The following is a 446,181-nucleotide window of genomic DNA, read 5'->3' on the forward strand; positions in this document are numbered from 1 at the left end:
TCACCGAGATACCCGAGAGTATCGCTCACCGACTCCAGACTCGTGGGGATGGAAGCCTCGGCACGGGCGCACTCCGCTATGCCGCCGGCATCTTCGCCGGACTCGCCGCGTTCGCTGTCGTCTTCGTCTTCTTCTACGCACCGCGTCCTGACCTCTGGAACGCCTTCGGCAACCCCGCAGCGCTTCCGGGCGTCATCGAAGCAGGCTCGGTCGGCGCAGTTGAGGAGATGGTGGATAGTTGGCTGGGCGGCGGTCATCAGTCCCACGAGTACCTTCCCTACCTGAAAGACTTCCTCGAAACGTTCGTCTACGGCGCACCGGTGCTCATCGTCTTCGCCCTCGTCGGTATCGTCACCGACCGCTACGGTGTCGTCACGGGGCGGATTCGATGGCTCGTCGCCTTCGCGACGTACTGGGGTGTCGTGAGCATCTTCGGCTACCCGCTGGCGACTGACATTCAAGCGCCGTGGGTCGTCGTCCACGCCGTCGTTCCACTTGCAATCCCGGCCGCAGTCGGTGCCGCGTTCGTCTTCCGCTCCGGATACGAGGCGTTCGACGCCGGCGATACGGTCGGCATCGGACTCGCCGCACTCGTCCTCGTCGCGTCCGTCGGCGGTGTGGCCGCCGCGAACGTCGATTACTGGAACGCCTCGACGGAAGAAGACAAAGAGATTCTCCAGTGGGCACAACCCGAGAACAGTCTGAAAGGGACGCTCGCTGACGTGGAACGAGTCGCTGCAACCAACGAGGGCGACGACGTTCTCCTCTACGGGACGCACCCACCGGGCGGTGACGAGGTCCACTTCTACGTCGAAAACGAGTCGAACCCGCTCGGTGGACCGTCGTGGCACAGTCGCCTGCCGCTCCCGTGGTACTTCGAAGCGGGCGACGTACAACACACGAGTAGTCCGCCCGACGCCGGGGTGGAGAACGCGACGGCGGATGCACCACCAGTCGTCGTCGCCTACGAGTGGGACCGCGACGAACTCGAATCGGAACTCGACGGCTACGTCGTCCGACAACACGCGTTCAAACTCTGGAACGAGGACATCGTCGTCTTCATCGACGAAGACGCGCTCGAAGCGGCGAACCAGACGCAAGGCTGACGACGCAGCCGCGGTTTTTCCGGTTCGAGACGCCGACAGACGACGAGCGACGGGTCTCACTCGCCACCGGAACGCACGCCGATTATAGTCACGAACGTGTGTATTTGGACACCTAATGTGGCAACATTTATGCACCGACGTACTGAACCGCCGACCGTGACCGTCACCGTACCCGGACCCACGCTCGGCGTCGTCGGCGGGGGCCAACTCGGCCGAATGCTCGGCGAGGCCGCTGCGCCGCTCGGCGTCGACATCGTCGTTCTCGACCCGACCCCTAACTGCCCCGCGTCGGCGGTTGCCGACCAGATCGTCGGGGAGTTCACCGACCCCGACGCGATGGCCGAACTCGCCGCGCGGTCCGACGCGATGACGTTCGAAATCGAACTCGCTGACCCCGACCTCCTCGACGAACTCGCCGCCGAGGAAGGAATCGCGGTCCACCCGTCACCCGACGCACTCCGGACCATCGAAGACAAACTCGTCCAGAAGCGAACCTTCGGCGAGGCGGATATTCCGATTCCGCCGTTCCACCGCGTTGACGACGCCGAGGACCTACGCGCCGCACTCGACGAGTTCGGGTCGGTCATGCTGAAGGCCCGAACCGGCGGCTACGACGGCCGTGGAAACGTCCCCGTCACCGACTCCGACGACGCGGAGGCCGCCATCGAAGAAGTCGGTGGCCCGGCGATGGCCGAAGCGTTCGTCGACTTCGAGCGCGAACTCTCCGTCATCGGCGTTCGCGGCGAGGGCGAGATTCGCACGTTCCCCGTCGGGGAGAACGTCCACGAAGACGAGATTCTGCGAGAGACCGTCGTCCCGGCACGGACGACAGACGAGGTGACCGAAGAGGCCGACCGAGTCGCCCGCGAAGTACTTTCGCACCTGCCCGGACGCGGCGTCTTCGGCATCGAACTGTTCGAGACGAGCGGCGGTGATGTCCTCGTCAACGAAGTCGCCCCCCGCCCACACAACTCGGGCCACTGGACTATCGAAGGCGCGCGTTGCTCGCAGTTCCAACAGCACGTCCGCGCCGTCCTCGGATGGCCACTCGGCGCGACCGACCGCCGTGCACCCACTGTGATGGCGAACATCCTCGGCACCGTCGAGGAGTCGCAACCGGCGCGACTCGCCGGCCTCGAAGCACCACTCTCCGAGTCAGGCGTCTCGCTTCACTGGTACGGCAAAGACGAGGTGCGACCACTCCGAAAGATGGGTCACCTCACGGCCATCGGCGGGGAAGACGACGATATCCAGATGTTGTTAGAACGCGCGCGAGAGCTTCGAGACGGCCTCTACTTCGACTGACCACAAGCACCACCACTGAATCGGTCTCCGGACTGACCACCCAGTCGAACAATACCGACTCACGAACCGCACCACCGCACCACAGTACCACCCGTTCCACACCATTTCCACAATGACCACCGAACAGGACCTCATCGACGAACTCCACGCACAGGCCGACGCAGACCGCGACCCCGAGACGACGCCAGACGTTGGCATCATCATGGGGTCTGACTCCGACCTCGACGTGATGTCTGGCGCGCACGACGCGCTCGACACGCTCGGGTTCGGCGAACAGACCGATTTCGACGACGCGCCCGACGAGCGCTTCACCTACGAGACGTACGTCGTCTCCGCGCACCGGACGCCGGACCTGATGTACGCGTACGGTGAGACGGCGAAAGCGCGCGGAATCGAAGTTATCATCGCGGGTGCGGGCGGGAAGTCGGCTGATTTGCCGAACATGACCGCGTCCATCGCGTATCCGCTCCCCGTCGTCGGCGTTCCAGTCCAGGAGAAGTCTGTCGACTCCGTCATCGGGATGCCGACGGGCGCGCCCATCGTCGCCGTCGACGCCGGGAAGTCGTTCAACGCCGCACTGTCGGCCGTCCAGATGCTCGCGCGCGGATACCCCGAACTCGAAGACAGACTCGTCGACTATCACGAGAAACTCGTCGCCGACGTGGCCGAAACCTCTGCTGCACTCCACTCGCTCGGTGTCGCTGGCTTTCGCGAATCGTCTCAGTAGTCCGATACCCCCAATTTGACGGGTTTTATCACGATATCGGTGAGCGCTGATGGGCGGAAATGCCCCCGGAGCGCCCCTCCGGGCGTCTATTAACGTATTTCACGAATAGAAGCCTTCTCGCGCCCGAAACACACAAATCAATGTTTATAGGGGAGCGCTTCTAACCGCCGCACGTCAGGGAGACACCGCATGAGTGATTGGATTGCAATCGGTGCGATGGGCGTCGTCGCTGTCGGCTTACCATTAGTCATGATGGCGATGTCGGCGATGCTTCGCCCAAGCGTACCGGAACAAGGAAAGAGTGCCACCTACGAGAGTGGTGAGGTGCCGACCGGCACGGCACGCGTCCAGTTTAACATACAATACTACATGGTCGCGTTGCTGTTCGTCGTGTTCGACATCGAGACTGTCCTGATTTTCCCGTGGACAGTCATCTACCGCTCCGCTCTCGAACAGGGCGCGTCTCTGGGGACGATTCTGACACCGATGCTCGTTTTCATCGGTGTGCTCGTCGTCGGACTCGTCTGGGCGTGGCGCAACGGCGCCGTCAAGTGGGTCAAAAGCCCGCAGGCGAACCGTCGTAAGACAGAGAGACAAGACGCATGAGTAGCGAACAAAAACCATTCGTCACGGACGATACACAGGTACAGACCGAGACCCGCGACGCCCGCATGGCCGGCGCGGACGACCGGTTCAACTCGAAACTTCGGGAGGCGTTCGGTTCGTCGCCGTTCATCCTCACGAAGTTCGACAAGTTCATGAATTGGGTTCGTGGGTCCTCGATGTTCATGCTGCAGTTCGGTATCGCCTGCTGCAGTATCGAGATGATGCACACGTACGCGATCAAGCACGACCTGGACCGCTTCGCGGCAGGTGTGCCGCGTGCGTCGCCGCGACAGGCCGACGTTATCATCGTGCCGGGGACCATCGTTTCGAAATTCGCCCCGCGCATGAAGCGCGTGTACGACCAGATGCCCGAACCGAAGTTCGTCGTCGGCATGGGGTCGTGTACCATCTCGGGCGGCCCGTTCCAGGAGGGCTACAACGTCATCAAGGGCGCAGAAGAGGTCATCCCGGTGGACATCCACATCCCCGGGTGCCCGCCGCGTCCGGAGGCGCTCATCTACGGTATCGCGAAGCTCCAGGAGCGTATCGCGAACGGTGAGTCCAGCCCCGTCACGGTCAAGCCCTACGAGTTAGAACAGTTCGGCGACCTCCCGCGCGACGAAATCGTCGACAAACTCGCCGAACAGATCGACGAAGACGACCTCGTCATGCGGTATAACTGGGCTGATTCACCATGAGCGTCGAGGAACAAGAACCGCAAGAAGACGCCATTCAGGAGCGTTCCCGTGGTGACGAACTCGCCGACCTGCTCGGTGACCTCGTCATAAGCCGCGAAGAACACATGAACGCACCGGGCTTCGTCATCCGCCCCGACCAGGTCCAAGAGACGCTGTTCAAACTCCGCGACGAGGCTGGCTTCGACCACCTCTCGTGTGTGACCGCACAGGAGTACGAGGACCGCTACGAGTCCATCTACCACCTGACGAAGTACGACGAGCGCACTGACGAAGTGAGCGTCGTCGTCCCGACGTCGAAAGACGAGCCGGTCAGCCAGTCCGCAGAACCCGTGTTCCGCACGGCCGACTGGCACGAACGTGAGGCGTACGACCTCGTCGGTATCCAGTACGAGGACCACCCGGACCTTCGCCGCATCCTCCTCCCGGATACGTGGCAGGGCCACCCGCTGGGCCTCGACTACGACCAGGACCGACCGCAGATTGCGACGCTCACCGAGCACGCGAACCCGCTGGAACAGGATAGCCGTGGTGACGAGGGCAACACGATGTACATCAACATCGGCCCACACCACCCGGCGACCCACGGTGTGCTGCACGTCGAGACGGTCGTCGACGGCGAACAGGTCGTCGACCTCGACCCCGACATCGGCTACCTCCACCGCTGTGAGGAGCAAATCTGTCAGCAGGGAACCTACCGACACCAGATTATGCCGTACCCGGACCGCTGGGACTACATCTCGGCCGGTCTCCTCAACGAGTGGGCCTACGCCCGCACCGCAGAGGACCTCGCGGACATCGAGGTGCCGGAGTACGCACAGATCATCCGGACGATGGGTGCCGAACTCTGCCGTATCGCGTCGCACATGATCGCGCTCGGCACGTTCGCACTCGACGTCTACGGCGACTTCACGGCCATCTTCATGTACGCCATGCGGGACCGTGAAATCGTCCAGAACATCCTCGAAGACCTCACCGGTCAGCGGATGATGTTCAACTACTTCCGCCTCGGCGGTGTCGTCTGGGACCTCCCAGAACCCCGCGAGGAGTTCTTCGAGAAGATTCGTGACTTCATCGACGACCTGCCGGAGGCGCTCGAGGAGTACCACGACATGATCACCTCGAACGAGATTCTCCAGGCCCGGACGGTCGGGACTGGTGTGCTCCCACCGGAAGTCGCCAAGTCGTACGGTGCGACCGGACCGGTCGCCCGTGGCTCTGGCATCGACTACGACCTTCGCCGCGACGACTCCTACGGCTACTACGACAAACTCGACTGGGACGTCGTCGTCGAAGACGGCTGTGACAACTTCTCGCGCCTGCTCGTGCGTATGCGCGAAGTCGAGGAGTCGGCCAAGATCATCCAGCAGTGTGTCGACCTGCTCGAAGACTGGCCGGAAGACGAGCGGAACATCCAGGCGAACGTTCCGCGTACCCTCAAGCCGGACGAGGACACGGAAATCTACCGCGCCGTCGAAGGCGCGAAGGGCGAACTCGGCATCTACATCCGCGCCGACGGCACCGACAAGCCGGCCCGCTTCAAGATTCGCAGTCCGTGTTTCTCGAACCTTCAGACGCTCCCCGAGATGTCTGAAGGCGAGTTCATCCCGGACATGATTGCATCGCTCGGTAGCCTCGACATCGTTCTCGGCGAGGTGGACCGGTAATGACGACGACGCTGCAAGCAACGACCCTTCCGGACACCATCAGCAACGCCCTCGGTCTCGGTGGCGTCCTCGGAGACATCGTCGGTGGGCTGATTGGCGCGTTCATCATCGCCAACATCATGCTCATCACGACGGCAATCGCCGGTCCGTGGGCAAAACGGAAGATTACGGCCGCGTTCGGTGACCGTATCGCGGTCAACCGTATCGGACCGTTCGGGTTGCTCGTCATCATTCCGGACGCCGTCCGTCTGATGTCGAAAGAACTCATCGTTCCCGAAGGCGTCGACCGTCCCGCGTGGGACCTCGCGCCGATGATTATCCCGTTCTCTGCGCTGCTCGGATTCGCCGTCATCCCGATGGGTAACGGCATCCAACTCGCAGACCCCGAAACGGGTCTGGCGTTCGCCTTCGCGGCGGCGTCGATTGCGTCACTCGGTCTCGTCATGTCGGGCTACGCCTCGAACAACAAATTCTCGCTCATCGGTGCGCTTCGCGCCGTCGCAGCGAACATCGCGTACGAGATTCCGCTCGTCATCACCGCGGCCTCGGTCGTCATCTTCGCCGGGTCGCTCCGGATGAGCGAAATCGTCGCTGTGCAGGCAGAACCACTCCTCACCGTCGCTGGCGTGTCGATTCCGGCGTGGTTCGCGTTCGTCAACCCGTTCGCGTTCGCCCTGTTCATCCTGGCGAACCTCGCGGAGATTGGACGCAACCCGTTCGACATCCCCGAAGCGCCGACCGAGATTGTCGCTGGATACCAGACGGAGTACTCGTCGATTTACTTCGTCCTCATCTACCTCGGTGAGTTCATCCACATCTTCCTCGGTGGCGCTCTCGCCGCGACGTTGTTCCTCGGTGGCCCTGCAGGACCGGTCCTGCCCGGGTTCATCTGGTTCACCATCAAAATCTGGGCGTTCTTCCTGTTCACCCAGTGGGCGCGCTCCGCAGTGCCGCGCCTTCGCGTCGACCAGTTCCTCGAAATCGGTTGGAAGGGCATGCTCGTGCTGTCCTTCGCCAACCTGGTTCTCACGGCCATTATCGTGGGGGTGATTGTATGATTGGAATTCTGAAGGGCATGGCAGTGACGCTGAAGCACGCACTCGACGGACAGACCTTCACGGTCGAATACCCCGAAGAAGCGCCCGAAGTCAGTCCGCGCTTCCGCGGTGTCCACAAGTTCAGCCAAGAGCGCTGTATCTGGTGCCGTCAGTGTGAGAACGTCTGTCCGAACGACACGATTCAGATCGTTCAGGACGACAAACGCAACGGCGAGCAGTACAACCTCCACATCGGCCAGTGTATCTACTGCCGACTGTGCGAGGAGGTCTGTCCCGTCGACGCGATTCTGCTCACGCAGAACTTCGAGTTCACGGCCGACACCAAGAACGACTTCGTCTACAACAAAGAACAGCTCAAGAACGTCCCGTGGTACAAGGATATCGACCCGCTCAACTCTCGCAACCCCGACCGCAACGCGTGGGTCGGCGAGGGCGAAGGAGAGGTCGACTATCAGTAACATGACCGCGAGAGAATCGTTCGAGTACCGTCAGCGTGCGCCCGTTACGGGGCGCTGAGGACGTTCTCGAAATGTTCAAAGGGATATCTCAAGGAGACACACACAATGGTTTATGAAACCATCGCGTTCGCGCTGTTCGCCCTCATCACCGTGGGCTGCAGCCTGGGCGTCGTCCTCGTGCGGGACATCTGGCATTCCGCACTCCTGCTCGGGGGCGCGCTCTTGAGCGTCGCGGTGCATTACGTGATGTTGCAGGCGGAGTTCCTCGCCGCCATGCAAATCCTCGTCTACGTCGGCGGGGTGCTGATTCTCATCACGTTCGCTGTGATGCTGACGCGTATCAACCCGGAGGTGAGTAGTACATGACCACGAAACCGCAGTTGAAGCTCGGTTCGCATCTCGTACCCGGACTCGCTGCCGTCGCGCTCTTCGTCGTGATGGCAGTCGTGTTCCTCGGTGCGTCGTTCCCGAACCCACAGGGGTTCGCGGAGGGAGCCAATCTGACCGCGAGCATCGCCTATTCGATGTTCAACCTCGACTTCGGCACCGTCGAAGGCGAGAGCATGCTGGTCGCATTCGAAATCATCGACCTCGTGCTCGTCGCCGCGCTCGTTGGCGCAGTCCTCCTCGCTCGCCGCGAAGGAGCAGGCGGTCAGATGCGTACCATTCTGACCGACGGCGGTCGGGAACTCAAGCGCACGCTGTTCGACGATGAGGAGGGTGACCACTGATGGTACCCGGACAGTATTACCTCATCTTGTCTGCCGCGGTGTTCTGCATCGGCCTCTTCGGCCTGCTCACCCGGCGCAACGCGCTGTTGTTCTTGATGTCGGTCGAACTGATGCTCAACGCTGCGAACATCAACCTCGTCGCGTTCTCCTACTACTGGGGCAACGTGACGGGCCAGACGTTCGGCCTCTTCACGATGGCGCTCGCCGCCGCCGAGGTCGCGGTGGGTATCGGTATCATCCTCGTGCTGTACCGCAACTTCGACGACGTCGACGTCACGAAGGCAACGACGATGAGGTGGTAATCTATGGCAGGTATACTCGAATTCGCTCCGGCCATTGTCCTCCTCCCGTTCCTCTCGTTCCTGATCGCACTCGGGGCGGGGCGGTACATGCCGAAGGGAGGTGCCCTGGCGGGCATCGCCGCGACAGCAGGGTCGTTCCTGCTCGCAGTCGCGACGTTCGTCGCCGTCAGTGGTGGACAGACGTACAACCAAACGATCTACACGTGGGCTGAAGGTCTAGACGCGGTCAACCTCACGTTCGGCCTCCTCATCGACCCGCTGTCGGCGATGATGCTGGTCATCGTGACGCTCATCGCGTTCCTCGTCCACGTCTTCAGTCTCGGCTACATGAACGACGAAGGCGAGACGGGCCTCCCGCGCTACTACGCTGGTCTCGGTCTGTTCTCCGCTTCCATGCTCGGGTTCGTCGTCGCAGACAACCTGCTCATGGCGTTCATGTTCTTCGAGCTCGTGGGACTGTGTTCCTACCTGCTCATCGGCTTCTGGTTCCGTCAGGCCGGCCCGCCGAGTGCAGCGAAGAAGGCGTTCTTGGTCACCCGCTTCGGTGACTACTTCTTCCTCGTCGGTGTCGTCGCCGTCTTCGCGACGTTCGGCACGGCGGCCTTCGCCGGTCCAGAGTCGTTCCCGGTGCTCGCTGAGGAAGCGCTCCACGGCGAACACTCGGTCAACACGTTCCTCGGCATGGGCGAACAGGCGTGGTTCACCGTCGTCGGCCTCCTCGTTCTCGGAGGCGTCGTCGGGAAGTCCGCGCAGTTCCCCCTGCACACGTGGCTTCCGGACGCGATGGAAGGTCCGACGCCCGTCTCCGCACTCATCCACGCAGCGACGATGGTTGCGGCCGGTGTCTACCTCGTCGCCCGGATGTACGGTTTCTACGCGCTGACCCCGACGACGCTTGCCATCATCGCCCTCATCGGCGGATTCACCGCCCTCTTCGCGGCGACGATGGGTGTCGTCAAGAAAGAAATCAAGCAGGTTCTCGCGTACTCGACTATCAGCCAGTACGGCTACATGATGCTCGGCCTCGGTGCCGGTGGCTACGTCGCCGCGACGTTCCACCTCATGACGCACGCCTTCTTCAAGGCGCTCTTGTTCCTCGGCGCAGGGTCGGTTATCATCGCGATGCACCACAACGAGAACATGTGGGACATGGGTGGTCTGAAAGACAAGATGCCCGTGACCTACTACGCGTTCCTCTCCGGGTCGCTCGCGCTCGCGGGTATCGTCCCGTTCGCCGGTTTCTGGTCGAAAGACGAGGTGCTGTACGAGACGCTCATCCACGGCCTCGGCGGCAGCCCGATTCTGCTTGCTGCCTACGCGATGGGACTGCTCGCCGTCTTCTTCACCGGCTTCTACACCTTCCGGATGGTGTTCCTCACCTTCCACGGTGAACCCCGGTCCGAGACGGCGCGGGACCCACACGGTGTCCGCTGGAACGTCAAGGCTCCGCTCGCCGTCCTCGGTGTGCTCGCCGCGACGGCCGGTGTCGTCAACATGGTGCCCGTGGAGAAACTCCTCGGCATCAAGGGAATCGACTTCCTGCACCAGTTCCTCGACGGAAGCTTCGACTCGCTGAACGCGCACCACTACGCCGAAATCCTCCCGTACAGTTCGGGGTACATCGGCGGTGAGGCGGCGACGGTGGCCATCGGTGCCGCAGTCTCGCTCGGCCTCGCGCTCGCTGGCGCAGGCCTCGCGTACGTGCTGTACAACGTCCCCGACCCCGTCGAACACACGGACAAGCTCGGGAGCATCAAGACCGTCCTGTACAACAACTACTACCAGGACGAGTACCAGGTCTGGCTCGCCACGGGCATCGTTCAGCCCATCTCGCGCGTCCTCGACAAGTTCGACCAGGGCATCGTCGACGGTGTCGTCAACGGTGTCTCTAGCGTGAGCCTGTTCGCTGGCGCTCGCATGAAACGCATCCAGACCGGTGTGGTGAGCAACTACGCCGCGCTCCTCACGCTCGGTCTGACGGCGCTGCTTCTCGGTCTCGGCCTGATTGGAGGTTGGTTCGCATGATAATCGAAGCGCTCATCGCAGTCACGTTCCTCGCCGCGCTGGTCACGTTCGTCCTGCCGGACCGCTACGCCGGCAAGGCAGCCTTCGCGCTGAGTCTGGTTCCCGTCCTCGGGAGCCTCCTGATGTGGCAACAGTACGACGCGAGCGGGAACGCCCTCCTCGGCGGGAACATCGCGTTCGAGACAGACTTCGTCTGGCTGCAACTCGGCCAATACGACCTTCACTGGATGGTCGGCGTCGACGGCATCAGCCTGCCGCTCATCGTTCTCACGACCATCCTGACCACGCTCGCTATCGTGAGCTCGTGGACTCCCATCTCGGAGCGCGAGTCCCAGTTCTACGGACTCATGCTCCTCATGGAAGCGAACCTGCTGGGCGTCTTCACGGCGCTCGACTTCTTCGTCTGGTTCGTCTTCTGGGAGGCCGTGCTCGTCCCGATGTACTTCCTCATCGGTGTCTGGGGCGGCCCCCGCCGCAAGTACGCGGCGATCAAGTTCTTCGTCTACACGAACATCGCGTCGCTCGTGATGTTCATCGGGTTCATCTCGCTCGTGTTCGGTCTCGGCGACTCGATTACGTCGCTGCGACTGCCCGAGATTGCCCAGGCGTTGCAAGCCGGTCAACTCAGCGGGTTCGCTGGCCTCTCGGCGAGTGCACTCGCCACCGTCGCGTTCATCGCGATGTTCCTCGGATTCGCGGTCAAGGTTCCGGTCGTCCCGTTCCACACGTGGCTGCCGGACGCACACGTCGAAGCACCCACGCCGGCGTCGGTCATGCTGGCAGGGGTGCTCCTGAAGATGGGTACGTACGCCCTGCTCCGGTTCAACTTCACGATGCTTCCGGAGACGGCACGGAGCCTCGCACTGCCAATCGCACTGCTCGCCGTCGCCTCTGTCATCTACGGCGCACTCCTCGCACTGGCACAGCAGGACCTCAAGCGCATCGTCGCGTACTCCTCTGTGTCGTCGATGGGATACGTCATCCTCGGTCTCATCGCCTACACCACCTACGGTGTCGGTGGTGCGACCTTCCAGATGATCGCACACGGTCTCATCTCGGGACTGATGTTCATGGCCGTCGGTGTCATCTACAACACCACGCACACGCGTATGGTCACGGACTTCTCGGGACTGGCAGACCGGATGCCCGTCACGGCTGGCATCTTCGTCGCCGGCGCGTTCGGCTACATGGGCCTCCCGCTCATGGCCGGGTTCGCCGCCGAGTTCTTCATCTTCAAAGGCTCGTTCGAATCGACGGTGATGTCGGCGATGCCGCTCTTTACCGGCGTGGCCATGTTCGGTATCGTCATCGTCGCGGGCTACCTGCTGTTCGCGATGCAGCGGACGCTGTTCGGCCCCTTCGAGTTCGATGGCGACTACGAAATCACCGAAGCACCGTTCCACGACGTTGCACCGCTCGCGGTGCTGCTTCTGTTGACCATCGTGCTCGGTGTCCAGCCTGACATCTTCTTCACTATGATTCAGGAAGCAGTTACTCCGATTCTCGAACTGGGAGGTGCGTTCTAATGACGCCACTCCAGACGCTCCCAGACTGGGCGGCGACGGCACCCGCAATCGTCCTCGCGGTGACGGGTCTCGTCTTGCTGCTCATCGACACCATCGACCCAGACACGTCTAACAACGGTCTGCTCGCTGGGACGGCGACGCTCGGCGCGCTCGCCGCAGGCGGTATCGCTGGCTGGTTCCTCATCGCAGGGACAGGCATGGAGAAGACTGGCGGTGCGATTTCGCTCTACGGCGACGCGCTCGTCGTCGACGGGATGAGCCTGTTCTTCACGCTCATCTTCACGAGCGTCGCTGCGATGGTCTCTGTCGCTTCGTACGACTACCTCGCAGACCAGCGCTATCAGGGTGAGTTCTACTCGCTCGTCATCTTCGCCACGACGGGGATGACGCTGATGGCGATGTCGAACTCGCTGGCGACAGTCTTCGTCAGCCTCGAACTCGCGTCGCTGCCGTCGTACGCGCTCGTCGCGTTCCTGAAGAAGGATCGCGGCAGCGTCGAAGCGGGGCTGAAGTACTTCCTCATCGGCGCGCTCTCGTCCGCGGTGTTCGCGTTCGGTATCAGCCTCGTGTTCGCCGTCACCGGGTCGCTCATCCTGCCCGACGTGGCAGCGAACCTGGCCGGTGCCGACGGACTCGTCGGTGTGCTCGGACTCGGCGTGCTGATGATTGCCGGTGGGTTCGCCTTCAAGACCGCCTCCGTCCCGTTCCACTTCTGGGCGCCGGAGGCGTACGAGGGCGCACCTGCACCCATCAGCGCGTTCCTCTCGTCGGCGTCGAAGGCGGCCGGTTTCGCCGTCGCCTTCCGCGTCTTCACCGTCGCGTTCCCCCTCGACACCGTCACCGCTGTCGGCGGCGGGAGCGTCGATTGGTCGATTCTGTTCGCGATTCTCGCCGTCGTCACGATGACGCTCGGTAACTTCGCGGCAGCGACCCAGGAGAACGTCAAGCGCATGCTCGCGTACTCCTCGATTGGACACGCCGGCTACGCGCTCATCGGCCTCGCGGCCATCACCGTCGATGGTGGTGCCGCAAACGGCAACGTTCTCGGCGCGAGTATGGCCCACCTGCTCGTCTACGGCTTCATGAACACGGGCGCGTTCCTGTTCATCGCCATGGTCGAAAAGTGGGGCATCGGCCGAACCTTCGAGGACTACAACGGTCTCGCGACCAAGGTGCCCATCGCCGCGACGGCGATGACCATCTTCATGTTCTCGCTGGCAGGGCTCCCACCGTTCGGTGGCTTCGTCTCGAAGTACGCCCTGTTCTACTCGGCTATCGAATCTGGCTTCTGGTGGCTCGCCGCCGTCGGCGCGGTCAACAGCGCACTGTCGCTGTTCTACTACAGCCGTGTCGTCAAGGCAATGTGGATCGAAGAGCCGTCGAAGCCGCTCGAAATCGGAAGCCAACCGGTTGGACTGTACGTCGCAGTGGTCTTCGCCGCTGTCGGCACGCTCTTGCTCCTCCCCGGCTTCCAGCCCGTCATCGAGACGGCACAGACGGTCGCCGCGGCGCTCTTCTGAGCGTCTCACGGCCTGAGAATTCGGTTCTTTTTATTCGCGCAGTAACTCGGAGAGTGCCGACGCGAGTTCTTCTGAGCGTCTGAGCGTCAGTCCATCCGTGGTGACGAAGACGCCTCTGTCGGCGACAGTGACGCGAGTGAGATAGCCGTGTTCGAAGGCCCGCACCGTATATCGGTAGTTCCCGAGTTCCGACCCACGGTAGGCGGTTCGAGCCTGAAAGCCATCGGTCTCGTGTTCGACGAATCCAGTCAGGTCGGCGTCCGATTCGAGGTCGGACCGAAGGTAGAGCTGTTCACAACGGTCGTGCGTGAAGTAGGTGATACTTCTGAGGTCGTCACCAACCGCGGTTCGGCAGGCGCTGACGAGGGACTCACTGCGAGACTCGGGGACGAGTTGTGATTCGAGTTCCATCGTATGGTATGCCTTGTCACGCCAAGACATAATATCATCGGCGAACTGGATGACGGTAGGGTTTTGCGGCCGGAAGACGACTCTGCTACTATGGTACGTCGCCTGGTTCTCGGGTGTACCTCTCTCGGAGGAACACTCGTCGAGACGCTCATCGACAGGCCCGGGTCGATTCTCGTCGTCACAGACCGGAAGGGCCGTGCCGACGATTTCCGCGCCGATGGCGTCGCAGCGACCGAAGGCGACCCGAACGACCCGGCGAACTATCCGAACCACGCCGACGTGATAATCGTCGCCGGTGAAGACCCGGCGAAGAACCGCGACGTCGCCGAGACGGCACACGAACACTTCCCCGACGCCTCGCTCGTCGTCCATCTGGGCCACGAGCCGACGGCGTCGATTCGGGCGGCCGTCGAACGCATCGCCGACGAAGTCATCGACCCACAGCGAATCGTCGCAGACCACATCTACGACGCCGTCGGGTCGCCACAGTCCGAGCGACTCCACCGACTGATGCGAGTGCTCCGAAAGATGGACGGACCGCTCGCAGTGGTGATGCACGACAACCCGGACCCGGACGCAATCGCCTCGGGTCTGGCGTTGCAGGCCATCGCGAAGCGAGCGAACGTCGACTCCGACGTCTGCTACTTCGGAGACATCTCGCATCAGGAAAACCGTGCACTGGTGAACCTCCTCGACCTCGACTTGCGCGTCCTCAACGACGACTCGGCGATCGAAGAGTACGCCGGATTCGCCCTCGTCGACCACTCTCGCCCGGGCGTCAACGACAGGTTGCCCAACGATACGACGATAGACATCGTCGTCGACCACCACCCACCGAGAGCGCCGATCGAAGCGACGTACGTCGACCTCAGAAGCAGTGTCGGTGCGACGAGTACGCTCTTTACGGGCTATCTTAAACGCCTCGGCATCGTTCCCGACACCACCGTGGCGACTGCGCTCTTGTTCGGGATTCAGGTCGATACGAACGACTTTACGCGCGAAGTCTCCACCGCGGATTTCGAAGCCGCGGCGTATCTCTTTCCCCACGTCGACGAAGACCTGCTCCACCGCGTCGAGACGCCGAGTTTGACGCCGGAGACGATGGAGACACTCGCTCGCAGTATCTCGAACCGTGAGGTTCGCGGCGACATCCTCACGTCGAACGCCGGCGACATCCGCGAGCGAGACGCGTTGGCGCAGGCTGCCGACCATCTCCTCGGGATGGACGGTATCGATGTCTCCATCGTCTACGGGTTGATGGACGGAACGGTGTACGTCTCTGGACGAGCACAGGGTGGCCGTATCGACTTAGGAGAGATGTTCAGAGACGCACTCGGACCGATTGGCAGCGCCGGCGGGCACGCAGATATGGCCGGCGCACAGATTCCACTCGGTATCTTAGACGACGTGGGCGACGACTCTCGGGAGTCGCTGGCGACGATCGTCACGGAAATCGTCGCCGGACGCCTCTTCGAGACGCTCGAATACCCACCGTCGACACCACGGTTGGACTCGGACGTTACGTTCGAGTACCCACTCGACGAGTAATCCCCTCCACCACGTTTTTGCTGCCACTCGCCCTACCTCGGAGGGATGAGTACAAAAGCGACCGTCAAAGAGTACATGACTCGTGAGGTTCAGACAGTCGCACCGAGCGATACGGTCGCTGACGTGGCCCGCCGTATCGCAGAGAGCGACGGCCACAACGGATTTCCTGTCTGTGACGGTCGCAAGGTCGAAGGCTTCGTCACCGCCCGCGATATCCTCCTCGCGGAGGGTGACGAATCAATCGAGACGGTAATGGCGACAGACCTGGTCGTCGCCCACCCCGAGATGGACGTCAACGACGCGGCACGCGTCATCCTTCGGTCGGGGATTCAGAAACTCCCGGTCGTCGACGACGCGGGTAACCTCGTCGGCATCATCTCGAACACAGATGTAATTCGAAGCCAAATCGAGCGTGCGACGCCCGAAAAAGTCGGGAAACTCATGCGGACGCTCGAACAGATTCACGGCATCACCGTCCACCAGGAGCGACGGACCGTCTCGATTCCGAACCTCATTCCGACGCAAGCGCGGGTGTACGCCGACGAGTTAGAGGGCCGGAAGTACGAACTCGAACGCGGCCTCGCCGAACCACTCGTCGTCATCGACAACAACGGGACACTGCTGTTGGCCGACGGCCACCACAGAGCCTGTGCGGCCGACCGTATCGACCTGACGGAGATGGACGCCTACGTCATCGTCATCGACGACCCGGTGGAACTCGGGATGCAGCGCACCGCAGAAAACGAAGGGCTTCGCTCGATCGACGACATCGACATCGTCGATTACGCGCGACACCCACTCGTCGAATCGACTCGGCGCTTGCAATGAACACTCCCACCGCGTCGAACGCGGCACGGGAGCGGGGTGACACGGGTCACTCCGTGGACGAACAGACCAACAGCACCGATGGATTTCGACACGCCGACGCACCCGTCATCGACGTCTCGAATCTGACGAAACGCTACGACGACGTGGTCGCAGTCGACGACGTCTCGTTTTCGGTCGAACAGGGGACGATTCTCGGCGTTCTCGGGCCAAACGGAGCGGGAAAGACGACGTTGCTGAAAGCCATGCTCGGCCTTTTGGTCCCCTCAGACGGGTCGGTTCGCGTCTGTGGCATCGACGTTCACGACGACCCAGAACGTGCCTACAGACGCGTCGGAGCGACGCTCGAAGGTGCGCGAAACGTCTACTGGCGACTGACGGTCCGTGAGAACCTCGCATTCTTCGCTGGCCTCGCGGGTGAGAGCGTCCGCGACCCCTCGGTGAGAGACCGACACGACACACTCCTCGACCAACTGGGCCTCCTCGACAGGGCTGACGACGTCGTGAACGAACTCTCGCGGGGCATGAAACAGAAAGTCGCACTCGCGTGTGCCCTCGCTCGCGACGTGGACGTGGCGTTTCTCGACGAACCGACACTCGGACTTGACGTGGAGAGTTCGGTCGACCTCAGACGAGAACTCCGACGACTCGCAGACGAACGCGGCCTCACGGTCGTTCTCACGAGTCACGACATGAGCGTCGTCGAAGACCTGTGTGACCGAATTCTCGTCGTCAATCACGGCCACGTCGTCGCCGACGACAGCGTGACAGCACTCGTGGAACTCTTTCGGACGAGCGCGGTTCGAATCGTGGTCGATGGACCACTGTCGGCGACGACCGAACGGGAGATTCGCGCCGACTACGCGGTCGAATCGTGGGAGCGCGACGGGGACCGAACCCGCGTCCTCGTCGCACTCGAGGACGCGAACGACCTGCCCGCGTTGACGGCGCAGTTCGTCGAAGACGGTGGGCGTCTCGTCTCGGTGAACACCGTCGAACCCGACCTCACGGAGGCGTTCTTGCAGTTGACGGGGGACGATCCCACGAGACGGGTGCTGCGATGAGTACCACACCCGCGCCCCGCGAGATGCTGGTTCTCCTCGGTGCTGTGGCCCGAAAGCAGTACATCTTGCTCCGGCGGTATCCCGTCAATACGGTCGGCGGACTGCTGGCGATTTACGTCTTTTTCGCCCTCATCTTCTTCGGCGGGCGCGCGGTTGCAGGGGCGGCGTTCGACAACTCACTGGACTCGCTCATCGTCGGCTACTTCCTCGTGACGATGGCCTTCTCGGCGTACCAGGATCTCGCCGGAAACGTGATGACCGAAGCACAGTGGGGAACGCTCGAACAGCTCTACATGGCACCGGTCGGATTCGGCCGCGTAATGGCCGCCAAAACGGTCGTAAACGTGGCGTTTAGCTTCCTCTGGGGTGGCGCGACGCTCCTGTTGATGCTCGTGACGACCGGCCGAACGCTCTCGATAGACCTGTTGACCGTCGTTCCGCTCGGCATCTTTGCACTCGCCTCGGTCGTGGGAGTTGGATTCGTGATGGCCGGGCTTGCACTGCTCTACAAGCGCGTCAACAGCATCTTCGGACTGCTTCAGTTCGGGTTCATCGGCCTTGCGGCGGCCCCAGTCGCGGCGGCCCCGGTACTCAAACTCTTGCCACTCGCGCAAGGCAGTTACATGTTACAGCGAGCGATGACCGGCGGGGTTCGACTCTGGGAGTTCCCCCTGACAGAACTCGGTATCCTCGTCGGAGTGGGCACGGCGTACGTCGTCGTCGGCTATCTCGTCTTCCGGTTCCTCACTCGTCGCGCACGACAGCGTGGCGTCCTCGGACACTACTGACGTGTGTGACGCCCTTCGTTACTCGTCGGTCACGTCGTACTCGGTTTTCCACGCGTCGAGTGTGTCGCGAGCGGCGTCTTCGTCGTCGAAGCGACGACTGTCGTAGCCACGGCCCTCCGGTGACTGGTGGAGGCGGTCGAATCTGACGTGCCACGCGTTCGGCCCGCGACGAAGTCGAAGTGTCGCGTGGCCATCGCTTCGCTCGTACTCGACGATACGGTCGTCACGACGGACTTCTGTCCAACTCATACCAGAAGGAGACACGGCGGACCGAAGTGCTTACCCATCCACAACTGTCGGGAACGTCGTCATTTCGACGTAGACAGGCATCGTTTCAACCCCGCAGGACGGGCACACTGCGTACCCGAGACGGTCGTACGGAACCTCAGGGGACGGTTTTTCCAACCCGCATTTGTCGCACGTGAAATACGATACCCACTCGAAGGCCATACTCACACCAACGACTGTCAGGGTATTAATTAATCACAGATTACTATAAGTCAGGTTTTTCAGACCGATGTGATTTTCCATCGACTCTCCCAGTAGAGATTATGGCAGTCGAAAATCCACGCCGGGCACTCGGGGTGGTCTTCTTCATCGTCTTCGTGGACCTCCTCGGATTCGGGATTCTCATCCCCGTCATTCCGCTCTATGCACTCTCGTTCGGTGCAACGGAGTTCGTCGGAAGTCTGCTCATCGCGTCGTACTCTGCGATGCAGTTCCTCGCGGCCCCGGTTCTCGGCCGTCTCTCGGACGATCGTGGTCGCCGGCCAGTCCTGTTGCTCTCGCTCATGGGAAGCGTCATCGCCTGGTCGCTGTTCGGCATCGCGGGGTCGCTCGCCGTCCTGTTTGCAGCACGCATGCTCGCCGGGGCGATGGGTGGCAACATCGCGACTGCACAGGCGTACATCGCGGACATCACGCCACCCGAAGACCGTGCGAAGGGGCTTGGACTGCTCGGCGCGGCGTTCGGCCTCGGATTCGTCTTCGGCCCCGCGCTCGGCGGATTCTTCGCGAGCGCTCCGGTCATCGCCGTCGCACGCGACATCCTCCCGGCGGTCGTTCCGGTCTCCGAATTTACACTCCCGAGTTTCGCCGCTGCGGTCATCACCGGCCTCAACCTCGTCGTCGCCTTCTTCGTCCTGCCCGAATCCCGACCACCAGAAGAACGCACTGCATCACCTGAGCGCGAGTCGCGTCTCGAACAACTGTTGACCGCGCTCCGCACTCACGGACTCGGTGCGATGATCGCTTCGTTCTTCCTCGCGTCGTTCGCTTTCTCGGCACTCGAGAGCCAGTTTATCTTCCTCACGAACGACCAGTACGGCTACGGGGCGACAGAGAACGCCATCATCCTCACGTACGTCGGTCTGGTACTCGCGTTCGTTCAGGGTGGCCTCGTCGGTCCGTTGACCGACCGGTTCGGTGAGTACCGGTTGGCACTCGGCGGCGTCGCGATTCAGGTCGTCATGCTCGCCGCAGTACCGTTCTCACCGGTGTTCGGAACCTACATTCCGCAGTTCGGAGCGCTCCTTCCCGTCGGTCCTGTCCTCCCGCCGGGCGTCCTCGCACTCCTGGTCGTGATGACGCCGTTGTCGTTCGGAAACGCCCTGACGAACGTCTCGTTGAACACACTCGTGTCGCGGTCGGCCGGCGACGACGAACAGGGTGGGGCGTTCGGCCTGACACAGAGCGCAGGGAGTCTGGCACGAACCTTCGGCCCCGCGCTCGCTGGCGGCCTCTATACGGCAATCGCGTTCTGGGTGCCGTTCGTCGTCGGTGGTCTGCTGATGATTCCGATTCTCTTCCTCCTCGGCAAGTTAGACCGAGAGGTCATCGCTGCGACGACGGCGTAAAAATCGGGGTGTCGCGTCCGAACGCCGACTCAGGCTGGCGTTGGCCCTTCGGGGGCCGGCGTGTCGTCTTCGGAACGGAATCCCGACACGAGGTCGAGTGACTCGTCCGTGCTTCCGAGCAAGAACAGCGAGTAGTACCGGAAGAACGTCACCACGGGCATCTGGACGAACGCGCTCACGACGATTGCAGTGAGGACGAACAGGACACCGAGTGCGCCGAGGAGAACCAGTCCGACCGGTGAGAACACGCTGAGTTGTGCGCCCGCGAGTGCGAGCACGATTGCGCCCCCAACGATTGCGAACGGGATGGCGACCACGAGCAAGACGAGTGCGGCAGCGACGCCGATGGCGATGCCTGCGAGGATACCGAGGACGAATCGGAGGACGATGTAGAGGCCGAACTCGGAGAACTCGGCGCGGAACACGGGGACGACACGCCGCCACGAATCGATGACCTGCCGGTCTTCGGCAATCATCGTCGGGACGACGAAGTCGGTGGTCAACTGGAGGGCGATGGCGAGGACCAAGAACACCAAGATTGCGAGGAACACGAGCGGTATCGCGAGGAGGAACACCGTCCCATCGAGGTTGATGCCGCCGAGGACGACTGCTGCGAGGGGAAGACCCAAGAGCAGGAGGACGGCGATGACTAACCCGATTTGGAAGACGAACAGACGAAGGCCGAGTCCGAGGCGTTCACGGAAGGGTTTGCGGATACGCACGTCTTTCGAGGTGACGGCGTCGACGAAGACGAACTGCATCACGGACGCGATAATCGACCAGATGAGGCCGATTACGAGCGCGATGAATGCGAGGGCGACGATGAGAGCGAAGACTCTCCCGGGGGTGACGAACCCCGGCAGTGAGTCGATTGGAACGTTTCCGGGGAATCCGCCGTCTGCGGGGACGGTAAACCCGGAGTTCCCCGCGTTGCCGGCGGAGCCACCACTGCCGAGCCCACCAACGAAGAGGGCGATGAGTGCGAGGCGTGCCCACCGACCCAGATCGAATGGGAGGAGGAGCGACCCCGTGGCGTCACGGGCGTCGTCGAGGGCGTCGATTGCTTTCCAACTCATAGGTGGAACTGCGTCGTCTCAGGGCATAAAGGTGTTCAGAAAACAAGGTGTTCGCGGAGAAACTGCTGTGACAGAGACTGTCGCCCGACCTGTGGCTCGGTTATCTGAAGTGCCCTGTCAGGCCGGTCACTCGGTGACAGCCGCGAGCACGTCGAGATAGCCGGACCCGTAGTACTCCTTATCGTATCCTTCGGGCACGCTGGCGGTGCGTTTCAACCGCGACTTGACGTCGTCGGCCGAGAGGTCAGGGTCGACAGACCGAACGAGTGCGACGGCGGCAGCGACCTGTGGGGCTGCCATCGACGTTCCTGCTTTCCACCCGTAGCCAGCTTCTGCCTTGACGTAGTCTCCCCGCTTGTTGAACTGCGGCACCGACACGGTGTTGTACACCAGGTCGTAGTACCACGAGTCTGGGTAGGCTTCGATAGCCGAGAGAACTGCATCACCACCCGGTGCGGCGATATCGATGGCGTTGGTCCCGTAGTTCGTATAGAACGCCGGGCTCTCCGCGCCCTGTGCAGCGTCGCCGGCATCGAAGGCGTACCCTTTCGGTCCCGTCGCGGCGACACTGAACGCCTGCGCACCTTCGTTCGGAAGGCTGATGAAGTTCTTGTCGTGCTGGAGGTCCGCCGAGTCGTTGCCAGCGGAGATTGCGAGGACCGTCCCCTGACTGTTCGCGTACGTCATGACGTTGTTCAGCACCTTTCCGTAGAACTCACGGAGCGTCTCTCGGGGAATCGGATACGCACCGATGCTCAGGTTCGCGGCATCGCTTTCGATGTCAGCGGCGTAGACGACTGCTGCGAGGATGTCCGCGAACGAGGCGTACGGCCCTGTCGAGAAGACGCGACAGTCGACGAGTTCGGTTCCCGGTGCAGACCCAACGACGCCCTCGTCGTTCGCGTCGTTCGCGGCGATGATGCCGGCGACGTGAGTTCCGTGGTCTCCGCCGGCGGGAATTCCTGCTCCGTAACCGTCGCCAGTGAAGTTTCGCGAGAGGTCGACGTTGACCGCGTGTTCGAGATCAGGATGGCCTGCGGCGACACCCGAGTCGATGACGGCCACGCGCGTCCCTTCTCCACGCGTGACGCTGTGAACGTCGGGGATGTCGAGACTCTGTTTGTCCCACTGAATCTCGTATCCCGGTTCGTCACGGGTCTCTTGCGGTGCAGCGTCGTTGACATCGGGTTCTTCGAGGTGGACCTGAATGTCCGGTGCGTACGAGGAGGTGACCGAAGACACGTCGGCCTCGCTCCCCTCGACGACGGCGGTATCGGCCGCCGTGAGGTCGTAGACGACGTCGAGTCCCGCACGTCGCAGACTCGCCACGTCGGCTGTCTCGACGACGAACCGACCGGATTGTTCGGCCGCGACGACGGTCGAACCCGCGAATATCCCACCCAGGAGGGCACCACTCGTCTTCAGGAAGGCACGTCTGTGTTGGTGACGCATAGCACGATGTGTGAATGGTTTGAACATAGTTGTTGTGGCACATTTGTACTGTGAATTTAATTACTGGCCCCCGCACTCCCGACGGGCAACCATCACGTTCAGGGGGTTTCAGTTCAAACGAGGGAACGTATGGTCGGTGTCGAGACTGCGGTTCGACTCGTCGGTGGCCTCGTGTTGTTGTTCGCAAACGGATTTTTCGTCGTCTCAGAGTTCGCCATGACGCGTGTCCCGCAGTTCGACCAATCGATGTTCGAGGGGTCACGCGGACTCGAACGCGCATGGGAGATGACGGAACGACTCGAAATCTATCTCTCCGGCTGTCAGGTAGGAATCACGATATCGAGCGTCGGTCTGGGTGTCGTTGCCGAACCCGCGGTTGCCGCCGTCTTCAACGCGCTCCTCGGCGGCGAAGCGGGAGCACACACCTCGCTGTCGGTTCTCCTCTCGCTCGCCGTCATCAACCTCGCACACGTCGTCATCGGCGAACAGGTGCCGACGTATCTCGGTGTCGAGCGCTCACGGTTCGTCGCGAAGTACACCGCACCCGTGCTGTACGCGTGGACGAAACTGATGTATCCCGTCATCGTCACCGCAGACTGGCTCGCAAAACGCTTGCTGTCGCTCTTCGGTGTCGAGATTACGCGTTCGTGGCAAGAAGCAGAACTCGACGACGGCGAAGCCGAGACGGAGTCCAGTGGCCGTCTCAGTCGTGGTGAGATTCGCAGTCAGATGGGTGATATCCTCGCACGTGGGTCGCTTCCCGAAGACCGACGTGAAGAGGTACTCAACGCGCTCCGAATCGGCGAGTTGCCCGTTCGAAACGTGATGGTGCCGAAATCCGATATCGTCGCGCTCAAGATGGTGGATACGACCGACGAGAACCTCGACCGAATTCAGACGAACCCGCAACACTCGCGGTTCCCACTCGTCGGCGAGTCGCTCCACGACGTTCGCGGAGTCGTCTACGCGCCGACGGTTCTCGCGAACATCGACCGTCTCCAATCGGGTGACCGGACGCTCGAAGATATCTCGGTTTCACCGCTCTCGGTCTCGGCGGACCTCCCCGTCAGCGACCTCATCGACCGCTTGCAGGCGGAGAATCAGGAACTGGCGATGGTCCGCGACCCCGAGACTGACGATGTCGTCGGGCTCGTGACGGCGTCCGACGCCTTCGAGTCGATTACCGGACAGTTGTACGACCCGCTCGACCTCGGCGCGTGAGGCGGCGGCGACCGAGTCGCGTCTCGGACCGCCCACGCTTTTCTTTCGGCCTGCGTACCGTCACGCATGACTCCCTTCGAACGTCGCACCCGTGCCTGTCAGGAACGGATGGCCGAAACCGGTGCAGACGCCGTGGTCCTGTTCCCGAGTCGAAACCTGCGCTATCTCTCTGGGTTCGACGAGGAACCGGGCGAGCGTCATCTCTTCTTGTTCGTCCCTCGTGAGGGTGTACCGGTGTTTCTGGTTCCCGACCTCTACGAGACGCAGGTTCGCGCCGAGTCGTGGGTCGCCGACGTCGAGACGTGGGCCGACGACGACAACCCAGTCGCGGCGGTTCGGACCATCGTCTCGGACCTCTCGCTCGAAAACGGGCGTATTCTCGTCGACGACACGATGTGGGCGCGGTTCACGCAGGACCTCCAGTCAGTCCTCCCGCACGCCGACTTTGGGCTCGCGAGCGACGTCATCTCTCCGCTGCGGGCACAGAAAGACGACGCCGAACTCGACGCGCTCAGACGGGCGGGGAAAATCGCAGACCGAGTCGTCGACCGCCTACGCGACATGGGCGAGCAGTGTCTCGACATGACCGAAGCCGAACTCGCCGCCGAAATCGAGCGGCTCCTGGCCGACGAAGGTGGTGAAGGGGTCGCCTTCGGCCCAATCGTCGGCTCCGGCCCGAACGGGGCGATGCCGCACCACACCTACGGCGACCGAATCATCGAATCGGGCGACCCTGTCGTCGTCGACTTCGGAACCTACGTCGACCACTATCCGAGTGACCAGACGCGGACACTCGTCTTCGGTGGCGACCCGCCGGCCGAGTTCGAGACGGTTCACGACGTGGTTCAGGCGGCCCGGACCGCTGCGTTCGAGATGGTCGAACCGGGCGTCACCGCCGGTGCAATCGACCGTGCCGCGCGCGAGGTCATCGAAGACGCCGGCTATGGAGACCAGTTCATCCACCGAACCGGCCACGGCGTCGGACTCGACGTTCACGAAGAACCGTACATCGTCGCCGGGAGCGACCGCGAACTCGATGTTGGAAACGTCTTCAGCATCGAACCCGGTGTCTACCTCCCCGGCGAGTTCGGTGTGCGAGTCGAGGACCTCGTCGTCGTCACCGAAGACGGGGCCGAACTCCTGAACGACACCGACCGTGGGTGGAAATGTTAACTAATTGACTCTCCAATGGTCAGTATGGTCTCCCGCGAGAATCTCGTCACGCTCGGATTCGTCGTCGCGGCCCTCCCTGTCGCCTACGCCGTTCAGGAGACGACTGGTCGATTCCTGTTCTCTTTCGTGGCTATCAACGTCGTCGGCATCGTCATCCCGACAGCAATCAACGAGTATCTGAACGGCCGACAAAGCGACTCCTGAGTATCGTGTCGAGAAAAACGGAGAAAACGTGGGTTCGTCCGTCCGCAAAGACGGGTTAGTCGTCGTCTTCGTCAGCGTCGCTCGCGGGCGTGATGTTGCCGATGATAGCGTCGACGTCGGCGTGTTCGTACAGCAAGTCGCGCATACGGTTGACGGTCCGCTCGTCGCGGGTGCGACCCGTACTGACGATATCCTCTGCGCGGTCGGTGACAGAGAGCGTGTCGCCGTTGACCAACAGGACGGGGACACCTTTCTGTTCGGCCTTGCCGATGACGGCACCGACTGGGCGGTGGCCACCGGTGAGGATGAGACACTTGATTCCGGGCGCTTCGAGTGCCGCACGCTGGATGTTCGCGCGGTCACCGCCAGTGATGACGGCAGCGTTCTTGGTGCGGCGGAAGTAGCGAAGTGCCGCGTCGCCGCCCATCGCACCGACGAGGAATCGTTCGACGAAGGCGTCGGTGGGGGCGTCGGTTGCGAGTTCTGCGCCGAGTTCGTCGGCCAATTCCTGCACCGAGACGCCGGCGAGGTCCTTTTCGTTCGGGACGACACCGAGGACGGGCACGCCGCGTCCTTCGAGGAACGGGGCGACTTCGACGACGAGTTCGTCGTAGGAGGCGTCGCTCACGCGGTTGAAGACGACGCCGGCGAGGCGGTCGCTCCCGATATCTTCGACGGCGGCGACGACGTCGTCGAGGTCACTCGGATGCTGGTAGTCTGCGACGAGGATGACCTGCGCGTCGAGGAGGTTCGCGATGTCGCCGTCCGTGAGGTCCACGATGCCACCGGTGCGGTACGACCCGCCGCCTTCGATGAACATCAGGTCCTTGTCGGCCGAGATGTCGTCGAAGTGGTGGGCGATGACTTCGGAGAGTTCTTCGGTGTTCTCCTTCCCGCGGATGGCCCCCTGGATGAAGGTGGGCGAGTAGACGACGGGTTCGAGTTGGTGCATCTCGGCGTCGATGCCGAGGAGTTCACGAGCGAGCATCGGGTCCTCATCGAGCGTCTTGCCGACACTGGACTGCAGGCGCGTCCCTTTCGGCTTCATGTAGCCCACGTCCAGCCCACGTTCTTTGGCGAGGAGGCCAAGCGCGAGCGTGATGGCGGTCTTCCCGGTGCTTTCTCCGGTCGAGGTGACGAGTACCGTATTCATTGTTGAATGTTTGGTTTGTGAAGTGTTTAAAGTTCGTCCGGGTCGACGGTCAGGCGAACGTCGACGGCCTTGACGCCGTCGGGCAGTGCAACGAGCGGATTGATGTCGAGTTCGAGGATGGCCGGGAAGTCCGTCACGAGTTGCGACAGTCGCTGGATGGTCTCCGCGATGCTCGTCGTGTCCACGGGGTCGTTCCCGCGAGCACCGCGGAGCATCGGTGCGGCGTCGATTTCCTTGGTCATCTCTTCGGCCTCAGACTGGGAGACTGGTGCGACGCGGAACGTCGTGTCTTCGAGAATCTCGACGAAGATGCCGCCGAGACCGAACATCATGAGCGGACCGAACTGCGGGTCGCGGTTCATCCCGACGATGGTCTCGACGCCGTCGTCGAGATTGACCATCTCCTGGACCTGGACGCCGAGGATGTTGGCGTCGGGCTGGTAGTTCTTCGCGCGGGTGATGAGGTCCTCGTAGGCGTCGTAGACGTCTTCGTTCTCGACGCCGACTTTGACGCCGCCGATGTCGGACTTGTGGAGGATGTCCGGACTGACGATCTTCATGACGACGTTGCCGTCGATTTCTTCCGCGACACTGAGCGCGTCGGAAGGGTCGTCGACGATGTCGCCTTTCGGCGTCTCGATGCCGTAGGCGTCGAGCAGTTCCATCGCTTCGACGCCGAGGCGGGTCTCGTCTCGCGCTTTGACGGATTCGAGAATCTCACGAGCACGCTCGCGGTCCACGTCGAACTCGGTCGGAGCGTCGTATTCGCGCTGGCGAATGTCGGCGTACTTCGCGAGGGCTTCGAGGCCGTCGACTGCGCGCGAGGGGTCGAAGTAGTTCGGGATGCCCGCGTCTTTCATCAGGTCGGATGCGGCGTCGACTCGCTCGCCACCCATGAAACAGGCGGCGATTGGTTTGTCGTGTTTCTGCTGGAGTTCGACGGTGTCTCGCGCGAGTTGGTTGTAGTCGAGGACGGCCGTCGGTGCCGTGAGGACGATTGCACTGCCGACGTTCGGGTCGGCGAGTGCCACGTCGAGGGCTGTCTTGAAGCGCTCGTTGTCGGCGTCGCCGACGATGTCTACCGGGTTGTAGATGTTGCCTTCCGGGGGAAGCGTCTCGGAGAACTTCGACAGCGTGTCGTCGGTGAAACTCGCCATCTCGAGGTCGGATTCACCGATGGCGTCGGTGGTCATCACACCGGGGCCACCGGCGTTCGTGATGACGGCAGTGTCTTTGTTCTCGGGCAGCGGTTGGTCGCCCAGCACGCGAGCGGTGTCGAAGAGGTGCTGGACGGACCCGGCGCGGATGACGCCGGCCTGTTCGAGCCCTGCTTCGTAGGCGGCGTCTGACCCGGCAATCGTCCCGGTGTGTGAAGATGCGGCCTGTGCACCGGCGTCGGTCTTGCCGGACTTCACGAGGACGATCGGCGTGTTCTTGGTCACCTCGCGGGCGGAGTCGATGAACTCGCGGCCCGCGCTGATTCCTTCGAGATAGCCGATGATGACCTCGGTGTCCGGGTCGTCGTCCCACGCCTCGATGAAGTCGGCTTCGTCGAGGACCGCCTTGTTACCGAGCGAGACGATGTCCTTGAAGCCGATGTCTTCGTCGTTGGCCCAGTCGATGACGGCCGTGATGAACGCACCCGACTGGCTCATGAAGGACATGTTGCCGTCGAGCGCCATGTCGGGGCCGAACGTCGCGTTCATGCCGACGTCGGTGTTCATGATGCCCAGACTGTTCGGGCCGACGACGTTCATGTCGTACTCGGCTGCGATTTCTCGGAGTTCTTGCTCGCGGGCGGCACCTTCGCTGCCCGTCTCGCCGAACCCCGCCGTGATGACGACCACGTTCTCGATGCCTGCCTCTCCGGCGGACTTCATCGCGGGAAGAACCACCTTCGGAGGGACGACGATGACTGCGAGGTCGGCGTCTGTCTCGCCGACGTCACCGTAGCACTGCAGGCCGAACAGTTCCTCGTACTTGGGGTTGACCGGGACGACCTCGCCGTCGAACTCCGCAATGAGGTTGTCCATGATGGCCCGGCCGATGGCCCCGTCGCGTTCGGTCGCGCCGACCACAGCGATTCGGTTCGGCGCGAACAGCTCAGATAACTCTCCCATCATCTGAGGATACCAAGAGACGACTGATAAATTCGGGGGTGTGGCCCGTCTCACGGCCTTTGGTGTCACGCTACAGTCGTGCAATTAATGAGGATAAATCGGTATATTCCTGGTTACAACGTGACGAAAGAATACACCATAGAACGGCCGATGAGTGACTGTTCTTCTCCCCAAAACACCTAATGATTTACCCTGTATTATCTGGGTAATGTCGCCCTCCCAAGAAAAGACGCCACTTCACCAGACGACAGGCGCACGAGTCGCTGTCGCGGTCGTTCTGGTCGCGAGTCTCGCGTACGCACTGCTCATCGCCCAACAGATACTCCTGTGGGTCATCCTTGTTGGTGCAGTCGTCGTCCTCTGGTACACCGCTCGACTCGTCGTCGCCATGGAACGGATTGCGTCCAATCTCGAACGACTCGCAGATAAGGAGACAGAGACGCCTCGCTCCGCAGACGGGTAGCCTTCGACGGCAGAACCCGCCATCGGTGAGGGAGAGATTAAACCAGCATCGTCGGTCCGGCATCAAGGACTGTCTTACTCGTCTGTGATTCCCACTCTGTTGGCGGTGAACGAAACGCGCAGAAGTCGAACTCCATCGAGTTCGGATTGTCGACAATAACGGAGGGTTCCGTTTACCAGATGGTTTTATTCTCTCTTCGGACCATCTTAACTAACTATCGTGAAACCTATGTTAAGTATGCTATGTATCAGTTACAGATTACACTCACAGATTCGCTCACACAGCTGGTGAACGAAGTCATCGCGTTCCTTCCGAACCTCGTCGGTGCGATTCTCATCCTGGTCATCGGGTGGCTCGCCGGCCGGTTCCTCGGCCGAATCGTCGCTCGACTCGCAGACCGGGTCGAACTCGACAAAGCAGTACTGACGACGCCGATTGGAAACCTGCTCGGTGGGACGGAAGCGGCAGTCTCCGGGGCGTTCGGGACGCTCACGAGATGGTTCGTCTACGCAGTCACCATCGTCGCCGCCGCCGACGTCCTCTCGGTCCCACTGTTCTCCGAATGGGTGTCGACGGCCGTCTCGTACGCTCCAGCGTTCGTTGCCGGTCTGCTCGTCATCGTCCTCGGGTTCATCGTCGCCGACTTCATCGGTGACGCCATCAAGGGCACTCGTGCTGCGACCGAGACGTCGTACACGAACCTCTTCGCCGTCGGGACTCGTGTCTTCCTGTACTTCACCGCAGTGGTCATCGGTCTGAGCACGATGGGTATCGACGTGGCTATCCTCTTTACCATCGCACAGGCGTTCGCGTGGGGGCTGGCAGCGGCCATCGCAATCGGTGTCGGTGGCGCAGTCGCCTTCGGTGCTCGCGACTACGTCTCTGCCAACGTCGAGCGGTGGATGGGCTCGGCCCGGTCCGTCGCAGCGTCTCCAGTCACCCCGATGGGTGGAGATACCGACATGTCTGAGGGAACCTCACCAGCAGACGACTGACCACCTCGGTCACGTTCTTCGTCTGTACAACCGTCCACTCTCGCGGACCCACGACAATCGAGACACAGGTGGGGATGAATCCACCAGTTCTCCCACCGAACCCGTCTTTATACCAGATTGAATAGATTATGCGTTCAGTGTGTTTTTAGGGCAGCTGAAACCGGAGCTAGCCGAATTATCGACTCTCGGGATTTAGGTCCACCAAATTTTATCTAATATATGATAATATTTATTGGCTTCCAACGATTACACATCGTATGGAGCAACTGGGCGCCCTCGTCTTCGTCTTTATCGCAGGGCTCATCACGGCAATCGCCACCGGAATCGGTGCGCTGCCGTTCTTCTTCGTCTCTGAGGTCAGCGACCGCTGGAACGTAGCACTCTGGGGTATCGCATCCGGGATTATGGTCTCTGCGTCGGTGTTCGGCCTCATCTTCGAAGGACTCGCGAACGGGACGCCACTGCAACTCGGTATCGGGATGCTCGCCGGTGTCGCCCTCGTCCTCGTCGCACACTACGTCATCGAAGGGACCGACGTCAACCCCAAGAAGTACGAGAAGGCCGATTTCAAGAAACTCCTGTTGATTCTCGGCATCCTCACCGTCCACAGTTTCCCTGAAGGCGTCGCCGTCGGCGTCTCGTTCGCCGACCTCGGGTTGGCAGGTGGCGTTTCTCTGTTCGGGTTCGTCGTTCCACTGCTCGCGGTGTTCATGACCATCGCAATCTCGATTCACAACATCCCAGAGGGGCTCGCAATCTCGATTCCACTTCGGGCGATGGACGTTCCCAACTGGAAACTCGTCTGGTGGGCCATCTTCTCCAGTCTCCCCCAACCAATCGGCGCAGTCATCGCGTTCTACTTCGTCCGCATCGCCCGCGAGTTCCTCCCGTTCGGGTTCGGATTCGCAGCGGGCGCGATGGTGTTTCTCGTCCTCACGGAGTTCATCCCCGAAGCGCTGGAACTCGGTGAACGGCTCCCGCGTGGTGGAAAATTAGAACTGCTCGCCGGCCTGTCGGTCGGATTCGCAATCATGGTCCCGCTGGCGTTCATCTAACGCGAGGGGCTGGTTTTTGGTCGCCCACCGTCGTCGATTCGTGTCGGGCTTCGGTCGAACTACTCAGGAACTGTCAGATGTGGCGTGACACAGAAGAGGGTGTATGTGTCACTTCACACAAATCGTGGAATTATCTCGAAACACGCTAGTACCGGCAGAAGTGTGCTTGATTCGCACCTGTTCGGGCAGGGAACTGTGGTTGATTGGGACGAGAACAAGCAATTCCTCTTGTTGTGTCTCCACCCACTCCTTCATAGAGTTCGAGTTCCAGCAACAGGGCGTCCACGCTCCCGATTCGAGGTGGTTCCACACGTCCACATCACCGTAATAATGGCCGTCACTGCATCGATAAACTGTCCCCCCGCCTTCCGATTTAGTCATATATTCTCTCCCTCTGCATCCATCTGTGGCTGGCCGAAGTGCTGGTGTGTATGTAGCAATTGTCTCTCATTTTAATCAACCAATCTGCACTGAATCAGCCGAGTTGTACGACTGTGTACTGTTCGTCGTCTTCGTTTTCCCGAAGGAACGATTTCGTGCTGAGCGAGAATGGAGAGCGATTGATCGACATTATCGTTCCATTGGTGCGTCAAGTGAGTCGGCACCGAGAATCGTAGACAGAGTTGGCTGCATCTGGTCGAGTAGCTCAGTTGGTTCTACGAACTGTCGCTCTGGGTCATAGGTTATGAGCCCTCCCGAGGCCAACTTTGGGAGGTGTACGTGATGGAGCGAGAGGCGAACCTTTGTCATCGCGTCCTCAGACGCCTCTGTACTGGTCGTCTGATGATTGTACGTGAGGACGGTCTTTGTGAGGTCGTTCAACGTAAACGACCGGTGCTCTTCTGTGAGCACCGCAAGCACGATTCGACGACGCTGGTTTTGACACAGGCTGAGTACCGAGCTGAAGCCAATCGGTTCCTCAGTCACCATGCGTAGTGGTGGACCCTGTCAGGTATCAGGCGCACTTTTTAGTATACAACCTGTTTAAGTATCAGTCTGGTCGGACTGTGATGGTCGAGAGCGTCCTCCCGAGGACGTGCTTGATTCCGCGTCGGAGGCGGGAGGCGACTGCCTGCTGTGAGATACCGAGTTCCTCGCCGAGTTCTGCCATCGTGATCTTCCGCGGAGACTCGAAGTAGCCACGCTCGTAGGTGAGTATCAACGCCTCTTGCTGGGTGTCAGTGAGAGTGTCTTCTGTTGCCGTCTCAACCCGTGTGAGCGCGTTCAACGCCGTCAACGTGACAGGGATGTCCAGTTCTCGACAGCGTCGTTGAAAGTCTGCGATGTCGCTTTGTTGGTCGCCGCGTATCTCGAACGTCCACTGCTGGTTTGTGCCGATGGCCTCGATGAGCGGCACCTCTGTCTCCGCCAATATAGTGAGCACGTCGGCGTACTCCAGCGACCACTCGACGCGTAACAGGTACTCGTCTTCAACAGAGTCAACGAGACGAATATCCTTCACGCCCGGGTGCTCGGTGAACGCGCCCTCGATGTCGTTGACTTCGGTTCCCCGTACCCAGAAGTAGGGAATCACCACGTCCCGCGCGGGGACAATTCGCTCCAGTTCGACCGTCACGTTCGGCAGTTGGTTGAACACAGTCCCCAAGGGAAATTGGTCTGACGGAACTGTGAACGTTGCCTCGGTAGCCATCGTATGTACCGTTGACGTCCACCTGTAAAGGTTTGCCACTGGTCAACTACCATTCTCGTCGTGCCACCGGCCCGGACGCAGTATCTCTCGGCCCGAGAATTCAAACAACGTCCGTTCTACCGGGGTCGCCTATCTATTCACGACGACTGTCCCACCGCTGAGTGACAGTCGCTCTTGGGTAAAATAGCTAAACGCGATTGAGCGCGACGTTCGCTTAGTGCGAGTGGCCGAGCGCGTCCGACAGTGCGATTCCGAAGCGGTCTTCGAACAGTTCTTCCATCTTCTCGTTGATTTCGGCGATGTCGGACGGCGCGTCACCTTCGCTGTGGTGTGCGACGACGTGTGCCTGCTGTGCGAACGCCTGAACGACGATGTCTGCGACGACGTCTGTCGGTTCTTCGCCCTGTTCTGCGAAGATGTCGACGAGACCTGCTGGGAGTTCGAGTTCTTCGGAGTCACCGTTCGGTCCTTCGATGGTGTACGTCTCAGTTTCGACCATGTCCACACGTGGGAACGGGCGCGGGTTAAGGCTTGAGTTTACGGGCACCGAGTACGCCTTTCCGGTCGAAGAACGGGCGGTCAGTCCGAATCAGTCTGTCTGTGGAATCGCGACCGTTCCGACGACGAAGAACGCGACTGCGAGCGCAGCGAGAATCACGAGGTTGCCCACCCACTCTCCACCGGAGTAGGTCAGTGCACGGACGCCTCGAGCGAAGTAGGTCAACGGCGAGAGATTCAGCGCCGGTTGGAACCACGCCGGGAGTAACGCGGGCGTCACGAACGTGTCCGAGAGGAACAACAGCGGGAGCGCGATGGCGTTGCTCGCGGCGATGACGCCGTCTTGCGACCCGGCGACGCTCCCGATGATGGCACCGAGACCACAGAAGAGCGTCACGCCGAGGGCGATGAACGGAACGAGTGCCAGCGTCGCCAGCGACAGCGGAACCGACGCCCCGGTGACGAGAACGGAGAGCCCGAGGAGCAACAGCGCTGCGAGGCCGATGATGACCACGTTGACGAGCGAGTGGGCCAACAACCACTCGCTTCGCGTCAGTGGCGTCGTCGCCAACTTCTCGAACCGGTTGCCGTCGCGGTGGCGGGCGATGGTGCTCCCGACGCGCGACAGGGGCGTAAAGAGCACGACGACGGCGAGATAGCCAGCGATGTAGTACTCCTTCGGTTCGGCGAAGAGCCCACCGCCAGTCGGTTGGGTCTGCACCAGTGCGCCGAAGATGACGACGATGATAGCCGGGAAGAAGAACGTGAAGAAGACGGCCGTTCGCCGTCGCAGGAACGAGTGCCACGAGGCGACGAACTCCGAGCGAACGCGTTCGAGACTGCTCATTGGTCACCTCCAATCGCGGCGGCAGCAGCGGGTCGTGCACCCTCGAACTGCTCGCCCGTCAGCGAGAGATACACCTCTTCGAGACCGGGTTGCTTCCAGACGAGCGACTCGTAGACGACGCCTGCGTCGTCGAAGGCGGCGACTGCCGCACCAATCTCACGCGGGCCGACACCGTAGACGGTGATACCGTCGTCCGTCACGTCGCCAGCGAGTGAGTCGGGAAGTGAGACCGAATCGAGGTCGATGTCGTTCGCGATCCGGACGACGAGTCTGCTCTCGCCACCGTGTTCTGCGACGAGTTGGTTCGGGCGGCCGACCGTGACGAGTCGCCCCTCGTTGAGAAATCCGACACGGTCTGCGAGGCGCTCGACTTCTGCCATCGAATGGCTCGTCAGAAAGACCGTCGTCCCGCTGTCGGCCAAGTCGTCGATGAGCGACCAGAGCGCCCGGCGACCAGCGGGGTCGATGCCGGTCGTCGGCTCGTCGAGGAAGAGCACGTCCGGGTCGTTCACGAGCGTCAGTGCGATACAGGCACGGCGCTGTTGGCCGCCCGAGAGGTTCTCGTACCACGTGTCGCCCGTGTCGGCGAGTCCAACGTCGTCGAGGACGGCGTCTGGGTCGCGAGCGTCGTCGTAGAGACCGGCGTAGTACGCGACGAGTTCGCGAGCAGTGAGCCGTCCTGCCGGGCGAAAGTCCTGCGGCAAGAGGCCAAGTCGCTGGCGGTCCACGTCTGTGGGTTCGGTGCCGAGGACGGACGCAGACCCGCTGTCGGGCGTCGTGGTTCCCGTGAGTGCGCGAATCAGCGTCGTCTTCCCCGCGCCGTTCGGGCCGATGAGGCCGAAGACCTCTCCTTCGGCGACGGACAGGGAGACGCCCGAGAGCGCCGCCACGTCGCCGTATGACTTCGTGAGGTCGTCAGCGACGAGTACCTCGTTCATGTGGTATTCGACGGACTGGACGGGTGGTAAGCAATTCGGAATCGACGCTGGGATAGAGACCCACGAGTGGCACCGACGGACTGGGAGGCGAGTGGCGCCGACGGACCGGTCGATGAATCTTACTGACGGACCGGCCGACGACTGTCATCGACAGACCGGTCAACGGCTCCCACATCGACCAGAGGAAGTCTTACTCCCGATGAGCACTACTACGTTGACATGAACGGTTCCCGACGCGCCTTCCTCACGACGGCAGGAGCAGCCATGTTCGGTGGTCTCGCCGGGTGCATGGGCGCTCCGGGCGGTGGTGGTACTGGTGAGACGACCACATCGACGGGCGACGAGACGACCACCGCAGACGGGTCGACGACGAACCAACAGACGACTCCCGGTGCGAGCGGTGACCTCTCCAGTCTCGAACTTCGCTACGAAACGCTCGCCAGTGGGTTCACTTCCCCCGTCGATGTCGCGATTCCGGAGGCGTTCGACGGCGACCGACGGTTCGTGGTCGACCAACCCGGTCGGATGTGGCTTCACGACGAGACGGGACTGCGGTCAGACCCGTATCTCGACATCACCGACCAGGTGGTCGAACTGCGTGGCTACGACGAACGCGGTTTTCTCGGCGTCGCCTTCCACCCGGAATTTGCAGACAACGGGCGACTGTACCTCCGATATAGCGCCCCAAAGCGCTCGGGGACACCGTCGAACTACAGTCACACGTTCGTCCTGAGCGAACTGACGGTGGACCCCGAGGCGACGACGGTCTCGGCCGAATCCGAGCGAACACTCCTCGAAATCCCACAACCCCAGTCGAATCACAACGCCGGCGCACTCGCGTTCGGCCCCGACGGCTACCTCTACGTCGCTGTCGGAGACGGTGGCGCAGCGAACGACGACGGGACCGGTCACGTCGACGACTGGTACGACGCCGTCGCGGGCGGAAACGGACAGGACGTGTCGGCGAACCTCCTCGGGAGCATCCTGCGACTCGACGTGGACAGCGAAGGCGGCGTCACTGGCGACGAAGACAAACCGTACGGCATCCCCGACGACAACCCACTCGTCGGACGTTCGGGATTCGACGAACAGTACGCGTGGGGGTTGCGGAACCCGTGGCGTCTCTCGTTCGATGGCGACGATTTCTACGTCGCAGACGTTGGACAGGGCAGGTGGGAAGAGGTGAACCTGGTCGAAGCGGGCGGCAACTACGGGTGGAACGTCCGCGAAGGCGCACACTGCTTCCGAGCGAGTCAGTGTCCGACTGAGACGCCAGACGGAGACCAACTCGTCGACCCTGTGCTCGAATATCCACACTCTGGAATCGGTCCATCTGGCGTCGCCGTCATCGGTGGCTACGTCTACCGTGGCGAGGAAATTCCAGCGCTCTCGGGCGCGTACGTCTTCGCCGACTGGCAATCACAGGGGCGACTGTTCGCCGCCCTGCCGCAGGAAACCCATCCGTGGGATATCGTGGAAATTCCCATCACCGACCGCGACGATGGCGGAACGAACGTGCTCGCGTTCGGCCGCGACCCGGCCGGCGAACTCTACGTTTGCACGAGTGGAAACAGGGGTGTGAGCGGGAGTTCAGGGACGTTGAACCGCCTTCGGGGTGTGTGACTCAGTCGCCGCCGACGTTGACGCGCCGGCCTGTCGTCGCCGACTCGTAGGCGGCCTCAGTGAGTGCCGTGACACGGAGCGCGTCTTCTGCGGGGATAGCCAATTCGGCCTCGTCGCGGGCGGCGTCGACGAAATTTCGGAGTTTCTTCTCGGTCAGTCGTTCGAAATCGGGGACTGGTGGTGTCGCACGGTACGTCACGTCACCTTCCCGCACCTCGATGGTCTTGCCGTCGAAGACGACCATTCCATCGGTGCCGATGATGCGGAGGGACTCGCCCGGGTCCGGAATACTCGAGCCGTCACCGGAGACAGCGACGCTCGCGGTCAGTCGGTCCCCATCTCGGTCGAGAACGACGGCGAGCGCGGAGTTCACGTCCACGTCGTAGCCTCGGTGGTCGACGGCGGCGGCGACGGTGACGGGTTTCGAGCGAGTGACCCAGAGCATCGCGTCGAGGAGGTGCGACCCGGAGTCGTACAGTTGCCCGCCGCCAGAGAGCGCTGGGTCGCCGCGCCACTCGTCTTTCGTCCACTGAATCCACTCCTGTTCGAGGTGACAGACGACCATGTGTGGGTCGCCGATTCGTCCGGTGTCGACGATGCGACGCAGTTCGTGGAACCGCGGGTCGAAATGTCGCTGATAACCGACAGCGAGCGTGAGGCCTGCGTCGTCTGCGCGGTCGATGAGGGTCTGTGCCCCGCCGAGGTCTGTCACCATCGGTTTTTCGAGGTGGACGTGCAGTCCTGCGTCCAGCGCCGCGAGCGCCTGGTCGAAGTGCTTTGTGTGTGGTGAGGCGATGGTCACGGCGTCGAGGAACTCGGCTTCGATGAGTTCGCCAACCGATTCGTAGGTCGGGACGCCGAACTCGTCGGCGAAGCGCTCACGAGCCTCCTCGTCCGGGTCGACACCGGCGACGATACTCACACCATCCATCTCGTCGAGGAGACGGCACTCCATTACACCGAGATTTCCGAGGCCGATACCCGCAACTCGAAACATGGCTTACATGTCGTGTTCGGGCGGCAAAAGCGTGCGGGAGAAACGCGTACTCGCTCTCTCACGAGCGAAATGGTGGGTCGCGCGTCCGGATGTTGGGTTTACTCGGACACTTTGCCGCAACTCACACCACTCGAACACTTCGCCGCAACTCGCACCCTTTAGTCGAAGCCAGTCGTGTCATCGAGTATGAGTCTCGACTATCGGCGACTCGGTTCGACCGGGACGCGCGTCTCGGAACTGTGTTTCGGCACGTGGCGATTCGGCCGACAGAGTAGTGGCGTCTTAGAGACCGACGAGGAGGACGCTCACGAACTCCTCGACGCGTACGAGGAACTCGGTGGCAACTTCATCGACACCGCGAACGTCTACGGCGACCCGAACGGCACCTCCGAGCAGTACATCGGAAACTGGCTGGAAGAACGCGACCGCGAAGACTACGTCCTCGCCTCGAAGGTGTACTTCCCCTTCGACGAAGACAACCCGAACGGACGTGGCCTCTCGCGAACGCACATCCGCAATCAAATCGAGGGGACGCTCGACCGACTTGGCACGGACTATCTCGACCTCTACTACATCCATCGCTGGGACGACGAGACGCCTATCGAGGAGACGCTGCAGACGCTCAACGGACTTGTCGAAGAAGGCAAAGTGAACTATCTCGGTGCCTCGACGATGGCGGCGTGGCAACTCACGAAGGCCCTCTGGAAGTCGGACGTGAACGACTACGCTCGCTTCGACGTGACCCAACCGCTGTTCCACGCGGGGTACTACGAAGACGTGAAAGACTACCTCGACGTCTGCGGCGACCAGGAGATTGCGGTCTGTCCGTACTCGCCGCTCGCGGGTGGATTCCTCACCGGCAAGTACGAACGCGCCGACCCGGACGACCCATCGGCGTACGTCGCTCCAGACGGTTCTCGCGGCTCGTTCGACGACCGATTCGAGCAGTTCTACCTCTCTGAGCGAGGATGGCACGTCCTCGACGAGGTGCGCGCCGTCGCGGACGAAGTCGACGCCAGTCCCGCACAGGTCGCCCTCCGGTGGCTCATGGACTATCCAGAGGCGACTGTCGTCCCCATCGTCGGCGCACGGACCATCGACCAACTACGCGAGAACGTCGGCGCGGCGGACGTGGATCTCTCTTCGGACCAGTGGGAGCGCATCATGAACGCCCGCTACGACGAGTCGGGCAAGCGCTGGGGTCACTGAGCGGCCGACGACCGAACCGATTTTTCAGGCGATTTCGAGGTCTCTGAGATAGTCACAGACCACGTGCGCGTAGAGGACGACGGCGACGAACCCAGCGAGCGACGTTGCGCCAGTCAGCACCAGTGCACCGACGGCGACACCCCAGATGAGATGGTGGGTGAACAAGCGCTTGAGGTTGAACCGTGGGCCGAACCCTTCGAACACTTTCTCCTGTTCGAACAGCCCCACTCGCGGATTCGTCACAGCGAGTCTGAGATTTCCCCAGTCGCCGCGTTCGACTCGAGCGAGGACGAAGTGGTCCAAATCGACGAAGACACTCAGAAACACCGCACCTGCGACGAGAACCGGAAGGCCGCCGGGCGGCTCCAACACTATCGCGGCGACGACGCCGACGACGCTTCCCACGACTGCGTGTTCGAGTGATTTCACGAGTGGGTTGTATTCACGCGCTGACGTGCGGTCGAACCCGCCGAAGAATCACGTCCGGGTCGTACTCGTCTTCGGATTTGTCCCAGACGCGTTCGCCGTCCACGCTGACGGTGAGGACGCCGTGGTCGCCCGTCACGAGTGCGACGCGCTCTAGTTTCTGCCCGAACTGCTGGAGCAACTGGTGTTGAATCTCTTCGGCGCGTTCGAGGAAGCCACACGGGACACAGTATTCGATTTCGACCACAGTCATACGTCGGTGTAGCGGACGAACGAGTAAAAACGAGTGGGGCGAATCGGGGGACTTCGCCGGACGATTACTCTCCGAATCCGGGTCGCCACCGAAGCAAGACGACGGTGACGAGGAAGACGAGCGTCGAGAGGTCGTACGAGAACGTCGTCACGGTCAGCGCCAGTGCCGTTCCGCTCCCGAAGACGCTCGTCGCGAGCGACGTGAGAATCGGCCACGAACACGAAACACACGAGAAGAGGCCGACGACGCCCGAGACTGCTGCGCCCGCCGCTTCGACGACCGTGTCGTAGACGAGGAACGCCAGCGCGGCGTAGCCGACGACTCGCGCGGGCATGAGGATGAGGTTGAACAGGTCGCCGCCGTAGACGAGCGCTGGCCCCCAACCCGGCGGGAGGAACGCGACACGAATACCCTCGGTCCCACCCGGAACGGGCGAGGTGACGAGGCCGCCAGCGACTGCCAGGAGTGCGAAGTAGCCGACTGCGATGGCGGCGGCCCGTCGCTTCGTCTGTGTCGATGCGGCCGCGACGCGTGTATCGAACATGACCCAGAGACCGACGACGACCCACGTCACGCCGTAGAGCGCGTATCGCGGCGCGCCGACACTCGCGTCTGTGAACAGGAGGTAGGCGAACGCCAGAATCAACGTGGTGTTTACAGCAAACGCTGCACGAAGGAGACTGTCCCGCGACGGGCGAGGGAGTGCGGTTGCGGTGGCCATGTTCAGAGGGCGAGGGTATCGACGACGATAGCGAGGAGCAACATCCCGAGGTAGGCGTTGGAGGCGTGGAACGCGCGGAATGCCGCCGTGTCGTCGCGTTCGTAGTGCAGGCGCACGACGAAGTAGAGGAACGCGCCGCCGAAGATGACGCTCGTCAGGACGTAGACGACGCCGAGTGCGTCCATCACGGCGAGGCCGGCGGCGGCGACGAGTGTCGCGGCCAACCACCAGACGATGTGTTTTCGCGTCTCGGTCTCACCGCGAACGACTGGCATCATCGGGAATCCGCCACGGGCGTAGTCGTCCTTGTACGCGAGTGCGAGGTTGTAGAAGTGCGCTGGCGTCCACAGGAAGATGACGACGGCGAGGACGATACCGCCGAGTCCGATGTCACCCGTGACTGCGACCCAACCGATGAGCGCCGGGAGCGCTCCGGCAGCGCCGCCGATGACCGTGTTCTGGACGGTGTTCGGCTTCAGGATGAGTGTGTAGACGACGCTGTAGAACGCGATGGCGACGAGGCCGAGAACGGCCGCAAGCCAGTTGACCGACGCAAAGAGCGCCACCGACGCGATTGCCAACAGGACACCGAACGCGATGGCGTTGCGCACGGGGACGAGGTCCACCGCGAGTGGCCGGTCGCTCGTGCGTTGCATCCGACGGTCGATGTCGCGTTCGAGGACGTGATTGAACGTCCCCGACGCGCCGATAGAGAGGACGCCCCCGCCGAGCGTCGCAGCGATGACCTGTGGCGTGAGGCCGGGTGAGACGGTTCCTGCGAGCGTCATCGCCGCCGACGCGACGAGACACAGGAGCCACATCAACCGTGGCTTCATCAGCCGGAAGTACGCATACGCCGTCGCCTTCGCTCGCGCGACGGGGTCAGTGGGTATCGGTGGACGTTCACCGTCGTCTGCCGGCGGCGCGACCGAGGGTCTTCCGACTGGCCTGTCGGACGGGTCGCCGGTCACTTCTTCGAGCGTCCACGCGAGGGCGACGAGAAGGCCACCAAAGATGGCCATCCCGATGACGAGGTGGACCGTCGAGAGCGCTGCAGTCGCGCCGAGCGTCGCGACGACTGCGCCCAGTCCGGCCTGTACCGGATAGAGCGCCGCCGATGCAGTCACCGTCGCTTTCACCCGACGAGACGCATCAGAACGCCACGCCGACACGAGCGTTACGAGAGCTAAGAGGCCGACGAGGACGGCAGCGATGCGATGGCCGAACGCGACCCACCCGTCCAGCGTAGACGGGAGCGAGAACCCTTCACCACAGGCGGGCCACGCGGCACACGCGGCGTTCGCATCAGTGAGTGCCGTCGTCGCGCCGACGAGAAGCAAGACGTAGACTCCCATCGCCGTCGCCGCGAGGAGGCCATGGAAGGTGTTCGAAGCGCGCGTCGTGGCCACTGTATTCACCTACGGAGTCATTAGGCAGTCCCGTATTTAGGAGCCCCGTTTTTTCGGTCCCACGAGCGTCGTATCGCCCCTTCATATGCTGGGGTGGGGTACAAAAGGGATGGCGTGAGAGTCGGTACGCATTTATGCGGTTGTTCCTAACCCCCGATTAGCATGAGAAAGACGCGTTTCGCGCTCGCGTCTCTGCTCGCGGCAGTCGTGATGGCGCTCGTCGCCACCCCTGCCGCAGCACAGGCGTCCACCACCGTGGAACTAATCAACCAGTTGAACGGGAAGCTTCTGTACATCGCCATCCCGATTACCGTGCTCGTCGAGGTCATCCTCCTCTACACGGTCATCAAGTTCCGCAACAGCGAGCGCGCACTGCCGACAAAGGAGAACCGCCGACTCGAAATCACGTGGACCATCGCCACTGCCATCATCCTGCTGTTCGTCGGCGTCGCCTCCTACGGCGTGCTGGCCAACGAGGACGTGACTTACCAGGGCAACGACATCGACATGTCCGACGACCCGGTCGTCATCACGGCAGAAGCCTACCAGTGGGGCTGGAACATGTACTACCCCGAAGAGGGCAACTTCACCTCGGGTAGCGAAATCGTCGTTCCTGAAGGGCAACCGGTCTACATCCAGGTGACCTCCCAGGACGTGATTCACGGCTTCCACGTCCCGGAACTCGGTCTCAAGACGGACGCGATGCCCGGTCAGGTAAACACCATCAAGACCGTCCCGACAGAACAGGGCACCTACCAGGGCTACTGTACTGAGTACTGTGGTGTCGCTCACTCGCAGATGTACTTCACCGTCGAAGTCGTCTCCGAAGAAGAGTACCAAGACTGGCTCGACGAGCAGCAGTCGTCGAACAGCGGTTCGTCGGGTTCGTCCTCCAACAACTCCTCGTCCAGTAACTCGACTGCGCTCGCCGTCCCACAGTAACGCAGTCTCCCTTTTCCTCTGACCACGACGCTCCAAGTGACGACGCTCGTCGCGTCAAACCGTCGCGACTGACGGGATGGTAGCGTCGCACGCTCAACGATAGAATTCGGCTGAGAGAACCGCTTCAGCAGCGCCGCTCGGTGATGCGGTCGATGATACGCCCGGTCGAGAGGAGTTCGTCGTCGTACGTCTTCTCTCGCGGCGTCGCACGAGCGACTTCGCAGTCGATACCGCGCTCGGCGAGCGCGGATTTGATCGCCGCTTCGTCGTGGTGCTGGTCGTATCCGAGGACGACGACGCTGGGGGCTATCTCCTCTATTGGGACGAAGATGTCGTCCGGATGGCCGAGGTGTGCCTCGTCGACGACGTCGAGAGCGGCGACCATGTCGCGTCGCTGTCGGTCGTCGAGTATCGGTTTCGGTTTGTGCGTCACGTTCTCCCCGCGTGCGATGATGACGTGGAGTTCGTCACCCATCGCTTTCGCGTCCGCCAGATAGTGGACGTGGCCGGGGTGGAGAATGTCGAACGTTCCCTGTGCAATAACTCGTCTCATCGGTCTAACTCCGCGTCGATATCTTCCTGTGTGAAGTCGAAGAACGATTCTGGGTCCGGGAGGTCCACGTCGTACACCGGGAGGTCTCGTGGCGCTCCGGACTGGTCGAACACCTCCCAGTCGTTCGGGCCGTACGGGTGGCCCATGATGATGTGTGCGGTGCCACTCCCGAAGGTGTCGAGGTCGGCATCGCTCGGTCGAAGCACGCCGTTGGGGTGTGAGTGAATCGACCCGACGGCACGGAAGTCGTTCGGAACGAGGTCGGTCCGGACGGTCGCGCTGACTGGGTCCGAGACAGTCCCCGGAATGACGAGTACGTCGGTTACGAGGAGGCCGTCGCGGTCGAGTCCGAACTGACCGGCGTCCTCAGCGCGGAGGAGCCCCATGTACTCGTTGGGATGTGTCTCCGTAGCCGCTTCGAGTGCGAAGTCGAGGGTCTCGGCTGCGATTCCGATGACCTCTCGCGACCGGAACAGTCGCATACCGAGTCGTCGGCGGGCGCTCCATCTAAGAGTTGCGGAAGGGTTGTCGAATTCGACGGCGACCCCAGTCGGTCCGGACGTTTCTCGCGGCGCGTTCGACGAGTGCGTCTATTCGGACACCGTCACGGAGTATTCGAAGTCGTGTTCGTTGCGCCCGTCGATGTCTTCTGCGACGTGAAACCCGTAGTCGTACACGCCGGCGTCGGCGTCGGACGCGACGTGAACGGGCACTCGGAGCGTGACGTCCGTGCAGTCGTCCCAGAGCCAAATCGGAGGACAGGAATCCGCCTGCGCGTCTATCGGGGGGCGCTTCTCGAGGTCGCCGAACCGAACTGGCGCGTCCGTGGCCCCACACGTGTACAGTCGCGTGTCGAATCTGAACGCGGTGATTCCGGTCACCGTTATCTCGAACACCGTCGATTCGCCCGGCGAAACCGACGGTTCTTCGACGGCGACCGGCGGCGGCCAGTTTCCGTCCGTACACGATGGGCGACTCCCGAGACAGCCACTTGCGACTCCGGATGCCGCGAGACAGATTCCAGCGAGGAGTTCACGTCGGTTCATACACGTCGTCTGGTCGGTGCGGTGTGCACCCTCCACGGGCGTATCGGTCTGGGACTGCTTTTATCTTACCCGACAGCGTGCAGTTCGAGCCGAATCCGAAATCACCAACTTCGGCGGGCGCTCCTTCGAGTAACGGCGGCGCTCACGAGACGCTTTTGTAAAGCTTAACACCAACCCCCGACCTAGCGAGACTATGAGTGACGAGCACGCCGGGGATTCCGGCGCAGACTCGGGTCCGAATTCGGACTCACGACCTATCGTCTACGATTTAGCACCGAACTGCACTGTCGACGACACCGAACTCGACGCGTACTACCACGCCGTCGTCAACGGCGTCGTCGAATACGGTATCTTCGTGGATGTCTCTGATTCCGTCTCTGGACTCATCCACGAGTCGAATCTCTCGACCGACTACGAGGTTGGAGACCGACTCGTCGTCCGCCTGGACGAAGTCCGCGAGAACGGAGACATCGCGTTCCTCGAAGAGACGCCGGACAACTACCGCACGCAAATCGTCGAACACGAGCCGACGATTACGCCAATCTCCGACCTCGCGGTCGGTGAGAGCGCGACCATCGAAGGCGTCGTCGCGCAAATCAAGCAGACCGGCGGCCCAACCGTCTTCCGCATCGCCGACGACTCGGGAATCATCGCCGCGGCCGCGTTCGAAGAGGCCGGCGTTCGGGCGTTCCCGCACGTCGAAATCGACGACGTCATCCGCATGAACGGCACCGTCGAAGACCACGAAGGGACGCGTCAACTCGAAGTCGACGGACTGTCGGTTCTCGAAGACGAGGCGGCCGACGAGGCACGCGAGCGAATCGACGCTGCGATGGACGAACTCGCCGAACCCGAAGACGTCGACCCACTCGTCGAGTGGCCCGCGTTCGAGAAACTCCGCGAGGACCTCGAAGATGTCGCCCGACTCCTGCGCCGGACGGTCCTCGAAGGCCGCCCGATTCGCGTCCGTCACCACGCCGACGGCGACGGCATGTGTGCGTCTGTTCCGGTCCAACTGGCCCTCGAGAAGTTCATCACCGACGTTCACGACGACCCTGACGCGCCGCGACACCTGTTCAAGCGCCTCCCGAGTAAGGCACCGTTCTACGAGATGGAAGACGTCACGCGCGACCTGAACTTCGCGCTGGAAGGCCGCGCCCGCCACGGCCAGCGGCTTCCCTTCCTCCTCATGCTCGACAACGGGTCGACCGAAGAGGACGTGCCTGCCTACGAGAACCTCGCACACTACGACGTGCCCATCGCCGTCGTCGACCACCACCACCCCGACCCAGAGGCGGTCAATCCGCTGCTCGACGCGCACGTCAACCCGTATCTCCACGGCGAAGACTACCGTATCACGACGGGGATGATGTGTGTCGAACTCGCGCGCATGATCTATCCCGACGTGACCGACGAACTCCGTCACGTTCCGGCAGTCGCCGGTCTCTCGGACCGCTCGAAGGCCGAAGTCATGGACGACTACATCGCACTGGCCGAAGCGGAAGGCTACGACCGCGACAAACTCCTCGACGTGGGTGAGGCGCTCGACTACGCCGCCCACTGGCTTCGCTACAACGACGGCGCGTCCATCGTCAACGACGTGCTCAACGTCGGCTGTGACGACGAAACCCGACACCGCGAACTCGTCGAGTTCCTCTCTTCTCGCGCCGAGCGCGACGTCGACCGCCAACTCGAAGCGGCCGAACCCCACCTCGAACACGAGCGACTCGACAGCGGGGCCAACCTCTACCGCATCGACCTCGACAAGTGGGCCCACCGCTTTACCTACCCCGCGCCGGGCAAGACGACGGGCAAACTCCACGACCGGAAGGTCCAGGAGACTGGCGAACCCGTCATCACCATCGGCTACGGTCCCGACTTCGCCGTCCTCCGGTCTGACGGCGTCCGCCTCGACATCCCGCGGATGGTCGCCGAACTGAACGAGGAAGTCGTCGGCGGCGGCGTCTCCGGTGGCGGCCACCTCGTCGTCGGGTCTATCAAGTTCGTCAGCGGCATGCGCGAGGAAGTCATCGACACGCTCGTCGAGAAGATGGCCGAAGCAGACATCGACGAAGAACTCTCGACGACGGCGTAAGCCGACGCTCGCGTTCGACACACGCACAGCCGACCCTCATTCTTCGAACTCCACTCGCCTGAGCGCTGCCAGTCCGACGAGGACGGCCACCGCTGCCGCGCCAACGAGTACCGGCCGCGGTCCGTCGTTGCTCGCGTTCCAGTCGGCTTCGAACACGTCTCGGTAGTACGTCGCGGCCGCCGAGTCAGTGAGAGCCACTGAAACCTCTCGGTTCTCGTGGGCAGAGTGGCGATTCCAGTTGAGGCTCCCGACGATGATGGTGTCGTCTGCGACGACGCCCTTCGCGTGAATCGCTCCGTACCGGCCGGCGGGGCGGGCGAGTCGAACCGACAGCGGGTTCCCGGTTCTGTCGGCCCATCGGTTCAACCGCTCGGCCAGTTCGCGGTTCTCGTCGTCGACGTACCACGCGCTCCCGAGGAGGAGTCTGACGCGAACACCTCGTGTTGCTGCCCGCTTGAGCGCCAGAACGAACGGGCCGCCGGCTTCGACACTGGGTTGAATCACGTCGATTCGTCGGTCAGCGGCGTCGAGGCGGGAGACGACGGCCGGTTCTGCGTTGTCCGGCGCGCGGATGACAGCGATGCGGTCGGCGTGCACAGTCCGTGGCGAGACTCGCGACGGGTACGTTCCGTTCGCACGCTCGGTGACGACGAACTCGCGACCGATTCGGTATCGCTCCCACGGGTGGGTCGCTGGGAGATTCTCGTCGTCCGCGAACGTCGCCGCGAGGTCAGTCGCGACGGCGGGTGAGGCGACGACGACGCCCCAGCCGCGACTCTTTTGGCCGCCGACTCCGGCGGGTTTCCAGTTCTCTGTCGTGACGAGGGTGTCGTCGTCGCTGACGGCGTACTTGGCGTGGTGGAACGAGTGGGGGTCGCCGACGACGTGGACGGTGATACCGGCGGCGACGAGTCTGTCGAGGACGCGTGCAGACGCTCGTGGAAATCCGCCGACTGGTGCGTCGTCGACGAGAACCTCGACGCGGACACCACGCTCGTGTGCAGCGACGAGTTCGTCGGCAACGCGGGACGACGAGACGACGTAGCCCGCGAGCAGGAGTCTCTCGTCGGCGCTGCGGAGCGTCTCGAGTGGGATGGTCGGTGAGTCCGGGAGGACGAACAGCGTCGCGTTCGCTGGGCCGTGAGTCGTGACGGGTCGTCGCGGAAGGGTTCGCGGCCACCACGTCCACGCGCCGTCGCGTCGTTCGAGACGTTCGCCCTCACGACTCCGGTCGTAGACGAGTCGGTCGGTGACGACTCCATCGACGCTGAGTGTGACCGTTTCACCGCCGTTGGCGAGGGCGAGGCCGGGAGAGACGACGGGGTGGGCGGTGAGATTCGCCGTCGCTGTTGGGCTCGATGTGACGGCGACTGCACCGCCGGGCGCGACGAAGGTGACCTGTTGCTCGCCGTCGTCGAGGGTGAGTCGCGTCCCCTCGGGCGCGCGGACGACAACGAATTCGCCGCTGTCGTCGGGCGTCGCCGGGTCGGGGACTGCAGCGACGATTCGCACGTCTGGGTGGTCGGGTGGGGTCTCTGTTGGATGGTCGCCAGCGGCTGCTATCGGTGCGGGTGCGACGGCGGCGAAGAGGATGATGGCGAGGACGACCCGATGGAACACACCTCGCGGTGGTCCCGTGATGATACAAAAAGGTTCGTCGGTGTGTGGTCAGCCCACTGTTCGGCGATTCACCGAGTGATTCTGAGCCCGTCGATACCGACGTCAAGCTTCATCAGGCTCGGTTTCGGCGGTTCGAACTGCGAATCCAGCGCGAGGTTGACGATGTACAGCGACGTGCGCTGGTCGTCCGTGGTTCCGAACGTCACGTCCGCGGGTTGGTCGAGAATCGGGACGCCGGTTTGACCTGCCATCTCAGTGGTGGTCTGTTCTTCGGCGGTAGTCGTTTCGTTCGCGGTGGTAGTCGTCTCGTTCGCAGTGGTAGTTTCGTTCGCGGTGGTAGTCGTCTCGTTCACGGTGGTCGTTTCGTTTGCAGTGGTAGTTTCGTTCGCGGTGGTAGTCGTTTCGTTTGCAGTGGTCGTTTCGTTCGCGGTAGTGGTCTCGTTCGCGATAGTTGTCGTCTCGTTCGCGATCGTGGTAGTTTCGTTCGCAGTGGTAGTCGTTTCGTTCGCGGTAGTGGTCTCGTTCGCGATAGTTGTCGTCTCGTTTGCAGTGGTAGTCTCTTCCACGTCCCCGTTCTCGGCGAGTACTTCAACGTCCCCGTCGGGCGACACACGAAGAATCTGGTTCGCGCCGTTGTCGGCGACGTAGAGGTTCTCCTCGACGTCCATCGCAAGGCCGTCCGGAGCGCCGAGGTCGTCGACAAACACTTCGGGCTCGTCTGGGTTTCCGAACGAATCGATTGTAATCTCGAGGATCGTCCCTTTCCCTGTGTTTGCAACATAGAGGGCGTCTTTGTCCTCCGTGAGCTGGAGTCCGTTCGGACCGAACTGTGGGCTGCCGGCGACCGGGGCCGGTGGCGCGAGCGGAGTCGTCGGGAAGTTGTACTGGTTACCGTCCCACAACTCGCCAGCCCACACCTCGGTCCGGCCTCGCTGGACCTCCCAGATAACGCCGCTGAAGCTATCGCTGACGAGTAACGAGTTCTCGAGCAGCGCGATGTCGTTGGGGAACGACGGGAACTCCTCGAGGTCGTTCGATATCTCTGCGTAGAGTTCGTACTCTCCGTCGGTGTCGATTTCGTACACGCCGTTCGTCTCGGCGTCTGTCGACGTCGAGAGATCGCTCACGAACGCCGAGTAGATCCTCCCATTCGGGTCGAATTCGACGCCAGTCGGTCCGACGAGGAACTCTTCGGTCGATTCGAACTGCACGAACGGCGTCTCGACCGGCTCGTCGTCGGGTCCGAACTTCCAGATCTGTGCCTGCGTCGGGATGCTCACGAATTTGTTTCCACTCTCGTCGGCCGCAACGTTCTCTGGGAGTTGCCCGAACGGCGGTTCTTGCGGTGAGCCTTCCGGTGGTTCGAACTCGTAGATGAGTTCCAGTTCTCCGACGTTGCTTGACGCTTCGTCCGACTGTGCCGAAATCACTGCGGCTCCACCAGCGAGTGCCACACCGCTCACGCCGAGTGCCTTCAGCGCCGCTCTCCGTGAAATTGTAGTTCTCATGACTGTGTTCACCATCGTGACAACACTCGGACCCGCCACGTGACGTTCCGAGCGATGTTCAAGGCTATCCTACAATTCCTTGTTGGTTTGTTATATCGGAAATAAAACAGACCGACTGGTTTGGTGGTACAGACAGAACGCTGATATATTTCTTATCGATATGTTAATCCACACTGTCAGTAGCAGAATCGTGGAGACAGGCAGTACGGGTGTTAAGCCGGACTTAATCGAACGCCCAGAGCGTGAGCCGTCGGTAGTCGATACAGTCGAACAGCAGTTCGCGAGGGATGACGGTCCTCGTCGTCAGACTGTTGCTTCGGGTTCGGACTTGCCTTCGCCGAGGGAGTCGGCGGCGAGTTCGGCCTCACGCTGGACGATGTACGAGCGGTCGTCAGCGTACTCGGCGGCCGCTTCGAGTGCCGCTTCGGTGCCAATCTGACGGAGCGCCCACGCGGCACTCGCACGGACGGAGTCGACGTCGTCGTCCGCGATGACGTCTGCGAGTGGGTCGACGGCGCGGGTGTCGCCGAGGAGACCGAGCGCGCGAGCGGCCGCAGAGCGAACGTTCTCGTTTTCGGTGACGAGCTTGTTCGCGAGCGGTTGGGTCGCTTCTTCGGAGCCGATTTCGCCCAGTGCTTTGAAGACGACCTTCTGAAGCGCCGGGTCGCTGTCGGTGTCGGAGTAGTCGATGAGCATCTCGACGCCCTCTTCGGCTCCCATCTTGCCGATTGCCTTGATAGCGCCTTTGTTACGACGCTTGGCCTGTGGTTGGACTGCGTCGTACGCAGCGGGGTCGTTCATGCGCGTGAACGCCTCGATACAGTACTCTTCCATGAAGCCGGACTGGAAGCTCTCGAACGCGAGCGCAATCATGTCGATGTTGCCGCGCTTTTCGTGTTCTTTGAGCGCCGAGAGTTCCGGTGGGTAGTCCTTGTAGTGCCCGAGCACGTCGTAGAAGCCCTGTGCCTGAAGCTTCTCGCGGACCTCGAGGTCGTCCCACTCCTGTGCGTCGTCGAGGCCGTCGGTGAGACCGTCGGTGACCTCGATGAGGTCTGCGATGGTTTCGGCGTCGTCGTCGGCGTCGAGGTCGGCCGCTTCGATGGCCGAGATTGCGTCGTCGAGGGCGGCGGTCAAGTCTGCTTCGTCGTCGCCGTCGACCGAGACGCTGGCGTCGAGAACGCCGTTGAAGTCGGCTGCGAACGTTTCGACCGCAGCGACGACTTCGCCTTCGCCCTGTTCGGTCCAGCGCGTGTCCGTGATGGTGGACTTCGCTTCGTCGAGGGTCTCGATGGCGTCTTCCCCGTACGGGCCGCGCTGGGATTCGAGGTCGTCACGAAGCTCCGACAGGCGCGAGGTGAGTTCCTCGGCAGGGTCGTCTTCGTCTTCGTCGTCGGCCTCGGGCAGTTCTGCGGCCTCGATGTCCGCGTCTATCTCGTCGAGCGTCGCTTCGACGTCGTCGAGGTCGGCTTCCGTTTCAGCCGCTTCGAGGGCCTCCTGTGCCTCGTTCAGGCGTTCGTCGAGGCTCTCGGGTGAGAGTTCCGTCGTATCGTCGTCCCCGTCACTCATATGCCGGAACTGCGTCCGACGGTAAAAAGAGCGTTTCCCTTCGCTTCGCCCGATGGTGTGAGGCCACCCCGAACAGTTGCACCATGCCGAGTGTTTTTTCATCAGGGTGTTGTCTCATGGGTCGTGACTGGCCCCACCGTCGCGGTTCCACAGCTATCCATCGCCGATCTGGAAGTTGAACAGAACGAAGCCACTATTCGAAAGAGAGTGGCAAAATTGCCAGCCGACGTCGATGTTGTCCTCTTCCCAGAGTACGCACTGACCGGGTTCGTCCCGGACAACCGCGCCTACAGCGGTGCGGTCACGCGTGACCACGCGACCGATTTCCTCGAGTCGGTCGCCGCCGACAACGACTGCGACGTACTCGCTGGCTATCTCGAACGCGACGGCGACACACTCTCCAACGCCGTTGCGTACGTCCGACCCGATGGAACCACTGACGTCTATCGGAAGCAGCATCTCTGGGGCGACGAGGCGTCAGTCGTCACGCCCGGCGACGAACTGGTCGTCGTCGACACGCCGGCGGGAACGACCGGACTGCTGACCTGTTACGACCTGAACTTCGTCGCCGAGAGCGCGAAACTGACCGACGAAGGCGTCGACGCACTCTTCGTCGTCGGCGCGTGGCCCGCCGCACATTCGGAGAACTGGCGATTGCTCTGTCGCGCCCGCGCACTGGATGGGGTCCGGTGGCTCGTCGGCGCGGGCCGGACGGGAAATGGGTCGATTCCCGGGACGGCACAAACCAAATTTGCAGGGCGCTCGCTTGTCGTTCGGCCCGACGGCGTCGTCGCGGCGGCGCTCAACCGAGACGAACGTGACCTCCTGTGGACACTCGACCAGGACGTACTCGACGAACAGCGACAGTTCGTCGGGTCGGTCGAGTAAGCGAACCCCGGGTTCGCTTTCGGTCCACGAGAACCGGTCTGCATCACCGGAACCGAGTGGGGTATTGTCGCCGCCGCCCAACCACGAGCAATGACTGACACGCTCTTTAGTCCGCTCTCGCTGCGAGAGACGGTGCTCTCGAACCGAATCATGGTCTCTCCGATGTGCCAGTACTCGTCGACCGATGGCTTCGCCACCGACTGGCATCTCGTCCACCTCGGCAGTCGAGCGGTCGGTGGGGCTGGTATCGTGATGACGGAAGCGACGGCCGTCTCTCCCGAAGGGCGCATCTCTCCGAACGACCTCGGCATCTGGAGCGACGAACACGTCGAAGCGCTCGAACGAGTCACGACGTTCGTGAAGTCGATGGACAGCGTCCCCGCGATTCAACTCGCACACGCAGGGCGGAAAGCGAGCAAGACGCGGCCGTGGGACGGAAGCCAACCGCTCTCCCCAGAAGACGGTGGGTGGACGACTGTCGCGCCGAGCGACGTTCCGTGGCCCTACGACGCAGAACCACCGGAACTCCACGAACTCTCGACAGCGGAAATCGGCGACGTCGTCGACGACTTCCGCGCCGCCGCCGCGCGCGCCCTCGACGCGGGATTCGAAATCGCAGAGATTCACGCGGCCCACGGCTATCTCCTCCACGAGTTCCTCTCACCCGTGACCAACCACCGCGACGACGAGTACGGCGGGTCGTTCGAGAACCGCACGCGCATCGTCCGCGAAGTGACCGAGGCGGTCCGCGAAGTGTGGCCCGACGACAAACCCGTGTTCGTCCGCATCTCGGCGACCGACTGGCTAGACGACCGAAAGTCGTGGAATATCGACCAGTCCGTTCGTCTCGCGTCGGCCCTCGGAGAACTCGGTGCGGACCTCATCGACGTGAGTTCCGGCGGTATCCACCCCGACCAGCAGATTCCAGACACCGGCCCCGGGTATCAGGTTCCGTACGCCGAACTCATCCGCGAAGAGACCGACGTGATGGTCGGTGCAGTCGGTGGCATTCGCACGGCCCGCCACGCAGACGAACTTATCAGAAACGGCCGCGCTGACCTCGCTATCGTCGGCCGCGAGCATCTCCGTGACCCGTACTTCGCCCTCCACGCGGCACAGGAACTCGGTGTTGACGCCGAATGGCCGCCGCAGTATCACCGCGCTATCCCCCGCCGGTAGCCACCACGCTCCCCCTCGAAGGCTTATCCCCACGGCGACCCAATCGTGACGTATGAGCGACCGACGACGGGACGACGATATCCTCGACGTCTTAGACGAACTCGGGGACACACTCGAAGAACTCGGCACCGAACTCCGCGAGGAACGTGACCGCGAGGTTCGCGACCGATTCAGAACCCCGCGTCCACCGACGTTCGGCGATGTGATGCGCTTTACCGAATCGTACACGCTCCCGACCATCATCGCCGTCCTCGAAGCGACCATCGCGTCGCTCGAACTGCTCCGACGTCTCATCCGCCTGTCGGACCCCGGACGAGCGATGGACGACGCCCGAAGAGAGACAGAGACTCAACTACGAGGCGTCCCACAGACGGCCGTCACGGGCGTCGAACGCGCTCTCGACGAACTCCGCCGGGCACTCTCGGAGGCGGACCTCCCCACGAATTCGGACGCGCGGGACATCATGGTCCACGCCCGGTCGCTCGCAGATGAACTCGACAGTCGAATCACCGAGGCAGAACGAGAACGAAGCTCCCGAGAGCGACGCTGGCGCGACGACGAAACTCGCTTCGAGTCGGGATGGCGACGTGGGTCGAACCGGTCTCGGCCCCGTGACTCTGGTCCCGTCCGTATCGACGTGACCGAAGAAGGGTCAGACGTCGCTGCGACGAGTGGCGACTCTGACGAGTCCGACGACAGACCACAGGTCGATGTCGACGCCGAGTTAGAGTCGATAAAGCGCGAAGTCAGAGGCGACGACGACGAAGTAAACGAAGACGAGTAGAACGACTACTGCGTCGGTCCGAACTCGATTCTGAAGAGACCAGCGAGCCAGCCAGCGAGGGCTAACAGGACGACGCCGGCCGCTCCGGTGACCAACACGGGCGTCGTCTGCGTCGTCGAGACGAGGATATTCACCGCGAACAGCAGCGAGATGGTTCCAACGATGGCCAGTGCCCCCGCCGCTCCGAGTCGCCACTGTGGGAGGTCGGTGACACGGGAAGCCGCCCGAACGACGTATGCAACTGCCGCGCCGAGGACGCCGAGTCCGACGAGGTACGCACCGAACAGTAAGTCGAAATTGGCCCCGGCGGACCCGAAGACGCCTTCCAAGAAGTCGAAACCGACGATGAGCAGGTAGGTCGGAATCTGGAGGGGTTGGAACTGGATGCCGTACCCGAGGAGGAACAGGCCACCAAGCACCGCGGTGGCGACGACGGCGTCGCGGGCGAAGGTGACGCGCGGGGTTCGGTTCATACGAGACGTTGAACGTGTAGAACTATCAACATTCCCCGTGGGCGGGGAGCGGTGAACGTAGAAGCGTACGAGGGACGCTCAGACTGGTCTAAACTGATATCCGTCCCAGTCCTGACTCGCCGGTTCGCGGATACCAGCGCCGGGTTCGCGAAGTTCCTCGCAGTAGACGGGTTCGACTTCGTCGCCGATTGCGACCTCGTCCTCGTCGGTGACCTGACCGATTGCGCGCACGGGTTCGCCCTCTACGTCGAACTCGACGATGGCCATCGTGTTGGGCGCGCGAACGCCCGGCGGCGTCGCCGTCGAAGTGGTCCACGTCAGAACCGTCGCGGTGTAGTCGCTCAGGTCTACGGTTCCGACCGGTTCTTCGCCGTCTGGGCCGACCGGGTGGCCGGGGTAGGTGATGCTCCCGTCGGGGTAGCGGTACGCTTCCATCGGGGGGTTGTCGTCGGACATTATCGGGACTCCATGATGGTCGTGGTCACGCAGTTGCCGAAGCCACCGACGTTGCACGCGAGGCCGATGTCTGCGTCGACCTGTCGCTTGCCTGCGTCACCGATGAGTTGTTTGTATATTTCGTACACCTGCGCGACGCCGGACGCGCCGAGGGGGTGTCCCTTCGACTTCAAGCCGCCGGAGGTGTTGATGGGTAACTCGCCGTCGCGGTCGGTCACGCCCTCTTCGACGGCCTTCCAGCCTTCTCCCTTCTCGAAGAAGCCGAGGTCTTCGGACTGGAGGAACTCGAGGATAGTGAACATGTCGTGGAGTTCGGCCACGTCGATGTCGTCGGGTTCGAGGTCGGCCATCTCGTAGGCGATTTCGGAGGAGTTGACCACGCCGCCCATCGTGGTCGGGTCGGCGCGTTCGTGGACGACGTGGGTGTCCGTCGCGCCGCCGATACCCGAGATGACGGCGTAGTCGTCGGTGTACTCGCGGGCGACCGACTCGGGACAGAAGACGAGTGCCGCAGACCCGTCCGTGATGGGACAGAAGTCGTAGAGTCGAAGCGGGTCGGCGACGATGGGTGAGTTGAGGACGGTGTCGAGGTCGACTTCCTTTCGGAACTGGGCGTGCGGGTTGTCCAGCCCGTTCTTGTGGTTCTTGACGGCGACTTTCCCCAGCGACTCGCGGGGTGCGTCGTAGGTGTCGAGGTAGAGTCGGGCGGTGAGTCCCGCGAACGAGGGGAGCGTCAAGCCGTGTTTGTACTCGACTGGATGGGTCAACGACGCGATGATGTCCGTCGCTTCTGCCGTCGTTCGGTGAGTCATCTTCTCGCCGCCGACGAGCATCGTCATGTCGGACGCGCCGGAGGCAACTGACTGCCACGCGGCGTAGACGCCCGCGCCGCCGGACGAGGAGGTCTGGTCGATTCGAGCGGTGTACGCCGGCATCGCCGCGAGGTCGTGGGCGAGGGCGTTCGGGACCCCCGTCTGGCCCTCGAACTCGCCGCTGGCCATGTTCGAAACGTAGAGGTGCTCGATTTCGTCGGGTGAGACGCCGGCATCCGTGAGCGCGCTCTGACCCGCCTCTGCGAGCAACGCACGAATCCACGCATCGCGTTTCCCGAACTGGGTCATCGATGCACCGATAATCGCTACGCGGTCCATACGCGCACGTCGTCACAGTGCGATTTAAAACCGGCCACTATCTCGTGGCCACGTCTCAAACCGTTTATCAGTCGGAGTTTCGAACGAGAGGGCATGGACGTCGAACGACTCTCCTCGACGATTGGACTCGTCGGGTCACTTCTCCTCGCAGTCGCCGTCGCGGTTCCTGCCGTCGCCGTCGAACCCGGTTCCGGCGAGATGGCCGCGTACTATGCCTCAGGGCCGGTCGGTCTCTCTCTCGTCGGGATGCTCGCACTCCTCGAAGTGATCGTCATCCTCTCGGGGCGACAGGAGCGAACCGACCCCGCGGTGGCCGCCGGACTCGCGTTCGTACTGTCGCTTTCGATGCTCGCGCTCTCGGTGGTGTGGTCGCTCTCTATCGACCCGAACGTCTTGTTCAGTTTCCCCGAGCAGTATTCGTGGTTGAGTTCCCACCGCTGGGCAGTCATCGGTGCCGCCGCCATCACGTTCGTCGGAGCGGGAGGCTACGCTCGAAGCGTCGTCTAAGTCCCGAACGAACGAATTTCACGCGCTGAGACGTATTCGAAACCACCCCGTCGGTGTCCCCCGATTTCTCGCTTCGCGAGTCGAAAGGCCCTTAACAGTCGGTGGATTAGGAAGGAGTGGACTAGGTCGGGCAGTTAGGCCCTGCTCTCTACCCGCGAAATAGGTCTTCAGCGGGGACCAAAAACGGGCGCGTCCGGTCAGACCGGCGCGGGCCTCGGAAGCCAACGTAGAAACCTCGTCCCACGGGGACAGCGGTTCCGCGTACCCCTTCCGCAGGGAAGGGTTCGCGCGGTTCATCGGTGGTACCCCGCCAGGCGCGGGAGCGAGCAGCGGACCATCGGACGTGCGTCGCTCGAGGGATCGCGGGGTGGAGGAGGCAACCGAGATTCCCCACGTCGGAACGCCGGGCAACCTCGCTGTCCACCCATTCATACCGTATTCTACTCGGCGAGCATCGGCTATCCTCTCTGACCAGCGCGACACCCAGTCAGCGGCTGTGTTGTGTTTTTCGCCACCGCTCGTTCGGTGACAGAGAACGCAGTTGCCACTCGTCGTGCGTGAATTCAGTGGTGGGGTCGCCCCCCACGAAAATCCTCAGTTCTCTTTTTCTGCTTCGGCTTCGACCGATTCGGCTTCCTCTTCTTCGTCGTCTGCCGACGTGTCCGCTGCCGACGTGTCTGCCGCCGACGTGTCCGCCGACTCGTCGCTGTCGGAGCCTTCGACACCTTTCTGCAGTTCCTCTTCGATCTCCTGTCGTCCACGTCGGAACTCACCCATCGCTTGCCCAGACGAGCGAGCGAGCTGGGGGAGTTTGTTCGCCCCGAACAGGAGGACGATGATGAGCAGGACGATAAGCAGTTCTGGACCACCCGGCAGGCCGGGGAACAGTGGGATGGAGTTTATCATTACGTTCGCTTACGTCCGGGGGGAAGATAAGAGAGACGGTCCGTGTCGAACTCGTTACAATAATAGGTGAGTAGCAGACAGTGGTCCTTTCGTCTGGTTTCGTCGGCGTGGAGAAAACGGAATTCGACGGGACCGCTGACGAGCGGTTGCACCCACCAGACTCGGGTGGACAGCTCTCAGCGCCAGGAGGTCCACCCGCCGTCGACGACGATGGATTCGCCGGTGACGTACTTCGAGAGGTCGCTGGCGAGGAAGAGTGCGACGCCCGCCACGTCGTCTGGTTCTCCCCGTCGACCGAGGGGAATCATCGCCTCTAGCTGTGCCATCTGTTCGTCGCTCGTCTCCATGTCTTCCGGTCCAATCTTCGTGTTGATGGCACCGGGATGAATTGCGTTGACTCGGATGTCCCGCCCGCCGAGGCCATGCGCCAGTGAGTACGTGAGCGTCCGCACGGCACCCTTCGTCGCCGTGTACGTCGGAAAGCCTCCGTTTCCGTAGATTCCATTGACACTGGAGATGTTGATGATGCTCCCGCCGCCGCCCTGCGACATTCGCCCCGCGGCCGCCTGTGCACCGAAGTAGACACCCTTCACGTTGATGTCCATCATCTGCTGGAACGATTCTTCGGTGACTTCGAGGAAGTCTTCTGGCCACCAGACGCCGGCGTTGTTGACCATGATGTCGACACCGCCGAACGCCTCTGCTGCATCCATGGCGTTCTCGAACGCCGCGGGGTCTGTCACGTCGAGTTCGACGAACGTCGCCGACTGGTCCGTGTCTTCTTCGATTTTGACGTGTGTCGGTCGGCCGCCCTCTTTCGGGTCTTCGCGAATGTCGCAAACCACCACGTCTGCACCTTCTTCTGCGTACGCGAGCGCAATCCCGCGTCCAATTCCGGAACTTCCACCAGTTACAACCGCGACGCGGCCGTCGAGTAATGTCATTCTAATAACACCCACAGAGAGTAAGGTGTAATCGAAGTTAACTATATGCCCTCGACTGGAAGGAGGGTCCTACCGGGGGTGCTGCGGCGAGTTTCTTCCATGCTCGCCTCCGTCAGCGCACACGAGTTACACCGACGATTGCGAGACGCACCGACACCCGAGTTACTCCCACAAATTCGAGACGCAGGTCACGCTCTCGTCGGGTAGTTCGGCAGAAAATGCACCGGCTGGGAATCGAACCCAGATAATTGGCTTGGAAGGCCAATGTCTTACCATTAGACCACCGGTGCTCACTCGTTGCACTCGTTCGCACCGAGCCTCGACTTCGCTTTGCTCAGTCGAGACACCGGTGCGTGAGTGAACGGTGTCTACCTCTTCGTATTCGACGCCACAATAAGGATGTTACCTTTTCGGTCAGTCGTTGCTGTTGTCCGATTTTCCGGGGCTATCAGGCTTCTTCGAGTCGTCTTCACCCGTTTCGACCGTTTCGACGGCGAGTTCGAACTCGAACTCGGCCTCGGCATCGTCGTGCGTGACTTTCACAGTCATCTCTTCACTGTCTGGAACGTCGACGACGAGTGTCCCGTTCGCGTCGGTGGTGCCGACGACTTCGTCGTTGACGGCCACTGTCGCGTTCTCGACTGCCGACCCGTTCTGGGTGACGGTGAGCGTCACGTTTTCGTCAGTCGTGACGTTGCCGTCGAAGGTGACGTTGAGTGCTGCGCTCTCGTCCGTTTCACTCGTTTCGTTCGTGTCTTCTGAGCGCTCTTCTTCCTCGGCTTCGGCTTCTTCAGCCTCTTCCGATTCTTCAACTTCTTCGTCAGCCTCTTCGTCGACGTTCTCTATCGGAACGTCAGTCCCGGATTCGCTGATGACGGGTTTGAGGATGTACTTCCCGCTTCCGCCTGCTTCGAACGCGGTGATGTCGAAGACGAAGTTCACAGACTCACCCTTTTCGACGGTGAAGTCGGAGTTGAGTTTGAGTTTGTTACTCGGGAGTTTGATGTTCACCTGTTCGCCCGTCTTGAGCGTCCCGCTTACGTTGGTGACTTCGACGTGGACGGCGTTGTACTCTCCTTTCGGAACGTCGTATGCACCGACGAGCGAGGATTTGTCGCCTTTCAGTTCGGTCAAGTCGACGGTGACGTTCTTGACCGTGTAGGTGACTTGTCCACTGGGTTCGGACTTCGATTCACTCTCGGCTTCGGCGTCGGCCGCTTCTTCGACTTCAGTCTCGTTCTCGGCCGTTTCGGTTTCGTTCGCTGACGCGTTCGCCGATGCGGTTGCGTTCGCAGTCGCGTTCTTCGCCTTCGGGTTCGACGACGCATTCGTCTTGGCATCGCCGGTCTCCTCGGCGGACTCGTTCTCTTCCGAGTCGTCAGCTTCCGAATCGTTCTCTTCGGACTCGGCGTCGACAGATTCGTCGTCACCGCCCTCCGCACTGATGAACGTCACGCGTTCGATGGTGACGTTGAGGCTCTCGAAGTCCTCGATGGCGTTCTCCTCGTCGCTCACGTAGAAGTTCACAGTGCCAGTTTCGCCAGCACTTCCACTGCTGGACGAGGACGAATCAGTTGCGCCGTTCGACTGCGGGCTCTCGGTTAGTGTTCCTGCACCACCTGCACACCCAGCCAAGACGACCAGGAGTGCAACCAGAACAGTCACGAATCCATTACGTTTCATCGTAGCAGACTATACTGTCTCCGAGAACTTGAGGTAGGTGTTTATTCACCCCCGATTACCGCCGATTTTCCCCGAATTTCGCCGTTAGTCGTCCGCGTGCGACTCGTTGAACTGCTTGGCTTTGTCGAGGAGGGCAGGCGAGATGCCGGGCACGTCCTCAGCAGAGACTGCGCCCTCGGCACGAACCTCTTCGAGACTCTTCGGGAACTCACGGAGTTCCATGTGGATGGCGATGCCTGCTTTTGCACCCTTCCCCATCGCCACGGGAATCTGGTTGTGACCGGGCGTGATGTCGCCAACTGCGAAGACGCCATCGACGCTCGTCCGTCCGTGGTCGTCCACAGGGACGGTCCCGTCGTCGTTGACCTCGACGCCGAGTTGCTCGAAGAGCGTCGTGTTGTACTCCGACCCGTACATGGCGAATCCGCCTTTGTACTCGCGGACAGTTCCGTCTTCGAACTCGAAACTCTCCAACCAGCCGTCGTCGCGCTTCGTCATCCCAGAGATGTCTTCGTCGATGATATCGACCGGGTGCGCGCGAACGAGTTCGTCCGTCTCGTCCGACCACGTCGGGTCTGCGCCGCGAAGGAGGATATCGACTTCGTCGGTGAAGTTGAGCATAATCATGGCGACGTAGGCCGCAGAGTCCGAGTGGCCCATGACGTACACCGATTCGTCGACGAACATGTAGGCGTCACAGTGGAGGCAGTAGTGGAGTCCTTTCCCGGTGCGCGGGAGTGGTGGTTCAGGCCGTTTGTCGTTGAATCCGACTCCGAGGACGACGCGCTCGGCGATGAACTCGCCGTCGTTGGCGACGAGGCGGAATCGCCCGTCGTCGAGCTGTTCGGCGTCTGTGACGAGGTCGCGATAGATGTCGGTGCCGTACTCGTCGAGCTGTGTGCGGGCAGTACCGAGGAACTCGTTGCCCGACTGGTCTTCGGTGATGCCGATGACGTTGTGTGTGTCGAGCATCATCGCTGCACGGCCACCGCCTCGGTCGACGAGGGCGGTGTCGTGGCCGAGTCTCGTCGTGTAGAGCGCCGTCTGCAGCCCTGCAGGGCCGCCACCTACGACGACCACCTCGTACTCCTGTCGTTCGTCGGTCTTGGTCATACACGTCGATTCGTCCGGTCACTCTTAAGCCCACATCACCTGTGCGACGACTGTATCCACCCGCGAAATGTCATCGGCTCACACACCTGTCACGGCGTGTCGGCTCCGCTCACACCCACCACGGCGTGTCGACGCCGCTTACACGCCGGTCACGACGGCGTAACAGTTCCCGCTCGAAATCGTGGATTCGACGACTTCGAGCGAACTCGCCGCGAGGTCGGCGTCGAACTCGTCGGGCGCGTAGATGTGGTAAAATCGCGGCACTGTCTCGCCACCGGGGAGCGTCCAATCGACCATCGTATCGAACCCGTCTTCTCTGTCGAACGTGTCGTGAGCGGTGCTCCACGCGCTGACGACGGCCCGACCGTCCGAGGTGAGGACGCGTGCGAGTTCGTTCAGGCTCTCGACCCGCGCTTCGCGAGGGGTGAGATGGTGGAGTGTCGCCACGTAGACGGCGAGGTCGAACGAATCGTCTGCGAACGGAAGCCGAGCAGCGTCGCCCTGGACGAGACCTGCGTCGAACCCTCTCTCCGCGGCTCTGTCCGCTGCTTCGTCCAGAAGGCCACGACTAACGTCGAGTCCGACCACGTCGGCGGCGTGGCTGGAGAGGAGTTCGACGTGCCGACCGTTTCCACAGCCGAGGTCGAGCGCGCGTCTCGCTGGACCGTCGGCCGTCGCGTCCGTGACGAACGTCTCGACTTCCGGCCACGGATATTCGCGCGTCGACGCGAAGTGAGATGCGATGCGGTCGTAGGTCTCCCGGACTGCAGTTCGGGAATCGTCCATGTCGGTGGGTGGTGGTGGCGCACCAAAGACCGCACGGGTCGTCGGCGTCCCGCCGCCAGTTTCACCGTCGTCAGCCGGACATCGAGCGTCCCACTGTCGAAGCGTCTCACTGTCGTCAGATGAACATGAACAGCACGTACGTGATGACCAACAGCAGCGTGGCGTGTTTGATGCCGTCTTCGACTTCGCCCTCTCCTAACTGCCCTGCGATGAGGCCAGAACAGACTCCCTGAATGGCCGAGAGGTGGTAGAACAGAACCGAGTAAGCCTGGGTGTCGACGTCGCGGAGGCCGGAGAACGTCCCCGAGGAGACGCCAGTGACGCTGCCGGATCCGACTGCCGCCCCGGCCGTTGCCTGTTCGACGGCCGGGATGAACGAGACAGTCAGCGCACCGACGATGCCGAGGAACACGAAAAAGGAGATGTAGATGACGACGAGGTACGTCAGCATCTCCTGATTGCGCTCGCGGGCGAGTCGTCGGCTATCTTGTGCTTCGTTGGCAGCGATTCGGAGGACTGGACCGATGTCGCCACTGGCACTCATCGCGTTCGTGATGAGGGTAATCGACCGCGAGACCATCGGGCTCATCGTTCGGCGGTCCATTCGGTGGAGGGCCGTCTGTACGTCTGCTCCCCAGTCGATATCGCGGACCGTCCGTTCGACCTCGTCGCCGAGTGGACCGAGGTCCGACGACGAGACCCGGCGAAGACTCTGGACGACGGTCAGCCCCGCTTCGTTGACGCTGGCGAGACGGTCGAGAAAGTCCGGCATGCTCCGTTCGATAGCCCGGATTCGACGCTTTCGAATCTCGTGGACCAGCGAGAGCACGACGAGTGCGACGATGGCTGCCTCGATGATGTGTTCGTCCATCACAGCGACGATATCGATGATCGTCCGGGTCGCAGGCGACGCCGAGGCGAAGAGGCTCGTCGGGATGCTCGGAAGCGATGTCGGGAGGCCAATCGACGAGACGGACGACCCTGACTGGAGTGCAACCCAGAGCAGTCCGAGCGGGACCGTGACGACGAGCGTTGCAAGCGGCCGCTGACTGAGCATCTCCAGTGGTCGGTCGGTCCACGTTCGAAGCCAGCGGAAGCGGTCGTACGCAGCGAGTCGCTCGCGGTTTGCCTGCCACCGGTCGGCGGTCACTCCACCATCAGTGGCGGGGTTGCTACTCACCCGAGTTCGTTGGCCGAGAGCGTTGGCGGAGTCGCTTGCCGTCTCGACAGTCTCGACGACAGTTCCACGGAGCGAACGCGTGATGCTATCGATGTAGACGATGAAGCCGAGACTGGCCAACGGAATCGCGACGTAGCCGAGCAGTCGGATGATGGTCAGGGTGTCGGCGAGGACCAATCCAATGACGACGAGGACGGTAATGAAAAACAGCGGCCCTGCGACGAGCGCGGTGACGTACACCTCTGCGAGCGTCGACAGTAAATCGAGGTACTGCTGTTGTTGGGCTTCCGCTTCCGCCTGGAATCGCTCGTACTGTTCTCGGAGGAACGACGAGAGATTGCGACCGCTTCCGAGGACGCTCGCGAGATTCGCCGAGAACTCTTCGAGGTTCGGACTCGGTGTTCGCGAGGCCATCGAATGGAGCGCCGTGATGACGTCAGTGCCGAATGCGTCCATGTCGCGGACGGCGATACTGACTTCACGCGCCGCCTCACCGTAGACAGCTTCGTTGCGAGCGAGTGTTTTGAGAACTTCCGGAAACGGCATTCCGGACCGAGAGAGCGCGAACGTAAACGCCACCGTCCGGGGGAGCGTCGCTTCGATCTCTGAGGCGCGCGTGTCTGCGTGTTCGACGAGTAAATACCAGCGAATCCAGTACACGCCGAGTGCGAGCATCGTTCCGATCGTCGCACTGGAAAAGAGGAGGATGACGAACAACTCCCCGAGTGAGAGTTCCGACAAACTCGAGAGGCCGGCGAGGAACTGGAGGAAAGCGGGAAGCGTCGAACGAACTGTTTCGCCCGAGACGGCGAGTATCTCCAACAGCTTGGCAGCGACGTAGACACCGAAGATGCTCCCGGCGACGCCGAACGCCCCTGCCATGAGCAGGGTTCGCGAGGCGTACACTCGGTGCGTGACGCCGATATGCGCCGCGTGGAGACGGTTGCGCTGTTCGAGCCGGCGTGGGTTCTCGTTCGCGACGTAGAATCCGAAGATTGGGAGCGCCACCCGTGAGACGAGTAAATTAGCGCGTCTGCTCACCGGAGAGAGGAACACTGGGAGGACGAGAAGGACGGCGAAAACGAGTGGGAGCAGAGACAGTCCGGCCGCCATACTAGCGTCCCGAACCCGTCTCGACGAGGCCCTCGTCTGTCTCGACTCTCGCCATCACACTGTCGGGATCGGCGTAGTACTCGTTGATGAGCGCTGTGAACCGTCGGTAGTCAGAGACGCCCGTGTCGGAGAGATGTTGGAGGAACCGTCGACGCCGCCGGAGTTCCCGCCGGAGTTCTGTCCTCGACCAGCCGTTTTCACGCTGAATCTCGTCGAGTAACGAGCTGTCGTTCTGGGTGAACGTGTCGTTCGTTGGGTCCCACGAGAACGACGCGGAGTAGTCGAGTTCGCCCGTCCGCTGGTCGATATCGCCAATCTCACCGATCGTCTGGGACCGACGGACGCGCTCGCCGTCGTGCCGGGTGAGCGTCTGTACACAGAGTAAGTCGAGCGATTGAACCATCGCACGGGGGACGTTTATCGGCTCGTTCTCCAGACGGTTGATGACCGTCTCGATGCTGTCTGCGTGCATCGTCGAGAACGTCGTGTGGCCCGTGTTCATCGCCTGAAACAGGGTGACCGCCTCCTGCCCGCGAACTTCCCCGACGATGATGTATTCGGGGCGGTGGCGGAGTGCCGACCGAAGGAGGTCGTACATCGTGATGTCGGTGTCGTCGTGGAGGCGTTCGCGGGTCACGGACGACAACCAGTTGTCGTGGTACAGGGCGAGTTCGCGTGTGTCCTCGATAGAGAGTACTTTCGACCGCGGCGGGACGAACATCGAGACGGCGTTCATCGATGTCGTCTTCCCGGACGCCGTCCCGCCTGCGAAGATGAGGCTCTTGTTGTGCTCGATACAGAGCCACAGATACGCCATCTGCTCGATAGAGAACGTTCCGTACTCGACGAGGTCGATGGGCGTGAATGGCTCTTCGGCGTACAGGCGGACGGTGAACGCCGACCCGCGCGGTGTCACCTCTTCGCCGAGGGCGAGTTCTGCACGGGCACCGTTGGGGAGCGTCGTCCCGAGAACCGGGTCGCCGACGCTGATGTGTTGGCCAGACCGCTGGGCGAGGCGGACGACGAAGTTGTCGAGTTCCTCGCTCTCGAAGGAGATGTTCGTGGCGATGTCTGTGTACTCGTCGTGGTAGACGAACAGGGGGAGATTGTAGCCGTCACAGGAGATGTCTTCGATGTGTGGGTCGGCCATCAACGGGTCGAGCGGGCCGTATCCGTGAAAATCCCGCCTGAGATAGTACAACAGGGAGTAAAACGACTCCATGTCCAGGTCGAGTCCGTACTGTTCGAGGAGAGAGACGAGTTCGGAGACGAGTGCGTCGTCACGTGCCGGGTCGACGTCGCGTCTGTACAACAGTGGGTCGCGGATATCCGTGCGAATACGGTCGAGGAGTGATGCTTCGAACTCGTCGAGGTCGGGTTCGACGACGTGGTAGCGGTGCGCGGTGGCGTCCGTATCGAACGTGATGACGATGTAGGAAAACGGTGCGTTCACCCAGTACCGGTCGATTTCTTCGTGACCGAGCGGAATCTCGAACGTTCCGAGCGGGGTGTCCTCGGACGTGAGTGGCCGAACGTCGAGACTCGACCCACGGAGCATTTCGGCAGTGCGCTGGAGGATCCGGCGAGTCTCCCTTGCAGCACTGCCCAACTCACCGTCGGCGAGACGCTGAAACACCCCACGGTCGTCCATGGTGTGCGTTGGGGCGTTCGTGTCGTCCGTGGCTTCTCGTTCCATCGTCACCTGAATCAGTTGGTCAGGTTGTATGTGAGGTCACCACTTAAAATGAACCGTGAGCAGAGAGTCACGAACGCTCGACTGTCAGCAAGATTCCCGCGAAGACGAGTGAGATGACGACGCCGATCGGAAGCGGAATCCCCGGGATGCCGCGCGTTGCCAACAGGTACGTCGACACGGCAAGGGAAATACCGATGACACCGAGTAGCCCACCGAGAAGGCGAACGGGGTCGACCGGCCCGGCCTCGATGCGCTCTTCGCGCAGATAGTATGCGAGCGAGAAGAGGACGGCGAGCGCCATCACGACCGCGCCGAGTACCCACGTCTGGTAGGCAATCACGACGCCCTGGCCCGATTGGAGGGCCAGTGCAGAGAACGGATCACGGACTGCAACGCGTTGTGAGAGCCCCCACGCGTACTGTATTTCCACGAACGGGAACCTGACGAACAGGAGACTGATACCCGAGATGTTCGGTGTATAGGTGACGTTCCACGGGAGGAGTACACAGAGCCACGTCGAGACGACAGCGAGTGCGCCCGCGTGCTCAGACCGGACCCAGACCATGCACAAGCGGCACAGTGTGACGGGTAAAAACTACCGACAATCTCGGCGTCGACACAGTACGCACCGCTCCAATTTCACTGCCCGCGACGGACCACCGTCGGAACGTGTCGTTCGAACGTCCAGTTGGCATAACACTGCGTTAGGCGTCACGTTAATACGTAATCCAGCACAATCACTGTATACGGAATGCGGCGTGATTACTTCGAACTTGACGTTCGTGACGTCGATTGGTACGAGGAGGACGGTACTCCTCGCCAGCCGACGGTTTCTATCGACTTTTATGGCCCACCAGACGACCTCAGGGAGCGGTTTTCCGCACCCGATGGCGAGGTTCTCGATGCGGCGGACCTCGACGTGTCGCTGCGTCTGCAGGGCCCGATCAACGACCCGGACACGCGAGGAGTCGTCAGTGTCACCGACCGATTGACCGGTGATTACGTCCTCGAACTCAACGCCGACGCAGTAGACGTCCTCCAGTTTATCGGCGCGGCCCGGGAGTACGGTCGGAGTTCCGACGACACCGACGGCCGGTATCGAGTGGATGTCGCAATCGAGAACCAGCACTTCGCGACGTTCGAGAAGTCGATGTTCCTCGTCTACGATACGGACGGTAGTCTGCTCCGCGGACGGAGTCTCATCCCCTCTGGGGTCGAGCTCTGACATCCCTCTGGAGTCGTACTCGACCGTCGCGGACGCAACGTTCACGCTCGTTCGTGGACGATATCGACAACGAACCATGTCTTCTTTATCTCACGATGCCAGAGAGAGTATCGTGAGGAACGTAACCGACCGCACGAGCAACCCGTTCGGAATGCAACCATCGTGTGACCGGTTCGTCCCCGGATATGGCGACGCCAACGCCGATTTCCACGTCATCGGCGACCACCCGCTGATTCACGGCGGGGAAGACACCGGTGTCCCGTTTACGGACGAAGCGGGCAAACGACTCCAGACTGCGCTCGTCGAATCGGGTCTCTTGGAGACAGTGGGTGACGAACCAGTAGTGAACAAGACGTTCATGTCGTATCTACACATGTGCGTCCCCACCAGTACGCCGACGAAAGCCGAGTACACCGACATGGAACGATTCTTCGACGCGGAACTCCGTGCAATCGCCGCCCACGTCCTGTTACCTGTCGGTGCGACCGCAACCAACCACGTCCTGAACAACTACACCTCGGTCGGATGGAAGACGGACATCGACATGGAGTCACTCCACGGTCTCGAACTTCGCGGCAGTGGCTTTCTCGTCCTCCCGATCAAGGACCCAGTCGAGTGGGACGACGGTGACCACGACGAACTCGTCGACGGGTTGGAGATGCTCCAATCGACGGACTTCCGCCGAGAATCCGACCTCGGACGGTTCATGCCTGGTGACGAACCGTATCTCGTCAGGTAGGCAATATTTTCCAGCAGTAGACCGTCGTCGTTCGATTCTCTGAATTCTTCACGATTCTGCCGGTCGTTCGTCCACCAAGAAACATGAAGGTTATCGTTTGTACACTTATATTGGCAATCACACTCACATAAGGCCAAATTTATCCAGTTGTTCTGGAGGCCGTGGTCCTAATTGGCGAGAACAAAGGACTTTTTACAACTACGACCATAGTTGCTGTTGACGCGCGTGGTTCGATTCATTTCCGCCGGGCGCGTCAGGCAACTGTGAGACTGGTGCTCCTCGCAGTGGCTTGGTCAGTCCGGGGACTCGCGCTCGGCCGCGGTCCCCGCTCTCTACTCATTCAAGAGCGATAGCTGGATGTCTCCGTTAGTCGTCGACACAGTGAGTCTCGGCCCTCCGTCTCCGAGCGTACCGGTGACCTGCGTCCGTGAGACGGTAGACTCAGAGAGCGAGAGACGACTCACATCGACCGACCCAGTCGAGGTCTGCGCGACGAGTTCGGCATCCAAATCCCCTGCGAGTGAGGCGGTAATCTCTCCGTTCGATGACTCGAGAACTGTGTCGCCGCGAATCGCCCGCACTTCGACGTCGATAGACCCGTTCGTCGTTCGAACACTGTCGACGCCGGCGACGTCGAATGCTGTGATTTGTCCATTGCTCGTCGCCAGAGAGACGAACCCATCGATGCGTCGAACCTCGATTTTTCCGTTCGTCGTTAGGGCTTCGAGGTCACCGACGGTGCCAGTAATGTCGATAAATCCGTTCGACGAAGAGGCGTGCGTAACCGGAAAGTCAGCAGGCACACGGACAGCGAGTTCGACGACGACGAGACCCGGTTCGTCGTCGCGGACGACTCGGGCGATGGTGAGCGTGTCGTCTCCGTCGACACTGATTTCCGCCGAATCGAGGTCGTCGGTAAGGAACGCGCGTTTGACGATATGTACCTCAATATCGTCACGATTCCACGATTCTATGGTGACGCTCCCGTTGATGTTCACCACCTCCAGTGCATCGAATCCAGCCGGAGAGACGGTTCTGGTCTCTTCTTCTCGCGTCTCGATACGGGGCGCAGCACACCCCGATAGGGCAGCCATACCAAAAGCGCCCCCGAATTTGAGAAACGACCGTCTGGAAGCGTCGTGCATACTGGAGATGTCGCGACGAGCAGAGAAAAATAGTAGCTGAATGAAACGTTTACGCACGGTCAGCGACGCGCTTCAGCGCCCCGTATCCGTATTCGAGAATCGGGTCGCCGTGACCCATCGCGACCACGTCGACTGGCGGACAGCGAGCGACGAACGCGCGAATGCTCTGTCTGTTCTGGTCGGTGTCGTCGGTGAGTATCCACGGCGCGGGGACGAGTCGGCCGTCTGACTCTCGGACCATGTCGCCAACGAAGGCAACTCCCAGTTCGTCGTGGACGTACGCAGTGTGACCGGGTGTGTGGCCGGGTGTCTTGTACGCGACGAACCCGCCGATTCGGTCGCCGTCGTGAACCACGTCGATTGGGTTCGTCGGCCTGTCGAGAAGTGGTGTCGAGAGTCGTTGTGCCGCCCCCTTGTGTGACAGAAGTGGTGGCTTCGAACGGCCGCTCAGATACGACGCGTCGGGCTCTGCGGCATGAATCGGGACATCTTCTCTGAGGCCAAGCGTGGCGAGCGTTCCGACGTGGTCCATGTCGTAGTGAGTGAGGAGAACTCGGTCAACGTCGCGCGCGTCGAGTCCGCTGGCTGCGAGGCCAGTCAAGAGTTTGTCGCGGTCCCATGGCATGCCAGCGTCGACGAGGACTACCTCGGCGTTGTCTCCAACTCGAGACGATTCTGACTGGTTCCTTGGCCCCTCACGGTGGCGAACATCGGGGTCGAAGACGAGGTACGCGTTGGCAACGAGGAGTCGGAATCTCCTGACGCGACCACCGGCAGTAGACATACGTTGAGATTACACGTCAGCGACAAAAACTGTCGCAGTCGAAGCGTCACAGCTCAGGGAACGAGGGTCAGTGACTCGAAAACGCTGGTCCGTGTCTCGGCGGTCATCGCGTGGCGAAGAGATACCGACCAGCGTCGATGACGAATCCACCAGCGCCGAGCATCGGACACACGACGAGACCGGCGATATCGACGACGAGTGGGCGTGGAATACCGAGTGCACCGACAGCGAGGACGACCACCGGGGCGAGCGCCGCCAGCGCGTAGAGCCACGTCGTCCACGCGTGGCCGAACCGACCCACGATGACGACGAGTGCGACGGCGAGGACGACTGCGGTCCCGGGGAGGATGAGCGTCGTCGGTGCCGTCGAAGCAGCGGTCTGGAGCGTCGCAACACTCGGAAGCGAGAGCGGTGATGTCGCGAGTAGGTCCGGAACTGGCGCGGCGGTATCTATCGAAACGAGCGCCGTGACGAAGGCAGACCCATCGCCAGTCAGATATCTGCCGAGTCCAGCGAAGTACGCCACCAACACGACGAGTGTGGCGCTCCACCCGTACCAGAGTGCCTTCGGGCCCCCCGGTTCACCCGTGGTCGTCTCCGACTGTTTGCGCTCTTTCTCGAAGCGACTGTTCGTCCCTGCGCCGCCGGTGCGAGACGTCGTGCTTCGGCTGCTCGACGATGTCGTCCGACTGGACGCGCGTGACCGAGACGACGTGGACGAGCGACTCGAACTGCGGTTCGAGGTGCGAGACGTCTGATTCGACGTGGACGAACGGGAAGACGCAGAACTCGTTCGCCCCGACGAACCCGATGACGACGAACGTGACGATGTCCCCGACGACCGCGACGACCCTGTCGAGGTACGCGACGACGACCCTGTCGAGGTACGCGACCCAGACGACGTGGCCGAGCGAGAGGATGACCGGCCGGTCGTCGTCGACCGCGACGAGGAGGACTCACTCGACGACCCTTTCCCTGCCTGTCCGGGGAATCTGAACTTGTTGAGGCCGTCGAGCCGTTTGTCGACGTACGTTCGGTGTCCCAGTCGGTCGTAATCTGCTCGTTCGGCGTCGTCGGTGAGGACTTCGTACGCCTTCCTGACGACGGTGAACTGCGCCGTCGCTCGTTCGTCGTCGTTGACGTCGGGATGGTACTCCCGCGCCTTCTGACGGAAGGCCTGTTTGATTTCGCCTGTCTCGGCGTCGCGTTCGACCCCGAGGAGTTCGTAGAAGTCCACCGGCATTCGATGTGAAAATCGATGTGAGGATGGGTTTTGAATGTACCGGGCGAGTCGAGTCCCCGACAGCGCCGCGTCCGTTCGGAATAATCATGAACCTCCGCGGCCAGATGCCCGCATGGAACGAATCCGGTTACGCAACACCGTCTTCGAAGGGCTGAACAACGCCTATCTTCTCCCGGGCGACCGACTGACGCTCGTCGACGTCGGCGTCGCCACCGACGATGTCCGCCGAGATATCCGCGACGGTCTCGACGATGCAGGATACGAAATTTCAGATCTCGAAGCCATCGTCCTCACCCACTGGCACGCCGACCACACCGGGCTTGCAGGTGAACTTCAGGCCGAGAGCGGTGCTGACGTGTACGTCCACGAGGCCGACGCCGGTATCGTCGCCGGCGACGCGGGTGCGCTCGACGAAGAGCGAGCCATTCGTGAGCGACGATTCGAAGAGTGGGGTATCCCGGATGGCCCACTCGCCGAGGTTACGTCGTATCTCGACGGCAACACCGACTTACAGGGCGACCCTGTGGACGTGACGACGGTCGAAGACGGCGACCGAATCGCCGCCGGCGACGGCGAACTCGAAGTCGTCCACCTCCCCGGTCACGCCGCCGGGCTGAGCGCCTTTGCCTTCGACGGCGACGACGGGCGTGAGGCGTTCGTCGGCGACGTGATTCTCCCGAAGTACACGCCGAACGTCGGCGGTGCGGACCTCCGAGTCGACCGCCCGCTCGAGACCTATCTCGACAGTCTCGCACGCGTCGCAGACCTCGACTTCGCACGCGCGTGGCCGGGCCACCGTGACCCTATCGACGACCCTGCTGGTCGGGCGCGAGTCATCGCCGAACACCACCGCGAGCGAACCGAACGCGTGCTCTCGGTTCTCGACGAACACGGCCCCGCAGACGCGTGGACGGTGAGCGCCCACCTCTTCGGTGACCTCTCTGCCATCCACATCCTCCACGGCCCCGGCGAGGCGTTTGCACATCTGGACCACCTCGTCGCCGAGGGCGTCGTCGAACGGGATGGAACCGAGTACAGCACGGTCGTCGCCGACGTGGACGTAGCCGAACTCGTCCCTGTCCCCGAGACGAAACGTTAAAACGCCGCTGGACGGAACGAAGAGCCATGGAACTGCGGGTCATCGACAAGACCGACGAGGAACTCCGCATCGAAATCGGCGGCGAGGACCACACCTTCATGAACGTGCTGAAAGGTGAACTCCTCCAGACCGAGAGCGTGACTGCGGCGACGTACGACGTGAACCCCGAGCAGTCCGGTGGTCAGACCGACCCCGTGCTCTCTATCAAGACCAAAGCAGGCGTCGACCCACTCGACGCACTCGCAGAGGCCGCTCGCGGTGTGCAGGAGACTGCCGACAACTTCACGGCAGCGTACGAAGCCGGAATCGACGCGTAATCTGGCGTTCTTCTCTCGTTTCGTCACTCGCTGAGCGGCGCGACTCGTCACACTGTAGGGTCAGTCAGTCGTACGGTTCTTCGTCCGGTCGGCAGGTGTCCTGTTTTCCGATGCGTGTGACGACGCCGTTCGTGATGGTGATTACCGGACGCGCCGCGCGGCACCCGGCGAAATCGAAGATTCTATCGAACGGAAACTCCGGATTCCCCTCGACGTATGCCGAGACGTTGATTGGTCCCGTATCGACGATGTGTTCGCGTTCGAGGCGTCCGTCTGCAGGAACCGTGTGCGTGTCGTGATACAACTTCTCGTCGTCGGTGTCGGTCACGCGAACGACGACTGTGCTCGGTTTCTCGCTCCAGTTGACGAGGAGAAGCCCAGTCTGTGGATAGGATTCGAACGTTCCGAGACAACCACTGCTTCTCACGCTCGCAGTCACAAATCCTGCCTGGAGGAACCGTCGGCGAGTCCACGAGGACATGACTGTTTAAAGACAACACTCTCGTATCAACATTCCCACTGTGGGCAGGTGTCGTTGCGAATCTCTTGTTGTGAATCGCGACTCAGTCGGCGTGGCCGTGACCGTGCACACCGTGGTCGCCTTCCGCTTCTGTGGGGCCGTCGTAGTCTTTCTCGCCCGCTTCGATGCGGACCTGTAGCCAGTTCTCCATCGGGACGAGCGGGCATTCGAACCGTGGTGAGTACGCACAGAACGGGTTGTACGCGTAGTTGAAGTCGAGCACCCAGCGCCCATCGTCGGTTCGTTCGTCCCCTTCGAGGTCCAGATAGCGCCCTGCGCCGTAGGTTTCGTTCGTGTTCGTCTCGTCACGGAAGGGGACCCACAGTCGGTCTTCGTCTGGTGACGTGCGATAGGCGTCCATCGTGTACGTTTCGTCGTCGATATCGAACGCGAAGTGCCCCCAGACGAGATACTCGCGTTCGCCCTCGGTCGACGTGCCAATCGTAATCGTCTCTGGGTCGTCGTACTCCTGTAGTTCGAGCTCGAATCGGAGGTTCGGGTCGGGGTCGAAGTAGTCGAGGCCGTCGAACAGTTCGCGCTGGTCCGGTGGAATTGGGGAGTGCCGGTCGCGAGCGAGATACCGGTCTTTCTGCTCGCGGTACTCGTGGAGTTCTGTGAGCCAGGAGTCGTCAGTCATCAGGGGAGAACTACGACCGCAAGGATGGTGAAGATTGGTTCCGACTGCGCTGGAGGTGCACGACCGACGAGTCGGAGGTGCGTTCGACTTACAGACGGACCGGCACGCCGTGGTCGTCGAGATACTCCTTCACGTCGCGGATGGAGTACTCGTCGAAGTGGAAGATAGATGCTGCGAGACCGGCGTCTGCGCCTGCTTCGGTGAACACTTCGTACATGTCTTCTGGGCCGCCACAGCCAGAGGACGCGATGACGGGCGTCGAAACGTTGTCACAGACGGCCTTCGTCAGTGGAATGTCGTAGCCATCTTTCGTGCCGTCGGTGTCGATGGAGTTGATGAACAGTTCGCCAGCGCCGCGCGATTCGGCTTCGCGAGACCACTCGACGACGTCCACTCCGGTTCCTTCGCGGCCGCCTTTGACCGTGCACTCGAACCAACAGGACTCACCGTCGACTTCGGCGTAGTACTCGCCGTCTTCGTCGTACCGACGCCGGGCGTCGACCGAGATGACGATACACTGACTCCCGAACGAGCGTGCCCCATCTTCGATGAGCGTCGGGTTCTGGAGGGCGGCGGTGTTGATAGAGACCTTGTCAGCGCCGGCGCGGAGCGTCTCTTTGATGTCGTCGCGGGTTCGGATACCGCCACCGACAGTCAGTGGGATGAACACCTCGTCGGCGACCTTCGAGACGGTGTCGAGCATCGTCTCGCGGCCGTCGGCAGAGGCGGTGATATCGAGGAAGACGAACTCGTCTGCACCGGCCTCGTTGTACCGTTTGGCCATCTCGACCGGGTCACCGGTGTACTTGAGGTCCTCGAAGTTGACGCCAGTGTAGACGGCGGGGTTCCCGTCTTCGTCGAGGTCGACGTCGATACAGGGGATGATGCGCTTCGTAAGCATTCGCTACTAGGTCGTTCGCGAATGAACCGTTTCACCGTTTCGACTACGGCAGGGGTCACAGACCGGCCGCACCGGTCGGCCTCATAGACCGGTGGCCTCACAGATGTCGTTTACGCGCACACGAACATCGCGTTGCTCCCTGCGCTACGTTGATACTGCCGTGCGAAGGTACCGAATACATGGACCTCCCCTCCGTCTTCCACCTCCACTATCACGTCCCAGATGTCGAATACGCAGCCTCGGTGCTCTCGTCTCACGGCATCGAACCGAACCGACGATTTGGGAGTGTCGATGGCGAATCGGTCTCACTTTCTGCGGACGAAACGCCGCCAGAGTCGTTTACACTCCGTCTCCAGACGAATCGCGGCGGCGTCGCCGACGTGACGCTCACGCCGGGGCCACGACTCGAATTCGACCACGTCGGCGTCGTCGTCGAGGATGTCTCGGCCGCCGTCGACCGGGCGACAGAACGCGCGTGGTCGGTGACTGAAAACGAGCGTCGGACGTTTCTCATTACACCGTGGGGGTTCCGTCTCGAACTCCAGCGCGCAACGAGCGACGTCGTCTCTGCACTCGGTTCGCCCGAAGACTGCCGGTTTACGGAGGCGATACTCGGGGTTCCAACCGAATTACGAGACGATATTTCTCGGACCATTCGTGCTGTCGTTGGCGACGTGCAGAACCTCCGTGTGGCTCCGGTTCGGGGTTCCACCTCCGCAGTCCGAGAAGCAATCCTCGACGGGGACAATGTCGAAACGCCACGATTCGAGATGGCGTCGTTGACGGCAGAAGAAACAGTGTGAAAATCGAGTGTCCGCCCGTCGTTCAGGCGAGGTCGTAGACGCGCGCTTCCCACGGTTGGAGCGTCGTCGATTCCACAGCGTTCACGTCGGCGTCGTAGTTCGAGATGAGTAGCTCGGCAGATTCACCGACGAGGTCTGCTGGCGGTTCGAAGACCGTGTCGTCGCTGTCGAAGTTGAGGACGACGAGGAGTGAATCCGTTCCATCCGCAGTTTCGAGCGTGCGCGTGTAGGCCCACAGCGACTCGTGGTCGGGGAGGCGAAGGTCGTAGTCACCGTAGACCACCACATCGCGCTCCTTCCGGAGGTCGATGAGGTCGCGGTAGTAGTGCCAGATGGAGTCTGGGTCGGTCCGGGCGTCATCGGCGTTGATGTGGTCGCTGTTCGGGTTGACCGGCATCCACGGGTCGCCAGTGGTGAATCCAGCGTGTTCGGAGTCGTCCCACTGCATCGGCGTCCGCGCGTTGTCGCGGGTTCGGTATCGGACGAGGTCCATCACGTCGTCTTCGTCGAGACGGCCCGACTGTTGGGCGGCACGGACGTTCTTGATGGTGTCGACGTCACGAATCTCGTCGAGGGAGTCGAACGGATAGTTCGTCATCCCCAGTTCTTCGCCCTGGTAGATGTAGGGCGTTCCACGAAGGGTGTGGAGCAGTGTCGCGAGCAGTTTGGCGGACTCACGGCGGTACTTCGTTTCGTCACCGAACCGCGAGACCTGCCGCGGTTCGTCGTGATTGTTGAGGAACAGTGAGTTCCACCCCTCGTCGGCGAGTCCCTCCTGCCAGTGTGTCATCGTCTCCTTGAGTTCCCGTGGCGACGATTCTCGGTAGGACCACCGACCGGCGTCGCCCATGTCGAGACGCATGTGGTCGAAGGTGAACACCATGCTCATGCCGTCGCCATCCTCGCCGACGTAGCGCTTCGCTTCTTCGATAGAGAGGTCGGCCATCTCGCCGACGGTCATCGAGTCGGTACCGTCGAGCACTCGGCCGTGGAGGTCTGCGAGATAGTCGTGGACCTGCGGGCCGTTGACGAACTTGTCCATCCCTCCGACAATTGCGGCTGGGTCTTCGCCGTCCGGCAGTCCGTCGGGTTTCGAGATGAGGTTGATGACGTCCATACGGAAGCCGTCGATACCGTTGTCCAGCCACCACTCCATCATCTCGAACAGATCTTCTCGGAGTGCTTCGGTCTCCCAGTTCACGTCGGGCATTCGTTCGTCGAAGAGATGGAGATACCACTCGCCGGTCTGGTCGTCGTACGTCCACGCAGGGCCACCGAAGAACGACTCCCAGTTGTTCGGGGGGACTTCGTCGACGTGGTCTGGGGTGTCGTAGTCGTCAGGGTCGAGGTCGGTTTCGTCTGGGTCGCGCCCCTCGCGCCACCAGTAGTAGTCTCGTTTTTCGGAATCTGTCGCCGACCGGGAGTTGACGAACCAGGCGTGTTCGTCTGAAGTGTGGTTGACGACGAGGTCCATGATGAGCCGAATCCCGCGTTCGTGGAGGGCGTCGCGGAGTGCTTTCCAGTCACTCATCGACCCGAACTCGTCCATGATGGCGCGGTAGTCGGAGATGTCGTAGCCGTTGTCGACGCCGGGTGACTCGTAGACAGGGTTGAGCCAGACGCAGTCGATACCGAGGTCAGCGAGGTAGTCTACCTTCTCGATGATGCCGGGGATGTCGCCCAGACCATCACCGTCGGAGTCGTTGAAACTTCGTGGGTAGATCTGGTAGACGACCGCTTCCTTCCACCACGCGCGGTCGATGTCGGTCATTATCGAAATTTCACGCAGCGCTGTGTTTTATTCCGTCGGTTCGCGTTGCCAATGGCAACACGACGACGTGTCTGTGTCCCACCGTCCCGGTGGTCAGTCGAGGTCGTACACGCGCGCTTCCCACGGGCGAAGGGTCGTGGCTTCGACGCTGGTGACGCTGGTGTCGTAGTTCGAGACGAGGACGTTCGCTGTTCGCCCCGCGAACGCAGCTGGTGGCTCGAACGCCGTCTGGGTACTGTCGAAGTTGAGAACGACCAGCAGTGTGTCTTTCTCGTCCTCCGTTTCGAGCGTGCGCGTGTAGACCCACAGCGACTCGTGGTCGGGGGTGAAGGGTTCGTACTCGCCGTAGACCACCACATCGCGCTCCTTCCGGAGGTCGATGAGGTCGCGGTAGTAGTGCCACACCGACTCGTCGTTGGCACGCTCAGATTCGACGTTGATGTGGTCGCTGTTCGGGTTGACCGGAATCCACGGGTCGCTGTCGGTGAAGCCTGCGTGCTCGGCGTCGTCCCACTGCATCGGGGTTCGCGCGTTGTCCCGACTTTTGTATCGCACGACGTCTTTCACGTCGTCGAATCCGTCGATTCGTCCCACTCGCATCGCGTTTCGGATGGGATTGCGCGTGGCGACGTCGCGCACCTCGTCGAGGGAGTCGAACGGATAGTTCGTCATCCCGAGTTCTTCGCCCTGATAGATGTAGGGTGTGCCACGGAGCGTATGGAGCAACGTCGCGAGCAGTTTCGCAGACTCGCGGCGGTACTCCGTATCGTCACCGAACCGCGAGACCATCCGTGGCTGGTCGTGGTTGTTGAGATACAGCGAGTTCCACCCTTCGTCGGCGAGGCCGGCCAGCCAGCGGTCCATGACTGCTTTCAACTCGGGGAGTTCCCACTCGGCTATCTCCCACATCTCCTCGCCCTCGTCGAGAAGCATGTGTTCGAAGTGGAAAATCATCGAGAGACCATCTCCGTCGGGGCCGGGTGTCACGTAGCGTCGTGCCGTCTCCATCGGCATTTTGTCACCGACCATCTCACCGACAGTGAGCAACTCCTCGTCGAGGACGCGGTCACGCATCTCACCGAGATAGTCGTGGACTCGTGGGCCGTTCACTGCACGGTCGATGGTGTCGATATCGTGTTCTTCGTCGGCGTCCGGCAGTCCATCGGGTTTCGAGATGAGGTTGATAACGTCCATGCGGAAGCCGTCGATACCGTTGTCCAGCCACCACTCCATCATCTCGAAGACGTCGTCGCGGACGGCCTCGTTCTCCCAGTTCAAATCAGGTTGTTTCCGGTCGAAGAGATGGAGATACCACTCGCCGGTCTGGTCGTCGTAGGCCCACGCGGGGCCGCCGAAGAACGACTCCCAGTTGTTCGGGGGGACTTCGTCGACGTGGTCTGGGGTGTCGTAGTCGTCAGGGTCGAGGTCGGTTTCGTCTGGGTCGCGCCCCTCGCGCCACCAGTAGTACTCGCGGTACTCGGCGTCTTTTGCGGACCGCGAGTTGACGAACCAGGCGTGTTCGTCGGAGGTGTGGTTGACGACGAGGTCCATGATGAGTCGGATACCATGTTCGTGGAGGGCGTCGCGGAGTACTTTCCAGTCACTCATCGATCCGAACTCGTCCATGATGGCGCGGTAGTCGGAGATGTCGTAGCCGTTGTCCGCGTTTGGCGATTTGTAGACGGGGTTGAGCCAGACGCAGTCGATACCGAGGTCAGCGAGGTAGTCTACCTTCTCGATGATGCCGGGGATGTCACCGATTCCATCGCCGTTGGAGTCGTTGAAACTCCGGGGATAAATCTGATAGACGACTGCTTCTTTCCACCAGCAGCGTTCCTCGTCAGGAAGTGTCGAACCCATACGTCGATGTGTCTCGTTGGTGAGACTTAGCTGTGTGTGACGGCGGGACACACAGCGAGGGGGAGTTGGTTGTACACCCAACCTCTGACGACGGTTAGGTGCGTTTTTGTACCACGAACCCGTCGCGTCGCGTATGAGCGACGACCACGAATCTGGCGACCACGAGCACCACGAAGGCGAGCAAGAAGGGCGGGTCACCTCGCCGATGCAGGATTTCACGATGGGACAGGTCACGACCGGCGTCCTCGTCTTCGTCGTCGGCCTCGCCGTCACGTTCGGTCTGCCACTGCTCCTCGCGTAGAGTCGGAAATTCGAACGAAGTTCCGCTTTCTCTCCCCTTTTACCGCTCCCGGTACCATCGGTAGGCGTGAGATCAATCGCTGTCACCAAGTACGGAAGTAGCGACACGCTCGAAGTACGTGACACGGAAAAACCCGAACCGGGCCCGGGAGAGGTTCGCATCGCTGTCGAAGCGGCGGGAATCAACTTCGCGGACATCATGCAACGTCGCGGTCACTACCGCAACGGCCCGGAACCAACTTACACGCCGGGGTTGGAAGCAGCAGGAACCATCGACGCCGTAGGCGAAGGCGTCGACCGAGACGTCGGTGAACGCGTCGTCGCCATGACTGGCGGCGGTGCCTATGCCGAATACGTCACCACCCACGCTGCCGGCCTGTTCGACGTCCCCGAGTCGATGTCGTTCGCCGAGGCCGCGGGATTCCCTGTCCAGTTCCTCACTGCCTACAACTGTCTCCACGAATGGGGTGGATTCGAAGAAGGCGAGCGTGTGTTGATTCACGCCGCCGCAGGTGGGGTCGGAACCGCGGCAGTCCAACTCGCCGCTCTCGCCGGTGCTGAGACGTTCGGAACAGCAAGTACACAAGAAAAACTCGACCTCGCGACGGACCTCGGTCTCGACCACCCCATCCAGTACACAGAAGAAGACTTCCGCGACGTCGTCGACGCCGAAACCGACGGCGACGGCGTGGACCTCGTCCTGGACGGTGTCGGCGGCGAGACGTTCCAGCACAGTCTCGATGCGCTCTCGAACTTCGGCCGAGTCGTCGCCTACGGTGCTGCATCCGGTGAGATAGCCAAAGCTGACACCACGCGACTCCTCTTCGAGAACAAGTCTGTCATCGGATTCCACCTCGGCAACGCGATGCAGAAACGCCCGCAGTCGGTTCTCGGTGCAGTTCCCGAACTCTCAGAGCTCCTCGCTACTGGCGAACTCGAAGTCGTCGTCGGAGAACGGTTCGACCTCGAAGACGCCGCTGCGGCACACCAGTACATCGAAGACAGAAAATCCAGCGGGAAAGTCGTCCTCGAACCCTGACGTAGGGGTTCGTCCAGTCGACTTCGTGACGCTATTTTAGTCGAGTTCGCTTTAGTCGAGTTCGCGGGTGAGCACGTCGCGCAGTTCTGCGATATCGGTCGCTCCGTACGCGAGTTCGTCATCTCCGACAGACAACGAGAGCGTCGCGTCGTCGGTGGTCGTGCCGAGTTCGACGACGGGCACGTCACCGGCGAGTTCGCGCAGTGCGTCTTCGTCCGTCGTTTCGACGACGACACGACCCGGCGTCTCGTCGAAGAGGGCGACGAAGTCCTCGACAGCAACGTCGGCACCGATTTCGTCGGTCACCATCTCCGCCAGTGCGACGGCGAGGCCACCGTGACTCACGTCGTGAACGGCCAGCGTCGAGTCGGCGGCGGCGACGGCCTGAATCGTCTCGATTGCCGTCGCGGCGTCCTCGTCGTCGGGGAGTGCCGGGAAGGCATCCGACCCGCCGGCGTGTGCGAGGAGCGCCGACCCACCGAGCGACCCTGCGGCGGTTCCGACGACGAACAGGGCACCGTCACCGGACAGCGAGAGGCCAGGTGAGTTGCCGGCTGCCGTTCCGACCATCGCGAGCGTCGGTGTGGGTGGAATCGGTCCGCTGACGGAGTCGTTGTACAGCGAGACGTTCCCACCGACGACAGGAACAGAGAGGGCACTGCACATGTCTGCGAGGCCGTCGACGATTCCTTTGAACCCGCCGTACACGTCGGGCTTTTCGGGGTTTCCGCCGTTCATACAGTCCACGGTTGCGAGTGGGTTCGCGCCCTTCGCGGCGAGGTTGGTCGCGTTCTCGAAGGCGACTGCGCGAGCGCCATCGTAGGGTGCGGCGTCCGTCCAGTTGGGGTCTGCACCGGCGGTGAAGGCGAGTTTCGTCCCTGCTTCAGGGATGTCGAGGAGCGCCGCGTCGTCGCCGGGGCGGCGAGCGGTTCGGAGGCCAACTTCGTGGTCGTACTGGCGGTAGACCCAGCGCTTCGACGCCGTGTTGGGGTCGGAGATGATTGCCTCGAGTGCGTCTGCGAGGTCGATATCGGGCAGGTCGCGTTCGGCGGATTCGGGTTCGATGGCGTCGAGGTCGTTCATCGGTGCGCCCTCTGCGAGGAACATCGGCGGCACGTCGACGACAGTCTCGCCGTCGAACGTACAGACGTAGTTACCTTCGGCGACTTCGCCGATAACCTCGCTGCCGAGGTCGAAACGGTCGGCGAGTTCCTGGACGCGCTCGACGTTCTCTGGCGTCACCTCGTAACACATGCGCTCTTGAGACTCCGAGAGGAGAATCTCGAAGGCGTTCATGTTGGGTTCGCGCTGGTGGACGGCGTTGAGGTCGATGTCGGCCCCGAAGCCACCCTTTGCGACGAGTTCGGACGACGCGCCGCCGAGGCCGGCGGCACCGAGGTCACGGGCGGATTCGACGAGGTCCTCGTCGAGGAGCGCCTCGTTGCACTCGATGAGGAGTTTTTCCGTATACGGGTCGCCGACTTGCACAGCGGGTCGGTCTTCGGTCTCGGCGTCTTCGGCGAGGTCCTCGCTGGCGAAGGATGCGCCGCCGAGGCCGTCGCGTCCGGTCGAGCTGCCGACGAGGACGAGTTTGTTTCCGGCCTTCTGTGCGACGGCCGTGACGAGGCGGTCGGCCGAAAGCAGGCCGACACAGGCGACGTTGACGAGGGGGTTGCCTTCGTACTTCGCGTGGAACGATGTCGCGCCCGTGACGGTCGGGACGCCGATCGCGTTGCCGTAATCTGCGATTCCTTCGACGACACCGTCGAGGAGGTACCGAGAGTGCTCTTCGTCGAAATCACCAAAGTAGAGGCAGTCTGCGAGCGCGATGGGGTACGCACCCATCGAGAGCGTGTCGCGGACGATGCCGCCGACACCCGTCGCCGCGCCGTCGTAGGGGTCGACGTACGAGGGGTGGTTGTGGCTCTCGATGCCGAGGGTGATGTACGTATCTTCGTCGAGCGAGACGACAGCAGCATCGTCACCGGGGCCGATGACGACCTGGTCACCTTCCGAGTCGAATGCCGACAGAAGTGGGCGGGACGACCGGTAGGCACAGTGTTCACTCCACAGGTTCTCGAAGAGTATCTCCTCGGCCGGCGTCGGGTCGCGGCCGAGTTCGGCGACGACGAGGTCGCGGTCCGCGTCGGAAAGCGTCATTCATTGGTATGGTCAGAACGCACATTGTAAACCCTTTCTATGTGCACAAACGTGCTCAAAAACAGCGTCGGTCGCCGACGATGGCTTCGTTGCCAGGTCAGGCCGGCGTGTACGGCGGCGATTCTGCTCGGATGATTTCGCTCAGTTCGTGCATCTCGTCTTCGAGGAGGACGAGTAAGTCGTCGATAGTGACGATGCCGCTGAGCTTTCCACCGTCGATGATTGGTGCCCGACGGACGCCGTGTTCGCGCATCTGGTGGAACAAGTCGTAGACGCCAGTGTCTGCGTCGACGGTGAACGGTTTCCCCGTCATGACGTCTTTCGCGGTCATTCCCTTCATATCACCAGTCGAAGCGACGCATTTGAGCGCGATATCTCGGTCTGTGACGATTCCCTCGATGGAGTCGCCATTGGCGATGACGACAGACCCGACCATTCTGTCTTCCATCAGTTTCGCCACGTCTCGAATCGGTGTGTCCAACTTCGCTGTTACTAGTTCGTCTTTCGGTCGTGCAATGTCACGTACAGTCATGTTCCTACTCCGGGGTGGCCCCACCACTCACGGCGGTGCCCACCGTACTGAATAGTTGTCTGGACAGATATTATTTCTATAGTCTTACATATTGTCCAATCTCGGTTGTATGTCCCGGTTCGAGGAAGTTCAGCCCGAATCGTCGCTCGTCAGAATCGCCTCAGTGTGCGTCTTCGACACGACTCGATAGAGCGTGATTCTGGATATCACGCTGCGGAACGGGACCGGGCAGCTTTTTTAGCCTCATTCGTTAGGATAGATTGTGTTATCGGTCGAGTTGCACTCGCATTCGTCGCTCTCGTACGACGGGCGAGACCCGGTCGAGCTCCTCCTCGAACAGGCGGCGGCGGTCGGTTTAGACGCACTAGCCGTCACCGACCACGACGAAATCAACGCGAGTCTCGAAGCAGTGGACAAGGCAGCAGACTACGGACTCGTCGGTATTCCGGGCATGGAAGTCACCTGCGCGGCAGGACACGTGCTCGCACTCGGTGTTCGCGAACTCATTCCGGCGGGGCTGTCGTACGACGAGACGCTCGACCGCATCCACGAGGCCGGTGGAATCGCAGTCATTCCCCATCCGTTCCAGAAGTCTCGCCACGGCGTCGCCCCGCACATCTCACGTGAGCAACTCGCCAACGCAGACGCAATCGAAGTCTACAACTCTCGACTCCTCACCGGAATCGCTAATCAGCGCGCAGAGCGGTTCGCGAAAGATCGGAACCTTCCGATGACCGCCGGCAGCGACGCGCACATAAGCGAGATGGTCGGGCAGGCAGTCACCGAAGTCGGCACCAACACGCGGAGCGCGGACGCCATCCTCGAAGCGATTACCGAGGGGCGAACGAGCGTGGTTGGGAGCAAGACACCGTGGCGTATCTCTTTCCAGCAAGCCGCCGGTGGCGCGAAACGCCGTGTGAAACACGCGCTGTCTGACCTCCTGTGATGCGCGGTGCGGACGAGAGACTCGTTCGACGGGCCCGCGAAACGCGTGACCCGCTCCCCGGGACTGCTGGATTTGCCGGTGAGCTAGACGGCCGACTCGTCCGCGACGTTCTCGGACGACAACCCATCTTCTCCGAGCGAGACGACCCTGCGACGTGGTCGTTCGACCACCGTGACCTCACCGACGCTGTCGCCGTTCCGCCGGGGCACGCCCGCCAGACGACCGGTGACGGGCAAACTGCCGACGAACAGCTCTGGTCGCTCCCATCGCCAGCAGCCACGACTAACATCGAAACGGCGCTTGCCGCGGTTCGAGACGCCGTCTTGGAATCAGTGCGGGCCATCTCCGACGACGGCCTCGCCGTCGCATTCTCGGGCGGTGTCGACTCCGCTGTCGTCGCCGCAGGCGTGCCGGACGCACCGTGTTACGTCGTCGGGTTCGAGGGGTCACACGACATCGCCGCCGCCCGCAACGCCGCCGACGCGATGGACCGCGACCTGCGCGTCGTCGAACTCACACACGCCGCAATCGAGCGTGCAGTCCCCGAAATCGTCGACGCCCTCGGCCGGACCAACCCGATGGACATTCAAATCGTCCTTCCGCTCTATCTGCTCGCCGAACAGGTCGCTGCGGATGGCTACGACCGACTCGCAGTCGGGCAGGGTGCGGACGAACTGTTCGGCGGCTACGCCAAAGTCGCGAAAGCACCAGACGACCCACGGGTCGAAGCCGAAACGGTTCGCGGCGCGGCACGCGAGATGGTTCTCACCCTCCCCGGCCAACTCGAACGAGACGTGCTCACCCTTCGGGCGGCGGGCGTCGAACCGGTCGCACCACTCGTACACGACAGCGTCGTTGAGGCAGCGCTCCCATTGCCGGGTGAGCTACTCGTCGCCGACGGCCGGCGAAAAGTCGCGCTCAGAACCGCCGCAGCAGAACTGCTCCCCGAGTCTGTCGCCGAGGCGGACAAAAAAGCAGTCCAGTACGGCACCTACGCGTCTCGCGAACTCGACCGCCTCGCCCGACAGGCCGGATTCAAACGCCGGATGGAGAACCACGTCCAGCAGTACGTGGAATCGCTGTTGGAGTAGTCTGTCTCGGGCGTCTCTCCGTTACGAATTTCCGTCAACGACTTCGATAGCGTCCAGTGAGAACTGCACCGTATCCGGGTCGATATCGCTCTCGCGGAGGTCTTCAGGGTCGTACCACGCCCACACCTCTGGGTCGGCCTCACCCGGTGCAGGGTCGATGTCGCGAGAGTCCACGTGGGCGTAGTAGATATGGTCGATGTGCTGGTGGCCGACTGTTCCGTCGTCGTGGACGTTGATGTCGTAGAGCATCTGCTGGCGTGGCTGCGGGAGCGTCTCACCGGCCGGTGCGGGAACGTCGTCGGTGTCGTCGACGAGTGTAGGGTCGAGACCCGTCTCTTCGCGGACTTCGCGGAGACCTGCTTCGTGCGGGAGTTCGTCTCTGTCCACGTGGCCACCCGGCGGGATTCGGATGCCGAGACGGTCGTGTCGATGGAGGGCCACAGCACCGTCGTTGACGATATAGACTGTCGCCGTGAAATGTCGCGTCGTCTCCATGGACGAAGCTCTAGGGGATGGCGTATCGGTGTTGCGGAAGCATCCGTTCGATACGGACGGTGAAAATCGAGGGCGAACTACGGCATCTGAATCTGCTCTTCCGCTTCGAGCAGCTCGTGGTAGCGATTCCGGATGGTGACTTCGGAGATGTTCGCAACGTCCGAAACCTCGTTCTGGGTCACCTTGTCGTTGGTGAGCAGCGAGGCAGCGTAGACGGCGGCGGCAGCGAGGCCGACCGGTGACTTTCCTGAGTGGACTGCCTGCTCTTTGGCGGTCTTCAAGAGTTGACGTGCGCGTCGCTCAGACTCGTCGGAGAGGCCGAGGTCACTGGCGAATCTGGGGACGTACTGCTCGGGGTCCGCGGGCTTGATTTCGAGTTTGAGTTCGCGGACGACGTACCGATACGTCCGGGCGATTTCGTCTTTCTCGACCCGAGAGACGGTCGTAATCTCGTCCAGCGAGCGTGGCGTACTCGCCATGCGGGCGGCGGCGTACAGCGACGACGTGGCGACGCCCTCGATGGACCGTCCGGGGAGCAAGTCGTCGTTGAGCGCCCGGCGATAGATGACCGAAGCCGTCTCGCGGACGCTATCTGGAAGGCCGAGCGCGGAGGCCATCCGGTCGATTTCGCCGAGTGCTTGCTTCAGGTTCCGCTCTTTCGAGTCGCGAGTGCGGAAGCGTTCGTTCCACGTGCGGAGACGTTGCATCTTCTCGCGCTGGCGCGACGAGAGCGAGCGTCCGTAGGCGTCTTTGTTCTGCCAGCCGATGTTGGTCGAAAGCCCCTTGTCGTGCATCATGTTCGTCGTCGGTGCACCGACGCGGGACTTACTGTTTTTCTCCGAGGAGTTGAACGCTCGCCACTCAGGGCCGTGGTCGATCTCGTCTTCTTCGACCACGAGGCCACAGTCGTCACAAACCGTCTCTCCGTGCTCCGTGTCAGAGATGAGCGTCGTCGACCCACATTCGGGACATACGACTGTCTCGTCGTGGCCGCGGCCGGCCACCTGCTTGCCGTCAGTTTTCTCGTTATCCTGCTTGCGCACGCGCGCGTCGTCGGTCGTAAATTGTCGGACACTATCTGTCATTTTGTGTGCGAGAGAAGCAACTGGGAACGGTCGTTCTCCGTCTATTCGTATCGACCCCGGTTACTTATATCTGACGGCAGCCAGACGACTGAATTCGGTCGAATCACGTGAACAGTTCAGTGGGTCGGTCTGGGCGAAGGCCATTCAGGAGGGAACCGAAAGGGCGCACACCGAAACCCTTACTCCCGGCCTCCGTTACCTCCGATATATGAGCGATACGCCCGTCGACGCCGACGAGGTACGACACGTCGCCGAGTTGGCACGAGTCGACCTCGACGAGGAGGAAGTCGAGGAGTTTGCGACGCAGTTCGCGGACATCCTCGAGTATTTCGATGCCCTCGACGAGGTTCCCGAAGTCGACCGTGAAGACGAACTGGTGAACGTGATGCGTCCCGACGAAGTCCGCGAGGGACTGACACAAGAAGAGGCGCTCTCGAACGCCGCAGAGACTGAAGACGGCTACTTCAAAGGTCCACGGGTGTCCTGATGTCGTTGAACGCATTCATCACGAAAGAGACGGTCGAGAGTGACGAGAACGGCCCCCTGAGCGGGAAGACGGTCGCCGTCAAGGACAACATCTCCACGAAGGGCGTCCGCACGACCTGTGGCTCTGCGATGCTCGACGAGTACGTCCCACCCTACGACGCGACGGTCGTCGAACTGCTGAAAGGCGCGGGCGCGACCATCGTCGGCAAGGCCAACATGGACGAGTTCGGGATGGGAACGACCACCGAAACCTCGGCGTTCGGCCCGACGAAGAACCCCGTGGACGAATCGCGCGTCCCCGGCGGGTCCTCGGGCGGTTCTGCCGCGGCCGTCGCCGCCGGTGAAGCCGATCTCGCACTCGGGTCCGACACGGGTGGCTCGATTCGCTGTCCCGCCGCGTTCTGTGGTGTCGTCGGCATCAAGCCAACCTACGGCCTCGTCTCGCGCTACGGCCTCGTCGCATACGCGAACTCCCTCGAACAAATCGGCCCGATTGCACCGACTGTCGAAGAGGCAGCAGGCCTGCTCGACGTCATCGCCGGCCCAGACGAGCGAGACGGCACCACCCACGACGAAGGTGCCGACTCCGACTACGCCTCGGCCGCGACCGGCGACGTAGAGGGACTCACCATCGGCGTCCCGACGGAACTCGTCGAGGGTGCCGACGAGGGCGTCAAAGAGGCCTTCTGGGCCGCACTCGACGAACTCGAAGCACAGGGTGCTGAGTACCACGAAGTTAGCATGCCGTCCGTCGAGAAGGCTGTCGCTGCCTACTACGTCATCGCCATGTCCGAGGCGTCTTCGAACCTCGCACGCTTCGACGGCGTCCGCTACGGCAAATCCGGTGGCTACGAGGGCAACTGGAACGACGCCTTCGCCCGCGCTCGCGAGGAAGGGTTCGGCCCAGAAGTCAAGCGCCGCATCCTCCTCGGCACGTACGCGCTCTCCGCAGGCTACCACGACAAGTACTACGCGAAGGCGCAGGACGCCCGCGCGTGGGTCAAACAGGACTTCGACGCGGCGTTCGAAGACGTGGACGTCGTCGCATCGCCGACGATGCCCGTCCCGCCGTTCAAACTCGGTGAGAGCCTCGACGACCCACTGCAGATGTACCTCGCCGACGCCAACACCGTCCCGGTGAACCTCGCCAACCTCCCCGCCATCTCCGTCCCGGCGGGCGAGACGCAGGGCCTTCCGGTTGGCCTCCAACTCATCGGTCCGAAGTTCGACGAAGAGACGATTATCCGCGCGGCGTCGGCCGTCGAGAACTAATTTTTCGAGGGGAGGTCCCCTCTCAATTACTCAGGACGGCCATTCGACCGTCGTCTCGGTCGAAACTCGTCCGTCGCGCCAGTTCAGTTTGAATCGCATCGGCAGTGGGGCATTGCCGCCGGTCAGTTTCGGTCGGTACGAGTACGTCCACGTCGTCGACTCGCCGGCTGAGAGGTCGAGCGAGACACGCTTGACTGGTGTGTAGGCTACGTGTGGTCCGACTCGATTGAGTGCACCGACGAACGTTCCGTCTGCCGACCCGACGTTTTCGATAGTCGCCGAAATCGACATCTCTGTTAGACTCTCTACAGTCTCCGGTGCAGTGACGTCGCTCACTGCGAACTCGGTCGGTGGACGAGCAAGCGTCTCCCGAGCGTTCGAACCGAGCGTGAACTGTCCACCGGGGCCGCGAAACACTACGTCGGAGGATTCGAGTGGCTTGGGGACTCGGGAGACGAGATAGCCAGACTGTTTGGAGTCGTCCTTGAATGCACGACTCCCGTACGCCGGCCCGCGACCCCACAGGTGACCGTACGCCGGTAAGTCGTCCGGCGGAATCGGCGAGAACTCGCCCTCGTCGGTCGAAAGTGAGAACTCCTCAACGGGTGGTCTAGATTCGCCACCGAGGAGGAGGGTGACGAGGACGAACTGTTCGTCTCTCTTTCCGACTGTCCCAATCGAATCCGGCGAGTTGAGACCGACGAGTTCCGGGGCGACTTCGACGTTCGAGACGGTGATGTCGGCGGGACTGGTCGTGGGTGGCGCAGTCGTCGTCTGATTCGCCTGCCTCGTGCTCTCGGGAGTTCCGGACTCACCTTCTGACGACGGTGCTTCGCTGAGACAACCAGCGAAGAGGGCGAGCGTGCTCCCACCGAGGCTGAGAACGCCTCGTCGGGAGTAACGAGTGGAGGGCATCGTTCACAGTCCGACCGCGGTCCGGAATAAGTTTTCAGGGAACTGACGACTCTGAATCCGACAGAGAGACTACCCCCTGAACAGATTCATCACTTCGTCCGCCACGTCCGATTCGACGGCGAGAACGTACCGATGGCCTGCTTCGAGCACCGTGTCGGGGCCACCGAGTCTATCACCCCGGTAGTCGACGATGATGAGACTGCCGCGCGGGAGTCGAACTTCGTCGAGTCGCTTGCCGGCGACTGGTGCGTCGTCGGCGACTTCGACTTCGACGACTTCGACGCTCCCGGCGATGTCTTCGATGGTTCTGACGCCACCGTCTGCGATTTCGTTCGTCGCGGCACGGGCACCCAGACGTTCCGGGAAGACGATGCCATCGACGAACTCTTCGTACAGCTCGTCTGCCGTCTCGGAGATTCGCATCACAGTTCTGACCTCAGACATCCGCTGGGCGGCCATGCAGACGGCGAAGTTGGTCGTCTCGTCGTCGGTCAACGCGGCGACGACGTCGCTGCGCTCCGGTTGTGCCTGTCTGAGTATCTCGGGGCGGGACGCGTCGCCCTCGATGATGGTGGCGACGTATCTGTCGCCGAGTTCGGAAACGCGGTGCGAGTCGGACTCGATGATGACGACGTCGTGTCCCCGGTCGTCGAGGAGTTCGGCTGTTCTGAGGCCCATCTCACCGCCGCCGGCGATGATGACGCGTAAGTCGTGTGTTGCTGATTCAGACATGGGGTATCGTTCGTGTCGTGTTGAGGTAGTCGTCGCGGTGCTGTGGTCGGTTGTGCGTGGGTTCGTCGTGGTCGTGCGTGCGTTCGTTGTAGTTGTGCGTGCGTTCGTCGTTCGAGTCTGTCGCGAACATCAGTCGTCACCTCCGTCGGACGATTGGATTGGCTCCGGTTCCTGAATCTCGGGTGTCCCAGTGGGGCCGATGTCGTCCCGCCGTGACAACACGAGGTAGACGGCCCCGCCGAAGAGCAACCACCCGAGCGCCAGCAGCCACGTGAACGGGTCGATGAACAGTCCGAGTATCACGTTACAGACGATGCCGAGAACCGGCGTCACCGGATACCACGGCACTTCGAAGGGGCGCTGGAGGTCGGGTTGTCGGCGGCGGAGTCGAATCAACGCGTAGTTGACGATGATGAACCCCAGAAGCGAGAAGAGACTCGCCAGATTGCCGACGATACGAATCGGGACGACGAGGACGGCAACGAGCATCATCACCGCAGAAGCGAGAATCGCGACGAGTGGCGTTCCGTACCGGTGGTGGAACCGCCCGAGTTGCGCGGGTAACTGGCGTTCGCGACCCATCGCGAACGCGACTCGCGACGACCCGATGACGACGGCGTTGAGCGCGGATATCGTCGAGAACACTGCGCCGAAGGCGATAAGTGACGCACCCGTCCCGATTATCGGGAACGACGGCATGAACCCCTCTGCGGCCTGTGCGATGGCCGTCTCTCCTGCTCCGGCGAGGTCATCTGCGCCGAGTGTCCCGATTGCGACGAAGACCACGAGCAGGTAGACGACGACGGTGACGAGTACCGACAGTAAAATCGCTCTGGGGATGTTCTTCTTCGGGTTCTCCACTTCCTCGGTGACGGTGGCGATGAGGTCGTATCCCTGGAACGCGATGAACGTCAGCCCCATCGCGGGCAACACCGCAAGCGGCCCCTTGGTGAACAGCGGGTCGAACTCTGAAACTTTCGTCGCCGTCAGCCCGAACGCGACGAAGATGGCGAGGATGGCGATTTTGATGAGCGTAATCGCCGTCTCTCCCCGGCCAGACGCTTCTGTCGAGAGTGCGTTGAGCGCCACGAGGGCCACGACGGCACCAAGTGCGTACAGCACCGGTGGGCCCGGGAGCGTGTAGCCGTAGATGTGGCCGAATTCGAGGAAGTTCGACGCGAACCCGAGTGCGTAGAGCGACCCGGCAATCATGTACGTGAACCACCGGGTCCACCCCATGACGAAGGCGACGGGGGCCGAAAACACCTCGCGGACGTACGCGTAGCCGCCACCATTCCGCGGAATTGCCGACGCTAACTCTGCGTACGAGAGCGCTGTAAAAGTCGTCACGCCGCCGTTGAGTGCGAACGCTACGATGGCTGCAGGCCCCGAAATATCGACCGCCAGTCCGGTCAACACGAAGATCCCGGCACCGATCATCGCACCGATGCCGACCATCGTCGCGTCTAAGAGACTGAGGCTCACCGAGGGTTCACGCCCGCCGGAGTGACTCACGCCGCACCCCGCTCGACCCCGGTCAGTCGTCGAGTCGCCATACGTATGTAAGTGAACAAACAATACCCCCGATGATAAATGTCAGGGCGAAGTCAACCATACCGACGCCCGCTGCTGGGAGTGTGGTGACGTTGCGGCCCATCACCTACCTAAGGAATCATATGCGTGCTACTTTTTATGAGACGTGAACACGAGGATGAACGCGAACTTCAAAACGGTCGTCGATTACCGGACGAGTCTGGGCTTTCTCGGCTCTGTACTCAAGTATATGGCCCTCCCGCCGCTGTTGCCTATCGTTGTCGCACTCTACTACGGGGAGAGTCCAGTCCCATTTCTCGTCGCGATGGCCGTGATGCTCGTCGTCGGAGTTGGACTCGAACGACTTCGAACAGACCCGGACCTCGGCCACCGCGAGGCGTTCTTGATGGTGAGTCTGACGTGGCTTGCCGTCCCGCTCGTCGGGATGATTCCGTATCTCGTCGCCGGACAGGGAACCGTTGCGTACCCGGTCAACGCCCTGTTCGAGAGCATGAGTGGCTTTACGACCACTGGGGCGACGGTGCTCGGTGAGATTTCGTTTGAGCAACACTCCCGGTCGATTCTGATGTGGCGGCAGGTGACGCAGTGGCTCGGCGGGATGGGTATCGTCGTCCTGATGGTGGCGATTCTCCCCGAACTCTCGGTCGGTGGGGCACAGGTTATCGACCAAGAAGCGCCGGGACTGTCGATCGAGAAATTGACGCCACGGATTCGAGACACGGCACGCGCACTCTGGCAGATCTACATCGGCTTCACCGTCGCTGCCGTCTTCGTCTACTACGGCCTCCATCTCGCCGGCGTGGCACCGAACATGGATTTCTACAACGCGCTCGCACACGCGCTGACCACGCTCCCGACGGGGGGATTCTCTCCGGAGGCGCGAAGTGTCGAAGCGTTCTCGCCGGCGATTCAGTGGGCGATTACCTTCTTCATGATTATCGCGGGGACGAACTTCGCGCTCTTCTGGTACGTTCTCGCAGGCGAACCCGACCAGTTGACGAAAAACGCAGAGTTTAGAACGTATCTTCTGGTGATGGGCGCGGTGAGTCTGATTCTCGCGGTGCTCATGTTTACTGGCCTCGGCCTCGCCTCACTTCCAGCGAACATCGACCCGATACCCGGGAACGTCGAGCACTCGGTTCGGCAGGCCGTCTTCCAGACTGTCGCAATCGTCACCACGACTGGCTACGCCAGTATGGACTTCAATACGTGGGACCAGTCGGCGCAGACCATCCTCCTCCTGGCGATGTTCCTCGGCGGGTCCGCCGGGTCTGCGGCAGGGTCGGTCAAGATAATCCGGTGGTATCTCATCCAGAAGGCAACCGTCCGTGAACTCTTCACGTCGGTACACCCGGATGCGGTGCGACCGGTCCGACTCGCCGAGGAGGTCATCGACGACTCGACGATTCGCGGCCTGTTCGTCTTCACCATGACGTTCCTCGGTATCTTCGCCGTCTCGACGGTGCTCATCTATCTCGATAGCCTCCGAATCGGCCTCGAACTCTCCGGTATCGAAGCAGTCGGCGTCGCGATAGCCACCCTCGGCAACGTCGGGCCGGGCGTCGGTATCGCCGGCCCGATGAACAACTTCCTGCCGTTTTCGGACGCTGCAAAGCTCTATATGGTCTTCTTGATGTGGATTGGCCGACTGGAGATTCTCTCGGTACTCATCATCCTGACGCCGTCGTACTGGCGGGCGTGAAAACGCTGGGTGTCATCCGTCAGCCTCACCACCTTGGGTACCGCCCGCCTGCCTCACTGCGTCGGATACACCCGCCCGCCTCACAGCTCCGGAACCACCCGCCTTACAGACTGTGTTTGCCCGTCAGATGGCGGCGATGACTTCTTCGGAGACATCAGCATCGACGAGGAGAACCACGTGGTCTCCTGCCTCGATGACCGTATCTCCCCGCGGCGACACGAGTTCGCTCCGTCGCGCGATGGCACCGACGACGACACCCTTCGGAAGTCGTGGAATCGACTCACGAATCGGCGCACCCGTGAGTGCGTTGTCTTCACCGACTTCGACTTCGACGACTTCTGCCCGGTCGTCTTCGATGAAGGTAAGTTTCTCAGTCGGCTCTTCACGCGTGATTCGCGTTATCTCTTCGGCGGTCACGACACGGGGGTTCACCGCGACATCGACCCCAACTGCCTCGAACACCTCGCGGTACTCACCCGTCTCGACGACTGCAATCGTCTGTTTGACGCCGAGGCGTTTGGCGAGGAGCGAGACGAGCAGGTTCTCCTGGTCGCTTTCGAGTGCTGCGACGACGGTGTCTGCACTCCCGAAGTTCTCTCGTTCGAGCGCGTCGGTGTCGGTGGCATCGAACTGCAAGACGAGCGTTTTCGACAACTTCTCCGCGAGTTCGCGTGCGCGGTCGGGGTCTTCTTCGATGAGACGGGGTTTGATTCCCCGCTCTTGGAGCAACCGGGCGGTTTGGTAGCCGATTTCGCCCCCACCGACGACGAAGACAGTCTCGGTGTCGCCCGACGCTGCAGACGGAGACGCGGTCAATGCGAACTCGTGGACCCGCTCTGGCGGCCCGATGACGACGATTCGGTCACCGCTGTTCAGTGTGCTGTCGCCGCGAGGTAACTCGACGTCGCCGTCACGGAGAATCGCGGCGAAGGTGAGCAGGTCGAACTGGTCGGCCTCGCGGACCGTCTTTCCGACGAGTGGGCTCTCCTGACCGATTTCGAACTCGGCCATCTGGACGAGGCCGTTTGCGAACCACTCGGCATCGACTGCCGCGGGAAGGCCGATAATCTGGACGATGTCTTCTGCGGTGAGCAGGTTCGAACAGACCATGAAGTCGACGCCGAACGCGCTGGACTTCCGTTCCCATGTCCGCAGAAATCCGACCTGTTTGACCCGTGCGATAGTGAAGGCGTCTCCCAAAACTTTCGACGTTCCACAGGTCGCGAGATTCGTCTCGTCGTGGTCGGTACTGGCGATGAGCAGGTCTGCGTCTCCCACGCCTGCGTCCTCCAGCGTCTCGATAGACGCCCCGTCTCCCTGTATCGCGAGCACGTCGAGTGAATATTTTAGTTCCTCGACGCGGTCTGAATCAGAATCGACGACGACCACGTCGTGTGCATCTGCGAGGCTCGCTGCGATGTTCGAGCCAACTTCTCCCGCGCCGACGATGACTACGCGCACGACTGACTCCCTCGCGTCCGTTCCATACTCTGACGTGAGGTAGCACTCCCATCAACATTTGTGCTCCGGCGACTCGAATCGACATCGAACGGGGCTCCCGACCGAGGCGAAAACTGCGTCGCGATTACCGACGCCAGTACTCGGGCGTAAAGAGGACGAAGACGGGGAGAATCTCCAGTCGGCCCATCCACATCAGCAGCACCATCCACAGTTTCGAACTGTTCGAGAAGTCGAGGTAACTCCCCATCGGGCCGACGGTACCGAATCCCGGCCCGACGTTTCCGAGCGTCGCCGCGACGGCACTCATCGTCTCCAGCACACTCAGTTCGAGGCCGGTTCGGACGGCATCGAGGTGGAGCAGGCCGGTCGAGACGAAGAACAGCACGAGATACAGGAGCGTAAAGGCGTAGATACCACGAATCGCGCGTTCGTCGACGGCACGGCCTGCGAGTCTGACGGGACGAATCGCTTCGGGATGGGCGGTGGTGAACAACTCCCGCCGGAGTGATTTCACGATGACGTACCAGCGAACGATTTTGATGGCTCCACCGGTCGAACCGGCCGACCCGCCGATGAACATCGCAAAGAGCAGCCCGTACTGTGTCGTCGAACTCCACGCGTTGAAGTCCATGCTGGCGTAGCCAGTCGTGGTGACGATAGAGACCACCTGAAACGTCGACTGGCGAAGCGACGGTTCGATATGCCCGACGATGGCGAGTTGTATGCTGTCAAGATAGCTCTGGTCGAACGTCTCACCTATCGGTGCCGCGGAAACGAGACCGCCTCCCAGGAAGAGCACGCCGGCGAGAATGGCCGAGATGACGCCGATGACGCCGAGATACGATTTGAACTCCGTGTCTCGAACGAGGCGCTTCGGGTCGCCCGTCAGCACGTGCCAGAAGAGCGCGAAGTTCGTCCCGGCAGCGACCATGAAGGGAATGATGACCCACTGTGCGGCCGCAGAGAACGCTTCGATACTTCGCGCTTCGGGCGAGAACCCGCCAGTCGGCATCGTCGTCAACCCGTGAGCGATGGCGTTGTACACGTCCATATTGGGTGCGTTGCCGGTGACGTGAAGACCGTAGAGGAGGACGATTTCGAGGACGGTGAGTCCGAGGTACGCACCCCAGAGCGCACGCGCCGTCTCGGCGATACGCGGGGTGAGCTTTTCGATACCGGGGCCGGGTGCCTCCGCGTCCATCAGTTGGGCACCACCGACCGAGAGTTCGGGAAGAATGGCGACGGCGAGGACGACGATACCCATCCCGCCGAGCCACTGGGTGAGTTGTCGCCACATCATGATGCTGCGGGTGTGCGACTCGAACGAGATATCGCCGAGCACCGTCGCCCCAGTGGTCGTAAAGCCACTCATCGTTTCGAACAGTGCGTTCACCGGGTTCCCGAGAGTCGAGTCGGGGTGGAGCGCCGGCATCACGAAGGGGACGCCGTGGGCCTCGATGAGAAACGGGATCGCACCGACGAGCGTCACCGCGAACCAGGTCGATGCGACCATCAGAAAGCCCTCGCGTGCGCCGATATCGGGCTCTTCGGCGAGTCGTTCGAGTCCCATCCCAACCAGAACGGTGATGGCCATGGTGACGACGAACGGTATCACCGACTCCCCGTAGTAGAGCGCGACGACGAGTGGAAAACAGAGAGGGGCTGCGAGATATTTCAGAACCGTCCCCACGAGACGAAGGCTTGCTTTGTAATCGACGCGCAGTTTCATCCGTGAGCGAACGTTCCGGACGCAGGGTTCTTCCCTGTTCGGGTTCGGACCCGCCTACGAGAGCATGTGACGTGGTAACTGGTCGAACTGTCGGGAATACGCTCGGAGGCCAGTGAGTCGGCCTTAGAGTTTCGGAGCGACGTCGCCGATGACGGAACTGTCGGCGAAGACGACGACGTGGTCGCCCGGTTCGATGACGGTGTCACCGCGGGGCGTGATGAACTTGCCCGCGCGGGTGATTGCACCGATGACGACGCCTTGCGGGAGCGACGCCACCGACTTCCGAATCGGCTTGCCAGCGAGGACGCTGTTGGTATCGACTTCGATTTCGAGCACTTCTGCCTTGTCGGATTCGATGAGTGCAACGTTCTCTGCGCCGCCTTCTCGCGTGAAGCGTGTAATCTCCTCGGCGACGACTTCGCGCGGACTGACACCCACGTCGACGCCGACTGCTTCGAACAGTTCGACGTACGGCGTGGTGTCGATGACGGCCACGGTCCGTTCGACACCGAGACGTGCCGCGAGCAACGAGACGAGTAAGTTCTTCTCGTCGGATTCGAGCGCCGAGACGAGCAAGTCGGCGTCACCGATGTACTCCCGTTCGAGGAAGTCGATGTCGGTGGCATCGCTCTCCATGACGATGGTGTTGGGCAGGTCTTCGGCGAGTTCGCGGGCGCGCTCGGGGTCCCGTTCGAGCAGTCGCGGTTTGAACCCGCGTTCTTCGAGGAGGCGAGCGACGTGGTAGCCGATTTCACTGCCGCCGACGATGACGACTTCTTCGGCCGCACCCGTCGCCTCTGCGGGCGAGATGGTCTCGGCGAACCCCTGAACACTCTTCGGGCTCCCGATGACGACCACGCGGTCACCGGGTCGGATGATGGTGTCACCACGGGGAATCGTCACTGCACCGTCGCGGAGAATCGCGGCGAAGGTCAACGAGTCGAATCGGTCCGCCTCGCTGACGGTCTGGTCTGCGACCGGACTCTCGTCGTCGATCTCGAACTCGGCCATCTGCACTTTCCCATCCGCGAACGGGTCGACGTCGCGCGCTGCAGGGAGGCCGACGACCCGGACGATGGACTCTGCGGCCAACAGATTCGTACAGACCATGAAGTCGACGCCGAAGGCCTTCTCGGAGTGTTGCCACGTCCGGAGGTACTCGGTGTTCTTGACGCGGGCGATAGTGAACGCCGACGAGACGGCCTTTGCGGTGGCACAGACGACGATGTTCGTCTCGTCGTCGTCGGTGGAGGCGATGACCATGTCGGCGCGTTCGATACCTGCTTCTTCGAGCGTTCCGACCGAGGTGCCATCGCCGTGAATCGCCAGCACGTCGAGTGAATAGTTCAGCTCGTCGACCCGTTCGGGGTCGCAGTCGACGATGACGACTTCGTGCGTGGTGTCCAGGTCCGCGGCAATCGACGACCCGACCTGACCGGCACCGACGATAATTACGCGCACGTTGGACCAACCCTTGTCATACCTCTCCGTTGGACTGCGGGCGCGTATGTGCATTTCCCTTCGTCTTCCGGTACGGTGGACGATACCGCACCCCCCGGCAAACAGCACACCGGCCGTTCGCCGCACTCGGGTTCCAGCGGATGCGACCTCGGTCGAGATTCATCTTCGATTACTGGTGTTAATCGTGATGTCGACGTGGCGAGGGCGGCCCTCGATGTCGGCGACGATTCGTTCGACGATGTGCTCTGCTTCGGTCTCGAGGACCGGTTTCAACTTCTTGATGACCCAGCGGAGTGAGACGAATCGCGGCAGGTCGATATCGCCCGCCGAGACAGTGCTCGGGTCGTATTCGACTTCGAAGAAGACACGAGAGGCCGTCTCGGCGTCGACAGGAGCGTCGGACGGGAGTTCTTCGAGTTCTTCGATTCGCCACCGACCAACCGCGTGAATATCTTTGGTGACGACCCAGTCGATACGATGTGGTGGCGTCATGTCTGTCACCTTCGACTCGGCGGTGTAGTGCAACTTCCACCACGTGAAGTACAGTCGATATCTGGTCCCCGGCGTTCCGTCGCCTCGTTTTCGCACCTCTCGAAGGTGGTCAGAGTACTCCGCGTATCGCGGAAAATCGACGAGGCACTCGTATATCTCTTCGGGGGGCAAGTAGACGACGGTACTGACGGCAATCTCGTCCACGAACTTCGATGTGTCCGGGGCGAACTAAGCCTTGTGGACTACTGTCACGGTGTCTCACGACGAGTCCACGGGGTCTGTGGACAGCATCGCAATCTATAATTCAGGCGTCTAAGGACGTATACTCGTAATGGTGGGGGCGACCCTGCGGGACATCCGGGCGGCGATTCAGTCTCTGTCGTGCCCGGATGGTGACTTCGAGGTGGTGTGTGGTCGCAGTGGCATCGCACCGTCAGCAGTCGCAGGCCTGGCGTTCGAAGACCGGCACACGGCCGGCGAAGCGGCCGAACTCGCGGGGAGCTATCGGTCCGCACTCAGACGCTACGACCCGACACTCCCGTTCGACGACCCGCTGGTCCACGAGGTGTCGCCGACGCCGATCGTCCCACTGCCGACGACGCCGGAGGACGAACAGACGCGGTTTTCGCTCTTCTGTCACGACATCTCTGGTGCGGTGTTCGAGTCGCTCTCTGCGTTAGGCCACCGCGAGGTCGAATCTGCCGCGATGGAGACGTATCTCACGCTCGCCGAAATCGTCGGCGACGAGGCCGACTTCTGTCTCACGATGGTGTGGAGTCTCATGAGCGAGATGGACGTTCGACTGTCCGACGCCGAACAGACGGAAGTCATCGAACGCGCCGCAGACATGTTCCCTCGACTCCGCACGCCGAATCCGGTCGGAGCGACGCTCCGTCACCTCGAATCCGTCGGATTCATCGATGGCTACGCTGCCCGCCCGATTCCGTCCGCCGGAGACGCCGAGGACGACGGCGGCGACGACGCTGACCGCCGGTGCTGGGAGTGCACGTTCGGTGAGTACACACTTGCAGAACGAACCGGACGAATCCCGACGCTCCCCATCGCAATCGACCTGCTGCGACGTGTTCCCGGGAAGTCGGTCCGGTTCATCGACGGCGAAGCGCTCTCTGAGTCGCGGTGGCGGCTTCGCGTCCACATCTGCCACGCGGGCGAGTCGGACGGACTCGTCAGTGTCGACGTCGCAGAGAACCGCTGGCTCAACGATTCCGGTCTCTCGCTCCATCAAGATTGAGCACCCACTCCGGCGACGACAATCGCGTCGTTTTATTCGCCTCTCGTCGAAGCGGTGGTATGGACGAGACGAATCCACGTGACGTACTCGTCGTCGGCGGGGGCGTCGCAGGGCGCACCGCAGCGACGTTTCTTGCCCGTGCTGGCCTCGACACGCTGGTCGTGAACGCAGGCGAATCGATCGTGCGACGGAACGCCCACTTAGAGAACGTTCCCGGATTCCCTGCCGGCGTCAACAGCAGACTGTTCACCGACTTGCTCGACGAGCAGGCGACCCGTGCCGGCACGGAGACGCTCACTGGCCGCGTCGTCGCACTCGACGTACTCGGAACCGACAACGACCCACTGTTCGGCGCGACGGTCGAAACCGACGGCGACGAAGACGATACCGTCGAACTCACGGCGACGCGCGTCGTCGCCGCGTCGTGGTCCGACGCGTCGTATCTCGAAGCAACCGGGTGCGAACTCAGACAGGCGGGGTCGAAGACGTACGTCGAGGTCGACGAACTCGGTCGGACGAACGTTCCAGGTCTGTACGCCGCCGGCCGACTCACAGAAATCTACCACCAGACGGTCATCGCCGCTGGTGACGCCGCTGAGACGGCAATCACGCTGATTCACGACTCTGAGACGCCGTTCTACAACGACTGGGTCGCTCCTGAGGGCTACTTCACCGGCCGTGGCCGGGAGGTTCCACCGGCGTGCGAAGAGATAGATGCAGACGAGCGCGAGCGCCGCGAAACCGAGTCGCGTGAGGTCATGCGTGCGTTCTTCGCCGAGCGACATCCGGAACCGCAACGGACGCATCCGAGTCTCGTCGACGACGAACTCGGCCGACTCGACGAGTAGCCGGATTCTCGCTCTCAGACGCGAATCCTTTTAACCGATAGCGGGCGCAGAGACGAGTGAATGCTGGAAGGTGTCAACGTCGCACTCGGGGTGACAGGGAGTATCGCGGCCGTGAAGGTCGTCGAGTTGGCGCACGAACTCCGCCGACAGGGCGCGTCCGTGCGAGCAGTGATGACTGGCGCTTCGACGGGTATCATCCACCCGTGGGCGGTCGAATTCGCGACCGAGAACGACGTGGTCACCGAGATAACCGGCCGCGTCGAACACGTCGAACTCTGTGGTCGCGACGGGTGGGCCGACGTGTTCCTCGTCGCACCAGCGACGGCCAATACGGTCGGCAAGATGGCCGCCGCCATCGACGACTCACCGGTCACGACGTGCGCGACAACCGCGCTCGGGGCGGGCGTTCCGGTCGTCGTCGCCCCTGCGATGCACGAACCGATGTACGACCACCCGGGCGTCCTCGACGCCATCGACCGCGTCGAATCGTGGGGCGTCGAGTTCGTCGACCCGCGAATCGAAGAGGGGAAAGCCAAGATTGCCACCGAAGACGCCATCGTCACGGGCGTCGCGAAAGCGGTCACGGAGCAGACGCTCGCCGGGAAGTCCGTGGTCGTCACCTCCGGGTCGACCACCGAATCTATCGACCCGATTCGAACGCTCTCGAACCGTGCGTCGGGGCGGACTGGCCGCGCCGTCGCGCGCGCCCTCTCGATTCGCGGCGCGGACGTGACGGTCGTCCACGACGGACCAGCTGTTCACTACGCCGACGTGAAGCAGGTCGAATCTGCCGCCGAGATGCTCGCCGCTGTCGAGGCGGCGGTCGATGCCGGCACAGATGCACTCGTCTCTGCGGCGGCCATCTCTGACTTCACCGTCGAGGCCGCCTCCCAGAAGATTCGGTCGGGGGAGGCGCTCACACTGGACCTCGAACCCGCGCCGAAACTCATCGACACCGTCCGGGAGTCGCATCCGGACCTCACTATCGTCGGATTCAAAGCCGAGACCAGCGGCGACGACGAGTCGATGGTCGCAGAAGCACGACGAATCATGGACCGCGTCGGGCTCGCGTTCGTCGTCGCCAACGACGCGTCCGTCATGGGCGAAGACGAGACACGAGCACTCGTCGTTCGCGACGGCGAGACGAGCGAGTTCACCGGGTCGAAAGCCGGACTCGGCGCTCGGGTCGCAGCCGAACTCGAACTCGAACTGTAACGAGAAAAGAGACCGGCGACGAGAAAAGAGACCGACTGGACGCGCCGACGGTCAGTCGTCGCCGCCAGCGTCGCCTTCTCGCATCAGGTCGTTCTGTTCACCCGGCCACTGGACGCCGTTGAGGAACGGCACGCCCATCCGCTGGGCGGCCTGCGAAATCATGTGCGCGCCAGTCGGGGCAGTGAGGAACAAGAACACCACCGTCACGAGTGACATCAGTCCGTCCCCGGCGGGGAGGTAGTACACTGTCCCCGCGAGGGCGATGGACGCCGCACCGAGCGTCGTCGCCTTCGACGTGGCGTGCATCCGGTTGTAGACGTTGGGGAACCGGAGCAGGCCGATGGTCCCGACGACGAGGAAGAAATTCCCGACGAGCGTCAACAGGATGACGAGGGCCGCACGGACGGGGCCAACCGTCACAGCGGCCGCGCTCTCTGCGGTCATTCGACGATGTCCCCCTCCGTGACGTATCGCGCCACGGTAATCGTGCTGATGAAGCCGATGATGGCGAGGACGAGGCTCACACCGACGAAGTAGCCCTGCTGGGTCCAGATGGCGTACAGCACGGCGATGGCGACGACGTTCGTCCCGATGGTGTCGAGTGCGACGACGCGGTCAGGCACCGTCGGCCCGCGGATAACCCGATAACTCACGAGGAGCGTCAGGCCCGCTGCGAGGAGGAGGCCACCGTAGAGGATGGTCTCCATCACGCCGAGATACGCCGGTTCAGCCATTCTGTTCACCTCCTGCTGTGGCGACAGTGCGCTCATTCTTCTCCGTGACCCGCGCTTGCGGTGCCGGGTCGCCGGGTTTCAGTTCTTCGTCGAAGATGACGAGCGCGTAATCTTCCCAGCGGCGGATGGGTTCGAGGATGGCCGCCGGGTCGCTCCCGTCGATGCTGTGGACGTACAGTGAGTTGGTGTCGTCGTCGTAATCCATTGTCAACGTCCCCGGAGTGAGGGTGATACTGTTCGCAATCGTCGTAATCGCAAGCGGCGTGCGCACGCGGAGCGGGACTTCGACCACGGCCGGATCGATGGGCATCGACGGCGACAGTGTTCGCCGTGCGACGTCGACGTTAGCCGTGAGGAGTTCCCACAGGAACGTCGAGACGTACAGGATTGTGTACGGGGCGACGCGGATGCTGCGCTGGATGCCAGTTTCGTCGCTGTAGAACCGCCGGAAGAAGAAGGCGATTCCCATCCCGACGCCGAGGCCGATGATGAACTCTTCGAGGAGTCGCTGTGGCGTCAGGTCGACGCCGCGGACGAACAACCACAGGACGGCCAGCGCGAGGCCGGTTATTGGCCACCGACGACTCATCAGTGACCACCTCCCGATTCGAGGCCGACGCCCGGTCCGTGCAAGACGGCGTCGACGTAGGTGTTGGTGTCGAGTGCAGCGTGGGCCGCCGCATCGGCGACCTGGAAGACTGCTTCGAAGCCGATACCGAACCCGACTGCGGCGAGTGCGAGGACGACGACGGCGGTCACCTCTGTGGTGAGTTCGAGTCGTTCGAGTCCGCCGTTGCCACCGTCAGTCATCGCCGGAGTGGCCGGTCCGAGCGTCCAGCGTGCGGGGAGCGTCGCATCGACCATCTCGGTCGTGCGTCCCCAGAACACCTGATTCCACGCTCGGGTGTAGTAGGCAATCGTCAGAATCGCGCCGGCGAGCGCGACTGCGAGGGCGAGTGCCGACCCAGTCGCACCGGCGGCGAGCGCGTCTGCGGCCGACTGGAAGACGAGGAACTTGCCGAAGAAGCCCGAAAGCGGCGGGACGCCGATGAGCGTCAACGCGCCGAGGAAGAAGCCAGCGGCGAGGACCGGTGCCCGGTTGGCGAGGCCACCGAGGTCCGAAAGACGGTCACTGCCGACGACGTCCTGAATGGTCCCGCTGGCGAGGAAGAGGAGACTCTTCGCGAGTCCGTGGTTGAACGCGTAGACGAGCGCGGCAGTCACGCCGAGAAGTTCGACTGCCTCGGTCGGGGCCGTCGCGGCCACTGCCAGTGGGAGGACGATGAATCCGACCTGACTGATAGAGGAGTACGCGAGGATGCCGTCGAGGTCGTCGCGGCCGACAGCACCGATTCCGCCGAGGACGATGCTTACCGCCCCCATCGCGAAGATGACCGGACCGAAGAAGCCGAGGAACGAATCTCCAGTGATGCCGAGGAACGAGATGTCGAGCGACGCGGCGGCGAAGATGGTGAAGTAGAGGCGGATGATCGCGTAGACGCCGACTTTCTTCACGACACCTGCGAGCATCGCCGTCACTGGTGCCGGTGCGGCGCGGTACGCCGCAGGCACCCAGAACTGGAAGGGTGCGAGACCGGCCTTCAGCGCGAACACCGAGAACAACACGGCCGAGAGGCCGAGCACCGGCAGGAGTGCGATGTCGTACGCCGCCGGGTCGGCGAGGCGACGGGCCATGTCGGCCATGTTGAGCGTCCCCGTCGTACTGTAGAGCCCACCGATGGCGACGAGCATCACCGCGCTCCCGATGAGGTTGAGCACGACGTAGTTGAGCGCCGCGCGGGTGTGTTCGCGCCCGGAGTAGAACAGCACGAGGATGTAACTCGACATGAGCATCACTTCGAACCAGACGAAGAGGTTGAAGATGTCGCCAGTGAGGAACGACCCCGTCACGCCGACCATCATGAAGTGGTACAGGGGGTGGTAACTCAGTCGCTGGGCGAATCTGCCCATGAAGGCGATCGAGTAGACGAGTGCCACGAGGGACACCAGTCCGGCCAGACCCAGCATGAACACCGAGAGGCCGTCTGCGACGAGTGTGATACCGAACGGTGCGGCCCAGTCGGACACCTGATAGACCAGAATCTCCGACTCGCTTCCGAGCGGGAGCAACACGGCGTCGAACAACGCGACGACAGCGCCGAGATAGGCGATGCCGCCGAGGAGACTGACGGTCCGCTGGAGTATATCGCTCGGGCGCACGAGCAGCGTCAAAATCGCTGTCGCGAGCGCCACGAGGAGCGGTGCGATGACGAGCGTGCTCATCTGCTACTCCCTCCGAGTTCGTACATGTCGATGGTTCCGTGTTCCTCGTACACCCGGTAGGTCAAGACGAGGGCGAGTGCCGTCGTCCCGAATCCGATGACGATGGCGGTGAGCACCAGCGCTTGGACGAGTGGGTCGGTCGGTGCGGGGCCGCCGCCGCCGTGTCCCGAGAGGATGGGCGCGAGTCCGTCGAACCCACCCATGGTGACGAGATAGACGTTCGCTGCTTGACTGATGATGCTGACACCCCAGACGACGCGAACCACGTCGCGTCGGAGCACGAGGTACGTACCGATGCTGAAGAGGACGCCGAGGACGCCGGCGAGGAAGACTTCGGTCATTCGTTCCCCACCTCCCCGACGATCGTGAGCAGCCCACCGACGACGGCGAAGAAGACGCCGAGGTCGAACGCGAACGCGCTGGCGAGTTCGAGTTCACCGTAAATCGGGAGGTGTTCGAGGAAGAGAACCCCCTGCGTCAGGAACGGGAAGTCGTACAGGATGGGTGCGAGACTCGACCCGACTGCGAGCGCGAGGCCGAGCGACGCCATCCAGCGATAACTCTCGACGAGTTGGTGTTGGTCCGACCCGTCGGGGGAGATGTCGAGAACCTCCCGCTGGAGGTAGTCGAGACCGAAGATGACGTACACCAGCGCGAAGGCTGCCGCCGCGAGGACGGCACCGATGAATCCGCCGCCGGGCAGGTTGTGCCCGCGGAAGAGGAGTGCGATGGCCGTCACCAGGATGATGGGGACGGAGATGCGAGCGACGGTCATCGAGATAACCGTCGTGCGGCGCGAAGAACCAGTCATTGGCTCTCACCCTGTCCTCGCATTCGAATCAGCGTCAAGATGGCGAGCGACGCCATCACGACGACCGAAATCTCGCCCATGGTATCGATTCCCCTGAAGTCGACGAGAATAACGTTGACGATGTTCGACCCTCCACCGAAGTCGGTGAAGACGGGCCCGTGTTCGGCAGGGACGCCTGCACGGGCGACGAAGAAGTCCTTGAGGAGCGGGTCCGGCGAGGCGTCCGTCGAGAGGAGGACGGTGAGGAACACCGTCGCACCGACGGCCACCGAGAGAACACCGTCACGAAGTGAGACGAATCGGTCGGGTGCGTCGCCGTAGAACGCCGGGAGGCGGTCCAAGACGAGCAGGAAGATGACCAACACGAGCGTCTCGACGGTGAGTTGCGTCAGCGCGAGGTCCGGCGCGTCGGCGAGGATGTAGAAGATTGCGACCATGAATCCGACGATAGAGAGCGTCAGCACGCCAGCGACGTGCGACGGCGCGATGTCGACGGCGAACGCACCGACGAGTGCGACCAGGAGGACGAGGACGATGGGGAGTGAGACACTGAGACCGGAAATCGCCGGCATCGACACGCCTGCGACGGCGTAGCCACCCAGTGCGAGAGCGACGAATCCAAACAGACCCCACGTCGCGTACGTGCGAAGGAGCCCGGTCTGAATCTTGGGCGTCGTGACGACGCTGACTCTCGTCAGGCCTTCGACGAAGTTGTCGTACCACCAGTTCGCACGGACCGGCCCGCGAAGTATCGCGTTGATCGCGTCGTGGATGCGGTCGTAGAACGGGAACGAGATGGCACCGACGGCGATGGTGACGAGGCTCATCAGGACGTACGGCGTCAGTTCCGTCGGGAAGTGCACCGAGAACGAGTGGGCTTCACCGGGGGTGACACTTCCGTACACGGACCCGATGAGCGCCTCGATGAAGACGTTCGGCGCGGCCGAGATGGCGAGTACGAGAACGCCGAGGATGGCCGGTGGAACGAGCATCACGACCGGTGGTCGGTGGACGTGTCCCAGTTCCGCCGGTTCGTCGCCGAAGAACAGCGAGGCGAACTTGATGGAGTAGAGGAACGTGAAGACGCTCCCGAACACTGCAACGACCGGGAAGATCCACGCGAGTCCACCTGCGTCTTTGGCGGCGTAATAGGTCGATTCGAAGAGCAGTTCTTTGGAGTAGAAGCCGTTGAACGGCGGGAGGCCCGCCATCGACAACGAGGCAACGACGGCGATAACACCAGTGAAAGGCAGGTGTTTTCGAAGCCCACCGAGTTTCTCGATCTGTCGCGTCCCCGCTTCGTGGGCGATGATACCCGCGACGAGGAACAGTGCCGCTTTGAAACTCGCGTGGTTCAGGATGTGGAACGCGCCGGCTTCGGCACCGTAACTGTTTGCGAAGCCGAACGCGCCGATGATGAGTCCGAGGTGTGAGGCAGTCGAGTACGCCAGTAGTTCCTTGATATCTGTCGCACTCACCGCGAGGATCGCAGCGACAGTCATCGTCAAGAGACCGAGAACGGCGAAGACGAGCGTCCAGTCACCGAGAACCGCCGCCTCTTCGGGGAGGAACAGCGGTCGGAAGCGACCGACGAGGTAGACGCCGGCTTTCACCATCGTCGCGGAGTGGAGGAACGCAGAGACGGGCGTCGGTGCCTCCATCGCGTTCGGAAGCCACACGTGGAACGGAACCTGTGCCGACTTCGTCGCCGCCCCGAGTCCGACGAGGAGTAAGACCGGAACGAAGAGGGCAGACGCCATCAGCACCTCACGGATGGCGTCGGCGTGTTCGATGAGGAGTGGGATGCTGTAGGTCGTTCCGTCGATGACCGTCGTCTGGCCGGATGCCCACACGAGAAGGATGAATCCGACCAGCATGAACAGGCCACCAGAGACGGTGATGATCATCGACTTCCGGGCGGCGTACTGGGACGCCTCCTCGTCGGTGTAGTGGCCGATGAGGATGAACGACGAGAGGCTCGTCAGTTCCCAGAAGACGAACAGCGCGACGAGGTCACCTGCGAGTGCCACCCCGAGCATCGACCCCATGAACGCCAGCAACGTCGCGTAGTATTTCGCCTGACCCGGCTCGCCGTGCATGTAGCCCCCAGAGTATGTGAGGATGAGCACGCCGACGCCGCTGGCGAGGAAGGCGATGAGTAACGCCAACCCGTCTACGTAGAACGCCAGCGAGATGCCGAGCGAGGGAATCCAGTCGACCGAGACGGTTCCATGCGCCCCCGCGAGATATTGGTCCGTCACGAGGCCGAGTGTGACCAGCGCGACGGCAGCCGCAAAGTACGCCGTGCGTTCACCGAGTAGCCGATAGACGGCCGGGGTGAACGCCGCCGCGAGAAACGGCAGGAAGACGATTGCGAGGACGACTTCCAGTGTGGGTTGCACGCCGGAAATTGCGAGAAGCGCAGACTTAGGTGTTGCCAAACCCGATGACTCTGCAACGAACGTGTGACAGCGCTGCAGTCGCTTCTTCACGAACAGTTCTGACTTCAAGATTGTTCGTTTCAGGTGAAATTTTATATCCTCACACAGCGAGTATACGTATTAGAGCGCGACTCGTGCGTTGAATATCCGAGAGACACTGGTGTGCCGCTGGACGTTCCGAGCGAGTTCGTGTTCTGTGAACGACGAGTCTCGTTACTCGTGACCGAACGGTGTTCGATTCGGTGGTACCGAACACGTTCACGACGTTGCACCGACGTGGTGGTACGGTGAACGCCGTCTGCGAGTTCGTTCTCGAAGCTCGTCAGTCGAATCCACGGGTAAGATTCCATGGGAATGTGGGTTCGTCCACTATCGTACCAATCAGCGTTGACGAAATTGCGTGTCAGCTATCGTTAACGTGACCCTGTGTCAAGAAGCAGTGGTTGCAGTAATCGGCGTCCTCCGTTCGGCCCTCCCTGAATGAATAACACCTCAGTATTTTGGGGGTTCCCGCACGGGGCGCAACTAATTTATACACACATTCGGACTGATTCACCAGCAATGTCCGAGCGCGTATCGAGCGAGAAACTACTCGACATTCTCGGTGACACTGAGTCGAGAGCACTGCTCGTCTCGTTGCGCCAGAACTCACAATCCGCCAAAGAGCTGGGCGAAACGACTGACCTGTCGCTTCCAACCGTCTACCGAAGACTCGATACACTAGAGGAACTCGACCTCATTTCGTCGGCGACAGAAGTCCGTGCAGACGGAACTCATTACCGTCAATATATCTGCACGTTCGACAAATCGGTCGTCTCGTTGTCACCTGAGGGGTTCGTCGTGGAACTCTCAGTGGATGACCTGACGTCTGTCTCTAAAGCGCGCTCAGACGACGATTAGACCGTCGACTCGGGACAAACGACCCGAATCACTACCGCATCAATCGGCCAAAAGAACTATTATCTATGTGATTTTTCAGGCTCAGAAATTGCGCCTCCATATTTATTAGACCATCTGACAATCTGGATTTCATGACTGTTCCAGACGCGCGCTCCGGGCAGGGAGACGCGCAGCGTCAGGGCAGAGGGGGGACGCATGATAATTGACCCGTCACGGATGACATCCGTCAACGGACCCGGTCCGAATAGCGATGTCGCAATGGGAGCGATTCAGAAGACGGCAGAGGGGGCCGTCCCACTGGTCGCTGTCTACGGTGCGACTGCGTTCGACCTCTTCCACGTGGGAGAGGCGGTCCGGAAGTCGTTCGGAAGTCGCGACGAACTCGTCGCACATCTCGGTGACCTCGCAGAAGAGACGCGAAGGGAGTTTATGGAACGTGGGTTGTTCTCCGGGCTGAGCCCGGTCCAAAATAGCGTCGAGTTCCGTTTCGAAGAACGGGCTGACCACGGTGTCCTGCAGGTGTACTGCGGCGGACGTGGGATGCTGCTCTTCACCGCGCTCGACGAACCGGTCGAACCCCTCGTTCGAACGGCGTCGAAGCTTCTCGGCGGAATGTAATCACACTCGGGGCGCGTCCCCGAGGTGTATTCGACTGCTGACTGGCGAGACGACGCCGTGACAGACTGCGGTCGGTGTCAGTGTCAGTGCTGGGCTGCTGTCGGTGTCGGTGTCGATACCATCGGTCGCGCACGAATCGAATGAGAGGTGATATCGCGCGACGTGTGTCGTCGTACCCGGCGGACGACGAACCGCCACATTTTATGCCTAACCCGGGGAACGAGCGACATGGACCAGTTGCGTCAGTCCCTTCTCGACGCCCCAATCATCGAAAAAGGCGATTACCAGTACTTCGTCCACCCGATTAGCGACGGTGTCCCGATGCTGAAACCGGGACTCCTCCGCGAAATCGTCATCAAAATCATCCGCAAAGCCAACCTCGAAGACGTCGACAAAATCGTCACCCCGGCCGCCATGGGCATCCACATCTCTACCGCCGTCTCGCTCATGACGGACATCCCGCTCGTCGTCATCCGAAAGCGAGAGTACGGCCTCGACGGTGAGGTTTCGCTCCACCAGCAGACCGGCTACTCCGAAGGCGACATGTTCATCAACGACGTGAACGAGGGCGACCGGGTTCTCGTCCTCGACGACGTGCTCTCGACCGGCGGCACGATGAAAGCCGTCCTCGACGCACTCGACCACATCGGTGCGGACGTCGTCGACACCGTCGCCATCATCAAGAAGGCCGGCCCCAACGAACTCGACGACTCCGAACACCACGTCAAGACGCTCATCAACGTGACCGTCGAAGACGGCGAAGTCGTCATCGTCGACGAACACGGCGACGACTGAACATCTTCCCCGAGGGCGCAGTCACGCGTTCCTCGTCATTTTACATCTCTTCACGAGCGGAGCGTTCCACGCGGTGACCGACAGCGGAATTGGCGCGCGCAACCGGCGTCTCGGTCGTGTCTGGGACAGCCACCGGTACCCACGCGGGATTTCCGCCTTCGGGGCCACTTTGTATCGTGGGGCCATAATCGGAGGCGATGACATCCGCACTTTTCATCGTCAGCGAAGAGGGATACTGGGGCGAGGAATGTATCGAACCGCTCACCACGCTTTCCGACGCCGGTGTCGACATCACCGTCGCTACACCGACGGGAAGCGCTCCCGTCATCGACGAACGCTCCATCGACCCGGAGAACGTCGGTGAGGAACTCGCCGAACACGTTCGAGAGGTGCACGAAACCGACGACCGACTGCAGAATCCCGAGAAACTCGCACGGGTCGACGCGCGAGACTACGACGCCGTCGTCTTCCCCGGCGGGCACGGAACCGAGTGGGACATCAACCAGGACCGACACGCTCGGCAGGCGCTTCTCACCGCCGTCGCCGGTGGCGAAGGAAAGGCACTCGTCGTCTGTCACGCCGTCGGCATCCTCGCGTTCACCCGTGAGGCAGACGGGTCGTTCCTCGTCGAGGGGCGTGACGTCACCGGATTCCCCAACGAGTGGGAAGACGGAATCGTCGACGACGACGACCTGATGCCCGACGGCCGAAAGCTCCCCTACTGGGTCGAAGACGAAGTGAAAGCCGTCGGGGCCAACTGGGACGCCGAACTCGACGCCGACACGAGCGTCACTGTCGACGGTGACCTCGTCACTGGACGCGGACCGGGGTCGTCTGCCGAGGCAGCACAGACGCTCTTAGACGAACTGGGTGTCTGAAAGGCGAAACCCACTGCAGCAGTCGAATCACTACTCGATTTTGAACACTGCTTCTTCGATACCTTCGCTCCGGCACTCGGGACACCGTGATGGATAGTTCACCGGGTCGTCGAAGGCGCTGAAGCCGCAGTTGAGACATTCGGGCGGTGCGACGAGAAACTGTTCGCCGTCGTCGCCGTGGACCGAGCGAGCGACGTGTTGGAGGTGGCCGTAGACGGACGAGGCCGGCACGCCGAGGTCCGTCGAGAGTTCTGACGCGGTTGCCGGGTCGGCACGGAGGGCGTCGGCAATACGCTGGCGAGTCGTCGCGGTGGACTCCCGGTCTGACATAGCCGTCGGTTGGGAGGCAGGGGGAAAATCCCTTCCGGCGTCTCACCGTCGGAAATGTCAGCAATATAGAGAGGATGCAAAAAGTCCTTCACTGAGTGGTGAATCTTGATGGGTATGAAAGCAGTCGTCCTTGCCGGTGGATATGCGACTCGTCTGTGGCCCATCACCAAACACCGACCGAAGATGTTCTTACCGGTCGGCGACCAGACGGTCATCGACACCATCTTCGAAGACTTGGAAGCGGACGACCGAGTCTCCGAGGTGTTCGTGAGCACGAACGAGCGATTCGCAGAGTCGTTCGAGGAGTATATCGAGGCATCACCGTACTCGAAACCGACGCTCTCTGTCGAAGAGACTCGCGCAGAAGACGAGAAGTTCGGCGTCGTCGGCGCGCTCGCGGAACTCATCGAGCGCGAAGAGGTGGACGAAGACCTCGTCGTCGTCGCGGGCGACAACCTCATCAGTTTCGACGTGGCTGACTTCGTCGATTTCTTCTACGAAAAGGAGTCGCCGTGTCTGGCGGCATACGACGTCAAAGACCCCGAGAAAGCGAAATCGTACGGCCTGGTCGAACTCGACGGCGACCGGGTGATTAGCTTCCAGGAGAAACCAGAAAACCCGAAAAGTACGCTCGTCTCGATCGCGTGCTACGCATTCCCTGCGGAGGACCTGCCGAAGTTCGACGACTATCTCGCCGGCGACAACAACCCGGACGAACCGGGCTGGTTCATGCAGTGGCTCCAGGAGAACGGCGACGTCTACGCCTACTCCTTCGACGGTGCGTGGTTCGACATCGGCACGGCACAGAGCTACCTCGACGCAGTCTCGTGGTTCCTCGACGGCGAAAACGTCGTCGCCGAGTCAGCAACAGTGACCAACACCGAACTCGGAGAGAACGTCCACATCATGGCCGGTGCAGAAGTCACAGACTCGTCGCTCGACGAATCTGTGGTCTTCCCGAACGCGGTCATCCGTGACGCCAGCCTGAAAAACTCGATCGTGGACGAAGGGACGACCATCGACAACCTCGACCTCTCGAACGCGCTCATCGGTGCGCACTCCCGACTGACGAACGAGTAGTTCCGACCGCGATTACGGTTCGTCATTCTTCGCGCCAAAACCGACAGTTCTTCGCGCCCAATTCGACGGTTCTTTGCATCACTCGCCCTGCGAGCGAGAGCGACCCTCACCCGAGATACGCGTCGGTGATGCGAAGTCGGCCGCGAGTTCCCTCCCACTCCGTCTCGTATTCGAGTTCGATGGGTCGATCCATGTGCGGGCCGTCGGTGACGAACGTCTCGAACTCGCCACCTTCGCCGAGGATGTGGACGCCGTATTTCTCGTTGAGTTCCTCGAGTTCGTCGAGTGCGTCGGAGGTGAGCGTTCGGCCGAGCCACGACTCGTCGAGGCCGTGCGCGGCGACCTGAATCAGCATGATTTCGAAGCCGGCGTCTATCATCGCCTCGCCGAGTTCGCGGGGGTCCTCTTGCCAGAGGGGTGCAAAGAGGTCGATACCGAGACGGTCGCACATCCCCTGAATGCGGTTCGTCTGGAACTCGCTCTCGATTGCGCCCGCGGTGACGCCCGCGAGGTCGATCTCGGACTGGAGTTCGGAGAGTGCTGCTTCGAGGGGTTCGAGTTCCGCGTCGCCCTGTTCGCCGGAGTCTGTCGCGTCGGTCGCTTCGAGGTCACCGGGATGCACGTCGATGAGTTCGACGCCGATGCTCTCGGCCGCGAGTGCGGTGAGGTCCGTCGCAGGGACGTGGTACATGTACGAGTCGTCGCTGGGGTGGACGGTCAGCAGATGGGTGACGTTCAATCCCTCTTCGAGCGCACGGTAGAGCGCCCACGAGGAGTCTTTGCCGCCAGAGAAGAGACTGACCCACTGGGATGCCATGGGAGCGATAACGGGTTGAGAGAGATAGGCGCTACGGTGTGGGTTCTGCGGGGGTCTTCAGGGTATGTTCTGTCGAACGCCTCAGAATTTGATGGGAAGAGCGTGCAACATGCAGCGGGTGTACTCAGCATGGCCTCGAAGAACTGGTCATCAATTGAGTTGCCACCCCGGATGCCTCAGGGGTCTCTCTCCTGCAGGAGTACAGTTTCAACTTGAAGAACGGACTGTCCTAATACGACTATCCATCATCTAGGTACTCGTCTAAAAGGTGGGGGAATTCACCACCACCATGGAGAATTTCCCACCCCACGTCCCAAACCGAGCGGGCATCTCGGGTAGACAAGACGCCGGTGTTACTGTCAGAGGCACTCCGGCATCTAGCACATGATGATGCACGAGAGCAAATATGAGTAGGTTCACTACACGCGTGACAACAGGACGTGTTTTCACCTCACTGAATTCGGTCGTGAGAGCATCGAGGATTCGCTCCTTGGCGTGAACGAGGTCCAAATGAGGATGTTCACTCCCACTGAGGCCGAATGACGTTCGCCCGAAATGCGCCCTGTATTCAGCAGGGCAGAAAACAGCGATATTCGAACTGACAATCCAACAGAACCACCAGCTATCTTACCGAGCGCGAGCGAAGCGAGTCGCTCGGCAGTTTTTTAGTCGAGGTTTTTTCGGTGAGTGGTTGCGCGAAGCGCAACCCGAAACGTGAAAAAACGTCGTCTCTACATGTAGCCGAGGTCGCGGAGTCGGCCCATCAGGTCTTCTTTGTCCTGTGCGCGCCCAGCGCGTTCCTTGCTCGCGGCGAGGTCCTGCACCCACGCTGGCCGGTCGTCGGACTTCGCCGACCCGGACTCGGTTCCGAGTGAGCGGAAGCCTTCGAAGTACTTGGGAGAGACGGGGAGGTCAGACGGGTCGACTCCCTCCGGAAGGTCGTCGGTCGATTGGGGGACGTAGCCAACGGGGTAGCCCTCGACGGCGTCGGGGACGATGTAGTTCCAGAACGCGCCCCAGATGTCTGCTTCGGTGAACTGGAGGATAGAGTGCACACGGTCGTGTGGCGGGTACTTTTCTGACTCGTGACGTGGGCTGAAGAACGTCTCGTCGGCGCGGGCGTCCTGTTCGTCCCAGCGAACGCCGGAGAAGATGCCGTCGAAGCCGTACTCGTCGATAACGTTGTTGAGGGCGACGGTCTTCAGGAGGTGGTTGCCTTCGAAGGTGTCGGCGTCGAGGACGAGGGTCTCCTTCTCGTAGCCGAGGCGACCCAGTTCCTTTTGGGTGTGTTCACTCAGGTCGGCGACGGAGATTTCGTCGCCAGGGGCCATGCCGCGCCCGGCGAAGTCCTCGTTGCGGGCGACGATGAGGTCGAGGTTCCAGCGGTCGGCCCAGTCGTAGACGAACTGTTCGGTCTCGTCGAAGTGTTCGAAGTGGTCGATGAAGACCACCGGCGGAACGTCGACGCCCATGTCGGCGGCGACTTCGCGGACGACGTAGAGAACGACCGTCGAGTCCTTGCCGCCGGTCCACATGATTGCCGGGCGTTCGTACTGTTCGAGGGCGGTTTTGGTGACCATCGCAGCCTTCTCGAGTTTGTCTTCGAGCGTTGGATACGCGGCGGCCGTTTCGTCGCGCCCCTCGGTGTAATCCAGTTCGAGATACTCTGGGAACGTAAGAGCCATGGTGCAAGCATCGGCGGCAGACGTTATCTATGTTTTCGGACTAACAGGACGGTAGGGACTCCCTACCGACTGTTACGCACCAAAAAACGAGTACCGGGGTACTCCTTTAATACGCTGTACCGAGTGGCGAGCGAAGTGAGTCGCTCGGCAGTTTTTTAGTCGAGGTTTTTTCGGTGAGTGGTTGCGCGAAGCGCAACCCGAACGTGAAAAAACGTCGGTTGTTACATGTAGCCGAGGTCACGCAGGCGTTCCATCAGGTCTTCTTTGTCCTGGGCGCGGCCTGCGCGCTCGGTCGTGTTCGCCATGTCCTGCAGCCACGCCGGTTCTTCGGCGGACTTGTCGGTCGAGACTTCGCTGCCGAGGCTCCGGAAGCCAGCGAAGTACTTCGGCGAGACGGGGATGTCTTCCTGTGCGACGCCCTCGGGGAGGTCCTCGTCGCTCGTCGGAACGTAGCCGTCTTCGGGGTAGTTCTCGACGGTGTCGGGGACGGCGAAGTACCAGAAGGCGTCCCAGACGGCGCTCTCTTCGAACTGGAGGATGGGTTGAATGCGGTCGTGCGGCGGGTAGATGTCGGGGTTATGACGCGGGCTGAAGAACGTCTCGTCGGCGCGGGCCTCCTGTTCGTCCCAGCGGACGCCGGAGATGACGCCGTCGATGTCGTACTTCTCGAGGGTGTCGTTGAGCGCGACGGTCTTCAGCAGGTGGTTGCCGACGTAGGTGTCGAGGAGGAACGGGAACGTGTCCTCTTCGTACTCGAGGATGTTGCGGATGTGGTGCTGGTTGTGTTCGGAGAGCTCCGAAACCTCGATGTCGTCACCGGGTTCGAGGCCGTGTTCGTCGACGTAGTTGCCGACGTCCTCGTTGCGTGCCCAGATGACGTCGAGGTCCCACTCGTCGGCCCAGTGCTTGACGAAGTCGATGATTTCGTCGAAGTGCTGGTAGTGGTCGATGAAGACTGCCGGGGGGACTTCGAGGTCGTACTTCTCTGCGACTTCCTTGATGAAGTAGAGCGTGAGCGTCGAGTCCTTCCCGCCGGTCCACATGACGGCAGGGTTCTCGTACTGTTCGAGGCCCTGTTTCGTGACCTCGATCGCTTTCTCGATCTTCGCTTCGGTGCTCGGATAGTCGTCCGGCGTCTCTCCTTCGCCGTCGGTGTAGTCGACGTCGAGGTACGCTGGGAAAGCATCCGACATGGTTCGTAATTAGATATAATTAGGAGCTGTAAATGTTTTTTGCAACAGGTAGCGATTGGTCTTTGCTACCAGTAACCACGGCGAGGGCCGCGGGCGACCGCTTGGGAGTGTATCAGGACGGAGGATAGGGCGGGTTCAGGAGATGAACTTGTTGTCGCGCCAGTTGACACCGCTGTCGGACGACCCGTTCTGCTGTGGGTTCTCGACGACTTCGACGGATGCGGCGCGTACCTCGCCTTCGACGATACGCGTCGCCTGGAGTTCGTCGCTCTCTTCGGTGATTGCGGTCAACGTGCCCTTCTCGGAGAGCATCGCGATTTCACGCAGTACGAGGAACATCGGGTACTGGAGCGCCGTGTTCTGGAGCACGGTTTCGAGGTCGCCCTTGAAGCAGGCGAACTCGACGAGTTCAGAGGGAATCTCCTCTTCTTCTTCCTGGCCCCAACTCGGCGCACCCGCTCGGGGAGGTTCTTCTTCGTACACACGGTTCTCCGTCACGCTCGCCTTCAACTGGGCGGTTGGCGTGTATTTGCTGAGACTGTCGTCAGCAGAGACGGCTTTGATGATGAGGGTGTTGTTGCGGCGCGTGATGTCCACATCCTCAACCTCAGGTGGGAGCGCGGGGTTGTTCTCGAAGTAGTCCATTACGTCTTCGAGTGGCAGTTCCAACGTCGAATGGAGTCGATATACGCGGCCTGACATTGTTGGCTTCGGTATCGACGAGTGCCACAGTGCGGTCGCACGCGGTTGGCGATACCTGTGTTCATGTACGAGTCGGAGACTTATATGGCCTCCCCTTCCGGTTAGGAGACAGATAAATCGAGTTACACGCCGGTGGGTCGTCAGTTATTATTCGACCGAGAGCGTGGCTTCGAGCTCGCCGCGGTTGTCCAGTTCTTCGAGAATGTCGCTGCCACCGACGAACTCACCGTCGACGAACGTCTGTGGAATCGTCTCCCAGCCGCTCTTTTCGTCGAGTGCCGCGCGGTAGTGGGGGAGCGCAGGAAGCACGTCGACTGTCTCGAATTCGTCGACGTACTGCGAGATGAGTTCGAGTGCCTTCGCAGAGTAGCCACACTGCGGCATCAGGCGGTTGCCCTTCATGAACAGGACGACGTCGTTGTTCTCTATCGCGTCGGCGACGCGGGACTTCACTTCTTCGGGGTCCATGCTCTCGGGTTGGAAAGTCATACCCAACCGTTACGCCTCGGCAGACAAAGGAGTTGCGTCGTAAACCGAAACGAGGAGAGAGCGGTTCTGGTCTCGGCGGTAGACCAGGAGATGGAACGACTCTGGTCTCGGCGTTACTTCTCGCCGACACGCACGACGTTGATGAGCGAGTAGACCGGGACGCCGTCGATTTCGTCGACGCCCTGTTTGTCGACGATGACGACGCAGGCGAGTGGTTCGCCACCCTCGGCGCGGATGGACTCGATCGTCTCACGGAGTGTCGTCCCGCTCGTCACCGTGTCGTCGACGATGAAGCACTGTTTCCCTGCAACGGGTGCGAAGTTGCGGGAGAACCCACCGCCGAGGTCCTCGATGTCGCCTTCGTCCCACTGGTGTTTCGCGGGCGAATACGCACCGAGTGAGGTTTCGAGTTCGCGAGAGACGCTCGTCGCCAGCGGAACCCCTGCTTTCTCGATACCGATGGTGACGTCTGCGTTCTCGTGCGTCTCGGTCAAGAGGTCTGCGAGGGCGCGACCGATGTACGTGAGGCGTTTGCCACCGCTCCCGATTGCGTTCCAATCGACGTGGATGTCGTGTGGGCCGTCGGGTTTCTGTTCGGGCTTGGGTTTCGTCGCAGCACCACTTCGGTCGACCAGCCAACTGGCGGTTTCGCGGGAGACGTTGAGTTCGTCGGCAATTTCACCTTTCGAGAGACCACGGTCCGCGAGCTCCGCCGCACTGGCGATGAGGTCGTCGACGTTCTTCATACGCTACTGAATTCGATGGCGGTTTTTATAGTGGTGTCGTCGTCGTCGAATGCTTCTTCGAAGTCCGAAAGCGGGTAGATGCCAGTGACGAGGTCACGGAGGAACCATCGGGGGAGTTTGGTGAACGTGACCGTTGCCGCCTCGAAATGTTTCACGTGGGAGTTGACGCTCCCGACGAGGGCCTTGTTGTGGAGCACCATCTCGCGGTGGAACGCGCCAGCATCGACTTCGAACACCCAGTCACTCGGGACGCCGAGGAGGGCACCGACGCCGTTCGGTGCAAGGGCTTGCACCGACTGAACCGCGTGTTTCGGGAACCCCGTTGCCTCGTAGATGAAGTCCATCTGTTCGTAGGTCTCCGGGATGTCTTCGACCGGAGTCTTTCGGGAGTCGACGTACGTGCCGCCCAACTTCTCGATGATGTCGATCGTCGGGTCCGGACGGTCCCGGCGGCCGAGACAGTAGAGGTTGTCGTACGCCTTGTCGTCAGTCTTCAGCATCGCCAACGTCAAGAGGCCGAGACTTCCGTTTCCGAGGACGAGCGCGGCAGATGGGTCCCAGTCGAACGCGGAGCGACTCGCGTAGGCGTGTTCGCGGGCCTTCTCGGTGATCGAGATGGGTTCGATGAGGAAGCCGAGGTCGGCCTGCGAGCGTGGGATTCGGACGAGATACTCCGCAGGACTCGTGAAGAAATCGGACATGAAGCCGTGTTCGCCGACGATACCGCGTTCTGCGTACATCCCGTCGGGTGCCATATCTGGCTGGCCGCGTTCGAAGTATTCGTTCGTCCCCGACTCGGGTGGGCGTCGGACTGTCGGGACGACGACGTCGCCTTCCTCCAGGTCGGTGTCGTTGGGGTCGATGACGACACCGACCGCTTCGTGGCCGAGGACGAGGTGGTCCTCACCTTCCGGAAACCCACCGTGACCGCCGGCGATAACCTCGTGGTCGGTTCCGTCGACACCGACGCGCAGCGTCCTGACGAGTGCTTCCCCGGACGTGGGCTCCGGTCGTGGCTTGTCGATGACGACCGGTTTTTCCTCGCCTCGTTTGACGACGATTGCTTTCATACTCCCACCAATGCACCACCCCACCAAAAGACTTATTCTATGATGAGTAAATAATTGTTCACGGTGAGCGTCATGCGTCGTCCTACCAGCCCATGACGTCTTGTCACGTTCGGACCAGCCTATCCAGCCCAATCGTGTCGACGTTCACCGGACCCGTGCCAATACCGTACGGAGGCTACTCCCGTGCCCGATGGCCTCCGCAGGCGGTATTTTCCTGACACCACCACTGCTCGGCGAGCACCGCGGCTCATTTCGTCAGAACGAGTGCGAAAACCGTGACAGCGACAGCTGAACGACGTTCGGTCGTACTCTCACCGGAGGCGGTCCAGAGGGTTGACGAGAGAAGTTAGTCGAGTTCGTCTACGAGTTCGTCGGCCAGACCGACGTACGTCGCAGGCGTCAACGCGAGAAGTTCGTCCCGCGTGGATTCGCTCACGTCGAGGTCGGAAAAGAGGTCGTGGAAGTCTTCGAGCGTCACCTCTCGGCCACGAGTGAGTTCTTTCACGCGTTCGTACGCCTGCGTGTCGCCTTCGCGGCGAAGAATCGTCTGGACTGCCTCGCCGATGATGGCCGGCGTGTCGTCCAGTTCCGCCCGCATGACGTGCTCGTTCGGGACGATTTTGCCGAGTCCGGTCTGCGTCTTCTTGTAGCCGATGAGACAGTGGGCGAACGCGGCACCGATGTTGCGCTTGACCGTCGAGTCCGAGAGGTCACGCTGCAAGCGTGAGGTAGTGACGTAGTCTCCGAGGAACGTCAGGTCCGAGTTCGCTTTCGAGAGATTTCCTTCCGAGTTCTCGAAGTCGATGGGGTTGACCTTGTGCGGCATGGTCGACGACCCCGTCTCGCCCTCGACAGTTTCCTGTCCGAGGTAACGGTCCGAGACGTAGAGCCACATGTCGCGGTCGGCGTCCAAGATGACGTTGTTGACGCCGCGGAACGCGTCGAACAGCGCCGCAAGGTCGTCACAGGGGTTGACCTGCGTCGCGAGCGGTTCGTGTTCGAGGCCGAGCGACGAGACGAACTCACGAGAGAACGCTCGCCAGTCGACGTCGGGATAGGCGGCGACGTGAGCAGCATAGGTCCCCGATGCACCGGCGAGTTTGCCAGCGAGCGCGTCTTTCGCGGCCACGACTCGGGCCAGCGTGCGCCCCAGACGGGACGCGTAGACGGCCATCTCTTTGCCGAACGTCGTCGGCGTGGCGGGTTGGCCGTGGGTTCGGGCGAGCATCGGAACGTCGCGGTACTCCTGTGCGAGGCCGACGAGTTCGTCTCGAATCTCACGAAGTTCGGGGACGAGTACGGCTTCGACGGCCCCCTTGGTCATCAAGCGGTGCGAGAGGTTGTTCACGTCTTCGGAGGTCAGTCCGAAGTGAATCCACGGGTGGACGGACTCGTCTGTCTCCGTTCGGATGAAGTACTCGACGGCCTTCACGTCGTGATTCGTCGCGGTGTAGCCTGCCGCGCCGTCGACTTCGAGGCGTTTCACGAGGTCTGCATCGTCCGCGTCGAACGATTCGTAGAGTGCCCGCAGGTCAGCACGTTCCGACGCAGAGAGTTCCAGCGGTGTCGCTTCGAGGTCGGCGAGTGCGACGAGATATTCGACTTCTACCTGCACGCGAGCGCGCATCAGCGCCGCCTCGCTCACGTGGGGTGCCAGTGGCGCGGTTCGAGAGGCGTAACGCCCGTCGAGCGGTGACACCGCGTACAGCGGATCGTTCCGGTCGGCGTCGGTCATGACTGAGTCGTCTCGGTGGGATGGGTTAAACGCCGGGGGTTCGCGTCCGCCCGAAAACGCAGATGTACGCAAGTGCGTGAACATGCGTGGCCTCTGCCGGCCATCACACGGAGATACATATACACAAACGAGCATATATTTCGGACCGAGGACCGCAACCACTTTGAGGCCGGCGGCACGCCCTCTCCACATGGTCACCATCGCCGGTCTCGCGAGCAACCGTGGACGAAACCTGCGCAACATCGCCGAGCGCTCCCCCGGCGGAGCGGAACTCGGCGTCGTCGTCTCGAATCACGCCGACGCCCCTATTCTCGACTGGGCAGCGGAACACGACGTCCCGACTGCAGTGGTCGAACGCGACGACGACGAATCGCGCGAATCCCACGAAGAACGCATCCTCGACGCGCTCGCAGAGTACGACTTCGACCTCGTCTGTCTGGACGGCTACATGCGCGTCCTGACCTCGACGTTCATCGACGCGACGCCGACGACGCTCAACGTTCACCCTTCACTTCTCCCCGCGTTCCCGGGGATGGACGCTCACGAGCAGGTTCTCGATGCCGGCGTGAAGATGACTGGTTGTACGGTCCACGTCGTCAACGAGGAAGTCGACGCCGGCCCAATCGTCACACAGGAAGCAGTCCCTGTCTACGAGGGCGACGAGGAAGACGACCTGAAGACGCGCGTCCTCTACGACGCCGAGTTCAAGGCCTACCCCCGTGCAGTCCGGTGGTTTGCAGAGGACCGAGTTACCGTCAAGGCTGGCGACGTTACCATCGACGGCGACGAAGACGCCGGCCTTCCGGAGCGTCGCGTCACCTCCGAAGACCGCTACGACACGCTTCGCTACGGCGAGAACCCACACCAGGACGCCGCCGTCTACGTCGACGAAACGTGCGACGAAGCGTCGGTCGTCGGCGCACCACAACTCAACGAGGGTGCGAAGGGCCTGTCGTACAACAACTACAACGACGCGGACGGCGCACTCAACATCATCAAGGAGTTCGACGAACCCGCCGCCGCGGTCATCAAGCACACGAACCCGGCCGGATGTGCCACCGCCGACACGCTCGCGGAAGCGTACGCTGACGCACTCGCGACGGACCCAATGAGCGCCTTCGGCGGCATCGTCGCGCTCAACCGCGAGTGTGACGCCGAGACTGCGGAACTCATCGTCGATTCGTTCAAGGAAGTCGTCGTCGCCCCCGGCTACACCGACGGCGCGCTCGACGTACTCACTGAGAAGAAGAACCTCCGCGTCCTCGATGTGGGTGAACTCGGCGAGCGCACCGAGACCTACACCGAGAAAGCGCTCGTCGGCGGCCGACTCGTGCAGGAACGTGACCTCTGGACGCCGACGCTGGACGACCTCGAAGTCGTCACCGAAACCGAACCCACGGACGAGCAGTTAGAGACGATGCTCTTCGCGTGGAAGGTCCTCAAGCACGTGAAGTCCAACGGGATTCTCTTCGCGAAAGGGACCGAGACGGTCGGCGTCGGCATGGGACAGGTTTCCCGCGTCGATGCCGTCGAACTCGCCGCGATGAAAGCCGAACAACACGCCGAAGGCAAGGATGCGCAGGGTGCTGTAATGGCCTCTGACGCGTTCTTCCCGTTCCCGGACGGCGTCGAGAAGGCCGCTGACGCGGGTATCGAAGCAGTCATTCAGCCCGGTGGGTCGGTCAACGACGAGAAGGTCATCGACGCGTGTAACGAGCGCGGGATTGCGATGGTGTTCACTGGGCAGCGGTGTTTCAGACACGATTAGTGTCTGAAACTCGTAGCCGGGTGTAACCCGGATACGGTGTTTCAGGCACGACTAAGCGCAGCGCAGGAGTGCCTGAAATCAGTGAGACGAACGTAGTGAGTCTCACGCGATTTTAGACACGACTGAGTGAAACGAAGGAGTGTCTAACACTCGAGGCACGAACCACCACCCCATCTCCCCACTTTCTCCCGTTCCCACGTCCTGAAATCAACGGGATGGTTCAAGTGTCGGCGAGGCGATGATACGTGTATGTACGAAGACATTCTCATCCCCACAGACGGAAGCGTCGGAACGGGTCGAGCACTCGAACACGCACTCGAACTCGCAGGGCCTGAGTCGACGATTCACGTCCTTTCGGTCGTCGACCAGCGCGTCTACCTCGCCGCCGGTGGCGACCAGCAGGATGCGGTCATCCAGTCGCTCCGAGACGACGCCATCGAGGCAGTCGAAGCGTGTGCTGAAGAGTGCAGAGAGACGTGCGAGACGACGACGGCAGTCCGCGAGGGCGTCCCACACCGAATCATCCTCGAATACGCCGACGAACACGATATCGACGTGATCGTGATGGGAACCCACGGACGGACCGGCCGCGACAAACTCACGTCGCTCGGCAGCGTCACCGAACGCGTCGTCGAGAACGCGAAGCGGCCAGTCCTCGTCGTCCACATCGAGGAGTAACACGACTGCGGGCGCACGTGGGTAGTGGCTCAGGAGCGTTAGGCCTAAGCCCACCGTGCGGGTTTTTTGCGTATGGAGTACCACGAGGCGGTGAACTTCCTTTTCGACCTCCGGCGATTTCAGGTCAAGCCGGGGACCGAGTCGATACAGCGGTTACTCTCTCATCTCGGCGACCCACACGAAGACGTGTCGTTCGTACAGGTTGCAGGGTCGAACGGAAAAGGAAGCACCGCCCGGATGCTCGAATCGACGCTCCGGCAAGCAGGACTGCGCGTCGGTCTCTACACGTCGCCACATTTCGACGACGTGCGCGAGCGCATCCGCGTCGATGGGCGGAAGATTCCGAAATCCGCGCTCTCGGCGTTCGTGGCGGAAGCGAAACCGTACCTCGTCGAACGCGCTGCCGACGGTGAACCGCTGACGTTCTTCGAGACGATGACCGCCCTCGGAATCTGGTACTTTGCCGAGGCCGACATCGACGTAGCAGTTCTCGAAGTCGGAATGGGTGGCGAACTCGACGCGACGAGCGTCGTCTCCCCCGTCGCGAGCGCCGTCACGAACGTCTCGCTCGAACACACGGCGGTTCTCGGTGATACCATCGAAGAAATCGCTCGAACGAAAGCGGCCGTCGCACCGGCAGATGCACCTCTCGTGACCGGCGCGACCGGTGAGGCACTCGACGTCATCCGCGACGAAGTTGGCGACGTCGTGACCGTCGATGCGTTCGACACCGACGCCGACGTTCGGACCGCGTACGAGGGGCGAGTCAATCATCAGGAGGCGGCCGTCAGCGTCGCCACCGACGATGAGCAGCTCGACGTTCGAATCCCACTCTTAGGGGCGTATCAGGCACGCAATGCAGGTGTCGCCGTCGCGTTAGCCAGACAGGTACACCCCGACGTTTCTGCGGATGCGATTCACCGCGGCCTGCGAAACGCCCACTGGCCAGGTCGATTCGAGGTCATGGGAACCGGTCCGATGGTCGTCCTCGACGGCGCGCACAACCCCGCCGCCTGCGTGCAGGTTGCAACCGTCCTCGACGAGTTCGACTACGACGACTTACACCTCGTCTACGGCGTGATGCACGACAAAGACCACCAGGAGATGGTCGGTGCGCTCCCCGAAATCTCGTCGGTCACAACCTGCCACGCAGATATCTCACGGGCCGAAGACCCCGAGATACTCGCTGCCGTCTTCGAGCGTGCTGGCGTCGACGAAGTTCGAACGGGTGATGCCGTCGCCACCGCACTCGCCGACACAGTGGCACGCGCCAGCGACGACGATTGCGTTCTCGTCGTCGGGTCGCTCTACGTCGTCGCCGAGGCGCGAACGACGTGGACTCGGTCGTTGATTCCGAAGACACACCGGACGGTCGCGGACGCACAGCACACGCTCGAACAGGCAAACATCCCGACGCCGACAACCGACGTGGCGAAACACGGCGTCCACCGGACGATTCGAACCCGAGTGCAGAAACGCCAGGCGCAGACCATCCGAGAAGAACTGTCCGTCCTCGGCGGCGAGTGTGCGGTTTCCGGCCACGATTCGGCCGGTGAACTCGTCGATATCGTCATGATGGCGACGATAGACCAGTTCGAGCGGTTGGTGGAGACTCTGCAGGACCACCCGAATGCGCTCCCGGAACTCGCCACCGAAATCCGACGTAATCTCGAACCCGACGCCGACACAGCAACGCACGGCTATCCGTGGGAAGACGGGACGGCCGTCATGGGGATTCTCAACGTCACGCCGGACAGTTTCCACGATGGCGGCCAGTTCTACGATATCGACGACGCCGTCACGCAAGCCCAATCGATGGTCGACGCCGGTGTCGACATCATCGACGTGGGCGGCGAGAGCACCCGACCCGGAGCAGACGAAGTCGCCGTCGAAGAGGAGATACGTCGCGTCACGCCAGTCATCGAGGCGCTCTCGGGGCTCGACACGCTCGTGTCGGTCGATACCCGGAAAGCCGACGTCGCTGCGGCGGCCCTCGACGCGGGTGCAGACATCCTCAACGACGTCACCGGCCTCGAAGACCCGGAGATGCGCTTTCTCGCGGCCGACCGCGACGTGCCGGTCATCGTGATGCACAGCATCGACGCGCCGGTGATTCCGGACAACAAAATCGACTACGACGACGTGGTCGAAGACGTAATCGGCGAACTCACAGAGCGAATCCTCCTCGCGGAGAAAGCGGGCATCCCACGGCACAACATCATCGTCGACCCGGGACTCGGTTTCGGCAAGTCGAAAGCCGAGAACTTCGCACTGCTCGGCCGAGTGGACGAGTTCTCGGCGCTCGGATGTCCCGTCCTCGTCGGTCACTCGCACAAGTCGATGTTCTCGCTCGTCGGCGAGCAGACCGGTGACAATCTCGCGGCGACCATCGCCGGGACGGCTATCGCAACCGACCGGGGGGCAGATATCGTCCGCGTCCACGACGTCCCTGAAAACGTCGCGGCCGTGAACGTCGCGCTCGCGGCGCGCGATCCGGGTCGATTCGACGACGAGTAGCGGTTCTCTATTCGAAGACGGGCAGTGGTTCTCTATTCGAAGACGAGCAGTGGTTTTCGCTCTTCCAGACGTTTTTGACCGAGTGGTTCGTACTCTCGTCTGTGTGTACACTCATCCTCGCGTGGCAGGTGTTCGACGACGCACCAGTCGTCGTCGCCGCCAATCGTGACGAGTTACTCGAGCGGCCCGCCGAACCCCCACAGCGATGGGAAAACGGCGAGGGCCCCGGAATCGTCGCCCCCCGAGACGCCGAAGCGGGTGGCACGTGGGTCGGCTACAACGACGCGGGCGTCTTCGTCGGCATCACGAATCGCTGGGTCGAAGTCGACGGTGGCGGCGAGCGCTCCCGCGGGCACCTCGTCCGCGACGCACTCCGCCACGAGACGGCCGAAGACGCCGCACGGTTCGTCGAACACTCGGTAGACGAGTACACCTACGACGGCTTCAACCTCGTCGTCGCAGACGAGAACGCGGCGATTTACTTCGAGTGGGACGGTGGCGTGTCGGTTCGGAATCTCGACCCCGGTGTACACGTCGTCGTGAACGTCGGAACGCACGACTCGTGGTTCGTCCCGGCGACGCACCCAGAGCGAGGCGAACAGCAGGCCGACAACGCTCGGCGACTCTGGGAAGCGCTCCAACCCGAACCGAGTGAGTCGATGGAGGCGTGGCGCGACCGGGCGAAACAAGCCCTCGGCGACCACGACTTCGGCGTCTGTGTTCACGACCCCGACGGGCGATTCGGGACGCGCTCGTCGTCGCTCATCACGGTCGGACTCCACGAATCGTCGTACGAATTTGCCAACGGGCCGCCGTGTCAGACCGCCTTCGAACCGGTCGAACGTCAGCATTAAACCACTCGCCCGACGTGTAGACTGTATGAGCGCGAGCGAAGCCGAATCCGACCTTTCTTCCGACGAGCGCGCGGGACTCGAACTCATCCGTGAGTCGGGCGGCATCCATCAGAGTGACTTCTGGAAAGAACTCGATATCTCCTCCCGTAAGGGCAGTCGTATCGCAGACGTTCTGGAGTCGCTCGAACTCATCAAACGAACACAGACCGTCTACAACGGGCACACGACGTACTACCTCGAACCCGCCGCTCGCGACCTGCAGTTTTCGATGCTCATGGCTGGCGACATGCTCTCGCCATTCATCGGAGAAGAAGAGATCAACGCGAACAGTAACGCCTTCTCGCAGTGGCTGATGAACCTCGCGTACGAGGAATACTAAGCCACCGACGCGACCGAATCACGGCGTCGTCGCTGTTTTCGAACCGAACGTTGAGTGACATCACTGAACGACATCGCCGTGTCGTCACTCGACACGTCTATCGTCGGTTCTGAGAAGAAAACGCGGAACCGCGGGATGCGGTTTACTCGTCGCCCGACTCGTCGTCCGACTCGTCGTCATCCTCGGTCGCCAGCAGGTCGTTGGCGACGAGGTGTTCTTCGATCTCTTCGTTCGACAGTTCGACGAAGCGTTCGGACTCGGCGGAGACCGTCGCAACGTCGACGCCGTCGGGCGCGATGCCGTCCTCGTTGGTCGAAGCGATGGCTTCGAGCGCGAGCGCGATGCCCTCTTCGAGGGTCAGGTCGTCGCGGTAGTTATCTTCGAGATGTTCCTGGTGGTCGCCGCGGTCAGCACCGATTGCGACGGCCTTCCACTCGTAGGGCGTCCCCGACGGGTCAGTCTCGTAGAGGCGCGGGGTGCCGTTTTCGACGCCGCCGATGAGGAGGGCCACACCGAACGGACGGGCACCGCCGACCTGCGTGTACTGCTGGATGTGGTCGGTGACTTCCTTGGTCAGTGTCTCGATACCGATCGGTTCGCCGTAGCGGAGGCGGTTGACCTGCGACTGGCGGCGGGCGAAGTCGATGAGCTGGCGGGCGTCGGCGACGTGGCCGGCGCTCGCGATGCCAACGTGGTCGTCCGCCTTGTGAATCTTCTCGACGCTCGTCGGTTCCATCAGTGGCGAGCGAGAGCGCTTGTCTGCCGCGAGGACGACACCCTCAGGTGTTCGAACACCGATGCTCGCAGTGCCGCGCTTGACGGCCTCGCGAGCGTATTCGACCTGATAGAGTCGACCATCCGGCGAGAAGATAGTAATCCCGCGGTCGTACGCCTGTTGTTGCGCTTGTCCCTGCATAGAGTATCACTCGAAATCGAGTTGCGTCGCGCCCGTGAACCCGTCCGGCCCGCTGACGTCCAAGAGTAAGTTGCGGACGACGGCAGTCCGGGATTCGTTCTCGAACACGACGTCTCTCTCCTCAGAAATTCCGGTCCGGCCGTGTAAATACCTTTCCGAACAGGCACGTACCGTGCCGGAGACACCGCGCACTCTCACACCCACCGGATGGTCGTCGACTGCGTCGATACAGGCCAGTGCTGCCCGCGCGTCGTCGACGTGGCCACGACGGGCACGAACGATCGTCTCGGCAACGCACTCGTCGAAGGTGAACCCGAGGACGGTCAAGTCGGCGTCCGCACTGCCGACGTCGCCGTAGAGATTCTGGGCGGCGAACCACAGTTCACGCTGGAACGACCCACGACGAAGCGTCGCGTCGGGCCACGTCTCGAGTTCGACGGCGAGATATCGCCAGCGAGGTCGGAGGTGTTTTGGGAGATGTTTCATGTTACTCCTCGGGTGAACGGGCGCGCTCGGCAACGAGGACGCCGACCTGGTCGTGGACGGCCTCGACAGCGGTGAGGACGAACCCGGCGTCCGTGAGAGCGTCGGCAAGCATGCCGACAGTTGCCGGGTCGTCGACTTCCGGCGAGTAGAACGGTTCGGTCGGGTCGGGCGTCCCGAAGAACATCACGTCACCGAGGACGAAGCGCCGGGGTTCGAGGTCGGCGATACGCTGGATGGCCTCGCGTTTCTCTTCGTCCGGGAGGTGGTGCATGGCGAAGTTGGAGACGACGACATCGATTTGCTCACCGTCTGGAACGTTCGGGTCGCGGAAGCGGCCCTCGCCGAACTCGACGTTCTCGATACCGACTTCGGCGGCCTTTCTACGCGCCTGTTCGAGCATTCCCTCGCTGATGTCGCGGCCGATGACCCGCTTGGCAGCCGGTGCGAGTGCGAGCGCAATTGCACCCGTCCCAGTTCCGAGGTCCAAGACCACGTCGTCGGGTGACGGGTCAGCGTAGTGGACGACGAGGGAGACACACGCGCGGTATTCGTCGCTGTCCTGTGTGTCGTCGTACTCGGGAGCGAGTGCCGAAAACCGGGCCGCGTGTTCCTCAATCGTCTTCTTCATATCGACCTCGTTTGACGCCCGGAGCAATGAACGAATCGGACGTCCGCTCTCGGTTTCGCGCGGTCAGTCGGCCCCACTCGCGAAGCCCGTCCAGAATCTGTTCACGGTCGAATCCGATGACCTCTCCCAGTGCGCCCAACTCGCGAGGCGCGCGAAGTTCGAGATGCGAGTGCGCGCCGGCAGAGACGACGTACGGCACGTCGTAGTATTCGACGAGTTCTCGGAGCTTTCGAAGCCCCGACAGCGCCTGGACGCGGGTTCCACCCTCACTCCGGAGCACTGGTCCGAGGTCGAATTCGACCCGGACGCCATTGTCCCGGGCGGCCTTCGCCAGCACGTGGTTGAAGTTTCCGTGTCCGGCCATCGGGCGGGCGAGCACGTCGACTCGGGGTTGTTCGACGGCGAATCGGTTGAGTGCGTTCGTCCCCCCACGGAGGATGACGAGTTCGCGTTGTGGGCGGTAGTTCCCGACCGACCCGCTGGCGTGGTCCGGGTCTGGAGCGTCGATTTCGACTGCATCGACGACATCGACCTCGAACTCGTCACGGAGGCGGTCGAAGTCGGGACGTGCGTCGAGCCCACGGACGACCACGCCGTCGTACCCGTATCTCTCTGCGGCGAGAGCGACGCGACTTGCCGTGCTCTCGCCGTCTGGGTGTGCGTAGACCGCCTCGTACATATGCCGACGATGGGTGGGGTGGAAAAAGGGCGTTGCGTTCCTGACCGGTCACGGAGGTCCCGAAAACCGAACACGCTCGCTCGTGGTCGTCATCGGCGCACGAGGAACGCGACGGCGAGGAGTGCGACGACACCGGTTGTGATGCCAAGTCCGGGGACCGAAATCCCAGAGAGCGGGCCGGTTGGCGTCTGTGTCGTTGTCGTCTCTGCTGTCGTCGTCGTCTCCGTCGTCGTCGTCTCTGCGGTCGATGGACTGAAGGTGAGTGTCGAGTTTTCGGGCATGTTCTCGGTCACGAGCGTCCCACCTATCTCGTGGACGATGCTCTCGTTGCGACGTATCTCGACTTCGACTGGGCCACCGCGCAATGGGGCCAACTCTGAGAGGTCGAACTCGACAGCGAACGAGCCATTTTGTTCTACTTTGACCGCTTTCGAGACCAAGAAGGGATGTGTGCCATCGACGGATTTGACGCGAACACCGATGACCGTCCCGGATTCGAACGGGGTCGTCCCGGTTATCTTCTGGCTGCTCGTCGCACCGAGGACGAGCTCGTCTCCCTGATAGTCGATGGAGGTAGTGCCGTCGCTAGCGGCGACACCGGCTGACGCCACGACGAGGACGAAAGCGAGAACGAGGAGAGCGTGTGGAGGGCGCATCGTTCGAATCGTACGTTCGGCCGATTATGAACGTTTTGATTGAACGACACTTAGGAGAGAATCGATTCGACTGCATCGACCAGTGCATCGGCCGCAGTTCGAACGTCGTCGGTCAGGACGTACTCTCGGTCGGCGTGTGCGACGGCACCCTCGTCGTCTGCGAGCACACCGGGGCCGAAGACGACCACCGGTGCGGGCGAGAAGTACGACGCTTCGGTGGCGGCGGTGAACGGCCGAACGTCGCCACGACCGCCCGCAGCACGCGACGCCTCGGCGACCGTCGTCACGAGTTCGTCGTCGGGGTCGGTCGCAAACGCTTCGAGGAACGGTGTCGGGCGCTCGGTGAGTTCGAACTCGACATCGACGTTCTCGGGAACGGCCGACTGGAGCGCGTCCAGAAGCGACGACCGGAATCCGTCTGCTGTCTCCGGGGGGACGCTCCGTCTGTCGACGACGAGCCGACACGCTGCCGGAACCTGATTCGAGTTCTCGCCGCCATCGACCATCGTCGGCGTCAGCGTCGCCTCCCCGAGGTCAGGGTGTGCCGCTCGGCCATCGTCGAACGACCGGAGGACCTCGAGAACGGAGTCGAGCGCATCGATAGCGTTTGCACCGGATTCGGGTTCTGCGGCGTGAGCGGCGACACCACTGAGTGTGATTGTCCCTTCGAACCGGCCTTTCGCGGCCGTACACACGTCGAGTCCAGTCGGTTCACCGACGATGTACAGATCTCCGTCGACGTCGAGGGCGGCGGCACCCGTCGAGAGCAGTTCTTCGTCTGGCGTCACTGCCAAGGTAACCCGTGCAGCTGGTCCCGGCTCGGCTGCAAAGAAAGCCGCGAGAAGTGCCGCGAGCGGACCTTTCGCGTCACACGACCCACGGCCGTGGATGATACCGTCTTCCCGAGCGTACGCGACGTGCGGTGAGACGGTGTCGATGTGCGTGTTGAGAACGAGATGTGTTTCCGGGTCGGACGCACCCTTCGAGGCGATGGTGTTGCCGGCGTTGTCAACAGTTGGGTCGGCACCGTGAGCGTCGAGCGTCTCCACCAGTAGGTCACGCATCGGACCGACATCCTCGTTCGAGGCCACAGGAACGGCCCGTTCGAGAAACGAGACTGGGTCGAACCTGTCGCCGCTCATCGGTCGCGGAAGACGGTATCTGCTTCGCCGTCGCCCTCGTAGACTGCCGGGCCACCGAGGAGTGCAGACCCCTTGTCGGGGACCGTCACTGAGAGCGTCCCACCGGGTGGGGAGACGCGGACTGGGTCGTCACCGGAGATGTGACCGAGTCGCTTTGCGGCGGCGACGACTGCGACCGCACCCGTCCCACAGGACTGCGTCTCGCCTTCAACGCCGCGTTCGAAGGTTCGCTGTCGGAATCCGCCGTCGCCATCCGGCGAGGCGAGCGTGACGTTCGTCCCATTGGTGAAGCGTGGTGCGTGTCGAATCGACGGGGCAATCTCTTCGAGGTCGACGTCGTCCACGTCGTCGACGAACGCGACAGCGTGCGGCACGCCCGTGTTGACGGCCGTGACAGTCAGTCCCTCGACTTCAGCTTCGACGAGTTCGTCGTCGCTTTCGAGCGGAACGTCTCGCGGGTGGAACGACGGAACGCCCATCTCGACGGTCACGTCGTCGCCGTCGAGCGTCGCTCGTCGGGTTCCGGCGGGTGTGTCGATCATCACCACGTCGGAGCCGGTTCGGTCTGCTGCCCACGCGGCGGCGACGCGAGCGCCGTTTCCACACATGGCGGCAACAGAGCCGTCTGGTTGGACGAGCGTCATGACGACGCGTGGCGGGTCGTACTGGGATTCGAGTGCGAGAAAGAGCACGCCATCTGCGCCGCGTCGGGTGCTTTCAGGGAGTTCGATTCCACGCTCTCGGTCGCAGTGGATGCGTGCGAAGGTGGGGCGGTCAGGGACTGGGTCTTCGGCATCGACGACGAAGAAGTCGTTTCCAGTGCCGTGGAACTTTTCGAATGGAATGGTGTTGAGTACGCTCATGGTTCTCTGTGTGCTTGGTCAGTTAGTAGTGTGGTCGGATGCGGTTCGTTCGAGGAGGACAATGTCGTCGAGGGTCTCCCGGCGGCGTGCCACGCGGTGACCGTCACCGTCGAGGACGACTTCCGGGGGGCGCGGCCGAGAGTTGTAGGTGCTCGCCATCTCGTAGCCGTACGCGCCTGCGTTGCCGATAGCGAGAACGTCTCCGCGCTCGGGTCGAGCGAGCGGTCGGTCTTCCGCGAAGACGTCGCTCGTCTCGCAGACCGGGCCTGCGATGGTGGTCGAAACGGTGTCGGCGTCGGGACGAGAGAGGTTCGAAATCGCGTGGTACGCGTCGTACATCGCCGGTCGGAGCAAGGTCGTCATACCAGCGTCGGTGCCGACGACGACCGTCTCTGGGAATTCCTTGACGGTGTTGACAGCAGAGAGGAGAACGCCCGCGTCGGCGACGACGTAGCGTCCCGGTTCGATAGCCAGTTGGGCGTCTGTCTCGCCGAGCGCATCACGGGTTGCGTCAGCGACTGATTCGAGGTCGAGTGGTGGTTCGTCGTCGTGGTAGGGGACGCCGAATCCGCCGCCCACGTCCACGAATTCGAGACCGTCGATGGAGCGAGCGAGGTCACCCATCCGACGGACGAGTTCGCGGTGTGCCGAGAGGTCGTCTCCCGAGATGCCGCTGCCTGCGTGGGCGTGGACGCCGACGAGTTCGACGTCGTCACGAACGCCCTCGGCGACGCTCGGAACACGGTCGATTGGGATGCCGAACTTCGCGTGACCACCGGTCTGGACCTTTTCGTGGTGGCCCGCGCCGATGCCCGGATTCGCCCGGAGACAGAGTCGGCCGTCGAACCCACGGTTCGTGAGTCGGTCGATTGTCTCCTCCGCACCGACCGTGATGGTCATCTCGGGATTGGCTTCCCAGCGAGAGACGACGTGGTCGAGGTCTGCCGCCGGCGGGTTGACTGCCGTGTATCGGATGCGGGTGCCCGGGAACCCCGCTTCGAGGGCGCGTTCGACTTCGCCAGCGGACGCACATTCGGCGTCGAGGCCGGCGTCCAGAACAGTTTCGAGGACTGCCTGCCCGGTGTGTGCCTTGACGGCGTAACTAATGTGGGCTTCTGGGAACGCCTCGCGGAGTCGAGTACAGTTCTCGTGGACGCGCTGGAGGTCGGTCACGTACAGCGGCGACCCGAACTGCGACGCGAGCGACAGGAGTTGCTCGCGGTCCCAGTCTGCCAGTCGCCGGACGGCCGGGCCTCCGCCGCTCATTCGCGGAGTGCCTCCTCTCTTCGGGTCGCGTCGAGGGTGTCGTCTTCGATGTCCAGTGCGACGACAGCAGGCTTGTACGCGCCGCCGGCGAACAGGTCGTGGTCACCGAGCGACGACTCGACGAACCGGGTGAACGCGCGGCGGTTCGCCGGGAGGTGGCCGTAGTGAATCTCCTCGTCGACGAGGTCGTAGACGGGGATACGTGGCGTCAGAAGCGTGTTCTCACCGACGATGGAGTTCTCACCGACGACGAATCCAGAGGTGACGCGACAGCCGGCACCGAGTGCGGCACCGTCTTCGACGACGACCGGTGCGTCTTCGACGGGTTCGAGGACGCCACCGATGAGCGTGTTCGCGCCGAGTTTGACGTTCGCGCCGATTTGGGCGCACGACCCGACGGTGTCACACGAGTCGACGAGGGTACCGTCGTCGACGTACGCGCCGATGTTGACGAACGATGGGCTCATCATGATACAGTCGGACCCGAGGTACGCGCCGCGGCGGATGACCGTTCCGTCCGGTGTGTTTCGGGTCCCGCGGTCGGCGAGGTCCTCGGTGTCTCGGAGCGGCAGCACGTCGTGGTATCGAACGTCGCCGTACTCGCGGGTGAGTGTCTCGCGCAGACCGAAGTTGAGGAGGATTCCTCGCTTGACCCACTCGTTGGACTCCCACGAGGTCACCGCAGCCCCCGTCTTCTCGGCCGCGCGCACCTCGCCCGCTTCGAGGGCGTCGAGGAACGCATCCAGTGTGTCGAGTTCGTCTACGCTTGCCGACGCGGCGTCTACGTCGCCGTCGTCGTATCGCTGCCACAGTTCTCGTACGTCGTGTTCTAAGCTCATTCGAGTACCTCGGTGAAGTCGTACCACCCGGCGTCGCGGCCCGAGAGCCACGCCGCGGCGTCGAGTGCGCCAGCGGCGAAGACTCCACGCGACCCCGCGCGGTGTGTGAGTGAGAGTGACTCGTGATTTCCAGCCAGTAATACTTCGTGCTCACCGGCAATATCCCCCGCCCGACGAGCGTGGACTCCGATTTCGTCCTCGGTTCGGGGCGCTTCGCCCTCACGGCCGTGGACGCGTGGGGAATCTCCTCGGACGTCGTCGATATCTTCGAGGAGCGTCAGCGCCGTTCCGCTCGGCGCGTCGCGCTTGGCGTTGTGGTGCGTCTCTGTGAGTTCGATGTCGTAGCCATCGAGTGCCGGAACGGCCTCACGGACTGCACGGCGGAGTGCCGCGATACCGCGCGAAAAGTTCGACGCGTAGAGTACCGGAACCTCGTCTGCGGCGTCGCGGAGCGCGTCGAACCCGCCGTCGCTCAGACCGGTCGTGCCGGAGACGAAGGCGACACCTGACTCGGCACAGGCGGCAGCGTATTCGACACACGAGGCCGGACCAGTGAAGTCGACGAGAACGTCCGGGTCGTGTGCGGCGAGCAGGTCGGGAAGGTCGGCGGCGTCCTCGACGAGAACGCCTTCGATTTCGTCACCCGCCGACCGACTGACTGCGAACGCGACGTCGATATCGTCGCGGTCCGACGCGGCGGCGAGGACTTCCTCGCCCATTCGGCCGGTCGCACCGGTGACGGCGACTCGCACCGTCACTCGTCGGACCCCCCGTCAGGGAGTGCTGACTCGGCAGCGAGTTCGTCGAGGAGACGGCGCATCTCAGCGGCGTTTTCTTCGGTGAGGCGGGTCAGTGGCGGGCGCACGGCGGCTGGTCCGTAGCCACGAATCTCCATGGCTTCCTTGACCGGAATCGGGTTCGTCTCGGAGAACAGGTGCCGGCAGAGTGGGCCGAGTTCGTGATGGAGTTCGCGAGCGCGCTCGTAATCGCCCTGGAGTGCGGAGTGAACCATCGCGCCCGTGCGTGCCGGTTCGATGTTGGCGACGACAGAGATGGTGCCGACACCGCCGACCGAGAGAATCGGCAGCGTGAGGCCGTCGTCGCCCGAGAGCACGGCGAACTCTTCGTCCTGAGTGTACTCGACGACTTGCGAAATCTGGCCGAGGTCACCGCTCGCGGCCTTGTAGCCGGCGATGTTCGGGTGTTCCGCGAGCGTTGCGGCAGTCTCGGGGAGGATGTTGCTCCCGGTTCGTCCGGGGACGTTGTAGACGATTTGTGGGAGGTCGATTTCGTCGGCGATGGTTTGATAATGTTCGACGAGGCCCGCCTGTTCTGGCTTGTTGTAGTACGGTGAGATGAGGAGGAGTGCGTCGGCACCGGCGTCGGCGGAGCGCCGAGAGAGTTCGAGTGCTTCTCGGGTCGAGTTCGACCCGGAACCGGCGATAACGGGCACGTCCTCGACAGCCTCGACGACTGCTTCGACGACTTCGACGTGTTCGTCGTGAGTCAGCGTCGCGGATTCGCCGGTCGAACCGACCGGGACGAGGCCATCGACGCCCGCGCCTTCGAGGCGGCGAACGTCGGACTGCAGTTGTTCGAAGTCGATACTCCCGTCCTCGTGGAACGGGGTGGTCATCGCGGGGAAGACACCGCGAAGGTCAATTGTTGTCATGTGTCGTTGTGTGGTGTTGAGACGGCTATGGTGGAATGTGGGAATCGGTCGTTCAGACCGAGTGCGCGTCGAATCGGGGGCCGCCCGAGACGGGGTCGCTACTCCCGCAACGAGCGATTATGACGCGCGTTTTTTCGAAAAGAATTCGCCACGCGACGCTGTCGACCGGGTGGCGGCCGTAGCGAGTCGCGCGAAGTCGTTCACACCAGATGCAGGTACTGGAGGCATAATATAACTTGCGCACTCTGCAGGACCTGCCACACTGGCTGAGGTGGGTTTGAACCCTTCTGCAGCGTCTGTCCCGTGTACTCTCGGGCAGAATCTCGGCGTTCTCATCGGTGAAAACACTCCCGGACGGTTATTACCCCGTGGCGTGCAACCGAAGGACGAATGACGGAGATTCACCCAGACCAGCGCGTTGCCATCTTGGCAGACGCTCAAAACCTCTATCACACGGCACAAAGCCTCTATTCACGGAATATCGACTACTCTTCCCTGTTAGAGAAGGCGACTGCGGAGCGCGCACTTACGCGCGCAATCGCCTACGTTATCAGGGCGGATTCGCCCGACGAAGAACGGTTTTTTGATGCACTCGTCGACATCGGTTTTGAGACAAAGATCAAGGATATCAAGACGTTCGGAGACGGTTCGAAGAAAGCAGATTGGGACCTCGGTATCGCACTGGACGCGGTTAGCCTCGCCAACCACGTCGATACGGTCGTTCTCTGTTCGGGCGACGGCGACTTCGAGCGCCTCTGTTCACACCTGCGACACGAGGGCGTTCGGGTCGAGGTGATGGCGTTTAGAGAGTCGACAGCGGACGAACTCGTCGAGGCCGCAGACACGTTCATCGACCTCTCGGAGCGAGAAGCGACGTTCCTGCTGTAACTCCGCTACTCGAAGTTCGGAATCACCGACTCGCCGTCGATATCCGGTTTCGGTTCGGCAACTCGCTGTGGGACTCCAGCGTCGTGTGCTTCGAAGAACGCGACGGCGTAGGTGTACCGGAACGTCGTCAACAGCATCTGTGCTGCCAGTGATATCGCGACGACGGCGAGAATTTCTGTCGTCGAAAAGCCGAGGCCACCCGGAACCGTTCCCGGAGTGACGCCGTCGGCGCTCTGAACCGCCTGGAGGTTCTGGAACGTCCGGAAGAAGATGAATCCAGTGACGGGAATCGAGACGAGAACTCCGACGACGAGTTGGATGACCGAGTAGCCGAGCGTGGAGACGACGTTGTTCCGGACGAGTCTGTAACTTTCTCCGAACGATTCAATCGCGCCTGCGTCGGCGACGACGACGGCGACGGGGAAGAACTGGATGAAGAAGTTGACCACGATGAACGCCAGTAAGAGGAGGCCGAGGATGACGAGGGCAATCAGGAGTCCGCCACCGAGTGCGACGTCGCCACCTCCTGCGAGAGACCCGATACCGATGCTGAACACCAGAACTGTCGCGACGATTGCGAGGACGATACCGAACGCGATGACGATTCCCAGTTCGACGATATTCGCAAGGAGCAAGGGGACGTACTTTTCGCGACCAACGGCCGTCAGCGTCGAGAGCGTCGTCCTGCTCTCATCGCTTTCGACTGCTTCGTTGGCCATCCCGTAGATACCGGCGGCGACGAAGGGCGTGACGAAGAACGTGAGTACCTGAAACAGCGTGGGTACGAACGGAATCTCTGCCAACTGTGTTGCGAGTTGCGGAAGCGTGATGAGGCCGAGGGCGAGTCCACCGAGGAACAACACCGGATTCCGCCCGATGCCCTGGAGCGCTGTTTTGAGAGAGCTAATCGCTGCCATATGCCCGACGTGTCGATGCGGTTATACGTAAAACAGCGGGTCGATTCTCGATTACGCGGTGGGCGATGACGCTTTGACGACGGTGGCGAACGCGCCGACTGTCGCTGTGGCGGCGAGAAGGGCAGACAGACGGCTATCGAGGGCCGTCTGGGTGAGGAGAGCACTGCTCGCGAGGAGGAGAATCGTCCCCACACCTGCGAGCCGAATATCGACTGACATACTCGGACGGCGGTTACTCCGGTACTTAGTACTTATTTTCTGATTCGTCTGTGTTGTCACTTCACACGCGTTCGGCCGGGACCGCGACCCACTTTAGGTGGCAGGGCAAAAGACGGGTATGACTGAAGCCGATGGGTCCGATCTGGGGGACCTCCGAATCGTTGCAGAGTACCAGTTCGGGGCCGGTGCGGGCGACGCGTTGTTCCCCGAAGACGCCACTATCGACGTCTCTCGTTCGCGAAGCGGTCGTCCACGACAGGTGTACGTCGCAGGCGAGCGAGTGACCTCCTACGGAACCGACGGTCGCTTCACGCTCGGTGTTGCGGGTGGCCACCGACTCCGTGCGGCGCTCGACGACTCGGCGTACACCGTCGTCGTCGGCGACGAATCGATTCCGTTCGTCCGCGACGGCAAGAACGCCTTCGCGAAGTTCGTGACCGACGTCGACCCAGCCGTCCGCCCCGGCGACGAAGTGTGCGTCGTCGGTCCCGATGGTGAACTACTCGGGGTGGGCCGTGCAGAACTCTCTGCAGATGCGATGCTCGACTTCGAGACGGGGATGGCCGTTCGCGTGCGTGAAGGCGCTGGAAGCGACGAATAGCGTAGCTGGGAGCGACGAATAGAGTAGCTGAAAGCGACGAACAGGGATTGGGAGACGCGTTTTCTACAGATACGGTGCGAGGCCGAGTGCGGAGACGAGTGGGACGCCCGCGACGACCGACCCGACGAGATACCCACCGATTGCGCCGCCGTTGAGAAGTGGCAGCCCTGCGTGGGCACGGCCTTTCATCACTGCCCACATGAGCCCGGCAAAGCCGACGAAGGTGCCGACCATCGCGAGCAATGCGGGAAGATTGAGCGCTGGAAGGGCGGCGATTCCGAGCGATGGAGCGCTCGAGAAGAATGCCGCCGACGCGACCATCACCGTCGGCATGACGGCATCGCCGAGGCCGATGAAGAACGCGTCGCGGTCGCTGGGGTCTGCGTCGTCGCTGTCCGCGGTTTCTGACTCTCCGTCGTCAGCATTCTCACCGACCTCGTTCGCGTCGCGAGCGAAGTCTTCGTCCAGAAGCGAGTAGGACCACGTCGTCGGGATGACGAGAACGACCGGAATTCTGAGGTCCATCACACCTGCTGCGAGGTCGAGCATGTGCTTGGTCTTGTAGACGCTGATAGCGTCGTAGACGGCGAGAATCGACAGGAGGACGATTGCCGGCAAGAGGCCGAAACTGATGCCGAAGAGGCCGGCAGCGCCCGCGCCCATGAGAGCCCCCGCGGTGTCGATGACGTACCACTCGGGGTAGACGAGGAGCGCGATGGCGACGGCCGCCGAGAGGCCGATTGCGAGGAGGCCATTCGGGAGGATGGCGGCGAAGACGTACCACGACAACACCCCGCTCGTGAAGATGATGATGCCTCGGATGAGCTGGTCGAGGTCGTATTTGAACGCCACGAGCATGAACGCCGTCATTCCGATGATAGCGCCGATGTAGAGGAGGCTGTTCGCGGGGTCGGTGGGGTCTTCGACCGTCTGGTAGCCTTGCTCGAAGAACGTCGGGACGAGTGCGAGCGCACCCACCTGGACGACGAGAAAGATGAGGGCGGCGAGGGCGACACCTCGATAGGCGCGGCGTGACATACCACTGCGTTCCAACCCGAAGGCTTTGGGGATTGCGCTCTGGCTTCGCTATCGAGCGTAGAGTTTGCTGCCGACCAGTCGTGCTGGGTTGTCGTCGTCTGCCGTGATAGCGACGTACGGCCGGTCCACGGGGCCGAACACGTCGACGATTCGGCCGACTGTCGAGAGCGACTCGTCGAGGACCATCGTCCCGATGTCGGGCGTGTCGTCGTCGTCGAGACGGACGATCGCGAGGCCCTGTGCCGTTCGAGAGACCGTTCCGATTCGCCGCATCAGTCTCGGAGGATGCCGACGTAGGCGGCGACAGCCTGTACGATGTCGTTCTTCGTCGCGTCGTCGGCGTTGTCGACGAGGACGCGACCACGCGTGTCGAACTCTCGTGGATAGCGTTTGTCCCGTTCGATGACCGCGTCGTACCCGACTTGCTGGACTGCTTTCGCAATCTCGTCGACGGTCGGGTCTTCGACTGCGGCCGACTGCGCGACTCGCCGACCTTCGCTGCGTGAGAGAGAGGCGTCGAGGTAGGCAGGGTAGATAACGTTCTCGACCATACACCTGTCTCTGCAACCCGACGGTAATACGGTTGTGGTCTCTGTGGGTCGCGAGTAGTCGGAGTCAGTACACCTGTCAGAGGTAAATTATTATATCCTTGACTAGATTGTGCGGCTATGAACGTCCTCGGATACGTTGGATTCGTCTCGTTTTTTCTCTTGCTCGGAGCTTTCGTGAAGTGGTTCGACCCGGCAGCGGTGTCTCAACTCTCTCGGCGACTGGGCCTGAGCGGTCTCAAAGCGTGGGCCATCGCAGTCGTCGCGTTCCTGTGGTCGTTCTTCCCGGTCCTCGCAGGGGCCGAAATCGGAGACGAGATTTGGATTATCGGTGCGTCAGTCGCGTGCGTCGGGTTCTTCACTGCGACGATTGCTGCCGGGTCCATAGACGAGTATCGCCTCCTGCAGCGCGTCCCCTACGTCGCCCCCGAAAACGTCGGAACGAGCGGTTCGAACACTATCGTCGCAACGTCTGGCGTCCCACAAGTCCCCGACGACGGAGAGGAAACCGAGTTCACGACGCCACTCTCCGGAAAACCAGCCATCCACACCGATTGGATTGTCCAACGCCGGGAGAAACTTGGTCTCCGCGACGTGTGGAAAAACGTCGCCGAAGGCGTGAAAGTCGCCGAGTTCGCCCTCGGTGACGGTGCAGTCAGCGTCACGCCGGGGCGGCACCGAGTGTTCACTACCCGTTACTGGTCGACGACCATCGACTTGGACGACGATATCGATGAATCCGTGGCAACGTTCCTCCGTGAACACGCCGAACTCCCATCTCCCACGTCCTCGGACGAGCGACTCAAAATCACCGAACAGTACATCCCAGCCGACGAGCCCGTCACCGTCATCGGACACGTCGAACAGACCAGAGAACCGGGTGTCGTCCGCATCGAAGGGGGACCCATAGACAAACTGCTTGGAACCCACGCCGACCCCGGGGAGGAATCGAACGGAGCGGCAGAGGCAATCCTGATTCGCGGCGATATCACCGATGCGAGGTCGACGATGCGAAAACGCGTCTACTGGCTTGGTCCCCTGAGCCTCGGGATGATTCTCGGCGGGCAACTCCTCTCGTTCTGGCTCTCGTCTGCGAGTCTCACGGCACTATTCTGAATACCCAGTCGGGGCTGTGGAGCTCTCCACGTCGACAGATTGAAGATTTCATAGAATATCCAACAAATCCCAATGCAGCTCGTTCTCGATTACGGCGGTGTCATCGTCGACCACGGCGACGAACGCGAACAGTCGCATATCCTCGGTGTCGACCCCGAGAGCGACCCCTATCCCGGATGGCTCGCCTACTTCGCGTTTCGAGATGGCTTCGTTCAGACGACGAGTGGATACGTCGAACTCCTCTCGACGCTCACGGGAGCGTCCCGCGATGCGTGTCGTGAGTACCTCGAAACGACGTGGCTCGACCCAGAGTTTCCAGAGGAACACGTCGACGTGCTCCGAAACCTCGCAGCCGACCACACACTCGTCCTCTTTGGCAACATGGCGCGTCCGTGGGTCGAGACAGTTCTCTCGGAACACGGCGTCCTCGAATGCTTCGACGAACTCGTCGTCTCTTCGGACCTGCGACGGTCGAAACCCCATCCAAAAGGGTACGTCGAGTGCCTTCCAGCAGGCGACGAACCAGTCGCCTTCGTCAGCGACGAGTACAACGAGGACCTCCTGATGGGCGAAACGTTCGGCATGACGTCAGTGTGGGTCGAAAACGACGACGAGACGCCGTACCGAGAGCCCGACGTTCGGATTTCGACGTTCGCTGACCTTCCAGACATCCTCGGTACGGACGGAATTCAGCCCGGTCACTAGTTCGTCAACTACGGTCGCGGATACTCTAGGGAACGTTCACGGATACTCTAGGGAAGCCTCTTCGAAGCGCGTCGACGCGAAAACAGAGACTATCGAGAAGGACCGGACTGAGCGGTTATCGGCGTCGTGCGAGGAGTGCCACGACGGCGAGCGCAGCGACAGACGCGAGTGCACCGAACCCGGGCGCACTGCTTTCGGTGGTAGACTCTGGCGTCGCGGTCGTCGTAGTCGTCGATTCAGCCTGCTCTTCGGTTCCCGTCTCGGTCTGCGTGTCGGTCGTCTCCGTCTCCGACTGGCTCTGGAGTTCCTGATATCGCTCGTAGGCGTCGGGGTGGACGGCCTTCAGAATCGCCTCACTCGCGTCGATTGCGCGTGGGGCTGGTTGCTGAAGGTTGTTCGCGTCCACGAGGATGACGTTGTCCTCCTGGATTGCAGTTGTGCTGTTGTACGCAGGACCACTCGGAATCGGTGCGTGGTCGGGAACGACGAGGTACTCGGGATTCATCTCGACGACGAGTTCCTCGTTGAGTTGACCGAACCCAGTGAAGTTGGCCTCTGCGGCCCCGTTACGGAGGCCAGCAGACGTCATCACGTCAGAGATGAACGTGTCGCCACCGGCGGCGTAGCCAAAGAACACGTTGAGGCCGACTGGCCGGTCGACGCCCTCCAGTGCGCGCTCCATGTTCTCGAGAGCGGTCCGCATCTCGTCGGCGCGTTCGGCACCCGCTTCACAGTTGCCAGTGATGCGGCCGATTCGTTCGGTCTTGTCCGCGACGGCCTCGAGCGAGTCACCACTCTCGAAGACGACGACAGTCAGGCCCGCGTCGCGAAGTTGTTTGATGCGGTCTTTCTCGACCGTATAGGTGGTGTTCGGGACGAGCACGATGTCGGGTTCGAGTCCGATGACTGCCTCGACGTTGAGGCCACCCGAGCCAGAGATGTTCGTCTTCTCGTTCGCCCCGTCGAGATACAGGGCGAACTGTGAGACACCGACGACCTGGTCTTTCGCGCCGATCTCCCACATCGTCTGGGCAGCGCTCGGGTTCGTCGTGACGACACGCTCTGGGTTTTCAGAGATTGTCACGTCGGTTCCCGTCGCATCGGTCACCGTCATCGGGAACGAACACTGTGCAGTGTGGTCTGCGGCGGTAACCGGTGCCGGAACCCCGGCGAACACGGTTACGAACACCAGCAGTGCAGCGATGTATCGTTGGTTCACACTAACCGCCTCGTCGATAGTTCAATAAATATTTACCTAATGAAAGCGCGGTTGTGTTCGATGAACGTTCGAACACGAGCGACCACGTGGGCATTCGGTTTGACTGCCTTCCTGGCGCTCGTCGTGGTCGTCAGCGCCGGAATCGGCCACGTCTCCATCCCGCCGCAGACTGTCGCGCTCGTCCTCCTCGATGCACTTCCAGTTCCTGTCGGTCTCTCTCTGAGTGGCGCAACCGTCCTCCCGCTCGTCGGGTCGGTGCCAGTTCCGTCCATCGAGTTCGCGTCGCCGTTTTCGGCAGCTGTGCCCAGAACTGCACAGATTATCGTCGTCTCGGTTCGGCTTCCTCGCATTCTCCTCGCGGCCCTCGTCGGTTTCGCGCTCGCCACTGCGGGCGTCGTCATGCAGGGGTTTTTCAGAAATCCGATGGCTGACCCGTCCATTATCGGTGTCTCGTCGGGTGCGGCCGTCGGTGCCGTCGCCACGATTGCACTGTCGCTTTCGGTTCCATTCGGACTGCAGGGGGCAGCCTTCGGGTCGGCCATCGTCACCGCATTCGTCGTCTACATGCTCGCGACACAGGATGGTCGCACACCCGTCGCAACGCTCCTCCTCGCAGGTGTCGCGGTGCAGACGTTCCTCGGCGCAGTCATCTCGTTTCTCCTCTTGCAGAGCGGTGAGAGTCTCCGACAGGTCGTCTTCTGGTTGATGGGTCACCTCTCGGGGGCGACGTGGGACGAAGTCGTGCTGCTCACGCTCGTGCTCCCGGTTCCGTTCGCCGTCTTGCTCGCGCACACCCGTGACCTGAACGTCCTCCTCCTCGGCGAAGAAGACGCACACGCACTCGGCATCGAAGTCGAACGCACGAAGCAACTGCTCCTCGTGACGGCGAGCATCGTCACGGCGGCGGCAGTGGCAGTCTCCGGCGTCATCGGATTCGTCGGCCTCGTCGTCCCACACATGCTCCGGTTGGTCGTCGGCCCAGACCACCGACTCCTCCTGCCTGCATCGGCACTCGCTGGCGCATCGTTCCTCGTCCTCACAGACACCATCGCTCGGTCTGGCGCGGCGGAAGTTCCCGTCGGTGTCGTCACTGCGGCACTTGGCGCACCGTTCTTCCTATATCTCCTCAGAACTCGGGAGGTGCGGTCACCGTGAGCGACGATTCGGTGGACGAACAGTCCGCACCAACCACCAAATTCGCCGACTCCGCACCGGCCATCAAACTAGACGGCGTCTCTGTGTCACTGGGCGGTCAGACAGTTCTTGACGGTATCTCTGCCGATATCGACGGCGGAACGTTCGTCGGTCTCATCGGTCCGAACGGCGCGGGAAAGACGACGCTTCTCAGAGTTCTCAACGGGTCGCTCTCACCCGACGCTGGCGTCGTGCGCGTGGCGGGTGAGAACGTTCACGCACTCTCATCGAAGGCGGCGAGTCGCCTCGTCGCGACGGTTCCGCAGACGACGAACGTCACCTTCGATTTCCCCGTCCGCGAAGTCGTTCGGATGGGTCGAACGCCACATCGTGGTCGATTCGATGGCTGGACAACGGCCGACGAAGACGCAGTCGAGGCCGCGATGCGTCGAACTTCAGTCGATGCCCTCGCGGACCGACCGGTGACGGAGGTGAGCGGTGGCGAACGACAGCGAGTCCTCATCGCGCGGGCACTCGCACAACAGACGCCGACGCTCCTCCTCGACGAACCGACCGCCAGTCTCGACATCAACCATCAGGTTCGAACGCTCGAACTCGTCGACGATTTGGTCGGTGACGGAACCACTGCGGTGGCCGCGATTCACGACCTGAATCTCGCGGCACACTACTGCGACGTACTGATTCTGCTCGCAAACGGACGCATCCTCTCGGCGGGCGACCCCGCGGCGGTCCTCTCCGAATCCAACCTTCGAGCAGCGTTCGACGCCGAGGCGGTCGTCTCGCGACATCCCGTGACCGGGTCGGTGTACGTGACTGCGCTTCCGTCGTCGTCTGGGTCTGCGGATGCGACCGGTCGTGTTCACGTCGTCGGCGGGGGTGGAACCGCAGCACGCTCCCTTCACGTTCTCTCGGCAGCAGGGTACGCGCTCTCTGCCGGCGTGCTCAACGAAGGCGACACCGATGCAGAGGCGGCGCGTCGGGTCGGCGCGGACCTCGTGACGGTCCCTCCGTACGCACCTGTCGACGACGCGGCGCGGTCCGCAGTCGAATCTCGAATCGATGCTGCCGACGTCACCGTCGTGGCCGACGTCGAAGTCGGCGAAGGGAACCTCGCAAATCTCGACGCAGCGACGTCCGCAGACCACCTCGTCCTCGTCGAAGAACGCCCCTTTGCCGACCGAAACTACGCGGGTGATGCGGGGTGGTCGGTCTACGAACGACTTCGCGAACGTGGTCGCGTGGTCGAACCCAGTGAATTACTCTCTGTCGTCGGCGAGTTGGCCTGTGAAGCGGCCGGTGAATAACTCGTCGTCTGCCGGTTTTCGACGGAGTGAGTTCCCCCGGCTGTGTCAGTCGGAACCGGCGGTTAGTGGTTCTCTGAATCTGGCTACACACCACATATTCAAGACGTGTGCGTGCGTTTATTAGTTCGATTTCTGAGAGGAACCGCAGATGAAACTCGCACTTATTGGGGTCGGACAGGCTGGTGGGAAAGTCGTCGACGCCCTCATCGATTACGACCGGCGGACGCAAAGTGACTACATCGTCGACGCGATCGCAGTCAATACGGCCCGTGCTGACCTGATGGGACTCCGGTACGTCCCCAAATCTCACCAACTCCTCGTTGGGACCTCCCGCGTGAAAGGCCACGGTGTCGGTGCGGACAACGACCTCGGCGCGGAAGTGACTGCAGAGGACGTCGGGGACGTTCTCTCGATGATCGACGACTTACCGGTTCACGAGATCGACGCGTTTCTCATCGTCGCCGGACTCGGCGGTGGAACCGGGTCTGGCGGCGCGCCGGTCATCGCACGCGAACTCAAGCATCTCTACACCGAACCCGTCTACGGCCTCGGCATCCTCCCCGCACGTGACGAGGGTGGCATCTACACACTCAATGCGGCCCGGTCGCTCCAGACGTTCGTCGCCGAAGTCGACAATCTCATCCTCTTCGACAACGAGGCGTGGCGACGGACGGGTGAGTCCCTCGAAGCGGGATACAGCGAAATCAACACCGAACTCGCCCGCCGATTGGGTGTCCTCTTCAGCGCTGGTGAGACTGACGGGTCGAGTGCCGTCGCTGAATCAGTCGTCGACGCGTCGGAGATAATCAACACGCTTGCCTCGGGTGGAATCTCGACGATCGGATACGCGGCCGTCGAACTCGACAGGCCCAAGCGAGGTTTGCTCTCTCGACTCTCGGGAGCGCCGTCGAACGCCGCCGACGATGGCGAATCGATGAACCGTATCACGAGTCTCGTCCGCCGCGCCGCCCTGGGCCGCCTCACGCTCCCGTGTGAAATCGCTGGGAGCGAACGCGGACTCGTCGTCGTCGCCGGGCCACCGGAGTTTCTCTCTCGACGCGGCATCGAACGCGGCCGAACGTGGTTGGAAGAAGAGACTGGAACGATGGAGATTCGCGGCGGTGACTACCCCGTCGAATCGAACTTCGTCGCCGCTGTCGTGCTCCTGTCTGGCGTCTACAACGTCCCTCGGGTGAAGGAGCTACAGGCAGTCGCCATCGAGACACAACGAGACATGCTCGCCAAACGAGCGTCGAGTGCGGAATCACTCGACAAACTCGTGGATTCCGGAGACGACAGGCTCGAACCACTGTTCTGAGGGAGGCACCCGGATTTCGGGGGTTCTGGAGGCCGAACTTTGACGAACAGACGGGGAAGGGTCATATTCTATGGGTGCGAAGACTCGATTAATGGCCGAGTACCCGCTGAAGCAACGGTTCGTGCTCGATACCTCGCTTTTTCTTTCCGAGGAGATTCGCGACGACGACGAGACGTTCGAAGAGGCAGTCGAACGACTGCTCGACACCATCGCCGCTGCTCGGTTAGATTTGAACATCTCGTGTTACATGCCGCCTTCTATCGCAGCCGAACTGGAACATATCCTTCGGGAACGTGGCGTCTCTGAGGACCTGCTCGGCAAACTCGACACGTGGGTCATCAAGAAACATCCCGACCGATACGAGGTGTACATCCCTGCAGAAATCGTCTACCGCTTCATCGACGAGATGTCCGACCGAGTCAACCGTGGCCTTCGCGTCTCCGAGAAAGCGGTCCGAAAGGCCGAAGAGACCAGACGCAAGTCGGATGGAGAATCGAAACTGTCCGACGTGGATAAAGTCATCTCCGACCTCAGAGAAGATTACCGGGGTGCCCTCAGACAGGGCGTGTTGGACTCACGCGAGGACTTCGACTTGCTCATCCTCGCGCGGGAACTGAACGCTGGCGTCGTGACGGAGGATACGGGTATCATCAGTTGGGCAGCAGACTTCGGTCTCAGAAACCTCCGTGGCCGGGCGTTTCCGACGCTCCTCGAAGAGTATCTCATGGCGCTCGACGAGCCACACCCACAGAGTCGAAGCGAGTGGTAATCACCCGACTCGAACGAACGTCGGTGCCGACTCGATGCCCGTCGTTAGTACATGTCGTCTAACTCGACGAACGAATCTCCCGTCGCACTAACCCACTTGGTGAGGAGTTCCGTTGGCGTCGCGTCCTCGGGATAGATCGTGCACTCTTCTCGCCCATCGGGACCACTCACGATACGCGACGTGAGTCGAGGGCGTTCTGGGAGATTCGTGGAGTGGTCGGGCGTGTGCGCCGATTCCGACCCCATTACTCTCCCCCCGGTATCGCAACTTCGAGGCCGTGTTCGTCACCTAACGAGACGGTGACCGAGTCGACATCTGTCCGATACTGGCTCGTATGGGTCCCGTTCATGCGTACCTGAAGCGTCTCGTCGACGAGACGGGCGTTCGAGAGATGTTCGAGTTTTCGGTAGGTCGTCGAGAGCGGGATATCACACTCCTCAGAGAGTTCCTGTGCGGTCAGTGGCGTGGTCGAGCCCTGGAGGGTCGTCAGTATCCGACGGCACGTCTGATTGGACAGCGCGTCGAGGACCATCTCCGCGTACGACTCGGCAAGGTTCGGTCCCTCGACGGTGTTCTGTCCAGTCGGGTTGCGCGTGAGGCCGGTCTGCATGCTCACTCGTCGGTTAGTCCGCCCGCTCCGTCTCATCGTACCCCGCATATTTCGGGCTCTTTATGCCGTCACCGAACTGGTTCTTGGTTGATACGAATCTGCGAGGGGTCGAACCTCCCCATGATATAAAGGCCCGGTGTATCGGGGGTGTTTATATCAGGGGTTGGGGTGTCTGCCTAGAGTTATGACGAGTGCAGCGGGCATCAGAGCAGAGTTGAAAGTGACGGGCGTGGCCAACTGTCCTGTCGCGTCTGTATCCAAAGCGGAGAATTCCGGCTATGCGCTGTCTCGAAGCATGGGGACCAATACGGACGGTTCCGTCACGGAAGAGTTCGTCTTCGACAGTGACGCCGGCGTGACCGACGAGATGGAACAACTATTCGACTACGGCGACGGCACTGTCTACCGATTTGCACGCGAGAGCGATATCGGCTGTCCGTGTGAGCGAATCGAAGCGTTCGATTGTCCCGTCGTCGACGTACAGACTCGCGACGGTGCGTTGTTCTTGACGTTCCACGCGCCCAACGTCGAGACGCTCCGTGACGTCGTTGCGTCACTCCGTGCGTCGGCAGACACTGTCGACGTGAGCAGACTGCTTCAGTCGTCGTCTGACGAGTCGCGTGACCTCGTGTTAGTCGAGCGAGGCCAACTCACTGACCGACAACGGGAGGTACTGGAGAAGGCACACGACATGGGCTACTTCGACCACCCACGTCGGGCGAACAAAGGTGAGGTGGCGACGGAACTCGGCATCACGACGTCGACGTTCTCCGAACACCTCGCGATGGCACAGAAGAAACTGATGGGTGCGATTTTACAGGACTAACCTGAGGGCCCCCTGAATTGGGGGTGGCCTCAAACGTGCAATGAGAACATACAACTAACTGGTGAGCTACGATGCGTGAGTTCGATATTACCTGTCCCGAGTGCGCCCAGCGGTACCGGGTTAACGAATCGATGTACGAGACGCTACAGGAGACTGGCTGCGTCCTGTGTACGGCTCCGATTACTGAAACAAAAACGCCCGCGTGAGTCGACGAGAACGCGAACGACGGCATGAAATCCACGTCGTTAGTGTGCGATGTGCTATTCGACGACGACGACGCCAACCATCCCGAGCGTCTCGTGTGGGACACAGACGTACTTGTACTCACCAGTCTCGTCGAACGTATGTTCGAACGTGGCACCTTCGGAGGCGGTGAGTTCGGATTCGAACTCGCCACCGCGATGAAGCACGTTGTGTGTGCCGCCGTTGCCGGTCCACTCCCAGACGACTGTCGTTCCCGGTGAGATTTTCACCGCTGCGGGGCCGAAGGCGAACCCGCCGCCGTTGCCCTCGGCACCGACATCGATAGTCACGCTACTTTCTCCCGTCAGGTCGTAGACGCCGTCGTAGTTCTGTGTCCGGTCGAACCACCCGTCGAAGTCTCGCATCTCTACGTCTGCTGTCGGTGTTTCCGTCGCGTCGTCCTCGCCCTCGCCTCCGGTGTCGCCGTCGGAACCGCCTGATGCACCGTTACAGCCTGCAAGAAGGAAAATCCCTGCAGAGGCTGTCGTCGCGTGCAGAAACGTACGCCGAGAGAGTCGTCGGTCAGACATTGGTCATCTCTAGTGGGTCTCCAACAAAGGCTAATCCTTCGATTCCCACGCGGTGAAAACAGCCGAAACGTCCCTATCTATCTGCCGCAAAGGCCTGCGCATATGCCCACGCACGACGACCCGCGGAGAAAGCCGCGAATCGACGGGAGCAGACAGTGGGAGGTATTCATCCGAGAGACTGACGCTGAGCCACTGCGCCACGTCGGGAGCGTCTCTGCGCCGTCGGTCGACATCGCAACCGAACAGGCGACGACACTCTTCGGATTCTCGTCGTCTGCGCTGTGGCTCTGTCCGGCCGACGAGGTTCTGCGAATCGGTGGAAACGACCTCGCTTCCAAGGGACGAGCGGACGCAGACCCTGCAGACGCCGAGGTGACACAGGGATGATTTCCATCAGTAAACTGCTGTGTGGGCAGGTTGCCGAGGGCGACGGACTCCGATACGACGACCCCGACACCTCGGTCGAACAGATTCGCGAAGAGAAACAGAAACGCCCGGTCGTCGTCTGGAACACGACCCGCCGCTGTAACCTCTACTGCGAACACTGCTATGCGGGTGCCGACCTCGACCCCGCACAGGGCGAACTCTCGACAGACGAAGCAAAGGGCCTCATCGACGATTTGGCCGCCTACGACGTGCCTGTCCTCCTCTTTTCGGGCGGTGAACCGCTCGTCCGCACCGACCTCGTCGAACTCGTCGACTACTGCACCGACCAGGGCGTTCGCGCCGTCCTCTCGACCAACGGGACGCTCATCACCGAAGAGAAGGCACGGGCGCTCAAAGACGCTGGCCTCTCGTACGCCGGCGTGTCCGTCGACGGACTGCAAGAGCGCAACGACGAGTTCCGTGGCAAAGCGGGCGCGTTCGACGCCGCCGTTCGAGGAATCGAAAACTGCCTGTCCGTCGGCCTCAAGACCGGACTTCGGTACACCATCACCGAACACAACGCCCCCGACATGGAGGACGTCGTGGACTTCCTCTACGACGTGGGTGTCGACCGCTTCTGTTTCTACCACCTCGACTACGGCGGACGCGGCGGTGAAATCGTCGACGCCGACCTCGACGACGAGGCTCAACGTCGCGCTGTCCGTCGGCTGTTCGACATGACCCGCGAGTACCACGACGAAGGCGAAGAGATAGAGACCCTCCTCGTCGGCAACTACGCGGATTCAGCGTACGTCGTCGAGTACGCCGACGAAGAACTCGGCTCAGACCACGCCGACGAGATTCACCGTTATCTCCGCGTCAACGGCGGTGACCCGACCGGTGAACGCGTCGCCGACGTTGACTACCGCGGCGACGTCCACCTCACGCAGTTCTGGCAGAGTTACAGTCTCGGCAACGTCCGTGACCGACCGTTCGGCGACATCTGGGACGACGAGTCGAATACGCTTCTCGCCCGACTCCGTGAACGCGAGAAACACCTCACCGGCAAGTGTGCAACCTGCCAGTATCAGGACGTGTGTCGCGGGTCGTCGCGACTTCGCGCTCTCGCTGGCTCTGGTGACCTGTTCGGACCGGACCCGCAGTGTTATCTCACGCCCGAAGAGCGCGGTGAGACGCCCGAACCGGCGGACTAACCGGGCGGTTTCACGACCGCATCGAGGCGGCGAGAAACGCGAGGGTGGTGAGTGCCACCGTCGTCATCCAAATCGCAGCTGCTTCCGAATCGAATAGATGCGAGACGAAAAGTCACCCAATCAGATAGCCAAACGGTGCGACGACGATTGGGAGGCTGACCGCGACGACTGGGTCGATACTCGATAGGTGCCCACGGAGACGACCAGTGTCGGCACTCATGTCAAAATAGTATCTAGATACCGGCTTATACTTCGGCATCACGCGAAAGCAATCTCCAACGTAACACCAATCAGTGTCCGAGAACGACGCCGAGACGCTTACTCGGCGGGCGTCGCTGCCTTCTCTTGTTTCCGTTCGAGTTCTTCGAGGTAGTCGTCGGCGTCGAGAGCGGCCTTCACACCCATCCCGCCGGCCGTCGCGGCCTGCTGGTAGTGGTAGTCGACGACGTCGCCCGCGGCGAAGATGCCGGGTTCGTCAGTCGCCGTCTGGCCGCCGCCTGACCCGCCCTTGGCGACGATGTAGCCGTCGTCGTCGCGCTGGACGGCCGTTCCTTCGAGGTAGTCGGCGTTCGGCGTGTGGCCGATGGCGTAGAACACCGCGCCAACGTCGAAGTCGAACTCCTCCGTCTCGGGGTCGTCGAGTTTGTCCGTCGGGTGCCCCTCGGGGTGGCGGACGAGTGTGACGTGGTCGACACCCTCTTCGGGCGACCCGTGAAGTTCGGTCGCTTCGGTGTTGAGCATGAGTTCGATTTCGTCGGCGTCGACCTTCTCCATCAGGCGGTCGATCCAGTAATCTTCGGCGCGGAACTCTTCGCGGCGGTGGACGAGGTAGACCGTCGACGCGAACTTGGTGAGGAAGTTGGCCTCCTCGAGGGCGGCGTCACCGCCACCGATGACCATAATCTTCTCGTCGCGGAAGAACGCGCCGTCACAGGTCGCACACGTCGAAAGCCCGTAGCCCATGAGGTTCTCTTCGCCGGGGATGCCGAGCGTCCGAGCAGACGCACCGGAGGCGGAGATGATGGCGTCGGCCGTGTACACGTCTCCGTTCTTCAGCGTGACAGTGAACGGTCGCTCAGAGGCGTCCACGCTCTCGATGATACCGTGGCGAATCTCGGTGCCGAAGCGTTCGGCCTGCTGTTTCATGTTGTTGATGAGCTCTGGCCCGGAGATGCCCTCGGGGAAGCCCGGATAGTTGTCGACTTCCGTCGTGAGCGTGAGTTGGCCACCCGGTTCGTCACCTTCGAGGACGAGTGGTTCGTTGTTCGAGCGTGCCGCGTAAATCGCTGCAGAGAGACCAGAGATACCCGAACCGGCGACGATGAGCTTTCGGTGCTCGACGAAGGAATCCGCGTTTTGTGTCATGTTCCGTAGTTCGAGATAGCGGTGCCTTAAGGTTGCGCTGTATTGCGAGGAGTACTACAACACCGCCACGGATTCGCATAGCACGCCCGGTGACTCGATTTTCGCGAGGAGAGCGAAAGACCAGTATCAATCGCCGTCGCACGTCTCTGTATGGCCGCCGACCTCCAGGAGAAGACAAACCGGTACGAATCGATGCTAGCCGACGCACTCGACGAAGCAGTGCAGGCCGTTCCGGAGGAGACGCACCTCGGTGACGCCGCCGCGGACTGTCTGGAGATGGCGGAGTCATACCTCGAAGACGGCCGCCACTTCAAAGAGGCAGACGACTGGGTGAACGCCCTTGCGTCGTTCTCGTACGGGTACGGCTGGCTGGATGCTGGCGTTCGGATGGGTCTGTTCGACGTTCCAGACGACTCACATCTGTTTACGATGTGAGTCGGTGAACGTGCCAGCGACCCGATGTATTTAGCCATCGCCGTCGTAGTTTCATCGTGTCTTCGTCACCCTCTTCGGAATACGAAACGCGGGTTAGTGACGCGCAGCGAACGCTCGAACAACGATTCGCAAACCCGTTCCTTGGGTGGGTGTTACGCTCGCCGTTCCACGCACTCGCGAGTCGCTGGTTCGTCCTCGTCTCCTACGTCGGACCGAAAAGCGGTCGACGATACACGTTCCCCGTCACGTACGCGAGCGCTGGGGACGAGTTGGTCGTGGTCACGCCGAAAGCAGACAGCAACTGGTGGAAGAACTTCCACTCACGGACGACCTGTCGACTCTGGTATCGCGGTGCGCGACGTGCCGCACTCGGGGAAGTAGTGACAGGCGAGACTGCCATCGAACTGCTCGATACGTACGCATCCACCTATGGCTACATGGCGAGAAGTCTGGGCGTCTCGGGCGATTCAGGAGACTACCGAACCTCGCTCAAAGATGCCGCACAGACGCTCGCGATCGTGCGGTTTACGTTCGGGTAGAAACGAAACGACGCGTCTGCTTACTCGAACCGGAACGTCGCGCCCTCGTCACCGTCTTGGACTTCGACGCCGAGCGCGGCCAAGTCGTCGCGAAGGTTGTCTGCACGGTCCCAGTTGCCAGCCTCGCGTTCTGCTTCTCGCACGTCCAAGACGAGTTGGACGAGGTCCTCAGCGAGAGAGACGTCGCCGCCTTCTCCAGCTGCACCGAACGAGAGGCCGAATACGTCGCCGCCGAGGTCTTCGAACGTCTCGATGGCCTCGCGGAGGGCACGATAGTCGTACAGGTCGGTGTCGGCGAGATGGCGGTTCACCGCGCTGGCAAGACCGAGGAGTTCGGCCATCGCCTCGCGGACGTTGAAGTCGTCGTTCATCGCCTCTCTGAAGTTCTCACGCGTGGCTTCGACGGTTTCTCGAAGGTCAGTGGCTTCGACCTTCGTGCGCGAGTCGGGGCTGTCGCACGCGTCCACCGCAGCCTCGTATGCGCGTTCGAGTCTGTCCCAGCGCTCTTGTGCCTCCGAAATCGTCTCTTCGGAGTAGGTCTGTTCGGACCCGTAGGCCGTCGAGAGATAGAACGTCCGAATCACGTCGGCACCGAACTCGTCGAGGGCGTCTGAGACGGTAAAGAAGTTTCCGAGGCTGGAACTCATCTTGTCACCGTCGGTCTGCAGGAGGCCGACGTGGAGCCAATAGCGGGCGAACGTGTGGCCCGTCGCGGCCTCGGATTGCGCGATTTCGTTCTCGTGGTGCGGAAAGACGAGGTCACGGCCACCGACGTGGATGTCGATGGTCTCGTCGAGGTGCGTCATCGACATCGCGGAACACTCGATGTGCCATCCCGGGCGTCCTTCGCCCCACGGCGACTCCCACGTCTCACCGCACGGGTCGGTGATGGGGTCGAGGTCAGGGTTGCGGTGCTCGGCCGCCTCTTCGGGCGACACCGCTCCGGCTTTCCAGAGTGCGAAGTCAGCGGCGTTGCGCTTCTCGGAGCGCTCGTCCGTGTCCGCTTGCGACTGGAGTTCGTCGATGTTCTGATTCGAGAGTTTGCCGTAGTCGTCGAACGTCGTCACGTCGAAGTAGACCGACCCGTTCGACTCGTAGGCGTGTCCACGCTCAACGAGCGTCTGAATGAGGTCGATAATCTCGGGGATGTGTTCGGTGACGCGAGGGTAGACCTCTGCTCGCTTCAGGTTGAGCCCGCGCATGTCGCGGATGACGTCGCTCATGAAGTGCGCTGCGACGGATGGTTCGTCGTCGCCGAGGTCGTCTTCGCCGATTCGGGCGGCGATTTTCTCGTTCACGTCGGTGAAGTTTTCGACGTGGTGGACGTCGTAGCCCTCGTATTCCAGCCAGCGATGCATGATGTCCGCGTGCATCCACAGCCGGGCGTGGCCGAGGTGGGCGTCGTCCGAGACCGTGAGTCCACAGACGTAGAGCAACACGTCGTCGCCGTGCGGCTCGAAGTCTTCGCGTTCTCCTGACAGCGTGTTGGTCACGGACAGCGTCATTGCTATCGGCTACTCGGGGCAGGATTTTCAACCCGTCGGAAGCCGATAGTCCACGCAGTTACGCAGTCAGAGGTTCTCTCAAGTCGTCGTCGCTCGTCGTCGAACTAAAAAACTCAGTCGTAGTGCGTTTCACTGGCCGACTCGACGACTCGTAGTGTCGCCGCGCCTTGCCGTCTGGGGACGACCACGGCCAGCGCATCTCCAGCGACACCAGCAGCATCGACGACGATAGACTCCGCATCGAGTCGAGCGATGACCGTCGCCAGCAACGCTGAACCGACGTCTCCCTCAGCGATTATCGCCGTCAGCGGCCCACCACCTGCGAGTTCGACGCCGGCGACAGAGAGAATCGGGTCGTCGTCCGACTCCTCGATATCTTCTCCGACGAGGCCGACGCCACTGCGCATCGTGACCATCACGTCGTGCGATTTAGACTCGAGTTCGGGAAGGTCGTCTGCGAATCGACGCAGTGCTGCTGCAACCGCGTCGTCGTCGCCGAGGTCGAGGTAGGCCGCGGCCGCGGCATAGTTGACGACGCCGGCGCGAAGTGACGCGAGGAGAAACGGTCGTTCACGAACGGCGTCGCGGGCGTCGGCGGCGAGAGACATGCTCGATGGGTCGATGGCCGAGTGCAAAAAACCGCCGCCAAAACCGACCGCTCAACGAGTTGTGAACGGACAGTATAGGGCTGATAAACGCGAGTTGGCCGAACACCAAGATTCCTTTTCGAGATGCGAAGTTCATAAGACAGTCCCGTCGTAACCCCCGGCTATGCAAGCGCTGGTCATCGTGGCGCACGGGTCGCACCTGAACCCGGATTCGAGTACGCCCACCTACGACCACGCGGACACCATCCGCGAGGTGGGCGCGTTCGACGAGGTTCGAACGGGCTTCTGGAAAGAAGAGCCGTCGATTCGGGAGGTCCTCAGGACCGTGGAAGCCGACGAGGTGTACGTCGTCCCGCTGTTCATCAGTGAAGGCTACTTCACAGAGCAGGTCATCCCGCGTGAACTCCGCCTCGACGGGTGGGACGTGGCCGACTGGGACTCCGACGGCCTCTCGGCGTCTCACGTGACGCTCCCCGCGACTGACGTACCCGAGAAGACGGTCCACTACTGTGGCCCGGTCGGAACCCATCGAGCGATGACCGACGTAATCGTTCGCCGTGCAGAGACCGTCACCGGCGACCCGAACGTCGGTGCAGGATTCGGTCTCGCCGTCGTCGGTCACGGCACCGAACGCAACGAGAACTCCGCGAAGGCAATCGAGTACCACGCTGACCGAATCCGCGAGATGGGTCGGTTCGACGAGGTGCAAGCGCTCTACATGGACGAAGACCCGGAAGTCGACGACGTGACCGACTACTTCGAGTCGGACGACATCGTCGTCGTGCCGCTGTTCGTCGCGGACGGCTTCCACACGCAAGAAGACATCCCCGAGGACATGGGACTTACCGACGACTACCGCGATGGCTACGAGATTCCGACGGAGGTCGATGGCCACCGCATCTGGTACGCAGGTGCGGTGGGAACCGAGGGCCTCATGGCCGACGTGGTGCTCGAACGTGCCGCCGACGCAGGTGCAGACATCGGTGACGCGCTCGAAGTAGTCCGCGAACGAACCAGAAAGACCGCAGTCGCAGGTGAGAACTGATGGGACACCACATCGACGCCATCGTCACTGCCGTTCAAGCCGGTGATACTGTCACGCTCGACGGCCTCAGTGTCGAACACGCTGATGCTGGCTACCGACTGGAAACGCCCGACGCGACCCTCGATGGCCTCTCTGAAGCGGCACTCTCGGATACGCTCGCGGACTACGACGACTACGCGACGAACTGGTACTTCTGGACGAACGTCGTCGGTGAGTCGAGTCCCCAGCGCCGGGCGTATCTCCGGTGGGTCGAAGGTGCCGACGAACGCGCTGTCACCGACCGCTACGAGGCACTTCGAGACGGCGGTATCCACTGTGAGTGGGGACAGTTGCTCGTTACTGTCACGGCCGACGACCACGGTGAACGGTCGTACGACCTGCGTCACGTCGACGATGCAGACGCCGATGCCGACGAGTTAGACACGTATCACGAACCACTCGCCGCCCGGCAACTGGCGACCTACGACGAGAAAGGTCGGTATCGACCGCTGAAGACTGGTGCCAACCTCGCTGGTGGATGGGTCTTCCCCGAACTCGATGCACGGGACCTGGTCGAGGCAGTCGGGACGTTCTACCCGGCGTCGGTCCCGAACTGGTACCGAGAGCAGGAGGGCACGCTCGACATCGAGCACTGGGAGGACACGATTGGCCGTCAGACCGGGATGTACAGCGTCATCGATACGTGGAACCGTGGTGATGGCCACGAACACGTCAACTGGGTCGCAGAGGCGTGCTGTGACGATTCACAGTGTGTCAAGCGCCGGGAGTGGCAGTACGACGACGAGACTGACCTCGATATCGATGGAGGAACCGGCGCATTCCCGTGTCGTGAACCCTGTTCGCTCGTCATCGCGGCCTCCCGGAAGTGGACGCGTCTCGAAGGAGAAGAGACACACACCTACGAGTTCGAACTCACGCCGTCGGAGAAACAGCAGGTCGAAGACATCATCGAGGCGGTCGCAGACGACCGAATCGACGACATCCGCGAGGCAGACGTGTACGAAGGTGCGAACCGCTATCGGGCGCGGTTCCTCCGTGCGAAACTGTTCGACGAGGACGGCAACCTCTGCGGCGTCTCGACGGACGACGAATAAGCGCGAGTTCCGTTCTCACCGCATCGCCAGCGCGAGCGCCACGAACACACCGCCGACGACCGCGCCCGCGCCGAGTGTGATTGCGAAACTCTGGAACACCGACGCGACGGCGACGGCGAGAACGAGTGCGATACCGGAGAGAACCAGCAGTGGAACGATTCCAGAGTCGAGCCGTGGAAGCAGTTGCTCCATTTTCCCCACAGCTCCCGGCTCGGGGGCTCTCTGTGGCGGTTTCGAGAACTCCTCGTCGATTTCGACCGGAGGCTTCCCGCCGTTTCCCGGGTTCACCGTCACGTCGACGTACGCCGTCTCAGACCCGTAGCCAGAGACGATTTTGAGTTTACCAGTCACTGGCTTTGAGTCGGGTCTCACTGGCACCATCACCAGTTTCGTCTCGCCGCTGTCGACGAAGTGATTCCCGGTCGGAAGCGACGCGACACGCGAGAGTTCGTCGTCGATGTTGAGATGAACGTGTACCGCCTGCCCCCGGTTGTCGAATTCGACAGCGAACGAGTCGGTGGTCGAAAACGACGGGTTGACCGACAGGTCGTGGGGGCGGTCGGCGTTCAGGGTAACGGTGAGCGACGCGTTCGACACGGTTGCACCGTTGTGACGATAATAGAAAAACGTTCAGGTCAGTTCAGTCGTCTCGCATGTCCGGCGGGAGCAGGTTCGGGATGCCGTCCTCGATGGGGTAGACCTCACCAGTGACGGTGCCGATGAGTCGACCTTCGATGATTTCGTCACCGTCTCGCTCGTCGACTTCCAGCTCGAGTTCGCTCTTGTCGAGGGGGTCACAGAGGATGTCCATCAGGGATTCTTTCATTGTCGTGACGGTGGATTGGGTGAAGTAAAAGCGTACGGGTTCGACGCCGTGGGTCACGACTCAGCCCACGGTGTGACGACACGCAAAAAAGCGGACGACGACCGTTCGCCAAGACAGCTGCGGCTTACTTGTCGAACGGGTTCGCGAGGTGAACCGTCTGCTCGCGGTCCGGGCCGACACCGACGGCGTACACTGGGACTCCCAGTTCTTCGGTGAGGTAGTCGAGATAGTCCTGTGCGGCGTCCGGGATGGCGTCGTAGCCTTCTTCGGCGACTTCGGCCCAGTCGACTTCCGGCCACGTCTCGAACTCCTTCAGGACGGGTTCACACTCGGCCCAGCGTTCGGTGGTCGCGGGCATGGTGAGTCGTTCTTCGCCCTCGAGTTCGTAGGCGTGACCGACCTTGATTTCGTCGAGGCCGGCGAGGACGTCGAGGTGGTTGACGGCGATGCCAGTGAAGCCGCTGACTCGGGCGGCGTGGCGGAGCATCGGGATGTCGAGCCAGCCGATGCGTCGCGGTCGACCAGTGACGGTTCCGAACTCGCCACCCTTCTCGCGGATGAAGTCAGCGAGTTCTTCGTCGCGCTCGTCACCCTTCAGTTCGGTCGGCATCGGCCCCTCGCCGACGCGAGAGAGATACGCTTTGACGATGCCGACGACTTCGCCCTGACCGACGACGGTCGGTCCGACGCCGCTTCCGGTAGCCGCGCCGCCAGCCGTCGGGTTCGAGGAGGTGACGTACGGGTAGCTTCCGTGGTCGATGTCGATGAGCGTCCCCTGCGCACCTTCGAACATCACGTTCTCGCCTGCTTCGCGACGTTCGGCGAGGAAGTCGCCACAGTTGATGGCCATGTCGTCCTCGCGGAGTCGACGGCCGAACTCGGTGTACTCCTCGACGAGCGCTTCGACGTCGCACTCCTCACCCGCTTCGAGGCCGTACACGTCTTCGATGAGCGCCTTCTTCTGCGGAACGGCGTATTCGAGTCGCTGTCGGAGTACGTCCGGGTCCAGGAGGTCGCCGACGCGGATACCGCGACGACCGGCTTTGTCCTCGTAGGTCGGGCCGATGCCGCGTCCGGTCGTGCCGACGACGAGGTCTTCGTCGGAGTCTGCTTTCGCCTCCTCTTCGATGTTGTCGAGGCGGCGGTGGTACGGCATTATGACGTGCGCACGTTTGGCCAGGCGCACGTCGGGTTCGAGTCCGCGCTCGCGGAGGGCGTCGATCTCGGAGAAGAGCGTCCGTGGGTTGATGACACAACCGTTTCCGAGCACGCCCACCTTGTCGCGGACGGCCCCACTGGGGACGAGTGATAGTTTGTACTCCTCGCCGCCTTCGACGACGGTGTGGCCGGCGTTGTCGCCGCCCTGATATCGGACGACGATGTCAGCGTCGCCGCCCCACAGGTCGACGAGCGCGCCTTTGCCCTCGTCGCCGAGTTGCGAACCGACGATGGTAACAGTCATACGTCGGTCGTTCCCCGCGCCCCACTAAACAGATTACGGTACGGCCTCGTCCACTATCCACGTCTGTGTATATTTCATCGATTGTCAAGGTGTGATTACGTCACAAACTCGTATCCCCATGACGATGCATAACACAACGGTTAATTACTGGCCCGGATAAGGCCATGTTATCTCATTATCCGCCGCCCGAGAGGGCAAGGCTTAAAGCCTCCGAAGAAGAGTTAACAAATGGCATGATAGACCGACTTGAGAAAGAAGTCGATATGTTGGAGCGCCATCTCCAGGTCCTGAAGATGGTTATCGATAACGAGCCAATCGGCATCGTCAAGATGTCGAACGAGACTGGCTACCCACACCACAAGGTTCGATACTCCCTCCGCGTACTCGAAGAAGAGAACCTCATCGAACCCTCCAGCCAAGGCGCAATCAAGACCGAGCGGACCGACGAGTTCGTCGACGAACTCGACGACAAGCTCGACGAGATTGTCACCAAGCTCGAATCGATGAAGATCGAAGAAGCTGCAGAAATCGAGAGCTAATTCCCTACGCGCGGCTGTCTAAGACTGTTCCCACGACGAGTCACCTCTGGTATACTGGCACGTCATGGAGGAAGTCCCGCGCACCTGTACTGAAATGTGTGGTCGCGTCCGGGCGAAATACACGCGGCCACTCGGTATTTTGTTGAGACGCGTCTGAGCTATCCGGCCGAGAGACGTCTGTGTTCTCCGCAACGTGGCGCGACAGTGCAGTGTCGTCCGACTATTCTCACAGTGCTCTCTGTCGAACTCACTGAAGAGTACGCAAAAACGCCAGGTCGCAGGCTACAGGTCGGGGACGTTCAGGTGGAACTCGCCACTGCGTGCTTCGACCAGACAGAGATGATATCCCTGCTTCCGCGAGAGTTTCACGAAACTCTTGCGCTTCGACCGACTGAGAATGCCGCCGCCGGTCTCTTCGGTCGCCGCTTCGAGGGCTTCCGGTTCGAAGAAACTCTTTGTGACGACGAACGCAGACCCGAGCGTCTCGTGCGCGTTTGCGACGTTCTTCGAGTCGTTGATGAGTTGCTGGACCATCGAGTACGTCGCCGGGTCGCGAGAGTCGTTCATGTTCGCGACGAACAGCGGGTTGCCCATCTGGTCGCGGAAGATGACGTCGAACCGCCGAGATTCGCTTTCGCCCTCGTCGATGGGTATCGAGACAGTGCCGTACAGTTCGATTCGGTCGACTTCCGGAATCGAGTCGAAGACACCCGAGAGACTCGACCGGTTTCCAGTCTCTCCAATCTCGTAGAGCAGGTCGGTGACCGCCCACTTCGCGAATCCGAACTCAGGTGAGTCGTGGAGGAACTCCTCGTACGGCTTGCCATCGACACCGAGTCCCTCGACGTCGAACGTCGTGTGGTGTTCGAGTCGGAGGTTCTCGACCACATCGTCCTGTTTCGCCTGCCCGGCGTGGGCCTTTTCGAGTGTCGCACCGCTCTTTTTGGCGTATCGGACGAACAGGTTCGTCCCACGGAGTGCCTCGTCGGCCGGCATGGAGCGGTCGGTCAGCGTGACACCGTTTTCGTCTAACTCGTCTTGGAGTTTCTGGAGTTCCGACTCGAGTTCTGCAACTCGGCTCTCGAGTTCCTCGGCCTGCTGCTCGTAGCCGTCGCGCTCACGCTTCAGTGCGTCACGCTCCGAGACGAGTTGGTCGCGCTCGGATTTGACCGAAGCCAGTTCCTCCCTGATTGCCTGCACTTTGCCGGCAGACACCGCGGAGGTTGGCTTCGTCGGCCGTGCGCTTTTCTTCGACGAACTCGACGAGCGACGCGAGGACGCGTTTCCTCCAGACTGTTGGCTCGCGTTGCTCCGAGAGCGCGAGGTGCGCTTCGACCCTTTTGTGCTGCTACGGCCACTTCCGGACCGCTCGTTCACCGACTCTCCCTCCGCATCTCTCGGGTCGAGTGACGGAATCGACCGAGCGTTACGCCACTCTGCTTCGGCAGAGAAGACATCGTCACTATCGTCGGCTGCCTCCCCGCTCGACGAGGAACCGTTTCTCGACCCGCTGTCGGTGGCGTTCGTCCCGGTCGATGTCGATTCCGATGTCGATGTCGACGCCGACTCCGATTTCGATGCCGAACTGACGTCGTCTGTGGACGTTTCGGCATCTTGGACCTCTGTCGTCGGAGTATCCTCGGGACTCGTCGTCGACGTGGGCGAACTCGGAGCATCTGCGCTTGCTGTGGAGTCGACTGCGTCGGCGCTCCCCGTCGCCTCGGCACTCTCGATCTCCACCGAATCGTCTTCGGGCGCAGATTCCGCGTCGTCGTCTGTGTCTGCGACGGCCGCACCACCGATACCATCGTCAGCTATCTCGTCGTCGGACGTTGCCTCGTCACCACCATCGTCACCCGGAATCTCGACGAGGTCGATATCCACGTCGTAGACTTTGTAGATGCCAATTTCGTCGTCCGCGAGTTCGAACGCTTCGTCACCCGTGACGAGGCGTCTACTGTTGCCGACGTACGCGACGTTCATCGACTTTCCACCGTGGTAGACGGTGTAGTAGTCGCCCGAAAGAACGTTCTCAGAGAGTTCGACGTAGCCGGTGAAGCCCCCAGCAGAGAGCGTACTGTTGGCGTCGTTCAGCGGTGTATCTTCTGTGTAGTACTGCGCGCGCACGTCGCCACCGATCTCCTTCATCGCATAGAGGAGCGGAAGCGACGGATCTGGCGCGCGATAGGCTTCGAACGATTCGTCGTCGAAGTCGGCTATCGTCCCGTCAAAAACCCCGAGGAGACGACCGTTGAGCATGAAGCCCCACGTCATGCCGGCTACGACGGCACCGGTGAAGCCGTCGTCTGCGAGTGACCGGAGGCCACCGTACCCTCGCTCTGCCGGAGCGGAGTCCCACCCAGTCACCGCGTCGATAATCTCGCTATCCATTTGCCGTTAAATCACAGGAAGTGAATCAAATACTTTCCGGGCGATTTCTCGAAATACGAGCATCGCCGGCGTTTCCGAGCACTGCCTCACGCTCGGACGCGAGGTGACTGTGGTCGCATTCACGTCGAGTTGGCAGCAATCACCGTGCCGTCAGGAGAACGATTATACTACCCCGCCGAGACGGGGCGTGCGTGACCAGACACGACGACCCGTTCGTCCGTTATCTCCGGTCGAAGGAGGCGATAGATGACCGCGCACTTCATCGACCGACGCTCGCGGACCTCGGTGACCGTCTGGACCGCCACGGACAAGACCACCCCAGCCAACCGCTGCGCGTCGTCTCTATCGGCGCAGGGACAGGGGCGATGTGCCGCCGCCTCCTCTCGTGGGGTGTGCTCGACGGCCACGACCAGATAAAATACGTCATGGTCGACCGACGAGAGGGAATCGCCGACAAGGCGGCGGCCGCGTTCGCCGAGTGGGCACGCGCCGCTGGGTGGGCGGCGTCCCCGACGAAAGACGGCTTTCGGATCGAGCGACACGGCCGGGAGGTCTCTCTCACCTACATGACGAGTGACCTCTTCGACGCCATGTCGGCGCTTCCGAAGGCCATCGACCTCGTCATCGCCCACGCGGTGTTCGACCTGTTGCCCCTCCGTCGGGCGATTACGACCGTCCTCTCGCGAGTGGTCGATGGAGGATATCTCTATGCACCGATTACCTTCGATGGTCGGACAGCGTTCCGCCCCGCCCACGATGCAGACGACGAGATTATCGCCGCCTATCACGAGACGATGCGAGATGGCGACAGTTCGGGACCTGATGCGGGGTCGAACCTCCTCGCGGCGCTGCCGGAGTTTGGCGCGAACGTCGTCTCGGCAGGCGGGTCTGACTGGGTCATCCACCCCAAACACGATTCCGACGAGCGCGTCTTTCTCGCTCACATCCTCGGCTTCGTCGAACAGTCACTCGGGGAGTCAGATGCCGTCGACGAGGAGACGCTCAGCGAGTGGTTATCGACTCGGCATCGGCAGATAGAGACCGACGAACTGTCCTACATCGCCCACAACCTCGATATCCTCGCGCAACTCGCCTAGTCTCTCGCCGAGATGTCCTGTCGCCCACGGAGTTCTGGTTCGATTCGTCCCGAGACGTAGAGCCAGTCTCGCCCGAACCCGGCGAGCAGTCCACCCGCTGCGACACCAGCGACGAACGGTATCCACGCATCGCCGACGCCCGGTGCCAGTGCGACGGGGACGACCGCCATCTGGAGTCCGGCGAGAACGCGACGCGACACCCGGTGCGGAAGGGAGTACGTCGGCCGGCCAGTTCGCTCACGCCACCACAGTCCGGCGACGAAGGCGTATCGTGCAACACCGACCGAGAGATACCACCAGGGGAGTTCGCCGAGAACGACTCCCGCGAGTGGGGCCACGAGCAAGCCGAACGCGTCGACGGCGGTGTCGAGCCTCGCACCGAGTTTCGTAGTCCGTTCCAGTCGGCGTGCGAGAAATCCATCGACCGAGTCGAGTGCCGCAGCGAGTCCGTAGGCCACTGCGGCACCCCACGCCCACAACTCGGTCCCTGTACCGACTGTTGCGACGCCACCCCCGATTGCGGCCACTCCTCCAACACCAGCGATGCCTGCGACGAGGACCCCTCGAAACAACGTCACGCCAGTCGGGACGCCCAGCGTCGCGTAGACAGGCTGCTCTCGCACCTCTTCGGCACGTCCGTCATCGACTACCGCTTCAGCGGCGTCTGCGACGTTCTCAGCGGCGTAACGTGCGGTGTATGTCCAGACTCCGACGACGACAAGCATCGTCACGCTCGTCCACGTCAGGGCGTCGAGAGACGACACCAGCGCGGCCGTGATGGACAGCCATCCGACACCCGCTGTGGCGACGATGGCGACGACACCGGTGCCGAGCAGTTGCCTGCGAGTTCGGTCGGCCGCTGTCGACGGCGATTCAAACATCGTCTACGAGTGCACGTGCCCCGACGGCCGCGACTGTCGGGAGGACGAATCCAATCGCGACCGTGACCACGGCCAGGATTCCTGTCTCGAAGAACGGGTCGAGCGCCCCCGCGATCCACAGACGGCCGATGTGGACCGAGATAGCGAGTGCGCCAAACGTGACGCCCTGGACGACGGCGCGACTGACGGACGTCGCGAGCACGCCAACGAGGATGCCACCGAGGACGAGTCCAGCCCAGTGAATCGACGCTGCGGCGAGACCGACGACAGTCGCGACGACCAGTGCCAGTTCTGCTCGGTGTCCGGTTCGGACCGGTTCGAGAACGCTCATTGGGACCCTCCGAAGACGATATCGGGTGACCCGGCCGGTCGGTCGAGTGTGACCGGTTTGTACTCACCGTCGGCCCACATGTCGAGTTGGTCGTGGTATCGGTCCGACCAGAAGACGCCGCGCTGGCCACCGGGGATGACACCGACCGAGTCGTCCTCGGCGGAGAAGTCGACGACCATCCGCCAACTACTCCCGGCCTGCGTCGCCCCCGAGGACCGGAAGTTGAAGACGGTGTAGGCCGACCCGTCCATCGGTCGCTCCGGGTAGTTCAAGAACGTACGGTCGAACGGATGGTTCATCTCGAGTCTGTTGTAGTCGCCGTAGGTCTCGAGTCCTGCGTCGTCGAGTCTGTCTGTGGTTCGGTTCATCGCCTTTGCAGCGATGTCGTCTCGCGTCTCGGTCACGTCCGCAGTCGAGCGGTCGTCGAACCACTGCGAATCGGAATCGAGTTGCTGGAGGACGAACAGGCGCGGATAGTACGAGTCGTCTAACCCCTGCGGTTCGAACTCGTCTGCGAACGTCGCGTTTCGGAACTCGTCCACCCAGATGCGGTAGACGAGTGCACTCTGCGAGTCAGCACGCATCTGACCGTCCCACCCTTCGAGGGTGGACGCGAGTTCTCGGGCCTCGGGCGACATCTGTTCGACTGCGCCTGGTGCTGTTGCGTACGGTGTGAACCTCGTCGCCGCCTCGGACCGAACGTCGCGTTGAATCTGTTTCATCGATTCCGCAGTGACGCCGCCGTCTGCTGCCGCGTCGTCCAGCAGGTCGTAGATTCGCTCACCGCGATACGGGTCGGCGTAGGTCATCGACGTGCCCATGTAGAACGCCGGGTCGTCGATGGTGCGCTGGTTCGCCGTCGCGAGGAGGTCCGGATTCTCGACGTGCGGGATCGACTCGAACGGGACGAATCCATCCCACAACGACTGCCCGTACGGTTCGTAGCCGCGCCACTCACCTTCGCCTGCCGACCCGTTGAAGATGGTGTCGCCGCGGACGACTTCGCCATCGGTCACGCGAATCGGGTAGCGTCCGGCAGGGTAGTAGAGCGTGTTCCCCGCACTGTCGGCCGCGACGAAGTTCTGTGCGGGCACGTCCCAGATTCGGAGCGCGTCGCGGATTTCGTCGACCGAGTCGGCGTGGTTGAGGCGGTAGACGCCGAGTGACTCGTTCGTCGCGGAGAACCCGGGCCACGCGACGCCGATAGTCTTGCCGCCACGTTCGATGACCGGGCCGTGAACCGACTTCTTGACGGTTATTTCGACATCGTCGCTTCCGACGACTTCGATGGTCTCCGTCTCGATTTCGAACGACCGAACCTCTCCATCGTAGACGTACCCGCCGTCACGCATCTCGTAGGTGTAGAGGTCGGTGAAGTCGCCACCGACGTTCGTCACGCCCCACGCAGCGTCTGCAGTTCGTCCGATGACGACCATCGGAATGCCGGGGAACCCGACACCGCGCACGTCCATCTCGTCGGTCGAGAGATGCATCTCGTACCAGATTGGCGGCACCGTCAACGAGAGGTGCGGGTCGTTTGCCAGCAGTGGACGTCCGGAGGCGGTGTGTTCACCGGAGACCACCCAGTTGTTCGACCCGTAGGTCGGGTCTTTGTCGTACTGGTCGGTCCACTCCGCGAGGGCAGCGAAGTCGCCGCCGACGTTCGCAGGTGCGTCCTCGGCGTCTGCGACGACCGACGCCGGTGAAAATGGCTCGGCGTCAGAGGTCGTCGAATCACGGATAATTGGAACGTCGTGGTCGAGTTCAGACGGATAGAGCGCCGACGCATTCGGACCGAGACGAGAGACGGCAGTCGCACGGCGCAAGTCGGCGAAGGAACCGGAGAGTTGCCACGAGATGAGTTTGCCGACGAGGAGGGTGTCTGTCGGCGTCCACTCTTCGAAGTCGACACCGAGGAGGGCGTACTCGGACGGGAGGGCAGCGGTGTCGGCGTAGTAGTTCACGCCAGCGGTGAACGCTTCGATGGGTTCGCCGACGTCGGTTCCGCGAACCGACTGCCACGACGCTTCGGCGGCGGACTGGAAGTCGAGACTGCGGTAGAAGCGGTCCGACTCGAGCGTCGAGTTGCCGACCATCGCAGAGAGTTCTCCGCCGACGAGTCGTCGCTGGAGGTCCATCTGGAACAGGCGGTCACGCGCCTGTACGTAGCCGACTGCGTAGTACAGCGCTTCTTCGTTCGCTGCTTCGATGTGGGGGACGCCAGCGTCGTCGTACCAGACGCTCGCAGACCCGTATGGGCTCTCGACGTTCGTCGCACCGGGCGGAGTCACCGTCTCGTAGATGTCTCCGGACAGGGGTGCAGCGAGTGCGAGATACGACCCACCGAGAATCGACGTCGCCACGAGCGCCGCGGTGCACACGATGGCGATGGCCGCTCGGGTCGCGGTATTCATATCCACAATGGCGGCCGGACCGTGGTTAAATATTCCTCAAATGATGATTGTAAACGAACGCTGGGTTCTACTGCCGCTCGGTCAGTCGCTCTCGGAGTTCGACGAAGAAGACGACGGACAGGTAGGTCACGGCACCTGAGAGAACGACGAGTAACACGGTCGAACCGACAGTTGCCACGGCGAGCGCGACCACACCGAGTGCCACGGTGACGGCGACTGCCTGAATCGTCCAGTTATCCCACAGCGCTCGTACTTGCGTTCGGTACGACAGCAGGACTGCTTCGAGCGCTAGCGCCCCGCCGACACCGACGAGAAGTGGTGTGAGTGTGAGTGGTGGCCGAAGGACGGCGACGCCGACTCCCACCGGTATCGTGACGAGGAGTGTGAGTGCGACGTCTCTCAGTCGGCCCATACGTCCTCACTGTCGGCAGGTCCCTTTTAGACACCGGGGGTCATAGCGAACGATATGTCTATATCGGGTGACGGCCCCGGCTTGTCGAAGGCAAAATCGCGTCTCGGTCGTTACCTCGCCGGCGCAGCACTGTTGATGCTGACCTACTCGCTGATCTACCGCTGGGCAGTCGGGTTCTTCGCGGGTGAAGACGTGTCGTTCATCCAGTCGCTTCACGTCGTCGTCGAGACGTTCACGACGACCGGATACGGTGAACAGACGCGATTCTGGGTCGACTATCCGCCACTCCTCGCGCTCTCTATCGTGATGCAACTCACGGGCGTGACCACCGTGTTCCTCACACTCCCACTGTTTCTGGTCCCGCTGGTGGAAGACGCCTTGCGAACCGCTCCACCGACGAGTTCGAGTCTGACCGACCACGTCATCATCTGTACGTTCACTCCACGCGGTGACGCACTCGTGGACGAACTCGACGCGATGAATATGGAGTACGTCGTCCTCGAATCGGACCGTGACCTCGCAGAGGAACTGTACGGACAGGGGTACGAAGTCGTCCACGGCGACCCAGAGTCAGCCGACGCGCTGGAGGCCGCCAACGCCTCTGACGCGCTCGCTATCGTCGCTGACGACGACGACGAGACGAACGCGAGTATCATCCTAGCCGCGAAGGAGGTCGCACCGACGTGTCGCGTCGTCAGTCTCATCGAAGACCCGACAGTTGCAGAGTATCACCGCTACGCCGGTGCAGACCAGGTCGTCTCACCCCGTCGTCTGCTCGGTGAGAGTCTGGCTGGCAAAGCGACGACGTCCGTCTCGTCGGCGCTCGGTGACGCAATCGAGATTGGCGAAGATTTCGAAGTCGCAGAACTGCTGGTTCAACGCGGCAGTCCCGTCGAAGGGAAGTCAATCGCAGAAAGTGATATCGGGGACATCCCCGGTGTCAACGTCATCGGCGCGTGGTTCAGCGGGAAGTTCGTCTCACCGCCTGCCCCCGACGACGTCATCGACGAGCACACGATTCTGCTCGTCGTGGGTCGCGAAAAGCGCCTCGAAGAACTGCGTTCACTCACGCTCTCGTCAGCACGCCGGTTCCGTCGAGGCACCATCATCGTCGCTGGGTACGGTGAAGTTGGCTCGACAGCGGCAGAGACACTCGCGAGTTCGGGCGTTCCACACCTCGTCGTCGACAAGGTAGACAAACCCGGTGTGGACGTGGTCGGCGATATCACAGACCCAAAGACGCTCGCAGAAGCCAAGGTGACCGAAGCACGTGGCGTCCTCCTCGCACTCGACGACGACACGACAGCGGTGTTCGCGACACTCGTCTCCGAACGCGTCTCTGAGGAGACGGAAGTCATCGCGCGGGCGAACGAAACCGAGAACATCTCGAAACTCTACCGCGCTGGCGCAGATTACGTGCTGGCCCTCTCGACCGTCGCAGGGCGGATGCTCGCATCGACAGTCTTGGACGAGGAGGTCATCGCACCGCAGTCGCAGATCGAAATCGTTCGGACACAGGCACCGGGACTCGTCGGCCAGACGCTCGCCGAAGCAGACGTTCGCGCCAAGACGAACTGTACTATCATCGCCGTCGAACGAGAAGGAGAACTCATCACCGAGGCCGGCCCGGACCTCCGTGTCAGACGAGAGGACGACCTCATCGTCGCCGGCATCGACGAAGACATCTACCGCTTCAACGAACTGTTCGGCTAATGTTCTTCGGCGATTGAGTTCGCACTCTCGCTCGTCAGAATTCCCGACACGCCCACGGTTCGCCCGAGGAGCCAACGAGTACAACCCATGGCAGTGGACGTCCGCAGACTGCCTCTGACAGGACGTGTCGGCACCTGTGGCTCTCTGACCAACGATAAAAAAGAACTGTTCGCGGTAGGTGCTGCGATTACGCGCCGATTTCCGCGCCGGCGTAGAGGACGACGACGAGGAAAATCCAGACGACGTCGACGAAGTGCCAGTACATCGAGGCCGTACTCACCGAGACGTGGCGTTCGGCGGAGTACTGCCCACGGAGGGCGCGGACGAAGACGATGCCGAGTATCACCGCACCCATACTCACGTGGAGGCCGTGGAGGCCAGTGAGGCCGTAGAAGGCAGACCCGAAGATGCCCGACGTGATGTCGAATCCTTCCTCGATGATGAACACGTAGTACTCGTACACCTGCCCGCCGATGAAGATGACACCGAGGACGAGCGTCGCGGCGAGTCCGAGGATGAAGTTCCGGCGGTTCTCGTTACGGATGGCGACGTGTGCCCAGTGGAGCGTGAAACTCGACGCAATCAGGAGTCCGGTGTTTATCAGCACCAACGAACCCAAGAGGTGCGGGAGTTCTTGCGGTGGCCACGTCCCGGCGCGGATGAAGAAGTAATAGATGAACAGTGCACCGAACGTCGCGAGTTCGGACCCGAGGAAGGCAATCATGCCCCAGCGGAGTTTCGAGGCGCTCTTCTGGTTCGCGTCGCGCGACCAGAAGTGGCTCACGAAGGCGTGGTACAGCCAGCCGTACAGACCGGCGAGGAAGACGAAGATACTGCCGATGAACACGGCGGGGCCGAGCATGTCGCCGACGATTTGGTCCTGTCCCATGATGTAGAGACCCGCGCCGACGTAGATGCCTGCGCCTCCGACGGCGGTGACGAACGGCCACCAGCTCGCCTCGCCGAAGCCGCGCGGCCAGTCCTGGACCGCCGGCAGGTGGTGGCCGTGGTCGTCGTGTGCTTCTTCGGTACTCATAGAGGGCCGTTATAGTTGGGTTACTAAAAATCCTCCCAAAACACGCCCGGCACCCGGTACTGTAAAATCGAAAGACTGTCTCGACGTGTCGACTCAGTCGGCGTTCGTCGTCGTCAGATGGAACGGTTGCCGCGCGATGATCTGCCGCATCTCGGCCAGTGACGTCGAACTGGTGTTGTTCATCGCTGCAACGACGGCGAAGACTTCGTTGCGCGAAATCTTGACGCCCTCGCCGGTCACCGCGTGTTCAGGGTGGGCGAGGAGTTCTCGCAAGGTGCCAACGGCGAGAAGGAACGGAATCGCCCACGCGGCGAGCGTGTTGCCATCGCGGAGCGGGACCGTCTCCAGATACGTCTGGGCGTCGTCGACGAACGACTTGGCGTGGGTGGCAGTTCGGTAGACGACGGACGCCGTCTTGCTTCGATGCTCGGGAACGACGACTTCCTCTTGTGAGATGCCTTCTGCCTCGAGCCACTCTGCGGGCAGATAGACGTTGTTCTCGGCGGTGTAGTCGTCGTGAACGTCCTTCGCGATGTTGACGAGCTGGAGGAGGAGTCCGAACTCCTCGGCCGTCTCGTAGAGTCGCGATTGGCGCTCACGGTCGACGTTCCCGCGCGTCACGAGGTTCGTGATGAGGTTGCCGACCGTTCCTGCGGCGTAGTAACAGTACTCTTCGAGTTCTTCCCGGGATTGGATACGCAGGCCACCAGTGTCTGCGTGGCGTTCGACGAACATCGCCATCCCAGAGACGAGCTCTCTGACGGGCGGTGTGACTGCTTCACGAACGTCCTCTGGAAGTGCGTCGAACGTGCGAAAGACACGGTCGGCGTTCGCGACGACCATCCAGTCGTCGGAGCGCTCTCCTTCCGGAGGAAGGTGCGGTTCGACTGCTGTGACGAACTCGTCGATATCGGTGTCGTCGTCTGGGTCGAGCGCACCGTCGTAGAGTCGTAAGAGGTGTGCCTGTTCATCAGGCGAAATCGACGACGAGTCTTCGACAGTGTCGGCAACTCGGCAGAGGAGATAGCCAATACAGATGTAGGAAGACATCGGTTCGTCCAGGACATCCACGGTGAGGGCAAACGTCCGCGAAACACCCTGAACTGCATCGTGACACCAGTCGAGGTCATCGTCGGTTGCCGGTGGCCGGGCATCGGCGTGTCGAGACATTCGGAGTGTTCCGGTATACGGGAGGGGGGATAAAAAGTCTCGTGGGGCGAGTGCCAGCAAGCCGTAGCAGAAAATCATAAGGATAGTCGATTACAGAATTAGCCATGGACTTCACGCTCACTGCCGAGCAGAAGCAAATCAGAGATATGGTCTCTGAGTTCGTCGACGAGGAGGTCAAGCCTCGTGCGGCGGAGATAGACGAGACCGACGAGTTCCCCGCCGACCTCGTCCGCGAGATGGGTGAACTCGGTCTGATGGGCATGCCATTCCCGGAGAAATACGGCGGCGCGGGCCTCGATTATCACTCGTATGCTATCGGCCTCGAAGAGATTTCGCGCGGGTCTGGTGGCCTCGGGACCATCGTCGCGGCCCACACGAGTCTCGCGGGCAACATGCTCTACGAGTTCGGCAACGAAGCGCAGAAACAGACCTACCTCACCCCTGTCAACGAAGGGACCGACATCGGCGCGTTCGCGCTCTCGGAACCGGGTGCGGGAAGCGACGTCCCAGCGATGGAGACGACGGCGACGAAAGACGGCGACGAGTACGTCGTCAACGGCGGCAAGCTCTGGATTTCGAACGGGTCAGTCGCCGACACCGTCGTGCTGTTCGCGAAGACCGACCCCGGTGCGGGCAACAAAGGAATCTCCTCGTTCGTCGTTCGTCCCGACGAGGACGACGGATTCATCGTCGAAGGGACGGAGCACAAACTCGGCGACAAAGGTTGTCCGACGGCCGAACTCCGCTTCGACGACATGCGCATCCCCGAGGACCGACTCCTCGGAGAGGAAGGTGAAGGCTTCGTCCAGGCCCTGAAGACGCTCAACGGCGGGCGCATCACCATCGCGGCACGCTCTATCGGTATCGCACGCGCGGCCCTCGACGACGCCGTCAAATATGCCGGCGAGCGCGAGCAGTTCGACCAGCCGATCGGCGAGTTCCAGGCGATCAAACACAAACTCGCCGACATGGACACCAAGGTACAGGCCGCCAAACTCCTCATGCACAAGGCCGCCGACCTGAAGATGAACGACGAGACGTTCATCAAGGAAGCCGCACAGGCGAAGCTCTACGCGTCTGAAATCTCCCGCGAAGTCGCCAACGAAGGCATCCAGATTCACGGTGGCTACGGCTACACCAAGGATTTCGCGGCCGAACGCTACTACCGCGACGCCAAACTCAACGAGATTTACGAAGGGACCAGCGAGATTCTCCGCAACACCATCGGCGACTGGCTTCAGAAGTAATACACAACGGCGACTGGCTTCAGAAGTAGTCGTCGTCGGTCCGTGGTTCACACGTCCGTTTCGTCTTCTCGGTTCTCGTCGGTATCCACGCGTTCTGTGAGCCACGCGTAGTACGATTCGACTCGCTTCGCTCCACCGTCTGTGAGGCTGTACACGTCGTATATCCCCTCGGTTCGTCGTTCGAGGTGGCCCGAATCCACGAGTGCGTCGAGTGTTCCGTAGAACGACTGCGGGTCGAGGCGCATGTCGTAGTACTGCTCTACTCGTGTCTTTATCTTCTGTCCACGGAGTTCACCCGCATCGTAGAGGATGGCGCAGAGGTCACGCCGACGGCCGCTCTGAAACCACATACCATCACCTCGAAGGATAGGCACACGTCACTTTCGTTCCATCCTGCGACTCGTATTCTCACCGTTCGAGAGAACCGGTACATTAGACACGGCCCAGTTCTTAGCGGCGGCTATGAGTGAACAGGAGGCTAGCGCCAACGGCATCACCGCGAGATATTACGTCACCGACTCCGAGCGCGTCCTCGAATTCGACAGAGAGGGCCGGACTGCCGCCGTGGCGCAGAACATCTCCGGGTACGCGATGCTCAAAGTTCGCCCGACTGTCGATGGCGACGAGTTAGAACGCTACTACGGATTCGATATGGCCCTCGACCACGCCGCAGAACTGCTCGGTGTCTCTCCGCACGACTTACCCGTCCCGGAAGCCGCGGCGGATATGGGGATGTGAAGAGACGGTTCTCGCACACGCGTTTATCATTATTTCACCGGACTACCTATTCATCCATCTCACCGGACCGCCCACTCATCCCCAGTAGAACTTCGGCCCCAAGAACAGATAGCCGAGCGCCAAGAACAGCAGACCGAACGCGAACCCTTCGCCGATGGTTCCAGAGAGCAGGATGGCGAGTCCCTGAACGACGCCCATCACGAGCGCGTCCTGTGCGTGTAAGTCCGGATACGTCACGTCCGAGAGCATGAGCGCGGCCATAATCGCTGAGAGGACAACGAGTAACATCGGGTCGACGAACCCGACGAGCACGCCTGCCGAGAGGATCGTCGCTGCGAGCGTCGTCGGAACCCCAATCGTTTCGTCGCTACCGCTGTCGTAGGCGGTGTAGAGTGCCAGTCGAACGACTGCCGCCGCGACGAACAGTGCCGCGATGGCGATGCCAAGGACGACTCTGAATTGGTCGAAGCCCCACATTTCGCGGACGACAGCGACGACGAGGAGTGCCGGTGCAACCCCGAAGGAGGCCACGTCGGCGAGCGAGTCGAGATACGGCCCTGCCTCGGTTCCCCCGTAGTGTCTGGCGACGACGCCGTCGAGTCCGTCGGCCACCGCGGCGAGGAGAATCGCCTTGGCGGCGAGGCGAACGTCGATTGCGGTGAGCACCGCAGCGACGAACCCAAGGGCCGCGTTACTCGCGGTGACCATATCCGCGAGTCCCAACCGGCCGACGAATCGGGGTCTCATACCGTTGCGATTGCGCACCTCCCCTTTGCCTTTTACGTTCCGTCCGTGCCATCGGGTTCGCCGGGCGAACCATGCGACATTTATCCGTCGCGTCCCGAGAGTCGGCTATGCGAGACGATGGGTCTGTAGACGGTCACCAGAGTCGGCGTCGATTCCTCGCGGCGACGGGAACGGCCGTAACGGTCGGTCTCGCGGGGTGTGCGGCCACGTTGGCATCTGACGGTGACTTCGACGTGGGCATGACTGCGACCGCCTTTACCCCACCGACGGTCACCATCGAAGTCGGTGACACTGTCGTCTGGAAAAACACGAGTTCGCGCGGCCACACTGTCACTGCCTACGAGGCGGTCCTCCCCGAAGGCGCAGCGTTCTTCGCCAGTGGCGGATACGACGACGAGCAGACGGCCCGAGACGCGTACTCGAACTCACTCGGCGGCCTCATCAACAGTAACGAGACGTACTCGTACACCTTCGACGTTCCCGGCGAGTACAAGTATCTCTGCATCCCGCACGAACAGGCCGGGATGGTCGGGACAGTCGTCGTCGAAGCGTAATCGCTGGCTGATTCTCTCACGGACCGGTTCTCTCGAGAGTGCTGCCGCTCAGCACTGAGCTTCAGAAAAAGTCGAAATTGGAATTCAGACCGCCGAGTGGGCGGACTTACTCTTCGTCGACGTCGACTGCGACGTCCTCTTCGTCGACGCTGACTGCTGCTTCTTCCTCGGCCTCGATTTCCTCGGGGCGTGCTTCGAGGGAGAACTTCTTGACTTCGACGCGGCGCAGCGGGTAAATCTGCTTCGCCTCGCCGTAGATGGCCGACGAGAGACGGCCTTCGGTGATGCTGTTGGTCAGGTCGTCGTACGTTCGCTCGGTGATGGCCTCACGGGTGAGGTCGATCATGATACGGCGAATCGCGTGTTCCTGACTGCGGTCGGCCTTCTTCGTGGTGAAGGCGACAGGCTGAACCTGGACACGGAAGTCGTCTTTCGTGACTGCCGTGACGTTGGCGTCAACCTTGGATGCGCCGCGGCGGACGAGACTACGGAGGTAGTCTCGGGTGAGTTCCTGCTGGATGAACTCGGTGTAGGCGGCGTCGCTGCCGACGTCGTTCACCTTGAAAGTGAGTTTGACGTTGTTTGCGCCCTGGTCGTCGTTGAGTTCGCCAAGGGTTGCTTCGACGGTGCGGCCGTAGACCTTCTCGGGTTCGTCGGCGAAGGTTTCGCCGAGTTCCTTACGGTCGAAATTCTCGGGTGCGATGACCTTGTACCATCGCTTTCCGCGCTTCTGCTTAGAGACGGATCGTTCACTCATAGTTAGTGGTTGTGTGCGTTCGTGTTGCTGCGATGACGGTCTCTGCGACCGTCACGTTGACGACGTAATCATCGACCGTAGACTGGAGTCCACCGGTCGAATCGCGTTCGATTGTGGTGACGAGTTCGTCCCCTTCGACTGCCATCTGCATCGAGTCCGTGTTGTCCGGACCGAGTGCACCTGCGACGATGTCCGGGTCGTCGTGTGTCGTCCGCAGGGTCGCACGCCGAGTCATGCTCATCGGCGCACCTCCCGGACGGCCGTGACGACCGATTTCGGTTCGACCGAGGGGTCGAACCGCATCGTTGCTTCCTCGGGTGACCCAGTTGCTGACGCGTCGCCCAGTTCGGTCGCTGCCGCGGCGAGTTGGTCGTCCAGTCCGGACGGACCGGTCGAGACGAGGGCCGCAGCGCCGGTTCCAACCGCGAGGACGGTGGATTCCGGCGACCGAAAGTCACGAGCGAGACGGGCGACTGTCGCGAGTCGTCCCGGCGACGAGAGGTCACACGAGAGCGCGTAGAGGCGCTCGTAGCGACCTGTCGTCGCCGAACGAAGTGCAGTGTGTGTCGCCTGTGCGTGGTCGCGCCACGCGTCGAGTGCTGCGTCACGAACGTCGTGACCAAGCGCCAGTGCGACGGCCACACCCGGCGTCTCCCGAACAGTCGCGTCGAGAACGTCGGCGAATCCACCGACGGTCGCGAAGGGTCCGTTCGGGGTTGCGTCCGGGTGAAGGACGCGTTCGACTGCGCTCACTGCTCGCGGTGTCGCGTCGGTGCCCGTCGCATCGAGTGCGACGAGGGATGCGACACGTCTGTGTGCGTCCGCGTCGAGTTCGGCCGGGAGCGACAGTTCAGCGAGTGCTGCCTGTGCGCGCTCTGTGTCGGCCGAAAACGGTGCGTGAACGAGCGTGGAGTGTGCGAGTCCGTCTGCGAGGTCGGCCGTCGGAACGGCCACTCCGGGTCGGGACTCGACACCCACCTCGTTCGCCGCCTCCACGAGCGCGGTGTCGTCCTCCGGTGACACACTGGCGGCGTAGTGGCCAGCCAGTGCAACCACCGGGTCGGGGTCGACACCGAGTTCGCGGACGACGGTGACCGCGTCGTGTGGGTCGATTTCGAGGTCGGCATCGGCGTCCGAAAGCCCCACGACGGTCGCGACGTCGTCGTTCGCGATCGTGTCGGGGGCGTCGGTCGCTCGGATACGGAAGGGGACATCGAGTGTCTCGAGCGCCCGCCCGATGACGCCCGCAGCAGCGACGGCAGCACCGCTCGTGTGGACGCGGAGACGAACGAATGTCGCCTCGCGAAGCGTCGCGGCGGCGTCGGCGGCGGGTGTCTGTTCGGCGGGGCTCATAGACATCGACTTACTTTTCGAGGAGTTCGACGGCGACGTCGTAGTTGTACGTGAAGTCGTCGTCGAGTTTGTCTCCACGGTAGTAGGAGACGAGTCGTCGAATCTTCGACTCCGTGTTCTGGAGCGCGCGACGGTTGGACTTGTCCTGTCGGTTCTCCTCCATGTGTTCGCGGAGGCGAACTGCGCGTTCCATCAGGTTACGGAGGTCCTCGGGGAGTTCGGGCGAGGCGTCGTTCTCTTCGAGGATGGTGGTTACTTTCTTGCCGGTGGCGAGTTTGACGTCCGGAACTGGGACGCCCTTGACGCCTTCGTCACGCAGGGATAGGCCAATCTGGCTTGGGTCGTTGCCCTGTTCGGCAAGTTCGACGACGCGTGCTTCGATGTCTGCTGCGTCGACGTCACTCCACTCCGGTGCTTCGTCTGCCACGGGCTTGTCCGAACCGGACGAGCCTCGGCGGCGGGTGTGCATTCGTGCCATTGTTGCGGGTTGGAACCGCACTGACCGCAGAAACGAGTACCCCGTAGTCGCATTGGCGACTACTGGGGCACTACCGCAATCCCAAGCCCGCACATGCGGGCGCGTCAGATTTGCGGCCGTGCTAGATTCCCATGCGTTTGTCTACACGCGCCGGGTTAAACCGTTTCGACTCTGTCTCGCCCCGAATCGAAGGGCTTCTAAACGGGTGGCGGCTACCAATTGGTGAGGGCTCGTAGATCAGGGGTAGATCACTCCCTTGGCATGGGAGAGGCCCCGGGTTCAAATCCCGGCGAGTCCACTCACTTCCTTTCGGTCGTTTCACTCCCTCCAGTCGTTCGTGGATTCGCCGTACTCCCCCTCGCTGCGCTCGCGGGAGTCCCGGCGAGTCCGCCAACCCCCTTCATCACCACCCGACGAGCAACGACTCCGCCGAGAATCCCACGAGTCCACTGACACACCACGGGAAAAACGCTGCCCCAGTCGCCAGCGATGCTATACTTCTGTCCGTTGTTATGTTCAGTATGAGTAGTTCGACAAAACGACGGGTGTGGCGGGTCGTCAGCCCCGAACGGGAGGGTCGCTTGGCCCAGCGTCTCGATTCCGCCGCGCTCGTCCTCGCGTCGCTAAACGTCCTGGCCGTTGTTTTGCAGAGCATGGACGCCCTCTACGACAGATTCGAACTGCTGTTCGACGGGTTCGCGTTCGTCTCTGTCGCTCTTTTTACTATCCTGTTCGTCGTCAGATTGTGGGCGTCGGCCACCGCGAGAGAGTATCGAGGGTCAGAAGGACGACTTCGATTCGTTCGGCGTCCATTCGTGTTCCTCGACTTGTTCGTCATCGTGGTGTTCTGGCCCTCGTTCATCTGGTTTCCCGAGACGCTGGGTGGTGTTCGCGTTCTCTGGTTCGCTCGACTCTTCGACCTCCCTCGTTTTCGACGCTCGCGAGAGCGTTTCAGGCGGGTTATCGCTTCGAAGCGCGACGACCTGGCGATCGCCTTTAGCGGAGCCGGGATGTTGGCTGTCGTCTCGTCGACGTTGATGTACTTCGTCGAACGTCGCGTGCAACCCGAGGCGTTTGGGTCGATTCCCGATGCACTCTGGTGGGGTATCGTGACACTCACAACCGTCGGATACGGCGACGTGGTTCCAGTCACACCACTGGGTCGCATTTTTGGTGCGATTACGACGTTCGGTGGCATCGCCTTCTTCGCGCTCCCATCGAGTATCCTCGCGTCGGGGTTCTTGGCCGAACGGGAACGCGAACAGCGAACACCAACAGAGACGGATGACCCAAGAGCAGCGCCGACACACTCGACTGGCGAGCAGACTGAAACGCGATGCCCACACTGCGGAGAGCCACTGAACTCGACGGAGTCGACTACCCACGAACAACGTGGGGACGAAAACGAGTAACGAAGCTGAATTACGCCCTGTCGTCGGAGACGACGATGTCATCGGCCGCGAGGTCGGTCACGTGGCGGACGATTTCGGGGTCAACTTGCGCGACAGCCTCGCCGTCGTGTAGCTGGTCGTTGTGTTTTTGAATCGTCTCCGGAACGGCTGAGAGCGAGACTCGCGAGGTGGTTTCGCACTCCTCACACACGATGGGAACGAGTGGTGCATCGTCGTCGTCACTTGCCATAGCACGTCGATTTTCGAACAGAGGGAAAAACAGGTTCGGTTCGCCGCCGCTATGGTGGGCGTCTCGTCTCAGGCGTCCTGTTGTGCTTCCTCTTCGTCAGTCAGTACGTCGTCGGCCGCGTTGTACTGGTCTCCGAAGAGTTGGCGGTAGTCTGAGTCGGACTCGTCGCTTGGCTCCCAGTCGATGTAGTACTCGGTCATCGTCTCGGCGACGATTTGTGCGAACGTGTCGAGTTCATCTTCGATATCCGAAGCGACGTCCAGCGAAAGGTCGTAGTTCCCATCGACGACCTCCGGGATCTCGTACTCGACACGCTGGCTCTCGATGTCCCAGTAGAAGTCGAGCTTGCGGAACAGCCCTAACTCGACCGCAGTCTCGAACTCCTTGTCGGTCAGAAGCGTCTCTTCGACCCACTGGCTGTAGGCTTCGCCCCATGCGTTCTCTCGTTCGAAGAAGTTCTGGATCTCCGCTCGGCGTTCCTCGTCGTTGTGGTACTCTTCGTCGTCACGGCCGGTGTAGATTGACGGCAGGTCAGGGGGAACGTCGGGCAGACTCATGAACGTAATAGGTCAGTGAGCACGATAACTATCACCACGGTGTTGGAAATCGTCCGACTACACTGCACGGATTCGTCACTGGCGTCGGAGAGGCGGTTACGCGCCTCGTCGGAGGACCTTCGAATGTCTTCTCGGTTGGGAGTGGCTCGGCATTCTTGCACTCGCCCCCACCGATTGTTGTCTCTGGTGTCCCCAACTATCTTGAATTATTGAATTAATTGGGAGAATGTCTGTCCCATCTCACCATTTCAGACAATATTTATCGTGTTAGTTTGCGTATGTCTATTTCTATGACTGTTCGAACTGGTGAACAGAAACGAAGTAGGCTGGTCCTCGTGACGCTCGTTTTTGCCCTTCTAGTGGTGACCGCGGGGTGTGTTGGAGACGGAGAGGGTCCCGGTGGTGAGACAAATGCGACGACACAGGAGCAAGTAACGGAACCACCGACAGACGAACCGACGGAAGCCCCGACAGAAGAACCACCTGCAACTGACGAACCGACTGAGACAGAAGCCCCCGGTGGTGGCGACGGTGGCGACGGAGACGCTGGCGGCGACGAATCGAACAGCCAGACGTTGTTACTCCTCGGCGCACTCGCCGTGTTTGCTGTCGGGTTCGTCGCTGCGGGCGTTCTCAGAGGCCGTAACAAATCTGAACCGAAGCGGGAGACTACTGCTGCACCCACCCCTGCCGAAGAACGTCGCTCCGATGCTGAGCGCGTCATCTCGCTCCTCCACAAGAACAACGGCCGAATCTTCCAGGATGTACTCGAGGAGGAACTCGATTGGTCGCCATCGCATACTCGGCGTGTTCTCGATGGCCTCGTCGCGACGGGCGACGTCGAACGCAGAGACGTAGACGGTGGGTGGCTCATCGTCTTTGCAGACCCAGATAGCCACACTGACGAGGAGTGAGTCTCCCAGCGAGTTTGGCCGACGATGCCACGCCACGGACGCTCAACTGTCCGACGATTCGAAGCCCTTATTTATTCGACCGGGGAACAAACGAGTGCGTTTGCGGGCTCGTAGATCAGGGGTAGATCACTCCCTTGGCATGGGAGAGGCCCCGGGTTCAAATCCCGGCGAGTCCACTCACTTCTTCCGTCGCTACGCTCCGTCAGTCGTTCGTGGACTCGCCGTACTCCCTCTCACTGCGCTCGCGGGAGTCCCGGCGAGTCCATCAACTTCTGTCACAACAACCCATTGAGCAGTGACGCTGTCAGGAGGTCATCGAACGAACACTGTGGTGACTGAATTGATGACTGTCCGAGACTGGATGCGCTCGCTCAGTAACTGACCGACTAAACAACCCCATCATATCACGCACTGCAACCTATGCAGTATCATGAGAAGCACTAGAATGGGGTGATCGATGAGAGAATCAGTCACAGACTGCGACGAACATCGACGAACGTCCCGTCCCGTGGCGTGAGGACAGCGACGTACCTGTAACGGGACAGTACTGGAGGGGTATTGTTGTGACGGACGTCCCAACGAGCATGGGTCTGGCACCCGACGGCGTGAGTTTGTCCGTCACCACCGGTCAGAGGCACGTTTCCACCAGGCGCCTTTGTCGTCGGCGATATCCTCGTATCTGGGGGCACGGACCCCCATACTCCCTTTGAAGGGGCCGAGGCCCAGACGACTCCTCGTACGCAACTCGTGAGTGCAGTGTTCCCGTCAGGTGAGTGCGGCCTCGACAACCAGTCCGAATTCCTGACGGTCAGATAGCCAATGAGGTTTTGGTCCCGGGCGTTGAGAGAGTACATAATGAGCGGTCGCCCCCGTGTCCCGTGGTTGTATCGCGTCGTCCGTGACCGTTCGGGACAAGCATCTCCACTCGCAGTCGTACTCCTCCTCGGAATAACTGTTCTCGGTACGACAGCCATCGTAACTCTCGGCGGCGCAGCACTCGACGACACCAAACAGGCGTCGAATGCCGCCCGTGCTGAACACTCGATGACGCTGTTCGACTCGAAAGTGGCAATCACCGCACTCGGTGACTCGCAGTCACAGGTCGTCGAACTCAGCGGCTCTCGAAGTGGTGAGTACCTCGTCCGTGAAAATTCGACTCGAATCGTCATCACACACAATGATTACGACGGGGACGGGTCTTCTCAGGAGTTGTACAACCAGACGCTCGGGAGCGTCGAATACCGAACGGGTGACGTGGTAATCGCCTACGAAGGCGGCGGAGTCTGGCGCACGCAGGACAACGGCACGTCGATGGTGTCACCACCGGAGTTCCACTACCGAGATAAGACGCTCACGCTGCCAGTGATTCAGGTGGTTGGTGACGGTGGCTCAGCGCGAAGTCCAACCGCCGATATTCTCGAAGAACAGCAAGCCAACCGAATCTATCCGAAGCCATCGAAAAATTACACGGGCAGTAACCAGACCTACATCAATCCGGTCGAGAACGGTACTGTCGAAGTCACAATCTATAGCCCGCACTACCGTGGGTGGGCACAGTTCTTCGAAGAACGGACGGAAGGTAATATGACGCTTGACCACACGAATGAGTCGGTCAGTGTCGAGTTAGAGGCAATCGGTGGCGTCATCGGCGAGTTCAGAATGCCGAACGAGGGCGGGTCCATCGAGGTTAGAGGGATGGACGCCGACCACAACGTCAGTGATTACGAGTTGAATTTGACGACGCTGTCCACCGACAGTAAGGACTTCAATAATATGCACTGGTCGATGTATCACGACGGCCTGTCGGAGGACCTCGAGTTCCACATCTACTCTGACGGTCAGTGTAGCGGTGGGACTTTCAATGGAAAAGTCGACCTCAGCATCTACTACTCCAACCAGACGGGCGTCTATCAGGGGTGGCAAAACTCCAACATCGACCCAACCGAGTCAGACTCGGCGGTACAGGTTGACTGTTCGAACGACCCCGAGACGATGACGGTCAACTTCACACATAGTTCTACCAACATGACCTACGGTGACATCACGCCGACTGGGAGCGACAACAAGTGGTACTTCGGTCCCGAAATCAAAGACAACAGCGCGAACGACTCGGTCACCTTCACCCAGCACACCGCTGACGGTAATGTAACCTACAACGCTACCGAGAATGACAACGCGTCGCTCAAATACGTCACGAACCACTATATGTCGCTGCTCTCTCCGAAGTTCAAACTCACTGTGACGGATGGCCCGGGAAGCAGTGAGCGTGTGGACGAACAGGCTTCGGCCGGGAATCTCGATTACACGCAGGCAGACGGTGGCCGGTACATCACGTTCCTCCACATCACAGAGAACCGCGTCGAGGTTCGCTTCCGCTGACAGCGTCAGTCGATCAGCGACACGTCGACTTGTTTTTCGACGACGTGAATGGAGTCGACGTCCGAGATTGTACACGAGACCATCGTATCGTTCGCGACGGGGCAACTCATGCCGTCGTAGGACTCGAGTTCGGACTTCCAGAGGCCCGCCCGTGGCGACGTGACGTTGACCGTGACCGTGTAGGGACTGTTCTCGGTTGCGATACCACGATACTTTGGACCCGAGTCGGTCATTTCGGAGCGAATGAGATACGTTCCCGAGCCGCCGACTGCGTTCGCACTCGACGAGGAGCGTCGGGTAGATATCGTGGAGATGACGACAGCTTCGTCCGTCAAGACGAACGCTGGGTGACGAACGATTGTCATCGCGTCGTCGGTTCCACGGAAGACAGTTCCGAACGCGTAGACGAGTCGTTCGTCGGATACCTCCGATGTGTAGACGAGTGGGCGCGTCGTCACAGAGGCGTTCTGCGCCACCCCACCTTGTGTCCACTCGACTGTCATCGTGACAGGAGTGCCGAACGAGAGCGCTGATTCAGCTAACTTGATCTCGGTTGCTCTGCTCGGCGCACCGCGAACGGCGATGTCTTCCATGTTGTCGTCGAGGATGTCGAAGGCGCGTTCGGCGTTGTTGAGTCGCTCAACGTCACGAGTGTCCTCCAGACCGTCCATCCCGACGGCCGTGACGACGCCAACCGTCGAGAGGACGAGCGAGAACACGAAGATGAAGCCAAGCGTGTCGCTCACTGCACGTCGGTCAACCATTGGTCACCTCCAGTTCGTGGTCGCCGTCGCCGTCGAAGTCGTCGGACGTGACGATTACGACACCGGCGTCGACCGACCCGTCTTCGAGTTGTGCAGTTGTTTCGACTGTGACGGACACGGTAACCTCGGGGTCGACAGAGCGCAAGACGAGTTGGTTCGACCCGGATTCGACACTGATTCGGTAGGTCGTACCGGCGACCCGGTTTGGTAGTTCGAGACGCGTACTGACCCTCTCGACCGTTTCGTCGTCGGACGACGACGCCATGCGGTCTACGGATTCGAGGTTGGCGGCGAGTCGCTGTCCAACGACTTCGAGTTCAGTCTCGGTTACACGCTCGTGCTCGGTGGCGACGTAGCCGCCCGCTCCGGCCATGATTCCGGAGATGAGAATCGTGGTAATCGAGAGTGTCAGGACGAACCCGAGCGTCGTGGAGACTGCGCGTTCCGACATTAGAGTTCACCCGGTGCGATTCGTATCTCTTTTTTCACGGTCGTTCCGCTGGAGTAGAAGATGTACGTCACGTTGGCGTCGTAGAGTGCGGGTTGTGCGACCGGCCACGAACTGCTGTCGGCGGATTCGTAGTGGGTGAGCCCGAGGAGCGCGGCGAGTGACGTGTTGCGGTCGGTCATGTACAGTTCGTACGTTCCCTCGGCTTCGTCACCGTTCTCGAACCGGACATCTGCTTCGCCGTCTACCGCGTTGTGGACCGTTTCGAGCGGAGCGCAGTACCGTGTCCCGACGGTTCGGCCACCCACGTCGACGACGAGCGAATCCCCGCGGGTTGGCTCGACCTCGCAGGATCCGACGACGTCACCTGAGTCGTCTTCGACGGTTACCACGACATTGCTATCGTTCGCGTGCACGAAGACGGTCACGTCGTCGTCGCCGTCGATGACGAGACGGAACGCATCGCTTCGTGTCGAATTAAGCGAACTCTGTGAGACGTTGAGTCGAATTGCACGAACCTCTTCGTTGTTCGCGAGGTCCCAATTGGTAGCCCCTGAGGCGTCAGTGAAGTTCCTCGCCGGGTCGTCCTGATGGACTCGAACTCCAGTCGTGCTCGTTTCGGTGTACGAAACGTGCACCGTGAAACCATTTGCCGACTCCAACGTGCCTGCTGTCGTACTCCAGTTGGTGAGCGACGAGTTGAATTCAGATTCGATTTCGGTTGCGCTCTCGTTGTCATCGTTGCGGTTTTCTGCGTCCAGTATCTGTCCACTGGCCTCGACCAGTGCACGTTGGCCACTGAGCGCATCGTCGAGTTGCGTGTCTGTCGTCCGCGTGGCGATGTTTTCGGTGTAGATTGCCGTGTTGAGGATCAACGCGAGACTCACGAGCATCACGGCGATAGCCAGCGCCGTGACGAGGAAGAGCTGGCCACGGTCGTCGCTGGTGAGTCGTGAGACGGGATTCACATCCGCCATACGACCACCTCCACCTTCAGGACGGTCCATACTGGGTCGCCCTGGTGTCGCTCTTCGAGATAGAACGACGACGCCGAATCGAGGGTCGTATTCGTCGGTACTGCAACCTGACCCTTCGGTTCGTGGAGGACATCGTCGTCCATGAGCGTAACCAGACGTGAGGCGGACGCGGCGTGGTCACTCGGTTTACCCATGTGGACGAGGCCGAATCGATTCAGTGCCTTCCCCTCCTGGTTGGCTTGCACCGTGTAGATATCCACGTTGAACGCGATGCCACGCTCACCAAACGTGTCGTTGAGCATCTGACCGAACGCCGTCGGTGGGCCACCGTCCACGTAATTATCCTCTTCTATCTGGCTGATGCTCGACAGCAGAATCGTCCGTTTGAGCGTCCCGTTTTCTGCGGCAGCGTCGAGCAGTCCCTGTGCGACCGACGCTTGCTGGTTTTCGATGTGCTGACTCGACGTACTCGCCGTCAGTGGCGTCACCGCAGTCACCTGCAACGCGAAGGTGACGCTCGCCAGGAGAACCGTCGCCGCGACGAACGCCTCTAACGTGTGGGCTTGTCCACGAGACATCGTCACCAGACCCTCACCAGTAGTTGGTGGAGTTCGTTATCCCAGAGGACAGACCGGCGAGCGGCGACGACCTGTCCGGACGACGGAACTGGGTCGCCTCGCGTCGCCGCTGACCCGTCTGAGAGAGTTGCAACTGTGCCGTCGTTCAGAAGCGTGACGTTCACGTGGTAGTCGTCACCGATCCCTATCGCGTCTTCGACGGGTCCGGTACCATACTCACAGTCAGCGGGCGGTGAGTTGTTCTGGAAGAACCCCTCGACGCACGCTGTCGAGAGCGCGGTTTGTTCGGTCGGTGCTGAGAGCGCGTCGTTTGCCAGTCGGTCTGCTGCGCGGTTGGCGACGAGCGGTTGGTCCTGTGCATCGTCGAACGGTTGGACGATTTGCGGGACGGTTCCGATTACCCACGCGATAGCCAAGAGGAAGATACCGACACCGACGGCGTAGTCGATGGTGGTCTGTGCACGGCGGCGGTCGGAGTTCGCACGGCCACGCCGACTCATCAGCCAACCACCATCCACGTCCCGAGTGCGAGCGTCTGCAGGATGACGACGAACTTGACTCCCGCGAGGAGATCTGCGTTACGGATGTATCCGCTGATGAACCCAGAGAGCACTGCCTGCAGGGTAACCCCGTGGAAGAACAACAGCGACATGAGGTCCGGGTCGAGCGCGCCACCGAAACTCGGTCCACCCGAGACGCCACCGCCGCTTCCCGACGCCTGTGAGGAGAGTCCGGCCATCACGTCGAGGAACTGCGTCTTCAGGATCGCCATGACGGCGAGGAGCGTCACGTAGGTCATGAGAATGATGGCGACCTGCATTCGGGTTCGTGCGATTCGTTCGCGTTCGATGTCGTCTTGATTCTCGGACGACTGTGCTGCGGTCGTCAGGACTTCCGTAATCTGACTCGACGCTTCCTGTGCCTTCGTGATGAGTTTGACCGTTCGTGCGAGGCGCGGAATGTGGTATTTGTTGTTGAACTCGACGAGCGCCTCTCTGAGGCTCATCCCATAGTTGACCTTCGCGTACATTATCTCGAACTCGTCGGCTAACTTCCCCGACGACGTGTCCGCGACGGTCTGGAACGATTCGAGGAGCGTCTGCCCCGTGTCGTTCGCACTCGATAGCTTTCGGAGGTTGTCCGACAGTTTGCCCGTTATCGCCGACCGAGAGTGGACGTTCCACTCGTGGAAGACGGCCAGCGGAACCGTGACGAGGTAGACTGGGATGTAAAACCAGATGACCGTTCCCCAAATCGGCTGGGCAATCATCCCGTCCCACGACGTTGGTGCAGACCCGCCAATCGCTGCAACCGTGAGGAGGACAATCGCCGCGGGGACGGAGAGGACGAGGGTGTACAATGGGTGTTGTTTGAAAAAGACGTGCGGTTCACGCAGCAGTTCTCGCGTCTTGAACGTCCCTTCTCGGTCTTTGATGCGCGAGAACAACGAGTACTCACCGACGTACGACTCGATGAGTCCCATGTGGATGAGACCCTCTTGTTGCTGGCCTTCGAGTCGCTCACTCCGGTCGTTCGGTAAGAGGAACCCGTCACCGATTTCGTCCTGTTTCACCGTCGAGATGAGGACGAGGAAACCGACACCGACCAGCGGGATGAGGCCATAAATCGTGGCGTAGAGGAGTTCTTGCTGTGCTTGCCCGAGCATACTCATGATGACGAGGATGATGATGAGCAAGAGTGGGAACAGCGAGAGCGTCATGTACATCTCCCCGAACAGTTCCATCGTATCCAGCGTCTGTTCTTGCTCCTGTTTGGCCGTCCGGAGGTGTTTGTCCTTCTTGTCTTTGAGGAAACTTTCCATGTCACCGCCGGAGTTGACGATAGAGAGCATGTCCGTGAGGAACTGCGAGAGTTCGGCGGACGGCGTGAGAAGCGCCTGCTGGCGAATCGCGTTGCGGTAGTCCGTCCCGAAGTACTCGGTCTCCTGGACGATGCTCTGGAACTCTCGGGAGACTTCGCCGTACGTGTCGTCGGCGCGGGCCATCGCTTCCAGAATCTCCAGTTGGTTGAGCCCTCCCACGGACAGGGCGTACATGAACGAGATGGCGTCCGAGAGCAGCATGTTGATCTCGCGCTTTCGCGCCGACGCCGTCGAGTACGGAATCCCGACGAGCGTCCCGAATCCAAGTCCGAATCCGATGGATCCGAAGACGATGCCGGAGACGGTGACCGCGGCCGGCATCACGAGTGAGCGAAGTAGTTCCGCGGTCGATTCGCTCGAGACGGGGATACCGAGGCTGATCGCCTCTGAGGAGACGAGGCCGAGTGCGAAAACGCCGTAGCCGACGAGCATCCCGAGTATCCAAAGCGAGAGACCGACGAGGACACCGATGGCGAGCGCCCGTGAGAGATACAGTTCGACTGTGTGCGGCATCCGCGCCTGTTCGAGTTTCTCTTCGACGTCGGAGACGAACTCTCCGTCTTCGTCGAAGAGCATCTGAAACAGCGGGTAGAACGCGTCACCGAGCGTGTCGGTGCTTCGGTCGAGTCCCGCGGTGTTTTCAGCGTCGATGTTGCTCATCTAGTCGTCCTCGTCGCTCTCGACGGACTGTGACTCCGTCTTCTTCTCGTCTGGTGTGTCGGTATCTGCCGCTTTGAACCCGCCCCACGACTCGGCGTCGACGTCGTCGTCTTCGTCTTCTTCTTCTTCTTCTTCCGAATCAGCCTCGGACGCGGACGCCGTGTCGGCGCTGAAATCGCTCGAGTCGTCGATGCCGAACGCGCCGAAGAAGTCCTCCAGGTCGATGTCGTCGTCGTTCGGGTCCGGGAACGTCGGGTCGCCCGCGTCGTCGAAGCCGAAGTCGTCAGGCTCGCCGTCGATATCGTCGTCGAGCAACGACTCCCACAGGTCTTCGGCCGCCTCGCGTCGGGACTCCTCCTCGCTGGGGTCGTCACTGCTCGCTTCGAGTGCAGGCGTCTCCTGGTCCCCATCGAGTTCCGAGGGACCGTCGTCGCCTTCGAGCTCTGGCGTCTCGTCGCCGGAGTCGAGTTCAGACCGCGCTGTCCCCTCGTCGAGGGCGGGACCTTCGGACGACTCTTCGAGCGCGTCGAGTTCTTCTCTCTCGCCGGGCGTCGCTTCGACGTCCGGTTCTTGCTGTATGTGCCCCAGTGCGTCTGCGACTTCGCCGACGTCGCTGTCGCGGTAGTCGGGGAACAGTTCTTCCTCGGCCCGTCGGAGAATCTCTTTCGCGAGTTCTCTGACGTGCTCTGGCGGGTCCGGACGTGGAACCATCGCCTCACTTTCGGGGTCGATGTCGATGTGGACAGACTCCATCTCGCGGAGGTCTTCGAGACTCCGTTCGAGTTTGTCGGTCGCCATCAGGCCGATGATGGTGTCCTGGTCGTTGATGAACGCCTGGAACGTCGCTGCGACCTGCGTGTACGTGTTGAGACCGCGGTCGATGAGGTACGCGAGGACGACCTGCCGAAGGAATATCTCGTGTTCGAGCGTCTCGTGGTTCCACCCGCGGTCGAACTTGATCTCTTCGAGCGTGTTCGACGACCCCATCTGGAGGAACTCGTCGGTCTCTGCTTGCCACTGATAGACGTCCTGAACGTTGATTTCGTCGTTTTCGGGGTCGTAGTGGTTGATTTCGGTGAGCGACTTGTTCCGGCGAACCTTGCTACCGTCGACCCGCGTCGACGTCTGGATAGAGACGAGGTCGAGCGCCGAGAACATCGTCTTCGAGACGTTGATGGGTGCCGTCGTGAACCGTTTGAGGACTTCGCCCACGGAGTCGGCGTGGAACGTCGTGTACGTGGTGTGACCCGTCGACATGACCTGGAAGAGGGTCCGACCCTCTTCACCACGAATCTCACCCATGACGATGTAGTCTGGGCGCTGACGGAGGGCGGCCTCCAGCAGGTCGAACTCGTCGACGTCCCCCTTGTCGTCGTCAGAGAACGATGGGCGAGTGACCGACGCAATCCAGTTGCGCTGTGGGAGTTCGACCTCACGCGTGTCTTCGATGGAGACGATTTTCGTGTTCGACGGGATGAACAGCGAGACTGCGTTCAGCGAGGTCGTCTTCCCGGATGCCGTCCCGCCTGCGAAGATGAGGCTCTTGTCGTTCTCGATACAGAGCCACAGGAACGCCATCTCCTCCAGCGAGAACGTCGACCAGTTGATGAGGTCGATTGGGGTGAACGGAACGTCCTTGAACTGACGGATCGTGTAGTTCGTCCCGTGGTCGGACACCTCACGGCCGAGCGTGAGTTGTGCACGTGACCCGTCGGGGAGTGTCGCGTCGACCTGTGGCCGCCGCTTGGAGATTCCTTTCCCCGAGCGCTGTGCGAGTTTCACGACGAAGTCGTCGAGTTCACCCTCGCCGTGGTAGATGTTCGAGATTATCTGTTCGTAGTCGGAGTGGTAGACGAACACCGGCGAGTTGTACCCGTCACACGAGATGTCCTCGACGTTGATGTCGTGTTTGATGCCGTCGATGCGCTCGTAGCCGATGAAGTCGCGACGGAGGTAGTACTGTATCTTCTGTACCTGATACGCGTTCAGGTCGGCGTCGTCGTCAGCGAGGACTGCAGACTCAGGCCGGGCGGCGATTCCGTCGAGGCCACCGATTGGCGAGTCGTTCTGTTCCCTCGCCGGCTCACTCCCGAATCCGAGTCGGGAACTGATGCCACCGAAGAGCGAACTGCCGCCGTCAGTTGCTGTCTTCGGTGGTGAGTCGTCGCCATCACTGAACAGCCCACCGAGTCCGAGGCGGTCGAGGATGCCCGACGAACTGGGGGCTTCGTCGACCTCGAGCGTCTCCGGAACAGGGTCATCGTAGAGGTCGTACCGCGACAGGAGGTCGTACGTCTGTGCTTCGATGACCTGTCCACGGTTGTCCACTCCGGCACGAACGACGCTCTCTTCGCTGTATTTGATTGCGGTTCGGAGTTTGCTCGTCAGGAACTCCGTCAGGTCGTCTTCGATGCGGTTCAGATACGGTTCGACGACGTAGTACTTTTTCTCGTTTTCCTTGACGGAGTGGAAGATGATGACGAAGGCGTAGGGTTTGTTCACCCAGTAGCGTTCGACCTCTCGGAAGTGCGTCTTCTTCTCCATCGGGACCGCTTTTTCGAGGTCGTAGCGGTTGGCGAGCGTCGTCGTCCCGTCGGCACGCGAGAAGAACTCGTCTTCGTCGAAATCTTCGTTGACATCGACGGTCCGTGTCTCGACGACGTCGTCGAGTTCCTCGGCACGCTGACCGGCGTGTGCGATGACGTTCTCGATGTGGTCAGGGTCGAATCCGAGTGCGTCTTCGGCATCGAATCGGTCGATGTCCCCGCTCGAATCTCGGGGGCGAGAGCCATCGTTTTCGTAGTAATATTCGCGTTTGTAGTGCTCCCACATCCACTCGTCTTTGACGACGGGTGTCGTGTCGGGGTCACAGAACGCTTCGAACTGTTCGTTGATATCTGTCGCGTGTGCGCCACGCTTCCCGACAAACTCCGCGACATCGACGGGATGGAAGTCGAGATACGTCTCGGGGTCGAGCGAGACGCTCTCCCAGTCCGTTCGGTCGGGCGTCGGTACCTCCTGTTCTTTGTCTTTGCCCCATCGAGAACTACCCGGCGTTTCGGTGCGGGTCCGCGGGTCGAAGCCATAGAGGGCCTCGACATCGCCGTCTTCCCCAAATTCGTCGAGGAAGTCAGCCCACGAATACTCGCCTCTGCGGGCGTTTGACGCCTGGTCCGGGGCGACGTCGCCCTCCACCGGCGACTCCGAGTCACCCTCTATCGCCTTTGGCCCGGATCCGTCGGCGTCTTTCCTTGCCATTGTCATCCGGATATTCGGGTTACTGGAAAAGTCTTTTTCCCAGACTTTTTACACTATAGATGCCGTTTAAACGCTGTTTTTATATGTGTTTATAAGTAGGGCACGTTTCGCATCGATTTGGGTTCCCGCTAAATTGGTGGTTAATCTCACTACCTCGGCACGGGATTGCTGGTGGAACGACTTACTCGTACTCTTGACAGAACTGTCTCTCCTACTGAGCGTGTAGAACGGATTCGTCCACTCGATCCGAGAATGATGTCAACGTATATGTTCCTCCAAAAACACATCACAGTATGGAACTACTCACACACCTCATTCTGCAGCAGGGACCGATAACGCAGAATCCAGACCCCAGTGTATTTGCTCGTTTCCTGGGCTCGACGATATCCGCGGCCGTAACGTTCGTCGGGACGCTCATCGTCGGTGCGCTGCTGATTGCTATCGTGCCGGACTTCACCGAGAAGGTAATCGACACCATCGAAGACGAACCCATCCCCTCGTTCCTCTGGGGTCTCGGGATTTTCATCGTGTTCATCATCGCGATAATCATCCTCATCATCACACTGATCGGCATCATCATCGCGGTCCCGCTCATCTTCCTGATGATACTCGTCTCGCTCGTCGGCGGGGCCACCGTCTTCATCTACGTCGGTGAGCGACTCCTCGAAGCCGCAAACGTCGAAACGTCTCGCTGGGGGCATCTCGCTGCCGGCGCGCTCGTTGCAACCGTCCTCGCGGCGCTTCCTATCATCGGCGGCCTCACGAACTTCATCGTCAACACGGTCGGCGTCGGCGCAATCGTCTACCACTGGCGCAACGGCTAACTGAACGATTCAGGCGGACAGATTATTTTTAGGAGAGTGCGGGGGTGTCGAGAACAGAGTGAGTGGCACGCAAGAACACCCGCGAAGGAACAACGTGACTGAGCGGGCGTGACGGGACTCCAACGAGCAGAGCGAGTGGGAGTACGCCGCGGGCGCTGAACGAACGAAAGTGAGAGAAGCGGGCGCGGCGGGATTCGAACCGGAGCAAGACGGTCGCCTCGCTTCGCTCGGCGCTGCGACTTGCAGGATTCGAATCCCGGAGCCCGTTCGCTCCTCACATACGTTCGTCGCAGAACGGGCGCGGCGGGATTCGAACCCGCGATCGAGAGGTTAGGAACCTCTCGCCCTGTCCACTAGGCCACACGCCCTACCGAGAACTCTCTGGGACGTGTCAAAAATCGCGTGGTTCGACCCCAGCGGGCCGAGAGTACTCAGAATGTGAAGCTGCGATTAGTTATCCGCCTTTGCCGACGTGGAGGTCTCGGTGACGAGTTCCTCGTCGTCTGTCTCCATCTCTGAAAGCTCTTCTTCGATTTCGCTACGTCCGCGCTTGAACTCGCCCATGGCCTGCCCGGTGGACCGCGCGAGCTTCGGAATCTTGTTCGCGCCGAACAGCAGGACGAGCACGAGGAGGACGATAAGCAGCTCCGGCCCGCCCGGGAGCCCCGGGAACAGGGGGGTAATAGTCTCGAACATCGCTATTTTTGCGTAACCCAGTCGCAATTATAGGCTTTTTGCCTTCAGCGAATTCACGAACCGACGACAGTCTCTCGGGATAGATATTCGAAAACAGTGCGTTCAGCACCTAAAACGGGTTGAATCGTCCGATACCCAGAATCCACGACGTGATTGCACCGGCTTTCGAGTCGATTCGTTGAGATTTCGGAGACTGAGCCACCAGGCCTGACGTTCCGATTCCCGTGAACTAAAGTACAGACCACAATATGAAGGTGGTATGGTATCAGTCGGAGACACTGCCCCAGAATTCACTGCACCGAAGACGGACATCGACGGCGACATCGAGTCGTTCACGCTCTCTGAGCGACTCGACGAAGCGCCAATCGTCCTCGCGTTCTTCCCCGCCGCCTTCACCGGAACCTGTACCACCGAGATGTGCACGTTCCGCGACCAGTTAGCGAACTTCGAAGACGTCGGTGCGACGGTGTACGGTATCAGCATCGACACGCCGTTTACGCTCTCCGAGTTCGCTGAACAGAACGGCCTCAACTTCGACCTCATCAGCGACACGAACCGCAACCTCATCGACGCCTACGACGTCGAGATGGACTTCGCAGACCTCGGCGTCTACAGCGTCGCCAAGCGCTCTGTCTTCGTCGTCGACGCCGACGGCACCGTCTCCTACAAGTGGGTCAGCGACGACCCCGGCGTCGAGCCTGACTACGACGCAGTCGAGAAGGCTGCCTCGAAGGCGCTCGAAGAACCCTCTGAAGCAGTCTAACGAGGTCGGCTTCGGCCGGACCGCAGTACGGCCCAGACCTTTTTTCTCATTGGAACGACCAGTTGAGCCATGGCAGATTCTGACGACAGTCTCAACGGTGGGCGAGTCTACGACCCCGACGCAGACCACGCCTTCCCCGACGAGAAACTCAACGAGATACTCCCTGTCCTCCTCGAAGACGAGGAGATAACGGCTCTCCTCGAAGCCCAGAACGTCAACGCAGTCACGCGGAAAGGCTACAACGACCACGGTCCGAAGCACATCGAAATCGTCCGCAACCGCGCCCTCCGCGTCTACGACCTGCTCAAACGTGGCGGCATCGAGTTCAACGGTGCGGCAGAGGAAGGACTCGAGGAAGCGGACGAGGCGGTCATCGTCGCACTCGCGGCACAGTTACACGACATCGGCCACATCGTCCACCGCGACAACCACGCCTACTACTCTATCCCGCTCGCTTCAGACGTTCTCGACCGGTTCCTCCCCCAGTTCTACGATATCACAGACACCGTCCGAATGAAGGCGGAAGTCCTCCACGCCATTCTCACCCACCACCGCGAGGAAGACCCGCTCACACTCGAAGCGGGCGTCATCCGCGTCGCCGACGCGCTCGACATGGAACGTGGCCGCTCACGCATCCCCTACGAGAAAGGCGGACGTGGCATCAACACGCTCTCCAGTCGGGCTATCAGTCAGGTGACGCTGAAAGAAGGCGACGACAAAGCGGTTCTCGTCGAAATAGAGATGGTCAACGCAGCAGGTGTCTATCAGGTCGACAACCTGCTGAAGGCGAAACTCGACGGCTCTGGCCTCGAAGACCACGTCAGAATCGTCGCCGTCAACACGCGCTCGGAAGACCAGCTCGTCGAGCGTATCGAACTCTAAAAACCCGCGTATCGAACGCTACTCGTCACGAGTCGAAAAGCGCCGAAAAAACCGCGACGTCTGCGGAGTCGCAGTCAGTCGTTCGTCCGGACGAGTCGGTCCATCCCGCCGATGGACAGTTCGCCACTGAGCGTCCGGTTCGGGTAGGGGATGTCGATGCCCTCCTCGTCGAACCGGCGTTTCACTGCGGTCACGTATTCGCCACGCGTCTTGACGAAGTCGGCGCGACTGGGGTTCGCAATCCAGATGCGCGACTTGAGCGTGACCGACGAGTCGCCCAGTTCGGTCAACCGAACCGACGGGGCGGGGTCGTCCATGATGCCGTCGTGCTCTTCGGCTTCTTCGAGGATGATATCTGTCGCCAGTTCGATGTCGTCGTCGTAGCCGATACCGAACGGCACCTGCAGACGAAGTTTGTCCTTCGCGACGGGGTTTTTGATGACGCCGTCGGTGAGTTGCGAGTTCGGCACGGTGAGCAGTTCGTTGTCGAACGTCCGGACACGCGTCACGCGGAAGGAGATGTCTTCGACGATACCCGAGTTACCGTCCCATTCGATCCAGTCGTTGATGCGGAACGGCTTGTCGGTGAAGATGAAGATGCCCGCGACGAAGTTCGCGATGACGTCTTGCATCGCAAAGCCGATCGCGAGCGTCGCCGCCGCACCGATGGTCGCGAGCGACTGCAGGATGTTTCCGAGTCCTGCGAGCGCGAACCCTGCACCGAGGGCGACGAACGCAACGACGAGCGACACGATCTTCATCAACGGTTTCTGCGCGTGTTCGTTGGCCCCGCGCCGGTCGAGGACGCGTCTCACGATGGACGACAGAGCGGCTTTGCCAACGATGTAGACGACGAGAAATCCGAGGATAAATCCGAGAATCGTTCCGAGTACCCCCGCGTACGGGATGCTCTGCTCCGCGAGGATTCGACCGATAGCACCGCCATCACTCTGTAACTGGAGTGGGAGTGCGAACATGTTTATCTGTGGAAGACTGCTGTTTTCCCTCGCGTTTCTATCAGGTCGGCGTTCACTCGCTCTGCGAGGTCCGCTGCTGCCTCGTCGATTGTCGTGCCGCCGAGCGCGGCACGGAGGAATTTCGCTTTGACGAGGTTTCGCTCGGCAAGCTGGTCGTTCAGTTCGCCGACGACTGCCTCGATACCACTTTTGCCGACCCAGACGGTCACGTCGAGGTCGTGGGCTTCCTTTCGCAGGTCCTGCGTGTTCATTCGTGGACTCTACTACGAGCGAAAGGACTTCAACCGTAAGGGTTTACCGGCGGCTTGTCGGTCACTCACACGTTCTCCGGCGGTATTCGCCGTTAGTAGGGGTATCGCTTGGTCGCACCGCAGTCGCATCTGACGACGACGTGGCCGCCAGCCTGTGTGCGAACACGGGCGTTGTTGCCCGGAATGAGGTACGCATCGCAGTCGTCACAGGTGAACCGGCGGAACGTCTTCGGCAGGCCGCAGCGGTTTCGCTCTGCGACACGACGGGCGAGACGGACGTACTCGCGAGCGAGTTCGTGGTCCCGGTCAGCGGCCGCATCGTGGGCCAGTTGGTGGAGTCGGTCGATTCGCTCCTCCGCGATGCTCATGATACGTGAGGAGAGTGGGCGAGTCATAGGCGTTCCGAACTGTCGAAGCGAACTGCACGACACAACAGCAAGCGAACTGCACGACGCAACACCAGTGAACCACACAACTCGAAAGCCGGTAGCGTCAAATCCCACCCGCAAGAAACGAGGGACGTGCGCGTTTTGAACTACCTCGAGTTCGCCACGCAACTCGAACGGAGCGGTATCGGCACTTCGACCGACCAGCAGCGAGCGGCGCTCGCGACGACGGACGTCGATGTCGTGACCTCTCCGTGGCCGGACTCTGTCGCGTCGGGTGCGAGCGAACTCCTTCGAGGTAACTGTGTCTTCCGCGACTACGACGTCGCCCACTGCAATCTCATCGGCCCCGGGTCGGTCGCCGTCGCCAGACACGCCAAACGAAACGACATCCCGCTCGTCCTCCACTCACACGTCACTCGTGAGGACTTCGCAGAGAGTTTCCGCGGCTCTAACGCGGTTGCACCCGCTCTCGGGAAGTACCTCAAGTGGTTCTACTCGCAGGCCGACGTCGTGCTCTGTCCCTCCGAATACACCAAGAGCGTCCTCGAATCCTACCCCGTCGACGCACCGATTCGACCGATTTCGAACGGTGTCGATGCCGCGTCGCTGGAGGGGTTCGAAGACTTCCGCGACGAGTATCGCGAGAAGTACGACCTCGACGGCATGACGGTGTTCCTCGTCGGCAACGTCTTCGAGCGAAAGGGACTGACGACGTTCTGCAACGTCGCCAAACAGACCGACTACGACTTCGCGTGGTTCGGGCCGTACGACACGGGCCCGCAAGCGTCGAAAAAAGTGAAATACTGGCTCGAAAACGCACCCGAGAACGTCACCTTCACCGGGTGGATCGACGACATCCGCGGGGCCTTCGGCGCGGGCGACGTCTACCTGTTCCCCACCAAGAACGAGAATCAGGGTATCGCCGTCCTCGAAGCGATGGCCTGCGGCAAAGCGGTCGTTCTCCGCGACATCCCCGTCTTCGAGGAGTTCTACACCCACGGCTACGACTGTCTGAAGTGCGAAACCGACGAGGAGTTCGCCCGCGCGCTGAACCTGCTCGAAACCGACCCTGACCTCCGCCAGCGCCTCGGCGAGAACGCCCGGAAGACCGCTGCCGAACACAGTCTGGACCGCGTCGGTGACAGACTCGTCGAGACATACGAAGACGCACTCGCCGGACGACTGGGCGAGTAATTCGACGAGGACCCCCGGACGGCTCTTCGCGAACCGATACCATGGCAGCGAGAAGTCACAACAGTTTATCCGGTTCGACTCACAGCAAGGGCCATGCAGTCGGTCACCGCCTTCACCGACACGTACCTGCCGACCGTCAACGGCGTCACGTACACGATTCAGACGTGGCGCGAGCGGTGGCACCGTCGCGGTGGCCGCATGGACGTCGTCTATCCGAAAGACAACGACTACGCACCAGAATCCGGGGAGTTTCCCGTTCGGAGCCTTCCGTTCCCGTTCTACGAAGGTATGCGCGTCGGCGTCCCTCGTGTCCCTGACGCCGTCGGCGATGCTGACATCGTCCACGCGCACACCCCGTTCGGCCTCGGATTGGCAGGACTTCGCCTCGCCCGTCGCCGTGACCTGCCGTTCGTCGCAACCTACCACACCCCGACCGGCGAATACGCGGAGTATCTCAGTTCGGTGAACGTCATCGAACGCGGCGTCGAACGAACCGCCGAACGGTACGAGCGATGGTTCTTCGACCGGGCCGACGCGGTCATCGTCCCGAGCGAAGACGCGAAGCGACGCCTCCGCGACGAAGTCGGCGTCGACGCCCACGTCGTCGTCCTCTCGAACGGAATCGATATCGAGCGGTTCGCACCGGCCGATGGCGACGCGTTCAGAGCGCGCTACGACCTCGGCGACGGCCCACTCGTCGGCTACACGGGACGACACGGCTACGAAAAAGAACTCGACGAACTCGTGCGCGCTGCCGTCGGTCTCGACGCGACGCTGGTGTTCGGTGGCGACGGCCCCGCACGAGACGAGTTAGCGCAACTCGCCGCAGACCTCGACGTAGACGCCCGATTCCTCGGCTTCTTGGACCGCGAGGAACTCCCCGCGTTCTACTCCGCACTCGACGTGTTTGGGTTCCCGAGTCCGGTCGAAACACAGGGCCTCGTCGCTCTGGAGGCCAACGCCTGCGGCACCCCGGTCGTCGGCGTGAACGACGGTGCGCTCGAAGATACTGTCGAAGATGGCGAGACCGGCTATCATTACGAGTCGGGTGATATCGACAGTTTTCGACGCGGAATCCAACGCGCACTCGCCGAACGCGACGAACTCAGCACCCGCTGTCTGGCCCGACGCGACGAGGTGAGCGTCGAGCACTCAGTCGATAGACTCGCGGCGCTCTACGAGCGACTCGGGTAACAGAAGTAGACCGACTGTGAAACCGCCTTAGTCGCGGTTTTCGAGGGCGTCGGCGATTCGGCGGAGTTCGCGGTTCACGTCACGAACTTCGTCGCGGAGTTGTCGCACTTCGCGGACGAGTCGTTCGTTGTCGTCGCCGCGCTCTTCTGCCTCGCGCTGAGCGCCCGGGCCGCCGCCCATACCGCCGGGGCCGCCGCCCATCATCCCGCTCATCATCTGTGCGAAGGGGTTGCCGCCACCCATGCCGCCCGGGCCGCCACCCATGCCGCCGGGACCGCCACCCATCATCTCTTCTGGGGACGGTCGTTCGCCGTTTTCTCGCTCTTCTTCGCGGCGCTTGCGAATCTCTTCGACGCGCTCGCGGAACGACTTCTCTTCGTCGTCGCCGGATTCAGATTCGTCGGGTGCCTGCGTCTCGTCTGCGGGTTCGTCGTCAGCCATGGTCGCCGGTTAGCCGTCCACCCGGAAAGTGCTGACGGTCCCGAAATGCCAGCAAAGAACCCAATTCCCTCAACAGAACACTGACTACGGAGCATCTGTCTGTGGGCCATCGACGGAGACAGCAGGCGGTCCGGTGCCGACGAAACAGATGACGATTACCCAATTCTCGCTGTGGGGATTCACCACCCGGCGAATTGTGTGCGGCGGAACGTAGATGGAGTCGCCCACAGCGAGTTCGACTGACTCGTCACCTGCTGGTCCGTACTCCAGCGTTGCGCGTCCCTGTACGACATGTCCAAAGACGTGGCGGTCACCGTTGTGATGCCACCCAGTTGTGACTCCTCCAGCGACCTGCGACTGAACCATGATGGTCTCCTCGGTTTCGAAGAGCACGTGCCGTGAAACATCGGCATGCTCGTCGGAGTCGTCCAATTCGGGTCGTGCGGCGACTGTTAGTTCCTCCATCTCGGTTGCTCCAGCAGAGAGAGGTTCGGGACCGAGATAGCAACGCCGCTCAGCAGGGTACGGCAACTACTCTCTGCGATGGACAAAGTACGATAGTCCTGAGACGCAGCGCTACGAAAACGCACCCAGACTCGACTGCAAATCCCGGTCGGTCCCGCCATCTGCCAGTTCGTAGCCGACGAGCGACCGCATATCGACGGCGTAGGTGGTGCCGAGGTGGTCGACGACGAGCACGCGGCCTTTCACCCCGCGGACCGTTCCTGTGGCGATGGTCTCTGCGACTGGACTCTCCCTCAAGTCAAGCCCGTAGTCGAATTCGAACGTGTCGATTGGGTCGAACTCCGAGAGGAGGGCGTTCCACGCGTCGATGTCCACGTCGCGGCCGAACCCGGACACTTTCGTCGGCACTCGCACGCGGTCGGTGAGTTGGGTCGCGAGCTGTGCCTCGTACTCGCGGGCGACGCGGCCGTCGGAGAACGTCCGAATGTGCGCGGCCCTGTCAGCACCCTGCTCACGGAGTCGGGTGTCGAGTCGCCAGAGACGGGTGACACCGACTTTGAACGTGTCGGGGGCGAACGCCGCGAGGTAGACGGCGTGGTCTTCGTAGCAGTCCATCTCGTCTTTCAGGCACGTGCCCGTACACTTCGCACAGACCCACGTACTCTGGTGGTCGTCGCAGTAGGGTGCACGGTCGTTCGCACACGAGATGTGCGTCCCGTCGTGTATGGTTCCGGCGCAGTGCCGGTTTTCGAGGCGATAGTCGAGTTCGGTTCCGGGTCCGAGTTCGACCGAATCGAGGCCGTCGCTCGTCGAAACGTAGAGGGCGGGTGTCCCAGTATCGTAGCCGACGACCTGCACGAATCAGGGTACGAATCGGTGGTAGAAAGAGTCCTCGCTCTCGGCCAATGGCGCGACGAGTCGCGCGACGCAGTCTGCGTTTAGTTCGACGATTGATAGTATCTACTAGCAGTAGATTTTGTTCTTGATTTAAACATTCGGCCACCAGAATTATGTCAACATGTCACACTCTCACGTTCGTCATGGTATACCGTGGCGGAACGACACGACGTGATGTACTGAAGGCGGCCGGCGCGGCCGTCGCGACGACCGGTCTCGCGGGAATGGCGTCAGGAGCGCCGGGAACTATCGAGGTCAACGTCGGCTATAGCGACGCCAGCGGGAAGCGCGCGGCGGTGGCCGAGGCGAGCGAGGTCGTCCGAGAGTTCAACTTCGACGCGGTGACTGTTCGGGTCAACGAGAACGCGATTTCGGGACTGCGCAAGCGTTCCGACGTGCGCTACGTAGAGGTGAACGGAACGATGCACGCGCTCGCCCAGCAACTCCCCTGGGGCATCGACCGCACGGACTCGGAAGTCGCCCACGCGAGCGGTGACACCGGCGCAGGAGCCGACATCGCTATCCTCGACACTGGAATCGACTCAGACCACCCTGACCTGCAGGCGAACCTCGGCGCGGGCAAGGCGTTCGTCAAGTCGAGGGGGCCGTACGCGGAATCGTGGGACGACGACAACGACCACGGCACCCACTGCGCGGGCATCGCCAACGCCGACGACAACAGTCAGGGCGTCAAAGGTGTCTCGACCGAGGCGACGCTGCACGCGGTGAAAGTCCTCGACAAGCGCGGATCGGGGAGTTTCTCCGACATCGCCGCCGGACTCGAGTACACCGCCGACCAGGGCTGGGACGTGGGGTCCATGAGCCTCGGGGCATCCTCGGGGTCCCAGACGGTGAAGGACGCCTGTGCGTACGCCGACAACGCCGGCGTCTTCCTCGTCGCCGCGGCGGGTAACTCCGGACCGTGTACGGATTGTGTGGGCTACCCCGCCGCGTACAGCGAGTGCATGGCGGTGGCTTCCTCGGCGAGCGACGACTCGCTGTCAGGGTTCTCCTCGACGGGGCCCGAAGTCGAAATCATCGCGCCCGGGACGGACATCTACTCCACGGTCCCCGGCGGCTACGACACCTTCTCGGGCACGTCGATGGCGACGCCCCACGTCGCCGGTGCCGCCGGCCAGTTGATGGCCAACGGCTACACCAACACCGAAGCCCGTTCGCGGCTCAAGAGCACGGCTGAAGATATCGGACTCGCATCGAACGAACAGGGCAGCGGACTACTCGACACGGCCGCCGCCCTCGGCTACGATTCGAGCGACAACTGACTCCTCCGGGTCTCGGTGGCGACCTGTAGTTTCTTTTTCGTTGCCCACACAGGCGAACGTATGCGTGACCCGCTCGATGCCACCCTGACAGTCGCTCCGATGACCGACAGCGTGTCGCTAACGCTGACGGTCGAGAACGTGGAACACGAGTCGATAGACCTCTCGTTCGCGGACGGCCAGCGTGCTGAGTTCGTCGCCGTCGACGACGAGGGTTCGGAGGTGTGGCGCTGGAGCGACGGGCGGGCGTTCGGAATGATGCTCGGGAGCGAGACGCTCGCACCCGGCGAATCTGTCGAATACGGGGCCGAGTGGTCGTCGCCGCCCGCCGGCGAGTTCGAGGTCACCGGGTCGCTGGCGGCCAGCGACGCCGACGCCTCTGCGACGATGGTGGTCGTGATTCCCGAGAGTGAGTGAATGAGTGGATGAGTGAGCGAGTGAGCGAGTGAGCGGAGAATGACCGGGCAGCAGTACTGCTTCGGGCTTTACGACAGTTCCTCGTAGAGTTCTTCGGCAGCGCGGCGGACGGCGTCGTCGCTGGAACCCTGCGGTTCCCACCCGAGTGCGGAGAGTTTCTCGACGGAGAGACGCATCTTGGGCACGTCACCGGTCCAGCCACGGTCACCGCCGGTGTACTCGTACTCGGGGTCCAGCCCCATCACGTCGGCGACGATGTTCGCGATGGTCGTCACCGACGTCGTCGTGCGCGTGCCGAGGTTGTAGACGTTGTAGTCGCGGTCGGCGTTCTCGACGACGTGGCACATCGCCTCGATGCAGTCGTCGACGTGCAGGTAGGATTTTTCCTGACGCCCGTTGCCGAGGATTTCGAGTGTCTCGGGGTCTGCCAGCAGTTTCTCGATGAAGTCGGGGATGACGTTACCACGCTGTTTCGGGCCGACGATGTTGGCGAAGCGGTAGAGGTAGACGGTGAAGTCGTACGAGTGCGCGAACGTCGAGAGGAGGCCCTCGTCGGCGAGTTTGGAGGAGCCATAGATGCTGATGGGTTCGAGTGGGGCGTAATCTTCGGGCGTCGGGCGCGGTGCTTCGCCGTAGACCGTCGACGACGAGGTAAAAGCGATGTTCGTCACACCGACTTCTTGCATGCGTTCGAGGACGTTGTACGTCATCTCGGTGTTCTCTTCGAACAGTTGCCGGGGGTTGTGGTAGTTCGTGTCCGTGTAGGCCGCGAAGTGGAAGACGATATCGAGGTCTTCGGTCACGACCTCGGCCACGTCGTCGGGCTCCGTCATGTCGGCCTTGACGAACTCGACGCCGTCGGGAACGCGTTCGCGGGTCCCTTTCGAGAGGTCGTCGGCGACGACGACGTCGTTGTCGTCAGCGAGAGAGGCGGCGATGTGAGAACCAACGAGACCAGCGCCTCCAGTTACGAGGACGCGCTTGTCAATGAGTTCGAGAGACATATCTCAGAAGAGTCCACCGACCGGTAAGTTCGTTTCCCCTCACTTTCGGGGCTGTCACGACCACGAGATTCCGGTGAGCGATTCACTCAGCTCCCACAGGTCGTGAGCGAGTCGGTCGTCGGTCGCCGTTGCTGACGGTTCTCTGGGCGCGCAGTCGGCGAAATACTGCCCTGTGATGTCTTCCACGTCGGGCGATGCTGCGAGGTAGACGGATGTCTCTGCACCTGTCGCCGGCGTATCTGCGATGCGACGAACCAGCGATGCTGGAAGGTGTTCGAGGACACCGACTGCCAGCCTGACGGGAATCGATGCGTCGCGCCAGAGGTGACTCCCCGGAACCAACCCGGGATGACAGCAGTTCGCCGTCGGGCCGTCGAGTCGGCGAGCGAGTTCGACAGTGAAGAGGACGTTCGCCAGTTTCGACCGGGCGTATGCGTCGAGGCCGTCGTAGTCGTCGATGGAGGTCACGTCGAAGCGACCGTCTGCGCGCGGATGGATACCAGACGAGACGGTGACGACACGCCCGTCGTCGGGGAGTAAGTCACGCAGGTCGTGCGTGAGGGCGAACGGTGCGAGATGGTTGACTGCGAAGGTTCGTTCGACACCGTCGGCAGTCAACTGCCCCTCCGAGAAGTGCGCTCCCGCGTTGTTCACGAGTATATCGAGGCGGTCGGTCCGGTCACGGACCGCTTCGGCGAGATTCCGAACCGTCTCGACTTCGGAGAGTTCCGCCCGGAAGAAGACGGCGTCACCACCGGCATCGTCGATGGCCGAGGCGACACGTCTTCCAGCGGTTCGGTTGCGCCCGTGGACGAAGACAGTCGCGCCGAGTCGACCGAGTGCGAGCGCCGTCTCACGACCGATACCCGAGGTCGACCCGGTGACGAGGGCGGTCTGTCCCGAGCGGTCGACTCCGTCGACGCCGGCACCGACCTCCGGTCTGTGACTCATACGAGACGATGGGCCGTCATCGCAGATAAAGTTCAGGCGTGTGAGGGGTTGGGGCAGTGGGGCTACGCCGCCGACAGCGACGTTCCGAAAGCACCACTTTCCCCCGTCGTCTTCGAAGAGGCATGCAAGACGAACCCGAAGTCGCCGTCCTTCGGTACGGGCACCGACCGGGACGAGACGACCGGATGACGACACACGTCGGCCTGACGGCCCGCGCACTCGGTGCTGACCGGGTCATCTTCCCCGACAACGCGGGGCAGTCGCTCGAAACCGTCGAAGATATCACCGGCCGGTTCGGCGGCCCGTTCACCGTCGAACTCACGGAGGCGCTCAACGGCGTCATCCGGAACTGGGAGGGCAAAATCGTCCACCTCACGATGTACGGCGAACGCGTCCAGGACGTCGAAGCCGACATCCGCGAGGTGCACGCCGACGAACCACTCCTCGTCGTCGTCGGTGGCGAGAAGGTTCCCTTCGAAGTGTACGACGAAGCAGACTGGAACGTCGGCGTCACGAATCAACCGCACTCGGAAGTCGCTGGGCTCGCAGTCTTCCTCGACCGACTGTTCGACGGCCGAGAACTCGACCGAGAGTGGGAGAACGCCGAGAACACGGTCATCCCGATGGAGACGGGGAAGAAGGTCGTTCCGGCGGACGACGAGTAAGCGCGTTTTTACTGCCGAACCGGGAACGTCTCCCCCGACGACGAAGATTCAACGCGGCAATCGTCGCGCTCGCCTGCGGTTCTGCGTGTGCACGAGAGTAATAAGACTTAATGGCGTTCCTGACGCCAATTTCGACAATGGCTTTTGAGGAGTTACTGAACGACCCTGTTATCCAGAAGTACCTCCACGAGTTGGTTGGGCCGACGGGGATGCCTGTCGCTGCGGCACCCCCGGACGGCGAGGTCACCGACGAAGAACTCGCAGAGAAGCTCGGCTTAGAGCTCAACGATGTTCGTCGCGCCCTCTTCATCCTCTACGAGAACGACCTTGCGTCGTATCGTCGCGTCCGCGACGAAGACTCTGGATGGCTCACCTATCTCTGGACGTTCCACTACGAGAACATCCCGGAAAACCTCGAAGAAGAGATGTACCGGCTTCTGGAAGCGCTCGAAGAGCGCCTCGACTACGAACGCAACCACGAGTTCTACCTCTCTGAACCCGCCGGCATCCGCTTCGAATTCTCCGAAGCGATGGAGCTGGGCTTCCAGTGTCCCGAGACTGGTGCGCCGCTCGAACCGATGGACAACGTCGACCTCGTCAACGCAATGGAACACCGAATCGACGAACTCCGAGACGAACTGAACGTCGAAGTGACGGGTACGAACTGATCGATGGTTGTACTCGCAACGAAGTGCTACATCGACGGCGATGCACGTGACCGTGCTCTCGACAGTCTCACGTCACTCATCGCGAACGACATCGGTGGCCTCGACGTCGATTACGACATCGGCGTCCGCGACGACGACTTCATCTCCGTAACCATCACGGGCGACGACGAAACCGTCGCACGCAACGTCCTCCGCGAGGAGTGGGGCGAAGTTACCCCGCACCTCACCGCCGGCGAGACGTACGTCGGAACACTCGAACACTGGGACGACGACGGCATCGTCCTCGACGCCGGACGGGACGTTCGGATTCCGACCGACGAACTCGGACTCGGCCGCGGGTCTGCAGTGCAGATTCGTGACCGCTTCGGTCTCGTCCAGCACATGCCGCTTTCGTTCGTCTACGGCGGCGACGACGAACCGTCGCGTCTGGCTGACGAGACAGTCGATACACTCTACGACTGGACGCGCGGGAGCGGTCGTGTCAACGTCAACAGCGCGACCCGCGGCGAAGTCCGGGCGACGGTGAACCGCGCCGGTCACGCCCAGGACATCGTCACGGTCGAACGACTCGGCCTCCTCGAACAGAGTATCATCTGCAAAGACCAGACCGACCCGCCGGGCCTCCTCGCGAGCATCGGGTCGTACCTGCCATCGGAGCTCAAGGCAGTAATCGGTCAGTAAGACGATGAACAGGCGACTCCTCGCTGGTGTTGTTGGGCTCGCCCTCCTCCTCGTCACTGCGGGGTGTCTCGGCGGCACGTCGAGCGTTTCGAACGACCGACTCGACACCGACCCGGCCGAACCGTACGCCTGGGACGCCGACACCGACGCACACATCACCGTCCAAGAGAACGGTCGCTTCCGCGCCGTCTACGAGATGAACTCGTCGTCTATCGTACTCTACCGATTAGACGGGTTCGGGAGCAGAACGCCGTTACAGGTTCAAGCGCTTCGCTACCAGTATGCGAACGGAACGGTAGTCAACGGAACCGAACTGAAAGCCCGCGGCGGAGACGTCACGCAGAACAACAGAATCACGAACGTCACGCTCCCGGCGGACGCCGACAGCGGTGGGAAACTCGCGTTTACCTCCTCGTCGACGCCGAAGCGATTCTCGCTTCCCGTTCTCGCCGAGGGGTCGTACGAAGTCGTGCTCCCACCGGACCGACGCGTGAGCTTCCCGATATTCGGGTCCGTTCGCCCGGGCGGATACGAGACAGAGATCGTCGACGACCGACTCCACATCACGTGGCCCGCCGTCTCCGACGGGAGCATCGTCGTCCAGTTCTATCTCCAGCGTGACCTTGGAATATTCGCCGCCGTCTCGGCCGTCTCGATGCTCGTCGGTGGGGCTGGCATTCTCTACTATCGCCGGCAAATCGAAGAGCTTCGCGAGAGACGCTCGGAACTCGGTCTCGACGTCGAAGGCGGCGACAAGAAAGACCGGTAGACCGGTTGCACCCCAATCGGCTCGGCGTCCTCGAGTTCCGGTGCGGACGCTTTTTTGCCTGTCACGCCCCTATGCCGGAGTATGCAAGCCGCCGTAGTCACCGTGGGAGACGAACTCCTCGCGGGTGACACAGAGAACACGAACGCGACGTGGTTGTGTAAACAACTGACCGACCGCGGCGTCTCCGTCGAACGAGTGACGACGGTCCCGGACCGCATCGGCGACATCGCTCGCGTCGTCAACGAGTACCACGCGGAGTACGACGCCGTCGTCGTCACCGGTGGCCTCGGGCCGACACACGACGACGTGACGATGGACGCCGTCGCTGCGGCGTTCGGACGCCAGATGGAAGCAAACGAAGAGGCAGCAGTCTGGTTAGAGACCAACGGCGGCTACTCTGCAACTGATCTCGTCGACGGAACGACTGACCTCCCTGCGGGGGCGCGGATGCTCCCGAACGAAGCAGGTGTCGCCCCCGGTGCAGTCGTCGGGTCAGTCTACGTGTTGCCGGGCGTTCCGACAGAGATGAAGACGATGTTCGAGCACGTCGCGGACGAGTTCGTCGGCGAAGCGACGCACGTCAGATACGTCCACACCTCGGAGCCCGAGAGCTCGCTCATCGAGCGATTCGAGGAGATTCGAGAGCAGTTCGACGTCACGGTCGGAAGTTACCCGGGCGACCACGTCCGCGTGAAACTCTCGGCGGCCGACGAAGCGACTGTCGAGGACGCTGCGGCGTGGCTCGAAAAACGAGTCGAGCGGTACGAGGCGTAGGCCAGTCAGCGCTGGAGGTACCAGAGCCACCCGGCGGTCATCAGAATGCCCACGATGAGCACGGTTGCGGCCGTCTCCGACATCGGAAGAACCTGCTCGGCTGCTTCTAACGGAATCATAGGTGCCAATTGCTCCGACCCGTTCTTAAACAATGAGGTTTCGGCGACACTCAGTCGTCGCTGAATACGAGCGGGGTCGCTGTCGGTCGAACGAGCACCGTGGGTCGTCGCCGAAGACGACAAAGACAACGCACAGTGCCATCGCGGTGAAGGCAACACAGCACCATCGCGGTGAAGGCAACACAGCACCATCGCGGTGAAGGCAACACATCGCCATCGCGGTGTTTTTGGCCCGGGCGAGGGTTCGTTCTGATATGCGAATCGGCGTCGTCGTCAATCCTGTCGCGGGCATGGGTGGCCGGGTCGGGTTGAAAGGAACCGACGGGAAGGTCCAGGAGGCCAGAGCGCGCGGTGCAGAGCCGCGGGCACCGGGACGTGCCGAGCGCGCACTCACCGAACTGTACGACGCCGCGCCCGAGACAGAACTGGTCACGTGGGGCGACCCGATGGGAGCGACGCTCACCCGGAACGCCGGATTCGACCCGGACGTTCTCGGAACCCCGAGCGACGAGGAGACAGACGCCGCTGACACCAGTGCCGCCGTGGAGGCATTCGTCGATGCAGGCGTGGATCTCGTGTTGTTCGTCGGCGGTGACGGAACCGCGGCAGACGTCGCCGAGGCACTCGACGGAAGCGACGTTCCGATGTTGGGCGTCCCCGCGGGCGTGAAAGTCTACTCGTCGGTGTTTGCGGTCTCACCCGAAGACGCCGCCGTGATTGCGACGACGTTCGAGCGAACCGAGGCACGCGAGGTCATGGATATCGACGAAGACGAGTACCGCGCTGGCGACGTCCACCCGGAACTTCGGGCAGTCGCACAGGTTCCCGTCGCCGAAGACCTGCAATCGTCGAAACAGACCAGCACGGGAACGGTCGAAGCGCTCGCTGCAGGCGTCGCAGACGACATCCGGTCCGAACCGGGTGTCACCTACGTTCTCGGCCCCGGAAGCACCGTCGGTGCGGTGAAAGACGAACTCGGAATCGACGGGTCGCCACTCGGCGTCGACGTCTACCGCGACGGTGAACTCCTCGTTCGAGACGCCACCGAAGCCGAAATCCTCGACCACCTCGGTGAGAAGAACGTCATCGTGGTCACGCCAATCGGCGGCCAGGGGTTCATCTTCGGCCGCGGAAATCCACAGCTCTCACCCGACGTGATACGCCGCTGTGACGTTGCTGTCGTCGCCTCGCGGGCGAAACTCGACACGATTCCGGTCCTCCGCGTCGACACCGACGACACCGAACTGGACGAGGAACTCCGCGGGTGGACCAAAGTCCGCGTCGGACGCGTCGAACGCCGAATGATGAAAATCGAGTGAGAATTTTGCCCTTCTCGCCATTCGAGGGGTGTCGAGACGGCGTTCGAATACTACTCTAGTACGTAGTGGAATATGTAAGGACACCCAGTCATCATTGTTCACTAAGGTTGGCATATAGTGGGATTTAAGGTAATAGAAAGGGTCTCACCAGACATGGAGACCCGGAAAGTCCAGCGTCTTGGACCCTCTACGCTGGCGATGACACTCCCTGCGGAGTGGGCGAAAGAACACAACGTCGACAAGGGCGACGAAGTGTCCATTCGGACCAGTGGCAAAGGAACGCTGACCGTCCTCCCTGAATCGGTGAGCAACGAAGATTCGAAGGCGACGATTCGAGCGGACAACCTCAACGCAGAGGCGCTCGAACGCGCAATCGTCGCGCAGTACGTCCTCGGGCGGCGCGTCATTCACATAGAAAAGAGCGAAGGCGCACTCGACTCCGACCACATCAACGCCGTCTACAAAGCCGAGACACAACTCATGGGTCTCGGTGTCATCGAGGAGACGCCCGAGCGAATCGCGATTCGCTGTTCGGTCGACGCCGAAGACTTCACACTCGACAACTTGCTCGAACGGTTGGAGAACACGGGCAGTACGATGCGTGGTGAGGCCATCAAGGCCCTCGCACACGGGAATCCCGACCTCGCACAGCGGGCACTCAACCGCGAACGGCAGGCGAACAAGATTTTCGTCCTCCTGCTTCGCCTCATCTTCACCTCGTACCAGAACCCGAACCTCGCACGGGCCGTCGGCCTCGACTCCGGCTTCCCGCTCATCGGCTACCGTGCGGTGGCGAAGAACCTCGAGCTCACCGCCGACAACGCCGAGGACATCGCCAACATCGTCATGGACGCCGACGGGCACACCATCGACGTCGACCAGTCGACGATGCGGCGTATCCGTGAGTTTACCGACCACGTGGACGAAATCACGAACACCGCGGTTCGGGCCGTCGTCGAACGCGACTACGACCTGACTATCGAGTGCCGCGAACTCTACCGTGAAATCGGTGACCGCGAGCGCGACATCCTCAGCGACCTGCCGGAGATGGAAAACGAGAAACTCCTCCAGATTCGCGAGGTGCTCGTGAGCCTCCAGCAGACGGCACAGTACGCCATGCGGAACGCCGAAATCGCGGCGAACCTGGCGCTCAACGAAGAGTCAGAACACGTCACGCTCGACTGAGCCCGGTCGGCTCAGTCGGCAACGACTTCGACTTCTTTTCGGTCGTCGACCCGAGTCGATTGCTTTTCGGCGGTGAGTGGGTTTCGACTGGAGATTCGGCAGTCGAACCCCGGATGCTCGCCCAGGTGGCGGATAATCATGTGCCTGCGCGACCCAGTGATGCCGGTCCGACCGACGTCGTCGGCCGTAAACTCGTCCGGGAGTCGGTCGTACAGGCGGCGCAATTCTTCGAAACTGGTGAACACTTTCGCGTTTCCGGTCGAATCAGCACCGCGTCTGGAGACGACGTAACTGCCGTCTTTGCGGTACTCGCCGGCCGTCCGGAAGAATTCACGTTTCTCGGTGAGCGCCGACCCGATGGCTTCCTGCAGGTCTGCAGCAGCACTCCGAGTCAGTTCACAGGTCTGGCCGCCAACAGTGATGACGATGGCTTCGTCGTCACTTTCGACGGTCACAGTATTCTCATCACGGGAGAAGAACTCGATCAGGAGCGTGGGTACTCCGTGTCATATTCAGTGCTATCGTGCCCCGAGGTAAAGAGTTGTCGGCTTTGTCATGAATCACCGACACGTGGACTCGATGAATTCGCAGGACGACTCGGTGAGTAAACGGCCTCCCCGTCTGTTAGGACGGAACCATCTGGTCAGATGGAATACAGGATTCCGTCGTCTGTGGTCGTCTCGCCACCGTCAGATGTCGTCGTCGTGGTTGTGGTCGTCTCCGACTCAGTCGTCGTCGTACTCGTCTCGTCTGCGTCCGTCGTCGTGGTCGTCGTCTCCGACTCAGTTGTCGCGTCTGACTCAGTGGTGGTCTCTGACGACGCAGTCGTCGTCTCCCCGGAGGAGTCGCTGTCGGCCGTGGAGTCACCCGACGAGTCAGTACTCGATGCCTTGTTGCCGAAGATGTCCGTTTCGAACGTCTTCTCGTAGGTCAGGGGGTCCAGTGGGACGGTGAACGTCGAACCGCCGGCGTCGAGTTTGGCGTAGAAGTCGATGCGGAGGTCCGTCGTCTGGTCCCGTTCGAGGTGTGACACCCACCATTCGTCGAGCTTGTCGTTTTCGATGTACGTCGTGGCCTCGATCGTCTCTGTCGAGTGCGCTGGGATGACGTACTCCGACTTGGTCGTCCCGTCCCCAACGTCCACGTCGTTCATCGAGATGTTGTATCCAAGTTCAGAGACTGCGACCGGGTACGATTTGGGGTTATGGACGACGAAGGTGAGTTCCAGTGCCGTCCGGTTCTGGGTCGACTCACCCCACTCAGCGCTCGTCTCGTTGATGTAGAGGACGGGGTCCGAGACGACTGCCGAATTGGCGTTTATCGGCCGCGTCTCGGTGGAGTTGAACGCAGAGAGTAGGTCGGTGTCGATACTGCGCGTGATTTCGGGTGCCTCGAACGTTTTCCCGAGCGTCTCCGAGGTAATCGACGCATCGATACTGAGCGTGGTGTGCTCACCGTGTTGGATGTGCGAGACCCACCACGCTGGGATGCGTTCGTTGTCGAGTGTCGTCTGGAGCGGGATGGCTGTCTCCCCCTTCCCGACAGAGACACCGTCTTTGTGGCCTTCTGCCATTCCCAGACTGTTCATGTACACCGCGTAGTCGACGCTGATACCCGAGAGATTCGCGGAAACCGGGTTCGGGTTCGCTACGTTGACCTCAGACTCGATGACCGTCTTGGATTCGTTGACGCCGGCGAACTGGTTGTCGACGCCCTCGACGCTTGGCGCGCCGAGAACGCCGGTCGCGAAGCCACCGCCGATGGCTCCTGCGACCAGGAGGACGGCAACGAGGGCGATTCGGATTCGGCTGCCGAACAGCAGACCTGAAATTCCCATCGTAGTGAATCACAGGCCCCTAGTACAAATGTCGAATGGGACGTGACGGCATTGGTACATGTACACACAGTATGCATACGATTTCGACCCAGACAGCATGCAGAACCCGTTCGACCCGCACGACAACCACTGCCGGAACGAGCACCACGACAACCGCTGTCGAATAAACTAAGTGCGCACCCACAACTACCTCAGATATGGAAACTGAGACGGTACAATCCGACAAATCCATCGGCTTCACCGCGCTGTTCGGCGTGCTCACGCTCGTCGGTGGCGGCCTGATGGTTGCGGGCCCAGACCAACTAACGAAGGCAGTCGGCTTCGCCGTAGCAATCGTCGCTGCGTCGCTGGCAGTCTCCGGTGCCCACCTCTTCAAGTAGTCAAGAATACAAGTAACCGTTAAGAGCGCACATTGCCTAGACGGGGCGAGGATGACCGAGTACACCGACGAGGAACAACGCATTATCGCTTATCTCCGCGATAGCGTTAGCCGTGGAGAAGGGTACTTCCGGGCAAAGAACATCGCAGAAGCGATTGGTCTCACCGCAAAACAGGTCGGTTCCCGTCTCCCCCACCTCGCCGAAAAGTCTGAAGATGTCGAAATCGAAAAGTGGGGACGCGCACGCTCGACCACGTGGCGCGTCACCCTGAGCTAGACCGATTCAGCGGGTTTTTACTGAAGAGGTGTGAGGTACTCCCATGACCGTCCGCGTGAAACGAACGTTCGAGTTCGACGCCCCCGTCGAGGATGTCTGGGCATTCATCGCCGACCCAGCGAAGCGAGCGGGTGCGATTAGTGTCGTCGAGCGATTCGAGGTGGCCCCCGACGGCCGGCACGCGACGTGGCACATCAAACTGCCGATTCCACTCGTCCGTTCGACTGCCAAAGTCGAGACCGAAGACATCACTGTGAACGAACCGACGAACGTCAAATTCGTCGGCCGGTCACCAGTGATGCGCGTGACGGGCGAACACACCATCGAACCGACTGAGACGGGGTGCCAACTCGTCAACGAGTTCGTCGTAGACGGCCGACTCCCGGGCGTCGAGACGTTCTTCGAGCGTAACCTCGACCGAGAACTCGACAACCTCGAACGGGAACTTCGACGGGAACTCGAATCGGCGACGTAACTCTGCTAGTTCGGCTGGTTCGTGGCACGGTACTCAGTGTTACGGTGGGTTTATACACCACGACTCCTAAGCCTGAATCGCCGACGCAATAGGCGCTTTTCTCGCCAGACGTCGGCGACTCCACATCCGCCGCACTCGCTGCAACGTATCGGGGTCCGTTGTGGCACACAACGACGTGGCCACGTCGTTTCACGCCCCCCCAGCCCGGAGGGGGCGTCTCCCCTCGCCTCGTCTCTTCGCTCCAGGACGTCGCGGGATTCGCGAAGGGCTGCTCCCTTCGCACACTTTCACGCTTCTGAGTCGAGACACTCGTCCTCTGACGAGTTCTGTCCCACTGGGTACGACGGGTTTTTCAACGCCGGGGTCACATCTCCGGACGAAGCAAGAGATTTGCGACGTAGGATACCGGAAATCTCGCGCTTCAATACTTCAGACGAGCAGTGTACCCGGACGCAACGATATACTTCGAGAGCGACACGCTCGTCTCCGGCCAAGAGTGGCATTTCGTCGTATCAACGCACGATGGGCAGCGTCGAGCCGGCAAAAAGGTGATTCGTGACCGCCCGGTAGCGCGACTGAACGCGAGCGCTTACTCGTCGTCTTTCGTCTTGATGTCCGCGGAGAGGCCCTGTGCCATGCGAATCTCCTTGGAGTTGTTGAGCGTCCACGCGGTGCGCTCGGTGACTGCCTCGATGATTTCACGAGCGGACGGGTAGCCGTTACCGGACTTCTTCACCCCGCCGAACGGCAGGTGGACCTCGGCACCGATACACGGGAGGTTCCCGTAGGCGAGGCCGACTTCCGCGTTGTCGCGGTAGTAGTTGATCTGGCGGTAGTCCTCGGAGATAATCGCGCCGGCGAGGCCGTAGTCGGTGTCGTTCTGAATCTCGACTGCTTCTTCGATGTCACCCGAGTACTTCAGCAGGGCAACGTGGGGACCGAAGACTTCCTCGTGGGTGCAACGCAGGTCTTCTTTCGCATCGGCTTCGTAGACGAACGGACCGACCCAGTGGCCGTTTTCGTGGCCGTCTGGAATCTCGTCGTCGTCGAGTTCGGTTCGGTCGACGAGGACGTTGACGCCTTCCTTCTTGGCGAGTTCGGCGTAGCTTTTGACCTTGTCTACGTGGCCTTCCTCGATGAGGGGGCCCATGAAGGTGTCTTCGCGGAGCGGGTCGCCGACGGAGACTTCCTTCGCGAGTGCGACGTATCGCTCTTTGAACTCGTCGTAGACGTCCTCGTGGACGACGAGGCGCTCGGATGAAACACAGCGCTGACCGGTCGTCTTGAACGACGACATGACCGCCGAGTGGACGGCGATGTCGAGGTCCGCCTTCTCCGTGATGACGATGTTGTTCTTGCCACCCATCTCACACGCGGAGAGTTTGCCGGGTTGCTGGGCGACCTTCGAAGCGACTTCGTGACCGACTTCTGCGGAGCCCGTAAAGAGGACGGTGTCGACGCGTTCGTCGTCGACGATGGAGGCACCGGCGTCGCCGAAGCCTTGGACCATGTTGAACACGCCGTCCGGGATGCCGGCGTCTTCGAACATCTCGGCGATAATCTGGCCACACCACGGCGTCTGTTCGGCTGGTTTCCAGACGACGGTGTTGCCCTCGACGAGTGCGACGGCCATGTGCCAGAACGGGATGGCGACCGGGAAGTTCCACGGGGTGATACAGCCGACGACACCGCGAGGCTTGCGGCGCATGTAGGCGTCTTTCGCGGGAATCTCGGACGGAATTACGTCGCCCTTGGGGTGGCGAGCGTCGCCAGCGGCCCACTCGACCATGTGGTACGCCTCGATGACGTCGGCGCGGCCTTCGGAAATCTCCTTGCCACACTCTTTGGTGACGACTTCTGCGAGTTCCTCGGTACGGTCTCGCAGTTCGTGGTAAATCTCCCACAGATACTCCGCGCGGTCGATGTGCGAGAGGTCGCGCCACTCTTCGTACGCTTCGTCGGCAGCGCCGGTCGCGACGTCGATATCTTCGGGGGTGCCGCGTCGGAACGTCGCCAGCGTCTCACCGGTCGCTGGGTTCTCGCTCTCGAACGTCTCCGACCCGGAGCCGTCTGTCCATTCTCCGTCTATATAATGCTGATAAACATCCTGCGCCATGCTGGTGATATTTGCGAAACTACCACTAATAACCAAGGCACCTCCCATGGGAGGGTGGGTACGACACGTCGGAACGCGTCGAATCCCGAGGGGATTTCGAGCGACACGTTTTGGCGGCCATAGATAACGTCTTACATTCGCATACTCTACGACCACGTATGAGCGAGCGCATGGCAGGCCAAGGCACGCGCCTGACGCTCGACCTCTGGCATCCGAACTGCTGGGCAATCGAGGCGACGAGTGAGTACGACGGCGGCATCCTCGCACACGCAATTTACGATGCGCCGACCACAGGTATCGAACGGACGAACGGGCTGTTTACCGCATACGGCGATTCGATAGAGGAAGTCGAACAACTCCTCGACGTGATTGCCGACTCGGCGCTGACCGGAGACGTGCTCGAACTCCAGGAACGGTTCGACACGCGAGGGAGTCACGCGACGCCAGGGTCGGTGGCCCGCGAGTTCTTCCTCGAATACGACCCCGGCGATATGGTCAATCCACACCTTCTCGAACAGGGGTTCGTCCACAGCGCACCCGCTCGAATCGAAGACGGCCGAGAAGAGTGGCAAGTGTGGTTCGCGGGCGAGCGAGGTGAGATACGTGACCGGATTGAGGCAGTCATGGACAGTAGTGGCGCGGACATTCGCGTCGAGTCGATCTCCTCGGCGGAAGGAACCGAACCAGAACGGGAACGCCGACTCGACACACTCACCGATAGCCAACGACAGGCGTTCGAACTCGCCCGACGTGAGGGCTACTACCGCTGGCCACGCGAGGTCTCGACTCGGGAACTCGCGTCGATGCTCGACGTCTCGAAGACGACACTCCTCGAACACCTACGAAAGGCCGAGTCGAAACTGCTCGACCCACAGTAGCCGGCCGATACCGACCGTTCGCTCGTTAGACGCCGAGAACCGCCCGCATGGCGAACAGTGCGTTCTCTTTGCGCTCGCGGACGCGACGGTAGAAGTACTGGAACCACTTGTCGCCATAGGGAACGTACTGCCAGACTTCGACGTCGTCGTCGGCGAGTTCTCGCTGTGCATCTTCGCGAACGCCCATCAGCATCTGTACCTCGTAGGGCGTGCCGTACTCGTCGTGAAGGTCGCGTGCGTGCGAAATCATCTTCGGGTCGTGACTGCCGACGGCGATGCCATCGTCGAACTCGGCGAACATGAACTCCAGCAGGTCACGGTAGGCTTCGTCGACCTTCGATTTCTCTTTGTACGCAATCGATTTGGGCTCGTTGTACGCGCCCTTGACGAGTCTGACCTTTCCGGGAACGTCCGCAAGCCGTTCGACGTCGTCCGGGGTGCGTTTCAGGTTCGCCTGGACGCAGACTCCGACGTTGCCGTCGGTCTCGCGTCCGAGGTCACACACGGCATCGAGCGTCACGTCGGTCGTCTCGTGGTCTTCCATGTCCACCCAGACGAACACCCCTTCGTCGTCGGCGGCGTCGACGATGCGGTCGAGATTCTCGCGAAAGACGCCATCGCTGATGTCCAGTCCAATCTGTGAGGGTTTGACCGAGACGCAGGCATCGAGGTCGGCGTCTGCGATGTCTTGGACGAGCGAAACGTACGCGTCTGCATCAGCGTCTGCGCCTCGTCTATCGGTGTAGTGTTCTCCGAGGAGGTTCAGTATGCCCGAGACACCGTCGCCGTTCAACGATTCGGCGTACGAGACCGCGCCCTCCGCCGTCTCGCCCGCCACGAACTTGTTCGCGATGGGGGGTATCATTACCCCCGTCTAATCAGACACCCCCCCTAAAGGGGAACCCTACCAAATATTTCTGTGATTAGGGGGTTGTAAATATAGTCACAGTCTATCGATTGAGGTGAAATCGGCCCGTCCCCGACCATGGACGGTTACAGGTATATTTACCATAATCCGCGAGAATCGCATGGTATGCCACCACAAGACATCGACCGGAGAACGCTGTTGAAGTTGTCGGGTCTTTCGCTCCTCGGGGCGACGGCAGGTTGTCTCGAAGGTGAAGATGACGAACCGACCACCACGACCGAGTCCAACGGCGGCGGAGGCGGTGGAGGCGGCGAAGAGACGACGACCACCGAATCCGACGGCGGTGGCGGCGGCATGTCGTCCTACGAGATTGGGATGGTCGACTCGCTCACCGGGTCGCTCGCACCGTACGGCGAGCGCAACACCCGTGGCCGTGAACTGGCGCTCGAAGCCATCAACGCCGTCGGCATCGGTGACGACGGTGCGACCCTCAGCATCTCCGTCGAGGACGACGAGAGTACGAATCAGGGCGGCGTCAACGGCGCGCAGAAGCTCGTCAATCAGGACGGCGTTCCGCTTCTCATCGGGTCTGTCGGGTCCGGTGTCTCCATCGCTATCCACGACAGCGTCACGAACGACGCCGGTGTGGTCCAAATCAGCCAGAACAGTACGAGTCCCGAACTGACGTCCCGTCCAAACCTGCTCCGCATGAGCCCGTCCGGTGCAGCGAAGGGGAAGGCGCTCGCCAACCTCGTCTACGACGACGGACACGAGAACGTCGCGGTCACCTGGATCAACAACGATTACGGGACTGGTCTCTCCGACGTGTTCGCAGAGACGTTCGAGTCCTCACTCGGCGGCACTGTCTCGTACAACCAACCCCACGACCAGGGACAGTCGTCGTACAGCGGGATTCTCACGGAGATGGCGTCGACGAACGCCTCGGCGTGGATTTTCATCACCTACGCGAACGAGTACACCGTGATGGTGAACGAAGGATTCGACCAGGGCTACAACACGCAGGTCGATTACTACGGTGCCGAATCCACCATCGCAGACTCCATCATCGAGAACACGCCGGAAGGGGCGATGGACGGCATGAAGGGGATTACCGAGAGCGCCCCGCAGGACCAGGAGAACTACCAGAACTTCGTCTCCGAGTTCGAATCGGCCTACGACGAGACGCCGACCGTCTGGTCCGCGTACGCCTACGACGCCGTGACCGTCGCCGCACTCGCTATCGAAGCGGCCGACGAGTTCACTGGCGACGCACTCGCGTCGGTCGTCCGCGACGTCACCCGTCCAGATGGCGAAGAGGTGTTCACCTTCGAAGAGGCAGCAGCAGTCCTCAAAGACGGTGGCTCGGCCAGCGACATCAACTATCAGGGTGTCAGTGGTCCCGTCGACCTCGACGAGAACGGTGACCCGCCGGGATTCTACCAGGTCTACAGCGTCGAGAACCACGAGTACGTCTTCGGCGACTACATCACCAGCTAATCATGCACGTACGGACCGGGCATAATCCGTCAACCGTGCGGGGGGCACTGCGGTGATTCCGCTTCAGATTAGCCCCTTCCAGTACGTCGTCAACGGGGTGGTGTTCTCGAGCATCATCGTGCTCGCGGCCATCGGCCTCTCGTTAGTCTACAGCATCGCGGACTTCGCGAACTTCGCCCACGGCGACCTCATGACGGTCGGGGCGTTTTCGGCGCTGTTTTCGGTGTCGTTCCTGCAACCGATGCTCGGTGACGTCGGCGTCTTCGGCCTGCCGCTGTGGTTCTTCCTCGCACTCGCGTTTGGAATGCTCTCGGCGGCCGTCATCGCCGTCATCACAGACCGACTCATCTACGAACCGGTGAAAGACTCGGGGTCCATCGGGCTCCTCATCACGAGTATCGGGGTCGCACTCGTCTACCGTGCGATGGTGTTCCTGTCGTTCGGGTCCGACTCCGAACGCTACGGCGTTACCCGACAGGGACCGATTCCGTGGGTTCGTGAGACGTTCGGCGTCGCCGTCACGCCGCGGAATCTCGTCGTCGTCACTCTCGCGACGGTGCTCGTGGTCGCACTCCACGTGACGCTGACGCGAACGACGCTGGGGCGAAAGATGCGTGCGACCGCAGACAACGCGGACCTCGCACGCGTCAGCGGAATCAGAACGAGTGAGGTCATCTTCGCGATGTGGCTCATCGGTGGCGCACTCGCCGCCGCGGGTGGCGTCTTCCTCGGCCTCGAAGAACTCGTCCGTCCACGGATGGGATTCGACATCCTCCTCATCGTGTTCGCCGCCGTCATCCTCGGCGGCATCGGGTCCGTCTACGGTGCGATGCTCGGCGGACTCGTCATCGGAATGGTTCACGAACTCGTCCCACTGTTCAACCAGTGGGGAATCCTGCCAGTCGGGTCGCGGTACGCCGCGGCAGTCGCGTTCGTCATCATGGTCGCAATCTTGCTCGTCAGACCGAGCGGAATCGTAGGTGAGAGCGGATGAGCGTCTCGTCGTGGGTGAACGACACACTCGTTCGCGACCCGACAGAGCGCCGCATCTTCACCATCCTTGGAATCGTCACCGCACTCCTCGTCGTCGGCGTCCTCGTCGGCGTCATCGGACTGCGATTCCTGTTGTTCCAGGTGTCGCTCGTCGGCATGTACGCCTTGCTCTCGCTCGGACTCAACGTCCAGTGGGGCTACGCCGGCCTCATCAACTTCTCAGTCGCGGCGTTCTGGGGCCTCGGTGCCTACAGTGCGGCGCTTCTGACCGCGCCCAACTCGCCGCTCGGACTCGACTTGCACCCGGCACTCGGGTTCCTCGCGGCCATCGTCGTGACTGCGCTCGTCGCGATACTCATCGGTATTCCGACGCTCCGACTGCGCGAAGACTACCTCGCCATCGCCAGTCTCGGCCTGGCAGAGGTCATCCGCATCATCATCCTGAACGAAGACCAGTGGACTGCGGGGTCGAGCGGTATCAGCGGTATCCCGTCGCTCCTCGAGTGGTTGCCACTGACGAGTGCCGCGACGACGGCGAGTATCGTCGTCGTGCTCGGCGTCGTCATCTTCCTGTTCCTCCGGCGCGTCCACCGGTCGCCGTGGGGACGTGTCTTGCGGACCATCCGGTCCGACGAGGACCTCGCGAAGGCACTCGGCAAAGACACCTACCAGTTCAAGATGCAGGCGTTCGTCGTCGGCAGCGTCATCATGGGGATTGCGGGCGCGTTCTACGCCCACCTGAACCTCTACATCGACCCGTCGGACCTCGTCCCGCTGACGACGTTCTACATCTGGATTGCCGTCATCCTCGGCGGCACCGGGTCGAACCGTGGTGCTGTCGTCGGCGCGGCCGTCGTCATCGCGATCCGTGAGGGGACTCGGTTCCTCAACGACGTGCCGGCAATCAACACGCTGGGACTGGACCTCGCACCGCTGCGACTCCTCTTCGTCGGACTCCTCATCATCCTCATCATGCGGTTCCGTCAGGATGGCCTCCTCCCACCGAAGGACGAACTCATCTGGCCGGCCGCGAAGGACAAGAGCGTCGCGACCAGCGGTGGCGGAAGTGGCGGTGCCAAAGCGCAAGCAAAAGGAGGTGACGACTGATGAACGGCGACGTCTACGAGGGTGCGACCCTCGGCAAGGACGATGTCGTGCTGAAGACAGTCAGCCTAGAGAAGGCGTTCGGTGGCCTCGTCGCCACCGACGACGTCTCCTTCGAAGTCGAGCGCGGAACCATCACGGGGATGATTGGCCCGAACGGCGCTGGCAAGTCCACGCTGTTCAACCTCGTCTCCGGGTTCTACGAGAACGACGCCGGTCGAGTGATGGTCAACGGTGAAGACGTGACCGACCTCGAACCGTACCAGCGTGCCCGCAAGGGGCTCGTGCGGACGTTCCAGACGCCTCGGCGACTCGAAGGCATGAGCGTCCGCGAGGCGATGCTCGTCGGTCCCGGCCCACAGGCCGGAGAGTCCATCTTCTCGCTGTTCTTCTCCAGTGACGAAGTCACGCGAGAAGAGCGGGCGAACATCGAACAGGCGCGAGAACTCCTCGAACGCTTCGAAATCGCTCACCTCATCGACCAACCGTCGACCGAACTCTCTGGCGGGCAGTTGAAACTCGTCGAGTTGGCACGCGCCTTCACGACGAATCCCGACATCCTGCTGCTCGACGAACCGGTCGCCGGTGTCAACCCGACGCTGGCGAACGACATCAAGCGGTTCATCCGCGAACTCAACGAGGAGGGCCAGACCTTCCTCATCATCGAACACGACATGCCGTTTATCATGGACCTCGCCGACCCCATCATCGTCCTCGACCAAGGGAAGGTGCTCATGGAAGGCACGCCGGAGGAAGTTCGAACCGACGAACGCGTCATCGAAGCCTACCTCGGAGGTGCCGGTCCATGAGTGACCGCGCACTCGACGTAGAAGGCGTCGACAGCGGGTACGGTGAAGTGCAGGTCCTTCGTGACCTGTCGTTGCACCTCAACTCCGACGAAATCGTCTGCATCATCGGCCCGAACGGTGCCGGGAAGTCCACCGTTCTCAAGACGGTCTTCGGCCTGCTCAAACCGTGGACCGGCACGGTCGAACTCAGTGGCCGAGACATCGCCGGCGAAGAGCCAGAAGACCTGGTTCGAATCGGGATGGGCTACGTCCCGCAGGTCGACAACGTGTTCTCGTCGCTCACCATCGACGAGAACCTCAAGATGGGCGGCGTCGCCCGGAAAGAGGGGCTACAGGCTCGCATCGACGAACTGTACGACCAGTTCTCAATCCTCGACGAAAAGCGAACAGCGAAAGCGAAGACGCTCTCTGGCGGGCAACGCCAGGTGCTCGCGTTCGCTCGCGCACTGGTCATGGACCCGGACGTGCTCCTCATCGACGAACCGTCGGCCGGTCTCGCACCGAACATCGTCAAATCGGTGTTCGAGGACGTACAGAAGGTAAACGAACTCGGCACGGCCGTCTTGATGGTCGAACAGAACGCCCGCGAGGGCCTCGCCATCTCGGACCGTGGATACGTCTTAGACCAGGGAACCGTCGCCTACGAGGGTGACGCCGACAGCCTCCTCGACGACCCGGAAGTCTCGCGGCTCTACATGGGTGGCGCAGACTACGAAGGCGTCGAAGGAGAGTAAGGCGCATCGTCGCCACACCGACTTCGATTTTATTCGTCTGTCTCGAACGAGCCACGGACAGCGTCACCACTGAAAACCTGTAGACCATACTTCATTTCACACTGAAAAATACCCAAAGAAATTAATAATTCAAGCACACTGGTTGTTCTCGAACTGGGATAAAACACACTCATACTACGGATTAATGGCCATATTACACGAACGACTTTCGAGATTGACGCCCGTTTCTGTCGCTGTCATCTTCGGTTTTTTCGCACTCATTCAGGGGGGAGAACACGCGAGCGGTGGTGAGCCACTCGTCGGGTTGGTCGTGAGTGTCGTTTCCCTGCTGTCTATCGGTGTCGGATTCGTCGGAGGCGGTATCTACGTCGCGAAGTCCTCGCTTTCTCCCGGCGCACTGTGGAAACTCGTCGGGTGGTTTCTCGCCGGTGTAATCGTCGGTGGGACGATTGGCACGCTGTTTTTGGTCTACCAGGAGACCCACGGTGGAACGATCATTCACGCGAACTACATCGTCGTCAATACGGCCGCTGGTGGCGCGTTCGTCGCGTCACTTCTCGGGTACACGACGGTCATGCGGTCGGTCAAGGCGGCCGAACTCGAGACGACGAGCGACATTCTCGACACGGTTCGAGAACTCAACCGTCAAATCGCCACGATAGACGACCGTGAGTCGCTCGAACAGGCCGTCTGCGAGACCATCGCAGCTGCGGACTCCTACGTCTTCGCGTGGGTCGGTTCTGTCGACGGTGACGAACTGGTCACCGACGCGTCTGCCGGCACCGACGATGGCTACCTCGACGGTATCACGATAACCATCTCGAGCGGGGAGGCCTCGGCGGGGCCAACGGGAACGGCCGCACGAACGCACGAGTCGGCGGTCATGCAGAACGTTCAGAAAGACCCGTCGTACGAACCGTGGCGAGCGGCGGCGAGCGAGCGAGGGTACCAGTCGAGTATCGCAATCCCGCTCGTCTTCGAGGGGACGCTCTACGGCGTTCTTTCGATATACTCCGACCGAACCAATGCGTTCGACGGCCGTGAACGCGCCGTACTTGAAGAAGTGGGCGTGACGCTCGCGAACTCGCTTGCCGCAGGTGAGACCCGGCAACGTGAGTCGACGCTGTTGAACAGTATGGACGACGTGGTGTTGGTCTACACGACCGAGACTGGGAGGGTCCTCGACGCGAATCAGGCCACGTTCGACCGGCTCGGTGTCGACGCCTCGACACTCGTCGGACGGGGCATCGACTCGTTCGTCGAAACGTCGGGAGATGGCGACTGGTTCCGTGATGAGTCGTCGATTGAGCAGTCCGTGTTCGAATCGATGTTCCGAACCGACGACGGGGAGACGTTCCCCGTCGAAGTGAGCGCCGTTCCGATTCGGTACGAGGGAAAACGGGCGATGCTCGCACTCGCACGCGACATCACGAGTCGCCGGGAGCAGATGCGGTCACTTCGGACGTACATGGAGGCGATAGAACACGCTGGCCACGCAATCTACATCACCGACGCAGATGGCGTCATCGAGTACGTCAACCCGGCATTCGAAGAACAGACTGGCTACGACAGCATGGATGTCCTCGGCGAGACGCCTGCGGTGCTGCAGTCTGGCAACTACAGTGAGGAGTTCTACACGGAGCTCTGGGAGACGATCCAGCGCGGCGACCAGTGGCACTACGAAGGGATGATAGACACGCGAAAAGACGGGTCGGAGTTCTACATCGACCAGACGATTGCGCCAATCGTCATCGACGGAGCGGTGGTCCGGTACGTCGCGATTCACCGTGACATCACCGCGCTCAAAGAGAACGAACAACGCCTCGAAGAGCGGAACGAGCAGTTGGAACTACTCAACCAAATCGTCCGCCACGACATCCGAAACGACATGCAAATCGTCCTCGGGATGAGCCAACTGCTCGAAGACAGAGTCGACGACGACGACTGCCGCGACATGTTGGACTCCATCACGGAGAAATCTGACCACGTGGTCGAACTCACCCAGACCGTCGGCGAACTCATGTCGGCACTTCTGAAAGACGAACCTGACGAACCGTCGTCCGTCTCTGTCAAGCGCCTCCTCGAATCTGAAGTCAACTCACTAGCACACGGATACCCCGACGCTGAGGTCCGCGTCGAAGGAGAGATTCCACCGACTCGAGTGTATGCAAACCAGATGCTCGACTCCGTCTTCAGAAACGTGTTGAACAACGCCATCCAACACAATCGGTCAGATACCCCTGAAGTCGTCGTTCGAGCGACCGAAGACGACGACCACCTCGTCGTTCGAATCGCCGACAACGGACCGGGAATCCCCGAGATACAGCGGCGAACTGTGTTCGGGAAAGGAAAGCGAGGACTCGAGAGCAGTGGAACCGGGCTTGGCCTCTACCTCGTCCATTCGCTGATCGAACAGTACGGTGGACGCATCGACGTCAGCGAGAACGAACCGAGTGGCACTGTCTTCGAAATCCATCTCCGGAAGGCACCCACGCCGGGCGAGCACGCAGTCTGACGGTTACGCAGCCCGTTTTTCTATCTCGCCTTTGAGCGCGCCGGCGTCGAAATCGTGGTCGGGTCGGATGTTGACGAAGTCGAGGAAATCGACCGAGTCGAGGAGTTCCTGCGCTTCGTACACCGACGCGGCGGCCTTCACCGCCTCCTTCGGACCGGCGAGTGGTTCGAGCGCGGCCAGCGCACACGCAAGGTCGTACGAACGGGCGTCGTGCATTCCTTCGTCGTTGACGTTCGTCGCATCGATGAAGTAGATCCCATCGTCGCGGACGAGGACGTTCTCTGCTCGGAGGTCACCGTGTGCGAGGTGGTTGTCGTGCATCTCGTGGAGGGCCGCAAAGAGGTCCGGAGCGAGCGAGATGACTTCCGAGCGCGGTGCGGAATCGAGCGTGTGGAACTCTGGGAGGTACTCCAAGACGAGGACGCCGAGGCCATCGACTTCGAAGGCTTCGACTGGGGCAGGGGCGTTCAACCCGATTTCGCGGAGGTGTTTCGTCGCCTCCAGTTCGTGTTCGGCCATCTCGAGTGGCGTCCCGAAATGTTCGAAGAACCCTTCGGACCCACTGGAGAACGCGCCGAGATTTCGCCCCGTCGTAAAGAGCGCGTGGACGAGTGAGTTCTGCCGGGAGATGACCTTCACGAACCACTCGTCGTCGACGACCATCGGAGTAGAGAGCCAGTTGTCTGCTTCGAGAAAGCGAACGTGGAGGGTGTCGCGGTCGTATCGCCGTGCGAGTTCACGGACGACTGCCTCGAGACGAGGCCACCCGACACGGCCGCGGACAAGCCGACGGAGGTCCATAATCCCCCGTATGACGAGGGATGGCTTAACGTCGTGGGCTCAGCCCTGTTCGTGTCGAACAGTCAACACTGGAACGGGCGACCCTCTGACGACTCGCTCTGCGACGCTCCCGATGATGTAGCGACCGAGCCCACTTCGGCCGTGTGTCCCCATCACGACGAGGTCGATTTCGTCTCGGTGGGCGAATTCGAGTATCTCACTCTCTGGCGTTCCTTCCGTGACCGTCGTCTCGACAGCGACACCAGCGTCCTCTGCCTCGGTCGCAACTCGGTCGAGTGCTTCCTGGCCACTGTCGTAGAGTGCATCACGCACCCGGCTCGTCGAGACTGCAGGCGCGACGTGCCCGGCTTCGCGAACGTCGGCGACGTAGAGGACGTGGAGTGTCGCGTCGTAGCGCGTCGCGTGGTCGATCGCGTGAGCGAGTGCGGCGTCTGCACACTCGCTTCCGTCTGTCGGAAAGAGGATGTGAGAGTACATACGAGAGCGTTCGGGTCGTCGGATAAACAACGTCGGTGGCCGTTCCCAGAGTGTGGGAGTCACCATTCTTCATGGTCGTTCGATTAGTTTATGTCTCGGTCGGCGATAGGTGCCTACATGGATTTCGACGTCCCGGCCGAACACCGGATGATTCGCGACTCGGTCCGAGAGTTCTGTGAAGAGGAGATTGCACCCATCGCACAGGATATCGAGGACGAACACCGCTTCCCGGCGGAGATATTTGACCAGTTGGCCGAACTGGACGTGATGGGCGTCCCCATCTCCGAGGAGTACGGTGGCCTCGGTGGCGACCAGTTGATGTACTCGCTCGTCACCGAAGAACTCGGTCGCGTCTCTGGCGGTATCGGGCTCTCGTATGCGGCCCACGTCAGTCTCGCGTCGAAACCGCTCGAACTGTTCGGAACCGATGCACAGAAAGAACGGTGGTTGACCCCACTCGCGTCTGGCGAATACATGGGTTCGTGGGCGCTCACCGAACCCGGGTCAGGGAGTGACGCCAGCGATATGGACACGATCGCAACGAAGGACGGCGACGGTTACGTCATCAACGGAACGAAGCAGTTCATCACGAACGCGAACGTCGCGGGGTCCGTCCTGGTCAAAGCCGTCACCGACCCAGGAGCGGGATACGACGGAATTTCGACGTTCATCGTCGACCCGAAGAACGACGACGGATTCGAGGTGACGACGGTGTGGGACAAGATGGGTCTCAACTGTTCGCCCACGTGTGAAATTTCCTTCGACGACTGCTGGATACCTGAAGACCGACTGCTCGGCGAAGAGGGCGAGGGGTGGAAACAGACGATGAAGACGCTCGACGGCGGCCGAATATCGATTGCTGCGCTCTCGGTGGGCCTCGCACAGGGTGCGTACGAACACGCCAAGGAGTACGCCGGCGAACGCGAGCAGTTCGGGCAGCCGATTTCGAAGTTCGACGCCATCCGCGACAAAATCGTCTCGATGCACCGCAAGACCGAACGGGCCCGTCTCCTCACGCACAAGGCAGCGACGTTGTACGACAAGGGCGAGCGCGTCAGCACGGAGTCTGCACTGGCGAAACTCGACGCCTCTGAGGCAGCGCGCGAAGTTGCCGAAGACGCAGTCCAGGTGCTCGGTGGATACGGGTACACGACGGACTTCGCACCCCAGCGGTTCTACCGCGACGCCAAACTCATGGAGATTGGCGAAGGGACGAGCGAGATTCAGCACCTCGTCATTGGGCGACAACTCGGCCTCTAAGCTGGCGAGCGCAGCGGGTCGCCACGAACACTCGCGACGTTAGTCGTCTTCTGCTAACGACGCGAGCTGGGCGATGTACGAAAAACTCCGGAGGTGGTCTTCTTCTGTCGGGATTTCTTCGAACTCCGAGGGTGCCGAAAACGATACGATTCGCTCGTGAACTGCGTCGTGTAGGTCGTCGCCGATCCATCCAATATCGCGGTAGTACGAAACCATGAGGAGCGCACCGCGTCCACCGAGTCGCTCGACGAGGTGGACACACCATTTGAGGAGTATCTGTTCTGACCCGGGTGTCCGAGGCACCGATTCGAGATACGCATCTCCGTCGGAGGTGACCATCGCCGTCGTCACGATGAGTCGCTCGTACGCAGTCTTGCGCCACGACTGATTCACTGGTTCGTCGACCCATTCGAACGACTCGTCGCTCCCGCTATCGACAGCATGGTGAACTCTCGACTGTTCGTGATGTTCCGGGGCGACTGGCATCTACTGGTTGGTCTGTATCCTTCGGGATTAAGCGTTCTGGCGGATGTCCTCCCAGAGACAGGTCGTCTCAGTTCTCGGCGAGTGAGCGGTCTCTCGTTGATGGAACAAGGAGGAATAGTCGAGAAGTATCAATGCTGAAAATCAGGGGGAACGGTTTATCAAACAGAGTCGTGACACGTGTACTGTCCAGCCGATGTGATATCCATCGGAGATAATCGAACGTGAGAGAGGGACAAATGCACATCACACCATGACCGAGCCAGTTCAGTTGCCGTACATCTACACGCTGTTCGCCGCTGGTATACTGTCGGGCATCGTCGCCATCGTCGTCCTGATTCGGTTCAGACTCTACTCTCGCCGCGTTCGATTACCATTCGCATTTCTTTCGCTATCCGGCGCTATCTGGGCGACTGCGTACGGATTTTCGCTGCTTACGACAGACCCCAGTTCGGTAGTAGTCTCGACTCGGCTTGCGTGGTTTGGGGCGGTGTTGGTGCCGAGTATCTGGCTCGTCTTCACACTCGTCTACGCCGGAGAGGGACACCACATCACCCGACAGGCGATCGCAATCGTCGCTGTCGAACCGACAGTCGCCTTCGCACTCGGCCTGACGAATCAGTATCACGGGCTCTTCGCCGACCCCGCCGTGTTGTTGGGCGATATTTCGATGAGTCTTACTGGCACCACCAGTCCACTGCTTGGTCTGCACATCGTCTACACGGTTGGTATCACTGTCGCTGCGTTGAGCATCCTCGCAAAGACGGCACTCAACAGTAGCGGTGTCCACAGACAGCAAGCGTTGCTCCTCACGGTGATGGGTGGGATTCCGAGTCTCTCGTTCGCGACGACACTGTTTTTACAACCGACGATACCCATCGACCCGACGCCTGCCTCGCTTGGCGTCAGTTCGGCAGTCATCCTCTGGGCACTCCTCAGACACCGACTCTTCGATATCACACCGGTGGCACGCGACGCAATCCTCTCGGAGATGCGGGACGCCGTCGTCGTGTTAGACAATCACGACCGAATCGTCGAAGCAAACGGTGCGGCCGAAGACATTCTCGAACAGGCAACCGCCGAGTGTATCGGGCAACCGGTTCTCGAAGTCGTGCGACGACCGTCGGAGGTGCAAGCAGTACTCGCAGGAGCCGACCGTGCGGAGACGACTCTCGAAACTGACTCGACTCGACGATACTTCGAAGTCCGGTGCGGTCCCATCGCCGAACAGACAGAGAACCGCGCGAAACTCCTCGTGTTCCACGACGTGACCGAGCGCCGACAGACCGAAGAAGAGTTCCGAGCACTCATCGAGAACTCGCGGGACGTCATCACGATACTCGACGAGAGTGGCGTCTGCACGTACACGAGTCCGTCGACGGTGGACGTACTTGGCCGCTCTCAAGACGACCTCGTCGGGACGGCCGTCCTCACGCTCGTCCACCCAGACGACAGATACCGAATCGGCGAGCAGTTGACGGACGTCATCGACGGTGACGAACTGGTTCGCACCGAATATCGAGTCCGCCACGACAACGGAACGTGGCGGTGGTTCGAGACGGTCGGTGTCAACCTTCTCGACGACGCTGTTATCGAGGGGGTCGTGTTGAACTCCCGTGATGTGACCAGTCGCTACCGTTACGAACAACGACTTCGGGTGCTCAACCGCGTGCTTCGTCACGACCTTCGCAACGACATGAACGTCATCCTCGGACACGCAGACCTGCTTCTGGACCACCAAATCCCTGTGGAGACGAAAGAACATGCGAAGACCATCAAGCAAAAAGCACGGTCGTTGGTCGAACTCGGAGAACAGACACGACAGATAGACACGACACTCGGACACGAGTTGTGCGACCTCTCGCCGGTCGAAATCGTCGGGCGAGTCGAACAGCAGCTCGACGACATCGAAACGAACTATCCGAGAGCGATTATCACCCGAGACCTGCCAGACGAACAGTGGGTTCTCGCCGACGAGCTCATCGAATCTGCACTCAAGAACCTCGTCGACAACGCACTCGAACACAACGACAGAATCGTTCCCCAGGTAAGCGTCACGATAGACCACTCACCGGTCTCAGACGACTTCGTCGAGATGCGCGTCTCAGACAACGGACCAGGGATTCCAGCTGCAGAACTCGCTGTCCTCGAATCGGGAACCGAGACACCGCTCCAACACATCAGCGGCCTCGGACTCTGGCTGGTTCACTGGATAATCGACCGCTCGAGCGGCCACGTACGGTTCGTCGACAACGAGCCGAGAGGAACGACCGCAATCGTCAGACTCCAGCACTCGGACAAAGCGGCGTCCAGTACGCAACACGCTCCAGCGGAATCTCAGACCGACTAAGTACGGAGAGAGCGTTTGCTTCGGGTGCTGCGTTTGCTTCGGCTACCGACCAACCAGTTCTGTGTACCTACTGACGGCTATCAACCAGAGAAACCAACGAGCGGAACCCAAACCCACTGTTCAAATCGCGACACTGCTGCAACTGCGGTTCAATCGGTAGCTACGAGACGCTCTGCAAGACGGTACGCTCCCTCGGCGGCCGCCACGTCGGGGTTGTCGGCGGTGACGACAGTGAGGTCACGACCGAGTTCGTCACCGAGTCGCGCTGCTAACTCGGTCGCCAGTCCCGGAATACACGCCATCCCGCCGGTCACGACGAGTGGCCGGGTGAGCGCGAGTTGATACACGGTCATCTGTTCGTTCGCCAACCGAGCGAAGAACCGCGTCGTGAGTTCCGCGACGACATCGTCGAGATAGGCGTCGAGCGGACCCGTCACCCCGTGTTCGACGGTGAACTCGTCGGTGCGTCCGTCGGGTCGCTCGAGAGTCACTGAAAAGGGTTCGAACGAACTGAAATCAGCATGCGTCTCTTTGTATCGTCTCGCAGTTTCACTGTGGACCGACACCGACCCGTCAGTCTCGTCTGCAATCGCTTCGGCGATGGCTTCGTCGACGTCGCGGCCCGTCGCTGCGGGAGACGACACTGGTGAGAGTCGCTCACCGCGTCGGTACGCACAGGCTTCGAGCGTCGTCGCACCGAGATTGAGTGCGATGAATTGGTGGTCGACTGCACGCACACCGTCTCCGAGGGCGGGGATTGCCCCACAGAGTGTTTCGGGAAACCCACGACTGAATGCGCAGCCGACAGGACTCTGTTCGACGATGGTAGCGAGGTTGGCGAGGCCGCACTCGTCCGTGACCATCGGGATGGCGTAGACGACGGCACTGTCTTCTGGCAACTCGTGTTCCAGACACAGGTTCTCGAAGAACTGTTCAGTCAGCTTTGCACGGCGAGCGTCCGCTGGAAGCCCCGAGTGAAGGAGGTATTCCGCGTTGCTTGGGTGCTCTTGCTGCTGTTGAGCGGCCATCTGCCCGAGAAGTGTGGGTGCGGGCGCGTCGCTGTTCACAGTGTCCTCGGAACTCGTGTGGCGTGTGCGGCGATGGACCGTCTTTCGTCGACCATCGGTGTCACGATAGACGACGACAGTGCGATCGCTCCCGAGTTTGACACCGATTGGAGTCGGGGTACTGTCGTCGTTCGACACGTCCGAGTCAGTCGCTATGTCTGTCATTCGTTACCACCTGTAATGAGCGGTGAAGCGGTGAGTCATGTGTATACACGTCGTTGAACTGAGGAGAGACCGGTACGTGGGTTCGTCGTCGGGGTTACACCATCGACGAGAGTCGAGCGACGTAGACGAGACTCAGTAGATGGTCGTCTACGTCGAGGTCTGTCGGGTCATCGACCTCAGCAGAGAAGCCGAGCAAGTAGTCCCGGAGCGTCTCTTCGACGTTGGCAGTGAGCCATCCGACGGTCTTGTAATACTCGAGCGCATCCATCGCTCGTTTGAATCCACCTTTGAGGACGAGAAATTCCAGCCAATCGAAGACGACACGTTCTGCACCGTACTTGTCGGGGAGTCCCCGGAGATACGGCTTGGCGATGGTCTCGTCTTCGTCGCGAGACTGGTGAACCAGCAGGTGTTCGAGTTGGCTCGAGCGAAGCGCTTCCGACGCGGGTTGCGCACTCCGGTCGAACAACGGGTTGTTGAAGCGGAACGGGCTCCGGTCGTCGAGCCGAGAGTCTCCGTTCCGGCGCTGGTTCGGTGCGTCTCGTGCGATGCGTCGGATTTCGTCGGGGTCGTAATCGTCCGGGTCCAGGTACATTGGTCTCCTCGTTTCGGGACGGCACGACTCCCCCAAGTCCCCCGACTTGGGTTGGTAGCGCAGAGCGCTATCGAGATGTCACACGCGAGTATCGCACCGTTTCGGTGAAAACACTCGAAGGAGGTATCATAAATCTACCCGATTTAGAATCAATCCTGATAATTAGGGTCCGCGAGAACGTGTTCGACAGTGGGTGCTGAGAAAAGTAGTGGCGGTTACAGTGTCTGGTCGCCAGTGGTTACAGTGTCTGGTCGCCAGTGTGTGCACTTCGTACACGCAGGTCTCCGTTCTCAGAATCGAACTCTAGGGAACGGCCGTGCTCACCACCAACGTCTGCTGCGACGACATCGATACCCAGACGATCGAGGGTCTCCCGAGCGGAGTCGACGTTTCGTTCACCGATACTCGTCCCGTCGGTTGCAGACGTAAAATCGAACATATTGCTTCCTCCGGCGAGTTTCGCAACGACTCGGTTGGGGTTGGCACCGGCGGCTTGCATCGCTGACAGTAACGATTCGATAGCTGTATCCGCGAACTTCGCAGTCCGCCCGCCTTCGTTTGCGGTCGGAAGCATGGCGTGTGCGAGGCCCGAGACGTTCGAGACAGGGTCGTAGAGCGCGACACCGATACACGAACCAAGCCCACTCGTCGTCAAGGTGTTCCCGTCGCTATCGACAGCAAATTCGGCGATGCCGACTTTGATTCGTCCTGACGTTGGTGTGGGTGTGTCCGAGGTGTAAACTTGCATACTAGTCTCTCCGAGACAGGATTATGCGGCGGGTGCTAGTTGCTCGAGTGCCTTTCGTAGCTCACTCTGGTCCGGGAGGGCGTAGATATCGCACGTGAACTCGTCGTCGTTCGTCCGGATGGTCGAATCGATAAGGAACGCGTACTCTTGGGACTGTGCGAGGTCGGTCGCAAGCGGGTCGACGATTGCGGACCCGATGTCGTGGACGTGTTTCGGTGGGGAGATCTCGATCGTCGTCTCGAGCGCGTTCGCCCAGCCATCGAGGAATCCCGACGTGACGATGTTCCCGATCTCCTGAATTGCACTCTGTCGCATCGCCTCGTCGTCTTCCATGCCCGGAAGGAGTGAACTCGCGATATTCTCGGCGGAGGGTTCGTCGAAGAGGATAGCGATGTAGCCACTTGGGGTTCCGGAAAACTCCAACACGACACCACGGCGAACGGCGTCTGTCAGCGACATCGGGACACCCTCTATGGGGACGAAGCTCAATCGGCTCACTTCGACGTCGGTATCGATGCCAGTCATCGCAGAGATATCGTCCGACGCCTGCGAGGCACCGTCGCTAATCATCTCTGAGAACGAAGCGAACGACTCGACAGGAAGTGCGCCATCGTCACCGCTGGCTTCGATGATCGTCTGGATAGAGTCCGGTGACGGAATCATATAGAGGTCGAACCCGACTGCATCGGCGGCCGTTTCGAGTTGGTTTCGAAACACCAGGATTTGCTCGGTTTCTGCGTTGGGTTCGAACCCGTCGACGTTGACGTCTGCAAGTGGGTCACCGGCGTCTTCGTCCACGTACGTCGGCGTCGTGATGTCGATGGAGGTGTCGAGATAGTTCGCCCATCCGTCGATGAATCCGCCGAGCATGATGTTCGCGACTTCCTTCAGACTGCTCGTGGCGAGTTCGTTGGTAGCGTCGCTCCCATCGAGTTCAGGAACGAGTGTTTCGACGATGCGATCTGCCGATGTCGGCGAGAACGCCAGTATGGTTCGTCCGTCCAAACCGCCGCTGAATCCGATGTTGACGCTCACCAGTTCGCGTTCTGAAAACTCGCGTACGACGTCGGCTTTCGTACCGAGTTCTACCTTGGTGACGTTGACGTACGTGTCGATACCTGCCAGCGTGGTCAACGACCCTGCTGCCTTCTCCGCGCCCGAGTGGGCAAGACGGCTAAACGTTCGGAGCGACCGTACGTCGAGATTCATGCCTCTGCCTGAATGACGTCTGCGATCGCCTGGAGAACGTTTGGTTTCTGGAACGGTTTCGTAATGTATCCGTCTGCCCCCGCCTCGACTGCTTCACGCATCTTTTCTTCTTGTCCCACCGACGTGCACATGATGACCGACGCACCGGGGTCTGCTGACTTGATTTCGGACGTCGCTTCGATGCCGTTTCGAATTGGCATCACGACGTCCATCGTGACGACATCAGGGTCGAGCTCGCGGTAGAGTTCGACCGCCTCGACGCCGTTTTCGGCCTCGCCGACGACTTCGTGTTCACCCTCTAAGAGTTGTTTGAGGAGGTTCCGCATGAACGCAGAGTCGTCCACGACCAGTACCTTGTTTGCCATACATCGAATTTTCCAAAAATCAGACCATAAACCCTTCCACCCCATTATCAAGCCTGATACGGGGTGTCTGCCTCCACGACGCTACCCTCACGACTCCGGAACACGAAACCGAGAACGAGAAATTGACACCCCAAAAAGAGCGTGCGAGCTATCGCTTCGTACGCGGGGGAAAGGACGCCCCGGACTCTTCGACGGCATCCAGTAGATTGCCAATCGAGTCGTCGCGTCCCAACCCATGTGCAGCAGCGAGTGCCTCGACAGCACGCCCCGGATACGTGACCTGTACTTCTGAGGCCAAGAGTAAGATTCCGAGTACTTCGTCGGTCGGAGTCTCACCACTTCCAATCGCGTCTGCGTACCAACTGACGAGTGAGTGAAAGACGTCGGTAACGTCGTTCGAGACAGACTCGTGTTTCTCGACGTTCCCATCGACGAGCGCGGTCGCGACCACTGCGTGGTCTGCTTGGATCGCCCCGACGCGTTCGGTCAGGAGTCGACGGGCGATTATCGCACGTTTTCGCGGATTTCGAGGGAGGACGACTTCTCGCCTGGTGTTCGACTGGTCGCCGTTGGCCTCGCTGTCCTCCTGGCTCGTGTGGTCCGCTGTGTCGGATTTGTCAGCGCCGGATTTCTTAGCTCCGGACACCTCAGCCACGGAAGCCTCAGCGTCTACCCCTTCTTCGTTTGACCCCGCTTCGTTGGGCCCACCTGCATCGGTTTCGGCTTCCGTTGTGTCGACGCGAGGAGGCGTGTTCCCAGTGGTGATGACGTATCTCCCCGAGTCGATTCGGGCGACACGCTCGTCGTGACTGATGTCGAGTTCGTCGGTGTTGATTACGCCCTGCTCTCGTCGTCTGCTGGTTGGACGCTCGTCGTCGTCCATCGGCGGATGCTCGAAGTGGCGGTATATAATTCCATCGTCGGAACTGAGAACTGAAATCTCGAGTCCAATACTACAATTGAGAATGTGCCAATTCGACAACCAACATATTAACAAGCCGCGCGTACCGATTGTTTTCCATCTATGGAGTCTGACAGGACCCTCTCAGCGCTGGGAAATGAATACAATCCCGATATCCTTCGTGCGGCGGACGAACCGCACTCTGCACAGGAGTTCAGCGAGATGTTGGATATTCCCATCGCAACCTGTTATCGCCGAATTGAGGAACTGACGGCAGCCGGACTTCTCGAACTTCACGACCGGGTTCTCTCTGATGAACATCGCAGAACGAACGTCTACCGGAGAGAAGTCGACGAAATCGTCGTTCGATTCGACCGGGACGACTACACAGTGAGTGTGACAGAACGACCTGAGGTCAAGAACAAACTCGACGACGTCTGGCGAAAGATCGCACAGGACTAACGCGCTCGACTTCGACTCCCTTCATATCCATTATTTGACTAGTTTTGCTCTCTAACGCGCGCATAGGCATGCAAAGAATTCTGTAGAATACCACTACTGTTCTCCGATATCAACTCTGATATTGAGGGCCGTAGCGTTATGTACATCCTGTTCAAGTGGTTGCTCGAAGGACTCCGCTCGCCAGAGTGGGGATCCACGACAACCCATGTTCGATAACATTACTGAAGACCGGGGTCAGGTCGGTATCGGGACCCTCATCGTCTTCATCGCGATGGTTTTGGTCGCCGCAATCGCGGCGGGTGTCCTCGTGAACACGGCTGGCTTCTTGCAAGCCACAGCACAGGACGCAGGACAGGAAAGTGTAGACAAGGTCACGAACCGACTCGACGTCGTCAGTGTCCACGGGATGGTCAACGACAGTTCGAGCGGTCTCGCGGTCGACAGCATCAACCTCACTGTTCGACTCGCAGCAGGTTCCGGCAGTGTCTCGTTAGAGGACACGTCCATCAAGTACCTGAGTGACGAGACGGCGCGGAACCTAGTCTACAAGAACGAGACGACTGACGCGACCGGTGACACGCTTCGCAGTGTCTCCGAATTCAACGAAAGTGGACTTGATCAGGGTCTCAACAACACCGAGTTCACTGCGCACAAACTCGAAGACGGGAGCGACACCTCGTTCCCTGTTCTGAACAACCAGGCAGACCGCTACGAGATCATCATCAACGCGTCGGTGGTCGAAGAGAACGGTGCAGGTATCTCGACCGGCGAATCGGTGAAACTCGAAATCACGAGTCGTTCGGGGGGTTCGACACAGGTCATCCTGACGATGCCGCAGCAACTCGCTGGCAAGTCTGACGACAACCCGGTGGCCCTCTAAGGAGTGATACAAATGTTCGAAATATTCAACGAAGAAGATCGCGGTCAGGTCGGTATCGGTACGCTCATCGTCTTCATCGCGATGGTTCTCGTCGCCGCAATCGCGGCGGGTGTCCTCGTGAACACGGCAGGATTCCTGCAAGCGACGGCTGAAGACGCAGGTCAACAGAGTGTGAACAAGGTGACGAACCGTGTCGAAGTGCTGAACACGCACGGAACTGTGGGCGGCAGCGAAGACATCGCCAACATCACGATGACTGTCCGTCTCGCGGCAGGTTCGGACGCAGTGGACATGAACGAGACGTCGATAAAGTACCTCAGTGAAACCGAGGTGACGACGTTGACGAACAGCACGGCCGCGGAAACGTTCCCAACGGCCACCACGTTCAATCTCACCGAAGTCACCGACGACGACCAATCGTTCGGTGTGCTCAACAGCATGAACGACCGATACGAGGTAAAAATCAACAGCTCCGCAATCGAGTCCGGAACTGGCGGCCTCTCGACGGGCGAGACCGTGAACCTCGAAATCACGAGCCGTACCGGTGGTACGACGCAAGTCATCCTGACGATGCCGCAGCAACTCGCTGGCAAGTCTCAGGGCGAACCGGTCGAACTCTAACCTCGGCTCCAAGCGGTTTTCACTTTATCTCACATCCCACTGAGCGGCAGCACTCCGTCTCCGCTCGACTCGAGTCACTCGAATCCGATGTGGCTCGGCGTCGTGACGCACCAGTTTCCCGACGGCGCTGGTATAGTCCCCGTCGGCGACGTGAGCACACCGATGACTCTCGAATAGAAGCAAAACGGAAACGGAACCTGCGCCGTTACTCTGTCTCTTCGCCGAACCACGGCGGCGACTCGCCGACCATCGAGAAGCCTGCTGCTTGCTCGTAAATTTTGATGCCTCCCTGCTCGATTTCCAGTGGGAACATGGAGTTCTTGATGCTCTGTTTGCGCATCTTGGCGACCCAGATGTACCGGTTGCTCGTCGCGCCGGCAGGGCTCTGGATGAGATAGATGTTCCCGTCGGTGAGGAAGTTCTCGAGACCGATGTCTGTCTCGGGGAAGATTGCAGACTGTTCTGTCGTCAACAGCGACGTGAGGCCACTGTCTTTCAGGATGTCGATGAACTTCAGGAGATACTGTCGTTGCTCCTTCTCGTCGTCGAAGAAGAGCTGGAACATCGTCAGCGAGTCGAGGACGAGCCGGTCGTAGTTCGTATCTTGTAAGTCGTCGAGGATGCGGTCGAGGGTCGAAGAGAAGTCGCCGTCGCGGAGGAGTGTGCGTTTGTCGTAGACTTTGATTTTGCCGGATTCGACGTACTCGTGCCAGCGGTCGAACCCAATCGACTCCGCTGCCTCCCGAATGTCGTCTTCGGCCTCCTCGAACGTGAGATACAATCCACCTTCGTCGAACTGGTCGACGCCGTTGTAGAGGTACTGTAACCCGAGGATACTCTTCCCTGTCCCTGGGTTACCGCTGATGAGCACTGCGGCGTCCTTTACGATACCGCCGTTCAGGATGGAATCGAGTCCTTCGACACCGGTCTTGACTAGTTCTGTCATAATTTGTGTGCGACGAGTGTTGTCTGTCGAACGCTCATCGGTTCCCCCGCCGGATAATTCTTCTTACCGACGCTACGGCCACGTCAGACTTTTATTAGGTCCAACACAAGGTAAAATTCTCTTCGACGTGACTATCGCGTCTGATAACGGGACGCGTACTTTCTTGTATCGACTTACGTACATTGCAGTAATGTTACCTGCTCCCTCGGGTCTGTTGGACCTCCCCGGCCGGTCCGACGACCACGAGGGAGACAGGCAACCGCTCGAACTGACACCGGTCTGTACAGTACGGAGGTGCTCACGTCGAGCATGATGGACTGGATGAACGACACTGAGACGGCCGACGCCGGGGACGAAGCTGACACGGAAACACAACATATGTCATCAGACGATGGACTTGGATTCGAGGAGGGAGTAGACGATCTCTCCGACGAGTTTGGTGACTTCGGCGACGACCTCGACGACGGATTCGACGACGATTTCAGCGGATTCGACGACGGTAGCAACGAGGAACTCGCAGAGCTCGAGGACCGAGTCGGAGAACTCGAGAACGAAGTGAGCGCCATCTCGTCGGGGATGAACACCGTCCGAGAAGAGAACAAGCAGATCGGTGGAACTGTCGAAGAACTCGAAGATACGATTCGGAAACTGCTCGACATCTACGAGATGGTCACCCGCGGTATCAACCCGTTCGTCGACGACGCCCGCGAGATGGGTGGCCTCGACGGCGGTGGGTCCTTCGGACTCTTCGAAGCAGAAGCAGAAGACGAAGAGCATCTCGACCCGGAAGTCGCCAGCGCCGACGCAGAGACGTTCTTCGACGACGACTTCGGAGAACTCGACGCCGAAACTGGCGAACAGGAAGCCGAACTCGCCGCCGAAGACGAACTCGTCGAAGCAGAGCGTGAGAGCCCGGCAGAGGGGCTGGACAGCGGACTCGGGGACGAATCCGACGAACCCGAAACCGAGAGCGCCGGTGGCGCGAGCTTCGACCAGCTCAAACAGGAGTACGACGAATCCGGTGGGTGGGACGACGAAGAAGACGAGGTGGAAGGTGCCGACGATTCGCTCGACGAGTTAGAAGCAGACGAACTCGACCCTGCGTCTTCGGACGACGATATCACAGACGACACCGACGTGGCCGTCGACACCGACGACACCGACGGCGAAGCGGTGGCCGAACCTGCGGACGAGTCTGACGACATCGAGAAAGCGCTCGACGAGTTAGAAGCAGAGTACGCCTCCGCGAAGATGGCCAAAGACGAACTGGGTGCGAACGCAGACGAAGACGAGGACGAGACTGCCGGTGTCGACGAGACTGTCGATGCCGACGAACAGGCCACCCCCGTCGAATCGACGCAATCCAGGCCGGAATCGACCGCATACACGACCGACGTGGTCGACTCCGACGCCTACCTCGCACAGTTGCCCGCCAGTTACGTCGCCGAAGTGCTCGTCCTCGAATGGGTCGAACACCTCGTCGTGGTCGGCGGCGCACGCGGTGCCTCGCGGGCCCTCCGGCAGTACCGCGAGCAGGGATGGATTTCGCGTCACGTCCAGAACGAACTGAACGCACACGTCGGACAGGTTGCTGCTGCCATCGACGACGACAGCGACACCGAACTGCACATCGACGACCATCAAGAGAGTCTCGCCTACGTCTGCCGGCTTTCTGCGGATGCTCCCGAGAGACGACTGCTCGAAGAACTCGTCGCTTACGGAGGGGAAATCGATGGGCTTCGGTGTTAGTGGCTCGACTGCGCTCATCTTCCTCGGCGTCCTCATCGCAACGGGGACGCTGTACACAGCGACGTCTAACGCGACTGAAAACGTGTTAGAAGCCCAAGACGCCGACTCGGAACTCGCTCTCGAACGAAAGAACACCGAGATTAGCGTCGCGAATGCGACGTACTACTCGGGGAACACGACGCTCGTCGTGAACGTCACGAACACGGGTGCGCAGACGCTGGCGGTCGACGAGACGACCGTTCTCGTCGACAACGAGTACGCCACGCCCGAGACAACGTCAGTCGAAGGCAGTCAGGCGACGAACCTGTGGCATTCTGGTGGGAATCTCACCATCGAAGTGCGTAACGGGACGCAACCGGGACGCGTCAAAATCGTCACCGGAACCGGCGTCGCCGCCACGGGGGTCGTGAGCTAGATGGCAGATATCTCCGTCCCGAGTCTCATCTTGTTCATCGCCAGTATCGTCGTCGCGGCGGGCGTCTCTGGTGTCCTCATCGACACGGTCACCGGAATCAGCAGTTCACTCGACGAACGCGGCGGCGACGTGAGCACGGAGATTCGCACCGATATCGAAGTCATCAGCGACGCCGAGGCAGGGGTGTACGACACGGGCAACGACAACCTGACGGTGTACGTCAAAAACACCGGGTTGCGGACGCTCCCGGCGACGAGTGGTGGGTTCGATGTCATCGTCGATGCACAGTACCAGACCGACGTGAACGTGAGCGTCGTCGACGGCACGGAGTGGCGACCGAGCAACGTCGTCGAACTGGAAGTAAGCAATCTCACCCTCTCGACCTCGACGGACCACCGACTGAACGTCGTCGTCGATGGCGACGAAGAGGTGTTCGAATTCTACGTACCATGAGCAATCAATTCTCTCTCGGATTATCGGGACACGACCGTCTCGAAAAGGAACTGGGTGGTGGCATGCCGAAGGGCGCTATCGTCCTGATAGAAGGCGACTACGGTGCCGGAAAGAGTGTGCTATCGCAGCGATTCAGCTACGGCTTTTGCCAGGAAGAGACCGTGACGACGCTCGTCTCGACAGAGTTGGGCGTCCGTGGCTTTCTCGACCAGATGCACTCGCTGTCGTACGACGTCGTCAAGCACCTGTTGAACGAGGAAATCCTGTTCTTACAGGCCGAAATCGACAGCAGTGGTGCACTCTCTGGCGGCCAAAAGGAGCGCAAACAGCTCCTCAGACGGTTGATGGACGCAGAGACGCTCTGGGACGCAGACGTCATCATCATCGACACGTTCGATGCCATCCTCCGCAACGACCCGCAGTTCGAAGCACTGGTTCGGCAGAACGATGAGCGACAGGCCGCCCTCGAAATCATCTCCTTCTTCCGTGAGTTGACGACGAAGGGCAAGACGATCATCCTCACCGTCGACCCATCGTCGGTCGACGAAGGCTCTATCGGCCCGTTCCGCTCTATCGCTGACGTCTACTTGGAACTCGAGATGGTAGAGGTCGGAAACGACGTTCGCCGAAACATCTTCGTCAAACGGTTCGCGGGAATGGGCCAACAGGTGGGTGACCGCGTCGGCTTTTCGGTTCGGTCGGGAATCGGTCTCGTCATCGAGTCGAGGAGCGTGGCCTAGATGGCGACCGAACACGGCTCTGCCAGACTCTCCGACGACCTCAAGCGGCTCGCGATGAAGTGGCCACATCTGCGTGACCACCTCAAACGATTCCGCCAGATTACGGGTGAGTTTCCGATGCTCGTCGAAGACCCGGGTGACTACGAGTCGCGACGCCCGAACATTCTCTACCACCTCGGTGGCCCCGTGTTCTGCCAGATATACGGCAACTTCGGTGAGACGACCAAATACTACGTCATCGAACCGGAGATGGACGACGACGAACTCGACGTGTTCGCGCGGGTCAAAGACAAACTGCTCGAACGCAGTGTCTCGAAACCGGCACCCGAAGAGAGCGCCGACTACGAAGAACGCATTCAGGAACTCCTCGACGAAATCGTCCGCGTCGAGGGCGAAGACCACGGACCGCTCGAAACGGTGGCCAAACGTCTCGACGTCGCCGGTGTCGAAGTCTCGCAAGTGACCTACGACAAAATAGAGTACCGACTCATTCGTGACATCGTCGGTCTCGGGCCGCTCGAACCCATCATGCGCGACCCGGAGAACGAGGACATTCACGTTATCGGCCCCCGGCAGGTCGACGTCGACCACGGGACCTTCGGACTGCTCGAGACGAGCGTCGAGTTCGATAGCACCGAGCAGTTCGACAACTGGCTTCGCAACATGGGTGAGCGTATCGGTGACCCCGTCTCCGACGCCCATCCCATCGTCGACTCGACGCTCCCAGACGGGTCGCGTATCAACATCATCTACTCCGACGACGTGTCGCTGAAGGGGTCGTCACTGACGATTCGTCAGGGTGACGACGTGCCGCTTTCGGTCCTCCAGATTGCAAAGTGGGGAACGCTCTCGCCCGAACTCGCGGCGTATCTCTGGATTGCACTGGAGAACGAACGGACGGTGTTCGTGGTCGGCGAGACGGCGTCCGGGAAGACGACGACGCTCAACGCGATTCTCTCGTTCATCCCGCAGGACTCGAAGATTTACACTGCAGAAGACACCGCCGAGGTTCTGCCACCGCACGACACGTGGCAGCAACTCCTCACGCGTGAGGGACGCGGCTCTGACTCCGAAGTCGACATGTTCGACCTCGTTGCGGCGGCGTTGCGTTCTCGTCCCGACTACATCATCGTCGGGGAGGTTCGTGGTGAAGAAGGCCGGATGGCGTTCCAGGCGGCTCAGACGGGTCACCCGGTCATGCTCACGTTCCACGCATCCGACATCGTCTCGATGATTCAGCGGTTTACGGGTGATCCAATCAACGTCCCCGAGACGTTCATGTCCAACTGTGACATCGCCCTGTTCCAAAACCGAGTGAAACGTGGCAACGACATCCTTCGTCGCGTCACGAGTGTCCAAGAGATAGAAGGCTACTCGAAGGAGATGGGTGGGGTCGTCACTCGTGAGGTGTTCTACTGGGACCCCGTCAACGACGACATCGTCTTCCAGGGGATGAACAACTCGTTCATCATGGAGCAGAAAGTCGCGACACTTCTCGGATACGACGACACGCGGAAGATTTACGACGACATCAAGTTCCGGGCAGAACTCATCCGCCGCGCGATACAAGAGAACGTCCTCGGCTACCACGAGGTGAACGAACTCATCGAGGACTTCTACCGCGACGGCACCGAGGGACTGCCGTTCGACATGGCGAGGGTATAATCAGATGGCAGGGGACACGAGTGCGTCGGTGCAAGCGGTTCAGGTTCGAGACTTCGTCAGCGACATCATCGAGTCCTACGAGAAGATGCCGATGCCACTCCCGCGGTATCTCACAGTGATTCTCGGGCCAGCCATCGTGGTATTCATCCTCTCGATAGTCGGCGCGATTGCGCTTCCCCTTCCGGTTCTCGTTCGCATCCCAGTGTTCCTCCTCGGGGCACTCCTCCTCGGTGGCGCGGTTCTGTACCCGCGCCTCCTCGTCGAGCAGACGCGACGGAGCCTCGAGAACCAGATCCACCTCCTCATCACCCACATGACGGTCCTTTCGACGACCAACATCGACCGTGTCGCCGTCTTCCGCACGCTCGCGCGCGAAGAGGAATACGGGGAGCTAGCGACGGAGATGAACCGCATCGTCCAGTTGGTCGACGCGTGGAACCAGTCACTCGACGATGCGTGTGTCCGACGTGCCCGAGAGGTGCCGTCGAAACCACTGTCTGACTTCCTCGACCGACTCGCGTACGCAATCAACGCGGGACAGAGCATCGACGACTTCCTGCTCGGTGAGCAGAACGCGATGATTCAGAAGTACATCACCGTCTACGAGAGCGCGCTCGGGAATCTCGAGGTGATGAAAGACCTCTATCTCTCGATGATTCTGTCGATGACGTTCGCTATCATCAACGCCATCGTCCTCCCGATTCTTACGGGAACGGACGCGACGATGACCATCGGCGCAGTCATCGTGCTGTTCGTCTTCGTGCAGATGGGCTTTTACTTCGTCATTCGGACGATGTCCCCACACGACCCACTGTGGTACCACCAGCGACAGTACCGGACGAAAGCCGACCGGCAGATAGACATCACGCTGTACGGGGCAGTGGGGCTCTCTATCGCGATGGTGTTCGTCCTCGCGATGGGGACGTTCGACCTCACCATCGTCGGCGAGATCGTCCGCCCAATCATGGTCGATATTCCGGTTCCACTGCTCATTTCGACGCCACTGACCCCGCTCGCAGTCCCCGGCATCGTCGCTCGTCGACACGAAAAACAGATCGACGAACGTGACGAGGAGTACCCCGGATTCATCCGCGCACTGGGGGCGTCCGAGACGGCAAAACAGAGTACGACGACTGCCGTCCTGGAGACGCTCCGGAAGAAAGACTTCGGCGTGCTCTCTCGAGAGATTGGTCGCCTCCACACCCGCCTTCGGATGCGTCTCGACCCAGACCGGTCGTGGTTCTTCTTCACCGCCGAGTCGAACTCCTACCTCATCCAGAAGTTCAGCGAGATGTACAACGTCGGCCGGTCGATGGGTGGGAAACCGAAACTTCTCGGTGAACTCATCAGCCGGAACATGAACGAGATCATCAAACTCCGCCGGCAGCGCAAGCAGTCGACGATTACGCTCATCGGCGTCCTCTACGGAATTACGGCGTCGGCATCGTTCGCGTTCTTCATCGGGCTCGAAGTCGTCGAGATTCTCGCATCCTTCTCGACGCAGATGAACCTCGATAGCCTCCAGTTCGGGACGCTCATCTACGCAGGCGTCTACGACATTCCCTTCATCGAGTACATGCTCACGATCATCATCCTGTTCAACGCCCTGCTCTCGTCACTGATGATTCGAATGGTCGACGGCGGGCACAAGGCGAACGCCTACCTCCACTTCGTGGTGCTCGTCTGGGTCGGGTCGCTCATGGCGGTCATGACGTCGTCGCTCGCGGGAGCGCTGATCAACATATGACGAACGAACACTCACCACCATCAAGGTCAGCAGAGTCGGACGGTCAGATGGTCGAAAACGCACGCTCTCGCACGCCAGAAGGCGGTGACGTGGCGAACAGCAAACTCCTACAAGCCTATCGCAGACAGAAGGCCGAACCGGAGGACGACCGCGAGAAGCAAGAACGCGAGCAGTCCGAACGGCGCACACAGAAGCGAACCGCCAGTGGCGAATCCATCGTCGTCGACTTCGTCGCGAGTTTCGTCGCCGGTGGCAACGCCTCGTTCGAACCCGTCAAGGGCCGCGTTCTGATGAGTCAGCGACGACTCATCCTCGCCACGTCGAAGTCCAAGACGGATATCCCGATAACTTCAATCTTCGACATCGCCGTCGGGCAGGTTCCGCCCGAAGTCGAGGAGTTCTTCGACTACACAGTGATGGTTGGGTACATCATCGGCAAACGTCGGCGAACGACGGTCATCGGCGGCGACCGCGAGACGATCGAGAAGTTCACGCTGTTGTTGTTTCGTGCAGCACTCAACGGGTCGCGTGCGCAGGTCACGCATCCGGCGCGAATCGGAGGCCGTGTCCTCGACACGCCACGCCGGCCAACTGGCCTCCACCTCGACTACGAAGCGGTCACGTTCCCCGACGACGACGGACCGCTCACCGAGAACGGCGAGCCGTTTCACATCGACCTCGCGAGCGTCATCTTCTTCGAAGTGCTCGAACGGACGGTCGACGACGAAAAGCGTCTCGTCCTCTCGGTTCAGCACGTCAAGCAGGGACAGACGGTGACGACCGAAATCTCGCTCAAATCCCGGCGGAAGATGAACATCCTCGGGCGCTACCTCCGACTCGTCTACCACTGGATTAAGTCCAACGTGCGCAACATCGAGGTCACAGAACAGGGGCTCGAAGTGCTGGTCGGCCTCTACTCTGCCGGCGAGATGGCCGCAGAGGTGGACTTCAGCGAACTCCTCGGCGTCGAACAGGCGGTGCTCGACGAGGCGTTAGAGACGCTCCACGACGAGGACCTCATCGACGACGACGCGATTCCGACGTCGCTGACGCCACAGGGTCGGTTCGTCGTGAACGAAGAAATCGAAGACGTGAACGTCTGAGTCGGGTTCTCCATTCTATTTCGGCCGTTTCGCGCGTCGGATTCTACGTCTCTTCGGGTTCCTTCCTCGGCAGGTCTTTCCGCGCCGAGAAGTAGTACAGTATCACGACGAACCCCGCTGCCGGGACAGTCACGCCGAACCAGTACTTCTGCGGATTCTCGAGATTCAACCGCTTCGCGTCGAAATACATGAAGAGCGCGATCGGGAACTGAACGAGAAGCACGCCGACAAGAGCGAAGGCGACCAACTCAGCCATCGTTCGTCGTTTCGGTTTCTCCAATGTAAATGTGGGTTTGCGTATCTGCGTATCGTGATTCGCGAGAGAGTGGACCGTCGGCCGAGTGGGACATCAGAAGGTCCAGCGTCGAGAAGAACTGGCTCTGCTCTGTTGAAATCCTCGGAGTATGATAGGAATCGCGTGCTGAATAGAGAGGTTCTATTCAGCAACGGTTATGACTAGCCTCCTAAGGTAGTTTTGGCACGACTCATAAATCAGAGAGAACAGATATACTCTTACAAGTCTGATATTTATTATGTCGAGTCCTCTGTCACGGCGTGCATTCCTCCACATTTCGGGAGTTGTAGCACTTTCCTCTGCTGGCTGTCTTGACGTTCTGGATAATTCCAAGATGCCAGATTTGACGGTGCACAACGGAACCGGCAGAAGTATTACGGTCACGACGACGGTTACCCGCCTGTCTAACGGTGAGGTAGTATTTTCGGACACTACCACAATCACGGAGGATAGGACCCACAGGTACAACAATCCAATTCGTGAAGAAGACACGTACAGAATTCAGGTGTCTGTGGAGGGAAGTAGAGAGAATTCGTATGAATGGGATGCGCCTGACGATGATGCATATGGACTACACATTCCGATAACCGAGAATGAAATCTTGTTCCTTGAAGTTGTGGCGTGATTGCAAGACATGCGCGCTGTATTCAGCACGACCACAGAAACCTCACCAATTGCTGTCAGTAGCGCCGTGCAACACTCAGAGGGTGTATTCATCACCGAGGGTTCGTTTATTCCTCCTCATCCACGCTGAACTAACCGCTGAGTAGGACTGTGAGTTTATCACTCAATGCGGTGGGAATCCATGTTTTATATTGGGGCGAACCAAGGAGGGTGGTATGTCTCTACTGCCCTCTACCGGTGACGTGACGGGCGAGCAAGAAGGCGAGATACAGGTTCTCGGTGTTGACGAAGATGGTTCAGCAGACGTGTTTGAGGCTCTTTCATCCGATACGGCACGGCGTATCCTGACGGCGATTTACGACGAGCCGGCCCCTCCATCAGAACTTGCTGATCGACTCGATATGTCCCTTCAAAACGTTTCTTACCATCTCGATACCCTCGAAGACGTTGGCGTGATTCAGGTAGCCGACACACGGTATTCCGAGAAAGGAAAGGAGATGAACGTGTACGCGCCCGCCGATGACCCCGTCGTCATGTTCGTAGGCACCGAAGAGCGTAAGACCGGCTTCCGTGACCTTCTTAAACGGCTTGTAGGGGCTACCGGACTTCTCTTTGTCATCTCGACCCTACTGTTTGCCTTCCAAGCGTTTGGCCAGCCCGGTGGTGCAAGTGACGACCTGACGCCTCTGGAACTACTGACCTTTCCCGGATTGGAATTTCTCCTCGGCGGGTTATTCGTCCTTGGACTGGTCGTTTTGTTATGGGTCTGGAACAAATAGGGCCGAGACAATTGGCTGTCAAAATCAATTTTGACCCAAACATCGTATTAAGCACCGCGATGGTCAATTGGTGAGCATGGCGCGTGCCCCAGAGCAGTCGATGTTTACGAGATCGTCAATTCTCACCGGCTTAGTCGCTGGACTGGCCCACACCGCTTTGGCTGTGTTACTGTGGAACCATTGGTTTGATGACTTGTTTGACTTGATTGCCGTTAAGCCACTTAATGGAGCGTACATCCTACTGGGGATGTTCCTCCTTGGATTCGTACCCGCTCTATTTTACGTCGGTGAGAAGGTCAAATCACCCGCCGCCATCATCGCTGTACTCCTACTTCTTTCAGGACTCGGCTCGTGGCTGGCAGGCCCAGTTCGCCCGCCATCTGCTGTTCCGACACCATTTGCTCTGTATATTCTATCTTGGATTGGTGTCGTCGCTCTTGCGGGTGTGATTGGTGGATTTGAATACCGTCGTAAGCAACGAGCCACGAAATGACCTAACACGTCCGATTTTAGGAAGGAACTCTTGAAGTCTCGTCCTCGTATATGTGCGTGACCTGTATTGACCGAATTACATCCCCCTCGATCTTGGTACCATCTGTGCCACATTCGCGCCCTCTATTCAGCACGCCCTCAAAAATCTATCAGAATCCTGTATTTTCAACAGAACCAAAGAACGCTACTGCTCGTTGATGGCGTCGGAGGCGATGTTCCGGCCACGAGCGTTCAACTGCACCTCGTGGCGAACACGAACCTCCTCGACGACTCGGTGGTCGATGAGACGCTCGAAGAGTTCCTCGACTTCGTCCACGTCGAGGCCGAGGAAATCGGGGATGTCGAACGGTGCGACACCCGAATACAGCGCCGTGAGAACCTGCTTGTCCGTCTCGCTCATCTCGATAGACGTCTCTGCGAGTTCTTCCCCTTCGCGCAGAAGCGAGTAGAGGAACGTAATCGCGCGTTCCGACCCGGAGATGTAGGTCTGCAGACTCGTCCCTTCGTCGTCAGAGTGTTCGACTTCGATGACGCTCCGAACGTTGTCGACGACCTTTCGCTCGCCAGTTTTGATGGCACCGATGTCGTCGAGGCGAATCTCGACGAACTTGCCGCCGACCGTCGCCATGCTGACCGCTTCCGCTTCGACTTTCAGACGCGAGTTCTCCCACTCGGTGTTCTGGACGACGCCGCCGGCGACAGCGGGGTGTCGCGCGAGGAACTGCTCTGAGTTGAGGAGCGCACCGAAAAAGTCCACCTCGAACTCGTCGTAATCCACGGGTGCGATGAGAATCACACCGGACGGGATGTGGATGCTGAAGTAGTCGGCGACGGTTGCGATTCGCTGGTTGACGTCGAATCGACCACCGAGTTTCTCGATGTCGGTGAGTGAGACGGTTCGTTTTCCGCCCGTTCCTGCCAAGATGAGCCGCTTGTTCGACAATAGAACTCGGCCACTCGTCCAGTCGACGTCGTGAATCTCCCGGCCGTTTTTGACAACCTGAAGGAACCGGCCGCGAGTGTCTCCAAGTTTGTGTTCACCGGGTTTCATCGGTTACCTCTGTTCGTCGTCGCTCGTGCGGTAGATTCGGAGTCGTTTGTCGACCGGTTCGAACTGCACACGACAGCGTGGTGGAATCGTCTCGGTCATCCCGATGGTGAGGTAGCCATCCGTGTTGAGTGCCGACCCGAGCGTCTCGAACACCGCACGTTTCGACTCGGCGTTGATGTAGATGAACAGATTCCGGCAGACGACCAGGTCGAACGTCCCCGGTGGGTCTTCGCGGATGAGGTCACGTCTGCTGAACCGAACCATGTCGCGTAGCTCGTCTTTGACGCGGTAGATGTCGTCGTCGACATCGACGAACCGCTGCCAGTCGCCGATGGGTTCGAGTTGTTCGTCGAGGTGGTTGGTCTCCGACGCCTGGTACTCGCCTTTGCGGGCCGCACGGAGAATTTCGCGTTTGATGTCCGTGCCGACGATTTCGATGCGTCGTTCGTCCACGTGCGGGTCGTCGTGGGCGAGCATCGCCAGTGAGTATGCTTCTCGGCCGTCAGAACAGGCGGCGCTCCACACCTTGATTGGGTCGTGTCTGGTTCCGTTTGCGCTCAAATCACGGAGCACGTCCCGAAGCGACTCCCAGACGTCGGGGTTGCGGAAGAAACTCGTCACGTTGACCGAAAGCGCGTCGAGGAGTGCTTGCTGTTCGTCGTCCTCGTCGCGTAACAGTTCTTCGTAGGTTTCGTAGTCGTCGACGCGGCGGCGACGCATGCGAGCAGAGATTCGTCGGTCGAGGTAGGCGTCGTTGTAGGAACTCGTCTGGAAGGCCAGCGAGTTCTCGATGTACGTCAAGAGATGGTCGAACGACGGGTCGGTGGTATCCGACGACGACATCAGTCTGCTGCCTCCTCTGTGGTTTCCGGCAGCGAACTCGGGTCGAACTCGCGCATCGCCTGTTTTCCATCTGCGGGCAGTTCCAGCGTTGAAACGTCGAGAATTGGAATGACGTTTCCATCGCCGATGACGGCGGTTCCGGAGAGGCCACCGACACCGGACAGCGGTCCTTGGAGTGGCGTCACCACGACTTCTTCCTGTTTCGTCACCCCGTCACAGTGGAGCGCAACCTGCCTGTCGTCGGGGCGGATGCGGACGACCATCCCATCTTCGGGTTCTGGCGTGTCGATTTCGAGCGCCTCACGGAGACGGATGAGTGGGAAGATGTTCTCTTCGTGGACGATGACTTCCGCACCGTTGACCGCCTGAACACGGTCACGTCGACTAATCTCGTCGATGTACTTGATGGGGACACCGAACTCTCGGTCGTCCACCTGCACGAACAGCACCTTGATGATGGCGACAGAGACGGGGAGCCGAATCTTGACCGTACTTCCCTGCCCCGGTTCGCTTTCGACCGAAACCGACCCATCGAGTGATTCGACGGTGGTCTTGACCACGTCCATCCCGACACCACGACCCGACACGTCGGTAATCTCGTCGTTGGTCGAGAGGCCGGGGTGGAAGATGTAGTCGAATATCTCCGAGTCGGACATCTTGGTGACTTCGTCGCGCGTTTCGACACCTTCGGCGACGACTTTGTCGCGGACGGCGTCGGCGTTGATGCCGGACCCGTCGTCTTCGACGGTGACGATGACCGTGTCGTGCTGCCGGCGAGCAGCGAGTTTGATGGTCCCCGTCCGTGGTTTCCCGTCTGCCTCGCGAACGTCGGGTTCTTCGATACCGTGGTCGACGGCGTTCCGCAGGACGTGCATCAACGGGTCGGAAATCTCGTCGAGAATGGTTCGGTCGAGTTCGATATCTGCTCCTTCGACCGTGAACGAGACGCGTTTGTCCTGTTCGCGAGCGAGGTCACGGACGAGCCGCGGGAACTTGTCGAACACCTTCTTCAACGGGATGAGGCGCATGTCCATCACTGTGTTCTGGAGGTTCGACGAGATTTTGTCCAGCTCGTCGAGCGTGTCGAGTGCGGTGTCCTGTTGTTCGTCGATGGCGTTGCGGAGTTTGATTCGACTCGTCACGAGTTGTTCGACGAGTTCGTGAAGTTGGTCGAGTTGGTCGACGTCGACGCGGACAGATTTGACCGCGGAGATAGACCGTTCGTCTTTCTTCTTGGGTTCCGACTGTGATTCGTCTGCCCCGTCGTCTGCCATTTCTCCGTCGCCAGCGTCTGCACCGCCGTCAGCCTCCTCTGCGTCGTCAACGACTTCTTCAGCACCAGTTCCGACGTCAGTCTCGTCGCCGTCGGTGTCCATGCGCTCGTCAGCGTCACCGCCGCCGATGGCCGAACTGTCATCGGTGGTCGACCTGTCACCGACTGTGTCGTCGGTGTCGTCGGCCAACGCGTCGTCGGTCGCGGATTTGCCAGCATCCGCCTCTGCCACATCGTCGGCAGTTTCGTCCTGTTCCGTCACGTCCGAATCAGCAACTGTGTCCGTAATATGGGTGGTGGCAGCTCCATTACCGAGGGCGTCCGACACGTCGGTCGTCTCCACCGACTCGACCTTCCAGAGGTCGCCGAGTCTCGACTCGACCGCTTTCGGTGCGAGGTTCGCGACGAACAGGTCGAAGCCATCGGTGAACTCGCCGGCTTCGATGGCGTCGCGTGCCGGGGAGAACCCGACGAGGTCGACCCGCTCGGGAACGTTGCTGAGGAAGATTCCTGCGTCGACACTCTTCATCTGCCCCACGTCGAGTTCGACGTGGGCGTGTGCGAGGGTCGCCACGTCGATGGTGTCGACATCGACACACTCGGCGGCGAGTGAGACGAGGTCGGTGTCGTCGCGTTCGGCCTCGTCAGACGCCGCCGGATTCGAGTTTCCCGCGTCACCCGCGGGTTCGACGGCGTCACGAATCTCTTCGACAGTCTCGACTGGGTTCGTCGTCGACTCGCCGTGTGCTTCGATTTCGTGCAGGATGTCGACGATGAGGTCCATCCCATCGAAGACGAGGTCCATCCGTTCCGGTGTGACCTCGAGACGCTCGTGTCGAATCTCGTCGAGCAGGTCTTCGACGGCGTGTGCGACCGTCGCGGCGTTGTCGAATCCCATCGCACCGAAGTTCCCCTTCAGGGTGTGTGCCTGGCGGAAGATGTCGTCGATGGCGTCCGTGTCCGCTGGGTTGGACTCTAACGACAACAGGGAGTTGTTCAACTGTGTGATACTCTCTTCGCTTTCGGTGATGAACGCCTGGTAGAGTTCTTCGTCCATGGTCATGTCGTGATACCGCGCAGCGTTTCGTCGGTGATGCGTCCGTCAGGTGCGACCGTATCGACGCACCCCGCTTCGATGGCACGCTTCGGCATCCCGAAAATCGCTGATGTTTCTTCGTTCTGTGCGACAGTGTGACCGCCGGCTCGGTCGATTCGAGACATTCCTTCGACACCGTCTCGGCCCATTCCAGTCAACAACACGCCTGCGAGTGGCGATTCGACCACTTCAGCCGCCGACGCCATCGTGAGGTCGATCGCTGGCTTGACGCCGTGGAGTGGTTCGTCGTCGGACAGTTCGAGTGCGAGTCGCCCGGCGCGGTCAGCGGTGACGAGGAGGTGCGAGCCACCGGGTGCGATACGAATCTGTCCGGGCGCGATTCGTTCGCCGTCTTCTGCTTCGCGAACGTCGTACGCACATCGGGCGTCGAGGCGCTCCGCAAATCGCTTCGTGAACCCTTTGGGCATGTGCTGGACGACGACGACTCGAAGTCCGGCATCCACTGGGAGCGACGCGAGAACACGTTCGACGACGTTCGGCCCACCCGTGGAGGCACCGATGATTATCGTCGACCCTTCTTCGGGAAGGTCTGTTTTCGACGATGCAGACGGTGCCGTGTCAGGGGTCGTTCGTCGATTCGTGTCGGCTGTCGGGGGGCGGCTACGGCCACGTGTTGCGTCGAGGTCCACCGCAGCAGCCGACTGAATCTTCTCGACGAGTTCGCGTTTGACACGAGGCATCCCGGAGGTGACTTCGCCACCGGGTTTAGTGACGAAGTCGACTGCACCTCTGTCGAGTGCCTCGAACGTCACGTCTGCGTCCGCTTCGGCGTGCGCAGAGAGCATGAGGACGGGCGTCGGACATTCGTTCATGATGCCTTCGACCGCATCGAGTCCGTTCATCTCGGGCATCTCGATGTCCATCGTCACCACGTCGGGACGGTGTTCACCGACCACCGAAATCGCTTCACGACCGTTGCTGGCCTCCGCGACGACGTCTACGTCCCCGTCTTCGAGGAGTGTTCGAATCAGCGTCCGCATGAACCGCGAGTCGTCGACGACAACAGCACGCGTCGGTCCCCCGGATGTGGACGCACTCATCGGTCCCCCCCACAGAGGTCACTGAGACGGGACGTTCGAGGTGTCGTGCGACACCGTTCGGTGACTCGCCGAGGCTCGCTCGGCGTCGTCGAACGCACCGTCTTCCGATGGGTCGTCAGAGTCGTTGGAGTGCCGTTTCGTTGACCGCTCATCTACTCCCGAGGTTCGGAAATCGGATATATAAACGCTCGGCGGGAGGAATCACGGCTGATAATCGGGTACGTAGCTTTATGGACCGAATCGCTGCACTCTGGAGTAGACAGACGGCGGTGTACGCCGCCGGTTTTCATCATGCGACAGGATGCAATCCCGACCCAGGTGGCAGCGGACGACGGCGAGGAGGACGCTGTAGACGAGGTGCAAGTCCTCGAATTCAAACTGGGCCAAGAGACGTACTGTGTCGATATCGAATACGTGAGCGAAATCGTCGACAAGGGTCGACTCACGGGTGTGCCAAACGCCCCGGACTACGTCGAAGGCGTGATGGACTTACGCGGGCGGACGACGTCCATCATCAACCCGAAATCGCTCTTCAGCATCGACGACGACGGCGAGTCGAAACGCATCGTCATCTTCGACCCGAACAGATTCGAAGACGAGGCGGCGACGGGATGGCTGGTCGACGAAGTGTATCAGGTCGTTCGCGTCTCGATGAACGACGTCGAAGACCCGCCGTTAGAGAAAGACGATTCCATCGAGGGCGTCATCAAACGCGATGGCGAACTCGTGGTCTGGATTTCGCCGGTTCACGCAATCGAGTAACGGCTCAGTCGACACGGCATCTACTACGACTCAGTCGACACGGCATCTACTACTACTGGCCGACACGGCACCGACGACTACTCAGTCGATGGGTGCCGATTACTCGGCCGACGCGAACTGCCCCGCCACGGCGTTTTCACCCGACACCCACACGACGACGAGTGCCGACACGACGATGGTTCCGGCGAGTCCGAACGCCGAGATGTATCCGAGTTCGGTGGCGACGACGCCACCGAGCGCTGCGCCAACACCACCGCCGAGGCTCGCCAGTGCCGTGTACGCACCGAGTGCTTCGCCGCGAATTCGGCCGGGTGCGAGACGAGTGACCATCCCCGTCGCCGTCACGGCGATGACTGCCCACGTGATGCCGATGACGAAGAACGTCGCTCCGAGGACGACGAGGCCCGTCCCGCCCGTGAGGTACGTGCCGACGAGCGCGACGAGCGGAAACGCGAGACCACGCGTCGCCAACGCGCCGACCTGTAACTGCCGTGAGTCGCGTGTCGCTGCCAACGCGCCGACGCGGGCATAACTCACTGCGGACCCGAGACTCGACAGGACGAAGAGGACGAACACCGCGTCTGCGGACTGTCCTGACGAGATGAGGTACGCCGGGAGCGGCCCGAAGAAGACCGAAAATCCGACGAAGAACAGCGTCGCTGCGGCGAGATACCGGAGCAAGTCTGGACTCGCTCGTGCGCGGAGGTCGGCGACGTCCAGTTCTTGCAGTGCCCAGTACATCCGAGACGGGCCGTATGGAACCGCTCGCACCGACCGGCCGATGAGACCGCTCTGTCGACGGATGCCTGCCGAGAGGCGCGCGAATCGACGTGCCGAGACGGTGGGTCGGTCGGGGTACCACACGCGAACGAGGAGCGCACCGAGGGCTGCGACGGCCCCCGACGCGACGAGGAACCACCGCTGGACGCCGAGTGCGTCGAGTGCGAGCACGCGCGGCGCGACTGCAGACCAGAGTGCACCGACGACGAGGCCGGCCAGCCACCCGTATCCCTGATAGTGGTTGAGGACGCCGAATCTGCGGTCCCACTGGTCGGGTGAGACGCCTTCGACGACGATGAGGTTCAACACCGGGGCGGCGGCGGCGACGACGAACCACAGGAGCGTGTTCGCACCGAGAACCGCAATCGGTGAGTCGACGGCCGCGACGACGAGGAGGGAACCCGCCGTCAACGCGAGTGCGACGAGGACGAACGGGCGGCGTCGGTTCGTTCTGGCGGCGAGTCGGCCCCAGATAATCGCTCCGGGTGCGCCGGCGAAGGCGGCAGTCGCCGCGATGAGTCCGACGAACAGCGCGTTGGCACCCAGTTCGATGGCGTAGAGCGGAACGACGAGTGACGATGCGCCGACGGCCGCGTATCCGAGGGCCCACCCGACGAGCCATCGGTCGCGTCTCGCCGGGGTGGCGGACGATAAGATAGTCACGCAACACGAATCAAAGCGGCGAGGTATAGTCGTTTTCCTACTTTCATGCGCGATAGGTAGACATTAATACTCCCAATGGAATGCTGGAACAACCATGCTCGGGAGAGAGCCACTACATACGGGGGGATGGTCGTGACGGACGATTCATCACCCTCTTCATTCGTGCAGTACGGTATCGACGACAAACCACCCCTTCCAACCGCTCTTCTTCTCGGCGCTCAACACTATCTCACGATGGTGGGCGCAAACATCGCCGTTCCCCTCATTCTCGCTGGAGTGTTGGGTATGCCCGGCGACGTCGTTCCGCGATTCGTCGGGACGTTCTTCGTCGTCTCCGGCATCGCGACGCTGATGCAGACGACGTTCGGGAACCGCTACCCCATCGTCCAGGGTGCGCCCTTCTCGATGCTCGCACCGGCAATCGCCGTCATCGGCGTCGTACAGGCCACCAACCCAGCAGGGGCAGGGTGGCAAACGGCCTTGCTCCAACTGCAAGGAGCCATCATCGTGGCTGCGGCCGTCGAAGTGCTCGTCGGCTACTTCGGACTACTCGGACGCCTCCGGAAGTTCATCTCGCCAGTCGTCATCGCTCCGACGATCGCGCTCATCGGTCTCTCGCTGTTCAGCGTCCCACAGGTCACGTCGGCCACCAACAACTGGTGGTTGCTCGGCCTGACGCTGGCACTCATCGTCCTGTTCTCGCAGTACCTCGACACCGCTCACCCTGCGTTCAAACTGTTCCCGGTGCTCCTCGGCGTCATCGTCTCGTACGTCATCGCGGCAGTTCTCTCCGTCACGGGCGTCATCGCTGCGGGCGCACCCGGATTCGTCGACCTGCAATCTGTCGCTAGCGCCCCGGCGTTCATGCCCATTTACCCCTTCCAGTGGGGCTTCGCGGGCGGTGCGGGCACGATGGAAGTCGCACTCCCCATCGTGGGTGCTGTCGCCTTCGGTATCCCGCAGTTCACGTCCTCGTTCATCATCGGTATGCTCGCTGGCGTCGCTGCCTCGATGGTCGAGTCCTTCGGTGACTACCACGCTGTCGCCCGTCTGTCGGGGGTCGGTGCGCCGTCGAAGCGCCGCATCAACCACGGCATCGGCATGGAGGGTCTGATGAACATCTTCTCGGCCATCATGGGCGGAAGCGGTTCGACCTCCTACTCCGAGAACATCGGTGCAATCGGCCTCACGGGCGTCGCGTCGCGCTACGTCGTGCAGGTCGGTGCTGCACTGATGCTCATCATGGGATTCGTCGGTTACTTCGGTCAACTCATCGCGACGATTCCCGGCCCCATCGTCGGCGGCCTGTACATCGCGATGTTCGGCCAAATCGTCGCCGTCGGCCTCTCGAACCTGAAGTACGTGGACCTCGACTCCTCGCGGAACATCTTCATCATCGGCGTCGCCATGTTCGCTGGCCTCGCAATCCCGGCGTACATGGGTAACGTCGGCAGCGCCGAAGCGTTCCGGCAGGGCATGAGTCAGGTCGCAGTCGTCGGCTGGATTCTCGGGACGCAACTCGTTGCAGACACCATCTTCGTCATCGGGTCGACGGGGATGGCCGTCGGTGGACTGTTCGCGTTCTTCTTCGACAACACCATTCAGGGAACCCGCGTCGAACGCGGACTCGAAGAGTGGGAAGACACCGTCGAAGAAGACGGCGAGTTCACCTCGATGTTCGACCGCCTCCGCGACGACTCGCCGACGGCAGACTAATCCGCAGGACTCAACGTCCACCGTTTTTCGACTACTTACCTTCGTTCATCATCCTTTTTTGGCGATATCCCGAATTCGTGGTCTGAACCCACTCGCAGCTGTCTTTGTCCAGGAGTTCACCAGTCGAACAATCGACGGAGTTAAACACGTTTAGGGATACCAAAAAACGAGGAACACGCCGAGTTGTAACCGACGCGCCCATTTTAGGCTGGCCTAAAAATCGAAGCCCTTTTATTGGTTTAGGCGAGCCTAAAAATATATGACCTACTCTCGACGGACACTTCTGAAGACGACCGGGCTCGCCATCGCAACTGTCGGTCTGGCTGGGTGCAACGGCCAGACGAACGATTCAGCAGAGACGGAGACCTCCGCGTCGGGGACGACTGAAGAGGACGCGTCGGTGACGGTCGATGCGTCGACTGCCGTCGCGGCCGAGTGGAACGCGATGCGTGCGCGACTGCACGACACCGTCGCACTCGCTGCGGCCGGTCGGCTTGGGACCGCCGGCCGCGTCGCCGAAGACGTGTTCGCCAGATTCGAGCAGTCCACGGGCAAGTGGAGCGCCCACGAGCAGTTGGAAGCGACGAACGAACAGAACTACGAGTCGTTCGAAGAGCACCTCGGTGGTGCCGCGACTGCGTTCTCCGAAGGACACGCCGACGAGGGAACTGACCTCGCGATGCAGGCGTCCAACAACCTTCTCGCGGCCCAGCGCGGCCGAACCGATGCGGTAGTGGTCGACGCGTTTGGCCTCAGTATGTTCGCGGCCCGAAGCCGTGACGTGGAGATGCTCGCTGCTGCCGGTGAAGTCGATGCCGCAGCAGAACTCGCCCACAGCATCTACGAATCGTTCGAAGACGCACCGGAACACGAAGTCATCGAAGACGCGTCTCACGAACTCTACGAGACGTTCGAAGCGGGTATCGAAGGTGCGGCGGAAGCGACGGACGCAGCGACGATTCAGCAATCGGCCCGCACTGCCGCAACCGCGATGGTCGACGCGAGTTTCGAGGTTGCCCCAGAGGCCGCAGCCGGCGCGTCCCACTTCGCGCTGATGCAGTCTGTCGGATTCGACGCCGAAATCCTCGCTGGTCTCGGTGGTCCCGGTGACGAATTCGCTCATGCCGCGGTACTGACGCTCTACCGTTCCCGTGCCGCTGATGCCGTGTGGTTAGTCGAACAGGGCCAGTCCGACTACGCGGCGACCCTCGCCGGCGACATCTACGCCCACTTCGAAGGCGCCCGGGCGCACGAGGCACTCGAAGAAGCCGACCACGACGCCTACGAAGGCTTCGAAGGTGGGCTCGAATCGCTGCAGGAAGCGGCCCAATCCGGTGATGTCGCGGCGACCGAAGAAGCGTTCGCCACCGTCGACGAGAACCTGCTCACGGGTGTCTCGGCGCTCGTCGGCGGCGAGGCGGCGACAATTCTCGAAGCGGCGTTCTTCAGAGCGAGACTCGGTGACGCACGAGAACTCGTCGCGCTCGGCGAGACTGGCCGTGCGAACGCCGTCGCCGAGAATCTCTTCGAACGGTTCGAAGCGAACGAAGCCAACCTCCACGAGGCCGTCGAACACGAGTCTGAAGACCTCTATCACCGCTTCGAAGAGGAACACCTCGCCGGTCTCGCCGATGCCGCAGCGGCCGACGATACCGAAACCGCAGCGACACATGCCGAGGGCGCAATGGAGGCGCTCTTCGAGTTCGAAACCGCAGTCGGGACGACGGCCGAGGTGTCGGCAGCCGAAGCCGTGTTCTTCGGTGCTCGCGGATTCGACGCCGCCGCTCTCGCACGGGTCGGAGCGAGCGCCCGTGCGCAATCTGTCGTCGAGTCGGCGTACGGATTCTTCGAGGAGGGCGCAGGTGGCTTCCACGAATCCCTTGAACACGCCGACCACGACCTCTACGAGTCGTTCGAAGGTGCGCTCGAAGGAATCGGCTCCGCCGCCGACTCGGGTGGCGACGCATACGGTGCCGCCAAGACCTACAACCAGAAGGCGGTCGACTCGATGTACGCCGTCGTCGCGACCGCTGCCGCCGATGCCGGTCTCTCCGAAGTCGCGTCAGACCGCATGCGCACCGTCTTCGAGACGTTCGAGCAAGCAGAAGTCCACGAGATGGTCGAGGAGGCAGACCACGACACGTACGAAGGCTTCGAGAAGGCACTCTCGTCCTACATCGAGGCACTCGACGCAGGCGAGGATATCGATTCAGCTGCGAACGTCTACGCGGCCGCGAATACTCGTGCGCAGTTCGCTGTCGTCGGTGCCGTCGATAAGGCACCCGTCGACCACTCGGCCCACGACCACGGCCATGGTGACGCCGAAACGTCCTACTCGGGCGGCCCGAACGTCGTCGAGGGCGTCCCCGAGGACGCAGACCACGTGGTGAAGCTGACGGCCGTCGCCTTCGAACCCGACGAACTGACGGTCAGTGTCGGCGACACAGTTGCCTTCGAACACACCGCTGGGGAAGCACACACGGTGACTGCGTACGGCGGCGAACTCCCCGAGGGTGCCGCCTACTGGGCGTCCGGTGGGTTCGAGTCGCAGGAGGCGGCCGAATCGGGATGGAGCGAGGGCAACGGGGCGGTCCAAGCAGGTCAGTCCTACGTCCACACATTCGAGACGGCCGGCGAGCACGCGTACTTCTGCGTCCCGCACGAAGCCGCTGGTATGACCGGCACAATCACCGTCGAAGAGTAGTCCACACCGAGGCATCCACACCCGCTGGACGGGCGGCAGTGGTCAGTCACCGCCCGATCGTTCGCACGTCAGTTTTCTAGTTAGTTGCCGTCTTTCCTGAGTTTTCCGAGCGCAACGATGACGAGATAGCCGGCGAATCCGACCGCAAAGAGGAGCGCAGGAATGACGAATGGACCGAAGGTCTGGATGAGACCGTCCAGCGGTCCGAGTTGGAGCATATCCGAAGAAGGGTCGGCCGCGGGTTAACGTTCCCGCCGGTCACTCACCCGTCATTCGTCGTCAACTACGTCGTCGTAGTCACTGTCTTCGGCGTCGCCGTCTTCGTACTCGCTGTCTGGTCGCGAGCGAGTCGCTCCCCCGTTCGTCTCGCTCTTCGACCCGCCGTTCGTCATCTCTGAGGCCACAGTTCGAGTGGCTGGCGTCTGCTCGGCCGTGTGGACGTGAACGTCGCGCTGCGGGTAGGGAATCCCGATATCAGCCTCGTTCAGTCGGTTGTATATCTCGCGGTTGATGTTGTGGGTCGCTTTGCCGCGTTTGAGTGGACTGTTGACCCAGCAGACGAGTTCGTATTCGAGGGCGTCGGCACCGAACTGTCGGAATCGTGCCCGAGGACGCGGCGTGTCGAGAACGAGCGGTTCGTCGAGCGCTAACTCCACGAGAATCGTTTCGAACTTGTCGATGTCGGTTCCGTAGGCGACGCCGATTGGGACTTTCATCCGGCGCCGGCGGTCCGGTGCGGATTCGTTGATAATCTTCGCCGCGTTGAGGACGGAGTTCGGAACGGTGACGAGCAGTTCGTCGCGAGTGAGCAGCGTCGTCGACCGAATCCCGACTTTGACGACGGTTCCTGCCTCGCCGGAGTCGAGGACGACGTAGTCGCCGATTTTGTACGTGTCGTCGAAGTAGAGCGCGATGCCGCCGAAGAAGTTAGCGACGGTGTCTTTGGCGGCGAACCCGACGGCGATGCCGGCGATACCCGCACCGGCGAACAGCGGCGTGATTTCGATACCCCAGAGATAGAGCAAGGCACCGATGGTGCCGATGGAGACGACGAGCGTCCAGATGTTCGAAAACACCGGTGCGAAGTCGAATCGACTCCCTTTGTCTTTGACCGACTCCACGAGACGGTTGACGAGGCGGTTCAACGCCCACGCCCAGACGACGATCCCGATGGAGATCGACGGCAGTCCGAAGAACTGTCTGAGTGTCGCTTCGTCGACGACGAGTGCCGTCGCAACTGCTGGAGAGAGAGAGAACAGATAGACGCCGGCTAACGAGACGGTGACGACGATTGGCCACCGGAGTTCCTGAATGACGATGTTGTCGAGGGTCGTCTCCGTTCGACTCGTGTACTGCAACAAGAGACGAATGACGACGGCCTCCATCACGAATGCGCCACCGATGGAGATGAGCAACACGAGGAGTGTAACCTCTATCGCCGTCAGTCCCGAGAGAAATCCAGAGAGGTGCTGGCTCATGGAGTCCACGTCGTGGCCAGCGCGGTTAACCATTGTTCCGGGCTGGTGACACTCCGTCTGCGCAGACAGACGCCGGGTCGAACGGCCCCGTACGGAGACAGGCCGAAAGGTTATGTACCATTCCGCATCCAGAACGAGACAGATGTACCGACTCGGTCACTGGGGCGTCTCGCTCCTCGTGTTCGCGCCGTTCGGATTCGTGCTTCTCCAGGCCGGCTATCCCGAACTCACGTTCGTCTTGGGTGCGGTGATGTGCTGGTTGGCGATGCTCCCCGACTTCGATATGCGAGTGCCCGGCATCTCGCACCGCGGGCCGACACACACACTCCTGTTCGCTGTGCTCGTGGGAGGCGTCGGCGGTGGCGTCGCATACCTGCTCGCGACGAATGCTGGTCAGACCGAATCGACCGCGATGACGCTCGGTGCGTTCGGATTCGGCGTCGGTTCGCTCACTATCGTCGCCCACCTGCTCGGCGACGTACTCACGCCCGCCGGCATCCGCCCGCTGTGGCCCGTCTCGTCGCGGAAGTTCACCCTCTCGCTGTGGACCGCAGACAACACCATCGCCAACTACGGCCTGTTCGCAGTCGGCCTCTTCGCGGTTGCGGCGGCGACGTATCTGTCGGTGCTGGTTTGATTCGACCCCACGGGGACGAGCGTATCAGTTCTCGAATCTGAGGAATCGTTAAGGTCCGCCCGGGAGTCTGCCGACGCATGGACGACGACGCAATGACTCGGTTCCCGGTCCCCGACCTCGACGAACTTCCCGACGACCTGCGCGAGCGAATAGCGGAGGAGACCGAACGCGCGGGATTCACACCCAACGTCTTCGCCGCCTTCGCGTACAAGCCCTCGCACTGGCGGCCGTTCTTCGACTACCACGACGCACTCGTCGAAGACACCGAGTTGGAGCGCCACGAAATCGAGATGATAATCGTCGCCGTCTCGGGCGTCAACCACTGTTACTACTGCAACGTCGCCCACGGGGCACTCCTCCGAATCTACGCCAAAGACCCACTGTTGGCCGACCAACTCGTCGCGAACTACCGATCGGCGGATATCTCCGAGAAACACAGGACGATGCTCGACGTGGCCGTCAAACTCACCGAACGACCTGTGGAAGTCGGCGAAGACGACTTGCAACGCCTCCGCGACGTCGGCTTTTCAGAGGAGGCGGTGTGGGATATCGGCGCAGTCACCGCGTTCTTCAATCTGAGCAACCGCATGGCGATGTTCGCTGATATGCGCCCGAACGAGGAGTTCCACACGCTGGGGCGAGAGCGCCGCGACGATTGAGACGGAATACAGCAACCGCCGCCACCGTATGAGGTGTGTTGTCAATTGGCGGAACTCTTATCCCGTTGACAGACGATTTGCCACACGTAATGGCGAAAGGTAAGGTTGCATTCTTCAAATCCTCCGGCGGATACGGATTCATCGAAACCGAAGACCACGACGACGACGTGTTCTTCCACATGGAGGATATCGGCGGCCCCGACCTCGAAGAGGGCCAAGAGGTGGAGTTCGACATCGAGCAGGCCGACAAAGGCCCGCGAGCGGTCAACGTAACGCGACTCTGAGTGTGCGACGTTCCGACCGGAGAGACAGCGAAGAAACAGAGTTTTCCATTTTCACGCAGTGAGCGACTGCATCACAGGCGGCGAGTGAGTCCGGTTCAGAGCGTGCCGTCTCGGCCCATCTGCCGAATCTTGGCCGCACGCTCACTGATTGCCTCCCACTCGTCGTCGTCTTTCGAATCGACGTGAGCGTACATCAGTCCCATTCGTCCGGTCCCTCGAAGTGTCTCCTCGTGTCGCTTCAAGAAGTCCCAGTAGAGCGCATTGAACGGACACGAATTCTCCCCAACCGTCTCCGAGACGGCATAGGGACACGACGCACAGTAGTCGGACATCTTGTTCACGTAGTTCCCCGACGAGGCGTAGGGTTTCGACGAGAGCACGTCCGTGGCGAACGATCCCATTCCAACGACGTTCGGCGTCGTTACCCAGTGATACGCGTCCACGAATCCGAGGTGGAACCATCGGGTGAGTTCCTGTGGATTGACGCCGTAGACGAGCGCGAAGTTCGAAAGGACCATCAACCGCTCGATGTGGTGGGCGTACCCATGGCCGTAGACGTGGCCCACTGTTTCTGAGAGGCAGTTCATCTCCGTGTCGCCGGTCCAGTAGCCCGCAGGGAGCGACTCCGTCTGGTCGAGTTGGTTCGCCGTCGTCAACTCGGGCATCGACCGCCGGTAGACGTGACGCATGAACTCTCGCCACCCGACGACCTGTCGAACGAAGCCTTCGACACTGTTGAGGGGCACGTCGCCGTCTCTGTAGGCGGTTTCGACAGTGGTGACGACCTCGTGTGGGGTGAGCAAGCCGAGGTTGATGGCGGCCGAGAGGAGTGAGTGACACAGCGCCCACTCACCGCGGACCATCGCGTCTTGATACGGGCCGAACTCGGCGAGTCGGTTCTCGACGAAGTGGTCGAGCGCCTGCCGTGCCTCCTTGCGGGTCACCGGCCAGACGAACTCGTAGAGAGACCCCCACGCCTCAGGGTAGCGTTCGCGAACGAATTCGATGACTTCCATAGTCACCTCGTCGGGAACGAATCGAGGCGCTTCGGGCGGTGACCACCCGTCGGGCGGCGTCTCCCGATTCTGGTCGTCGTAGTTCCACTCACCGCCGACCGGGTCGTCACCGTCCATCAGAATCCCGGTCTCCCGCCGGACGTGTCGGTACCAGTGCTCCTGTCGATAGGACGATGCATCGCCCGCCCACGCATCAAACTCGGCAGGTGTCGTGAGAAACAGGTCGTTTTCGACGAGCGTGAGCGACCCGCCACGAGATTCCACGAGGTATCGAAATCGCTCGCCTGCACCGTGACTCGGCGGGTCCATCATCACGAGGTTGGTCCCGGGAGTCGCGTCGTAAAATCGGTCGAGCCCCTCGGAGAACATCTCTGCACAGATGTAGGTGACTTCGTACCCACGCTCACGAAGTTCGTCGCGGAAGTGGCGCATTGCGGAGAATACCAGCACCAGTTTCTGCGGGTGATATGGCAGTCGCTCACCGAATTCGTGTGCCTCTATCATGAGCACGTGGTCCTCGTGCTGGAGTGGGGTCGCCTCCAGATTGAGTTGGTCACCGAGGACCCAGACAGTCATATGAAGTGGTAGGCAGCTGACGAAAAGAGCATGTCGGCCCCGGTCGTTCGATAGGTGGTTCGCTACCGACTCAACGACGTTCGCCCGGTTGCGGGTCGACGTGTGCCGGTGCCATGAGGTCCGAAAACGGTTGGGCGTCCAGCCACTCGAGGAGTGCGACCAGTTGGTCGGTTGCCGCCTCGAACAACGTCGCACCAGCCTCCGGAGTCGCGTCGGTCTGGTCGCCGAAAACGCCGTTGTTCGAGTTCTCGATTGCGTCGTAGAACGTTCGCGAACCATGTTTCCTGACGTCGTCACGTGAGAGGTCCACGGTGCCACCATCCCGAGCGTCGTTCAGTTTCTCTTCTTCGACGAGTTCACGCGCGATGTGCAGAATCATCGCCGTCTCTTTCGGCCCGCCGTGTGGGCCGGGATGGTCGAACAACTCCCTGACGAGGTCTGGAATCGACTCGTCCCACATCCACTCGATGGCGTACATCGTCCCGTCGTCGCGGAGTCGCCGCCCGACTTCGCGGAGGTGCTGGACGTTCCCACCGTGGGCGTTGACGAACACGACGCGGTCGATGCCGTGGTACGCGAGATTCCGCGTCATCGACTCGACGTAGTCGCGAAACTGCGGGGCATCCACCCACATCGTGCCGTGGAACTGGCGATGATGTGGACTCACGCCGACGTTCACCGTGGGTGTACAGAGATGGCCAGTTCGCTCGGTTGCAGCGCGTGCCAACGATTCGGCGATGAGGTGGTCGGTGGCGAGGGGGAGGTGTGGGCCGTGCTGTTCTGTCGAACCCAGTGGGACGACGGCCAGCGACTCTTCTGCGACGTAGTCTCCGAGGTCCGGCCACGTCTGGTCCGCGATGTACATGCACGTCACGACGAAGCGACACGTAAAGAATGTGGACAGTCCGGCGGGGGCCGACGGGAGGTAAGCGTTCTTGGGAGCGAAGTTCGAGGGGAGCTACTTCTCTTGCGAGCGCAGTTCGATGCGGCGAATTTTCCCCGACGACGTCTTCGGGAGTTCGTCGACGAACTCGATTTCGCGCGGGTACTTGTACGGTGCTGTCTCCTGTTTCATGAACTCCTGTAACTCGTCGACGAGTTCGTCGGAGCCTTCGTACCCATCGACGAGGACGACGAACGCTTTGACGATGCTGCCGCGTTCTTCGTGCGGACTCGCAACTGCGGCGGCCTCTGCGACTGCCTCGTGGGAGACGAGTGCGTCTTCGACTTCGAACGGGCCGATACGGTAGCCAGACGAGATGATGATGTCGTCGGCGCGGCCTTCGAAGAAGAAGTAGCCGTCTTCGTCTCGGGAGGCGAGGTCACCCGTCCGGTAGTAGTCGCCAGAGAACGTCTTTTCGTCGAGGTTGGGTTTGTTGTAGTAGCCGTCGAAGATACCGGGACAGCCGACAGGAACGGCGATTTCTCCGATTTCGCCGTCGTCGACTTCGTTCTCGTCTTCGTCGATGATGGTCGTGCCGAGGCCCGGCGTCGGTTTGCCCATGCTGCCGGGTTTCACGTCGATACCGGGGTAGTTCGTGAGGAGCGCCACCGTCTCGGTCTGGCCGTAACCGTCGCGCGGGATGACGTCGAACGCCTCGCGGAACGCCTCGATTGGTTCGCGGTTGAGCGGTTCGCCGGCCGAGAGCACTTCCTTCAGCGCGAGGTCGTACGACCCGAGGTCACGTTGCGCGAACATTCGGTACTGCGTTGGAACAGCACAGAGTCGAGTGACACCCTCTTCTTCCATGAGTTCGAGGAAGGTGTCCGGTTCGAAGTCGCCGCGATAGACGAACTGGGTCGCGCCCGTGGTCAGGCCGACGCCGACGGGACTCCAGAACCACTTCGCCCACCCGGTTCCGGTCGTCGCCCACAGCAGTTCGTCCGAGAGGTCGTCGGCAGCAGTGACGCCCCACCAGTAGGGTGCGTTGATGAGTTCGAAACATCGCATCCAGCGATGGCGGTGGCGGACTGGTTTCGGTTGCCCAGTCGTCCCGGAGGTGTAGTTGATGGACATCCCGTCTTCTGCCCGCAGTTCGGGGCCGTCGTGTTCGTCCGACTCCCCATCGACGAGTTCGGAAAACTCGGTCCACCCGTCTGCGGCACCACCGACGACGACGAAGTTTTCGAGCGGCGTCTCCTCGCGCACGTCGTCGACCATCCCGACGAGCGACTGGTGGACGACGGCGGTCGACGCCTCGCAGTCGTTGGCACGGAACTCGATATCTTTCGGTTTGAGCATCGACGAGCTCGGAACGAGCAGTGCGCCGCGTTTGAGCGCCCCCAGCTGAACGGCGAAGACATCTGGGTGTCGCGGGAGCAGATGGATGACGCGGTCACCTTTGCCGACGCCCATCGATTCGAGCGCGTTCGCGAAGCGGTTCATGTCGCGTCGGAGGTCGTCGTACGTTCGCTCGTCACGGCCACCCTCGTCGTCTCGGAACTTCAGCGCGACGCGGTCACCGAAGGAATCAGCGTGCGATTCGATGACTGCAGGGATGTTGTAATCCTCGGGAATATCCCACTTGAACGATTCCATTTCAGCCTCGTAATCGACTGCCATAACTCGACAGACAAAGCAGACTGTAATAATTGTTCGTCTGGAAAATTAAAAGGTGTCTAACCGCCGTCAGGCAATCGGTGCGCCTTCTTGCGGTCCTTCGTCGGGCGTGGTCATGGTCTCGTCACCCTCGTCGCCGGACTCACCGCGGAGTGCCAGCGCGAACGCGCCGAGCCCGATGAGGAGGACGACGAAGTCGACGATGCCACCGAACGGGACGAAGTCGAGGAGCGCCAGGATGAACAGCCCACCGAAGAGGGCGACCCAGCGGTTCTCGTAGTCCGCGAGCGAGAGCAGCCACGTCCCGAGGACGAGCGCCCCGTAGATGCTCGCGATCCAGAGCACGAGGAGGAATCCAACGCCGCCAGCGAGTGACAGCGGGATACCGATAATCGTCAGGAGCAACAGCACCAGGACGATTGGGATGGCGAAGATGAGGAGGAGTCCGACGCCACCACTCCGGACAGTCTTCTTCGTTCCGAGGCCCGTCACGCGACGAGCGAACGTGGGTGCGACGAGGACGATGAGTGCCCCGAGGACGAAGTTCGCGAGGAGCCAGTAGCCCGTAACCACCCATCCGGGGATGACTGGGCCTTCGAACTGGCCGACTGGGACGCCAAAGACTGGCGGACCGACGAGGTTCAGGTCGTCGACTTGCGTCGCGCCGCCAGCGATGGTCGCTCCGGGGTCGATACTCACCGTCTCCGCATCGTATTCCATCGCTCCACCGATTTGGGCGGCTGGGCCGACGATGAGCGTTTCAGCGCCGACGTTCACGTCGCCAGCGACGGTCCCATCGAGTCGGACTTCGCCACCTGCGGCTTCCAGCGTTCCGCCGATAGTCGCAGTGTCGCGGACGAGGACGGCCCCTCCAGCGACGTTCACGTCACCGTCGATGGCCCCACCGAGCGTCACACTTCCTGCGACCCCTTCGAGCGTTCCAGTTACCGTTCCTGTCTCTGTCACGACGACACTTCCTGCGGCAACTGAGACATCACCGTCTACCGTTCCGGCGATGATAACAGTCCCACCGGTTGCTTCCAAATCGCCGACGTAGGTCTCCCCTTCGTCGATGACGATGGCAGCACCGGCAGGCGCTTGTTGTGCAGTCACCACACCTGCGACAGACCCCACGACGAGGACTGCGAGGAAGATGGCGACGAGTTTGGTTCTACTAAACATCCGAATCACCGAGGCATTGCCTCAGTTTTATGATACAACTCGTGACGGGATAAACTGGCCTATACGGTCTCGAAACGGGAGAATCAGCCGGAATTCGTGAATGTGGGTGGAGGCACATCACCGAACTCTCCGGTTCGTTCACCTTTTTGACCGCTCCCAGTGTGGCATTCGTCATGGAGTATACGACGCTCGGAGACACCGGGATGGAAGTCTCGCGTATCTGCCTCGGCTGTATGAGTTTCGGCACGTCGGACTGGCGTGAGTGGGTGTTAGACGAAGAAGAGGGGCTCGAACTTGTCGACCGCGCAATCGACCTCGGTATCAACTTCTTCGACACCGCGAACCTGTACTCGGCCGGCGAGTCCGAACGCGTCCTCGGGAAGGCACTGGAGGGACGCCGAGACGAGATGGTCGTCGCCTCGAAAGTCTACTTCCAGATGAACGGCGACGACCCGAACTCTGGTGGGCTCTCGCGGAAAGCAATCGAGCAGGAACTCGATAACTCGTTGGACCGTCTCGGGATGGATACGCTCGACCTGTTGCAAATCCACCGCTGGGATTACGACACGCCGATCGAGACGACGATGCGAGCCCTCGACGACGCGATTCGACGCGGAAAAGCCCGATACATCGGTGCGTCGTCGATGTGGGCCCACCAGTTCGCGAAAGCCCAGTACACAGCGGACTCACTCGGCCTCGACCGCTTCGCGACGATGCAGAATCACTACAGCCTGCTCTACCGCGAAGAAGAACGCGAGATGCTTCCGTTCTGCGAGGAGCAAGGCGTCGGCGTCATTCCGTGGTCGCCACTCGCCCGTGGCTATCTCACGCGCCCCCACGAGGAGTTCGAGGCGACGAAACGCGGCGAGACCGACCAACTCGCCAAGGGCCATCCGTACTTCGAAGGTGGCGGCCGTGAAGTGAACGAACGCGTCCAGGAACTCGCTGCCGAAAAAGACGTGAAGATGGCGCAAATTGCGCTCTCGTGGGTGCTCCACAAAGACTGGGTCGATGCGCCAATCGTCGGCACGACGAGCATCGAACACCTCGAAGACGCCGTCGAAGCACTCGACATCAAACTCTCCGACTCCGATATCGAATTTCTCGAAGAGCCCTACGAACCGGTTCGCGTCTCCGGTCACGAATAGGGGAACACACTTTACGCCCCCATCGAGAGAGTCGACCGTGTACACCCAACTCGTCCGAGTCGCACGCGACGACCCCGAGAGCGTACTCCTCGGGTTCGAGTTGGTCCTCGCGGCATCGACGCTTTTCGGCGTTGCGTTGACGCTGGCCTCACCGCTCGTCTCGTGGACAGCGCTCGCAGATATCGGTCTCCCGATTGCGATGGTTGGGATTTCGGTTCTCACCGTCACGTCGTTGCTCGCCGCCTCACGACGAATCGCCCGGCTCGTCACCGGACGTGGCGGCCTGCACATCGAATCGTTCTGGCGGATGCTCGAAGTGCTGTTCGCCTTCCTTGTCACGGGGATCGCCGCACTCGCGATACAGCTCGGTCAGTTCGCACAGACCGTTCCGAACCCACGGGGCGGCGGTGGCGTGTTGGTCGGCCTCTATCTCGCGTTCATCCTCTCGGGCGTCGGCCTCGCGGTCATCGTCTGCCTTCGCGGGATGTGGCGCGTCGTCGACGCGGAACTTCAATCTGCACTCAGTGTGACCTGAGTCTCCCTGCCTGCGTCGAGTCGTTTGACCGCCCGAAGTGCGACGAGTGCGATGGCGACTTCTGCGAATCCGACGACGAGAAACGACGGCAGATAGCCAACCACATCGGCGACGACGCCCCCGACGATGAATCCAGTGAGGAAGCCGAGACTGCCGAACACGTTGAACCCGCCGAGGGCCGCCCCGCGTTCACCTGCCGGCGCGAGGTCGGTCACGAGCGCCATCGTCGCCGGCGCGACCAGCGCGCCGAACACCCCGACGACGACCATCAGTCCTGCTGCCAGTTCGAACGACGGTGCGAGACCGACGGCGACGATAGCGACGCCGTAGAAAATCGACCCGACGACGACCGGCGTGAACCGGCCGATGCGGTCCGAGAGCGACCCGAAGGGGTACTGTAACACCGCAAACGGAACGAAAAAGAGCGCGAGCACTGCGCCCGCGATGGCGGCATCGACGCCGAACGTCTCGCGGAAGTAGAAGACGCCGACGAGCGCGAAGAATCCGGCCGTCATTCGGTCGATGAAGCCGAACGCGTAGGGGATTCCAAACACTGGTCGGGCGACCAACTTCTGTAGAACCTCGCCGATGCTCACTCGGACCGTGTCGGGTGCTCTGTCGGGAACCGTGGCGACGAGGAGTGCCACGCCGACGAGGACGACACTCGCCGCGTACAGCGGTGCCAGCGGGTCCACCGTCGTCAGCCGCCCGCCGACGACAGACCCGAGGGCGGCACCGAGTCCGATGGCGATTCCGGCAGCGCCCATGTTCCGGCCGTTTCCGCCCGCGAGGTCGGCAAGCATCGTAATCGACAGCGAAAATGCGCCGATGGTCATCGCTCCGCCGAAGAGTCGAACGACGAGGGCGACACCAAACGACGTGCCGAGACTCGGAAGCACTGCGAGCACCAGATAACTCGCTGCGCCGCCGAGCGCTCCGAGGACGATGAGCGAGGTTCGTCGGCCGAGCGCGTCAGACGCGGCACCCCACACGCTCGCGAAGGCGACGAACGCGGCGAACTCAGCGACGAGGAACAACATCCCTGCCGAGATGTCGCCACTCCCGCCGAGTGCGGAGACGAGGTCAGAAACGCCCGGATAGAGCAACACCTGGGAGATGAGAACGCCCCAGACAGCGAGCGCGAGTGTCACTCGGTCGCGACGTGTCGAATCCATATACTGCACGTAGAATCGCCGCCAAAATAGCACTGTCTCTGTTGGTTCGCTCTCACGATAGCTATCGAAACGTGTGACGAGGGGGCAACGAAGGGTCGAAGAGGGGCCGACGGCGGGTCGTTAGGCCTCTCGCAGTGCAGTCAGGTCGTCGATAAGCGTCTGTTCGTCGGGCTGGTTCCCGCGATAGGTTCGTTCGACGTAGCCGTCACCGTTGACGAGCATCACCAGCCCGAGGTGGGTGAACATGTAGTTCCCCTCTTCGTTCGGTTCGTTCTTCTGGAAGAAGACGCCGAACTCGTCCTGAACGACAGTCTTCGTCGCTGCTTCGTCTCCGGCCCGGAGGAAGTGCCAGTTGCCGACGTCCATATCGACGTTCATCTGGTCTGCTTCTGTCCGGAAGGCCGCCGCGTCGTCGCGGGCGGGGTCGAACGTGATGGGGTAGAACGCCACGTCGTCCGCGTAGCCTTCGGTAACGGAGTGAATCTGTACCTCTCGGAGCGCGCTGATGAGGACCGGACAGACGGTCATACAGTTCGTAAAGAAGAACGTGTGGAAGTGGGGGACGTCGATGTCGCGGGCGGAGACTTCCGTGCCGTGAATCGGGTCCGTGAGGGTCACGTCAGGAACCTGTTGGCCCCACGCTGGGTACGGCAGGTCCTCACTCGAAACGTCGTTTTCGCGGTCAGGTTTGGCGAGCGAGACGTTCGGATTCCCGCCGCCGAGACAGCCAGCGAGCCCGACTGCCGCGCCTGAACCGACAGCGCGGAGATAGGTTCGTCGCTTCATTGGGGGCTCTTACGGCCAGACAGTAAAATGCCGTTTGGTGTGTGTTTCGAACGTCCAACCGGTGGATTTGGTTCGAGAACCGAACCACTATCGCACGCGAACATCAGAACGGACTTGGCTGAGAAGTCCTTAGCCGGCGTATGTTCGAGGGGTCGCCGTCCCGCAGAGAGTTCCTGAAGGCCGCCGTCGCAACAGGCGGGGCCGCGGCGCTATCGGCCTGCCTCGACAACGCACCGGAGGCACCAGTTCCATCGGGAACCGACGACTTCGACGCGCTGCCTGCGAGTCAGCACGCGTGGAACGACGCCTGTCAGTCCGACGAGTACGGGAACCTCGAGATGCCTCGCCATCAGATTCTCCTCTACGTCGAGTTGACGCGTGACGGCCCACCGACAGCGTCCGACCGTTCGACAGTCGAAGCAGCGTTTCGCGTCCTCGACAGAGCGTACGAACGGAGTCACGAAGGGTTGCTCTGGTCGGTTGGCTACTCACCACGGTACTTCGAGCGATTCGACGACCCGCTTCCAGCGTCCATCGACCTGCCCGAACCGCGCGCACTCTCACCGTTCGAAACGCCTGAGTTCGATAGACAGGACGCACTCATTCACCTCGCATCGGACCGCGCAGACGTGGTTCTCGAAGCTGAACAGGCACTCTTCGGCGACGTGGACACGGCAAACGGCATCCAGGTCGACGCCGACCTCTCGGGTGTGTTCTCGGTTGGGTCGCGACGAACCGGATTCGTCGGTGCTGGCCTTCCGGCAGAACATCAGTCGGATATCAACGGCATCCCGGACGGAAACCCGGTCCCGGATGAGTCACCGCTGTTCATGGGGTTCAAAGCCGGATTCGCCAAGAATCAGGCGACAGAGGAGTACGTCACCATCTCCGATGGCCCGTTCGCCGGCGGCACGACGAAACACGTCGCCACCATCCGCCAGCGACTCGCCGACTGGTACGACGAAGAAGACCAGTATCACCGCGTCATGAAGCTGTTCTCGCCGGGGCACGCCGAACAGGGACTGGTCGACGGTATCGGTGCGAACCTCGGCGACGACAGCGGTATCGATTCGATGCTCGACCGAATCAGAGACGACGCCGAGCAGTTTGGACACGTCGGCCACGCCCAGAAGGCGGCCCGTGCCAACCGCGACGAAGATGGAAACGTCAAACTGCTTCGTCGGCACTTCGAATCGACCGACGACGGCATCGCAAGCCTCCATTTCCCATCCCTACAACGCGGTATCTCGGAGTTCGAAGCAGTTCGCGAAGCGATGAACGGCACCGACCTGACCGACATTCCGACGATTCGCCAACGGGTGAGCAACGGCATCCTCGAATATCTCTTCGTCAAGCACCGCGGCAACTTCCTCGTTCCACCGCGGCGGATTCGGTCGGTGCCGACGCCGGCGGGTGACGCGCCCGAAGACGTTTAGAGACGCTCCGGCTATTCTCTGCAACGACGATGGTACTCGTCCAACTCGGACCCGAACTTTCGACCCGCCTCGTTCAGTTCGTCCTCGCACTCGTCTTCATGTTCGGCGCGGTCCCTGCAGCCTATTTACTCGGGAAACTGTTCGACCGGTTCGTCTAACAGAACGGAGAGAAGGTACCTCGCCGGTCAGACGTACCCGAGGAACGACAATGAGAGCCCGATTTGCCAGAGTCCGGCGGCAATCATCACGATAGCAGCGACTTTCTGCACCGAGCCAACGTATCCCGATAGCGACCGTATTCGGTCGCCACCGAGCGCGGCCAACACGGTGACGATTGCGAGCGGAAGGGCCGCCGCAGCAGCGTACACACCGAGGGAGATGGCCGCCTGGGCCGTCGGCAGCGCCAACGACTGGGCGACGACCCCAAGGAAGATCGGAACGACGCATCCAGCGGCGGCGAGGCCGTAGACTGCACCGAAGATGCCGAATCCAGTCACAGACGACCGATACTCGGGGAGAACGACGTGGAGACTCGGTGCTCGCCCGGAGAACATGAGGAGGCCGAAGACGACGAGTGCGCCGCCGACGAGTGGTTCGAGGAGTGCAAGGTGTGACGCGAGACGACTACTCACGAGTGTAAGGACGCCACCGACTGCCGCGAGGACGACGAGAGCAGCGAGCGACGCCACAGACCCACGGGTGACTGCCCCACTCAGGTCAGCATCTTCACGAGAGAGATAGTAGCCAACGTAGCCCGGAAGCAGTGGATACGCACAAGGGGCGAAGAACGTCGCGACGCCTGCACTCAGTGCGAACGCCACCGTACCGGCAAACGCAGGGTCGAAGCCGAGCATCAGCGAACGTCCACGATTGCATCGCGGAGATTTGCTTCGCTCGCGAGTCCGCGATGGGTCCACGTTATCTCTCCAGCAGCGTCGAAGACGACGAGATACGGGAGCCCGCCCGCGCGGACTGCACGCATCAGTCGACTTTCTGGGTCGTGGCCGAGAGTCCAGTTACCCTCGTTTTCAGTCCACCAGCCACGGATGTCGTCGATGGTGAGTCCACCGCCGAGTCGTTCGTTCGTCACGGAGACGAAGGCCACGTCGGCACCGAACTCCTCGTGGAGGCTCCGCAGTGACTCCATCTGTGCGACACACGGTGCACACCACGTCGCAAAGAGGTCGACAACGGTGGGCGTCCCCTCGACTGGGACGCGAATCTCGCCCGCTGACGACCCTTGTGCATCGATGGTCTCGACGACAAGCGGGAGGTCGCCCGATTCCGACGAGTCCGGCGACTGCTCTGGCATCTCAGTCGTCTCTCCATCGGCGACGGAGCCTGATGTACTGCCACTGAGACACCCAGCGAGCCCGGTGAGACCAGCGCCTGCGAGGATTCCGAGTGCGTCGCGCCTGTTCACGTACCACCACTCCGAGAGACCACAGGAGATTGTCGCATCGCTCTCATACGTACCCATAGGTAAATCTCGACCTATAGAAGCGCTGGTGTCGTGCGTGAATCATGCGCGAGAGGTGGTGTGCGAATCGAATCCCGGTTAGCGAGCGTTCTCGATGGCGGATTCGATGGCGTCCCACGTCGCGTTGACCTGTTGGCCGTCGACGAGGACGGTCGGTGTGCCACGGAATCCGCGTTCGTCGACGGCGTCTGACCGCTCTGCTTCGAGGAGGGGACGGTATCGCTCACGGGAGGCAGCAGCGGCGATAGAACAGCCATCGAGTCCAGCGTCGTTTGCGAACGTCTGCAGCGTCGACAGCTTCTCTTCTGCGTCGCCTTGCCGGAATCTCGACTGGTTCTCGTAGAGCGTATGTGCGAACTCGAAGAACGTCTCGTCGTCTGCTTCGGTCTGAACCTGCCGGGCACCAGAGGCACCTTTCCACGACAACCATTCGTCGACGGGAATCGGAAGGTCGTGGTGACGATACTGGACGATTCCCTCGTCGACGTAGGTCGACTGGATTTTCGGGAGGACGTCGAGGCTGAACGTCGCACAGTGAGGACACGCAAAGTCTTCCCACCCGTCGACGACGACGGCGGCGTCGTCTGGGCCAATCGCTGGAGCAGGGAGGGAGTCGATCGTCTCTCGTTGGGGGACATCACAGTCGAGGGAGTCGACGGCACCGCCACCGGAACCACCGAGACAACCTGCGGTTCCGAGCGTCAACGCACCGGCAGCGGCGGCGAGATACGCGCGTCGAGTCTGTCGCATAGTTAGTTGAAAGGGAGGTGCCATACTTAGACTCACCGGGGCACGGAGACAGTGGGTGGCTCACGGAGAACGGCACCACTTATGTACTAGAACGCATCCTGTTGGTCGTGCCAACCGTCCGCTTCCGCGGCCAGGAGATCACGTGCGAACGGGGGGCTGTCCTCCGAGACGTACTTCGAGCGGCTGGTGAATCGCCGCACAACGGACACTCGACGTGGTTCAACTGCCGTGGTGGAGGGTCCTGTGGGACCTGTGCTGTCTGGGTCGAAGGCCCCGTCACCTATCGGACCAAAAAAGAGCGGTTGCGACTGCGGTTGCCCCCGCACGACCCCGATTCGGGACTCAGACTCGCGTGCCAGACGCTCGTACTGGGGGACCTCACCGTGGAGAAATATCCGGGCTTTTGGGGCCAACACGTCGATGCGGACTCGGACGAATAAGCTGCAGGTGCGGTGTCGAGACGGAGATAGACGGAACCGAACTCAGCTGTCTTTGACGTGGTCGAACCACGCTCGAAGGTCCGAACGGTCACGAGTATCAGCCGGGATGTCGTCGATAGAGAACCACTTTGCAGCAGAGACTTCCCCCTCGGGGTCGTCGGCAACGGGCGTCGAACTGTCGGCGGCGCGGGCCTGATAAATCGGCATGATACCCCACGTCTGGTGGCCGTCACACCAGATGTCGACTCTGGTCGCCATCGCGAGCCCGTTGTACGTTGCTGTGATTCCTGCTTCTTCGGCGAGTTCGCGTCGGGCAGCCGCTTGGAAGCTCTCGCCGTCGTCGACGCCGCCGCCGGGAAGAACCCACATATCGACGCCCTCGTGTCGAACGAGGAGGATTTCGTCGTCAGCACGTCGGACGAGCGTGTGAGACCCGTAGGGTGTCCCACTCGCCTTCACGCGCAACGCGAGTGTCCGGAACCGGTCGCGAGAAACGCGTCGTGTGTGGACCGGTTCGAGGAAGTCAGTGTGCGTCCGCTGAAGGCGGTGATACGTCTGTTCGGCCCGCTGTCGTGCCTGGTCGGCAAGGAACCACAGATTGTCGACCGTCATCCGATTCCGTCAGGCGGTCGGTTCGCGAGCGGACAGCTCAGCATACGTGCTCATTGGAGTGGCGTCACTAATCGCCTTCGACACGGGACAAAGACGCTGCTAGCTGGGTCTGGTCACGGAGTCGCTGCGACGCACGAGGGAGGCGTCGCGGCCAACCATCGCCCTTTTATTCGACGGGACGGAACCTGTGGCTATGAGCTTCGAGAAAGACGACAAAGTCGTTCTGCACGACCAGCACAGCGAGTTCGATGGCGAGACCGGGACGGTCACGCAGGTCATCGAGAGCATGTTCGGAGAACCGACCTACACCATCAGCTTCGACGAAGGGCAGGAAGTCGGCATCGCCGCGAACCAGCTCGAAGCAGTCGACGCAGACGACGCAGACGAAGAGTAAGTCGACCACACCGCCGCCTCCGAAAAGACCCCTACAATGCCACGCGTCCCGTTTCACTACATCGACCTCCGAACGTTCTGTTACGAGACAGAAGACGAAAAGCGGGTCGAGGAGGCGCTTCGGACCTTCCTCCCCGACGACTTCGAGGTAGACCGAATGGAGAGCACCGGCCACCACGGCGACCGAATCGTCGTCTTCTCGGCACGTGCCGAGCGGGCCGACGAGATTCGACATATCCTCTCGAAGATTCGGGAACTCCCTGATTTCGACCGACTCCTCGACGAACTCGACGAACGAGTCACCGACAACACCGAGTTCTTCTTGCGACTCGACAAGCAGGCGGCGTTCAAAGGCGAGGCACGTCGTGGCGGTGGCGTCACACTCCGAGCGAAGGTCGAAGCCTATCCTGCGAAGAAAGCGGCGGCCGTGAAGAATGCTCGACAAGCACTGCTTGGCGACGAGTAAGTCGCGGCGGCTCTCACGCCCGACGCACTACTCGTCTTTCCACTTGATAGAACAGCCCTGCGAGGGATACTCCTCGATGGGGATCTCGTCACCCGCGAGCAGCGCCTCGACGGCCGCTCGCATCTCGTATTCCGAGACTTCGTCATCGGGACTCATCGCGTCGTCGATGCGAGAGTGGAACGCGAGTTCGAACGCGTCGCCTGTGTTCTCGAAGAGGAACGGGTCCGGCGTACAAACCGCACCGTACGACGCCGCGACGTCCTGTGATTCGTCGTACAGATAGGCCGTGTACTGAATCGTCCCGTCAGCGACGAGTTCTTTCATCCGGTCGAAGGAGTCGTCGGGGTACGATTCGGCATCGTTCGGATTGATGCCGACGACGGCCAGGTCGTCGTACGACGATGCGAGGTGGTTCAGTTCGTCGAACTTTGCTTTCGCGTACGGACAGTGATTACACGTAAAGACGACGAGGAGCGCGTCGTACTCCGCGAACGACTCCAGCGAGTAGGTTTCACCGTCGGTTCCTGGAAGCTCGAAATCGGGGGCGTCGTCGCCGGTTTCGAGTTCAGAGTCGGATTCGAGCAGTACCATGAACCGGTGTTAGCCCGCGAGAGACAAAAACCGTTGGCCCGCGGAATCCACTACTCGTCGGCAGGAACCGAACAAGAGTCATTCGACAGAGACGAGGAAGACGGCGAGCACTGCAAAGCCGATGCCTGCTGCTTTTCGAATCGTGACGGGTTCGCCGAGGGCGACGATACCGACGAGCGACGAGATCGCGAGAAACATCCCGAATATCGGAGCGACGATAGAGACGGGGCCGAGCGCTAACGCCCGATAGTACGAGAGGATGCCCACGGCCAGACAGACGCCTGCAAGGAGAACGTACGGAAGCTTCGAACTGACGATGGAGTCCGAAATGCTCTGTCCAGAGACGACGACGACGCCGAGTGTGATGACGACGAGGATGCTGTTCGCGACGAGTGCAGCCACGTCACTCGGGATCTTCGCCTGTCCAGTCGTTGCGACTTTCATCAACGGTGCAACGAGAGAGTACGCACCGAGCGCGATGACGGCCCACGAGAGATAGTTCACAGCGAGTTCACCATTCCAGTACCGGGTGCGAACTGTGTATAGGGTTACGGTTCAGAACCGTCAGCAGGCTATAAGTGGTCAATCAGGTTCTAATATCAGAGAGTACAGCCAAAGTGTCTTCAATAGATGGAAATGAGCATAGATTTATCAAGTAATATCGCATATGTGTAGACATGTCCCAGGAAGTATCCCCCTCGGTCATTGCACACACGTGGGACGACCCGACTTGCTGCCCGTTTTGCCTCGCTGAACTGACGAGTGCAGGTGCTGGCTTCATCGACCACATCGACGAGAGTCCAATCTGCCGGCAAGGGTTCGGCATGTGGCGTGAGTCAGTCGCTGACGACGTCGCCGGCGAGTGGTCCGGCTAAGTTACGACTGCGCTGTGAGTGGTGACTTTTTCAAAAAGAAACGTGGTTACTCGGGAGTGACACCGAGTTGCGACAGCATCGTCATTATATCCGTGCTGTTCCACTCTTCGACGACGAGTCCGCCTTCGAAGCGCATCTCCACGACGCCCCACGTGTCTATCTTCCGGTGAGTCGGAGGAATGTCTCCACGTACGCTACGGAGTGTTCCGTCGTGCGTGCCTGAGAGGTGATACCGTCCATAGACGACATCGTCTCGTGCTGCGACGTCGAACAGTTCGACGTGGAAGTCAGAGAACGCGTCGTGATACTTCTGGGCCCACTCCTTGACCGCCTGCGTTCCCACGACCCCTTCCGGTTCCGAGAACGCGTGTGCTTCGGCTAACGGGTCGTATTCCTCGTCTACGACGTCGTAATTTCGCTTGTTCCACAGTTCTTCAGCGATACGAATACACGACTCTCGGTTCTGTTGTTCCTGTTCGGATGTTGCTGCCATCTCTATCACCGTCTGCGTGTACGCTCGGTAGTGACATAGTAATGAATTCTTGTTGTCATGAGCGTCTTCGACGGAACGAACGGCGAACCGGATACCAAACCGACTGCACACCTGAAGCAGACTGTGAGCTGTCGGACACCGACGTTAGTCGCTCACAGTGGCCTCCGGGGTTCGCGCCGACCCGTCGACGCGTCCGAGAAGCCACTGTGTGAGGACGAGCGAGGCGACGCCGAGGATGGCGACGACGCCGAAGGCAACGCGGACGCTTGCGAAGTCGATGAGCGCACCGAACGCGGGTGGAGAGACAGCACCGCCGAGTGAGATGCCGATAGTGACGACGGCAAAGTTCTTGCCGAGGTCACTTCGCTCTGACAATCGGTCTGCGAGCGTCGAGCGTGCCGGTCGAGAGACACTGATGGTGCCGCTAAACGGCAGTATCAACACGAGCAGTGCGAGTGGAAGCATCCCACTGGCGAGGACGGCCGCCAGTCCGGCAAGCGCCGCGTAGCCGCCGAGTGCGACGTCGCCGGGGCCGATGCGGTCAGTGAGCGACCCACCGAGGAGGATGAACCCCGCACCGACCACGAGCATCCCCGACACGAGGATGTTGGCTGTTCCCGGCGCGAGGCCATAGCCACTCGAAAGGAGTTGTGGAGAGTAGGTTCTGATACACCACGCGGCCGACGCTGTGAGAAACGAGAGGAGTGCGAGCCCCATCAACCCGGACGACCGAACGAGTTCGACCGCCCCACGGCGTACCCCTCCCAGCGATGGTCGACTGGTCGGTTTGTCCGATTCTGCTGGCTGCGCAATTGCCGCGGGCAAGCCGCGAGCGACCGGAAGCGCGACGAGTGCAAATCCTGCGCCGAGGATGGCGACGATTCCAATGACCCAGCGCCAGTCGAGGCCGAGGGCACTCGTTCCGGCGGCGATGGCGTACGGAACGGCGAATCCGAGCGAGCCGCCGAGTGCGTGGAGCGAGTAGGCACGGCCACGGTTCGTCTCCGAAGACGCCGTCGCGAGCAGTGGATAATGCGCAGGATGGTGCCCTGCGATTCCGACCCCGAGCAGCGCCTGTGAGGCCAGAAGCCAGCCATACGAGGGGGCCATGGCAGTCGCGGCGATGCCGAGTGTGCCGAAGACGAGCGAGATCGCGAGGACCGTCGTCCGACTCTTCGTATCGGAGATGTAGCCAAATGGAAGTTGTAAGAGCGTCACGACCGCCCCTTGAACACCGATGGCCAGTCCGACGGCGGCGATGCTCACGTCGAACTCCGCGGCGACGACGCCGATGACTGGCGCGAGGGCGACCAAATATGCGTGGTTGACGACGTGAGACCCCGCGACGAGACTCACAACTCGACGCTCCTGCGTATCCGTCACAGGGGAGTATGCAAAGTCAGTGGTCAAAAACACGCCGTCTGCGGCCAAACAGGCACCACCGTTTCCGAATCTTGTTCGTCAGCAGGTATGCTCGCCAGCAGGTATCTCTTGCTCGCCAGCGGGTGTCTAGTAGCGTCGTGCGCGGCGCTCGCCGCCGAGTCGCGCACCCAGCCACAGGCTTGCGAACGTGTCGAAGAAGTTGGTACCGGTATCGACGAGTTCCCGTTCGATATCGAACGTCCGACACTGGTCGTCGATGGCATCGAGATGGGCCTGCAGTCGTTCGTCGTATCGCTTTGCGGCCGTGCCTCCGAAGTACGTGCGTCGAATGGCGTCTGATTCAGGGTCTTCGAAGATCGCATCTCCCGTCGTCGTCGGACCGAGTTCTTCCGGGGTCAACAGCTGCGCGACGAGAACGTCGTTTCGGGCGAGCGCGCCAAGCCCATCGGCAACGTCCTCTGGGTCGAACAGCAAATCACTGATGACCAAGACGAGCGACCGGGAGTGAATCGTATCCGCGTACGATTCGAGTGCTGCTTTGAAGTCGCCGTCACCGGACGGCGTCGTCTCGTTGAGCGTGTCGACGAGTCGGAGCACCTCACCCTGTGTCGATGTGTCCGTGTCGAGGCGGGTCGGGCTCTCGTCGATGAGTGAGAATCGGAAGTTGTTGTGGTCTTCGGCGGTCAGGTGACAGAATCCCAGTCCGAGTTTCGCCCCGTACTCGAACTTGTTCTGGTCGCCGTCGCCGAAGCCCATCGACGCCGTCGCGTCGAGGAGAACGTGAACAGTCAGGTTTCGCTCCGCCTCGAACCGTTTGATGAACAGTTCTTCCGTTCGGGCGTACACACGCCAGTCGATGAGACGTGGGTCGTCACCGGGAACGTACCGCCGGTAGTCACTGAACGTGAGCCCTTCACCGACGTCCTGTGACCGCTGGTCGCCTTCTATCGGCGCGTTCGACGCGCGTTTGAGTGAGGTGTCGAATCTGTCGAGTTCGTCGAGAAAGTCGGGGTCTATCATTCGAGGAGACGTGCGACGACATCGTCGGGTGTGAGGCCCTCGCGTTCTGCCCGGAAGTCGAGGATGATGCGGTGGCGAATGACCGGTGCCGCCATCTCGACGACGTCGTCCCACGAGACGTGTGACCGACCGTTGACGAACGCCCGTGCCTTCGCCGCGAGGACGAGCGCCATGCTCGCTCTGGGACTGGCACCGAACTCGATTGCCTCGTCTTCGCGCGTCCGCCGAACCAGCTCGATAACACCGTCTCGGATGTCGTCTGCGATGGGGACTTGCCGGACGAGTTGCTGTGCTGCCAGCAGGTGCTCTTGGGAGAAGACACGCTCGACGTCGGGGAGTCGTTCACCTTCGGCGTACTTCTTGACGATGGTTCGCTCGTCGTCGAACGACGGGTAGTCGACGACGATTTTCATCAGGAAGCGGTCGGTCTGTGCTTCCGGAAGCGGATACGTCCCGCCCTGGTCGATGGGGTTCTGCGTCGCAAGCACGAAGAACGGTTTCGGGAGTGTGTAGGTCTTCCCAGCAGCAGTCACCTGCTTTTCCTGCATCGCTTCGAGCAGGGCAGACTGCGTCTTCGGCGTCGCACGGTTGATTTCGTCGGCGAGAATGACGTTCGCGAAGATTGGCCCGCGCTCGAAGACGAAATCACGCCCGTCTTCGGTCTCGCGGAGTATCTCGGTGCCGGTGATGTCCGACGGCATCAGGTCCGGCGTGTTCTGGATACGCGAAAATTGCAAGTCGGTCGCTTCTGCGAGCGTCCGAACGAGCGTCGTCTTTCCGAGACCTGGATTCGATTCGAGGAGGGCGTTCCCGTCGCAGAGGATACAGACGAGGAGTCGTTCGACGACTTCGTCCTGGCCGATGATTCGTTTTTCCACTTCGTCTCTGACGGCCGCGACGCTCGCTTGGAGGTCTTCGATGGCCAAATCGCCACGTTGGGAGTCTGAGCCACCGTCGGTCGATAGCGTCGAGTCTGCGTCGTCTCTGGCGGTCGTGTTGTGTGTATCAGTCATCTTCTTGTTCACGTATTTTGAGCGTGTAGTCGCGAATCAGTTCGGCCTCTTCGAGAGTCTCGTCAGCGAGGTAGCCGGCGCGCTGGCTTTCGACACCGGAATCACCGCCGAACCCACTCGAATCGTAGGCCTCGGCGGACGAACTCGGCCCATCGCCACTCCCGGACACCGACGAGAGTGTGGCGTTCAACTCCTCTGACCCGGCGGTGACGTCTTCGGGGTCGCCGAGGATTGCGCTCCCGTTTTGGAGTTCTGTCGTCTCGTCTCGGCCGTCGAAGTCGTCGTTCCCGTTCGACCCGTTTCCGTTGAGAACGTCGATCTGGAGGTCTGAAACCGCAATTTGAACGCTTGCGACGGAGAGCAACAGCGCGAACAGGAGGGTCACGAAGAGTCGTCGTGTCGGCAGCAACTCCTGAGACGACGTCGATTTCAGGCGGTCGAGTACGTCGTCGTAGAGGGCGAGCGTCATCTTCGAACTGCCGTCGGTCTTGACCGTGTCACGAGCGGTTCGAAGCGCTTCGGCCACAGATGGGTTCACCTGCTCGAACTGTTCGATTGGTGGTCGCTCCATCCTGACTGCGTATTCGAGGACGCCGACGACGAGACCGACCACGAGCGCAAGCGGAACGGCCACGTGAACCGTCGCCGTGGATTCCACGCCGGGGAGTCGAGAGAGTGGGACGAACTCGTCGAACGGAAGCGTGACGAGCCGTATCACGACGTTCGTCAACAGCGCCGCGATTGCGGCATCGACGACGCTCGACACGAGCGCAGCTTTCTGGACTTCGCGTCGAACCTCGGTGACGGCGGCGGCCATCTCGCTGTCGCGGTCGGTCTCTCTCGCTGTTCGAGCGTCAGCGGACTTGTCGGTAGCGGAGGTGTTAGACGCCATCACATGCTGGGGGTTTGTCGCCCTCGATTGCGGAACACGCGTCTTCGAGGTCGGATTCGAGTCGGTTTACGTCACTTCGGAGGTCGGCGAGTTCCTGTTCGAGACTGTCCACGTCCGTCTCGAGGTTCCGAATCTGGAGTTCGAGGTCGTTGTTCGCGTCGTCGAGTTCGTCGTTAATCTCTTCGAGATTCTCGAGTTCGTCTTCGAGGCGCGCCTGAATCAACTCGCGGTCGTTGAGGTCGGCGACGAGCGCATCGATACGGTTCCGCGACTGACGGAGTTGGTCTTCAGTGTCGGCGAGTCGTGCGCGGGTGTCTGCCAACTCGGTCTGGGTCGCGTCGAGTCGTGCCTCGGTCGCTTCGAGATTGTTCGAGACCTGTGCGACGTCACCTTGCGTCCGTTCGAGTGAACTGTTCAGTTCGTCCAGTTCCGAGTTGGCCGACGAGAGGTCCTGTCTCGTCTGTGAGAGGTCGGACTCCAGTGCCTCGTTTTGCTCTCGCAACTGTTCGTTCTGGTCGTCGAGGGAGTCGACTGAGTACTGGAAGAACATCGTCGCACCGACAGTTCCTGCGGTGAGGAGGACGACGAGGGCGACGAGACCGATATTCAGGGACCGACCGATGGAACTCATATCAAACCACCTTCACTTTGAGTTCGCCCCCGATACACTTGAACTCGCCGGAGAAGCACCTCTCCGAGGTAGACGAGGAAGGCGATGAGGACGAAATAGACCGCCCATTCGTCGCGGACAGGTTTCACACCTGCTGCATTGTCGCGGGCAGACGTGGCTATTTCGGCGGCATCGTCGGGGCCGTACAGACGGCCGCCAGTATCTGCGACGGCCGCGTCGAGTGCAGTCGAGGTGCCGAACCCGCCGTATTCGGCCGGGTAGTTGACCGCGAACTCGGTGTCGAGAACGTCTCTGTACCCCTGTTCGGTGGGGACGACAGTCGCTTCGTACGTCCCAGGCCCGACCGCCGAAAACGACAGATTCCCCGTCTCCTCGGGTCGACTCTCGCCGCGATAGACGACGGTCACGGCCGACCCGACGCGGGTGTCACGCACGTCGGTCACGCCTTCTGCTTTCCGCTCAGGGTCACCGATGACGAAGTTCGTCGATTTCGTCAGCAACAACGAATCCGGGCGGGTGAGGAGGCCATCGAGTGACCCATCGTTGCCGAACGTGGTAATCGTCGCCACACGTCCGAGGCCGTACCGCCACGTCGCCACGGCAGGAGTTCCATCGTCCGCTGCGACGAGGAAGTTTGCACCGCGTCTGATGGCGACGTCGTTGACGTTCCCGGGGTTCGTCGTCAACTCGACGCCGGCGGTGACGAAGTCGTTCTGGTTGACGATGGTCAGGCCGTCGCCGGCGTACTGGCGACTCGCACCACCGAAGAGGATTCGAAGTCGGTTGGTCTCGTCTGCGCGGAGATAGTTCCCACCCGACGCCTGCGCGATTGCACGGAGCGTCTCTTCGTTCGGACTCGGGCCGGTCCCGATGGTGATGACGCGGACACCGTTCCGGCCGAGTTGGTCTGCCACGGAGGCAGCGTCTTCGAACCGGTCGTGTCCGTCACTGATGAGGATAATCGTCCCCTGTCGGTTTCCGAGTTGTTGTGCCGCACCTCTGAGGCCGACGGCGATATCGGTCGCACCACCGGATTCGAGGCGGCGGATGAGGTCGGCAGTCGACTCACGGTTCGTGCCGAGTGGTTGGAGCGGCGAAACCTCGTATGCGAGGTAGTTGAAGCCGACGATGCCGACCTGATTTTCGTCACCGAGTTGGTCGAGTGCGGTGAGTGCGACGCTCTTTTGGACGCGCATGCCGCTTTCGGCGCTGCCGGAGACGTCGATGGCGAAGACGAGGTTCGTCGTCTGTTCCGCACCTTCGCCGGTCGTAACCGGGAGCATCGACGCGAGACTCGACCCGTCGTAGTCGCCGTTTTCGAACGAGTTACGACCACCGACGACGAGCAGTCCGCCGCCGTCGATGACGAACCGCTGGAGGGTATCGATGTCGCCGACGTCGTCGACGTCCATATCCTGGAGCACGACGGCGTGGTACCGCGAGAGGTCCGAAGGAACGCGGTCTGCCGTGTCGACCTCGTACAGTTCCGAGAGGTAGTCGCGGAACGGATAGTCGCCCCGCGAGATGTACAGCACTCTCGGCGGTTCGACGACGCGGACAGATTTGTAGTAGACGTTGTTTCGGTCGTACTCGTCGGTCCCGTCGATACGGGCGGTGATTCGGTGCACACCAGTCGTCTCGAACGTCTTGATGAACTCGACGTTGGCCGGCGACTGAACCATCTCTCGTGCCACTTCCTCGCCATCGATTTCGATGACCATCTCGACAGTCGTCGCCTCGTCCGGAGAGACGCCGTCGACACGTGCGAGGAAGGCGTTTTCGACGCCCGCGCTGGTCTTCGCTGGTCCATTGATAGTGACGTACTGCTCGGCATCGTCTGCCGACAGTGGGACCGCGTTGACTGTCGCGTTCAGGTCACGGGCTAACGTCGCAGCGGAGGCCAGTGACCGCCCTCGCGTCACCTGCCCGTCAGAGACGATGACGACGGTCCCGTCCGGTCGGAGGTTCGCCGCCAGTGCATCGCCGAGTGCGGATTCGTCGCCCCGGGCGATAGTAGAGACGGTGACTGGAATCCCCTCGGCTTCGATATCGCTGGCGAGGGTCGACGCCGTGAACGACGAGACGGCCATACTGTCAGACTCGTCGACGAGGAGTGTCACTCGCGGGTCGCCGTCCGTCTGTCGCGTCATCACAGTGTACGGTCCCGCTGCGGCGACGACCAACAGCAGTACCACGACGACCCGAGACGCGAGCAAGAGGCGTCTCGACCGCGTCCCTGCGGTTCCGGTCGCCCCGCGGAAGATGAGCGCCCACACGAGGACGACGACGATCGGAACGGCGACGAGAAGCAGTGGTCGTTCCAGACCGACCGTGATGTCGCCGAGTTCGGTCGTCCACACGAGCGGCGTCATCAGAGGTCACCTCGTCGCCGCAGATAGACGAGTTCGACGAGCGTGATACCGAGCACGATGAAGACCACCCACTCGGTCAAGGCGTCTGGAACGAGTCGTTCTTCGACTCGCGTGGGGAACCCCGCGGGTGCGTTTTCGCCCGACAACGGTGGTGCGACGACGTCAGACTCGGATTCGCTGAGGAGTGATGCGGCGTACCGTTGGTCGCCGACAGTGTAGAATCCGGCATCGGAGAGTCGAACTTCTGGTCCGGTCGTCGTCCCAGTCGGCGTCTCGACGGTCTGGTTCGGGCCAACGACGAGCGTGCCGCCAGTCGGTCGGTTCAACTCACTGAGCGTCGAGCGCCCGGCGAGGTAGAAGACCGTCCGCTTCCAGAACACGGGATACTGGTAGTTGTATTTGAACGCCGACTGGTCTTCGATGAAGCCGTAATAGACGAGTCGCCCCGGCCCGCGCTCCGAGATGGCGAGCAGTGAGGTTCCGTCGCTCGCCGTCACTAACGACGTTCCTTCCTCGAGGTCACCGACGACGTACTCGGTCGGTGGCGGGAAGGTTATCCCTCGGGTGAGTTCGTGGTCTTCGATCGACCGAATCGTCGGCGTCGTGTCGATTCGGTCCTGTGGGACGAGGAGGAGCGACCCGTACGCTGGGCCGTCTTCTTGCGCCTGAATCGCCACGCCGCCGCCGTCTTCGAGGAGTTCAGTGCCGGCGTCGACGTTACTCGCGAGCAACCGCTCTGGGTTCACGTTGCTGTAGATGATGACGTCGTACGGTTCGGTGATACTGGTCGGCGGGGTGTCGACTGTGAGCGACACTTCGGGAATGACCGAGAGCGCTGCCGTGAGGAACTGGTTCTCGTCGTTCGTCAGGACGAGCACGTCTATCGATTCGTCTTCAGGCGCGGCGACGTACAACGTATCGTCGAGTGCGAACGCATCCTCTGTCGTCAACGAGAGGCGTCCACCGCCCGGCGGGACTGGCAACGTCGCTGTGCCAACGTCTCTCGGACCGAGTTGGAGTTGGCGACTGCTGCCGCCGAGTGTGACCCGACGTGTGGCCGGGGTGTCACCGTAGTTTTTCACGGTCACCGTGACGTTCGTCCCGGAGAAACTCCGGTCGACGATGCCGACGTTACCAGCGCCACCGCCATCGTGTTGCTGCAGTTCGACGACGAGCCCGCGCGCACGGGCTTCACGCACCGCGTCTGCCCATGGAGAATCGTCTGCGAAGTCGCTGAGGACGACGATACGGGCATCTTCGCCTGCGATAGACGTTGCCGCAGTAATCGCTGAACGGAGGTCACCCGGCATGGCAGACACACGGAGTTGGTCGAGGGCGAGTCGTGCGTCGGTTGCGCTCCCCCGTGTGACGACCACGTCCGCACTCGCGCCAGCGGCGACGACTGAGGTGGTGTCGGTCACTTCGTCGCGTGCAGCACTCAGTGCGTGGTCGAACCGTGTTCCGCCGTTGTCGCGGACAGCCATACTCGCGCTGGTATCGACGACCAGCACCGTCTCACTGATCGTCTCCGACTCCGGCACGAGCACGTACGGTGTCGCGAGCGACCCGACGAGTGCGACGATAGCGAGCAGTTGGATGACCAACAGGACACTGCGGAGGAGGCGGTCGAAAAGCGGGTTCGATGCGTTTCGTCCCGCTGTTTCGATGAGAAACTGGTAGGTCGGAAGCGTCCGGCGGACCGGTTCCGGACGCAACAGATAGAGGACGATAAGTGGCACTACACCCAGGAGGCCCAGAAGGCCGAGGGGAGACAAGAAGAACTCTTCGAGGACCATGCTCAACTGTTGTTCCCTACGAGTATGGATGTTTCTCTGATTGACATGTTCGCGTGACTGTCAGTAGCTCTGCCACGAACGAGCGCCAGAATAGTATGTTGGTGCATTTTCGTGTCAATCGTACTTACGTCATTGCATAACAATGCTCTTGAATCATAACACGACAACATTTTATGCTCTAAAGTTATTTTCCCGAGTACGATGGGAACTGATAGTTACACGCCACGGTCGTTCGACGACCTCTCGCCTGACGAGCGCCCAACCGTTCTGCAGGCGCTCATTCCGGTCGTCGGACTCGTCGCGTTCCTCGGCGTCGGGTCGGCACTGTTGAAACTCGACCCGCACATTCCACTCATCTGGAGTATCGCACTCGTCGGACTCCTCGGACGCTACGTCTGGGGCTACACGTGGTCCGACCTCTTCGACGGCATCGAACGAAGTCTGTCGATGGGACTGCAGGCGGTTCTCATCCTGTTTACCATCTACGGCGTCGTCGCGACGTGGGTCTCTGCAGGGACGATTCCCACGCTGATGTACTTCGGTCTCGACCTGCTCACTCCCGAAATCTTCCTCCCCGCGACGGCCCTCATCGTCGGCCTCACCACGTTCGCGATCGGGTCGTCGTGGACTGCCGTCGGGACGCTCGGCGTCGCGTTCATCGGTATCGGGTCTGGACTCGGCGTCCCCGCGCCGATGACGGCCGGTGCCATTCTCACAGGCGCGTACGCGGGTGACAAGCAGTCACCGCTTTCGGACACGACGAACCTCGCTGCGGCCGTGACGAACACCGACCTCTACGACCACATCCGGGCGATGCGAACCAGTACGCTCGTCGCGTTCGGGCTCTCGCTCGTCGGATTCGTGATTCTCAGTCTCGGCTTCTCCGGTGCGATTCCTGCCGGCCAGATTGCTGAGATTCAGACCGCACTCGCCTCGACGTACGACATCACGCTGCTGGCGTTCCTTCCGCTCGCAGTGACGTTCGGCCTCGCCGCCGCAGGCTATCCTGCACTCAACGTCCTGCTGGCGGGTGCCTTCGCAGGTGCCTTCACGAGTATCCTCGTGCAGGGTGCTTCGTTCGTCACGGCGTGGCAGGTGTTCATGCGCGGGACGGCCCCCGAGACAGGGTCCGAACTCGTCAACAACCTGCTCGCCGCCGGTGGTGTCTCCGGGTCCGCGTGGACCATCGCTATCGTCGTCGCCGCGCTGACGCTCGGTGGCCTTCTCGAACAGACGGGTGTCCTCGCCGTGCTCGCCCACCGACTCCAACGCGGCGTTCGCTCTACTGGGTCGCTCGTCGCTGCGACGGGAGTTTCCGCGATTTTGACCAACGCACTCACCGCACAGCAGTACATGAGCATCGTCGTCCCGGGCATGACGCTCCGGAACACCTACGACGAATTCGGCCTCGATAGCTCCGACCTCTCGTCGGCAATCGAGTCCGCGGGAACACCAACTGGCGCGCTCTTCCCGTGGCACGCCGGCGGCGCGTACATGTCCGGTGTCCTCGGCGTCGCGACGCTCTCGTACGCTCCGTACTACTTCTTCGGCTACCTCTCGCCGCTCGTCTTGTTCGCCTTCGTCCTCGCCGGTATCGGCTTCGCCGGAAACACGACGGACGCAGGCGCGTCGTCTGCGAATCCTGCCGACGACTGACCGGCTTTCAACCCGGCTATCTGGCCAACGGATTCCGAATTTCACTGAATCGACGGGGAAACCGCTGACCAGTAGTTGTAGACGCTGTGATGTCAACAGGTATGCAGCTCACCGACGTATGAACTGCATGGCAACACGAGGTGACCGTATCGAACCGCGTTCTCTCCGCCGTCGCGGCACGATCGATTACATGCGTATGGCGGGGCGGAGAAGCAACGTTCACGGCCTCGTCGAACTCGACGTTACGGAGGCGAGAACCCGAATCCGCGCAATCGAAGCGGAGACGGGTGAGAAGTTGTCGTTCACCGCGTTTCTCGTCTACTGTTTCGCGCGAGCCATCGACGACCACCCGCACATCAACGCGTATCAAGATTGGCGCGGGCGGGTTCACGTCTTCGACGACGTCGACGTGAACGTCCTCATCGAGACGACGATTCAGGGGAATCGAATTGGCGTCCCCCACGTCGTCAGGCGGGCCAACCGGCGGTCACTCCACGCCATCCACGACGAGATACGAACCGCACAGGAGTCTCCCGACCCGACAGAACTCTCCCGGTGGAGCACGCTGGCACTCCGACTTCCGGGATTCATTCGACGACAGGTGTGGCGACTTCCGCAGGTGTCTCCCCGGCGGTGGAAGGCGATGGCGGGTACCGTCTCCGTGACGTCGGTGGGGATGTTTGGAACTCGCGGTGGGTGGGCGGTCAGTCCGACGAACTATACCGTCCAGTTGACTGTTGGTGGGATCAGCAGAGAACCGAGGCGTATCGACGGGGAACTCACGACCCGCGAATTGCTCTCACTCACGGTGACGTTCGACCACGACGTCATCGATGGCGCACCCGCTGCACGGTTCGTGCAACGAATGGGAGAACTCATCGAGGACGCTCATGGACTCACGGAACTGGACGACCTGTGACCGAGAACTGTGACTGAGAAAATCCGTGTCTGGGACCGCCTCCGCGACAATTCGTCTGACACTCTTATTCGAGCGCAGCCCGGAGCGCTCGAACCTCGTCGAGGACGGCAGTCCACTGCTCGACGGTTCCCGGGAGTTCGTCTCGGCCGAGACGCCTGTCGATTACGTCGCGAACCTCTTGGGGGTCGTCGACGTTCTCGAACCGAATCTTCCCACCGCCGGCCGCTTCGACCGAGACGGTTCCGTAGTCGAACAGGCTTCCAGTGATACCCTGCGAGAACGTGCTGTTCTGGACACGGTCGAGTGAGACGCGCTGGACGTTTCGCGAGAGGATTCCAGTCTTCCGGTAGAGCGCCTGGTCGGTCACGACGAATCGTGTGTTGACGACGCGGAGGTACGACCAGAGCGGCGGGAGTCCCCCGACGAGCGCGGCCAGACCGATGAGCGACTCGCCCGTCACTGTGGCGAGAGTGACCGCTCCCACGACGAGGAGTCCCCCAAAGACGAGCGCGGGGATGATTGTCTGGATGCGTGGCCGCCCCTCCCAGACGGTGGTTTCGTCGGCGGCACGCGCCATCCACTCGTCGACAGTCATCGGTCGTTCGTCACCGACGTGTCGAAGTCGAAGTCGGCCGATTCGGCCGATTCGGGTGTCTCGTCTGTTTCGGTGGCTGCTTCTGTTTCGGTGGCTGCTGCTGCTGCTGCCTGCGTATCACCGTCTTCGACGGCCGCTCGAATCGCCCGGAGTTCGACGAGGATGTCGTCGAGGACGGCGGCCTTCCCGTCGGATTCCGAAGTTCGCCCGCCGCGTTGCTTGATTCGTTCGTTGACGAGCGACTGCAACGTCTGTGGGTCGGACACGCTGTCGAAACTCATCTCGATTCCACTTCCACCGGCGGTGCTGATGTTCACAGACCCGTATCCGAACTGTGCACCGAGGAACGTCTGACTGTAGGAGGTGTCCTGTACCTTGTCGAACTCGATACGCTGGACGTTCCGCGAGAGGACGCCGGTCTTCTTGTAGAGCGCATCTGAGGTGACGACGTAGTTCGTGTTCTTGAACGAGAGATAGCCGCCGACGAGAATCGGAATGCCGACGAGGAAAAAGGACAGTGGGATGCCGACGATAAAGATGGGAACCAGACTGTAGGGGTGGGGTGTGTCGCCCCAGAGGACTTCCTCGTCGCTATCGAGGGTGAGCCAATCGAACTCCGAGAGTGAAGTTTCAGTAGCCATACCCGCACCCACTCTGGCCGTATTGGAAAACTTTTCCCGCGAACAGTCGCTGAATTTTCACCGACGATGTGGGAGTGAACGGTGTTCGGAGGACCCGGCCAATCGAAACGACACCACACTGTGTTAGGCAAATCATTTCAATGATGGTTGCAACAGAGTGGACATGGACAAGCAGTCACTGCTCGACTTGCTGCGTCGCGACGCTCGAGAGAGTGTAGACGACATTGCCCGACAACTGGGCGCAGACGCCGATGCAGTGGCAGCAGCGCTCGACGAACTCGAAGACGAGGGGGCCATCCGTGGCTATCACGCGATCGTCGATTGGAACAAGGTCGACGACGAACGTGTCCGCGCACAGGTCGAAGTCGACGTCGAACTCGACCGAGAGACGGGATACGACCAGATTGCCCGTCGAATCGCGCGGTTCCCTGAAGTCGGGACACTCCGACTCGTCTCCGGAGATTACGACTTCTTCATCGAAGTCGAAGGCGACTCGATGCAGGAGATTTCGAAGTTCATCTCAGAGCGCATCGCCCCACTCCCCGAAGTCACGAAGACGGTGACCCACTTCGTGATGGATTCGTACAAGGAGGAGGGTATCGAACTCGGTGACGGTGACGAGGACGACCGTCTGTCTGTGTCGCCATGACGCTCGGTGACCACATTGCAGACAGCGTCGAACAGGTGCCACCATCGGGCATCCGGCGATTCTTCGAACTCGCAGAAGAGATGGACGACGTCATCTCGCTCGGCGTGGGCGAACCCGATTTCTCCGCGCCGTGGGCCGCCCGAACCGCTGCCATCGACTCGCTCGAAAGTGGGAAAACCTCCTACACGTCGAACCGCGGGATGCGCGAACTCCGCGAGGCCATCGCAAAACGCGTCACTCGGTACGGTCAGGAGTACGACCCAGACAGCGAGATTCTCGTCACGACCGGGGCCAGTGAAGCAGTCGACCTCGCGTTTCGCGCGTTCGTCGACGACGGCGACGTCGTGGCCATCCCGCAACCGTCGTACATCTCGTACACACCCAGTGCACTTTTCGCCGGCGGTGAGCCACTTCCGGTGCCGACGTCCGCCGCAGACGAGTTCAAACTCACGCCCGAGGCGTTGGAATCTGCCGGTGCGCACGACGCTGACGTGCTCGTGCTCTGTTATCCGAACAACCCGACGGGGGCGGTGATGACCGACGACGAACTCGCAGCGGTAGCGGAGTTCGTCACGGAACACGACCTCATCGTCTTCTCGGACGAGATTTACGCCGACCTTCGGTACGAAGACGCCCACGCGTCCATCGCGACGCAGCCGGGAATGCGCGAGCGAACAGTCGTGTTCAACGGGTTCTCGAAAGCCTACGCGATGACCGGACTTCGCCTCGGCTATGCGATGGGACCGCCCGAGGCGATCGATGCGATGAACAAGATTCACCAGTACGGGATGCTCTCGGCGCCGACGACGGCCCAGTATGCGGCACTCGAAGCGTTGCGGTCGTGTGACGACGAAGTCGAAGAGATGCGGCGCGAGTACGACCGACGACGGCGGTTCGTCATCTCCCGGTTCAGAGAGATGGGGATGGACTGTTTCGAAGCGAAAGGGGCGTTCTACGTCTTCCCCGAGGTTCCGGACGGAGACGACGAGGCGTTTGCCGAGGGACTGCTCGAAGCACAGAACGTCGCACTCGTTCCGGGGAGCGTCTTCGGGTCTGGCGGTGAAGGCCACCTTCGAGTCTCGTACGCGACGAGCATGCGAGAACTCCGCGAAGCGATGGACCGAATCGAAGCGTACGTCGACGAGTAACTGCGCACGGACGGAGCTCGCTTTCGTCTTGCCCAACTGTGCGAAGCATTCACACGCACAGACGACGAATATCGATGTATGTTTGACGAAATTCTCCTTCCAATCGACGGCAGTTCGGCAAGTGAGACCGCAGTCCCGCACGTGTTCGAACTCGCAGAACGGTTCGATTCGGTCGTCCACGTGTTGTTCGTCGTCGACGACACCCGCGACAGCATCAGTATCATGGATGGACCGATACTCGACTCGCTCGAACAGGAGGGCCACCGCCACGTCGAGGAGATGGTCAAACGCGCGACGGAACGCGGGATCGACGCAGTGGGCGCAGTTATTCGGGGTGCGCCGTACGAAGCCATCGTGGAGTTCGCAGACGAACACGACATCGACGTAATCGTGATGGCGACACACGGTCGAACTGGCGTCGAACGCGTGCTCCTCGGGAGTGTGACCGAGCGTGTCGTCCGGACCGCACCGGTTCCTGTGTTGACCGTCCACGCTGCAGCGTGATTCGAACTGACGGGAGAATTTTCGACGAATTCACGCGGCACATCCACAGGAGACACGGACACGTTAACTTATCGCATATTTAGTCCAGCCAACACGCAAAGTATTATTAAATATGGTTTCGTCGTTGAAGACGAATGGTATCGAGAGGAGATACGGACACCTCCGCCGCCGAAAATACGTCTACCTTCCAGTTGGGGCTGGACGAACTCAAGCGACGCGGAAGTGCCCTCCTTGTCGTTGGCTCTGTCCCAACAGAGCTGTACACGCAGGCATCCAAGCAGATGCTCGGTGCGCCGACCGAGTCGCGACGACGCCTCGCCGTGGTGAACGACTCAGCCTCCCTCGAGACTCGGTTACCTCCGTCGGCCCGTCGCTCTCCCGAGTGGACGCGCGTCATTCGGTATGCCACACTCGAACGGAGTGTGGCGGCGGCAGCGTCTGGAGGAAATCCAATACGGTCGGCATACGAACGTCGCGTCAACGGGGGAATGGGACGACTCGGTGCAGAAATTGCGGATGATATCAACGAGTACAACAGGTTAGCCAACGAGTTGGCTCCCGCCGAACTTCGCGTCGCGTTCGACGCGCTTCCAGCGCTCCTCTCGAACTACGACACAGAAGAGGTGTTTCGCTTCCTGCACGTGATGACGTCCCACGTTCGTGCACGGAACGGGATGATTCACGTCTGGTCGCCCGGCGATAAACACGCCGAGATAAACAGAATGCTCGCTCCGTTGTTCGATGCAGTCGTCGAATTGGATGTGGACGGAAAACAGGCGATACAGCGCTGGCATCTCCAAGAAATCGACGTCTCGTCCGGTTGGTTCCCCCTGGAAGACTGAATTTCAGTTGACCAATACGTTTTTTACCTCTAATTGTGTCACATACACACAATGGATCAGTCCGGGCTGAGCGTACCGTTCCCCGAGACCTCGACTCTCGAGGTTGGGTTTTCGCTCCCGTCGGATGGCAGTGGGTTAGTCGTTCGTGACAACGTCGAACGACACCAGTTCCTCTTACACACGCCGTCGCCGGTCACTCCCGAACCAACGGACGAAAACCAGTTCTCACTCCCAGCGGACGCTGCAGTTCAAATCGAAACCGACAGACTCGAACTCGCAGCAAATCTCGTCGTCTGTATCCGTGACGAGTCTGGGTCGATGCTCGCACAGGTCGACCACCAAGGCACAGAACAGTTCGGTGTTGGGACGTACAGTATCGAACTGTGCGGCGCGGTCAAAACCTACCTCCGTGTCGAGGGGCCAGTGAGCATCGAAGCGACGTTGACGGAGACGATTCTCTCGCTGGACGAGACGCAAACCGTTATCGTCGGTGCCCGGTCAGCACACGAAAACCCCGCAGGAACCATCACGACGACGGACGACCCGCTGGACGTGATGAAGGCCGTCTCGGCGTTCAGCTCGGCGCTCAAAACGACGAGTGTCGAGCGGTCGTATCCAACGCTCCGAGGACACCCACCCCTCCTCGAACTCGGCGAAGAACTTGACATCCCAGATGGCCTGGACGCACCTGATACCGGCGTCCGACTCGAACTTCCGCCGACGTTGGGTCACATCTTCGTCGCAACACCGCTAGCGTACTATCTCGGTGCGAAGGTCGTCCCCGGAGACACCCCGAGACTCGTCACCGAAGATGGGTTCGTTCACTCCTTCGACGGGCCACATGGGTTCGAAGAAAGTGTTGCGCGCGCCCTCAAGCGAACGTTCTTCCTCGACTGTGTCGTCCGAACCGAGGGAATTTACGAAGTCGAACTCCACGAACGACAGACCGTCGAATCACGAATCGATATCGACGTTCCGTCTCTGTACGACACACCACTCAGCGAACGACTGGAGGCCTACTTCGACGTCCGGTTCGACGACATCGCCGACCTCATCCCAGAGTGGAAACTGACGACGCACGTCAAACCACAAACGGACAACATCGAACTGTTACCGTTCGTCACGAACGACCTCGCAGTCGTTCGGACGCCCAGTGGGCACGAAGTCTCACACTCGGAAGTGCAAGCTGCCTCGGTTGACAACTTCTTGCGGGACGACATCGTTCGGAGTGCTGGGACAACCACACAGAGTGAGACGTACGTGCGGCCGAGTTCGTCCAACTCAGTAGAGCAAGCGTGGGTCAGCGACGGGACACCGGTTGGCGCGAGTAAGACGACGACGACGGCGTACCAGAACCGTCTCCAGCGGAAGCCGACGATGGGCGATATCGACATCACGGTCATCTGTAACGACCAGCAGATGAGTGACGAGACGGACATCGTCGACGACGTTTACGGAACCCGAGACGGACTGTCGTTCGATGTCGATGCGCACTACAACCTCAGTCGCGCCGAGTTACGGACGGTGCTCGCGGAACCGACGGACTTCCTCCACTACATCGGTCACATCGACGACGATGGGTTCCAGTGCCGTGATGGGAAAGTAGATGCACAAACCATCGAGCACGTTGGGACGGGCGCGTTCTTCCTCAACGCGTGTCGGTCGTACGACCAGGGACTGGCGCTCGTCGAAGCGGGTGCCATCGGCGGTATCGTGACGTTCAGCGAGGTCATCAACAGTCACGCCGTCGGTGTCGGACGAACACTCGCTCGACTGCTCAACAGAGGGTTCCCACTTCAGACGTCGCTCGACGTCGTTCGAACAGATAGCGACATCGCCCACCAGTACGGTGTCGTGGGCGACGGTGGCATCTCGATCGTCCAGACGGAAAGCGGCGTTGCAGTCTTCTGTGAAGTCGAGCACCAACGTGGGGACCTCTACGAGATGTCGTATCAGGCGTACCATACATCCAAAGCAGGAATCGGGTCACTCATCATGCCCGTGTTGCCAGGTGACGCGCAGTATTATCTCTCGTCGGGTGACCTGTCGGGTATCCTTCTGACGGAAGATGAACTCAGAGACTTCCTTGCGTTAGAACAGATTCCGGTTGTCTACGACGATAGCGTCTACTGGGACGACGAATTCCTTTCGTAATTACGGACCGGTGATGACGTACGTGTTCCCTGCGGCCACGCTTCCTGCTTGCGACAGCAGGAGCGTGAGTGTGAACAGGACGCCCATCATGCGGGGATTCTGACGAAGGTACGAAACCATCTTGTTGGATTCTTCGGACATATGCACTTATCCCGAGGAGCGACGGCGAGATATAAATTTTCGTGTAAATCTGATATGAAAATAACTTAATTAACAGAGATGTGTCTGTAAGAAATTCGAACCCTCTCGGTACGAGGCTTCTCTGTCAGAAATTCAACGGCAGCCGGCGAATAGTTGGTTCCCGGGGTCGCAGTCGCGCTGTCAGGACTCGTCTGCGTCGTCCGCGTTTCCGATGTCGCGATAGACCGCAGCAATCCCCTTGTTGTTGTCGAGTTGGCTCAGTGTGTCGTCGAGTTCGTTTTTGAGCCGGTCGAGCTGCTCGGTGAGCCGCTGGTACTCGTCGTTGTCTTTGAGCGTCGTCTCGTCTTTTTCTGACTCGAGAAGCGCCTTCTTCGAAGCCAGCGAGAAGAGGTCCTGAATTCCCACATCGTAGGTGTTTCGCAAGATGAGATTAGAGACGGTATCGGTCAGCGCTTCGCGAGAGACGGGTTTGACGAGATAATCGTCGAATCCCATCGCGATGATGTCGAAGTCGGGTTCGACAGCAGTAACCATCGCGACGCGGCAGTCGAAGCCGTGGTTTCGAATCTCGGTGAGCGCTTCGTCACCCGAGAGGTCTGGCATCCGACGGTCGAGGAGAACAACGTCAACCTCGTCGTCGAGTTCGTCGAGTGCCTCTCGACCGCCATAGGCGACACGAACGCGATAGTCGTCCCTAAGCCAGGTTGCGTACAGATCGGCGAGGTCGGGCTCGTCTTCGACGACGAGCACTAGGGGCTGTTCTGCACTCATTGGTGGTGTGGTGGTGTTCCGGGAACACTCACTAAATTGAATGTCGTGCCATGGTATATCAAAATACCCCTTATCGAGTGTGCCCGGCACCAGCCTTGACCTGATTATGAGGACTCGGAGTTGTTATACATTCCGACAATGCGAACTGTTCGAATCGTCCGACAGCGTCAGGAAATCGACTCGATGGTGAGCCGGTTCGCTTCGACTTCCTCTAACACCGCACCCCATCCGCCGACAGTGTGCGTCTCGTCGCCGGTCTCGATAGTCAGACACACCTGCCCAGCAAGTTCTGAGAACGAGAGCGTCCCCTTTGGTTCGGACACCGCAGTGTAGTACACGTCTGTCAGTTTACCGACTACCTCTATCGGCTCGCGAGACTCGGTTTCGTAGCCACTGACGTGAGTGATTATCTCTTTTCCCTCCTGAAAGAGCGGTTCGACGTCCTGAACGAAGTGCCGAATGTCGGAGTAGACGATTGGCGGTTCGGGTGTCTGTGCGGTGTAAACGACGTCCCAGACCTCCCACAGCGCCGTCTGGAAGTACCAGTAGAAGACGTACGTGAGGGTGTAGTCGTCGACGAGGACACCGTACTGGTTCATCGAATCTGCGTGGGGTGCGAAGCACGCGCCAGTTCTATCGACGATTGCGACGAACGGTGTCGGAAGCGTTCGGCGGCGAACTTCGGTCGCCGTGCCCTGAAACAGTTCTTCGTCGATGCTGGGTAACTCGTCTCCCTGGTCGGGATGGAGTGAGAGTTTCACCAACGCACCGTTCTCGTACGCCTCGGTGAGGGCCGGACGGAGCGCCTCGAACTGCTTGGGAGTAATCGAGAGCTGGACCTCACTCTTCGCGTTTCGGACCAACTCTTCAGCCCGACTGAAGACCGTCTCGAATCGCTTGACGATACTCAGCATATGGCTGTCGACGGCCGGTTGTTGCCACCGCGCTTCTATCTCACCTGCAGCCTCGTCGAGCTGGACGGCGCGAGATTTGAGGTCTTGCATCACCGATTTCGGGTCGCACGCTCTCGCGTGGAGGCTGTCCTGTTCGTACGTCTCTATGTAACCTTTCGATTCGAGGTCCCGCAGTACGTCGTAGATGCGTGCTGTCGGGACTGCACATGCGTCAGCCAATTCAGTTGCACTCGCAGCACCTAGCTGGAGAAGGGCGACATATGCCTCTGACTGATATTGAGATAACCCAGCGTTCCGAAGGGCAGTACGGAGCTCCGCAGTATCCATCGCTTTATAGATGCACAACATCCGTCCCTATTAATCATCCTTCTCTTCTTGCCACGGGGGAATCACGATGTGTCGATTACGTTCAAACGGCACTGCTCGACCGGAAAAACAGGCCGATATCGCTCGAACTGACTGGGAGACGGCCGTCGAAAAGCGAACGTGAGTTCCGGAGTTACTCGTTCGGACTGTAGTTTGGCGCTTCGTCGGTAATCATCACGTCGTGGGGGTGGCCTTCGGTCTGGCCCGCCGCGGAGACACGGACGAATCTGGCGTGTTCTTTGACTTCTGGAATCGTCTTCGCACCGACGTAGCCCATCCCAGACTGCATCCCGCCGACGAGCTGGTGGAGTTCAGATGCGAGTGACCCCTTGTACGGCGTCGCAGCCTCGACGCCCTCGGGGACGTACTCTTCGTCTTCGTCGTCGTCCTTGAGGTAGCGGTCGGCACCGCCGGAGCGCATGGCACCGACAGAGCCCATGCCGCGGTACTGCTTGTACTTCTTGCCGTTCATCGTGATGACGCGGCCGGGCGCTTCGTCAGTTCCGGCGAAGTACGAACCGAGCATGACTGCGTCAGCACCGGCGGCGATTGCCTTGATGGCGTCACCGGAGTAGCGGATGCCACCGTCGGCGATGACGGGGATGTCGTACTCCGCGGCGACGTCTGCGACTTCAGCGACGGCAGAAATCTGGGGCATTCCCGACCCGGAGACGACGCGAGTCGTACAGATGGAACCGGGACCGATGCCGACCTTGATACCGTCTGCGAAGTCGACGAGTTCCGCTGCGGCTTCGCGAGTCCCGACGTTCCCGACGACGACGTCGGCTTCGACGGTTTCCTTGATTTCACGGGCGGTGTCGATGACGTTGAGGTTGTGCGCGTGGGCGCAGTCGATGAAGATGACGTCGGCACCGGCCTCGTCGGCTTTCTGGGCACGCTCGCGGTCGAACGGTCCGACTGCGACACCACAGACGAGACGGCCCGCTTCGTCGCGGGCGGCGTTTTCGTGTTCACGACGCTGGAGGATGCCCTGCATCGTGACGAGGCCGACGAGGTGGTTGTCCTCGTCGACGATGGGGACCCGCTCGATTTTGTGGTCGTACATGAGTTCGAGGGCGTCACGGGCGCTCACGTCGCGCGTCGCCGTGATGACCTCGTCCGTCATCGCTTCACGGACCTCGTCGGACTCGCCGACTTCGAGGTACGGCCGGATGTCGGTGCCGGAGATGATTCCGAGGACGATGTCGTCGTCGTCGACGACAGGTGCACCGGAGACGCCGGCGCGCTCCATCATCTCGTCGACGTCGCTGATGGTCTGGCCGGGTTTGGCCGTCACAACGTCTTCGCGACGGATGACGAGTTCGTCGGCGCGCTTGACGCGTTCGATCTCGTGGACCATCATCTCAGCGTCCATGTTTCGGTGGAGGACGCCGAGGCCACCCTCACGGGCCATTCCAATCGCCATCCCACTTTCGGTGACCGTGTCCATCGCCGCCGAGAGGATCGGGATGTTGAGTTCGACGTTCTTCGAGACGCGCGTCGAAACGTTCGCGTCGTCGGGTTCGACACGACTCTCCATCGGTCGGAGCAGTACGTCGTCGAATGTCAAGGACTCGGGTACCCGGAGCTTCTCAGAGAAGGGTTCTCGGTCAGGAACGTCGTTCGCCATATCAAGCGTGGTTCCGGCGACGACAAAAGGGTTGCGAGATAGCACGGGCATGTCGATGTGTCGCAAACTACTACGGTGATGTATGCATGGTAGTGGATACATCTCGTCAGGTATCTCGAACTGGGTCGTGTGGCTTCGTGACAACGTACCGAGGACCAGTACCTCGTGAATAATCACCATATTCACGTTCGTGTATCATCGATTCGTAGCTACTGGAACACATTGGCTGATGAATCGTAGGAGGATTTTATAAGTGGGTCAGGGATGTTCGTGTCCCATGCGGTCGTATCCCACACAACGTTTAATACTCCTGTCCTAAATCTATGGTGTATGGACTCCACGTGTCCCGCCGCATCGCGTATTGCCGGTCAGACGACCGCCGACTCCGGCATTCTCTTTACACAGATGTGGACGACATTTAAACGGGAGTTCAATAATGGACACAAAGGACTCGCAGTGCGACACCTTCGTACTCCCTTGTCTGAATTGCGTCCATATCGCCGCTTGGGCCATGGTGAAGGCCAATAATATCGAATGAGTGTTTCACGCCACCCAGTCGCCCTTCGCCTCGAGCAGCAGGTCGGTGGAGCCACCCGCCTGCTGGCGACGGTTATGGGTCTCCCCCTCATCGACGGAATCTTCCCCGCACTCATCATCGCGGGCGCGTTGACGACTGCGGCAGGCGACCCATCCATCACGGGCATCCTCCAGACTGGGCTGCTCATCTTCGGTGGGTCTGCGACTGTCGCGGTCATCCTCGCGGAGATGGACGGCACGCGCCGTGAGCAACTGACGTCCATCCTCCTACTCGGTGCACTCCTCATCCCCGTTGCCGTCTTCGAGGCCGCGCTCGCAGAGACCATCGAGACGCTCCTGAACTTCGAGGTGTTCCACCGCTTCGCTGGCCTCGTCATCCTGGCCATCGCCGCGAAGACGGCGTCCTCGAAGGTCGGAGAGTATCTCCCCTCGCCGAGCGTCATCATCGGCCTCGGACTCGTGGCGAGTTTCAACCCCTCGGGCTTCGAGCTCATCGTCAACCCTGACACGACGCGCCTCCTCAGTGCCGGTGCCGCCGCCGGAACCGGTGTCGCCTTCGCCGGGTCGGTCGCACTGTTCGCGCCCCGTCTGCGCGGGTCGGTCGATATCGACCTGTTCCGCTTCGGGAGTTCCGTTGCACTCGGCATGCTCGCCCTCGACGTGCTGGGCCTCATGCCGACGAAGGCACCTGTCGCACTCGGCGTCCTCGGCGTCACGGCACTGTTCGCGTTCGACCCTGCCGGACAGAGTGCGGATGCCGGCGAATTCGACGACCTGACCGTCGCCGAAGGTCCCGAACAGGGTGGTTCGATGGCCACCGGGGCCGTCGCAGACGGTGGCGACGACGTGCCGACCGCCGACGCTTCCGTAGGCGGCGAGAACGTCGGCTACGACGACCCCCAGCAGGATGCGAGCGACGACGACGACGCCCCGGAACCGGGCTACGGCTATCCCGGTGAAGACGGTTCTCGCGCCCCGTGGCTCTAGGCGTCGGCCGAACTTTTCTCTCCGTGTGACGAAGTCCGTGGCATGCGTGCCACTTTCGACGTTCGAACCGAGCGCCGCCTTCAGGTACTGGACGTGACCGACCACGTTGCAGACGCCCTTCCAGCCGACTACGATGGCGTCTGTACCGTCTTTTCGCGACATACGACCACTGGCATCTGCGTCAACGAAGCCGAGCCGCGCCTTCTCAGCGACATCGAATCGATGGTGAAATCGAGTGTTTCAGACGATGGCTGGCGACACGACGAACTCGACGGCAACGCCGACTCGCATCTCCGGGCGCTCCTCGTCGGCAACGGGGTCTCGATTCCAGTCGTCGCCGGCGAGTTGGACCTCGGGCGCTGGCAGTCGGTTCTGCTCGTGGAGTGCGACGGCCCACGGACGCGAACCGTGACGGTGGCGACGCCATAATCGCTGACAGAATGTGGGCTGTCGGTGACGCAGGGCTTACGTTCCTCGGGGGGATTCCTCGGAGTATGAGCAACCGCGTCGTACAAGGTCGGATGGTGACGCCCGAGACGCTCGCCGAACTCGTCGAGGGAGAGCGCCCGCTGGAAGCCGAAGCGATAGAAGACGCCGATTTCGACTGTCCGGAGTGTGGAGAGAACGTCATTCAGGTCGGCTACATGCCGAGTGTGGTCGAGTTCGTGGTCGCCTACAAGTGCCAGGAGTGCGACTGGGCGGACGACGACCGGGACGAGTAGAATCGAAACCCCTTTAAGAAAAATCGGCATACGAAACAGTGCAGACAGAGCGAATCGGGGCTGTGGCCAAGCCCGGCATGGCGACTGACTCCAGAGGCTTGGCGCCCGGGACGACACTCCAGCTGATATACTGAGCGACCGACTGATCATCGGTCGTGTTGACGACCCTCTGGAGTTCCGAGGTGCCCACCGGAGATATCAGTCGATCGGGGGTTCAAATCCCTCCGGCCCCATACATTCTACCGCGAACTACCCGGCGAGCACCGCGTAGCGTGTGCTCGCCCCTCGTGAGCGGGTGACGGATGCACGAGGAGGGATTTGAACCAGGGAGCGTCGCGAGCGAAGCGAGCAGAGCGACCGAGGTTCAAATCCATTCGGCCCATACCAAAATCGATCTTTTCAGGCAGTAATTAAGCAGGGGCAACTGCCCTCACCTTACGTTTTTGCCCCTCTCACAGGGTGATTCAGCGTGAGTCTCTCACGTTCGAAGCGCGTGAAGATTCGCTTTCGTTCGATCTTGAGTGAGTCGAAGAACAGCACGGCGAAAGGCGAGTACCTTCCAGACATCCTCGGCGCAGGCTATTCTCGGAAGCATCTGTTGTAACCACGCTCACTCTATTACTGTCATGAACTCCGTCCTGAATAGAGGGCCGTATTCATCAGGATCGCAGCTGAAACCTGAGTTGACGGGCTACAATGTGGCCAAGATCGAAGAAAGCTATACATGGAATGTTCCCCCACGGTCCAGATACGATGGTACGCCCCGAACCCGGAACGCTCCAAGACGCGGCCAGTCACGCCGAGGACGTGGCTGTTCACGGCATAGACACAAGTCACCCCAAGGCGCTTGCAAAGATGCGGAATGCGCTCATCCGTTTGGAGAAGGTGGCTAAAGAAGCACGAAAACAAGTGATTGAGCCTGCGTTAGATGACGAGATGAGCGTCGGAGACAGCGTGGCTGGCGTGAAAAGGCTGGCGGCCACGCACCCCACCGTGACGGACAACGCGGCTGCCCTGGAGATGCTTGAGGAGGCCGGCGCAGATCCGGCAGAGGTAGTGAGGGTTAACCCAAGCCAATTCGTCGACGCCGTCGATGGAACCGGCGTTGATCCATCGGGAATCATTGATCGCAAAGAGTACACATTTTACCGCCGAATCAAGTGAGTGAACAGGGCAAGAAAGCCATGGCTTTCTGCGAATAGCCTCTTCTCGGAACTGCTGAATATCATCGGCTTTCTCGCACCCCCGACGTTTCCGACGTTAGAGGTTACTATCGACTGTTTCCGCGGCTATTGATATGATGAATGACAGTACAAAATGCCAAATAATTCCTTCACCAACCACTGCTAAGTGGGGTTCTGAAGATATGTCGATTGGGTACTTTGGCGAGCTTGCCATTGCAAATACGATAATAAATGCGATTGCGCGCGACTTGGATGCGATATATTTTAATCGTGGTGCAAGGATATCGTCCCCAAATTCGTAGCTCCTTATTATTGTGAAGTACATCAGCGCAGCGCCAATTGCGAGAGAGAAATCTGCAACAGAACTTACTGCATCCTGCCTATACGCAAGCGCTTGAATTACGGCTGCACCAAGCATGACGAATGAGACTTCTATTCCAAAGTACCAACCCACTCTGAGCGGTTTGTGTTCGCGTGAAGCCGCTGCCATTTGCTCTGCAGCTCTGATGAACATGATCGAGCCAGTGAGGACGAATATCATTAGCCCTCCAACGACTGCAAACGGTGCTGCAGCATCCCCACCGGTGCCTTTGGGTAGAATTCTTGGAATTGAGGTTGTAACTGCCGCGAATATCCCAATGACAGCGAAAATTTCGGAGTTACTCTGTAAAAAAATTGGTACAGGAATAGACACCTCATTTTGCTGTTGTTGCTGCACTACATCTTCGTTTGTCCGTGAGGACTCTTGTTGAAGTGGATCCTCGTACCGTTCGTCCATCGTTGCTTAGTTTTCACTCAATAGATATATTGTATTGGTTGAATTTTTTCTCAGATCTAATTCTATCCAATATCATCTCCACTTCAGAGGATAGCCTCTTCTCGGAACCCTGGTTGATAGAGGGAGAAGGCATTTACGAACTTGGCAATCAATTTACTATATGGATAAACAGCGAGAACCTCTTGAACAAGCAAAAGTTGTGATTGGAAGTGGGTTGGCCTCGTGGGAGAGTTTCTCCAAAGACGAGAGATACTCTACTTTCGATACTGGACTTCGTAATCTTGACAAGGTAGATTGGGTTCCCCCAGAGTACCAATCTCATTTAGAAGAAGCAAAGCAGCAGTTACGCAACGGTAGCGTAGAAACTTTGGCTGAGTACGAGCGAAAATCCGCTCTCCGGATAGCATTGGGTGAACTCAAGAAGATCGAGTGGGAACCACCGTCAGATGAAAAAAGCGTTTGATAATTGTATTTGAGTTGCTGTAATACAGTTCTTAGACTTGGCAGTTCTCGGAAGTGCACAGATTTCTAGCCCAAGAGTCTCGATCTCGCAACAATAGTTAAATGAAGAACACAATCAAAATACAATAACAGATGAGGAAGGACCTATTTGAGTTGTTGTACGATTTACGCCCCACCAAGATCCTGCTCAAGCTTTATCTGACGGGAAAGGAGTTCGTGAGAGGCAATGTTCGGAGTAAAATCGAGGACAAAATCATTGTAGACCCAGAAATGCTCCTAAATATACGAGATTCTGGTTCCCTTCCTCATGCCGAATTCACCATTATGATTGACAATCGAAATTTTAGCCCACTTCGTATTGACGGGATCAATGTTGTCCTTTCACTAGGCAGGGAAGACTCCTACTTCAAGAACATCTTTTGGAGTCGGAAAGGGGTGTCCAGTCCTCCTCCGAATATCACGTTGAGTGAAATAGGTGGCAATGAAGAAGGACAATTGGAAATCCTGACCATGCTTCCGTCGTACCTCTATTTCCCGAACAGAGACATCACTATCTTCCTTAGTGGAACTCTGAAAATTCGCACCGATGCAGGACATGTTGAACATGAGATTAGTACAAAGGCCCGGTTAAAACGAGAAGACCTCTGGAACAGGTCTACTGCCCAAGAGGATCTAATGCGAAATTTCACTCCATTTGAATTAGACGAAGAACTCCGATAAGCGCCTCAGGTTCCCTCTCTAACCGATTTTCGGAACTCACCCTTGGACATCAGGTCACACTAATATCTGGGTTACTTTTTGCATTTTCAATTAGACCCAGCCAGTTTGGTAACTCATCGATCGACGCCTGGTGGATATATCCCAGCATCAGCAGTTCAGCATCATACATCTTCTTCAAGAGGTAGGCAACCGTACTCAGAGCGATTGTTTTCGGGAACGCATCCACATGTAGCAATGTATTCACATATTCAGCTATAGTAGATCTGAAATGAGAAACAATACTCCCTAGTCCAATCGTAGTCAAGGCGGTGTTGAGTTCGTTTAAGAAGTCGCTCACTTCGCCCGCTTTCCGGATCAAGCCGAAAAGTGGGTCTGCTAACTCTATAATGACTTGACCGGCTGATCTTCTGAGATTGGCGTAGTCTGTGGGTGAGTTAGAACTATATGTGACTCTGAGTGTCAACGGCATTACGCCCTTTGGGGTGTGGTTTACTGCTTCCAAACTAGACGGGTCAGGTCCATCAGGTTGTTCCGGTTCTCCCATATTCTGATTTGCTGTTGCTTTAACATAAACTTGCAACACAACCGAGAGTAGCCTCTTTTCGGAAGTAACCTGAATTGATTCAGATAGGTAACTTTCCATGAAACCGGTCCCAATAACGGTTCGTCAGGAAAGGTAGTAACCCGAGGACCGCTGCAATGACTACAAGCACCTTTGTCGAAAATGGAGCGGTCCCGATGATTGCACCAAGGAATGCACCTAGCAGCGAATATTGAACTTGAATCGCTGCTTTTCTGTGCTTTTCTTTGTCGGATTCCTCGGGGGCAGAAAATTCAGGTCGTCCCATGAATATAGAATTGAAATCAGAGCTACAACTATCCTGCTATCTACCAGAGGTCTTCCCCATCCAGCCCTACCACACCCTCTGCAACAAACACCCAGTGAGAACCACACCACCTCACCACCAATACACACCCAACCCAATCAACAACACCAGCATCAACGGCACGACCCCAACAACAGCCTCAAGCGGCCCCACCAGAAGGACAATCGCAGCCAAGACCACGAACTCCAGCGCCACGAGGACGCTGATGACCTCGAATGGTTTCGCCATCGCTCGAACTCACTCCCTAGGAAGGTAAGAATCTCATGGCAAGTAAGCGGTGGCCCCACAACTGGACAGCAGCTGAACCAATCAAAAATGTGGTTTCACCCCCTCGGTTGACCGGGTTCGAGTGGGGTTGGCTGTGCTTCGGCGAGGCCGGCCGGCAGGAGTTCTCTGTCGAAGATGGCTAGTTCGAGTGAGAGTCGTCCGGGGCCACTGAGAACGAGCGAGATGGACGTGAGAATCAACACTATCGTGTACTCTCCAATCGTGTAGGCCGTGCCGATGCTCAGGGTTGGGAATCCTGCTGGGATGTGGACCAGCAGTGCCGCCACAGCCATCGTAATCGCGATGAAGACTGCGGCGTACCGCGTGAACAGTCCTAACAGGATGAGTAATCCACCACCGATTTCTGCGAGTGTGGCCGCCCAAGCAAACACTACGGGGAAGGGGATACCGAGTGATGCGAGGAACGCCGCAAAGGCGTCTACTCCGATGGCGCTCGGGCCGATATTCAGCAGTTTACCGGCACCGTGGACCATCATGGACGAACCGACGGCGAGTCGGACGAGCGTCGGTGCCCACTCTTCAATTCCTCTCTGTTGTAAGGTTGATGACACTGGTCGTCACCAACCAGAGATACGCTGCAAAAAATCATAGTGTGCGCTAGACATTCTCAAACATTGAGAAACATAACTGCCGATAGCACAGTCTGAGGCGTACTTACTCTATGGTGTTGACAGATGAAACCTAAAGAAGAAGACATCATCGACGATGCCCGCGAGTCGGAACTGGTCTCCGCCTGTCGAACGGCCATCGGAGACCAACTTCGGTCGATTACGTACTTTACGAGGGACAGATACGAGCAAATCTATCTCCGGTCTGACCTCGAATCAGATGCTGACCTCGCTGGGTTCGTCGATTACGAGTCGTGGGGGTTCGACGCGCACACGGCGTACAGCGGTTCAGAACTCGGGAACTATCGATTCACGATTCGGGTCTTCGACAACGGGTTCCTCGTTCGTGTCACCACGCGGACCGAGGGTGTGTTCTTGACGACGGACGGCGTCACACTCCACGATTTCAAGGAAGTCTCGACTGCTGTCGGGGAACTCCTGTCGGACTAACCCACCACCCACGTGAAGGATAACGATTTTCTCTCGCCAAACCAACATTACCCTCGATGGAACTCGTCTCTGTCGCCGCCCTCTCGGAGAACTACGTCATCGGTCGAGATGGCGAAATTCCGTGGGACAGCATCCCCGAAGACAAGAAACAGTATCGCAGTCGAATTGCGGATAGCCCGGTGATTATGGGCCGCCAGACGTTCGACTTGATGCGAGACGACGTGCCGGGAACCTCCCAAATCGTCATGAGTCGAACCCAGCAAGCCTTCGACGTGGAGACGGCACACTACGCCCGAAGTGTGGAGGACGCAATCGATATCGCAGAGTCACTCGGTGCCGAGACAGCGTACGTCATCGGCGGTGGCGCGATTTACGAACTGTTTCAGCCGCACCTCGACCGGATGGTACTGAGCAGAGTCCCCGGGACGTACGAGGGTGACACGTTCTACCCCGAGTGGGACGCAGACGAGTGGCAACTCGATTCAGAGACGCAGTACGAGCGGTTCACACTACAAGAGTGGGTCCGAAGGATGGACAACTGAGACGAGATGAGACGAACCGATGGACTGTGAAACGAGGTCAGTTCACGTGGGAGACGAGAAACTCGCGAACCGTCTGGCCCATCTCGTCCCACGTCCCATGTTCGAGATATCGGTCGCGTGCAGCCACCGAGTGTACGATGAGTCGCTGTCGGTTCCGGCACAGCGGCGCAATCGCGTCGGTGATCTCTGAGACGTCCGTCGGGTCGACCAGAAACCCATCCCGGCAGTGCGTGACGAGTTCGCTCGCGCCGCCGTTGGCCGAGACGACTGCCGGAAGTCCGAATCCCATCGCTTCGAGGGCGGCGATACCGAATCCTTCGTAGTACGACGGGAGCGCGAACAGATGTGAGCGTCGGAGCGTCGCCGCGAGGTCCGCATCCGAGAGTCTCCCCGTGAACATCACTCGGTCAGAAATGCCGAGCGTGTCAGCGAGCGCCCGAAGCGACCGTTCGTAGTCGGCATCGACCGCGTTTCCGACGACAGTCAAGCGCCAGTCACCACTGATGCGAGAGAGGGCCCGAAGCAACCCGTCGACGTTCTTTCGCGGTTCGAGATTGCCGACTGCGACGACACGAAGCGGACCGTCGGTGGCACGAGACTGAATCTCCTCGTCGCCCAGCGGGACGCCGAACGAAGAGAATCGGTCACCTGCTGGATAGGCGACGACAGAGGGGTCGGGGTCGGTGACGGCCGCCACAGTCTGTCGCGTCGTCTCGCTGTTGAAGACAAACGCGTCGACAGTGTGGAGGTACTGTGTCTCGATTATTCGACGAACGTGGTGGCTCCACGTGGTGTTGTGTTCCCGCGAGTCGAGGTGGTGAACGACCGAGACCACCGGCGTCTCGTCGTCGAGTCGGCGATTGACACCCGCGAGAGACGGGTGGCACAACTCGTCTTGCAGGATGATGTCCACGTCGAGGTGACGAAACCGTCGGTGGACTGTGAGGTTGTCACGCAGTCGTTTTCGATACGGACGCTCGGGAAGTGAGACGACGGTTACCTCGTCGCCTGCGGCCCGAAGCGTCCGAACGAGTTCGAGGTCGTAGCGATAGCCGCCGGAGCGGCCGTCGAGCGGTCCGTAGACGACGAGGCCAACGTGCACGTCAGAGCGCCGTCTCGTACGTGGCGCTGGCCACGTCGTCCTCCCAGACGCAAACCGAGACGTGCTCCGGGTTCTCGAGCGACGCCGCCTCGACGAATCTGACACAGATTTCGTGTGCCAGTCGTTCGATGCTAGGGTTCTTTCCCTGGAACTCGATGAGGTCGTTCATCGTCTTGTCTCGGTAGCGACTCAGCGTCGCGTCCAGCGCCGCTTTCACGTCGTCGATATCGACGAGATAGCCGTACTGGTTCAGTGCCGACCCGGAGAGTTCGATTTCGACCCTAAACGCGTGAGAGTGCAGTTCACCCTCTGCCCCCGGATTCGGCACCGTCAAAAAGTGCTGCGCAATCATCTCCCTGCGGACGGAAACACGATACATGACCTGTCAACAGTCCGCATAGGTAAAGAGGATTTGGACGGCTTCGTCGGGTGCCTCTTCGAGGAGGCGATAGGCACGAGCTGCATCTTCGACGGCAATTCGGTGGGTGACGAGAGAGTCGAGCGGAATGTCTGCAAGATGGTCCCACGCCAACGAGAAGCGCCGGTCTGCGTCCCATCGCCCTCGGAGTTTCGGTGCGATAGTACTCACTTGACTGCTCTCGATGCTGATTCGAGACCGGTGGTACTGTCCGCCGAGGTCGAGTGTCGCCGGTTTCGTTCCGTACCACGACCCGACGAGGACGCGACCAGCATAGCGCGTCACGTCGAGCGCGGTGTCGAGCGCGTCCGGGTTGCCGGAGAGTTCGAGCGTGAGGTCTGCCCCATCTGCAGGTGGGTCGAGTGATTCGGGGTCGGCCGCCGTCGTCGCACCGAGTTCACGGGCGAGTTCACGCCGTTCGGCAACGCAGTCGGCGACAGTGAGACTCCCGAGTGGGAACTGACTGAGAAGCGCCGTGGTCACGAGTCCGACGATGCCCTGTCCGAACACCACGACGTGTTCGCCGATTCGTGGATTGCCGTCCATCACGAAGTTGAGTGCAGTCTCCATCGTCGGCAGCAACGCGGCGTGCGCGTCGCTCACGTCGTCCGGAATCGGATAGAGTTCGTCAGGGCGTGCGAGAAATCGGCTCTCGTGCGGGTTGAATCCAAAGACGCGTCGGCCACGCCACGCGGAATCGACATCCTCACCGACAGTTTCAACTTCGCCAACGGCCGCATAGCCGTACCGAAGTGGGAACGAGAGGTCTCCGTCGAGCGCGCCGATAGACACGTCAGAGGGGAGGTCAGTCGGCGCTTCCCCACGGTAGACGAGTCGCTCAGTGCCCGAACTCACCGCCGAGGTTCGTGTCCGGACGCGGACCTCGTCGGGGGCTGGTTCGGGAACCTCACAGTCACGGACTTCGACGGCTTCCGGGGCGACGAAGTAGACTGCGCGACCCTGCATCGCTTAGTCGTGTGCGGTCTCGAGTGAAGCGTCTGCGAACTCGACGGTCGTCCCGAAGTCACGGCAATCTTCGAGGGCGTGTTTCGCAGCGAATCCAGCCTCGTGGGCGTTACTCGCCGTTCCCACACCGACTTTGAGTTCGACGTCTGCCTCGGCTTCGACGTGGTCGATTGCTGCGCAGTACTGTTCTGTAGAGAGGTCAGGGGTGACCGCGATGATGTTGTCGCCGCCGACGAAGAACGACAGCGCACCGTGTTCGCGCCGAAGGTGGCGCATGAGCGACGCGTAGCCCTGTTCGATGTGGATGAACGTGTCGAACTCGTTGAGGCGGTCGGTGTACTTGCCGGTCGCGTCGTTCACGTCGAAGTGGGCAATCTGCACGTCGGTGTTTGTTCGGTCTGTCGCTGCGAGTGGGTCGCCAGAGAGAACCTCACGTCTGTCTCCGTCTTGCGCACTCCCCGCCCGTTGGATACCGTCAGTCGCGCGTTCGAGTGCGACTGCAGGGTTTCGGTCAGTTCCGATACCGAGACTGAGCGTCACCGGGTAGCGGTTCCCGATAGATTCCTGGAGCAGTTCGTGGTCGGCACGGTCCAGGCCGTTGGTAACTGCGACCATGTTGTCGAAGCGGGTGAAAAAGACGTACCCGTCTCGAGAGCCGACGAACTGGGCCAAGTCAGCGAACAATCGTGACTGAAGCGTCTGGAGGTCCATCTCCCGTCGTGGGTCCGGCGTAACCGTCCACGGCCCGTAGTTGTCGATCTGGACGAGTGTCAGCTGCGTATTCGTCACAGTAGATGGGTAGCGCGACGCACATATCGTTCTTTGGTTCTGGGACGGTTCGACCGGAACCCACCTCGAACGTCGTTCAGACCCCCTCGAACGTCGTTCGAACCACCTCGAATCACCCTCCTCAAGCCTCGTTCGTTACGTCGGTGTCTCTCTGAGGAACCGACTCGCCAGCACGTCGAGGATGGCCCACATCACCACCCAGACGACGATTGTCGCGACGATGATGGTCGTCGTCGAGAGCAGTGGCACGACGACCACGACCGTGGCGACCATCGAATACGTCAAAAAGAGCGCGACCATCGCCGTCACCAATCCGTACACTCCCATCGCACTGTTTCCTGTCGCCGGACCCCGCAGCCACCCGACCAGTCGCTTCGATGAGACACCCATATCGTGAAATACGTTATCGTGGACCATAATAGTTCTCTGGGGCGAACGTTGAACAGGCGTCGTGCCCTACCACAGACGATGCAGTACCGAGGTGTCGTCCTTGATGTCGATGGAACTGTCGTTCGAGGAGACGAGGCCATCCCGGGCGCACTCGATGGACTCGCGGTTATCGACTCGTTCGGACTCGACCGACTGTTCGTCTCGAACAACCCGACGAAAGCACCGCCTGCGTACGAAGAACGGTTGCGAACCGCAGGTATCGAAGCGACTGCCGACGAAATCGTCACGTCCGGGACGACGACGACCGTCTATCTCGCGGCCACCCACCCCGGTGCCCGAACGTTCTGTATCGGGGAGTCCGGCATACGCGACCAACTTCGAGAGGCGGGTCTCGAACTCGTGGGGGCGGGCGACGAACCCGAAGTCGTCGTCGTCGGTATCGACCGCACGTTCGATTACGACGACTTACGCGACGCCTACCTCGCACTTCGGAATGGCGCGAAGTTCTACGGAACCGACCCCGATATCATCATCCCCACTGCAGACGGCGATATCCCGGGGTCTGGAGCGATAATTCGCGCCGTCGCCGGTGTCGCCGGCCGCGAACCTGACGCGGTGCTCGGAAAGCCTTCACCGGTAGCACAGCAAATCGTCCTCGAGAGGCTCGGACTCCCGCCCGAAGACGTTCTCGTCGTCGGTGATAGACTCGATACCGACATCGCGTTCGGACTCGACGCAGGGATGGGAACCGCCCTCGTCAGAACTGGCGTCACCGACGACGACGCGCTCGCAGCGAGCGAGTTCGAACCCGACTACGTCCTCGACCACCTCGGTGAAATCGGGCGAATTCTCTCACGGTAACGTGACCTATCTCGGAGAAAGCAGGTTCTACTGACGAGTGGCACGCCCGCCTTTCGGCGTGCGGGCATCGTCGCAACCCCTGCACAATCATTATGGTTCTCAAATGATAAGTACTTCGTGGGGAACTCCCATGTCCGGAATGAAAATATTGCTCCTCGCTGGCGACTTCGTCGAGGACTACGAGGTGATGGTACCGTTTCAGGCGCTCACGATGGTGGGTCACGAGGTCCACGCGGTGTGCCCAGAAAAAGAGGCCGGAGACCGCTGTAAGACCGCTGTTCACGACTTCCGCGGCGACCAGACGTATCTCGAGACCCGCGGCCACGACTTCACGCTGAACGCGACGTTCGCCGACATCGACCCTGCCGACTACGACGCACTCGTCGTCCCCGGTGGGCGCGCACCCGAGTATCTCCGTGGGTACGACGACGTTCTCGATACGGTTCGGCACTTCTTCGACGAGAACAAGCCCGTCGCTGCAATCTGTCACGGCCCACAGATTCTCGCCGCCGCAGGCGTGCTCGATGGCTATCAGATGACCGCGTACCCTGCGGTCAGACCGGAGGTCGAACGCGCAGGGTGTTCGTGGGTGGACGAGGTAACTACCGACGGAAATCTCGTCACGGGACAGGCGTGGCCGGACCACCCCGAGTGGCTGGCGGCGTTCCTCGACCTCCTCGGGACCGAAATCAGCCACGAACAGGCCACCGCAGCCGCAGACGACTGAAATGGATACTCACACGTGCGTTAATATGTGTGAGAATGTCTGACAAAGATTTTTATAAGCACACGCAAAGTGACTGCCATGGAAGAACCGAACAGCCCGTATTTCCGCGAACAGGTCGACACTGTCGCCGAATCAGATCCACAAGATGGCGAAGTCGTAATCGTGGAGGGGAAGGCCATGAGCCTTCGAACATATCGACAGCGTCACCACTAACTGGGAGACGTCTCGGGCTGTCGAGTACACGGTCCGCACCGGTATCGCGGTATTTTTGAAAAAACAGCGAGTCGAAGCGCGCTTAGAAAGCGCCGCCGACGACGGTCACGTCTGCCTGCAGCCCGTCGCGGACTGCGTCGTGGACGTGGCAGATGTCTTCGGCGAGGTCGGTAATCTCGGCAAATTCGTCGTCAGAGAGGTCTGCTTCGACGTAGATGTCGAAGGAAATCTCTGCGAGGTCGTCGCCGTCGTCGAGGACTGCATCTGCGTCGATCTGGACCTTTCCGAGGTCGTCGAAGCCAGTCTTCTGTCCGCCAACACGGAAGGCGGGGAGGAAACAGGACGCGTACGTCGCGACGAGGGCCGCGTTCGGGGTCGGACCGCTCTCGTCGAGCGCGTCGATTTGCAAGTCGAAGTCGCCGACCTGACTCGTGCATGCGAAGCCTTCCTCACTGACCGTCGAGGTTTGGATATCGGACATTCATCGGGTGTCAGGACTGTTCGGCCCTAAAAGTTGCTCAATAGAACGGCCGTGTACACGAGCGACAAAAGAATATATCCGCGGATGCGGCCGAGGCGACCTATTCGAGCGTGAACGACTCGTCGGCGTCGAGAACGTGGACTTCGGCGTGACTGCCGGCAGCTTTCACTTCGTGTTCGAAGTCGCGAACGTCGATTTCGATGGCCGGGAACGTGTTGTAGTGCATCGGGAAGACGTGGTCGACGTCTAACCAGTCGGTGGCGATAGCCGCCTGCAGTGGTCCCATGGTGTAGTGGTCTCCAACCGGAAGCGCCGCCGCGTCGGGTTCGAGATACGGAGCGAAAATCTCGCGCATGTCAGTCATCAATCCCGTGTCGCCGGCGTGGTAGAACGTCGTCGTGTCCTCGTCGGACTCTCGGGAGGGCATCTTGTCGCTAATCATGTACCCGCCCGGCATGCCGGCGTCGAGTTCGTACCCAGTGTTGATGCCGTTCGTGTGGTCTGCACAGACCATCGTGACGAAGGCATCACCGAGTTCGACGGTGCCCCCGATGTTCATGCCAATCGTGTCGTCGACGCCCATCTCGTCTCCGACGTAGCCGACGATTTCGGGCGTGCCAACGACGGTTGCGCCGTCGAACGCGCCGGCGTCTGCGATGTGGTCGGCGTGGCCGTGTGTGAGGAGGACGTAATCCGGCGTGTCGATGTCGCTCGAGTCGAGCGACGTGAGCGGATTGTCGAAGAACGGGTCGATGAGAAGCGAGGTGTCTCCGACCGTGACGTACCACGTCGAGTGACCGTGCCAGGTGAGTTCCATAGCACCTGAACGTTATACGTGAAATACACAAAAAGGTATTCGCGTAGAACGGTCTGGCCGTGTTTTCGCGGGTGGTGGAATCCTGGCTGTGGGGACGACGAAACGGGTCGGCCGGAGCGTTGGGAGATGACTTTTCATCCCACAAACAGATATACCGAGTATGTCCCCGAACGACCAGGTCTACCAGCGGCCCAAAGAACGACCCGACACGCTCGAAACGCAAGAGCGGAGTCTCGATGCGTGGCTCGACGCCGTCATCTACTACGGTCTTGGCCAGCACATGTTGCTCGCCGTTCCGATGCTCTGGATTGCGTTTCAGACCGTCACTATCCCAGTCGCGGTGTCGACGAGCGCGATCGTCTCGCTGACTGTGGCGTCGGTGACTATCGGAGCGTTCCGGATGGGAGTTATTTCGGTTGGGACGCCATGGCAACGAATCGAAGACAACGAACTCGGACTCGGTCCGAGCGGCGGGTATGGCTTCTTTGCCCGACGCGCGGCGTATCTGAACGCAACTCTGGGTCTTGCGACGTATGTGGGCGCGATTGTCGATGCCGGCGGTGGTGGATTGGTCGGCGCAGTGCTCGTCGCTGGCGGGTTCACGTTCGGTGGGTTACTCGTGTTACCGAATCTTCGAGCCGCCAATAAGACGAAGTCTGCACTCCTTCGGACTATCTACTATGCTGCTTCCCTCGGCGTGGTCGCCTCTCGAGCACAGGTGCTGGACCTCTCTGTCGGCGCACCGAGTGCAGCGTTCGCGTTCGCCGTCGTCTGTGTACTCGTCATCTTCGACGTTGGGGTGGACCTGCGGTGAGTAGGTGGGTGGTTGAATGAGCGCGTGACTGAGTGACTATGCCGTCGACGAGTGCCGATGTATTTTTCAAACGACAGATTTTACGGTGCCTATGTCCCGACACAACGCGACAACTGACGCCGCCGTCAACGGTGTCGCCGGCCTCATCATCTTCTCAGTCGGTGGGGCGGTGGCCTCATTCTTGCTCACTGCCTTCGGCCCGTGGCTTGGATTCGTTCCGGCGATGGCTGTCTGGGCCGGGTGTGGATATTTTGGACTGAAACAGTTCGCACACGGTATCTACACTATCGTCGAGTCGGCGTCAAACGAGTAGGTGAGTCCCATCCGGCCGAAATCAGTGGGATGTAAAGACCTATCACGGACCGGGCAGACCCGACGTTCATGTATCACGTTCGATTCCGTGACCCAGCAGGCGCAGTCCGAACGGGCGAATGGCACGGCGACTCCGTCTCCTTTGGCGGTGAGACGTACGACCTCGGTGAGGTAGACGTACTGGCACCGACCGAACCGTCGAAAATCGTCTGTATCGGTCGCAACTACGCAAAGCACGCCGAAGAGCGCAACGAAGAAGTTCCTGACCGCCCGCTGTTGTTCCTCAAACCCCCGAACGCCGTCGCGAGTCATGGCGACACCGTGACGCTCCCCGCCGGCAAGGAGAACATGGAACACGAAGTCGAACTGGCCGTCGTCATCGGCGAACAGTGTCGGAACGTCGCCCCCGAAGACGCCGAAGACGTCATCGCCGGCTACACGATCATGGACGACGTGTCGAATCGTGACGACCAGGACCTCGAATCGAACTGGGTTCGTGGCAAAGCGTTCGACGGCGCGGCACCGATGGGGCCCGTCCTTGCCGACCCAGAACATCTCCCTGACGATGCCAGCATCACACTCCGCGTGAACGGTGAGACGAGACAGGACTCCAGTATCGAACACCTCATCTTCTCGATTCCAGAACTCGTCGCCGAGATTACGTCGTATCTGACGCTCGAACCGGGTGACGTCATCTCGACGGGAACGCCCGAAGGTGTCGGCCCGCTTGTCGATGGCGACCACGTCGAAGCCGAAATCGAAGGCATCGGCGTCCTCGAACACGACGTTCGGCAGGACTGACGACGCGACGAAGTCACGTTTTCGGGTTTTCGCGTTCTTGGGTTCTCCCGTACTCGAATTCTCCCGTTCTCGCATTCTCACGTTCTCCCGTACTCGCGTTCTCGAATCTTCTCACCCCCTCGGTACAACGACGAATCCGACGCCACCCAGAGGACAAGCCATAAGGTTAGTCTAACCTAATCCAGAGCGAATGCGGTTGACGCGACGGGACGCGGTTGCAGTGCTCGCCGGCCTCGGTATCGTCGGCGGCGGTGCAGTCGCTATCGACCAGTTCGACCCGCCGACTGCAGAGAGCGGTGAAGGCGGCGGGTCAGACGCCCCAGCGACGAGTCTGTTGGAAACGATGGTTGCGGCCGGGGAAGTCGTGTATCCGAGCGAAACCGAAGGTATCGCTCCGTTCGTCGAGACGTACGTCCTCGGCCGAACGAGAGACGAACAGCGTGGGTCACAGATGCGAACGACCGCCGCAGAACTCGACGACGTTGCCAGAGACTGGTACGGGTCGCCGTATTCGACGCTCTTGACAGACGAGCGAGATTCGCTCCTTCGCGAACTTGGTGCAGACACTGCCGACCCAGTCGCAGACGGCACGCTCTCCGAACGAATCAGGTTTCACGTCGTGAACGAACTGCTCTACGCGTTCTATGCGTCTCCGACTGGCGGCCGACTCGTCGGCATCGAGAACCCAATCGGCCATCCCGGCGGTGCCGAGAGTTACCAGCGGGCGACGATGGGTTCGGAAAATGAAACCGATGCGGGCGATGGAGTGAGTGCAGACGATGGCTGACGACGGACACACAGACCGAACGCCGGCCGAAGACGCCGACGTGTGTATCGTCGGTGCCGGCCCGGCGGGCGGAATCGTCGCACATCGACTCGCTGAATCGGGAGCGTCGGTTGTCGTCCTCGAAGCAGGGCCACGGTTCGACGGCGACAGACGCGAGCAACTGGAGCGCCACATTCGCCCCGGCCTCGGAAACCCATGGGAGATGGGCGGGCCGCGAGACGAGTTTACGTCGTCTGGTGAGGCGTTTTATCCCCTGAACGCCGCACGTGTGAAGGGTGTCGGCGGAAGCTCGCTCCACTGGCAGGGGATGGTTATGCGTCTCCACGAACGCGACTTCGAACTCGCCTCACGCCACGGCGTCGGTACCGACTGGCCCATCTCGTACAGCGACCTCAAACCCTACTACGCCGACGCAGAACGCGAGTTGGGTGTCGCCGGTGCGGTCGACAATCCGTACGCGCCGCCACGTGACGAGGCGTACCCACTCCCTGCCTTCCCACCCTCTTACTCAGACTCACTCTTCGCAGAGGCGTGCGAGCGTCTCGAAATCGACATGCACTCCGTGCCGAACGCTCGCAACTCGGAACCGTACGACGGTCGGTCGCCCTGCGTCGGATACGGGACGTGCAAACCAGTCTGTCCATCGGGTGCCAAGTACACCGCCGAATCCCACGTCGAGAAAGCAGCGGCCGCTGGCGCTCGTGTTATCGACCACGCCCGAGTCCGACGCCTCGAACACGACGACTCGGGAACCAGCGTCGTCGCCGCGGAATACACCACGCCCGACGGAGAGACGCACCGGCAGGAAGCAGGCCGGTTCGTCCTCGCGTGTGGAGGCGTCGAGAACGTCCGCCTCCTCTTGCTCTCTGCGTCGGCCCAGTATCCGGACGGATTGGCGAACTCCTCGGGCGTCGTCGGTCGGTACTTCATGGAACATCTGTTCGCCGGAATGGGTGGGAGACTCGACAGGCCGACCAGACAGAATCACGTCGGCTTCATCACGAGCGAGTCACACCAGTTCTACGACGACACCGACCCCGTCAACGGAATCAAACTGGAGTTCCTCAACTACGGTGGGCCGTCGCCGGTCATCGACGCCCTCCATGCGGAGACGTGGGGCGACGAGTTGGTCGCCCAGTTAGCCGAGAACTACGGGACGCACATCGCGATGGGTGCGCTCGTCGAGCAACTGCCGCGCGAAGACAACTACGTGACACTCGACTCGAAGACGACAGACGACCTCGGCGACCCGGTTCCAGAGATTCACTGGGCTGTCGACGACCAGACGAAGGCCGCACTCACCCGGGCGAACGAGATTCAAGCGTCGGTCATGGACGAACTCGGCGTCGACGTGGAGTGGACTGTCGGGCCGGAGAACACCGGACCGGCGTTCCACCACATGGGGACGACACGGATGGGCGACGACCCGGAGACGAGTGTGGTCGACGCCGAGTGCCGAACACACGACGTGCAGAACCTCTGGATTGCGGGGTCGAGCGTCTTCCCGACCGGGGGCGCGATGAATCCGACGCTCACAATCGCGGCGCTCGCTGTTCGTCTCGCCGAGTCGGTACAGGGGCACATCCCGTAACCGAATACGATTTCAACAGCGTGAGAATGGCACCGATACAATTTACGTGTTGGACAGGAACCTCACACCAATGCTGAGACGACGGTACCTCCAGGCGATTGGTACGATGGGTGCAGTCGGTATCACCGGTTGTCTCGGCGACGACGGCCTCCGCGAGGCCATACCGCTGGATGGGGCGAGTGGCGACGCGCTGACCGACTCGAATACTGACGCCGAGATACTGTCCGGCGACCTGACGCTCGCCACTGCGACGACGGCGTACGACACTGGACTGCTCGACGCGCTCCACGACGGCTTTTCGGACACGTTCGGCGTTCGCGTCAAAACACTCGTACAGGGGACCGGAGCGGCGCTTCGAACCGCAGCCGATGGCGACGCGGACGTCGTCATTACACACGCACGAAGTGCAGAAGACGAATTCATCGAGGCAGGCCACGGCATCAACCGTCGCGACCTGATGTACAACGACTTTCTCGTCGTCGGCCCCGACGACGACCCGGCCGGTATCGAGGCAGTCGGAAACGACCCGCTGGCGGCCTTCGAGTCCATCGCAACGTCGGGTGCACTGTTCCTCTCTCGCGGCGACAACTCGGGAACGCACATCAGAGAGCAGACGCTGTGGGACGACTGTGACGTCACCCCCTCGGGTCGGTGGTATCAGGCGACCGGCGACGGGATGGGCGACACGCTCAGACAGGCGAGTCGCCGCGGTGCGTACACCCTCGTCGATAGAGGCACCTACTTCGTGATGTCGGACTCGACGGCGCTCACGGCGTACGTCGAAGGACCACTGGGTGGCGGGCCCGACATCCTCCGAAACGACTACGCAGTCATCCCGACGAATCCGGCCAGACACGATGTGAACTACTCGCTGGCGATGGCCTACGTCGGTTATCTCACCGGTCGGAGGGGGCAGGAGATAATCCGAGACTTCGGTGAGACGACGCTGTTCGTCCCCAGTGCGCTCGACGACGACCCAGCGTTCGACCAGTACCAACCGGCGAGTGACGACGAGTGAACGCAGCGTTTTGGAGTGACCCGCCGACCCAGAGTACGCACCCTTAAGAACCGCGACCCGCATCCTTCGACCATGCAACCACGGGACCTCTCCGCGCACGCTCCCTACGTACCCGGCCGCGGGACAGAGGAGGTCGCCCGCGAACTCGGGATGGACCCCGAGGACCTGACGAAACTCTCCTCGAACGAGAACCCCCACGGCCCGAGTCCGAAGGCCGTCGCGGCCATCGAAGACGCTGCACCGACGGTGAGCGTCTATCCGAAGACTGCACACACCGACCTGACCGAGGCCCTCGCCGACAAGTGGGGCCTCGACCCGACGCAGGTGTGGCTTTCACCCGGTGCCGACGGGTCTATCGACTACCTCACCCGCGCGATGCTCGAACCCGGCGACGACATCCTCGAACCGTCTCCCGGCTTTTCGTACTATTCGATGAGCGCTCGCTATCACCACGGCGACGCCGTTCAGTACGACGTGTCGAAAGCCGACGACTTCGAGCAGACCGCCGAGTCGGTACTCGACGTTTACGACGGCGAGCGCATGGTCTACCTGACGACCCCCCACAACCCATCGGGGTCTGTCCTTCCGCGAGCGGAACTCGTCGAACTCGCCGAATCGGTCGACGACCACACACTGCTCGTCGTGGACGAAGCCTACGGCGAGTTCGCTGACGAACCGTCCGCGATCGACCTGCTCTCTGCATACGACAACATCGCCGTCCTCCGAACCTTCTCGAAGGCGTACGGCCTCGCCGGCCTGCGAGTTGGCTACGCCTGTGTCCCCGAGGAGTGGGCCGATGCCTACGCTCGCGTGAACACGCCGTTCGCCGCGAGCGAACTCGCCTGTCGTGCTGCGCTGGCCGCACTCGACGACCCAGACCACGTCGAGAAATCGGTCGAGTCTGCGAAGTGGGCCCGCCAGTATCTCCGCGACGAACTCGACGTGCCGACGTGGGAGAGCGCTGGCAACTTCGTCCTCGCGGACGTCGGTGACGCGACTGCCGTCTCCGATGTTGCACAGCGAGAGGGCGTCATCGTCCGCGACTGTGGGAGTTTCGGCCTCCCCGAGTGTATCCGCATCTCTTGCGGCACCGAAGCCCAGACGAAACACGCCGTCGACGTACTGAACCGAATCGTCTCGGAGGTGCCCACAGCGTGAAACTCGTCGTCACTGGCACGCCCGGAACCGGAAAGACCACCGTGACGGACCTCGTCGCCGACGCACTCGACCAACCCGTCGTCCACCTCAACCAACTCGTGAAAGACGAGGGGCTGTGGACCGAACGCGACGAAGAGCGCGATACGCTCGTCGTCGACCTCGACGCGGTCCGCGACCGACTCGGTGACTGGGACGGACTCGTCGAAAGTCACCTCGCACATCATCTCGACGCCGACCGTGTTGTGGTCCTGCGCTGCCGCCCGGATGTCCTCGAAGCCCGCCTCCTCGAACGCGGCGAGTCCGAGGCGAAGGCACGTGAGAATCGCGAATCGGAGGCACTCGACGTCATCCTCGGCGAAGCCGTCGAGTTCCACGGCGAGGATGTAGTCTACGAGATAGACACGACCGACCGCGACCCACAGGCCGTCGCCGACGAAATCGTCGCCGTCGCCGACGGTGAACGCGAACCGTCCGCAGGAACCGTCGACTTCATCGAATATCTATGACGCTGGACCAGTACCGCGACACGGCGGACAAACTGCTCGCCCCGTTCGTCTCGGCGGCCGACACTGCTGGACTCTCACCAAACGGCGTGAGCGTCATCGCGTTCGGCTTTGCCGTCGCTGCAGGTGTCGCCTTCGGTATCGCCGACCAACTGTGGTACGGCCTCGGCGCACTCTTCGTCTTCCTCAACGGGTGGTTGGACCTCGTCGACGGCGCACTCGCCCGCAAGCAAGGCGTCTCGTCGAAGGCAGGCGACATGCTCGACCACGTGCTCGACCGCTACGCCGACATCGTCGTCCTCGTCGGCCTCGCCGCCGGCATCGACTCGTTCGCACTCGGCCTCGCTGCCGTCACGGGCGTGCTCATGACCTCGTATCTCGGCACGCAGATTCAGGCAGTCGGCCTCGGTCGTGCCTACGGCGGCCTCGTCGGCCGCGCCGACCGACTCGCGCTCATCGGTCTCGTCGGCGTCGCATCGGCAGTCTACACCGGTCCCATCGGTGGGTTCACCCTCGTCGGGTGGCTGCTGGTGTTCTTCGCTGTCATCGGTCACTTCACCGCACTCCAGCGATTCTGGGGCGCGTGGAGCGACCTGACGTAGCCCAACGATACGACGCCCGGTCCGTCTTCTTGGTCGTCACGCGTAAACCGACTGACAGTGCAGGGTTCGACCAGCACCTTTCGGCCGGTGGCGTGCCTTTTATACGCGGCGGGACGGTACGTGAGTGTATGCCTCAGTGCGAGATGTGTGGCTCCAACCAAGCCTCTCTGAAGACTGTGAAAGTCGAAGGCGCAGAACTGCAACTGTGTGACAACTGCGCCCAGTTCGGCACGGAGGTCCGCACCGAGTCGACGTCCAGTGCGAGCTCGAAGTACTCTACCTCTTCGTCGAGTGGGAAGGCCAAACGCTCGTCTGGGTCGTCTTCGTCCTCGTCGTCGAAGACGCGCCGACGCCGCGACATGTTCGACGACATGGACGAGATTGCTGCCGACTACGACTCGCGCATCCGGGAGGCACGCGAGTCCCGTGGATTGAGTCAAGAGGAACTCGCGCAGTCGCTCAACGAGAAGGCGAGCCTGATTCGCAAACTCGAACGCGGTGACATCGTGCCCCCGGACTCTGTCCGAAAGAAAATCGAACGTAAACTCGACATCTCACTCGTCGAGGGTGCGAGCGACGACGACTCTGACTGGTCCGGTGGCGGCAGCACGACGACGACGCTCGGCGACGTGGTCAAGCGAAAAGACTGACTGACACACGTCCGGGCGCCGAGTCGGACTCTCCTCACCTGATTTTCTCCGATTTTCCGGCCCGACGAGACGCCGTCTCGTGACAAATTCGGCCCCGAAAACCAATATATTAGTCTCGTCGCACGCGACTTCGACTGTGTTCATCCTAGTCAACCTCAAGGCGTATCCGTGCGACCCTATCGAAGTAGCAACCGCCGCGCGTGACGTTGCCGAGGAGTCAGGCGTCCGCATCGCGGTGTCGCCACAGGCGACCGACATCTCGCGTGTCGCCTCGACTGGCGTCGAGACGTGGGGCCAACACGTCGACCCGAACGACTACGGCAGTCACACCGGCAGCACGCTCGCTGAGGCGGTCTCCGACGCGGGCGCAGTCGGGACGCTCATCAACCACTCTGAAAAGCGCATGAAACTGGCCGACATCGACGGGTCGGTACAGGCTGCTGAACGCGCCGGACTGGAGACCTGTGTCTGTGCGAACAACCCCGCACAGATCGGCGCAGTCGCCGCCCTCGGTCCGGATTCGGTCGCTGTCGAACCGCCGGAACTCATCGGCGGCGACGTCTCGGTCGCGACTGCAGACCCCGGCATCGTCACCGATGCTGTCGATTCGGCGGCAAACGTCGACGAAGACGTGGACGTCTACTGTGGTGCCGGCATCTCCACCGGTGACGACGTGGTGACCGCAGAAGAGCTCGGTGCGTCGGGTATCCTTCTCGCATCCGGCGTCGCCAAAGCCGACGACCCGCGTGCGGCGCTCGAAGACCTCGTCTCCGGACTGTAACGAGACGAGTCACTCACGAACTGATTTCTCGCGGACGGCAAACCAGCGATTGACGGGTGGTCACTCGTCGTCTTCGTCGACGAACGACCGCTCGATCGCGCTGACCGTCTCTCGGAGTTCGTCTGCATCGAGCAGGTCTGCATATTCCTCGCTCACGAGGTCAGGCAGCGCGTATTCGTACTTGCCGCGTCCAGCGTGGCGGATGAATCCGGCCCGACGAAGCGACCGATTCCGACCGTACGCGAGGTGTTGGTCACCCGTCTCGCCCGCCGCGACGTGGGCCGAAAGCGGGTCTGAGATGCCGTATTCGCGGTAGTGAGCGAGCATCCCGTGGTGAACCTCACCGAGTGCGTTCACGATTGCGGTCATCCGGTCGACCACGTCGCGTCTGTTCTCGGCACCCGGTGCTGGTTGCAAGTCTGCGGGTTCGAAGTCGCCCATCTCGAGTGCTTCGTCCCACGCTTCCTCGTCGATGTCGCCGTCGATATCGTCACGCTCGGGGAGCAGACCGTGGGTTGGCCACGGCGGGCCGTCCGGCGCTTCGAGTGGCGGTCGTGGGTGTGTTCGCGTACTCGGATGGCTGTCCTCGTCCGAGTCGTCGTCGGAAGAGAGGTCCGTGTCCGCGACTGCTCGGGCGACGTCGTCTGGTGTCGCACCTTGCTGTGGGCCGTCGGGTGTCGAACCCTGTTGTGGGCCGTCGGCCGCCGCCTCGGAGTCCGCTTCGGCCGTCGCAGGTTCTGTCCCGTCCTCGTCAGCGAGTCCGTACTCGCCCAGTGCGGCCTGTTTCTCCTCGGGGCGATTGAGATTTCGGCCTTCCCCGCCGCGGTAGGGGGATTCGGCTTTCTGGAACATCGCTTGTGCGAACTGGTCGGCCATTCGCGAGAGGTCACGGGCCTCTTCGAGTTCGCGTTCGAGTTGCCGAATCCGGGCGTCTTTCTTCTGGAGTTGCTGTCGCAGGTCGGCAATCTCGCTCTCGCGGCGTTCTTTTTCGTCTGATATCTCTTTCAGGTCGGAGACGAGGGTGCCGTCGACCGACTTCAGGTCGGGACGTTCGAAGTCGTCGAGGCCGGGCGTCGCCCCCGCGTCGAACGTCTGTTTCTTGTGGAACTGCACGCGACGGATGGATTCAGACCAGTCGGTGACGAGGAAGCCCTCGCCGTTGCCCATATCTTCGATTGCGTCGGCGTACTCCGACCCGAGGATACGCCCGACGACTTTCGTGTCGTTTCGCCAGGTGAGGCGGTGCCAGACCAGCCAATCACACTGCGTGATGAAATCTTTCTTGACGTCTGCGGGGCGCTGTGAGATGCCGACGATGCCGAGGCCGTGTTTCCGCCCGCGTTTGCCGATTTTGATGAGCATCTTGCCCGCTTCGTCCATCCCACCTTTCTCGGGGATGTACTCGTGGCACTCCTCGATGAGCATCAAGAACGGCTTCTTGAGTTTCTTCTCTTTGGCGAAGAGATGCTTCGCGACTTCGGTCACTAACTCGTCGGCCGCCGAGTCGTCGAGATAGCCCGACACGTCGAGAATAATCGGGACGTTCTGTTCGAGGGCGAGCGTGGCGAGTCGTTCGGCGTGTTCGGGGCTGACCTGAATGTCACACTCCTCGTCTGCGCCCGCGTGAAGGAGTTCGAACTCCTGTTTGAGGCCGTAGTACTCCCCGTCGGTGTCGACGATGAGCACCGGGAAGTTCGACGACAACAGGTTCTCTATCATCACCGACGCCGTGTTCGATTTCCCCGACCCGGACTTTCCCGTCACGAAGCCACGTCCGGTGAGGATATCGACCACCGGTAGTTCGACAGTCGTCCCCGGGTCTTCGTTGCCAACTCCCCCTGGTCCGTCACTGATTTCGGCAACCGAGATGGTTTCCGTCTCCGAATCCGTCATCCGTTCTGGACGACTGGCGCGGGGGACATAGTTCCTCCCCTCGGGCGGCCCGAAACTCAGTCGAACTCGACGAGTGACGACTGCCCGCGACGCGGTCGGTCGTCTGGTGCCGACTGCTCGGTGTTCGACGACGAGTGCGCGAACGCAGCGTCGTGGTCGTCGCGCTCAGACGACGGCTCGTGGGCAGATTCCCACCCATCCAGACGGGACTGGTCTGCGTCAGAAAACGAGAGATTCGACACGCGAACGCCGAGTTTGCGGACGCGCGCGTCTGCGAACTCCGCGTCGAGGAGTTCGAGTGCGACCGATTCGACGAGGTCTGGGTCGTCCACTGGACCGGACAACGAGCGCGCACGAGTGTTGATGTCGAACGGCGGGACGACCACTTTGATGCCAATCGTTCGGTACATCGCTCCCCGAGACTGGGCACGGTCTGCCACGTCTGCTGCGAGTGCGCGGACGACCTCACGTTTGTCGTCGATATCGGTCGTCGGTTCGGTCAACGCCGATTCTCTTGAGAGACTCTTGGGCCGCCCCGTCGGCGTCACTGTTCGGTCGTCGACTCCGCGTGCTCGGTCGTGAAGTTCCCGCCCCCGCGACCCGAAGTTGGACTCCAGCGTCGCCGGGTCTGCGTCCGCGAGGTCACCTGCGGTGTCGATACCTAACCCCGACAACTTCCGGGCCGTAACGGGGCCGACGCCGTGAATCTCTTCGATGGGAAGTGGTGCGAGGAACGACGCCACCTCGCCGGGTTTGACGACCACGAGGCCGTTCGGTTTGTCGAAGTCGGATGCGATTTTCGCGGTGGACATGTTGGGGGCGACACCGATAGACGCCGTGACACCCACCTCGCGAGCGATTCGCTGCTTGACGTACCGAGCGTAGCCTTCTGCGAGCGTCCGGTCACCCGAGGGGGCAACGTCCCACGCGGTTCGGTCGGTCACGTCTAAATACGCCTCGTCGATGCTCACTTCACGAACCACGTCGGCACAGTCGTGGAGAATCTCTTTGACCTCGCTCGCGACGGATTTGTAGAAGTCGATATCGACGGTGCGATAGTGTCCGGTTCCGGCCGGGTCGTCGTCGGGGCCAACGTCTGCACGGCGCGGCAGTTTCTCGAGTGCGGTCGAGATCGGTTGCGCGCTCTCGACGCCGAACGCACGCGCTTCGTAACTCGCGGTGGCGACGGCACCGTGGCCCTCGCCGGGTTCGTACCCCATCCCGACGACGACGGGTTCACCCACGAGTTCAGGTTCGCGGAGGCGCTCACAGGATGCGTAGAAACAGTCCATATCGACGTGAAGGACGATGCTATCGGGTTCGTCGTCCGTCTCCGTTCCCGGGAGCGTCTCCTCCGCCATCACGTGGGGGTAGACGGGCGACGTACCTGAACCTTCAGGTACCGCGGTGGAAGTGAACGCATCGAGTGGTGCGAGAAGTCGTTACTTCAGTCGTTCCTGCAGGAACGATGGGTGAGCGGCCTCGATACCGTCGATAGAGAGAATCTTGTCAGAGATGACATCTCCGAGCGAGTCGCCGTCGACGGCGCGAACTTCGGCCATCAGCATGTGGTCGCCAGACGACGTGTAGAGCGATTCGACATCGTCGAGTTCCTTCAGAGCACGCGTGACCTCCACGTACCGCTCGCTCGCGCATTCGATACCGACCATCGCAATCGACTGCCCTGCGAGTTTCTTTGGGTCCACGTCGGCGGAGTATCCGATGATGACGCCGTCGTCTTCGAGTTTGCTGATATACTTCCGAACCGTCGGCTTCGACACGCCCGCTCGGTCTGCAATCTCGGCGTACGACGCTTTCGCGTCTTCTTCCAAGACTGCGAGGATGCGTCCCTCCGTGGACGTGGTTTCCATGCTCACTTCTTTTCTTACGGGAGAAAAATATCTTGCGAATCCGAAAACGCATATCCGTCACGTCGAACCGGTGTGTGTCCGGGTAGTCGACGCGGCGGTTCGGTGCGTTACTTGTGCTTTCCGAGGAACTTGTCGTACGAGCGCTCCCACTCGTAGGAGTCGTCGAAGTAGCGCTCTGCGAGCGGTTCTTCGGGCATCTCGCCGATGCGCTGTTTCTCCTGCTGGTAGGACGGACGAGACTCGTCGACGTAGTACCGGCCGGTGAGGACGGTACCCTCGTGGAGTGCGTTCTCCGTCTCGAACATCATCTCGGACGCCTCGGCGCGACTCGTGTTGTCGAACTCGTAGTCGTCGGAGTCGTTGATGTCGATGTACGGGACGTACTGCCGTGCGTCCTTGTTCCACGTCGGACACTGCGTCAGGAAGTCGATGTGGGAGAAGCCATCGTGCTGGATGGCTTCGACGATGATTTCTTTCGCCTGGTTCGGGTTGACAGCGGCCGTCCGCGCGACGTACGACGCACCCGCGTTCAGCGAGAGCGAGAGCGGACGAAGCGGCGTCTTGGCCGACCCGTGGGGCTGGGTCTTGGACTTGTGACCCATCGGCGACGTCGGGGACGTCTGTCCCTTCGTGAGGCCGAAAATCTCGTTGTTGAACACGATGTAGGTGATATCGTGGTTCTCACGAGCGGTGTGCATGAAGTGGTTGCCACCGATCCCGTAGCCGTCACCGTCACCACCGGCTGCGATGACGGTCAGGCCGGGGTTCGCAAGCTTGGCGGCACGGGCGATGGGCAGCGAGCGGCCGTGGATGGTGTGGAAGCCGTACGCGTCGAAGTAGCTGTTGAGCTTCCCTGAACAGCCGATGCCGGTCATGACCATCATCTCGTCGGGCGAGAGGCCGAGTTCGGCCGCTGCACCTTTGAGCGCCTTGAGCACACCGAAGTCACCACAGCCAGGACACCACGTCGGCTGGGGTTCGAGTCCGGGCGTGAATTCGTTTTGGTCTTTCTCCGTTTCCTCACCGATTGCGCTGAATGCACTCATGATTTATTCACCCACCTTGGGGACGAACTTCGTACGGTTGTCTGGGAGCTCCTCGCCTTCGAGGAGCGCCGTCTCGAAGCCCTCGACGATGTCGGCGGGCTCGAACGGGTTGCCGTTGTACTTGAGAAGGCTCGACATCTTGTCGCCGTAGCCACCGAGTTCCTTCTGGACGAGTCCGCGGAACTGGGCCGAGGCCGTCATCTCGACGACGAGCGCCTCGTCGACGCTGTCGAGGAAGGACTTGACCTCGTCTTTCGGGAACGGCATCAGTTCGGAGACGCCGAGAACTTTCACGGAGTGACCGTTCTCGTTGAGGGCGTCCGCTGCCTCTTCGACGGTGCCCTGCTGGCTCCCGAAGGTGATGAGGGCGAGGTCGGCGTCTTCCGGTCCATAGACCGTGTTGAACCCGTTGTCTGCGTCGAGTTCGGCACGGATGGATTCGACTTTCTGCATGCGGCGGTTCATCTGCGCGATGCGGTTGTCCGGGTCTTCCGAGATGTGACCCGCAGGCATGTGCTCGTTACCCGTCGCGAGGTAGCGACCACCTTTCTGACCCGGCAGCGAGCGCGGCGAAACACCGTTTTCGGTGTCGTGCTGGAAGCGCTGGTACTTGCCGGAGTCGTCGTGCGGCGCATCCGCGAGTTCGGCTTCCGTCAGGACAGAACCGAGGTCCGGGTTCGGTGCTTCGTCGAAGACCGACGCCGGAACGTTCGTGAGTTCGCCACCGAGCTTCTGGTCGTAGAGGACGATGGACGGAATCTGGTACTCGTACGCGATTTTGAACGCCTTACGCGTCTGGTAGTACGCCTCTGCGGAGTTACCGGGCGCGAACACGATACGGTGGGAGTCACCCTGCGACGTGTACAGGACGTGCTCCATGTCGGACTGCTCGGGCTTCGTCGGCATTCCCGTCGATGGGCCGGCGCGCATGGCCTCGACGAGGACGAGCGGCGTCTCGGTAATCTCTGCGAGACCGAGTGGCTCGGACATGAGCGAGAACCCACCACCAGACGAACCGGACATCGCCTTGACGCCAGCGTGGGACGCACCCATCGCAAGTGCCGCGGCGGCGATTTCGTCTTCCACCTGCTCGGAGATTCCGCCGAGTTCGGGGAGGTTCTGCGACATGATGACGAAGACTTCCGTCCACGGGGTCATCGGGTAGCCTGCGATGAAGCGGCAGCCTTCGTCGATGGCACCGTACGCGATGGCGTCGGAGCCAGAGAGGAGAACCTGCTCTTCGTCGTGTTCTCCTTCAGGAACCGAGATGTCGGGAGCGTCGATGTCGAACTCCGCTTGGACCATCTCGTAAGCGTCGTCGAAGACGGTGAGGTTCGGTTCGAGAATCTTCTCCGGCATCGCGTCCGACATCAGGCTCTTGATGACGTCGGGCTCGATGTTCGCGATGGCACAGGTGACTGCGACACCGGCAGTGTTCCGCATGACTTCGCGGCCGTGTTCACGGGCGATTTCGCGAAGATTGATGTCGAAGACGTGCCAGTCGTTCGCTTCGACGCGCTCGTCGAAGTTCTCGATTTCGTCCGCGTCGAGCAGACCGGAGTCGTAGACGATGACGCCGCCCTCGTTGAGTTCGTCGAGGTTCTCAGACAGTGGTTTGATCTCTTCGTTGCCGTAGTACGCACCCTCGCTCGGGTTCCGAGCGAAGGAGTCACCGAGGGCAAGAAGGAAGTTGTATCCGTCACCGCGCGATTTTACAGGGTCAGCACTTACGCGGACTTCCGTGTACGTGTGACCACCGCGAATGCGCGACGGATAGTGTCGATGCGTGAAAACGTGTAGCCCCGCTCGCATCAGGGCTTTGGCGAAGTTCTGGCTGGTCGAGGCGATGCCGTCACCGGAACCCCCTGCAATGCGCCAGATAAGTTCGTGGTCAGTCATATTTTGAGCTCACGGCCCCGCTGGGGCGCTATCTGGAAAATTGGTGTTGGTCTGATTAAAGACTTTGCTATGGATTGACAAGGAAAGATAATGAAGGAATTAATATTGTTATATTACCCAATTGCAGCCCAAAAAGAAGTGGACGAACGGAGAGTTTGTATCGAGTCGAAACGGAGTAATAACTCTCTTTCGAGTTGTTTACTCGTTCTGTGGACTCGATGGGTGGTACGGAGTGTCGTACTCGCCCACTGCGCCGTCGAGTCGGTCGGGGTTGATTCGACCGCTTAACAGCATGAAGTCGAGGATAGTGAGATAGAACATCGCTTCGACGACGGGGACGCCACGCGGTGGGAGCACTGGGTCGTGTCTCCCGACGACCTGAATCTCCTTTTCTTCGCCCGTCTCCCAGTCGACCGTCCGCTGTTTCTTCGGAATCGAGGTCGGGGCGTGGAGCGTCATCTCGCCGTAAATCGGTTGTCCGGTGGTGATGCCGCCCTGAATACCGCCGTGTTTGTTGCCGACGGGTCGTGGGTCGCCTTCCTCGTCGAACTCCCAGTTCTCGTTGCGGTCGGACCCGGTCCACTCGCGGGCCTCGCGCCCCAGTCCGAACTCGAAGGCGGTTGCCGCCGGAACCGCCATCATGGCCTGCCCGAGTCGCGCCGAAAACGAGTCGAATCGGGGTGCGCCGAGGCCACGGGGGACGCCCTGTGCTTCGAAGTAGATGGACCCGCCGATGGAGTCACCCTCTTTCTGGTACTGTTCGATGGCCGCCTGCATCTTCTCGGCCGTCTCGGGGTGTGCACACCGCACGTCGTTCTCCTCGGTGTGTTCGAGCATCTCATCGAACGAGACTGGCGGCGCTTCGATGTCGCCAATCTGGTTGACGTGGGCTTTCACCTCGATGTCGTACTCGCTCTGTTCGAGGACCTGCTTGGCGACGGCCCCGGCGGCGACCCAGTTCACCGTCTCACGCGCGGACGAGCGACCACCGCCGCCCCAGTTGCGCGTCCCGAACTTCGCAGAGTAGGTGAAGTCACCGTGGGACGGGCGGGGCGCGGTCACGTAGGGTTCGTACTTGCCGGAGCGCGCGTCCTTGTTCTGGACGACCATCCCGATGGGCGTTCCCGTCGTGTAGCCATCCTGGACGCCGGAGTTGACGACGACGGCGTCGGGTTCGCCGCGACTCGTCGTAATCATCGACTGGCCCGGTTTTCGTCGGTCGAGTTCGTGCTGGATATCTTTGACGGAGAGTTCCACGCCGGCGGGGCACCCGGATATCGTGGCACCCATGGCGTCGCCGTGACTCTCGCCGTAGGTGGTCACCCGAAAGAGGCGACCGAATTCGTTACCGTTCATTACCCGACCCTCGGGTGTCCGCACATTTAGTGTTTGTAGATAGGTGCAATCGTGGGCGGTTGTGAACGAGGAGAATCTGGCACTGTTGAAATCTGCTGACTCTGATAGGTTGGTGGGGCCGTGCTGACTACAGCGCGCGTGTCTTTCAACTCCGAGCAGTCCGAATCGCCTGTTCGAGACCCAACCAAGACGAGAATCCCTGCGTTGCGGAACTATCCCTCCCACAAGACACATCCTCATTGCAGGAGTTGCCAGCGGTATGAACAGTAGTCAACAGAATCACACACCCCCTCGATTGAATCGTTTCGGGGGAGCGCTACTCGTCTTCGCACTCGTAACCGCCGTCATTTCGTACCCACCCCCCAGAACTGGTGTCAGGCCCCTTTTCGGACTGGGAAATATGTTCCTTCCACTCTTCCCGTCGGCAGGGACCGTTCTTCTCGCCATCGTTGGTGGGATACTCGTTGCTCGTACTCTCGTGCGTGGACAGACGGGGCGTGTCCAGCGGCTCGCTCTCAGCGCGTTGATTCCCGTTTGTGCCGTAACTGTCGTTGGCGGGTACCTCACTGTCGTAGCTGGATTCGACGTGAGTGTTCCTTTCATCATCGGCGTATATACGATGGCAGCGATGGGTGGGTTGGCAACCGAGCTTGTCAATTGATTGAACTCCTCGAATCTCCCGGCGTGCTGCATACACCCTCTGTCTGTGTCACGCCGCAGCGGTCACGTTCTGGAGACTATCACAGAACCGACTACCTGAAGTCGTGAATCCGAATCCTCCGAAAGCGACGTTCGACGCGCTGAGGTTCAAATACGAAGCCGGCGAAGATAGCCTATGGAATCGACATCCGACGGTGGCCTCCGCGACAGCTTCGAAGCGACGTTCTGGGAGCGACACGCGAATCCGTGGAGCGCCGGAACGCGCATTCTCGTCTATCCGGTGTTCATGTACGCCATCTACCGACGCGACACGAAACTCTTCGCGGCGACGCTGGCGTTCATCGCCGTCAACCCCGTCCTCTTCCCGCGACCCGCGCGGACGGACAACTACCTCAGTCGAATCGTGCTCGCCGAACGCGAGTGGTTGGACGACGGAAAGGGAACGATGGGACTCGACTACCCCAATATCCTCAACGTCCTCAACATCCCCGTCACGTTCTACGCGTTCGCCTCCGCACTCCGGCGAAAGCCAGTCGGCACGCTCCTCGGCACGCTCGGTGTGATGGTCATCAAACTCTGGTGGACCGACGCCATCATCAAGAAGACGGGCGTGACCGGCGAGGGTCCGTCTGTCACCTCGCCTGACCTCGAATCCTCACTCGCCGAGTGAGTCGAGCGTGGCCGTCGCAAAGGGAATCAGCATCTCGTCGGGGTGGAGCCCGCCGTGCATCCCGACGAACCGCAGTTCGGTCGGTTCCTCGTCGCCGTACCAGACGCCGAGGTCGCGATGAACCACCACGAGGTCACCGAGTCGACGCTCAAACGTCGCTGACGGATTCGGGCCGAACAGGTCAGAATCCAGTATCTCCTGCTTCCGGAGGACTCGTGCGTCCAGTTCGGACGTGAGCGTGTCGTAGACGGGGTCGATTCGCTCCGGTCGAAGGTGGAGGTGGACGTTTCGCGGACTCCCAGCAAATCGAATCGGTGTTCCGTCAGTTTGCGTTCGCAGGTCCGAAACGAGGTCGATCGGTGGTTCCGAGAGGTCGACGTTTCGGTCGGGGTCGGTGTCGACGAGGCCGTGGTCGGCGGTGATGCAGACGAGGGTCTGTTCGCCGTCTCCTTCAGTGGCGTCTGCGAGGGATTCGATAGCCACTGAGATTGCGTCGAACGTCTCGACAGCCGTCTCACGGTACGTGTCTGAGTCGACACCCTCGCCGTGCGCAACCGCGTCCGTCTGAGGAAGGTACGCGAAGATGTACGATGGGTCCGACGCTTCGTGGGCGGCGTCGGCGAACGCGTCGGTGAACGTCGAGAAGTCTTCGACATCGTACGTGTGTGGAACCGTCTCGTCTGACGGGAAGGGGGTGACGTGGTGTGTCTCGATGCCTGCGTCTACCAGGTCGGGGTAGATGCTCTCCGCGTTGGCGACGTCTTCGAAGTCGAGTCGCTCGGGTTCGGTTCCGTCTTTACGGAGGAACGGGAGTGCCACGAACTGCTCGTCGGCGTCCGGTTCGTAGACGTTCCAGCCGACGACACCGTGTTCCGACGGGAGCGCCGCCGAGTGGAACGTGTTCATCGCGGCAGCCGTCTCCGACGGATAGATGGACGTGAGCGGCGTCACTCGACCCGCCTGTTCGAACTGGCGAAGAAACGGGATTCGCTCACGCTCACCGGCCCACTGTGCGAGACCGAAGCCATCGACGAGGAAGACGACGACGCGGGAGATGTCGCCGTAGTCGTCGGTCGCGGACGCGGGGAGTCTCGGCCCGATATCCGCCCCGAGCAAATCGGAAACTGTCCCCGGAATGAGGGCGAAACACCAGTCCTCGTACGCTGGAAGGAGATAGTCGCCGTCCAGTTGGCGCTCACGCAGTGCCGAGCTGTCGGGTCGCTGCATACCACAGTCGGCGGACGGCGGTGGGAAAAAGATTGTGTGGAGGGGAAACTGCGTGGGGTCAGGCGACCAAACCGCGTGGGTGTTCAGGCGTCGGTCACGTCAGCACCGAGCGCACGCATCGACTCGAAGAAGTTCGGGAAGGACACGTCGACGTGTTCCGCCCCGGAAATCGTCGTCTGGCCGTCCGCGACGAGGCCAGCGATGGCGAGCGACATCACGATGCGGTGGTCGCCGCGTCCATCGACTGCTGCGCCGACGAGGTCGGTGTCGCCGCCGTGGATGGTGAGCCTATCTTGTTGTTCGGTGACGTTGGCCCCCATCTTCGCGAGTTCTTCGGCCATCGCCGTCACGCGGTCAGTCTCCTTGTAGCGAACGTGTTCGCAGTTCTCGATGACTGTGTCGCCGTCTGCAATCGCGCCGAGGACCGCAATCGTTGGGAGCAGGTCTGGTGTGTCGCCCACGTCGACGGTGGTACCCGAGAGGTCGGCGACCGAGACGGTCAGTTCACCGGCGTCTTCGTCCCACTCGACGTCTGCACCCATGTCGCGGACGATATCGACGATTGCGCTGTCTCCCTGTGCAGACGGGCGTGCGCCCTCGACGACGACTGACTCGCCGTCGGCACCAGCGACTGCACCGGCCGCGAGAAGGTACGACATCGACGAAAAGTCACCGGGAACGCTGTACTCGCCACCGGCGGGGCGGTACGACTGGCCGCCGGAGACGGAGAATCCGGTGTCGGTTCGCGTCGCTTCGACGCCGAAGTCGTCGAGGACTTCCAGCGTGATATCGACGTACGGTGCCGATTTCAGCTCGGTCGTGAGTTCGATGTCGATGCCGTCGTCGGTGACCGCGCCGGCCATCAACAGCGCCGAAATGTACTGCGAAGAGACGTCGCCCGGAATCTCGACGGTTCCACCGGACATGCCGTCACCGACGACGAGCGGTGCCTGTCCGTTTCGGCGCGTGCTCTCCGCACGACCATCTAAGTCGAAGACGGCGTCGAGAAGCGGACCTTGCGGCCGGGAGCGGAGCGATTCGTCGCCGGTGAGGACGGTCAGATTATCACCGAGACCGGCGCAGGCGGTGACGAGACGCATCGTCGTCCCCGAGTTGGCACAGTCGATGACGTCGTCAGGGGCCGCTGGTCGCCCGTCGAATCCAACGACGTCGATGGTCTGTCCGTCGCGTTCGACCGATCCACCGAAGCCACGGACCGCTCGCATGGTCGCTTTCGTGTCGGCGCTGACGAGGGCGTCGCGAACGATTGCCTCGTCGCTGTATCCTGCGGCGAGAATCGCCCGGTGTGTGTAACTTTTCGACGGCGGCGCTCGGGTTCGCCCGTGGACCCGAGACTGCGAGATGTGAACGTCCATACCCGGGCGTCGTGACGGCGTAGTATCAGCGTACCGGACACGGCGACGTTCTCCCACGTGGTGGGTTCCCAAACCGAGTGACGTGACTGTTCCCGAGATGTGAGAGTGACGTGCAGTTCTATGCGTTCTCGTGACGAATGTCGTGGTATGCTCGTCAAAGAAATCGCCCAGACAGACGTCATCACGGTCGATGTCGAAACCCCGTTGCTCGAAGTCGCCCGAACGATGCGAACCGAGCGCGTCGGAAGCGTCGTCGTCGTCGACGGAAAAGGCGTCGTCGCTGGCGTTCTGACCGACCGCGATATCGTCATCTACGGCGTCGCCGGCAACCGAGACGTGGGTGACCTCGTCGCCAACGACATCTTCTCGACGAACGTGTTCAGCGTCCCGCCAGACGCTGGCGTCACAGAAGTCGTCGATATGATGCACGACGAAGGCGTGCGCCGCGTTCCGGTCGTGTCGGATGGTGACCTCGTCGGTATCGTCACACTGGACGACTTGCTGTGTCACATCTCGCGGCAACTCGAAGAGCTGGCGGACGTCGTTCGCGGTGAGTTCCCACGCTGAGTCGGTCGCCTGAGGGCACCCAGTTCCCACGCTGAGTCGGTCGTTCGAGGGCAACCTACTGTCTTCGCCCGCGACGCGAGGGCTTTACTACCGACCGGTCGAACCCGGGAGTATGGAACCCGATTTCTCACCGCTGGACGAGTTCCTCGGCGACGATTTCGACGGCTATCTCATCTCCGCCGACGGCAGTGACTCCAACCAGTTGTATCTCTCCGGATTCGACGCCCCAGACGCGTACACGACGCTCTACACGCCCGAGGGGACGCACCTCCTCGTCTCCGCTCTCGAATACGGGCGTGCGAAGAAAGAGAGCCGTGCAGACACCGTCTCCCGCCTCTCTGAGTACGACTACGTGGACAAATACACAGAGTACGGGCCGCTCGTCGGGAAGGCGAAAGTCCTCGCGGAGTTCCTGGCCGACCACGACGCGTCGACACTCGCTGTGCCAGCAGACTTCCCCGTCGGCACCGCCGACGCCCTTCGCGACGAGGGCGTCGCTGTCGAGGCAGAATCCGACGACGTGCTGCTGACGATTCGGGCCGTCAAGAGCGACGACGAAATCGAATACATCCACGACGCACAGGACGCCAACGAAGCGTCGATGGCGGCCGCGGAAGCCCTCATTCGCGCCGCCGATGTGGCGGACGACGGAACGCTCGTCTACGAAGGAGAACCGCTGACGAGCGAACGCGTGAAAGAAGAAATCGAGATTACGCTCCTCCGCCACGGGTGTGCCTTAGACGAGACAATCGTCGCCGGCGGTGCCGACGCAGCCGACCCACACAACCGCGGGAGTGGCCCGCTCTCCGCTAACGAGGCCATCATCATCGACATCTTCCCCCGCGACAAAGCCACGAAGTACAACGGCGACATGACTCGAACCTTCGTGAAGGGCGAACCGACCGAGAAGATTCGTGAGTGGTTCGACCTGACCGAAGACGCGTTCCACGCCGCACTCGATGCCGTCGAACCGGGCGCAACCGGAGAAGACGTTCACAATGCCGTTTGCGACGTGTACGAAGCGGCCGGCGAGAACACCCTCCGCGCCGACCAGTCTGCGGAGACGGGATTCATCCACAGCACGGGCCACGGCGTCGGACTCGATGTCCACGAACTTCCTCGCATCAGTCGAAGCGGCGAAGAACTGAAACCCGGGCACGTCATCACCATCGAACCCGGCCTCTACGACCCCGACGTTGGCGGCGTCCGAATCGAGGACATGGTCGTCGTCACCGAAGACGGCTACGAGAATCTCACCGACTACCCGGTCGAACTCGTCGTCGACTAGAATCTGAACAAGAAGAAAACGACCGCACCAGAAAACGACCGCACCGGACGATTAGCTGTCCAGTGCGCTGTCACCCGTGGTTGGTCCAACGTTCGACGCGTCGGTCCACCCGGAGTGTACTTCTCGCCACTGTTTCAAGAGCTTCTCGAGCGCGTCTGCTGTCTCGGGCGTGAGAACGCCTGCGGCCTGTCGGACGATCTGCCCGTCTTCGATGAGCAGTGCGTAGATGTTCCCTTCACCGAGGAGTCCAAGTCGTCGCTGCAGCGCAGTCTTGTCTACACGCGCGACGAGCGCGTTGTCGTGCGGACGACTTCGTGCCATATCTGGTGACATCCCGCCGCCAGCGACCGGTGGCATCATCCCACTTCGACCGCCCAGGACGACCAGTTCGTAGTAGCCGAAGTGGTTGTACGTCTCTGTCAGTTCGTTCGCGAACCCTCGCCACGAGCCGACGAGCGACTGCTGTCTGTGGTCGAAACTGATGAGCAGCAGTGTTTGTTCACCCTCGAGGTCGTCTGGGAGAACGACCGTTTGGCCGTTCGTATCTCGGGACGGCAAGCGAGGGAACTCCATGGCCTAGGCCAACCTCCAGTGGTATTTAACTCTACTTGCCGATTCAGAATGATACCGAGTCGAGAACCATGTTTCCGAAGCGTGGGGGGCGCGGAAACGCATTGCTCGTTGTCAGACGTTCAGATACATAAACGTCTGGTCCCGAGTCTCAGCCCCGATAATGGGGCAGCTTAGCGTTCGTAGTCGGGGTCGAACAACTGGGCCGACATTGGCCCGGGGTCGCTTCCTTCGACGACTGCGTACGACGACAGGTCCTCGACGCCCGCCTCGGCGAGAATTTCTTCGTCGTAGTAGGTGTTGCCCGTACACTCCGTGGGGTCACGAGAGAACAGTTCGGCGAGTGCGTCACACATAATCTGCGGGGTCCGCCAATCTTCGGGGGTGCCCATCCCGAAGTGGCGGGTCGCCTCGGACTCGATGGCCGCGACGGGCCAGAGTGCGTTGACGGCGATGTCGTCGGTGGCGAGCTCCTGGGCGAGCGACTCTGCGATGAACGTCATCCCGTACTTCGAGAGGGCGTACGCAACCTTCCCCGGGGCGGGGCGGGCAGGCAGTGGCGGTGAGAAGGTCACAACGTGTGCGTGGTCGCTCTCGCGGAGGTGTGGGAGCGCGGCGTGCGTCGTCGCGTACGACCCGCGGGCGTTGACATCCATGAGCAGGTCGAACCGTTTGGGTGGCGTGTTCTCGAAGTTCGCGATGTGGATTGCACCCGCGTTGTTGACGACGAAGTCGATGCCGCCGAAGGCGTCGACCGTCTCGTCGATGGCCGCGTGAATCGTCTCGTCGTCGCGAACGTCGAGTTGGCACCAGATGGAGTTGCCACCTCGCTCGCGAATCTCCTCCGTCGTCTCGACGATCGTCCCGGGGAGTTGGTCGTGTTCTTCGACGGTCTTGCCCGTCGAGACGACGTTCGCTCCACGGTCGGCCAGGTCGAGTGCGATTTTCTTTCCGATACCGCGACTCGTTCCCGTGATAAATGCGGTCCGACCTTCGAAATCAATCTCGTCGAATGCCATAGAATCACATTGTCAAAGTCCCACTTGATGGTTCGTACACTGGGGTTCCGTTCACCAGTGTTTGACCAGTAGCCTGTTCCTCGTCTCTCACCGACTGACGTGCGGGTGCGTTCGCACGCTCGCCGGCACCGATTCTCTTTTGGGCGACCCGCGTCCACTCAGAACAGATGAGACTGCTCGTCGTCGGTGCCGGTTCGATGGGTCGCTGGTTCGGCCGGACAGTGGACGCTGACCTCGCATTCGCCGATGCGAACCCCGACGCAGCGGTCGCTGCCGCCGACGAACTCGGTGGCCGTGCTGTCCCACTCGACGGCGACGAGCAGTTCGACGTGGTCTGTCTCGCCGTTCCAATGGACCTCGCTGCAGAGGCAGTCGAAGCGAACGCCCACCGTGCAGAGCGAGGGATGTGTGACGTGACCGGGTCGATGTCCAAACCCGTGGCCGCGATGCGCGAACACCTCCCCGACCGAGAACGCCTCAGTCTCCACCCGCTTTTCGCACCGGTGAACGCACCGGGGAACGTCGCTTGCGTCGTCGACGAATCGGGGCCACTCGGTGATGCACTCCTCGACGACGTATCGGCCGCCGGCAACACCGTCTTCGAGACGACTCCGGAAGAACACGATACGGCGATGGAGACGGTTCAGGCCGCCGCACACGCCGCAGTCCTCTCGTTTGGCCTCGCCGCCGACGACGTGCGAGCGGAGTTTACCACGCCGATTTCTGCCGCACTCGACGAACTCGTCTCGGCTGTCACATCCGGTAACCCGCGCGTCTACGCCGACATCCAGTCGTCGTTCGGCGACGGCACCGACCGAGTTGCCGACGCCGCGAGAGACCTCGCGATGGCAGACGACGAGACGTTCGCCGACCTCTATCGGCGCGTCGCACACCGAGACGACGAAACCGACAACCACGAACCTGCCGAGTGACGAGTAGAGGTAGCGCCGCCGATGAGTCCCGAACACCGTGACCACGCGACTGGTCACTTTGACCACCGACGAACCCGCCCGCCAGTGTCCACCACAGTATTCCGACGATGATAGATAGAGACGCCGTCCGCGACAACGCGAAGTACCTCAGAAACGTCCGCCCGATAGACCCCGACGAGATTGCGGAGTATATCGAAGGGAAACCACATCCCGCAGTCGTCAAGCAGACGCTCCGTGACGAAGCCTACGACCTCGGACTCTTCGAGCAAGACGACGGGACGTTCGTCCCCGCGAACGAAGCGTCGGTGACGCCACCCGGATGGTCGCCGGAGGCGTTTCCCGACGAGTACTCGTTCGCACTCGAAGACCTGCTCATTCGCCGCTACGGCGCGAACTGGCACGTCAAAGACTCGGGTGACAGACTCCGCCAGCGCGTCCGCCAGTTGAAAGAAGACTACTACCGCGGGAATCCCGTCGAGTACGACGACGACGCCGCACTCGGCTACGCACTGTACCACCTGCCAGACTACTACGCGGCTATCGGGTACGTCCTCGACGACGTTGCAGAAACTGGATTGCTCTCTCGCCGGCTGCGCGTCCTCGATGTCGGCGCAGGAACTGGTGGCCCTGCTCTCGGACTCCACGACTACTTGCCCGACGACTCACTCGTCGAATATCACGCAGTCGAACCGAGTGCATCCGCCGACGTGCTCGAACATATGCTCGGAGAGACGCGGCGGAACTTCCGAACCAGCATCCACCGAGAGACGGCAGAGGCGTTCGACCCAGACGGCGAGTACGATATCGTCCTCTTCGCGAGCGTCCTGAGCGAACTCGACGACCCCACAGCAGTCGTCCAGAAGTATCTCGACGTACTCGCAGACGACGGGACTATCGTCGCCATCGCACCCGCAGACCGCAACACGAGCATCGGACTCCGTGACGTCGAGCGAGAAGTCGCACCCGTCGATGGCGACGTGACCGTCTACGCACCGACGCTCCGTCTCTGGGATGGGTACGCGCCGTCGGACCGCGGCTGGTCGTTCGACGTTCGGCCAGACCTCGACGTCCCGGGGTTCCAGCGCCGACTCGACGAGGGACGCGACGCCGAAGAGGACGAGGGGACGTTCGTCAACGTGGACGTACAGTACTCCTACAGCATCCTCCGAACGGACGGAAAGCGCAGAGTGGACATCCGTGCGAACGCGGCGCGATTCGCCAAGATGGCCGAGATGGAGCGCCACGTCACGAATCGTATCGACCTGATGGCGGTGAAACTGAGTCACGACCTCTCCGAAGGAAAGAATCAGGTGTTCAAGATTGGCGACGGAAGCCAAGCAGTCGACCACTACGCCGTTCGGACGAAACCGACGATGCTGAACGCCGACCTCGAAGATGCGGCGTACGGAGACGTCCTGGTCTTCGAGAACATCCTCGCCCTCTGGAACGACGACGAGGAGGCGTACAATCTCGTCGTCGACGACCAGACCATCGTCGATAAGGTTGCCTGAGTGAATCGCCTGAGCGGGTCGCCTGCGTGAATTACTCGAGTGAGTCGCCTGCCAGTGGTGGGACCGGCGACGAGACTGACAGAGACATCGACGAGGTGTTCGACGGGTGGATTTTTGCACACGCCCACCCCAGTCGATAGCATGAGCGAACGTTCTATCCTCCTCACGAACGACGACGGTATCGAGAGCGTTGGCTTTCGAGCCCTCTACGATGCGCTGTCGGAGTTTGCGGACGTGACAGCAGTCGCCCCCGCCACAGACCAGAGCGCCGTCGGGCGGAAGATGTCGTCGGATGCAGTCGTCACCGAACACGAACTCGGATACGCACTGGAAGGGACGCCCGCAGACTGTACGGTCGCCGGGCTGGAAGCGCTCTGCCCCGACGTGGATATGGTCGTCTCAGGAGTCAACAAGGGTGCGAACATCGGTGCTTACGTTCTCGGCCGGTCCGGAACCGTCAGCGCTGCTGTCGAGGCGGCGTTCTTCGACGTGCCCGCGATCGCCCTCTCGATGTACGTCCCACCCGGGGGCGACGTTCCGTGGCACGAGAAAGCCACCGACCCCCGAGACTACCGCGAGGCGACGCGTGCGGCATCCTACTTCGTCAAACACGCCGAACCTGCGGGTGTGTTCGAGCAGTGTGATTACCTGAACGTCAACGCACCCATGCCGACCGAGGACGCCGAACCCGCGGATATGGAAGTGACGTACCCATCGGAACTGTACGACATGACCGCAACGTTCGACAACGGAACTGTCCGACTCCACGACCGTATCTGGGAGCGGATGTCGTCCGGCGATATCCCCGACCCCGAAGGGACGGACCGTCGCGCTATCGTCGACGGGAAGGTCTCTGTCTCACCGCTCACCGCGCCGCACACGACGCACCACCACCAGGCGCTCGACGCACTCGCCGAGACGTATCTCTGAACGGCGCCGAACGCTCAGTTCGTTCGACTGTCGGCCAAGAGTTTATACGCGATAGCGACCACACCCGTGAGTATCGCAAAGACACCGAACACGACTGCGAGGAGGCGGACGACGAGGAGGACGCCACCGCGAGTGAGTCCGAACCCAACGACTGTCAAGAGAATCCACCCACCGAAGACGACGGCGTAGAGCGCGAGCATGCTATCTTCGGTGGCATAGCGGAGGGCCTCGCGAGCGGAAAGGTCACTCATAGAGTTCGTGATACGTCAGTGTCATATTTGTGTTCCGGTTTCCCGAAAGTCACCTGAGGACGAGGCCGGATTTGGTGAACCGTGTCGATACCCCATGAACGGTCAAATGCTATCATATATCGTGGTAATGCTATGCACGCTGCGCTCGTACCCTACTTTGGGGCAAAGAAATGGCAGCAATTGGCAAAGAAACGAACGTAGAGCTACTCCAGAGTGCCTACGACGCGTACAACAAGGGTGACCTCGACACCGTACTGTCGGTGTTCGCGGACGATATCGAGTGGGTCGAACCCGAAGGCGCGCCGAGTCCCGGCACACACATCGGCCCAGATGCAATCTTGAACGACATCTTCATGGAGACGATGGCGACGTTCGAAGACCTCTCGGTGGAGCCTGACCGGATTATCGACGGTGGCGACACTGTCGTGGGAGTCGGGCGGTTCCGCGGCACGCACAGAGAGTCAGGCAAGCAGTTCGACGTTTCGTTCGCACACGTCTGTGACATGAAAGACGGCAAGATGACGAAGTGCATCAACAACACAGACACCGCAGCGATGCTCAGTGTGCTCGAAGCGTAAGCCGAGACAGGAGAGAGTCGCGGCCACGACCCGGTGGTCGCGTCTGGGTTTTTTGATCGAGAAATGGTGGCCAGCCACGAATCTCGGACGGCGATAGACGAAGCTAACGTTGATGGGTACTTCTGCCGACAGCAAGGACATGACAGAAGCAGACGCCATCGAGGCGGTTGACGAACCCGGAACCGTCTCTTCGCTCGCAGCGGCGTTCCGTTCCCTCGGGATTGGCGCTGGCGACACTCTCCTCGTCCACTCCTCGTTGAGCTCGCTGGGGTGGGTCGCTGGCGGCCCACAGGCCGTGGTCGATGCGCTTCAGGACGTGCTCACCCCGGAAGGAACACTCGTCATGCCAACCCACAGTACGCAGTACTCGGACCCAGAAGGGTGGGAGAATCCACCAGTCCCTGACGAATGGATTCAGCTGATTCGTGACCAGATGCCGCCGTACCGCCCCGACGTGACCCCAACGCGCGGGATGGGTGCAATCCCCGAATGCTTCCGTACCTATCCAGGTGTCGTCCGAAGCGACCACCCACTATTCTCGTTTGCTGCGTGGGGAGCAGATGCCGACGCGGTCGTCGACGGGCACGACCTCGAGTACGGACTCGGCGAGGGGTCGCCGCTCGCCCGCGTCTACGACAGAGACGGAGACGTGTTGCTACTCGGCGTCGGCCACGACCGGAACACGTCGCTTCACCTCGCCGAATATCGAGCAGACTTCGAGACGGAACTCGACCACTCGTCCGCACCACTCCTTCGTGACGGCGAGCGAGTCGTCGTCGAGTTCGACGATATCGAGATTGACAGTGATGACTTCGACGCAGTCGGTGCCGATTTCGAATCCGAAGTCGGACTCACCGAGGGGCCAGTCGGGGCGGCGACTGCCAAGCATGCGAGTCAGGTCGAACTGGTCGACTTTGCAGTGGACTGGTTCGAAGAACATCGCTGAGGTCGCAGTTCGACGTCTTCCCCGTCCGCGGTTCAACATCTTCCCCGTCCGCAATTGCTGGGAACTACAGCAGCCCCACCAGCACGAAGACTCCGAACCCGCCGATGACGACGCCAGCGAGTTGGTTTACTCGCCGCAGTACCGGTCGGGTGAATCGCGTCCGAAAGAGACTCACCCCGGTACTCAGGAGGAACCACCAGAGCGCAGACCCTGTCGTCACGCCAACGACGAGAACAGCGGCGTCGACGTACGTACCGGAGAGACCGACACCTAACCCAGCGAAGATTCCAACGAACGCCAGAATCGTCACTGGGTTCGTGAGCGTCAACAGAAACGTCGACGCGTAGTCGCGTGCCAGCGTCTGGTGTTCGGCCGTCGTTCGGTCTGTCTGTGTGCCCGTCGATTCGCCACCCGTGGTGGGTTCGGCACGGAACGATTGCAGACCGAGATACACCAAGAACAGCCCACCGACGAGACGAATCCCTGTCTGGTGGTCCAGGAGAATCGACGACAACGCCGTGAGACCAAACCCGGCGATTGCGGCGTAGACAGCGTCCGCGGACGCCGCTCCGAGGCCGCTGACGAATCCAGCGCGTCTCCCCCTAGCGAGCGTCCGCTGAATACAGAGGATGCCAATTGGGCCGACGGGGGCCGCAATCGAGACACCGAGGGCGATACCCTGCAACAGGATGGTGGTTGTCGTGGTTAATACGAGTCACCTCGTTGCATTCCCGAGGGACCAACGCGGTAAAACCGTTCTGTAGACACGTCGCTTGCCTCTCTCGGGGAACTGTCGAAAAAATCGGTGGGAGTCTGCTGCCGGTGTTAGCTCATCAGCGTCGCGTCAAGCGTGATTTCGGGACCTGCAAGCGCCATCGAGACCGGACAGGTTTCTTTGGCCTGTTGGGCGATCTCCTCGAAGGTTTCTGCGTCGATGTCGGGGATGTCGGCTTCCAGCGTCAGTTCGATTTTGGGGATTTCGAATCCACCACCGTCGGCAGGCCGAAGGTGAACGTCTGCCTCGGTGTGGAGTTGCGTCGCTGTGTAGCCTTCTCCTTCGAGGAGCGCTGTCAGTTGCATGCAGAAACAGCCAGAGTGTGCCGCGCCGATGAGTTCTTCTGGGTTCGTCCCGGGTTCCTCTTCGAAGCGAGTCGGGAACGTGAGCGTCCCTTCGATTAGTCCGCTCTCAGTCGTGAAGTCACCGCTTCCATCCTTTCCACCTTGCCACGTCGTTTCGGCTTGTCTAATGGGCATTCCACACGTAGCATCGGGTTCCACCAGTAAGGAAATACCGGCGAGACGTGACAGTGGACTGAGCACCACCTTGCCCAACTTACTGCCGCGAAGGGTTATCTGAACTGTCGACGTATCGACTATCATGTCCTCTTCTCGGAGTCGGCCAGTCGAGTCACGAGGCATCGCTGCGTTTTTGCTGCTGACGTTCGGGTGGTCGTGGGCGTTCTGGGTACCACGGGCACTCGTTTCCGAAGGCTACCTCGAGAGTTTCCCGGTCCTTCCAGAACTCGGTGCGTTCGGACCGACGGTTGCTGCGTTCGTTCTCGTCGCTTACACCGGTGGGTTACAGGGTGCGGTTCGACTCGCCAGGCGCGCTGTCCAACTCGACTACCCGCGACGATGGCTCGGTGTCGCACTCCTGTTCGCACCAGTCGTCGTTCTCGTCGCACTCGCCGTCGCCGTCGTCACCGACACGACACCGTCGTTTCCGTGGGCAGGGAACCCGCTCGTACTCCCCATCGCGTTCGTGGTCATCTTGCTTCTTGGCGGGCCGATTCAGGAGGAGTTTGGCTGGCGAGGCTACCTTCTCGACGCACTCCAGGCCAGATTCGGTGCCGTCGGAAGCGGCGTGCTCGTCGGACTCGTCTGGGCCGTGTGGCACTTCCCGCTGTTCTACATCCCGAGTGAGACGATTTACTACCGAAATCCGTTCCTCGGGTTCGTCGTCTCGATTACACTCTTTTCGGTGCTCCTGACGTGGGTGTACAACAATACGAACCGGAGTCTCCTCCCTGCACTGTTGTTTCACGCGTCGTTCAACTGGTCGCAGGCGATGTTTCCTGTTCTCGACTCCGACCCCGCAAGTCTCGCGTTCGTGGCACTTCTCGCGGTGAGTACGATTGCCGTCGTCGCGTACTGGGGAAGAGAGACGTTGGTTCGGGGTAGCGGGTAACTTCTATCGAGTTCGTTCGGCCTTCGGCCTCACTCCCCTGCCTACCGCATCAGATTGTACAACAACACCGCGACCACGAGTCCGGCGAACAGGCCCGTGAAGAAGAAACTCGCCACGGCACCTTCAGCGTGCAGCAGGTAGTCGATCCCGCTGTACGACGTGAAGTTCTGCCCAATCATCGGCCAGAACCAGAGGAAGGCCCACACAGGGATACCGACGATGATACCCAACTGTTGGAGGGTGCGAAAAATATCAGATTGGTCTCTCGTCTCCGAGTCGGTCATCTCTGTCGAACGATATCGTGACAGTGTAATAACAACTTCGGCAGAATCACCGATTCTGTCGCTGCTCAGCCTTGTTTATCTCGATGAGCAGCCGGAAAATCGCCTTCACGAGGTTCGAATCGACTTCGAAGTGGTCGGCGTTCTGGCCGGCGCGTTCCATCACGCGTTCTTCTTGCGATTCGTCGGTCGTCGGCAGGTCGAGTTCGGCTTTGACCTGCGCGACGGTGTCGGCGACGTAGGTTCTGCGAGCGATGAGTTCGACGATTTCACGGTCGATGTCTTCGATTTCTGCGCGAAGTTCGTCGAGCGTCATATCTTGGACCGATGCGTTGGGTGTGTCGCTGTCGTCTGTCATAGGATTCGTGCTCCGTCAGTTCGGGTCGTGGTCAGTCGTGTCTCGCCGTCGCGGGCGTCCCACAGCGTCTGGACCTGTTCGAGGTCGTCGCGGTCACCGACTGCAACGACGCTCGGGCCGGTTCCAGAGAGGGAGACACCGTCTGCGAGAGGCATCGCTTCGACGGCCGGGTCGGTCGGGAAGTCCAGCGCGGCCGAGAACGCGAGGCCGTTGACCGTCATCGCCTCTGCGTACCGGCCTTCGAGTGCGAGCTCCGCGACGAGATTAGCCATCGAAGCGACGTCTTCACAGCGAGATACGTCGGCATCGGCACTGAAGGCTTGCTCCGGCGGCGTCCACACGAGGACGTCCCACTCGGGTTCGTCACGGACGACGAGTTCGTCTGCGGTGTTGTCGGTGACGACGACGCCACCGAGCATAGATGCCGATGCATCGTCGAACGCCCCCGTGACGGTGACGCCAACCTCTCTGGCCGCTCGAACGCCGAGGCGACAGGCGTCGATGCGAGAGATGTCGTCGTCTGGTGCGGGACCGACTGACGCACCAACTGCGTCGAGCGCGGCGAGGACTGACGCGTTCGCGGCGGCGCTCGAACTCTTCAGACCGGCGGCCATCGGCACGTCGCTGTCGGTTTCGACGGTACCGCCCTCGCCGTCGCCGTACGCCTCGACGACGAGTTCGACACAGCGCTCGATGAGTCGCGTGTCGGCGTCGGGTGCCTCCGCGATGGTCCCGCGAACCTCACTCGAGTCGTCTAACTCGACAGTCGCGGTGGTCTCTGCGTCGATCGCGAACGCGGAGCCAGTACCCGTCGCGAGAGCGTTCAGGATAGTCCCTGCTCCGAGGGCGGCGGCTCGGCCGTGCATACGTCTACCGACACGAGCGGAGAGAAAGAAGTAGCGGTCGATGCCATATCATCCGCTGTCGATTACCCTCGGATTCGATACGCCGTATCGCGTCGTTTTTCACCACTCCGGCGGTATCGTCGGCTATGAGCGCCCGAAACGATATCGCCCCGAGTACCCTCGGCATCGAACTCCACGACTACGGCGTCGAAGTGGAGTACATCGACAACCGGACGACAGTCTACCGAGGCGTCCCCGAGGCGACGACGGGCACGCTGCAGACGAGTCCCGGCAAGGAAGTCCACGTCCTCGTCACCGACCCGACGGAGACGGAGGGCGTGATGATGTACGTCAACGACCTGAAGACGCACGACGACGTGCTCGAATCGAGCGGCGTCGGCCGGGTCATCCTCGCCGAAGGCGACGAAGAAGAACTGTTCCCGGGTGTCGTCGCTCGCCGCCTCGCAGGCCACCGATTCGAGATCGAGGCCAACCCAGACGTGGCCCGCGGGCGCGTGTTCGTCTTCGTCGAAGACGACTGGAGCGAGCAATCGTACGAATTCGTCTCCGATTGATGCTCCGAAAACGCTGGGAACCGCTGGAGAAGCGGACGATTGGGAAGGCACCGGAAGCCTACGGCTATTTCGAACTCGGCGACGCCGATGGGAACCTCGTCGGACGCGGCGTGGGCGTCCTCCGCGACGAACTGAAAGAAGTACTCGCCTACGGCGACGCGGAGCGCGTCCGCTGGGAACGAGCGACGTCGCTCGAACACGCCGAGCGAATCGCCGCAGAACACGACCCCGAATAAGGTTCGCCTGCCGTCTGGCGAACGAGTTCGCGCGTGCTGCGCCTACTGGAGGTACGACGGGCTATCAGTGTCGCAGTTTCCTTCGTGTGCCTCCGCGTCGTCTTCGACGTCGAACAGCAGGCCACACTCTTCACACTGGAACCACGTCTCGCCATCCTTCTGTGTCGTGGTCACCATGTCTAGGGATATCACACGAGCCGGCAAAACGGTTCCCCCGGGCGAACGCTCAAGCCTCGTGACACCGAATCGTCAGCCATGAGCGAAGACGGGGTGACACTCGTGGTCCGTGCCGCTGAAAAACGCGACGCGGGACGCGGGATCGCCCGCCTCCCCGAAGCGGCACGTCGCGAACTCAGTGTATTGAGTGGCGAGACAGTGGTCATCGAGGGGAATCGCGAGACGGTCGCCAAGATGTGGCCGGCGCGGCCCGGCGCTGACGCCGGCGAGATTCTCGTCGATGCCGACACGCGAGCGAACGCCGGCGTCAAAATCGGCGACACCGTTCGCGTCCAGAAGATAGATGTCGACGACGCGAAGTCGGTGACGCTCGACGGCCCCAGTGCGTTCGAACGAACCAGCGTGAGTCGGGAGACGATAGAAGACGTGGTCAAATCCGAGATTCGGAATCGCCCACTGCAGGCGGGTGACCGCGTTCGAATCGAGCGACTCGGCGGTGCCCTTCTCGTCGTGAGCGAGACCCGGCCGGGCGGCGTCGTTCGCATCACTGACGCGACGAACATCACCGTGACCGCAGCAGCGTCGAAAGGCGCGAGCGAGACTGTCCGAGATGCGGTCAAGAGCATGACCGGTGGTGACGACGGAGTCGGAACGCGAGGACGTGCCACTGGCGTCACATACGAAGACATCGGGGGCCTCGACGACGAACTCGACCTGGTTCGCGAGATGATCGAACTCCCGTTGTCGGAACCCGAAGTGTTCGCCCACCTCGGTATCGAACCGCCGAAAGGCGTGCTTCTGCACGGTCCGCCGGGAACGGGAAAGACCCTCATCGCGAAAGCCGTCGCCAACGAAGTCGATGCGACGTTCATCACGATTTCGGGGCCGGAAGTCCTCTCGAAGTACAAAGGCGAGTCAGAAGAGAAACTCCGTGAGGTGTTCAAGGAAGCGCGCGAGCGCTCGCCGAGCATCATCTTCTTCGACGAAATCGACTCGATCGCGGCCAAACGCGACGACGGCGGCGATGTCGAGAGTCGAATCGTCGGCCAACTCCTCTCGCTCATGGACGGCCTCGACGCTCGCGGCGACGTGGTCGTCATCGGGGCGACGAACCGCGTGGATAGCCTCGACCCGGCACTTCGTCGCGGCGGTCGATTCGACCGTGAAATCGAGATTGGCGTCCCGAACGTCGGTGGCCGACACGAGATTCTCGACGTTCACACCCGGCAGATGCCACTCGCGGACGACGTGGACATCGACAAACTCGCCTCGCGGACTCACGGGTTCGTCGGCGCAGACCTCGAATCGCTCGCGAAGGAAGCAGCTATGACTGCACTTCGGCGCTCTCGACGAACCGGCGATGGAGTTCCAATCAACGAACTGACGGTGACCCGTGCCGACTTTGAGGCGGCGATGGCGGCGGTCGAACCGTCTGCGATGCGGGAGTACGTCGCCGAACAACCGACCAAGGGGTTCGAAGCAGTCGGCGGCCTCGACGACGTGAAACGGACGCTCGAACGCGCCGTCACGTGGCCGTTGACCTACGCACCGCTCTTCGAGGCGGCGTCGACAGACCCACCGACCGGGCTTCTCCTCTACGGACCGCCGGGTACCGGGAAGACGCTCCTCGCGCGTGCTATCGCGGCCGAAAGCGAGGTCAACTTCATCCACGTCGCCGGCCCGGAACTCCTCGACAGATACGTGGGCGAGTCCGAAAAGTCCGTCCGCGAGGTGTTCGACCGGGCGCGACAGGCCGCACCGAGCATCCTGTTTTTCGACGAAATCGACGCACTCGCGACCAACCGCGACAGCCTCGGGTCGGACTCCGGCGTGACAGAACGCGTCGTCTCGCAACTCCTGACCGAGATGGACAACGCCGCCGACAACCCGAACCTCGTCGTCCTCGCGGCAACGAACCGCCGCGATGCACTCGACCCAGCGCTCCTTCGCCCCGGCCGTCTGGAGACGCACGTCGAAGTGCCCGCACCCGACATCGGGGCCCGTCGCGCCATCCTCGACGTTCACGTCCGACACAAACCGCTCAGTCCCGATATCGACCTGAACGACGTGGCCGCGCACATGGATGGGTACACAGGTGCAGACATCGCCGCAGTCTGCCGCGAAGCAGCACTTCGAGCGATTCAGGACGTGGCCAACGCCTACGAGGGTACGGCCGCGAACGAACACGCAGACGAGATTCGAATCACTCGCGACCACTTCAACGCCGCACTCCAGTCAGTGAGCCCGACGCTCTCCTGACGACGGAGAGTCTTATTTTCCGGCACTGATTACGTGCCGTGTTCACGTGCAACAGTGGTCTGGTCCTGCATCGCCAGTCCGAGCGCGTCGTCGGGCATGACACGTCTCTCTTCGCCCTGAACTGACAAAATTCTTATCTGTGCTGGTTGGTAACAATAGACATCAATCGAGCAGGGCTAAGTCGCCGTGAAGTTCGCGGTTCATCACGTCCGCAACGAAGAGTCGGATACGCTTGTGCAGTTCTTCTTCGGTGTCGTAGGTTTCGACTCTGAGGTCCCAGCGCGTCCGCGCTGCGCGAATCATCTCGCTCGTGACCGTCGATTCGTGGACGAAGACGATTCTGTCGCCGTGGGTCTCCGAGAGTCGTTCGAGAATCGACCCTGCCTCTTCGCCGACGCCGAAGTTGTGCCCGAGAAACGGGAGGACGAACACGGTGACGTTGCTCGCTTCCGCGAAAGCCAGACTCTGGGTCGCAGCATCGACGTCGTCGGTGTCGATATCGATGTCGACGGCGAGGAAGGCGTTGACACCGGGGTCTGCACGTAACGACCCTTGGACACGGCGGAGGAGCGCGAGTGCGTCGTCGATATCGTCTCGGTTGGAGAACAAGCGGCGAATCGGCCCGGGGAGCTCCTCGATGTCGATGTCCTGGAGTTCCTGTTCCGAGAGGACGTAGTTCAGGTTGAACGACTTGTACGGGCCCATCACGTAGACGAGAAAACGGTCGTAGGTCGTCCGGCCGAGGGCGTTTCGAATCTCGTCGCGGCTGATGGAGTCGCGCATACTCCGTCGTACTGACCGAACACATATATAAAAAACGGCCTTTTCAGTGAAGTTCGACTCAAGAATTGTTAAGTCGGTGTACGACATCTCTCTAGCTGAGATGGCGACGAACTCTCCGGCCGACGCGAAGGGACTGCCCGAAGACCCGGCCGAGTTGCTGCCGCCGACGAGCGTCCTCACGCTGGACGAGTATCTCGACATGCAGGCGGCCATCGGTGACCGAACTCGGTTCACCCTGTTGTACCGGTTGGTCCACTTCGGCGAACGGAGCCCGAAAGAACTGGAGGACGCACTCGACATCCGGGCGAACAATCTCCACTACCACCTCCGAAAGCTGGTCGACACCGGGCTGGTCGAGAAACGAAAACGAACCCGGGCCGACGGCGATGGGTTGTTCGCCTACTACCGCGCCACGTCGCTCGGCGCAGATATCCTCGAATACGGCGTCGAGGAACTCATTCGGCGTGAACACGACTACCGCGACGCGTACACGTCGGAGTAAGATAGTTCGCCTCGGATAGCTTCGTCGCGTCACCTGCCGGATGCGCCGCCTATTTGGTAGTAGGTCACACACCAGACACCGATGTCAAATCTCCTGCCAGAGGAAGCACAAGAGAAACTGATTTCGACGTGTCGAACCGCCGCGGGCGACAGTCTCCGGTCACTGACGTACTTCAACCGATTCGACTACCTGCAGGTCTACCTCCGTGGCGACCTCGAACAGGAGGCCGACCTGAACTCCTTTATCGGCAACGAGTGGCACGACTTCAAGATGACGCAGGACGCCTACCGCGGGTCGGAACTCGGTGACTATCAGTACACGATTCGGGTGTTCGAAAACGGCTATCTCGTCCGAATTACCCTCGAAGATATCGGCGTGTTCGTCACGACAGACGGCATCACGATGCAGGACTTCGAGGCGCTCAGAACGGCCGTCACCTCGATTCTCGAGGAGTGGGCAATCGCAGAGTAATCGAGCCCAGAATCAGTCCCAAAACGACTGCGTTCGCGCGTACTCGCGTTCCCGCTCGAGAATGTCGCGGTAGAAGTCGTCTTCGTCTTCGCGAAGTTTGTTGATGATTCGCGCCGCGTTGTGTGGGCCGACGCCACGGGCGGCGAGCGCGATAACCGCCTTCTTGCCGTGTGCCTGAACGAGACTCGCGGAGCGATACGCTCGCTTGGTCAGTCGCTCTTGTTCCTCGTCTTTTTCTCTCGCTCGGACTGCTTTGACCGTCTCTTCGTCCCACGGGTTGAGCGCGGCGATTCGCGTCGCCCCGCACTGTGGACACTCCTGCGGGTCGCGGACGCGCTTGACTTTGGTCTTCCGCGTCCACTCCTTGCAGTGCAGGCAGAACAGCAGCAGGCGGTCGTTTTGAATCCGGTCACGAATCGTCTCGATGACGCTCGCGTCGGCGTTTTCGGGGACGAGGAGGTCGGTACCGGACCCGCGTCCACCAGTCCCGATTGGCGTTGGTTCGCGCGCGACGACGAGTTCTACCTCCCCCGAGTGGAGGCGGCGAAGCAGTTCGACTGTCGCTTCGACTTCGAGGTCCGTGTGGAACACTTCTCTGACTGCCTCGTCGTAGACTGGCGTGTCTTCGAGCGCTGCGAGGAGTCTGTCGCCGCCGAACCGACCCCGACCCTGCCAGCGTTTGAGCGCCCCGAACTTCGCGGCGACCTGTGCGAGCGTGAACTTCAGCGAGTCGGAGCGTTTGAGTGCGAGTTCGAGGAGCGCTTCGACGTGGTCGGGGTCGGTCTCACGGAGCACCTCGGCGAACGTCGTCGGCGACACCTTCCCGGGTACGTCGAACTCGACGCGATACGGGTCGACTTCCATCCCGACAGACGACCCGGTTCGCTGGCCGATGAGCGCCGACAGCAGTCGTCCGAGCGTCTCGTTCACTCGGTGACCGTAACAGGAGTTTAGCGTCACCTTTCGGGGCGACCCTTCGAGGACGAGACGGTCGGCTGTCGGAATCGGCGCACCCGTCTCGACCTGTCGTTCGATGGGGCCGAGTGCAGTCGAGACCGTATTCGCGTCGGTCGGATAGCGCATGGCGATGTCGCGGGCAACGCTCTCACGGTCCGCGCCCGACTCGAACTGCGGTGCCGCCACGTCTCGGAGTTCTCCGACTTCGCCAGCGACGGGAGCAGGGACTGGAATCTCGGACCCGACCCACGATGGCACTTCGCCACCGGGGTCTTCGATTGGCGAGACGTTCACCCGTGCCTCTTCGTCGTCGACGTCGTTGACGCGCCACATCTCGCCGCGCTGGATGAACGTCGCACCCGGAGACGCGAAGTTGAGGACGAACTTCTCGTCCAGCGTCCCGATTTGCCGACGCGAAGACATGTCGTGGACGTCGTACGTCTCCTCGTCGGGAATCATCGAGAGATTGGCGTAGAAGTACTGCCACGTCCCACTGGACTTTTCGAGGAGGTCTTTGTCCTCGTCGACCCAGAGCAGGCGGTTTTGCGAAAGTTCGCGGACGACGGCACGAAAATCGTCTTCCGACAGGTCGCGGAAGGGGTACGCCCGGGTGACGATTTCGTAGGCGCGTCGGGCAGAGACGTCGCCGTAATCCATGACGATCCCGACGATTTGGTTCGCGACGGTGTCGAGACTCCCGTGGTGGACGCGAGCGGGTTCGACTTCGCCCGATTCGGCCCGGCGGGCGATTGCGAGTGCTTCCAGCGTGTCGTCGGGGTGGTCGGTGACGATGGTCCCTCGCGAGACGACGCCCAATCTGTGACCTGCACGCCCGACTCGCTGCAGGAGTCGGGAGACTTCGCGCGGACTGTTGTACTGGACGACGTGGTCGACACGGCCCACGTCGATGCCGAGTTCCATCGACGACGTACAGATGAGGGCGTCCAATTCGCCGGATTTGAACCGGTCTTCCACGTCGATGCGGACATCTTTCGACAGTGACCCGTGGTGGACTTCGATGGAGTCGCCCAGTTTTTTGAACCGAGAGCCAAGTGCTTCGGCGGTCTGGCGGGTGTTGACGAAGACGAGCACCGACTCGTGTGTGCGGACGATGTCGCGGATGGTCCGAACGTGACTCGCGATTTCGGGGTCGGTGGCGAGTCTGCCGGCCAGTCGCTCGTCTTCGTTCGTCACCTCGGGGCGGACCACCTCGAACTCGACGCGATTGTCCACGTCCACCTCGATGATTTCGAACTCACGGTCACCCGTCAGAAACTTGCCGACCTCTGTGGGCGACCCGACAGTCGCCGAGAGACCGATTCGCTGGAACGGGCCAGCCAACTCCTGGAGACGCTCCAGTCCGATAGTCAACTGCGCTCCGCGCTTGGCCGACGCGAGTTCGTGCACCTCGTCGACGACGACGTGGTGAACGTCCGAGAGGGCTTTCCGCAACTTCTTGCCCGTGAGCATCGCCTGCAACGTCTCGGGCGTCGTCACCAACACGTCCGGCGGGTCGTTCGCCTGCTTCTGGCGCTGATACTGCGTGGTGTCGCCGTGGCGAACGTCGATGTCGATATCGAGCACCTCGCCCCACCAGTCGAGACGCTGGCGCATGTCGCGGTTCAGCGCCCGAAGGGGCGTGATGTAGAGCGCCGAGATTCCGAACCTGTCCTCGGCGTCGCTGATGGCCGAAAAGACCGGCAACATCGCCGTCTCCGTCTTTCCGGTCCCAGTGGGTGCGATGATGAGGCCGTTCTTTCCGGCGGCCAGCGGCGGGATCGCTCGACGCTGTGGCTCTGTCGGTGTCGAAAATCCACGCTCCGACAGCGCCGTGCGGACGGGCGACGAGAGCGTCGTGAACGCGTCCATTCCGGCGGCCTCGCCGTCTGGCATCTGTCCCGTGGTTATGGTTCGAACTGATTAAGCACACCGCTCGGGGTGGTCACGGCCGTACACTTCATGTCGACCCATAGTCAACTTTGGTTCGATGTCCCCGAATCGTGTCTTTTGGCTCTCCTTCGCAGTCTTTGGACTCGCCGCGACGGTGTCCGTCGGTCTCGACATCATGAGAGGAATCGTCGGTATCGGAACCGTCGCCGCCCTCTTTGGCATCCTCGTCATCGGCTATGCATCGACGACTGCACTCCGACATCCCGAACGGGTGAACGTCCCAACAGAGTGGGGACCACCCGGTCACACGTTCTGATAGTCGCCCAACCGCGTCCCGTCTAACAGATACGCCTCGGCGTCTACGAGTCCGTCTGGCAAGAACGGCGAGAGAAATCCCTGTCCGGGGACGTTGATCCACGTCCCGCCGGAGGTGTTGTTGAACGCCGGAAACAGCACGAGCTCCGGGTCGTGCCACTCCAGTTCGGAGACAGCCACGTCGAAGTGGTCGGCGAACACGTCCGGAACGAGCGACCCGCGAAGCCACGCCCGCTCTTTTCGTGCGCCACCGACTTCGTCTTCGAGTCTGACAGCCGGGTGTTCGTGTGCCGAACAGACCACGTCGGCGGCGAGGACATCTCGCGAGGGCCACGTGTGCCCGTGACAGAAGCCAACGTCACCGAGTCGGACGCCGTCGCGACCGGTCACCTCCACGGAGTCCCCGAAGAAATCGGCGAGGCCGCCGTCGTGGTTGCCGGGAACGAGCGTCATCTCTGCCCGGTCGGTGACTGCGTCGACGAGGTCAGTCAACTCTTCGGCTTCTTCGCCTCTTGGGTCGCCGATACGATGACCCAGATCTCCGAGGACGACGATTCGGTCTACGTCGGTTCGGTCGAGAAGCGAGAGCAATCGCTCGCGGCGGACCGCAGCGTTCGAGGGGAGTTCGACCCCGCGTTCGTACCGCAGTCCAGCCTCGATGCCGGCGTGGTAGTCGGCGAGAACGAGCGAGCGCTCCGGGAACCCACGACGCGTGGTCCGTGCCACGGCGGCGGGTTCACCGGGAACCGGTTCGACGAGCGGGCCGGTCACGGCCTCAGATAGCCTTCAGCACGTCGTCTTGTGGTTCGTAACAGCGACCACCGAGGAGCGCGTCCTGAATGGCGTCTTCGACTGCGCCAACGTCGGCACCGTACTCGTCGACGACGGCCGCGACCACGTCGTCGTGGTCGGCACCGTCCCCGTCGTCGAGGTCTTCCATCACGTCGACGACGACCGATTCGAGGTCGATATCCTCGGCGGGCGTGTCGTCTGCCGATGAGTCGGTGTCGGCGGCATCGGTGTCGTCGTCGGCTTCTTCCGCGTCTGCTGCCGCTTCGGCTTCGGGTTCGTCGGTTTCGGCTGCCTCAGTTGTGTCCGTCTCGGTTGCGTCCATCGAATCGTCCGATTCGGCCACTTCTTCGTCCATCTGTTCGGAGATTTCGTCCACGTCGGGCACGTCGATATCTGCCTCTCCGGCCGGGTCCACCTCAGACCCGCTCGTGAACTCGGTTCCGAACTCGGATTCGATTTCGGCGCGTTCCTCGTCGTCCATCTCGTACATGCCAGACGGGTCGACCGCGTCTGCCTCCGAATCGGCAGTCGTGGTCTCGGCGTCGGCGGCGACATCGGCTGCCGCCTCGGAGTCAGCTTCGTCTTCGATGTCCGGGAGGTCGTCGTCGAAGTCACCCAGTTCGTCGAGGTCGGGTTCGTCCAGCGACGAGGATTCGTCTGCACTCTCGTCGTCGAAGTCGCCGAGCGACTCTGTCGTCGATTCGACTGGTTCTGGTTCAGGCTCTGGGTCGGGTTCTGGTTCTGATTTGGGTTCAGACTCTGGTGCCGACTCAGCCGAGACTGTGTCTGGCTCCGATTCGACTTCGGGTTCTTGCTCTGATTCCGGTTCCGACTCGGTCGGTTCCGGCTCCGGTTCTGCTTCGTCAGTCTCTCCTTCACCGTCGTCGTCTGCGACGACATCGTCTGCGTCTGCGACGACATCGTCTGCCTCTGCCGTGTCAGATTCAGCCGGCTCCACATCGACGTTGTCGGCCGGAAGGAGGTCGAGTTCCGGCAGCGCGCCGAGCGTCACGTCGCCTTCGTCACCCGGCGACACCGTGAGATTCTCCACCTGGTCGCGTTCGCCAGCGACGAGTTCGAGCGCCTCGATGGCGAGCGTTCGCACTGCTTCGAGGTAGGCACGCGTGGTGCCGTAGTGGTCGATGGCGCGTGGGATGCCCGCCGCGAGTGTCGATTCGACGCCGCGGGCTTCGAGATGGCGGCGCAGTTCGTCGCCGCGTTGCGGCATCGAGAGCGCTTCGTCGAAGACGGCGATACGGTTGAGCGTCGCTTCGGCGGCGGTGACCAGCCACCGGTCACGCACGTCGGCGTCGATGGTGTTGATACTCTCGGGTCGAATCGACGTGTACACCACGTCGGCGTCGTCCGGTTCGTACGTCCGGGCTTTGCCTGCCAGTGCGACGAACGCCGGCGGCGTCGCCTGCTCCAAGAACGCCATCGGGTCGGGTTGGTACTGCCCGGCGTAGGTGATGAACGCGCCCGTCGGGTCGGCGATTCGCCCGCGAAGCACTTCGTCGTTCACGTGCTCGACTTCCGTGAGCGCGCCTGCGACGAAGGTTCGGTTGAGTCGCGCGCCCGTCGGCGTCACGACGTAGTTCGGTGCGCGCTCTTCGTCGCTCTCGGAGTACGACAGCGACGCGTCGTCGAACTCGGCGGCGAAGACGCGGTAGGCGACTTCGCGCGTGCCGACGACCGGTGAGGAACTCATGCGCCCACCTCCGTGAGGACGGCCTTCGCACGGTCGGCCGGGTCGTCGTCGGACTCTTCGAACTCGTCTGCTTCGAGGTTCGCACCGTACTCGTCCACCGAGAGGTTACCGCGAACGCGGTACTCGCGACCGACGAGTTTCGACGCGATTTCGTCCGCGACGACTTCCTTGTCCATCGCGTCGCGGGCGGCGGCCATCGCATCTTCCATCGTCCCGCCGTAGACGTCGGTCGTCAGGTCGTGGTCGAGGATGGCCGTCAGCGTGCCGGTGCCGTCGTCGAGAATCGCTTTCACGCGCATGTCGTCTTCGCCCTCCACCTCGCCGTGTTGGCGGCACTGGCCGTTCTGGATGACGCGACCACAGTCGGGACAGCGTTCGATGAGCCCCGACCCGTCGCGGACTTCGAGGACGTTTCCGAGCACTTCGACGTCGAACATGCCACCGGCATCGACTGCCTCGCCAATCTTGAGGCGAGGCGCGGAGTCGGTGACAGAAACTGGCTCGTCGAGCACGTCGAGCGTCGTGAACTCGGAGAGGTTCACCTGTGGGACGCCGCGGAATTCGCGGACGTACACGTCGGAGAGGCGAACGCTCGCATCCTCTTCGATATCTGGGCGCGGTTGCCAGTCGGTGAACGGCAACCGTCCCGTCTCGTCGGCGAGGACACCCGAGAGAATCGTCGTCTCACCGTTTCGACCGCTAATCGTTCGTGACTCGACTTCGAGAACGCGAGCGTCGACGGTTCGGCCACGGTCACCGGCCTGGAGGTCGATGAGGCTCGCTTCGCCGCCGATTCGGTCGTCGTACGGCGTCTCGACCGTCTCCGATTCGACGCCGACAGTCGAGGATGCGCCGATGTTGAGTTCGGGTTTGCCGTCCCACTCGCGGACGCCGGCGTTTCCGATGGTGACCGAGTCACCGGGTTCGAAGCCGAAGTCCTGCCACGCAGTGTACGATATCGTGCCGGATTCGTCTGCGAGTTCGCCTTCGCGGATGGTCTGTTCGTCGCCCTGGTAGACGATCGACCGCGTGCCGACGGTGAGGACGCGGACAGTCACGGAGACGTTGCCGTCGTTCGGCCCGATGTCGGCGATGCGCTTCGACGACGGCGGCCCGTCGCTTCCGGACGAACCGCCACCGTGTTTTCGGCGGACGCTCTGTTTGGCTTCGTCCAGTGGGACGCTGTACTGCAAGAGGTTCTGCAGGTCGGATTTGACCTCCTCTTTGTCAACACCGAGAGCGGAGGCAAGCTCCTCGGCATGTGGTTCGATATCCATCGATGAGCCATTCGGCCCCTTCGGATAAAAAGGGTTGCTGGCGTGCGGGACGGGACGCGTCAGTCGGCCAGCTTCCGTGGGAGAATCACTAAGTGGTCGCGTGTCAGTTGAACGCGTATGACGAACGACGAGACTGCCGAGACAGACGAGGACGTTTCCTTCTCTCTGACGATCGAAGACGGGTGGACGACGATTCTGATGGAAGGCGACAAGGACACTGCCGTCGTCGTCCAGTCGGCGTCAGGCGAGCGAATCTACCTTCCGCCGGAAGGATTCGACGCCGCCCAGAACGACAGTCCGTACCAGCGGTCAGATAGTCCGTATCAGTCGTCGTACGACTCGCCGTACCAGTCGATTCAGACCGACGACTCGCCGTATCAGTCCGCACGCGGGACGATGCCGCGCGAAGGGATGGTTCCGACGAGAGATGGCTACCGGATTCGACATCCCGAACCGGTGACCGACCTCCGTCTGCTCCGTTAAGTTCGCTCAGTCAGCCTATTCGTCTGTTTCGTCCGTGTTTCCGTCGAGAACCTGATGGTAGTATTCGACCGTCTCGTCGACCACGCGGTCCCACGTGTACGGTTCGTATTCGGGCTCGCCTTCGAGCGAAAGCCCGTACTCGATACCGTCCGCAATCGACCGCGAGTCAGGTTCGACTTCGATGACGCAGTCGTCGGGGAGCACCTCTGCGGCACCGCTTTCGGTGGCGACGACGCGAGTGCCCACCGAGAGCGCCTCGACGATGGTAATCCCAAACGGCTCAGACAGCGACGGTGAGACGAAGAGGTCCGCAGACGCGTAGTAGTCGCCCAGTTCTTCTTCAGGGATGTAGCCAGCCCACTTGATTCGGTCTTCGACACCGAGGAGTTCCGCGAACCGTTTGAGTTGGTCGGTGAGGTGGCCGGACCCGCCCATGACGAGCGTCACGTCGTCGCGGTCGAGTTTCTCCAGCGCGTAGACGAGGTGCGAGATGCCTTTCTGGTCGGTGTGTCGGCCGACGAAAAACAGCATCTTTCCGTCGATGTCGAACTCGTCTTTCAGGTCGCGCCCCGTCGTCTCGACTTCGGTAAAACCGTTGTAGATGACGTGACAGTCGCCGCCGTACTCCTCTTTGACCTTTCCTGCGAGGAGGTTGCTCACCGCGATCAAGTTGTCACAGCGCTCTGCGATGCGGCGTTCGGTTTCGACCTCTCGTTGTGGTGGGTCGATGTTGCGGTCAGAAGAGAGGGAGTGGAACGTCGTCACCCACTCGACGTCTTCGTTGTTCGACTTCGCACGCGACCCGGGTCCGTAGCCGAACCAGTCGTGTGTGTGGACGATGTCGGCGTCCGCCGCCCGTTCAGCGAACTTCGTCCCCAGTCGGCCGATTCGCGTGATGATGTCGCCCTCGCCCGTGGGAACACCGGTGATGCCCTCACGGTCCGGGGCGTACTCGGCGGGGAGGACGAGTTCGATTTCGACGTCGTCTCGGTCTTCGAGTCGCTCGAACATCTCACCGACGTGTGTGTCGAGTCCACCGCTGACGTTCGGCGGGAACCCCCAACCCAGCATGAGGACTTTTGGAGTCATTGATGCCACAACCTACCACACAACCCTATTTAATTCCTGTCCGATAGACATCGTGGTGACACGTCACCGAAAGGCGTTTTCGCACCCCCTCCGACCGACGAGTATGCACGTCCACGTCAACGCCGCCACGAGTGTCGACGGAAAACTCTCCTCACGTCGCCGCGAGCAGGTGAAGATTAGCGGCGACGACGACTTCGCCCGCGTGGACGAGATTCGTGCCGCCTCGGACGCCGTCCTCGTCGGCGTCGGGACAGTTCTCGCGGACGACCCACACCTCACGCTCGACGACGCTGCGCTCATCTCGGAGCGTGAATCCCAGGGCGACTCACCGCATCCAGCACGAGTCGTCGCCGACTCGCGGGCCAGAACGCCGACGGACGCCCGAATCCTCGACGACGCGGCGACGACGTACGTTCTCGTCTCGGAAGCAGCACCGAAAGACCGCCGAACCGCCCTCGAAAATATCGGGGCGGAAGTGGTCATCGCCGGAACGGACAGCGTTCCGGCTGCCCGCCAAGCACAGCTTGGCGACGTCGCCGGCGACGAGCGGGTCTCCCTGTCTGCAGCGTTCGACGCTCTCGAATCGCACGGCATCGACCGAGTGATGGTCGAGGGTGGCGGCGAACTCATCTTCTCGCTGTTCGACGCCGACCTCGTGGACGAACTGACACTCTACGTCGGGTCGATGATCATCGGTGGCCGTGATGCGCCGACCCTTGCCGACGGCGACGGGTTCGTCGAGGACTTCCCTCGACTCTCGCTGCAGGGCGTCGAACGCGTCGACGACGGGGTTCTCCTGACGTACGACTGCTGAGACGGGGGATTCGTGGCCTTCGTCCCCTCTTTTCGCGGTCGTGCACCCGCACGCAACTGGGCGCAATGGGTAAGGGGTTAGCGCCGATAGGAGAGTGCATGAGCACACCCGAAGCGACCAATGCACCCATCCACGTCGAGAGTGCCGACCACCTCGACGAACTCATCGCAGCGAACGATATCGTCCTCGTCGACTACCACGCCGAGTGGTGTGGCCCGTGTAAGATGCTCGAACCAACCGTCGAGGAGATTGCCAAGGAGACAGACGCAGTCGTCGCGAAAGTCGATATCGACGAACTGCAGGAACTCGCCCGCGACAAGCAGATTCGGAGCGTCCCAACGCTCCAGTTCTTCGCTCACGGCGAGAAAGCCCATCAGGTCATCGGCGTCCAGAGCAAAGATGACCTTGTGGACGTCATCGAACAACTCGCGTAATCTTCACTTCGATTTTTTGGGTCGACAACCGCGTGAGCGGTACGCTCGTCGCGTGCCGTGGATAGGTGTGTGGGAGAGAGAACCTCACTGTAACAAACGTATGAAAGATACGTTTCTGAAGTACGGTTCCACCCCGATGGACCGAATATTATCAACTGTTTGTCATCTTATCACTGGCCAAGGACCACCTGTAATCACCCGACGACGGTTATCTGGTCGGTCCCCAAAATCGGACGTCCAGTTTCGGTTTCACCGGTTAGTTCTGCTGTCACGTCCCCGCCGCTGAACCCAGTCGCCTCTTGATTGAAGAACACTACCAGGTCAGTATATCCATCTCCGTTCACATCTTCGAGACTCGACTTACTACTCGAAGCAGCAGCGGGTCCGAACTGAACCGTGCTGACATCGACGGTAGTAGCGTCGAAATCTGCCGTACTGAAGATTGCGACCGGTACGGTGCCCTTGCTCTTGAGATTAATTGGACTATCCTGATTCTCACCCTCGGCGTCTGGTTTAACGTCAATTACCACCGTGATGATATCTGCTACCGTTGGGTCGGTACCGTCTTGGACTTCCGCTCCGTCACTAAGACCGTCGTCGTCTGAATCCGGGTCGTTCGGGTCCGTTCCTTCTTGGAGTTCCGCACCATCGTCGAGTCCATCGTCATCGGAGTCAGGGTCGTTTGGATCCGTGCCGAGAGCCTGTTCCTCGCTATCAGTTACTCCATCGCCATCAGAGTCTGGTGCAGGGTCGTTGGGGTCGTTGGGGTCGGTTGCTTGGTCAATTTCGGTGGCGTCATCTATCCCATCGCCATCGGAATCACTCGCGTTCGGGTTCGTTCCGTATGTCAGTATTTCCTCTGCATCGGTGAGTCCATCGCCGTCAGTGTCGGGATTGTTCGGGTCAGTCCCGAGGTCTGCTTCTTCACCATCAGTGAGTCCATCGCCGTCCGAGTCGAGTCCAGAGGTGTCGTCGTCACTGGGGTCGGTTGGGTCCGTTCCGTCGACGAATTCCTGGCCGTCACTGATTCCACCGCCGTCAGTATCTGGATTCCGTGGGTCGGTGACACGTCCATCTTCGTTCGTGAAGTACTCTTCACCATCGAGGAGCCCATCACCGTCCGTGTCGGGGTTGAGTGGGTCACTGGTCAGTGTCCCAATGGACCGAGAGACACCGTTTACTTCAGCACCATCGCCAATTCCGTCGTCGTCGGTGTCGGTATCTTCTGGATCAGTGCCAAGTAGTTCCTCCTCTCCGTTGGTCAGCCCATCACCGTCGTCGTCCAGATTGTCAAACGGAGATTCGTCCTCTCCATCGAGCACACCGTCACCATCGGTGTCCGGGTTGGTGGGGTCGGTTCCGGCAACGAGCTCCTCGCCATCAGTCAGCCCGTCGTCGTCAGTATCTGGGTTCCGTGGGTCGGTGACACGTCCATCAGCTCCCGTGAACACCTCTTCTAGGTCGTCGAGTCCGTCACCATCCGTATCAGCGAGCGTCGGGTCGGTCGTGTAAACGACTCCACCGCGGGGGAAGCCAGCCACTTCGTTCCCGTCGGATATTCCATCCCCATCGGTGTCAGCGTCGAGTGGGTCGCTCCCAAAGTCGTTCACTTCGTCACCGTCACTGAGTCCGTCGCCGTCAGTGTCCGGGTCGTTCGGATTTGTCCCGAAATCGGCTTCTTCAGAGTCGGTGAGACCGTCTCCATCTGAATCCTGCGGCGTCGGGTCGTTCGGGTCGAGTGGGTCACTGCCGCCGACGAACTCCTCACCGTCAGTCAATCCATCGCCGTCGGTGTCTGGGTTGTTCGGGTCTGTCCCGTCTCTGTTCACTTCGTTACCGTCACTTGGACCGTCGCCGTCGGTGTCTGGGTTGTTTGGGTCCGTCCCTAATTCCGCCTCCTCGGCGTTCGTCAATCCGTCTCTGTCGTCATCCAGGTTGTCGAGTGGTGCAGGGTCTTCCGCGTCCAACAGTCCGTCGCCATCGGTATCGGGGTTGGTGGGGTCGGTTCCAGCGTCGAACTCCTCGCCGTCAGTCAGTCCGTCATCGTCAGTATCGGAGTCGAGTGGGTCCGTCCCACGAATGAACTCCTCACCGTCAGTCCGTCCATCACCGTCGGTGTCTGGGTTCGTTGGGTCGGTCCCGTCTCTGTTCACCTCGTTACCGTCACTTGGACCGTCGCCGTCGGTGTCTGGGTTGTTTGGGTCCGACCCGTAGACGTTGACCTCGTCTCCGTCACTGAGACCGTCATTATCACTGTCCGGGTTGTTTGGATTTGTTCCGAGGTTGGCTTCCTCACTGTCGGTCAATCCATCGCCGTCGGAGTCGAGGCCGGAGGTGTCGTCGTCACTGGGGTCAGTCGGGTCCGTTCCATCGGTGAATTCCTGGCCGTCGTTGATGCCACCGCCATCCGTGTCGGGATTTTGCGGGTCAGAGATAATGCGGGGTCCGAAGAACGGCTCGACTTCATCGCGGTCGGACAATCCGTCGCCGTCGGTGTCGACAACGAGTGGGTCGCTAGTGTACCCGGTGTTCTGGTAGCCGTTGACTTCTTGGCCATCAGATAGTCCATCGCCATCGGTGTCACGGTTAGTCGGATCTGTCCCATAGATGTTTATCTCGTCGTCGTCAGTGAGTCCATCTCCATTTGAATCGGTCGCGGCGACGACTCCGCCAACCCCAATGACAAGAGAACCGGTGACCACGACAATCGCTATCAACGTGGCGAGTGCCTTTCGTCGCACCGCACTGCCTGTCCATCGAGTCCCGCGTGTTCCACGGCGTCCCGAGAGGATCGGAAGCGATTCCTTTGGCAATAGGTCACGGCGAATGGACATGAATATGGTACGTGTCCAAATCACCTAATTACGCCCCGTGAGCAGTTCTCACGGTGTGAACACCCATGGAACGAATCCAAACGATCCACACACCGACAACGACGGTCCAAGTGACGGCAACGAGGTAAACAACGACGGGACCGGCCCAATCAAGTCTGATGACGAGGGTGGTATCCTCACGTAAGGAACAGAACTAACGCACGCAATGGATTCGACTGACCCCTGCTGAAGACGATGGAAAGTACATACAGATTATGTTGAATATGTATCATTTTTTGCTCCGTCCACGCGATTATACAAGACGTGTTTGACTATCTATCCGATATCACATTCCTCGCCGGTTCCGAGAACCGGCTTCGGATACTCGATGCAGTAGCCGGTACAGCTCATAATCGCTATGAATTGGAGCGTAGTCTGGGCATCTCCAGAGCCACGGTAGTTCGCATCCTCGCAGGATTGGAAGAGCGAGCATGGGTGGAATCGATCGATGGACGCTACCAGACGACGCCTCTGGGCGACGAGGTACTCGCAGCGTTCGTCGATTTCCACGAGACTGTTGCCAAGTCCCAGCGACTCGCATCTATCGCCCCATGGTTCTCCTCCGTGAGTGGCGTGAGCCTCGAACATCTCTCTGACGCTAGCATCACCGTCCCCACTCAGGCTGATTCGATAGCACCGATCAGACGCGCAATGGAATGTATGCGTGAGGCGAGTGTAATCCGGGGGGTCTCAGGCGGAATCGCCCCCGGACCTCTACAGGTGAACCGTGACTGTGTGGTTGGCGAGGAGCAGTCGTTCGAAGTCGTGTTTTCGACAGAGGTGATGGGCATTATCCGCTCCGACCCGTTGATGTCGAGATTGCTCGTCGAGATCTTGGAGGCCGGTGGGTGTGTCTACGAACACGATGCTGTTCCACACCACTACGGGTTGTTCGATAACGAACGAGTCGGCATTGGATTAGTCGACGGCACCGGAGCGCCGCAAGCGTACGTTGTGAGTGAAAACGGAGCGGTCGTGGACTGGGCGGCCTTGACGTTCGAGAAGTTCCGGTCAAGGGCAACTCTTGTAACCATTCACGACTACCAGTGAGTTCTAGCCGTCGAGTTCGCCACACAGTCTGCTTGTGCCAGACCGGAAAAACGTGATTTTAGAGCCGTCAGTAGAAGGAGTCCGTCGTATCGGCTATCGACGATGGTGATGAATGGCTCCCTTCGACTCGGACTCAGTACTTCGGGAGTCAACGAGCAGGCCGTGACCTACTCGCGTGCACTATTCAGCAACGACCTGAAAGAATGAATACCGCCAGTCGATATCAAAAGAACTGACAGGACAGTGGAAGATAGAACAGCGGAGAATCGAGAGTCTGAACGAGCGCTCAGAACGGCGCGTCCGAAACGTCAGGTTCGAACCCTGCTCCCGGTTCGTCGTCGTAGAACCCGCCGGTCGTGGCGTGGACGGCGTCGATTTCGTCGAACTCCATGACCATCCGCGACTTGAGCGCCTGAATGGTCATCGGGGAGATGCCGCATCCGGAACACGCGCCGGCGAGCGAAATCCAGACTTCGCCCGTCTCTTTGTCGATGGCCTCGATGCCGGCGCTCCCGCCGTGCATCTGAATCTGCGGGAAGTTCCGATGCATGAACAGCTCGAGGCGTTCTTCGAGTGACTTCTCCGATGCTTGCGAACTCATACTCTGACGTGGGGGTTGGGCCAGCATAACGGTTTCTTCGGTGTGTGAACCGGCCGATTTCGACAGACGAAAGTTCGAGATGGTCGGCGGCGAGGGCTTTTTACCACGGAGAGAGTATCGGAACCTATGATTTCACTCGACGAAGCAGTCACTGCCCGTCTCGAATCTCACGGCGCGCGTTTCGAGGTACTCATCGACCCCGACGCGGCGCTTGCGATGAAACGAGGCGAGTTCGACGGTGACCTGGAGGACGTTATCGCCGCCGAAGACGTGTTCGAAGACGCGTCTCGTGGTGACCGGCCGGCCGAATCCGACCTCGAAAAGGTGTTCGGCACGACCGACCCGATGCAGATTATCCCCGAAGTCGTCAAGAAAGGGGAGATTCAGATTACGGCGGAGCAGCGCCGCGAGATGCAAGAACAAAAGCGCAAGTCGCTCATCAACCGCATCGCTCGCAACGCGGTCAACCCGCAGATGAACGACTCGCCGCACCCGCCGGAGCGTATCGAGCGCGCGCTCGAAGAGGCCGGATTCAAAATCGACCCGATGGAACCCGTCGAATCACAGGTCGACGACGCGCTCGAAGCACTCCGACCGGTGTTGCCCATCAAGTTCGCGGAAGTCACCATCGCCGTCCAGTTACCCGCCGAGTACGCCGGCAGTGGACAAGCCCAGATTCGGAGTTACGGCGACCTCGAACGCGAAGAGTGGCAAAACGACGGGTCGTGGGTCGGAGTCATCACCTTCCCCGCAGGGATGCAAAACGACTTCTACGACAAGGTGAACAACATCACGAGCGGGACGGCCGAGACGCGAATCGTCAAAGACGAAGACGACCTCTAACCAGCGGCGACGGCCACTGAATTCGGCCGCAACGCTCGTTTTCTGTTGTGGAACGCTAGTTCTGTTGTGGAACGCTAGAGTTGGGTTTGCGTACGTGTGCGGTCAATCACGTCGTGGCCGCGACTATCCTTTCTTGAATCCGACGAGGAACCCACCGGAGAATCCGGCGGAGATAGAGAGCGTCGAGAGAATCGACGAAATCCAGTCCGGTGGCGCGCCCGTCGCCGCGTCCTGCGTCACTTTGACGAGGCCACCCGAGAGGCGTTCCCAATCGACCGAGAGGATTCCACGCGATTCGAGGAATTTGAAGACGGCGAGTTCGAGGCCGACGATGACGGCGATGATTTTGGCCACCTTCTTGGCAGCGAATCCGATGACACCACCGATGAGGGCCCCGCTGCCGAATTCGAGGCCGAGTTGTTGTGGGTCGAGACTGAGTTGTAAGGGATCCATACGCCGAACATCCTGCGCGTTCGTATAAGTCATTTGTGGGGAACAGTCACCGACCGAGGGATGTTTCACCCCCGTGTTGTCCACCCGTGGTAATCTACAAGACCACGACTGTGCACTAGTCTAGCATGGATACAGAGGTGACTGGTGACCATCTCGTCGCGTGAGCCACACCGAGCGGGGCTTAAGTGTCTCCGGCGGGTAGTATGGAGTGACACAGTGCAGGCAACGTACTACACAATCGAGGTGGGACGATGACTCGCGTCATCGTCGCGAAGCGTGTCGACCGCGGAGACGCAGAACTCACTGAGATAACGGACCTCGCCCGCGCGGCGGGATACGACGTCGTCGGGAGCATCTCGCAGACCCGCGAAGAGGACGCAGCCTACCACTTTGGTGAAGGGAAAGTCGGCGAGTTAGCGGCGCTCGTGGCCCGCGAAGACGCCCAGGCCGTCATCTTCGACAACCGACTGGGCCCGTACCAGACGTACAACATCGCCCAGAAACTCCCAGCCGACGTCGAAGTCATCGACCGCTTCACGCTCATCCTCGAGATATTCGGACAGCGGGCGAACACCCGCAAAGCGCAGTTACAGGTCGAACTCGCCGAGTTACGCTACGAACTCCCACGTGCCGAGGCGAAAGCATCGCTGGCGAAACGTGACGAACGCCCCGGGTTCATGGGTCTCGGTGAGTACGACGAGAGCCGCGAACGGGACATCAAAGCCCAGATTTCGCGCATCAAGAACGAACTCGACTCGATTGCCGACAAAGAAGAGACGCGCCGCGAACAGCGTCGCGAATCTGGGTTCGACCTCGTGGCACTCGCCGGCTATACGAACGCCGGAAAGTCCACGTTGATGCAGCGACTCGCCGCAGACCTCGAAGTCGGCCAGAACGACGACTTACACCCGGACCTCGACCCGACTGCCGAGTCGCAGGACAAGCTGTTCACGACCCTCGGAACGACGACTCGCCGGGCCGAGACGGGCAAACACGACGTGCTTCTCACCGACACCGTCGGATTCATCTCCGACCTTCCACACTGGTTGGTCGAGTCGTTCAAGTCCACGCTCGATTCCGTCTATCGTGCCGACCTCGTCTTGCTCGTCGTCGACGCCTCCGAACCGATGGAGGAGATGCGCGAGAAACTCATCACGAGTCACGACACCCTCTACGAGCGCAACGAAGCGCCCATCGTCACCGTGTTCAACAAAGTGGACAAGGTAGACGCCGAGGAACTCGCTGAGAAGCGTGCTGCACTCTCGGCACTCGCACCCAACCCCGTCGCCGTGTCGGGACTCACGGGCGAGAACATCTCCGAGTTGACCGAACGCGTCGAGCAAGAACTCCCCGCGTGGGAACGCGAGCGACTCTTGCTCCCGATGGCCGACGACACGATGAGTCTCGTCTCGTGGCTCTACGACCACGCCCACGTCGAAACCGAGGAGTACGAGGGCGAACAGGTTCACGTCGAGTTCGAGGCCCGCCCAGAAATCGTCGAGAAAGCGCGGGCGAAGGCGGCAGCGTTGTCGGTGTCGCCTGATTCGACCTGAGACGGTCGGACGCGACACTCCAGTCTGCGGATTATTCGACTGTCTCTTTTTCCTTCGTCACCACTTCCACGTCGGTAATCTTCGTGCCCGGATACTGGCCGTCCTCGTCTTTCTCTGCGGCTTTCACCATATCCCAGACGACGTTGAGGCCTGTCGTTACGCCCTCCAGCGCTTCCATCTCACAGCCGGTCTTTCCGGTAGTGCCGACGGTGACGGAAAGCGTGACAGTGTCGTCGGCCACGTCGAACTCGGTGTCGACGTTGGTGATGGGAATCTGGTGGCACATCGGAATCGTCTCCCACGTGTGTTTGACCGCCTGAATCGCGCCGATTCGAGCAGTCGCCAACACGTCTCCCTTCCCAATTTGGTCGTCGCGAATGGCCCGGATGGTCGAGTTACTTAGGTGGATGGTCCCGCGCGCGACGGCGCGACGCCGAGTGTCGGGTTTCGCCCCGACATCGACCATCTGGACGTTCCCGTGTTCGTCGACGTGCGTCAGTTCGCGTTCGTCACCGCTGTTCGATTCGGAATTAGTCTCGTCTCGTGGTGTGTCGTCAGTCATGAATATCACTCTGGAGGGCCACAGGCAGTCGTTCGAGCAGGTCAGTCGCGACGAGGCCGGTTCCGAACTCGTCGGCCGCGAAGTCACCTGCCCGCCCGTTTGCGTACGCGGCGACTGCCGCTGCATCGAGAGGGGGACGGACGCACGCCAGCGCGCCGGTTGCGCCCGCGAGGACGTCGCCGGTACCGCCGACGGTCATGCCGGGGTTCCCAGTTCGGTTGACACGGACCTCGTCACCGTCCGAAATCACGTCGTATGCACCTTTCACGAGGAGGACGTGGCCGAGTTCGGCGGCGAATTCGCGGACGAGTTCGCGCCGTGTCTCCCAGTCGGTGTCCGTCTGTCCACCCATCTTCACTACCTCTCCTTGGTGCGGCGTACAAATCAGCGTCGCCTCGGTGTCCACGTCGGGGACGACCTGCAGCGCGTCGGCATCGACGACGGCGGTTCCGTCGTAGGCTTCGAGGAACTCGCGGACAGCGTCCAGAGATTCGGTGGCGTCGCCCAGACCGGGGCCGAAGACGACCACGTCGCGGTCGGCGGCGAGTTCGAGCAGGTCCGGAACGTGGCCGGGTTCGAGGTGGTCGCCGTCGAATTCGCTGACGATGAGATTTTCTGAGTAGCCCTGCACTTCGCGGGCGACGTGTGCAGGGCAGGCGACACGTGCGAGGTCCGCACCGGCGCGGAGGGCAGCCTGCGCCGCCAACGCGGGTGCGCCGGTGTACGGCCCACCGCCGATGACGAGAACGTCGCCGTGGTCTCCTTTGTGGCTCTGTGAGTCGCGGTGAAGTGCGAGTAAGTCGCCGGGGCCGGTGAACAACTCGGCCGCTGCTGGGATGCCGATGTCGGCGACGGTGACCGGCACGCCGAGCGAGTCGAGGCCGGGTTTGTCGTCGTGGAAGGTGACGACGTGGTCTGCGTCGACGGCGACGCCTGCCGCCTCGCCGGTGTCGGCATCGACGCCCGATGGAACGTCGACGGCAAGGACCGTCGCTGACGAATCGTTGATTTCGCGGGCCGCAGTCGCCTCTGGTTCGCGGAGCGCACCAGTCACGCCGGTTCCGAGCATCGCGTCGACGACGATGTCTGGGTCGCCGAGGTCGAAACTCGCCGAATCGGTGACCGTTCGATGCGGGATGTCGCTCGTGACGAGTGCGTCCCAGTTCTCGCGAGCGATGTCGGTCGAGATGGTCTCCGGGCGACCGAGGAGGTGAACGGTCACGTCGTACTCCTTCAGGAATCGCGCGGCAACGAGTGCGTCACCGCCGTTGTTCCCTCGACCGGCGACGATTGCGACCGACGAACCGGGGGCTCCGAGGTCACGGCAGACCCGGGCGACGGCGTTGCCGGAAGACTCCATGAGTTGCTTCCGCGGGACACCGAGTGACTCGGCATTTAGGTCCACCGCGGCCATCCGTCGACTCGTAATCATGTGGAGTCGTTCGCCCGCCCCCGCGTTAACGTATGGGGTCGTGACCAACCCGCCTGACATTCCCGGTCGCTTTCGCAACGCTTGACCCTCGGCACGCAAAAACTGGAGACAGTGACTCGCCGCCTCTTTGGGACCCTCTGCGGGCTCGTCTTCCTCGTCAACTTCGGCCGCGTCGCGTTTCCGCCGCTCGTCGAGACGCTCCAGGTACAGTTCGGTGTCGGCCCCGCGACGATTGGCGTAGTGACGAGTCTCGTCTGGCTGGGAACCGCGCTCCCTCGTATCCCCGTCGGCTATCTTCTCACGCGTGTCCCGAGAGACCGGGTCGTCCTCGGCGCGGGAACGTTGCTCGTCGTCGCCGCGGCGTTCACCGCGAGCGCAACGTCGATTCTGACGCTCCAGATCGGTGCATTCGGGCTCGGCCTCGCGTCGGGCGCGTACTTCGTCTCGGCGGTTCCACTCGTGGGCGAACTCTTTCCCGAACGCGTCGGCCGGATGGTCGGCATCCACGGCGCTGCGAGTCAGGTCGCAGCCGTCGTCGCTGCGCCCGTCGTCGTCGTCATCCTCGCGACGGCTTCGTGGCGCGAGACGTTCTGGGCGCTCTCGATTGTTGGTGCCGTCATCACCGTGGTCCTGTACGTCGTCTCCCGAGACGGCAGCACCGAGACTGGAACCGGAACAGACCGGAATTTCGCCGCTGCGCTCGGCCACTGGAAACTCATCCTCACGGGTATTCTCCTCGTCGCCCCCGCGGGATTCATCTGGCAGGGCCTGTTCAACTTCCTCGTCTCGTACATGACGCAAGCCAAGAGCTTCTCGCCGACGGTGGCGAGTACGATGCTCACCATCATCTTCGCCGCTGGCGTCCCCGCGTTTTCGCTGTCTGGGAGGCTTGCGGACAAACTCCCGCACGTCCCCTACATCCTCGGGTTGCTCGTCTCGTTTACGGTGGCGCTGTTCGCGTTGACGTTCGCTCAGGGATTCCTCGCGGTCGCCGTCGTCATCGCCGTCCTGGGCTATCTCATCCACAGTCTGTTCCCCGCGCTGGATACGTTCATGCTGTCGTCGCTCCCGAGCGATGCACGCGGAAGTTCCTACGCCGTGTTCAGCGGTGCTGCACTCCTGTTGGAAGCGAACGGAAGCGGTGCTGTCGGAATCCTGACCGAAGCGAACTACGGATTCGACCTCGTCTTTCGGGCGCTCGCTGTCGGGTTGCTCGTCGTCGTCGCCATCCTCGCAGTTCTTTACGCCGTGAACCGACTTCCGGGCCTCTCACGCCACGAAGAACGTGCTGTCTGACTGTCCGAAACGGTTTACTTACTTCGACTGATTGTCCGAATCATGTCAGGGTTGCTCCCCTCCGAAGGGAACGTCGAGACGGGTGGTGAGCCGTCTCCCCGCGTTCACTGGTTGGAAGACGACGAGACGGAGCACCTCATCGGCACGCTCGCCTGTGATACCGCTCGCAAGATTCTTTCGAGTCTCCACGACGCGCCAGCGACGGCGGCAGAACTCGCAACCGAAGTCGAGACGTCGATTCAGAACACACGACACCATCTCGGCAACCTCACCGAGGCGGAGTTAGTTCGAATCGCCGGCACGCGATACTCAGAGAAGGGGCGCGAGATGAAAGTGTACGCCCCGGTGGACGGACCATTCGTCGTCTGCGTTGGCGGCGACGAGCGCGACCGAGAGGGCGTCACCGACGCGATATCGTCGTTCCTCGAATAGGGGTCCGAGCGCGGCGGACTACCGACGTTTCGACTTCCACCGGTCAACTCCTCAATTGACACTGTTCGATACTCCCCGAACCTGTCGGTTTCGTCAGCACCCACCGAGACGTATCATCCATTGGTATGTTCTTTTGGTAGTGACAGTATCTGCCACAAGATAATTGTGAAATGGTTGTCAATACCGTGTTGGTGGTGAAAGTTGACACGTATCACACGCCGTCGAGCGCTCAAACTGTTGGGCGCGTCAGCGGTCGTCTCTAGCAGTAGTGGCATCGCAAGCGCGAACGAGAACAATTCGAAAGGTGGGCTCAAGAAGGTGGGTCACTCCCTCCTCGAAGACCCACCGGGTGGGTACACCGAAGGAGCGGTCCGTGAAGACGGGCACTACGCACTCACGGGGAGTTTCTACGGAACCGGTGGGAGTTTCCTCGTCGACATCAGCAATCCGACGAACCCGACACAGACCCACCGGTTGCCCTCCGCAGAGAACGTCCGCAACGCGGACGTGAAGTTCGACCCGCGAGACGGACTCTACTACCGAACCCAGGAACCGAACACCGAAGACGCGGTCGTCGATGGCGTCGAAATCGTCGATTACGGATACGACAGTGGCACCCCAGAGAATCCGACCATCATCGGAACGCTGGACGCCGGGCCGACGCACAACGTGTTCCCGCACCCGACCGAACCGTACGTCTACACGACCGAACACCACGGGATGGGCGTCTTCGACGTGAGCGACCCGACGAACACCTCGTACGTGGGGACGTTCGGTCCGGAAGCAGACCTCCACGACGTGGTCGTCGACCCGGAGCGAGAACTCGCACATCTCGCGTTCATCGGTGGCGGGTTCGATGGCTACGTCATCATGGACGTGAGCGACCCCGCGAACCCGACCGAAGCAGGGCGCTTCAGTTACGAGGGTCTCCCGACGTACGAAGACGTTCCCCTCGGCGAAGAGGGATTCCAGAACTGCCACTACGCCAACTACGACCCTGGACGTGGAATTGCCGTGGTGGGCGACGAGATCGGCTTCGGCAACCCCGGTGGAAAACACATCTTCGACATCGGATGGGGAGATGGGTCGGTCGCCGACCCACAACCCATTGGCTACACCCCGTCACCGAACGCGCAGGTGATGGACGAACCCACGGAACTGTACGACTGGACGACGCACAACCACGACGTCATCTCGAAGGGCGCAAACACGATGCTCGTCGACGGCGCGTACCACGAAGGGACCGTCGTCTGGGACATCAGCGATCCGACCGACCCGGTCTACACCGACCAGTACGAAACCGACGACATGGCCGACGTGGCCGACGGACCGACGTGGCTTGGTGACGCCCCCATGGCGTGGGGCGCGAACTACAACGAACAGCGAGACTTGACCGTCGTGAGCGACATGTACACCGGCATCTACGTGTTCAAACTCGCGCCATCGGACGGAGGGTCCTGAAGATGAAGCTTCCCCGCCGACAGTTCCTGAAGCTCTCTGGAACGGCCGGTCTCGCTGGCTTCGCTGGCGTGACGAGTGCCCGCGGCACCGACCAGGCCGAATCGCTCCGTCTCTTCGGAGACGTAGCCGTCTCGGGGGCGCTCGAAGTCTCGACGCAAGGCAACTACGCCTACGTGGCGACTGGAGATGGCCTGAGCGTCGTCGATTGGACGACACCGGGTCGTCCCAACGTCGTCGGGACCATGACCGCGTCCGCCCCCGCAGGAGGCATCCTCGACGCGAAAGTGGACGGCGACCTCGCCGCCCTCGCGAGTAACGGCGGTCCCGGCATCACGCTCGTCGACGTGAGCGACCCGACGACACCGACGGAGTACGGATTCGTCGACGTCGGTCATCACATCCACAACGTGTTCCTCCACGAGGGGTACGCCTATCTGACGGTCAACGAGTCCGGTTCGGGTCCGTTCAGTGAAGCACGGACCACCATCGTCGACGTGAGCGACCCGACAGCACCGACGACTGTCGGTGCGTACCGACTCAAAGACGACTTCCCGGGCTACGCCGCCGGTGGCGTGAATCCGTGCCACGACATCTACGTCCAAGACGACGTGCTCTATCAGGCATTCTGGGACGCGGGTGTCGTCGTCGCGGACGTGAGCGACCCGACTGACCCACAGACGATAACCCAGTTCGGTGCAGCACCGATGGCCGACACACCGGTGGGCGATTCCTTCCCGACCGAGCGGTACCTCACCGCACCGGGGAACGCCCATTACGTCCAGCCATCGCCGGACGGGTCGCTCGTCTACGTCGGCGCGGAGACGTTCCCAGATGGGTTCGTCTCGAATCCCGACAACGACGACTACGGCGGCATCCGGGTGTTCGACGTGTCGAACCCCGCGTCCCCGATGGAACTTGCGCGTATCGACCCACCGAACGTCGATGCGTTCCGCACCTCGCACAACTTCGACGTGACGGCCAACCGTCTCCACGCATCGTGGTACGACGGCGGCGTGACCGTCCACGACGTGAGCGACCCGGCGAACCCGGAGACGCTCTCCGGCTACCACGCCGATGGGTCGTCGTTCTGGGGTGCCCAGGCGGCACGCGGATTTACTGTCGCGAGCGACATCGGTGGGGGCCTCGTGTTCCTCCACGAAGACACCGGACAGCAGCGCCCACCCGCCTTCGAGGGCACCGCACGGCCGACGACGCCAGGGATTCGGTAATCGCGTCGCAGACGAATCGAACTTCGACGACACTCTTCGCCGACACTCATCTTTCTGCGAACGTTCAAATACCAACACGCGACCACTCACCGACACCCCTATGGCCGTCGCAAGTGGAACACAGAGCGTGACCTGGCAGGAGGTGTTCGGCCACCCGGAGGCGTATCCGGAGCAAGCCGATGGAATCGAGACTGCGATAGCAACCGCACGCGACGACGGATTCGCCGTCGTCGAAGGTGCGTGCGGGACTGGCAAGACGATGCTCGCGCTCACCGCCGGCATCGAACTCGTCCGCGACCCCGACTCCGACTTCGAACGCGTGTTCGTGCTGACGAGCGTCAAACAGCAACTCAGGCAGTTCGAAGCCGACCTCCGAACCATCAACGAGAATCTCCCGGACGAATGGAACCCAATCTCTGCGCTCACCCTCGTCGGGAAAGCAGACGTCTGTCCGTACAGCAGAGAACGATGCGGCGGCATCGACGAATCGACCGTCTACGACCGCTGTGAAGGCCTTCGAGACCGAACCCGTGGCCTCGTCGGCGACGGTGGGCGGACGAGTGCCGAAGCGCTGGCGAAAGACGCCCGCGAGCAACAAACAGGCCTCCTCGACACCGGTTCGACTACTGCTGGCCCATCGTATCTCGAAACGGCGGGCGAACCGACGCCCTACTCGAAGTCGATGCCTGAGTACGAAGACGTGGAGTACTGTCCTTTCTACGCGAACTTCCTCGCGGACCTGCCGGACGACGGCGACCCAATCGAGGCAGTTCCGTTCGACTTCTCCGACGAGGGGCTCATCACCCCGGAACGACTCGTCTCGCTCTCGGCGGGCGCAGGGTCGTGTCCGCACTCCGTGATGGGCGCGCTGTTGCCTCACATCGAAGTCGTCGTCGGCAACTACTACCACGCGTTCGACCCCACGACGGTCGGGACGTTCACCGGCGCGCTCGTCGACGACTCGACGTTCGTCATCTGCGACGAAGCGCACATGCTCGAACCACGCGTCCGTGACCTCGTCTCCGTCGGCGTCGGCGACCGAACGCTCCGCGACGCCGAGAGCGAACTCACGCGCGTCATCCAACCCGTCGAGTTCGACGACGCCGGCAAGACCACCGAGGACGCCGACCTCGTCCGCGGGGAGTTACAGGAAGCGGACGTGACCCTCCGCGAACTAAAAGAGACACGCGACTTCATCCGTGACCTCCGCGAAGAACTCGACCGACGCGTGACGGCACATCTCGACGCCGAATACGTCGGGTGGCGCGCAGACCTGACCGAACTGAACGACGAAGAGATACCGCTTCGCGACCCGGAAGAACCGGCCGTCGACGAACTCACCGAGTGGGCCGAGTCGGCCGGATACGACGAGGGAGCGTGGGTTCGCGCCGAAGCAATCGGGTCGGCCGTCGCACGCATCCTCAACTCGGTCGAAGACGACGACAAGCGCCGGGCCGCACCCGCGGCAGGACGCGCGCTCGCGACGTGGGCGTACGCTGACCACGAGAAACACTTCCGCGAAATCGACCTCGAACGGACGTGGGACGAGATGGAACCGCCAGAGTCGTGGCGGCGTGCCTACAACGCTCGGCTCTCGGTCCACAACTGCGTTCCCGGCGAGGCCATCGCCGAACGGCTCGGTGACTTCGGCGGGGGTGTCCTGATGAGTGCGACGCTCGAACCAATCGACGTGTTCCGACGCGTCACCGGACTCGACGCACTCGCCGATGACGGCCGACCGATTGCCGAACGAACCTTCGGCCTCGGCTTTCCCGAGTCGAATCGTGCGAGTTTCGCCGTCGACGTGCCGAAGTTCACACACAGCAATCGCGGCCCGCCGGGCGAGGAGAACGAGACGCGTCTCGCGTACACCGACGCCGCCGCCGAAGTGTGCAATCGCTCGCCCGGAAACGTCCTCGTCGGGATGCCGAACTACGCCGAAGCGGAGTGGATGGCGAGCGTCCTCGAAGACCGCGTGGACAAACCCGTCCTCCTCGACGAATCGTCCGGCGACGGCGCGACAGAAGACCTCAAACGAGACTTCTTCGGCGGAACGGGGAAAGTTCTCGTCACGAGTCTTCGCGGCACACTCACCGAGGGAGTCGATTACAGCGGTGACAAACTCGCTGCTGCCGTGGTCTGTGGCGTGCCGCTCATCAACACGTCGTCGCCGCGGACGCGCGCCCTGAAGACGGCGTACGACAGGGAGTTCGGAGACGGATTCGAGACCGCACTAACGGTGCCCGCGGTCCGCAAAGCGCGGCAGGCAATCGGGCGCGTCATCCGCGGCACCGACGAAGTCGGCGTTCGCGTCTTCGTGGACGCCCGCTACGCGCGCGATTCGTGGAACGGCGTCCGCGAGTACTTCCCCGAACAGGAACGCGAGGAGTTCCGGCCGGTCAGTCCCGACATGCTCGGATTCGGCCTCGACCAGTTCTGGTCGGCAGTGGAGTGAACCCGAGTCGGCAGACGATGCTTCTCCAGGCGAGTTATCGTTCGTCGTCCCATTCGGCGTGGCAGTCGTCGTCACAGAAATGTCGGTACTGAACCGCACCCTCGCTGTCGATCCACGTGACGACACGGTGTGTCGGCACGTTCGCGATTGGGTCGCCACACGTCGCACACTCTGGCGCGTCGTCGGGGTCTACGTTCTCTCCGAGGTCGGACGTAGGGTTAACCATCGACACACAGGTGCGGCGGGAAGACACTTCAACCCCGCTGCGTCGGCAGAAGTCGCCCAGTGATGGCCGACGGTAGCCACCGATTCGACCGCACGTGTCGCGGCCGACAGTCGACTGTGCCAATACTTACCACACTTAGTGAAGGTTATGTAATCACCGTCTCCTCTGTATACGTGACGGCGAATGTCCGAAGTGCCCGCGTCTCAGGATTCGGTTGCAGGGTTTGTTGACCGCCCCGGTACGGATTCGACTGGTGACTGTTTGCTTCATAGCGTCGTCATAACATATCGAGGAAGTTCCGACCAGGTCACCGTCTATCCGCGGCGCAACAGTTGCTGCGACCAGATGGATGCGTGGTTGACCGCCAACATCGACGCGTTCGTCCAGTTGGACGAGATGCGATAGTCGACACCGACGGTTAGCTCACACTCCAACTCGTGCCCGCTCATCCGGCGAACTCAGCGTCGGAGAGTGTCTTTTGTACCGCTTCTTCACCGACTGCCGCGGCCAGTGCTTCGAACCCTTGGCGTTCGGCCCTGTCCCGAGCGTTGGCCACCAACCGCGAGACGATGAACTCGGGCGTCGACTTGCCGACGGTGCCGAACCGCGGTTGGTAATCGACGCGCAGGTCTAGCTCGTCGGTCAGCCCCTCGGCGAAGATGCCGTCGATACGTGCTTCCGGCGGCAACGGACTCAGTTCGTCGGCGAGGTGCGTCACGTAGACACCGAACGCGTCGCGCTCGACGGTGAGGTTCACGAGGCCGTTGAGCAGGTCTGCCGCACGTCCCGGTTCCGTGATTGCCTCGAACTCGTCGACGAGCATGAGCGTTCGCCCTTCGTCGGAGAGTGGCGGAACGATAGACTTGAGCGTCGATTCGAGGACGCCGGCGTTGAAACTCGCGTGCCGGCGGTGGAAGACGAGCGAGTCGAAGCGCCCGACGAGCGCGGACTCGGCGGGAACCGGGAGCCCCATCGATGCGAGGATGGCGACCTGTGAGAGCGTCTCCAGAAGGGTGGTTTTCCCACCACTGTTCGCCCCAGTCAGGACGGAAACTCGGTCGCCGGTGGGAGGTTCTGGACCGGTCGAACACGAGAGTTCGTGGTCGCCGACGGCGTACGAGACGGGTTGTGGGTCGTCGAGGAAGAGATTCCGCGCGCCACAGACCGCGAGTCCAGTCTCGGTGACGGCCGGTTTCGTGAGGTCGTATTCGACAGCGAACCGAGCGAGAGACAGCGACAATGCGACTTCGTCCACGGCTTCCACGGCGATATCGACGTCGTCGCGTGCGGCCCAGATACGGTCACGGAGTTCGTCTGCAACCTCCGCCTCTCGTTCTTCGACGTCCGCTTCGAGTTCGGTGACGAGCGACCGGAGCGACGTGCTCACGAAGTCGGTTGCGTCGCGTGCATCGTCTGCGGCAGCAGATTCGACTTCACCGCGTGTGAGGTCAGATTCGTGCGCGACGTACTCGACGAACGCGGCGCGGAAGTCGTCCAGCGAGCGGACGCCTCGTTGCTGAATCGTTTCGAGCACGTCGAACGCGTTCGATTCGAGTGCTTCGATGGTCTCGAGGCGCGTTCGCATTCGGTCGAGTCGTTCGTCGGCACCGGGTTCGACCGACCCGTCTGGGGAGACGTAGCCGAGCGCGCCGAGCGCATCGCGGAGCGCATCGGGGTCCGCCTCTTCGAGTGCGTCGAACGTCTCGCCACGAAGTCCAGCGTCACGAAGTTCGAGAGCAGCGCGGACTGCCGCGCGTTCCGTCTCACCAGCCTCGTCGTACGCTTGGAAGGCAGCTTCGATTGCGTCGCGTGCGTCGTCAGAGAGCGTTGCCCACGCGTCGCTGGCGGCGAGCACGCGTTCGAGTCGTTCACGGCGTCTGTCCACGGTCGGAAGCGGTGTCAACACACGAATTCGGTCCGCAGCGTGTTCCGTCAGGGCGCAGTCGCTCGCGAGCGTGAGCAAGTCGTCGTACACGTCGCGGGCATCTCGTGTCGCGAGCGTGTCGATACCGCTGTTGCCGTCGGCCCGCCGAAGGATACGAACTGCACGTCCTCGTGTGACGCCCGTGTCGACGAGTGCCCGCACGTCGGCCGACTCGATGGCGGCAACCGCGCCCTCCCTGCCGAGTGCCGATTCGAGTCGGGCCGACGTCTTCGGTCCGACCCCCCAGTAATCTTCGAGTCGCATACCGGGGCGTCTCACTGGGCCGTCTTATGTCCTCTCGTCACTCGGTGGCACCGCTCACGAAGCAGTCGGACCGAACGTGAAAAACTCAGTGAGAACGGAGTGGGTCGCTGTCGGTCGGTTCGACTTCGGTTACCAACCCGAGGAGGTGTTGGCCCGGAATCGTACTGGTCTCACGGCCGAGGTCACGGGCGGCACAGACCGCGAGCGCCGTCGACAGCGTCCTGACCGCGAGTTCGTGGTCGTCACGACAAGACCGAAGCGCCATCGGGCCGATGTTGAGTCGGTGATACGGTTCGAGGTCGTCGCGTGTCGCGATGCCCCTCTCGAGGAAATCTCCCGCAATCTCGACGAGGAGTGTGTGCAGGTGAATGAGTTCGTTCTTTCTCATATATTGCACATATGTGTTTATCTGCCGTAAAATAAGCGGTAAATAGTGATTTCGGTCTTATATCTGCCTCTACTAGAAATGAATGTATGTTGGATGGACATGAACGAAACACTGGTAGTCAACGTGTCCAACGACTGCTGTGGCTCGTCGGTCAGGTTCGTCAAAGGGAGTTGGGTTTGGGCAGGGACACGTTCCCCAGAGCGGAGAGGGGGGGGTCGGGTTCGGTTCCGCTGTGTGGGGAGCGTGCGGGCACGACAAGTGACCTGGGTGGGTCACTGTGGCCACATATCCAATGGATATCGTCTGTACTAATTCACGACCCTATTCAGTTAGGGACTGTGTCGATTCACCGGGAAACGCACAAGTCGATGCGGATACCACTCGGGGATATGCACGCACATCGGCGCATCGGTTGGGACGGTGTCACGGATGACTGGTGACGCTCAGACGCCGACTAACGAGTCGTCGGCACCCAACCGAGAACTCGAAGAGCGCCTCGCGATACTCGCCACGTTCAACGAGGTACTCGCCGATGTCAGTGACGCCATCGTCACTGCGACGAGACGCGAAGATATCGAACAGCACGTCTGTGAGCGCCTCGTTCAGACCGACACACTCCGCTTCGTGTGGATTGGGACGGTAGACGACAACTCCGCCACAGTGCGTCCGACTGCGTACGCGGGTTCTGCAGACGGATACATCGACGAACTGACCGTCTCACTTGCAGAGAGTGACTCCGAGAACACTGGTCTAGTCGGACGAGCCCTCGAGTCAGGGTCGGTCCAGACGACGCACAGCATCGCCACCGAACCGGCGTCGGAGTTCGGCCCGACCCGAGACGCAGCACTCGACAGAGGCTACCACTCTGCAGCGTCGGTCCCACTGGAGGTTGGTGACGAACGGTTCGGCGTTCTCACGATGTACGCCGGACACGACGGCGCGTTCACCGACGAGTTGGTCGAACCCATTCGAACGCTCGGTCACACTGTCGCACAGGGTATCGACTCACACGTCAGACGACAGCGCGAACGCGAACTCGAACGGCGTGACGCGACGTTCTCGCGAATCGTCGAAGATATCGAAGAGTACGCCATCTTCCGGTTAGACGCAGACGGTCACGTCGAAAGTTGGAACCGAGGCGCAGAAGCCATCAAGGGATACTCGACTGCTGACATTCTCGGCGAGCACGTCCGGACCTTCTACACCGACGACGACCGGGCACGCGGGGTGCCAGAGCACCTCCTCGACACTGCCCGGCGAGACGGGCGCGTCGAAGACGAAGGGTGGCGCGTACGGGCCGATGGGTCGCAGTTCTGGGCGTCAGTGGTCATCACCGCCCTGTCCAACGACGACGGCGACGTGGTCGGGTTCGCGAAAGTGACGCGCGACATGACGGAACGGAAACGCCGAGAGCGACAACTGGACGCCGTCTTCAACAGCACGTTTCAGTACATGGGTCTCCTCGACCCCGACGGGACGGTTCTCCGGGTGAACGACGCGGCGGTCGCGTTCGCAGGACTCGACCGCGACGATGTCGTCGGGAAACAACTCTGGGAGACGCTGTGGTGGTGTGGCGACGACGAACGCGTTTCAGACCTGAAAGCAGCATTTTCGCGTGCCGCCGCCGGTGAGTTCGTCCAGTACGAAGTCGAAGTCGATGGGAGGGCGGACCATCCGAATGCAGTCATCGACTTCTCGCTCACACCCGTCTTCGACGGCGACGACGTCGTCTTGGTCGTCCCCGAAGGACACGACATCACCGACCGGAAGGAACACGAACGGCAACTTCGGCGCGAGCGAGAGCGACTGGAGTTCGTCAACCGGGTCATCAGGCACAATCTCTTGAACGGTCTCAACGTCGTCGGTGCGCGGGCCGATATCGCCGCGGAGTTCGTCGAACCCGATGGGCAAGCGCATCTGGAGACGGTTCGGAGTCGCGTCGACGAGATGACCGAACTCGTCGGCACGATGCGGACGTTCATGAAGGTCATCGTCGAACGGGACTCACACGAACTCTACGAGCGGTCGATTCGCAATGCCATCGACAGCGGACTGCGCAGCATCGAACCGGCGGGGACGACCGTTGACATCTCCGTTGGCACCGTGCCGCAACTCACTGTCGTGGCAGACGAGCTGCTCGACGAAGTGGTCACGCATCTCCTGAAGAACGCCATCCAGCACAACGACAACCCCAACCCAGCGGTCCGCGTCGATGTCACCGCGGGTGACGACGCTGTCGAACTCAGCGTCTCCGACAACGGGCCTGGTATCCCTGACGAAGAGAAACAGTCGCTCCTCGAACAACGAATCGAGGACCTCTCTGACCCCGGAAACGGATTCGGCCTGTTTCTCGTCCGCGAAATCGTCGACGGCTACGGGGGCGAGATTCGCATCGAAGACGCCGACCCGTCTGGAGCGAGGTTCGTCGTCTCCCTTCCACGGGAGTGAGAAACTACCCGGCCGAAGAGTTCTACTGCCTGTTTGTCACGCTCGACAGAGTGTCTTTCACGACGTTCGGAGCCGAGTAAATTCCACCTTCCCCGATGGGCAGATATATATCTGTCCGATGATACAGTGTGTTCGATACGATGGTCACGAATGGCTCGGCAGACGGGCACCCAGATCGGGTTGCCGAGCAGACTGTCCTCGTGGTCGACGACGACGAGGACCTCGCAGATACATGTAAATATTGGCTCAGTGGGGAGCGATACACTGTCGAGACAGCCTACGGTGGCCGCGCAGCCCTCAACCGCATCGACGACAGCGTCGACGTGGTGCTGCTCGACCGGCGAATGCCGAGCATCTCCGGTGACGACGTCCTCGAAGAGATTCGAGCCCGCGGCATCGACTGCCGCGTCGCGATGATGACCGCCGTCGAACCGGACACGGATATCGTCGACATGCCGTTCGATACGTACCTCGTCAAACCGGTCTCCGAATCCGACGTCAAAGAGACCGTCGAGGAACTGCTCTTTCGGTCGGGGTTCGACGACGAAATCCGCGAGTACTTCGCGCTCGAATCGACAGAACAGGCACTGGGCAGTCGTGAGCTCGACGAACTCCGTGAACCGGAAGCGCTGGACGAACTTCGCAGCCGACTCGACGCGGTCAGAAGCGAACACGAGGCGGCGATTCAGTACCGCGAAGAGCAACTCGACCGGTTGACCCGCGTCAACGGACTCATCCGCGATGTCGACCGGGCACTCATCGACGCCCGAACACGTGACGAAATCGAACAGACAGTCTGTGACGCCGTCGCAGATGCCCACGAAGCAGCGTTCATCCTTCGCAGGACCGCCGCCGGCGTCCTTCGGTGTACTGCGCAGTCGGGGCTTGGCTGTGACCCGTCCGACGTCGACCACAGCTTCGTCGACGACGTGTTCGACCCAAACGACCCCGACGACGTGTACCGCTTCGACGACATCACCGCCACGCACCGCTCGGCAGTGTTCAACGGACGGGCGGCCGACCTCGGCACTGTCTCTGGCCTCTGTGTCCCGATTACCTATCAGGGGACAGTGTACGGAGCGCTCACCGTCTACGACGGGACGGCCGCCTTCGACGACGAGTCCATGGCCCTGTTTACGGACCTCGGTGCGACAGTCGGAAACGGCATCAACGCCGCCGAGAGCAAGCGCCTCCTCAACGGCGACAGCGTCGTCGAACTCGAATTCAGTCTCGGTGCCGACTCCGACGTGCTCGCGACGCTCACGACAGACGTTGGGTGTGCTCTCTCGCTCAACGGCGTCGCGCAGGTAAACGACGGAGTCACGTGTTTCGTCACCGTCACGGGTGCCGCAGGAAGCGACGTCGTCGAATCGGCCGTCGAGTACGACGCCATCTCGAACGTTCGAATCGTCACCGACGGTGCCGACGAGTCAGTGATAGAGGTGCGAATCGACGCCGACTCGCCGCTCCTCACAGCCATCGACCACGGAGCCAGTGTCGAGGCACTCGAACTCTCGAACGGCAGTGGGAGTCTCGCCATCCACGTCGCGGCCGACGCCGACCACGGGGCGCTCGTCGAGGCGGTCACGGGGGCGGCACCGAACGTCTCCGTCGTCGCCAAACGAGAGGTCGAACAGTCGACACAGTCGACCGAGTCGTTCCGGACCGAACTCGACGAGAAGCTGACCGACCGGCAGAAAGCCGTCTTAGAGACGTCGCTCGTGTCGGGGTATTTCGACTGGCCGCGAGGAAGTACGGCCGAAGAGGTGGCAGATTCGCTCGGTATCTCGCCGCCGACGCTCCACGAGCATCTCCGCGCAGCGGAACGGAAACTCATCGAGACCTACTTCGACGAACTAGAAACGACTCCGGCGAGCGATTAGAGACCGGCTTATTCGGCTGTTACGCCACGAGTGTCATCTGCGAAGCGTGCGACTGCATCGAAGATATCTGTTTTCGTTACGGGTTTGGTGAGGACATCGTCAGCGGGGAGGTCCGACAGTTCGTCGCTCGGCGTCGCGCTCAACATGACGACTGCAGGGCTGTCGGCGTCGGATCTATGTCGTAACTCCTGGAGAACAGTCTCTCCCGGGAGGCCGGGTAAGTTTCGGTCGAGAAAGACGACATCGACATCCTCGTCGAACAACTGGAGTGCCTCTCGTCCGGAGTATGCGACTCGGACCTGACAGCGGCGTTCGAGCCACAGCGCGAGGCTATCGGCGAGTTCGACTTCGTCGTCGACGAGGAGGACGGTCGGCGTGTCGGATACGTGGTCGTGTGTCATCTCTCAAATCTGGTGGAGGGCAGACGAGTCGACGCCCGGCCGGTCGCGAGCGTGGATTCGACTGTCGTGGGGGGAGTGTTCACGCGTCGTTCATACGTTGTGCCCGCTCTTCGCCGCAGCGAGTACACTGTGTGACCCGGTATGGTTCGCGCGAGAACTGGCGGTTCTCGCGTTTCCTGCTCTCGGTCTTTATCTCGATAGATACCTGATGTGGGGTGCGTGACTCGCACGTTGGACACTCTTCAGCGAACTCGTTGTAACGGGGACTGCTTTTACTCTTCGACATAGGGGGTCGCAGAAGAAGGTAGGAACTGGTCGGGGTTCAACAGGGAGCCTAATTGATTTGGGTCGCAGAAGAGATGTGCCAGACGACGGGGCGTTGGGAGGAGACGAGATTCACTCTGCAGCGAGGATTTTCTCGTCGTACTTGTCGCGGAACTCCTGGATGAGCGTCCCCATCTGGGCGTACCAATCGTTGAGCATCCGCTGCATGTCGTCTGCAATTTCGTTGGGGTCAGTTGGGAGGTAGACGTGGTAGTAGCCTCCGTGTTCGTAGTTGACCTGTTCTTTCTGGATGAGTCCTGCCTGAAGCAGTCGCTGGATGGAGCGATACGCAGTCGAGCGTTCGCGTTCGACAGCCTCAGCAACTTCGTCGACGGTTAGCGGGTCCTCGGTTTCGACGAGAACTTCGAAGCACCGTCGGTCGAGTTGTTTGAGTCCGTGGAGGCACTCAAGGAGCCCCTCACACTGCATGTCAGATTGCAGATATTCGACCATCGAGGTTGCCATTATCGAATCAGGGTACGTATTCAGCACTCAAAAGGTTTTGTATGCTTCGCACAACACCGGCTGTGTTGTCGAAGCCTTCGAAGGGGTGGTCAGCGGGTGATGCGACGGTTAGTCGGCGGTCGATGTCGTGCCAGTCGAACCTGCACGCACCGACTTGAGGGCGCTGTAGACGACGGCACCGGCGACCATGAGTGCAGACCCGAGGATGAGGGCGAGGCTGACGTAGTCGAGCATCCCGATACCGAGGTAGTTTCCGGCCTGACGGACTGCAACGGCGAGCGCACCGAGCAGGAGCATCAGTCCGAAGTAAATCTTGATTTCGTCTTCGTTGACGATGGAGGTCGCCGCAGAGCCAACACGGGCACCGAGTGCGGAGCCAGCGAGGAGCGGAGCGACGATGGAGAGGTCGACGCCGCCGGATTGGGCGTAGAGGAACGACCCGATACCACCCGAGAACATAATCTCGAAGAGGTCAGTTCCGACAGCGATGGGCACGGGAACGCCAATCAGGTAGAACAGCGCTGGCATGCGGATGAATCCGCCGCCCACGCCGAGGAAGCCCGAGAGGAGGCCCGTCACGAACGCGACGAGGAGCACCATCCAGAGCGACACCTGAATGCCACCACGGAGGGTAATCATCGGTGGAAGCGAGTAGCTCTGAATCTTCTTCGCGATTTCTGGGATATCGTCGGCGTCGATTTCGGCATCTTCGTCCACGTCGTGGCTCACGCCGCCGCCACTGCCACCTTTGAGTGCCTCGTAGGTGACGAAGAGCCCGATTCCGCCGAGGAGCAGCACGTACGTGATGCTGATGATGTTCCCGGCGAGACCCAACTCTTCGAGGTGAAGGACGATTTCTTTCCCGACTTCGAGACCGATCGTCGTCCCGATAATCATCGAGACACCGAGTTTGTAGTCGACTTGCCCGAGGTCACGGTGCTTGAGCGTCGCGATGACAGACGTCCCGAAGACGAACGCGAGACCGGACCCGACAGCGACGCGCGATGGGTAGCCCATGACCAGCAGCGCGGGCGTGACGAGGAACGACCCGCCCATCCCGAAGAAGCCGAAGAGGACCCCGATGAGGAGGCCGAATCCGACGAACATTGCCAGCAATGCGGCCGAGATTCCGAAGAGTTCGAACATGCTATTCACCACCGACGTATTTCATCACGGACGGCCCGAGAGCGCTCTCTAGTGCGCCGTATCCGACGTACAGCACCATCGCCTCAACGAGCACGATACCGACGAGGGCCGCCGCATACGAGTTACCACTGAGCGTTTCGATTCCAAGCATCTTACCGATACCTCGGAGGGTATGTAGCTGATATTGTACGAATCATACTTTCCTGTACAGTGCTGGCTAACCGGAGAGAGGATATAACGCTTTTGGGAACAGCGTACAATACCATATCGGAATGAGATACGTATAAGTTATGAATTGGACACAGAAATACCGTCAAACTGTGGCTAGATTTGTACCATGGAGAGTTACAATCATATTTGGCCGCTATCTATGACGAGCTAATATTCTATGATGTGTGCAATACTGTAACGCGGCTTAGGCGTCGTCACAGCGGGACTGAGCGGGAACGCACAGTATTCGGAGCAGAAGTTCACAGGGCTACTCTCGAGGCAGACACAGGGTGAAGACAGCCGCAGAACGATGCGCTTCGAGTCGGTTTGTGCCGACAAGACCGGACCGTGAACAGCGCCTGACAGTCGGCGAGAGAGCGTCTCGTCGCTGGAAGGCTGTCAAAAAACCGTACGGAGAAAGCCGAGTGAAGAAAATCGAGTGGAGAAAACCGAGTGGAGAAAACCGAGTGGAGAAAACAGAGTGGAGAAAACCGAGTCGCCGTCGAATCGCCGTCGGGTTAATCCGCAGAGGTTCCGACCGCGGCACTCTCGGTTCGGCGAGCGCGCCACAGGCCCTGGAGATATGCGCCGAGGAACATCCCACCGATCGCGATGAGGATGGGATAGTTACCGACACCGAGGCTGGCGTACGCCGCCCCGGGGCAGATGCCCGAGATACCCCACCCGGCACCGAAGATGACGCCACCCGTGACGACGTTCTTGTCGAACGACTTCAGGCGACGACCGTAGTTCGTTCCGGTGAGTGGTGCGCGGTCACCGAACGTCTCCGCGAGTGCGAAGACGATTCCGGTGACCACTGCGGCACCGCCCATGACGAAGACGAGGCCGAAGTCGTCGAACTGGAGGAAGTCGATGACGACTTCCGGTCGAGCCATGTTACTCAGTCCGAGGCCGAACCCGAATATCAGGCCGCCCACGATGATGGTCAGCAGGAACCCGAGGTCACGTTGGCTATCACTCATCGTCATGGCGACACCCCCAGCGCTTGCAGGAGTTGGGCGACGCCGATGGCGACGACCATGAAGGTGGCGACGTTGACGAACGAGGTTCGCGAGCGAGAGCCGACGCCGCAAACCCCGTGCCCGGACGTACATCCTTTCCCGATGCGAGTCCCGATGCCGACGAGGACGCCACCGAGCGCAAAGCGCCACGGTTGTACTTCGGAGACCCACCATTCGCCCCCACCGAGTGTGAGGGTGTAGATGGCAGCACCGGCGATGATACTCAGCGTGAAGACGACGCGCCAGTTGCGCGACGCGACGTACTTCGCTTTGTTGAATCGCGGGAGGTCGGAGACGTACGAGAGCGTCGATTCGAGGAACGTACTCGCGCCCGCGATGATACCCGTTCCGAGATAGATGATGGCGGTTCCGAGACCGATGAGGAGGCCACCGAGCGCGTAGTGCGCAATCCCGTTCGGGAAGAGGCTATCGACGAGGAGCGGCGTCAGTCCAGACATTTAGTTCGTCAGGGCTTCGTTGCTGGCCGCGCAGTTGTTCGGGCCAAGTTCGAGTTCGAACGCGCGGTCATCGTCCGACTCTTGCACACCGAGGTTGGTCTCGATGATGTCGATGTAGTTGGCCGGGCGAGGCGGCATGTCCGAGAGGATGAACTCGACGAACTCGTCTTTGGGCATTGAGAGAGCACCCATGGTGTCCTTGAGTTCCCCGAGCGTGGCCGTGTATGTGCCGTCTTCGGCGGGGTTTGCCGCATCACTGAAGTGCGCAGAGGCCACGATGAAGTGGTCGTCGTGGTTGAGGACGCGCTCCTGCAGTGAGTCGTAGAGCATGGCAGCGGCGTCCGGTGCGCCTTCGTCACCGTCTTCGAGGTCGGGACGAGCGACCGACTCGATGAACAGGCCGTCACCCGTAAAGAGCACGTTGTCGACGTTGTACGTCGTCATGCCGGTGGTGTGGCCGGGCGTGTGGATGGCTTCGAGTTCGGTGGTGCCGATAGTGAGCGTCTCGCCGTCGGCGATGGTGTCGTAGGCGACGTCGTAGTCGACGCCGCGGTCTTCGGCGGCCTCAGGGATGATACCTGTGACGCCGTGGTCTTCGACCAGCGTGCGAACGCCGCTGATGTGGTCGGCGTGAATGTGCGTGTCGATGGCGTACTTCAGTTCGGCACCCATCGCCTTCGCGTCCTGCACGTACACGTCCGAGAAGTACCGAAGCGGGTCGATGACGGCCGCCTCGTCGCCGTCGACGATGAGGTAGCCGAGACATCCGCTGGAGGGACGCTGGTACTGCGCCACGACGGCGTCTCCCTCGGTATCCAGTTCGGTGTACTCGTAGATGCTGGCCCAGCCGTTCATTCCCTCTTCGAGGGCGATTGCGTCGTAGCCCTCCTCGATGAGGATGCCGGCGACGTATTCGGAGGAAGAACCCTTCGCACAGAGGACGACGAACTCCTCGTCTTCGGGGAGGTCCGCGAAGACGTCGTCGTTCAGGTCTTCGTCGAGGAACTCGAAGTACGGGATGTTGACGTGCGAGACGTTCTCTCCTTCGATGCGCCACTCCTCGAACTCTGAGGACATACGGTTGTCGAGAATGGTCAGCGATTCACCGGCGTCGATACGCTCTTTGAGCGTCTCGGGTTCGATGAGGGGAACTTCGACATCCAGTTCGGGAAGGTCTGGTTCAGTCATGTATGCATCCCCCACTATTAGATGGCCCAACTTAAGGGTTTGCATAGTCTTTTGAAGTTTCTGCAATACTAAATGGCAAGAAGAGGCCGTTGAGTAGTTCGATTACGCACGAGCGAGTGCGTCGTATGACTCTACACTGCGCGACACCGAGGCATATGGCAGTGTCAGAGTGCAACGATTCGGATATTGCGCAGTCTGCCCAAGAACCGACACACTTTTACGAAACACCCTGATATTGTGGGTTACACCCAACACAGGTGAACTCCAAAAATGAGTGAGTACGAACCAAACGAAACCCTCGACGTGAAAGGACTGTCCTGCCCAATGCCCGTCGTCAAGACCCGCAGTGCGGTCGACGACCTCTCGTCCGGAGAGATTCTCGAAGTCATCTCTACGGACTCCGGCAGTATGAGCGACCTGAAAGGCTGGGCCGACAGCACCGACGGTGTCGATATGCTCGACCAAGACGAGTCCGAGGAAGACGGCCAGGCGCTCTTCCTCCACTACATCCAGAAGGAATGAACTCAGACGCTGACGCGCCCGTCGATACGGCGACCGCCTCCGTCGAAGACCTTCAGGCCCAGATTCAGGCCCTGGAAGAAGAGGTCTCTGACCTCCGAGAGGCGACCGACGACGACGGGCAGAAGTCGATGACCATCATCGCGACGAAAGGCACGCTCGACATGGCGTACCCGCCGCTCATCCTCGCGAGCACGGCGGCCGCCTTCGGCTGGGACGTCGTGGTCTTCCACACGTTCTGGGGGCTCGACATCCTCCACGAAGAGAAGTCGAAGAACCTCAAACTCAGTGCCGTAGGCAACCCCAGCATGCCGATGCCGAACGCCGTCGCCGCACTCCCCTTCATGGACAGCGTCGCGACGAGCATGATGGAAAAGAAAATCGAAGAAAACGGGACTGCGACCATCGAGGAACTCATCGAGACGTCTCTCGACATGGGCGTCGACCTGCAGGCCTGTCAGATGACCATCGAACTGATGGGGTACGACGAAGACGAGTTCTACGACGGTGTCACCACCGGCGTGGGCGCGGCGACGGCACTCCAGCACATGGGAGATGCCGACGTCCAACTCATGATCTGACCTGCCAGTCAATCCAAACCTCCCCACCACCACCGCGCTCAACGACGCTCAGCCCCACGCATCAACCCTCCCACTACCAACCACCACCACCACTCCCTTCTGACGTCGTTGACGAGCGGGCGCGTTTCCTGCCTCCGCTCAGACGTGCCACCCACCGCCAAAGGAACGGAATCGGGCTAAATCGTGTCCAAACAGGACATCCGCACCGGTCCGCCGTTCCAGTTCCTTTATCTTTTGTAGACTGTCGAACCAGTCTCGTTCACTCCAGAGGAGCCCCGGCCCGAGTGGAATCTCGTCGTCGTAGTTGCCCTCGACGTAACACTCGTCACCGGCGATGAGTACGTCGCCATCGGGCGTCTCGATGTGCGCGCCCATCACGCCGGGTGTGTGGCCCGGAAGGTGAACGAGACGGACTCCATCGAACAACGTGTGCTCGTCGCCGTGGACGATATTCCAGTTCAGGTCGTGGTCGAAATCCGACGCGAGGTATGCAATCGACCCCTCGGTCGTCTTCGCGGAGTAGTACGCGAACTTCAGTTCCTCCTCGTGGACGTAGATTGGGACGTCGGTGCCGGCGAACTCCGCGAGTCCCCCGGCGTGGTCGAGATGGAGGTGGCTCATCACCACGCCGTCGATGTCTGCCATCGAATACCCAACTGCGTCGAGGTCGGCCTCCAGCGTGTGGTCTGCGGCGTCGACGTGTGAGAAAGCCTCGTACAGTGGTGCAGGCCAGTACCCGTTTCCTGCGTCTGGGTTCGAACCGGTGTCCCAGAGGAGTGTCTGATTCGGGCCGTCGATGACTGCGTTCCAGACGACGAATTCGGCCATCTCGTGGGCCGGATTCGGATTTGACGCGCTTCCCATCGAATAGCCGTCGATGACGTAGCCCATATCTGCGTGGACGCGGCCTCGGTCGACGAGGTGGACACCAATGTCACTCATACCCACAGTTGGGATGGGACGAAGATAACACTTCAGGCAAACAACGTGTTAGCACAGGTCGTTGTCAGGCAGCGCCACCTCCGAACCCCGTGAGACGTTGGTTACTGGTTCGGCTGGGCTTCCTCGTACGGCTGAACGATGACGAATCCGTCGTTGCCGGAGAATTCGAGTTGGTACGTCTCGCCCGAAGACCGTCCGAGCAGGCTCTTGATGTTGATGTCGCGTTTCGACGACGGCGAGACGTTCCCGCTCCAGGCGACTGTGGCGTTCGGGTCCGTGTTCACGGGCGTCTCCAGGACGAGGGGTTTTCCGTGCGTCGTGATTGCGACGTGGCCCGGTCCTTCGAGGAATACGTTGAACAACCCGCCGGTGGACGCGCCGGCGATGCTCTTGAGCATCTTGATATCCCACTGGACGCTGTCTTCGAACGCGAGGACGTCGTTTCCGTTGACGCTAATCTCCTCGCCAGCATCGAGTTCGAGAATCTGGACTTCCTTGCCCTGGTCGGCGAGATAGAGATGGCCCGACCCGGACGCCTGCATCATCACCTGGCCTTCGCCCGTGGCCTTCTTCTTCAGCATTCCTTTCAGACCGCCGGCAGACTTCCGCTCGAACGAGACATCGCCCGTATAGCTGACCATCGTTCCGGCTTTGGCCATGATGCTTCCGTCGAGTGTGATATCGAGGAGTTTCGAGTTCTCCAGTTCGAACGTCTTGCCACCGTCTTTCGGTGCGTACGAGTTGACGAATTCTTCGAGTTGCATGATAGTCACGAAGCCGTGAGAAACGACTCTACGTGCACAGGTGGCAGTCTCCCACATAATTCTATTTGCCGTCAGATGACGAGACACGAATCGGGAGACGGGGTTCGATTCTGACGGGTCCGACGTGCAGACACCGCTCGAATGTCGCGGCGGGGTGTTACTCTCGGGTTCTGTGGCCGGGGTTCCATTCGCCGTCGAACGACTCGTGCGTGAAGGGAACGGCGTCCTCACCGGCGTAGGTGGCGACCAACTGGCCGTCGCCTTCCAGATAGTACTTGTAAGTCGTCAACCCTTCGAGGCCGACAGGGCCGCGAGCGTGTATCTTCCCGGTCGAGATTCCGACTTCGGCACCCAACCCGTAGCGGTAGCCGTCTGCGAACCGAGTCGAGGCGTTGTGGAAGACGCTGGCGGCGTCGACGCCGGTCATGAACGTCTCGGCGGTGGCCGCGTCGTCGGTGACGATTGCCTCGGTGTGTTTCGAACCGTACGTGTTGATGTGGTCGATAGCCGCGTACAGGCCGTCGACCACCTTTATCGAGAGTTCGAGGTCGCCGTACTCCGTCGACCAGTCGTCCTCGGTTGCGGGGTCGATGTCGACGTACTCCTGCGTGGCCTCGTCGCCGCGGAGTTCCACTCCCTCGGCACGATAGCGTTCGACGACCGACGGGAGGAACGCTTCGGCCACGGACCGGTCCACGAGGAGCGTCTCGACGGCGTTACACACTGCTGGGTACTGCACCTTCGCGTCGAGGGCGATGTCTTCGGCCATCTCGAGGTCAGCCGCCTCGTCGACGTAGACGTGACAGATTCCCTCTGTGTGGCCGAGGACGGGAATCTGCGTGTTGCTCTCGATGTAGCTGACGAACTCCGACGACCCACGCGGCATCACGAGGTCGACCATGTCGTCCAGTTCGAGCAGTCTATCGACTTCCTCGTGGGCTTCGATGAGCGTCGCCCATCCGTCGGGGAGGTCCGCCGTCGCCGACAGAATCGTCTCGTAGAGGATTCGGTTGGATTCGAGGGCTTCGCTGCCGCCTTTGAGGATGACCGCGTTGCCCGATTTGAGCGCCAGCGCGGCAATCTGGACGAGCGCGTCGGGGCGCGATTCGAAGATGGTCGCGACGACGCCGATCGGAACCGAGAGTTTGTACAGTTCGAGGGCGGCGTCCAGTTCTCTCGCGTCTAAGGTCTTCCCGAGCGGGTCGTCTTGCGCCGCGACGGACTCGACCATTCCGGCGATGTCGTCGAGTTTTGCCTCGTCGAGTTTGAGTCGGTCGACGAGCGCCTGCGTGTACTCGCCGTCGGCGAGCAGTGTCTCGGCCTCCGCGACGTCCTCGCGGTTCGCCGCGAGAATCGCGTCGCTGTTATCGCGGATGGCGTCGGCGATGGCCCCCAGCGCGGCGTTTCGGTCGGACTCCTCGACGTTGGCGAGGCGCAGTGCCGCGGTCTGTGCCTGCTCGACCTGTCTGGTCGTGTCTCGCTCAGTCATCGATTCCTCCGTCGACCGGCAGGAACATTGTTCCCACGGATTCTCCCTCGGCTATCTTCGTCAGCACGTCGGGCTCGGTCGAGCGCGCGATGATTGCCGGAATCCCGTGTTCGGCCGCGTCGCGCGCGCCGCGAACTTTCGTCTGGATACCGCCAAAGCCACCAGTCGAACTCTGGGTGACGATTTCCTCGACGTCGCTGTAGTTGGTACCGACGACCTCGATACGCTCGGCGTCGGGGTTCTCCTTTGGATTTCCGGTGTAGACGCCGCCGACGTCGGTGAGCGTTACGAGCAAGTCGACGTCGACACCGATTGCGATGCTCGACGATATCATGTCGTTGTCACCGATTTGAAGCTCCTCGATGGCGACGGCGTCGTTTTCGTTGATGATGGGCACGACGCCCCACTCCAGAAGCGTCTCGATGGTGTTTCGGAAGTTCGTGAACCGTTCGGGGTTCTCCAGATCGTTTTGCGTGATGAGTATCTGGGCGACTTTCCGGTCGTACCGCTCGAAACTCTCGGTGTAACGGTGCATCAGCAGACTCTGACCGACAGTCGAAAGCGCCTGCGATGCCTCGACGCTGTCTTTCGACTGGTCGAGGTGTCCGATGCCGGCACCCACCGCGCCGGAGGAGACGAGCAGTACGTCTTTGCCGCGCGAGAGGAGCGACTCGATGTCGTCGACGAGTTTATCGAGTTTGTCGTCGTCGAGGTTGGAGTCGTCGTCGGTCAGCGAGTTGGTTCCGGCCTTGACCACGACGCGATTGGCCTCGGCTGCCATCCGACGGGCCGCGGCGACGGCGTCAGTATCGACTGTTTCAGGCGTCATCGAACTCCTCTGCTAACTCTTTCGACCGTCGCTCGGCCGCGACGACGGCGTCGGTGACGGCCTGGTCGGCGTTGCTGTCCCAGAGAACTTCCATCCCCTCGATCGTGGTTCCGTTGGGCGAACAGACAGCGTCGATGAGTTCGTCGGCGGTGCGGTCGTCTTGAACCACGGTTTCGGCCGCGCCTTTGAACGTCTGTGCGGCCAGTATCTCGGCGTCCGCTTCAGAGAGACCACCCTCGATGCCGGCTTGCTTCATCGCTTCGATGAGATAGAAGACGAATGCAGGACCGCTCCCGTTGACCGCCGTGGCAATATCCATCTTGCTCTCGTCGACTTCGACGAACTCTCCCACGTCGCCGAGGAGTTCCCGCACCTCGTCGGTCAACGCGCCGGTCGCCGCCGCAGCCATATCCCGAGTTTCGGCGGCGAGATTCGGCATTATCCGGACGACCTGTGCGTCGGTCCGGGCCTCGACGAACGTGGTCGGAACCCCGGCAGCAATCGTGACCAACGTCTGTTCGGCCGAGAGGTCGAGTTCCGTCAGTACGGCCTCGACGATGTCGGGTTTGACGGCAACAAACACGACGTCGGCCGTCGCTGCTCGTGTGACGTCGTCTGTCGTCTCTTCACAGTAGTCGGCGACTGCGGAGAGGGCGTTCGGGTCGAGGTCGCACGCGATAATCGTGTGACCTCCGGCTTTCCAGAGACCCGTGATGAGTGCACTGCCCATGTTTCCGCAACCGATGACGCTCGCGCGAACCATTAGATGCAGAGTCATGGTCGAACACCCAGATAGTAGCTGCGTTTTAGTCAAGCAATGCGAGACCTGGCAACGGGAGCGGCAATAAAATAGGAAACAAGTAACCGAAGTCGGCCGATTCGAAGCGAGTATCTCTGGAATGGGTCGGTGAAGAACTCAGAGACTGCCCTGCCGGTAGATGAGGTTGCGCTGAATCTCGTTTGCCCCCTCGTAGATGACCGGAATACGAACGTCGCGGTAGATGCGCGAAATCTTGTACTCGTTGAGCACGGAACGCCCACCGTGGAGTTGCATGCCGCGTTCTGCCACATCGACGGCCATCTCGGTCGATTTCGTCTTCGCCGACGCGGCCCAGAACCCCGCGTCTTCGTTGTTCTCGACTTTCTCTGCGGCACGCCAGTTGAGCGCGCGCGCCGCTTCGAACTCCATGCGCATGTCCGCGAGGATGTGCTGGACTGCCTGGAACTCTGAGACGGTCCGACCGAACGCGTTTCGGTCGTGGACGAACGTCCAGGCTTCCTCGATAGCGGCGGCAGCGAGGCCGATGCCGTGGCCACCGACGATGATTCGGCCGTGGTTGAAGAAGTCTGCGAGCATGTAGAACCCGCCTCCTTCCGTGCCGATGAGGTTCTCGTCGGGAACTTCGCAGTCGTCGAAGACGATGTGTCCCTGCTTCGACGCTCGCATACCCATCTTCTCGGGGATGTGTTCTGCGTCGTATCCGGGCGTGTCTGTCGGGACGATGAACATCGAGTAGTTGGAGTAGCGGTCACCCGTGTCACCAGTCTTCGCGTAGACGGTGAGCCAATCTGCTTCGACGGCGTTGCCGACCCAGTATTTCTCGCCGTTGAGGACGTATCCGTCCTCGGTCTGTTCGGCAGTCGTCTTCATGCCCGCCAGGTCCGACCCGGTCTGGGGTTCCGAGACGGCGAGTCCCGAAATCATGTCGTTTTCGGCGACAGGGCGGAGCCAGTTTTCTTTCTGGTCTTCGGAGCCGTAGTGCTGCAATATCTCGCACCCGAACGACGCGAGCTGGAGCGTCAGTGCGATGCCGGCGTCGACGCGGTATAACTCTTCAGAGAGTGCCAGAATCTGTTGGAGGTCGAAGCCTCTGCCGCCGTACGCTTCGCTGATATCCTGTGCGACCAATCCAGCATCCATCCCCGCTTCGAGTACGTCTCGCGGATACTCGCCGGACTCGTAGTAGTCCTCGGCAACGGGCGCGATGTATTCTTCTGCGAATTCGCGTGCCTCCTGTTTGACCTCACGGGCGTGCTCGGGCACGATTGATTCGTCGAGAAGTTCCATACTTCGTGGTAGGCTCGAACACCCAAAATAATGTGGGAACTTGGTGAAACTTAGAATTGGTTTTTTGTTTTAGGTTTGGACTGGGCTGTTCGAACGTGTCGTACCAAGCGAAAAGTCGGCGGAGACGGTGGCGTCAGTTCTGAGACGGTGCGTCTTCGTCGGGAGTTTTCCCCTCGATGAGCGACGAGTCGTCGTACTCCTCACGAAGGACCTTCTTGTCGAACTTGCCTGTTGCTGTCTTCGGAACCGACTCGATGAAGACGACTTCGTCCGGCGTCCACCACTTGGGGAACTCCGAGCGAACGAGGTCAACGACTTCGGTCTTGAGTTCGGCTTTGTCAGCACCCTTTTTCGGGACGATGAACGCGACAGGGCGCTCTTGCCATCGTTCGTGCGGGACACCGACGACTGTCGCTTCCGCGACGCCGTCGTGTGCCATGATGGTGTTTTCGAGTTCGACCGAAGAGATCCACTCACCGCCGGACTTGATGACGTCCTTCGCCCGGTCGACGATTTTGACGTATCCATCTTCGTCGACGGTCACGACGTCTCCTGTCTTCAACCAGTTGCCCTCGAAGTCTTCTTCGTTCGCGTCGGGGCGCTGGAAGTACTCCGTCGTGACCCACGGCCCGCGGACCCACAGTTCGCCGAAGTCCTCGCCGTTCCACGGCACTTCGTTGCCGTCGTCGTCGACGACGCGCATCTCCAGCCCGGGGACGAGCAGCCCCTGCATCCCCTGTTTTTCGTACTTCTCGTCCTTCGAGAGGCCGTCCATCCCGGGTTTGAGATGTGCGACGGTGCCGACCGGCGACATCTCGGTCATCCCCCACGCGTGAAGGACTTCCACGTCGTACTCCTCGTCGAATCGGCGGATGACGGATTTCGGTGCTGCTGCCCCGCCGATGACGATTCGGTCGAGTGACGAGATGTCGGTGTCGTTCTCTTCGAGATATTCGAGGAGGCCGAGCCAGACCGTCGGCACCCCTGCGGTGATGGTCACGCCCTCGTTTTCGATGAGTTTTGCGAGGTCTTCCGGCGTCGGAGACGGACCGGGATAGACGTGTTTCGCACCGGCGGCAGTCATCGAATACGGCAGTCCCCACGCGTTGACGTGGAACATCGGGACGACGGGCATGACGACGTCGTCTGCGCCGATATCGAGCGCGGACTGTGGGAGCGTCGCCATCGTGTGCGCCCAGAGCATCTGCTGGGAGTACTCGACGCCTTTCGGTTCACCGGTGGTTCCCGAGGTGTAACACATGCCCGCCGGTTGGTCCTCGGGGAGGTCAGGCCAGTCGTACTCCTCGGGATAGTCCGCGATGAACGACTCGTAATCTGTGACTGGTTCCAGTGTCGTGTCTGGAACCTCCGGTGCCATCACGACGAACTGGTCGACAGACGAGAACGCCGCTTCGTCGTACGCGCCCGCGAGTTTGGGTGCGAGAGACGGGTCGACGAAGATGATGCGGTCTTCCGCGTTTTCGACGATATACTGGATGTGGTGGTCCGGGAGAAGCGGGTTGATCGTGTGCAGTTGCGCACCCATCGAGGGGATACCGAAGTACGTCTCGAAGTGTCGGCCGTGGTTCCAACAGAACGTCGCGACTCGGTCGCCGTCCCCGATTCCGGCGTCTTCGAGTGCCCCCGCGAGTTGTGCGACGCGGCCTTCGTACTCGGCGTAGGAGTACCGTTTGATGCCCTCCGCCGTTCGAGAGACGATTTCGCGGTCCGGATAGAGTTTGCCAGCACGCCACAAAAACGGTCGAAGTGTTTGGTTGGTAGCACCTACCATAACAACCACTCAGAGGTAAAACGTAATGATTGTTTGGACGAGAACGAGAAAGACGCGGGCTACTGATTTTCGGAAAACACCACGGCAGGTTCACGCGTCGTCTGAACTGGGCGACTGCGTGTCGTCGTCTTCGTCGTGTTCTACAACCGACTCGTCGCCAAACTCGAATTCGGCGATGTCGTCGGCGTCGTCTTCGTCGTCGGGCTGCGTCTCTGGTTTGCCGTCAGCTTGCGTCTCCGGTTCGTCGTCAGCTTGCGTCTCCGGTTCGTCGTCGGTGGTGCTCTCTGCGGCGTCCTCGTCGACGACACCTTCCTCACTATCTTCCTCGATGTTTGCATCTTGGCTCTCTTCACCGACATCTTCGTCTCGGCTGTCGTCCTCAACGTCTTGGCCTTCACCATCGACTTCGTCCGGCTCCACAGTGTGTGGGCCATCTTCGTCGTTCACGTCTTCTGATGGAGACTCATCCGATTCGTCGTCGCCGCCGGCATCGTCTTCGACGACTGAGTCGTCGGCTACCGAGTCGTCGCCGACCGAATCAGGACTGTCACCGTCGTCGGTTGGCGGTTCTAGCTCTGCTTTCGGACCCGGCTTGGCCGCTTGCAGGCGCTCACGGACCGTATCCCGGTCGATCGTTCCCGACACCGTTCGGGGAAGTTCGTCGGTCGTTTCGACGAGTCGTGGGACTTTGAACCCCGCAAGTCGTTCACGGCAGAACGCATCGAGCGACGCGCGGTCGAGTCTAAGGTCCGGGTCACTGGGGACGACGAGTGCGCTCACGCGCTCACCCCACTCTCGGTCGGGTACGCCAAGCACCACCGCGTCTTCGATGGCGGGATACTGGCGGAGTACGTCCACCACTTCACCCGGGTCGACGTTCTCGCCGCCAGTGATGATACGGTCGTCTTTTCGATTGAGTACGTACAGGAGGCCATCTTCATCCCGATAGCCAATATCTCCGGTTCGAAGACCAGCGTCAGTGAACGATTCAGCCGTGGCCGCAGCGTTGTTGTAGTACCCCGGGGAGACGGTCAATCCAGAGACGACGATTTCTCCGGGCGTTCCCGGTTCGACGGGTCGTCCGTCTTCGTCCACGATGTCCATGTCGACGAAGAAGAGTGGCCGGCCGACAGTCCCGATAGACGAAAACGCCTCGCGAGGCGTCGCCGTGGCGATTTGTGAGGCCGTCTCGGTCATCCCGTAGGTTGGATAGACCGGGACCGAGTAGTTCCGGCAGCGTTCGATGAGCTCTTCAGACGCTGGTGCGCCGCCGAGGAGGACGACGCGAAGCGAGTCCGAGAGCGTCCCTCGACTGTCGAGCATTTGTTTGAGCATCGTCGGAACGAGCGAGGCACCGGTCACGTCGTACTTTCCGATGTCGTCGGCCGCGGCGCCGGCATCGAACCCTTCGCGAAGGACGATGGTCGAGCCGTACAGCGGACTGCGGAGAATCGGGCCGATACCACCCATGTGGTGTAACGAGAGGGTGACGAGCCATCGGTCACCCTGTGAGAGTCCGAGTCTAAACGACGAGGCGACGGCGTTCGCCAAGACGTTCCCCATGGTGAGTCGGACGGCTTTCGGTCTCCCAGTGGTCCCCGACGTGAACAGAAGCAACATCGTATCCGAAAGGTCCCACGTGACGGGTGTGATTGCCTTCGGCGCAATGGACGGGAGGTTGATGACCCCTTCCCAGTGAGGTTCGTCCACGGAGACGACCGGAACGTCAGACGTGGCTTCGACGGCAGTCGCTTCGGTGGATTCACCACAGACGAGTGCAGTCACGTCCGCAATCTCGAGATTGCGGGTGAGTTCGTCCGGTGTGAGTCGTTCGCTACACGGGACGAGTGTCACCCCGAGACGACTAGCGGCGTGAATGAGTTTGACGTACTCGATGCTCGGTTCGAGGACGACGCCGAGATGGTCGCCCGGGCGAAGGCCGAGTGCCGCAAGTTGCCCGGCCGTCTCCGAGACGAGTGTATCGAGTTCTTCGAACGTCAGGGAGTCACCAGTGGGTGCGTGGATGAGTGCCCGCTGGTCGGGCGTTGTTGCCACGCGGTGCGAGAGCCAATCTCGCATCGTCCCCGACAGGGCGTTCGTGGCCTGAGAGGTGGTCTCGTTCTCGGTAGCGACGTGGGTGTCGTCTTCAGTCGAGTCGTTGCTGTCGTCTTCAGTCGAGTCGTTGCTGTCGTCTTCAGTCGAGTCGTTGCTGTCGTCTTCAGTCGAGTCGTTGCTGTCGTCTTCAGTCGAGTCGTTGCTGTCGTCTTCACCGGAAACGTTGCTGTCGTCTTCGACGAGGACGTCGCTGTCGTTCACAAGTGGGGCGTCACCGTCGTCGTCTGTCGATTGTTCAGTCATCGGATACCACCGTGTGTCGCAGAGACTGCAGACGCGGGGACGAGAGTCGAGTGGGCGTGTGGAGTCAGTGGAGGGCGGCGACCGACGCTAATGGGAGACAAACTCCACGAGTACGCCACCTGTCGATTTCGGGTGAAGAAAGGCAACGTCGTGTCCCCACGCACCAGGGCGCGGTTCCTCGTCGATGAGTTCGACACCCGCGTTGCGGGCCGTCTCCAGCGCATCGTCGATATCGTCGGGTTCGAGTGCGATGTGGTGAATGCCCGGGCCGTTCTTTTCGAGGTATTTCCCGATGGCTCCCCCTTCGTGCGGTTCGAGTAGTTCGAAGTAGCCGTCTTCGAGTTCGAGGAACACGACGGTCATCCCGTCGAACGTCTCCTCGTGGGCCACCGGTGCGTCGAACACCTCCACGAACAACGCGGCCAATCCGGCAGCGTCCGGCGTGGCGATTCCGATGTGGTCGAAGTGCATGTCATCACCTCTCTGGGCATAACGGATAAACCCAGACGGTTCGAGTGTCCTGTCATGATAGTAACTACAACTGAGACTGTCGCAGGTCGTGAGATAACAGAAACACTCGGAACGGTCCGTGGTAATACGGTTCGCGCGCGGAACGTGGGCCGGGACATCACGCAGGGTCTCCGAAACGTCGTCGGTGGCGAACTCAAGTCCTACACCGGCCTCTTGGCCGACTCCCGCGACGAAGCGACAGACCGGATGGTAGACGATGCCGAATCGATGGGTGCAGATGCCATCGTCAGTGTTCGGTACGTCACTGCCGAGGTTGCACAGGGTGCGGCCGAAATTCTCGCCTACGGAACCGCGGTCAAACTCGCTGCGGAGTCTGGGTCGAACACGGACGTCGCGTGAAGCGTTGCGGACCGTGAGCGACACAGTACAGCGAGTCGGTTTCACCCTTCGCCGGGTGGCAACCGCTCCTGAAACAGTTGCGGCGTTCGCCCTGTTCGTCCTTGCGTGGGGCGCAGGGTTCGCTGGAATCCTTCCCATCGAGGTGTGGGTTATCGACTTCCCAGCGCTCGCGCTTGCATTCTTCCTGGATACGCTCGCGTTCAACGAGTTTGGCATCCGAGAGAATTCGGTATTCTACCCGGCACTCGCAGTCGCGATGTATCTAGAAGCGATGCTCGTCGGCGCAGTCATTCGCTGGTGGCGACAGAATCACGTCGTCGGAGAGGCCGGTGATTCGTCCGAGTAAGTCGCCGATTCCGGCTCGACAGCACCGGGGAGGAGCCGTCGCGTCAGCGGGAGTTGTGTGACAACTCGATTCGGGACGTGGCCAAATTGACGGGTGGGGAGGGCCGAAGTGCGAATGCGGAGAGCCGAAGTGCGAATGCGGAGGGCCGGATTGGCATGTTTGGAGGGCCGAAGTGCGAGTCGTGGGAGGTGATTGCGTCAGCGGGTTCGACGGTCGAAACGCCGAATTCGAACGGTGACTGGGATGACCTCACTCGCCTGCAGTTCGGGCGAACGTCACACGAACTGGCAGGACGGGGAGGTTGACAGCTACTGTTTCTCGCTCGATGCGGGCGACAGCGAATCGGACGGCGGCGACTAAGCCGACGGACACACTCACCGCGACGAGCGAGAGCACGGGATAGCTGGCGACCACGATGGGGCTGACCATGAGCGCCACCATGGCAACCTGCACCGTGAACGAACGCGGTGACAGATGGTGGGCGGGCGGGTAGTCGGAGGCGGTACGAGGGTCTCGGAACTGTCTTCGTGACATGTGTCTTTCTTGGTGGGAACAATCGGAGGCGATACCGGGGGCTCTCGAACTGTGAGATACCCCACGACGCACCGGTTGCACTGCTGTCTGTCGTGTCGGTGCGAAAACTGCACCGAATGAGACGGCAACCGGGCGTGTAAACGGGGGATTAGAATCCAGTATTACGCATCGGTAATCCTCGTAATCGCCAACAGGAGGTGCGGTATTAAATCTTATTGGCCGAGCGTAAGTATTAAATTAGTTACTTGTTCTCATGCTCCGTGTGAACTCTCCTCACGCCATTCCGGGGTCGTGTTCTCCGAACTCTTCGCGGAGCACACCACAGATTTCCCCGACTGTCGCGTACGCTTTGACCGCCTCGACGATGGGCGGCATGAGGTTTTCGTCGGAGTTTGCGGCCGCCCGAACGTCTTCGAGCGCGTTCTCGACTGCCCCGGTGTCGCGTTCTTCTTTTACTGCTTCGAGCGATTCGACCTGCGTTTGCTCTTCTTCTTCGGTAACTTCCTGGACTTCGACGGTCGGTTCCTCGTCGACCTGATACTCGTTGACGCCGACGATGATTCGCTCGTGGGCTTCGACCTCGCGCTGGCGTTCGTAGGCGACATCCTGAATCTCGCGCTGGACCCACTGGTTTTTGATGGCGTCGAGCATCCCGCCGCGTTCGTCCACGTCGTCCAAGATGTCGAACGCTTCGTCTTCGATTTCGTCGGTCAGGGCTTCGACGTAGTAACTGCCGGCGAGTGGGTCGATGGTGTCTGCAGCACCTGACTCGTGGGCGAGGATCTGCTGGGTCCGGAGCGCCGTCCGGACCGACTTCTCTGTCGGAAGCGACAGCGCCTCGTCCTTCCCGTTGGTGTGCAGCGACTGCGTCCCGCCGAGGACTGCTGCCAGCGCCTGATACGCCACACGGACGACGTTGTTCTCGACCTGCTGGGCCGTCAGTGTCGACCCACCTGTCTGCGTGTGGAACTTCAGTTGCATCGACTTGGGGTTCTCCGCTCCGAAGCGGTCTTCCATAATCTTCGCCCACATGCGACGGGCGGCACGGAACTTTGCCACCTCTTCGAGGATGTTGTTGTGGGCGTTGAAGAAGAACGACAGCTGGGGTGCGAATTCGTCGACGTCGAGGCCGGCATCGACCGCGGCCTGCACGTACTGGATCCCGTCACCGAGCGTGAACGCAATCTCCTGTGCTGCGGTCGAACCTGCTTCGCGGATGTGGTAGCCAGAGATGGAGATGGTGTTGAACTTCGGCGTCTCCTGTGCGCAGAACTCGAAGATGTCCGTGATGAGTCGCATCGACGGCTCTGGTGGGTAGATGTAGAGGTTGCGCGCGACGTACTCTTTCAGAATATCGTTTTGAATCGTTCCACGAAGTTGTTCTCGGGGAACACCCTGCTTGTCACCGAGTGCGACGTACATCGCGAGCAACACCGACGCAGGCGCGTTGATGGTCATCGACGTCGAGACCTCGCCGAGGTCGATTCCGTCGAAGACCGTCTCCATGTCGTGGAGGCTATCGATAGCGACACCCGACTTGCCGACTTCGCCAGCGGCCATCATGGCGTCCGAGTCGTACCCCATCTGCGTCGGCAAGTCGAATGCGAGTGAGAGACCAGACGACCCGTTGTCGATGAGGTAGCGGAAGCGTTCGTTCGTCTCGGCGGCGGTTCCGAATCCGGCGTACTGTCGCATCGTCCAGAGTCGCCCACGGTGCATCGTCGGGTAGACACCGCGCGTGTACGGTTTCTCGCCGGGGAACCCGACATCCTCCCGATAGTCGATGTCGACGTCGGCCGGTGTGTACAGGCGCTCGACGACTGTGCCTCCCGTGTCAGTCGTGAATTCGTCCGCTCGCTCCCCGAACCGTTCGAGTGTCGGTGAGAGTGTCTCTTCCTCCCACTCGGCTTTCGACGCTCGAATCTGGTCGAGTTCCTCGGGGTCAAACATGGTAAACGATGAGAGATGATTCACCTTAAGCGTAGGCAGATTACATGTGACCTGACCCGTCCACCATCCGAAATGGCACGTGGCTGGTTTTTATCGCCCATGCGCTCCCTTTGTCTCGTATGGACATTCTCACCGAAGAGACACAGCGATTCCTCGCTGCAACGGCCCCCGACCACGACGAGATTCAGTCCGAGATGGCGTCGTACGCCGCCGAAAATGGCTTTCCAATCATCGGCCCGGAAGCCGGCGGTGTCCTTCGGTTTCTCGCGACCGTGGCCGGGTCGAAGCGACTCTTCGAATTTGGCTCCGGATTCGGGTACTCCGCGACGTGGTTCGCGAAAGGGATGGCCGACGACGGCGAGCTGTTCTTGACCGAACACGACCCCGACGAACTCGACATGGCGCGTGAGTTCCTCGAACGCGCGGGACTGGCCGACCGGACGACGTTCCTCGAAGGCGATGCGGTCGAACTCGTCGAATCGGTCGAGGGCGAGTTCGACCTCGTGTTGCTCGACCACCAGAAGTACCGGTACGCCGAGGCGTTCGACGTAGTTAGGGACCGCGTCGAAGTCGGTGGTATCGTCGTCGCGGACAACGTGATGCGCGGCCCACTCGACTTCGGAGCACTCGTCGACTGGAGCGAAGAGACGCCGGAGGCGCTCGACGGAGCAAATGCAGATACACGCGGTATCGCGGCGTATCTCGACGCTGTACGCGCCGACCCACGGTATCAGACTATCGTGCTCCCCATCGGGAACGGAATCGCCGTCAGCTCACGCGTCGAGTGAGCAGATGAGTAGGAGAGTGTGGGTAAGGTGGTGAGTGTCGGTACGTGGGAACGTGACGGGGGAGACTCACGCCATCGGGAGGGTCGGTTCGGGAGACACGTCCCGAGCGACGTTCGCCACGCTTTTGAGAACCCACCCCGACCCTTCAGGTATGTTTGGAGGCGGCGGGATGAACCCGCGAAAGATGAAGCAGATGATGAAGCAGATGGGTATCGACGTCACCGAGATCGACGCCGAGGAAGTCGTCATCAAGACGGCCGACGAGGAACTCGTCTTCTCGGACGCACAGGTCACGCGCATGGACGCGCAGGGCCAGGAAACCTACCAAATCGTCGGCGAACCCGAGACGCGCGCGCTCGGTGCCGGTGACGACGAGGCAGAAGAAAGCGCCGACGAGGGCGGCATTCCAGAATCCGACATCGAAATCGTCGCACAGCGCGCCGGTGTCTCGAAAGACGAGGCCCGTGAAGCGCTGGAGGCCGAAGACGGTGACCTCGCCGCGGCCATCGCACGACTGGAGTGATACTCCTCGTTCACGGCGACCGGGAGTATCTCCGAGCGCCTGGTGAAGAGTTACACACGGACCTCGGGATGCTGACGGTCCCAGAAGACGTCGAACCGGGCCAGACGCTCGAAACCCACATCGGTGAGGCGTTCCTCGTGCGCGAACCGCGCGGGCCGGACCTCTTCAACCACTTCGAGCGAACCGGCGCACCGATGATGCCGCGCGATATCGGCCTCATCGTCGGCCACACCGGCATCGCGGCGGGGGAGCGCGTCCTCGACGCCGGAACCGGAACGGGCGTCCTCTCCGCGTATCTGGGCCGACTCGATGTCGACGTGACGACGTTCGAGCGAAACGAAGCGTTCGCCGAGGTCGCTCGCGAGAACATGCGTCTCGCCGGTGTCGAAGACTACGTCGACGTTCGAACCGGCGACATCACAGACGAACTCGACGACCTCCGAGAGGGCGAATTCGACGTGCTCACGCTCGACACGGAGAACGCGCCGGAAGTCGTCCGCGAGGCACCGGACCTCCTCGTGACCGGTGGCTACGTCGCGGTCTACTCGCCCTTCGTCGAAGGGACGCGCGCGACAGTCGAAGCCGCACGTGACGCAGGTCTCTCGGACGTGCAGACGTTCGAGACGATTCAGCGCCACATGGACTTCGGTGAGCGCGGGTCGCGACCCTCGACGGCAGGCGTCGGGCACACGGGTTATCTCGTCTTCGCCCGCAACGAGTAATCGACGGCAGTGTGACGTTCGGTGGTCGGTACGCCGCGGAGACGGTGGCTACCTCACTCCAGCCGTCGAATCACGCGAAACAGCTCTTCTCTGAACCGTTCTGGGTCGAGTGCGTCGTGGAGGGCGTCGGCCGTCTCACCCTCTCCGTCGAGGATTTCTTTGGGATACGCGCCGCCCAGGAGGAGATACTCACCGTCGTGCGGTGTGACAGAGAGATAGGCGTCTGCGGCGAGCCGAACGCCAGCGAAGGTGACCTTCGTATCGTAGTGGACGACTTCTGCTTCACCATCAGGGACTGCGAGCGAGCGACGCCAGTTTTCGTGGATATCGGAGAAGCCGCGTTCGGCGAGTTGTTCTTTGAACCCCGAAGCAGCGCCGTTGACGACGAGGCGGGTGAGCGACTTCGATGGCGGGGTTCGTGGTCTGACTTCGAGACGGGTTGCGAAGAGAAACCGCCACGGACCGTCCGCATCGGACGGGACGCGCTCTCGGATGGTTGCGTCTTCGTAGACCACCGTCCGCGCGACGACGTGAATGAATCCGAGTTTGAACGGGTGGTCGACAGATTCGTCGACGCGGACCCACCCGTCGAGAGCGGGGAGTGTCGGTGGGGGCGGAACGTCGGCCATACCCCGTCATACGGACGGAAAAGTGAAAAAGGCGAACTGCTCAGTGGTCGTCTTCGCGCCACTTGTGGTCGCACTCGACACAGGTGAAAAAGCGCGTCTCGGACTCGTCAGCAGAGCGAATCTGCTTCATCTCGTACCGCGCCACGTCGTGGCCACAACTCGGACAGATGGCCTTCGTCGTCGGCCCGATCTCACCGGCGTCCACGTCCGACATGTCGACGACTTCGCTCGTCTCCTGGCCTTCGGTGGTTACCATCGCCTTTTCTTTCTCGCTGTCGCGGGCTTTCTCGTGACCGTTTGAACAGACCCAGACGCCGTCCTGCGGTGTCATGAGGGACCCGCATTCGTCGCAGAACTCCATGATAGTACGTCCTACCGCTTGAGACACTTAAACATCTGGATTGCGTCGTTTCAAAAAAAAAGAAGCGTTGCTCTGTGAGGGGGCGATATTCAGGCGTCGCCGTCGGATTGCCCCGGTTCTCCGAGCGCCTCGATCGGGAGTGCATTGTTCAGTTCGTTGAACAGTTCCCCGGAGTCGGCAAACGTGTCGGTGAAACACGAACGAATGACCTCACCGAGGTCGACGTCACCGTCTGCGAGCAGGAGTGTCACGCCGTCGAACGAGTCGGCGGCGTCTCGTCGACTCGCCGGGTACGTGATGTGTTGGAGGATGGGTTCGACACGACTCAACTTGATTGAATCCTGCATGATTATTCATTATACATACAGCTACTTAGCGATTGTAGGATGAGTGCTAACACGAGACAGATTCTCGCGAAAAACAGTATCCGGCGAAGTGGAAGAAGTATCGAGGGTCGGTGGCAGCGCTTACTCGAACTCGGGGTCTCGCTTGTCGAGGAACGCGTCCATTCCTTCTCGCTGGTCGTGGGTTCCGAACAGGCCACTCCAGACGCGCGCTTCGAAGTCGAGGGCTGCGTCTCGGGGCGCGTCGTGGGACATGTTGATTGCGGCTTTCGCTGCGGCGAGGGCGTGGCGCGGTTTCGCGGCGAGGTCCGCTGCCAGTTCTTCGACGTGGGCGTCGAGTTGGTCGTGTGCGACGACTTCACCGACGATGCCATACTCGTGGGCGTCGGTCGCATCGACACGTTCGCCGAAGAAGATGAGACGTCGCGCGAGTTCGTCACCGACGAGCGCCGGGAGTCGGATGCTGCCACCCCATCCGGGCATGATTCCGAGGTCGATTTCTGTCTGGCCGAGCAGCGCCCGCTCGGACGCGACCCGAAGGTCACACGCCAGTGCGAACTCCATCCCACCACCGAACGCGTAGCCGTTGATCGCCGCGATTGTCGGGGCCGGGAACTCTTCGAGACGTGAGGCGATTCGGTGGCCCTGTTCGGCATACGCCTGTGCCTCGAGGGTCCCGATGTCTTTCATGTAACTGATGTCCGCACCAGCGATGAACGATTTGTCACCCGCACCGGTGAGGACGAGGACGCGCGCACCCTGTGCTTCCGCCTCGTCGAGTGCGTCTTCGATGGCGTCGAGGGTGTCCGTGTTCAGAGAGTTCATTCGGTCCGGTCGGTCGATAGTGATGGTTGCGACGTCGTCGTCCCAATCGAGTCGGATGGTGTCCCAGCTCATGACAAATCCGACGAGAGGTGGACGGATAATAATTAACGTTCCCCGTGTGTGCTGGAGATTCCAGAACAACGTTATACGTCCTCCGTCGAATCACCCGAGTATGACACTCTCCGACGAGGCGAAAGAACGACTCGCCGACATCGTCCGTCTCCAACCGACGAAGAACAAAGAGTTGCAAAACCGCTGGGAACTCGAAAGCGGCAGCGAAGTTCACCAGTATCTCGAAACTGAACTGAAAGACTACTACTACCGCGACGACAACAGCCTCATTCGCGCGACGGCCGAAGCCGCGGAACTCGTCGGTGTCGAACCCGGCGTCGAAAGCGACGGCGAAGAGGAGTCGATCCCAAGTGTCATCCGCGTCCCCACGCTCGAAGCCCGCGTCTTCGAAATCGTCGCCGGCCCCGACGACCGCTCTGAGAGCGTCGTGAGCGTGCTCAACAAACTCCGCGACTCGTTCGACATCGACCCGGACGTGGACGACGTTCGCCGCGCACTCCAGAGCCTTCGTCGAAAAGGCGTCGTCGAAGTCGTCTACCGAACCGTGCCGACGTTCAAACTCGCCGTCGAACGCGACGAAGTCGACGTGGAAATCGTCTGAATCTCGCTGTACCGACGCCGTGAACCGTCGCGGAACTGTGACAGAACTGGGCAACTCTCTCTTTCGATGTTTCCCGCCGACGCAGACGAACGCCATTCTCTGCCAGACACGAACGGCTTCTTCTGACTGGTCAACTGCGGCGGTGTCACGACCCCATCTTCCCCGATGAGCGTTGTGATACGTTTCGGTCCGGACTGACTCGTCGAGCTTCTGTCTTCGAAACCAAACAACAAGTGGTTTGAGAAAGTCCCCAGAATCGGGAACAGAGACCGTGAGCGACAGACCACAAACCGACGAGTCACGAGGTGAAGCCCTCGGTCTGCTCGTCGGATTTTTCTTGCTTTCGACGGCGGCCGCAGCCTACGAAATCGGCCCGGCGAGCGTCCTCCCGCTGATTCAGGAGTCGCTCAGCCTCGAGGCGAGTACGGCGGGCTGGCTCGTCAGTATCATGTACGCGACTGCCGTCGTCACCAGCATTCCCATCGGCATCGTCCTCGACCGTTTTTCGGTTCGGTGGGTGGTCCTCTCCGGCACCGTCGCGCTCGTCGTCGCAGGTGTCTGGGGGTGGTTCGCGGCCACCGACGGCCTGTATCTCTGGTTGCTCGCCTCCCGCGTGCTCGGCGGTGTCGCGTACGTCATCTTCTGGAACGCGGGTGCGAACGTCGTCGGCAGCGCAGCACCACGTGGATATCGGGCCACCGCAGTCGGTATCTTCACCGCGAGCGCACCGGTCGGGTTCGCACTCGGCCAGTTCGGCAGTCCCCTCGTCGCAGCCGTCGCCGGGTGGCCCGCAATCCTTCCGTTGTATGCCATCTTGGGCCTCGTCGGTTCCGCTGTCTTCTTGTTCGCGACTCGTCGCCACGTCCCCGGCGTCGAGACGGCCGCACCTGACCGGACGGCACTACGCGCGTTGTTCGTCAGTCGGGCGGTCTGGGTCGTCTGTGTGCTCTGCTTTCTCGCCTACTCGCTGTATCTCTTCGTCAACACGTGGCTCCCGAGCTTCCTCGTCGACCAGTTCGGCATCTCGCTCGCGGCGAGCGGCCTGCTGACGGCGCTGTTCCCGGCTATTGGAGCGGTCGCGCGGTCGAGTAGCGGAGTGGTCTCTGACCGGGTTTTCGGCGGAAAACGTCGGCCCGTTATCCTCTCGTCGTTCGCCGTCGCCACCCCCGCCGTCGTCTCCTTCGCGTTCGTCTCACACATCGGGCTCGTCGGTGGGGCGGTGGTCGTCGTCGGATTCGCCATCCAACTCGCCACCGGACTGCTCTTTTCGTACATCGCCGAACTCGTCCCGCCGGCGGTCCGGACCACTGCCGTCTCGCTGCTGACGAGCGTTGGCTTGCTCGGCGCGTTTATCGCGCCCATCGCTGCCGGAAGCATCATCGACCGGGCAGGCTATGCGTCGGCGTTCCTCGTCGCCGGCGGCGTCGCCTTCGTTGGCGTCCTCCTGGCGCTGCGCGCGCCCGAGCCGACCGCGTAGGCCGTCGCCACGACGCGTTCACTCGGGACTCGTCTCTCACTCGCACCTCTCACTCGTACACTCGGCGACGGGCACGCTCCCGTCGCGATTCGAGGATTCGTCGCAGTCCCTTCCCCGGTCCACCTTCGATAGGCCATCCCTTCGTTCGCCACGCCGGCGGTTCGGGTTCGAACTCCGAACACGAGTGGGCACACTCGCGCTGACTCTGGTAACACGCTTTGGCGGCACACCGTGGAACGAGCGCCATCCCTCTTCGACGCAGTTCGAAGTGCCGGCAGTCCGGGCGCATCGTGTCGAGATACGTTCGCCACCCTCGGTCGTACGCGCGTTCCGCGAGGACGAGCCGTCGCCGGGCATCAGCAGGGTCCGGTGTGAGTTTGCTCGGATGCCATAGCACGTCAGCAGCGTCGCCGTCGACGGCGAGGATGCCGACTTCCATCGGCATGTCTTCGAGCAACGCGGGTTCGACGCGGTCACCCGTTGCTTCCGTGGCCACCCACACTTCGTCCGCGAGCGCCCGCGACACGTCGTGTTCTAACTGGTCGGCGAGTGCGCGGGCGGCGCTGGCGTCGAGATTCGGTTTGTTCTCGATGGCGACGATTCGTTCGACCCAGTCGGGATACGGTGCGACCTGCTTGTACTCGACGCGGTTGCGAGAGCCGCGGCGTTTTTCGACCAATCCTCGGCCCGCCGCGCGATGGACTACCGGCACGACGTGTCGCCACGGGAAGTCAGGTTCCGGAATCGCGTCGCGGTACCACTGGTAGTCAGTGGGTGCGTGACGGACGACGCGCAAGAGGTCCGAGTCGAAGCCGTCGGTCGAGAGTGCGTGACGCGCGGCGAACGCGTCTGGGTCGACTTCGACGACGACGGTGTCCCACCGGCGGTCGCGCGTCCCCAGTTGTCGAGCGACGATTGCGGGGCGCGGGCCGTCCGGATGCCACGCGCGCTCTGCCCAGCGGCAGACGCGAAGCTCGAACGCAAACTCCGGGTCGCGGTCGGCGGTGTCGCTCACGAGAGGGAGTCAGCGTGGGGAAGTGAAGTCGTTTCGGTCCCGGAGAATCGTCTCCCGCGCCACGATGGCGAAGATGCCGGACTCGAGAGACGTCGCTGGCGAGTGTCCCGAACGAACGGGTCGCGGTGTGCGACTGTCGTTACTTCAGGTACTTGTGCTGACCTTCGTTCTTCGCGGCGAGTTCGTCGAGGAACTCGTGTGCGCGCTCGAAGATTTCGCGCGGACCATCTTGTGTGATGGTGTTGATGGCCTGTTCGTAGTCGCGCCACTGCAGGTCGCGGTGTTCCGTCGAGAGTTCTGCGGACGCCTCGAACGACCGGGCGATGAACAGGTGAACTGTCTTGTGAATTGTCGTGCCGTTCGCTTCGAAGACGTAGCTGTAATCTTCGCGAAAGCCGTCGATGAGACGGAAATCTTGGATTCCCGCCTCCTCTTTGACTTCCCTGATTGCCGTTTGCTGGAGCTCCTCGTCCCCTTCGACCCCGCCTTTTGGGAACTCCCAGTCCCCAGGACGGCTCTTCAGGAGTAAATACTCCCTCCGGCCGCGGGTGTCGCGGAAGAGGATGGCGCCAGCGCTGACCGCTTCGACTGCCATTACCCGAAATAAATGTTCCACCCTTTAAGAGGGTATCGGAGGATGTACTCGGTTGACATAGTCGGTCGAGGGCGGTCGGTGTCCCGCCCGTCCCAGTGAGTCGGCTGCTGGCACATCTCACCTGTTGTGCTGAGCCACTCGCCATGTTGTGCTGGCACACCTCACCTGTTGTGCCGATGCATCTCACCGTGTTGTCGCCTGTGGCACCGACGCTGTGTAGATGCGCTTTTACCGTCGGAGCAACCACGTTGGGGTAGTACCCAGCTATGACCTTCGTCACAAAACTCACCTTTCAAAGCGGTGACAAGGCAGTTCTCGATAGAGTCGTCGGGAACCTCAAGCAGTTCGTCGAGCGGAAAGGTGCCGAATGTCGCGGCCCCCACGCCGACCAACCGAAGCGAACGAGTGTCCCCCAGTACCGAACGCTCCAGCCCGGCGACGAGTTCCCGTCGTGGAACTACACCGTCTACACGCGTCGCCTCGAAATCCACGGTGCAGACCACATCGCCCGCGAAGTCGGACACAAAGATTTCCCCGACAGCGTCCACATCGAGATAGAAGTCGAACAGAAGAAACCGCTCGGCCACCGCCGAAGCTAACGCCACAGTTCTCTCGTCTCAGACGATATTTTCGACGCACGTGCGTCCCCGACGGAGGCGCTGACACGCCGACGCCGTCGCTCTCGGTTTTGCAGTTCAAATAGGAAACGAGTCGCAGCGTCGCTGCCGACTAGACGTCTGGTCCGAGGACCTCGAGAACCTCACCGGTTCCCTTCGAAGCGTCGGCGTCGAACGACGTGACCCTCAGCAGCACTTTCGTCTCGATTTCGAGTCCGTCCACGTCGTCGATTCGGAGGACCGAATCACCGATGCGGACCGAGTAGCCGTCGTCGTCGCGGTGAGTCACGTACGCCGTGATTTCGTCACCCACGTCGAAGGCGGGCGTCGCGGTTCGGAACGTCCACCCGGCGAGGAGTTTGTCGAGTCGGCTCATACGCGACTCACCTCCTCACTGGTCCGGTCAGAGACGTATTCGCGGCCGTAGCCAGTCCACGCGGCGAAGAGGAATACGCCCACGAGGAACCAGCCGTGGAAGACGTACGGCCAGACCGACGCCGGGTTGACGACCATCTGCTGGGTGAACCACGGCGTCGCCTCGCCGCCGACGAGCCCTTGCATGGCACCGAGGCCAGCCAGCAAGCCACCGCCCCACGGGAAGATGTACCCGAGCGCCGAGGTGTTGGCGTCGAGGATGTTGGCGCGGCGGTAGCCGTTGATGTTGAAGCGCTTGCCGAGCGTGGCGATGTAGGGTGCGATTGCGATTTCTGCGGCCGTGTTGATGGTGACTGTCGCGTTGACGAGCGCCGTGCCGAGGACCATCGTGGTCTCTGCGCGGCGAACCGTCGTCGCGATGCGGTCGATGAGGAGCTCCTGAATGGCGTCGAATCCGCCACCGGCGCGCATAATCTCAGCGCCAGCGACGAGCAGGAGCGTCAGCACGATGAGCGGGAAGAAGCCTGCTGCACCGGAGTAGATGCTCCCGCCGACGCCGACTTGCGCGACAGGAACCGTCTCGACGAACGCGCCGACGACCGGCAGAGATGCGACTGCCTGCGTCAGGCCGTTCTGTGGCGCGCTGAACAGGAGCATGCTCCCAACCGAGACATCGACGAGGCCCGCTGCGCCAAGAACGACGTTGAACAGCGCCGCGGCGAACAGCCCCCACGAGATTGCTTCGATGATGTGGCGGCCACGAATCGCGAGCACGATGACCAACGCGATGTCGAGCAGGTGGACGAGTCCCCACGCGGAGACGCTGGCGTCGACCTGTCCGGAGACGCTCGCGTGCGGCATCCCACCCCAGACGCCGGGGATACCGAATCCGGCGACGAGATAGGCTGCGATTGCGAGCGCCGCCGCGACGACGGCGTACTTCACACGGGACGCGACGACGCCACCGATGTCGGCGTCTTGCGTCACCGCAGAGACGATTGTCGTGTCACTCACGGGTGCGAGGTTGTCTCCGAAGACAGCCCCCGAGAGGATTGCGCCGAATAACAGTACAGGATTCGCACCGAGGAGGAGCCCCGCAGGGAACACGAGGCTGGTGAAGGCGATTGCGGTGCCGTAACCCGTGCCGATGCCCGTCGCGAGGAGCGCGGCCAAGAGGAACGTCACGGCCGGGAACAGACCGGGACCGACGTTCAGAATGGTCGCGGCCCAGACGAGGCCATCGACGAACCCACCGACTTGGATGGTTTCTGCGAACATGCCCGCCCAGAGCCACGCGACGACTGCCGTCGCAGCGACTCGCCGGGTCATGCCAGCGAAGATAACGTCCGCATAGTCCTTCCAGTCTCCCCGGACGAACAGCATTCCCACGATGAGTCCTGTCAGCATCGCCGCAACGAGGCCGGTCGTATCGCCGATACCGAGGATACCGCTCTGGAAAATCGCCCATGCGATGAACAGAGCGATCGGGAGCGCACTGACGAGTCTCCCCCCGCGGAAATTGAGCCCTATGTCCGGTTCTTCTGGCATCGTTTGGCACACATTCGGTCGAAGATATAAGATGCACGAATTCCCTCCAAGTATGCTTCGATAAATTGAGTGTATTCTCTCGTTGTCACGAGCGTTTATCATCGGCGGAGGAGAAATCTGAGCCATGAGCCAACAGGCGAATTTCGAGGACCTCATCTCACTTCGACGCGACCTCCACCGCCACCCAGAACCCGCGTGGCGTGAGTTCTACACCACCGCCCGCATCGTCGACGAACTGGAGACGCGTGACCTCGACGCGCTCTACGTCGGCCCAGAGATACTCGACGCCGACCAGCGAATGGCCGTCCCGGACGACGACGAACTCGACGAGTGGTTCGAACAAGCACGCGCTGAAGGCGCACGCGAAGACATCCTCGAACGACTCGCCGGGGGATTCACGGGCGCGGTTGCCGTCCTCGAACGGGGCGACGGGCCAACCATCGGCCTGCGCGTCGATATCGACGCGCTGCCCATCACTGAGTCCGACGCAGACGACCATCTACCGACGGCCGAAGGATTCCGCTCCGAGCACGAGGGGTTCATGCACGCCTGCGGCCACGATGCCCACGCGACCATCGGTCTCGGCGTGCTCGACGCCGTTGCGGCCAGTGAGTTTCAGGGGACGTTCAAGGTGTTCTTCCAGCCGAGCGAAGAGCGCGTCGCCGGGGGGAAGGCCGTCGCAGAAGGCGGCCACCTCGACGACGTCGACTACCTCCTCGCCCTCCATGTCGGCCTCGACCACCCGACCGGCGAAGTCGTCTGCGGGGTCGATGGATTCCTCGCTGTCTCGCACTTCCGCGCGGACTTCACGGGCGCACCGGCACACGCCGGCGCGAAACCAGAAGAAGGCAACAACGCGAACCTGGCTGCCGCGACGGCCATCCAGAACCTCTACGGTATCTCTCGGCACTCGGATGGCGCGACCCGCGTCAACGTCGGTCTGATGGGTGGTGGCACCGCGACGAACATCGTCGCCGAAGAGTCGTACATCGAAGGCGAAGTTCGCGGGGCGACGACCGAACTCATGGAGTACATGGAACAACGCGCCTACACCGTCATCGACTCGGCGGCCGCGATGCACGACTGCGAAGTCGAGATTTCCGTCGAAGGCAAAGCCCCGAGCGCCCGCAGCGACGACGCCCTCAAAACCATCGTCGGGGCCGTCAGCGAGGGTGTCGACGGTGTCGAATCCATCCTCGACAGCGACGACCTCGGCGGGAGCGAAGACGCCACGTACCTCATGCAGTACGTTCAGGACCGGGGCGGCCTCGCCGCCTACGTCGGCGTCGGCACCGACCATCCCGGTGGTCACCACACCCGAACGTTCGACGTCGACGAAGCGACCATCCGAATCGCCATCGACGTTATCTCGGGCAGTATCGCCCAGATTTCGTCTGAACAGCCCTGAGAAGCCCGTTTTACGAGTTTCACACCTGGTGGCAGGCTGTTCGTTGCAGTGAGAAACCGCCAGCGCTTATTTGTCCCCCCCGTGCATAGCCGCCAGCGATGGGGCCACTCCGAAGTGAATCGACAGAGGACGATGGCCTCCGACCGGCCCTCGTTGCACTCGTGGTCGTCGTCGGAGTCGCCGGTATCCAGTTCCTCGTCTTCCCCAGTGCTTCGGATGTCCCGTGGATACGATTCGTCGTGGAACTGCTCGTCGTCGCGATTCCACTCGGCGGAACTGTCGCACTCGCCGGACTCCGCGACCACCAGCGCGTGTGGCGACCGCTCTACGCCGGGACGGTCCTCGTCAGTATCTCCGCTGCGACTGACGCTTTCGGCGAGATTTTCGTCCAATCCGAACTCTTCGTCCTCGTCTTCGAAGGTGGGGCACTGCTGGTCGGGATGCTCGCCCTCGGGTTCGGTGCCGTCACGTGGAAGGCCCAGCGCGACGCCCACGAGGCGAAACTCCAGCGACGAAACGAACAACTCGACCAGTTCGCCTCCGTGGTGAGCCACGACCTGCGAAACCCCCTGAACGTCGCACAGATGCGTCTCGAACTCGCACGCGAAGGCCACGGTATCGAACATCTCTCGACAGTCGCCGACGCCCACGACAGGATGGAGGCGCTCATTCAAGACGTGCTGGCACTCGCCCGGGCCGGAGACACAGTCGGCGAGACAGAACCGGTTGGCCTCGCGAGCGTCGCTGCGGACGCCGTCGCCAACACAGACCTCGACGCTGCTGGCCTGACCGTCGAATCAGACATGACACTCGTCGCCGACCGCGAACGACTCACGGCCGTCTTCGAGAACCTCTTTCGTAACTCGGTGGAACACGGTTCCACGGGCAGTCAGGTTTCACCTGACGACGCTGTCAAGTACGGCTCCACGGGCAGTCAGGAACTACCTGACGACCTGGTAAAACCGGACTTCACACGGGGGCAGGCGTCGCCCGCACCCCCCGTGGACCAGACGCCCCCAAACGGGAGTCCAAGCCCAACACAGGCTGATGGCGGCGGGTCGATGGACGAGTACCCATCCGCCAGTGACGAGTCCGAACGCTCCAACTCGGACGTACACGTTCGAGTCGGCCCGCTCGACGACGGCTTCTTCGTCGAAGACAACGGTCCCGGGATTCCGCCGGAAGAACAGGAGCGTATCTTCGAGTCCGGGTACACGACCGACCCCGACGGAACTGGTCTCGGCCTCGCAATCGTCTCCGGCGTCGTCGACGCGCACGGCTGGTCGGTCTCTGTGACGAACGGAACGTCGGGAGGCGCACGGTTCGAGTTCCGAGATGTCGTCTCCGAAGACGACGTTAGTACTTCGGATCCGCGCCAGTGAGTTCGTAGATGTCGTCCATGATGCGGTCACGCTCGTCCTGCCATCCGGAGAGCGCACTCGGCCGACTCGGGTAGCGCTCGTAGTGCGTCAGCAACTCGTCGGCGAGTTGCTTCACGCGGTAGAAGTTCAGAATCTGTCGCCAGTGACCGAAACTCGAAGCGGCAGTCTGGAGGAGGAGAAGTGGGCCGAACGAGGTCGTCCCGGAGTAGAGCGCTTCTGCGAGTTTCTCACCCGGAAGCGACGCGATGAGACCCATCAGGTCGTCTACGTCGACGGCAGTCGAGAGGATGTTGTACACGTCGAGACTGGCGTAGCGGCCACCGAAGTGGTCCATGACGCGCTGGTTGTATCGCCAGAGCATCTCTTCGCTCACGTCGCCTTCTTCGAGCGCGATGAGTGCCTGTTCGCCCGCGTAGGACCCGGCGTAGGCCGCGCCAGCGATGCCGCCACCAGTCGTCGGGTTGACGTGGGCCGCAGCGTCGCCGACGGCCATGTAGCCCGGTGCCGTCGCGGAGTCGTACGGGCGGCGCGTCGGGAGCGCAGCACCGAGTTTGTCGATGACTTCAGCGCCCTCGAACTCCTCGCGGTTTCGCAGGTCTTTCTTCAGGTCGTCGACGAGTTTCATCGGCTCTTCGGTCATCTGGAACCCGAGGCCGGCGTTGATGATGGTCTCCGTCCGGGGGAAGTACCAGACGTAGCCTGCTGCGATATCGGCCGGCTTGAACACGAGCGCGTCGGACCACTCGACCGGTTCCTGCACCTCGACGACTTCGCGGTACGCAGAGGAGAAATGCGAGTACGAGACGTTCGTATCGAACGTCGACCCGGAGAAATCGACTTTGTCCTGGAGGAGCGACAACGAGCCTGCGCCGTCGATGACGATGTCGGCGTCGAACTGGACGGCTTCACCCTTGTGCTTGCCACGGATGCCCGTGACGGTGCCGTCGTCGTCCTGCAGCACGTCCTGCACGACGGTGTCGTAGTAGAACTCCGCGCCCGCTTCGTCCGCGCCTTCGATGATGAGTTTGCCGTACTCCCAGCGGTCGATGACGGCGAGTTCACCGGGGACGGGGATGTCGAGGACGGTGTCTTCTTGCGGAATCTCGAACCGACCGTGGTCGACTTCGGTGTTCGTGAACGCCGGTTCAATCTTCGATTTCGGAATCGCCTCGGGGAAGTCGTTCGCGCCTTTCAGTGCGTCACCGCAGGCGATGTGGCCTGCTTCGTCCTCGGTCTTCCGCTCGACGATGGCGACGTCGTAGCCGCCTCGTGCAATCGTCGCGGCGGCGTAGCACCCGGAAGTGCCCGCGCCGACCACCACCACGTCCACGGACTCAGTCCGTGGGGCTGCCGAGTTCGACTCGGCGGTATCGTACTCGTCTTCGCTCATGGTATCACCTGCATATCGTGGGCTGAAAACTCTTTACTCCCGCATCGGTTGTGCGTCTATCAACTTACAGACAGCTGTGGTCCATGGGATTCGAGTGGAACGTCCGAATTCGGCTTCAAAACAGGGGTTCATTCCGGGTATTCGATTCGAGCGAAAATCGGAGAAAACGGGTTAGCGGTTGTCGTCGCCGGTGTCGTAGTACTCGCCTGCCGCCGCCGGGATGCGGGTGCGACCGACGAACGCGAGGACGACGATGACCATCACGAACGGGATGATACGGATGAGTTGCCGTGGGAGTCCGATTCCCTGCAGTTGTAAGACGGTCTGCATCGCGTCGAGACCCGCGAACAGGAGCGTCGAGAAGAACGCCCCGACCGGGTTGTAGTTGCCGAAGAGATACGCCACGATGGCGATGAATCCTTTCCCGTTGACCATCGTCGGGCCGTTCCCGGTGAACTGGCCAAGGTCGAGCGACAGTGCGGCGCCGCCCATTCCTGCGAGAACGCCCGACAGGAGCACGGCCGCATAGCGGATGCGAGACACGTTGATGCCGGCGGTGTCGAGCGCCTTCGGATTCTCACCGCTGGCGCGGACCCACCGACCGAACGTCGTCCGATTGAGGACGTACCACGACAGCGCGACGGCGATGAACATCAGGTACACCGTCGGCGACGCGTCGAACAACGCCCCGAAGAACGGGATGTCCGAGAGCACCGGGATGGCGATGGTGCCGGGCGTGTCGACACTCGGGGAGTTCGGCCGCCCGTAGATGACCTGCGAGGCGAACGGCGCGAGACCGAGGGCGATAAGCCACACCGCGAGGCCAGCGATAATCTGGTCGGCGCGGAACTCGATGACGACGACAGCGAACAGCAGTGCGAGAAGCACGCTCGCCACGACGCCGCCGACGAATCCAACCCAGACGCCACCGGTGATGTCGGTGACGTAGATGGCGGTGAACGCCGAGATGATGAGCAGCCCTTCGAGGCCGATGTTGATGACCCCGGATTTCTCGGCGAAGATACCGCCGAGTGCCGCGAGAGCGATTGGGACCGACAGACGGAGCGCGGCCGAGAGCGTCCCTTCGCTCGTCAGAATGTCTGTGAGCGTTCCTGCAATCGAGTCGGGGAAGAGGAGGCCGAACAGGAAGATGGCGAGGAGGCCACCGACTGCGACGGCGATAGCGGGTGCTCGCGAGGAGAATCCGCCGAGGTCTCTTCCGAATACTGTTGTGGTGTTTTCTTCACTCATTCGTCGTCACCTCCGGTGAGACCCCCATCCGTCGCAACGGCCCGGGAGTTGTCCTCCTCCGGCAGGAATCGCCGACCGATGAGACGGAAGAACTCCGGCATCGCCACGAAGAGGATGATGAGTCCACGCAGGACGCCGACGAGTTGCGGCGGCACGTCGGTCGCGAACTGGACCACGGTCGTTCCGCTCTTGAGAACGCCGAACAGGAGTGCGGCGAATCCGACACCGAGCGGGTTGTTGCCGGCGAGGATGGAGACGGTGATACCGTCGAATCCGTACGCTGGGACACCGGACTGGAACTTGCCGATGACCATCGTCACGTAGAGTGCGCCTGCGATACCGCCGAGGGCACCGGAGAGACCGAAACTCGACACGATGGTTTTCGCGGCATTGACGCCACCGTACTCGGCCGCTTCGGGTTGAAGCCCACTCGTCCGAACGTCGTACCCGAACGACGTGTGTTCGAGCACGTAGTACAACACGAACAGCATGGCGACGCCGAACAGGAGCGCGTACAGCGAGAAGTCCTGCCGACTCCCGAACAACACGGCCGGGAACTGTGCGTAATCCGGCAGCGGGATGGTCTGGTTCGCAGGACTGTTGGGGTCTTTGAACACGTCGCTGACGAGGTACAGCGTCACCCCGCCAGCGATGAAGTTGAGCATGATGGTCGTGATGACCTCGTTCGCCTCCGCGTACGCTTTCAGCAGTCCCGGAATCACTCCGTAAAGCCCACCGAAGAGCGCGCCCACGAAGAGACCGAACGGAACCAACACGAGGAGTCCAAGGGTGCCCGAGAAGAACGGCGACACCCAGAGGGTCACGAGCGCGGTGGCGAGTCCACCGACGATCATCTGCCCCTGCGTCCCGATGTTGAAGATACCTGCACGGAAGGCGATAGCCACCGAGAGCCCCGTGAAAATCAGGAGCGTCGTCTCGCGCATCGCGATGGAGAACTGCCCGTCGGGTGACCAGCCACCACGGAACGGGTCACCGAGTGCGCCCAAGAACAGGCGGTCGAACACCAACACCGGGTCGTAACAGAAACCGACGTTGAGGTAGTAGACCGCAGATTGGGCAGTACACGTCGTCATCCGGCCTGCGATGAGGATGAGGACCGTCCCCACGGCGATTGCGAGGACGAGCGACGCGAGGCTGATAAAGATGCGTTCGGTTGCCGATGCATCGACGAGCCGAGAGAGTACGTCGCGGGCACGGTCACCGGCGCTCACAGGCTCTCACCGCCCGTGGCAACGCCATTGACGTCCGCTGCTGAAACGTCGTCTTCCTTCTCGTCGGGGTGTTCGCCGGCCATCAACAGGCCGAGTTCTTCTTCTGTCGTGTCTGTCGGGTCTACCACGTCGATGATGTCTCCTTCGTACATGACGCCGAGTCGGTCCGAGAGCCCCTGCACCTCGTCGAGTTTCGAGGAGATGAGGAGAATCGCCACACCGCGACTGCGGAGTTCGAGAAGTTGCTCGTGAATGAACTCGATAGACCCAACGTCGACACCACGGGTCGGGTGTGCGGCGACGACCAACGACGGGTCGCGTTCGAACTCACGGCCGACGATGAACTTCTGTTGGTTCCCGCCCGAGAGCGACTCTGAAATCGCCTCCGCGTTCGGCGGTCGAACGTCGTACTTCTCGATGATGTCGTCGGCGTGTCCGCGTGTGGACTGCCAGTCGATTCGGCCGTTCGATTCGAATTCGGGGCTGTGTTGACTCCCGAGGATGGCGTTCTCGACGAGGTTGAAATCCATGACCAGACCGCGTTCCTGGCGGTCTTCGGGAATGTACGCCATCCCGCTGTCGATGCGCTCGCGGCGTGGGCGCTTCGTCACGTCTTCGCCGTCGAAGACGATGCTGCCGCGTTTCAGTTTGCGGAGGCCGGTGACCGCTTCGATGAGTTGTGACTGTCCGTTGCCATCGACACCGGCGAGTCCAAACACTTCGCCGGCTTTCACGTCGAACGACACGTCGTTGACGGCGCGGACGCCTCTGTCGTCGTCGACGGCGAGATTCGACACCGACAGGACGGTGTCGCCCGCCTCGGCCGGTGGCTTTTCGATGTCGAGGAGGACTTCACGCCCGACCATCAGGTTGGCGAGGTCCTCGCGCGTCGTGTCGTTCGCCTCGACGGTTCCGACGTTCTTCCCGTCTCGGAGGACGGTAATCTCGTCGGCCGCACGCATCGCTTCACCGAGTTTGTGCGAGATGAAAATAATCGTCTTGCCCTGTTCGGTGAGTTCTTCGAGCACTTCGAAGAGTTCCTCGACTTCCTGCGGCGTCAAGACGGCCGTCGGTTCGTCGAGGATGAGTATCTCGGCACCTCTGTAGAGTGCCTTCAAAATCTCGACTCGCTGTTGTTCGCCCACAGAGATATCCTCGACCCGTGCATCCGGGTCGACGTCGAACCCATACTTCTCCGAGAGTTCGACGACAGCGTCGCGGGCAGCGCCTCTGTCGACGGCGAGGTTGCCCCATTTTGTCGGTTCGTTACCGAGCGTGATGTTCTCCGTGACGGTCATCGGGTCGACCAGCATGAAGTGCTGGTGAATCATCCCGACGCCCGCGTCGATTGCATCACGCGGCGATTCGAACGTGCGTTCCTCGTCGTCGATCACGACACGACCCTCGGTCGGACGATAGAGGCCATAGAGGACGTTCATCAACGTCGTCTTTCCGGCCCCATTCTCACCGAGAAGTGCGTGTACAGTCCCGCGCTCGACGGAGAGGTCCACGTCGTCATTCGCGATGACGCCGGGGAACCGTTTGGTTATCCCGTCGAGATGGACGGCTGTGGCCATATGTGTGAATTCCTGTGGTTCGTTGATAAGCGGATAGGTTCGGCTTTACGCCGGTTCTCAGACGTTTGACTGGTTTCCCGTCGGAGACGGGTGACGGAGTTCTGTCCTCCGTTCGACGGGGGCGCAGTCTTAGACGTCAGACGGGTCCGTCGGAACGGTGACGTCGCCTGCGACGATTGCTTCGCGCGAGGCAGCGACTTCGTCCGTGACGGAGCTCGGAATCTCGGAACCGAGGCTGTCACCGTAGACGATGTCGACACCGTTCTGTTCGAGACCGAGTGCGACGATGCTGCCACCCTGGAAGTCGTCGTCGACGACAGACTTGATGGAGTTGTAGACGGCCGTGTTGACGCGCTTGACCATGCTGGCGAGGATGACGTCGGCGTACGAGGACTTCGTCACCGACTGGTCGCGGTCGACACCGATGGCGAACTTGCCCTGCTCCTGTGCTGCCTGGAAGACGCCCGTCCCGGTGTTACCCGAGGCGTGGTAGACGATGTCGGCACCGTTGTTGTACATCGCGAGTGCTGCTTCCTTCCCTGCGGCGGGGTCGTTGAAGCTGCCAGTGTAGTTCGTGAGAACCTCGACGTCTCCGTTGGCCTCTTTCGCACCAGCCTTGAACCCGGCTTCGAACTTCTTGATGAGGTCGGACTCGACACCCCCGACGAATCCGAGAGTGGCGGAGTCGGGCGAGGTAGAGCCAGCGCCGGCCGAGAAGTCCTGCGTCGTCAGCAGGCCAGCCATCTGGCCGACGAGGTACGAACCCTCGTGTTCTGCGAACACGTAGTTGGCGACGTTCGGCGCGTCGACGACGCTGTCGACGAGCATGAAGTTCTGGTCGGGGTACGACTCCGACGATTCGGTCAGTGCGTCGGTCTGCAGGAAGCCGATACAGCAGATGAGGTCGTAGTCCGGGTTGGTGGACTGGGCGAACTGCTGCTGGAACGTCTTGAACTGCGAGACTTCGTCAGGCTGCGATTCGTCGAACGAGATGCCGAGGTCCTCTTCGGCCTTGATGGCACCCTGCTGTGCCTGGTCGTTGAACGACCCGTCACCGAGGCCACCAGTCGCGTAGACCATCCCGACGTTGGTCGTGTCCTCGGACATCTCCGTCGTCTCTTCGGCTTCGGTGGTCGTCTCTTCGCCACCGTCCCCGCCCGAGGCTTCGGTGGTCGTCGTTGTCTCTTCGCTCTCACCTGGGCCGCCGGTACAGCCGGCGAGTCCTGTGAGTCCTGCGAGTCCGGTCACCTTGACAAAAGAACGTCTGTCCATGTCTATGAACACCTACTGAGAGAAGGGAGGCGAAAATTGGTTAAAGCTGTCGTTTCGCAGTCTACGCCCAGAAATCCCGGTAAATCCACAGAAACGGGAGAATAGTTTCTGTATCTGACCTATCGATTAGGCGCGAGAAATCTCGGCTTCGACGACGCTCGTGACCTGTTCGACGAGTGCGTCGACGTCGTCAGCCTCCGCGTAGACGCGAATGTAGGGTTCGGTGCCCGACGGACGAACGAGCGTCCACGAAGCGTCCGCGAACTCGAGACGAACGCCGTACTCGGTATCGACCGATTCGGGGGCCATCGCTTCGGGAAGCGACGTCGCGAGCGCGGCCATCGCAGCTGCCTTCTTCTCGTCGGGACACGAGACGCTGACTTTGCGGTACGGCCGCTCCATCACCGGGTCGCGGAGGCCGCCGAGACCGGATTCGGCGACCAGACGCGAGATGAGCGCGGCGGATGCGACACCGTCTATCCACCCACCGAGCGATGGGTGAATGTGCTTCCACGGTTCTGCCGCGAAGACCACGTCGCCGCCGGCGTCGCGGGCGCTGGCGATTCCCTCGTGGAGGGCACCGAGCCGAACGCGTTCGACTCGTCCGCCAGCCTCGGTAACGCGCTCGTCGATTCGGCCAGAGGCGTTCGGCGTCGTGACGACGACAGGGTCGGCCACGTCACTCGTTCGGACGTAATGTTCACCGATGATGGCGATGACCGTGTCTTCGTGGACGATGTCGCCCTCGGCGTCGACGATGACGATTCGGTCGGAGTCGCCGTCGTGGCCGATACCGAAGTCGAAGTCGCCGTCGGCGACGAACGCTCGGAGGTCTTTCAGCGACTCTGGGGTCGGTTTCGACTCACGCCCGGGGAAGTGGCCATCGATCTGGGCGTTCAGGGTGACGACGTGGCCACCGAGGTCACGGAGCACCTGTGGTGTGCCGAGCGCAGACATGCCGTTTCCGCAATCGACGGCGACGCGGAGGCCGTCGAGGGAAGACCCGTGCCCCTGCGCGAACTCGACGATAGCAGCGCGGTAGTCGGCGAGGACGCCCTCTGTTCCCGAGTGGCCCCAGTGGTCCCACGCGACGGGCGGTGAATCTGCCTCGACGCGTGCTTCGATATCCTGTTCGAGTGGTCGGTCGTACTCCTGCCCATCGACGAACATCTTGATACCGTTGTCCGTCGGCGGGTTGTGCGATGCTGTGAGCATGACGCCGCGACGACCCTGCGAAGCGAACGCCAACGCCGGGGTGGGAACGACGCCGATGCGAGTGACTTTTGCACCCGAAGACAGCAGTCCTGCTTCCATCGCGGCGGCGAGACCCGGGCCGCTCGTTCGCCCGTCTCGGCCGACGACGAATTCGGCCGAAGCGCCCGATTCGAGTGCGGCGAGACCGGCGGCGCGGCCGACGCGAAGCGCGAGTTCCGGCGTGACGCGCTCGGTCACACTGCCGCGGATACCGGCGGTGCCGAAGAGTTCCATAGTCGAGCGTCGTGGGGGGCGCACTTAGATGCTGACGATTCAAACGGTGCGTGCCACGTGGACGCACGATAGGGCTGTCTCTCGACAGCGCGGCACTCTCGACAGCGCGGCACCCACAGCAAGTGCTTCAGCAGACCAGACCGAGAGACAGCACGCCTTTGACACCGGACACCGTATCGCCTCCTATGACCGAGAGCGAACCTCCGAGAACACGCGCACACGTCTACATAACTGGACAGGTCCAGGGCGTGTACTACCGAGCGACGACCCGAGATACCGCGCGTGACATCGGCGTCGACGGCTGGGTGAAGAATCTCGCAGATGGTCGCGTCGAAGCGGTCTTCGAAGGCCCACGAGACGACGTGGAGTCGATGGTCGAGTGGTGTCACGACGGGAGTCCGATGGCCAGCGTTCAGGACGTCGAGGTGACGTACGAAGACCCGAGCGGCGAGTCCGGGTTCTATATCGAACGATAGTTACGTCAGAAAGACGGCCAAATCGTTCAAGGGCCGAACGGCCGGACGTGGACACATGAGCTTCCGGAACGACACGCGCGGAATTGGCGTGGCGAAACTCTTCTTTACCATCGTCACGGGTGTCGGTCTCGGCCTCGCGATGGGGACGTCGTTCCTCATCGTGCGCGGTCCGTTTCTCGGTGGGCCGACACTCGCCCCGTTTCCGATGATGGGTGCGCTGGCAGTGTTTATCGTGGGTATCATCGTCGTCTCGTGGGGGACGACGCGACTGTTCGGCGTTGGAACGGGTGCGTAAACGAGGTGACCGGGGCCCTGACATCGATTGCAACACGGGGATGGGTGGTCTCGATTGCAACACGAGAATGGGTGGGCTCGGTTTCGTATATAAATCTCCACACGACCACAGGAAGTCGTTAGTCGGCAGTTGCGGCGGCCCCTGGCTCTGGCTCGGTGCCGCCGAGTGGAACAACTGGGTCGTTGCCGCTGAATCTGTCCCAGAGGACGAGCGCCGACGGTAAGACGAGAATCGAGGCGAGGAACGAGTAGACGATACTCGCCGCGGTGAGGAGACCGAACTGCCCGAGGATAGAGAGCACGGCGAGGACGAGGACGCCCAACCCGAAGACGGTTGTGAGCATACTGCCTGCGAGTGCGCCGCCCGTCCCCCGGACCGTTCGGTCGAGTGCCGTCTCCAGGTCGTGGTCTGCGCGTTCGTCGATGAATCGGTGGACGATGTGGACTGAGTAGTCGACACCCAGCCCGATGGTCAACGCGAGGACAGTCGCGGTAAACGCGTTGAACGAGATGCCGGAGATGCGCATCGTCCCGGCGACGAACGTGACCGCGACGAGGATGGGAACGAGATTCGCGAGCGCCAGCGAGGGGCGTCCTTCGACCCACCAGTAGACGAAGGTGAGGAACACCCCTGTTCCGAGCATCGAGAGGATGAGACTCTGCACCGCCGAGTCGAGGATGAGGTCGGAGATGGCGTCGAAGACGACGATTGCACCGGTCGCGGTGCCTTCGGTCCGGAAGCGGTCTGCCATCGCTTGCGTGTCGGCGACGACGGCGTCGTCGTCGGCGTCTGCTTTCACACGGTAATCCACACGTGCAGTTTCGTAATCGGCAGAGATGTACTGGAGTCCGCGCTCGGCAGACTCGGTCAGCATGAGCGCGTCGTACACTTCGACCAGATTACGGTCCGGTGTTCCATCGCCATCCCTGTCGTGTCGTGCGACGACCCTCGCGAACTCCTCGTTTTCACTCGCCTCGTCTCGAATCACGGTGAGGATACTCGTCGAGTCGGCACGGCGGTCCACCGAGATGAACGTCTCCGGTGGGTCCTGTGCGACTCGGTCGAGTTCTTCGAGGAAGGCGTCGTCTGTCGCTCGTCCCTCCAGATACACTGTGACCACCCCACTTTGTGACGACGAGAACCGTTCTTCGAGGAACTCGATATCGGCGACGACGCTGTACTCACCCGGTGCGAACGGTTCAGGGAGTGCTTTCAGATACGCCGGTGCTTCGGCCGGCGGCAAGAAGTCTTCTTGTCCGAACTCCGTATCGACCCCCGTCGCGTACCACATCGCGCTTCCGGAGAGGACGAGTGCGATGACGAGGACGACTGCTGGGGCACGGAGTGCTGGAACGACGCCGATTCGAAGGAGAGTCCCGAGCGAACTCCCCTCGCTGCCGAGGGGTGACTGACTGAACGTCGGGATTGGGTAGCGCTCGCGGAGTCTATCGATTTCGACTTTCGCGGCGGGGAGGAAGACACCGAAGACGAAGAAGGTAAAGACGATACCGATGGCGGCGACGACACCGAAATCCCGAATCGGCGTGAGGTTGCTCACGAGGTTCGAGAGGAATCCGATGACAGTCGTCCCGGTGACGATAAAGAACGCGACGAGGAGTTGGTCGGTCGCTTTCCGCATCGCCTCGTCGACATCGTGGCCATCTGCGCGGTCCTCGCGATAGCGATTGACGGCGTGAATACCGAAGTCGATACCCACCGCGAGTAACAGCGGCGGGACTGCAATCATCACCTGGTTGAACGGGATGTTCGCGAGTCCGAGGAACCCGAACGTCCACACCAGCGCCATGCCGAGTGCTGCGGTGCCTAGGAGCAGGTCTACGAGGTCGCGGTAGGCGACGACGAGGAACAGCACGATGAACAGGACGGCAGCAGGAACGACGATGAGCAGTGAGTCGGTGATGACCGTACCGAACTCGTCCGCGATGACGCCAGACCCGAAGACAGAGATGTCGCCGCCGACAGTGTCCACGATACGAACGGCTTTCTGCTGGATTGGACTCAGCGGACTGTCGCCGCCCTGTCCGGCACCGGCGTCGTCGGCGAGCGGAATCGAGTGTGTGACGACGCCAATCGTCGCGGTGGCACTCGGTGTAGTCGGGTTGAAGTCGTCTGCGAGAAGGCCGACGAACCGGGGGTTGTCGGCGTTCTCGCGAACCGCCGCCGCGACTTCGCCGTCAGTCGCCTGTTCGAGTGCGCGTATCTGCTCGTCCAGCGTCTCTGCATCCGGGTCGACCGTCTGTGCGACGATGGTCGCAGCGCTCGCAGTCTGAACGACTCGTAAGTCCTCGCGGTCAGCGAGTCGCTTCTGGGCTTCGAGCATCCGCAGGAGTTCGCCTTTCGTCAGGACGTTCGGCGCCCGCTGGATGAGTTGTGTACTCCCCGTTCCCTCCTGGAATCGCGGCGTGAACTCCTCTGAGATACGTGTGAACGCCTCTTCTGCGGGGACTTCTTCGGCGAACTGTTCGGTTCCCGACTCCGTCGAGACAGCGCTCAGTCCCGCGCCGAAGACGGCGGTGAGGACGAGAAAGACGAGGATGACCCGTCGCGAGTGATTGACGATTTTGTCGTCTGCCCAGTCGATGAACCACTGGGGGTCGAATCGGGCCACGACTCAGCGCCGCCCGCGTCGACGGGCGACGAGGACGCCGGCACCACCGACTGCAGCGATGAGCACGACTGCGCCGACGAGGGGAAGCGACAGACCGAAGGGGAGCGAGCCGCCGTCTTCGACGGATTCGACGCGAACGGGGACACGGTACGCGTCCGAGATCGTCGTCTCACCGGCGTCGTTCTCGTACCGGAAGTCGAGTTCGACTGGGTACGACTTCTCTAGGGCGGTCCGCCCTGCCGACACGTCGAAGACGAGTTCTGCAGACTCACCGGGGCCGAGTTGGTCGACGAACGCTTCCGAATCGCTCGACGACAGCGGGTCTTCGAGATATATCTTGGCCGAGATATCGCTGAGCGTCTCGTCTCGGTCGTTGACGATGGTGAGACGGAGTTGACCGGTTTCACCGGGTTCGAGCGTCCCTTCGTCGACGGTGATGCTGAACTCTGGCGACGACGGCGCGACGTTCACTCGAAGGTCGATGTCGTCGCTCGTTCGGCGCTCACCGTCGGCGTCTCGGTAGGAGACCGTCGCAGTGTACTGGCGCGGGCCTGCGTCGGCATTATCCGACACTTGAACGTCGAACGAAAACGGTGCGCTCGCGCCGGATTCGAGGTCACCCACGGCGTACTCTGTCTCGGTTGCCGTCGCGCTCCCTTCGGGGAGCGACAATTGAACGACCACGTTTCGAGCGAGTGCGCCGCCGTCGTTGACGACGTCGCCGACGATGGTGCCGTCGTCACCGACCCGGAGGGTACTCTCGACGTTCTGAAGCGAAAAGGACTGTTCTGCGACCGGGAGGAACCCCGCCGCGAGCGGCGAGTACTGGAGTCGCTGGCCAGACGGGTTTTCGTAGACGATATCGACGGCGAGGACGTATCCGCGAGTCGAGCCGTTCGCGTCGAGCGTGGTGTCGTAGACGAAGGTTCGGTTCTCACCGACGGGCCAGTCGCGTGCGAACTGCGTCGCCGTCTGCGTCCCGTCGAAGGTGACTTCTGGAGACTGCGATGTCACGGCGACGACGGTGTTTCGCGCCTCCAGTTCGCCGACGTTCTGAATGGTCAGCGCAACTGCACCCTGTCCGCCGACTGGGACCGTCGAATCCGACCCGACGACGGCAAATCGAACCCGCTCTTCGACGAGAACTGGGACGTCGAGGTCGTAGGTTCGGCGATGGGAGTTGTCGAACTCGTAGGTGACTCTGAGTCGCAGGTCGTACTCGCCGGCAGCGATGTTCTCGGGGGCTTCGACCAGGAACTCCGCCTCGCGAGTGTCGCTGTCGTTCATCGTCCCGACGAACACGTCTCCGGTCCTGACGACGAACGGCGTATTTCGGGGCGTGAGTTTGACACGGACGTTTTCGGCTGTCTTCGACACGTCTTCTGGTTTGACGGGGTCGTTCGTGATGACGACGCGAATGGCCGTCTCGACACCGGGTTCGACGACAGGGTTCACTACGTACGCGCGAAAGACCGGGACTTTGTTCGGCTCTCGGTCTTCTTGACCCACGGCCACGGGGACCGAAGCGAAGACGAGCAGTACAGCGAGCAAGATTGCGAGGTGACTCTTCATTGTTCTCTCCCAGATGGAAACGGGCCGCGTTCTGGGACCGCGGGTCTCCGTGGAGGGTATCGCTGGGAAACCCAACTAGGGCCTGATACGTTCTGGAGGGAGAAATAGCGGTATGTAGTCTTCTCCGAACAGTCAGCGTTCTCTGCAGATCAGCGGCGGAGGTTGCGACTCGGTGAGAGAGGCACGGGGACGACGCCGTGGGCACTGGCGTCGAACCCAGTTGACAGCGGGAGGCGCGACCGACTGAGTTGGCACAGAACGACGCAATCGGTAGGGCAGGGCGTTGTGTTATCGGCACCTCGGTCACGCCATCTCATAACTGGTTGTCTGCCCATAAAAGTCTTCGTGTAATTGAAAACAACACGGAATTGGCGCAGTTCGGTGAATCAGTCAACGCTTATCTTCGGAAATTGTACTTATTTACCAATATTTCTTTTGCCCCCACCCGGGACACGCGGAACGTGAATCGCCATCTGGAGTCCTGTCGAGTCATTCGGGGGGTGTTCGGGGAGCGTGTCGAGTGGATACTGGGCTGCCGCAGCAAGGACGAGCGCATCCAAGATATCGTCGCGAGCGACGTCGCATCGGCGTGTCCGGGCCACCGTCTCTTGGTAGATCGCTTCCGGGTCGGCGTCGGGGAACACCCTGCTGAGTACGTCGAGACGCTTGTTGCAACCTGCAGGTGTCGATTTCGATTCCCGAAGTGGGCGACCGGCGAGGGAGGCAAAGGCGAGTTCGGGGTGTGATTCGTGTATCACGCGCCGCGCGGCCGGTGTCTCTCCGAGGAGTGAATCGACTGCTCGAATCTTGGGAACGAGGTTCCACGCCTGAATCGAGAGCCCATATCCTGTCTTTGCTCGGTTGATGTCACTCGCTTCTTCGTGCGTCGTCGCATCGAGTACCCCCCTGACCGGGGCAAAGAACACTGTCGAGGCGCGCTCACCGAGTTCACGACGCGCTTCAGAATCACACGCTCGTCGTGACGACGACGGCAGTCCAATCGGGATATCGACCAGCGCACACGTCGCTGATGGTTCGACAACCTCGGTCCAGACGGAGTCGAAATCAGCGGCGACACGAATCGTGAGCCTGTCGCTAGAGTAGCGCGCACAGACCCATCCTGCGCGACAGCCATCGATACCGACGGCGTGCTCTGGGGTCGGCACAGCGTACTCCTACGGGTAGATGCCCAAAGAATTAGTCGTCGGCGTCGAGGACCTGTAGGTCAGTCGCCTGTAAACACGTCTTCGTGAGGGCATCGAGTTTCGTTCCGAACGATTTGTCGACAGAGACGAGGAGGTTTACGCTGTCGTCAAGTGGAATGCGAACGACGAGCGCTTTCTCCAGGCCGATGACGATGTATTCGGGACCACCTGCTGGCAATTCGTCGAGTGATTCGGACATCGACTCATGGTTCGCGAGCGTCGAGACGACGGTCTTCAGTGTGTCTTCGTCGTACTCTCCTTCGAGAGTCGGCGAGAAGAAATGAACCCACGCTTCGCCAGGTTCACACCACGCGATGGCGCGGAGCGAATCACCGTGCACGGCTTCGAGTTCTTCGAGTAAATCGTTTGCCGGGAAGTCGCTCGCATCGACGACGGAAAGTTCGACACGCTGGTCTAACGCAACTCGTTCGTAGGCGAGTTCGCCGAGGTCGGTCAGACCGTACAATCGACCTTTCTGTTGTGAATCGGGGACCAACAGTTCGACGATACCTTGTTCCCGTAACTCAGAGAGAGCCCGGGATACGTGGGGTTGCGCGAGGTCCGTTTCGACGGCGATACGTGACGGGAGACCGGAACCGTTAGCTGACAGATATTCACACACAGTGAGTCGATACCGAGAGCTCGCTATGTAGCCTGCTGAGTCCCATGTATCAGTCATGGCTCACAGTTCCAACAGAGTTTTTTTTTTCATCATTGCTGACACGTCCCAGTTGTATATCAATCTCCAACGGGGTATATCTTTCGCGGCAACATGATGTTTTACCACCTCTATACCATAATTTCAGATATCGAGAAAATCTTTTGTTCAGTCTGGATGGAGTGGTCTCTTCAAGTATTACACACCTACTGACCCAATACAGTAATCATTCTTTCATAATGGTGGTACTGACGTAACCGAGTACCTTCGCTGCCACCCGGTAACATGAATGTCAGCAAACATATATTTCCGTTCGGTCTCGTACACCCAATCGTAATGAACGGAGAACCCACCGAGAATGAATCGAACGTGACGAACGCAGAGACGAAGGCTGTGATGGAGGGATCGAGATGACCGTCTCTCTCCAGTTCGCTGCCCCAGGATCGGATATCGCGTTCCTCGTCGCTCGTGTCCTCTTCGGTGCAGTCGTCGCGTTCATGGGACTCAATCACTTCATGAACGTCGACCAGATGACCGGATACGCCGAGATGAAAGGACTGCCAGCACCGCGCTTCGGTGTCGTCTTCTCCGGTGGGATGCTCGTCTTCGGTGGACTCGGTATCGCCGCGGGTGTGTTCCCGGCGCTCGCCGCTGGTGCGATCGCGGTGTTCCTCCTCGTCGGAACGCCACTGTTCCACGACTTCTGGGCCGTCCCCGAAGACCAACAGCAGTCCGAGATGACGAACTTCCTCAAGAACACGGTCATGTTCGGCGGGGCACTCGTCTTCCTCGCACTCAGTTCCGTCTCGTGGCCGTACGCCGTCGGAGTGTCACTGTTCTAACCGTAAACTCCACGGGAGAACTCGACTCGAACCCGACCACAGATTAATCCACTCTCACGCACCCAGTTAGGTCATGACTGAGCAGACACCTCTCGACCGACGCCAGGCGACGACGAACGAACACTGCCACCCAGTCACCATCTGGGAGACGCACTGATGGATGGTGAACCGACTGCGTTCGGGTCGGCGTACCGACTGCTCTCGGGTGCAGTGATTCCGCGGCCAATCGCGTGGGTGAGTTCCCGAGGCGAGGTTGCCGACAACCTCGCCCCGTACAGTTTCTTCACCGTCGCCAGTATCGACCCGCCGATACTCGTCTTCGCACCAGTCGGACACGGCCCGTCGCTGAAAGACACACCCAGAAACGCGATAGAACACGGCGAGTTCGTCGTCAACGTGGTCACGGAGAACGTCGTCGAAGCGATGAATCAAACGGCAGCGACGGTCCCGCCAGACGTAGATGAGTTCGACCACGCAGGCATCGAGAAGACAGAAGCCATCCGCGTCGATGCACCACGTGTTGCCGACGCGAAAGTCGCGTTCGAGTGTACACTCTACGACAGCATGGAAGTCGGCTCGTCGACACTCGTCCTCGGAGAAGTCGTCTACGCCCACGTCGACGACGACGTGTTGACCGACGGCAAACTCGACACCACAAAACTCGACGCAATCGGGCGTCTCGCCGGAAGCGAGTATACGAGAACCGACGACCGGTTCGAACTGATTCGTCCCGAGTAGCGCGAAGATTTATTTCGAGGTGTTCTGTCTGTTCAACCAATGAGCGACGTGTCGTTGTCGAGCGTGCTTTCGTTTCTCGATGCTGCCGAGGTTGCGACTGTTTTCCGCACGGCTCATGCCGAACAGGGCGGCCGAACGAAACGGAGCGAGCGAGACGGGCGAACCTTCCTGTTCGTCGCCGAACAGGGCGAAGACCAGCCGTCCGAGGTCGTCTGGGTCGACGTCGAAGCCGAGTTCGACGAGCGAACTGTCGACGTCTTCGCTGAGCGCTGTGAGTCACAGGGAGTCACCGGGACGCTGCTGACGACCGGTGACGAAGACCAGGCCGCAGAGACGGTGGCGATGGCGTTTGCAACCGAAGACCAACTCGAGGAGCCCGAAGAAGACGAGGCAGACCCACGGCTACTCGTCGACCCAGCCGAAGTCGACGTTCCCATCACACTGGAGACGGTCGCCGACCTCGAAGCGAAAATCGAGTCGGCCGGCCTCACCGAGGCAGTCATCGACGAGTACCACGAACCTCATCAACCCACGTTCGAAGACGTGCTCGACGAGGTCGACGCCGAAGGATCGGCGACAGCGTCGGCCACACAGGAGTCATCGTCTGGCGGCTTTGGCCTCGTCGCCATTCTCGTTATCCTCGTCGTTCTCGCCGCCGGGTTCGTGCTGTTCGGCCCGTTTTGAGTGAGGTCGTTCGCTCGTCGCGAGTCGTTCGATTCTGCGGAGTGCCGCCGCACAGACCACCGCGTAGGGACTGGCAACGAGCGGAATCTCGAACGCGACCGAACATTGGTCGACACCGGTCGCCGTGACGCGGTGACCGGTCGCGGGAATTCCAGCGACGCGCCACGTCCATCGGTGGTCGGCACACGTCTCGACAGTAAAGGGAACCCACACTCCCGCGACGCGAACGTCGCCCTGACTCCCCGCTTCGATGCGACCATCGATGCCGCGGACGGCCGAGACACTCGGCCCCCACACGGGCCAGTCGTCGATGGATACCAGCACGTCCCAGGCGACGTGCGTCGGGACTGAAATGGCGCGAGAGACGACGAGTCGCCTGCCATCGGGCGTCTGCTCGACACGCGTTCGTGTCGCTCGGCCAATGTGTTTCATGAACCTAGTATGCTAATAAGTCGTAATATAATATTGGCGAAAGCCTTTTAGTCGGACCGTGGTAGGGAGTAGCAAGGCAAATGAAGCAGAAAGCAACTCGATTGAAACCGACAATGCGAGATATCAGCCACACACCCCCGATGGGAGAGAGTGTGACGAACGTCTGGGAACGAGGAAACGAGCTGGAGGCAGACGAAGAATAATCACTGATTGGCACGTCCTTCGAACGTCACCGCCCCGGTTGGGGCAACCCGTCTTTCGGTCTATCTGCCACCGTTTTTCACTGTTTCTGTCCCTGTTCGGACGAATGCTGGCCGACGACCCACGTTGAGACCTCAGTCGGTCGTGCCCGATACCTATCGGGACGTTTAACCCCCAGTCTGACGGCCTTTCGAACATGAAGGCCACCGCCAAAGCCCACCCGATTCAGGGCCTCGTGAAGTACCACGGGATGCGAGACACGGAACGCAGGATGCCGTACCACGACAGCATCAGCGTCTGCACTGCACCGAGTCACACGAAGACGACGGTCGAATTCCTCCCCGACGCCGACGAGGACGTGTACGTCATCGGCGGCGAGGAAGTCGACGGACGCGGCGCAGAGCGCATCCAGGCCGTCGTCGACAAGGTTCGTGAACTCGCCGGCTTCGACCACCGGGTTCGATTGGAGAGTGTGAACTCCTTCCCGTCGAACATCGGATTCGGGTCGTCAGCGTCAGGGTTCGCCGCCGCGGCGACGGCACTCTCCGAAGCGGCCGGCCTGGACCTGACACACCCCGAAATCTCGACCGTTGCCCGCCTCGGGTCGGCCTCCGCCGCCCGCGCCGTCACGGGTGCTGTCTCGATTCTCTACTCGGGGATGAACGACACCGACTGCCGCTCGCAGCGCATCGAGACCGACCTCGAAGACGACCTGCGAATCGTTGCTGCACACGTTCCGGCGTACAAAGAGACCGAACAGGCGCACGCCGAGGCCGAGGACAGCCACATGTTCCAGGCGCGGATGGCACACATCCACGCCCAGATCGACGACATGCGTGATGCACTGTACGACGCTGACTTCGACGCTGCCTTCGAACTCGCCGAACACGATTCGCTGTCGCTTGCGGCCACCACAATGACTGGGCCGGCCGGCTGGGTCTACTGGCAACCGCGCACCATCGCCGTCTTCAACGCTGTCCGCAAACTCCGCAAAGAAGAAGACATCCCAGTCTACTTCTCGACGGACACCGGTGCGAGCGTCTACGTCAACACGACGGCCGAACACGTCGACCGTGTCGAAGCAGTCGTCGCCGACTGCAACGTCGAAACCGACGTCTGGACCGTCGGCGGCCCAGCCGAGGTTCTCGACGAGTCTGAAGCGCTGTTCTAACCGACGAGTACACACGCGCGTCGGCACCGAACTGTGGTGTCTCGTCTTTCCGACGCCGTCACCCTCATTTCTCTCGCGCCCGACATGAGAGATATGCGTGTCCTGGTACTCGGTGCCGGGTACGCGGGCCTCACACTCGCCCGTGAACTCGAACGCCGCCTCCCCGCCGACGCCGACCTGACCGTGGTGAACGACTCACCGTACCACCTCGTCCAGCACGAAGTCCACCGCGTGATTCGGCGACCATCTGTCGCAGACCCCATTCAGGTCCCGCTCGACGAGGCGTTGACCCGCGCCGAGATTATCGTCGACCGGGTGACGAACGTCGATACGGAGGCTCACCGTGTCCACCTCGCGGAGGGGACGACCCTCGAATACGATTACTGTGCGGTCTGCATCGGTGCCGAGACTGACTACTACGATATCCCCGGGCTGGAAGCCCATTCGATTCCGCTCAAACGTCTCGAGGACGCCACAGCCATCCGGGAGCGATTCTTCGCAGACTGCACCGACGGTGGGTCTGTCGTCGTCGGTGGGGCCGGCCTCTCGGGGATTCAGGTCGCCGGCGAACTCGCCGCACTCCGCGACGAAGAGGGTGCGCACACCGACATCGTCCTCGTCGAGCAGATGGAGACTGTCGCCCCGACGTTCGCCGAACACTTCCAGCGAGCAGTCCGAGACGAGTTACTCGACTGCGGTGTCGACGTTCGAACCGAGACGACAGTCGAGTCGGTCACCGAAACGAGTGTCGAGACGGACACCGGTGATATCGACTACGACCTACTCGTCTGGACCGGTGGCATCACCGGAAGCGACGCGATGGCAGACGAACGCCCGAACGTCAGAGCAGACCTGCGACTCGACGAGCGAACGTTCGTTCTTGGCGACGCTGCGCAGGCCGTCGACGCCGACGGAGCACCCGTCCCAGATAGTGCGTCTGCCGCGCTCCGCGAGGCACCGGTCGTCGCACACAACATCGCCGCACAGGTCGTCTACGAACAGACTGGCGACCCCGGCGACTTCCCGCCGCGTCCGAAACCATATCGGTTCGAAGTTCCGGGATGGATCGTCTCGGTCGGAAACGGGGCCGTCGCACAGGTCGGCCCGAGCATCTTCCGTGGGAGCGCCGCAAAAGCGATGAAAGCAACAGTCGGCGCTGGCCACCTCACGTCAGTCGGGGCCGTCTCACGAGCAGTGACGCTCGTCGAAGAAGAGCTGAACAGCTGACGACGCCTGTCGCCATCTCCAGACGCTTTTTCACGTCGGCAACGACACTGGTTCGAACGGGCGAAGGCCGAAGTACGTCACGAGCACCGCACCGAGACTCACGACGAGGAGGCCGAGTTGGATGACACTCCCGACGAGTGGGAGCACACCGACGAGTTCGAGCGCGATGGCGAAGATGACCACGCCCACCGCCGAGGCGACATCGGGACGGTCGATTGGCAATCGTCGCCCGACGAGATAGCCGTAGACGAGATAGCCGTAGGCGAACGTCAGCGCGCCCACGCCAATTCCGAGGAGACTGACCGGGATGAGGATAATCGTCATCGCCATGAACACGACGAGTGCCAACGTCGTCGCGGTGACGAGGAGTCCAACGACACCGCTCACCACCGGATGGCTGGTGACCGCCTCTCCAACCGTTTCGAACGCGAACTCGAAGCGGCGAACGAGAAGCGCCGCGAGGGAAGCGAGGAAGAGTGTCTGGAGAACCACGAACACTGGCCCTCTCACAGGCGACGACGATTCTGCTGCCAGCGTCCCGGCAGTCGTGAACGATTCGAGTGTTGCACCGTCGGCGACATCGAGTGACCCAGCGAAGTACTGCGTGTCTCCGGTGACGGCAGCAGACGACCCGAGTGTGAGGTTGCCACTGAGTTGCGTCACGTCGCCGTCGACTGTCCCGTGGATGGTGGCAGTGCCGCCGATGACGTACACGGACCCTGAGACTGACGCGTCCGAGGGGATGGTCGCGTCGCCCCCGCCGACGACGTAGACGTCTGGAATCTCAGACACTGTGTGCGTGCCGTCGGTGATAATCTCCATCGATTCGACTGTTCCTCCTTGGACGCCGACGAGAAGGAACACGACGACGAGCAGTGGAATCAGTTCAATTGGGTTTGCCATGCCGTCCCTCCCAGAGTGCGTGCATTCGGCCGATGTACAGTCCACAGGCAAGTCCGACGAACAACAAGAGTGCGAGCGCGTTCACGAGGTTCAGATGATCGAGCAGCGAAACCGACGTACTCTGGAAGTAGAGCGCGAGTGCGGTGCTCAGGAACGTCGAGAGGAACCCTGCCAGACCGATGCCGATTGCCGAGTGCGTCCCAATCGTCTCTGGCGTCGAGAGGTCGGGCCAGAGCGCGAAGTTGAGCGTGGTATAGAAACTGACGGCGAGTGCGTAAAACGCAGGATTCAGCGGCGAACTCGGACCTGTCGAAAGCGTTGGAAACCACATCGCGATGCGGATGTCGAACGTGTACAACAGATGCGTGAACGAGAACAGGCCGAACGTCGCGAGGAAGAGCACTCGACGGTCGAACGTCGTGTAGAGGACTCCGGCCATCACCGCGCCGACGACGTGGACGACGGCCAAGGTCAGGTGCATCGAGAATTCGGGCGATTGCCACGACGCGAGCACGAGTGACGGTGTATCGAGAATTCTGAGGAAGCCCAGACTGTCGATGAAGAACACACCGAACATCAAGACGAGTGGAACGAGAAACGCCCGGTCACGAATCGAAACCCCGCCATCGCGACAGAATCGACCAACACCGAACTGTTCGTGTTGCCGTGCGAGTCGGTCGAGGAACGCTGGTGGTCTGAAAACGAGCACTCCGAGGAGCACGACGCCCGGAACCATCGCGACGACGACCACCCGACTGAACGATTCGATGGTCCAATCGAGTGGGTAGACGTTTGCCAAGAAGTACGTTGAGGCCGTCGCCACCGCCGCGACTGCTCCGCGGTCACGGACCGCGACGAAGTCGATGGTGAGGGCGAACGTCGCAGGGAACCCGACGCCCATCGATACTGATGCGAGGATAATCCACGCCCCAAACTGCGGAACGGTTCGGACGAACGGTGCCATCGCGGTCAAGAGAACCTGCACGACGACGACACCGAAGAGAATCCGGAGTTTGGCGTCCAACGACGACGACCACTCACGCCGGTCCATCGTGATGCCGAAGACGATGGCAGTGGCGAGCGTCACGAGTGCGAGCGTAGCCATCCATCCGGAGACTGCTGTCTCGGACATTCCGACCAAGCGCGTTCCGAGGTCCAACAACCCGAGTTGGACGAACGTGACGTTGTAGTAGTACCCGCCGGTGAGAAGTGCGACGAAGAATGCGTACCCAAAGACGGCGTGCCAATCGCCTCGTCGGACGGCGGGTACGATACTCATCACTCGGCTGTTCGGTCGCTCAATTGATAAATTTGTGACTCGGCTCTGTCGTGTTTGGCACCTCTCCAGACCGGTGCTTACGTCGAGTCGAGTCCGCGTTCTCGTCGCTGAACCTCGACCGCGACTTCGTTCGTCCGGAAGAACGGCAGGGTCGACGGCGGGTCGTACTGCATGAGGAAGGCATCGCCGACGACCGAGACATCGTTGTCAGCGAGGGTTCGAAGGAGCGAATCGGTCTCTCGTCGGGTTCGGCGGCCAGTCGCGTACCACGAAAACTGCCGGACTGCCAACGTTTGCGCAGGGTGTTCGACGAGTTCCACGTCGGGATTGGTCGGACCCGGTGCAGTGTCGTAGTCGTACGACGACGGGAGGAAAAACGACATCTGTACCCTGTTGTCGGTGCGGTCAGTCGCGACGGGTGCAGTCATCGGAATCGACTCGCCGACCGATTCGGTTGCCACTGGAGCGGTCATCGAAACCGTCTGGCGAGACTGATTCGCACCCGAGATGTACTCGAAGAGTCGCCGAAACGCCACGCCGGTGTTCTGCGCGGTCGTCTCGACAGTCACTGTCGTCGGATACTGGCGAATCTCGACACCGTCGAGTTCATCGACGACTGTGTACGGAACCCTCTCTGTCCCTGTCTCCGTCGAACGTGACGCCCGAGACAACGCCGTGGCAGCGAGGGCAATGCCGACACCGGCGATGGCGAGTTTCGTACGGCGCTTCATGCACGGGATACGTCAGCGAACAATAAGACGAGTTCGGCAGTGAAAGACCGAAACAGTGCCGTCGGAACCGAACCCGG

Annotated in this window: 471 protein-coding genes, 5 tRNA genes and 1 other RNA gene (1 of these 477 cut by a window edge); 219 read left to right on the top strand and 258 right to left on the bottom strand. The window is 61.2% G+C overall.

Going from position 1 to position 446,181, the window contains the following annotated elements:
- The 14 genes from ACK3SC_RS05770 to ACK3SC_RS05835 form a co-directional block, all read left to right on the top strand.
- Positions 1–1,106 carry the 3' portion of a flippase activity-associated protein Agl23 gene (locus ACK3SC_RS05770; RefSeq protein ID WP_416839164.1) on the top strand. Its footprint begins 643 nt before the window's first position, so the window shows 1,106 of its 1,749 coding nt (coding positions 644–1,749); its start codon lies off the left edge, out of view; it ends in the stop codon at positions 1,104–1,106.
- 156 nt (positions 1,107–1,262) lie between these two features.
- Positions 1,263–2,411: a 5-(carboxyamino)imidazole ribonucleotide synthase gene (locus ACK3SC_RS05775; protein WP_416839165.1), complete on the top strand. Its 1,149-nt coding sequence runs from the start codon at positions 1,263–1,265 to the stop codon at positions 2,409–2,411.
- A gap of 112 nt (positions 2,412–2,523) precedes the next feature.
- Positions 2,524–3,138, top strand: coding sequence for a 5-(carboxyamino)imidazole ribonucleotide mutase (gene purE, locus ACK3SC_RS05780; RefSeq protein ID WP_416839166.1), 615 nt, complete (start codon positions 2,524–2,526; stop codon positions 3,136–3,138).
- 189 nt (positions 3,139–3,327) lie between these two features.
- The gene (locus tag ACK3SC_RS05785; RefSeq protein ID WP_151139128.1) at positions 3,328–3,744 is read left to right on the top strand and encodes an NADH-quinone oxidoreductase subunit A; all 417 of its coding nucleotides are present in this window, start codon (positions 3,328–3,330) and stop codon (positions 3,742–3,744) included.
- Entirely contained in the window at positions 3,741–4,442 is a 702-nt protein-coding gene (locus tag ACK3SC_RS05790; RefSeq protein WP_058573131.1) for an NADH-quinone oxidoreductase subunit B, read from the top strand. The genes ACK3SC_RS05785 and ACK3SC_RS05790 overlap by 4 nt, the downstream gene beginning before the upstream one ends.
- Positions 4,439–6,106, top strand: coding sequence for an NADH-quinone oxidoreductase subunit D (locus tag ACK3SC_RS05795; RefSeq protein ID WP_416839167.1), 1,668 nt, complete (start codon positions 4,439–4,441; stop codon positions 6,104–6,106). The genes ACK3SC_RS05790 and ACK3SC_RS05795 overlap by 4 nt, the downstream gene beginning before the upstream one ends.
- Positions 6,106–7,164, top strand: a complete 1,059-nt coding sequence (locus ACK3SC_RS05800) for a complex I subunit 1/NuoH family protein (RefSeq protein ID WP_416839168.1) — start codon at positions 6,106–6,108, stop codon at positions 7,162–7,164. The genes ACK3SC_RS05795 and ACK3SC_RS05800 overlap by 1 nt, the downstream gene beginning before the upstream one ends.
- Entirely contained in the window at positions 7,161–7,622 is a 462-nt protein-coding gene (locus ACK3SC_RS05805; protein WP_151109648.1) for a NuoI/complex I 23 kDa subunit family protein, read from the top strand. The genes ACK3SC_RS05800 and ACK3SC_RS05805 overlap by 4 nt, the downstream gene beginning before the upstream one ends.
- A 105-nt stretch (positions 7,623–7,727) precedes the next feature.
- Positions 7,728–7,988 (top strand): NADH-quinone oxidoreductase subunit J, encoded by a 261-nt coding sequence (locus tag ACK3SC_RS05810; protein WP_058573143.1) that lies wholly within the window; start codon positions 7,728–7,730, stop codon positions 7,986–7,988.
- A complete protein-coding gene (locus ACK3SC_RS05815) occupies positions 7,985–8,353 on the top strand; it encodes an NADH-quinone oxidoreductase subunit J (protein ID WP_416839169.1) in 369 nt (122 codons plus the stop codon). The genes ACK3SC_RS05810 and ACK3SC_RS05815 overlap by 4 nt, the downstream gene beginning before the upstream one ends.
- A complete protein-coding gene (gene nuoK, locus ACK3SC_RS05820; RefSeq protein ID WP_416839170.1) occupies positions 8,353–8,655 on the top strand; it encodes an NADH-quinone oxidoreductase subunit NuoK in 303 nt (100 codons plus the stop codon). The genes ACK3SC_RS05815 and nuoK overlap by 1 nt, the downstream gene beginning before the upstream one ends.
- Positions 8,656–8,658: 3 nt before the next feature.
- A complete protein-coding gene (gene nuoL, locus ACK3SC_RS05825) occupies positions 8,659–10,680 on the top strand; it encodes an NADH-quinone oxidoreductase subunit L (protein ID WP_416839171.1) in 2,022 nt (673 codons plus the stop codon).
- The gene (locus tag ACK3SC_RS05830; RefSeq protein ID WP_416839172.1) at positions 10,677–12,206 is read left to right on the top strand and encodes a complex I subunit 4 family protein; all 1,530 of its coding nucleotides are present in this window, start codon (positions 10,677–10,679) and stop codon (positions 12,204–12,206) included. The genes nuoL and ACK3SC_RS05830 overlap by 4 nt, the downstream gene beginning before the upstream one ends.
- Complete coding sequence (locus tag ACK3SC_RS05835) at positions 12,206–13,726, top strand: NADH-quinone oxidoreductase subunit N (RefSeq protein WP_416839173.1); 1,521 nt, start codon at positions 12,206–12,208, stop codon at positions 13,724–13,726. Before ACK3SC_RS05830 ends, ACK3SC_RS05835 begins: the two co-directional genes overlap by 1 nt.
- 30 nt (positions 13,727–13,756) lie before the next feature.
- Here the strand turns inward: ACK3SC_RS05835 and ACK3SC_RS05840 are convergent, their stop codons facing one another.
- Positions 13,757–14,137 carry a hypothetical protein gene (locus tag ACK3SC_RS05840; RefSeq protein ID WP_416839174.1) on the bottom strand — a complete coding sequence of 127 codons (381 nt, stop codon included), beginning with the start codon at positions 14,135–14,137 and terminating at the stop codon, positions 13,757–13,759.
- A gap of 90 nt (positions 14,138–14,227) precedes the next feature.
- Here ACK3SC_RS05840 and ACK3SC_RS05845 point away from each other — a divergent pair, with 90 nt between their 5' ends.
- From ACK3SC_RS05845 to ACK3SC_RS05860, 4 genes are read left to right on the top strand one after another with little or no spacing between them, the layout of a single operon-like run.
- Positions 14,228–15,685, top strand: a complete 1,458-nt coding sequence (locus ACK3SC_RS05845) for a DHH family phosphoesterase (RefSeq protein ID WP_416839175.1) — start codon at positions 14,228–14,230, stop codon at positions 15,683–15,685.
- A 45-nt stretch (positions 15,686–15,730) separates the two neighbouring features.
- The gene (locus tag ACK3SC_RS05850) at positions 15,731–16,513 is read left to right on the top strand and encodes a CBS domain-containing protein (protein WP_416839176.1); all 783 of its coding nucleotides are present in this window, start codon (positions 15,731–15,733) and stop codon (positions 16,511–16,513) included.
- On the top strand, positions 16,510–17,574 hold the full coding sequence (locus ACK3SC_RS05855) for an ABC transporter ATP-binding protein (protein ID WP_416839177.1): 1,065 nt from the start codon (positions 16,510–16,512) through the stop codon (positions 17,572–17,574). The genes ACK3SC_RS05850 and ACK3SC_RS05855 overlap by 4 nt, the downstream gene beginning before the upstream one ends.
- Entirely contained in the window at positions 17,571–18,362 is a 792-nt protein-coding gene (locus ACK3SC_RS05860; RefSeq protein ID WP_416839178.1) for an ABC transporter permease, read from the top strand. The genes ACK3SC_RS05855 and ACK3SC_RS05860 overlap by 4 nt, the downstream gene beginning before the upstream one ends.
- 18 nt (positions 18,363–18,380) lie before the next feature.
- Here ACK3SC_RS05860 and ACK3SC_RS05865 read toward each other — a convergent pair whose 3' ends face one another.
- Positions 18,381–18,611 carry a hypothetical protein gene (locus ACK3SC_RS05865; protein WP_416839179.1) on the bottom strand — a complete coding sequence of 77 codons (231 nt, stop codon included), beginning with the start codon at positions 18,609–18,611 and terminating at the stop codon, positions 18,381–18,383.
- Positions 18,612–18,913: 302 nt separating this feature from the next.
- On the opposite strand from ACK3SC_RS05865, the gene ACK3SC_RS05870 reads away from it, so the two are divergent.
- Positions 18,914–20,218: an MFS transporter gene (locus tag ACK3SC_RS05870; protein ID WP_416839180.1), complete on the top strand. Its 1,305-nt coding sequence runs from the start codon at positions 18,914–18,916 to the stop codon at positions 20,216–20,218.
- Positions 20,219–20,247: 29 nt separating this feature from the next.
- Here the strand turns inward: ACK3SC_RS05870 and ACK3SC_RS05875 are convergent, their stop codons facing one another.
- Together ACK3SC_RS05875 and ACK3SC_RS05880 are read right to left on the bottom strand one after the other, a co-directional pair.
- Positions 20,248–21,294 (bottom strand): hypothetical protein, encoded by a 1,047-nt coding sequence (locus ACK3SC_RS05875; protein ID WP_416839181.1) that lies wholly within the window; start codon positions 21,292–21,294, stop codon positions 20,248–20,250.
- 126 nt (positions 21,295–21,420) lie between these two features.
- Entirely contained in the window at positions 21,421–22,746 is a 1,326-nt protein-coding gene (locus tag ACK3SC_RS05880; protein WP_416839182.1) for a S8 family peptidase, read from the bottom strand.
- Positions 22,747–22,875: 129 nt separating this feature from the next.
- On the opposite strand from ACK3SC_RS05880, the gene ACK3SC_RS05885 reads away from it, so the two are divergent.
- The 3 genes from ACK3SC_RS05885 (at position 22,876) to ACK3SC_RS05895 (ending at position 25,344) form a co-directional block, all read left to right on the top strand.
- Positions 22,876–23,967, top strand: a complete 1,092-nt coding sequence (locus ACK3SC_RS05885; RefSeq protein ID WP_416839183.1) for a CNNM domain-containing protein — start codon at positions 22,876–22,878, stop codon at positions 23,965–23,967.
- Between the two features lie 66 nt (positions 23,968–24,033).
- Complete coding sequence (locus ACK3SC_RS05890; RefSeq protein ID WP_416839184.1) at positions 24,034–25,140, top strand: M24 family metallopeptidase; 1,107 nt, start codon at positions 24,034–24,036, stop codon at positions 25,138–25,140.
- A 24-nt stretch (positions 25,141–25,164) separates the two neighbouring features.
- Positions 25,165–25,344: a hypothetical protein gene (locus tag ACK3SC_RS05895; RefSeq protein ID WP_416839185.1), complete on the top strand. Its 180-nt coding sequence runs from the start codon at positions 25,165–25,167 to the stop codon at positions 25,342–25,344.
- 55 nt (positions 25,345–25,399) lie between these two features.
- Here the strand turns inward: ACK3SC_RS05895 and ACK3SC_RS05900 are convergent, their stop codons facing one another.
- Both ACK3SC_RS05900 and ACK3SC_RS05905 read right to left on the bottom strand, forming a co-directional pair.
- Positions 25,400–26,497: a phosphotransacetylase family protein gene (locus ACK3SC_RS05900; RefSeq protein ID WP_416839186.1), complete on the bottom strand. Its 1,098-nt coding sequence runs from the start codon at positions 26,495–26,497 to the stop codon at positions 25,400–25,402.
- A gap of 26 nt (positions 26,498–26,523) precedes the next feature.
- Positions 26,524–28,617 carry an acetate--CoA ligase family protein gene (locus tag ACK3SC_RS05905; RefSeq protein ID WP_416839948.1) on the bottom strand — a complete coding sequence of 698 codons (2,094 nt, stop codon included), beginning with the start codon at positions 28,615–28,617 and terminating at the stop codon, positions 26,524–26,526.
- 208 nt (positions 28,618–28,825) lie between these two features.
- Here ACK3SC_RS05905 and ACK3SC_RS05910 point away from each other — a divergent pair, with 208 nt between their 5' ends.
- The 3 genes from ACK3SC_RS05910 to ACK3SC_RS05920 all read left to right on the top strand — a co-directional run bounded on the left by ACK3SC_RS05910 (position 28,826) and on the right by ACK3SC_RS05920 (position 31,130).
- Positions 28,826–29,080 carry a hypothetical protein gene (locus ACK3SC_RS05910; RefSeq protein WP_416839187.1) on the top strand — a complete coding sequence of 85 codons (255 nt, stop codon included), beginning with the start codon at positions 28,826–28,828 and terminating at the stop codon, positions 29,078–29,080.
- A 242-nt stretch (positions 29,081–29,322) separates the two neighbouring features.
- Positions 29,323–30,075, top strand: a complete 753-nt coding sequence (locus ACK3SC_RS05915; RefSeq protein ID WP_416839188.1) for a mechanosensitive ion channel family protein — start codon at positions 29,323–29,325, stop codon at positions 30,073–30,075.
- A gap of 257 nt (positions 30,076–30,332) precedes the next feature.
- The gene (locus tag ACK3SC_RS05920; RefSeq protein ID WP_416839189.1) at positions 30,333–31,130 is read left to right on the top strand and encodes a ZIP family metal transporter; all 798 of its coding nucleotides are present in this window, start codon (positions 30,333–30,335) and stop codon (positions 31,128–31,130) included.
- 991 nt (positions 31,131–32,121) lie between these two features.
- On the opposite strand, the gene ACK3SC_RS05925 is transcribed toward ACK3SC_RS05920, so the two are convergent.
- The 4 genes from ACK3SC_RS05925 to ACK3SC_RS05940 all read right to left on the bottom strand — a co-directional run bounded on the left by ACK3SC_RS05925 (position 32,122) and on the right by ACK3SC_RS05940 (position 35,064).
- Entirely contained in the window at positions 32,122–32,781 is a 660-nt protein-coding gene (locus ACK3SC_RS05925) for a helix-turn-helix domain-containing protein (RefSeq protein WP_416839190.1), read from the bottom strand.
- Between the two features lie 214 nt (positions 32,782–32,995).
- A complete protein-coding gene (locus ACK3SC_RS05930) occupies positions 32,996–33,280 on the bottom strand; it encodes a hypothetical protein (protein ID WP_416839191.1) in 285 nt (94 codons plus the stop codon).
- Positions 33,281–33,370: 90 nt separating this feature from the next.
- Positions 33,371–34,126, bottom strand: coding sequence for an ABC transporter permease (locus tag ACK3SC_RS05935; protein ID WP_416839192.1), 756 nt, complete (start codon positions 34,124–34,126; stop codon positions 33,371–33,373).
- Positions 34,123–35,064 (bottom strand): ABC transporter ATP-binding protein, encoded by a 942-nt coding sequence (locus tag ACK3SC_RS05940; RefSeq protein WP_416839193.1) that lies wholly within the window; start codon positions 35,062–35,064, stop codon positions 34,123–34,125. Before ACK3SC_RS05940 ends, ACK3SC_RS05935 begins: the two co-directional genes overlap by 4 nt.
- A 219-nt stretch (positions 35,065–35,283) precedes the next feature.
- Here ACK3SC_RS05940 and ACK3SC_RS05945 point away from each other — a divergent pair, with 219 nt between their 5' ends.
- Positions 35,284–36,687: a PQQ-dependent sugar dehydrogenase gene (locus ACK3SC_RS05945; protein ID WP_416839194.1), complete on the top strand. Its 1,404-nt coding sequence runs from the start codon at positions 35,284–35,286 to the stop codon at positions 36,685–36,687.
- Position 36,688: 1 nt separating this feature from the next.
- Here the strand turns inward: ACK3SC_RS05945 and ACK3SC_RS05950 are convergent, their stop codons facing one another.
- Positions 36,689–37,684 carry a Gfo/Idh/MocA family protein gene (locus ACK3SC_RS05950; RefSeq protein WP_416839195.1) on the bottom strand — a complete coding sequence of 332 codons (996 nt, stop codon included), beginning with the start codon at positions 37,682–37,684 and terminating at the stop codon, positions 36,689–36,691.
- Between the two features lie 186 nt (positions 37,685–37,870).
- On the opposite strand from ACK3SC_RS05950, the gene ACK3SC_RS05955 reads away from it, so the two are divergent.
- Positions 37,871–38,893 carry an aldo/keto reductase gene (locus tag ACK3SC_RS05955; RefSeq protein ID WP_416839196.1) on the top strand — a complete coding sequence of 341 codons (1,023 nt, stop codon included), beginning with the start codon at positions 37,871–37,873 and terminating at the stop codon, positions 38,891–38,893.
- A gap of 24 nt (positions 38,894–38,917) precedes the next feature.
- Here the strand turns inward: ACK3SC_RS05955 and ACK3SC_RS05960 are convergent, their stop codons facing one another.
- From ACK3SC_RS05960 to cyoE, 4 genes are all read right to left on the bottom strand, one after another.
- Positions 38,918–39,322, bottom strand: a complete 405-nt coding sequence (locus ACK3SC_RS05960) for a hypothetical protein (protein WP_416839197.1) — start codon at positions 39,320–39,322, stop codon at positions 38,918–38,920.
- A 13-nt stretch (positions 39,323–39,335) separates the two neighbouring features.
- Positions 39,336–39,572 carry a SelT/SelW/SelH family protein gene (locus ACK3SC_RS05965; protein WP_416839198.1) on the bottom strand — a complete coding sequence of 79 codons (237 nt, stop codon included), beginning with the start codon at positions 39,570–39,572 and terminating at the stop codon, positions 39,336–39,338.
- A 64-nt stretch (positions 39,573–39,636) separates the two neighbouring features.
- On the bottom strand, positions 39,637–40,293 hold the full coding sequence (locus ACK3SC_RS05970; protein ID WP_416839199.1) for a hypothetical protein: 657 nt from the start codon (positions 40,291–40,293) through the stop codon (positions 39,637–39,639).
- Positions 40,294–40,295: 2 nt separating this feature from the next.
- The gene (gene cyoE / locus ACK3SC_RS05975; protein WP_416839200.1) at positions 40,296–41,702 is read right to left on the bottom strand and encodes a heme o synthase; all 1,407 of its coding nucleotides are present in this window, start codon (positions 41,700–41,702) and stop codon (positions 40,296–40,298) included.
- 162 nt (positions 41,703–41,864) lie between these two features.
- Between cyoE and coxB the strand changes: the two genes are divergently transcribed.
- Positions 41,865–42,644 carry a cytochrome c oxidase subunit II gene (gene coxB, locus ACK3SC_RS05980; protein WP_416839201.1) on the top strand — a complete coding sequence of 260 codons (780 nt, stop codon included), beginning with the start codon at positions 41,865–41,867 and terminating at the stop codon, positions 42,642–42,644.
- 124 nt (positions 42,645–42,768) lie between these two features.
- Here coxB and ACK3SC_RS05985 read toward each other — a convergent pair whose 3' ends face one another.
- From ACK3SC_RS05985 to ACK3SC_RS05995, 3 genes are all read right to left on the bottom strand, one after another.
- Entirely contained in the window at positions 42,769–43,197 is a 429-nt protein-coding gene (locus ACK3SC_RS05985) for an adenylyltransferase/cytidyltransferase family protein (protein ID WP_416839202.1), read from the bottom strand.
- On the bottom strand, positions 43,194–43,679 hold the full coding sequence (locus ACK3SC_RS05990) for a Mov34/MPN/PAD-1 family protein (RefSeq protein WP_416839203.1): 486 nt from the start codon (positions 43,677–43,679) through the stop codon (positions 43,194–43,196). The genes ACK3SC_RS05985 and ACK3SC_RS05990 overlap by 4 nt, the downstream gene beginning before the upstream one ends.
- Positions 43,680–43,787: 108 nt before the next feature.
- Complete coding sequence (locus tag ACK3SC_RS05995; RefSeq protein ID WP_416839204.1) at positions 43,788–44,243, bottom strand: hypothetical protein; 456 nt, start codon at positions 44,241–44,243, stop codon at positions 43,788–43,790.
- Positions 44,244–44,436: 193 nt separating this feature from the next.
- On the opposite strand from ACK3SC_RS05995, the gene ACK3SC_RS06000 reads away from it, so the two are divergent.
- Positions 44,437–46,338 carry a DHH family phosphoesterase gene (locus tag ACK3SC_RS06000; protein ID WP_416839205.1) on the top strand — a complete coding sequence of 634 codons (1,902 nt, stop codon included), beginning with the start codon at positions 44,437–44,439 and terminating at the stop codon, positions 46,336–46,338.
- A 36-nt stretch (positions 46,339–46,374) separates the two neighbouring features.
- On the opposite strand, the gene ACK3SC_RS06005 is transcribed toward ACK3SC_RS06000, so the two are convergent.
- The 3 genes from ACK3SC_RS06005 to ACK3SC_RS06015 all read right to left on the bottom strand — a co-directional run bounded on the left by ACK3SC_RS06005 (position 46,375) and on the right by ACK3SC_RS06015 (position 51,032).
- Complete coding sequence (locus tag ACK3SC_RS06005; protein ID WP_416839206.1) at positions 46,375–47,958, bottom strand: phospholipase D-like domain-containing protein; 1,584 nt, start codon at positions 47,956–47,958, stop codon at positions 46,375–46,377.
- A gap of 68 nt (positions 47,959–48,026) precedes the next feature.
- Positions 48,027–49,466, bottom strand: a complete 1,440-nt coding sequence (locus ACK3SC_RS06010; RefSeq protein ID WP_416839207.1) for an SMP-30/gluconolactonase/LRE family protein — start codon at positions 49,464–49,466, stop codon at positions 48,027–48,029.
- Between the two features lie 303 nt (positions 49,467–49,769).
- Complete coding sequence (locus ACK3SC_RS06015) at positions 49,770–51,032, bottom strand: HEAT repeat domain-containing protein (protein WP_416839208.1); 1,263 nt, start codon at positions 51,030–51,032, stop codon at positions 49,770–49,772.
- Positions 51,033–51,155: 123 nt separating this feature from the next.
- Between ACK3SC_RS06015 and ACK3SC_RS06020 the strand changes: the two genes are divergently transcribed.
- The 3 genes from ACK3SC_RS06020 (at position 51,156) to ACK3SC_RS06030 (ending at position 53,883) form a co-directional block, all read left to right on the top strand.
- Complete coding sequence (locus ACK3SC_RS06020) at positions 51,156–51,920, top strand: carbon-nitrogen hydrolase family protein (protein WP_416839209.1); 765 nt, start codon at positions 51,156–51,158, stop codon at positions 51,918–51,920.
- A gap of 90 nt (positions 51,921–52,010) precedes the next feature.
- On the top strand, positions 52,011–53,099 hold the full coding sequence (locus tag ACK3SC_RS06025; RefSeq protein ID WP_416839210.1) for an NADH:flavin oxidoreductase/NADH oxidase: 1,089 nt from the start codon (positions 52,011–52,013) through the stop codon (positions 53,097–53,099).
- Positions 53,100–53,151: 52 nt separating this feature from the next.
- Positions 53,152–53,883 (top strand): hypothetical protein, encoded by a 732-nt coding sequence (locus ACK3SC_RS06030; RefSeq protein WP_416839211.1) that lies wholly within the window; start codon positions 53,152–53,154, stop codon positions 53,881–53,883.
- Positions 53,884–53,888: 5 nt separating this feature from the next.
- Here the strand turns inward: ACK3SC_RS06030 and ACK3SC_RS06035 are convergent, their stop codons facing one another.
- From ACK3SC_RS06035 to ACK3SC_RS06045, 3 genes are all read right to left on the bottom strand, one after another.
- A complete protein-coding gene (locus tag ACK3SC_RS06035) occupies positions 53,889–54,356 on the bottom strand; it encodes a hypothetical protein (RefSeq protein WP_416839212.1) in 468 nt (155 codons plus the stop codon).
- A 78-nt stretch (positions 54,357–54,434) separates the two neighbouring features.
- Positions 54,435–54,812 carry a Zn-ribbon domain-containing OB-fold protein gene (locus tag ACK3SC_RS06040; RefSeq protein WP_416839213.1) on the bottom strand — a complete coding sequence of 126 codons (378 nt, stop codon included), beginning with the start codon at positions 54,810–54,812 and terminating at the stop codon, positions 54,435–54,437.
- Complete coding sequence (locus tag ACK3SC_RS06045; protein ID WP_416839214.1) at positions 54,812–55,963, bottom strand: thiolase C-terminal domain-containing protein; 1,152 nt, start codon at positions 55,961–55,963, stop codon at positions 54,812–54,814. Before ACK3SC_RS06045 ends, ACK3SC_RS06040 begins: the two co-directional genes overlap by 1 nt.
- Before the next feature lie 93 nt (positions 55,964–56,056).
- Here ACK3SC_RS06045 and ACK3SC_RS06050 point away from each other — a divergent pair, with 93 nt between their 5' ends.
- Both ACK3SC_RS06050 and ffs read left to right on the top strand, forming a co-directional pair.
- On the top strand, positions 56,057–56,470 hold the full coding sequence (locus ACK3SC_RS06050) for a hypothetical protein (RefSeq protein WP_416839215.1): 414 nt from the start codon (positions 56,057–56,059) through the stop codon (positions 56,468–56,470).
- A 114-nt stretch (positions 56,471–56,584) separates the two neighbouring features.
- Positions 56,585–56,896, top strand: an RNA gene (gene ffs, locus ACK3SC_RS06055) — signal recognition particle sRNA.
- 168 nt (positions 56,897–57,064) lie between these two features.
- On the opposite strand, the gene ACK3SC_RS06060 is transcribed toward ffs, so the two are convergent.
- The 9 genes from ACK3SC_RS06060 to ACK3SC_RS06100 form a co-directional block, all read right to left on the bottom strand.
- Positions 57,065–57,376 carry a Sec-independent protein translocase subunit TatA/TatB gene (locus ACK3SC_RS06060; RefSeq protein WP_416839216.1) on the bottom strand — a complete coding sequence of 104 codons (312 nt, stop codon included), beginning with the start codon at positions 57,374–57,376 and terminating at the stop codon, positions 57,065–57,067.
- 176 nt (positions 57,377–57,552) lie between these two features.
- The gene (locus tag ACK3SC_RS06065) at positions 57,553–58,320 is read right to left on the bottom strand and encodes an SDR family oxidoreductase (RefSeq protein WP_416839217.1); all 768 of its coding nucleotides are present in this window, start codon (positions 58,318–58,320) and stop codon (positions 57,553–57,555) included.
- A gap of 219 nt (positions 58,321–58,539) precedes the next feature.
- A tRNA-Gly gene (locus tag ACK3SC_RS06070) sits at positions 58,540–58,610 on the bottom strand.
- A 124-nt stretch (positions 58,611–58,734) separates the two neighbouring features.
- The gene (locus ACK3SC_RS06075; protein ID WP_416839949.1) at positions 58,735–59,964 is read right to left on the bottom strand and encodes a DUF4382 domain-containing protein; all 1,230 of its coding nucleotides are present in this window, start codon (positions 59,962–59,964) and stop codon (positions 58,735–58,737) included.
- A 123-nt stretch (positions 59,965–60,087) separates the two neighbouring features.
- Positions 60,088–61,116: an NAD(P)/FAD-dependent oxidoreductase gene (locus ACK3SC_RS06080; protein ID WP_416839218.1), complete on the bottom strand. Its 1,029-nt coding sequence runs from the start codon at positions 61,114–61,116 to the stop codon at positions 60,088–60,090.
- 138 nt (positions 61,117–61,254) lie between these two features.
- Positions 61,255–61,902, bottom strand: a complete 648-nt coding sequence (locus tag ACK3SC_RS06085) for a class I SAM-dependent methyltransferase (RefSeq protein WP_416839219.1) — start codon at positions 61,900–61,902, stop codon at positions 61,255–61,257.
- Positions 61,903–62,017: 115 nt separating this feature from the next.
- Positions 62,018–64,195, bottom strand: a complete 2,178-nt coding sequence (locus tag ACK3SC_RS06090) for a type II secretion system F family protein (RefSeq protein ID WP_416839220.1) — start codon at positions 64,193–64,195, stop codon at positions 62,018–62,020.
- Position 64,196: 1 nt separating this feature from the next.
- The gene (locus ACK3SC_RS06095; RefSeq protein ID WP_416839950.1) at positions 64,197–65,846 is read right to left on the bottom strand and encodes a type II/IV secretion system ATPase subunit; all 1,650 of its coding nucleotides are present in this window, start codon (positions 65,844–65,846) and stop codon (positions 64,197–64,199) included.
- A 112-nt stretch (positions 65,847–65,958) separates the two neighbouring features.
- Positions 65,959–66,456 (bottom strand): hypothetical protein, encoded by a 498-nt coding sequence (locus ACK3SC_RS06100; RefSeq protein WP_416839221.1) that lies wholly within the window; start codon positions 66,454–66,456, stop codon positions 65,959–65,961.
- Between the two features lie 186 nt (positions 66,457–66,642).
- Between ACK3SC_RS06100 and ACK3SC_RS06105 the strand changes: the two genes are divergently transcribed.
- On the top strand, positions 66,643–67,116 hold the full coding sequence (locus ACK3SC_RS06105) for a DUF5793 family protein (RefSeq protein WP_416839222.1): 474 nt from the start codon (positions 66,643–66,645) through the stop codon (positions 67,114–67,116).
- A 112-nt stretch (positions 67,117–67,228) separates the two neighbouring features.
- Positions 67,229–67,855 carry a uracil-DNA glycosylase family protein gene (locus tag ACK3SC_RS06110; RefSeq protein WP_416839223.1) on the top strand — a complete coding sequence of 209 codons (627 nt, stop codon included), beginning with the start codon at positions 67,229–67,231 and terminating at the stop codon, positions 67,853–67,855.
- A 332-nt stretch (positions 67,856–68,187) separates the two neighbouring features.
- Here the strand turns inward: ACK3SC_RS06110 and ACK3SC_RS06115 are convergent, their stop codons facing one another.
- The 3 genes from ACK3SC_RS06115 to ACK3SC_RS06125 form a co-directional block, all read right to left on the bottom strand.
- Positions 68,188–68,949, bottom strand: coding sequence for a DUF4097 family beta strand repeat-containing protein (locus ACK3SC_RS06115; RefSeq protein ID WP_416839224.1), 762 nt, complete (start codon positions 68,947–68,949; stop codon positions 68,188–68,190).
- A gap of 100 nt (positions 68,950–69,049) precedes the next feature.
- A complete protein-coding gene (locus ACK3SC_RS06120; RefSeq protein ID WP_416839225.1) occupies positions 69,050–69,784 on the bottom strand; it encodes an MBL fold metallo-hydrolase in 735 nt (244 codons plus the stop codon).
- A 103-nt stretch (positions 69,785–69,887) separates the two neighbouring features.
- Positions 69,888–71,027 (bottom strand): J domain-containing protein, encoded by a 1,140-nt coding sequence (locus ACK3SC_RS06125; protein WP_416839226.1) that lies wholly within the window; start codon positions 71,025–71,027, stop codon positions 69,888–69,890.
- Positions 71,028–71,139: 112 nt separating this feature from the next.
- Here ACK3SC_RS06125 and ACK3SC_RS06130 point away from each other — a divergent pair, with 112 nt between their 5' ends.
- Both ACK3SC_RS06130 and ACK3SC_RS06135 read left to right on the top strand, forming a co-directional pair.
- Positions 71,140–72,126, top strand: a complete 987-nt coding sequence (locus ACK3SC_RS06130; RefSeq protein WP_416839227.1) for an MBL fold metallo-hydrolase — start codon at positions 71,140–71,142, stop codon at positions 72,124–72,126.
- Between the two features lie 26 nt (positions 72,127–72,152).
- Positions 72,153–72,443, top strand: coding sequence for a DNA-directed RNA polymerase subunit L (locus tag ACK3SC_RS06135; RefSeq protein WP_416839228.1), 291 nt, complete (start codon positions 72,153–72,155; stop codon positions 72,441–72,443).
- A gap of 64 nt (positions 72,444–72,507) precedes the next feature.
- Here ACK3SC_RS06135 and ACK3SC_RS06140 read toward each other — a convergent pair whose 3' ends face one another.
- From ACK3SC_RS06140 to hisF, 3 genes are all read right to left on the bottom strand, one after another.
- On the bottom strand, positions 72,508–72,924 hold the full coding sequence (locus ACK3SC_RS06140) for a hypothetical protein (RefSeq protein ID WP_416839229.1): 417 nt from the start codon (positions 72,922–72,924) through the stop codon (positions 72,508–72,510).
- Between the two features lie 82 nt (positions 72,925–73,006).
- Positions 73,007–73,600, bottom strand: coding sequence for a DUF1684 domain-containing protein (locus ACK3SC_RS06145; RefSeq protein ID WP_416839230.1), 594 nt, complete (start codon positions 73,598–73,600; stop codon positions 73,007–73,009).
- Between the two features lie 88 nt (positions 73,601–73,688).
- Positions 73,689–74,501, bottom strand: a complete 813-nt coding sequence (gene hisF / locus ACK3SC_RS06150) for an imidazole glycerol phosphate synthase subunit HisF (protein ID WP_416839231.1) — start codon at positions 74,499–74,501, stop codon at positions 73,689–73,691.
- A gap of 179 nt (positions 74,502–74,680) precedes the next feature.
- Here hisF and ACK3SC_RS06155 point away from each other — a divergent pair, with 179 nt between their 5' ends.
- On the top strand, positions 74,681–75,304 hold the full coding sequence (locus ACK3SC_RS06155; RefSeq protein ID WP_416839232.1) for a hypothetical protein: 624 nt from the start codon (positions 74,681–74,683) through the stop codon (positions 75,302–75,304).
- A 22-nt stretch (positions 75,305–75,326) separates the two neighbouring features.
- Here the strand turns inward: ACK3SC_RS06155 and ACK3SC_RS06160 are convergent, their stop codons facing one another.
- Together ACK3SC_RS06160 and ACK3SC_RS06165 are read right to left on the bottom strand one after the other, a co-directional pair.
- Entirely contained in the window at positions 75,327–77,075 is a 1,749-nt protein-coding gene (locus tag ACK3SC_RS06160) for an alpha-glucosidase (RefSeq protein ID WP_416839233.1), read from the bottom strand.
- A gap of 93 nt (positions 77,076–77,168) precedes the next feature.
- Complete coding sequence (locus tag ACK3SC_RS06165; protein ID WP_416839234.1) at positions 77,169–78,935, bottom strand: glycoside hydrolase family 13 protein; 1,767 nt, start codon at positions 78,933–78,935, stop codon at positions 77,169–77,171.
- 133 nt (positions 78,936–79,068) lie between these two features.
- Here ACK3SC_RS06165 and ACK3SC_RS06170 point away from each other — a divergent pair, with 133 nt between their 5' ends.
- Both ACK3SC_RS06170 and ACK3SC_RS06175 read left to right on the top strand, forming a co-directional pair.
- A complete protein-coding gene (locus ACK3SC_RS06170) occupies positions 79,069–79,236 on the top strand; it encodes a hypothetical protein (RefSeq protein ID WP_416839235.1) in 168 nt (55 codons plus the stop codon).
- Between the two features lie 66 nt (positions 79,237–79,302).
- On the top strand, positions 79,303–80,274 hold the full coding sequence (locus tag ACK3SC_RS06175) for a quinone oxidoreductase family protein (protein ID WP_416839236.1): 972 nt from the start codon (positions 79,303–79,305) through the stop codon (positions 80,272–80,274).
- A gap of 51 nt (positions 80,275–80,325) precedes the next feature.
- Here the strand turns inward: ACK3SC_RS06175 and purL are convergent, their stop codons facing one another.
- Positions 80,326–82,434: a phosphoribosylformylglycinamidine synthase subunit PurL gene (gene purL / locus ACK3SC_RS06180; protein ID WP_416839237.1), complete on the bottom strand. Its 2,109-nt coding sequence runs from the start codon at positions 82,432–82,434 to the stop codon at positions 80,326–80,328.
- Positions 82,435–82,531: 97 nt separating this feature from the next.
- Positions 82,532–82,966 (bottom strand): CBS domain-containing protein, encoded by a 435-nt coding sequence (locus ACK3SC_RS06185; protein WP_416839238.1) that lies wholly within the window; start codon positions 82,964–82,966, stop codon positions 82,532–82,534.
- A 262-nt stretch (positions 82,967–83,228) separates the two neighbouring features.
- On the opposite strand from ACK3SC_RS06185, the gene ACK3SC_RS06190 reads away from it, so the two are divergent.
- On the top strand, positions 83,229–83,912 hold the full coding sequence (locus ACK3SC_RS06190; protein ID WP_416839239.1) for a PHP domain-containing protein: 684 nt from the start codon (positions 83,229–83,231) through the stop codon (positions 83,910–83,912).
- Positions 83,912–85,003, top strand: a complete 1,092-nt coding sequence (locus ACK3SC_RS06195; protein WP_416839240.1) for an asparagine synthase-related protein — start codon at positions 83,912–83,914, stop codon at positions 85,001–85,003. Before ACK3SC_RS06190 ends, ACK3SC_RS06195 begins: the two co-directional genes overlap by 1 nt.
- A gap of 21 nt (positions 85,004–85,024) precedes the next feature.
- On the opposite strand, the gene ACK3SC_RS06200 is transcribed toward ACK3SC_RS06195, so the two are convergent.
- The gene (locus tag ACK3SC_RS06200; RefSeq protein WP_416839241.1) at positions 85,025–85,498 is read right to left on the bottom strand and encodes an NUDIX hydrolase; all 474 of its coding nucleotides are present in this window, start codon (positions 85,496–85,498) and stop codon (positions 85,025–85,027) included.
- A gap of 77 nt (positions 85,499–85,575) precedes the next feature.
- Complete coding sequence (locus tag ACK3SC_RS06205; protein ID WP_416839242.1) at positions 85,576–86,583, bottom strand: transcription initiation factor IIB; 1,008 nt, start codon at positions 86,581–86,583, stop codon at positions 85,576–85,578.
- Between the two features lie 208 nt (positions 86,584–86,791).
- Between ACK3SC_RS06205 and gatC the strand changes: the two genes are divergently transcribed.
- Together gatC and gatA are read left to right on the top strand one after the other, a co-directional pair.
- A complete protein-coding gene (gatC, locus tag ACK3SC_RS06210) occupies positions 86,792–87,070 on the top strand; it encodes an Asp-tRNA(Asn)/Glu-tRNA(Gln) amidotransferase subunit GatC (protein WP_416839243.1) in 279 nt (92 codons plus the stop codon).
- Positions 87,070–88,341: an Asp-tRNA(Asn)/Glu-tRNA(Gln) amidotransferase subunit GatA gene (gene gatA / locus ACK3SC_RS06215; RefSeq protein ID WP_416839244.1), complete on the top strand. Its 1,272-nt coding sequence runs from the start codon at positions 87,070–87,072 to the stop codon at positions 88,339–88,341. The genes gatC and gatA overlap by 1 nt, the downstream gene beginning before the upstream one ends.
- 30 nt (positions 88,342–88,371) lie before the next feature.
- Here the strand turns inward: gatA and ACK3SC_RS06220 are convergent, their stop codons facing one another.
- The 4 genes from ACK3SC_RS06220 to ACK3SC_RS06235 form a co-directional block, all read right to left on the bottom strand.
- The gene (locus ACK3SC_RS06220) at positions 88,372–89,256 is read right to left on the bottom strand and encodes a hypothetical protein (RefSeq protein ID WP_416839245.1); all 885 of its coding nucleotides are present in this window, start codon (positions 89,254–89,256) and stop codon (positions 88,372–88,374) included.
- Positions 89,257–89,325: 69 nt separating this feature from the next.
- A complete protein-coding gene (locus ACK3SC_RS06225) occupies positions 89,326–89,988 on the bottom strand; it encodes a potassium channel family protein (RefSeq protein ID WP_416839246.1) in 663 nt (220 codons plus the stop codon).
- Entirely contained in the window at positions 89,981–90,118 is a 138-nt protein-coding gene (locus ACK3SC_RS06230; RefSeq protein WP_416839247.1) for a hypothetical protein, read from the bottom strand. Before ACK3SC_RS06230 ends, ACK3SC_RS06225 begins: the two co-directional genes overlap by 8 nt.
- Positions 90,118–91,503: an APC family permease gene (locus tag ACK3SC_RS06235; RefSeq protein ID WP_416839248.1), complete on the bottom strand. Its 1,386-nt coding sequence runs from the start codon at positions 91,501–91,503 to the stop codon at positions 90,118–90,120. The genes ACK3SC_RS06230 and ACK3SC_RS06235 overlap by 1 nt, the downstream gene beginning before the upstream one ends.
- Positions 91,504–91,699: 196 nt before the next feature.
- Here ACK3SC_RS06235 and ACK3SC_RS06240 point away from each other — a divergent pair, with 196 nt between their 5' ends.
- Positions 91,700–93,244 (top strand): TrkH family potassium uptake protein, encoded by a 1,545-nt coding sequence (locus tag ACK3SC_RS06240; RefSeq protein ID WP_416839249.1) that lies wholly within the window; start codon positions 91,700–91,702, stop codon positions 93,242–93,244.
- A gap of 123 nt (positions 93,245–93,367) precedes the next feature.
- Here the strand turns inward: ACK3SC_RS06240 and trkA (ACK3SC_RS06245) are convergent, their stop codons facing one another.
- The 4 genes from trkA (ACK3SC_RS06245) to ACK3SC_RS06260 all read right to left on the bottom strand — a co-directional run bounded on the left by trkA (ACK3SC_RS06245) (position 93,368) and on the right by ACK3SC_RS06260 (position 98,591).
- Positions 93,368–94,705: a Trk system potassium transporter TrkA gene (gene trkA, locus ACK3SC_RS06245; protein WP_416839250.1), complete on the bottom strand. Its 1,338-nt coding sequence runs from the start codon at positions 94,703–94,705 to the stop codon at positions 93,368–93,370.
- A 124-nt stretch (positions 94,706–94,829) separates the two neighbouring features.
- Entirely contained in the window at positions 94,830–96,434 is a 1,605-nt protein-coding gene (locus ACK3SC_RS06250) for a TrkH family potassium uptake protein (RefSeq protein ID WP_416839251.1), read from the bottom strand.
- 123 nt (positions 96,435–96,557) lie between these two features.
- Entirely contained in the window at positions 96,558–97,895 is a 1,338-nt protein-coding gene (trkA, locus tag ACK3SC_RS06255; protein WP_416839252.1) for a Trk system potassium transporter TrkA, read from the bottom strand.
- A 159-nt stretch (positions 97,896–98,054) separates the two neighbouring features.
- A complete protein-coding gene (locus tag ACK3SC_RS06260; RefSeq protein WP_416839253.1) occupies positions 98,055–98,591 on the bottom strand; it encodes a type II toxin-antitoxin system RatA family toxin in 537 nt (178 codons plus the stop codon).
- Between the two features lie 127 nt (positions 98,592–98,718).
- Between ACK3SC_RS06260 and ACK3SC_RS06265 the strand changes: the two genes are divergently transcribed.
- From ACK3SC_RS06265 to coaBC, 3 genes are read left to right on the top strand one after another with little or no spacing between them, the layout of a single operon-like run.
- Positions 98,719–99,639, top strand: a complete 921-nt coding sequence (locus ACK3SC_RS06265; RefSeq protein WP_416839254.1) for a hypothetical protein — start codon at positions 98,719–98,721, stop codon at positions 99,637–99,639.
- Between the two features lie 59 nt (positions 99,640–99,698).
- Positions 99,699–100,487, top strand: a complete 789-nt coding sequence (locus ACK3SC_RS06270) for an FAD-dependent oxidoreductase (RefSeq protein WP_416839255.1) — start codon at positions 99,699–99,701, stop codon at positions 100,485–100,487.
- 60 nt (positions 100,488–100,547) lie between these two features.
- Positions 100,548–101,702 (top strand): bifunctional phosphopantothenoylcysteine decarboxylase/phosphopantothenate--cysteine ligase CoaBC, encoded by a 1,155-nt coding sequence (gene coaBC, locus ACK3SC_RS06275; RefSeq protein WP_416839256.1) that lies wholly within the window; start codon positions 100,548–100,550, stop codon positions 101,700–101,702.
- Positions 101,703–101,753: 51 nt separating this feature from the next.
- On the opposite strand, the gene mnhG is transcribed toward coaBC, so the two are convergent.
- The 7 genes from mnhG to mbhE are packed head-to-tail and all read right to left on the bottom strand — an operon-like array spanning position 101,754 to position 107,932.
- Entirely contained in the window at positions 101,754–102,146 is a 393-nt protein-coding gene (gene mnhG / locus ACK3SC_RS06280) for a monovalent cation/H(+) antiporter subunit G (protein ID WP_416839257.1), read from the bottom strand.
- The gene (locus ACK3SC_RS06285) at positions 102,143–102,436 is read right to left on the bottom strand and encodes a monovalent cation/H+ antiporter complex subunit F (RefSeq protein WP_416839258.1); all 294 of its coding nucleotides are present in this window, start codon (positions 102,434–102,436) and stop codon (positions 102,143–102,145) included. The genes mnhG and ACK3SC_RS06285 overlap by 4 nt, the downstream gene beginning before the upstream one ends.
- Positions 102,429–103,025: a Na+/H+ antiporter subunit E gene (locus ACK3SC_RS06290; RefSeq protein ID WP_416839259.1), complete on the bottom strand. Its 597-nt coding sequence runs from the start codon at positions 103,023–103,025 to the stop codon at positions 102,429–102,431. Before ACK3SC_RS06290 ends, ACK3SC_RS06285 begins: the two co-directional genes overlap by 8 nt.
- A complete protein-coding gene (locus ACK3SC_RS06295) occupies positions 103,025–104,719 on the bottom strand; it encodes a complex I subunit 5 family protein (RefSeq protein ID WP_416839260.1) in 1,695 nt (564 codons plus the stop codon). Before ACK3SC_RS06295 ends, ACK3SC_RS06290 begins: the two co-directional genes overlap by 1 nt.
- A complete protein-coding gene (locus ACK3SC_RS06300) occupies positions 104,716–105,060 on the bottom strand; it encodes a sodium:proton antiporter (RefSeq protein WP_416839261.1) in 345 nt (114 codons plus the stop codon). The genes ACK3SC_RS06295 and ACK3SC_RS06300 overlap by 4 nt, the downstream gene beginning before the upstream one ends.
- On the bottom strand, positions 105,057–105,530 hold the full coding sequence (locus ACK3SC_RS06305) for an MnhB domain-containing protein (protein WP_416839262.1): 474 nt from the start codon (positions 105,528–105,530) through the stop codon (positions 105,057–105,059). The genes ACK3SC_RS06300 and ACK3SC_RS06305 overlap by 4 nt, the downstream gene beginning before the upstream one ends.
- Positions 105,527–107,932 (bottom strand): hydrogen gas-evolving membrane-bound hydrogenase subunit E, encoded by a 2,406-nt coding sequence (gene mbhE / locus ACK3SC_RS06310; protein ID WP_416839263.1) that lies wholly within the window; start codon positions 107,930–107,932, stop codon positions 105,527–105,529. The genes ACK3SC_RS06305 and mbhE overlap by 4 nt, the downstream gene beginning before the upstream one ends.
- Before the next feature lie 600 nt (positions 107,933–108,532).
- Between mbhE and ACK3SC_RS06315 the strand changes: the two genes are divergently transcribed.
- The 4 genes from ACK3SC_RS06315 to ACK3SC_RS06330 all read left to right on the top strand — a co-directional run bounded on the left by ACK3SC_RS06315 (position 108,533) and on the right by ACK3SC_RS06330 (position 111,162).
- A complete protein-coding gene (locus tag ACK3SC_RS06315) occupies positions 108,533–108,871 on the top strand; it encodes a helix-turn-helix domain-containing protein (RefSeq protein ID WP_416839264.1) in 339 nt (112 codons plus the stop codon).
- A 216-nt stretch (positions 108,872–109,087) separates the two neighbouring features.
- The gene (locus ACK3SC_RS06320; protein ID WP_416839951.1) at positions 109,088–109,489 is read left to right on the top strand and encodes a hypothetical protein; all 402 of its coding nucleotides are present in this window, start codon (positions 109,088–109,090) and stop codon (positions 109,487–109,489) included.
- Positions 109,490–109,717: 228 nt separating this feature from the next.
- A complete protein-coding gene (gene hpt, locus ACK3SC_RS06325; protein WP_416839265.1) occupies positions 109,718–110,284 on the top strand; it encodes a hypoxanthine/guanine phosphoribosyltransferase in 567 nt (188 codons plus the stop codon).
- A gap of 197 nt (positions 110,285–110,481) precedes the next feature.
- Entirely contained in the window at positions 110,482–111,162 is a 681-nt protein-coding gene (locus ACK3SC_RS06330) for a type 1 glutamine amidotransferase domain-containing protein (RefSeq protein ID WP_416839266.1), read from the top strand.
- Positions 111,163–111,192: 30 nt separating this feature from the next.
- Here the strand turns inward: ACK3SC_RS06330 and ACK3SC_RS06335 are convergent, their stop codons facing one another.
- Positions 111,193–111,492 (bottom strand): transcriptional regulator, encoded by a 300-nt coding sequence (locus tag ACK3SC_RS06335; RefSeq protein ID WP_416839267.1) that lies wholly within the window; start codon positions 111,490–111,492, stop codon positions 111,193–111,195.
- Positions 111,493–111,606: 114 nt separating this feature from the next.
- Here ACK3SC_RS06335 and ACK3SC_RS06340 point away from each other — a divergent pair, with 114 nt between their 5' ends.
- Positions 111,607–112,572, top strand: coding sequence for a sugar phosphate nucleotidyltransferase (locus ACK3SC_RS06340; protein WP_416839268.1), 966 nt, complete (start codon positions 111,607–111,609; stop codon positions 112,570–112,572).
- Between the two features lie 106 nt (positions 112,573–112,678).
- Here ACK3SC_RS06340 and ACK3SC_RS06345 read toward each other — a convergent pair whose 3' ends face one another.
- From ACK3SC_RS06345 to purB, 8 genes are all read right to left on the bottom strand, one after another.
- The gene (locus ACK3SC_RS06345; RefSeq protein WP_416839269.1) at positions 112,679–113,389 is read right to left on the bottom strand and encodes a diphthine--ammonia ligase; all 711 of its coding nucleotides are present in this window, start codon (positions 113,387–113,389) and stop codon (positions 112,679–112,681) included.
- Positions 113,390–114,120: 731 nt separating this feature from the next.
- Positions 114,121–115,074: a phosphoadenosine phosphosulfate reductase family protein gene (locus tag ACK3SC_RS06350; protein WP_416839270.1), complete on the bottom strand. Its 954-nt coding sequence runs from the start codon at positions 115,072–115,074 to the stop codon at positions 114,121–114,123.
- Positions 115,075–115,295: 221 nt separating this feature from the next.
- A complete protein-coding gene (locus tag ACK3SC_RS06355; RefSeq protein WP_416839271.1) occupies positions 115,296–116,267 on the bottom strand; it encodes a phosphoadenosine phosphosulfate reductase family protein in 972 nt (323 codons plus the stop codon).
- Positions 116,268–116,402: 135 nt separating this feature from the next.
- Positions 116,403–116,969 carry a hypothetical protein gene (locus ACK3SC_RS06360; RefSeq protein WP_416839272.1) on the bottom strand — a complete coding sequence of 189 codons (567 nt, stop codon included), beginning with the start codon at positions 116,967–116,969 and terminating at the stop codon, positions 116,403–116,405.
- A gap of 147 nt (positions 116,970–117,116) precedes the next feature.
- Complete coding sequence (locus tag ACK3SC_RS06365; RefSeq protein ID WP_416839273.1) at positions 117,117–117,458, bottom strand: glutaredoxin family protein; 342 nt, start codon at positions 117,456–117,458, stop codon at positions 117,117–117,119.
- Between the two features lie 113 nt (positions 117,459–117,571).
- The gene (gene gfcR / locus ACK3SC_RS06370) at positions 117,572–118,204 is read right to left on the bottom strand and encodes a transcriptional regulator GfcR (RefSeq protein ID WP_416839274.1); all 633 of its coding nucleotides are present in this window, start codon (positions 118,202–118,204) and stop codon (positions 117,572–117,574) included.
- On the bottom strand, positions 118,201–119,274 hold the full coding sequence (locus ACK3SC_RS06375; protein WP_416839275.1) for a glucose 1-dehydrogenase: 1,074 nt from the start codon (positions 119,272–119,274) through the stop codon (positions 118,201–118,203). Before ACK3SC_RS06375 ends, gfcR begins: the two co-directional genes overlap by 4 nt.
- Positions 119,275–119,620: 346 nt before the next feature.
- Positions 119,621–121,009, bottom strand: coding sequence for an adenylosuccinate lyase (gene purB, locus ACK3SC_RS06380; RefSeq protein ID WP_416839276.1), 1,389 nt, complete (start codon positions 121,007–121,009; stop codon positions 119,621–119,623).
- A 190-nt stretch (positions 121,010–121,199) separates the two neighbouring features.
- On the opposite strand from purB, the gene purH reads away from it, so the two are divergent.
- From purH to ACK3SC_RS06405, 5 genes are all read left to right on the top strand, one after another.
- On the top strand, positions 121,200–122,777 hold the full coding sequence (gene purH / locus ACK3SC_RS06385; RefSeq protein WP_416839277.1) for a bifunctional phosphoribosylaminoimidazolecarboxamide formyltransferase/IMP cyclohydrolase: 1,578 nt from the start codon (positions 121,200–121,202) through the stop codon (positions 122,775–122,777).
- Between the two features lie 249 nt (positions 122,778–123,026).
- Positions 123,027–123,455 carry a universal stress protein gene (locus tag ACK3SC_RS06390; protein ID WP_416839278.1) on the top strand — a complete coding sequence of 143 codons (429 nt, stop codon included), beginning with the start codon at positions 123,027–123,029 and terminating at the stop codon, positions 123,453–123,455.
- Between the two features lie 72 nt (positions 123,456–123,527).
- Positions 123,528–125,972 carry a dihydropteroate synthase gene (folP, locus tag ACK3SC_RS06395; RefSeq protein ID WP_416839279.1) on the top strand — a complete coding sequence of 815 codons (2,445 nt, stop codon included), beginning with the start codon at positions 123,528–123,530 and terminating at the stop codon, positions 125,970–125,972.
- 101 nt (positions 125,973–126,073) lie between these two features.
- Positions 126,074–126,826 (top strand): NRDE family protein, encoded by a 753-nt coding sequence (locus ACK3SC_RS06400; RefSeq protein ID WP_416839280.1) that lies wholly within the window; start codon positions 126,074–126,076, stop codon positions 126,824–126,826.
- Positions 126,827–126,851: 25 nt separating this feature from the next.
- A complete protein-coding gene (locus ACK3SC_RS06405) occupies positions 126,852–127,205 on the top strand; it encodes a helix-turn-helix transcriptional regulator (protein ID WP_416839281.1) in 354 nt (117 codons plus the stop codon).
- A gap of 142 nt (positions 127,206–127,347) precedes the next feature.
- Here ACK3SC_RS06405 and psmA read toward each other — a convergent pair whose 3' ends face one another.
- The 11 genes from psmA to dapA form a co-directional block, all read right to left on the bottom strand.
- The gene (gene psmA, locus ACK3SC_RS06410) at positions 127,348–128,121 is read right to left on the bottom strand and encodes an archaeal proteasome endopeptidase complex subunit alpha (RefSeq protein ID WP_416839282.1); all 774 of its coding nucleotides are present in this window, start codon (positions 128,119–128,121) and stop codon (positions 127,348–127,350) included.
- 6 nt (positions 128,122–128,127) lie between these two features.
- Complete coding sequence (locus ACK3SC_RS06415; RefSeq protein ID WP_416839283.1) at positions 128,128–128,607, bottom strand: Rpp14/Pop5 family protein; 480 nt, start codon at positions 128,605–128,607, stop codon at positions 128,128–128,130.
- Between the two features lies 1 nt (position 128,608).
- The gene (locus tag ACK3SC_RS06420) at positions 128,609–129,235 is read right to left on the bottom strand and encodes a class I SAM-dependent methyltransferase (protein ID WP_416839284.1); all 627 of its coding nucleotides are present in this window, start codon (positions 129,233–129,235) and stop codon (positions 128,609–128,611) included.
- Positions 129,219–129,914, bottom strand: coding sequence for an RNase P subunit p30 family protein (locus ACK3SC_RS06425; protein WP_416839285.1), 696 nt, complete (start codon positions 129,912–129,914; stop codon positions 129,219–129,221). Before ACK3SC_RS06425 ends, ACK3SC_RS06420 begins: the two co-directional genes overlap by 17 nt.
- A gap of 89 nt (positions 129,915–130,003) precedes the next feature.
- Positions 130,004–130,570, bottom strand: a complete 567-nt coding sequence (locus ACK3SC_RS06430; RefSeq protein ID WP_416839286.1) for a BGTF surface domain-containing protein — start codon at positions 130,568–130,570, stop codon at positions 130,004–130,006.
- 50 nt (positions 130,571–130,620) lie between these two features.
- Entirely contained in the window at positions 130,621–131,712 is a 1,092-nt protein-coding gene (locus ACK3SC_RS06435; protein WP_416839287.1) for a M20 family metallopeptidase, read from the bottom strand.
- A complete protein-coding gene (gene dapF, locus ACK3SC_RS06440; RefSeq protein WP_416839288.1) occupies positions 131,709–132,575 on the bottom strand; it encodes a diaminopimelate epimerase in 867 nt (288 codons plus the stop codon). The genes ACK3SC_RS06435 and dapF overlap by 4 nt, the downstream gene beginning before the upstream one ends.
- An 18-nt stretch (positions 132,576–132,593) precedes the next feature.
- Complete coding sequence (lysA, locus tag ACK3SC_RS06445) at positions 132,594–133,841, bottom strand: diaminopimelate decarboxylase (protein ID WP_416839289.1); 1,248 nt, start codon at positions 133,839–133,841, stop codon at positions 132,594–132,596.
- Complete coding sequence (locus ACK3SC_RS06450) at positions 133,838–134,680, bottom strand: 2,3,4,5-tetrahydropyridine-2,6-dicarboxylate N-succinyltransferase (protein ID WP_416839290.1); 843 nt, start codon at positions 134,678–134,680, stop codon at positions 133,838–133,840. Before ACK3SC_RS06450 ends, lysA begins: the two co-directional genes overlap by 4 nt.
- Entirely contained in the window at positions 134,677–135,438 is a 762-nt protein-coding gene (gene dapB / locus ACK3SC_RS06455) for a 4-hydroxy-tetrahydrodipicolinate reductase (RefSeq protein WP_416839291.1), read from the bottom strand. Before dapB ends, ACK3SC_RS06450 begins: the two co-directional genes overlap by 4 nt.
- On the bottom strand, positions 135,435–136,352 hold the full coding sequence (gene dapA, locus ACK3SC_RS06460; protein ID WP_416839292.1) for a 4-hydroxy-tetrahydrodipicolinate synthase: 918 nt from the start codon (positions 136,350–136,352) through the stop codon (positions 135,435–135,437). Before dapA ends, dapB begins: the two co-directional genes overlap by 4 nt.
- 390 nt (positions 136,353–136,742) lie before the next feature.
- On the opposite strand from dapA, the gene ACK3SC_RS06465 reads away from it, so the two are divergent.
- Positions 136,743–137,240, top strand: coding sequence for an NYN domain-containing protein (locus ACK3SC_RS06465; RefSeq protein WP_416839293.1), 498 nt, complete (start codon positions 136,743–136,745; stop codon positions 137,238–137,240).
- 5 nt (positions 137,241–137,245) lie between these two features.
- On the opposite strand, the gene ACK3SC_RS06470 is transcribed toward ACK3SC_RS06465, so the two are convergent.
- The gene (locus ACK3SC_RS06470; protein WP_416839294.1) at positions 137,246–138,157 is read right to left on the bottom strand and encodes a hypothetical protein; all 912 of its coding nucleotides are present in this window, start codon (positions 138,155–138,157) and stop codon (positions 137,246–137,248) included.
- Positions 138,158–138,208: 51 nt separating this feature from the next.
- The gene (locus ACK3SC_RS06475; protein WP_416839295.1) at positions 138,209–138,376 is read right to left on the bottom strand and encodes a hypothetical protein; all 168 of its coding nucleotides are present in this window, start codon (positions 138,374–138,376) and stop codon (positions 138,209–138,211) included.
- Positions 138,377–138,494: 118 nt separating this feature from the next.
- Between ACK3SC_RS06475 and ACK3SC_RS06480 the strand changes: the two genes are divergently transcribed.
- Positions 138,495–138,977: a PUA domain-containing protein gene (locus tag ACK3SC_RS06480; RefSeq protein WP_416839296.1), complete on the top strand. Its 483-nt coding sequence runs from the start codon at positions 138,495–138,497 to the stop codon at positions 138,975–138,977.
- Between the two features lie 63 nt (positions 138,978–139,040).
- On the opposite strand, the gene ACK3SC_RS06485 is transcribed toward ACK3SC_RS06480, so the two are convergent.
- From ACK3SC_RS06485 to srp19, 3 genes are read right to left on the bottom strand one after another with little or no spacing between them, the layout of a single operon-like run.
- Positions 139,041–140,015, bottom strand: coding sequence for a presenilin family intramembrane aspartyl protease PSH (locus ACK3SC_RS06485; protein ID WP_416839297.1), 975 nt, complete (start codon positions 140,013–140,015; stop codon positions 139,041–139,043).
- Between the two features lie 48 nt (positions 140,016–140,063).
- A complete protein-coding gene (locus ACK3SC_RS06490) occupies positions 140,064–140,288 on the bottom strand; it encodes an H/ACA ribonucleoprotein complex subunit GAR1 (RefSeq protein WP_416839298.1) in 225 nt (74 codons plus the stop codon).
- Positions 140,288–140,566: a signal recognition particle subunit SRP19 gene (gene srp19 / locus ACK3SC_RS06495; protein WP_416839299.1), complete on the bottom strand. Its 279-nt coding sequence runs from the start codon at positions 140,564–140,566 to the stop codon at positions 140,288–140,290. The genes ACK3SC_RS06490 and srp19 overlap by 1 nt, the downstream gene beginning before the upstream one ends.
- A 117-nt stretch (positions 140,567–140,683) precedes the next feature.
- On the opposite strand from srp19, the gene ACK3SC_RS06500 reads away from it, so the two are divergent.
- Together ACK3SC_RS06500 and ACK3SC_RS06505 are read left to right on the top strand one after the other, a co-directional pair.
- Positions 140,684–141,679 (top strand): hypothetical protein, encoded by a 996-nt coding sequence (locus ACK3SC_RS06500; RefSeq protein ID WP_416839300.1) that lies wholly within the window; start codon positions 140,684–140,686, stop codon positions 141,677–141,679.
- A gap of 72 nt (positions 141,680–141,751) precedes the next feature.
- On the top strand, positions 141,752–142,384 hold the full coding sequence (locus ACK3SC_RS06505) for an HAD family hydrolase (protein ID WP_416839301.1): 633 nt from the start codon (positions 141,752–141,754) through the stop codon (positions 142,382–142,384).
- 115 nt (positions 142,385–142,499) lie between these two features.
- On the opposite strand, the gene ACK3SC_RS06510 is transcribed toward ACK3SC_RS06505, so the two are convergent.
- Positions 142,500–143,603: a PGF-CTERM-anchored ABC transporter substrate-binding protein gene (locus ACK3SC_RS06510; protein WP_416839302.1), complete on the bottom strand. Its 1,104-nt coding sequence runs from the start codon at positions 143,601–143,603 to the stop codon at positions 142,500–142,502.
- Between the two features lie 60 nt (positions 143,604–143,663).
- Between ACK3SC_RS06510 and btuC the strand changes: the two genes are divergently transcribed.
- The 4 genes from btuC (at position 143,664) to ACK3SC_RS06530 (ending at position 148,149) form a co-directional block, all read left to right on the top strand.
- The gene (gene btuC, locus ACK3SC_RS06515; RefSeq protein WP_416839303.1) at positions 143,664–144,758 is read left to right on the top strand and encodes a vitamin B12 ABC transporter permease BtuC; all 1,095 of its coding nucleotides are present in this window, start codon (positions 143,664–143,666) and stop codon (positions 144,756–144,758) included.
- Positions 144,755–146,062, top strand: a complete 1,308-nt coding sequence (locus ACK3SC_RS06520) for an ATP-binding cassette domain-containing protein (RefSeq protein WP_416839304.1) — start codon at positions 144,755–144,757, stop codon at positions 146,060–146,062. The genes btuC and ACK3SC_RS06520 overlap by 4 nt, the downstream gene beginning before the upstream one ends.
- A gap of 148 nt (positions 146,063–146,210) precedes the next feature.
- Positions 146,211–147,380, top strand: a complete 1,170-nt coding sequence (locus tag ACK3SC_RS06525) for a tubulin/FtsZ family protein (RefSeq protein ID WP_416839305.1) — start codon at positions 146,211–146,213, stop codon at positions 147,378–147,380.
- 91 nt (positions 147,381–147,471) lie between these two features.
- On the top strand, positions 147,472–148,149 hold the full coding sequence (locus tag ACK3SC_RS06530; RefSeq protein WP_416839306.1) for an RNA ligase partner protein: 678 nt from the start codon (positions 147,472–147,474) through the stop codon (positions 148,147–148,149).
- 44 nt (positions 148,150–148,193) lie between these two features.
- Here ACK3SC_RS06530 and ACK3SC_RS06535 read toward each other — a convergent pair whose 3' ends face one another.
- Together ACK3SC_RS06535 and ACK3SC_RS06540 are read right to left on the bottom strand one after the other, a co-directional pair.
- Positions 148,194–148,394 carry a hypothetical protein gene (locus tag ACK3SC_RS06535; RefSeq protein WP_416839307.1) on the bottom strand — a complete coding sequence of 67 codons (201 nt, stop codon included), beginning with the start codon at positions 148,392–148,394 and terminating at the stop codon, positions 148,194–148,196.
- The gene (locus ACK3SC_RS06540) at positions 148,394–148,759 is read right to left on the bottom strand and encodes an ArsR/SmtB family transcription factor (RefSeq protein ID WP_416839308.1); all 366 of its coding nucleotides are present in this window, start codon (positions 148,757–148,759) and stop codon (positions 148,394–148,396) included. The genes ACK3SC_RS06535 and ACK3SC_RS06540 overlap by 1 nt, the downstream gene beginning before the upstream one ends.
- Positions 148,760–148,943: 184 nt before the next feature.
- Here ACK3SC_RS06540 and ACK3SC_RS06545 point away from each other — a divergent pair, with 184 nt between their 5' ends.
- A complete protein-coding gene (locus ACK3SC_RS06545; protein ID WP_416839309.1) occupies positions 148,944–149,585 on the top strand; it encodes a helix-turn-helix domain-containing protein in 642 nt (213 codons plus the stop codon).
- Between the two features lie 260 nt (positions 149,586–149,845).
- Here the strand turns inward: ACK3SC_RS06545 and ACK3SC_RS06550 are convergent, their stop codons facing one another.
- Positions 149,846–150,358: a halocyanin domain-containing protein gene (locus tag ACK3SC_RS06550; protein ID WP_416839310.1), complete on the bottom strand. Its 513-nt coding sequence runs from the start codon at positions 150,356–150,358 to the stop codon at positions 149,846–149,848.
- Positions 150,359–150,460: 102 nt separating this feature from the next.
- Between ACK3SC_RS06550 and ACK3SC_RS06555 the strand changes: the two genes are divergently transcribed.
- On the top strand, positions 150,461–150,745 hold the full coding sequence (locus ACK3SC_RS06555) for an Htur_1727 family rSAM-partnered candidate RiPP (protein WP_416839311.1): 285 nt from the start codon (positions 150,461–150,463) through the stop codon (positions 150,743–150,745).
- A complete protein-coding gene (locus ACK3SC_RS06560) occupies positions 150,742–151,938 on the top strand; it encodes a TIGR04347 family pseudo-SAM/SPASM protein (RefSeq protein WP_416839312.1) in 1,197 nt (398 codons plus the stop codon). Before ACK3SC_RS06555 ends, ACK3SC_RS06560 begins: the two co-directional genes overlap by 4 nt.
- Positions 151,939–152,256: 318 nt before the next feature.
- On the opposite strand, the gene ACK3SC_RS06565 is transcribed toward ACK3SC_RS06560, so the two are convergent.
- Positions 152,257–153,303, bottom strand: coding sequence for an NAD(P)/FAD-dependent oxidoreductase (locus ACK3SC_RS06565; RefSeq protein WP_416839313.1), 1,047 nt, complete (start codon positions 153,301–153,303; stop codon positions 152,257–152,259).
- 150 nt (positions 153,304–153,453) lie between these two features.
- Here ACK3SC_RS06565 and ACK3SC_RS06570 point away from each other — a divergent pair, with 150 nt between their 5' ends.
- Both ACK3SC_RS06570 and ACK3SC_RS06575 read left to right on the top strand, forming a co-directional pair.
- Positions 153,454–153,738: a DUF357 domain-containing protein gene (locus ACK3SC_RS06570; protein WP_416839314.1), complete on the top strand. Its 285-nt coding sequence runs from the start codon at positions 153,454–153,456 to the stop codon at positions 153,736–153,738.
- A 56-nt stretch (positions 153,739–153,794) separates the two neighbouring features.
- Entirely contained in the window at positions 153,795–154,277 is a 483-nt protein-coding gene (locus tag ACK3SC_RS06575) for a hypothetical protein (protein WP_416839315.1), read from the top strand.
- A 20-nt stretch (positions 154,278–154,297) separates the two neighbouring features.
- Here the strand turns inward: ACK3SC_RS06575 and cysS are convergent, their stop codons facing one another.
- The gene (cysS, locus tag ACK3SC_RS06580; protein ID WP_416839316.1) at positions 154,298–155,782 is read right to left on the bottom strand and encodes a cysteine--tRNA ligase; all 1,485 of its coding nucleotides are present in this window, start codon (positions 155,780–155,782) and stop codon (positions 154,298–154,300) included.
- Positions 155,783–155,895: 113 nt separating this feature from the next.
- On the bottom strand, positions 155,896–156,390 hold the full coding sequence (locus ACK3SC_RS06585) for a hypothetical protein (protein WP_416839317.1): 495 nt from the start codon (positions 156,388–156,390) through the stop codon (positions 155,896–155,898).
- Positions 156,391–156,553: 163 nt separating this feature from the next.
- Here ACK3SC_RS06585 and ACK3SC_RS06590 point away from each other — a divergent pair, with 163 nt between their 5' ends.
- Positions 156,554–157,435, top strand: a complete 882-nt coding sequence (locus ACK3SC_RS06590; RefSeq protein WP_416839318.1) for a CbiX/SirB N-terminal domain-containing protein — start codon at positions 156,554–156,556, stop codon at positions 157,433–157,435.
- Positions 157,435–158,529, top strand: coding sequence for a DR2241 family protein (locus ACK3SC_RS06595; RefSeq protein WP_416839319.1), 1,095 nt, complete (start codon positions 157,435–157,437; stop codon positions 158,527–158,529). Before ACK3SC_RS06590 ends, ACK3SC_RS06595 begins: the two co-directional genes overlap by 1 nt.
- Before the next feature lie 15 nt (positions 158,530–158,544).
- Here ACK3SC_RS06595 and ACK3SC_RS06600 read toward each other — a convergent pair whose 3' ends face one another.
- From ACK3SC_RS06600 to ACK3SC_RS06610, 3 genes are all read right to left on the bottom strand, one after another.
- Positions 158,545–159,126, bottom strand: coding sequence for a hypothetical protein (locus tag ACK3SC_RS06600; protein WP_416839320.1), 582 nt, complete (start codon positions 159,124–159,126; stop codon positions 158,545–158,547).
- Between the two features lie 43 nt (positions 159,127–159,169).
- Positions 159,170–159,355, bottom strand: coding sequence for a methytransferase partner Trm112 (locus tag ACK3SC_RS06605; RefSeq protein WP_013035425.1), 186 nt, complete (start codon positions 159,353–159,355; stop codon positions 159,170–159,172).
- 124 nt (positions 159,356–159,479) lie between these two features.
- On the bottom strand, positions 159,480–160,817 hold the full coding sequence (locus ACK3SC_RS06610; protein WP_416839321.1) for an adenylosuccinate synthase: 1,338 nt from the start codon (positions 160,815–160,817) through the stop codon (positions 159,480–159,482).
- 233 nt (positions 160,818–161,050) lie between these two features.
- On the opposite strand from ACK3SC_RS06610, the gene ACK3SC_RS06615 reads away from it, so the two are divergent.
- The gene (locus tag ACK3SC_RS06615; protein ID WP_058573470.1) at positions 161,051–161,356 is read left to right on the top strand and encodes a hypothetical protein; all 306 of its coding nucleotides are present in this window, start codon (positions 161,051–161,053) and stop codon (positions 161,354–161,356) included.
- Between the two features lie 282 nt (positions 161,357–161,638).
- Here ACK3SC_RS06615 and ACK3SC_RS06620 read toward each other — a convergent pair whose 3' ends face one another.
- Positions 161,639–163,747, bottom strand: coding sequence for a hypothetical protein (locus ACK3SC_RS06620; protein WP_416839322.1), 2,109 nt, complete (start codon positions 163,745–163,747; stop codon positions 161,639–161,641).
- A gap of 191 nt (positions 163,748–163,938) precedes the next feature.
- Between ACK3SC_RS06620 and ACK3SC_RS06625 the strand changes: the two genes are divergently transcribed.
- Positions 163,939–164,844, top strand: coding sequence for an SAM-dependent methyltransferase (locus ACK3SC_RS06625; protein WP_416839323.1), 906 nt, complete (start codon positions 163,939–163,941; stop codon positions 164,842–164,844).
- Here the strand turns inward: ACK3SC_RS06625 and ACK3SC_RS06630 are convergent.
- The 4 genes from ACK3SC_RS06630 to ACK3SC_RS06645 form a co-directional block, all read right to left on the bottom strand.
- Positions 164,841–165,680 (bottom strand): CDP-alcohol phosphatidyltransferase family protein, encoded by an 840-nt coding sequence (locus tag ACK3SC_RS06630; RefSeq protein ID WP_416839952.1) that lies wholly within the window; start codon positions 165,678–165,680, stop codon positions 164,841–164,843. The genes ACK3SC_RS06625 and ACK3SC_RS06630 overlap by 4 nt on opposite strands.
- 37 nt (positions 165,681–165,717) lie before the next feature.
- Entirely contained in the window at positions 165,718–166,056 is a 339-nt protein-coding gene (locus tag ACK3SC_RS06635; protein WP_416839324.1) for a hypothetical protein, read from the bottom strand.
- Complete coding sequence (locus tag ACK3SC_RS06640) at positions 166,053–168,470, bottom strand: penicillin acylase family protein (protein WP_416839325.1); 2,418 nt, start codon at positions 168,468–168,470, stop codon at positions 166,053–166,055. The genes ACK3SC_RS06635 and ACK3SC_RS06640 overlap by 4 nt, the downstream gene beginning before the upstream one ends.
- 67 nt (positions 168,471–168,537) lie before the next feature.
- On the bottom strand, positions 168,538–168,882 hold the full coding sequence (locus tag ACK3SC_RS06645) for a hypothetical protein (RefSeq protein WP_416839326.1): 345 nt from the start codon (positions 168,880–168,882) through the stop codon (positions 168,538–168,540).
- 54 nt (positions 168,883–168,936) lie between these two features.
- Here ACK3SC_RS06645 and ACK3SC_RS06650 point away from each other — a divergent pair, with 54 nt between their 5' ends.
- Positions 168,937–170,595 carry a potassium channel family protein gene (locus ACK3SC_RS06650; RefSeq protein ID WP_416839327.1) on the top strand — a complete coding sequence of 553 codons (1,659 nt, stop codon included), beginning with the start codon at positions 168,937–168,939 and terminating at the stop codon, positions 170,593–170,595.
- Between the two features lie 187 nt (positions 170,596–170,782).
- Here ACK3SC_RS06650 and ACK3SC_RS06655 read toward each other — a convergent pair whose 3' ends face one another.
- Together ACK3SC_RS06655 and ACK3SC_RS06660 are read right to left on the bottom strand one after the other, a co-directional pair.
- Positions 170,783–171,631 carry a cytochrome c oxidase subunit 3 gene (locus tag ACK3SC_RS06655; RefSeq protein WP_416839328.1) on the bottom strand — a complete coding sequence of 283 codons (849 nt, stop codon included), beginning with the start codon at positions 171,629–171,631 and terminating at the stop codon, positions 170,783–170,785.
- Positions 171,632–171,724: 93 nt separating this feature from the next.
- Entirely contained in the window at positions 171,725–172,801 is a 1,077-nt protein-coding gene (locus ACK3SC_RS06660; protein ID WP_416839329.1) for a phytoene/squalene synthase family protein, read from the bottom strand.
- A 104-nt stretch (positions 172,802–172,905) separates the two neighbouring features.
- On the opposite strand from ACK3SC_RS06660, the gene ACK3SC_RS06665 reads away from it, so the two are divergent.
- Positions 172,906–174,048: an acyl-CoA dehydrogenase gene (locus tag ACK3SC_RS06665; RefSeq protein WP_416839330.1), complete on the top strand. Its 1,143-nt coding sequence runs from the start codon at positions 172,906–172,908 to the stop codon at positions 174,046–174,048.
- A gap of 47 nt (positions 174,049–174,095) precedes the next feature.
- On the opposite strand, the gene ACK3SC_RS06670 is transcribed toward ACK3SC_RS06665, so the two are convergent.
- Positions 174,096–174,398: a DNA-binding protein gene (locus tag ACK3SC_RS06670; protein ID WP_416839331.1), complete on the bottom strand. Its 303-nt coding sequence runs from the start codon at positions 174,396–174,398 to the stop codon at positions 174,096–174,098.
- Between the two features lie 112 nt (positions 174,399–174,510).
- On the opposite strand from ACK3SC_RS06670, the gene ACK3SC_RS06675 reads away from it, so the two are divergent.
- Positions 174,511–174,786, top strand: a complete 276-nt coding sequence (locus ACK3SC_RS06675) for a hypothetical protein (protein ID WP_416839332.1) — start codon at positions 174,511–174,513, stop codon at positions 174,784–174,786.
- 75 nt (positions 174,787–174,861) lie between these two features.
- On the opposite strand, the gene ACK3SC_RS06680 is transcribed toward ACK3SC_RS06675, so the two are convergent.
- On the bottom strand, positions 174,862–175,533 hold the full coding sequence (locus tag ACK3SC_RS06680) for a protein sorting system archaetidylserine synthase (protein ID WP_416839333.1): 672 nt from the start codon (positions 175,531–175,533) through the stop codon (positions 174,862–174,864).
- A 107-nt stretch (positions 175,534–175,640) separates the two neighbouring features.
- Between ACK3SC_RS06680 and ACK3SC_RS06685 the strand changes: the two genes are divergently transcribed.
- Positions 175,641–176,087, top strand: a complete 447-nt coding sequence (locus ACK3SC_RS06685) for a cupredoxin domain-containing protein (RefSeq protein ID WP_416839334.1) — start codon at positions 175,641–175,643, stop codon at positions 176,085–176,087.
- A 106-nt stretch (positions 176,088–176,193) separates the two neighbouring features.
- Here ACK3SC_RS06685 and ACK3SC_RS06690 read toward each other — a convergent pair whose 3' ends face one another.
- From ACK3SC_RS06690 to ACK3SC_RS06705, 4 genes are read right to left on the bottom strand one after another with little or no spacing between them, the layout of a single operon-like run.
- Complete coding sequence (locus ACK3SC_RS06690) at positions 176,194–176,844, bottom strand: 30S ribosomal protein S3ae (RefSeq protein ID WP_416839335.1); 651 nt, start codon at positions 176,842–176,844, stop codon at positions 176,194–176,196.
- Positions 176,837–177,079 (bottom strand): KEOPS complex subunit Pcc1, encoded by a 243-nt coding sequence (locus tag ACK3SC_RS06695; protein WP_416839953.1) that lies wholly within the window; start codon positions 177,077–177,079, stop codon positions 176,837–176,839. The genes ACK3SC_RS06690 and ACK3SC_RS06695 overlap by 8 nt, the downstream gene beginning before the upstream one ends.
- Positions 177,080–177,081: 2 nt before the next feature.
- Positions 177,082–178,203, bottom strand: a complete 1,122-nt coding sequence (locus tag ACK3SC_RS06700) for an exonuclease (protein WP_416839336.1) — start codon at positions 178,201–178,203, stop codon at positions 177,082–177,084.
- Positions 178,204–178,207: 4 nt separating this feature from the next.
- Positions 178,208–178,675 carry a 30S ribosomal protein S15 gene (locus ACK3SC_RS06705; protein ID WP_416839337.1) on the bottom strand — a complete coding sequence of 156 codons (468 nt, stop codon included), beginning with the start codon at positions 178,673–178,675 and terminating at the stop codon, positions 178,208–178,210.
- Positions 178,676–178,901: 226 nt separating this feature from the next.
- Between ACK3SC_RS06705 and ACK3SC_RS06710 the strand changes: the two genes are divergently transcribed.
- Positions 178,902–178,973: transfer RNA gene (locus ACK3SC_RS06710), tRNA-Ala, on the top strand.
- Between the two features lie 223 nt (positions 178,974–179,196).
- Positions 179,197–180,087 (top strand): potassium channel family protein, encoded by an 891-nt coding sequence (locus ACK3SC_RS06715; protein WP_416839338.1) that lies wholly within the window; start codon positions 179,197–179,199, stop codon positions 180,085–180,087.
- 10 nt (positions 180,088–180,097) lie between these two features.
- Here the strand turns inward: ACK3SC_RS06715 and ACK3SC_RS06720 are convergent, their stop codons facing one another.
- The gene (locus tag ACK3SC_RS06720) at positions 180,098–180,316 is read right to left on the bottom strand and encodes a hypothetical protein (RefSeq protein WP_416839339.1); all 219 of its coding nucleotides are present in this window, start codon (positions 180,314–180,316) and stop codon (positions 180,098–180,100) included.
- Between the two features lie 68 nt (positions 180,317–180,384).
- Positions 180,385–180,873 (bottom strand): hypothetical protein, encoded by a 489-nt coding sequence (locus ACK3SC_RS06725; protein ID WP_416839340.1) that lies wholly within the window; start codon positions 180,871–180,873, stop codon positions 180,385–180,387.
- Positions 180,874–181,163: 290 nt separating this feature from the next.
- Here ACK3SC_RS06725 and ACK3SC_RS06730 point away from each other — a divergent pair, with 290 nt between their 5' ends.
- The 3 genes from ACK3SC_RS06730 (at position 181,164) to ACK3SC_RS06740 (ending at position 184,166) form a co-directional block, all read left to right on the top strand.
- Positions 181,164–181,787, top strand: coding sequence for a hypothetical protein (locus ACK3SC_RS06730; RefSeq protein WP_416839341.1), 624 nt, complete (start codon positions 181,164–181,166; stop codon positions 181,785–181,787).
- A 104-nt stretch (positions 181,788–181,891) separates the two neighbouring features.
- Positions 181,892–181,963 (top strand) — tRNA-Ala (locus ACK3SC_RS06735).
- 679 nt (positions 181,964–182,642) lie between these two features.
- The gene (locus ACK3SC_RS06740) at positions 182,643–184,166 is read left to right on the top strand and encodes a hypothetical protein (RefSeq protein ID WP_416839342.1); all 1,524 of its coding nucleotides are present in this window, start codon (positions 182,643–182,645) and stop codon (positions 184,164–184,166) included.
- A gap of 5 nt (positions 184,167–184,171) precedes the next feature.
- Here the strand turns inward: ACK3SC_RS06740 and ACK3SC_RS06745 are convergent, their stop codons facing one another.
- From ACK3SC_RS06745 to ACK3SC_RS06775, 7 genes are read right to left on the bottom strand one after another with little or no spacing between them, the layout of a single operon-like run.
- Positions 184,172–184,930: a hypothetical protein gene (locus ACK3SC_RS06745; RefSeq protein WP_416839343.1), complete on the bottom strand. Its 759-nt coding sequence runs from the start codon at positions 184,928–184,930 to the stop codon at positions 184,172–184,174.
- Positions 184,923–185,381 carry a hypothetical protein gene (locus tag ACK3SC_RS06750; RefSeq protein WP_416839344.1) on the bottom strand — a complete coding sequence of 153 codons (459 nt, stop codon included), beginning with the start codon at positions 185,379–185,381 and terminating at the stop codon, positions 184,923–184,925. The genes ACK3SC_RS06745 and ACK3SC_RS06750 overlap by 8 nt, the downstream gene beginning before the upstream one ends.
- Positions 185,381–186,355 (bottom strand): hypothetical protein, encoded by a 975-nt coding sequence (locus tag ACK3SC_RS06755; protein ID WP_416839345.1) that lies wholly within the window; start codon positions 186,353–186,355, stop codon positions 185,381–185,383. Before ACK3SC_RS06755 ends, ACK3SC_RS06750 begins: the two co-directional genes overlap by 1 nt.
- Positions 186,343–186,942, bottom strand: coding sequence for a hypothetical protein (locus tag ACK3SC_RS06760; RefSeq protein ID WP_416839954.1), 600 nt, complete (start codon positions 186,940–186,942; stop codon positions 186,343–186,345). Before ACK3SC_RS06760 ends, ACK3SC_RS06755 begins: the two co-directional genes overlap by 13 nt.
- A complete protein-coding gene (locus ACK3SC_RS06765; RefSeq protein ID WP_416839346.1) occupies positions 186,936–187,433 on the bottom strand; it encodes a hypothetical protein in 498 nt (165 codons plus the stop codon). Before ACK3SC_RS06765 ends, ACK3SC_RS06760 begins: the two co-directional genes overlap by 7 nt.
- Positions 187,433–189,475, bottom strand: a complete 2,043-nt coding sequence (locus tag ACK3SC_RS06770) for a type II secretion system F family protein (protein ID WP_416839347.1) — start codon at positions 189,473–189,475, stop codon at positions 187,433–187,435. The genes ACK3SC_RS06765 and ACK3SC_RS06770 overlap by 1 nt, the downstream gene beginning before the upstream one ends.
- Positions 189,476–192,733, bottom strand: coding sequence for a type II/IV secretion system ATPase subunit (locus ACK3SC_RS06775; protein WP_416839348.1), 3,258 nt, complete (start codon positions 192,731–192,733; stop codon positions 189,476–189,478).
- A 293-nt stretch (positions 192,734–193,026) separates the two neighbouring features.
- Here ACK3SC_RS06775 and ACK3SC_RS06780 point away from each other — a divergent pair, with 293 nt between their 5' ends.
- Positions 193,027–193,557, top strand: a complete 531-nt coding sequence (locus ACK3SC_RS06780; protein ID WP_416839349.1) for a hypothetical protein — start codon at positions 193,027–193,029, stop codon at positions 193,555–193,557.
- A gap of 295 nt (positions 193,558–193,852) precedes the next feature.
- Here ACK3SC_RS06780 and ACK3SC_RS06785 read toward each other — a convergent pair.
- Positions 193,853–193,925 (bottom strand) — tRNA-Arg (locus ACK3SC_RS06785).
- Positions 193,926–194,007: 82 nt separating this feature from the next.
- The gene (gene tatA, locus ACK3SC_RS06790; RefSeq protein ID WP_416839350.1) at positions 194,008–194,253 is read right to left on the bottom strand and encodes a twin-arginine translocase TatA/TatE family subunit; all 246 of its coding nucleotides are present in this window, start codon (positions 194,251–194,253) and stop codon (positions 194,008–194,010) included.
- 259 nt (positions 194,254–194,512) lie between these two features.
- On the opposite strand from tatA, the gene ACK3SC_RS06795 reads away from it, so the two are divergent.
- Both ACK3SC_RS06795 and ACK3SC_RS06800 read left to right on the top strand, forming a co-directional pair.
- Positions 194,513–195,016 carry a redoxin domain-containing protein gene (locus ACK3SC_RS06795; RefSeq protein WP_416839351.1) on the top strand — a complete coding sequence of 168 codons (504 nt, stop codon included), beginning with the start codon at positions 194,513–194,515 and terminating at the stop codon, positions 195,014–195,016.
- Positions 195,017–195,085: 69 nt separating this feature from the next.
- Positions 195,086–195,898, top strand: a complete 813-nt coding sequence (locus ACK3SC_RS06800) for an HD domain-containing protein (RefSeq protein ID WP_416839352.1) — start codon at positions 195,086–195,088, stop codon at positions 195,896–195,898.
- Between the two features lie 74 nt (positions 195,899–195,972).
- Here the strand turns inward: ACK3SC_RS06800 and ACK3SC_RS06805 are convergent, their stop codons facing one another.
- The 3 genes from ACK3SC_RS06805 to ACK3SC_RS06815 form a co-directional block, all read right to left on the bottom strand.
- Positions 195,973–196,875, bottom strand: coding sequence for a mechanosensitive ion channel family protein (locus ACK3SC_RS06805; protein ID WP_416839353.1), 903 nt, complete (start codon positions 196,873–196,875; stop codon positions 195,973–195,975).
- Positions 196,876–196,877: 2 nt separating this feature from the next.
- Positions 196,878–197,126: a YhbY family RNA-binding protein gene (locus ACK3SC_RS06810; RefSeq protein ID WP_416839354.1), complete on the bottom strand. Its 249-nt coding sequence runs from the start codon at positions 197,124–197,126 to the stop codon at positions 196,878–196,880.
- A 92-nt stretch (positions 197,127–197,218) separates the two neighbouring features.
- On the bottom strand, positions 197,219–197,494 hold the full coding sequence (locus ACK3SC_RS06815; protein ID WP_416839355.1) for a ribonuclease P protein component 4: 276 nt from the start codon (positions 197,492–197,494) through the stop codon (positions 197,219–197,221).
- Between the two features lie 153 nt (positions 197,495–197,647).
- Between ACK3SC_RS06815 and ACK3SC_RS06820 the strand changes: the two genes are divergently transcribed.
- Positions 197,648–198,709 (top strand): glycosyltransferase family 4 protein, encoded by a 1,062-nt coding sequence (locus ACK3SC_RS06820; protein ID WP_416839356.1) that lies wholly within the window; start codon positions 197,648–197,650, stop codon positions 198,707–198,709.
- A 93-nt stretch (positions 198,710–198,802) separates the two neighbouring features.
- A complete protein-coding gene (locus tag ACK3SC_RS06825) occupies positions 198,803–199,903 on the top strand; it encodes a glycosyltransferase (protein ID WP_416839357.1) in 1,101 nt (366 codons plus the stop codon).
- A gap of 27 nt (positions 199,904–199,930) precedes the next feature.
- Here ACK3SC_RS06825 and ACK3SC_RS06830 read toward each other — a convergent pair whose 3' ends face one another.
- The 3 genes from ACK3SC_RS06830 to ACK3SC_RS06840 all read right to left on the bottom strand — a co-directional run bounded on the left by ACK3SC_RS06830 (position 199,931) and on the right by ACK3SC_RS06840 (position 201,667).
- Positions 199,931–200,344 (bottom strand): hypothetical protein, encoded by a 414-nt coding sequence (locus tag ACK3SC_RS06830; protein WP_416839358.1) that lies wholly within the window; start codon positions 200,342–200,344, stop codon positions 199,931–199,933.
- A gap of 84 nt (positions 200,345–200,428) precedes the next feature.
- A complete protein-coding gene (locus tag ACK3SC_RS06835; RefSeq protein ID WP_416839359.1) occupies positions 200,429–200,809 on the bottom strand; it encodes a cupin domain-containing protein in 381 nt (126 codons plus the stop codon).
- Positions 200,810–200,920: 111 nt separating this feature from the next.
- Positions 200,921–201,667 (bottom strand): DUF2797 domain-containing protein, encoded by a 747-nt coding sequence (locus tag ACK3SC_RS06840; RefSeq protein ID WP_416839360.1) that lies wholly within the window; start codon positions 201,665–201,667, stop codon positions 200,921–200,923.
- Between the two features lie 182 nt (positions 201,668–201,849).
- On the opposite strand from ACK3SC_RS06840, the gene ACK3SC_RS06845 reads away from it, so the two are divergent.
- Positions 201,850–202,989, top strand: coding sequence for a S8 family peptidase (locus tag ACK3SC_RS06845; protein WP_416839361.1), 1,140 nt, complete (start codon positions 201,850–201,852; stop codon positions 202,987–202,989).
- 60 nt (positions 202,990–203,049) lie between these two features.
- Complete coding sequence (locus ACK3SC_RS06850) at positions 203,050–203,403, top strand: BsuPI-related putative proteinase inhibitor (protein ID WP_416839362.1); 354 nt, start codon at positions 203,050–203,052, stop codon at positions 203,401–203,403.
- 68 nt (positions 203,404–203,471) lie between these two features.
- Here ACK3SC_RS06850 and ACK3SC_RS06855 read toward each other — a convergent pair whose 3' ends face one another.
- Both ACK3SC_RS06855 and ACK3SC_RS06860 read right to left on the bottom strand, forming a co-directional pair.
- A complete protein-coding gene (locus ACK3SC_RS06855) occupies positions 203,472–204,407 on the bottom strand; it encodes an NAD-dependent epimerase/dehydratase family protein (RefSeq protein ID WP_416839363.1) in 936 nt (311 codons plus the stop codon).
- Between the two features lie 54 nt (positions 204,408–204,461).
- Complete coding sequence (locus ACK3SC_RS06860; protein WP_416839364.1) at positions 204,462–205,358, bottom strand: SDR family oxidoreductase; 897 nt, start codon at positions 205,356–205,358, stop codon at positions 204,462–204,464.
- Between ACK3SC_RS06860 and ACK3SC_RS06865 the strand changes: the two genes are divergently transcribed.
- The 8 genes from ACK3SC_RS06865 (at position 205,350) to ACK3SC_RS06900 (ending at position 211,538) form a co-directional block, all read left to right on the top strand.
- Positions 205,350–205,547 carry a hypothetical protein gene (locus ACK3SC_RS06865; RefSeq protein ID WP_416839365.1) on the top strand — a complete coding sequence of 66 codons (198 nt, stop codon included), beginning with the start codon at positions 205,350–205,352 and terminating at the stop codon, positions 205,545–205,547. The two genes, ACK3SC_RS06860 and ACK3SC_RS06865, sit on opposite strands and share 9 nt — an antisense overlap.
- Positions 205,481–206,023 carry a tRNA (cytidine(56)-2'-O)-methyltransferase gene (locus ACK3SC_RS06870; RefSeq protein ID WP_416839366.1) on the top strand — a complete coding sequence of 181 codons (543 nt, stop codon included), beginning with the start codon at positions 205,481–205,483 and terminating at the stop codon, positions 206,021–206,023. Before ACK3SC_RS06865 ends, ACK3SC_RS06870 begins: the two co-directional genes overlap by 67 nt.
- A 137-nt stretch (positions 206,024–206,160) precedes the next feature.
- Positions 206,161–206,691, top strand: a complete 531-nt coding sequence (locus tag ACK3SC_RS06875; protein ID WP_416839367.1) for a transcription factor — start codon at positions 206,161–206,163, stop codon at positions 206,689–206,691.
- 3 nt (positions 206,692–206,694) lie between these two features.
- Positions 206,695–207,372: a DUF2110 family protein gene (locus ACK3SC_RS06880; RefSeq protein WP_416839368.1), complete on the top strand. Its 678-nt coding sequence runs from the start codon at positions 206,695–206,697 to the stop codon at positions 207,370–207,372.
- Positions 207,373–207,376: 4 nt separating this feature from the next.
- Positions 207,377–208,141, top strand: a complete 765-nt coding sequence (locus ACK3SC_RS06885; RefSeq protein WP_416839369.1) for a DUF5803 family protein — start codon at positions 207,377–207,379, stop codon at positions 208,139–208,141.
- A gap of 81 nt (positions 208,142–208,222) precedes the next feature.
- Positions 208,223–208,915 carry a competence/damage-inducible protein A gene (locus ACK3SC_RS06890; protein ID WP_416839370.1) on the top strand — a complete coding sequence of 231 codons (693 nt, stop codon included), beginning with the start codon at positions 208,223–208,225 and terminating at the stop codon, positions 208,913–208,915.
- Between the two features lie 373 nt (positions 208,916–209,288).
- Positions 209,289–210,353 (top strand): ATP-NAD kinase family protein, encoded by a 1,065-nt coding sequence (locus ACK3SC_RS06895; RefSeq protein ID WP_416839371.1) that lies wholly within the window; start codon positions 209,289–209,291, stop codon positions 210,351–210,353.
- A 153-nt stretch (positions 210,354–210,506) separates the two neighbouring features.
- Positions 210,507–211,538, top strand: coding sequence for a PhoU domain-containing protein (locus tag ACK3SC_RS06900; RefSeq protein WP_416839372.1), 1,032 nt, complete (start codon positions 210,507–210,509; stop codon positions 211,536–211,538).
- 11 nt (positions 211,539–211,549) lie between these two features.
- Here ACK3SC_RS06900 and ACK3SC_RS06905 read toward each other — a convergent pair whose 3' ends face one another.
- Positions 211,550–211,993, bottom strand: a complete 444-nt coding sequence (locus tag ACK3SC_RS06905) for a hypothetical protein (protein ID WP_416839373.1) — start codon at positions 211,991–211,993, stop codon at positions 211,550–211,552.
- A 188-nt stretch (positions 211,994–212,181) separates the two neighbouring features.
- On the bottom strand, positions 212,182–213,375 hold the full coding sequence (locus tag ACK3SC_RS06910) for an LEA type 2 family protein (RefSeq protein ID WP_416839374.1): 1,194 nt from the start codon (positions 213,373–213,375) through the stop codon (positions 212,182–212,184).
- Between the two features lie 197 nt (positions 213,376–213,572).
- Here ACK3SC_RS06910 and ACK3SC_RS06915 point away from each other — a divergent pair, with 197 nt between their 5' ends.
- From ACK3SC_RS06915 to ACK3SC_RS06925, 3 genes are read left to right on the top strand one after another with little or no spacing between them, the layout of a single operon-like run.
- Complete coding sequence (locus tag ACK3SC_RS06915) at positions 213,573–213,755, top strand: hypothetical protein (protein ID WP_416839375.1); 183 nt, start codon at positions 213,573–213,575, stop codon at positions 213,753–213,755.
- Between the two features lie 51 nt (positions 213,756–213,806).
- Entirely contained in the window at positions 213,807–214,031 is a 225-nt protein-coding gene (locus ACK3SC_RS06920) for a DUF7123 family protein (RefSeq protein ID WP_058573606.1), read from the top strand.
- A 43-nt stretch (positions 214,032–214,074) separates the two neighbouring features.
- Positions 214,075–214,506 (top strand): SRPBCC family protein, encoded by a 432-nt coding sequence (locus ACK3SC_RS06925; RefSeq protein WP_416839376.1) that lies wholly within the window; start codon positions 214,075–214,077, stop codon positions 214,504–214,506.
- Positions 214,507–215,095: 589 nt separating this feature from the next.
- Here ACK3SC_RS06925 and ACK3SC_RS06930 read toward each other — a convergent pair.
- Positions 215,096–216,622 carry an aldehyde dehydrogenase family protein gene (locus tag ACK3SC_RS06930; RefSeq protein WP_416839377.1) on the bottom strand — a complete coding sequence of 509 codons (1,527 nt, stop codon included), beginning with the start codon at positions 216,620–216,622 and terminating at the stop codon, positions 215,096–215,098.
- 158 nt (positions 216,623–216,780) lie between these two features.
- On the opposite strand from ACK3SC_RS06930, the gene ACK3SC_RS06935 reads away from it, so the two are divergent.
- Entirely contained in the window at positions 216,781–217,500 is a 720-nt protein-coding gene (locus ACK3SC_RS06935) for a helix-turn-helix domain-containing protein (protein ID WP_416839378.1), read from the top strand.
- Positions 217,501–217,525: 25 nt separating this feature from the next.
- Here the strand turns inward: ACK3SC_RS06935 and ACK3SC_RS06940 are convergent, their stop codons facing one another.
- Positions 217,526–218,365, bottom strand: a complete 840-nt coding sequence (locus ACK3SC_RS06940; RefSeq protein ID WP_416839379.1) for a proline dehydrogenase family protein — start codon at positions 218,363–218,365, stop codon at positions 217,526–217,528.
- Between the two features lie 183 nt (positions 218,366–218,548).
- Between ACK3SC_RS06940 and ACK3SC_RS06945 the strand changes: the two genes are divergently transcribed.
- The 6 genes from ACK3SC_RS06945 to ACK3SC_RS06970 all read left to right on the top strand — a co-directional run bounded on the left by ACK3SC_RS06945 (position 218,549) and on the right by ACK3SC_RS06970 (position 226,020).
- Positions 218,549–219,865, top strand: a complete 1,317-nt coding sequence (locus ACK3SC_RS06945) for an ABC transporter substrate-binding protein (protein WP_416839955.1) — start codon at positions 218,549–218,551, stop codon at positions 219,863–219,865.
- Positions 219,866–219,917: 52 nt separating this feature from the next.
- Positions 219,918–220,859 (top strand): branched-chain amino acid ABC transporter permease, encoded by a 942-nt coding sequence (locus ACK3SC_RS06950; RefSeq protein ID WP_416839380.1) that lies wholly within the window; start codon positions 219,918–219,920, stop codon positions 220,857–220,859.
- Entirely contained in the window at positions 220,856–221,965 is a 1,110-nt protein-coding gene (locus ACK3SC_RS06955) for a branched-chain amino acid ABC transporter permease (protein WP_416839381.1), read from the top strand. The genes ACK3SC_RS06950 and ACK3SC_RS06955 overlap by 4 nt, the downstream gene beginning before the upstream one ends.
- Entirely contained in the window at positions 221,965–222,771 is an 807-nt protein-coding gene (locus ACK3SC_RS06960) for an ABC transporter ATP-binding protein (RefSeq protein ID WP_416839382.1), read from the top strand. Before ACK3SC_RS06955 ends, ACK3SC_RS06960 begins: the two co-directional genes overlap by 1 nt.
- Positions 222,768–223,505, top strand: a complete 738-nt coding sequence (locus tag ACK3SC_RS06965; protein ID WP_416839383.1) for an ABC transporter ATP-binding protein — start codon at positions 222,768–222,770, stop codon at positions 223,503–223,505. The genes ACK3SC_RS06960 and ACK3SC_RS06965 overlap by 4 nt, the downstream gene beginning before the upstream one ends.
- Before the next feature lie 184 nt (positions 223,506–223,689).
- Complete coding sequence (locus tag ACK3SC_RS06970; protein WP_416839384.1) at positions 223,690–226,020, top strand: PAS domain S-box protein; 2,331 nt, start codon at positions 223,690–223,692, stop codon at positions 226,018–226,020.
- 3 nt (positions 226,021–226,023) lie between these two features.
- On the opposite strand, the gene ACK3SC_RS06975 is transcribed toward ACK3SC_RS06970, so the two are convergent.
- Together ACK3SC_RS06975 and ACK3SC_RS06980 are read right to left on the bottom strand one after the other, a co-directional pair.
- The gene (locus tag ACK3SC_RS06975) at positions 226,024–226,821 is read right to left on the bottom strand and encodes an RIO1 family regulatory kinase/ATPase (RefSeq protein WP_416839385.1); all 798 of its coding nucleotides are present in this window, start codon (positions 226,819–226,821) and stop codon (positions 226,024–226,026) included.
- Positions 226,822–226,860: 39 nt separating this feature from the next.
- Entirely contained in the window at positions 226,861–227,298 is a 438-nt protein-coding gene (locus tag ACK3SC_RS06980; RefSeq protein ID WP_416839386.1) for a universal stress protein, read from the bottom strand.
- Positions 227,299–227,415: 117 nt separating this feature from the next.
- Between ACK3SC_RS06980 and ACK3SC_RS06985 the strand changes: the two genes are divergently transcribed.
- Entirely contained in the window at positions 227,416–228,558 is a 1,143-nt protein-coding gene (locus ACK3SC_RS06985) for an acyl-CoA dehydrogenase family protein (RefSeq protein ID WP_416839387.1), read from the top strand.
- Positions 228,559–228,597: 39 nt separating this feature from the next.
- On the opposite strand, the gene ACK3SC_RS06990 is transcribed toward ACK3SC_RS06985, so the two are convergent.
- On the bottom strand, positions 228,598–229,044 hold the full coding sequence (locus tag ACK3SC_RS06990) for a FlaD/FlaE family flagellar protein (protein WP_416839388.1): 447 nt from the start codon (positions 229,042–229,044) through the stop codon (positions 228,598–228,600).
- A gap of 250 nt (positions 229,045–229,294) precedes the next feature.
- Between ACK3SC_RS06990 and ACK3SC_RS06995 the strand changes: the two genes are divergently transcribed.
- Positions 229,295–231,391 carry a histidine kinase N-terminal 7TM domain-containing protein gene (locus ACK3SC_RS06995; protein ID WP_416839389.1) on the top strand — a complete coding sequence of 699 codons (2,097 nt, stop codon included), beginning with the start codon at positions 229,295–229,297 and terminating at the stop codon, positions 231,389–231,391.
- Positions 231,392–231,540: 149 nt separating this feature from the next.
- Here the strand turns inward: ACK3SC_RS06995 and ACK3SC_RS07000 are convergent, their stop codons facing one another.
- The 6 genes from ACK3SC_RS07000 to ACK3SC_RS07025 all read right to left on the bottom strand — a co-directional run bounded on the left by ACK3SC_RS07000 (position 231,541) and on the right by ACK3SC_RS07025 (position 236,423).
- Complete coding sequence (locus ACK3SC_RS07000; protein ID WP_416839390.1) at positions 231,541–232,623, bottom strand: hypothetical protein; 1,083 nt, start codon at positions 232,621–232,623, stop codon at positions 231,541–231,543.
- Positions 232,624–232,717: 94 nt separating this feature from the next.
- On the bottom strand, positions 232,718–233,218 hold the full coding sequence (locus ACK3SC_RS07005; RefSeq protein ID WP_416839391.1) for a FlaD/FlaE family flagellar protein: 501 nt from the start codon (positions 233,216–233,218) through the stop codon (positions 232,718–232,720).
- 238 nt (positions 233,219–233,456) lie between these two features.
- Positions 233,457–233,966: a chemotaxis protein CheD gene (locus ACK3SC_RS07010; RefSeq protein ID WP_416839392.1), complete on the bottom strand. Its 510-nt coding sequence runs from the start codon at positions 233,964–233,966 to the stop codon at positions 233,457–233,459.
- A 21-nt stretch (positions 233,967–233,987) separates the two neighbouring features.
- A complete protein-coding gene (locus ACK3SC_RS07015; RefSeq protein ID WP_416839393.1) occupies positions 233,988–235,175 on the bottom strand; it encodes a chemotaxis protein CheC in 1,188 nt (395 codons plus the stop codon).
- Positions 235,172–235,540, bottom strand: coding sequence for a chemotaxis protein CheY (cheY, locus tag ACK3SC_RS07020; protein WP_416839394.1), 369 nt, complete (start codon positions 235,538–235,540; stop codon positions 235,172–235,174). The genes ACK3SC_RS07015 and cheY overlap by 4 nt, the downstream gene beginning before the upstream one ends.
- Positions 235,541–235,688: 148 nt before the next feature.
- Positions 235,689–236,423: a hypothetical protein gene (locus tag ACK3SC_RS07025; protein ID WP_416839395.1), complete on the bottom strand. Its 735-nt coding sequence runs from the start codon at positions 236,421–236,423 to the stop codon at positions 235,689–235,691.
- Between the two features lie 141 nt (positions 236,424–236,564).
- Between ACK3SC_RS07025 and ACK3SC_RS07030 the strand changes: the two genes are divergently transcribed.
- The 3 genes from ACK3SC_RS07030 (at position 236,565) to ACK3SC_RS07040 (ending at position 238,404) form a co-directional block, all read left to right on the top strand.
- Entirely contained in the window at positions 236,565–236,903 is a 339-nt protein-coding gene (locus tag ACK3SC_RS07030) for an ArsR/SmtB family transcription factor (protein ID WP_151109215.1), read from the top strand.
- 205 nt (positions 236,904–237,108) lie between these two features.
- Positions 237,109–237,783: an archaellin/type IV pilin N-terminal domain-containing protein gene (locus tag ACK3SC_RS07035; RefSeq protein WP_416839396.1), complete on the top strand. Its 675-nt coding sequence runs from the start codon at positions 237,109–237,111 to the stop codon at positions 237,781–237,783.
- A gap of 12 nt (positions 237,784–237,795) precedes the next feature.
- Positions 237,796–238,404, top strand: coding sequence for an archaellin/type IV pilin N-terminal domain-containing protein (locus ACK3SC_RS07040; RefSeq protein ID WP_416839397.1), 609 nt, complete (start codon positions 237,796–237,798; stop codon positions 238,402–238,404).
- 205 nt (positions 238,405–238,609) lie between these two features.
- Here the strand turns inward: ACK3SC_RS07040 and ACK3SC_RS07045 are convergent, their stop codons facing one another.
- Positions 238,610–239,350, bottom strand: coding sequence for an RAD55 family ATPase (locus ACK3SC_RS07045; RefSeq protein ID WP_151109212.1), 741 nt, complete (start codon positions 239,348–239,350; stop codon positions 238,610–238,612).
- Positions 239,351–239,671: 321 nt separating this feature from the next.
- Here ACK3SC_RS07045 and ACK3SC_RS07050 point away from each other — a divergent pair, with 321 nt between their 5' ends.
- From ACK3SC_RS07050 to ACK3SC_RS07080, 7 genes are read left to right on the top strand one after another with little or no spacing between them, the layout of a single operon-like run.
- Entirely contained in the window at positions 239,672–241,099 is a 1,428-nt protein-coding gene (locus ACK3SC_RS07050; protein ID WP_416839956.1) for a flagella accessory protein C, read from the top strand.
- The gene (locus tag ACK3SC_RS07055; RefSeq protein WP_416839398.1) at positions 241,083–241,514 is read left to right on the top strand and encodes a fla cluster protein FlaF; all 432 of its coding nucleotides are present in this window, start codon (positions 241,083–241,085) and stop codon (positions 241,512–241,514) included. Before ACK3SC_RS07050 ends, ACK3SC_RS07055 begins: the two co-directional genes overlap by 17 nt.
- Positions 241,515–241,967 carry a flagellar protein G gene (locus ACK3SC_RS07060; protein ID WP_416839399.1) on the top strand — a complete coding sequence of 151 codons (453 nt, stop codon included), beginning with the start codon at positions 241,515–241,517 and terminating at the stop codon, positions 241,965–241,967.
- A complete protein-coding gene (locus ACK3SC_RS07065) occupies positions 241,964–242,707 on the top strand; it encodes an ATPase domain-containing protein (RefSeq protein WP_416839400.1) in 744 nt (247 codons plus the stop codon). The genes ACK3SC_RS07060 and ACK3SC_RS07065 overlap by 4 nt, the downstream gene beginning before the upstream one ends.
- Positions 242,708–244,372: a type II/IV secretion system ATPase subunit gene (locus ACK3SC_RS07070; protein WP_416839401.1), complete on the top strand. Its 1,665-nt coding sequence runs from the start codon at positions 242,708–242,710 to the stop codon at positions 244,370–244,372.
- Between the two features lie 4 nt (positions 244,373–244,376).
- Positions 244,377–246,119, top strand: a complete 1,743-nt coding sequence (gene flaJ / locus ACK3SC_RS07075) for an archaellar assembly protein FlaJ (protein WP_416839402.1) — start codon at positions 244,377–244,379, stop codon at positions 246,117–246,119.
- A 47-nt stretch (positions 246,120–246,166) separates the two neighbouring features.
- Positions 246,167–247,222 carry a CheF family chemotaxis protein gene (locus ACK3SC_RS07080; RefSeq protein WP_416839403.1) on the top strand — a complete coding sequence of 352 codons (1,056 nt, stop codon included), beginning with the start codon at positions 246,167–246,169 and terminating at the stop codon, positions 247,220–247,222.
- A 43-nt stretch (positions 247,223–247,265) separates the two neighbouring features.
- On the opposite strand, the gene ACK3SC_RS07085 is transcribed toward ACK3SC_RS07080, so the two are convergent.
- Complete coding sequence (locus ACK3SC_RS07085; protein WP_416839404.1) at positions 247,266–247,478, bottom strand: hypothetical protein; 213 nt, start codon at positions 247,476–247,478, stop codon at positions 247,266–247,268.
- A 277-nt stretch (positions 247,479–247,755) separates the two neighbouring features.
- On the opposite strand from ACK3SC_RS07085, the gene ACK3SC_RS07090 reads away from it, so the two are divergent.
- The 3 genes from ACK3SC_RS07090 (at position 247,756) to ACK3SC_RS07100 (ending at position 249,413) form a co-directional block, all read left to right on the top strand.
- Positions 247,756–248,142 (top strand): hypothetical protein, encoded by a 387-nt coding sequence (locus ACK3SC_RS07090; protein ID WP_416839405.1) that lies wholly within the window; start codon positions 247,756–247,758, stop codon positions 248,140–248,142.
- Positions 248,143–248,356: 214 nt separating this feature from the next.
- Positions 248,357–248,920, top strand: a complete 564-nt coding sequence (locus ACK3SC_RS07095) for an ArsR/SmtB family transcription factor (protein ID WP_416839407.1) — start codon at positions 248,357–248,359, stop codon at positions 248,918–248,920.
- A 76-nt stretch (positions 248,921–248,996) separates the two neighbouring features.
- A complete protein-coding gene (locus ACK3SC_RS07100; RefSeq protein WP_416839408.1) occupies positions 248,997–249,413 on the top strand; it encodes a hypothetical protein in 417 nt (138 codons plus the stop codon).
- A gap of 183 nt (positions 249,414–249,596) precedes the next feature.
- Here the strand turns inward: ACK3SC_RS07100 and ACK3SC_RS07105 are convergent, their stop codons facing one another.
- From ACK3SC_RS07105 to cheB, 4 genes are read right to left on the bottom strand one after another with little or no spacing between them, the layout of a single operon-like run.
- Positions 249,597–250,463 carry a CheF family chemotaxis protein gene (locus ACK3SC_RS07105; protein WP_416839409.1) on the bottom strand — a complete coding sequence of 289 codons (867 nt, stop codon included), beginning with the start codon at positions 250,461–250,463 and terminating at the stop codon, positions 249,597–249,599.
- A gap of 3 nt (positions 250,464–250,466) precedes the next feature.
- Positions 250,467–251,306: a CheR family methyltransferase gene (locus ACK3SC_RS07110; protein ID WP_416839410.1), complete on the bottom strand. Its 840-nt coding sequence runs from the start codon at positions 251,304–251,306 to the stop codon at positions 250,467–250,469.
- Positions 251,306–253,636, bottom strand: coding sequence for a chemotaxis protein CheW (locus tag ACK3SC_RS07115; RefSeq protein WP_416839411.1), 2,331 nt, complete (start codon positions 253,634–253,636; stop codon positions 251,306–251,308). Before ACK3SC_RS07115 ends, ACK3SC_RS07110 begins: the two co-directional genes overlap by 1 nt.
- Positions 253,637–253,638: 2 nt before the next feature.
- Positions 253,639–254,736, bottom strand: coding sequence for a chemotaxis-specific protein-glutamate methyltransferase CheB (gene cheB / locus ACK3SC_RS07120; protein ID WP_416839412.1), 1,098 nt, complete (start codon positions 254,734–254,736; stop codon positions 253,639–253,641).
- A gap of 291 nt (positions 254,737–255,027) precedes the next feature.
- On the opposite strand from cheB, the gene ACK3SC_RS07125 reads away from it, so the two are divergent.
- Positions 255,028–255,498, top strand: coding sequence for a chemotaxis protein CheW (locus tag ACK3SC_RS07125; RefSeq protein WP_416839413.1), 471 nt, complete (start codon positions 255,028–255,030; stop codon positions 255,496–255,498).
- Between the two features lie 99 nt (positions 255,499–255,597).
- On the opposite strand, the gene ACK3SC_RS07130 is transcribed toward ACK3SC_RS07125, so the two are convergent.
- The gene (locus ACK3SC_RS07130) at positions 255,598–256,941 is read right to left on the bottom strand and encodes an MFS transporter (protein WP_416839414.1); all 1,344 of its coding nucleotides are present in this window, start codon (positions 256,939–256,941) and stop codon (positions 255,598–255,600) included.
- A gap of 126 nt (positions 256,942–257,067) precedes the next feature.
- On the opposite strand from ACK3SC_RS07130, the gene ACK3SC_RS07135 reads away from it, so the two are divergent.
- Entirely contained in the window at positions 257,068–258,657 is a 1,590-nt protein-coding gene (locus ACK3SC_RS07135) for a uracil-xanthine permease family protein (protein ID WP_416839416.1), read from the top strand.
- A 259-nt stretch (positions 258,658–258,916) separates the two neighbouring features.
- Positions 258,917–261,361 (top strand): DUF5059 domain-containing protein, encoded by a 2,445-nt coding sequence (locus ACK3SC_RS07140; RefSeq protein WP_416839417.1) that lies wholly within the window; start codon positions 258,917–258,919, stop codon positions 261,359–261,361.
- 80 nt (positions 261,362–261,441) lie between these two features.
- On the opposite strand, the gene ACK3SC_RS07145 is transcribed toward ACK3SC_RS07140, so the two are convergent.
- Complete coding sequence (locus ACK3SC_RS07145; protein WP_416839418.1) at positions 261,442–261,579, bottom strand: hypothetical protein; 138 nt, start codon at positions 261,577–261,579, stop codon at positions 261,442–261,444.
- 51 nt (positions 261,580–261,630) lie between these two features.
- On the bottom strand, positions 261,631–262,839 hold the full coding sequence (locus ACK3SC_RS07150) for a mechanosensitive ion channel family protein (RefSeq protein ID WP_416839419.1): 1,209 nt from the start codon (positions 262,837–262,839) through the stop codon (positions 261,631–261,633).
- A 142-nt stretch (positions 262,840–262,981) separates the two neighbouring features.
- On the opposite strand from ACK3SC_RS07150, the gene ACK3SC_RS07155 reads away from it, so the two are divergent.
- The 3 genes from ACK3SC_RS07155 to ACK3SC_RS07165 all read left to right on the top strand — a co-directional run bounded on the left by ACK3SC_RS07155 (position 262,982) and on the right by ACK3SC_RS07165 (position 264,419).
- Entirely contained in the window at positions 262,982–263,476 is a 495-nt protein-coding gene (locus ACK3SC_RS07155; protein WP_416839420.1) for a metal-dependent hydrolase, read from the top strand.
- A 77-nt stretch (positions 263,477–263,553) separates the two neighbouring features.
- Positions 263,554–264,135: a peroxidase-related enzyme gene (locus ACK3SC_RS07160; RefSeq protein ID WP_416839421.1), complete on the top strand. Its 582-nt coding sequence runs from the start codon at positions 263,554–263,556 to the stop codon at positions 264,133–264,135.
- Between the two features lie 89 nt (positions 264,136–264,224).
- Positions 264,225–264,419, top strand: a complete 195-nt coding sequence (locus ACK3SC_RS07165) for a cold-shock protein (RefSeq protein WP_004967996.1) — start codon at positions 264,225–264,227, stop codon at positions 264,417–264,419.
- Between the two features lie 95 nt (positions 264,420–264,514).
- On the opposite strand, the gene ACK3SC_RS07170 is transcribed toward ACK3SC_RS07165, so the two are convergent.
- The 4 genes from ACK3SC_RS07170 to ACK3SC_RS07185 form a co-directional block, all read right to left on the bottom strand.
- Positions 264,515–266,011 (bottom strand): cryptochrome/photolyase family protein, encoded by a 1,497-nt coding sequence (locus tag ACK3SC_RS07170; protein WP_416839422.1) that lies wholly within the window; start codon positions 266,009–266,011, stop codon positions 264,515–264,517.
- 70 nt (positions 266,012–266,081) lie between these two features.
- Entirely contained in the window at positions 266,082–266,876 is a 795-nt protein-coding gene (locus ACK3SC_RS07175; protein WP_416839423.1) for a creatininase family protein, read from the bottom strand.
- 93 nt (positions 266,877–266,969) lie between these two features.
- Positions 266,970–268,574: an acyl-CoA synthetase gene (locus tag ACK3SC_RS07180; protein WP_416839424.1), complete on the bottom strand. Its 1,605-nt coding sequence runs from the start codon at positions 268,572–268,574 to the stop codon at positions 266,970–266,972.
- Between the two features lie 66 nt (positions 268,575–268,640).
- Positions 268,641–269,753 carry a polymer-forming cytoskeletal protein gene (locus ACK3SC_RS07185; protein WP_416839425.1) on the bottom strand — a complete coding sequence of 371 codons (1,113 nt, stop codon included), beginning with the start codon at positions 269,751–269,753 and terminating at the stop codon, positions 268,641–268,643.
- Positions 269,754–269,926: 173 nt separating this feature from the next.
- Between ACK3SC_RS07185 and ACK3SC_RS07190 the strand changes: the two genes are divergently transcribed.
- Positions 269,927–270,901, top strand: coding sequence for an aldo/keto reductase (locus ACK3SC_RS07190; protein ID WP_416839426.1), 975 nt, complete (start codon positions 269,927–269,929; stop codon positions 270,899–270,901).
- 37 nt (positions 270,902–270,938) lie between these two features.
- The gene (locus ACK3SC_RS07195; RefSeq protein WP_416839427.1) at positions 270,939–271,436 is read left to right on the top strand and encodes a hypothetical protein; all 498 of its coding nucleotides are present in this window, start codon (positions 270,939–270,941) and stop codon (positions 271,434–271,436) included.
- Here ACK3SC_RS07195 and ACK3SC_RS07200 read toward each other — a convergent pair.
- Together ACK3SC_RS07200 and ACK3SC_RS07205 are read right to left on the bottom strand one after the other, a co-directional pair.
- Positions 271,412–272,611 (bottom strand): MFS transporter, encoded by a 1,200-nt coding sequence (locus ACK3SC_RS07200; RefSeq protein WP_416839428.1) that lies wholly within the window; start codon positions 272,609–272,611, stop codon positions 271,412–271,414. The two genes, ACK3SC_RS07195 and ACK3SC_RS07200, sit on opposite strands and share 25 nt — an antisense overlap.
- Before the next feature lie 120 nt (positions 272,612–272,731).
- Positions 272,732–273,397, bottom strand: coding sequence for an SCO family protein (locus tag ACK3SC_RS07205; protein ID WP_416839429.1), 666 nt, complete (start codon positions 273,395–273,397; stop codon positions 272,732–272,734).
- A 140-nt stretch (positions 273,398–273,537) separates the two neighbouring features.
- On the opposite strand from ACK3SC_RS07205, the gene ACK3SC_RS07210 reads away from it, so the two are divergent.
- Positions 273,538–274,833, top strand: a complete 1,296-nt coding sequence (locus ACK3SC_RS07210) for a twin-arginine translocation signal domain-containing protein (RefSeq protein WP_416839430.1) — start codon at positions 273,538–273,540, stop codon at positions 274,831–274,833.
- A gap of 29 nt (positions 274,834–274,862) precedes the next feature.
- Positions 274,863–274,991, top strand: a complete 129-nt coding sequence (locus ACK3SC_RS07215) for a hypothetical protein (RefSeq protein WP_416839431.1) — start codon at positions 274,863–274,865, stop codon at positions 274,989–274,991.
- Between the two features lie 27 nt (positions 274,992–275,018).
- On the opposite strand, the gene ACK3SC_RS07220 is transcribed toward ACK3SC_RS07215, so the two are convergent.
- The 3 genes from ACK3SC_RS07220 to ACK3SC_RS07230 all read right to left on the bottom strand — a co-directional run bounded on the left by ACK3SC_RS07220 (position 275,019) and on the right by ACK3SC_RS07230 (position 277,063).
- Complete coding sequence (locus tag ACK3SC_RS07220; protein ID WP_416839432.1) at positions 275,019–275,687, bottom strand: cytochrome c biogenesis CcdA family protein; 669 nt, start codon at positions 275,685–275,687, stop codon at positions 275,019–275,021.
- A complete protein-coding gene (locus ACK3SC_RS07225) occupies positions 275,687–276,256 on the bottom strand; it encodes a TlpA family protein disulfide reductase (protein ID WP_416839957.1) in 570 nt (189 codons plus the stop codon). The genes ACK3SC_RS07220 and ACK3SC_RS07225 overlap by 1 nt, the downstream gene beginning before the upstream one ends.
- Positions 276,257–276,391: 135 nt before the next feature.
- The gene (locus tag ACK3SC_RS07230; protein ID WP_416839433.1) at positions 276,392–277,063 is read right to left on the bottom strand and encodes a thioredoxin domain-containing protein; all 672 of its coding nucleotides are present in this window, start codon (positions 277,061–277,063) and stop codon (positions 276,392–276,394) included.
- A 107-nt stretch (positions 277,064–277,170) separates the two neighbouring features.
- On the opposite strand from ACK3SC_RS07230, the gene ACK3SC_RS07235 reads away from it, so the two are divergent.
- Positions 277,171–277,503: a 2Fe-2S iron-sulfur cluster-binding protein gene (locus ACK3SC_RS07235; protein WP_416839434.1), complete on the top strand. Its 333-nt coding sequence runs from the start codon at positions 277,171–277,173 to the stop codon at positions 277,501–277,503.
- Between the two features lie 42 nt (positions 277,504–277,545).
- On the opposite strand, the gene ACK3SC_RS07240 is transcribed toward ACK3SC_RS07235, so the two are convergent.
- Positions 277,546–278,115 (bottom strand): NUDIX hydrolase, encoded by a 570-nt coding sequence (locus tag ACK3SC_RS07240; RefSeq protein ID WP_416839435.1) that lies wholly within the window; start codon positions 278,113–278,115, stop codon positions 277,546–277,548.
- Positions 278,116–278,308: 193 nt separating this feature from the next.
- On the opposite strand from ACK3SC_RS07240, the gene ACK3SC_RS07245 reads away from it, so the two are divergent.
- Positions 278,309–278,509, top strand: coding sequence for a DUF1918 domain-containing protein (locus ACK3SC_RS07245; RefSeq protein ID WP_416839436.1), 201 nt, complete (start codon positions 278,309–278,311; stop codon positions 278,507–278,509).
- A 36-nt stretch (positions 278,510–278,545) separates the two neighbouring features.
- Positions 278,546–278,974 (top strand): RNA-binding protein, encoded by a 429-nt coding sequence (locus tag ACK3SC_RS07250; protein WP_416839437.1) that lies wholly within the window; start codon positions 278,546–278,548, stop codon positions 278,972–278,974.
- A gap of 27 nt (positions 278,975–279,001) precedes the next feature.
- Here the strand turns inward: ACK3SC_RS07250 and ACK3SC_RS07255 are convergent, their stop codons facing one another.
- Positions 279,002–279,565 (bottom strand): thioredoxin family protein, encoded by a 564-nt coding sequence (locus tag ACK3SC_RS07255; RefSeq protein ID WP_416839438.1) that lies wholly within the window; start codon positions 279,563–279,565, stop codon positions 279,002–279,004.
- Between the two features lie 78 nt (positions 279,566–279,643).
- Positions 279,644–280,069, bottom strand: coding sequence for an EamA family transporter (locus tag ACK3SC_RS07260; RefSeq protein ID WP_416839439.1), 426 nt, complete (start codon positions 280,067–280,069; stop codon positions 279,644–279,646).
- Between the two features lie 173 nt (positions 280,070–280,242).
- Between ACK3SC_RS07260 and ACK3SC_RS07265 the strand changes: the two genes are divergently transcribed.
- The gene (locus tag ACK3SC_RS07265) at positions 280,243–280,440 is read left to right on the top strand and encodes a hypothetical protein (protein ID WP_416839440.1); all 198 of its coding nucleotides are present in this window, start codon (positions 280,243–280,245) and stop codon (positions 280,438–280,440) included.
- A gap of 46 nt (positions 280,441–280,486) precedes the next feature.
- Here ACK3SC_RS07265 and ACK3SC_RS07270 read toward each other — a convergent pair whose 3' ends face one another.
- From ACK3SC_RS07270 to ACK3SC_RS07305, 8 genes are all read right to left on the bottom strand, one after another.
- On the bottom strand, positions 280,487–280,933 hold the full coding sequence (locus tag ACK3SC_RS07270) for an ester cyclase (protein ID WP_416839441.1): 447 nt from the start codon (positions 280,931–280,933) through the stop codon (positions 280,487–280,489).
- Between the two features lie 144 nt (positions 280,934–281,077).
- A complete protein-coding gene (locus ACK3SC_RS07275) occupies positions 281,078–282,316 on the bottom strand; it encodes an MFS transporter (protein ID WP_416839442.1) in 1,239 nt (412 codons plus the stop codon).
- A gap of 126 nt (positions 282,317–282,442) precedes the next feature.
- Entirely contained in the window at positions 282,443–283,336 is an 894-nt protein-coding gene (locus ACK3SC_RS07280) for a DUF58 domain-containing protein (RefSeq protein WP_416839443.1), read from the bottom strand.
- Positions 283,333–284,349 (bottom strand): AAA family ATPase, encoded by a 1,017-nt coding sequence (locus tag ACK3SC_RS07285; RefSeq protein ID WP_416839444.1) that lies wholly within the window; start codon positions 284,347–284,349, stop codon positions 283,333–283,335. The genes ACK3SC_RS07280 and ACK3SC_RS07285 overlap by 4 nt, the downstream gene beginning before the upstream one ends.
- On the bottom strand, positions 284,342–285,241 hold the full coding sequence (locus tag ACK3SC_RS07290) for a hypothetical protein (protein ID WP_416839445.1): 900 nt from the start codon (positions 285,239–285,241) through the stop codon (positions 284,342–284,344). Before ACK3SC_RS07290 ends, ACK3SC_RS07285 begins: the two co-directional genes overlap by 8 nt.
- Complete coding sequence (locus tag ACK3SC_RS07295; protein ID WP_416839446.1) at positions 285,231–285,872, bottom strand: chromosome partitioning protein; 642 nt, start codon at positions 285,870–285,872, stop codon at positions 285,231–285,233. Before ACK3SC_RS07295 ends, ACK3SC_RS07290 begins: the two co-directional genes overlap by 11 nt.
- Positions 285,869–288,244, bottom strand: coding sequence for a vWA domain-containing protein (locus ACK3SC_RS07300; RefSeq protein WP_416839447.1), 2,376 nt, complete (start codon positions 288,242–288,244; stop codon positions 285,869–285,871). Before ACK3SC_RS07300 ends, ACK3SC_RS07295 begins: the two co-directional genes overlap by 4 nt.
- Positions 288,244–290,040: a vWA domain-containing protein gene (locus ACK3SC_RS07305; protein ID WP_416839448.1), complete on the bottom strand. Its 1,797-nt coding sequence runs from the start codon at positions 290,038–290,040 to the stop codon at positions 288,244–288,246. The genes ACK3SC_RS07300 and ACK3SC_RS07305 overlap by 1 nt, the downstream gene beginning before the upstream one ends.
- 201 nt (positions 290,041–290,241) lie before the next feature.
- On the opposite strand from ACK3SC_RS07305, the gene nhaC reads away from it, so the two are divergent.
- Entirely contained in the window at positions 290,242–291,696 is a 1,455-nt protein-coding gene (gene nhaC, locus ACK3SC_RS07310; protein WP_416839449.1) for a Na+/H+ antiporter NhaC, read from the top strand.
- A 127-nt stretch (positions 291,697–291,823) separates the two neighbouring features.
- On the top strand, positions 291,824–292,615 hold the full coding sequence (locus ACK3SC_RS07315; protein ID WP_416839450.1) for a 2-oxo acid dehydrogenase subunit E2: 792 nt from the start codon (positions 291,824–291,826) through the stop codon (positions 292,613–292,615).
- Positions 292,616–292,679: 64 nt separating this feature from the next.
- On the opposite strand, the gene ACK3SC_RS07320 is transcribed toward ACK3SC_RS07315, so the two are convergent.
- A complete protein-coding gene (locus ACK3SC_RS07320; protein WP_416839451.1) occupies positions 292,680–293,210 on the bottom strand; it encodes a PH domain-containing protein in 531 nt (176 codons plus the stop codon).
- Positions 293,207–293,851 carry a PH domain-containing protein gene (locus tag ACK3SC_RS07325; protein ID WP_416839452.1) on the bottom strand — a complete coding sequence of 215 codons (645 nt, stop codon included), beginning with the start codon at positions 293,849–293,851 and terminating at the stop codon, positions 293,207–293,209. Before ACK3SC_RS07325 ends, ACK3SC_RS07320 begins: the two co-directional genes overlap by 4 nt.
- Positions 293,852–294,014: 163 nt before the next feature.
- Between ACK3SC_RS07325 and ACK3SC_RS07330 the strand changes: the two genes are divergently transcribed.
- The 5 genes from ACK3SC_RS07330 (at position 294,015) to ACK3SC_RS07350 (ending at position 299,148) form a co-directional block, all read left to right on the top strand.
- Positions 294,015–294,500 carry an Lrp/AsnC family transcriptional regulator gene (locus ACK3SC_RS07330; RefSeq protein WP_416839453.1) on the top strand — a complete coding sequence of 162 codons (486 nt, stop codon included), beginning with the start codon at positions 294,015–294,017 and terminating at the stop codon, positions 294,498–294,500.
- Positions 294,497–295,648 (top strand): pyridoxal phosphate-dependent aminotransferase, encoded by a 1,152-nt coding sequence (locus tag ACK3SC_RS07335; RefSeq protein ID WP_416839454.1) that lies wholly within the window; start codon positions 294,497–294,499, stop codon positions 295,646–295,648. The genes ACK3SC_RS07330 and ACK3SC_RS07335 overlap by 4 nt, the downstream gene beginning before the upstream one ends.
- A 78-nt stretch (positions 295,649–295,726) precedes the next feature.
- Positions 295,727–296,152 (top strand): universal stress protein, encoded by a 426-nt coding sequence (locus ACK3SC_RS07340; RefSeq protein ID WP_416839455.1) that lies wholly within the window; start codon positions 295,727–295,729, stop codon positions 296,150–296,152.
- A gap of 134 nt (positions 296,153–296,286) precedes the next feature.
- The gene (locus ACK3SC_RS07345; RefSeq protein ID WP_416839456.1) at positions 296,287–296,994 is read left to right on the top strand and encodes a hypothetical protein; all 708 of its coding nucleotides are present in this window, start codon (positions 296,287–296,289) and stop codon (positions 296,992–296,994) included.
- A gap of 51 nt (positions 296,995–297,045) precedes the next feature.
- The gene (locus ACK3SC_RS07350) at positions 297,046–299,148 is read left to right on the top strand and encodes a hypothetical protein (protein WP_416839457.1); all 2,103 of its coding nucleotides are present in this window, start codon (positions 297,046–297,048) and stop codon (positions 299,146–299,148) included.
- Here the strand turns inward: ACK3SC_RS07350 and ACK3SC_RS07355 are convergent, their stop codons facing one another.
- The 4 genes from ACK3SC_RS07355 to guaB form a co-directional block, all read right to left on the bottom strand.
- Positions 299,149–299,289 carry a hypothetical protein gene (locus tag ACK3SC_RS07355; RefSeq protein ID WP_416839458.1) on the bottom strand — a complete coding sequence of 47 codons (141 nt, stop codon included), beginning with the start codon at positions 299,287–299,289 and terminating at the stop codon, positions 299,149–299,151. It abuts the gene before it with no gap.
- 180 nt (positions 299,290–299,469) lie between these two features.
- Positions 299,470–300,060: a response regulator transcription factor gene (locus ACK3SC_RS07360; RefSeq protein ID WP_416839459.1), complete on the bottom strand. Its 591-nt coding sequence runs from the start codon at positions 300,058–300,060 to the stop codon at positions 299,470–299,472.
- A gap of 167 nt (positions 300,061–300,227) precedes the next feature.
- On the bottom strand, positions 300,228–301,301 hold the full coding sequence (locus tag ACK3SC_RS07365) for a TrmB family transcriptional regulator (RefSeq protein WP_416839460.1): 1,074 nt from the start codon (positions 301,299–301,301) through the stop codon (positions 300,228–300,230).
- Between the two features lie 172 nt (positions 301,302–301,473).
- The gene (gene guaB, locus ACK3SC_RS07370) at positions 301,474–302,970 is read right to left on the bottom strand and encodes an IMP dehydrogenase (RefSeq protein WP_416839461.1); all 1,497 of its coding nucleotides are present in this window, start codon (positions 302,968–302,970) and stop codon (positions 301,474–301,476) included.
- A 612-nt stretch (positions 302,971–303,582) separates the two neighbouring features.
- Here guaB and ACK3SC_RS07375 point away from each other — a divergent pair.
- From ACK3SC_RS07375 to ACK3SC_RS07400, 6 genes are all read left to right on the top strand, one after another.
- Positions 303,583–304,494 (top strand): DUF5794 domain-containing protein, encoded by a 912-nt coding sequence (locus ACK3SC_RS07375; protein ID WP_416839958.1) that lies wholly within the window; start codon positions 303,583–303,585, stop codon positions 304,492–304,494.
- A 42-nt stretch (positions 304,495–304,536) separates the two neighbouring features.
- Positions 304,537–304,923, top strand: coding sequence for a secondary thiamine-phosphate synthase enzyme YjbQ (locus ACK3SC_RS07380; protein WP_416839462.1), 387 nt, complete (start codon positions 304,537–304,539; stop codon positions 304,921–304,923).
- A gap of 65 nt (positions 304,924–304,988) precedes the next feature.
- The gene (locus ACK3SC_RS07385; protein ID WP_416839463.1) at positions 304,989–305,216 is read left to right on the top strand and encodes a DUF5795 family protein; all 228 of its coding nucleotides are present in this window, start codon (positions 304,989–304,991) and stop codon (positions 305,214–305,216) included.
- A 56-nt stretch (positions 305,217–305,272) separates the two neighbouring features.
- A tRNA-Trp gene (locus ACK3SC_RS07390) sits at positions 305,273–305,449 on the top strand.
- Between the two features lie 236 nt (positions 305,450–305,685).
- Positions 305,686–305,820, top strand: a complete 135-nt coding sequence (locus tag ACK3SC_RS07395) for a hypothetical protein (protein ID WP_416839464.1) — start codon at positions 305,686–305,688, stop codon at positions 305,818–305,820.
- 149 nt (positions 305,821–305,969) lie between these two features.
- Positions 305,970–306,380: a hypothetical protein gene (locus ACK3SC_RS07400; RefSeq protein WP_416839465.1), complete on the top strand. Its 411-nt coding sequence runs from the start codon at positions 305,970–305,972 to the stop codon at positions 306,378–306,380.
- A 96-nt stretch (positions 306,381–306,476) separates the two neighbouring features.
- Here the strand turns inward: ACK3SC_RS07400 and ACK3SC_RS07405 are convergent, their stop codons facing one another.
- A complete protein-coding gene (locus ACK3SC_RS07405) occupies positions 306,477–307,178 on the bottom strand; it encodes a hypothetical protein (RefSeq protein ID WP_416839466.1) in 702 nt (233 codons plus the stop codon).
- A 160-nt stretch (positions 307,179–307,338) separates the two neighbouring features.
- Between ACK3SC_RS07405 and ACK3SC_RS07410 the strand changes: the two genes are divergently transcribed.
- Together ACK3SC_RS07410 and ACK3SC_RS07415 are read left to right on the top strand one after the other, a co-directional pair.
- Positions 307,339–307,641 carry a hypothetical protein gene (locus ACK3SC_RS07410; protein WP_416839467.1) on the top strand — a complete coding sequence of 101 codons (303 nt, stop codon included), beginning with the start codon at positions 307,339–307,341 and terminating at the stop codon, positions 307,639–307,641.
- Between the two features lie 131 nt (positions 307,642–307,772).
- The gene (locus ACK3SC_RS07415) at positions 307,773–308,360 is read left to right on the top strand and encodes a hypothetical protein (RefSeq protein WP_416839468.1); all 588 of its coding nucleotides are present in this window, start codon (positions 307,773–307,775) and stop codon (positions 308,358–308,360) included.
- A gap of 49 nt (positions 308,361–308,409) precedes the next feature.
- Here ACK3SC_RS07415 and ACK3SC_RS07420 read toward each other — a convergent pair whose 3' ends face one another.
- The 3 genes from ACK3SC_RS07420 to ACK3SC_RS07430 form a co-directional block, all read right to left on the bottom strand.
- Positions 308,410–309,003, bottom strand: coding sequence for a hypothetical protein (locus ACK3SC_RS07420; protein ID WP_416839469.1), 594 nt, complete (start codon positions 309,001–309,003; stop codon positions 308,410–308,412).
- Positions 309,004–309,319: 316 nt separating this feature from the next.
- Positions 309,320–309,475, bottom strand: coding sequence for a hypothetical protein (locus ACK3SC_RS07425; protein ID WP_416839470.1), 156 nt, complete (start codon positions 309,473–309,475; stop codon positions 309,320–309,322).
- A 95-nt stretch (positions 309,476–309,570) separates the two neighbouring features.
- A complete protein-coding gene (locus ACK3SC_RS07430) occupies positions 309,571–310,086 on the bottom strand; it encodes a DoxX family protein (protein ID WP_416839471.1) in 516 nt (171 codons plus the stop codon).
- Between the two features lie 123 nt (positions 310,087–310,209).
- On the opposite strand from ACK3SC_RS07430, the gene ACK3SC_RS07435 reads away from it, so the two are divergent.
- The gene (locus ACK3SC_RS07435) at positions 310,210–310,593 is read left to right on the top strand and encodes a hypothetical protein (protein ID WP_416839472.1); all 384 of its coding nucleotides are present in this window, start codon (positions 310,210–310,212) and stop codon (positions 310,591–310,593) included.
- Positions 310,594–310,649: 56 nt separating this feature from the next.
- On the top strand, positions 310,650–311,135 hold the full coding sequence (locus tag ACK3SC_RS07440; protein ID WP_416839473.1) for a dihydrofolate reductase: 486 nt from the start codon (positions 310,650–310,652) through the stop codon (positions 311,133–311,135).
- A 37-nt stretch (positions 311,136–311,172) separates the two neighbouring features.
- Here the strand turns inward: ACK3SC_RS07440 and ACK3SC_RS07445 are convergent, their stop codons facing one another.
- The 5 genes from ACK3SC_RS07445 to ACK3SC_RS07465 form a co-directional block, all read right to left on the bottom strand.
- Positions 311,173–312,237, bottom strand: a complete 1,065-nt coding sequence (locus tag ACK3SC_RS07445) for a glycosyltransferase family 4 protein (protein WP_416839474.1) — start codon at positions 312,235–312,237, stop codon at positions 311,173–311,175.
- Position 312,238: 1 nt separating this feature from the next.
- Complete coding sequence (locus ACK3SC_RS07450) at positions 312,239–312,616, bottom strand: 6-pyruvoyl trahydropterin synthase family protein (protein WP_416839475.1); 378 nt, start codon at positions 312,614–312,616, stop codon at positions 312,239–312,241.
- A 6-nt stretch (positions 312,617–312,622) separates the two neighbouring features.
- Complete coding sequence (locus ACK3SC_RS07455) at positions 312,623–313,621, bottom strand: zinc-binding dehydrogenase (RefSeq protein WP_416839476.1); 999 nt, start codon at positions 313,619–313,621, stop codon at positions 312,623–312,625.
- Between the two features lie 3 nt (positions 313,622–313,624).
- Entirely contained in the window at positions 313,625–314,410 is a 786-nt protein-coding gene (locus tag ACK3SC_RS07460; protein ID WP_416839477.1) for a GTP cyclohydrolase III, read from the bottom strand.
- Between the two features lie 135 nt (positions 314,411–314,545).
- Entirely contained in the window at positions 314,546–314,800 is a 255-nt protein-coding gene (locus ACK3SC_RS07465) for a hypothetical protein (RefSeq protein WP_416839478.1), read from the bottom strand.
- Positions 314,801–314,878: 78 nt separating this feature from the next.
- Here ACK3SC_RS07465 and ACK3SC_RS07470 point away from each other — a divergent pair, with 78 nt between their 5' ends.
- From ACK3SC_RS07470 to ACK3SC_RS07480, 3 genes are all read left to right on the top strand, one after another.
- Positions 314,879–315,661: an HAD-IIA family hydrolase gene (locus ACK3SC_RS07470; RefSeq protein WP_416839479.1), complete on the top strand. Its 783-nt coding sequence runs from the start codon at positions 314,879–314,881 to the stop codon at positions 315,659–315,661.
- A gap of 130 nt (positions 315,662–315,791) precedes the next feature.
- Entirely contained in the window at positions 315,792–316,388 is a 597-nt protein-coding gene (locus ACK3SC_RS07475; RefSeq protein WP_416839480.1) for a DJ-1/PfpI family protein, read from the top strand.
- A 78-nt stretch (positions 316,389–316,466) separates the two neighbouring features.
- Positions 316,467–316,601, top strand: coding sequence for a hypothetical protein (locus tag ACK3SC_RS07480; RefSeq protein ID WP_416839481.1), 135 nt, complete (start codon positions 316,467–316,469; stop codon positions 316,599–316,601).
- Positions 316,602–316,683: 82 nt separating this feature from the next.
- On the opposite strand, the gene ACK3SC_RS07485 is transcribed toward ACK3SC_RS07480, so the two are convergent.
- Both ACK3SC_RS07485 and ACK3SC_RS07490 read right to left on the bottom strand, forming a co-directional pair.
- A complete protein-coding gene (locus tag ACK3SC_RS07485; RefSeq protein WP_416839482.1) occupies positions 316,684–317,082 on the bottom strand; it encodes an OsmC family protein in 399 nt (132 codons plus the stop codon).
- Positions 317,083–317,182: 100 nt separating this feature from the next.
- Entirely contained in the window at positions 317,183–317,899 is a 717-nt protein-coding gene (locus ACK3SC_RS07490) for a metal-dependent hydrolase (RefSeq protein WP_416839483.1), read from the bottom strand.
- A 160-nt stretch (positions 317,900–318,059) separates the two neighbouring features.
- On the opposite strand from ACK3SC_RS07490, the gene ACK3SC_RS07495 reads away from it, so the two are divergent.
- The 11 genes from ACK3SC_RS07495 (at position 318,060) to tpiA (ending at position 326,916) form a co-directional block, all read left to right on the top strand.
- Positions 318,060–318,713, top strand: a complete 654-nt coding sequence (locus ACK3SC_RS07495; protein WP_416839484.1) for a hypothetical protein — start codon at positions 318,060–318,062, stop codon at positions 318,711–318,713.
- 91 nt (positions 318,714–318,804) lie between these two features.
- Positions 318,805–319,026, top strand: coding sequence for a hypothetical protein (locus ACK3SC_RS07500; RefSeq protein WP_416839485.1), 222 nt, complete (start codon positions 318,805–318,807; stop codon positions 319,024–319,026).
- Between the two features lie 68 nt (positions 319,027–319,094).
- Complete coding sequence (locus ACK3SC_RS07505; RefSeq protein ID WP_416839486.1) at positions 319,095–319,826, top strand: fumarylacetoacetate hydrolase family protein; 732 nt, start codon at positions 319,095–319,097, stop codon at positions 319,824–319,826.
- A 190-nt stretch (positions 319,827–320,016) separates the two neighbouring features.
- A complete protein-coding gene (locus ACK3SC_RS07510; RefSeq protein ID WP_416839487.1) occupies positions 320,017–320,613 on the top strand; it encodes a gluconate 2-dehydrogenase subunit 3 family protein in 597 nt (198 codons plus the stop codon).
- Complete coding sequence (locus ACK3SC_RS07515; protein WP_416839488.1) at positions 320,606–322,204, top strand: GMC family oxidoreductase; 1,599 nt, start codon at positions 320,606–320,608, stop codon at positions 322,202–322,204. Before ACK3SC_RS07510 ends, ACK3SC_RS07515 begins: the two co-directional genes overlap by 8 nt.
- A gap of 70 nt (positions 322,205–322,274) precedes the next feature.
- Positions 322,275–323,222, top strand: a complete 948-nt coding sequence (locus ACK3SC_RS07520) for a substrate-binding domain-containing protein (protein WP_416839489.1) — start codon at positions 322,275–322,277, stop codon at positions 323,220–323,222.
- Between the two features lie 72 nt (positions 323,223–323,294).
- Positions 323,295–324,380, top strand: a complete 1,086-nt coding sequence (hisC, locus tag ACK3SC_RS07525) for a histidinol-phosphate transaminase (RefSeq protein WP_416839490.1) — start codon at positions 323,295–323,297, stop codon at positions 324,378–324,380.
- Complete coding sequence (locus ACK3SC_RS07530; RefSeq protein WP_416839491.1) at positions 324,377–324,886, top strand: adenylate kinase family protein; 510 nt, start codon at positions 324,377–324,379, stop codon at positions 324,884–324,886. The genes hisC and ACK3SC_RS07530 overlap by 4 nt, the downstream gene beginning before the upstream one ends.
- A complete protein-coding gene (locus ACK3SC_RS07535; RefSeq protein WP_416839492.1) occupies positions 324,883–325,485 on the top strand; it encodes a CDP-alcohol phosphatidyltransferase family protein in 603 nt (200 codons plus the stop codon). The genes ACK3SC_RS07530 and ACK3SC_RS07535 overlap by 4 nt, the downstream gene beginning before the upstream one ends.
- Before the next feature lie 128 nt (positions 325,486–325,613).
- Positions 325,614–326,135 (top strand): multiprotein bridging factor aMBF1, encoded by a 522-nt coding sequence (locus tag ACK3SC_RS07540; RefSeq protein ID WP_416839493.1) that lies wholly within the window; start codon positions 325,614–325,616, stop codon positions 326,133–326,135.
- A gap of 136 nt (positions 326,136–326,271) precedes the next feature.
- Positions 326,272–326,916, top strand: coding sequence for a triose-phosphate isomerase (tpiA, locus tag ACK3SC_RS07545; RefSeq protein ID WP_416839494.1), 645 nt, complete (start codon positions 326,272–326,274; stop codon positions 326,914–326,916).
- A gap of 60 nt (positions 326,917–326,976) precedes the next feature.
- Here the strand turns inward: tpiA and ACK3SC_RS07550 are convergent, their stop codons facing one another.
- From ACK3SC_RS07550 to aroC, 6 genes are all read right to left on the bottom strand, one after another.
- Complete coding sequence (locus ACK3SC_RS07550; RefSeq protein WP_416839495.1) at positions 326,977–328,809, bottom strand: helicase HerA domain-containing protein; 1,833 nt, start codon at positions 328,807–328,809, stop codon at positions 326,977–326,979.
- Positions 328,810–328,865: 56 nt separating this feature from the next.
- Positions 328,866–330,170 (bottom strand): DNA polymerase IV, encoded by a 1,305-nt coding sequence (dinB, locus tag ACK3SC_RS07555; protein ID WP_416839496.1) that lies wholly within the window; start codon positions 330,168–330,170, stop codon positions 328,866–328,868.
- An 81-nt stretch (positions 330,171–330,251) separates the two neighbouring features.
- Entirely contained in the window at positions 330,252–330,680 is a 429-nt protein-coding gene (gene lrpA1, locus ACK3SC_RS07560) for an HTH-type transcriptional regulator LrpA1 (RefSeq protein ID WP_416839497.1), read from the bottom strand.
- A 107-nt stretch (positions 330,681–330,787) separates the two neighbouring features.
- Positions 330,788–331,726: a thiamine pyrophosphate-dependent enzyme gene (locus tag ACK3SC_RS07565; RefSeq protein WP_416839498.1), complete on the bottom strand. Its 939-nt coding sequence runs from the start codon at positions 331,724–331,726 to the stop codon at positions 330,788–330,790.
- 3 nt (positions 331,727–331,729) lie between these two features.
- Entirely contained in the window at positions 331,730–333,625 is a 1,896-nt protein-coding gene (locus ACK3SC_RS07570) for a 2-oxoacid:acceptor oxidoreductase subunit alpha (protein WP_416839499.1), read from the bottom strand.
- Between the two features lie 198 nt (positions 333,626–333,823).
- Entirely contained in the window at positions 333,824–334,981 is a 1,158-nt protein-coding gene (gene aroC / locus ACK3SC_RS07575) for a chorismate synthase (protein WP_416839500.1), read from the bottom strand.
- A gap of 835 nt (positions 334,982–335,816) precedes the next feature.
- Here aroC and ACK3SC_RS07580 point away from each other — a divergent pair.
- Complete coding sequence (locus tag ACK3SC_RS07580) at positions 335,817–336,311, top strand: DUF6653 family protein (RefSeq protein ID WP_416839501.1); 495 nt, start codon at positions 335,817–335,819, stop codon at positions 336,309–336,311.
- Here ACK3SC_RS07580 and ACK3SC_RS07585 read toward each other — a convergent pair.
- Together ACK3SC_RS07585 and aroA are read right to left on the bottom strand one after the other, a co-directional pair.
- On the bottom strand, positions 336,297–337,538 hold the full coding sequence (locus ACK3SC_RS07585; RefSeq protein WP_416839502.1) for an alkaline phosphatase family protein: 1,242 nt from the start codon (positions 337,536–337,538) through the stop codon (positions 336,297–336,299). The two genes, ACK3SC_RS07580 and ACK3SC_RS07585, sit on opposite strands and share 15 nt — an antisense overlap.
- Positions 337,539–337,621: 83 nt before the next feature.
- On the bottom strand, positions 337,622–338,914 hold the full coding sequence (gene aroA, locus ACK3SC_RS07590; RefSeq protein ID WP_416839503.1) for a 3-phosphoshikimate 1-carboxyvinyltransferase: 1,293 nt from the start codon (positions 338,912–338,914) through the stop codon (positions 337,622–337,624).
- A gap of 147 nt (positions 338,915–339,061) precedes the next feature.
- Here aroA and ACK3SC_RS07595 point away from each other — a divergent pair, with 147 nt between their 5' ends.
- The gene (locus ACK3SC_RS07595) at positions 339,062–339,481 is read left to right on the top strand and encodes a cyclic nucleotide-binding/CBS domain-containing protein (protein WP_416839504.1); all 420 of its coding nucleotides are present in this window, start codon (positions 339,062–339,064) and stop codon (positions 339,479–339,481) included.
- A 112-nt stretch (positions 339,482–339,593) separates the two neighbouring features.
- On the top strand, positions 339,594–340,769 hold the full coding sequence (locus tag ACK3SC_RS07600) for a M24 family metallopeptidase (protein WP_416839505.1): 1,176 nt from the start codon (positions 339,594–339,596) through the stop codon (positions 340,767–340,769).
- A 51-nt stretch (positions 340,770–340,820) separates the two neighbouring features.
- Here the strand turns inward: ACK3SC_RS07600 and ACK3SC_RS07605 are convergent, their stop codons facing one another.
- Together ACK3SC_RS07605 and ACK3SC_RS07610 are read right to left on the bottom strand one after the other, a co-directional pair.
- Complete coding sequence (locus tag ACK3SC_RS07605) at positions 340,821–341,342, bottom strand: hypothetical protein (protein ID WP_416839506.1); 522 nt, start codon at positions 341,340–341,342, stop codon at positions 340,821–340,823.
- Between the two features lie 170 nt (positions 341,343–341,512).
- Positions 341,513–342,358: an SDR family oxidoreductase gene (locus tag ACK3SC_RS07610; RefSeq protein ID WP_416839507.1), complete on the bottom strand. Its 846-nt coding sequence runs from the start codon at positions 342,356–342,358 to the stop codon at positions 341,513–341,515.
- Positions 342,359–342,525: 167 nt separating this feature from the next.
- On the opposite strand from ACK3SC_RS07610, the gene ACK3SC_RS07615 reads away from it, so the two are divergent.
- The 3 genes from ACK3SC_RS07615 (at position 342,526) to surE (ending at position 345,731) form a co-directional block, all read left to right on the top strand.
- Entirely contained in the window at positions 342,526–343,290 is a 765-nt protein-coding gene (locus tag ACK3SC_RS07615) for a prephenate dehydrogenase/arogenate dehydrogenase family protein (protein ID WP_416839508.1), read from the top strand.
- A gap of 107 nt (positions 343,291–343,397) precedes the next feature.
- Positions 343,398–344,801 (top strand): small ribosomal subunit Rsm22 family protein, encoded by a 1,404-nt coding sequence (locus tag ACK3SC_RS07620; RefSeq protein WP_416839509.1) that lies wholly within the window; start codon positions 343,398–343,400, stop codon positions 344,799–344,801.
- Between the two features lie 141 nt (positions 344,802–344,942).
- Positions 344,943–345,731 carry a 5'/3'-nucleotidase SurE gene (gene surE, locus ACK3SC_RS07625; RefSeq protein WP_416839510.1) on the top strand — a complete coding sequence of 263 codons (789 nt, stop codon included), beginning with the start codon at positions 344,943–344,945 and terminating at the stop codon, positions 345,729–345,731.
- 14 nt (positions 345,732–345,745) lie between these two features.
- Here the strand turns inward: surE and ACK3SC_RS07630 are convergent, their stop codons facing one another.
- Complete coding sequence (locus ACK3SC_RS07630) at positions 345,746–345,982, bottom strand: hypothetical protein (protein ID WP_416839511.1); 237 nt, start codon at positions 345,980–345,982, stop codon at positions 345,746–345,748.
- Between the two features lie 170 nt (positions 345,983–346,152).
- Here ACK3SC_RS07630 and ACK3SC_RS07635 point away from each other — a divergent pair, with 170 nt between their 5' ends.
- Positions 346,153–346,560 (top strand): nuclear transport factor 2 family protein, encoded by a 408-nt coding sequence (locus ACK3SC_RS07635; protein ID WP_416839512.1) that lies wholly within the window; start codon positions 346,153–346,155, stop codon positions 346,558–346,560.
- 139 nt (positions 346,561–346,699) lie between these two features.
- Entirely contained in the window at positions 346,700–347,506 is an 807-nt protein-coding gene (locus ACK3SC_RS07640) for an aminoglycoside N(3)-acetyltransferase (RefSeq protein WP_416839513.1), read from the top strand.
- A gap of 64 nt (positions 347,507–347,570) precedes the next feature.
- Here the strand turns inward: ACK3SC_RS07640 and ACK3SC_RS07645 are convergent, their stop codons facing one another.
- Together ACK3SC_RS07645 and ACK3SC_RS07650 are read right to left on the bottom strand one after the other, a co-directional pair.
- The gene (locus ACK3SC_RS07645; protein ID WP_416839514.1) at positions 347,571–348,191 is read right to left on the bottom strand and encodes a LysE family translocator; all 621 of its coding nucleotides are present in this window, start codon (positions 348,189–348,191) and stop codon (positions 347,571–347,573) included.
- A gap of 140 nt (positions 348,192–348,331) precedes the next feature.
- Positions 348,332–348,760, bottom strand: coding sequence for an OsmC family protein (locus tag ACK3SC_RS07650; protein ID WP_416839515.1), 429 nt, complete (start codon positions 348,758–348,760; stop codon positions 348,332–348,334).
- Positions 348,761–348,884: 124 nt separating this feature from the next.
- Between ACK3SC_RS07650 and ACK3SC_RS07655 the strand changes: the two genes are divergently transcribed.
- Entirely contained in the window at positions 348,885–349,694 is an 810-nt protein-coding gene (locus tag ACK3SC_RS07655; RefSeq protein WP_416839516.1) for a type II CAAX prenyl endopeptidase Rce1 family protein, read from the top strand.
- Positions 349,695–349,735: 41 nt separating this feature from the next.
- On the opposite strand, the gene ACK3SC_RS07660 is transcribed toward ACK3SC_RS07655, so the two are convergent.
- The 3 genes from ACK3SC_RS07660 to ACK3SC_RS07670 are packed head-to-tail and all read right to left on the bottom strand — an operon-like array spanning position 349,736 to position 351,199.
- The gene (locus ACK3SC_RS07660; protein WP_416839518.1) at positions 349,736–349,978 is read right to left on the bottom strand and encodes a hypothetical protein; all 243 of its coding nucleotides are present in this window, start codon (positions 349,976–349,978) and stop codon (positions 349,736–349,738) included.
- Positions 349,979–350,024: 46 nt separating this feature from the next.
- A complete protein-coding gene (locus ACK3SC_RS07665) occupies positions 350,025–350,333 on the bottom strand; it encodes a chorismate mutase (RefSeq protein ID WP_416839519.1) in 309 nt (102 codons plus the stop codon).
- Positions 350,330–351,199 (bottom strand): shikimate kinase, encoded by an 870-nt coding sequence (locus ACK3SC_RS07670; RefSeq protein ID WP_416839520.1) that lies wholly within the window; start codon positions 351,197–351,199, stop codon positions 350,330–350,332. The genes ACK3SC_RS07665 and ACK3SC_RS07670 overlap by 4 nt, the downstream gene beginning before the upstream one ends.
- Positions 351,200–351,324: 125 nt before the next feature.
- Between ACK3SC_RS07670 and ACK3SC_RS07675 the strand changes: the two genes are divergently transcribed.
- Both ACK3SC_RS07675 and ACK3SC_RS07680 read left to right on the top strand, forming a co-directional pair.
- A complete protein-coding gene (locus ACK3SC_RS07675; protein ID WP_416839521.1) occupies positions 351,325–351,753 on the top strand; it encodes a DUF5796 family protein in 429 nt (142 codons plus the stop codon).
- Positions 351,753–351,989 (top strand): hypothetical protein, encoded by a 237-nt coding sequence (locus tag ACK3SC_RS07680; protein WP_416839522.1) that lies wholly within the window; start codon positions 351,753–351,755, stop codon positions 351,987–351,989. Before ACK3SC_RS07675 ends, ACK3SC_RS07680 begins: the two co-directional genes overlap by 1 nt.
- A 42-nt stretch (positions 351,990–352,031) precedes the next feature.
- Here ACK3SC_RS07680 and ACK3SC_RS07685 read toward each other — a convergent pair whose 3' ends face one another.
- Complete coding sequence (locus ACK3SC_RS07685; RefSeq protein ID WP_416839523.1) at positions 352,032–352,166, bottom strand: hypothetical protein; 135 nt, start codon at positions 352,164–352,166, stop codon at positions 352,032–352,034.
- A 78-nt stretch (positions 352,167–352,244) separates the two neighbouring features.
- Between ACK3SC_RS07685 and ACK3SC_RS07690 the strand changes: the two genes are divergently transcribed.
- Positions 352,245–354,425, top strand: a complete 2,181-nt coding sequence (locus tag ACK3SC_RS07690; RefSeq protein WP_416839524.1) for a CDC48 family AAA ATPase — start codon at positions 352,245–352,247, stop codon at positions 354,423–354,425.
- A 162-nt stretch (positions 354,426–354,587) separates the two neighbouring features.
- Here the strand turns inward: ACK3SC_RS07690 and ACK3SC_RS07695 are convergent, their stop codons facing one another.
- Entirely contained in the window at positions 354,588–355,208 is a 621-nt protein-coding gene (locus ACK3SC_RS07695; RefSeq protein ID WP_416839525.1) for a hypothetical protein, read from the bottom strand.
- A 100-nt stretch (positions 355,209–355,308) separates the two neighbouring features.
- On the opposite strand from ACK3SC_RS07695, the gene ACK3SC_RS07700 reads away from it, so the two are divergent.
- Together ACK3SC_RS07700 and ACK3SC_RS07705 are read left to right on the top strand one after the other, a co-directional pair.
- A complete protein-coding gene (locus ACK3SC_RS07700) occupies positions 355,309–355,710 on the top strand; it encodes an ArsR/SmtB family transcription factor (protein WP_416839526.1) in 402 nt (133 codons plus the stop codon).
- Between the two features lie 81 nt (positions 355,711–355,791).
- Positions 355,792–356,181 carry a hypothetical protein gene (locus ACK3SC_RS07705; RefSeq protein ID WP_416839527.1) on the top strand — a complete coding sequence of 130 codons (390 nt, stop codon included), beginning with the start codon at positions 355,792–355,794 and terminating at the stop codon, positions 356,179–356,181.
- Between the two features lie 12 nt (positions 356,182–356,193).
- On the opposite strand, the gene ACK3SC_RS07710 is transcribed toward ACK3SC_RS07705, so the two are convergent.
- A complete protein-coding gene (locus tag ACK3SC_RS07710) occupies positions 356,194–359,031 on the bottom strand; it encodes a DEAD/DEAH box helicase (protein ID WP_416839528.1) in 2,838 nt (945 codons plus the stop codon).
- A gap of 94 nt (positions 359,032–359,125) precedes the next feature.
- Between ACK3SC_RS07710 and ACK3SC_RS07715 the strand changes: the two genes are divergently transcribed.
- Positions 359,126–359,344 (top strand): hypothetical protein, encoded by a 219-nt coding sequence (locus ACK3SC_RS07715; protein WP_416839529.1) that lies wholly within the window; start codon positions 359,126–359,128, stop codon positions 359,342–359,344.
- Here the strand turns inward: ACK3SC_RS07715 and ACK3SC_RS07720 are convergent.
- The 3 genes from ACK3SC_RS07720 to ACK3SC_RS07730 are packed head-to-tail and all read right to left on the bottom strand — an operon-like array spanning position 359,332 to position 363,120.
- Positions 359,332–360,114 (bottom strand): metallophosphoesterase, encoded by a 783-nt coding sequence (locus ACK3SC_RS07720; RefSeq protein WP_416839530.1) that lies wholly within the window; start codon positions 360,112–360,114, stop codon positions 359,332–359,334. The two genes, ACK3SC_RS07715 and ACK3SC_RS07720, sit on opposite strands and share 13 nt — an antisense overlap.
- Before the next feature lie 4 nt (positions 360,115–360,118).
- Complete coding sequence (locus tag ACK3SC_RS07725) at positions 360,119–361,843, bottom strand: RPA family protein (RefSeq protein ID WP_416839531.1); 1,725 nt, start codon at positions 361,841–361,843, stop codon at positions 360,119–360,121.
- Positions 361,840–363,120 carry a Single-stranded DNA binding protein gene (locus ACK3SC_RS07730; RefSeq protein ID WP_416839533.1) on the bottom strand — a complete coding sequence of 427 codons (1,281 nt, stop codon included), beginning with the start codon at positions 363,118–363,120 and terminating at the stop codon, positions 361,840–361,842. The genes ACK3SC_RS07725 and ACK3SC_RS07730 overlap by 4 nt, the downstream gene beginning before the upstream one ends.
- A gap of 117 nt (positions 363,121–363,237) precedes the next feature.
- On the opposite strand from ACK3SC_RS07730, the gene ACK3SC_RS07735 reads away from it, so the two are divergent.
- On the top strand, positions 363,238–363,603 hold the full coding sequence (locus tag ACK3SC_RS07735; protein WP_416839534.1) for a hypothetical protein: 366 nt from the start codon (positions 363,238–363,240) through the stop codon (positions 363,601–363,603).
- A 15-nt stretch (positions 363,604–363,618) separates the two neighbouring features.
- Here the strand turns inward: ACK3SC_RS07735 and ACK3SC_RS07740 are convergent, their stop codons facing one another.
- Positions 363,619–364,674: a glycosyltransferase family 4 protein gene (locus ACK3SC_RS07740; protein ID WP_416839959.1), complete on the bottom strand. Its 1,056-nt coding sequence runs from the start codon at positions 364,672–364,674 to the stop codon at positions 363,619–363,621.
- Positions 364,675–364,795: 121 nt separating this feature from the next.
- On the opposite strand from ACK3SC_RS07740, the gene ACK3SC_RS07745 reads away from it, so the two are divergent.
- On the top strand, positions 364,796–365,506 hold the full coding sequence (locus tag ACK3SC_RS07745; RefSeq protein WP_416839535.1) for a 2,5-diamino-6-(ribosylamino)-4(3H)-pyrimidinone 5'-phosphate reductase: 711 nt from the start codon (positions 364,796–364,798) through the stop codon (positions 365,504–365,506).
- A gap of 98 nt (positions 365,507–365,604) precedes the next feature.
- Complete coding sequence (gene trxA, locus ACK3SC_RS07750; protein WP_416839536.1) at positions 365,605–365,940, top strand: thioredoxin; 336 nt, start codon at positions 365,605–365,607, stop codon at positions 365,938–365,940.
- Positions 365,941–366,134: 194 nt separating this feature from the next.
- Here the strand turns inward: trxA and ACK3SC_RS07755 are convergent, their stop codons facing one another.
- The gene (locus ACK3SC_RS07755) at positions 366,135–368,681 is read right to left on the bottom strand and encodes a hypothetical protein (RefSeq protein WP_416839537.1); all 2,547 of its coding nucleotides are present in this window, start codon (positions 368,679–368,681) and stop codon (positions 366,135–366,137) included.
- Between the two features lie 148 nt (positions 368,682–368,829).
- On the opposite strand from ACK3SC_RS07755, the gene ACK3SC_RS07760 reads away from it, so the two are divergent.
- Together ACK3SC_RS07760 and ACK3SC_RS07765 are read left to right on the top strand one after the other, a co-directional pair.
- The gene (locus ACK3SC_RS07760) at positions 368,830–368,958 is read left to right on the top strand and encodes a hypothetical protein (RefSeq protein WP_416839538.1); all 129 of its coding nucleotides are present in this window, start codon (positions 368,830–368,832) and stop codon (positions 368,956–368,958) included.
- A gap of 290 nt (positions 368,959–369,248) precedes the next feature.
- Positions 369,249–369,863, top strand: a complete 615-nt coding sequence (locus ACK3SC_RS07765; protein ID WP_416839539.1) for a hypothetical protein — start codon at positions 369,249–369,251, stop codon at positions 369,861–369,863.
- Between the two features lie 286 nt (positions 369,864–370,149).
- Here the strand turns inward: ACK3SC_RS07765 and ACK3SC_RS07770 are convergent, their stop codons facing one another.
- A complete protein-coding gene (locus ACK3SC_RS07770; protein ID WP_416839540.1) occupies positions 370,150–370,464 on the bottom strand; it encodes a NifU family protein in 315 nt (104 codons plus the stop codon).
- Positions 370,465–370,590: 126 nt separating this feature from the next.
- Here ACK3SC_RS07770 and ACK3SC_RS07775 point away from each other — a divergent pair, with 126 nt between their 5' ends.
- Complete coding sequence (locus ACK3SC_RS07775; RefSeq protein ID WP_416839542.1) at positions 370,591–371,307, top strand: ribosome assembly factor SBDS; 717 nt, start codon at positions 370,591–370,593, stop codon at positions 371,305–371,307.
- Between the two features lie 123 nt (positions 371,308–371,430).
- On the opposite strand, the gene ACK3SC_RS07780 is transcribed toward ACK3SC_RS07775, so the two are convergent.
- On the bottom strand, positions 371,431–371,760 hold the full coding sequence (locus ACK3SC_RS07780; RefSeq protein ID WP_416839543.1) for an FUN14 domain-containing protein: 330 nt from the start codon (positions 371,758–371,760) through the stop codon (positions 371,431–371,433).
- Positions 371,761–372,011: 251 nt separating this feature from the next.
- On the opposite strand from ACK3SC_RS07780, the gene hflX reads away from it, so the two are divergent.
- Positions 372,012–373,313, top strand: a complete 1,302-nt coding sequence (hflX, locus tag ACK3SC_RS07785; protein WP_416839544.1) for a GTPase HflX — start codon at positions 372,012–372,014, stop codon at positions 373,311–373,313.
- Positions 373,314–373,344: 31 nt separating this feature from the next.
- Here the strand turns inward: hflX and moaC are convergent, their stop codons facing one another.
- Positions 373,345–373,875, bottom strand: a complete 531-nt coding sequence (gene moaC / locus ACK3SC_RS07790; RefSeq protein ID WP_416839546.1) for a cyclic pyranopterin monophosphate synthase MoaC — start codon at positions 373,873–373,875, stop codon at positions 373,345–373,347.
- On the bottom strand, positions 373,868–375,307 hold the full coding sequence (locus ACK3SC_RS07795) for an NAD(P)H-hydrate dehydratase (RefSeq protein ID WP_416839547.1): 1,440 nt from the start codon (positions 375,305–375,307) through the stop codon (positions 373,868–373,870). Before ACK3SC_RS07795 ends, moaC begins: the two co-directional genes overlap by 8 nt.
- Positions 375,308–375,418: 111 nt before the next feature.
- On the opposite strand from ACK3SC_RS07795, the gene ACK3SC_RS07800 reads away from it, so the two are divergent.
- From ACK3SC_RS07800 to ACK3SC_RS07820, 5 genes are all read left to right on the top strand, one after another.
- Entirely contained in the window at positions 375,419–376,603 is a 1,185-nt protein-coding gene (locus ACK3SC_RS07800) for an MFS transporter (RefSeq protein ID WP_416839548.1), read from the top strand.
- A gap of 42 nt (positions 376,604–376,645) precedes the next feature.
- Positions 376,646–377,035 carry an ArsR/SmtB family transcription factor gene (locus ACK3SC_RS07805; protein ID WP_416839549.1) on the top strand — a complete coding sequence of 130 codons (390 nt, stop codon included), beginning with the start codon at positions 376,646–376,648 and terminating at the stop codon, positions 377,033–377,035.
- Positions 377,036–377,236: 201 nt separating this feature from the next.
- Positions 377,237–378,496, top strand: coding sequence for an LVIVD repeat-containing protein (locus ACK3SC_RS07810; RefSeq protein ID WP_416839550.1), 1,260 nt, complete (start codon positions 377,237–377,239; stop codon positions 378,494–378,496).
- Positions 378,497–378,498: 2 nt separating this feature from the next.
- Positions 378,499–379,725 carry an LVIVD repeat-containing protein gene (locus ACK3SC_RS07815; RefSeq protein ID WP_416839551.1) on the top strand — a complete coding sequence of 409 codons (1,227 nt, stop codon included), beginning with the start codon at positions 378,499–378,501 and terminating at the stop codon, positions 379,723–379,725.
- A gap of 100 nt (positions 379,726–379,825) precedes the next feature.
- Positions 379,826–382,180, top strand: a complete 2,355-nt coding sequence (locus ACK3SC_RS07820) for an ATP-dependent DNA helicase (protein ID WP_416839552.1) — start codon at positions 379,826–379,828, stop codon at positions 382,178–382,180.
- Between the two features lie 34 nt (positions 382,181–382,214).
- On the opposite strand, the gene ACK3SC_RS07825 is transcribed toward ACK3SC_RS07820, so the two are convergent.
- A complete protein-coding gene (locus ACK3SC_RS07825; RefSeq protein WP_416839553.1) occupies positions 382,215–382,406 on the bottom strand; it encodes a hypothetical protein in 192 nt (63 codons plus the stop codon).
- A 183-nt stretch (positions 382,407–382,589) separates the two neighbouring features.
- Here ACK3SC_RS07825 and ACK3SC_RS07830 point away from each other — a divergent pair, with 183 nt between their 5' ends.
- The gene (locus ACK3SC_RS07830) at positions 382,590–382,811 is read left to right on the top strand and encodes a hypothetical protein (RefSeq protein WP_416839554.1); all 222 of its coding nucleotides are present in this window, start codon (positions 382,590–382,592) and stop codon (positions 382,809–382,811) included.
- Positions 382,812–382,851: 40 nt separating this feature from the next.
- On the opposite strand, the gene ACK3SC_RS07835 is transcribed toward ACK3SC_RS07830, so the two are convergent.
- Both ACK3SC_RS07835 and ACK3SC_RS07840 read right to left on the bottom strand, forming a co-directional pair.
- Positions 382,852–384,594 carry a DNA mismatch repair protein gene (locus tag ACK3SC_RS07835; RefSeq protein WP_416839555.1) on the bottom strand — a complete coding sequence of 581 codons (1,743 nt, stop codon included), beginning with the start codon at positions 384,592–384,594 and terminating at the stop codon, positions 382,852–382,854.
- A gap of 85 nt (positions 384,595–384,679) precedes the next feature.
- A complete protein-coding gene (locus ACK3SC_RS07840) occupies positions 384,680–384,982 on the bottom strand; it encodes a UPF0058 family protein (protein WP_416839556.1) in 303 nt (100 codons plus the stop codon).
- A gap of 429 nt (positions 384,983–385,411) precedes the next feature.
- Between ACK3SC_RS07840 and ACK3SC_RS07845 the strand changes: the two genes are divergently transcribed.
- Both ACK3SC_RS07845 and ACK3SC_RS07850 read left to right on the top strand, forming a co-directional pair.
- On the top strand, positions 385,412–387,430 hold the full coding sequence (locus tag ACK3SC_RS07845) for a PAS domain S-box protein (RefSeq protein ID WP_416839557.1): 2,019 nt from the start codon (positions 385,412–385,414) through the stop codon (positions 387,428–387,430).
- 140 nt (positions 387,431–387,570) lie between these two features.
- Positions 387,571–389,313: a bacterio-opsin activator domain-containing protein gene (locus tag ACK3SC_RS07850; protein ID WP_416839558.1), complete on the top strand. Its 1,743-nt coding sequence runs from the start codon at positions 387,571–387,573 to the stop codon at positions 389,311–389,313.
- 8 nt (positions 389,314–389,321) lie between these two features.
- Here the strand turns inward: ACK3SC_RS07850 and ACK3SC_RS07855 are convergent, their stop codons facing one another.
- From ACK3SC_RS07855 to ACK3SC_RS07890, 8 genes are all read right to left on the bottom strand, one after another.
- Positions 389,322–389,714 carry a response regulator transcription factor gene (locus ACK3SC_RS07855; protein WP_416839559.1) on the bottom strand — a complete coding sequence of 131 codons (393 nt, stop codon included), beginning with the start codon at positions 389,712–389,714 and terminating at the stop codon, positions 389,322–389,324.
- Positions 389,715–389,793: 79 nt separating this feature from the next.
- Complete coding sequence (locus tag ACK3SC_RS07860) at positions 389,794–390,000, bottom strand: hypothetical protein (protein WP_416839560.1); 207 nt, start codon at positions 389,998–390,000, stop codon at positions 389,794–389,796.
- A gap of 110 nt (positions 390,001–390,110) precedes the next feature.
- Positions 390,111–390,491 (bottom strand): helix-turn-helix domain-containing protein, encoded by a 381-nt coding sequence (locus ACK3SC_RS07865; protein ID WP_416839960.1) that lies wholly within the window; start codon positions 390,489–390,491, stop codon positions 390,111–390,113.
- Positions 390,492–390,611: 120 nt separating this feature from the next.
- Positions 390,612–391,649 carry a sulfite exporter TauE/SafE family protein gene (locus ACK3SC_RS07870; protein ID WP_416839561.1) on the bottom strand — a complete coding sequence of 346 codons (1,038 nt, stop codon included), beginning with the start codon at positions 391,647–391,649 and terminating at the stop codon, positions 390,612–390,614.
- A 1-nt stretch (position 391,650) separates the two neighbouring features.
- On the bottom strand, positions 391,651–391,800 hold the full coding sequence (locus ACK3SC_RS07875) for a hypothetical protein (RefSeq protein ID WP_416839562.1): 150 nt from the start codon (positions 391,798–391,800) through the stop codon (positions 391,651–391,653).
- Positions 391,801–392,377: 577 nt separating this feature from the next.
- A complete protein-coding gene (locus tag ACK3SC_RS07880; protein WP_416839563.1) occupies positions 392,378–392,842 on the bottom strand; it encodes a YeeE/YedE family protein in 465 nt (154 codons plus the stop codon).
- 2 nt (positions 392,843–392,844) lie between these two features.
- On the bottom strand, positions 392,845–393,339 hold the full coding sequence (locus tag ACK3SC_RS07885; RefSeq protein WP_416839564.1) for a YeeE/YedE family protein: 495 nt from the start codon (positions 393,337–393,339) through the stop codon (positions 392,845–392,847).
- Positions 393,340–394,527, bottom strand: a complete 1,188-nt coding sequence (locus tag ACK3SC_RS07890; RefSeq protein ID WP_416839565.1) for an MBL fold metallo-hydrolase — start codon at positions 394,525–394,527, stop codon at positions 393,340–393,342. It abuts the gene before it with no gap.
- A gap of 270 nt (positions 394,528–394,797) precedes the next feature.
- Between ACK3SC_RS07890 and ACK3SC_RS07895 the strand changes: the two genes are divergently transcribed.
- Together ACK3SC_RS07895 and ACK3SC_RS07900 are read left to right on the top strand one after the other, a co-directional pair.
- Positions 394,798–395,049, top strand: coding sequence for a sulfurtransferase TusA family protein (locus ACK3SC_RS07895; protein WP_416839566.1), 252 nt, complete (start codon positions 394,798–394,800; stop codon positions 395,047–395,049).
- Positions 395,046–395,627, top strand: coding sequence for a DsrE/DsrF/DrsH-like family protein (locus ACK3SC_RS07900; protein WP_416839567.1), 582 nt, complete (start codon positions 395,046–395,048; stop codon positions 395,625–395,627). Before ACK3SC_RS07895 ends, ACK3SC_RS07900 begins: the two co-directional genes overlap by 4 nt.
- A 138-nt stretch (positions 395,628–395,765) precedes the next feature.
- Here ACK3SC_RS07900 and ACK3SC_RS07905 read toward each other — a convergent pair whose 3' ends face one another.
- The 9 genes from ACK3SC_RS07905 to mce all read right to left on the bottom strand — a co-directional run bounded on the left by ACK3SC_RS07905 (position 395,766) and on the right by mce (position 406,340).
- A complete protein-coding gene (locus ACK3SC_RS07905; protein ID WP_416839568.1) occupies positions 395,766–396,569 on the bottom strand; it encodes an N-acyl homoserine lactonase family protein in 804 nt (267 codons plus the stop codon).
- 101 nt (positions 396,570–396,670) lie between these two features.
- A complete protein-coding gene (locus ACK3SC_RS07910) occupies positions 396,671–397,333 on the bottom strand; it encodes an AIM24 family protein (protein WP_416839569.1) in 663 nt (220 codons plus the stop codon).
- Positions 397,334–397,490: 157 nt separating this feature from the next.
- Positions 397,491–398,822 carry a glutamate-5-semialdehyde dehydrogenase gene (locus tag ACK3SC_RS07915; protein WP_416839570.1) on the bottom strand — a complete coding sequence of 444 codons (1,332 nt, stop codon included), beginning with the start codon at positions 398,820–398,822 and terminating at the stop codon, positions 397,491–397,493.
- Entirely contained in the window at positions 398,815–399,651 is an 837-nt protein-coding gene (gene proB / locus ACK3SC_RS07920; RefSeq protein ID WP_416839571.1) for a glutamate 5-kinase, read from the bottom strand. The genes ACK3SC_RS07915 and proB overlap by 8 nt, the downstream gene beginning before the upstream one ends.
- Positions 399,641–400,414, bottom strand: a complete 774-nt coding sequence (gene proC, locus ACK3SC_RS07925; RefSeq protein ID WP_416839961.1) for a pyrroline-5-carboxylate reductase — start codon at positions 400,412–400,414, stop codon at positions 399,641–399,643. The genes proB and proC overlap by 11 nt, the downstream gene beginning before the upstream one ends.
- 153 nt (positions 400,415–400,567) lie before the next feature.
- Positions 400,568–401,719, bottom strand: a complete 1,152-nt coding sequence (locus ACK3SC_RS07930; RefSeq protein ID WP_416839572.1) for an acyl-CoA dehydrogenase family protein — start codon at positions 401,717–401,719, stop codon at positions 400,568–400,570.
- Between the two features lie 133 nt (positions 401,720–401,852).
- On the bottom strand, positions 401,853–403,511 hold the full coding sequence (locus ACK3SC_RS07935) for a long-chain fatty acid--CoA ligase (protein ID WP_416839573.1): 1,659 nt from the start codon (positions 403,509–403,511) through the stop codon (positions 401,853–401,855).
- A gap of 90 nt (positions 403,512–403,601) precedes the next feature.
- Entirely contained in the window at positions 403,602–405,590 is a 1,989-nt protein-coding gene (gene menE, locus ACK3SC_RS07940; RefSeq protein ID WP_416839962.1) for an o-succinylbenzoate--CoA ligase, read from the bottom strand.
- Between the two features lie 366 nt (positions 405,591–405,956).
- The gene (mce, locus tag ACK3SC_RS07945) at positions 405,957–406,340 is read right to left on the bottom strand and encodes a methylmalonyl-CoA epimerase (RefSeq protein WP_416839574.1); all 384 of its coding nucleotides are present in this window, start codon (positions 406,338–406,340) and stop codon (positions 405,957–405,959) included.
- Positions 406,341–406,394: 54 nt separating this feature from the next.
- Here mce and ACK3SC_RS07950 point away from each other — a divergent pair, with 54 nt between their 5' ends.
- Together ACK3SC_RS07950 and ACK3SC_RS07955 are read left to right on the top strand one after the other, a co-directional pair.
- Complete coding sequence (locus ACK3SC_RS07950) at positions 406,395–406,739, top strand: YbjQ family protein (protein WP_416839575.1); 345 nt, start codon at positions 406,395–406,397, stop codon at positions 406,737–406,739.
- A 13-nt stretch (positions 406,740–406,752) separates the two neighbouring features.
- Positions 406,753–407,085 carry a hypothetical protein gene (locus ACK3SC_RS07955; protein ID WP_416839576.1) on the top strand — a complete coding sequence of 111 codons (333 nt, stop codon included), beginning with the start codon at positions 406,753–406,755 and terminating at the stop codon, positions 407,083–407,085.
- A 249-nt stretch (positions 407,086–407,334) separates the two neighbouring features.
- On the opposite strand, the gene ACK3SC_RS07960 is transcribed toward ACK3SC_RS07955, so the two are convergent.
- A complete protein-coding gene (locus ACK3SC_RS07960) occupies positions 407,335–407,514 on the bottom strand; it encodes a hypothetical protein (protein ID WP_416839577.1) in 180 nt (59 codons plus the stop codon).
- Between the two features lie 378 nt (positions 407,515–407,892).
- Positions 407,893–409,569 (bottom strand): acyl-CoA mutase large subunit family protein, encoded by a 1,677-nt coding sequence (locus tag ACK3SC_RS07965; RefSeq protein ID WP_416839578.1) that lies wholly within the window; start codon positions 409,567–409,569, stop codon positions 407,893–407,895.
- Between the two features lie 119 nt (positions 409,570–409,688).
- On the opposite strand from ACK3SC_RS07965, the gene ACK3SC_RS07970 reads away from it, so the two are divergent.
- The 3 genes from ACK3SC_RS07970 (at position 409,689) to ACK3SC_RS07980 (ending at position 411,602) form a co-directional block, all read left to right on the top strand.
- Positions 409,689–410,357, top strand: coding sequence for an O-methyltransferase (locus ACK3SC_RS07970; protein ID WP_416839579.1), 669 nt, complete (start codon positions 409,689–409,691; stop codon positions 410,355–410,357).
- 151 nt (positions 410,358–410,508) lie between these two features.
- The gene (locus tag ACK3SC_RS07975) at positions 410,509–410,880 is read left to right on the top strand and encodes a nascent polypeptide-associated complex protein (protein ID WP_416839580.1); all 372 of its coding nucleotides are present in this window, start codon (positions 410,509–410,511) and stop codon (positions 410,878–410,880) included.
- Positions 410,877–411,602 (top strand): methyltransferase domain-containing protein, encoded by a 726-nt coding sequence (locus ACK3SC_RS07980; protein WP_416839581.1) that lies wholly within the window; start codon positions 410,877–410,879, stop codon positions 411,600–411,602. The genes ACK3SC_RS07975 and ACK3SC_RS07980 overlap by 4 nt, the downstream gene beginning before the upstream one ends.
- A gap of 53 nt (positions 411,603–411,655) precedes the next feature.
- Here the strand turns inward: ACK3SC_RS07980 and ACK3SC_RS07985 are convergent, their stop codons facing one another.
- From ACK3SC_RS07985 to ACK3SC_RS08000, 4 genes are all read right to left on the bottom strand, one after another.
- A complete protein-coding gene (locus tag ACK3SC_RS07985) occupies positions 411,656–412,231 on the bottom strand; it encodes a DUF6517 family protein (RefSeq protein WP_416839582.1) in 576 nt (191 codons plus the stop codon).
- Positions 412,232–412,271: 40 nt separating this feature from the next.
- Positions 412,272–412,592 (bottom strand): transcription factor S, encoded by a 321-nt coding sequence (locus ACK3SC_RS07990; RefSeq protein ID WP_416839583.1) that lies wholly within the window; start codon positions 412,590–412,592, stop codon positions 412,272–412,274.
- Between the two features lie 89 nt (positions 412,593–412,681).
- Positions 412,682–412,939 (bottom strand): hypothetical protein, encoded by a 258-nt coding sequence (locus tag ACK3SC_RS07995; protein ID WP_416839584.1) that lies wholly within the window; start codon positions 412,937–412,939, stop codon positions 412,682–412,684.
- Between the two features lie 120 nt (positions 412,940–413,059).
- Positions 413,060–413,833: an enoyl-CoA hydratase/isomerase family protein gene (locus tag ACK3SC_RS08000; protein ID WP_416839585.1), complete on the bottom strand. Its 774-nt coding sequence runs from the start codon at positions 413,831–413,833 to the stop codon at positions 413,060–413,062.
- A gap of 100 nt (positions 413,834–413,933) precedes the next feature.
- Between ACK3SC_RS08000 and ACK3SC_RS08005 the strand changes: the two genes are divergently transcribed.
- The gene (locus tag ACK3SC_RS08005) at positions 413,934–414,434 is read left to right on the top strand and encodes a DUF5797 family protein (protein ID WP_416839586.1); all 501 of its coding nucleotides are present in this window, start codon (positions 413,934–413,936) and stop codon (positions 414,432–414,434) included.
- 271 nt (positions 414,435–414,705) lie between these two features.
- The gene (locus ACK3SC_RS08010; RefSeq protein WP_416839587.1) at positions 414,706–415,911 is read left to right on the top strand and encodes an MFS transporter; all 1,206 of its coding nucleotides are present in this window, start codon (positions 414,706–414,708) and stop codon (positions 415,909–415,911) included.
- Positions 415,912–415,960: 49 nt separating this feature from the next.
- Here the strand turns inward: ACK3SC_RS08010 and ACK3SC_RS08015 are convergent, their stop codons facing one another.
- Positions 415,961–416,926 (bottom strand): DUF5787 family protein, encoded by a 966-nt coding sequence (locus ACK3SC_RS08015; RefSeq protein WP_416839588.1) that lies wholly within the window; start codon positions 416,924–416,926, stop codon positions 415,961–415,963.
- Between the two features lie 139 nt (positions 416,927–417,065).
- Positions 417,066–417,521 carry a bis(5'-nucleosyl)-tetraphosphatase gene (locus tag ACK3SC_RS08020; RefSeq protein WP_416839589.1) on the bottom strand — a complete coding sequence of 152 codons (456 nt, stop codon included), beginning with the start codon at positions 417,519–417,521 and terminating at the stop codon, positions 417,066–417,068.
- Positions 417,522–417,787: 266 nt separating this feature from the next.
- Between ACK3SC_RS08020 and ACK3SC_RS08025 the strand changes: the two genes are divergently transcribed.
- A complete protein-coding gene (locus tag ACK3SC_RS08025; RefSeq protein ID WP_416839590.1) occupies positions 417,788–418,120 on the top strand; it encodes a 30S ribosomal protein S10 in 333 nt (110 codons plus the stop codon).
- 130 nt (positions 418,121–418,250) lie between these two features.
- Here ACK3SC_RS08025 and ACK3SC_RS08030 read toward each other — a convergent pair whose 3' ends face one another.
- Positions 418,251–418,514 (bottom strand): hypothetical protein, encoded by a 264-nt coding sequence (locus ACK3SC_RS08030; RefSeq protein WP_416839591.1) that lies wholly within the window; start codon positions 418,512–418,514, stop codon positions 418,251–418,253.
- Complete coding sequence (locus ACK3SC_RS08035; protein ID WP_416839592.1) at positions 418,511–420,061, bottom strand: Na+/H+ antiporter NhaC family protein; 1,551 nt, start codon at positions 420,059–420,061, stop codon at positions 418,511–418,513. Before ACK3SC_RS08035 ends, ACK3SC_RS08030 begins: the two co-directional genes overlap by 4 nt.
- Before the next feature lie 124 nt (positions 420,062–420,185).
- On the opposite strand from ACK3SC_RS08035, the gene ACK3SC_RS08040 reads away from it, so the two are divergent.
- Together ACK3SC_RS08040 and ACK3SC_RS08045 are read left to right on the top strand one after the other, a co-directional pair.
- Positions 420,186–421,469, top strand: coding sequence for an amidohydrolase (locus tag ACK3SC_RS08040; protein ID WP_416839593.1), 1,284 nt, complete (start codon positions 420,186–420,188; stop codon positions 421,467–421,469).
- 98 nt (positions 421,470–421,567) lie between these two features.
- Complete coding sequence (locus tag ACK3SC_RS08045; RefSeq protein WP_416839594.1) at positions 421,568–422,851, top strand: sensor histidine kinase; 1,284 nt, start codon at positions 421,568–421,570, stop codon at positions 422,849–422,851.
- Here ACK3SC_RS08045 and ACK3SC_RS08050 read toward each other — a convergent pair.
- From ACK3SC_RS08050 to ACK3SC_RS08075, 6 genes are all read right to left on the bottom strand, one after another.
- A complete protein-coding gene (locus ACK3SC_RS08050) occupies positions 422,826–424,241 on the bottom strand; it encodes a geranylgeranyl reductase family protein (RefSeq protein WP_416839595.1) in 1,416 nt (471 codons plus the stop codon). The two genes, ACK3SC_RS08045 and ACK3SC_RS08050, sit on opposite strands and share 26 nt — an antisense overlap.
- Before the next feature lie 171 nt (positions 424,242–424,412).
- Complete coding sequence (locus tag ACK3SC_RS08055) at positions 424,413–425,492, bottom strand: ABC transporter permease (protein WP_416839596.1); 1,080 nt, start codon at positions 425,490–425,492, stop codon at positions 424,413–424,415.
- Positions 425,489–426,724, bottom strand: a complete 1,236-nt coding sequence (locus tag ACK3SC_RS08060) for an ABC transporter permease (RefSeq protein WP_416839597.1) — start codon at positions 426,722–426,724, stop codon at positions 425,489–425,491. The genes ACK3SC_RS08055 and ACK3SC_RS08060 overlap by 4 nt, the downstream gene beginning before the upstream one ends.
- Positions 426,721–428,301, bottom strand: a complete 1,581-nt coding sequence (locus tag ACK3SC_RS08065; RefSeq protein WP_416839598.1) for an ABC transporter ATP-binding protein — start codon at positions 428,299–428,301, stop codon at positions 426,721–426,723. The genes ACK3SC_RS08060 and ACK3SC_RS08065 overlap by 4 nt, the downstream gene beginning before the upstream one ends.
- Positions 428,302–428,430: 129 nt before the next feature.
- Positions 428,431–429,573: a BMP family lipoprotein gene (locus tag ACK3SC_RS08070; protein ID WP_416839599.1), complete on the bottom strand. Its 1,143-nt coding sequence runs from the start codon at positions 429,571–429,573 to the stop codon at positions 428,431–428,433.
- A gap of 126 nt (positions 429,574–429,699) precedes the next feature.
- Positions 429,700–431,061 (bottom strand): phosphopentomutase/phosphoglucosamine mutase, encoded by a 1,362-nt coding sequence (locus ACK3SC_RS08075; protein ID WP_416839600.1) that lies wholly within the window; start codon positions 431,059–431,061, stop codon positions 429,700–429,702.
- 185 nt (positions 431,062–431,246) lie between these two features.
- Between ACK3SC_RS08075 and ACK3SC_RS08080 the strand changes: the two genes are divergently transcribed.
- Together ACK3SC_RS08080 and ACK3SC_RS08085 are read left to right on the top strand one after the other, a co-directional pair.
- On the top strand, positions 431,247–431,537 hold the full coding sequence (locus tag ACK3SC_RS08080) for an acylphosphatase (protein WP_416839601.1): 291 nt from the start codon (positions 431,247–431,249) through the stop codon (positions 431,535–431,537).
- Positions 431,538–431,592: 55 nt separating this feature from the next.
- The gene (locus tag ACK3SC_RS08085; RefSeq protein ID WP_416839602.1) at positions 431,593–431,832 is read left to right on the top strand and encodes a hypothetical protein; all 240 of its coding nucleotides are present in this window, start codon (positions 431,593–431,595) and stop codon (positions 431,830–431,832) included.
- 118 nt (positions 431,833–431,950) lie between these two features.
- Here the strand turns inward: ACK3SC_RS08085 and ACK3SC_RS08090 are convergent, their stop codons facing one another.
- The 4 genes from ACK3SC_RS08090 to ACK3SC_RS08105 form a co-directional block, all read right to left on the bottom strand.
- Complete coding sequence (locus tag ACK3SC_RS08090; protein WP_416839603.1) at positions 431,951–434,461, bottom strand: efflux RND transporter permease subunit; 2,511 nt, start codon at positions 434,459–434,461, stop codon at positions 431,951–431,953.
- 3 nt (positions 434,462–434,464) lie between these two features.
- Positions 434,465–436,033 carry a COG1361 S-layer family protein gene (locus ACK3SC_RS08095; RefSeq protein ID WP_416839604.1) on the bottom strand — a complete coding sequence of 523 codons (1,569 nt, stop codon included), beginning with the start codon at positions 436,031–436,033 and terminating at the stop codon, positions 434,465–434,467.
- 416 nt (positions 436,034–436,449) lie between these two features.
- A complete protein-coding gene (locus ACK3SC_RS08100) occupies positions 436,450–437,199 on the bottom strand; it encodes a DUF429 domain-containing protein (protein ID WP_416839605.1) in 750 nt (249 codons plus the stop codon).
- 31 nt (positions 437,200–437,230) lie between these two features.
- Complete coding sequence (locus ACK3SC_RS08105; protein ID WP_416839606.1) at positions 437,231–437,917, bottom strand: ArsR family transcriptional regulator; 687 nt, start codon at positions 437,915–437,917, stop codon at positions 437,231–437,233.
- 389 nt (positions 437,918–438,306) lie between these two features.
- On the opposite strand from ACK3SC_RS08105, the gene ACK3SC_RS08110 reads away from it, so the two are divergent.
- From ACK3SC_RS08110 to ACK3SC_RS08120, 3 genes are all read left to right on the top strand, one after another.
- Positions 438,307–438,738: a DoxX family protein gene (locus tag ACK3SC_RS08110; protein ID WP_416839607.1), complete on the top strand. Its 432-nt coding sequence runs from the start codon at positions 438,307–438,309 to the stop codon at positions 438,736–438,738.
- 156 nt (positions 438,739–438,894) lie between these two features.
- Entirely contained in the window at positions 438,895–439,476 is a 582-nt protein-coding gene (locus tag ACK3SC_RS08115) for a flavin reductase family protein (protein ID WP_416839608.1), read from the top strand.
- A gap of 39 nt (positions 439,477–439,515) precedes the next feature.
- On the top strand, positions 439,516–440,160 hold the full coding sequence (locus tag ACK3SC_RS08120; protein WP_416839609.1) for a hypothetical protein: 645 nt from the start codon (positions 439,516–439,518) through the stop codon (positions 440,158–440,160).
- Here ACK3SC_RS08120 and ACK3SC_RS08125 read toward each other — a convergent pair.
- The gene (locus ACK3SC_RS08125; protein ID WP_416839610.1) at positions 440,074–440,592 is read right to left on the bottom strand and encodes an SRPBCC family protein; all 519 of its coding nucleotides are present in this window, start codon (positions 440,590–440,592) and stop codon (positions 440,074–440,076) included. The two genes, ACK3SC_RS08120 and ACK3SC_RS08125, sit on opposite strands and share 87 nt — an antisense overlap.
- Before the next feature lie 397 nt (positions 440,593–440,989).
- On the opposite strand from ACK3SC_RS08125, the gene mvaD reads away from it, so the two are divergent.
- Both mvaD and ACK3SC_RS08135 read left to right on the top strand, forming a co-directional pair.
- Positions 440,990–441,964: a phosphomevalonate decarboxylase MvaD gene (gene mvaD, locus ACK3SC_RS08130; RefSeq protein WP_416839611.1), complete on the top strand. Its 975-nt coding sequence runs from the start codon at positions 440,990–440,992 to the stop codon at positions 441,962–441,964.
- A gap of 93 nt (positions 441,965–442,057) precedes the next feature.
- Positions 442,058–443,191, top strand: coding sequence for an NAD(P)/FAD-dependent oxidoreductase (locus ACK3SC_RS08135; RefSeq protein ID WP_416839612.1), 1,134 nt, complete (start codon positions 442,058–442,060; stop codon positions 443,189–443,191).
- A gap of 30 nt (positions 443,192–443,221) precedes the next feature.
- Here ACK3SC_RS08135 and ACK3SC_RS08140 read toward each other — a convergent pair whose 3' ends face one another.
- The 3 genes from ACK3SC_RS08140 to ACK3SC_RS08150 form a co-directional block, all read right to left on the bottom strand.
- Positions 443,222–444,094, bottom strand: coding sequence for a polymer-forming cytoskeletal protein (locus tag ACK3SC_RS08140; RefSeq protein ID WP_416839613.1), 873 nt, complete (start codon positions 444,092–444,094; stop codon positions 443,222–443,224).
- Positions 444,078–445,373: an MFS transporter gene (locus tag ACK3SC_RS08145; protein WP_416839614.1), complete on the bottom strand. Its 1,296-nt coding sequence runs from the start codon at positions 445,371–445,373 to the stop codon at positions 444,078–444,080. The genes ACK3SC_RS08140 and ACK3SC_RS08145 overlap by 17 nt, the downstream gene beginning before the upstream one ends.
- 77 nt (positions 445,374–445,450) lie before the next feature.
- The gene (locus tag ACK3SC_RS08150; RefSeq protein WP_416839615.1) at positions 445,451–446,104 is read right to left on the bottom strand and encodes an SOUL family heme-binding protein; all 654 of its coding nucleotides are present in this window, start codon (positions 446,102–446,104) and stop codon (positions 445,451–445,453) included.
- Between the last annotated feature and the right edge of the window lie 77 nt (positions 446,105–446,181).

The organism is Haloferax sp. DFSO52 (genome assembly GCF_048158745.1).
In the GTDB taxonomy this organism is placed as follows: Archaea; Halobacteriota; Halobacteria; order Halobacteriales; family Haloferacaceae; genus Haloferax.

Coding starts and splice junctions, on each gene's coding strand:
- purE (WP_416839166.1), top strand. CDS start 2,524: ATGACCACCGAACAGGACCTCATCGACGAACTCCACGCACAGGCCGAC.
- ACK3SC_RS05785 (WP_151139128.1), top strand. CDS start 3,328: ATGAGTGATTGGATTGCAATCGGTGCGATGGGCGTCGTCGCTGTCGGC.
- ACK3SC_RS05790 (WP_058573131.1), top strand. CDS start 3,741: ATGAGTAGCGAACAAAAACCATTCGTCACGGACGATACACAGGTACAG.
- ACK3SC_RS05795 (WP_416839167.1), top strand. CDS start 4,439: ATGAGCGTCGAGGAACAAGAACCGCAAGAAGACGCCATTCAGGAGCGT.
- ACK3SC_RS05800 (WP_416839168.1), top strand. CDS start 6,106: ATGACGACGACGCTGCAAGCAACGACCCTTCCGGACACCATCAGCAAC.
- ACK3SC_RS05805 (WP_151109648.1), top strand. CDS start 7,161: ATGATTGGAATTCTGAAGGGCATGGCAGTGACGCTGAAGCACGCACTC.
- ACK3SC_RS05810 (WP_058573143.1), top strand. CDS start 7,728: ATGGTTTATGAAACCATCGCGTTCGCGCTGTTCGCCCTCATCACCGTG.
- ACK3SC_RS05815 (WP_416839169.1), top strand. CDS start 7,985: ATGACCACGAAACCGCAGTTGAAGCTCGGTTCGCATCTCGTACCCGGA.
- nuoK (WP_416839170.1), top strand. CDS start 8,353: ATGGTACCCGGACAGTATTACCTCATCTTGTCTGCCGCGGTGTTCTGC.
- nuoL (WP_416839171.1), top strand. CDS start 8,659: ATGGCAGGTATACTCGAATTCGCTCCGGCCATTGTCCTCCTCCCGTTC.
- ACK3SC_RS05830 (WP_416839172.1), top strand. CDS start 10,677: ATGATAATCGAAGCGCTCATCGCAGTCACGTTCCTCGCCGCGCTGGTC.
- ACK3SC_RS05835 (WP_416839173.1), top strand. CDS start 12,206: ATGACGCCACTCCAGACGCTCCCAGACTGGGCGGCGACGGCACCCGCA.
- ACK3SC_RS05840 (WP_416839174.1), bottom strand. CDS start 14,137: ATGGAACTCGAATCACAACTCGTCCCCGAGTCTCGCAGTGAGTCCCTC.
- ACK3SC_RS05845 (WP_416839175.1), top strand. CDS start 14,228: ATGGTACGTCGCCTGGTTCTCGGGTGTACCTCTCTCGGAGGAACACTC.
- ACK3SC_RS05850 (WP_416839176.1), top strand. CDS start 15,731: ATGAGTACAAAAGCGACCGTCAAAGAGTACATGACTCGTGAGGTTCAG.
- ACK3SC_RS05855 (WP_416839177.1), top strand. CDS start 16,510: ATGAACACTCCCACCGCGTCGAACGCGGCACGGGAGCGGGGTGACACG.
- ACK3SC_RS05860 (WP_416839178.1), top strand. CDS start 17,571: ATGAGTACCACACCCGCGCCCCGCGAGATGCTGGTTCTCCTCGGTGCT.
- ACK3SC_RS05865 (WP_416839179.1), bottom strand. CDS start 18,611: ATGAGTTGGACAGAAGTCCGTCGTGACGACCGTATCGTCGAGTACGAG.
- ACK3SC_RS05870 (WP_416839180.1), top strand. CDS start 18,914: ATGGCAGTCGAAAATCCACGCCGGGCACTCGGGGTGGTCTTCTTCATC.
- ACK3SC_RS05875 (WP_416839181.1), bottom strand. CDS start 21,294: ATGAGTTGGAAAGCAATCGACGCCCTCGACGACGCCCGTGACGCCACG.
- ACK3SC_RS05880 (WP_416839182.1), bottom strand. CDS start 22,746: ATGCGTCACCAACACAGACGTGCCTTCCTGAAGACGAGTGGTGCCCTC.
- ACK3SC_RS05885 (WP_416839183.1), top strand. CDS start 22,876: ATGGTCGGTGTCGAGACTGCGGTTCGACTCGTCGGTGGCCTCGTGTTG.
- ACK3SC_RS05890 (WP_416839184.1), top strand. CDS start 24,034: ATGACTCCCTTCGAACGTCGCACCCGTGCCTGTCAGGAACGGATGGCC.
- ACK3SC_RS05895 (WP_416839185.1), top strand. CDS start 25,165: ATGGTCTCCCGCGAGAATCTCGTCACGCTCGGATTCGTCGTCGCGGCC.
- ACK3SC_RS05900 (WP_416839186.1), bottom strand. CDS start 26,497: ATGAATACGGTACTCGTCACCTCGACCGGAGAAAGCACCGGGAAGACC.
- ACK3SC_RS05905 (WP_416839948.1), bottom strand. CDS start 28,617: ATGGGAGAGTTATCTGAGCTGTTCGCGCCGAACCGAATCGCTGTGGTC.
- ACK3SC_RS05910 (WP_416839187.1), top strand. CDS start 28,826: ATGTCGCCCTCCCAAGAAAAGACGCCACTTCACCAGACGACAGGCGCA.
- ACK3SC_RS05915 (WP_416839188.1), top strand. CDS start 29,323: ATGTATCAGTTACAGATTACACTCACAGATTCGCTCACACAGCTGGTG.
- ACK3SC_RS05920 (WP_416839189.1), top strand. CDS start 30,333: ATGGAGCAACTGGGCGCCCTCGTCTTCGTCTTTATCGCAGGGCTCATC.
- ACK3SC_RS05925 (WP_416839190.1), bottom strand. CDS start 32,781: ATGGCTACCGAGGCAACGTTCACAGTTCCGTCAGACCAATTTCCCTTG.
- ACK3SC_RS05930 (WP_416839191.1), bottom strand. CDS start 33,280: ATGGTCGAAACTGAGACGTACACCATCGAAGGACCGAACGGTGACTCC.
- ACK3SC_RS05935 (WP_416839192.1), bottom strand. CDS start 34,126: ATGAGCAGTCTCGAACGCGTTCGCTCGGAGTTCGTCGCCTCGTGGCAC.
- ACK3SC_RS05940 (WP_416839193.1), bottom strand. CDS start 35,064: ATGAACGAGGTACTCGTCGCTGACGACCTCACGAAGTCATACGGCGAC.
- ACK3SC_RS05945 (WP_416839194.1), top strand. CDS start 35,284: ATGAACGGTTCCCGACGCGCCTTCCTCACGACGGCAGGAGCAGCCATG.
- ACK3SC_RS05950 (WP_416839195.1), bottom strand. CDS start 37,684: ATGTTTCGAGTTGCGGGTATCGGCCTCGGAAATCTCGGTGTAATGGAG.
- ACK3SC_RS05955 (WP_416839196.1), top strand. CDS start 37,871: ATGAGTCTCGACTATCGGCGACTCGGTTCGACCGGGACGCGCGTCTCG.
- ACK3SC_RS05965 (WP_416839198.1), bottom strand. CDS start 39,572: ATGACTGTGGTCGAAATCGAATACTGTGTCCCGTGTGGCTTCCTCGAA.
- ACK3SC_RS05970 (WP_416839199.1), bottom strand. CDS start 40,293: ATGGCCACCGCAACCGCACTCCCTCGCCCGTCGCGGGACAGTCTCCTT.
- coxB (WP_416839201.1), top strand. CDS start 41,865: ATGAGAAAGACGCGTTTCGCGCTCGCGTCTCTGCTCGCGGCAGTCGTG.
- ACK3SC_RS05985 (WP_416839202.1), bottom strand. CDS start 43,197: ATGAGACGAGTTATTGCACAGGGAACGTTCGACATTCTCCACCCCGGC.
- ACK3SC_RS05990 (WP_416839203.1), bottom strand. CDS start 43,679: ATGCGACTGTTCCGGTCGCGAGAGGTCATCGGAATCGCAGCCGAGACC.
- ACK3SC_RS05995 (WP_416839204.1), bottom strand. CDS start 44,243: ATGAACCGACGTGAACTCCTCGCTGGAATCTGTCTCGCGGCATCCGGA.
- ACK3SC_RS06000 (WP_416839205.1), top strand. CDS start 44,437: ATGAGTGACGAGCACGCCGGGGATTCCGGCGCAGACTCGGGTCCGAAT.
- ACK3SC_RS06010 (WP_416839207.1), bottom strand. CDS start 49,466: ATGAGAACTACAATTTCACGGAGAGCGGCGCTGAAGGCACTCGGCGTG.
- ACK3SC_RS06015 (WP_416839208.1), bottom strand. CDS start 51,032: ATGAGTGACGGGGACGACGATACGACGGAACTCTCACCCGAGAGCCTC.
- ACK3SC_RS06025 (WP_416839210.1), top strand. CDS start 52,011: ATGACTGACACGCTCTTTAGTCCGCTCTCGCTGCGAGAGACGGTGCTC.
- ACK3SC_RS06030 (WP_416839211.1), top strand. CDS start 53,152: ATGAGCGACCGACGACGGGACGACGATATCCTCGACGTCTTAGACGAA.
- ACK3SC_RS06035 (WP_416839212.1), bottom strand. CDS start 54,356: ATGAACCGAACCCCGCGCGTCACCTTCGCCCGCGACGCCGTCGTCGCC.
- ACK3SC_RS06040 (WP_416839213.1), bottom strand. CDS start 54,812: ATGTCCGACGACAACCCCCCGATGGAAGCGTACCGCTACCCCGACGGG.
- ACK3SC_RS06045 (WP_416839214.1), bottom strand. CDS start 55,963: ATGGACCGCGTAGCGATTATCGGTGCATCGATGACCCAGTTCGGGAAA.
- ACK3SC_RS06050 (WP_416839215.1), top strand. CDS start 56,057: ATGGACGTCGAACGACTCTCCTCGACGATTGGACTCGTCGGGTCACTT.
- ACK3SC_RS06060 (WP_416839216.1), bottom strand. CDS start 57,376: ATGATAAACTCCATCCCACTGTTCCCCGGCCTGCCGGGTGGTCCAGAA.
- ACK3SC_RS06065 (WP_416839217.1), bottom strand. CDS start 58,320: ATGACATTACTCGACGGCCGCGTCGCGGTTGTAACTGGTGGAAGTTCC.
- ACK3SC_RS06080 (WP_416839218.1), bottom strand. CDS start 61,116: ATGACCAAGACCGACGAACGACAGGAGTACGAGGTGGTCGTCGTAGGT.
- ACK3SC_RS06085 (WP_416839219.1), bottom strand. CDS start 61,902: ATGGACGATTCCCGAACTGCAGTCCGGGAGACCTACGACCGCATCGCA.
- ACK3SC_RS06090 (WP_416839220.1), bottom strand. CDS start 64,195: ATGGCGGCCGGACTGTCTCTGCTCCCACTCGTTTTCGCCGTCCTTCTC.
- ACK3SC_RS06095 (WP_416839950.1), bottom strand. CDS start 65,846: ATGGACGACCGTGGGGTGTTTCAGCGTCTCGCCGACGGTGAGTTGGGC.
- ACK3SC_RS06100 (WP_416839221.1), bottom strand. CDS start 66,456: ATGGTCTGGGTCCGGTCTGAGCACGCGGGCGCACTCGCTGTCGTCTCG.
- ACK3SC_RS06105 (WP_416839222.1), top strand. CDS start 66,643: ATGCGGCGTGATTACTTCGAACTTGACGTTCGTGACGTCGATTGGTAC.
- ACK3SC_RS06115 (WP_416839224.1), bottom strand. CDS start 68,949: ATGGCTGCCCTATCGGGGTGTGCTGCGCCCCGTATCGAGACGCGAGAA.
- ACK3SC_RS06120 (WP_416839225.1), bottom strand. CDS start 69,784: ATGTCTACTGCCGGTGGTCGCGTCAGGAGATTCCGACTCCTCGTTGCC.
- ACK3SC_RS06125 (WP_416839226.1), bottom strand. CDS start 71,027: ATGCCGGTGGACTTCTACGAACTCCTCGGGGTCGAACGCGACGCCGAG.
- ACK3SC_RS06130 (WP_416839227.1), top strand. CDS start 71,140: ATGGAACGAATCCGGTTACGCAACACCGTCTTCGAAGGGCTGAACAAC.
- ACK3SC_RS06135 (WP_416839228.1), top strand. CDS start 72,153: ATGGAACTGCGGGTCATCGACAAGACCGACGAGGAACTCCGCATCGAA.
- ACK3SC_RS06140 (WP_416839229.1), bottom strand. CDS start 72,924: ATGTCCTCGTGGACTCGCCGACGGTTCCTCCAGGCAGGATTTGTGACT.
- ACK3SC_RS06145 (WP_416839230.1), bottom strand. CDS start 73,600: ATGACTGACGACTCCTGGCTCACAGAACTCCACGAGTACCGCGAGCAG.
- hisF (WP_416839231.1), bottom strand. CDS start 74,501: ATGCTTACGAAGCGCATCATCCCCTGTATCGACGTCGACCTCGACGAA.
- ACK3SC_RS06155 (WP_416839232.1), top strand. CDS start 74,681: ATGGACCTCCCCTCCGTCTTCCACCTCCACTATCACGTCCCAGATGTC.
- ACK3SC_RS06160 (WP_416839233.1), bottom strand. CDS start 77,075: ATGACCGACATCGACCGCGCGTGGTGGAAGGAAGCGGTCGTCTACCAG.
- ACK3SC_RS06165 (WP_416839234.1), bottom strand. CDS start 78,935: ATGGGTTCGACACTTCCTGACGAGGAACGCTGCTGGTGGAAAGAAGCA.
- ACK3SC_RS06170 (WP_416839235.1), top strand. CDS start 79,069: ATGAGCGACGACCACGAATCTGGCGACCACGAGCACCACGAAGGCGAG.
- purL (WP_416839237.1), bottom strand. CDS start 82,434: ATGACGCTTTCCGACGCGGACCGCGACCTCGTCGTCGCCGAACTCGGC.
- ACK3SC_RS06185 (WP_416839238.1), bottom strand. CDS start 82,966: ATGACTGTACGTGACATTGCACGACCGAAAGACGAACTAGTAACAGCG.
- ACK3SC_RS06195 (WP_416839240.1), top strand. CDS start 83,912: ATGCGCGGTGCGGACGAGAGACTCGTTCGACGGGCCCGCGAAACGCGT.
- ACK3SC_RS06200 (WP_416839241.1), bottom strand. CDS start 85,498: ATGGAGACGACGCGACATTTCACGGCGACAGTCTATATCGTCAACGAC.
- ACK3SC_RS06205 (WP_416839242.1), bottom strand. CDS start 86,583: ATGACAGATAGTGTCCGACAATTTACGACCGACGACGCGCGCGTGCGC.
- gatC (WP_416839243.1), top strand. CDS start 86,792: ATGAGCGATACGCCCGTCGACGCCGACGAGGTACGACACGTCGCCGAG.
- gatA (WP_416839244.1), top strand. CDS start 87,070: ATGTCGTTGAACGCATTCATCACGAAAGAGACGGTCGAGAGTGACGAG.
- ACK3SC_RS06220 (WP_416839245.1), bottom strand. CDS start 89,256: ATGCCCTCCACTCGTTACTCCCGACGAGGCGTTCTCAGCCTCGGTGGG.
- ACK3SC_RS06225 (WP_416839246.1), bottom strand. CDS start 89,988: ATGTCTGAATCAGCAACACACGACTTACGCGTCATCATCGCCGGCGGC.
- ACK3SC_RS06230 (WP_416839247.1), bottom strand. CDS start 90,118: ATGTTCGCGACAGACTCGAACGACGAACGCACGCACAACTACAACGAA.
- ACK3SC_RS06240 (WP_416839249.1), top strand. CDS start 91,700: ATGAACGCGAACTTCAAAACGGTCGTCGATTACCGGACGAGTCTGGGC.
- ACK3SC_RS06250 (WP_416839251.1), bottom strand. CDS start 96,434: ATGAAACTGCGCGTCGATTACAAAGCAAGCCTTCGTCTCGTGGGGACG.
- ACK3SC_RS06265 (WP_416839254.1), top strand. CDS start 98,719: ATGGTGGGGGCGACCCTGCGGGACATCCGGGCGGCGATTCAGTCTCTG.
- ACK3SC_RS06270 (WP_416839255.1), top strand. CDS start 99,699: ATGGACGAGACGAATCCACGTGACGTACTCGTCGTCGGCGGGGGCGTC.
- coaBC (WP_416839256.1), top strand. CDS start 100,548: ATGCTGGAAGGTGTCAACGTCGCACTCGGGGTGACAGGGAGTATCGCG.
- mnhG (WP_416839257.1), bottom strand. CDS start 102,146: ATGACCGCAGAGAGCGCGGCCGCTGTGACGGTTGGCCCCGTCCGTGCG.
- ACK3SC_RS06285 (WP_416839258.1), bottom strand. CDS start 102,436: ATGGCTGAACCGGCGTATCTCGGCGTGATGGAGACCATCCTCTACGGT.
- ACK3SC_RS06290 (WP_416839259.1), bottom strand. CDS start 103,025: ATGAGTCGTCGGTGGCCAATAACCGGCCTCGCGCTGGCCGTCCTGTGG.
- ACK3SC_RS06295 (WP_416839260.1), bottom strand. CDS start 104,719: ATGAGCACGCTCGTCATCGCACCGCTCCTCGTGGCGCTCGCGACAGCG.
- ACK3SC_RS06300 (WP_416839261.1), bottom strand. CDS start 105,060: ATGACCGAAGTCTTCCTCGCCGGCGTCCTCGGCGTCCTCTTCAGCATC.
- ACK3SC_RS06305 (WP_416839262.1), bottom strand. CDS start 105,530: ATGACTGGTTCTTCGCGCCGCACGACGGTTATCTCGATGACCGTCGCT.
- ACK3SC_RS06315 (WP_416839264.1), top strand. CDS start 108,533: ATGTCCGAGCGCGTATCGAGCGAGAAACTACTCGACATTCTCGGTGAC.
- ACK3SC_RS06320 (WP_416839951.1), top strand. CDS start 109,088: ATGACATCCGTCAACGGACCCGGTCCGAATAGCGATGTCGCAATGGGA.
- hpt (WP_416839265.1), top strand. CDS start 109,718: ATGGACCAGTTGCGTCAGTCCCTTCTCGACGCCCCAATCATCGAAAAA.
- ACK3SC_RS06330 (WP_416839266.1), top strand. CDS start 110,482: ATGACATCCGCACTTTTCATCGTCAGCGAAGAGGGATACTGGGGCGAG.
- ACK3SC_RS06335 (WP_416839267.1), bottom strand. CDS start 111,492: ATGTCAGACCGGGAGTCCACCGCGACGACTCGCCAGCGTATTGCCGAC.
- ACK3SC_RS06340 (WP_416839268.1), top strand. CDS start 111,607: ATGAAAGCAGTCGTCCTTGCCGGTGGATATGCGACTCGTCTGTGGCCC.
- ACK3SC_RS06345 (WP_416839269.1), bottom strand. CDS start 113,389: ATGGCATCCCAGTGGGTCAGTCTCTTCTCTGGCGGCAAAGACTCCTCG.
- ACK3SC_RS06350 (WP_416839270.1), bottom strand. CDS start 115,074: ATGGCTCTTACGTTCCCAGAGTATCTCGAACTGGATTACACCGAGGGG.
- ACK3SC_RS06355 (WP_416839271.1), bottom strand. CDS start 116,267: ATGTCGGATGCTTTCCCAGCGTACCTCGACGTCGACTACACCGACGGC.
- ACK3SC_RS06360 (WP_416839272.1), bottom strand. CDS start 116,969: ATGTCAGGCCGCGTATATCGACTCCATTCGACGTTGGAACTGCCACTC.
- ACK3SC_RS06365 (WP_416839273.1), bottom strand. CDS start 117,458: ATGACTTTCCAACCCGAGAGCATGGACCCCGAAGAAGTGAAGTCCCGC.
- gfcR (WP_416839274.1), bottom strand. CDS start 118,204: ATGAAGAACGTCGACGACCTCATCGCCAGTGCGGCGGAGCTCGCGGAC.
- ACK3SC_RS06375 (WP_416839275.1), bottom strand. CDS start 119,274: ATGAAAGCAATCGTCGTCAAACGAGGCGAGGAAAAACCGGTCGTCATC.
- purB (WP_416839276.1), bottom strand. CDS start 121,009: ATGACCGACGCCGACCGGAACGATCCGCTGTACGCGGTGTCACCGCTC.
- purH (WP_416839277.1), top strand. CDS start 121,200: ATGGTCACCATCGCCGGTCTCGCGAGCAACCGTGGACGAAACCTGCGC.
- ACK3SC_RS06390 (WP_416839278.1), top strand. CDS start 123,027: ATGTACGAAGACATTCTCATCCCCACAGACGGAAGCGTCGGAACGGGT.
- folP (WP_416839279.1), top strand. CDS start 123,528: ATGGAGTACCACGAGGCGGTGAACTTCCTTTTCGACCTCCGGCGATTT.
- ACK3SC_RS06405 (WP_416839281.1), top strand. CDS start 126,852: ATGAGCGCGAGCGAAGCCGAATCCGACCTTTCTTCCGACGAGCGCGCG.
- psmA (WP_416839282.1), bottom strand. CDS start 128,121: ATGCAGGGACAAGCGCAACAACAGGCGTACGACCGCGGGATTACTATC.
- ACK3SC_RS06415 (WP_416839283.1), bottom strand. CDS start 128,607: ATGAAACATCTCCCAAAACACCTCCGACCTCGCTGGCGATATCTCGCC.
- ACK3SC_RS06420 (WP_416839284.1), bottom strand. CDS start 129,235: ATGAAGAAGACGATTGAGGAACACGCGGCCCGGTTTTCGGCACTCGCT.
- ACK3SC_RS06425 (WP_416839285.1), bottom strand. CDS start 129,914: ATGTACGAGGCGGTCTACGCACACCCAGACGGCGAGAGCACGGCAAGT.
- ACK3SC_RS06430 (WP_416839286.1), bottom strand. CDS start 130,570: ATGCGCCCTCCACACGCTCTCCTCGTTCTCGCTTTCGTCCTCGTCGTG.
- ACK3SC_RS06435 (WP_416839287.1), bottom strand. CDS start 131,712: ATGAGCGGCGACAGGTTCGACCCAGTCTCGTTTCTCGAACGGGCCGTT.
- dapF (WP_416839288.1), bottom strand. CDS start 132,575: ATGAGCGTACTCAACACCATTCCATTCGAAAAGTTCCACGGCACTGGA.
- lysA (WP_416839289.1), bottom strand. CDS start 133,841: ATGAGCGGCGGAGGCCCGGCCGTCCGGCGACTGGCAGACTGGGACCGC.
- ACK3SC_RS06450 (WP_416839290.1), bottom strand. CDS start 134,680: ATGAGCTTAGAACACGACGTACGAGAACTGTGGCAGCGATACGACGAC.
- dapA (WP_416839292.1), bottom strand. CDS start 136,352: ATGACAACAATTGACCTTCGCGGTGTCTTCCCCGCGATGACCACCCCG.
- ACK3SC_RS06465 (WP_416839293.1), top strand. CDS start 136,743: ATGACGGAGATTCACCCAGACCAGCGCGTTGCCATCTTGGCAGACGCT.
- ACK3SC_RS06470 (WP_416839294.1), bottom strand. CDS start 138,157: ATGGCAGCGATTAGCTCTCTCAAAACAGCGCTCCAGGGCATCGGGCGG.
- ACK3SC_RS06475 (WP_416839295.1), bottom strand. CDS start 138,376: ATGTCAGTCGATATTCGGCTCGCAGGTGTGGGGACGATTCTCCTCCTC.
- ACK3SC_RS06480 (WP_416839296.1), top strand. CDS start 138,495: ATGACTGAAGCCGATGGGTCCGATCTGGGGGACCTCCGAATCGTTGCA.
- ACK3SC_RS06485 (WP_416839297.1), bottom strand. CDS start 140,015: ATGTCACGCCGCGCCTATCGAGGTGTCGCCCTCGCCGCCCTCATCTTT.
- ACK3SC_RS06490 (WP_416839298.1), bottom strand. CDS start 140,288: ATGCGGCGAATCGGAACGGTCTCTCGAACGGCACAGGGCCTCGCGATC.
- srp19 (WP_416839299.1), bottom strand. CDS start 140,566: ATGGTCGAGAACGTTATCTACCCTGCCTACCTCGACGCCTCTCTCTCA.
- ACK3SC_RS06500 (WP_416839300.1), top strand. CDS start 140,684: ATGAACGTCCTCGGATACGTTGGATTCGTCTCGTTTTTTCTCTTGCTC.
- ACK3SC_RS06505 (WP_416839301.1), top strand. CDS start 141,752: ATGCAGCTCGTTCTCGATTACGGCGGTGTCATCGTCGACCACGGCGAC.
- btuC (WP_416839303.1), top strand. CDS start 143,664: ATGAACGTTCGAACACGAGCGACCACGTGGGCATTCGGTTTGACTGCC.
- ACK3SC_RS06525 (WP_416839305.1), top strand. CDS start 146,211: ATGAAACTCGCACTTATTGGGGTCGGACAGGCTGGTGGGAAAGTCGTC.
- ACK3SC_RS06530 (WP_416839306.1), top strand. CDS start 147,472: ATGGCCGAGTACCCGCTGAAGCAACGGTTCGTGCTCGATACCTCGCTT.
- ACK3SC_RS06535 (WP_416839307.1), bottom strand. CDS start 148,394: ATGGGGTCGGAATCGGCGCACACGCCCGACCACTCCACGAATCTCCCA.
- ACK3SC_RS06540 (WP_416839308.1), bottom strand. CDS start 148,759: ATGCAGACCGGCCTCACGCGCAACCCGACTGGACAGAACACCGTCGAG.
- ACK3SC_RS06545 (WP_416839309.1), top strand. CDS start 148,944: ATGACGAGTGCAGCGGGCATCAGAGCAGAGTTGAAAGTGACGGGCGTG.
- ACK3SC_RS06550 (WP_416839310.1), bottom strand. CDS start 150,358: ATGTCTGACCGACGACTCTCTCGGCGTACGTTTCTGCACGCGACGACA.
- ACK3SC_RS06555 (WP_416839311.1), top strand. CDS start 150,461: ATGCCCACGCACGACGACCCGCGGAGAAAGCCGCGAATCGACGGGAGC.
- ACK3SC_RS06560 (WP_416839312.1), top strand. CDS start 150,742: ATGATTTCCATCAGTAAACTGCTGTGTGGGCAGGTTGCCGAGGGCGAC.
- ACK3SC_RS06565 (WP_416839313.1), bottom strand. CDS start 153,303: ATGACACAAAACGCGGATTCCTTCGTCGAGCACCGAAAGCTCATCGTC.
- ACK3SC_RS06570 (WP_416839314.1), top strand. CDS start 153,454: ATGGCCGCCGACCTCCAGGAGAAGACAAACCGGTACGAATCGATGCTA.
- cysS (WP_416839316.1), bottom strand. CDS start 155,782: ATGACGCTGTCCGTGACCAACACGCTGTCAGGAGAACGCGAAGACTTC.
- ACK3SC_RS06585 (WP_416839317.1), bottom strand. CDS start 156,390: ATGTCTCTCGCCGCCGACGCCCGCGACGCCGTTCGTGAACGACCGTTT.
- ACK3SC_RS06590 (WP_416839318.1), top strand. CDS start 156,554: ATGCAAGCGCTGGTCATCGTGGCGCACGGGTCGCACCTGAACCCGGAT.
- ACK3SC_RS06595 (WP_416839319.1), top strand. CDS start 157,435: ATGGGACACCACATCGACGCCATCGTCACTGCCGTTCAAGCCGGTGAT.
- ACK3SC_RS06605 (WP_013035425.1), bottom strand. CDS start 159,355: ATGAAAGAATCCCTGATGGACATCCTCTGTGACCCCCTCGACAAGAGC.
- ACK3SC_RS06610 (WP_416839321.1), bottom strand. CDS start 160,817: ATGACTGTTACCATCGTCGGTTCGCAACTCGGCGACGAGGGCAAAGGC.
- ACK3SC_RS06615 (WP_058573470.1), top strand. CDS start 161,051: ATGATAGACCGACTTGAGAAAGAAGTCGATATGTTGGAGCGCCATCTC.
- ACK3SC_RS06620 (WP_416839322.1), bottom strand. CDS start 163,747: ATGGATAGCGAGATTATCGACGCGGTGACTGGGTGGGACTCCGCTCCG.
- ACK3SC_RS06635 (WP_416839324.1), bottom strand. CDS start 166,056: ATGAGCGTTCTCGAACCGGTCCGAACCGGACACCGAGCAGAACTGGCA.
- ACK3SC_RS06640 (WP_416839325.1), bottom strand. CDS start 168,470: ATGAATACCGCGACCCGAGCGGCCATCGCCATCGTGTGCACCGCGGCG.
- ACK3SC_RS06645 (WP_416839326.1), bottom strand. CDS start 168,882: ATGGGCCGACTGAGAGACGTCGCACTCACACTCCTCGTCACGATACCG.
- ACK3SC_RS06650 (WP_416839327.1), top strand. CDS start 168,937: ATGTCTATATCGGGTGACGGCCCCGGCTTGTCGAAGGCAAAATCGCGT.
- ACK3SC_RS06655 (WP_416839328.1), bottom strand. CDS start 171,631: ATGAGTACCGAAGAAGCACACGACGACCACGGCCACCACCTGCCGGCG.
- ACK3SC_RS06660 (WP_416839329.1), bottom strand. CDS start 172,801: ATGTCTCGACACGCCGATGCCCGGCCACCGGCAACCGACGATGACCTC.
- ACK3SC_RS06665 (WP_416839330.1), top strand. CDS start 172,906: ATGGACTTCACGCTCACTGCCGAGCAGAAGCAAATCAGAGATATGGTC.
- ACK3SC_RS06670 (WP_416839331.1), bottom strand. CDS start 174,398: ATGTGGTTTCAGAGCGGCCGTCGGCGTGACCTCTGCGCCATCCTCTAC.
- ACK3SC_RS06675 (WP_416839332.1), top strand. CDS start 174,511: ATGAGTGAACAGGAGGCTAGCGCCAACGGCATCACCGCGAGATATTAC.
- ACK3SC_RS06680 (WP_416839333.1), bottom strand. CDS start 175,533: ATGAGACCCCGATTCGTCGGCCGGTTGGGACTCGCGGATATGGTCACC.
- ACK3SC_RS06685 (WP_416839334.1), top strand. CDS start 175,641: ATGCGAGACGATGGGTCTGTAGACGGTCACCAGAGTCGGCGTCGATTC.
- ACK3SC_RS06690 (WP_416839335.1), bottom strand. CDS start 176,844: ATGAGTGAACGATCCGTCTCTAAGCAGAAGCGCGGAAAGCGATGGTAC.
- ACK3SC_RS06695 (WP_416839953.1), bottom strand. CDS start 177,079: ATGACTCGGCGTGCGACCCTGCGGACGACACACGACGACCCGGACATC.
- ACK3SC_RS06700 (WP_416839336.1), bottom strand. CDS start 178,203: ATGTCTATGAGCCCCGCCGAACAGACACCCGCCGCCGACGCCGCCGCG.
- ACK3SC_RS06705 (WP_416839337.1), bottom strand. CDS start 178,675: ATGGCACGAATGCACACCCGCCGCCGAGGCTCGTCCGGTTCGGACAAG.
- ACK3SC_RS06715 (WP_416839338.1), top strand. CDS start 179,197: ATGAGTAGTTCGACAAAACGACGGGTGTGGCGGGTCGTCAGCCCCGAA.
- ACK3SC_RS06720 (WP_416839339.1), bottom strand. CDS start 180,316: ATGGCAAGTGACGACGACGATGCACCACTCGTTCCCATCGTGTGTGAG.
- ACK3SC_RS06725 (WP_416839340.1), bottom strand. CDS start 180,873: ATGAGTCTGCCCGACGTTCCCCCTGACCTGCCGTCAATCTACACCGGC.
- ACK3SC_RS06730 (WP_416839341.1), top strand. CDS start 181,164: ATGACTGTTCGAACTGGTGAACAGAAACGAAGTAGGCTGGTCCTCGTG.
- ACK3SC_RS06740 (WP_416839342.1), top strand. CDS start 182,643: ATGAGCGGTCGCCCCCGTGTCCCGTGGTTGTATCGCGTCGTCCGTGAC.
- ACK3SC_RS06745 (WP_416839343.1), bottom strand. CDS start 184,930: ATGGTTGACCGACGTGCAGTGAGCGACACGCTTGGCTTCATCTTCGTG.
- ACK3SC_RS06750 (WP_416839344.1), bottom strand. CDS start 185,381: ATGTCGGAACGCGCAGTCTCCACGACGCTCGGGTTCGTCCTGACACTC.
- ACK3SC_RS06755 (WP_416839345.1), bottom strand. CDS start 186,355: ATGGCGGATGTGAATCCCGTCTCACGACTCACCAGCGACGACCGTGGC.
- ACK3SC_RS06765 (WP_416839346.1), bottom strand. CDS start 187,433: ATGAGTCGGCGTGGCCGTGCGAACTCCGACCGCCGCCGTGCACAGACC.
- ACK3SC_RS06770 (WP_416839347.1), bottom strand. CDS start 189,475: ATGAGCAACATCGACGCTGAAAACACCGCGGGACTCGACCGAAGCACC.
- ACK3SC_RS06775 (WP_416839348.1), bottom strand. CDS start 192,733: ATGGCAAGGAAAGACGCCGACGGATCCGGGCCAAAGGCGATAGAGGGT.
- ACK3SC_RS06780 (WP_416839349.1), top strand. CDS start 193,027: ATGGAACTACTCACACACCTCATTCTGCAGCAGGGACCGATAACGCAG.
- tatA (WP_416839350.1), bottom strand. CDS start 194,253: ATGTTCGAGACTATTACCCCCCTGTTCCCGGGGCTCCCGGGCGGGCCG.
- ACK3SC_RS06795 (WP_416839351.1), top strand. CDS start 194,513: ATGGTATCAGTCGGAGACACTGCCCCAGAATTCACTGCACCGAAGACG.
- ACK3SC_RS06800 (WP_416839352.1), top strand. CDS start 195,086: ATGGCAGATTCTGACGACAGTCTCAACGGTGGGCGAGTCTACGACCCC.
- ACK3SC_RS06805 (WP_416839353.1), bottom strand. CDS start 196,875: ATGTTCGCACTCCCACTCCAGTTACAGAGTGATGGCGGTGCTATCGGT.
- ACK3SC_RS06810 (WP_416839354.1), bottom strand. CDS start 197,126: ATGAACACGCAGGACCTGCGAAAGGAAGCCCACGACCTCGACGTGACC.
- ACK3SC_RS06815 (WP_416839355.1), bottom strand. CDS start 197,494: ATGAGCATCGCGGAGGAGCGAATCGACCGACTCCACCAACTGGCCCAC.
- ACK3SC_RS06825 (WP_416839357.1), top strand. CDS start 198,803: ATGCAGTCGGTCACCGCCTTCACCGACACGTACCTGCCGACCGTCAAC.
- ACK3SC_RS06830 (WP_416839358.1), bottom strand. CDS start 200,344: ATGGCTGACGACGAACCCGCAGACGAGACGCAGGCACCCGACGAATCT.
- ACK3SC_RS06835 (WP_416839359.1), bottom strand. CDS start 200,809: ATGGAGGAACTAACAGTCGCCGCACGACCCGAATTGGACGACTCCGAC.
- ACK3SC_RS06845 (WP_416839361.1), top strand. CDS start 201,850: ATGGTATACCGTGGCGGAACGACACGACGTGATGTACTGAAGGCGGCC.
- ACK3SC_RS06850 (WP_416839362.1), top strand. CDS start 203,050: ATGCGTGACCCGCTCGATGCCACCCTGACAGTCGCTCCGATGACCGAC.
- ACK3SC_RS06855 (WP_416839363.1), bottom strand. CDS start 204,407: ATGTCTCTCGAACTCATTGACAAGCGCGTCCTCGTAACTGGAGGCGCT.
- ACK3SC_RS06860 (WP_416839364.1), bottom strand. CDS start 205,358: ATGAGTCACAGACCGGAGGTCGGTGCCGGCGTCGACGGAGTCGACCGC.
- ACK3SC_RS06870 (WP_416839366.1), top strand. CDS start 205,481: ATGCAAGACGAACCCGAAGTCGCCGTCCTTCGGTACGGGCACCGACCG.
- ACK3SC_RS06875 (WP_416839367.1), top strand. CDS start 206,161: ATGGCTTTTGAGGAGTTACTGAACGACCCTGTTATCCAGAAGTACCTC.
- ACK3SC_RS06880 (WP_416839368.1), top strand. CDS start 206,695: ATGGTTGTACTCGCAACGAAGTGCTACATCGACGGCGATGCACGTGAC.
- ACK3SC_RS06885 (WP_416839369.1), top strand. CDS start 207,377: ATGAACAGGCGACTCCTCGCTGGTGTTGTTGGGCTCGCCCTCCTCCTC.
- ACK3SC_RS06890 (WP_416839370.1), top strand. CDS start 208,223: ATGCAAGCCGCCGTAGTCACCGTGGGAGACGAACTCCTCGCGGGTGAC.
- ACK3SC_RS06895 (WP_416839371.1), top strand. CDS start 209,289: ATGCGAATCGGCGTCGTCGTCAATCCTGTCGCGGGCATGGGTGGCCGG.
- ACK3SC_RS06900 (WP_416839372.1), top strand. CDS start 210,507: ATGGAGACCCGGAAAGTCCAGCGTCTTGGACCCTCTACGCTGGCGATG.
- ACK3SC_RS06910 (WP_416839374.1), bottom strand. CDS start 213,375: ATGGGAATTTCAGGTCTGCTGTTCGGCAGCCGAATCCGAATCGCCCTC.
- ACK3SC_RS06915 (WP_416839375.1), top strand. CDS start 213,573: ATGGAAACTGAGACGGTACAATCCGACAAATCCATCGGCTTCACCGCG.
- ACK3SC_RS06920 (WP_058573606.1), top strand. CDS start 213,807: ATGACCGAGTACACCGACGAGGAACAACGCATTATCGCTTATCTCCGC.
- ACK3SC_RS06925 (WP_416839376.1), top strand. CDS start 214,075: ATGACCGTCCGCGTGAAACGAACGTTCGAGTTCGACGCCCCCGTCGAG.
- ACK3SC_RS06930 (WP_416839377.1), bottom strand. CDS start 216,622: ATGGCGCAGGATGTTTATCAGCATTATATAGACGGAGAATGGACAGAC.
- ACK3SC_RS06935 (WP_416839378.1), top strand. CDS start 216,781: ATGAGCGAGCGCATGGCAGGCCAAGGCACGCGCCTGACGCTCGACCTC.
- ACK3SC_RS06940 (WP_416839379.1), bottom strand. CDS start 218,365: ATGATACCCCCCATCGCGAACAAGTTCGTGGCGGGCGAGACGGCGGAG.
- ACK3SC_RS06955 (WP_416839381.1), top strand. CDS start 220,856: ATGAGCGTCTCGTCGTGGGTGAACGACACACTCGTTCGCGACCCGACA.
- ACK3SC_RS06960 (WP_416839382.1), top strand. CDS start 221,965: ATGAACGGCGACGTCTACGAGGGTGCGACCCTCGGCAAGGACGATGTC.
- ACK3SC_RS06965 (WP_416839383.1), top strand. CDS start 222,768: ATGAGTGACCGCGCACTCGACGTAGAAGGCGTCGACAGCGGGTACGGT.
- ACK3SC_RS06970 (WP_416839384.1), top strand. CDS start 223,690: ATGGCCATATTACACGAACGACTTTCGAGATTGACGCCCGTTTCTGTC.
- ACK3SC_RS06975 (WP_416839385.1), bottom strand. CDS start 226,821: ATGGACCTCCGTCGGCTTGTCCGCGGCCGTGTCGGGTGGCCTCGTCTC.
- ACK3SC_RS06980 (WP_416839386.1), bottom strand. CDS start 227,298: ATGTACTCTCACATCCTCTTTCCGACAGACGGAAGCGAGTGTGCAGAC.
- ACK3SC_RS06985 (WP_416839387.1), top strand. CDS start 227,416: ATGGATTTCGACGTCCCGGCCGAACACCGGATGATTCGCGACTCGGTC.
- ACK3SC_RS06990 (WP_416839388.1), bottom strand. CDS start 229,044: ATGCCAGTCGCCCCGGAACATCACGAACAGTCGAGAGTTCACCATGCT.
- ACK3SC_RS06995 (WP_416839389.1), top strand. CDS start 229,295: ATGACCGAGCCAGTTCAGTTGCCGTACATCTACACGCTGTTCGCCGCT.
- ACK3SC_RS07000 (WP_416839390.1), bottom strand. CDS start 232,623: ATGACAGACATAGCGACTGACTCGGACGTGTCGAACGACGACAGTACC.
- ACK3SC_RS07005 (WP_416839391.1), bottom strand. CDS start 233,218: ATGTACCTGGACCCGGACGATTACGACCCCGACGAAATCCGACGCATC.
- ACK3SC_RS07010 (WP_416839392.1), bottom strand. CDS start 233,966: ATGCAAGTTTACACCTCGGACACACCCACACCAACGTCAGGACGAATC.
- ACK3SC_RS07015 (WP_416839393.1), bottom strand. CDS start 235,175: ATGAATCTCGACGTACGGTCGCTCCGAACGTTTAGCCGTCTTGCCCAC.
- cheY (WP_416839394.1), bottom strand. CDS start 235,540: ATGGCAAACAAGGTACTGGTCGTGGACGACTCTGCGTTCATGCGGAAC.
- ACK3SC_RS07025 (WP_416839395.1), bottom strand. CDS start 236,423: ATGGACGACGACGAGCGTCCAACCAGCAGACGACGAGAGCAGGGCGTA.
- ACK3SC_RS07030 (WP_151109215.1), top strand. CDS start 236,565: ATGGAGTCTGACAGGACCCTCTCAGCGCTGGGAAATGAATACAATCCC.
- ACK3SC_RS07035 (WP_416839396.1), top strand. CDS start 237,109: ATGTTCGATAACATTACTGAAGACCGGGGTCAGGTCGGTATCGGGACC.
- ACK3SC_RS07040 (WP_416839397.1), top strand. CDS start 237,796: ATGTTCGAAATATTCAACGAAGAAGATCGCGGTCAGGTCGGTATCGGT.
- ACK3SC_RS07045 (WP_151109212.1), bottom strand. CDS start 239,350: ATGACAGAACTAGTCAAGACCGGTGTCGAAGGACTCGATTCCATCCTG.
- ACK3SC_RS07050 (WP_416839956.1), top strand. CDS start 239,672: ATGAACGACACTGAGACGGCCGACGCCGGGGACGAAGCTGACACGGAA.
- ACK3SC_RS07055 (WP_416839398.1), top strand. CDS start 241,083: ATGGGCTTCGGTGTTAGTGGCTCGACTGCGCTCATCTTCCTCGGCGTC.
- ACK3SC_RS07060 (WP_416839399.1), top strand. CDS start 241,515: ATGGCAGATATCTCCGTCCCGAGTCTCATCTTGTTCATCGCCAGTATC.
- ACK3SC_RS07065 (WP_416839400.1), top strand. CDS start 241,964: ATGAGCAATCAATTCTCTCTCGGATTATCGGGACACGACCGTCTCGAA.
- ACK3SC_RS07070 (WP_416839401.1), top strand. CDS start 242,708: ATGGCGACCGAACACGGCTCTGCCAGACTCTCCGACGACCTCAAGCGG.
- flaJ (WP_416839402.1), top strand. CDS start 244,377: ATGGCAGGGGACACGAGTGCGTCGGTGCAAGCGGTTCAGGTTCGAGAC.
- ACK3SC_RS07080 (WP_416839403.1), top strand. CDS start 246,167: ATGGTCGAAAACGCACGCTCTCGCACGCCAGAAGGCGGTGACGTGGCG.
- ACK3SC_RS07085 (WP_416839404.1), bottom strand. CDS start 247,478: ATGGCTGAGTTGGTCGCCTTCGCTCTTGTCGGCGTGCTTCTCGTTCAG.
- ACK3SC_RS07090 (WP_416839405.1), top strand. CDS start 247,756: ATGTCGAGTCCTCTGTCACGGCGTGCATTCCTCCACATTTCGGGAGTT.
- ACK3SC_RS07095 (WP_416839407.1), top strand. CDS start 248,357: ATGTCTCTACTGCCCTCTACCGGTGACGTGACGGGCGAGCAAGAAGGC.
- ACK3SC_RS07100 (WP_416839408.1), top strand. CDS start 248,997: ATGGCGCGTGCCCCAGAGCAGTCGATGTTTACGAGATCGTCAATTCTC.
- ACK3SC_RS07105 (WP_416839409.1), bottom strand. CDS start 250,463: ATGAAACCCGGTGAACACAAACTTGGAGACACTCGCGGCCGGTTCCTT.
- ACK3SC_RS07110 (WP_416839410.1), bottom strand. CDS start 251,306: ATGTCGTCGTCGGATACCACCGACCCGTCGTTCGACCATCTCTTGACG.
- ACK3SC_RS07115 (WP_416839411.1), bottom strand. CDS start 253,636: ATGGACGAAGAACTCTACCAGGCGTTCATCACCGAAAGCGAAGAGAGT.
- cheB (WP_416839412.1), bottom strand. CDS start 254,736: ATGAGTGCGTCCACATCCGGGGGACCGACGCGTGCTGTTGTCGTCGAC.
- ACK3SC_RS07125 (WP_416839413.1), top strand. CDS start 255,028: ATGCGACAGGATGCAATCCCGACCCAGGTGGCAGCGGACGACGGCGAG.
- ACK3SC_RS07135 (WP_416839416.1), top strand. CDS start 257,068: ATGGTCGTGACGGACGATTCATCACCCTCTTCATTCGTGCAGTACGGT.
- ACK3SC_RS07140 (WP_416839417.1), top strand. CDS start 258,917: ATGACCTACTCTCGACGGACACTTCTGAAGACGACCGGGCTCGCCATC.
- ACK3SC_RS07145 (WP_416839418.1), bottom strand. CDS start 261,579: ATGCTCCAACTCGGACCGCTGGACGGTCTCATCCAGACCTTCGGTCCA.
- ACK3SC_RS07150 (WP_416839419.1), bottom strand. CDS start 262,839: ATGAGCCAGCACCTCTCTGGATTTCTCTCGGGACTGACGGCGATAGAG.
- ACK3SC_RS07155 (WP_416839420.1), top strand. CDS start 262,982: ATGTACCGACTCGGTCACTGGGGCGTCTCGCTCCTCGTGTTCGCGCCG.
- ACK3SC_RS07160 (WP_416839421.1), top strand. CDS start 263,554: ATGGACGACGACGCAATGACTCGGTTCCCGGTCCCCGACCTCGACGAA.
- ACK3SC_RS07165 (WP_004967996.1), top strand. CDS start 264,225: ATGGCGAAAGGTAAGGTTGCATTCTTCAAATCCTCCGGCGGATACGGA.
- ACK3SC_RS07170 (WP_416839422.1), bottom strand. CDS start 266,011: ATGACTGTCTGGGTCCTCGGTGACCAACTCAATCTGGAGGCGACCCCA.
- ACK3SC_RS07175 (WP_416839423.1), bottom strand. CDS start 266,876: ATGTACATCGCGGACCAGACGTGGCCGGACCTCGGAGACTACGTCGCA.
- ACK3SC_RS07180 (WP_416839424.1), bottom strand. CDS start 268,574: ATGGCAGTCGATTACGAGGCTGAAATGGAATCGTTCAAGTGGGATATT.
- ACK3SC_RS07185 (WP_416839425.1), bottom strand. CDS start 269,753: ATGTTTAGTAGAACCAAACTCGTCGCCATCTTCCTCGCAGTCCTCGTC.
- ACK3SC_RS07190 (WP_416839426.1), top strand. CDS start 269,927: ATGGAGTATACGACGCTCGGAGACACCGGGATGGAAGTCTCGCGTATC.
- ACK3SC_RS07200 (WP_416839428.1), bottom strand. CDS start 272,611: ATGGATTCGACACGTCGCGACCGAGTGACACTCGCGCTCGCTGTCTGG.
- ACK3SC_RS07205 (WP_416839429.1), bottom strand. CDS start 273,397: ATGAAGCGACGAACCTATCTCCGCGCTGTCGGTTCAGGCGCGGCAGTC.
- ACK3SC_RS07210 (WP_416839430.1), top strand. CDS start 273,538: ATGTTCGAGGGGTCGCCGTCCCGCAGAGAGTTCCTGAAGGCCGCCGTC.
- ACK3SC_RS07215 (WP_416839431.1), top strand. CDS start 274,863: ATGGTACTCGTCCAACTCGGACCCGAACTTTCGACCCGCCTCGTTCAG.
- ACK3SC_RS07220 (WP_416839432.1), bottom strand. CDS start 275,687: ATGCTCGGCTTCGACCCTGCGTTTGCCGGTACGGTGGCGTTCGCACTG.
- ACK3SC_RS07230 (WP_416839433.1), bottom strand. CDS start 277,063: ATGCGACAGACTCGACGCGCGTATCTCGCCGCCGCTGCCGGTGCGTTG.
- ACK3SC_RS07240 (WP_416839435.1), bottom strand. CDS start 278,115: ATGACGGTCGACAATCTGTGGTTCCTTGCCGACCAGGCACGACAGCGG.
- ACK3SC_RS07245 (WP_416839436.1), top strand. CDS start 278,309: ATGAGCTTCGAGAAAGACGACAAAGTCGTTCTGCACGACCAGCACAGC.
- ACK3SC_RS07250 (WP_416839437.1), top strand. CDS start 278,546: ATGCCACGCGTCCCGTTTCACTACATCGACCTCCGAACGTTCTGTTAC.
- ACK3SC_RS07255 (WP_416839438.1), bottom strand. CDS start 279,565: ATGGTACTGCTCGAATCCGACTCTGAACTCGAAACCGGCGACGACGCC.
- ACK3SC_RS07265 (WP_416839440.1), top strand. CDS start 280,243: ATGTCCCAGGAAGTATCCCCCTCGGTCATTGCACACACGTGGGACGAC.
- ACK3SC_RS07270 (WP_416839441.1), bottom strand. CDS start 280,933: ATGGCAGCAACATCCGAACAGGAACAACAGAACCGAGAGTCGTGTATT.
- ACK3SC_RS07280 (WP_416839443.1), bottom strand. CDS start 283,336: ATGATAGACCCCGACTTTCTCGACGAACTCGACAGATTCGACACCTCA.
- ACK3SC_RS07285 (WP_416839444.1), bottom strand. CDS start 284,349: ATGACTGATACACACAACACGACCGCCAGAGACGACGCAGACTCGACG.
- ACK3SC_RS07290 (WP_416839445.1), bottom strand. CDS start 285,241: ATGGCGTCTAACACCTCCGCTACCGACAAGTCCGCTGACGCTCGAACA.
- ACK3SC_RS07295 (WP_416839446.1), bottom strand. CDS start 285,872: ATGAGTTCCATCGGTCGGTCCCTGAATATCGGTCTCGTCGCCCTCGTC.
- ACK3SC_RS07300 (WP_416839447.1), bottom strand. CDS start 288,244: ATGACGCCGCTCGTGTGGACGACCGAACTCGGCGACATCACGGTCGGT.
- ACK3SC_RS07305 (WP_416839448.1), bottom strand. CDS start 290,040: ATGGTCCTCGAAGAGTTCTTCTTGTCTCCCCTCGGCCTTCTGGGCCTC.
- nhaC (WP_416839449.1), top strand. CDS start 290,242: ATGGGAACTGATAGTTACACGCCACGGTCGTTCGACGACCTCTCGCCT.
- ACK3SC_RS07315 (WP_416839450.1), top strand. CDS start 291,824: ATGGCAACACGAGGTGACCGTATCGAACCGCGTTCTCTCCGCCGTCGC.
- ACK3SC_RS07320 (WP_416839451.1), bottom strand. CDS start 293,210: ATGACTGTCGACGAGTGGATGGCGCGTGCCGCCGACGAAACCACCGTC.
- ACK3SC_RS07325 (WP_416839452.1), bottom strand. CDS start 293,851: ATGGCTACTGAAACTTCACTCTCGGAGTTCGATTGGCTCACCCTCGAT.
- ACK3SC_RS07330 (WP_416839453.1), top strand. CDS start 294,015: ATGGACAAGCAGTCACTGCTCGACTTGCTGCGTCGCGACGCTCGAGAG.
- ACK3SC_RS07335 (WP_416839454.1), top strand. CDS start 294,497: ATGACGCTCGGTGACCACATTGCAGACAGCGTCGAACAGGTGCCACCA.
- ACK3SC_RS07340 (WP_416839455.1), top strand. CDS start 295,727: ATGTTTGACGAAATTCTCCTTCCAATCGACGGCAGTTCGGCAAGTGAG.
- ACK3SC_RS07345 (WP_416839456.1), top strand. CDS start 296,287: ATGGTATCGAGAGGAGATACGGACACCTCCGCCGCCGAAAATACGTCT.
- ACK3SC_RS07350 (WP_416839457.1), top strand. CDS start 297,046: ATGGATCAGTCCGGGCTGAGCGTACCGTTCCCCGAGACCTCGACTCTC.
- ACK3SC_RS07355 (WP_416839458.1), bottom strand. CDS start 299,289: ATGTCCGAAGAATCCAACAAGATGGTTTCGTACCTTCGTCAGAATCCC.
- ACK3SC_RS07360 (WP_416839459.1), bottom strand. CDS start 300,060: ATGAGTGCAGAACAGCCCCTAGTGCTCGTCGTCGAAGACGAGCCCGAC.
- ACK3SC_RS07365 (WP_416839460.1), bottom strand. CDS start 301,301: ATGGATACTGCGGAGCTCCGTACTGCCCTTCGGAACGCTGGGTTATCT.
- guaB (WP_416839461.1), bottom strand. CDS start 302,970: ATGGCGAACGACGTTCCTGACCGAGAACCCTTCTCTGAGAAGCTCCGG.
- ACK3SC_RS07375 (WP_416839958.1), top strand. CDS start 303,583: ATGGGTCTCCCCCTCATCGACGGAATCTTCCCCGCACTCATCATCGCG.
- ACK3SC_RS07380 (WP_416839462.1), top strand. CDS start 304,537: ATGCGTGCCACTTTCGACGTTCGAACCGAGCGCCGCCTTCAGGTACTG.
- ACK3SC_RS07385 (WP_416839463.1), top strand. CDS start 304,989: ATGAGCAACCGCGTCGTACAAGGTCGGATGGTGACGCCCGAGACGCTC.
- ACK3SC_RS07400 (WP_416839465.1), top strand. CDS start 305,970: ATGGTACGCCCCGAACCCGGAACGCTCCAAGACGCGGCCAGTCACGCC.
- ACK3SC_RS07405 (WP_416839466.1), bottom strand. CDS start 307,178: ATGGACGAACGGTACGAGGATCCACTTCAACAAGAGTCCTCACGGACA.
- ACK3SC_RS07410 (WP_416839467.1), top strand. CDS start 307,339: ATGGATAAACAGCGAGAACCTCTTGAACAAGCAAAAGTTGTGATTGGA.
- ACK3SC_RS07415 (WP_416839468.1), top strand. CDS start 307,773: ATGAGGAAGGACCTATTTGAGTTGTTGTACGATTTACGCCCCACCAAG.
- ACK3SC_RS07420 (WP_416839469.1), bottom strand. CDS start 309,003: ATGGAAAGTTACCTATCTGAATCAATTCAGGTTACTTCCGAAAAGAGG.
- ACK3SC_RS07425 (WP_416839470.1), bottom strand. CDS start 309,475: ATGGCGAAACCATTCGAGGTCATCAGCGTCCTCGTGGCGCTGGAGTTC.
- ACK3SC_RS07435 (WP_416839472.1), top strand. CDS start 310,210: ATGAAACCTAAAGAAGAAGACATCATCGACGATGCCCGCGAGTCGGAA.
- ACK3SC_RS07440 (WP_416839473.1), top strand. CDS start 310,650: ATGGAACTCGTCTCTGTCGCCGCCCTCTCGGAGAACTACGTCATCGGT.
- ACK3SC_RS07450 (WP_416839475.1), bottom strand. CDS start 312,616: ATGTATCGTGTTTCCGTCCGCAGGGAGATGATTGCGCAGCACTTTTTG.
- ACK3SC_RS07455 (WP_416839476.1), bottom strand. CDS start 313,621: ATGCAGGGTCGCGCAGTCTACTTCGTCGCCCCGGAAGCCGTCGAAGTC.
- ACK3SC_RS07465 (WP_416839478.1), bottom strand. CDS start 314,800: ATGGGTGTCTCATCGAAGCGACTGGTCGGGTGGCTGCGGGGTCCGGCG.
- ACK3SC_RS07470 (WP_416839479.1), top strand. CDS start 314,879: ATGCAGTACCGAGGTGTCGTCCTTGATGTCGATGGAACTGTCGTTCGA.
- ACK3SC_RS07475 (WP_416839480.1), top strand. CDS start 315,792: ATGTCCGGAATGAAAATATTGCTCCTCGCTGGCGACTTCGTCGAGGAC.
- ACK3SC_RS07480 (WP_416839481.1), top strand. CDS start 316,467: ATGGAAGAACCGAACAGCCCGTATTTCCGCGAACAGGTCGACACTGTC.
- ACK3SC_RS07485 (WP_416839482.1), bottom strand. CDS start 317,082: ATGTCCGATATCCAAACCTCGACGGTCAGTGAGGAAGGCTTCGCATGC.
- ACK3SC_RS07490 (WP_416839483.1), bottom strand. CDS start 317,899: ATGGAACTCACCTGGCACGGTCACTCGACGTGGTACGTCACGGTCGGA.
- ACK3SC_RS07495 (WP_416839484.1), top strand. CDS start 318,060: ATGTCCCCGAACGACCAGGTCTACCAGCGGCCCAAAGAACGACCCGAC.
- ACK3SC_RS07500 (WP_416839485.1), top strand. CDS start 318,805: ATGTCCCGACACAACGCGACAACTGACGCCGCCGTCAACGGTGTCGCC.
- ACK3SC_RS07505 (WP_416839486.1), top strand. CDS start 319,095: ATGTATCACGTTCGATTCCGTGACCCAGCAGGCGCAGTCCGAACGGGC.
- ACK3SC_RS07510 (WP_416839487.1), top strand. CDS start 320,017: ATGCGGTTGACGCGACGGGACGCGGTTGCAGTGCTCGCCGGCCTCGGT.
- ACK3SC_RS07515 (WP_416839488.1), top strand. CDS start 320,606: ATGGCTGACGACGGACACACAGACCGAACGCCGGCCGAAGACGCCGAC.
- ACK3SC_RS07520 (WP_416839489.1), top strand. CDS start 322,275: ATGCTGAGACGACGGTACCTCCAGGCGATTGGTACGATGGGTGCAGTC.
- hisC (WP_416839490.1), top strand. CDS start 323,295: ATGCAACCACGGGACCTCTCCGCGCACGCTCCCTACGTACCCGGCCGC.
- ACK3SC_RS07535 (WP_416839492.1), top strand. CDS start 324,883: ATGACGCTGGACCAGTACCGCGACACGGCGGACAAACTGCTCGCCCCG.
- ACK3SC_RS07540 (WP_416839493.1), top strand. CDS start 325,614: ATGCCTCAGTGCGAGATGTGTGGCTCCAACCAAGCCTCTCTGAAGACT.
- ACK3SC_RS07550 (WP_416839495.1), bottom strand. CDS start 328,809: ATGACGGATTCGGAGACGGAAACCATCTCGGTTGCCGAAATCAGTGAC.
- dinB (WP_416839496.1), bottom strand. CDS start 330,170: ATGGCGGAGGAGACGCTCCCGGGAACGGAGACGGACGACGAACCCGAT.
- lrpA1 (WP_416839497.1), bottom strand. CDS start 330,680: ATGGAAACCACGTCCACGGAGGGACGCATCCTCGCAGTCTTGGAAGAA.
- ACK3SC_RS07565 (WP_416839498.1), bottom strand. CDS start 331,726: ATGAGTGCATTCAGCGCAATCGGTGAGGAAACGGAGAAAGACCAAAAC.
- ACK3SC_RS07570 (WP_416839499.1), bottom strand. CDS start 333,625: ATGACTGACCACGAACTTATCTGGCGCATTGCAGGGGGTTCCGGTGAC.
- aroC (WP_416839500.1), bottom strand. CDS start 334,981: ATGAACGGTAACGAATTCGGTCGCCTCTTTCGGGTGACCACCTACGGC.
- ACK3SC_RS07580 (WP_416839501.1), top strand. CDS start 335,817: ATGGAATCGACATCCGACGGTGGCCTCCGCGACAGCTTCGAAGCGACG.
- ACK3SC_RS07585 (WP_416839502.1), bottom strand. CDS start 337,538: ATGCAGCGACCCGACAGCTCGGCACTGCGTGAGCGCCAACTGGACGGC.
- aroA (WP_416839503.1), bottom strand. CDS start 338,914: ATGGACGTTCACATCTCGCAGTCTCGGGTCCACGGGCGAACCCGAGCG.
- ACK3SC_RS07595 (WP_416839504.1), top strand. CDS start 339,062: ATGCTCGTCAAAGAAATCGCCCAGACAGACGTCATCACGGTCGATGTC.
- ACK3SC_RS07600 (WP_416839505.1), top strand. CDS start 339,594: ATGGAACCCGATTTCTCACCGCTGGACGAGTTCCTCGGCGACGATTTC.
- ACK3SC_RS07605 (WP_416839506.1), bottom strand. CDS start 341,342: ATGGAGTTCCCTCGCTTGCCGTCCCGAGATACGAACGGCCAAACGGTC.
- ACK3SC_RS07610 (WP_416839507.1), bottom strand. CDS start 342,358: ATGGCATTCGACGAGATTGATTTCGAAGGTCGGACCGCATTTATCACG.
- ACK3SC_RS07615 (WP_416839508.1), top strand. CDS start 342,526: ATGAGACTGCTCGTCGTCGGTGCCGGTTCGATGGGTCGCTGGTTCGGC.
- ACK3SC_RS07620 (WP_416839509.1), top strand. CDS start 343,398: ATGATAGATAGAGACGCCGTCCGCGACAACGCGAAGTACCTCAGAAAC.
- surE (WP_416839510.1), top strand. CDS start 344,943: ATGAGCGAACGTTCTATCCTCCTCACGAACGACGACGGTATCGAGAGC.
- ACK3SC_RS07630 (WP_416839511.1), bottom strand. CDS start 345,982: ATGAGTGACCTTTCCGCTCGCGAGGCCCTCCGCTATGCCACCGAAGAT.
- ACK3SC_RS07635 (WP_416839512.1), top strand. CDS start 346,153: ATGGCAGCAATTGGCAAAGAAACGAACGTAGAGCTACTCCAGAGTGCC.
- ACK3SC_RS07640 (WP_416839513.1), top strand. CDS start 346,700: ATGACAGAAGCAGACGCCATCGAGGCGGTTGACGAACCCGGAACCGTC.
- ACK3SC_RS07650 (WP_416839515.1), bottom strand. CDS start 348,760: ATGCCCATTAGACAAGCCGAAACGACGTGGCAAGGTGGAAAGGATGGA.
- ACK3SC_RS07655 (WP_416839516.1), top strand. CDS start 348,885: ATGTCCTCTTCTCGGAGTCGGCCAGTCGAGTCACGAGGCATCGCTGCG.
- ACK3SC_RS07660 (WP_416839518.1), bottom strand. CDS start 349,978: ATGACCGACTCGGAGACGAGAGACCAATCTGATATTTTTCGCACCCTC.
- ACK3SC_RS07665 (WP_416839519.1), bottom strand. CDS start 350,333: ATGACAGACGACAGCGACACACCCAACGCATCGGTCCAAGATATGACG.
- ACK3SC_RS07670 (WP_416839520.1), bottom strand. CDS start 351,199: ATGCACGGCCGAGCCGCCGCCCTCGGAGCAGGGACTATCCTGAACGCT.
- ACK3SC_RS07675 (WP_416839521.1), top strand. CDS start 351,325: ATGAGCGCCCGAAACGATATCGCCCCGAGTACCCTCGGCATCGAACTC.
- ACK3SC_RS07680 (WP_416839522.1), top strand. CDS start 351,753: ATGCTCCGAAAACGCTGGGAACCGCTGGAGAAGCGGACGATTGGGAAG.
- ACK3SC_RS07685 (WP_416839523.1), bottom strand. CDS start 352,166: ATGGTGACCACGACACAGAAGGATGGCGAGACGTGGTTCCAGTGTGAA.
- ACK3SC_RS07690 (WP_416839524.1), top strand. CDS start 352,245: ATGAGCGAAGACGGGGTGACACTCGTGGTCCGTGCCGCTGAAAAACGC.
- ACK3SC_RS07695 (WP_416839525.1), bottom strand. CDS start 355,208: ATGCGCGACTCCATCAGCCGCGACGAGATTCGAAACGCCCTCGGCCGG.
- ACK3SC_RS07700 (WP_416839526.1), top strand. CDS start 355,309: ATGGCGACGAACTCTCCGGCCGACGCGAAGGGACTGCCCGAAGACCCG.
- ACK3SC_RS07705 (WP_416839527.1), top strand. CDS start 355,792: ATGTCAAATCTCCTGCCAGAGGAAGCACAAGAGAAACTGATTTCGACG.
- ACK3SC_RS07710 (WP_416839528.1), bottom strand. CDS start 359,031: ATGCCAGACGGCGAGGCCGCCGGAATGGACGCGTTCACGACGCTCTCG.
- ACK3SC_RS07715 (WP_416839529.1), top strand. CDS start 359,126: ATGTCCCCGAATCGTGTCTTTTGGCTCTCCTTCGCAGTCTTTGGACTC.
- ACK3SC_RS07725 (WP_416839531.1), bottom strand. CDS start 361,843: ATGAGTTCCTCACCGGTCGTCGGCACGCGCGAAGTCGCCTACCGCGTC.
- ACK3SC_RS07730 (WP_416839533.1), bottom strand. CDS start 363,120: ATGGATATCGAACCACATGCCGAGGAGCTTGCCTCCGCTCTCGGTGTT.
- ACK3SC_RS07735 (WP_416839534.1), top strand. CDS start 363,238: ATGACGAACGACGAGACTGCCGAGACAGACGAGGACGTTTCCTTCTCT.
- ACK3SC_RS07740 (WP_416839959.1), bottom strand. CDS start 364,674: ATGCTGGGTTGGGGGTTCCCGCCGAACGTCAGCGGTGGACTCGACACA.
- ACK3SC_RS07745 (WP_416839535.1), top strand. CDS start 364,796: ATGCACGTCCACGTCAACGCCGCCACGAGTGTCGACGGAAAACTCTCC.
- trxA (WP_416839536.1), top strand. CDS start 365,605: ATGAGCACACCCGAAGCGACCAATGCACCCATCCACGTCGAGAGTGCC.
- ACK3SC_RS07770 (WP_416839540.1), bottom strand. CDS start 370,464: ATGAGTTCGCAAGCATCGGAGAAGTCACTCGAAGAACGCCTCGAGCTG.
- ACK3SC_RS07775 (WP_416839542.1), top strand. CDS start 370,591: ATGATTTCACTCGACGAAGCAGTCACTGCCCGTCTCGAATCTCACGGC.
- ACK3SC_RS07780 (WP_416839543.1), bottom strand. CDS start 371,760: ATGGATCCCTTACAACTCAGTCTCGACCCACAACAACTCGGCCTCGAA.
- hflX (WP_416839544.1), top strand. CDS start 372,012: ATGACTCGCGTCATCGTCGCGAAGCGTGTCGACCGCGGAGACGCAGAA.
- moaC (WP_416839546.1), bottom strand. CDS start 373,875: ATGACTGACGACACACCACGAGACGAGACTAATTCCGAATCGAACAGC.
- ACK3SC_RS07795 (WP_416839547.1), bottom strand. CDS start 375,307: ATGATTACGAGTCGACGGATGGCCGCGGTGGACCTAAATGCCGAGTCA.
- ACK3SC_RS07805 (WP_416839549.1), top strand. CDS start 376,646: ATGTCAGGGTTGCTCCCCTCCGAAGGGAACGTCGAGACGGGTGGTGAG.
- ACK3SC_RS07815 (WP_416839551.1), top strand. CDS start 378,499: ATGAAGCTTCCCCGCCGACAGTTCCTGAAGCTCTCTGGAACGGCCGGT.
- ACK3SC_RS07820 (WP_416839552.1), top strand. CDS start 379,826: ATGGCCGTCGCAAGTGGAACACAGAGCGTGACCTGGCAGGAGGTGTTC.
- ACK3SC_RS07825 (WP_416839553.1), bottom strand. CDS start 382,406: ATGGTTAACCCTACGTCCGACCTCGGAGAGAACGTAGACCCCGACGAC.
- ACK3SC_RS07830 (WP_416839554.1), top strand. CDS start 382,590: ATGTCCGAAGTGCCCGCGTCTCAGGATTCGGTTGCAGGGTTTGTTGAC.
- ACK3SC_RS07835 (WP_416839555.1), bottom strand. CDS start 384,594: ATGCGACTCGAAGATTACTGGGGGGTCGGACCGAAGACGTCGGCCCGA.
- ACK3SC_RS07840 (WP_416839556.1), bottom strand. CDS start 384,982: ATGAGAAAGAACGAACTCATTCACCTGCACACACTCCTCGTCGAGATT.
- ACK3SC_RS07845 (WP_416839557.1), top strand. CDS start 385,412: ATGACTGGTGACGCTCAGACGCCGACTAACGAGTCGTCGGCACCCAAC.
- ACK3SC_RS07850 (WP_416839558.1), top strand. CDS start 387,571: ATGGTCACGAATGGCTCGGCAGACGGGCACCCAGATCGGGTTGCCGAG.
- ACK3SC_RS07855 (WP_416839559.1), bottom strand. CDS start 389,714: ATGACACACGACCACGTATCCGACACGCCGACCGTCCTCCTCGTCGAC.
- ACK3SC_RS07860 (WP_416839560.1), bottom strand. CDS start 390,000: ATGTCGAAGAGTAAAAGCAGTCCCCGTTACAACGAGTTCGCTGAAGAG.
- ACK3SC_RS07865 (WP_416839960.1), bottom strand. CDS start 390,491: ATGGTCGAATATCTGCAATCTGACATGCAGTGTGAGGGGCTCCTTGAG.
- ACK3SC_RS07870 (WP_416839561.1), bottom strand. CDS start 391,649: ATGTTCGAACTCTTCGGAATCTCGGCCGCATTGCTGGCAATGTTCGTC.
- ACK3SC_RS07875 (WP_416839562.1), bottom strand. CDS start 391,800: ATGCTTGGAATCGAAACGCTCAGTGGTAACTCGTATGCGGCGGCCCTC.
- ACK3SC_RS07880 (WP_416839563.1), bottom strand. CDS start 392,842: ATGAGTGATAGCCAACGTGACCTCGGGTTCCTGCTGACCATCATCGTG.
- ACK3SC_RS07885 (WP_416839564.1), bottom strand. CDS start 393,339: ATGTCTGGACTGACGCCGCTCCTCGTCGATAGCCTCTTCCCGAACGGG.
- ACK3SC_RS07890 (WP_416839565.1), bottom strand. CDS start 394,527: ATGACTGAACCAGACCTTCCCGAACTGGATGTCGAAGTTCCCCTCATC.
- ACK3SC_RS07895 (WP_416839566.1), top strand. CDS start 394,798: ATGAGTGAGTACGAACCAAACGAAACCCTCGACGTGAAAGGACTGTCC.
- ACK3SC_RS07900 (WP_416839567.1), top strand. CDS start 395,046: ATGAACTCAGACGCTGACGCGCCCGTCGATACGGCGACCGCCTCCGTC.
- ACK3SC_RS07905 (WP_416839568.1), bottom strand. CDS start 396,569: ATGAGTGACATTGGTGTCCACCTCGTCGACCGAGGCCGCGTCCACGCA.
- ACK3SC_RS07910 (WP_416839569.1), bottom strand. CDS start 397,333: ATGCAACTCGAAGAATTCGTCAACTCGTACGCACCGAAAGACGGTGGC.
- ACK3SC_RS07915 (WP_416839570.1), bottom strand. CDS start 398,822: ATGACTGAGCGAGACACGACCAGACAGGTCGAGCAGGCACAGACCGCG.
- proB (WP_416839571.1), bottom strand. CDS start 399,651: ATGACGCCTGAAACAGTCGATACTGACGCCGTCGCCGCGGCCCGTCGG.
- proC (WP_416839961.1), bottom strand. CDS start 400,414: ATGGTTCGCGCGAGCGTCATCGGTTGCGGAAACATGGGCAGTGCACTC.
- ACK3SC_RS07930 (WP_416839572.1), bottom strand. CDS start 401,719: ATGGAACTTCTCGACGAATCAATCGTGCCCGAGCACGCCCGTGAGGTC.
- ACK3SC_RS07935 (WP_416839573.1), bottom strand. CDS start 403,511: ATGGTAGGTGCTACCAACCAAACACTTCGACCGTTTTTGTGGCGTGCT.
- menE (WP_416839962.1), bottom strand. CDS start 405,590: ATGCGAGATTGGCTCTCGCACCGCGTGGCAACAACGCCCGACCAGCGG.
- mce (WP_416839574.1), bottom strand. CDS start 406,340: ATGCACTTCGACCACATCGGAATCGCCACGCCGGACGCTGCCGGATTG.
- ACK3SC_RS07950 (WP_416839575.1), top strand. CDS start 406,395: ATGATAGTAACTACAACTGAGACTGTCGCAGGTCGTGAGATAACAGAA.
- ACK3SC_RS07960 (WP_416839577.1), bottom strand. CDS start 407,514: ATGGTCAGCCCCATCGTGGTCGCCAGCTATCCCGTGCTCTCGCTCGTC.
- ACK3SC_RS07965 (WP_416839578.1), bottom strand. CDS start 409,569: ATGTTTGACCCCGAGGAACTCGACCAGATTCGAGCGTCGAAAGCCGAG.
- ACK3SC_RS07970 (WP_416839579.1), top strand. CDS start 409,689: ATGGACATTCTCACCGAAGAGACACAGCGATTCCTCGCTGCAACGGCC.
- ACK3SC_RS07975 (WP_416839580.1), top strand. CDS start 410,509: ATGTTTGGAGGCGGCGGGATGAACCCGCGAAAGATGAAGCAGATGATG.
- ACK3SC_RS07985 (WP_416839582.1), bottom strand. CDS start 412,231: ATGGCCGACGTTCCGCCCCCACCGACACTCCCCGCTCTCGACGGGTGG.
- ACK3SC_RS07990 (WP_416839583.1), bottom strand. CDS start 412,592: ATGGAGTTCTGCGACGAATGCGGGTCCCTCATGACACCGCAGGACGGC.
- ACK3SC_RS07995 (WP_416839584.1), bottom strand. CDS start 412,939: ATGCAGGATTCAATCAAGTTGAGTCGTGTCGAACCCATCCTCCAACAC.
- ACK3SC_RS08000 (WP_416839585.1), bottom strand. CDS start 413,833: ATGAGCTGGGACACCATCCGACTCGATTGGGACGACGACGTCGCAACC.
- ACK3SC_RS08005 (WP_416839586.1), top strand. CDS start 413,934: ATGACACTCTCCGACGAGGCGAAAGAACGACTCGCCGACATCGTCCGT.
- ACK3SC_RS08020 (WP_416839589.1), bottom strand. CDS start 417,521: ATGGCAGTCGAAGCGGTCAGCGCTGGCGCCATCCTCTTCCGCGACACC.
- ACK3SC_RS08025 (WP_416839590.1), top strand. CDS start 417,788: ATGACCTTCGTCACAAAACTCACCTTTCAAAGCGGTGACAAGGCAGTT.
- ACK3SC_RS08030 (WP_416839591.1), bottom strand. CDS start 418,514: ATGAGCCGACTCGACAAACTCCTCGCCGGGTGGACGTTCCGAACCGCG.
- ACK3SC_RS08035 (WP_416839592.1), bottom strand. CDS start 420,061: ATGCCAGAAGAACCGGACATAGGGCTCAATTTCCGCGGGGGGAGACTC.
- ACK3SC_RS08040 (WP_416839593.1), top strand. CDS start 420,186: ATGAGCCAACAGGCGAATTTCGAGGACCTCATCTCACTTCGACGCGAC.
- ACK3SC_RS08045 (WP_416839594.1), top strand. CDS start 421,568: ATGGGGCCACTCCGAAGTGAATCGACAGAGGACGATGGCCTCCGACCG.
- ACK3SC_RS08050 (WP_416839595.1), bottom strand. CDS start 424,241: ATGAGCGAAGACGAGTACGATACCGCCGAGTCGAACTCGGCAGCCCCA.
- ACK3SC_RS08055 (WP_416839596.1), bottom strand. CDS start 425,492: ATGAGTGAAGAAAACACCACAACAGTATTCGGAAGAGACCTCGGCGGA.
- ACK3SC_RS08065 (WP_416839598.1), bottom strand. CDS start 428,301: ATGGCCACAGCCGTCCATCTCGACGGGATAACCAAACGGTTCCCCGGC.
- ACK3SC_RS08070 (WP_416839599.1), bottom strand. CDS start 429,573: ATGGACAGACGTTCTTTTGTCAAGGTGACCGGACTCGCAGGACTCACA.
- ACK3SC_RS08075 (WP_416839600.1), bottom strand. CDS start 431,061: ATGGAACTCTTCGGCACCGCCGGTATCCGCGGCAGTGTGACCGAGCGC.
- ACK3SC_RS08080 (WP_416839601.1), top strand. CDS start 431,247: ATGACCGAGAGCGAACCTCCGAGAACACGCGCACACGTCTACATAACT.
- ACK3SC_RS08085 (WP_416839602.1), top strand. CDS start 431,593: ATGAGCTTCCGGAACGACACGCGCGGAATTGGCGTGGCGAAACTCTTC.
- ACK3SC_RS08095 (WP_416839604.1), bottom strand. CDS start 436,033: ATGAAGAGTCACCTCGCAATCTTGCTCGCTGTACTGCTCGTCTTCGCT.
- ACK3SC_RS08105 (WP_416839606.1), bottom strand. CDS start 437,917: ATGACTGATACATGGGACTCAGCAGGCTACATAGCGAGCTCTCGGTAT.
- ACK3SC_RS08110 (WP_416839607.1), top strand. CDS start 438,307: ATGACCGTCTCTCTCCAGTTCGCTGCCCCAGGATCGGATATCGCGTTC.
- ACK3SC_RS08115 (WP_416839608.1), top strand. CDS start 438,895: ATGGATGGTGAACCGACTGCGTTCGGGTCGGCGTACCGACTGCTCTCG.
- ACK3SC_RS08120 (WP_416839609.1), top strand. CDS start 439,516: ATGAGCGACGTGTCGTTGTCGAGCGTGCTTTCGTTTCTCGATGCTGCC.
- ACK3SC_RS08125 (WP_416839610.1), bottom strand. CDS start 440,592: ATGAAACACATTGGCCGAGCGACACGAACGCGTGTCGAGCAGACGCCC.
- mvaD (WP_416839611.1), top strand. CDS start 440,990: ATGAAGGCCACCGCCAAAGCCCACCCGATTCAGGGCCTCGTGAAGTAC.
- ACK3SC_RS08135 (WP_416839612.1), top strand. CDS start 442,058: ATGCGTGTCCTGGTACTCGGTGCCGGGTACGCGGGCCTCACACTCGCC.
- ACK3SC_RS08140 (WP_416839613.1), bottom strand. CDS start 444,094: ATGGCAAACCCAATTGAACTGATTCCACTGCTCGTCGTCGTGTTCCTT.
- ACK3SC_RS08145 (WP_416839614.1), bottom strand. CDS start 445,373: ATGAGTATCGTACCCGCCGTCCGACGAGGCGATTGGCACGCCGTCTTT.
- ACK3SC_RS08150 (WP_416839615.1), bottom strand. CDS start 446,104: ATGAAGCGCCGTACGAAACTCGCCATCGCCGGTGTCGGCATTGCCCTC.